The sequence below is a fragment of the Methylobacterium oryzae genome, assembly GCF_021398735.1.
In the GTDB taxonomy this organism is placed as follows: domain Bacteria; phylum Pseudomonadota; class Alphaproteobacteria; order Rhizobiales; family Beijerinckiaceae; genus Methylobacterium.
The window spans coordinates 57,672-495,000 of record NZ_CP090349.1; the positions used below are offsets into that span (position 1 = coordinate 57,672).

Here is a 437,329-nt window from a genome sequence, read left to right on the forward strand (position 1 = left end):
GTCGCCGCGGGGCTCACGCGCGCCACGTAGCCGGTGACGCCGGAGGGGCCGCCGCCGCCGCCGCTGGTGGCCGCGCCGCCGCCGTCGCCGCGGCTGACATTGCCGCCGCCGCCGACGCCCGTCGGGGCCGCGGCGGCCGGGCGGGCGGCCTCCACGGAGATCTCGTCGAGCTGGACGGCGGCGCCCTGCGCGGCGGCCGCCGGGACCAGGGCGACGGTGGTCAGTGCGGTGGTGGCGAGGAGCAGACCGGACGGAGCGGAACGAAACGACATCGGGGACCCACGAACGCGCCTCTACACGGCGCCCGGGGCTCCCGTACCATCGATCACGGCCGCTCGATCAAGCCGAAAACGTGTTGTAAATCACACACTTGGAAGCATTCAAATCTACAATCGTTCGCGTCTAGAACTCGAGCGGGGGCTCCCGCAGGGCGGTCGCCTCCCGGGTGCAGGCGGCCTGATCGGGAACCGTCCCGGGACTGGCGAGGGCGCCGCGAAGCTCGGCGCGGGCCTTGTCGAGATCGGCGCGGAAGGCCGCGTCGCCCATCAGGGCGGCGAAGACCGCGGTGCCGGTCAGGCGTCCCGCGGCCACGTCGCTGAGCCAGTGCACGCCGCAGACGATCCGGCTCTCGCCGTAGGCCCGGCCGCGGGCTAGGATTGGGGTCGCCTTCTCGGGCACCAGGGACGCGAGGATCAGCGCGTAGGCCCAGCCCTGCGTGGCGTGGCCCGACGGGTAGCTGAAGCTGTCGGCCAGGGCCTGGCTGCGCTGCACGCAGATCGGCGCCTCGTTGCCGACGAACGGGCGGAGGCGCCGGTAATGGACCTTGGGTCCGCGCGTCGCCCGGGCAAGATCGAGACGGGCGCGCTCCAGGAGGTTGATCACCGCCGGCACCCGCGCCTGATCGATCCGGGTGCCGAGCACGCAGGCGAAGTTCTCCAGAACGGCGGCGGCGCCCTCGGACACGTCGTTGGCGGCCAGCTCCCAGCGCGGCGACCCCTTGAGGGCGCGGGTGCTGTTGAAGGCCGCCCGGTCGGCCTTGTCGAGGGGCGCGTCGTGGGCCGGCGGGGAGGGCAGGAACTGGACGGCGTCCGGCACCGCCGCGTCGGCCAGATAGGGCTTCACGGCCGGCTTGCCGGGCTTCAGCGTGTCGGCACCGAGGGACGGGGCCGCCGGTGTTGCCGGGGGGGCCGAGGGGGCTGGGCGGGGGGAATCCTCGGCCCGGGCCGCGAAGGCCAGGAGGAGGGTGAGGGCGGCCGGGGCGAAGAGGGGCAGGGACGGCGTGCGCAGCATCGGATCCGGGACTCTCTCGGATGGAATCTGCGGGGCGCGCCCGCTGCCGGAGGAACGGCTCAGCCGGCCCGTTCAGTCCCTGCACAGGCGGCCCGATCTGTCCAGCGTGCGGCGGCCGAGGCGCCTTATGAACCGCTGCATGTTGTAGGTGCGCATTCCGATCGGTGCGCGGTGCGAAGCGTCGTCAGAGCATGGCGATGCCCGGGGAAACGCACGTCGACGACCTCCGATGCAAGCCCGAGGCAAGTTTGCTCGGCAACACTGACCGGTAGATGTTCTATCGCGGGCGGCGCAAAGCGGCACTCTGATGATTGACACCCAGAAGGAGGATCACCGCCGCGAAGAACTTGGGTCCCTCTACGTCATCACGGCGCATGAATTCAATCATGTCGCGAGATCGACGCCGATAGACAGGAGGTTTTTCGACAGAGACCTCCCCGCGAAATTCTATTTCGTCGATAAAACCGGCGCGCCACGCGATTTTCGGAGCGCGTACATCGAGGAACGCATCCTCAATCCCAGCATCATTGACGCCGGGAGCAGATTTATCGCGGAATGGTCGTTCCTTCTCACCGAATTCGAGAAGCCTTTCGCGCAGTATCCGTTCTTCGTCGTGTCGTCACGGTTCTTCGAGAAGAATCTGTCCCTACCCCTGGAGCTTCAGACGTTGCTGGCGTTCGCCTTCCCGTGCCTGAAGTGTTACGGATGGGGATATCTACCTTCGTACGATCGAAAGGCCAATTTTCAAGATCTCCAATTCTACAAGGAAGTTGGCTATCTCGGCATCAAGGATGAGGGAATCGCTTTTCTCGACGGGCTGTACGGCGTGCGCTTCGTCGATCAGTACCGCATGATTTCCGACTTTTCTGCAACTATATCGGCTTCCAATCGCGTGAACATCTTATCGAGTACGTCAAATTCTATCTTCCATTGATACGAAGATTTTTTGACGCAGACTGGAACATCGTTCGACATCCCGAACTCTACGTGCGCAGAACAGGGACGTATCGGAACGAGAAGCCATTCACCTTCCTTCTGGAAATGGCGTCCCATCTGTTCTTCTACAAGAATAATCTGAGGTTCTGTGGCGTCAGCTACGACGGCATTCACGAAGTCGACGAGCGCGAAACGATCATGAGGCCGATCATAACGTGGGATCAGGCGGGATGACCGGCTAGAACCTTTCCGGGAGCCCTCGAACGGATTCAGCCTTCCCGGATCGCGGCGGCCACGGCGTCCGGATGCTCCTCGTGCGGGCTGAGAGCGCCGGGGATCGCGGCGCCGGTCACGCGGCCGCCGGCGACGAGGGCGTCCATCTCGGCGCCCGAGCGCCGCGGGGCGCCCGCGGGGCGCAGCACCAGGGTCGGCGGCAGGCCGTCGCCGAACAGGGCCAGGAAGGCGTCGCGGCTGCCCACCGGGTCGAGGCCGCCGGTGACGAAGGCGGCGGTGCCGAAGCGGCCGTTGCGCTGGCGGGTGATGGCGTGCTTGTCGCGGATCACCGCCGGGGTGACCCGGGCCGCGTCGGCGTAGACGTGGGCGCGCATCATCCGGCCGATGATCGGCGGGCTGATGTTGATCCGGTAGAGCGCCTCGCCGAGGATCGGGGCCTCCACGACCCGGCGGATGCGCGGGAACCAGTGCGCCCGCCCCGGCATCGCGGTGGGCAGCGGCCCCCGCCAGGTCGGGGCCACCAGGACGAGCCGCCCGAAGGCCCCCGGGTGGCGCCGCGCCGCCGCCACGAGGTAGCCGGCGGCGTGGCCGGCCGCGACGCCGAGGGCGTAGGGGCCGGGCGCGGCCGCCAGCAGGGCGTCCAGGAAGGCGTGGAAGGTCGCCGGGGCGAGGGGGACGCGCGCCCGCGGCCGGGCACCGAAGCCCGGCCAGTCGGGGACGAGGCAGCGGTACTCCGTCCCGAGCCGGCCGGCGAGGCCGCGCATCTCGGCCCGCGCCGAGATGGTCGACAGGGCCGGGAGCAGGAGCGCGTCCGGCCCCGCCCCGATCCGGTCGCAGGGGGTCGGCACCGTCCGGCCCGCCACCGTCAGGGTCAGCTCGGACGTCTCCATCGCGCTCCCGCCAGGTCCCGGATGAATCAGGTGCGCAGCAGCTCGTTGATGGCGGTCTTGGACCGCGTGCCGGCATCGACGCGCTTGACGATCACCGCGCAGTAGAGGCCGGGGCCCGGCGTGCCGTCCGGCAGCGCCTTGCCGGGCATCGTGCCCGAGACGACCACCGAGTAGGGCGGCACCCGGCCGTACATGACCTCGCCGGTGGTCCGGTCGACGATCTTGGTGGAGGCGCCGATATAGACGCCCATGGACAGGACGCTGCCCTGGCCGACGATGACGCCCTCCGCCACCTCGGCGCGGGCGCCGATGAAGCAGTCGTCCTCGATGATCACCGGGTTGGCCTGGAGCGGCTCCAGGACGCCGGCGATACCGGCGCCGCCCGAGATGTGGCAGTTCTTCCCGACCTGCGCGCAGGAGCCGATCGTCACCCAGGTGTCGACCATCGTGCCCTCGCCGACATGGGCGCCGAGATTGACGAAGCTCGGCATCAGCACGGCGCCGGGAGCGATGTAGGAGCCCCGGCGCACGAAGCAGCCCGGCACGGCGCGCAGGCCCGCGGCGCGGAACTCGGCCTCGCCCCAGCCGGCGAATTTCGACGCGACCTTGTCCCACCAGGGCGCGCCGCCGGGGCCGCCCTCGATCGTCGCCATGTCGTTGAGGCGGAAGGAGAGCAGCACCGCCTTCTTCAGCCACTGGTTCACCACCCAGTCGTGGTTGCCCGACTTCTCGGCGACGCGGGCCTTACCCGAATCGAGCAGCTCCAGGGCCGCCTCGACCGCCTCGCGCACCGCGCCCTTGGTGGCGGTCGACACGTTGGCGCGGTCGTCCCAGGCGGCTTCGATGGTCTGGGCGAGATCGGAATGGGCGAGATCGGAATGGGGCTTGCCGGCCTGGGACATGGGACGGGTCAGAACTCTTGCGGCGGGAGCCCGTGCTTACAAGCGGCCACCGGAGCTGTCACCTGAGGAGATGCCGTCGATGACCTCGAGCAGTTCGCGCACCTGATCGAGATCGGTCACCAGGCCGGCGAGGTCGTCCGCCAGGGTGTCGTGGACGGCCCGCGCGGCGGCGGGGAACTCCTCCAGCACGCGGCGCATCAGCATCGGGGTGATCCGCATCACCGCGGCGCTCCCCTCGGCCCGGGCCTCGGTCGGGCGCGTCCCGCGCACGAACAGGGCGAGCTGGCCGATCAGGGCCGAGCGCCCGGCCCGCACCGGCTCGGCCGTCGGAACCCGGGGCTCCAGGCGGATCGTGCCCGCCATCACCACGAAGCCGCCATCGGCCGGATCGCCGCGGGCGAAGAGCAGGTCGCCGTCCGCGAGGTCGCGCCGCTCGGCCGCGAAGGTCAGCAGGCGCAGGGCGTCCCGGTCGAGGAAGCCGAACAGCGGCGCGGCCGCGAGGATCGCGATATCGTCGTCGAGCCCCAAGAACGCCTCACCACCCTGCGCATACGCGAACCCGCCGGATCGCCTACACGTAAAGCTTCAATTCGTCAGGGCAGCAACTTGTATCCGCCGCCCTCGGTCACGAGGATCGCGGCGGTGGCGGGGTTCGGCTCGATCTTCTGGCGCAGCCGGTAGATATGCGTCTCCAGCGTGTGCGTGGTCACCTGGGCGTTGTAGCCCCAGACCTCGGCCAGCAGGGTGTCGCGGTTCACCACGGCCCGGCCCGCCCGGTAGAGGAAGCGCAGGATCGCGGTCTCCTTCTCGGTGAGCTTCAGCTTGGAGCCGCGCTCGCCGACGAGGAGCTTGGCGCCCGGGCGGAACGTGTACGGGCCGATCTGGAAGACCGCGTCCTCGGAGGCCTCGTGGCTGCGCAGGTGGGCGCGGATCCGGGCCAGCAGGATGCCGAACTTGAACGGCTTGGTGACGTAGTCGTTGGCGCCGGCCTCCAGCCCCTCGACGTGATCCGCCTCGGAATCCTGGGCGGTCAGCATGATCACCGGGCCGCGGAAGCCGGCGGCGCGCATCCGGCGCACGGCCTCGCGCCCGTCGAGGTCGGGCAGGCCGACATCCATGACGGCGAGGTCGATCCGCTCCGCGGCGACCCGCCGGATCGCGTCGGTGGCGTTGGCCTCGGTGAAGACCGTGAACTCGTCGCAGAGATCGAGCTGCTCGGTCAGGGTATCGCGCAGGACCGCGTCGTCGTCGCAGATCAGCAGGCGGTAGACATTCGGCATCGTCCGGGCCCCAATGCGTGCTGCGGGAGGGGCGAGGGCCGCCTGCCGGGTGCAGCATGCGATGATGTCAGATCTCGGCAGGATCGCGCGACGACCCTACCCAGGCTTGTGTTTCCGCATCCTTTCGCCGCCGTGACAAGCGCCCCGGCGAACGGGCTGCGGGATCGGGGGCGCGCCGCTCCGGGATCACGGCGGCGGTCCCCGCGGCGCGGCGGGGGGCTGGCGCGCTCCCGAATCCCGGCTCGGCGGCCCGGGTTCAACCGAGAGATAGAGCATCCTTTGTGGCCGGAAGTTGCCTTGTGCGCAATTTTTCACCGGTTCGAAGTACCGATCCCGGGCATAAGGCCCCGGGACCGGGCGGATTCGGGAGGACGGAGATGCGGCGGCCGAGCAGGGGACCCATCCGCCTGACCCTGGGGGAGATCCGCGTCCGCGCCCTCGTCGGGGACCGGCGGCGCGGGCAGCTCCTCGTCGGCCCGGCGGTGATTCCCTGCGCCCTCGGGGCGGGCGGGATCGTCGGCGACAAGCGCGAGGGCGACGGCGGCTCGCCGCGCGGGCGCTTCCGCCTGCGCGGCGGCGCGTACCGGCCCGACCACCTCGCGGTCCGGCCGCGCACGCTGCTGCCCCTGCGGGCGACCCGCCCCGACGACGGCTGGTGCGACGAGAGCCGGGACCGCCGCTACAACCGGCCGATCCGCCTGCCGGCCCCGGGGGTCAGCGCCGAATCGATGTGGCGGGGCGACGGGCTCTACGATGTGGTGATCGACCTCGACTACAACCGCGCCCCGATCCGGAAGGGGCGGGGCTCGGCGATCTTCCTGCACATCGCCCGGGACGGCTACCGCCCCACGGAGGGCTGCGTCGCCCTGGCCCGGGCCGATCTCCTGCGCCTGCTCGGGCGCCTCGGGCCGCGGACGCACCTGCGGATCGGCTGAGGCCCGGGCCCAGGTTGAGGCCCGGGCCCAGGTTGAGGCCCGGGCCCAGGTTGAGGCCCGGGCCCAGCGTCAGGCCTTCCGGGTCCGGGCCCCGAAGATCGCGGTCCCGACCCGGACATGGGTGGCGCCGATCTGGATCGCCGCTGGGAAGTCCGCGCTCATGCCCATGGAGAGGATCGGCAGGTTGTGCTCGTGGGCGAGCCGGGCCAGCAGGGCGAAATGGGCCGAGGGCGGGTCGTCCGCGGGCGGGATGCACATCAGGCCCTGGATCGCCAGCCCGTGGGTCTCCTGGCACTCCGAGAGGAGGGTGGCGAGCTGGTCCGGGAGCACGCCGCCCTTCTGCGGCTCCGCGCCGGTGTTGACCTGGATGAGCAGCTTCGGGGTCCGGCCGGACCGCTCGATCTCCTTGGCCAGGGCCGCCGCGAGCGACAGCCGGTCGAGGGAGTGGATCACGTCGAACAGCGCCACCGCCTCCCGGGCCTTGTTGGATTGCAGCGGCCCAACGAGGTGCAGCTCCACGTCCGGGAAGCGGTGGCGGAGGGCCGGCCACTTCGCGGTGGATTCCTGGACGTAGTTCTCGCCGAAGACGCGATGGCCGGCCTTCAGCGCCGGCAGGATGCCCTCGGCCGGTACGGTCTTGGAGACCGCCACGAGTTGCACTTCGGCCGGGTCGCGCTCCGAATCCTCGGCCGCGCGGGCGATGGCGGCGCGCACCTCGGCGAGCCCGGCCGCGACATCGGCCTGACCGACGGGGAGCTTGTCGGTCCTCTGTCCCATCCCGTCGGTCGGAGGGGCGTTCGTGCCGGTCGTCGCGTCGTCCATGGCGTGCCTGTCCTGTCGCTGCCGGGCGTCGGTCTGCGTGGTATGAGCCTCGGCGCGCGTCGTCGTCGCGCCTGATCCCCGCCGACCTATGCGTTCGCGCGCCCCGCGCAAGCCCGAATCGCGCGCCGCGTTGACCGGCTGCGGCGCAGATATGCTATCGCGGCGCGACCGTGCCGTGGTCATCCTTCGGAATGACCGACGAGCCCCTGACGCAGCCGGATCCATGACCGCCAGCACCGCCCCCCAGCCCGTCGAGCGCTACAACGCCAAGGATGCCGAGCCGCGCTGGCAGGAGGCCTGGGCCGAGAAGCGGCTGTTCGAGACCGACAATGCCGACGGCCGCCCGAAATACTACGTGCTCGAGATGTTCCCCTACCCGTCGGGGCGCATCCACATGGGCCACGTCCGCAACTACGCGATGGGCGACGTGGTCGCCCGCTACAAGCGCGCCCGCGGCTTCAACGTGCTGCACCCGATGGGCTGGGACGCCTTCGGCCTGCCGGCCGAGAACGCCGCCATGGAGCGCAAGGTCAACCCACGGGACTGGACCTACGCCAACATCGCGTCGATGCGCGACCAGCTGAAGGCCATGGGCCTGTCGCTCGACTGGAGCCGGGAGATCGCGACCTGCGATCCCGACTACTACAAGCACCAGCAGCGCATGTTCCTGGACTTCCTGGCCAAGGGCCTCGTCACCCGCCGCACCGCGAAGGTGAACTGGGACCCGGTGGACCACACGGTGCTGGCCAACGAGCAGGTGATCGACGGCCGCGGCTGGCGCTCCGGCGCGCTGGTGGAGCAGCGCGAGCTGACCCAGTGGTTCTTCAAGATCACCGACTTCGCCGAGGACCTGCTGACCGCCCTGGACGGGCTGGACCGCTGGCCCGAGAAGGTCCGGCTGATGCAGAAGAACTGGATCGGCCGCTCGGAGGGCCTGGAGGTTCAGTTCGCCCTGGCCCGGCCGGTGGCCGGCGCGGCCGATCCGGTGACCGTCTACACGACCCGGCCCGACACCCTGTTCGGCGCCAAGTTCCTGGCGATCGCCGCCGACCATCCCCTGGCCGCCGCGCTGGCCGAGGGACGGCCGGAGCTGCAGACCTTCATCGAGGAGTGCCGTCGCACCGGCACCGCCCAGGCCGCCATCGACACCGCCGAGAAGCACGGCTTCGACACCGGCCTGACCGTCCGCCATCCCCTGGACCCGTCCTGGGAGCTGCCGGTCTACGTGGCGAACTTCGTGCTCATGGAGTACGGCACCGGCGCGGTGTTCGGCTGCCCGGCGCACGACCAGCGCGACCTCGATTTCGCCAACAAGTACGGGCTCGGCAACACGCCCGTGGTCTGCCCGGAAGGGCAGGATCCGGCGAGCTTCGTGATCACCGACACCGCCTATGTCGAGGACGGGCGGATGATCAACTCGCGCTTCCTCGACGGGATGCGCACGGACGAGGCCTTCGAGGCCGTGGCCCGGCGCCTCGAAGGGGAGGGGGTCGCCCGGCGCAAGGTCCAGTTCCGCCTGCGCGACTGGGGCGTCTCCCGGCAGCGCTACTGGGGCTGCCCGATCCCGATCATCCACTGCGACAGCTGCGGCCCGGTCCCGGTGCCGGTGGCCGACCTGCCGGTGAAGCTCCCCGAGGAGGTGTCGTTCGATCAGCCCGGCAACCCGCTGGAGCGCGACGCGGCGTGGCGGAACGTGCCCTGCCCGCATTGCGGCGCGCCGGCCCGGCGCGAGACCGACACGATGGACACGTTCGTCGACTCGTCCTGGTACTACGCGCGCTTCACCGCGCCCTGGCTGGCGGACGCGCCCACCGACCGGGCCGTGGTCGACCGCTGGCTGGCGGTGGACCAGTATATCGGCGGCATCGAGCACGCGATCCTGCACCTGCTCTACGCCCGGTTCTTCATGCGGGCGATGCGCGAGACCGGCTGGGCCGGCGTGGCCGAGCCGTTCGCCGGCCTGTTCACGCAGGGCATGGTCGTCCACGAGACCTACAAGGACGCGGCCGGCGCCTGGGTGCCGCCGGCCGAGATCCGCTTCGCCACCGAGGAGGGCGAGCGCCGCGCGTTTCACGTGAAAACTCAGGCGCCGATCGCGATCGGCCCGATCGAGAAGATGTCGAAGTCGAAGAAGAACGTGGTCGACCCCGACGACATCATCGCGAGCTACGGGGCCGACACGGCGCGCTGGTTCATGCTGTCCGACTCGCCGCCCGAGCGCGACGTGATCTGGACCGAGGAGGGCGTGCAGGGCGCGGCCCGGTTCGTCCAGAAGGTCTGGCGGCTGGTGAACGCGGCCGGGCAGGCGGCGGGCGACGGCGCCGCGGACCTGACCCTGCGCAAGGCCGCCCACCGGGCGCTCGCCTCCGTGCAGGACGATATCGAGCGCCTGCGCTTCAACCGCTGCGTCGCCCACATCTACACCCTGGCCAACGCCCTGGAGGACGGCCTGCGCGGGCCGGTCTCGGCCGGTGCCGCCCAGGAGGCGGCCGGCATCCTGGTGCAGCTCATCGCCCCGATGATGCCGCACCTCGCCGAGGAGTGCTGGTCCGTCCTCGGCCGCGGTGGCCTCGTCGCCCAGGCGCCCTGGCCCGAGACCGAGGCGGGGCTCCTGGTCGAGGACGAGATCACCCTGCCGGTCCAGATCAACGGCAAGAAGCGCGCGGACGTGACCGTGCCGCGGGACGCCGACGCCAAGGCCGTGGAGGCCGCGACCCTGGCGCTGGAGGCCGTCCAGAAGGTGCTGGAGGGCAAGGCGCCGCGGAAGGTGATCGTGGTGCCGGGGCGGATCGTGAACCTGGTGGTGTGATCCGGCGTCCGGTTGATGGCATCGATCTGACCGTCTTTGCGAGCGGAGCGAAGCAACCCAGCGGCACGACGCCCACCGAGGTCGCGCTACCCTGGGTCACTTCGCTTCGCTCGTGATGACGGAGCGCGTGACGCCGGCCGAGAGCCTCCTCGGGACATGGAGAGAACCCCGGATCGTGACGTTCCGCTCGATCCTCTGTCCGTCCGTAGATCCGATCGTGAGGTGCCTGCCCCGGCAGGCCTCGAATGAGGGATCCAGTCGGCCGCACGAGCCCTGAAAGGGCTCCTTCGAGGCTCCTTCGAGGCTCCTTCGAGGCTCCTTCGAGGCTCCTTCGAGGCTCCTTCGAGGCTCCTTCGAGGCTCCTTCGAGGCTCCTTCGAGGCTCCTTCCGCTCGCACCTCAGGACGAGGTGTGCGGGTTCGATGGCCGCCGATAACTCATGGCGCCGCCAGATCCGGATCCTGTCCGCTGGCCTCCAGACCGCGCCGCACCAGCCCGTCCCGCTTCGCCCGCGCGACGAAATCCGCGAGATACGCGGCGCCGGCCGGATGCCCGACCGGCATTCCCATCGCCTGCGGGATCTCCATGAAGTGCCCCGGCAGCAGCCGCACCTCCGGGTGGGCCGCCGCGTAGCCGGCGAGGGGCTGGTGGACGCCGGCCGCGACGTCGAGCCCGTCCCGGGCGAAGGCCGTGACCGCCTCGGCGGAGGTCGGCGCCCGCACCAGGGTCGCGTGCTGGAGGGCGCGGGTCAGATACAGGTCGTAGGCGCTCCCGCGCCCGACCGACACGCGCACGCCGTCGCGGTCCACCGCCTCCGGGGAGCGGATCGGCGAGGCGGCCGGCACGAGGTAGCTGCCGGCGATCAGCACGTAGGGCTCCGTGAAGGCGATCCCCTCCGCCCGCTTCGGGTCGATCGCCAGGAAGCAGATGTCCCAGGTCCCGGAGCCCGCCGAGCCCGAGACCGCGCCGGCCCCCGGGAAGGTCACGAACGCCACCGGCACGCCGAGGCGGGCCGCCAGCGCCCGCGCGAGGTCGACCGACACCCCCGCGGGGCCGTCGGCGCCGGCCTGGGCCAGGACCGGATTGCCGAGGTTGATCGCCGCCCGCAGCGTGCCGGTGGGGGCGAGGTCGTGCAGGACCGTCGGATCGGGCGCCATCGGTTTCGTCTCTGCGTGGACGGCGGCGGGGAGGAGCAGGAGGAGGAGGGCCGCGCGCATCCGCATGACGGTCGCTCCCTCTCAGGCGCGCCGCGCCGGACCGGTCGACGCGGGGGCGCCGTCCCGGGCGGGACGGCGGCGCCGGCGGGCCAGCATGTTGAGGCCCTCGACGCCGGCCGAGAAGGCCATCGCGGTGTAGATGTAGCCCTTCGGCACGTGCGCGCCGAACCCCTCGGCGATCAGCGTCATGCCGATCATGATCAGGAAGCCGAGGGCCAGCATCACCACGGTGGGGTTTCGGGCGATGAAGGCCGAGAGCGGCTCGGCGGCGACCAGCATCACCACCACGGCGACCACCACCGCCACCATCATCACCGGCACGTGCTCGGTCATGCCGACCGCCGTGATAATCGAGTCGATGGAGAAGACGAGGTCGAGGAGCAGGATCTGGCCGATCGCCGCGCCGAAGCCGATCGTACCCCCGGTCACGCCCGGGGTCTCGGGCTCCGGATCCACCGTGTGGTGAATCTCCTTGGTCGCCTTCCAGAGCAGGAACAGGCCGCCGCCGATCAGGATCATGTCGCGCCAGGAGAAGTCCTGGCCCAGCACCGAGAAGACCGGCTCGGTCAGGTGCACGATGAACGCCACCGTGCCGAGCAGCCCCAGCCGCAGGATCAGAGCCAGCCCGATCCCGATGCGCCGCGCCCGCGTCTGATGCTCGGGCGGCAGCTTGTTGGTCAGGATCGAGATGAAGATCAGGTTGTCGATGCCGAGCACCACCTCCATCACCACGAGCGTGGCGAGGGCAGCCCAGACGGCGGGCTGACTGGCGAGCTGGAGCAGATCGGTCACGGGCGCGGTGCCTCGCTGGTCGGGAACAGGCGGCTCCCGAGGGCCGTCAGGTCGAAGGGGGCCGGTCCGCGCACCGGTTCGGGCGCCAGGACCTGCAGGATCTTCGGGAAGACCTTGAAATGGGCGGGCGTGCGCGTGGTCAGCTCGCCGTCGGTGTTCACCGGCCGGGGCCTGCGGGTCGAGAGCCGGATCTCCTGGGTGTGGAACGCCCGCACGTCGGCGGCCCGTCCATGCGTGCCCCGCCGCAGGGCGGGCAGCAGCGCGAGGAGCCGCCACCAGTGCTTGATCTCCAGGCTGTAGAAATCGAGCTTGCCGTCGTCGACCGCGGCACTCTCCTCCACGGTCATGCCGCCGCCGTAGTGGCGCCCGTTGCCGACCGAAACCTGGATCGTGGTGACCTTCTCCACCACGCCGTCGTGCTCGATCGTCACCGTGAAGGGCCGGACCCGGCGCAGGACCCGGACGGCCGCCACCGCGTAGCCGAGGACGCCCCAGGTCTTCTTCGATTCGGACGTCAACTCGCCCGCGAGCTCCGCCGAGAAGCCGATGCTCGCCACGTTGAAGTAGTAGTGGCCGTTGACCCAGCCGAGATCCACCGGCCGCGCCTGCGCGGTCGGGATGAAGCGGGCCGCCGCCAGGGGGTCGAGCGGCAGGTTGAGGGAGCGTGCGAGGTCGTTCGCCGTGCCGAGCGGCAGGATCGCGAAGGGCAGGCCGCTCGCCACCAGCGCGGGCGCGGCGTAGTTCATGGTGCCGTCGCCGCCGCCCAGGATCACGAGATCGACCGCGCCGGCCCGGTCGCGGATCACGTCGCGGCAATCGGCTTCCGGCGGCGGCTCCTCCGGCTCGATGCCGCCCGCACGCAGGATTTCCCGCACCTCGTCGAGATCCAGGGCGCCGTTGCGCGCCTTGGCGTTGCAGAGCAGCAGGGCCCGGCGCGGCTGCGTGCTCATCGCGCGCTCCCGGGAAGCGGGCCGGAGGGCGACTCGGTCTCAGGTCGGGCCAAGGGAGCCTCGGTGCACGGGGGAGCGGGCAGTCTGGAACGCGGTAGGGAACCCGGGACCGGCCAAAGGCCAAGTCTGTCCCCGACTTGGTACCCAAACGCACGAACGCAACCCCATCATCCCCGCAATTCCGGGCTGGTCGCCGTCGCGGAGTTCGGCAGGATGTGGGCGCGCCCGAGCCCTTCGTGGAACCCCCGACCCACGCGGGCGCGTTCTCCATGATGCCCGCCCCGGCCGCCAGGAAGGCACCGATGTCCGCCACACGTCCCGTCCGTCCCCAGGCCCTCGCCCTCGGCATGCTCCTGCCGTTCGCCCTCGCGGGCGGTGCCGCCGCCCAGAGCGCCTGGGTCGACCCGCCGCCCCGGGCCGCCGCGCAGGCGCAGGGTTCCGCGCAGGGTCCGGGAAAGGAATCGGCGCAGGAGGCGGCGAAGGAATCGACGAAGGACGCGGCGAAAGCGCCGGTACGCGCCGCCGAGCCGGTCCGGCAGGCCGCCAGACCCGAGCCGGGCGAGGACGCCCTGCCGAAGGCGGCGGCCACGCGGGCGCCGGGACCGAAGCGGGCGGCCGCCCTGGAGCGTCCGCCGGTCCGGGAACACCTGCACCACCCCGCGCGCCATCCGCACCGGCTCGCCGAGACGCCGGCCGCGACCGCCCCGGCGCCGGGCGCGTCGGCGGAGCGCGTGGCCGCCGCCCGGGCGCTGACGACGAGCTACCTCGCCACCGTCTCGGGTCCAAGCGACACCATGGTCGGGGCCGCGACCCAGTACTACGCGACCCGCGTACGCTTCTACGGGCGGCCGATCACCACGGCGGCCCTGGTCGCCGAGAAGCGCAGCTTCGTCCAGCGCTGGCCCGAGCGGCGCTACGAGCCGCGGGCGATGCGCGCCGCCTGCGACACCGAGACCTGCACGATCCGCACGATCGTCGATTTCCGCACCGCCAATCCGGGCCGGGGCGCCGTGTCCAGCGGCGAGGCCGAGCTGGTCCTGGAGGTGGGTTTCGCCGGGACGCGGCCCTACATCCTCGGCGAGACCGGTCGCGTCCTGCGGCGGAGCATCCAGGCCGGGACCCTGGCCGCCTCGCCCGGCAAGGCGTAAGAGCCGCGCGTCGCGGTCCGCCACCCCGCGGCGAGCACGGGCTCGCGCGGGGTGTGCGGCGGCCCCTACAAGAATGCCCGCAAGGGCGGCTAGGAAGGGCGCCAGCGAGGGAGCGTGCGGCGGGGCGCGTTGCGGGATCGGTCCTGCGGGTGGGGCGCCCGCGGGCGCCCTTCGTCGGGAGGCGCGATCGAGCTTCCTTCGCGCCGCGCGTCGGTGATGCCGGGATCGGGTGAATGACGTCTTCAACGGTGGTGGAGCAACAGGAGACGGAGCCGGCCCGGCCGGTTCTCGACAGTCCCGGCCGCCTCGCCCTGCGCGAGACGATCCGGGCCGAGATCGCGCGCGCGCGTCCGCGTCCCGTCGCGGTCCGGACCCTGGAGCTCCTGGCCGAGGCCGCCTGCGCCCCCGACGAGTCCGGGACCGGCCTCCGCGTCCTCGACCGCCACGGGGCCGCGCGGCGGCGGGAGGGCACCTCCGAGCCGATGACCTTGGCGGACCTCGTCGCGGAGCTGCGCGCGCGCCATCCCGCCCTGTTCCTGCCGCCGGAGCCCGAGCCCGAACCGGCCCCGGCGACCGCCGAGGAGGCCCGGGACTCGTCCCTGCTGAGCGGCGCCTACGAGATGAAGGCCGCGACCGCCCGCTTCGTCGGGACCCAGTCCGAGCGGGCGCGCTCCCTGGCGGAGCGCTCCTCCGAGCAGGGCCGCGTGCTGGCGCAGACCGCCGCCGGCCGGTTCGCCAGCCTGCGGACGAACCTGCGCGGACGCTTCGCCCGCCCGCCCGTCGACGCGGAGGCCGGGCCGGCCGCGGGCGCGGATCCGGCGGCGGCCTGGAACAGCGGTCCCGGACGGTTCGGCGAGACGCTGCGCGACGGCCTCGGCCACGTGCGCGACCGCCTCAGCCTCGGCGGGGGCGGGATCGATGAAGGCGGGCGCCGGCAGCGCCGGCTGCTCCTCGGCGCCGTCGCCGGCACCCTGGTGGCGGTGCTCGCCGCGGGGCTCGTGCTGGACCGCTCCGCGCCGGAATCCGGGCGCCCCGCCGCCCCGACCGCTTCCCGCACGGATTCCCGCGCGGAAGCCCCGAGCGGCGCCGCGCCGAACGCGCGGCCCGCAGCCCCCCCGGCCTCGGCCCCCGACACGGTGACGCCGCCCCCCGAGACAGGCGGCGATCCCGAGCCCGACGCGCCGCTGCCGCCGAACGCCGTGACCGGACAGGCCCAGGTGATAGATACCGCGACCCTCAAGGTCGGCGGCAAGGTCGTGCATCTGTTCGGCGTCGAGTGGGTGCGGGGCGGCCAGGCGGAGGAGCTGGCCCGGTACATCGGCAACCGGTCGGTGACCTGCCAGCCCGCCCCCGGCAGCGCGAACATGAACTGCCTCGTGGACGGGCGCGATCTCTCCGAGGTGGTGCTGTTCAACGGCGGCGGCCGCGCCGCCCCGGAGGCGAGCCCCGAACTGGTCGCGGCCGAGGACCACGCCCGGAGCGAGCGGCTCGGGGTCTGGAAGCGCTAGCCGGATGCCGGCCGAACCGTTCGGCACGACGGCGGACGGCCGACCGGTCGGCCGCCACACCCTGAGCCGGGGCAGCCTGCGCGTCGCCGTCATCGAGTACGGCGCGGCCGTCACGGCGATCGAGGTGCCCGACCGCACCGGCCGTCCGGCCAACGTCGTGCTCGGCCTCGACACCCTGGCGGGCTACGAGACCGTGAGCCCGAGCTTCGGCGCGATCGTCGGGCGCTACGCGAACCGCATCGCGGGCGGGCGCTTCAGCCTCGACGGGCACGACTACCGGCTGCCGGTGAACGAGCCCCCCAACACCCTCCACGGCGGCCCGGAGAATTTCGGCCGGCGCCTGTGGCGGGCGGAACTCAGCGACGCGACGCGCCTCGTCCTGAGCCGCCGCTCGCCGGACGGGGAGGAGGGGTTTCCGGGCACTCTCGACGTCCGCGTCACCTACAGCCTGCCCGCGGAGGGCGTGCTGCGCGTGGACTACGCCGCGGTGACCGACCGGCCCACGGTCCTGAACCTCACGAACCACAGCTACTTCAACCTCGCCGGCGAGGGGGCGGGCGGCGTCCTCGGCCACGTCGTGCAGGTCGAGGCGGACGCCTTCGCGCCGACCGACGCGACTCAGATCCCCACCGGCGCGCTGCTGCCGGTCGCCGGGACGCCGTTCGATTTCCGCGCGCCGCGGGCCCTGGAGGCGCGGATCCGCGCCGGGGACACGCAGCTCATCTACGCCAAGGGCTACGACCACACCTTCGCGCTGCGCGGGGCCGCCGGGACGCTGCGGCCGGCCGCCACCTGCGTCGATCCCGGCAGCGGGCGGCGGCTCGACGTCTGGACCACGCAGCCGGCGCTGCAGCTCTACAGCGGCAACACCCTCGACGGGCGCCTGATCGGCCCGTCCGGGCGGATCTACCGGTCGGGCGACGGCGTCTGCTTCGAGACGCAGGGCTTTCCGGACGCGCCGAACCAGCCCGGCTTCCCCTCTGCGGTCCTGCGGCCGGGCGAGACCTTCGCGGCCGCCACGGAGTTCCGGTTCTCGGTCGTGTGATGGTCGTGTGACGGCCGCGGCGCGCTCAGGCCGCCGCGCGATCGAGCGCCCGGGGCGCCGGGATCGCGGCGGCCGGCGCGGCGGGATCGGGACGCCGCGCCTCGCCGAGCGCCAGGAGGGCAGCCTTCACGGCGTCGAGCCGCGACGGCTCGCCCTCGGCCATGCCCTCGGCGGCGGCGACCTCCTTCAGGTACTCGTCCCAGGCCCAGCGCCGCAGGATCTCCCGCTTGCAGCTCGGGAGCAGCCGGGGATGATCGCGCAACGCGGCCGGGGTGTCGAACACCGCGGCCGGGTTGACCAGGGCGCGCTCCATGTCGGGCAGGCGCGCGGCCGCCGGGCCGGGCGAGATGGCGTTTCGGATTCCGATCGTCCCATCTTGCATGGTTGCCTCCCTGGAGGGGCGCGCTCAGCCGCCGAAGAGGCCGAGGCGCGCCGCCGATTGGACGGCGAAGCTCGCCGCGAAGGACAGCAGGGCCGCGTCCCAGGCGGTCAGGTGCCGGGCGTTGGCCGGCGGCCCGGCCCGCGTGATCGCCCGGCCGAGCCACGCGAAGCCCGACAGGCTCAGCAGGGCCGCCAGCACCCAGGGCAGGGCGGGCGCCGGGCAGGGCGCCGCCAGGGCGAGGCACAGGGCCACGGACAGGAACCAGCGGCCGAGCACCGTGCTGTCGGTGGTCCGCGCCGGCCCTCGGCGCCGGCCGCGCCGCGACCGGGGCAGGAGCCCGTGCCCACCCCGCAGGTCGAAGGTTGCCATCGCGCGCCTCCCCGGCTCAGTTCAGCAGGGGCTCCGGTCCGGCCGGACCGCGCTCCCAGCGCCGGAAGAGCGCCGCGGGGACGGGGGGCTCGGGCGGCGGGGCTGCGGGCGGTGCCGAACCCTCGTCGAGCGCCTGGAGCGCCTCCAAGATCGCGCTCAGCGGCACGGGCTCGGCCCGGCAGCCCGGCAGGCAGCGCAGCGTCGGGCAGGACTCGACCGCGCGGGCGTCGGAGGCCCAGGAGGCGAGGATCGCCCGCTTCTCGGCCCGCGACAGGCCGGGATAGCGCAGCACCTCCCGGGGATGCCGGAAGACGTCGCCCGGCGCCACGAAGGCCTCGAACGGCTCGACCGCCTGCGGCCTCAGGCTGGCGGCCGCCACCGGACCGAGGCGCCCGATCTCGGGATGGAACGCGGGATGGACGGGGTTGGTATCGATCGGCTGCATGCGACCCTCCTCATCGTGAGCAAAGGCTGGGGTGGCCGGCACGCCCGATCGGGCCGCGCCGGCCGTCGCGTCATGCGTTCGGGTCCGCGACCGCGCAGGCGGTCACCCCCAGGGTCGGCCCAGGGCCCGGCTCAGTGCTTGGCGGCCGGCGCGCCGGTGCCGTTGATGGCGATGCGCCGGCGGCGCTCCGGCGCCTCGGCCGCGCGCGGCAGCGTCACCGTGAGGACGCCGTTGCGGAACGTCGCCTCGGCCTTGTCCTCCTCCACCGGCACGGGCAGGGCGATCGACCGCTCGAAGCGGCCGTAGCTGCGCTCGGAATAGCCGCGGCCCGTGTCGGTGGTCTCCGCGCGCTTCTCGCCCTTCAGGGTCAGGACGCCGTCCGCGATGAGCAGCTCGACGTCCTTCTCGTCGAGGCCGGGAAGCTCGGCGGAGACGCGGAGCGCGCCGTCCGCCTCCGCCAGCTCGACATGGGGCCAGCCGAAGCCGCGGCCCGCGAGGCTCGGCATCCCGCCGAACCCGCCGAACACGTCGTCGAACAGGCGGTTCATCTCCCGGTGCAGCGTCAGGAAGGGGTTGGCCGGCTCCTGCGACAGGGCGGCCGGCGCCGGGGCGGGGTTGCGGTCCCAGGGAATCAGATCTCTCACGCTCATGGTCCTCGCTCCATCGAATGCGGTGCAGTCGTGGGAACGGGCCCGCGGGTCCGCGGACCCGTGAGGGATGTCATCCGTGTCGACAGGGGTGCCCGGGCGCGCCGCCCGGGGCACCGGATCAGGCCGCCATTCAGGCTGCCATTCAGGCTGCCTTGGCCTCGCGGGCGATCTGCGCCGGGGCGTTGTCCTGGCCGGACGCGGCCGTCGTGCCGCCGATGGCGATGCGGCGGGGCTTCAGCGCCTCCGGCACCTCGCGCTTCAGCGCGACGGTGAGCAGGCCGTTCTCCAGCGACGCGCCCACGACCTTCACGTGCTCGGCCAGATTGAACGTCTGGCGGAACGTGCGGGCCGCGATGCCGCGGTAGAGATAGTGCTTCTCACCCTCCTGGGCGGCCTTCTGACCCGAGACGAGGAGCGTGGTGTCCTGCTGGGTCAGCTCGATCTCGTCCGGCGTGAAGCCCGCGACCGCCATGGTGATGCGGTACTGGTCCTCGGCCACCTTCTCGATGTTGTAGGGCGGCCAGGCGGCCGACGGCTCGACGCGGTCGGCTTGGTTGATCAGTTCGAACAGGCGGTCGAACCCGATGGACGACCGGAACAGGGGCGAAACGTCGTACGTCCTCATAACCACATCCTCCGACGAGCAACGTGACTACAAGCAGCACCGGACACCGTGCCCGGCGCCCTCAGAGCGAGCCCGTTTCCAGGCCTCGCACGCGCGTAACGTGCGGGCGAAGGGCCGGTTCCGCGTCGCGCGAAATTTTTCGGGTTGGGCGGGGGCTGGCCGAATACGGTGATCCGATCCGCGCGGCCTCTCCCGCTGAGCTGCCGGCTGCACGCGCTCGCGGTCTCTCTGTCCCTGAGATCGAGAGCGCGGGTCCCCTCTCCCGTGCGGGAGAGGGTGGGGGTGAGGGACGCGAAGCTTCAGAAGACGGCGCGCCCCGTCCGCGCGTCAAACGCGTGCCCTGTCCGGAGACTTCCCATGCCTCCCCCCAACACTCTCCCGCTCGGGAGAGGGGGCGCGTCGTGCTCCGTCGCAGGGCGCACCGCGAACACGCGTCGGCCGCACGGGGGAGGGGGTGCCGCGAGCGCGGCAGGCCCGCGCTCTCAGCCGACCGCCTCCTCGACCAGGATCTCGCGCTTGCCGGCGTGGTTGGCCGGGCCGACGATGCCCTCGATCTCCATCCGCTCCATGAGCGAGGCGGCGCGGTTGTAGCCGATCTGCAGGCGGCGCTGGATGTAGCTCGTCGACGCCTTCTGGTCGCGCAGCACGACCTGCACGGCCTGGTCGTAGAGGTCGCCGCCGGCCTCGCCGAAGGAGCCCTGATCGAACACCGCGCCGTCGAGTTCGAGCTCCGCGGCGCCGGCCTTGCCCTTGCCGCCGCCCTTCTCGGGCGTCCCCTCCTCGTCGTCGGCGGTGACGGCGTCGAGGTAGCTGGGGCGGCCCTGGCGCTTGAGGTGGGCGACCACGCTCTCGACCTCGCTGTCCGAGCAGAACGGCCCGTGCACCCGCGTCGTGCGCCCGCCCCCGGCCATGAACAGCATGTCGCCCTGGCCCAGAAGCTGCTCGGCGCCCATCTCGCCCAGGATCGTGCGGCTGTCGATCTTGCTCGTCACCTGGAAGCTGATCCGGGTCGGGAAGTTCGCCTTGATCGTCCCGGTGATCACGTCCACCGACGGGCGCTGCGTCGCCATGATCAGGTGGATGCCCGCCGCGCGCGCCATCTGCGCCAGGCGCTGGATCGCCCCCTCGATGTCCTTGCCGGCCACCATCATCAGGTCGGCCATCTCGTCGACCACGATCACGATGTACGGCAGCGGCGCCAGATCCATCGCCTCGTCCTCGTACACCGCCTCGCCGGTGTGGCGGTCGAAGCCGGTCTGCACGGTCCGGGTCAGCACCTCGCCGCGCGCCGCCGCCTCGGCGACCCGGGCGTTGTAGCCGTCGATGTTCCGGACGGCGATCTTGGCCATCTTCTTGTAGCGCTCCTCCATCTCGCGCACGGCCCACTTGAGGGCGATGACCGCCTTCTTGGGGTCGGTGACGACCGGGGAGAGCAGGTGCGGGATGCCGTCGTAGACCGACAGCTCCAGCATCTTCGGGTCGACCATGATCAGGCGGCACTCCTCGGGCTTCAGCCGGTAGAGCAGCGACAGGATCATGGTGTTGATCGCCACCGACTTGCCCGAGCCGGTGGTGCCGGCGACCAAAAGGTGCGGCATGCGCGCGAGGTCGGCGATGATCGGCTCGCCGCCGATGTTCTTGCCTAAGCACAGCGCCAGCTTGTGCTTGCTCTCGGCGAAGTCCGTCGAGGCCAGGAGCTCGCGCAGGTAGACCGTCTCGCGCTTGGCGTTCGGCAGCTCGATGCCGATGGCGTTCCGGCCGGGCACGACCGCGACGCGGGCCGAGACCGCCGACATCGACCGGGCGATGTCGTCGGCGAGCGCGATCACGCGGCTGGACTTGGTGCCGGGGGCGGGCTCGAGCTCGTAGAGGGTGACGACCGGGCCCGGCCGCACCGCCAGGATGTCGCCGCGCACGCCGAAATCGCCGAGGGTCGCCTCCAGCAGCGTGGCGTTCTGCTCCAGGGCATCGGCCGAGATCAGGCTCGCCTGGGACGGGCCGCGGGGGGCCGCCAGCAGGTCGAGGGCGGGCAGGGCGTAATCCTCGGGACGGACGGGCGGCGCGGGCGCGCGCCGTGCCGGCACGGGCGCTGCGGGCGGCGGCGCCACCCGGGACGCGTTCGGCTCGGCCCGCGGCGGGACCGGGCGCTGCGGCGCCTCGAACGCCTCCGGATCGTCCTCCGCGTCGTCCCGCGGCGGCGCGGCGCGGCGGGCCGGTGCCGCGGGGGAGTCCTCGGACGCGTCGAAGACGGGCTCGCGCCGGCTCGCGCCGGCCTGCCGGCCTTCGGGCAGGTGCTCGGCCCAGGGAAGGTCGGCGTCCGTGAAGGCGCGGCGGGCTGCGAGGGCGGGCGACGCGCCGTCGATCGGCTCGGCCCGGCCGGCGCGCCACGCGGCGATCCGGTCGGCCGCGGCGCCGCGCAGGCCCATCAGCCCCTGCGCCAGGGCGCCGACACCCACGAGGCCGAGGCTCGGCTCGTCGGAATCCTCGCGCTCGTCGCGGCCCGAATCCCGGCCCCGCGCCGGCGCGCGCCGGACGGGGTAGGGATCGTCGTGCAGGCTGTCCTCCTCGACGGCGCCGAACCGGCAGGCGCCGGTCAGGCTGAGGATCGCCACGGCGGCGTAGCCGAAGCCGACGAGGTGGGCCGCCGCCGACGAGACCGCGCCGACGATCACCCGCGCCATCGACAGCAGGCCGTCGCCGGCCACGCCGCCGAGGCCGGTGGGCAGGGGCCAGCGGGTCGTCGGCGGGAGCGCGCTCGCCACCGCGCTCGCGGCGCAGAAGCCGATGATCCAGAGGGCGATGCGCAGCCCGCCCTCGGGCAGGTTGCGCTCCCGCATCAGCCGGATGCCCCAGAGCACCGGCGGCAGCACGAAGGCCAGGGAACCCAGGCCCAGGATCTGCATGGCGAGGTCGGCCACGACGGCGCCCGGCTGGCCGAGGACGTTGTGGGCGGCGTGGTCGGTGGCGTGGTTGAGGCTCGGGTCGTCGATCGACCACGTGGCCAGGGCCACGGTCAGCGCGACCGCGCCGGTGAACAGCACGAAGCCGCCGAGCTCCGTCAGGCGCTTGCCCAGGAAGGGGCGAACGCTGTCGACGAAAGTCTCGTAGGGCGATGCGGGACGGCGAAGCGAGCGCATGCGGGACCGGACGCAGGACGGGGACTTACCCCCGAGGCTAGGCACGACCCCCTTAACGACCTGCTAAGGTTGAGGAAGGCTCACCGGCGCCCGGCCGCGCATCCCCAGGCTGTCGCCGTCCGCGCCCACGGGTGCAAAATCCGCCCCGCTGTGGCACAGGAGCGGCCATGAACATCGACGGCCAGCCCTACCGCACGATCTTCCCGGACCCGGACGGCCTCAGCGTCCAGGTGATCGACCAGACCCGCCTGCCCTTCGCGTTCGAGCTGAAGCGCCTCGCCACGCTGGAGGACGCCGCGGTGGCGATCCGCACGATGATCGTGCGGGGCGCGCCGCTGATCGGCGTCACGGCCGCCTACGGGCTGGCGCTCGCCATGCGCGCCGACGCGTCCCACGACGGGATCGACCGGGCGGTGGCGACCCTCTCGGCGACGCGGCCGACAGCGATCAACCTGCGCTGGGCACTGGACCGGGTCTCCACCAACCTGCGCCAGGTCGCGCCGGACGAGCGCTTCGCCCGCGCCTTCGCGGAGGCCGGCCGCATCGCCGAGGAGGACGTGGCGAGCTGCCGCTCGATCGGCGCCCACGGCGGCCAGATCATCGCCGACCTCCACGCGGCAAGGGGCGGCGACCGGCCGGTCACGGTCCTGACCCACTGCAATGCCGGCTGGCTGGCGACGGTGGACTGGGGCACGGCGCTCGCGCCGATCTACGCCGCCCACGAGCGGGGCGTGCCGGTCCACGTCCTGGTCGACGAGACCCGGCCGCGCAGCCAGGGTGCCGCGCTCACGGCCTTCGAGCTGAACGGCCACGGCGTGCCGCACACGGTCATCGCCGACAATGCCGGGGGCCACCTCATGCAGCACGGCGGCGTCGATCTCTGCATCGTCGGCTCGGACCGGACCACGGCGAGCGGCGACGTCTGCAACAAGATCGGCACCTACCTGAAGGCGCTGGCGGCCCACGACAACGGCGTGCCGTTCTACGCCGCCCTGCCGTTCTCGACCATCGACTGGACCCTCGACGACGGGGTGAAGGAGATCCCGATCGAGGAGCGCGACGGGCGCGAGGTCACCCACATGACCGGCCGGCTGCCCGACGGCGGCTTCGCCACGATCGAGGTCGTCTCCCCCGGCAGCCCGGTGGCCAACCCCGCCTTCGACGTGACTCCGTCGCGCCTCGTGACCGGGATCATCACCGAGCGCGGCATCTGCGCGGCGAGCCGCGAGGGCCTGTACGAGCTCTACCCGGAGCGCCGCCGGGCGGCGTGAGGGCGGATTCTCCCGCAGCCGCGGCCGCCCGGCGCAGTATCCGGGTCTTCCCGAACGCGGTGTGACCGAAAAGGCAGCCTCGGGGGCAATTCGCGCCCCGTATCCGCGCGGCCGCTTTCGCGGCTCGACGGTGTTCGGCAGAACGGATGCCGGAGCGCCGTGGGGAAGAACAAATCTCGACGGCGGATGGACTGATCATCCCAGTCCGATCTCGACACCTTCGAGGTGGCCGCGATGGCGAAATTTCATTTCGTCGAGGATTACGAGGCGTACGTCCGCCAACTGATGCGCGACTTGCCCCTGGATGAGGCGATGAGCGTGGCGGTGGGCGGCGACTACGACCGCATCGGCGCGATCGAGTGCGAGATCCTCCAGCATTTCGGGCTCCGGGACGGCCAGTCGGTGGTCGATTTCGGGTGCGGCTCCGGGCGCCTGGCGGTGCATCTCGCCCGCACCGCGAGCGTCGCGTATCTGGGCCTCGACGTCGTTCAGGACCTGCTGGACTACGCGAAGCGCCGCTGTCCCAGGGACTACCGCTTCGCCCGGAACACGGCGCTGTCGCTGCCGGTCGCCGACGGCAGCGTCGACCTCGTCTCGGCCTTCAGCGTGTTCACGCATCTCCTGCACACGGAGTGCTACATCTACCTGGAGGAGATGCACCGCGCCCTCAGGCCCGGGGGCCGCGTCGTGGCCTCGTTCCTCGAGTTCGGCATGGCCTCGCACTGGGGTGTCTTCACCAAGACGGTCGGCGAGCAGCGCACCAGCACGGTGCCGCACCTCAACACGTTCATCGAGCGCAGCGTCTGGCAGACCTGGGCCGACCATATCGGCTTCGACAGCGTGACGTTCCTCGACGGCACGGCGGCGCCGTGGCCGTCGGGCGTGTATCTGGGTCAGTCCCTCGCGGTGCTCGGCAAGGCGCCGGCCTGAGGCCCGCTCACGGCTCCCACTGGTGGAAGACCGCGCTGTCGAAGGCGAAGACCGCCTCGCCGCGCTGGTTCACCCCGGTGTTGCGCGCGAAGGCCAAGCCCCAGCCCGGCCGCGACGCCGAGGCGCGCTTGTCGGTGAGCTTGGCGCTGAACCGGACCGTGTCGCCCGCGTAGACCGGCTTCAGCCAGCGCAGGTTCTTGAACCCGGGGGAGGGGCCCGCCTCCGGGACCGGCCCCCGGGCGGCCGTGTAGGCGGCGTCCCGGGCGCGGGTCGTCAGCATCCGGTTCATGTAGGCGGCCGCCGTGTGCCAGCCGGAGGCGCAGAGGCCGCCGAAATGGCTGCGCTTGGCCGCGTCGTGGTCGAGGTGGAAGGCCTGCGGGTCGTAGGCCCGCGCGAAGGCCACGATCGCCTCGGCGCTGAACGGGTAGGCGCCTAGCTCCCGCACGGCCCCGATCTCGGCGTCCCGCAGGAACGGCAGGATCTCGGCATCCTCCGGCTCGGTGACCGGCCCCGGCACGCCGATCTCCACGGGCCGCGGGGGCAGGGGATCGGTGCCGCGGCGGGCCAGCATGAAGGTGAAGCGCTGGGTCAGGACCGTCTCGCCGCGCTGGTTGGCGAGGGCGACCTCGGCGGTCAGGAAGCCGAGGCCCGGCTTCGAGGCCGAGTCGCGCAGGCCCGCGACCCGGAAGGTCAGCGTCAGCGCGTCCCCCGGCAGGACCGGCGCGAGCCACCGCAGCTCGTCGATGCCGGGCGCGCCCAGCGACGAGCCGCCCCGGAACGGCCCCTGCTGGAGCAGGCGCATGCCCAGGGCCGCCGTGTGCCAGCCCGAGCCGATCAGCCGGCCCGCGAAGGTCGTCTCCGCCGCCGCCTCGTCGAGGTGAAAGGGCTGAAAGTCGAAATCCTTCGCGAAGCCCACGATGTCGTCGCGGGTCACCGTCAGCGGCTCCCCGACGATCACGTCGCCGACGGAGAAGTCTTCCAGGGCGGGATCGGGCATGGCGGGCTCGTCACGTTGATCAGTGGGGCAGGCGATTGGGATCGCCGTCTTTGCGAGCGGAGCGAAGCGATCCAGGCGGCGCCGCGCTCACCGGGGTCGCGCTGCCCTGGGTCGCGTCGCTGCGCGCGCGATGACGGGGTGAGGCCGACCTCAGTTGGCGAAGCGGAAGTGCAGCACGTCGCCGTCCTGCACCACGTAATCCTTGCCCTCCAGCCGGAGCTTGCCGGCGTCCCGGGCCCCGGCCTCGCCGTTGAGCGCCGTGTAGTCCTTGAACGCGATGGTCTCGGCCCGGATGAAGCCCTTCTCGAAATCCGAGTGGATCACCCCGGCCGCGCCCGGCGCTCGGGTGCCCTTGGTGATCGTCCAGGCGCGGGCCTCCTTGGGGCCGACCGTGAAGTAGGTGACGAGGCCGAGCAGGTCGTAGCCGGCGCGGATCACCCGGTTCAGGCCCGGCTCGGCGAGGCCCACCGCCTCCAGGAACTCGGCCTGGTCGGCCTCCGGCATCACGGCGATCTCGCTCTCGATCTTGGCCGAGACCACCACCGCCACGGCGCCCTCCGCCTTGGCGCGGGCGAAGACCGCGTCCGAGTAGGCGTTGCCCTTGTCGGCGTCGCCCTCGTCGACGTTGCAGACGTAGAGGACGGGCTTGGCCGTCATCAGGCCGAGCGACTGGAACAGCTTCTCCTCGTCGGGCTTGCGCTCCACGAGGCGGGCGGGCTTGCCGTCGCGCAGCAGCGGCAGGGCGCGGTTGACGAGGTCGAGGGTCTCCTTGGCCTCCTTGTCGGCGCCCTTGGCCTTCTTCTCCAGCGCCTGGGCGCGGCGCTCCAGGCTGTCGAGGTCGGCGAGCATCAGCTCGGTCTCGATGGTCTCGATGTCGGCGGCCGGATCGACCTTGCCCTCCACGTGGGTGACGTCGCCGTCCGTGAAGCAGCGGACCACGTGGGCGATGGCGTCGACCTCGCGGATATTGGCCAGGAACTGGTTGCCCAGGCCCTCGCCCTTGGAGGCGCCGCGCACGAGGCCGGCGATGTCCACGAAGGTCAGCCGCGTCGGGATGATCTCCTTCGAGGAGGCGATCCGGGCGAGGTCATTCAGCCGCGGATCCGGCACCGCCACCTCGCCGACATTCGGCTCGATGGTGCAGAACGGGTAGTTCGCCGCCTGGGCGGCCGCCGTCTGCGTCAGCGCGTTGAAGAGGGTCGACTTGCCGACGTTCGGCAGGCCGACGATGCCGCATTTGAAGCCCATGGGTCAGTTCCGTCGCAGCGCGTCGTCGGGCGACGCGCGGAATGGGTTGATGAGAATCGGGCCCGCGAACACGACGCCGCGCGCCCCGTCCTCGGTCGAGCGCGCGCGACACCGACGCGCCGGGCCGCGGCGGCCGGGAGGCAATCGAACCGCCGACAGCCGGGCGCGACGCGCACCGCCTTCATCGGACCCTCTCGCCCGCCCCGATATCCCGTCCCCGTGTGGGCGTGTCAATTTCTGGCGCCCAGCGTCTTCACGTCGTCCCAGCCGCGGCCGGCCATGGCGAGGTGGACCTTGTTCTGGAAGCTCGCGTCCTCGCCGGCGGCGAGCAGGGCGGCGTGGTCGGCCACCGCCCGGCAGAGATCCTCGACCCAGGGCAGCTCGGCCTTGCCGAAATCGTTGAGCACGTAGGCATGGACCAGCGCCTTGTCGCCGGGATGGCCGATGCCGAGCCGCACCCGGCGGTAATCGTTGCCGCACTGCGCGGTGATCGAGCGCAGGCCGTTATGGCCGGCATTGCCGCCGCCGAGCTTCACCCGGAGCTTGGCGGGCGCGAGGTCGAGCTCGTCGTGCAGCACGATCACGTCGCTGAGCGGGATCTTGTAGAAGCGCTGCGCCTCCGAGACCGCGCGGCCGGACTCGTTCATGAAGGTCGAGGGCTTCAGCAGGATCGCCCGCTCGGTGCCCAGCACCACCTCGGCGGCCTCGCCCTGGAACCGGTGGCGGAACGGGCTCGCCCGGTGCTGTCGGGCGATCGCGTCGACGGCGAGGAAGCCGATATTGTGGCGGTTGCCCGCGTAGCGCGCGCCCGGGTTTCCGAGGCCGACGATCAGCCGCATGGTCTGCATCCCTCTCAGGCCGCGGTCTGTGCCACGCTTCGGCGCGGGACGCATCCCCGGCCGTGCCTGGACCCGTCGCGCGCCTTCCGGCCCGCGCCGCGTCTCCCCGTGCGCCAGCGCACGGCGGCGGTCGAACCCGGGGCAGAGTATCTCCGTTGAGAGGTCACATTCGGCCAAGCAAAGCCGGAGCGATCAAGACCGCCGCCCAGCGCATCGCGACGACGATCTTCCTCACTCGACACGGTTGACCGGATGACTTCCCGCTGAAGTCATACGAAGACACTCGGAGATCATCATGACCGTTCGCATGCTCGCTGCCGCCGCCCTGGTCGCCGCGGTCGCCACGCCCGCCCTCGCGCAGGGCCTGGACTCGAAGCACTCGCCCTACCCGGCCTCGGCCTATTCGGGCTGGGTCGGCAACGCCCCCGTCCTGTACCGGGACGCCGCCGGCCCGGCCCGGCCGGCCGCCTACCGCTACAGCGGCCCGCATGCCGGCGGCCCGGCCAACGCCCTGCCGCGGTTCTGACGGGGGGCCGTCCGTCAGGACGGCAGGACGGGCTGACCGGCCCGCGCCGCGGTCCCGTTGCTCGAAGCCGGGGCTCCGCCATCCGCAACCGTCGCGGCCCGGATCTCCCCGGGCCGCAGGGTTCCCACCAGAAGATCGACCTGGCTGACGAGGCGCACGAGCGACTGTCCGCGATCCAGCGCCGGCCGCTCGGGCACGGGCCTGTCCGCGCCCAGGGCCGCCAGGGTCGCGGTGATCCAGGCCCGCCAGGGCTCCGCCTCGGGGGCGGCCGCCTCCGGGGCGTGCCGCAGGACGATCAGCCGGGCGCTGATCCGGCGCAGAGTCGCGTCGGCCACCAGGGCGGATTCCACCTCCGGGTGGCTGCCGGCCCGGGGCTGCTGCAGGGCGCGGGACAGCGCCGCCTCCAGATCGTTGAGGGCGAGTCCGGCCTCGCGGCTCTGCGCCGCGATCGCGGCCTCGCGGCCCTCGCCGGGCGGCGCGCGGAGCACCGCCTCGGCGAGCCCGGCCTGGGCCTTCAGCGCTCGGCGCAGCTCCTGCCGGACCTGATCGGGCTCCCAGATCGGCCAGAGCACCAGGCAGCTCGCCACCGCGATCACGCCGCCCAGCACCGTGAAGCCGCCCCGCATGGCGACGATCTCCCAGGAGCTGTGGCCGGGCTCCAGCAACTCGACGAGCAGCACCACGAGGGGCGTCAGGCAGGTGACGAAGAACCCGTACGAGATCTGGCGCGCCGCGAAGCCGACGATGCTGAGCACGAGGATGAGCCCGGCCTCCGCCAGCGGGCTCGTGGCGCAGTAGGCGAGCACGGCCCCCACGAGGCCGCCCAGCACCGTGCCGCCGATCCGCTCCAGGGCCCGCTGCCACGTCGCCGCGTAGAAGGGCTGCATGGTGAGCACCACGGTCATCACCAGCCAGTGCGTGAAGGCGCCCGCGTAGGTCAGGGTGGCGGCGAGCGCCGGCGCCGCGACCGCGCTCGCCCGCAGGGCGTGCCGCAGGTTGGGCGAGGCCAGGGTGAAGTTCTGCGCCAGCGGCCCGACGTAGCGGGTCCAGCGGTCGAGGCTGCCGCCCTCCGTGATCGTGCCACCGGGCCGGTAGCCCTCCGGCGTCGACAGCTTGGCGCCGAGCCGCACGCGCCCGGCGATCCGGTCGGCGAGACGGGCCAGGGTCGGGTCCTCCGACAGGCCGTCGGCCACCCGGACGATGGAGTGCTCCAGGCGGCCGAGGTCGAGGTTGACGTCGTCGCGGATCGCCCGGGCGATGGTCACCAGCAGGGGGCGCAGGCGCCGCAGGAAGACCTTGGCGAGCGCCCGGCGGCGCGCGTCGGGCCGGCTGTCGATCAACTCGCCCACGGCGATCAGCGCGGCGAAGATCTGCTCGGCGCTCTCCAGGCGCAGCAGGGCCTGGGCGGTGCGGTCCGAGACCCGCTCGCGGGAGCGGGCGAGGTCGAGGATCATGGTCCGCGCGGTCTCGATGCTCGCCCGCACGCCGCGGCGGTGGCCCCGCGCGTGGCCGTCGAAGGCGGCCGTGTCGGGCTCCGGCAGGGCGACGAGCCGCTCGAGGTCGCCGCAGAGCCGGGCGAGATTGTGCCAGACCTCCGCCACCGCCCGGTGGGCCGGTCGGTACGGGTGCAGCCGCCAGATGACCAGGGCCAGGAAGGTCGCCCAGAGACCGCCGGCCGCGAACATCGCCGCGGTGACGGCCGCCTGCGCGACGTCGAGCGGCCGGTCGAGAGCGATGCACAGCACCACCACGAGCACGTTGCCGGCCGACTGGGCCTGCACGCTCCAGACGCGCGCGTACGAGCAGGCGAAGATCAGCGCGCAGGCGACCGGGACGACCACCGGCAGGCCGAGGGGCTGGATCAGGCCGAGGCCGGCCCAGAGCAGGCCGCCGAGGAACGAGAAGGCGGTGAGGACGCGCAGGCGCGCCCGCATCGGGCCGCCGTTGTCGCAGAAGCAGGCGAGGTTGGCGGCGAGCGCCATGGTCAGCAGCGGCGACCACTGGATCCAGATGTTGAGGAGGATGACGACGCCGAACGCGAAGGCGGCGCGCACGCCCTCCACGAGCCGCACGTTCCGGAGGTCGAGGCCCGTGGGCAGGCGCCGCAGATCGCCGCCCGGCCGGCTCAGGCTGCCCCGGCCGGCGGCGAGGCGGCGGCGCCGGACATGTCCGGAGGGCGAGGCTGTGGGACTCGGCGCGGTCAAGCTCGGTCTCCCGACGGGGGCGCGGCGCCCCGGCATGAACCGCGCTCCGCGCCTGACCGGATCCGCGGCGGCGCGCAACCCCGGCCCGCTCCCGGCGCCGGATCGCTAAGGCGCGTCCGGCGCATCGCCGCGGGGCAGTCTCTCCATCCTCGGCCCGATCCGGGACGCCGCGCCGGTCCTCGCCCCGCGCGCTTGACCCTCGGGCGAGCCCGTGGCTTCTGGGGCCGCCTGGCCCCGACTCCGTAGCTCAGCTGGATAGAGCAGCCGCCTTCTAAGCGGCAGGTCGTAGGTTCGAGCCCTACCGGGGTCGCCAGGAATTACAACGACTTAACTCGGCCCTCGGGGCGCCGTTCCGACAAGCGGGCGGCTGCTCATTCCGACAAATCACCCCGATTTGTTCGAGTAAGGCGGCGCTTGCGCGTGCCGGCGATGATCTGGCGTTGCGTCCTTTTAACGTAGCGAGGCAGGGTTCGAGCGTTCTTGTGCCGGCTGATGGCCCGGATTTGGGCGTCGGTAAGCTCAGCATCCCCAAGCTCGGTCATGCCTCCATGCCGCCACGAGCGGAAAGACAGATCGAGCGGCAGATCGGCTGCCCGGATCATGTCCTTGGTGATGTGACGCATGTACGTGAGGTCGCCGGACCGGGCGAGCCAAGGCACCGGCACTCCGGAGGTCTTGTCCACCCAATCACGAACGATGAGCAGGCCACCGATCCGCCCTCGCTTGATGGAATCGAGGCGCTCCATCAACTCGGGGAACAGGGGCTCGCCCGCGTCGAACAGCGGGATCCAGACCTCCTCTCCCGTCTTCGGGTGGATGATGAACACCTCGTCGGGGCGCCCACGCGGACGGTAGTGCTCGACGGTCAGCACGCCGAAAATGTGCTCCTCGCGTTGCAGCCATTCCCAAGCGACCATGGCAGCGGAGCCGAGGGATGCATGCCCGTTGGCGTCACAGGCTGCCACGAAGGCGAGAAGCTGCTCGTAGGAGCCGGTCGGCGTCTCCTTCGAGGTGTCCTTCAGGCCCATCCGGCTGAATGGGTTCTGCTCGGGCACGATCTTCGGGTTGCCGCGACGCACGACGTTCCAGGCCCGGCGGCAGGATTTCATGGCGTGGTTGACGGTGGTTCGCCGCTCGCGAGGACGCGTGACGGGCTGACCCTTGCCGTCGAGGACCGGCTTGCCGTCAGTGCCGAGTACCGGCTCATGGACCATTAGGAGCTTGTCGAAGAGGCGGTCGACTACATCGGTGGTGATGCTCTTCAGAGACAGTGACCCGAACCGCCTGCCGTCCCGCAGGGTGTAGCCGGCGACGAGCGAGAACCCGAGATCGTGGTTGGTACGCTGGCTGCGGCTGAGCTTGGTGTACTTCTCCGACGCCTTGTAGGTCGCTGCGAGCCAGTCGAATGATCCTTCAGCGGTCCGGTCCGGGATGAGGTCTGACCGGCCGGCGGTGCGCCAGGAGTCGAGCTGTTTCAGCAGCACCGTTTCGGCTCGCCGGCAGGCGAGATCGTAGTCGGTCCCGAGGGCCTCATTGCGGACCGGACAGCCCGCCTGTTTTGCCCAGGTCGGCACCTCGAAGAAGTGGCCCCACGCCCGCTCCCCGCGCAGCCATTTCCGGCGCACGTAGCGGGGTAGGGGAAGGCGGGGCTGGCGCACCATCAGATCAAATCCACGACGCTCTCAGCGACGGCCTCATGTTCGGAGATCTGATGGCGGCGCGCAATGAACCGTTGGCAGGACTCGAGCGCCCAAACCGGCTCGCGCTTCCGCCCCATACCCCGGAGCGCTGTCGGGGGTGGGACGTCCCCGTCGCGGACCCGACGAGCGAGTTCACCGGTATCCCGGCAGTCGAAGAAAGCTGCCACGAGATCGGCGCGCATGACGCCGGGCCAAGCGCCGTGAGGCGGAAAGCGGGCAGGGAGAGCGCGATCGCGCATCGGCTACCGAGCCCCCGACAGCTTGAGCATGGCTGGATTTTCGTCGTGGCGACCGATGCCGAACTCCTCGAGGATTGCCGCCGGAACAAGGGTTTTCGGGCTGTTCGGCGCTTCGCTGTCCCGCCACGGCCAGTGCCCTCGAGTGTCCTGCCAACGCTGTACCCGATCGCGCCACGAATCGTCCGCAACGGACGCTGGCGCTGCTGCAGCGAGCTTCACTGGGGCAGCCGTGTAGTCCCGCGAGCGCTGCTGGTTCAGCCACGCGTCGGCAGTTTTCACAAACTCGGTGCCGACCTTGCCGATGCGGCTCTGCTCGGCGGCGTAGGCTGTGGCTCCAGCAATGATCTCATCCGGGCTGGCGCCTCGTCGGCATGCCTCCAGCCAACGTTTCCGGGCAAGCGTTGTCGAAAACGCGACGTTCCGCTTCGGGTACATCGCCTTGAATTTGAAGAAGCCTTCGGGCTCATCCCCAGTGGGGACTATAGCGGTATATGTAGCTTTAGCCGCTTTCGTTTCGCTTTCCGTTTGCTTCTCAATTTCAGAACCTAATGCTTCCCCTGCATCCTGTAATTCCAATGACTTAGGCCGAACGCCAAGCTTCCCAGCAGCGCGTTTCCGCTCGACTTTTTCGCTGACGAATTGATGCTCGCGAGCGACCTGATCGTTACGCCAATTGCCCTCAATTAAGGTCCAATTGGCCAGGACGATTGGCTTCAAATTGGCCCAACGCTTGGGCGTGATGCCGAGCATCCGGGCCAGCCGAACGTCGTCGTCAGGCAGGCAGCAACGGGGCGACCGCCATGTGAAAAGCTGCAGGCGGAAGTGGCTGATCGACGACGGAGCGAGATGGTCGATGACGACCCTGAGCCCGTCGCGCTTGCCCCGAGCCGGCCGCTTCCGCTTTACGATCGAGGCAGGGGAGGTACGGGCGGGCTCAGCCATCGAGGGCGAGCCCTTTGCCGCGACGGCGGTCGTGCGTCGATCGTTGAGCGTCCGTCGCGCCTCTCTGCTCGACGGCGGGGACTCGCGTCTCAGATATGCCGCCAACGGATCGAGGTGGGTCCATCAGTTCCCGGCTCACGCCGATCGCGGCGGGATGATCGAGCGTCGAGGCCTTCTCCCCCGAGCGAGCGAGGAGCCGCGCGAGCGCGATCCGGCGCTCGTCGGGGCCGACCGAACGGCTCCGCTCGCTCAGAGACCGGCCTTGACGGACCGCGGCGTCGAGACTGACGCGGTCAACGAACAACCGGGTGATCTCGCGTGCCCGGCTCGCAGCTACGAAGGCGTGGTGCCGATCGAGCCCGGCATCGACCCAGACCAGCGCTTCGTCGGTGGTCAGCCCCTGAGCCCCGAAGCAGGTCGTGGCGTAAGCGTGCCCGAGGCGCACACGGCCTCGATGGTCGGCCAGCTCGGCAGGCGCGAAGCCGACCTCGCGGTCGCCGATCCTAGCTGTCAGGCGCAGCCCGGCTTCGTCGTGGCCACCGTGCCGCTCGATCCTGGTGAGGACAGCTTCCGTGCCGTTGATCGCGCCGATTGTGTCGAGGCGGGCGAGGAAGCGGATCCGGTCGCCCACGGCCAAGCCGAGCCGGTGCGGGTGACCCGAGGCGGTGACCGCCGTCAGGCTCGCGTCATCCTCTGCCGCGAGACGCCCCTCGCCCCGCAGAACTTCGCGCGCAGCCGCGTTCAGTGCCAGCACCTGACGGTTGGTCCGCGCGATCAGAAGCGGTTCCGCCGTGTTTCGGGCTGACTCGCGCGCCGAGACCCAGGCGGCGATCATCGCCGTGACGGTGGCGCGGGGGCCGGCACACGCGTTGACGACGCCGTGGCGATCGAACAGCGCGAGGGCTTCTCCGGCACGCCCTGCGCCGAGATGCGTCACCGCCTCGCGTGCCCAGCCGTGACGCTGACGTACGATGGTGTCGACCCGCTGCGTCCCGATCGCATCGGCGACGATACGAAGGCCAGGGCCACCGATCGGCTGCAGCTGCTTGCGGTCGCCGACGAGACGCAACGCCACCTGCTCACCCCGAGCCCAGGCGTGCTCGACCTCCTGCAGGATCCGATGAAGCTGCCGGCTGCCGGTGAGGCCGGCCTCGTCGATCAGCAGCAGGGTCTTGTCCTGCAGGAACGGCCGTCCCTGATCCGCGCCCGCCAGCCAGCTGTCGATGGCCCGCGCCTCGATCGCGAGGTCGTCGCGCAGAGCGTGGGCGACCTTCCAGGCGCTCGCCGCGCCGATGACGCGCCAACCGGTCTCCCGCCAAGCCTGCGCCACCGGCGCGAGCAGCGTCGTCTTGCCGACCCCTGGCGCGCCTTCGATGATGCCGAGAACTGGAGCGGCTGCAGCGAACCGTACGGCCTGCGCCTGTTCCGGGTTGAGGTCGGCGAGGCGCACGAGTTCCGCGACCCGCGCCGTGGCCGGAGAGTTGTCCACGCTGCATGCGGCGAGGTCGAGCGCGGCGGCCTGCAGACCGCGCTCGATGCCGATCATCTCCCGTGTCGAGTAGACCGGGTGCGGCCAGCGCGCGTCACGCCCGAGTGCCACGACTTCGCCGGCCGCGACCAGCCGGTCGACCTCAGCCGCGGCGCGCTCGGCCCCGGTACCGGTGCCGACGAGAGCCGATGCGACGGCGGCGACCAGATGCCGGTGTTCGAACAGGCTCTGCGTCTGGGTGAGCGCGCTCGGGATCGCCTCGACCTGAGCGCGGATCAAGGCCTCCCGCTCGTCATGCGACAGAACAGGAACCTCACGCCCCCGGTCGACGGCCGCGCGCAGCACTGCCTCCGGTTCGAACCCACGCGCCGCGGCGCGCTCGCGCCAGAAGGCGTGACGATCCTCGCCCGCGTGGGTCGCCGGCTCCTTAGCCCGTCGGGAGGCCCGCGCCTTGGCGGCGGCGAAAGCGGGCGCCTCGGCGCTGCTGCCGATGCCGGCCTGCGCGAGCTCGTCCTCAATCTCGTTGCGACGGGCCGAGAAGTACGCGCACAGGCCACGGTCGACGCCGGCGACCTCGAACAGGCCATTCGAGCCGGCGGGCTCGATCGCAAGCCCGATCCGCTGCAGGCCACGGGCTAACTCGGCGTGGTAGACCGCGCCGGCCGCCATCTTCCAGGCAAACAGGGCCTTGCCGTCAAGGGCACCAAAACTGCCGTCGGCCCGCTGCGCCAGAGACAATACACAGTTGTGCGCATGACACGCCATGTCGGCGAAGATCAGGCCATCTTCATGCTCAGCCGGACGCGCCTCGCCATGCTGGAACAGCGCCACCGTGAGTTTGACCCGCTCGCGGATCAGTCCACCTTTACCGCGGCGGCAGAAAGCCGCGTTCCGGTCGAGCAGGTCAACCGCGGCAGCGACCGCCGCCGCCTGCGCCACCTCCACCGCGACCCGCATCTCCGGGTCGCCGAGCGCCCAGAGCAGAGACACGGATTTGGGCGCGCTGAAGGTGACGTCGTAGCCGCCGACCCGCTCGGCCCGGCCATCGCGGTGGCTGAGCAGTGGACGACCATGCTCGTCCCGGGCGGCATGCAGGCGCTCGAACGGTACGCGCTCGACCTGTGTACCGGCCTCTACGCCGAGACCGGGACCGACGCTGAGCCACCGTCCGGCCGGCTCGCGACCGCCGAGATAGTACTCGACCTGAGCGAGATAGTAGCGAGGGGATGTTCCTGCCGCGATCGACGCGACCATGGCTGCCTCCAAATTTGGAAGCAGTTCAGTAGGCGTACCTCGGGCGGCCCAATTGCATTGCTAGACACATCATCGCGTGGCTACGGCTCGCCAGAAAATAAGCTGCAATGCAATTCCAGGCCGTGAGCCTGATGCTCAATCTGCTCCGTCCACGGACCCGTGTCCGCGGCACCGACCAGGAGCAGACCATGCCAGCCAGACCTTCGCAGCCCGCTCGGCCGACCGGCGACACCGGTTCTCATCCACCGCCCGCCTCCATCGCTCCGCGCCCCCAGTTCGTCACGGTGGCCAGCGGCAAAGGCGGCGTCGGCAAGTCCACGCTGGCGACCCTGATCGCCGATCTCTGGACGCTGGCCGGACGGCCCTACCGCCCTTTCCAGGTCGACGATCAGCGCCGGCTCGGGGCGATGCTCGGGGCCCGCGTAGCCACCATCGTGCCGGACTACGAGGCCGCGATGCGGGCGCCTCGGGCGCTGACCGGCCCGTTCGCACCGCTCTACGACGCCTGCGCCGAGGCGCCTCGGACCGAGGCCTGCGTCCTGCTCGATGTCGGCGCCAACCGGGTCGAGCTGACGGCGCTCTGGGCGCGCAAGGCCGAGTTGCAGGAGGATTTGGCCGCCTGGGGCATGTCCGCCGTCGTGCTCGTGCCCGCGCCGATCGAGAGCGAGGCGCTGCGACAGGCGGCCGCGACGATTCGGGCCTTCGCGCAGGCTCTGCCGCAGGCGAGCATCGTCTTCGTCGAGAACCAGCGCGACGGTCGCCTGTCGGAACTCAAGCCGCGCTCGGACGCTGCCCTCGTCTGGCGCTCGGAACTCGCGCCGCTCCTCGACGGCCCCGGCCGACACCATCGCGTCATGCCGCTCATCGAGGCGGATGCCTGGAGCGCCTACGAGAACCACGCGTTGCGCTTCATCAAGGCCATGAGCCTCGCGCCAATCGAGGCCGCCGCGCTGCTCGGCGAGGAGGTATCCGAGGCCAAGATCATGCGCTCGGCGGTGACCGCCTTCGTGCGCACGATGCGGGCGGAGCTCGCGCCCCTCCTGCCGGGCATCGTCGCCCCCGGAGAGGCGTGATGCCCGCCGACCTCGGCCGCGGCAGGCATGAGGAAGTCCCCGGACCATCGACGCACGCTCCTGGTTCGGGCCTGCCACGATCGGGATCCGCGCGGGAGGCCGTCGAGGAGGCGATCCTCGACGAAGGGCGGGCCGCCCGCCTCGCCCTGGCGCGGCGAACCGCACGGGAAGCGCTGACGGATCCCGGGGCAATCAGTGCGCGGCGGCTCAGCCGCCTCGGCCCAGACGGCCTCGCCCGGTTCATCAGGGAACTGCGGCGCGAGGCGCGGACAGCGGTCGGGCAGAACCCGATCGGGAGCGGAGAGCGCTCGGCCGGGGCGACACCGGTCGCGCCCCGGCCGCGGCGGCCCGCGAAGCCGGCTGCCGCGAGGATCAAGGGCTGGTGGTGCGCGTGCCGAGAGGATGCTCCCGGCTTCGAGGCCCGGGCACGGCGCTGGGGCTACGCCACCGGCGCGCTGCTGGCGGCCGTCTGCGTCGTGCTGCTCCGCCTGAGCAACTTCTGAACCCCGACGAGACCATCGAAAACCAAACGCGGACGCCCTCCGGGACGCCCGCGGCCCTCCTTCTCTGTCCAGGAACGAACGATGTCCGCATTCCTCCAACCGCATCTTGGCATCGCGCCGCGCCGCTCATCGGCACCGTCGATCAGGACGGCACTCCTCGCCATGGTTGTGATCGCGGTCGCCACGATGCCTGCGCTGACGGTGCTGGCGCTGCCCTTCACCGATCCCGGTGACGGCGCCTACCGGATCCCGCTTCGCCAGTTTGCAGCCTACCTCGACTATCCCTGGGTCGAACTCAGCATGCAGCGCCGGGCCGGCCTCGCTCTGCTCTGTGCCCTCGCCGGAGGGCTTGTCGCCGGCTTCCTCGCGCGCCGGAACACGCCGCTGAGCGATTGCGGGGTCATGCAACCCCATGCCGACGAGCCCCGACATTATCGAGACGAGGATGCTGCACGGATGCTGACCGGGCGCCTACGGCGCATTTACGGGGCCACGTCCAGGATGGGCCTCTGGCTCGCACCCGGCGTGCGGCTGCCGCGCGAGGCGGAGGGTCTGGGTCTGCTGGTCGTCGGCGACAGGGGTTCAGGTAAGTCGAACATCCTGCGGGCTCTGGCCAGTCAGGCCATGGCCCGCGGAGACCGGGTCCTCCTGCATTGCGTCAAGGGCGACGTCGCTCAGTCCTTTGATCGCGAGGAAACGGCGCTGATCGGCGCGCATCATGCCGAAGGCTGGGCCTGGGACGCGGCCGCCGACCTCGGCGGCGACGCGGCCTACATGGATCTGGCTGCCGCCGTCATTCCGATGTCGGAAGGCGGTGCATTCTGGGCGCAGAGCGCGCGAGCGGTGTTCGTTGACGTCCTGCACGACCTTGCCGCCGAGCAAGGAGGCCGCTGGACATTCCTGGACCTTTTCGAGCGTCTGCTCGACGAGCCCGACGCGATCCGCGCCAGGGTCGCCCGCCTCGACCTCTCCGCCAGCCCGCTGCTCGGTCAAGGCGAGGACGGGATCAGCAACACCACCTTCGGCGTGATGGCGACGCTGTGGTCCGGTGCCCTCGCCGGCATACGTCCGCTCGCTCTGGCCTGGGCCAACACGCCGCGGGAGCGGCGCTTCTCTGTCAGGCGCTGGTTGCGGGGGCAAGGACCGCGCACAGTCGTCCTGCAGACGACGTCCGAGTACGAGGTTTTGTCGAGCTTGGTCTCGACGACCGTGCTCGGCCGGGTCGTGGTCGGGATCAGCGATCCGAGCCTGCCAGTCGACTCGCAACGCCGTGTGACCCTAGTGCTCGACGAGTTCGCAGCTCTCGGCCGGATCCCGCGCATCGAGACCGCCCTGGCCCTGGGTCGGGAGAAGGGCCTCGTGGTCGTCGCCGCGCTTCAGAGCCTCGCACAGCTTCCGGCCGTCTATGGCGCCGAGCAGGGACAGGTCGTGCAGGACCTGTTCCGACTGCGGATCTTCTCGGCTCTCGCCACGGGTGCCTCGGCGGAGCGGGCGGAGGCGCTTATCGGACGGCGGACGCTCGTCTGGCACGAGCGTAACGATGACCCGGACCGCAAGGCTGCCTATCGGACCTTGCGCGGCGAGCGACCGCTTCTGTCGACGACGGCGCTGACCCGCGATCTCGGCGTCCGTCTGAGCGGCACCGATCCGGAGGACCCGACGCACAAGTGCCTACGCGCCGCGATCACCGGGCTCGGCGACGTCTACGAACTCGACTGGCCGCTGACGGTCTGGCCGAAGAAGCGGGAGGGCTACGTTGCCGCGCCCTGGCTGACCGCGCCACGCAAGGCCGGTCATGGCGTCAGGGCCGCGCAAGCCTAGCCGCTCGACACGACGCCGACCCCGAACAGCAAAAGGCCGCGGGTGGAAGGGTTTCCACCCGCAGCCCTGCTCACGTGGTCGTCAGATCACAGGCCACGTTGCTCGAGCACGGCCGCCAGGACCGCGACGGCCACACGGGCCGCCTCGACCTTCGGCAGCAATGCCTGGACCTGAGCGTCGCTCAGCTTATTGAGGCCGTCGCCGATCGGCAGGGCGCCGAGGGCGTCCTGGCAGGTTCTGACTGCGAAGCGGTGAGACTCGACCGCTTCGAGCCCACTGAGGGCTCGGAGCCTGCCGACGAGGTCGTCTCCGACCGCCTTGACCTTCATGTCCAGTTCCATGTCGTATCCCGGCATGAGCTTGCACTCCTTCCGTACGGGTCGAGCCGTCCCGGGCTTGGGAGCGGCTCGCGCGGGCTGCTCGGCCCAGCGCCCGCCCTGGATACGGGTGCTTGGTCCCGACGAATTGCAGTGCAGCAGAAGACCCCGGAAGAGCGCGCCCGTCAGTCGACGTACAATCCGCGAGGGGAGATCACTCGTGCCTGATCCCGAAGCGCGGATCCGTTCTCGATCGGCAACAGCAGTGCCGGACCGAACACCGTCACGTGCCGGTTCGGAAGATCCACGGTCGCGCCCGGCAATCGCTGCCCTTGGCCGCTCAAGGCGTACGAGACGCTGAACGGCACCGACCGTTCGACGACGCGAAGTGCCGCCTTCCGGAGGACGTTCCAGCCGGCCCCGCCGATCATCGAGTCGAGAACGGCGAAAGCAGACCATGCGGCCGGGTGGTCGAAGAGGTCCTGGAACTCGGGCGACGGGCGCTCGAAGATCCCGAGGATGTCCGCCGCGGTCGCGGGATCGAGATCAGCGTGGCAGCCTCGACGCAGTTCGCCCACCCAGCGGGCAAGCCGCTCGATCCGCAAAGCTTCGCTCGTTGAATCGTGGCTCCGGACCGGGGCGCTGCCACCATAGAAGCCGATCAGAGTTCGCGCCGCAAGCGTCGGCTCCCAGTGCTCGATCTGCAGACGGACCCGGCCAGGATCGATGTCGTGCGCGCCTTCGATCTTCAGGCTCAGATTGAGATCCTCATGATCGCAAACGCGCCGTTCGTCGTCGTATTGATCGCGGGAGGCCGCGAACCGGCGCCGCACCGCTTCAGCGGCGAGCCGCAACATCATGACGTTCTGGCACATGAACAGGGCGAGGGCCGGCAGGTCGAAGCCGTCGACACCGTTGTCGAGGCAGTCCGTCAGCTCGCGACGGATCTGCGCTCTCATCTTCTCTTGGCTCAGCCCGTACCAGCGGACACGAACCTCGCGTCCCTTCGTGACGGCTGTCGCGGGCGTGGCCGCGATCGCTGGGAAGACGACTTGGCTATGCTTGAAATCATCGCAGCCGAGCCAGAGGTCGCCCTGTCGCGTCAGGGGGATCCCGAGCTTATCCTCCCCGTTCCTGGGCAGGCAGCCGCAGACGGGCTGGAGGATCTCAGCCGGATCGCGCCGTAGCCACGCCGGAAGAGCGCCTGCCGGTCTGATGTCCTGGATCGCCCTCAGGGTCGCATTCAGTTTTGCGGCGAGGCCGTAGAAAGCATCGTAGTTGAGATTGAGCGTCCGGTTCTTCTCGGGCGATCCGACCGGACGCGGCGGACGCGGAATGCCGGATGAGAGCCCGACGGGCGCTCGGCCATAGCCATGGCGCAGGAAGGCGCGTTCGGCCTCTGCCGTCAGGAACGGCGACCAACTCGCCATGTTCGCCTCGGTCAGTGGCTCGAACCGGAACACCCGATGGCGCGGCGCGAGGTCTGCGGCGATTTTCTCTTCGATCCGATCGAAGTCGAGAGACTCTCGCCGCTGCGGATCGAAGTAGATAACGCATTCGAGGCTGGTGCGGGCTGGCGTAACGACCAGATGATCGTCGATCAGGTCGTATTTCTCCCAGGACCGCAGACCATATGGATCGTCATCGCGCATCATATTACTGCGGAATGCCACAGGGATACCCTTTCCTAGAGAAGACTCGTTACAGGCTTGTCTGCCGAAGGCGGGCTCGAACCGACGCAAGTTCGGAATCGGTCGGCTCCGGATCCGTCGTCCGGCCGGATCGCTCCGGGCGTCGCTGGCCCGAAGGTTCGACGTCTCCGGCATTGGTCGGCTCAGAAGGTGCCATCGCGGACCGGTCAAGGAAGCCTGCGCTCGGAAGGGGCCTCGTTGCCCGAACCTGGGCTTCAGCCCTCTCGACAGGTATCGTTTGAATGCGAAGGCGATGACGAGCAGCCCGCGAATAGCTCGCGCGGAGCTGATCGGCCGAGATGGCACCTCCGTCCGAGCGTCGTGCCCCTGCCTCGGCGAGAAGCCTCGCGAGGCTTGTCCAGCGTAGCCGCGCCGCGCGCGCCTCGCTGAGCAGCGGCAGATGACGCGCGACCACGACATCGAGCGCGATCGGCTCTCCAGCCAGGTTCAGGTCGGAGGCAAGTCGTTCCAAGCCTGATCGAAGGTGGTCCGTGTCCATGCCCTAGGATCTAAAACGTAGCTGTTGTCATCCTATCACAGAAAACGTAGCAATTCGAAGCATTCTGAAACCGTTCGAAACGCTGCAAAACGCTTCTGAAAGATCCATTTTTTGTGCACACCTGTGCACCTTTGATGCGTGAGCCTTTTGAGGGAAGTGCGCTTGAGGGTAAGTGCAGGGCGACTGCGCCGTCCTTTTGCGTAAGGGAATGGTAGGTGGCGGCGCTGTGCCCTGCGAGGCCTTCAGCACCTACGTGCCCCTGGAAGGGCCGGTTCCCGGGCTGCTGGAGAGGCCGGCGCCTATGTCCGAGATGGGCGGGATTTTTGCCGTTCCACTCTCGGGCGCGAAGCCGAACGTCCGCTTCGAAGCGCGATGATGGCCTAGCCTGACGTAGTCTGGCCGAAATCAGAATGACCGCTCTGGAGCACGCTCTTCGCGTAAGCGGACGAGTTGCCATAGGTAGTGATGGCTGTCCGGATTGTTTCAATGAGGACGATATTGAAAGCGCTATGTTGAAGTGTCGTCGTAGGAACCAAGGTAGTCCCGCTTGCCGACCGGAACGCCTTTATGCCGCAGAATGTCGTAGGCCGTGGTGACGTGGAAGAAAAAGTTCGGCAGCGCGAACTGAAGGACGTAGCGATCGGCGGATAGGGTCCGCTCGTTGGCGCCGCCGCCGAAGGTGACCGGTCGCGTATCGCTGCCCTCAAACGTGGCTGGTGCAAGGGTACTGAGGTAGGCGGCCGTCTTCGTGCAGCGCTCCCGCAGCTGATCGAACGTGGTCTCGTCGTCTGCAAATGACGGAGCCGCGGCGCCGGTCAGTCGCGCTCCACCGAACTTCGCGGTGTCGGAGGCGCGCTGCACTTGGCCAACCAGCGTCAGCATATCGGGCGCGAGCCGGGTCTCAAGGTAGGTCTCAAGTGGCTCACCGGTCTCGGACGCGTGCGCCTCCGCCTTATCGAGTAGGGTCGAGAGGATCGTCAGACCGCGCATGAACACAGGGACGGAGACATCGTACAGAGAGAGGGACATGCGAACTCCTGTTGAAAGGACTCTAATGAGGACCCTGGAACCGTCCCGCCGGTAGCCTGGGGTAGGTTGGCTCACGTTCGCGGTTGAGCAATTGAGATGACGGGTCTCATCGCGTGGTCGCACGCGGTAGCCTCAGCAGCGCAAGCGGCAGGAGGCAGGCGAGAGTCAAACCAGCCATCAGCCACCATGCCCGTTCGTATGCCACCAACCGGGCGATGGGCGTGTCCGGCGCGCCCGTCACGGCCACAAAGACCGCCACGCCCAGCGCCAGGGCAGTCTGCCGTGCCATGTTCAGGATTCCGGAGCCGGTGGCGAAGGCGGATGAGGGGAGCGCCGCCGTGCCCGCCCCCATCAGGGTCGGGAAGGTCAGGCCGACGCCGATGCCCAGCAACGACATACCGACGAGCGCAGCCGGCATGTTCGGCTCCAACCCGGGTACGACCGCCCACCACGCTAGGCCCGCTGCGAAAAGGAGGATCCCGAGGCCGACGACGGGCGCTGGCCCGAACCGAGCGATCAGCCTGCCCGCGATCAAGAGTGACGTGACGGGCACGAGAAACGGCCCTGGCGCTATGGTCAGGCCGGCCTTGAGCGCCGACCAGCCCCAGCCCTCCTGCAGCCAGAGCGCGATGGACAGCAGCATGGCGCCGAAGGCGACGGAATAAGGTGTCATGATCAGGGTCGCGCTGGTGAACGGCGCGATCCGAAACAGCACCGGGTCGACGAGCGGGTTATCCGACCGGAGGCAATCGACGACGAACAACGCGAGGAGCGCCGACGCGAGAACCAGCGTCGCGATGATGGCCGCCGACTCCCAGCCCCACTCGGCAGACTTCATGATGCCGAAGGTGAGAACCGCGACGCCGCACGTGACGAGGAGCGCCCCCCAGGCGTCCGGCCGACGCGCGGCGTGGCCGGGGATATTCGGCAGTTTCCTGATGCCGACGAGAAGGGCCAGCACGCCGATGGGGACGTTGACGAGGAAGATCCAGCGCCAATTCCAAGCCAGGAGCAGCCCACCGACCACGGGACCGAGCGCCGCGGCAAAGCCACCTACGGCAGTCCAAGTCCGAACAGCATGACCGCGCCGGTTTGCCGGGAAGGTCGCCAAGAGCAAGCCGAGCGACGTCGGCGTCATCAGCGCGGCGCCGGCGGCTTGGACGATGCGGAACGCCACGAGCATCAGGACGCTCGTCGCTGCGGCGCAGGCCGCCGACGACAGCGTGAAAAGCGCGACACCGAGCAGGAAGCTGACGTCGCGACGGTAGCGTTCGGCGAGCCGGCCGAAGAACACCAACAGCGCGGCATAGACGATGGCGTAGCCGTTCAGGATCCATGACAGCTGTTGCAATCCCGCGTCTGGAAATTCCTGGGCGATGTCGGGCAGCGCGACGTTGACGATGAACAGGTCGAGATTGGCCAACACCATGCCGACGCAGACGATGGCGAGGACTTGGTTCGGTCGGACCGGTCGCGTCGCGCGAGCGAATTGTGGTTCCAGCGGGCCGGAGTTCTGGACCACCTTCTCCACATTACCGGGATGCAGAACCTGAGGGCTTGGTCGCATCATCAGCTCCAAATCCAATACGTAACAATCTACGTTTGGTTTTGCGTCGTTAAAGGGCTCTTGCAGGCCTGATGCTCACGATCGAACCTCCTCGAGGAGCATAGCGAGTGTCGTTTGCTGCAGCACGCCATCGACCGCCTGGTTCGCCGCCTCGAACACCGGTGGCAATGCGGACACCATCGCCTTCTGCACGGCGCACCGCGGATTGCGGCGCTCACGCAGCGTAAACAGCGCCCCGTCCGGCTCGACAGCACGGTAGACGTCCTGGAGCGTGATCGCGTCCGGGGCACGCACGAGTTCGACGCCGCCATGCCGACCTGGACGCAGCCGCACGAGCCCCTTGTGCTCCAGCGCCTTGAGAAGGCGACGGACGACGACTGGATTGGTGTTCAGGCTTCTGGCCAGCAGCTCAGAGTTGGCGCCCTCCGCCCCTCGCCATGCGAGAACGCAGAGAGCCTGGACGGCGCTGGCGAGAAGGCTGTTGGCTGCCATAACCATAACCTGTTCTGTTATGTTTATGGTGTCAAGCGCTCCACCGCTATGGCGGCAATGTCCGCCTCGGCCATTCTGCACCGACGAGGGCTTCCTCAAGAGCAAGCGTGCAGGGCAGCATCGTTGCCTGTGTGGGTTTAACGCGGACGGGTTCAGTTAAGCATTCGCCGGATCTGCGTTTCCACGCGCGTTGCGCCGGATGACCTGCGGCGGCTGTCCGAACGCCCGGAGAAAGGCCCGACGCATCCGATTGCGATCCGCGAAGCCGGTCTGGTCGGCGACGGCGTCGATGGGATGTCGGCTGCGCTCCATCAACACGCGCGCGGCCTCGACGCGCAGGTTCTCAACCGCCTTCGCCGGCGACTGGCCAGTCTCGGCATGGAAGACGCGGCTGAACTGGCGCGGGCTCAGATGGGCGGCCTCCGCCAACTCCTCCACCGACAGCGGGCGGTGGAGGTTCCGCTTGGCGTAGGTCAGGGCCGCCTGGATGCGGTCCGACTTCGCGTCGAGGTCGAGCAGGGTCGAGAACTGCGACTGGCCCCCTGCACGACGGTGGTAGAGCACGAGCTTCCTGGCGATCTCCTTCGTCACGTCGTGGCCGAGATCCGCCTCAATCAGAGCGAGCGCGAGGTCGATGCCGGCGCTCATGCCCGCCGACGTCCAGATCGGGCCGTCGTTGATGAAAATGCGATCCGTGTCAGCCGAACACTTCGGGAATTGGGTCTGTAGCTCCCGCGCATGCATCCAGTGCGTCGTAACTCGCCGGCCGTCGAGCAGCCCGGCCTCGCCAAGAACGAAGGCCCCCGTGCAGATGGCGGCGACGCGCCGGGCTTGAGGGGCCGCACGCTGAACGAGTGCGACGAGGCCCGGCGTCGACGGTTGCACGAAGGTGCCGCCGCCGATGACGAGCGTGTCGAAAGGCGTTTCGCCGAACGCCTCCGTCTCCACGTTCATGCCGGCCGAGGTGCTGACCGAACCTCCATGTTCGGAGACGAAGCGGATGTCGTAGGTCGCCTCTTCCGCCGCGAGGTTGGCGACCTCGAAGGCCGGCACGGCCGCCAGCGCCATAATCGAGTAGCCTGGATAGACGACGAACCCGACGCGCTGCATGCCCGTCTCCTATGACCTAAAACGACGCAACTATGACATTTGCGCCGCATGCAGGCAACGGTAGCTTCCTCCCATCGAACGCCGCCAACCCGTGGCGCGAGGCAAGAGGAGAACGATGATGGCTACCCAAACTGGCAAGGGCCTTGCCGTCGTGACCGGCGCATCCGCCGGCATCGGCGCGATCTACGCCGACCGTCTCGCCAAGCGGGGCTATGACCTCCTGCTGGTCGCCCGGAACGGTGAACGTCTGCAGGCACTGGCCGACCGCCTGACCAACGAGACTGGGCGCAAGGTCGAGCTGTTGAAGGCCGACTTGGGCCGAAAGGACGATCTCGCACGCTTGGAGGCTCGCCTGCGCGAAGACGCGAGCATCACCATGCTCGTCAACAACGCCGGCATCGGCTCCGTCGCCTCGACCCTTCAGGCCGACGTGGAGACGATGGACGCGATGATCCAGCTCAACATCACCGCGCTGACCCGTTTGACCTATGCGGTCGCGCCGGCTTTCGTGGCGCGCGGATCGGGGACCATCATCAACATCTCGTCCATCGTCGGCATCGCGGTCGAGATGCTCAACGGCGTCTACAGCGCCTCGAAGTCCTATGTCCTCAGCTTCGGCCACGCGCTGCAGAAGGACCTCGCGGACAAGGGCGTGCGCGTCCAGACCGTGCTGCCCGGCGCGACCGCCACCGAGTTCTGGGATATCGCAGGATACGCGGCGCAGAAGACGTCAGCGATCACCATGTCGGCGGCCGATCTGGTCGATGCAGCCTTGGCCGGTCTCGATCAGGGCGAGCTTGTCACCATCCCGGGCCTGCAGGACGCGGCCGATTGGACGCGCTGGGAGGAGGATCGCCGGGCCATGGCCGCTAAGTTCGGCAACGCCAAGCCGTCGGCGCGCTACGGGCTTGCGACCGCGAACGCCGCCTGAACCTGGGGGCCTCCATGCCGTACCTTCAACTCGACGTCATCGGCCCGCATTCCATGGCCTCCAAGAAGCGCCTCGCGGCGCAGATGAGCCAGACCTATGCGGAGATGATGTCGGTCGACATCAGGCGGATCAGCGTCGCCATCCGCGAACTCGGCGAGGGTGGCGTGTGGCGGATACCCGAAGCCGGTGGCGAGCCGGTGCCGGTCTCCGTGATGATGCTGGACATCCGCAAGGGACGCCCGGCCGAGCTGCGGATGGAGGTCGCCAAGGCGCTGTGCGCCCACTGCGTCGAGATCCTCGGGCTGAGCGAGGATCGCCTCAACGTGGAGTTCACGCAGCATTCCGGCGACGAGATGTATCATCCGACCCTCGGGGGCTACAGCCCCGATTGGTCGCCGGATGAGCGGTAACCGGTATCGCGCACGATCCTGGGCACAGCAGACGTCCGTTCTCGACCTTCACCTCGGTCGGCCGTCACAGCCGACCGAGTTCCAGTCATTGAGATCTGCACCACCTTAGCCCAGGGAGCATCATATGCCACTCGCCCGGATCGATCTCGCCAAGGGCAAGTCCGCCGAGTACCGCCGAACGATTGGCGAGGTCGTCTACGACGCCATGCTCGAAGCCCTGAACGTGCCCAAGGACGACCGCTTCCAGGTCATCAATGAGCACGAGCCGGAGAACTTCGTCATCGACCCGAGCTACCTTGGCATCCACCGGACGGGCGACTGCATCGTCATCCAGCTCACCCTCAATGCGGGGCGCGGGGTCGAGCAGAAGCGGAGCTTCTACAAGGCGGTGGCGGATGGCCTACACGAGCGCCTGGGTCTGCGCCGCGAGGACGTGTTCATCAGCCTCGTCGAGGTCGCCAAGGAGAACTGGTCCTTCGGCAACGGCGAGGCTCAGTACGCGAGTTGACCGAAGATCGCGGACCCGCCCGATGGCGATGCGCTCTATGTCGCCACCAGCAGCACGCCCGCGATCGCAAGCAGCATCCCCAGGGCGCGCTTGGCCGTCATCGGTTCGCCGAGGACCAGCACCCCGAGGACTGCACCGCCGACGATGAACATGCCGTAGACCGGCACGACGATGCTCGCCGGCCCGAGCGAAAGGCCCTTGAAAAGGGACCCGACAGCGACAGTCAGCGCGGTACCCGCCGCGTAGGCGTACAAGGCGCCGGGCTTCAGGAAGTCTGCGCCCGTCTTCCCGGCGAAGGAGCCACCGAGCCAGGCGTTCAGCACGGCGGCGACGGCGACCATCGACGTGGCGATGGCCAGGACCGCGAAGGCGTTCAGGTCGCCCGTGCGGGTCGCGAGTTTCACCATCAGTGTGACGGTCGAGTAGCCGACCATCCCGAGAACGGCCCAGGCCAGGTAGTGCATTGGTTAGATCGCTACTCCGGCGCGCCGGAAGTCCTCGATCTTCTCCGGCGAGAAGCCCTCTCGCCATTCGGCCTCGCGCCCCGGCTCGGGAAGGATGCGGCCGAATTCGATCATCTGCTCGGCCGCAATCTCCTGCACATAGACCCAGATGTCTTCGGCCCCCACCCCCGCGATGTCGTGGACGCGGTCTCTGATACCCTCCAGCAGACTGCGCTTCTGGTCCGCGGTGCGACCGGCACGGATCAGGCCGTGCACGTAGACGTGGGGAATGGGGTTCGGCCGACCGCCGACGAAGTGTGCCGCTTCAGGCGCAGCGTCGAAGAAGATCTGCGCGAAGTACCCCGGCGCTCCGGTGCTGCCGCTGTGAGTCTCCGTAATCGCGCTGGCGATCCGCTGCCGCTGGTCGTCGTCGAGGCTGAGGTTAGCGGTCCTGACGGTGTAGGTCGGCATGGATTCGCCCTGCGTCGGACGTTGGCTCAATCGCCCTGGCACGATATCAGCATATGCTGATAATACTGTAAAGCTGTCGCGTCCGGAGCGTGAGATGACGAGTATGACGACGAGCGAGCCTTGCCACTGCAACCTGCTACGCAAGGCAGCCCGGCGGGTCTCGGCCATCTACGATCAGGAATTGGCGGGCAGCGGATTGCGCATCACGCAGTACGCCCTGTTGGCCGAGATTGAGCGGTCGGGCCCCATCTCGATCACCCATCTCGCCGCCATCATGGTTATGGAGCGCAACGGGCTCGGCCACACCTTGCGGCTGTTGGAGAGGGATGGCCTTCTCGTGACCGTCACGGGCAAGGACCGGCGAAGCCGCACAGTGACTTTGACGGAGCTGGGCCAACGGCGGCTGGCTGACCTACATCATCGCTGGCAACAGGCTCAACGGCGGGTCGAAGCCACGGGCTTGATGAATGCCATCCGACAGCCGCTCGCATCGTTCGTAGCGCGGGACATCACGGTCTGGTAGCTCTACGCTGCGTCTGCTGCCGGCGCCTGCGCTTCGAAAACGGAAATTCGCAAATCCACCCATATGAGTCGCTTGAGCAGGCGGACTGAGGCGGCTGTTGGCCGTAAGCGGAGCGGCCGCTTCGAAGAAGGGCGGCCAGAAAAGCAGATGGGGTGGATGGCTCCCGCTCCGACTGACGGCATCTCGGTGCCAAGATGTGGTCGCTGTCGAAGCAGCAGCCACGCTCATGCAGGAGCCATCCCCATGGAGATCACCACCGTCGGCATCGATCTGGCCAAAAGCATCTTTCAGGTTCACGCCGTCGATGCAGCTGGGCACGTCGTCGTTCGGAAGGCGCTGCGGCGGGCGCAGGTCACGCCGTTCTTCGCCAAGCTGCCACGGTGCCTGATCGGCATGGAGGCGTGCGGCACAGCGCACCACTGGGCCCGGGAACTCATAAAGCTCGGCCATGACGTGCGGCTGATGCCGCCGGCTTACGTGAAGCCGTACGTCAAGCGCGGCAAGACCGATGCGAACGATGCCGCTGCCATCTGTGAGGCGGTGACGCGCCCCAGCATGCGCTTCGTGCCCGTGAAGGCGACCGAGCAGCAGGCGGCGCTGGCGCTGCACCGGACGCGCGACCTGCTGGTCAAGCAACGCACGCAGCTGGTGAACATGATCCGAGGCCTGCTCGCCGAGTTTGGGATCGAGATGGCGCGGGGCCTGCGGCACGCGCTCGAACTGGCGGCCCGGCTCTCGGCCGGAGACGCGGCCGAGGTGCCGCCGTTAGCCCAGCGCGTGGTGACCGGGTTGGCCGATCAGATCGGTGCCTTGCAGATTCAGCTCACCCGACTGGAGAAGGAGTTGCTCACCTGGCATCGAGACAGCGACCTGTCGCAGCGGCTTGCGACGATCCCGGGTGTCGGCATCGTGTCGGCAACCGCGCTGGCCGCCTCGGTGAGCGAGCCCGAGCGCTTCCGTTCCGGTCGGCAGTTCGCTGCCTCGTTGGGCCTGACACCGCTGCAGAACTGCAGTGGCGGCAAGGAGCGCCTGGGCCGGATCTCACGCATGGGCGACCGCTACCTGCGCCGGCTGCTCGTGGTCGGCATGACGTCTCTGATCCGGCGCGCGAAGACGACACCGACCTCGGTCGACCCGCGGCTGCCGGCGCTGCTGCAGCGTAAGCCAGTGCGCGTGGTGACTGTGGCGGCGGCCAATCGCACGGCGCGGGTCGCCTGGGCGATCATGACCCGCGGCGGCACCTACCGCGCACCGGCGGCCACGGCCGCCTGACAGCACGTAGAGGAGACGTTTCCAGGTTGCGAGGACGATGAGAGTTGATGGCGAACCGGTCAGACCGGGAGCCGGGACACCCCGCCGGCTGTCCAGGGCGTCATAGCCCGCAAAGCAGAGTGGGACCCAGCTCACGGATACCATCAGGGCCAGCAGTCAACATGAACGACTGCATCAACAGGCCGGACACAAGACTGCACCCGACCAACGCGTCAGAAGCTCAATTCGCCACTTGCAATGCGGGAGCCATCCACACAGGACGGCCTCCTATCGACCCATACCAGCTGACTGAACCACCTGCGGGGCTTCCTGAAAGCAGCCATCCGGCGATTTCGGTACGGGCTGGAACGCAATGCGCCTACGCCGAAAACCGACGGATCGCGGCGACGATCTTCCGGCGGTCGAAAGGCTTGCCGAGCACGACCCCGCGATCCGGGATCTGGGCTGCGTCCCACGGCTGCGAGGAGATCATCAGCAGTTCGATCGGTGGCCAGCGGTCGCGGATCGATAGCGCCAGCTTCATACCGGCGGTCGAACCGCGCATGTCCAAGTCGGTGAACACCGTGCGGATGTCGGTGCGCGTCTCAAGCAGCCGGATCGCCTCAACGACGGTGGTCGCCTCCACCGCCTCGCATCCGGCGTTCTCGACGTAATCAACCAGCGCCATCATCAGGATGGGGTCGTCCTCGACGACCAGCACGTAGGTCGGCCGCGACGGATCAACTTGTGCCATGATCAGTGTACTTGAACCTGCATGTCCGCCAACGGCGCGCGGAACTCAGCGTGCAAGCCCACGGGATCGTAACGGAGGTCGGCGGCGCGCGTTCCCACCAAGCCCATTCGGATCAGCTTCAAGCCGAACCCGCCGCGCCCGCTCGGCGCGGCCACCACTGGGCCGCCGCTCTCGTTCCAGCCGAGCACGAGGCTAGGCACCTGTCCGTCCTCGGTACGCCACCCGATCCGCACGGTCCCGGTCTCGGCCGACAGCGCGCCGTACTTGAGTGCGTTGGTCGCCAACTCGTGCAGGAGCAGCGACAGGGACAGCGCCGCCTGCGGGGAAATGTCCATGTCCGGCCCGTCGAGCGCGAAGCGGTCGAGGTCGGCCTGCATGCTCAGCACGCTCTCCATCACCGCCCGCATCTTGGCCGCGGTCCAGCTCTTCTGCATCAGCACGTCGTGAGCGCGTGAGAGCGCCAGCACCCGGCGCTCAAACGCCTCCACCGGCTCGCGATCAGTGATCCCGCGCAGGGTTTGCGTCGCGATCGACTGGACGATGGAGAGGGTGTTCTTCAGCCGGTGAGCCAGCTCCTTGTTGAGCACGCCCTGCAACTCCTCGGCGCGCACCCGCGCCACCCCGACCTCGACACGGTCGGCGACGTTGCGCAGGAAAGCCAACTCCTCGACGGTCCACCGCCGTGCCTGCACGTCGTGGACGATAAACACTGCCACGGTGCGCCCTCGCTCGCGCACCGGCATGTGGACGAAGGCGTTGATGTCAAGGTTCTGCCAGATCGCGGCATCATCGCGGGTGCGAGGATCCTCGGCCACGTCGTCCACGATCAGCGGCTCGCCGCGCCGCAGGTGCTCGCGGATGTCACCGTAGTCGTCGTAGCGATGCCGCCCGGCGACGCTGGCGTGGCCGGGCGCCGTCCAATCCGGTTCGATGTTGATGAACTCGACGTCGCCCTCGACACGCCCGAAGCCAGCGCGCGTCGCCCCCAGCGTGCGGCCAACGATCTCGGCGGCCGCGTGCGTCATCTCGGTGGTCGTACTCAGATCGCGCAGGCGGTCGCCCAGGGCCAGCAGCGCGAGGCGGCGAGCGTCTGCCTCGACGCGGCCGGTCACCTCCAAGAAGATCAGCCCGAAGCGGTCGGCGTCGATCCGGAACGCCCGCCCCTCGTACCAGCGCCCCAAGGCACCGACTTGACGGGTGAAGCCATGCACCACGCCGGTCTCGACCACTTCGGCGAACTCGCTGATCCACGCCTCCTCAATGGTGGGGATCAACTCGCGGACCGTGCGGCCGACTGCTTGCGTGGGGTCGAAGCCAACCAGTTCGCCCCAAGCGGGATTGACCTCGATGTAACGCCAGTCGTGGACCTGTCCCGTGGCATCCCGCACCATCTCGCCGATCACGAACCCCTCGCTGAGGCGGTCGAACATTTCGCGCCAGTAGGCGTCCTTCGCGCGGACTTCGGCGCGAGCGGCTGCTTCGGTCAGCCCAGCCGTAGCCACACCGGCGAATAGGCCGAGCAAGGCGAGATCCGCCTCGCCGAAGGCAAATGGGTGGGCAGCCTGGAGCTTGAGCACGCCCAGCACCTGACCGAGGCGCGCGATCGGTGCGTGAACCGCCGACCCAAGGCCGATGCGTGCCGCCAGCACAGCATTGACACGCGGGTCGGTGCGGGCGTCCGTGAGCAGGATCGAAGCGTTGGTCTTTGCGCAGGCGCCTGAGGTGCTGCCGTCGAGCCGCACTCGGATCCCTTGATGGGCGGCGAGGCTGCCGCGTACGGCGCTATACTCCAAGGCATCGCCGTCGATCAGTTCGACCACGCCGCCTTCGGCCGCCGGCATCGCCCGCATGGCCCCGGCCACCACGGCGTGCATGATCGCGGTCAAATCGCCCTCCGCAGCAGCGATGCCCGCATGCGTGTCACGCAGCGCTTCGCGTGCACGATAGGCTTCGGCTTCGGCGCTCCTCAGTGCATCGCGCGAGGTTAGCGCACGGCGCAGTTCGAGCTGGCTCATCACCTGCTCGGCCAGCAGTCGCAGGCCGTTCTGCTGTGCGTCGGTCAGCCCGCCGGGGCGGGGCACCTTGTCGATGACGCACAGGCTGCCGAGCACCAAGTTGCTGGCTGTGCGTAGCGGTGCGCCAGCATAGAACCGGATGAACGGCTCTCCGATCACCAGGGGATTGTTCGCCGTGCGCGGATCCCGCGTCAGGTCCGGGATGATTAGCATCTCGTCCGGCTGGGCCAGCGCGTGGGCGCACACCGAGCGGTCGAGGTCCGTCTCGCACGGGGGAAAGCCAATCCGCGCCTTGAACCATTGGCGGTCCCCAGAGACCAAGCTGACGAGCGCTACCGGCACATCACAAAGCTGACAGGCGAGCTGCACGATGCCGTCGAAACCCGGCTCTGCCGGGGTATCGAGGATCGCGTAGCCTTCCAGCGCATCCAAGCGCGCTGGGTCGTGGACGGCGGGTGAGGGAGGATACGGCATCGCCTTTGAGATCAGCCTTCTACACGGCTTAGCGCGGCCGACCGTGTTTAGCCACTCGGAATGACCGGTCGCACAGTTGGCCTACTGGATGGGCTAGGTCTCGCTGATGCGGCACCGCTGATCGCTTTTTCCGGTCTGTGCGGGTCGGCGACTGGGTTCCGCGATGACGTATGGATTTGTGGAGCGGTGCGGGCGAGTAGGACCACAATGTCTGCCCCGGTATCTCTGCCGCTTGGAAGCGGACGGACCGAAATCTACCCACCCCGGTCATCCAGAGGCACATTCTAGCGGGCTGGGCTTGGCCGAAAGCAGAATGGCTGCTCTAGAGCTGAACTGGTGAGATAGCGGACGCTCCTGTGCTGACACAACAACCGGCCTCTTGCCAACTTGGCAAAAGTACAAGCCGAGATGCTGATTTGGCGGCGGGCGGTTGACACAAATCAACATCACATCGACAGAGATGAATTTGGCTATAGTTGTCGTACGAGATCGATTATTGTATTGCTCCGATCACTGCTTCACTAAATGAAAGCCGGCCGACAAGTACTACAATTACGAATTCTGGGCGACATAACATCAAATTAATTCGGCTGCTGACTTAAGCGATTGAGTGTCATCTTAGGAACAATCAGACCAGCGCCCATCGCTATCACGACCAGGCCGGCCGTCGCGATGTTGCCCAGAAGGTCGACGAGCATCGAGGGAGGTGCTGCTGATCCGAGGCCGGTGAGGGCGACGGCGTCGGACGCCGCCTGGAACATGAAGACGCCGGGGACGAGGGACACGACGCAGGCGAAGGCGCATGCGCCGAACGGCAGCTTGCGGCGGTCTGACAGCGGAGTGATGAGGCTCCCGACCAGCAGACACGCCGCGAGGGCGCCGAGCGGCACGCTCGCACCCGCGGCGAGCGACGCCCAGCGCACTGCATGCGCCACCATCCCGACGCCGATCAGGATTGGGAGTGCGCGCCAGGGCATATTGAAGAACGACCCGTAGGCCGCGACCGCGACGCCGGCCGACACAACGTCGAGAACCAGCGGGACTGCGCGCGTCGGCCCTGCGGTGGGAAAGGACGTACCGGTCAAGGCGAGGCCGATCAGGAGGCCGGCGCAGATCGCGAGGACGACGAGCGCGGCGAAGGCGAGCCGGGACAGGCCGATCGGGAGGCGCCCGCGCACGAGATCGATTGCGCCGTTCAGGAAGTGCGGCCCGGGCACCAGCACCATGCAGGGGCACGCGGCAACGAGGCGATGCACGACACCGAGATCGAGCAGCATGGCCGCCCCCGCGCACGCGCCGCTCAGAAGCGCGGCCGAGAACGGCTGCAGGAACGGGTTGCCGCTTAGATGCGACAGGGCCCGCCGCAGGCACGCCCCGGCACCCGCGATCAGGGTGATCAGACCGAGCGTGGCGACGTCCTTCGCGCCGAACACCACGCCCAGAGCGGCTGCACCCGCCGCGGCCATGATGGCGAACCGGAGCAGCGAGACCGGGGACCGTCCGGGGACGGCCAGAAGCGCGCTCTGCGCGTCGCTCACGGCCATCCGTCCCCCACATACGGCATCGACGATCGTCTCCGCGGCGATGACCCGGCCGATATCGACCCCGAAGGGTTCGGTGAACGCGCCTTGGGCGCTCCGACAGCCATCGAGCTGGATCGTCGTGACGCCCCACGCGACCGATACCTGCACGTCGTGACCGAACTTGCGGCCGAGACGGATGAGCGCGAGACGCGTGCCTTCACTGGTCTGGCCGTTCGCCAGGAGGATCGTCGCGACCTCCGCGAGGAGCGCGTGCACGGCATCGGCGCTGGGGCCGGGGCTGGTCAGGCAGGCTTTCGCGGCGTCGGGTGTCACGGCTCAGTCGTACCCTTCCGTCACCGCCACCTTGCCCTTGAAGACGCGATAGACGACCAGGGTGTAGACCAGGGTGATCGGCAGGACCACGACGCCCGCCCCCCAGAACATGAAGGACAGGCTCGCCTCCGGCGCCGCCGCCTCGGTCACCGTCACGCTGAACGGCACCATGTAGGGCAGGAACGAGGCGGCGAGCGTCGCGAAGGCGGCGGCGAAGATCAGCGCCACCAACGGGAAAGGCAGCGCGTCGATCCGGCGCCGCGCCGCGTAGAGGAGGCCGGCGCAGGCCGCGGCGCCCACGAGCGGCAGGACCAGCATCTCGGGCCGCTCGAGCCAGCGGTGCAGCACCCGCAGGTTCATCGCCAGCGCGTACGCGAAGGCCGCGCCGAGGAAGACCAGCACCCCGAGCAGGAGGCGCGGTAGCAGCCGGAAGCCGAGGTCGCGCACATCGGACTCGGTCTTACCGCACAGCCACGCGGCGCCGAGCAGCGCGTAGCCGAGGCACAGGCCGAGCCCGCAGAGCAGCGAGAAGGGCGTGAGCCACGTGAACGCCCCGCCGGCGTAGAGCCCGTCGCGGACCGGCAGCTCCTGCACCAGCGCCCCGACCGTCACGCCCTGCACGAAGGCCGCGCAGTAGGAGCCGCCGACTAAGCCCGCGTCCCAGACCCGCCGCAGCCGCCGGGACTTGTAGCGGAACTCGAAGGCGACGCCGCGCAGGATCAGGGCCGCGAGCATCAGGAGGAGCGGCAGGTAGAAGGCCGAGAGCAGCAGCGCGTAGACCGTCGGGAAGGCGCCGAACAGGATCGTGGCGGCGAGCACCAGCCAGGTCTCGTTGCCGTCCCAGACGGGGGCGATCGCCTGCATCATGTGCCGGCGCGCGGTCTCGTCCGGGGCGATCCCGAACAGCATGCCGACGCCGAGGTCGAACCCGTCGAGCAGCACGTAGAGCATCAGGGTGAGGGCGAGGGCGGCGGCCCAGAACGCGATCATGGCCGCTCACTCCGCCGGTGTGCCGCTGGGGGCGCCGGGACTGCTGCCCGGCACCGCCAGAGGTCGTTTCGGATTGGCGGCGCCGCCGGCATGGGCCGGGGTCGGCAGGATGCCGGCCTTGAGCATGCGGTAGATGTAGACGGTGCCGGCCGCGAAGATCAGCGCGTAGACCGCGCCGAACACGGCGAGGGAGGTCGCCACCTGCGGGGAGGTCAGGAACGGGGTCGCCGCGTCGGCGGTGCGCAGCTGGCCGTAGACCGTCCAGGGCTGGCGCCCGACCTCGGCGGTGAACCACCCGGTCAGCGTCGCGACGAAGCCCAGGGGGAACGACAGGAAGATCGCCCATTGCAGCCAGCGCGCCCGCTCCAGCCGCCCGGTGGCGTAGAAGGCCATCCCGCCCCAGGCCAGGGCCAGCATCAGCAGCCCGCAGCCGACCATGATCCGGAAGGCGAAGAACGGGATCAGCACCGGCGGCCGGTCGGCCTTGGGGATGTCCTTGATGCCGATCACCTTGCCGGTGAGGGTGCCGTCGTCGATCAGGCTGCCGATCGGGGCGGGCAGCGCGATGACGAAGTGGTTCTTCTCCTGCGCCTCGTCGGGCCAGGCGAACAGGATCTCGCCGGCCGGCGCCCGGCTCTCCCAGTGGCCCTCGATCGCGGCGATCTTCGAGGGCTGGTGCTTGACGACGTAGTCGCCGGTGAGGTGGCCGAAGAAGAGCTGCAGCGGCACCAGGATCGCGGCGAGGCCGAGCCCCATCCGGACCATGGCGCGGGCCTCGGCGCGGTCCCGGTTCCGCAGCATCGACCACGCCCCCGTCGCGGCCACGCAGAAGCTGGTGGTGACGTAGGCGGCCAGGACCATGTGAGGAAAGCGGACCCAGACGACGGCGTTGAAGATGATCGCCCACCAATCGGTCGGCACGAACACGCCGTCCGGCCGCAGGGCGAAGCCGGTGGGGTACTGCATCCACGAGTTGTTCACGAGGATCCAGAACGACGACAGGCTGGTGCCGAGGCAGACCATCAGGCAGGCGAACAGGTAGAACCAGCGCGGCACCCGCCTGCGGCCGAACATCAGCACCCCGAAGAACGAGGCCTCGAGCGCGAAGGCCGTGAAGCTCTCGTAGCCGAGGAGCGGCCCCTGGATCGGGCCGGTGCGGCGGGCGAGCTCGCTCCAGTTCGTGCCGAACTGGAAAGCCATGACGATGCCGGAGACGACGCCGAGGCCGAAGGCGACGGCGAAGATCTTGAGCCAGAAGTCGAACAGGCGGTCGTAGACCGGCTCGCCCGAGATCATCGCCCGCGCCTGGAGGAAGGCGAGCCAGGCCGCCAGCCCGACCGTGAAGGCCGGGAAGATGATGTGGAACGAGATCGTGAAGGCGAACTGGATGCGCGAGAGCATCAGGGCGGAGAGGTCCATCAATCCTCGCTTCGAGGCATCGGCGTACGTTCCGCAGCCCGGGGCTGCGTGCGGTGGTTATTGGGATGAGCGGAGAGGCGGCGGGGGAACCGCGCCTCGCGAACCTGTCAGATGTTCTCGATTCTCAAGATCGGCGCGGTCTCGGCCCGGCTGCGCCGGCAGGCCTCGGCGTCCCGCTTGAGGTCGATGCCGTAGGTCGGGATCACGGCCTTGAGGCGGGGCAGCCAGCCGTCCGGCGTCAGCCGGTCGGCGAAGCACTTCTCCAGCACCTCGACCGCGATGTAGGCCGCCGTCGAGGCGCCGGGCGAGGCGCCGAGCAGCGCGCAGATTGAGTTGTCCGCCGCGGCCACCAGCTCGGTGCCGAATTCCAGGTCGCCTTCCTCCAGCGGGTTCGACCGGCCGGTCGGCTTGATCGTCTGCACCCGCTGGCCGGCGACCGCCAACGTCCAGTCCTGCTTCAGCGCCTTGGGAAAGAACTGCTTCAGGGTCGCGAACTGGTGGTCGGAACTCTGGAGCACCTGGCCCACGAGGTACTCGGTGAGCGCGACATTGTCCTTGGCGACGTCGAGCAGCGGCACGACGTTGTGCGGCGTCAGCGCGGTGAACAGGTCGGTGAGCGACCCGTGCTTGAGGAAGCGCGACGAGAAGCCCGCGTAGGGCCCGAACAGCAGCGAGCGCTTGCCGCCGATGATGCGGGTGTCGAGGTGGGGGACCGACATCGGCGGCGAGCCGGAGGCGGCCTTGCCGTAGACCTTGGCGTGGTGGCGCGCGCTGACCGCGTCGACGTCGCAGCGCAGCCAGATCCCCGAGACCGGGAAGCCGCCGTAGCCGCGCCCCTCGGGGATCTTCGAGGCCTGCAGCAGCGGCAGCGAGCCGCCGCCCGCGCCGATGAACACGAACTTGGCCGTCACGGTGCGGCGCGTGCCGTCGTAGGTGTCCTCGACGGTCACGGCCCAGCGGCCGTCGTCGACCCGGTCCAGGGCGACGACCTTGCGGTTGTAGTGGACGGCGAAGCCGGGCTGCGCCGCGAGCTGCTTCACCAGCAGGTGCGTCAGGGCGCCGTAATCGACGTCCGTCCCGGTGACGATCCGGGTGGCGGCGATCGGCTCGCCGGGATCGCGGCCCTCGATGATCAGCGGCGCCCAGCCGGCGATGACCTGCGGGTCCTCGCTGTACTCCATGCCGTGGTAGCAGTGGTGGGCCGACATCGCGGCGTAGCGCGCCTTGAGGAAGGCGACGTTCTCGGCCCCCCAGACGAAGCTCATGTGCGGGCAGGGATGGATGAAGGCGCGCGGATCCGGGATCGCGCCCTTCCGCACGAGGTGCGCCCAGAGCTGGCGCGAGATGTCGAACTCGGTGTTGACCTCGAGCGCCTTGGCGATGTCGACGCTGCCGTCGGAGCGCTGGGGTGTGTAGTTCAGCTCGCAATTGGCGGCATGGCCGGTGCCGGCGTTGTTCCAGCCCTCCGAGCTCTCCTGCGCGCAGTCGTGCAGCGTCTCGAACATCGCGATCCTGAGCGACGGCTCCAGCTCCTTCAGCATCGTGCCGAAGGTCGCGCTCATGATCCCGGCGCCGATCAGCACCACGTCGGGAGCGTCGTCGAAGCTCATCTCGGCCATCGGGCCCCTCCTCAGGCGGTCTTGTTCGGGACGAAGGGGAGCTGGGCCTCGGCGCCGGGGGCGAGGATCACGTAGGCCCGGCACCAGGGCTCGTCGTCGACGAGGCGCCAGGAATGGCCGGAGCCGGCCGTGTCCTCGGCGATGAGGATGTCGCCGGGGCGGATCGTGAAGTGCGCGCCGGCCCTCGTCTGGAAGTCGAGGGTGCCGCGCAGGGTGATGACGAACTGCCGGGTCGGCGCCGCGTGCCACGCGTAGGTGCCGCCGGGCTGCGTTTCCCGGAAGGAGATCGAGACCACGTCGGTCGTGCCGCTGAGGATGTCGCCGCGCTCGCCGTGGGGCAGGTCGATAGCGCCTTCCTCGAAGTAGGAATTGTCGTCGTCACCGGTCCAGATGCGAACGCAGCGGATCATCGGGATGGCCTCCAGGTTCGAGAAGCGGGGATCAGGGGCGTGAACATCAGGCGAGTTGCGCCTCGCCGTTGCCGAAGGACCAGTCGTCGCGCTGCACCTCGACCAGGCTGACGAGGACGTCCTCCCGGCGCATCCCGACTCGCTCGTGCAGCGCATCGGCGAGGGTTCTGAAGAACAGGCGCTTCTTCGGCGCGTCGCGGCCCGCATTGAGGAAGACTTGGACGATGACCGCCTCTGAGCTGCGCACGATGCCGAGGTAGGACGGATCGATGATCAGCCCCGCAGGCGGGTGCTCGGTGACGATCTGGAAGCGCTCCGCCATCGGAACGCCGAGGGCCGCGTGAAGCGCTTGCTGGACGGTATCGGCGACGTCACGGCCATAGGCTGCGGGCTTGCCGGCCGGGATCTCAATGCGGGCGAGCGGCATAGCCAAATCACCGCCAGAGATTGGTCTTGGCGAGATCGATGATCTCGGTGCCGCGCCCGTCGATCACCGCCTTAGCAAGCCAAAGCCCGAAACCCATCGCCTGCTCGACGCCGATCTTCGGCGGCATCGCCAGCTCCTGGCGGGCCGAGACGACGTCGAGCAGCGCCGGCCCGTCATGGGCGAGCATCTCGGCCAGCGCACCGGGTAACTCGGCCGGGTCCTCGACGCGCTGGGCATGGATCCCGGCCCCGCGGGCCATGGCGGCGAAGTCCGGGTTCATCAACGCCACGCCAGTGTCGAGGAAGCCCGCGGCCTTCATCTCCATCTCGACGAAGCCCAGCGTGCCGTTGTTCAGCACCACGATCTTCACCGGCAGCTTGTGCTGGTTGAGGGTCAGCAGGTCGCCCATCAGCATGGCGAAGCCGCCATCGCCGGAGAACGAGATGATCTGCCGCCCGGGATAGGCCGCCTGCGCGCCGATCGCCTGCGGCAGGGCGTTGGCCATCGAGCCGTGGTTCAGCGAGCCGATCAGCCGGCGCTTGCCGTTCATGGCGAGGTAGCGCGCCGCCCAGATCGTCGGCGTGCCGACGTCGAAGGTGAAGACCGCGTCCTCGGCGGCCGCCTCGCTGAGCGTCCGGGCGACGTATTGCGGGTGGATCTTGCCGCCGGGCTTGCCCACCGCGAGCGCGTCGAGCCCGGCGCGGGCCTTGCGGTAATGGGCGAGGCTGTCGTCGAGATGCGCCCGGTCGGTCTTGCTCTGCAGCCGCGGCAGCAGCGCCGTAATGGTCGCGCCGACATCGCCGATCAGGCCGAGATCGATCCGGCAGTGGCGCCCGAGGCTCTCGGCCCGCAGGTCGACCTGCGCGACCTTCGCGTCCTCCGGGTAGAACTGGCGGTAGGGGAAGCCGGTGCCGAGCAGCAGCAGGGTGTCGCAGTCGAGCATCGCCCGGTAGCCCGACGAGAAGCCGATCAGGCCGGTCATGCCGACGTCGTAGGGATTGTCCCACTCGACGTGCTCCTTGCCGCCGAGCGCGTGGACGACAGGGGCCTTCAGCGCCTCGGCGAGTTGCAGCAGCTCCGCGTGGGCGCCGGCGCATCCGCGGCCGCAGAACAGGGTCAAGCGTCCGGCTCCGTTAAGCATCCCGGCGAGTGCGTCGAGGTCGGCGTCGTGCGGTCGCACCACGGCCGGGGCTGGCGCGAGGGCCGCCGATAGTTCGGGCGCGTCGCTCGGCATGGCCATGAGGCCGACATCGCCGGGGATCACCACGACGGCGACCCCGCGCTCGGCGATGGCGACGCGGATCGCGGTCTCGATCACGCCGGGCAGCTGGGCCGGCGAGGAGACCAACTCGCAGTAGTGGCTGCATTCCTGGAACAGGTTCTGCGGATGCGTCTCCTGAAAGTAGCCCCGGCCGATCTCCGCGGAGGGGATCTGGGCCGCGATGGCCAGCACGGGCACGCGGGAGCGGTGCGCGTCGAACAGGCCGTTGATCAGGTGCAGGTTGCCGGGCCCGCAGGAGCCGGCGCAGACGGCGAGCGCGCCGGTCAGGTGCGCCTCGGCGCCGGCCGCGAAGGCGGCGCTCTCCTCGTGGCGCGTGTGGATCCAGGCGATCGAGCCGTCCTGGCGCAGGGCCTCGGTGAGGCCGTTCAGACTGTCCCCGACGACCCCGTAGATCCGATTCACGCCGGCCTGGGCCAGCGCCTGGACCATCAGGTCCGCCACCTTCTTCGCCACGCTTTTCGCCTCCTCTTCAGACCGCCTCGGCTTCGTTCCGGATCACTTCGGGCTGCAGCCGATGCAGATGCTGTCGTCGATCCGGTCCATCGCGCGTTCGTCGCGCGTGGGCTTGTCGGGATGTTCGGTTGCTGTGGGGCTGTCGGCGCGGTCAGGCGGCATCGTCGTGCCAGTCGCCGTCGTATTCGGGGCCGTCTGGGTGGAGAGGGGCCCACCCCCGGTCCCGGTCTGGTCGACCTGCGCTTGAGCGTGGGCAGCGGTCAGGAGGAGTGCGGCTGTCAGTATGGTGCGCATAGTAGACCCTCATGGAATCTGAGGAGTTGATGACCGGCGTCGGGTGCTCCTAGGCCCCGGCCAGCCCGTGGCCGATCATGGTCCTGGGATCGCAGACCGCGTCGAAGCGCTCGGCCGGGACGCCCTCGGCCAGGGCGGCCTCGCGCAGGGTCGTGCCCTCGTCGTTGGCGCGGTGGGCGATCTTCGAGGCGAGGTCGTAGCCGATCACCGGCGACAGGGCCGTGACCAGCATCAGCGACTGGTTCACCGTCTCGTCGATCCGCGTCCGGTTGAGTTCCGTGCCCGCGACCGAGTAGGTCCGGAACTTCTCGCAGGCGTCGCCCAGCACGCGGATGGCGTGCAGCGTGTTGTTGATGATGATCGGGCGCATCGCGTTGAGCTCGAAGTTGCCCTGCGCGCCCGCGAAGGCGACCGCGTTGTCCTCGCCGATTACCTGGATGCAGACCATCACCAGGGCCTCGCACTGGGTCGGGTTGACCTTGCCGGGCATGATCGAGGAGCCCGGCTCGTTGGCGGGCAGCAGCAACTCGCCGAGGCCGCAGCGCGGACCCGAGGCGAGCCAGCGCATGTCGTTGGCGATCTTCATCAGCGCGACCGCGAGCCCGCGCACCGCCGCCATGGCGGCGACCATGGCGTCCAGCGACCCCTGCGCGGCGAACTTGTTGGGCGCCGTGACGAACGGCTTGCCGGTGAGATCGGCGATCTTGGCGGCGATCTCCGCGCTGAAGCCCTTCGGGGCGTTGAGGCCGGTGCCGACCGCGGTGCCGCCGGCCGCCAACTCGTACAGCCCGGCGCGCGACGCCTCGACGAGGGCCAGCGCGTCGCGCATCTGTGCCACGTAGCCCGACCATTCCTGGCCGACGGTAAGCGGGGTCGCGTCCTGCAGGTGGGTCCGGCCGGTCTTGACCACGTCCATCCAGGCCTGGGCCTTGGCGTCGATCGCGTCGGCCAGCGCCCGCGCCTTGGGGAGCAGGACCTCGTCGAGTTCGAGCACCGTGGCGATGTGCATCGCGGTCGGGAAGGTGTCGTTCGACGACTGGCCCATGTTGACGTGGTCGTTCGGGTGAACCGGGCTCTTGGAGCCGAGCGCACCGCCGAGGAGCTGGATCGCGCGGTTCGACAGCACCTCGTTGACGTTCATGTTGGACTGGGTGCCGGAGCCGGTCTGCCAGACGTAGAGCGGATAGTGCGCGTCGAGCTTGCCCGCGATCGTCTCGTCGGCGGCCTGGACGATGGCCTGCGCGCGCCAATCCTCCAGGCGGCCGGCGGCCGCGTTGACCAGGGCGGCGGCCTTCTTGACGTAGCCGTAGGCGTGGTAGACCCGTTTGGGCATGCGATCGTCGCCGATCGAGAAGTGCTGGAGCGAGCGCTGCGTCTGCGCGCCCCAGTAGCGGTCCGCCGGCACGTCGATCCCGCCCATCGAATCCGTCTCACGCCGCATCCCCGTGGCGGAGATGCCGATAGTTCGTTCCGGTTGCTTCGTGGGCCTCGGTCGATGCTCGTCCAACGGCACTGTTCCAGCTCCAATACAGTTTCGGCAGGGATCCGACGGAATATGACCGCCGCGGAGGCGCGTCCCGGGCTTCGCGATGAGCTTTCAGAGCGTCGCGATCTTGGCTAATGCGCTCGGCCTCGGAGGAGCCGCGCGCGACGCCAGCATCCCGAGCCAGCAGAGAAACGCTCGGCAGGCCGCCTAATGGGTCCTTAGGTCTGCCAACGAGACCTGATGGCCGAACATGCCCCAGTTCTTCTCCGCGACCTCATGGATGACGACATAGATCGGCGGGGGACCTTCCCCCATGTTCCCATACCTCGCGATGATCTCGGTCGCCTTAAAGATCATCTTGCCGCGTGCGCTGTCGTCTAGGCCCCCGGTCAGCGCGTAGATGACGAGGGCCACGATCGATGCCGACGTCGCCTTCCCCCCAACAAAGACGCTGTCATCCCCTTGGTCGACGAAGAACGTCCAAATTCCGTTTCGAACGCCATCAGCCGGCGAGAGGCGCTCGCACGAAATTGCCAGTTCGGTCAGCTCGGCCGCGACGCGCGACCGGGCGGCCAAGGGTATCGCGTGGGGCGAGGCGTGTATGAACATTTTCGGCATGGCGAAACTCATTTCCGTTCAAACTTACGAAGCAGTTGGCTCTGTCCACGACCGCTATCGATGTCGGTTCGGCCCCAAGCGCGTGGTCACCGAAAGGATGTCGGCATCCTCGACCTATCGTCCGGGGATACGGCCACGCGCTCCGCCGCTGCCAGATCTCCCGGGGCGCTCCTCGCCCGCGAATTCCATTTCGATCGACCGGTGGTGGCGCTAGCCGCGGGCGGAGGCTTCTTGCACCCTGATGACGGAGGCGTAGTCCTCGTCGGGATACTTGTGGGCAGCGTAAGCGTAGAGCTGCGCGGCGGCCGCCATGCTCGTCATCGGTGCGCCGCGTTCGCGCGCGTCGTCGAGGAGCAGGCCTAGGTCCTTCGACATGAGCTTGCCCGGGAACTGCGAGGGGTAGTCGTCCACTCTCGCCATCGTCAGCTTGCGCTTGTGGTGTTCGGAAATCAGAATGAGGTCCGAAAGCACGTCGATGAGCATGCCGCGATCGAGTTGCGCACGCGCTCCGTAGGCCAGTCCCTCTGCCAACGCGGCGGTCCCGAGCGCCATGACGCCGTTGACGATCAGCTTGGTCACAGCACCTTGACCAACCGGCCCGATGTGAGTGGTCTTGCGTCCGAGGACGTCGAGCATCGGTCTTGCCGCGTCAACAGCCCGGGCGGAGCCGCCCGCGAGGAACACGAGCTGCCCATCCTTCGCCTCCGGGGTGCTTCCCGACATCGGTGCCTCGACATAGGCCACCGCCTTGGCTGCGGCGGCCTCGGCGAGGGCAATCGATGCCGACGGCGAGACTGTGCTGAAGTTTACAACGAGCTGTCCCGCCCGGGTTCCATCCAAGGCTCCCCCTTCCGCTATCATTGATTGATGCAGCGCGGCATCATTCGGCACGGCCACCAGGATGGCGTCGACCCGCTTAGCCAGGGCTGCAGGGGAGGCTGTCAGCTCGAAACCGTCGAAGGCGTCTCCGTCGTGCGCGGGATCGAATGCGATCACAGAGTAGGATGCTGCCTTTAAGCGCGCGGCCATCAAGCGAGACATCGCGCCCAGGCCGACGAATCCCACCTGTCCGAAAGCGTGTTGCATGCTGTGTTCCTTCCCGAGGGCGCATGGCTGGAGTTCCTGCACTTCGACCGCCTCCAAGCGGCGAGGAGCCTGTCGGACCGCCGACTACGCGGGCGCCTTCACCCAGACCGTCTGCGCGTTCGTGAACTCGCGCAGGCCGAAGTGCGAGAGCTCGCGCCCGAAGCCGCTTTTCTTGACGCCGCCGACCGGAACGCGCGCATTGGAGGCAGTGAAGCCGTTGACGAACACGCCCCCGGTCTCCAGTCGCCGCGCCATGGCTTGAGCCTTCCCGACGTCTGCCGTCCAAACGTTGCCGGAGAGCCCGTACTCGCTTGCGTTGGCAAGCCGGATCGCATCCTCGACGTCCTCCGCGACCACGAGCGCGCCAACGGGTCCGAAGATCTCTTCGTCGAATGCCGCCATCCCGGGCCTGACATCCGCCAGGACGGTCGGCTCGTAGAAGTACCCGGGACCATTCATCTTGTGGCCGCCCAGCAGCAATCTTGCGCCGGCTTTAATCGAACGCTCGACCTGATCGTGGATCCCGTCGCGCAGGTCGCCCCGGGCGATAGGCCCGACGAACGTCGCCTCGTGCATTGGGTCGCCCACCTTCAGCGCAGCGGCTGCGTCGACGAACTTGCGCGTGAATTCCTCTGCAATCGGTCGTTCTAAGATGATGCGCTTGGCGGCGAGGCAAACCTGCCCGGCATTTTCGTAGCGGGACTGGACCGCGGCCTTCACGGCCCCATCGAGGTCCGCGTCGACAAGAACGATGAAGGGATCCGCGCCGCCGAGTTCGAGCACGCTCTTTTTGATTACCCGCGCGGCGGTCGCAGCCACCGCCGAGCCCGCTCGCACGCTCCCTGTGACCGAGACCGCCGCGATCCGGGGGTCCTCGATCACCCGGGCTACGGTGTCGTTGTCCGTGTTCAGGTTGGCGAATAGACCTTTGGGGAAAGCGCTTGCCTCGTAGACTTCTTGCAGGGCGAAAGCGCAACCCATGACGTTGGTCGCATGCTTCAGCAGGAACCCGTTGCCCGATAGGAGGATCGGTCCCGCCGCGCGGATAGCCTGCCACAATGGCAGGTTCCACGGCATTACGCCGAGCACCGTGCCGATCGGAAGGAACGACACGTAAACGTTGTCGCCGTCCACCGGGGCGGGCTCGTCCGCCAGGACCGCAGGCCCGTGCTCGGCGAACCACTCTATCGTCGCGGCGCACTTCTCGACCTCATAACGGGCGAGTGCCAAGGTTCGACCCATCTCGGCGGTGATCAGCCGCGCGAGCGGCTCCGCGCGGGCTCGCAGCGTGGCGGCCAAGCGCCCGTAGCAGGCCACGCGCTCCTCCATCGGGGTCGCACGCCAAGTCGCGTATGCGGCGGCGCAGCCAGCGAGCGTGGACTCGATCGCCTCTGCTGTCTGGAACGGGTAGGTCGCGATCAGCGAGCCATCGGCAGGGTTGCGCGAAGTCGCGCCTCTAGCAGGTTCTAAGGCTTGGTCGGGCATCCGCTATCCTCACCGAGTCGGCGTCGTTTCGCGGATCCGAGGTACGGCGGCGGCGATACTCCAAACAGGCGTGCGCTTAACCTATGAGCAGGACTCATAGGCTGCCGATCGCAGCACGTACGAAACCATCGTCAGCTCCGGTTGTCCCGCTGACGTCAACGTCACGTAGGTGTACTCGACAAGGCCGAGCGAATGGTGCCGGAGGCGCTTGGTCCCCTCGTCGAACACATCGACGTCGACACCCGACCACCACTCCCGGAACTCGCGGCTTCCCTCGGTGAGCTGTGTCACCAATTCATCAAAGTGCGCCTTGTCTCCCGCCCGCACCCGGGCCGCACGGAAGGCGGCCACGTAGCGGCGGGCCAGCGTCTCCCAATTGACGATCAGGTTGCGGTAGGGCGGATGCAGGAACAGGAGCCAAAGCGTGTTGCGTTGAAAGGGCGGCAACGTATCGTAATCGACGAATTGGTCAGCAGCAGCGGCGTTCCAAGCCAAGATGTCGAACCGGGCGTTGCGGACGTAGGCAGGAATCGGGTCGACGGCTTGGACAAGCATGACTAGCCCGTCGCTCGGCCGCTCACTCTTCTCGGCAAACAGCACGCCGGGCACGGAAAGTGCTAGGAGATGAGCTGCCTCGACGCGGTCGAGCCGAAGCACCTTGGCGATCCGCCGGAGCGTGTCTGCGGAGGCGCGGATGTCGCGTCCCTGCTCAAGCCACGTGTACCAACTGACGCTGACGCCGGCGAGGACAGCGACCTCCTCGCGGCGCAAGCCCGGTGTGCGGCGGTTACCTGTTGGCAGTCCGAACTCTTTCGGGTCACAACGCGCGCGCCGGCTCGCTAAAAAGGCGCCCAAATCGCGACGCTGCTCTATCGAGGTCATATGAAACTTTGCACTTCCGAATGTTGATCAAGACCGAACCGAACGATGGCGTCGTCCCCGTCGATGCGACAGGTCGTTGCTCCTCGGCTGGCTCACAGACTCTCGAACTAGCGCAGACTATCAAAGCATGCCATCGCCAAACGACCAATTCTCTTTGGCTGTCCACCATCGCATGATTTGAGACTGTTTGCGATTCTGAGAAGCAGAGGCTCTAGCCTATCGGGGTTGGGAAGTTAGGCAGCCTGCGCGTTGTGGCGCAAGTGGACCTGCTTCGAGAAAGTGGAGCAAGTCCGTAGGATGTTGTTCACGCCGTTCCGCTCGATGGCCCGTCCAACTGACAGAAGCCGAGCCCGAGGGAATGCGCGGAGACGGGGGCATCGTGAAGCATCAACATCTCGAACTCTTCAGGGCCGTGATGCGGACCGGCAGCATCACGGGCGCCGCCCGCCTACTTGGGATGACGCAGCCCGGCGCCAGCAAGCTCATGGCCAAGGGCGAGGAATTGTGCGGCTTCCCATTGTTTAGTCGAGTCCAGAATCGCTTGATCCCTACGGAACGTGCCACCCGACTCTTTCGAGAAGCCGAGCGGCTGTTCGTGGGCATGGAAGAGATCAATCGGCTGGTCGAACGACTGCGCTGCGATGGCCCGATGCGCACCGTCGTCGCCGCCATTCCCATGATCGCCCAGGAGATCCTGCCGCAGGCGGCGGCCGACTGGCTCGCTGCCGTCGATACCCAGCTGTTCGTGACTACGCGCGATGCAGGCGGCGTACTCGCCATGGTGACTTCGCGCAACGCGGATATCGGCTTCACTATGAGCTTCCGCAGGACGCCCGGCGTGCGGAGTCAGTTAATTACGCGGAGTCGCGCGATGTGCGCGATGGCTGAAGGTCATCCGCTGGCGGCGAAATCGGTGATTACCCCGGCCGATCTTCATGATGAAGACTTTATATCCATCTCACGACATGAAGGACAGCAACAAAGGATCGATGATGTCTTAACGAAGGCGTCGGCACGACCTAGGGAAGTCGCCGAGATGCCGCTGATCATCGGTGCCGCTGCAATGGCCAGAGCCGGCCTCGGCCTTACCTTCGCGGACGCCTTCTCCGCCCGGCCATGGCATGGGCAAGGTCTCGTTCTCCGACGGTTCGAGCCAAAGGTCTGGTTCGACTATCACGCGATCTGGCTCGCAGGTTCGCCGCAGGCGTCGAACATCCAATCACTCATCGCGGCGACGCGAACGTCGATGATCGCGCGACTGCAAAGCTTCGACGGCGATGCCTGACCCACATAGCCGCCTGCGCCGTCGCAAGGCAGCATCCCGGTGCGGGCGGTCGTTCGAACCATAACAAAAATACATGGTCCATAACGCCCATGCCGGTAGACAGTCGGTCGTAGTGCGAAGAATATTCGGCCTTGCAACACAAATCTTTCGCTTCCAGCCGGGACTTGAGCGCAAAAATAACGGGCGTGATTAGGGTTGTCTTGAAGCAATCGCTTGGTCGAGCAGATGCTTAGTGCCTTGGGCGTGACGTAGTGTCGACTTCCATTCAGTGCGCCGGTTTGAATGTTTCGTGAATTAATCAGATTAACAGTCAGCATCGGAGGACTGTCAGGATGGCTGGTAACACGACCAAGAATGTCTCCGTTGCAACCATGATCGTGGCGGTGTTGTCCGTTTCCGCCACTGCGCAAGACGGGGGTAAGGACCTGGGCCGGATCCTTGCTCAGAAGATTGTCCGTGTCGGCGCGGTCGATGCCTTTCCATCCTACCGGCAGGATCTCGCCAGCGGCAAATGGGAAGGAATATTTCCGGAGTCCGCCGAGGCATTGTTCGGCGCGATAGGTGTGAAGGTCGAGTATGTCCCGACCGATTGGGGAACCGCCGCAGCTGGCCTGCAATCGGGGCGCTTCGACCTGATTGGTGGGTATTCCGCAACGCCGGAACGTGCACTCGCGGTGGCATTCACTATCCCGGCTGCACGTGTCGGCGTGGGACTCGCCGCAATCCGTGACGAGAAGAAGGGCCTTGCTGAGAACTGGGCCGATATCAACAAGCCGGAAGTCCGGATCGCGCTCGTGGATGGCTCGGCGACCGTGCGCATGGTCCAGCGCATAGTCCCGAAAGTCACCTACGTCGTCGTCAAGTCGGAAGACGCCGCGATCCTCGAGCTGGAGAGCGGCCGTGTCGACTATTTCGCCGCTCCAGAATCTAGCCTCACGCGATACGGCCAAGTGCGCAGGAATGTGCGCGTTAGCTACCCCAAGCCGGAGATCGGCCAGAACTCAACTTTTGCTTTGCGCAAGGGCGAGCGTGACCTGCAGGAATGGCTCAACGTCTCCCTCGGCGCCTTGATCGCCGACGGCACCATCCCCGCCATCCGCGCCAAGTTCCTCAATCCGTAGAGGTCGCGGCGCAAGCCATGTGCTCGCCAGAGAGGAGTAAGTCTTGGCACTGCTGGAAATCCGCGACCTTCACAAATCCTTCGGCGCGCTCGAGGTCCTCAAGGGCGTCGACTTGACGGTCGAAGCGGGCGAGATCGTCGGCTTCATCGGTGCCAGCGGATCCGGGAAATCGACACTCCTTCGCTGCATAAACCACATGGAGGTGCCGACCCGCGGCGAGGTTCTGCTCGACGGCGAGATCGTCGGAGTCAGGCAGGCGGGCCCAAGGCTCGTTGCGCGTTCATCGGCGGAAATCAGCCAGCAACGCCGTCGAATGGCGATGGTGTTCCAGCACTTCAACCTCTGGCCGCATAAAACGGCGCTCGAGAACGTAATGGAGGGCCCGGTCGTCGTTCAGAAGATCGGGCGCGGCGAGGCCCGGGAAAGGGCTGTTTCAGCCCTCTCCCGCGTCGGACTTGCCGACAAGGTTGCGGCCTATCCGAGCCGTTTGTCTGGCGGTCAGCAGCAGCGCGTTGGCATCGCCCGGGCGCTCGCGCTCGAACCGCAGGTCATCCTGTTTGACGAGCCGACGTCGGCGCTCGACCCGGAACTCGTCAACGAGGTTCTGTCCGTGATCCTAGGACTCGCCAACGAGGGCATGACGATGGTCATCGTCACACATGAGATGCGCTTCGCCAGGAATGTCTGCAACCGCATCGTCTTCCTCGATCAGGGCACAATCGCCGATATCGGAGAGCCGTCACACATCTTCGGACCGACAGCCAAGACCCGGACACAGAATTTTGTCCGAAATTACAGCGGCTGATTTTCGACCTGACGGCACAGACATGGGCTGAACCGATGGATTACGAATGGAATTTTTCTGTCGTCTGGGATTATCAAGCGGTCCTACTGAACGGGCTACTCCACACGGTTGCTCTCGCCATCGTCACGATCATCGCCAGCATGATTCTTGGCCTCTTTCTTACGCTGCTGCGTATGAGCAGGATGCCGTTTGTCCATCCCGCCATATCAATGATAATCTCCATTGTCCGGGCAGTGCCAGTGCTAGTCCTCCTGGTTTGGATGTACTACTGCTTACCTATCGTCACAGGGTGGAGGCCGAACGGGTATACTACCGTCGTCATTGCCCTATCGATCTACAGTTCCGCCTTCTTCGCCGAGATTTTCCGTAGCGGCATCCGGTCGATCGACCGTGGTCACATAGAGGCCGCGCAGTCGGTGGGCATGACCCGCGGTCAGACCTTTCGAAGGATCGTCGCACCACTGGCCTTGCAACGCATATTCCCTCCCTTGGTAAGCCAGTGCATCCTGGTTCTGAAGAATACTACGCTCGCCGGATACGTCGCTGTTCCTGAACTATTATACGTCGGACAGCAAATCAGCGTGAGAACCTTCAGGCCGCTCGAACTTCTAACAGTGGTGGCTGTATTGTACGTCATTACCATCGTGCCACTCACCTTGATCGCGGAATATTTCGAGAAGAAATTTCACGAGAGTTACTTTAGGTAGAGCGATGGAAAATCATGACGAAATTGTAGTCATCGGTGCAGGCGTTGTGGGCTTGGCCATCGCTGTCCGATTGGCACGCGCCGGGCTCTCAGTCATTGTTCTCGATCCGCTGCCTCCCGGCGGTCGCGCCTCGTTCGGCAATGCAGGCATCATCAGTCCAGCGACGGTGATGCCGATGTCAGGGCCTGGAGTCTTGCGGAAGGTGCCGGGCTGGATGAGCGATCCACTAGGCCCACTGTTTGTCGCTCCACGCCATTTCCCGCGCACTGTGCCGTGGCTGGTGCGCTACATCATGGCCGGCCGCCCGCAACGGGTGCGCGCCATCGCTGCCGCCCTGCACTATCTCCACCGCGATTGCGTCGCGGACTGGGAACATCTGCTCGGCGCGGAATTCATGTCTCGCAACCTCCGCTTTCAGGGCAACCTGCAACTCTGGTCAGGTCCAGGCACTACTGCGGGCTCCGCGCTCGGCGCCGAGATCCGCGGGCGTTACGGTATCGATGCAGAGACCCTCTCGGGCGAGAGGCTGCGTGAATTGGTCCCCGGCGTTACATCGGCGATCAGGCATGGCCTGCTGCTGCGGGCGGGCGGCTTCACACTCGATCCGGCCGAACTCGCCGCGCACCTCGCGCAGGAACTTGGACGGCTTGGGGGACGGATCCTCCAGCGCTCTGTCGAGCGCATCAAACGCGGGGCAGCAGGGCGGATCTCACTCGCCACCAACCTTCACCCAGTCGAATGCCGAAGGGTCGTGGTGGCCGCTGGAATTTGGTCCGGTAGGTTGCTGGCACCGCTCGGAGTGCGAGTCCCGCTGGAGGCCGAGCGCGGTTACCATGCCACGCTTCCCAACCACAACGTCCAGCTCGCGCATGCGATCGGCTTCCGGGATCGCGGCTTCTCGATTACCCCGATGCGCCAGGGCTTGCGGGTAGCCGGCACAGTCGAATTTTCCGGGCTCGACACACCGCCAGACATGCGGCGTGCCCAGAGGCTGGTGCGCCACGCGGCCGACCTCTTCCCCGGCATCACGCATGACGAGCCGCTGCTTTGGTCCGGCATTCGGCCGTCGCTACCCGACAGCCTACCGATCATCGGCCCCGTCACACCCGAGGGCGACGTCGTGATGGCCTTCGGCCATAGCCACTACGGCATGAGCGGCGCCCCCGGCACGGCGCGCCTCGTCGACGACATCCTGCATGGCAGGCGCAGGGATGAGCACGCCCTCTTCAGCCACCAACGATTCAGATAGGAGCATCCCTTGAACATACAGCGTAAACTCGTCGAGAAGCGATATAGCAAGCTATCGATCTACAATGGTGTCGCCTATTTCGCCGCGACGCCAGATCGGCCCTTCGACGTCTCGGCAACCATAATTCCCCAAGCTCGCCAGATCCTGGCGCGCGTTGAGGAGCGCCTTGCTGAAGCCGGATCGACTAAGTCCGACTTGTTGTTCGTGATGGTCATTTTGTCCGACAGGAACTATCTCTCCACGTTCAATGAGATTTGGGACGAATGGGTCAGCGATATCATCCCGCCGTCGCGTGCGTGCGTCATAGCCGAGTTGACCAATCCGGATATGAAGGTTGAATTCATCATCCATGCACGGGTGGGTCTTGCGCACTGACATAGTAACTTCGGCGCATGTCCCTTGTGGTGGAATTATGTTAGAGGGGCATTCGTCGCTTTGGTTTGCGTCTTCTTTCCGATATCTCTAACCCGGCCTCAGGCAACGGCGAGCGTCCAAGATGGCACGCAGCCCCGCGGCACACGTTAACGCTCCGCACGGAGTGCCCTCTTTCGCCCGCCCCGTACCCCCCCCTCCCGAGATCTCAGGCCAACGTCAACCCAACCTGATTCACGTCCCGCTGCAGATCGCCTCTGCGCCCGCAGCGCTTCCGGTACGCGCTCAGCAAATTCGGGATGAGCTCACTGCAGCCGTCGCGAAGAAGCTGTAGCATATCGGCTGAGCACTCGAGGCCCTATCGCCCTATCCTGATGCAGCCCTCTGCCTGCCGCCAGATCCGCTCGACCGGTCGCGACGGCCGGAGAACTGGAATAGAGGTCAATTATAAGCCGGATCAATCACAGTGGCCCTAAAGCCATACCATGGGGCGGATTACTTCACCGGGGTGTATCATGCCCCAGAGATGACCTCGCGTCTGGCAAGGTCCACTCTTCCTTCGGGAGTGAACTCGATGCAACTCTAAAGCATGAACTCGCTGCTGGCGCCACTCAGACCCATAAACTGAGCTGTTGCAACGTCCGCTTCGGAGAAGCCCCTGGAGTCGGCTGAGCGGCTGAATCGGGCGCATTGCAGAACGTCCGCTTCCGGGCAACGGCCCATCACAGCAGTTGACCCGTTGCAGACCTTCCGCCCCGCCCATGTGAATGTCCGCTCGGGGGGTTAAAGCCGCCCCAAAAGCGGCGGCCATGACGTCAGCATGTCGTGGCCCATTGTCATGGTGGCCATTCTGGTGCGGGAGCCAGCGGGGTTTCTGTGGGGCAGAGGTAATTTTCTCGAAAATCGTTGCGAGCCACTAGACGACCGGTCTAATCAGGTACATATTCGGGCCATGGCACATGTCAGCGGCAACACCGACACTCGGCAAGGCATCCTCGACACCGCCCATCGCATCATGGGCGCCAAGGGGTTCTCGGGCGTCGGCCTCAACGAGATCCTGGCCGCGGCCGGGGTCCCGAAGGGTTCGTTCTACCACTACTTCGGCTCGAAGGAGGCCTTCGGCGAGGCGCTCCTGGCCGATTACTTCGAGGACTACCTCGCCGACATCGACGCCACTCTCGCCGAGCCCGGCTTCAGCCACTCCGAGCGCCTGATGAACTACTGGCGCAAATGGCAGGCGACGCAGGGGAGCATCGACTACCAGCGCAAGTGCCTCGCGGTGAAGCTGGCGGCCGAGGTCTCTGACCTGTCCGAGCCGATGCGGCTGGCCCTGAAGGCCGGCACGGCCGGGATCATCGACCGCGTGGCCGGCGCCATCAAGGCGGGCGTCGCCGAGGGTTCGCTGACCGTCGAGGGTGAGCCGCGTGCCACGGCCGAGACCCTCTACCACCTGTGGCTCGGTGCCAGCCTAATGGCGAAAATCGAGCGCACCGACGCACCGTTCGATGCCGCGATGACGACGACGCGGCACATCCTGAACCCGCAACGAGCCTGACCGGGCGAGCCCAAGGCGAAGCCTGACCTGCTCGTGCGGAACCTGTAGACGACCAGTCTACTCAACTGTGACGATGGAGCAGACCATGACCCCGCGAACCGCACACCCCGTCGCCCCGTACCTGCTACTCGCCGAGCTCGGGGCCGCCCTGTTCGGTGGTACCGCCGCCTCCGCCGAGGAGCGCATTACCCTGGAGATCATCGGTGCCGTCCGCATGACCGGCCCGGGGATGGTCCGCCCCGCGGACGCCACGCAAGTCAGGGCCGAGGACACCCAGGCGCGCGAAGCGAGCGTCGAGCGTCCCTCCGAGAGGATCGCGGCTCGGCACAACTGACGCCCCCGAACCCTTCGAACGACAACCCCGACCCCCACCGGAGAACGACGATGAAGATCCTGATGGTGCTGACCTCTCACGACCAACTCGGCGACACCGGCCGCAAGACCGGCTTCTGGCTGGAAGAGCTCGCTGCGCCCTACTACGTGTTCAAGGACGCCGGCGCCGAGGTGATCCTGGCCTCGCCCAAGGGTGGCAAGCCGCCGCTCGACCCGAAGAGCAACGAGCCGGGCTTCCAGACCGACCTGACCCGACGCTTCGAGGCGGATGCCGAGGCCAACGCGGTCCTGGCGGACACGGCGCGGCTCGACGGCGTCACCCACGAGGGCTTCGACGCGGTGTTCTACCCCGGCGGCCACGGCCCGCTCTGGGACCTCGCCGAGGACGCCACCTCGATCAAGCTGATCGAGACGACGCTCGGGGCCGGCAAGCCCGTCACCCTCGTCTGCCACGCCCCCGGCGTGCTGCGTCATGCCAAGTCGCCCGACGACAAGCCGCTGGTGGAGGGCAAGCTCGTCACCGGCTTTACCAACACCGAGGAAGAGGCGGTCGGTCTAACTGCGGTGGTCCCGTTCCTCGTCGAGGACGAGCTCAAGCGGAATGGCGGCCGGTTCTCGAAGGCGGGCGACTGGGAGCCCTACGTGGTGGCCGACGGCCTGCTGATCACGGGGCAGAACCCGGCCTCGTCCGGACCGGCGGCCGAGCGCCTGCTGGCGCATCTCCGCCAGGGCTGATTGCCTGCACCAACCGGGAGGCGGCCGCCCTGCGGCGTCCGCCTCCCGGCACTGGCCGCGAATGCATAGAGAATGACCACCCCCGGGTTTCCGGCCGGCACTGCCGGTGACCGGGCCGTGTGCTTTCGCGACGGTCCGGTTCCACGCGGCATCGAGCCCGAGCGGTCGTCACCATGCGTCTGCCCGGCCCGACACGAAGCTATGCACCGTTCCGGTTGACGCGCGGCACGCAATGTAACATCACTTGTTACATAAAACGCGATAGCCGCCTTTCCGGCATCCTCCACGTGCTGCTGCACATGGCGGAGGAGCCGCGACCGCTCACCTCCGAGGCGCTCGCCGCGGCCATGCAGACCAACCCGGCGGTCGTGCGCCGGACCATGGCCGGTCTTCGGGAGGCGGGCTTCGTCCGGTCCGGGCGCGGGCACGGGGGCGGCTGGACCATCGCCCGAGACCTGCACGAGATCACCCTCCGCGACATCCACGTCGCCCTAGGGTCGCCCGACCTGTTCGCCATCGGCAACCGCACTGAGGCGCCCGGCTGCCTCGTCGAGCAGGTCGTGAACGCGGCGCTCGACGACGGCTTCCGCGAGGCCGAGCGGGTGCTGCTGGACCGCTTCGGCGGTGTCACCCTCGCCGCGCTCAGCGCCGACTTCCACGCCCGCGGCGGCGCCCTGACCCTGGAGCAAGCCCATGCCGTTTGACGTGATCGTCGTGGGAGGCAGCTTCGCCGGCTTGGCGGCGGCCACCTACATCGCCCGCGGACGGCGCTCGGTCTGCGTGGTCGACGCGGGCAGCCCGCGGAATCGTTTCGCCGCGGCCTCGCACGGATTCCTTGGCCAGGACGGCAGCAACCCACGGGCGATGCTCGCGCAGGCCCGCGCCCAACTCGCGGCGTACCGCCAAGCGACCATCGTGGAGGGTGAGGCGGTCGACGTCCGCGCGGGACGGGACTTCACCGTCACCCTTGCGAGCGGGGCTACCCTGGACGCGGCTCGCCTCGTCCTCGCCTACGGCATAACGGACGTGCTTCCCGAGATCCCGGGCTTGGCGGAGCGATGGGGTAGGAGCGTCCTCCATTGCCCCTACTGCCACGGCTACGAGTTCGCCGACCGGAAGCTCGGCGTGCTGGCCGTGTCCCCGCTATCCGCGCATCAGGCCATGCTGATCGCCGAATGGGGGCCGACGACGCTCTACCTGAACGGCGGGGACATGCCCGACGAGGAGACATGCGCCCGCCTCGCGAGCCGTGGCGTTGGGATCGAGCCCGCCGCCGTTGCGGCCCTCGTCGGCGAGGGCGGGACGCTGTCGGGCTTGATGCTCGGCGACGGGCGCACGGCGGCCGTCGAGGCCCTCTATCTCGCCCCGCGTTCGCGCATGAACAGCCCGCTGGCGGAACGGCTCGGCTGCGCGCTCGACGAAGGGCCGTTCGGTCCGGTCATCCGCACGGATGCCTCCAAGCTGACGACCGTCGTTGGGGTGTATGCGGCGGGCGACATCGCGCGGGCGCCCCACAGCGTGAGTTGGGCCGTGGCGGACGGCGTCACAGCGGGTGTCTCGGCCCACCAGTCACTCGTGTTCGCGAGCTTGGCTGCCTGTTCGGCGACGGCCTCGCGGACGGCGAACCCCAGGCCCTCCAGCCGCTCTGCGAATTTTCGGCCCCCGGGGCAGGATGGTTCCGCCTACCGGCTTGAGGCGCTCACCGCGACGGTCACCATAGGATCGCGGGCACGCTTGCCGTAACGGCTTGCGATGGGTCAGGATCGGCCTGGAAGACCGTGCGCGGCTTCGATGCGCGAGCGCTCCTACCCAAGGTGCCTTGATGTCGTTCGAGACGATGGGGGACCAGCGGCGAGGAACATGCCAGGTGCTCGGTCGGGTCGACCATCGGTCCCGGTTGGTCGTCGAACGCCGGGTCAACGGCGCCGGATCGCACCCGAGGCAAGCCTATCCCTGCAACGAGCTCATCGTGATGCTCGGCGGCCGCGCTGTCGTACGACGCACCGGTGACGGTCAGGACGAGAAGTGCCTCGCCGGGGCCGGAACGGCCTGGACCGGACCGGTCGGCTTCATGGAGAAGGCGGAACTCTCGGAGGCCATCTCGTGCCTCCACGTGTGCCTGCCGCCGGCCCTCATCGAGCACAGTGCCCTGGCGGACTACGGCATCGACGCCTCGCTGGTCGAACTCGCCTTCGTCGGCGGCTTGGCCGACCCGCTCCTCGTCAGCTTCGCACGGGCGTTCGAGGGCATGCTCGGCAGGCCGCAGTTGCCGACGGACCGGTTGTTCGTCGATGGTCTGACGACCGCTTTGGCGGCCCACCTGATCGCCAATTACACGGTGGACCGCTGGAAGCCGTCCACCGCTCCGCGAAAGTTCGACGACCGCCGCCTTAAGCGGGTGACCGATTACATCGAAGCGCATTACGCCGACCCCATTCCCCTCGAACGCCTCGCGGCCGAGGCCTGCCTCAGCCCCTTCCACTTCGCGCGCCTGTTCCGCGAGGCGACCGGCCTGACCCCGCATCGCTACGTGACGGACCGGCGGGTCCGAGCGGCCCGGGAGGCGCTGGCGCTTGGTCGGGCCACGCTGATGGAGATCGCGGTCGAGCAGGGCTTCGGCACCCAGGACAACTTCACGCGGGTGTTCCGCAAGAGCACCGGCCTGACGCCCGGGCAGTACCGGGCCACGGTCCGTCGCTGAGACCGACCGGCCTTTCGTTGCTCGATACCCCATACGCAACAACGGCCGGCAGGTTCGCAAGAACGGCCGATACGGCTCCGTGCGGGGCCTGTACGCCGTTTCGCGGGGCTAGTCGGGGTTATCGCGAGGGACACGACCCCCTTCTGCCGGCCCGACGACGACGGCCCCGATGTCGCGCTGACTTCCCCACGCTCGGAGGAGCCATGACCATCAGGGACGCCCTGCTCGCCGGCCCGCTCGGCTTCGGCGCCGCACCACTCGGCAACATGTTCCGCGACATCCCCGACGACGAGGCGGAAGCCACGGTCGACGCGGCGTGGCAGGCCGGCACGCGCTACTTCGACACCGCGCCCTTCTACGGGAGCGGCCTGTCGGAGATCAGGCTCGGCAAGGCCCTGTCGAAGTACCCGCGCGACGCCTACCGCCTCAGCACCAAGGTGGGCCGCATCATCCTCGACGAGGTCGAGACCGGCGCTCGCGACCAGGGCGAGAAGGGCGAGATCTTCAAGTACGGTCGCCCGAACAAGGTCGTCTACGACTACACGGCCGACGGCGCCAAGCGGTCCATCGAGGACAGCCTGAAGCGCATGGGCGTCGACCGGCTCGACTTCGTGTGGGTCCACGACATCGCCAGGGATTTCCACGGCGACAAGTGGATCGGGCTGTTCGAGCAGGCGCGCACCGGGGCCTTTCCCGCCCTCGACCGACTGCGCGACGAGGGCGTGATCGAGGCCTGGGGCCTCGGGGTGAACAACGTCGAGCCGGTGGAGCTGCTGCTCTCGCTCGACGAGGTGCGCCCGAACGGCACCCTGCTCGCAGGCCGCTACACGCTCCTCGACCACGGGAGGGCGCTTGAGCGCCTGATGCCGGCCGCGGTCGAGAGGAAGGTCGAGATCGTCATCGGCGGTCCGTACAGCTCGGGCGTGCTCGCGGGCGGCGCGCACTTCGAGTACGGCTCGGTGCCACCCGAGATCGCCGCCAAGGTCGAGACCATCAAGGCGCTGTGCGGCAGGCACGGCGTGCCGATCAAGGCGGCGGCGCTCCACTTCTCGCTCGCCCATCCCGCCTCGGCCGCGGTCATCCCCGGGGCGAGCCGCCCGGAGCGGATCGCTGAGGACCACGCCGCCATCGGCTTCGAGGTGTCCGGGGATTTCTGGCGCGACCTGCGCCGGAGCGGGGTCGTGGCGCCCGACGCGCCCCTCCCGTCCGGTCAGTAGGGGGCGGCCATGGCGACGGCATCGGCAAGCGTCGAGATCCCGGCTCCGGCCTCCGAGGTGTGGCGGCTCATCGGCGGGTTCGGCTCCCTGCCGGACTGGCTGCCCTACATCCCCAAGTCCGAGTTGCACGAGGGCGGCCGCGTCCGGCACCTGGCGAACCCTGACGGCGGCGTCATCGTCGAGCGGCTGATGGCCTTCGACGAGGCCGGACGGAGCTACAGCTACCACATCCTTCAGTCCCCCTTCCCGCAAAGGGGTTACCTCTCGACCTTGCGGGTCCGGGAGAACGGCGACGGGCAGCGGTCGCGCGTCGAGTGGTCCGGCGAATTCCAGCCGGTCGGGGTCAGCGACGCGGAGGTCACGAAGCTCTTCCAAGGTATCTACGAGGATGGTCTCGCCGCCCTGAGGAAGCGCTACGCCGACGAGGGCTGAACGGCCGGGGCCACCGCATCGCTGCCGGAGCGGCGGTGGAACTTGCGTCCGTTTCCAAGGAAGGCGCGGCTGCACGTGAACGACTACGCCGGGTCGGATGCGGACCGTCCGGCCCCCAACCGAGTGTGCAGATCGCACTACGCCGGCAGCAGGCCCGAGGTGCGGTAGTTCTCGATCAGGTCGTCGAACTGCGAGACGTCCGAGCGGCTCCGCGCGTAGAGCTGCGCGCCTGACACCGCGGCGAAGATCGCCCGCGCCCGCGCCTCCGCATCCCCGGGCTTCACCGCCCCGGCCATGACCAGCACCTTGGCGAGCCAGGCGACGTTGACGTCGGCGAAGCCCTGCGTCTCCCGTTGCACGGCCTCCGGCAGGTTGGCGTACTCGGCCGACATGAAGCTGCACAGGCAGAGCCTGTTGCCGTCCTCCAGCGAGCGGCGGAAGGTGCCGGGGTAGAGCCGCAGGCATTCCATCGGGTCGCCGGTCTTCTCCAGCATGGCGTCGAGCTCGACCGCGATGTCCTCCCAGTAGCGCCGCGCCACGGCCGCCCCGAGATCCGCCTTGCTGGCGAAGTGGTGGTAGATGCTCGCCGCCTTGATCCCGACCTCGGCGGCGAGGTCGCGGTAGCTCAATCCGCCGTAGCCGTGCGCCTGCGCGGTCTTCCGCGCGGCGGCCAGGATCGTCTCCTTCGCGTTCGTGCTCACCCCTGTCTCCCTGCCGAAATCGAAAAACCTACCATCCGTTAGTTAGGGGTTGACGGCCCGGAAATCCAGCCCTAACTGTCTGCCTACCGAACGTTAGGCAGGGAAAGCAGCCATGAGCCAGGACATCATCTTCTCCGACGCCACCCGGCTCGCCGCGCTGGTCCGCACCAAGCAACTCTCGCCCGTCGAGGTCGTGAAGGCGCACCTCGACCGCATCGAGGCCGTCGACCCCAAGGTCAACGCCATCGTCACCGTCGCGGAGGAGGCGCTCGCCGCCGCGAAGGAGGCCGAGGCCGCGGTGATGGCGGGCCAGGACCTCGGACCGCTACACGGCGTGCCGTTCACCGTGAAGGACTCCATCGACACCGCCGGCGTGCTCACCCAGCGCGGCTCGCCGATCTTCAAGGGCCGCATTCCCGACGCCGACGCCACCAGCGTCGCCCGCATGAAGAAAGCCGGCGGCATCCTGCTCGCCAAGACCAACCTGCCGGAGTTCTCCTACTGGATCGAGAGCGACAACCTGCTCTCCGGACGCTCGAACAACCCGTGGGACCTCGACCGCACGCCCGGCGGCTCCAGCGGCGGCGAGTCGGCGGCCATCGCGGCGGGCATGTCGCCCCTGGGCCTCGGAACCGACCTCGCCATCTCGGTGCGCGGCCCGGCCGCCCAGACCGGCATCGTGTCGCTGAAGGCCACCCACGGGCGCGTGCCGATGACCGGCATCTGGCCGAGGGCGCCCCGCCGCTTCTGGCACGTCGGCCCGATGGCCCGCTCGATCCGCGACCTTGCGCTCGCCTTCTCGCAGCTCGCCGGCCCGGACGGCCAGGATGCCTTCGCCACCAGTACCGTCCCGTTCGACGCCGGCGTCACGTCCGACCGGAAGCTGCGCGTCGGCTGGATGGTCGGGCCGGGCTTCGGCCCCATCGACACGCAGGTCGCGGCGACGGTGAAGGCGGCCGCCGAAGCCCTGAAGGGCGAGGGTCATCAGGTCGAGGAGGTCCGCATCCCGGCGCTGGAGCGCGACTTCGCCCTGGACGTCTTCAACAAGCTCCACGTCATGGAGATGAAGCCCGCCTTCCGAGAGGCGGTCGCAGGGCACGAGGACCAGATGTACAAGATGGCCAAGACGATGCTGTCGCTCCCCGACACGTCGGTGGAGGACTACGTCGCGGCCGAGCAGGCGGCGGAGCGGCTGCGGGATGGGTACGCGGCCTACTTCCGGAACTTCGACGTGCTCCTGACCCCGGTGCTGCCGGTGCCCGCGCACAAGCACGGCATCCAGGAACTCGTCGTCAACGGTGAGACGGTCGACCTCACCTACCTGCAGGGCGCGACCGTCCCGCTGAACGTGACCGGCCTGCCGGGGTTGTCGATGCGGTTCGGAACGAGCCGCGAGGGCCTGCCGATCAACGTGCAACTGGTGGGAAGCTGGCAGGCGGAGACGACCCTCCTGCGCGCAGCATCGGTGCTGGAAGCGGTGAGCCCGGTCCGGGGGCAACATCCGAGCGTCTGAGAGGTGTGACCGGGGCCGGAGATCTGTCCAGCCCCGGACCGTTGTGACGGCAAAATCGCACGGCGGCCGTCGACGACGTGACGGGCGGCATCGACCGAAGAATGTCGTGGCCGCCGGCTTGAGCGATTTCTGCTTTGGAGACGCACACGAGGGCCGTCCAGTGACTGGAATGGGCGCAAAGCTGAACGGCCGGTTTTGCGATCGTCTGCCATCGGGCATGGCATAGTCTGGCAGCAAGCCGCCAGTCTACTTCTGAGAAAGATAGCCGGGCAAGTGGGCAGGCTTCAACTGGCTAGATCTGGGCGCTGGAGCCAATGTGCTCCAATTTTATCCGAAAGCGGCAAGGATCGCCTTCGGCACCTTGCAGATGTACGTGTATTTCGGATTGACCATTTGCGTGCAGCGCGCCTCGGCGATCTGCGCAAGTAGCAGGTAACCCTCCGGCTCAGGGATGTTCCACTCGTCGGCGAGCCAGTAGATCATGTCGGCGAAGGCGATGCGCATCGCATCCTCGAGCGGGCGGGCGCAGCCGAGCGTGCAGAGATGCGTGGGCGTCTCGATCCGCGGGTGGCCGAGTCGCGCCGGTGCGGGCACGAGGCTCACCCGCAGGGTGACGTTCGCGCCGATCTCGATCGCTCCCATGCCGACGGCTTCGCCGTCGCCCTGGAGCGCGTGACAATCGCCGATGAAGAAATGCGCGCCGGGCTTCTCCACCCGCAGCATCACCGTGTTGCCGGTGGTGACCTCCTGAACGTCGAGGTTGCCGCCATGCGTGCCGTTGTCGACCGTGAGGACCGCGCCGTGGACCGGCGCGACGCCGATGACGCCGGCCATCGGCTTCACCGGCAGCCGGAGCCGGTCGTTCCAGATGACATGGCCGTCGTGCACGTCGACGACCTTGGTCCGGATGCCCCATTCCTTGCGGCGCACCCAGTCCGGGAACATGCCGTGCCCGGGCCAGAGGGAGCTGTAGCCGCGCTGGCCGAGCTCCATGTCGAGGATCTCGACCTTCAGCATGTCGCCGGGCTTGGCGCCCGCGACTTCGATCGGGCCCGTCGCCCCGTTCACGAACGGGAAGGTGACGTCGGCTTCGGTCAGATTCTGCCCGAGCTCCTTGATGACGCCGTCACCGATGTTGATCACGCATTCGACCGTGACGATCTCACCCGGTGCGATCGTCGCCACGAAGGGCTCGTCGCCCGAGAGGGCGTACTTGATCGTTCCCTGCTTGCTGATGCGCTGCGTCACATGGAGCTCCTGGTGGCGATGGCGTTGGTCTTGAGGGGTGGCGCGGGTCAAAGATGATACCGCCAGGGCATGAGCAGCCGTTCGGCCCGGCCGACCAGGAAGGTCAGGACGAGGGCCAGCGCGATCGTGCCGACCAGCGCGGCGAAGACCTTCGGGATCGCGTAGAGGGATCCTGCCTGGAAGATGGCATGGCCCAGGCCCACGGACGAGGACATGAACTCGCCGACGATGGCGCCGATCAGCGCGAAGCCGACGGTGAGCTTCAGGCCGGCGAAGATGTCGGCGAGGCTCGACGGCACGACGAGCTTGGCGAAGATCTGCGGCTTCCGCGCGCCGAGAGTCCGCAGCAGGTTGATCTGGTCCGGGTCGACGCCGAGCGCGCCCTTGTAGGAGGTCACGAGGGCGACCACGACGACCGAGAGCGTCGACATCGCGACCTTCGAGGCGAGCCCGGTGCCGAACCAGATGATGATGATCGGCGCGAGCGCGATGATCGGGATCGAGCCGATCGCGACGATGAAGGGCTGGACGACCCGCGACACGAAGGTCGAGTACCAGAGCGACAGGCCGGCGAGCGTGCCGACGACGTTGCCGATGAGGAACCCGAGCCCCGTCTCGAGGGCCGTCACGCCGGCATCGCGCAGGAGCGTGCCGTCGGCGAGGCCCTGCCAGAGGAACCGGCCGATGGCCGAGGGTGAGCCGAACAGGAAGGCTGATTGCGGGCTCAGGCGCGTCTGCCATTCCCAGACCGTCAGCAGAGCCGCGAGGAGCACGATCTGCACGAGCAGAACGAGCACGCCTGAGCGCAGGCGCGCACCGTCGCGCGGCGGTGCGGGCGGGTCATCCCGGCTCGTCCTGACAACGGTCGCGGGTCCGGTCACGGCATCCGACATCTCAGGACCTCGCTGCAGCCCGGCTGATGCCTTGCCCAGCGCGGCCGAGCGTGGAGCGTGGGATGTCGAGATCGGCCCAGATCTGGCGGACGTAATCGCTGAAACCGGCGCTCTCCCGGGCTCCGATCATGTCGTCGGGCGCACAGTCGAGGTCGATCGCGTAACTGGCCTTGACGGTGGTCGGCCGCCCACTCAGCACGAGTACGCGGTCGGCGATCGAGACGGCTTCCTCGATGTCGTGCGTGATCAGGAGCGCGGACTTGGCCCCGTCGCGCACGAGCCGCACCGTGTCGGCTTCGATCAGGAGCTTTGTCTGGAAGTCGAGCGCCGCGAAGGGCTCGTCAAACAGCAGGACATCCGGATCGTTGATCAGGGTGCGGGCGAGCGCCACGCGCTGGCGCATGCCGCCCGACAGGGTCGCGGGATAGGCCCAGGCGAAACCGTGCAGACCGAGCTGGTCGAGGAGCGCGCGCGCCCGCTCATCGGCTTGCCCGCGCGGCATCCCGCGCAGTTCGGTGCCGAGCTTCACGTTGTCGAGGGCCGTCCGCCAGGGCAGCAGGAGGTCCTTCTGCAGCATGTAACCGATCCCGCTGGGCGTGCGACCGCGGCGCTCGAGGGGCACACCGTTCCAGAGGATGCGGCCGGAGTCCGCCGGCGTGAGACCGCAGACGGCGTTGAGGAGCGTGGTCTTCCCGCAGCCCGAGGGCCCCACGATCGCGACGATCTCTCCGCGGGCGAGGGCGAAGGTGAGATCGCCGACAACCGGCAGGAGGCGGCCGCCCGTCCTATACGCCTTGGCGAGATGCTCTACGGCAAGCGGGCGTGCGACGTGGGGCGCGGCGGGCAGGGGACCTTGGGACACGGGAGCGCCGGTCAACCGGCGCGTTTCGCGGCTTTGTCGGCAAACACATTGTCGACGACCTGATCGAAAGTGAGCGTCCCCTTGATGTTTCCAAGATACTTTTGCATGCCCATAAGGCTCTCCCAGGCGTCCTTCTCGGTCACGACGCTGGATGCCGGGATCTTGTACTTCAGCTCGGCGTCGATTGCCGAATCCACGACCTCGCCCGGCAGATCCGGGAATTCCAGCCGCGCGACCTTCTTGGCGTAGTCCGGATCGCCGTAGGTTTTGCGTCCGGCCTCCTCGAAGGACGTCACCAGAGCCTGCACAGTCTCGGGGGCCTGCTGAATCGTGCCGGGCAGCACCATGATCCCGGTGTTGCAGAAGGGCCCGACGTAGTTCGAGAAATCGAAGACGATTTTCGCGCCCTGCGCCACCGCCTGAGCGACGCCGGGTTGATAGGCGACCGCGATGTCGGCCGCGCCGGCGAGCATGGCAGCGATCTCGGTTCCAGGGCTCACCGGCACGATCGTCGCGTCGGCGCCGAGCTTCATGCCGTTGCTCTCGAGGAGCCGCTTGGTGACGCTGAAATTGGTGTTGGGCTCCGGCGAGGTGGCGATCCGCTTGCCCTTGAAGCCTTTCGGGTCGGTGAAGGGCTCGACCGTCTTCGAGACCGCGAAGTAGTGGGCCCGCTGAACGACGGTCCCGACGACCATCCCGGGGCCGCCGTTCTCGCGCGAGATCACCACCATCGTGGGATCTCCGATGGCGAAATCTGCCGAGCCCCCCAGCACAGCCGCGAAGGTCTGCGTGTCGCCTCCGGCGGCACTCACCTGCATGGCGAGGCCGTTCTTCTCGAAGATGCCGGCGTGCATCCCGACGTAGAGGTTGATGTAGCCCAGGTTGTGGACGGCCTCGCTGAAGCGGACGGTCTTGAGGCCCGCGGCGCGCGCGATCGAGGGCGCCAGCGGCGCGCCGACCGCCAGGCCGGCGATGCCTTTCAGGATCGAGCGCCGATGGAGCATGGGCGACCAAGATTGAGGCATACGATCTCCGGGAGACGTGAGCAAGCGATCGGTAGATTGCTGCAGACGTGCGATGGCTTCGGTATATGATTGTACGATTACCGCCGTCGGCCGGTTCACGACGCAAATTAGCTGCCAGATCAGGCGTGTGCTCCGTGCATTAGGGAGGCCAAGCTGCTCCTTGGGTTGCCCGCGACGGAAGGCGCATGCAATTGCTTCCAATTCGCTGCACCGCCATCACAGCTTGCGCTGTAGGATTGCATTTGGCTGCAGCAGGTCCGAAGCAGTCGACCAGATCTGGCCGGAAGCCGCCGGTCCGCTCCGGAGCAGCGCGCTCGGAAAGCGGATGTTGCCGTTTCAGCCGGTCCCGGCCGTGAATGACCGAGCTCCCGCTAGCGCCGGGAGCTGGCGGGACCACACCATGGCTCACGCTCTATCTCGGACGGCGCCCCGGACGAACTGAAGAAATCACGCAGAAGCCGACGACAGGGGACGCCCCGGGCACCCCATGACGTTGGCGAGAAACGTCACCGTCGGCCGCAGGGCCTTGGCCGTGACCTCTCCCTTGACGGCCATCACGGTCACGGCGTCCGATCTGGTGAAGCCGAGCCCCGCCGCCAGACCGCGCGTCGCGGCCGAACAATCATGCGGCTTCCCAAGCGGCGCGCCACAAACGAGCTCCTGTGCCCGTCATGGTCGAGTGTCACCCGGGGCATGCAGGCGCCGGTACTCGGCGGGCGTGGTGCCGACCCGCCGGACAAAGGCGCGCCGCAGCGTGTCGGCGTCCCGGAACCCGCAGGCGCCAGCGATCTGCTTGAGGGCGACCTCGCCCGCCTCCAGGAGGCGGCGGGCAGCCTCGATCCGGACGGTCTCGACGTAGGCGGCAGGGGTCAGGCCGGTCTCGGCCCGGAATATCCGCGCGAAGTGGCGAGGGCTCATGCCGGTCCGGGCGGCCAGCCTGTCGACGCCATGATCCTCGGCCGGGTGCGCGGCTACCCAGCGCTGGACCTCCTGTAGCGCCGAGCGCCCAGAAGGTGCGCTGACGCCGCGCCGGCTGAACTGCATTTGGCCGCCGCCGCGTTTGAAGAACATGACGAGCTGAGCCGCCACCCGCCGGGCGACCTCAGCCCCGAGGTCCTCCTCCACGAGTGCCAGCGCGAGGTCGAGCCCCGCCGTGACCCCAGCGGCGGTCCGAAGCGGCCCGTCAAACAGGCAGATCGCATCTGCCTCGATCTGCGCTTCAGGGAAGCGCTCGGCCAGCACCTCCGCCACAGCCCAGTGCGTCGTCACGCGGCGACCATCCAGAAGACCGGCCTGCCCGAGCAGGAAGGCCCCGCTGCAGACGGAGCCGTAGCGACGACAGCGGGTCGCCGCAGCGCCGAGCCACGCGAGAAGCTCGGCCCCAAGCGCCGCCTCGTGCATCCGCGGCGCGCCAGCGACCAGGAGCGTGTCAAAGCCCGGGCCCGCATCGGCGGGAGCGATGAGGTCCGGGAGCAACCGCCGTCCCGACGAGGTCGTGATCGGGCCCGATGCGGTCCCAACGAGGGCGAGGCTGTAGATTTCCCGACCGCACTGGGCATTCGCCTCGGCGAAGACGTCGAGGGGTCCTGCCACGTCGAGGAGTTGGACGTCGGGCAAGGCGAGAAGGGCGACTGACCGGGATGGCATGAGGATCCGGTGTCCGAGGGTGTAGGAACGTTGGCAGGAATCATCGCATCACGACGATTGATGCCAAGATAGGTTCCTCCTAGCTCAACAGGACATGCAACGCAAAAGAGCCTCGTCCATGAGCATTCCGTCCCAAGCCGCCATCCCCGAGAGCAAGCTCGCCCTGGCGATCACCGAGTTCGTCCGCGACACCGAGACCGAGCTGCTCTTCAACCATTCGAGCCGGGTCTATCAGTTCGGCGCCCTCGCCGGCGTCCATCGCGGCCTGACCTTCGACCGCGAGCTGCTCTACGCGGGCGCCATGTTTCACGATCTCGGCCTGACGCCGGACCACAGCAGCACGGCGGAGCGCTTCGAGGTGGACGGCGCCAACGCGGCCCGCGAGTTCCTGAAGGCGCACGGCGTGCCGGAGGCGGACGTTTACACCGTCTGGACAGCCATCGCGCTCCACACCACGCCGGGCATCCCGGTCCACATGCATCCGGTGGTCGCCCTGGTCACGGCCGGCGTCGAGATGGACGTGCTGGGCCTGACCTACGCGCAGTATTCCGACGCGGAGCGCGAGGCGGTGGTCTCGGCCTTCCCCCGCACGCCGGACTTCAAGGAAGACATCATCCAGGCCTTCTACGACGGCATCAAGCACAAGCCGGACACCACCTTCGGCAACGTGAAGGCCGACGTGATCGCCGATAAGGAGCCCGGCTTCCGCAAGGGCAACTTCTGTAGCGTGATCCGCGCGTCCCGCTGGCCGGGCGGGACGCATGCCCCGGGCTGCGGCTGCGGCGGGCACGATTGAGCGTCGCCGGCCGGTCGCTCGGACCGGCCGGCTGGCCGCATGGCACGCTGCCTGCAGGGATCGCGGCATTGGTTCCCCGGTGCCATCCCATTCGGGCGTGTCCGAAACTGCGTTTGATCTGGCAGGATCTGTCGTGACGCCGAACTGTACGCCGGCACGAGCGACCGCCTAATCTTCGCGGCACCGAAGCGGAACAAGGTCGAGGTGACGCATGGCGGCGACGGCGGTAAAGGTGCCTGTCACGGTGCTCACGGGCTTCCTGGGATCAGGAAAGACCACCCTCCTCAACCAATTGCTCGCACAGGGCGAGGCCGAGGGGACGGCCGTGATCGTCAACGAGTTCGGCGAGGTCGGCATCGACGGCCACCTCGTCGTAGGCGTCGACGAGGACGTGATTGAGATCAACAACGGCTGCATCTGCTGCACGGTCCGCGCCGACCTCGTCACCACAATCGGGCGCTTGCTCGCGCGGCCGCAGCAGGTGCGACGCATCCTGATCGAGACCACGGGCCTCGCCGACCCGGCCCCCGTCATTCAGAGCTTCATGCTCGACGAGAATCTCCGGGCCCGAACCGAACTCGACGCGCTCTTGACTGTGGTTGATGCCCGCCACAACCCGCTCTGGCTGTCGATGGGCAAGGAGGCCGAGGCCGCAGGCGGGGAGAACGTCGCACGTGAGCAGATCGCCTTCGCCGACCTCCTTCTCCTCAACAAGACCGACCTCGTCGATGAGGCTGCTCTGAAGGCTTGCGAGACCGAGCTTCGCTGCATCAATCCGCTCGCCCGCATCCGGCGCATGCGGGACGGGTCGGTCTCAGCCGCGGAGGTGCTCGGCATCGGCGCATTCGACCTGAAGAACGCGCTGGCCATCGAGCCTGACCTCCTGTCGGACATGGAGCACGCGCACGACGACGCCATCGCGAGCATCTCGCTCCGCCCCGAGGGCGATCTCGATGCAACGGCGTTCTTCGGGTGGCTGAACCGCTTCGTGCAAACGAAGGGCGCCGACATCCTGCGCATCAAGGGCATCGTCGCCCTCGTCGGCGAGGCGCGGCGCTACGTCTTCCACGGCGTGCACATGACCCTCGACGGCCGGCCCGGCAAACCCTGGCGGCCCGGCGAGCCACGGCGCGGGGAAATCGTATTCATCGGCCGCAACCTCGATGCCCAGGAGATCGCGGCCGGCCTTGCGCAGTGCCGTGCGGCGCAGGCGGCCTGAGCGAGCTCACGAAGCTGAACGGAGGCCCCATGAAGCTCCAGCACACCCTTGGCGGCCTCGAAGGCCTCGACCCCGTTCAGCCCGAGCTGCGCGTCTTCGTGGAGCCTTGGGAGGAGCGCATCTTCGGCATTCATACCGCCATGATGGCGCTCAGCCCGCATCTCAACCTGCCGCAGACATCGAGCACCTTCCGCACTGTCTGGACCTGGGCCGACCTGCGCAAGGGCGCCGAGGCCATGAACCCCTTCGACTACTTCAAGTATCGCTACTACGAGAAATGGCTGGGCGGCATCTCGGGCTATTGCGTCACCAACGGGTACATCACGCAGGCCGAGCTCGACGCGCGCGCGGACGAGTACCTCGCCGACCCGGCCAAGCCGCTGCCGTCGGGCGGTACGCCGGAGATCGATGACCGCATCCACAAGTACCTGATGGACGGCGATTCGCCCTGGCACCAGTGGGCGGACAAGCCTCGCTTCACCTTAGGCGACACGGTTCGGGTCGCCGACCCGCCGACAGTCGAGCACACCCGCCTGCCGGGCTACCTGCGCAACAAGGTCGGGGTCGTCGAGACCGTCTACGACGACGCATTCAGCTACCTGTGCTCGACCGGGCCCGACGGCATCGGCCCAGCCATGCCAGTCTACTGCGTGAAGTTCGACCCCCAGCACCTCTGGCCCGGCAACGCCGAGCCCGGCTTCTACATCTACGCCGATCTGTTCGACGCCTACGTACGCCCGGTCCAAGACCGGGCCGCCGCGTAAAGGTGGGAGACCCGATGACCGACCGCTTCGCCTATCCCCAACACCGTGAGGCGCGCAACGCGGCGCGCGTGCGGGCGCTCGAGGCCCTGCTTATTGAGAAGGGCGTGATCACCGATCAGACCGTCGACAAGGTCATGCAGACCTTCGCCACCGAGATGGGGCCGTTCAACGGCGCCAAGCTCATCGCGCGGGCCTGGACCGACGACGCTTTCAAGGCGCTGCTCGTGACCGACACGATGGCGGCCGTCGCGCAACTCGGCCTGCCCACGGGGGCAGCGGGCGCGGAAGGCGAGCACATGCGCGCCGTCGCAAACACGCCACAGGTCCATAACCTCATCATCTGCACGCTGTGCTCCTGCTATCCCTGGCCGGTGCTGGGGCTGCCGCCCTACTGGTACAAGGACCCGTCCTTCCGGGCCCGCGCGGCCAGGGAGCCGCGGGCGGTGCTCAAGGAGTTCGGCCTGGACGTCGACCCTGCGAAGGAGATCCGCACCTGGGACAGCTCGGCGCAGATCCGCTGGTTCGTCGTTCCGGAGCGGCCGGATGGCACCCAGGGCATGAACGAGGACGACCTCGCGAAGCTGGTCACGCCCGAGGCGATGATGGGCGTGGCAGTCGCCCTGCCTAAGGCGGCTTGAGGGCATCCGTCGTGCAAACAAGCTTCGAGCACTTCGCTGCCGCCAGCATGATGGGGCAGCCTGACACGCCGCCCCGTGCCAACGGCAGCCTCTGCTTCCATCAGCCCTGGGAGCGGCAGGCGTTCGGTTTGGCGGTGGCCCTTGCCCGGGACGGCCACTTCGAGTGGGAGGACTTCCGGCAGGCATTGATCGCGGAGATCACGGCGTGGGAATCATCCCATTCTCGCGACGACCCGGGTTGGGACTACTACGAGTGCTGGCTGAATGCCCTTGAACGCGTGACGCGGATCCATTTCGGTTCAGGCAAAGCCGCCCCTTTGGTCCAAACACTGCCAACGGCCTAAAGCGCTCTGATAACGCTCGCAGATGCGTCTGTTGCGCGTGTCGGCTCATTGTTGAGTAACGTCCACTCTTGGGACGCGATCACGGACTACTGTTCGGCAGCAATGGGCGCATTGCTGCTGGGCTGGTCTTGAAGCCCCTCGACACTGACGTCGAGGGGCCGAACGCTCAAATCTCTGTCCCTTCGGCTAGGGTCAGAGCATCCTCGACGTCCACACCGAGGTACCTAACCGTGCTCTCGATCTTGGTATGGCCGAGCAGGATCTGCACCGCTCGCAGATTGCCGGTCCGTTTGTAGATCAGCGACGCCTTCGTACGACGCAAGGAATGGGTCCCGTAGTCCTCGCTACGCAGCCCGATGCCGGTGACCCACTCATCGACTAAGCGCGCATACTGACGAGTGCTGATGTGCGTCACGCCGTCGAGCCTGCTGGGGAAGGCAAAGTCGTCGAGTGTTCCGCCCCTGGCCTCCAGCCATGCCAGGATGCTGGCACGGGCGGGTTCGAGCAGCTCGAACTGCACCGGCCGACCGGTCTTGCGCTGGATGACGATCGCCCGGCTACGGACGCGACCGCCGCTGACCAGGTCGCCGATCCTGAGTTTGACGATGTCGCAGCCGCGCAGCTTGCTGTCGATCGCTAGGTCGAACATTGCGCGGTCGCGCGTGCGCCGTTCGCGGTCGAGCCAGAACCGGATGGCCCAGACCTGCTGAGGTTTGAGGGCGCGCTTGGCGCCGAGCTTGCGGCCAGCGTTCCAGGCTGGCCGCCCTTTCGTGGCCGGATCGTGTGCTGAGTGTCCCATCGTCTATCTCCTCGCCGGCCCGTGCCGACGAGGCGAGAAGAGACCCGAACCGAAGCTTCGTAGAGCGGGCATATGCAGACGTTCCGTTGGCGACCCTACCCAGCCGCCGAGAGCACTGTCGGCGCTTCCCAAAAGCAGCCGTCAGTCGGTCGTCCGGCAACCTTCGGCTCGGGGCAGGTTGCAGACGCTTTTAGGTCTGTGGCTCTTCGCGCTCCGGTATCGGAACATCGCCGATATATAAGCCTGCGAATGTCAGCGTAGCCGAGTAGACGGTGATGTCGTCCTCGTCTCGGACGAGGACTGAGAAGGCTTGCCGATCGCCGTCCTTTGGGATTTCGTCACGGGCGATCGAGGGCAGTGCGCGCATTGCCTCGAAGCGAATGCCCTCGCGGCCATTGCATTCCGATCCTATCGCATCGCGGGAGAGCAATAGCCCATTGTGGATGTCGAAGAAGTAGCGCGGCATGCCGCTCTCCGCAGTTCGGGGCGGGAGCACACGCATCTTCCGGCCACTGGCGCCCTGTGCATCGTGCCAGCGATGCGCGTCTTGTGGCACCCTTGGTCAAAGCCGACAATCACATGGGTTCAGTTCGCTATGGGTCGCGAGCGGTCCCCGCGGCGACGTCCGCTTGGATGCATCCGTCATCCGGAAGCGGATGGGCAGAAAACCACCCACCCCGGTCATTCGGAGGCACATGCCAGCGGGGCTGGACTTGGCCGTAAGCAGAATGACCGCTTCGGAGAAGATTGCTCGGAGAAGCGGACGGTCTTCTACCGACCCACAAGAGACGTTCGAAGGGCCGTCTCGCGATCCCGATAGCGGGCACCAGAGAGACGCAAGAGCTAAGCGCTCCAGCGGTCACAAGATGACAGCAGCGGCGCCAACAATCTCATCCCAATCACCTGTCGAATTGATGAACGATGCCGATTTGCAACACCGCCGTTGATGTGGCGCTCCCCATGGAAACCTACTCGGCCTCACGGCGTTTGCTGGCCCATGTACGCCGCTGAGCCGACCCTTTCTCTGTCTTGGGTAGACGTCGTCCTTGCGCTCTGCATCGGCGCCTCCTGCGCCCTCGTCCTCCTCGCACAACTCTAGCGCGCGGCGCCCCCTTGCACGGGACGGGGGAGGTCGGGGACGGCCGCAAGAACAATCCGGTTGTCGGATTAGGGCGTCTCAGAGAAAGAGCCAATCACCTTTAGTTGACAGCAGACAAGGCCGTCTAATGTCGACTTGGATATAAATATTAAGACTCTTTAGGCGACATGTCGTCTGCTTGGAGGCGGCCTGTGAGGGCGGGAAGCCGGTCCAGGATCACCCCTTCGCGCCCGTGCGGCTGCCCGACCGTCTGCGCTCCGGCAGGCGCCGTCGCGGACGTGCGGGATGCCTCGTCCAGGACCGGATCATGCGCCTTCACCTGACAGTCAAAGCGTCGCTCCTCGCCGCCTTCGGCCTCCTCGCGCTCCTGTGCGCCGGTCAGGCCGTTCTCACGACCCTCACGCTCTCCGGGATCCGGGCCAACGTCACGGGCGTCGCCACGAACTGGCTCCCCTCCGTCGTGGCGATCACCAACATCCGCGCTGCCGCCTCTGAGGTGCGCATCAAGCAGTTGCGCACGCTGACCCTGTCCGGCACTCCCGACAAGCGGGCCGAGAACGCACGACAGATCGACGAGGCCGTCGCGGCGCTCGCCGCCGCCCGGAAGGCCTACGAGCCGCTGATCTCGTCGGCCGAGGAGCGGGCTCTCTACGACGCGTTCGGCGCCACCTGGGAGCGCTACCAGACCGTCGGCCGCGAGGCGGCGCGCCTGGCGGAGGCGGGCCAGGGTGCCGACGGTATCCGGCTCATGGCCGACCCGGCAAATATCGACCTCTACAACGCGGCCCGCGACACGCTGGCCAAGGACGTCGCCCTGAACGAGCGCGGCGCGCGTGCGGATGCCAACAGCGCCATGGCGGCGACGGATGCCGCGACCCTGGCGGCTTACCTCGCCATCGCGTTGAGCGTGCTGGCGGCCTGCGGCGCGACTGTGTTCGTGTTGCTGCGTGTGTCCCGCCCGATCCAAGCGATGACGGGCGCGATGACGGTCCTGGCCGCGGGCGACACGAGCGGCGAGGTGCCCCACCGCGCGCGCCGCGACGAGATCGGCGCGATGGCGGCGGCTGTCCAGGTGTTCAAGGACAACCTGATCCGCACCCGCCGTCTTGAGGAGGAGACCGCGCAGGCGCGCCTGGCCGCCGAGGAGCAGCGCCGGATCGGCATGCGACAGATGGCCGACGGCTTCGAAGCCGCGGTCGGCGGCATCATCGGCATGGTCTCGTCCTCGGCCACCGAGCTGCAGGCTACCGCTCAGGCGATGACTGCCACGGCCACCGAGACCGCGAGCCAGTCGACGACCGTTGCGGCGGCGGCCGAGGAAGCCGCCTCCAACGTCAGCACGGTCGCGGCCGCGGCCGAGGAGCTCGGCTCGTCGGTGCAGGAGATCGGCCGGCAGGTGCAGGGCTCGGCCAGCCTCGCGCACCTCGCGGTGAGCGAGGCCGATCAGACCGGCCTCCGCGTGCAGGAACTCAGCGCCGCCGTCACCCGCATCGGCGACGTCGTCGGGCTGATCTCGAGTATCGCTGGGCAGACCAATCTCCTCGCCCTTAACGCCACCATCGAGGCGGCCCGGGCCGGCGCGGCGGGGCGGGGCTTCGCGGTCGTTGCCTCCGAGGTGAAGGCACTGGCGGAGCAGACCGCCAAGGCCACGCAGGAGATCTCGGGGCAGATCGCGCAGATCCAGGCCTCGACCGGGCAGGCGGTCACGTCGATCGGCGGGATCACCGGGCGGATCCGCGAGATTAGCGGCGTCGCAACCTCGATCGCCGCGGCTGTCGAGGAGCAGGGCGCGGCGACCCAGGAGATCGTCCGCAACGTGGCGCAGGCTTCGGCGGGGACGAACGAGGTGACGGGCAACATCGCCGGCGTGGCGCAGGCCTCGGAGGAGACGGGCGCGGCGGCCGGGCAGGTCCTGTCGGCGGCCTCGGAGCTGTCGCGGCAATCCGAGCACCTCGGCGCCGAGGTCGCCCGCTTCCTCACAACCGTGCGAGCAGCCTGAGCTTCCCTATTGCGCCGTCAATTGACTGAAAATTCGAACGTCCGCTTCCGCCTCATCTACAAGCGGAAGCGGACCAGCCGAAACCCACCCAACCCAGCCATCCAGACGCGCTGAGTTGCGGGACTGGAACTGGCCGAAAACGGCGCGGCCGCTTCTGGATGCATCGCCGTCGAAGCAAACAGCGAGGTTTGACGCGCCGGGACGCCAGTCGGGGCGAGCGTTCTTCACGAAGCGGCGTTGAGGACCGACATGGCCGCGGTCGCGCCGCCCCGTTGATGGGGCACGCCGGCCGCGCCGAGCGCCATCTCTACGCCGGAGAGCGCCCCCATCAGCATCAGGTCGTTACACTCGCCGAGGTGGCCGATGCGGAACACCTTGCCGGACAGCTTGGACAGTCCGGCGCCGAGGGAGATGTTGAACCGGTCGAGGGCGAGCTGCCGGAACCCGTCGGCGTCATGGCCGTCCGGCATGACCACGGCGGTGAGGACGGGCGAGTACTCGCTCGGCTCCTCGCACAGGACCTCGAGCCCCCATCCCTGGACCGCGGCCCGCGTTGCCTTGGCCAGCCGTTCGTGCCGGGCGAAGACTGCCGGCAGGCCTTCTTCGCGCATTATGGCGATTGCCTCCCGCAGCCCGTACAGGAGGTTGGTCGCGGGCGTATAGGGGAAATAGCCGCCCTCGTTCGGCTTGAGCATCTCCTCCCAATCCCAGTACGAGCGCGGCAGGGTGTTGGTCTTCGAAGCCGCGCGGGCCTTCTGCGAGATCGCCGTAAACCCAAGGCCCGGGGGCAGCATCAGGCCCTTCTGGGAGCAGGCGACGGTCACGTCGATGCCCCACTCGTCGTGGCGCAGGTCGGCCGAGCCCAGACCCGAGATGGAGTCGACGAGCAGAAGCGCTGGGTGATGCGCGGCGTCGATCGCGTGCCGGACCTGGGCGATGCGGCTCGTCACGCCCGTCGAGGTCTCGTTGTGGACGACCATCACCGCCTTGATCGCGTGCGCCCTGTCCTCGGCGAGCCTGGCCTCCACGATGGCCGGATCCACGCCGTGGCGCCAGTCGCCCGGTACGAACTCAACTGTGATGCCCCATCGGGCGGCCATCTTGCTCCATAGCGTGGCGAAATGCCCGGTCTCGAACATCAACACCCGGTTGCCCGGCGAGAGCGTGTTGACGATCGTCGCCTCCCACGCCCCCGTGCCGGAGCCGGGAAAGATCACGACGGGCCCCTCGGTCTGGAAGATCGCCCGGCACCCTTCGAGCACCTCCCGACCGAGCCGGCCGAATTCCGGCCCCCGGTGATCGATCACCTGCCGGTCCATCGCCTGGAGAACACGCTCGGGCACCGGGCTCGGGCCGGGGATGTTGAGAAAATGCCGTCCCTGGGGAAGGGTCATGACGTGTCCTCTTCCAGTGCTGTCGCGAATGAGCCGTGCTGATTGTCGGATCAGGGCCGCGACGTCAGGCGCCCGACCAGGCCGCGGGTTTTTTGTCGAGGAATGCCCGAACACCCTGGGCGAAATCCTGGCTGCCGTAGCAAGCTCGAATGCCGTCGCTACCGTCGGCGTCGGGATCGAGGGCGAGCGCGGCCAGCATCTCCCGGGTCACGCGCATGGTCACCGGCGCGTGGCTGATCAGACGCTGGCAGAGCTGCGCGACCGTGGCGTCCAGCGTCTCGGGGCTGGCGATCGCGGCGAGGTAGCCAAGCGGCTCCAGGCTCTCGGCCGTCGGCATGTCGGCGAGCAGAAGCATTCGTTTGACGGTGCTCAGGCCCAGCGTCGCCGTCAAACGACGCAAGTTCGCGGGCGACAGACAATTGCCGAGGGTGCGGGCGATCGGAACGCCGAACCGCGCGCCCGGTGTGGCCACGCGCAGGTCGCAGGCATTGGCGATCGCGAGTCCGCCGCCGACTGCCAGCCCCTCGATGACAGCGACTGTCGGGACGCGCACGCGTTCCAGCCCAGCGACATAGGCATCGATCCGTGCCTCGTAGGCCACCCCGTCCTCCCCGGTGAACCCCACGAACTGCTCGATGTCGGTGCCGGCAACGAAGGCTTTGCCGCCAGCCCCGCGCAGGGCCGCGACGCGGATCGACGGGTCAGCCTCGATCTGGGCGAGGCCGTCGGCCAGCTCCTCGTACATCCGCCACGTCATCGCGTTGCGGGCGGCGGGCCGGTCGAATGTCAGATGGGCGATGCCATCCTCGGCGCGATAGCGGACCGCGCCCTCCCGCTCGGTCGCACTCACGGTGCGAACGCGCCGCCCGCGCGCAGCGCCTCGGTATCGTCGTCGTCAAGGCCGAGCTCCCGGAGCAGGCTCTCGGTATGCTCGCCAAGTAGCGGGGCATGCATCCGGGTGCGCGGCGGCGTCCCTGAGAACTTCACAGGGAAGCCGATGTTGGGCACGCTGCCCTCGTTGGGATGCGGAACCTCAATCCGCATCTCACGATGGCGGCCGTGCTCGCTCTCGAACGCTTCCGGATAGCTGTTCATGCGCCCCGCCGGGATGCCGACCGCGAGCAGGTGGGTCACCCACTCCTCGGCGGTCCGTTCGGCGAAGCTCTTCTCCAATTCCTCGATCAGCACGTCGCGGTTGGCGAGTCGCGCCGGGATGTCTGCAAAGCGTGGATCGTCGACGAGGTCAGCTCGCGCCAGGACTTCGCAGAGAAGCCGCCAGAGCTTTTGGTTGGTCGCGCCCATGACGAAATAGCCGTCTGAGGCGCGCACCGCCTGATAGGGCGCGCTCATCAAGTTCGCAGTCCCGAGTGGTTTCGGGATGCGACCGGTGCCCCAATACTCCGAGATGTCCCAGATCGAGAACGCCAGGGCGGAGTCGAACAGCGAAGCGTCGATGTACTGGCCCTCGCCGGTCGTCTGCCGGCCAATATACGCGCTCAGGATTCCGTAGACGCAGAACAGCGCGCAGCCGATGTCGGCAACCGGCACGCCAGCCTTGACGGGCGGCCCGCCGGGATGGCCGGTCACGCTCATCACCCCCGACATCGCCTGTGCCATTAGATCGTAGCCAGGCCGCATCGCCCAGGGACCAGACTGACCGAAACCCGAGATGCTAGCATAGATTAGACGCGGGTTGTGCTCGCGCAGCACCTCGTAACCGAGCCCGAGCTTCTTCATCACACCCGGCCGGTAATTCTCGACCAAAATATCGGCGGTGGTCACGAGCTTCATGAACAGTGCACGGCCAGCCTCGCTCTTCAGGTTGAGTGCGATGCTACGCTTGTTCCGGTTCATATTGAGGAAACCCATGCTGTCGGGCCCCTTCATCTTGAATCCCATGGCACCACGGGTTTGGTCTCCCGTGCCCGGCGGCTCGACCTTGATGACGTCGGCGCCGAGATCCGCGAGCAGCATGCTGCAGAATGGACCCGCCATGACCTGCGTGACGTCGAGAACCCGCAGCCCCGCAAGTGGCAGCGGACGGGCGGGCGCCGTAGCAACCTCATCCTCTGACGCCTGAGCCGAGCGATCGTCGGGACGGCCGATCTTATCCATCTGAAGCTCTCCTCCCGCGGCGCATCTCAGGCGTCGCTTTTTGCATTCTGCATGCATAAGACGATTTCCGGCGCGTGCAACGGAATTCCGAACATCGCGCATAAAATTGCATTTTGCGTGCAAAATGCATCTTGCGGAGCCCAGCTCCGGCGCGCAGTCTGAGCCGAGTCAAGCAGCGACATGCGATGGGTGCGGAGACAACCGCGTCCACGGGAGGAACAGCCGATGAGCCTAGGATCCGGCGGCGTCACGCACGCCCTACGCCGTACGTTTACGACGACGCGCGGGCGTGTATTCGCGCTGCTCTGCCTCGTCTACTTCATCACGTACGTCGATCGGGTGAACCTATCGACGTTGGCGCCGCTGATGGCGACCGACCTTCACCTGAACAACGTCGAGCTGGGCTTTGCCCTGTCCTCGTTCGGCTACACCTACGCGCTGTTCCAGATTCTAGGCGGAATGACCGCCGATCGCCTTGGCGCGCGTCGGACCCTGGTCCTGTGCGGGATTGTGTGGACGGTTGGAACGCTCCTGACCGGGTTTGTCGGCGGCCTGGTCACACTTGTCCTCGCCCGACTGCTTCTCGGCGTAGGCGAGGGCGCGACCTTCCCTGCCGCCACCACCGCGATGACACGCTGGGTTCCACAGGCCGAGCGCGGCTACGCACAAGGTGTCGTCCACTCGTGCTCGCGGCTGGCCAACACCGTAACGCCGCCCTTGGTCGTTCTGATGGCGGCCTATCTCGGCTGGCGGGGCACCTTCATAGCGCTCGCAGCGGTGAGTTTGTCCTGGATCGTCGTCTGGGGCCTTTACTTCCGAGATGAGCCGAGCGCCCATCCGGGTTGCACGCCGGAGGAGCTGGCGGAGTTGCCGGCACCGCGCAAGGCGATCGGTGGGCCGTCGGAGCCGACCCCTTGGTCGGCGCTCCTGCGCGGTATGCTGCCGACCACGCTGGTGTACTTCTGCTATAACTGGACCTTGTGGCTCTACGTGACTTGGCTGCCGAGCTACTTCGTCAAGGCGCAGGGCCTTAACATCAAGGAATCGGCGTTCTTCGCCTTCGGTGTGTTCGGTGCCGGCGTTGTCGGCGATGCCTTGGGTGGCATCTGGGCCGACCGCATCTATCGCCGTACCAACGACCTCGCGCGGGCGCGTCGCACGGTCATCGTCGTGAGCCTGCTCGGCTCGATGGTCTGCTTGCTTCCCGTGCTCTTCGTTCACGAACTCGCGGTCGTCGCCCTCTGTTTGAGCGGCGCGTTCTTCTTCCTCGAACTGACGGTTGGCCCGATCTGGGCGATCCCGATGGATGTGGCACCCAAGCACGCGGGCACGGCCAGCGGCATCATGAACACCGGCTCGGCGATCGCAGGCATCGTTTCGCCGCTGGCCTTCGGCGTGATCGCTCAGCTTTCCGGAAGCTATGCCCTGCCTTTCGTCGGCTCGATAGCCCTGCTGCTCGTCGGTGCGGTTTTGGCTTGGCGGCGCCTACCACGGGGCGAGGTGACAGGGAGCGAGACGGCGCATGCGCTGTCGCCGACAGCGGTAACCGGAAACGCGGTTTAGCGGGATGCGGTCGCCGAAAAATGTTGCCGGGCGCGCAGCTTCGATATGAAACGGCAGGACAGAGAGACCTCCTGACGAATGCGATGACGCAGCCGACGACCCTTATCCGGACCAACCTCCACGACATGCTCGTCGCGGGCATTCGCGAGATGGTGATCGCCGGGGCACTGCGCCCCGGCGACAAGATCTCTGAACAAGCGCTCTGCCAGCGATACGGCGTCTCGCGTACGCCGTTGCGAGAAGCGCTGAAGGTGCTCGCCTCGGAAGGCATGCTCGAGCTGCTGCCTAGGCGCGGCGCCATCGTGGCGAATGTCAGTCCGGAGGAGATTGACGAGCTGTTCCCCGTGATGGCAGCCCTTGAGGCGCTCGCGGGTGAATTGGTATGCAAGCATGCCAGCGATGCAGACTTGGCGCGCTTAGGTGCCATCCATGAGCATATGATGCGCGCGCATGCAGCCAAGGATGAGCCGACATACTTGGAGGCGAACCGCAGCTTCCACGAGACCCTGGTGTCCGTAGCCGGAAACGCCACGCTGACAGCCAGCTATATGCAGATCCTGATGCGGACTCGGGCGTTTCGTTTCGTGGCTCGCAAGAGCCCGGAGAATTGGCAGGCCGCAGTGCGTGATCACCACGCCATCATGGACGCTTTGAAGGTCCGCAACGCCACTCGATTGTCCCGGCTTCTGCGGCGGCACGTGATGGGTGTGACGGTCAAGATCGCTCGGGATGCCATCGCCGCAGCCGCAGACGGGAACGCCTCCATCGAAGCCGGCGAGCTGCCGAAATCCGCCTGACAGCAGACCGAACTTGGCCGAAAACGGAATGGCTGCTTCCGGGCAGATGTATGGAAAAAGCGGACGGCCTTCTATCGACCCGATCCGGCCGCCGGGACCGCCGCCAGCACTTCTCCAGAGCGGTCGTTCATCGGCCCTTCGGCGGCTACGGCTCAGGGCGGAAAGCGGTCGGTCCGGCAGCGCTATTTGCAGTATTACGGCATCGAGTTAGGGTCGCCGGGCCAATGCTTCGTAGGGTCGTCGCGTTCGCCTGACGCACTTGCCAGCCATCGCCTTCGACCAAGACGGCGCGGCTTCTGAGAAAGGTAGAAAACTGCGGCTAAAACAACCAGAGCCACCGCGACGCCAATAACCACTAGCAAAGCCTCATACATCGCGCCGCTCCAAGGCCGTGGTCTATCTTACGATCGGCCAATTCCAATGTCTCATCCACCCACTGAAGCTAGCTAAAGTTGGAAATTGAGCTTCATGCGTCCATGGTATTTGGCGCACCCGGCTGGAGGGTGATTGAGACGGAGCGCGCACGGATCAGACCATCCAAGCCGTAGCAGGGCTCAAGCTCGATCTCGATGTCTCTTGGTAGCGGATCGAGAGCAAGATGGCCCCGCCGCTCTGGGCGGTCAGGCGCGCGGCGCAGGATCAGCCCACCGATGACGTTCTGATGGCTGAAACCATCGAGTTGCAGGTCCATGATCCCGTCGAGGGCAAACGACACGATGGCCTGCCGTTCGAGCATAAGGAAGCCACCCTCGCCGACCTTATCCGTCGTGATCCAACCATGAAGGCGTAGCGTGCTCTGCCCTTTGCGTCGAAGATCGAGGCTCAAAATCTCAGCGTCGTGGAAGCTCGGCACGCGACCGAACCAACGCAGAAGCTCCGCGCCACCGGACACCTCATGGTAGATCGTTTCGTCCTGTTCGGCCGCCATGCAGAACATTCAGCCATGGCCACGAAGGGTCTGCAATGGGTCGGGAGCGGGCGGAGCAACCACGTCCGCTTCCTTACCTTATCGCCCGTTAGCAGACCGGCAGAAAAGCACCCAACCTAGCGTTCAGTGGCGCCAGCCAGCGAGGCCGGAAGTGGCCGTACGCGGAATGGCTGCTTCGGAGCAGGTGTGCCGGAAAAGCGGACGGCCTCCTATCGACCCAACTCAGCCGCCGGGAACGCCATTTGCGTTTCTCCAAAGCGGTCGTTCGTCGGCCGCTCCGCAAGTTCGGCTCGGGGTGGGCTGCAGACCTTAGCCCATCTCCCGAGAGCGGCCATTCCGCTTCCAATGGATGAGGCCTCTTCTTGACCTTACCACTAGCGACCAGTTCGCTTCGCGATATCGAGGAGACGCTGGGTCTCTGCCAGCGTCACATTCAACTTCGCGTGCGCTTCGCGAAGCTCTACAATCAGTCCTGCCGTGCGCCTCATCTCCGCTCGACCTTTGTGAAGCTGTAGCTTGGCCGGTTGTTTTGTGCGCTTTTGCCCGCGATCGAGTACCTCAGCGAAAGGCACCGCCATCAGAACGGTGCCATGCGCATCGGTGATCTCGAAGCCATACCGGATTGGGTTCTTCGCGGTGGAGGCCAGATCGGAGCCCATTCCCGGCACAGCCTTGAAGGCTTCAAGATATGCCGCCTCAACGCTGGCGAGATCCAAGCCTTCGTCGTCGTGGTCCAGACCGTCCGGACCACGGAGGTGGAAGTAGAATTTAGGCATCTACCGTTCGCGATGAAGGTGCCTTCTTAATGCCAGCGTGCTCTGGTCGATCTGGATCGCCAAGTTTCAGGGCGTACAGCGGAAATCTTGGCCGATCAGTCGCACCCTTGGAGAACAGAACTTCGAACCTTTGTACTGCCTGGAAGCTGACGTGTCACCTTCGGCCCAGGCCGGCGTTACGATCCGACCCCTCCGACCAAACGCGGCCGGGCTCTGCCAAACCGTGCCGCTTCCCCGCCGCGCTGACGCTGTTGAGCATCTCCGATCGCACCAGCGCGTGCTGGCCGCCAACATCCCACGCGAGGTGGGCAGATCCGTCGGTCATTCCTGCTCCAGCAGGTTCGTGAAGTTTGCGACGATCCCGGGCCTCCGGCCGCCCTTGCGGGACGAGGCCATCAACCGGACCCGGTAGCGGGCGCCGTCCGCCCCCTCGATCGTCCGCTCGGAGGGACGGTTCGCCGCCAGCACTGTCGGGATCTCGTCCACCAGCCATGCCAGGGGGATCGGCGCCGAAAAGTTGCGCAAGGACCGGCCGACGTCGCTCGGCTGCAAGCCGAAGATCTGCGCCGCTGCGTTGGTGAACATGCGGATGTGGAAATCCGGTGTCAGGAGTACGCTCGCGATGTTCATGCCCTCGAACAGCGTGGCCTGATCGTCGGTCAACTGATCGACGGCCTCGATCTTGGACGCGAGCTCGGAGTTCATTGTCTGAAGCTCCTCATTCAGAGACTGTGTCTCCTCCTTCGAAGCCTCAAGCTCCTCGTTGGCGGCCTGCATCTCTTCGTTGACGGAGTAAAGTTCCTCGTTCGAAGATTTTAGCTCCTCAAGGGACGTCTCATACTCCTCGATCACGGCCTGGAGCCGTTCGCGCGTCACGCTCAATTCGCGCTCCAGGCCCTGGAGCGCCGTGTCCCGCTCGTTCGCCTTCAGGGCCTGCTGCCGCTCCCTCTCGACCGGCGCGGCCGCCTCGTTGAACACGACCAGGAAGAGCGGCTCGACCGCGCCGGGCGTGTTCAGCGGCTTGACCACAAGGGAGATCGACTGGAAACGGCCGTCCGGCAGCTCGACGCCGATGCCTTCGCGCACGACCAGAATGTTGCCCTCGATCGCCTCGCGCAAGGCAGTCCGGAGATCCAGCCGCAGGCCTTTACGCGCCATCGCAGCCAGCTCCCGGGTCGGCTGGCCGGGCACGACCTCCAGGTGATCGCCGATCCGCGATGAGTAGTGCACGGCCTCGCCCGTCCGCGTCACGACCGCGTGGGGCGGCGTGAACTCGGACAGCATCTGCGTCTCGACCGCGTGTCGCAGGGCGGCGTGCGTCGTCACGTTGCGCCGCTGCGGGTGGCCCGCATTTGCAAGGATTGGCGTATCCGTCCCGGACATCGGCCGCAACCGGGCCGGCGGGATCGCGTCGCGAGCCTGGAAGATGCGGTGCTGCTTGTCGATCGTCTCGAACAGGTCCTCGAACCGCGTCACGTTCTCGGCCATGCCGATAAACAAATAGCCGCGCGGGCGCAGGGCGTAGTGCAGAACCGGCATCAGCTGTTGCTGGGCCTCGACGCCGAGGTAGATCATCAGGTTGCGGCAGGACACGAGATCGAGGCGCGAGAACGGCGGATCGCGCAGCACATTGTGAGGGGCGAAGGTGCACAGGTCGCGCACGGCCTTCTCGACCACCGCGCTGTCGCCCTCGACGACGAAATGCTGCCCGATCCGCTCAGGCGAGACGGCGGACAGGTAGGCTGTCGGGTAGCGGCCAGTCCGGGCGACCGTGAGCGCGCGCTCGTCGATGTCAGTGGCGAAGATCTGCACGCGCGGCGGATCCGCCAGGGTGACCATGTGCTCGCGCAGGAGGATGGCCAGAGAGTAGACCTCCTCACCGGTCGAGCAGGCCGGCACCCAAATCCGTATGACATCGGTCGCCGCGCGTGCGTCGAACAGCTTTGGGATGACCTGGGCGGTCAGGGCCTCGAAGGCAGCGGCATCGCGGAAGAAGTTCGTCACACCAATCAGCAAGTCCCGGAACAGCACCCCAACCTCGGCCGGGTCAGCCCGCAGCAGCTTGAGATAGCTGTCCAGTCCGGACGCGCCGACGACGCCGATGCGCCGCTGCAGGCGGCGTCCGAAGGTGCTTGGCTTGTAGCCCGAGAAGTCGTGGCCGACCTGCCGGCGGAGGATGGCGAAGATCTCGGTGAGAAGCTCGGCCTCGAACTCCCGCGCGACCCCGTCGGCCTGCGCATCCGGTGCGTTCGGCGCGGCGGCGACGTGCGCGGCGATCCGGTCGCCCATCCGTTCGGCCGTCTCGCCGAAATCAACGAAGCCGGTCCGCAGCGAGCTGAGCGGCATGTCGGCGGTCTCGGGGCCGTAGCCATCCGCGGTCTGGGCCAGGGTCAGGCCACCGTGCTCCTTGATCGCCTTGATGCCGATGGCGCCGTCGCCGTCGCCGCCGGACAGTATCACACCGACCGCACGCTCGCCCTGGTCGAGGGCCAGGGCTGTCAGGAAGATGTCGATCGGCTTGGTTTGGCGGCCCTCCCCAAGCGGGGTCAACGTCAGCCGCCCGCCCGCGATGCCCATGACGAAACCGGATGGCATGACGTAGACGGTGCCCGGCCCCACCGGGACGCCGTCGGCGGCGGCTTCGACCTTGAGCGGCGTGAGCCGGGCCAGCACGTCCGGGAGCAGGCTCTTGTGCTCCCGGCCGAGATGCGTGACGACGACGAAGGCCGCCTCCAGCCTCTCCGGCACCCCGCGGAAAAAGCCCCGCATCGCCTCGATGCCGCCCGCGGACGCGCCGATGCCGACGATCGGAAAGTGGTCCTGGTCTATCACCGCGTTCTTAGCCCTCGGATCAATGCCGCGCCGTGCAACAGGTCCCAGCATCACGTGTTCTGGCCCGATGTCGAGGACGGCTGCGCGGATCAGCTGTCGTGCGTGGCTTCCTGCACCACGTAGGCGAGGCAGCGGGCCCGAGCCTCGGGGCTCTTCAGCCGCACGAACAGGCGCAGCAGCGCCACCACTTCGGCGGGATGATCTTCGCCGGGATGATCCAGCCCTTCCACGATCATGCCGGCGTCCGGTGTCCCGGGCGGGTAAGCCGTTAGGAACGTCGCGATTGGGACGCCCAGCGTCTGGGCGATGCGGACCAGCGCACCGCCGTCGTCGTCGTGATTCATCCTGGCCTCCTCGCCGATCTCTGTGCCGCGTCGCTTAATGTACGGCGATCCCGGCCGCCCGCGGCCCCATCACGCGGGCGATGCGACGCCCTACATGGTGGAGCACGTGGCCGAGTAGCAGACGGGTCTGGGGGTCGGGCTCATCTTCCGCTGCCTCATAGGCCTCGATGAGAGACGTCACCAAGTGTTTCGAAGGGCCGGGGTCGCTGCCGGGTGCCAGTGGCCCGGCCGCCTGCTCGCGGGAGCGCCTGACGAGGTCGCGCGAGGCCTGGAGCGTCCGCCGCGTCTCCTCGGCCGCAGCGCGCAACTCACGGGCGACTTCAAGGCACCGATCTGCGTGGGGGCGGTCCACCATGGGCACTCCAAGCTGCACTGAATACCCGCACTTAGCTCACTTCTAAGCGGGCGCTGGGACCGTGCGCTCTATTTCTAGGTGTGGCAATCCAGATATCGAATTCGATCGCGATTGAGATGATCTAACGTCAGCAACCGCCGCAGGTCGTTTTTCGAGATTTTCGCATGAAGCGAACGGACGCGAGTACACTCGCTGATTTTCGAGGGATTCCTTCAATAAGATGCCGGGAAGCGGAGCTTTCGGCCGTCTGTAACAGGCCGTGAATGGTCCCCACAGCTATGTCCGCTTAGATACATCCGCCGTCCGGAAGCGGAACAGCTTAAAACCACCCACCTCGGTCATCCAGAGGCACATTCCAGCGGGCTGGAAATGGCCGATTTCGTTGAAAAACTCGCGGTCGGCCTGGATCGAGGTTTGATCAAGGCTTGGCTGAGGGCCTCCCCCAGCCGATCAGGCTAGGCTCGGCTGCCCCAGCGGGATCAGCTTGGCCAGCTTCCGTAGGTTTTGGGCGGCGGCCGCGAGGTGGAATTCGTCCCGGGCTCCATCCGGCCCCCGCAACCGAAGCCGATCCAGCTTCAGGATCCGCTTGAGGTGGGCAAACAGCATCTCGACCTTCTTGCGCTCCCGCCGCGAGGTACGGCCCGCCTCCGAGGCGCAGATGTCGCGCGCCATCTGCCGGGCGCCCTCGTGGATCGAGCGTGGGATCTTGCGGGCGGATGCGTTGGGGCAGCATCGTGGCTTCAGCGCGCAGGCATCGCAGTCGTGCTTGCTCGCGCGGTAGCGCAGCATCCCGTCTGCGTCGACGAGCGGAGGCGGTGACCTGTAGACCTTCTGACGTTGCCGCAGGTGCTTGCCGGCCGGGCAGGTGTAGGCGTCCGTGCCAGGGTCGTAGGTGAAGGCTGATTGGCTGAAGGTACCGTCGCGGCGCTCAGACTTGTCGAAGACGGGGATGTGCGGCTCGATGCCCTGCTCGTGGACGAGCCAGCCCAGCATCGCGGCCGATCCGTAACCGCTGTCGCCGGCGAGCCGTGCCGGGTAGAGGTCGAAGCGCTCGCGCGAGCGCACGATCATGCGCTTGGCGGCCGTAACCTCGGCCTGCCGGATCGCGGTGGTCGGCTCGACGTCCACGATCACCGCGTGGTCGAGGTCGATCAGGTAGTTGGCCGCGTAGGCGAAGTAGGCCAGCCCACCGTCCGCGCCCGTCCAACGCGCGGCCGGGTCGGCGGGGGAGACGAGCTTGGGCACGACCGGCGTCGCAGCGCCGAACGCGGCGTCGTCAAGCACGGCCAGGTACTCCCGGGCGGCGCGGCTGACGGTCTCGGGTGGCAGGCCGTTCGTACCCTCGACGCCCTTCTGCCGGTTGGCATCGGCCTTGATCAGGCTGGCGTCGACCGCGAAGCCCTCGCCGCCCACGAGCCCCTCGGCGATGCAGCGAGTGAGCACGGTCTCGAACAAGCGGCGCAGCAGGTCGCTGTCGCGGAAGCGGCCATGACGGTTCTTGGAGAAGGTGGAATGATCCGGCACCCGGCCGTCGAGTCCGAGCCGGCAGAACCAGCGGTAGGCGAGGTTGAGGTGGACCTCGTCGCAGAGGCGGCGCTCGGAGCGGATGCCGAAGCAGTAGCCGATGAGCAGCATGCGGATCATCAACTCAGGGTCGACCGAGGGCCGGCCCGTCGAGCTGTAGAACGGCTGCAGGTGCGCGCGCAGGCCCGACAGGTCAACGAAGCGGTCGATGGCGCGCAGCAGATGGTCGGCAGGGACGTGGGTATCGAGCGAGAACTCGTAGAACAGGGCGCCCTGCTCGACTTGTCGAGGTCCCATCATCTGCTTCGATCTCCGTCTCTCGACGAGAGTGAATCACCTCACGACTACCGCCGCAACACCTGAGTTTTTCAACAGAATCGGCCGAAAGCCGCCGTTCGGCTTCAGGAATGATAGGTCTCGAAAGCGGACGCATATGGCCGGTTCCAGGCCGCCGGCATTTTTGCTGCAAATCAGAGGCTGAGCAAGTAGCGCAGCCAATAGCTATAGGCTTAGTAATCTAGCGGAGGATAAATCCCATGTTGCATACTGTATGGATGCGCGGGTTTAACCCGTTGGGATTGAGTTTCTTGCGAATTTTTCCAATGTGCACGTCGATGACGCTCGATTGGTGATTGAAGCTGTAGCCCCATACAGATTCGAAGATAGTATGCCGGTTCACCAGTACGCCAGCGTTCTGCATGAGGAACTCAATGATGGCGAATTCCTTAGGCAGCAGCTCGATCGGTCGGCCGGCACAGTAGAGGACGCGCTCGATCAGATCGAGGCGCAGGTCGCCGACCTGAAGCTCATTGAGCGCGGCGGCCGCCATCTTGCGCCGGGCGAGCGCGTCGACGCGGGCGGTGAGCTCGGTGAACTCGAGCGGCTTGGCGAGATAATCGTCGGCGCCGGCGCGCAGCCCGTCGACGCGATCGTTGACAGTCGACAGAGCGCTGAGGATCAGAACCGGCGTAGAGACCTTCGCGGCGCGCAGCTTCGTGACCAGAGACAAGCCGTCGATCCCGGGCAGTATGCGATCCAAGATGATCACATCAAATTTGCCTTCAATTGCCATGCGTAGTCCAGGCGTCCCGCTTGGAGCCTCGTCAACTTGAAACCCATATTCTGCGAGCGCTGATGCGATCTCAGCGGAAGACGGTAAAGCATATTTCACGATCAACAACTCGATTTTGGTGTGTGATTCTTCAATACGAGGTTGGTTATCAAGAAGGTGATTTGGCACACCCGAAGGCAACTGGCCGTCCCCCGATCGCATTGATGGAGGAGAGCACATCCAATCTCGCATGCCTATCTCCTCTGATGCTCGCCCTTAAGACCCACACGTTCAGCGAAAATAATGACACGCTGGTCGGAGCGGCCAGACTACCAATGCCGTATTTTCGGCAACATATTCGTTGTACTTCTTGATTTGACAACGGGTTGCAAAGTTTGGCCGCTTTGACGTCATAACGAAATCGCTCGTTCGTCATTCAAATAAGGTAGATAATCCTAAAATATGTTATAAAACAGGAATATAACAGCTCAGTTTGAAAACATATTCAGAATCTTTTGACAGAATGTATTGCATTCTGATTTATAGTTGCTGCTCCGAGACGCTTACGCAGTAGCTCGTCGATGGAAAGCGGACCAGGTCCGCCGATAACAAGCGCCAGAAGACCAGCGAGATAGAGCAGATCTGTCTCGTACCCAGGAGGTCCGAAGGTCGCCCCGGCCGCGGTCACGGCCTGAAGCTTGATAGAGCTGAAGCCATAGGGGAGATGCACGGTTAATGCTGCGACCAGCAGGACGATCGCCATTGGTAGGCTGGCGAGCGGCACGAGTGCGCCCAGCAGAATCGCCAATCCGCCGAAGATCTCCACGAGTATCGTCAGCCATCCGAACAGATGCGGCAGCGGTAATCCCATCGCCTCCACGATGGCGGGAAAGGCATCGTAGCCTCGGGCGGCTTTCGCTAGGCCATGCGCCACGAAGCCGTAGCCGACGATCAGGCGCAGCGGGACCGGGGCCCAGCGTGCGACGAGGGGGCGGCACGCGAGTAGCGTGCTGAGCAGATCTGCCATGGTGTTGATCCTCTGAGCAGCGGAAAGGTTGGCGGGAACGGGCGGTATATCGTCTGCGGGCGCGCGTTGCCGACGGCCCGCTCGAGGTGGCATCGGGACTGAAGGCGGACTGCCAGGGACCGCGAGGTTGCTCTACCCCTGAGTGTTGGCAACCTCTCGGCGCCGGATTTCTCTGACCAGTGGTTGCAGCACTTCGGGATCGGCCGCCGCAACGAGACTGTAGCCGAGCCCCTTCCGGACCCAGGCACATCCGGCGATGGAGCCGTAAATGTGTTCGACCATTGGCACGTCGCCGCCATCACCGAAGGAACGGATCAGCATGACCACGCGCGTGCCCTGGGCGTCGTCGTACATCAGCATGCCCGCCGGTCCGTGGTCGGTGGCGACTAACCGGCCGCCGAGCAGGTGGTAACCCGCCTCGCTCAGATCGGGCACGTCGACGGGTCGCTTCAGGCGGGCGGAGAACCAGTGTGCGATCTCATCCCGATCAGTCGCGGCAAGTTCGATCGGCCGTGTGCGGTCTGGTGCGTAGACGACGTAGTTTGTTTTCGCCTCCTGCGCGAGCACGGAGATGCCGCTCGATCCATCCGGAAGCGTCCCTCTCGCGATCCAGCCACTGAGGCCACCAACAGTCAGGAGAAGAGCTGCGGCAATGCCCTGCCAAGCTGACACGCGCGGCCGCCTTCGCGCAGCGACGAGGCGGACGAGATCGAGTTGCGGCGGCACCGGTTCGGCGGCGATCGGCGCGAACGCACTGCGCAGATCATCGCGCAGCAACATTAGCCGAGCCACCCGTGCTCGGGCCTGAGCATTCTCGACGAGATAGGTCTCAACTTCGGCGCGGCTGTCGGGGCCGAGCCTGTCGTCAACGAAGGCCTGCAGATCGTTCTCGCTGATCGGCCGCTCGTTCATTTCAGCCTCCTCAGGACCGGCCGCCGGATATTGGCTTCGCCGTCCATCAACTGGATCATCCGGTCCCGCGCGCGGGACAGCCGTGACATCACGGTGCCGGTCGGCACGCCGAGCACTTCCGCTGTCTCGGCATACGAGAGGCCTTCCACTGTCACGAGGAGCAGCACGCTGCGCTGCTCCTCGGGCAAGGCGTCGAGTGCTCGTAGAAGGTCGTGACGCTGCAGGCTCGCTTCTTGGTGGGGTGGAACGGCTAGGGACGTCTCGTCGACGTCGTCGAGCGGCAGATGAGCACCGCCGCGTCGACGGGACTGACGCACGCGGCTCATCGCCAGATTATGCAGGATCGCGAAGAGCCATGATCTGACGCTTCCTTCGTCCCGCCGCTGATGCCAGCGGGCGATCGCCAACTCGAGCGTGTCCTGAACGAGGTCGTCGGCGTCCGACCGATCCCGTGTCAGCGCAGCGGCGTAGCGCCGAAGCGCCGGGATGAGTGGCTCGACGAGGAGCATCATCTGCTGCACCGCATGCCTCCGGCCGGTGTCGCGACCGCGCGGTTCCGACATGGTCGATCGCGCAGGTGTCTCACGGGAGGTCAGACGCCGCGGCCGCGGCGAATATTCCATCAGGTCTGGCATTTCGAGCCCGCAGTCCTGCCGAGGAGGCCATCGCACACGAGGCGCTGTCCGGGATCGAACAATCACTGCCAGTACTGGGTGTCCGGCGACCGCTTCGGCCGACTGACCGCTTCGTGAATCGCTGCCCAGATGCCTTCGCCGACATCGCAGTCACCCGCGTCGAACCCATGGGCGGCTATGCCATCCATATCACGTTCACCGACGGCCATGCCCATGGGATCTTCCCCTGGACTAGCGGCGCTGAGCTGCTGCCTGCCGCGCTCCTCGGCGTTCGGCTAACTGGGGGTGGCAAGGCATTCCCCGGCAGTGATCCATGCCGATACCGTTCGCTTCATCCGAACGACCAATGCCCCCGGACTCATTTAAAGCGGTCCAGGGGCATCAATGATTCTGGTTCTGAAAGTCAGCGGGTGAAAGCGACATGCCCATCAATGGCGTCGCGAGCCGCGACGACGCGAGCCACATCCTGTCTAAGCAAATAGACCGAGACGACCAGCAGGACGAGATCCTTCAGGAGGAAGGCGGCATTCATCGCCATGGCGGGGAAGCCACCGGCGCCTGCATCCCAGGCATCGGGCACGAACGGAAGGATCGTCAAGGTCGAGACGAAGGTGGCCGTGGAGCCGAGGGCACCCAGCACCCCCAGCTTCTTGTTCCAGAAGCCTAGGAGCAGGAGCGTGCCAAAGGTCCACTCCGAGGCGCCCAGGAAGATGGCCGTGCCGCGAATGCCCAGAACCGGAATGGTCCAGAAGGTGAAGGGGCCGTGCGTGATCAAGGGAAGCAATCCCCGGATCTCGGCCTCGAACCATTTGTCGTATCCGAACCAAGCGAAGATGACGACCATCGCGGTCCGGAGCAGGTGGTAGTCCAGGTCGCGCCGGAGCAGGAACGAGCCGGCTAGCTTGTCGATGAGGAAGTTCATGATGCCCTCCGTAGGCGTTGAAGTTGGTGCACCCTTTCTACCTACGGCTTCCGAGACTATAAATGCTTGAATGCAGCGCAGATATGCTCCTTAATCTCAATCTGGCCTAGTCGACGGCTCTGTGGAGTGGGTAAGCCGCCCGGGCTAGTGGCTCGGGGTGAGACGGTCGCAGCAGCACGGTCGATGGGTAGGGCCAAGCCGACGATGCCAGTCGCTTATTTCGGCCAGGGGGTTTGGACGCACGAAGGGCCGCCGTGGGAACGGCGGCCCTTCGGAAGAACCAGTGCTCGACTGTATGGAAGACTATCGATTACCCACCTGTGTGGTCGACGGGATGACGCTCAGCGGGTATTTCACGGGCTTCACCAAACCAGCGGCATCGGAACTCTGTGCGTTGCATCAGCTCAGAGAGCCAGTTCCCGCTCCTTGATGTCGGCGATGGGCCCGAGAATGGCAGGATCGAACGGGGCCAAGTCCCGCGCCGCGCCGATGCGATTGGGCAGATCCGGGTTCGCGAGCGCAGCCTTGCCGAACGCCACGATGTCCGCCCCGGCCTCGACGACCGCCTCCGCCTTAGAGGCCTCCTGGAACCCTCCGTTGGCGAGCAGCGAGAGGTTTGGGGCATAGCGGCGAGCAAGCGCCACGAGGCTATCCTGGCCGATTTCAAAGGCAGGCTTCGACGCGTCATGCTCGGTGACGTGGATGTAGTCCAAGCCAGCATCCGCCAGCGTTCCGAAGACTGCTTCCGCGTCCTGCTCGCGACCAGCCCATTTGTGGGTGAAGTCGTTGACTTTGCCCTGTGAGATCCGGATGCCGACCGGCACGTTCCCGCCGACCTTTGCGCGCACAGCCTTGAACACCGCCACAGCGAACGCGGTGCGCGCGTGGGCGTCGCCGCCCCACCGGTCGCCTCGCCGGTTGGTGTGTTCCGTCAGGAACTGGTCGATGAGGTAGCCGTTTGCGCCGTGGATCTCGATCCCGTCGAAGCCCGCGACGGCGACAGCACGCTCGGCAGAGGCGGCGAACCCGTCGACCGCCTCGGCAATCTGCCCGTCCGTCATGGCAGACGGTGCCGGGTAGGCGCCCTTACCGTAGTAGAACTCCATCTGGCTGCCCCTGGGCTGGACGGCCGAGGGTCCGATGGTGCCGTCGCGGAAGCGATTGCCTTGGCTGATCGCACCGGCGTGCATCACCTGCGCGAAGAAGCGGGCGCCGTGCCGGTGGGCAGCCTCGACGATCGGTCGCCAGGCGAGACCCTGCGCCTCGTCGGTGAGACCCGGCTGATGATGGTAGCCCTGCGCAAACGCCTGATCCGTGTAGATGCCTTCGGTGATCAGCAGACCGAAGCCGCCACGGGCGAAGCGCTCGTAGTAGCGCGCCATCCGCTCGCTCGCGGTCCCGTCCTCGTTCGCGCTGATCCGAGTCATCGGGGCGACCGCGAACCGGTTGCGAATTGTCAGCCCGTTTATATCGGTGGTCGTGAAGAGGGTGTCGGCGCTCGTGCTCATGATGACCCCGCCCTGCAATCTGACCCGCCGTTGACCGTCGATAGGCGCAGTCAAAGAGGCGGGTCGCGCTTCGATGGGCGCATAACTAGCTTTGTCGCGGGATAGGCGGTAGCGAGCTCAGACGAGAAGGATCTTATCGCATGGTGATATGCTGATGGACCTGTCGGACGTCGCGCTCTTCTGCTCCATCGTCTCGGCCGGAAGCCTGTCCGCCGCGGGGCGGCTGTCGGGTCATTCGCCGATGGCGGTTAGCCGCCGTCTAGTTGCCTTGGAGGCGGAGCTCGGGGTTCGCCTTCTCCATCGCACCACCCGGACCATAGCCCTCACAGCGGATGGCGAGACGTTCCTCCCGCTCGCCCAAGCCATGCTCGACGCGAAGGCCGCCGCCATGGCGGCTTTCTCGGAGCGTCACGAAGGCTTGAGTGGCGTTCTGCGCGTGACAGCGCCCAACCGGATCGGGCGTGCGCTCGTGGTGCCACAGGCCGTACGGCTGATGGCCGAGAACCCACTGCTCCACGTAGACCTGATGTTTAGCGACAGGATCATGGACATCGCGGCATCCGGCCTCGACGTCGCGTTGCGGGTCGCCACGCTGCAAGCATCCGAGCTGGTCGCCGTGAAGCTGGCCGACAACCCGCGTGTCCTCTGCGCCGCGCCGAGCTACCTCGCGAGACATGGACGCCCCGAACGGCTCGTCGACCTCGACGAGCACACCTGTCTGACGCTGCACGCGATGGACGCGTGGCCGTTCACCCAGGGCGGGAAGCCCGTCGCGAAACGGATCGGCGGCCGCTTGGCGGCCAACAGCGTCGATACGGTTCGCGGCGCCTGCGTGGCCGGCGCCGGCCTCGCGCTCCTGACTTACTGGGACGTGGCTCGGGACCTGACCGACCGCACGCTCGTCGAGGTCACCCTGACCGACACCGAGCCCGAGCGGCTCGCCATTTGGGCGGTACTCCCGACCAAGCAACACACCCCCGCCCGCGTGCGCAGGTTCCTCGACGTCATGAAAGAAGAACTCGCCGCGCATCCACGCTCCCGAACGCCTTGATCCCCAAGTGCTCGGTTTACAGCCGTTAAGCGAGCTGATTAGTGCGGAAAACAGCGGGTATTCCGCCCCATCGTTTCAAACCCGAGGGTCCGCCATGGCAACACCCGAGGACTGGCTGAGCCGCCTGCTCGCGCTCGTCCCTGTCCGCGGTCGCCTCGACATCTACTGCACCTATGGGGCCCCCTGGCGCATTGACCAAGCGGGCGCGGCGGTCGGCGAGATGGCCTATCACGCCGTCGTCGCCGGATCGGCCGTGCTTGAGGACCCGACAGGTGGCCCGCCGCTGCGCCTCTCGGCCGGGGACATCCTGCTGCTTCCGCAGCGGGTGGACCACATCCTTCACGACGGCAGCGGGGCGCCCGCGGCGCCAGCGCATACTCGGACGGCCGCCAACCTGTTGATCAGCGAGAACGAGGGCACGGGCGAGCGGCTCGACATGCTCTGCGGGCACTTCGTGCTCGCGCGCGCCCAGGAACGCCTGTTGCGGGACTACCTGCCGCCGCGCCTCGTGGTGCGAACGGCCGACCCGGGCGCGTCCGCGGCGTTATCGGGAACCCAGGACGTGCTGACTGGCCTCGTGTCGCTCATGCGCCACGAGGCGGTGTCCGACGGACTGGGCGGCCGGGCCATGCTGAACGCGCTGTCCACGGCACTGTTCACGCTAACGCTGCGTCTGGCCAGCGAGGCCCGTGACAGGCCGGTCGGCTTGCTGGCCCTGGCGGGCCACAGCCGCCTGGCTCCCGCCCTGTCGGCCCTGTTCAACGAGCCGGGCCGGCCGTGGACGCTGCCCAAGCTGGCGCGGCTCTGCAACATGTCCAGGGCGACCATGGCGCGGCAGTTTCAGGAGAGACTGGGACAGTCCGCCAGCGAACTGCTAACAGACATCCGCATGACCCTGGCGGCCAGCGAGTTGCGCAACCCGTCCGCGAGCACGGGCGCGGTGGCGGAGACGGTCGGGTACCAGTCCGAAGCCGCCTTCCAGCGCGCCTTCAAGCAACGCATGGGGGTCACGCCGGCGCAATGGCGCCGAGGCGCGCAGTCCGCGGAATCGCCCGTTCCGGCACTCCCGTCATAAGGACCCCGCCGCTACGAGGAACGGGGCGGCACGCCCGCGAAGAGCGGACCGAGGCCCTCCGCCATGGTCGGGTGCGCCAGGACGGCATCCCGTAGACGCTGGTGGGGCAATCCGGCCAGCATCGCCGTCTGCACCACAGCCACGACCTCGCCGGCCTCGGAGCCGATCATGGTGAAGCCCAGGATGCGGTCGTCGTCCCCGACCAAGGCCTTCATGAAGCCCTGCGTCTCGCCGGTCGTCTGCGTCCTCAACACGGCGCTCATCGGCAGCCGCGCCACCCGGACGGGGACGCCCTGGCGTTGCGCCTCGCGCTCGTTCAGCCCGACGCGGGCGAGCGGTGGCTCGGTGAACATGTTGGCCGGGACCAGGCGGTCCTGGGTGCTGCGCTGGCCGCCGGCGAGATTGTCCCGGATGATCCGGAAGTCGTCGACGGAGACGTGGGTGAACTGCGGGCTCCCCGCCGCCTCGCCGAGCGCCCATACTCCGGGCGCGCTTGTCTCCAGGCGCTCATTCACGCGGATGAAGCCTCGATCCGTCAACGCGACGCCGGCCTCCTCCAGCCCGATCCCCTGCGTATTGGGCGTACGCCCGGCAGCGACGAGGATGTGGCTCCCTTCGATCATCCGCTCGCCGGCGCTTGTGCGCACGACGAGGCTGACCGCCTGCCCGGAGCGGCCCCTCACACTCAGGGTTTCGGCGCCCGTGATGACCTCGATGTCCTCGGCAGCGAGGATCTGCCGCATCTCGGCGGCGACATCGGCGTCCTCGTTGCTCAGGAGTTGAGGACCGGTCTGAATGATGGTCACGCGGCTGCCGAAGCGGCCGAGCGCCTGCGCCATCTCCAGCCCGACATAGCCGCCGCCCAGCACGATCAGGTGCGCGGGCACGGCATCGAGCTCCAGGGTCTCGATGTGGGTGAGCGGAGCGGCCTCCGAGAGCCCGGGTATGGCGGGGATGATCGCGTGCGTTCCCAGGTTGAGGAACACCTGATCGCCCGTCAGCACTCGCGTGCCGCCGTCATTGAGCCGCACCTCCAGCGTCTTCGTCGCGACGAAGCGCCCGCTGCCCATGACCAAGTCGACGCCGGCGTCGCCATAGGCCTTGAGGTGGAACGCGACCTCACCCTCGACCATCGCGCGCTTGCGTTGGCGGACCACTTCCATGTCGGTCGTGACCGGGCCGGTGATGGTCCCGAACCGCGCGGCGTTGCGTACGAGGTGCGCGACCTTGGCGCTCCAGATCTCGTTCTTGCTGGGCAGGCAGGCGATGTTGGGACACGAGCCGCCGATCCAGCGGCGCTCGACCACGGCGACCCGCCGCCCGGCGTGCCCCAGATGCCAGGCCAGCAGCTTGCCGCCCTGGCCGCTGCCGAGGATCAGCACGTCGAAGTGTTCCGGCCGGGTTGCGGCTCGCGCCTCCGCGCTCCCTGACTGCTCCTCGCTCGGACGTGGCTCGAATGACGGCTCGGTCGCGCTCATGGTCGTGGCTCCGGAAATATGCGTACGCAAAGGTCTGCCTCCGTGGAGGCGGGCGAAAACGCGTTCCGGCAATCCGGCTGACACTCTCCGGCTGCGGTCGCGCTAGCATTCGTCGGATCAGCAGCGACTGCAAATCGTGGTGGTGATGAGCTGGTCCAGGCGATGGCTCTGAGCGTCGAGCCCGGGGGTCGTGCCGGCGCGCCAATCCAGGGCCGCCCCAGGCGGCTTGGTCTGGCCGACCGCGCTCACGCGCCGAAAGCCCGTCGTTATGTGGAGCGCCGGCAGCCGGACCGGCTTCGCGGCAGCGGGGGCTTCCGACATGAAGTGCCCGGCCGCTGCGGGGGCCACCGAGGTGCCGACGAGCACGAGGCCGGCCAAGGCAGCGGAGACCAGCCTCGACGCAGTGGTCCGGCCGTTGGTGCGATGTGATGAGAAAGCGGTGTGAGACATGTGACCCTCCTTCGCTTCGGTTGCGAACGTGAGGTCACACTACGGTCGCGATCTGATATCCTGAATGCCAATTTGCCGAGAATTTATGCTCGATAATCTCGATGTGAGCTGCTTCGCCAGCGCCTCTCGCATTCCGGAGATGCGTCGCCGGCGATGCGGGAGCAGCCCGTCGGCCTTCGAGCAAGCGCTTTGGACGGGCGTCGTGGCACGGTCATCGCTCGACGTCAGGGCCGGCCGGCACGCGGCGCGAGGACTGGACGGGGGCCGCGGATAGCCATCGTAACGACCTCGGCCAATATAGGCACCGTGATCCTCACCCTCGCGCCGTCGACGGCAGCGAATTCCATACCGAGCACCTGAGGCCCCAGGATCGGCCGTCACGTCGCCCGCCACGTCAATCGAGGTCGCCAAGCGTTGCCCTGCGTCGCGATTCAGCCGCGGAGGTCCTGGCCCGTCGATGGCCGTCCCTTGTCGGACAAGGCGCGGTCCAGGGCGTAGGCCGCGCTGATGAGCGCCAGGTGGGTGAAGGCCTGCGGGAAGTTGCCGAGATGCTCGCCCCGCGGCCCGAGCTCCTCCGCATAGAGGCCGAGGTGGTTGGCGTAGCCCAGCATCTTTTCGAAGGTGAGCTGTGCCTCCTCCAGGCGCCCGGCCCGGGCGAGGCACTCGACGTACCAGAACGAGCACGGCGTGAAGGCGCCCTCCCGTCCCTCCAGACCGTCGCTATTGGCGCCCTCCTTGGTCTGGTAGCGGAGGACCAGGGCGTCGCTCACCAACTCGCGGCCGATGGCGTCGAGGGTCGAGAGCCAGCGGGGGTCGACCGGGCTGATGAACTTGACCAGCGGCATGAGCAGCGCCGCCGCGTCCAGGGCGTCGGTGCCCGGATGCTGCACGAAGGCGCGTTTCTCGGGGTTCCAGAAATCCGTGTAGATGCTCTGGGCGATGGCATCCTGCGTCTCGTGCCAACGCTGGAGGGGCGCCGGACGGGCGAGTTGTCTCGCCATGCGCAAGCCTCGGCTCAGCGCGACCCAGCACATGAGGCGCCCGGACAGGAAGGCCTGGCGGCCGCCGCGCACCTCCCAGATGCCCTCATCTGGTTGGTTCCAGTTCTCGCAGACCCAGTCGAGTGCGCGGGCCACGCCGTGCCAAGTGTCGATGCTGGCCGGCACGCCGTACTTGTCCGCGAGGTAGATGGCGTCCGCCAACTCGCCGTAGATGTCGAGCTGCAGTTGCTCGGCGGCGGCGTTGCCGATCCGCACGGGTCGAGACCCCCGATACCCAGCGAGGTGGTCGAGCTCCTCCTCGGAGGCGTCGCTGCCGCCGTCGAGGGCGTACAGGATCTGGAGCCTGTCACCCTCGCCCTGCTCGCGCGCCCGCTTTTCGACCCAACCGATGAAGGCCGTCGCTTCGTCGGTGTAGCCCAGGCGCATGAGCGCGTAGACGGTGAAGGCGGCGTCGCGGATCCAGCAGTAGCGGTAATCCCAGTTGCGTCCGCCGCCGACCCACTCGGGTAGGCCGAAAGTCGCAGCGCCCAGGACCGCTCCGTGGTCGGCGGAGGTCAGCACCTTGAGCGCGAGCGCCGACCGCTGCACGGTCTCGCGCCAGCGGCCGCGGTAGCGTGAGCGCCCACTCCAGGACCTCCAGTACGCCATCGTCTCCGAGAAGGTGCTCTCCAGAAACGTGTCGAGGTCGCCCTCGCTCGGGCGCTCGCGGGTACATTCGAACACGAACCCGGCCTCCTCGCCTGGCGCGAGCGTGACGGTCGCCGTGGCGCCTGATTGGGTCGCCGTCATCGGCACGGTCGCGCGCAGACGCAGTGGAGCCCCTTCGCCTTCCGGCGCGAACTCGACCACGCCGCCGTCGCGCAGATGAGCCCGCGAGGCGGCGCGGGCATAGTCGAACCGGGGTTCGCAAGCCACGCGCAACGTCATGCTGCCGCGGATGCCCTTCACGCAGCGCACGAGGGCGCTCTTCGGTCCGTCCGTGCAGATCGGCATGTAGTCGACGACCTCGGCCATGCCCGCCTCGCTCATGAAGCGGGTCACGAGCACGTTGGTCTCAGGCAGGTACATCTGCCGGGTGCGCACGCCGTCCGGCTCCGGCGTGATGGAGAAGTGGCCGCCCTTGGCGTCGTCGAGCAGGGCCGCGAACACGCTTGGCGAGTCGAATTGGGGAAAGCAGAAGAAGTCGATGGTGCCGTTGCTGCAGACCAGGGCGGCGGTGCGCAGGTTGCCGATGACGCCGTGCGCCTCAATGTCCGCGTAGGGCATGCGCGATCCCTCTCCGCCGTCGGATGACGCACCGGGCGCTGCGAAGTCGAAGCGGCGGACTTCGCGGGCCGTCGGGGCGCATGGCCCCGAAACCTCGCTGGCCTCGTCCTGCGCCATCTAGTTGGCGAACGCGGCGGCTTCCAGATTTCGGACGCCCTGATCGTGCCGGCTCGTCCTACCGCCTGGAACGTCCAATGCAGTGCCGGGTGCGCCGCGCCCGACAGCGGTCCTTTTTCACCGCACTACCCCGCAAGTTAAGTCTTGAGGCGGCTCCTGTGTGCAGCCTGCTTAGCCCTGTTGCCGCAAACCGCCATGCTGCACCAGCGCCGTGCTCGACCTCGGGTGTGGTCGGCAAACATCAGCGTACAGGTATGCCCCTCGCATGCTTTGATATGCGTGAAGTCCTCGTCACAGACGAGCCGGGCCAGAACCTCCCCGACCGGCTGGAGCAGGGACTCCGGCGTGCGCCAGTGACGCGAGGTCCGCAATTCCAAGTGCTGGACGCCGTCATGGTGCTCAGAGACGATCTGGCTGAAGCGCTGATCCCGTTCGAGGAGCCTGTTGAGTGGCTTGAGCTCGGATAGATCGTCCGACGTGAGGGGGCGGCCCTTACGCTCGTCGACGAAGCCTCGGAACCACTCGCGGAGCTGCCGGGCTTCAGCCGCAACGTCGTCGAGTTCACCAGGGGTCGCGCGATCCCGGACTGCTGCGGCGGCAGCCGCCGGCACGAGACCGGCCTGTTCCAGCCAATTCAGCAGACCCTCGCCATCATTGATCCAGTCGACAGGCTTGTCGACGGGCGTGGCAACCGAATTGAGGAAATCGAGGCCCGGTGCGTCGGCCACGAAGATCGCGGGCGTGTGGTGGTGGTCCATTCCATTGCCTTGAGAGCCGATGGCCGTCTGGCGTCATATGGCCCATAACCTAACAAATTACATCATCGCGGTTAGGCGCAATGCGCCCGTAGGTCCATGCTGCGGCCAGCACAACGGCGGTATAGATGGATCCCGCAGCCCAAGCCACCTTCGTCGTAACCTTACTGATCCCTGTTGACAGGTTATTCGTCGGCGCGCATAACCTCTTTGGAACACCGGGAGAGGTTACGAGAAGGACCGCTTCATGCCAGCCATTCGCTATCGCTCCGCAGACGTCGATGGCTTTCGGATCGCCTTCCGGGAGGCGGGCCGCCCCGGCGCACCGAAGCTGCTCCTCCTCCATGGTTTCCCAAGCGCGGGGCACATGTTCCGCGAACTGATCCCGCTGCTGAGCGACCGTTTTTACCTCGTGGCGCCGGATCTGCCTGGGTTTGGTCTGTCAGGCATGCCGGCGCGGGACCGCTTCACCTACAGCTTCGACAACGTCGCTTCGGTGGTCGACCGCTTCACCGAGGTGATCGGCTTCGACCGGTTCGCGATCTACGTGTTCGATTACGGCGCGCCGACGGGCTTCCGCATCGCCGCGAAGCATCCGGAGAGGATCACCGGCATCGTCTCGCAGAACGGCAACGCCTACGAGGAGGGCCTGAGTAAGGGTTGGAACCCGATCCGCGCCTATTGGCAGGACCCGTCTCAAGCCAACCGGGAGGCCCTTCGCGCCTTCCTGAAGCCGGAGACGACGGTCTGGCAATACACCCACGGCGTTCCCGACCCGACCCTCGTCTCGCCGGATGGGTATTCGCTCGACAATCTTTATCTGAGCCGTCCCGGCGCAGACGAGGTTCAGCTAGATCTATTCGGCGATTACAAGAGTAACATTGCGCTCTACCCCACTTTCCAGGCCTATTTCCGCGTCCACAAGCCGCGCCTCCTCGCCGTATGGGGCCGCAACGACCCGTTCTTCCTGCCGGCGGGAGCCGAAGCCTTTCGGCGCGATATTCCGGATGCGCAGGTGACCTTCTTCGAGACCGGCCACTTCGCGCTGGAGACCCATGCGGCCGAGATCGCTGCGGCAATCCGGGCCTTCCTCGTCTGAGCCCTGAGCCGGGATGCGGCCAGCGCGCGTCCCGCCCCTCCACTCTGCGCCCGGGGGCGCCCTGCATCGAGGAACACTGCCATGCGCGCCATCGTCCTGGACGGCTTCGGAGGCCTCGACGTCATGACCTACAGGGACATCCCCGAACCCGAGCCCCTTGCTGGCCACGTCGTCATCGAGATCAAAGCCTTCGGCATCAACCATGCCGAAGTGCACATGCGTCGAGGCGAATGGGCCGAGGCGGCGCCGGTCTCGGGCATCGAATGCGTCGGGATCGTCAAATCGTGTCCCGGCGGCGAGTTTCCGGTCGGCGCCAAGGTGGCGGCGCTGATGGGGGGCCTCGGGCGCACCATCAACGGCAGCTACGCCCAGCTTACCCGTGCCCCAGTCGGCAACGTCGCGCTGATCGAGGCGGACCTGCCCTGGGCCGAGCTCGCGGCCATCCCGGAGACGTACGCCACCGCCTGGACCTGCCTGTTCCGCAATCTCGAAATTCAAAAGGGGCAGCTTCTGCTGATCCGCGGCGCGACCTCGTCGTTCGGGCAGGCCGCCCTCAAGATGGCCGTGAACGCCGGTGCCCGCGTCATCGCCACCACGCGTAACCCCGAGCGGTTCGGCAAGCTGCAGGCGCTGGGTGCCGAGCGTTGCGAGATCGAGCGGCCGGACCTGTCGAAGCACATCGCCGACGCGAAGCAGATCGATGCGGTGCTGGATCTCGTCGGCAACAGCGTTGTCCTCGACTCGCTCGCGATGCTCCGGCGTGGCGGCCGTTCGTGCCTGGCCGGCTGGCTGGGCGGCCTCGACCCGATCCCGGATTTCAACCCGCTGCTGCAGATGGCGAGCGGCGTCTACCTGACCTTCTTCGGCAGCTTCGTGTTCGGGACGCCAGGTTTTCCGCTAGCCGATGTCCCGCTGGGCCAGATCGCCCAGGACGCGGCTGCTGGGCGGCTCGATGTGAAGCCAGTGCGCATCTTCGGCTTCGACGAGGTCCGAGAGGCCCACCGCCTGATGGAAGCGAACGCGGCCGGCGGCAAGATGGTCGTCGTGCACTGAGACCGAGCCGCTTGGAGGAGATCGGGATGACAAAGACTGTAGCCATCGTGACGGGAGCTAGCCAGGGCATCGGTCGAGCCACGGCGGTGCGCCTGGCCCAGGACTTCTCGGCGCTCGTGCTGGTGGCGCGCAACCGCACCAAGCTCGAAGAGACGGCCTCGGCTGTTAGGGAAGCCGGGTCCGAAGCCCTCGTGATCGACCTCGATCTCGCCGAGCCGACGGCGGCCGCGACCGTCGTCCAGCAGACCCTGTCGGCGTTCGGGCGCATCGACGCGTTGGTCAACATCGCCGGTTCGGTTCCCGGGCTGGACGTCTTCCAGATGACGGACGAGCAGTGGCATGCGGGCCTGGAACTCAAGCTTCACGGAGCTCGGCGCCTCACCATTCAGGCGTGGGATGTCCTGAAGGCGACCCGGGGCGCGGTCGTGTTCATGTCGGGCAATGCCGCCGTGACCCCGAAGGCGGCCGCAGCGGCTGTGGGCGCGATCAACGCATGCATAGAGGCCTTGGCCAAGGCGTTCGCGGAACGCGGCATCGTGGATGACGTGCAGGTCAACAGCGTGTCGCCCGGCGCGATCATGACCGACCGCCGCACGGCGATGCTCCAGAAGGCCGCTGAGGCCAAGGAAATCGACATCGAGGAGGCGAAACAGGGCTTCCTGAAACAGGCCGGGATCACCCGCTTCGGGACAGCGGAAGAGATCGCGGACGTGGTGGCGTTCGCCATCTCTCCGGCGGCGCATTGGATGACTGGCACCGTGCTCCGGATGGACGGAGGAGAGGTCAGGTCGGTCTGAGTTCAACCCCACCCTTTCAGGAGGCCCTGATGTCCACGTCTGATGTCCTGACCGGCGCCCGCGCCGTCGTCTTCGATGCCTACGGCACCCTGCTCGATGTCCATTCTGCCGTGCAGCGCCACGCCGGCTCGGTTGGGCCCGACGCGAAGTCGATGTCGGACACCTGGCGCCAGAAACAACTTGAGTATTCCTGGGTGCTCTCGCTGTCTGGCCGGTACACGGCGTTCTGGACTTTGACGGAGCGGGCGCTCGATTACGCGTTGGCCCGTCATCCGAATGTGAACCCTTCCTTAAGGCCGGCCCTTCTGGAGGCCTACCGAAGACTGGACGCTTACCCGGAAGTGCCTGCGGCCCTTGACGCACTTCGAGCGGCCGGCCTGAAGACAGCGATCCTGTCCAACGGCGACACGGCGATGCTCGACATGGCCGTCAGGAGCGCGGCGCTTTACGATCACCTCGACGCGGTGTTGTCGGTCGACCCTGCCGGGATCTTCAAAACCAGCCCGCGCGCCTACGACCTCGCGCCCGAGCGGCTTGGAGTCGACATACGAGAGATCGTTTTCGTATCTTCGAACCGGTGGGACGTCGCTGGAGCAGCCGCCTATGGCTTCACGCCGGTGTGGGTGAACCGCACGGATCAGCCTGACGAGTATCCCGATCTTGCTCCAGCGCAGATGATCGACAGCCTCAACGCGCTCCTCCGGTAGATACTCAAACACAGCATGAACGTTCCAATGCGGAACGCGCTGGCTGTCCGTCGTCAGATGGTTTGAGACGCTTTGAGGCGCTCAGGAACAGAGGCTCTGGTCCACTTGCATTGAGAAGTTAGGCAGCCTGCGCGTGATGGCGCAAGCGGCGGTCCATGAGGGTCTGGCGCTTGATCCGGGCCCGTTCACGCAAGATCGTCTCGCCGCGGCCGAAGTAGACATCGGCAGGGGTGAGGTTGCCCAGGCTCTCGTGAGCCCGAGCGTGGTTGTAGTGCTCGACAAAGGGGGCAACCCGCGCCTCCAGTTCGCCGGGCAGGTAGACGTGTTCGAGCAGGATGTGGTTCTTGAGCGTTTGGTGCCAGCGCTCGATCTTGCCCTGCGTTTGGGAATGGCGGGGCGCACCGCGGGTATGGGTCATCCCCCGACGGCCGAGCCAGTCGGCCAGATTACCCGCGACGTAGGCTGCCACAGCGTCCGCTTCGGAGAATCTGCGAGTCGCGGCTGAGCGGCCGAGATGGGCGCCAAGCCGAAGGTCCGGTCCTGCGCGCGATGGCGATCCGGCGTGACGGAGTCTGGCCGTAAGCCGCCGGTCTGCTTGCGATTCGCAACCGCGGTGAAGCAGACATGCCGCGCCCTGGCAGCCGGCTTGCGTCAGCGAGTGCGCCGACCGGCATCGCCCCTTCACCGCTCTCACGCGAGAGTGGAAACTTACGGCTCAGCCTTCGGTTGGCCTCCCGCCAAGGAGGAATGCCATGACCGAACTCACCTCGCTCAACGCCGGCCACGGTGGCGAGACACATCAGACCGCCGATGCGGACCACCCCGTGCTGACGACCAACCACGGTACGCCGGTCTCCGACAATCAGAACCAGCTCAAGGCAGGGCCGCGTGGGCCGGTCCTGATCGAGGACGAGGTTTTCCGCGAGAAGATCAATCACTTCGATCACGAGCGCATTCCGGAGCGGATCGTCCATGCACGTGGCTCCGCCGCGCATGGCTACTTCGAGTGCACGGAGAGCCTCGCCGACGTCACCGTCGCCGACCTGTTCCAAAAGAAGGGCCAGCGTACCGAGGTGTTCACCCGCTTCTCCACCGTGGCGGGCGGCGCCGGCTCGATCGACACGCCGCGCGACGTGCGCGGCTTCGCCGTCAAGTTCTACACCCGCGAGGGCAATTGGGACCTCGTCGGCAACAACATTCCGGTCTTTTTCATCCAGGACGCGATCAAGTTCCCGGACCTGATCCACGCCGCCAAGATGGAGGCCGACCGGGGCTACCCGCAAGCGGCCACCGCCCATGACACGTTCTGGGATTTCATCAGCCTCATGCCCGAGTCGACCCACATGATCATGTGGGCCATGTCGGACCGGACGCTGCCGCGCACCTTCGCCAACATGGAGGGCTTTGGCGTCCACACCTTCCGGTTCATCAACAAGGAAGGGAAGAGCACTTTCGTCAAGTTCCACTGGAAGCCCAAGGCTGGCCTCGCCTCGACCATCTGGGACGAGACCGTGAAGATCGCCGGAGCCGATCCGGACTTCCAGCGCCGTGACTTGTTTGAGCGGATCGAGCGCGGCGACTACCCGACCTGGGACCTCGGTGTGCAGCTGTTCGACGAGGCTTTTGCCTGCAGCCAGCCCTATGACGTCCTCGACGCCACCAAGATCATCCCCGAGGAGGTGCTGCCGGTGCGGATCGTGGGGCGCATGGTGCTCGACCGCTATCCCGACAATTACTTCGCGGAGACCGAGCAAGCGGCGTTCGTGCCGAGCCATGTCGTGCCAGGCATCGGCTTCACCAACGATCCGCTGCTCCAGGGTCGGCTGTTCAGCTACACGGACACACAGCTGTCGCGGCTGGGCTCGGTCAACTTCCACCAACTCCCAATCAACGCCGCGAAGGGGCGGGCCTCGGCCGCCGGATGCCCATTCATGAACCAGCAGCGGGACGGCCACATGCAGATGGCCGTGCCGAAGGGCCGAGCCAACTATGAGCCCAACAGCCTCGCAAAGGTCGGAGAGCCAGGCGGCGCCCGTGAGGACGCGGCGAAGGGCTACAAGACCTACCCCTCGGACGAGGAAGGGCAGAAGCTGCGCGTCCGGCCGGAGAGCTTTGCCGACCACTACAGCCAGGCGCGGCTGTTCTTCCGCTCGATGGACCCGGCGGAACAGGCGCATATCGCCTCCGCGCTGGTGTTCGAGCTGTCTAAGGTAAGCCTGGAGCATATCCGGCTGCAGATGCTTGCCAACTTGCGCAACGTCGATGAGGATCTGGCGACACGGGTCGCCGACGGGCTGGCGATGGACCTACCCCCTGCGTCGCCGACCGCTGCACCGGTCCTGGACATGGAGCCGTCGCCGGCTCTTCGGATCATCCGCGGCCCATTGGAGCGGCACACGCTGGAAGGGCGCACCATCGGCATCCTGATTGCCGACGGAACGGATGCGGGCGAACTGCAATCGCTGAAGAAGGCGATCAAGGCGGCGGGCGGCCATGCGATGACGATCGCCCCAAAGGTCGGCAAGGTGCCGCTCTCGGACGGATCAGCCATCGCCGCGGACGCGCAACTGTTCGGTCAGCCTTCGGTGACGGTTGATGGCTGCGCGGTGATCCTGTCCGAGAAGGCTGCGGCGAAGCTCGTGAAGGAAGCGGCCGCGGTGCAGTGGGTGATGGATGCCTTCGGCCACCTAAAAGCCATCGGCCACAACGCGGCCGCCAAGCCGCTACTCGACAAGGCGGGCGTCGAGGTGGACGAGGGCGTGACAGACCTTGGTGGCTTCGTCGAGGCGACGAAGAAGCGCTACTGGGATCGTGAGCCGAAGGTCCGTACGCTGGCGTGAACAACTGTTAGAAACGATCGCCACATGGTCAAAAGCATGTGGCGATCGTCCACATCTGATACAAGTCGGATGCACGATCGATTATTAGCGCCAGTATAAGCCAGCCGAGATCAGCCCGTCCGCTTCGGAGCAGATCCACCCAAGAAAGCAGATGGGGTGGATGGCTCCCGCTCCGACTGACGGCATCTCGGTGCCAAGATGTGGTCGCTGTCGAAGCAGCAGCCACGCTCATGCAGGAGCCATCCCCATGGAGATCACCACCGTCGGCATCGATCTGGCCAAAAGCATCTTTCAGGTTCACGCCGTCGATGCAGCTGGGCACGTTGGACTTGCTACGGTCTAATGGAGAGCGGTTTGGTGGGTGAAGCCCCTCTCGAACTGGATAGGGCTGGTGTAGCCCAGCGCCGAGTGACGGCGGCGGGGATTGTAGAAGCCATCGATGTAACGGGCCAGCGCGATGGTGGCCTCGGCTCGTGTCTGGAACGCGGTGCGCCAGACCAACTCGCTCTTCAGCGTCTTGAAGAACGTCTCGACCATCGCGTTATCATAACAATTTCCCTTGCCAGACATCGAGATCACGATGCCATGTCCTCGTAGTTCCGCCTGATACTCATTCGAACAGTACTGACTGCCGCGGTCTGAATGATGCAATAAACCTGGTCCGGTCCGTCGGACGACAAGGGCACGTCGCAGCGCGGTCAGCGCGAGTTCCTTGTGAAGACGGTCGCTCGCCGCCCAGCCCACGACCCGTCGAGAGTACAGGTCGAGGACCACCGCCAGGTACAGCCAACCCTCCCGCGTCCAGATGTAGGAGATGTCGCTTCCCCACTTGCGATCGGGCCCGGCCGCCGTGAAGTCCTGGTCGAGGTGGTTGGGCGCGATCGGGAAGGCGTGGCCGCTGTCCGTCGTGCGCCGGAAGCGCCGCGGCTGGCGAGCCTTGAGCCCGTTCTCCCGCATCAGCCGGGCCACGCGTCTTCGGCCTGCCGCCAAACCCTGCTCGCGCAGCTCGTGGGTCATGCGCGGGCTGCCATACGTCTCGTGCGAGAGCGTGAAGGCGGAGCGGACGTGGGCAAGCAGCACGAGATCCTCGCGCTGCCGCGTCGAGGCCGGGCGGTTTTTCCAGGCGAAATAGCCGCTCGGACTGACGTCGAGGACCTTGCACAGGCGCGCGACCGGGAAGTCCTTCTTCGCCGCGTCGATGAGGCGGAACCTCATCGACTTCCCTCCTTGGCGAAAAAAGCCGTGGCCCGCTTCAGGATCTCCCGCTCCTGGCGTAGCACCTCGTTCTCGCGGCGCAGGCGCTTGAGCTCGGCGGCCATGTCCTCCTGCCGATCGGCTGGCGGATGGTCCATCTCCCGCTCGCGCCGGCCGTCGATCCAGTTGCGCAGCGTCGAGAGCCCGACGCCGAGATCGGCGGCGACCTCGCGGCGGGACCGCCCGCTCGTCTGCGCCAATCGCACCGCCTCTGCGCGAAACTCAGGGGTAAAGGTTTGCTTCCGGTCTGCCATCGGAACCCTCCTCCTCCAGGAAAAGAGCTCTCCACTTTTGCGGAGCAAGTCCACGTCGTCGTTCGGAAGGCGCTGCGGCGGGCGCAGGTCACGCCGTTCTTCGCCAAGCTGCCACGGTGCCTGATCGGCATGGAGGCGTGCGGCACAGCGCACCACTGGGCCCGGGAACTCATAAAGCTCGGCCATGACGTGCGGCTGATGCCGCCGGCTTACGTGAAGCCGTACGTCAAGCGCGGCAAGACCGATGCGAACGATGCCGCTGCCATCTGTGAGGCGGTGACGCGCCCGAGCATGCGCTTCGTGCCCGTGAAGGCGACCGAGCAGCAGGCGGCGCTGGCGCTGCACCGGACGCGCGACCTGCTGGTCAAGCAACGCACGCAGCTGGTGAACATGATCCGAGGCCTGCTCGCCGAGTTTGGGATCGAGATGGCGCGGGGCCTGCGGCACGCGCTCGAACTGGCGGCCCGGCTCTCGGCCGGAGACGCGGCCGAGGTGCCGCCGTTAGCCCAGCGCGTGGTGACCGGGTTGGCCGATCAGATCGGTGCCTTGCAGATTCAGCTCACCCGACTGGAGAAGGAGTTGCTCACCTGGCATCGAGACAGCGACCTGTCGCAGCGGCTTGCGACGATCCCGGGTGTCGGCATCGTGTCGGCAACCGCGCTGGCCGCCTCGGTGAGCGAGCCCGAGCGCTTCCGTTCCGGTCGGCAGTTCGCTGCCTCGTTGGGCCTGACACCGCTGCAGAACTGCAGTGGCGGCAAGGAGCGCCTGGGCCGGATCTCACGCATGGGCGACCGCTACCTGCGCCGGCTGCTCGTGGTCGGCATGACGTCTCTGATCCGGCGCGCGAAGACGACACCGACCTCGGTCGACCCGCGGCTGCCGGCGCTGCTGCAGCGTAAGCCAGTGCGCGTGGTGACTGTGGCGGCGGCCAATCGCACGGCGCGGGTCGCCTGGGCGATCATGACCCGCGGCGGCACCTACCGCGCACCGGCGGCCACGGCCGCCTGACAGCACGTAGAGGAGACGTTTCCAGGTTGCGAGGACGATGAGAGTTGATGGCGAACCGGTCAGACCGGGAGCCGGGACACCCCGCCGGCTGTCCAGGGCGTCATAGCCCGCAAAGCAGAGTGGGACCCAGCTCACGGATACCATCAGGGCCAGCAGTCAACATGAACGACTGCATCAACAGGCCGGACACAAGACTGCACCCGACCAACGCGTCAGAAGCTCAATTCGCCACTTGCAATGCGGGAGCCATCCACACAAGATGGCCTTCTATCGACCCAACACTGCCATCCAGATGGTAGCCAGCACGCCCCGAAACCGGACGGTCATGGCCCTCGGTCGCAAACTTAAGCCGACAAAGCCATCGGCACAGTGCTCTCCACCAATCGTTGCGGCCGTCCGACTAAGTAGCCCTGGATCGCGTCGCAACCGACCTCGCGCATGAGCGCGAGCTGCGATGGCGTCTCAACGCCTTCCGCCTGGAGCGCGACATTCATCGCGCGCGCGATCTGCGTGATGCCTTTCAGCACAGCCAACGAATGGCGATCCGTCTCCGCCGTGGCCACGAACGAACGATCCACCTTGATGCGGTCGAGCGGCAAGTCGCGCAGATGGGCAAGCGACGAGTAACCCGTGCCAAAATCATCCATCGCCACCGTCACACCGAGGCGGCGGATGGCGCTCAGGACCTTGGCGATCTGAGGTCCATCCTCGACGATTGCTGTTTCCGTGAGCTCGATCTCCAGCCGTTTGGCTGGCAGTCCACTCTTGGCTAGAGCCTGCGTGAGATCGGACAGAAGCTGCGGCGAGCGCAGCTGGACAGGTGAAACGTTCACCGCGACGTAGACATCGCTTGGTAATTGCGCGGCCTGTCGGCAGGCCTCCAGCAACACCCAAGCGCCGATCGGGATGATCTGTCCGGTCTCCTCGGCCAACGGAATGAAACGGGCTGGGGAAACAGCTCCGAGTGTCGGGTGATCCCAACGGATCAATGCCTCATAGCCGATGATCCGATCGTCAACGAGTGAGATCACCGGCTGATAGGCCAGATGCATTTCCCCGCGTTCAATCGCGGTTCGCATGTCCGTTTCGAGCTGAACCCGATCGGCGACGGTCTTCAGCATGTCGCGCGTGTAGCAACTCGTTCTACCTCGACCCTGCCGTTTCGACTCGTATAGCGCGATGTCTGAGAACTGCATGAGTTCGATCGCATCGCGCGCATCATCCGTGCAGCACATACCGATGCTGCAGCCGATCGACACTGTGAGGTCATTGATCACGTACGGGAGGGCGAGCGCCTCAATCACCTCGGTGGCGACAGCCATTGCCTGTGCCTGATCGCCATAGACCAGCACCGCCATCTCGTCGCCGCCAAGCCGGGCTACGAACCCGTCCGATCCCGCGATCGTCCTCAGCCTGTTGGCAACCTGTATCAAGAGCTGATCGCCAACGACGTGACCGTAGGTATCGTTAATCTGCTTGAAGCGATCGAGATCGATCAGCAGGAGCTTGACGACTTGCTTGGGTACAAAATCGCGATCCAACCGCGCATTCAAGGCGCGGCGATTGGCGAGCTTGGTCAGGGGATCGGAGAAGGCCAATTCCGCGATCCGGCGCTGTGCCGCGCGCTCTTTGGTGACGTCGTCGAAGGTAACGACGTTACCGCCTTCCTCGATCGGACGGATTTCGACCTGCAGAATGCGTCCGTCGTCAAGCGGATAGTCAATTTGCTTCGAGTTTTCGACGTTCCGCCATTCGTCGACCCGCTGGCGCGCCGCCACGCGCCGCTCTGCGGTCCAATGATGACGATCGCCGACAATGTCGATGATCTGGTCGATAGTTTTGCCCGTTAGGTCGACATCGAGAGGGATGCCATAGATTTCAGTGTAGCGCCGATTGTACAGGCGCACGCACTCGGACGCGTCCAGATACAGCAAACCGTTCGACATATTGTCGAGTGCGGTTCTCAGGACCGAAGAATGGGCGCGCTCCTGGGCGTCGAAACGTTGTGTTGCAATTATAGTCAGGAACGCCCCGAGGAACAGGACAGCAGCTCCCGCAGTGGTGAAAATGCTGAGCACGATATTCTCGTGCGGGAAGCTGCTATAATCCTGGGTGCGCGCTAGCGTCGTGCCGGCAATCGCGACGAAGTGAGTACCAGTAACGGCGAGGGTGAAAAGAGCGCAGACCACCCGGGGGGGCGCCAAGCGTCGCGGCAGGCCACAAGCCAGCGCAAGGCTGCAGGCACCAATACCGGCAGCTAAAATGTTCATAAGCGGCGAATGTGTCTGTTGGCATCCCTCAATCGCCGCCATGCCGGCGTAGTGCATCCCACCGATACCAAGCCCGGCAATCGCACCGGCCACAGCACGGATCCGCCACGATGGAAAAAGCCGGGCCACGGCCAACGGCAGGCCCGCGACCAAAATAGCGATCAGCGCCGAGACAATAGTTTTCGTGTCGTCAAAGCTCAGCACCATGTCGGGCCGATAGCCCAGCATGGCGACGAAATGAGTCGTCCAGACGCCCAAGCCGGCCACAACCGCCGTGCCCGCGATCCAGCGGTATCGGTGAGCAGGATCGGCATTGCTGACCGTACGCATCAAAGTAGCGACTAGCCATCCAGCCGCGAGGCAGATGACACCGGCAGTAAAAACAAAGCCGAGTGCGTGGTCGGCAGCTAGGCGGGCGGCACCGTAGATCATAGCCCGCCTATAAGGGCCAGCACCTAAAATTCGAATGAAGGGACACGATGAAGACGCGGTTCAGATTGAGGCGTTGGTGTAGCCTTAAAAGAAGACAAGTCCCTGCGTCGCAGTGCACTTTCCTTTTAAAAAGAAGCCCCTTTCTATAGGTGCGATTTCTCGAAAAAAATAGTTCCATGACCGCAACTTTCGGTAGAGGGAATGACACGGTACCAAACCTCAGCCCGAAATATCACCTCAAATTGAGAGGAGAATAACCCGACAGGCTTCACGCCGCCCGCAAATCTTAAGGTTTCCAGGGCGGAGGATTGGCTGCTTGGCGGGCTACCTGTGAGGGCGGGCAGTCGGCCCAGGCTTACCTCTTCGTGCCCGTGCGGCTGCCCGATCCCCTGCGCTCTGGCAGGCGGTGACGCGCCGTGCGGGACGCCTCATCCAGGACCGGATCGCCGACGCATGGCGGCTTCAGTGTGGCGGCGACGGGTCGAGATTGTCGAAACGGTGACCGAGCGCGCTAGCGAGGTGCGAGAGGAGATCGCTGACAACCGACCTGGTGCCCGCTTTCTCCATGTCTTTGCCCAAAACCGGAACGGCAGAAATCCACTCAACCGAGCCGTGCGGAGGCGGCCACTTACGAGGCTTGAGCTGGCCGAAAGCAGCCCGGCAGCTTTCGGCAGGGACGGCAGGGACGGCAGGAAGAGCGGATAGACGCCTACCATGCACAGATCACACGGGATGAAGAGGCCAGACAAACGCAATTAGAGGAATACCGACCACGATCACGATGAGTGAGAGCGGTAGCCCGAGCCGCGCGTAGTCACCGAAACGGTAACCACCCGGGCCCATCACGAGCGTATTACACTGGTGGCCAATCGGCGTGAGGAAGTCACAAGCGGCGCCCAGCGCTACCGCCATCAGGAAGGGATCCAAGCTGAGGCCCAGTCTGGTCGCAAGCTTCGCGGCGATTGGACCCATCACGAGAACCGTGGCGGCGTTGTTGAGAAACGGCGTGACCGCCATCGCTAGGATCAGGACGGCGCCGAGGGCTGTGATCGGTGAGAGACCCTGCACCAAGGCCGTGAGTTGGCCGGCAATCAGGTCGGCGCCGCCCGTGCTGCTGACGGTCTCGGAGATTGGGATCAAGGCACCCAGGAGGACGAGCACCGGCCATTCGACGGCTTGGTAAGCCTCCTGCGGCGTCAAGCTACGCAGAAGCAGCACGGCGACCACCGCACCGAAGAAGGAGACAGCGACGGGCACGACGTGAAGGGCGACGAGGCCCATGGCCAGGAACAGGATTGCGGCCGGCAGCCAACTCCGGTCGTTCCGGCCGAGGGCGATCTCCCGAGCGGCGAGGGGTAGCACCTTGAGCGTCCCGAGGGCCGATGCCAACGCCGCACTGTGCCCGCGCACCACGACGACGTCCCCGGCCCGGAAACGGACGGAGGACAGGCTCTGTTCGATGCGGCGGCCGCGCCGGCTGACGGCGAGGATCCCCAGACCGGAACTGTGCTCCAGATCGAGTTGAGCGGCCGTGCGCCCGACGAGTTCGGACTCCGCCGTCACCACGCCCTCCATCACCACGGCCTCCGCCGCGGGCGCGGCGCCGGCTAGGGCCAGTCCGGTGCGTGCCACGAAGCGCTCGAGGGCGTCCGGCTCGCCGTTGAGCAGGAGCACATCGTCGCCCCTAAGCCGGAAGTCCGGGCTGGCCGGGTAGCGCCGAAAATGCTCGCGCAGGATGGTGGCGACGCTGACATCCCCGTCACCCTGGGCCTCCAGGAAGGCCACCGTCCGGTCGACAGCCGGATGCTCCGGCGGGAGGCGCGCCTCCGTCGTATAGCGCTCCAGCGTGAACGCCGCCTCCATCGAGCGAGTGCCTCCATCCCGCCGGGGCAGCAGGCGCCATCCGAGGCAGAGAAAGACGAAGCCTGCCGCGGCCACGCACAGGCCCACGGGAGCGTAGTCGAACATGCCGAAGGGTTTACCGGTCAGGTCGGCGCGGACCTTTGAGACGATCACGTTCGGCGATGTGCCCACCAGCGTGACGATGCCGCCGATGAGCGAGGCCGAGGCCATCGGCATGAGCAGCGCCGAGGGTGTTGTCCCGCTGCGGCGGGCAACTTGCAGCGCGATCGGCATGAAGATGGCGAGCGCACCGACGTTCTTCGTCACCATCGATAGGAGGAGGACCCCGGCCACGAGGATGGGCACTTGGCGGACCGGGCTGGTCATGTACGGCATGAGCGGACGCATTAGGGTCTCGACCGCGCCGGAGCGAGCAATGGCCACCGAGAGGACGAGGGCAGACCCGACGATGATCACGATGTCGTCGGAGAATCCCGAGAACGCCTTGTCGGCGGGCACGAGCCCCACCGCGATGCCGACGGCGAGGGCGGTCAGGGCCACGAGATCGTAGGGCAGGCGATCCCACACGAAAGCGGCTACCGTCACGCCGATCAGGCCGAAGGCGAGCACTTGATCGACGGTCATCCAGAGACACCTGTTCGGGACACCGTCGCAACGGCGGGGGCTGAGAGGGGTAGGCGTTGGAGCAGGCCGGGGAACGACGGGATCATCCGGCAGGGGACGGGGGAGCGGACGCGGTCGATCGCCGGCACCGCGCTATCCCCCCCGGCCGGCGGCAGATCCTCGAAGTGGTCGGGCAAAAAGTCATCCATGGCTTTTTGCAGAACCGCCACCAGACCCTGATGCCGTTGAGTGTCAATCTGGCGCGGCTTTCCGGCGCGGAGCGCACCGCCCTCGCTCGCTTCGCCGCCGTGGTGGCCCGGTCGAGCGGTTCAGCGCCGGTGCTCGATCCGATCCGGGCTTGGCTCGTCGCCTCGGGGGCCGACGCCGAGATCCTCGCGATGTTCGATGCCGCCCTTCGGACGCCGCCGCCGCTCGACGAGGCGTTGGCGGGCCTGAGCGAGCCCGACACCGGCCTGATCGGCTTCATACTCTGCTTGATCGCCGCCCGGCACGCCGGGCCGCCGGGATGGGCCTTCGCGGACTACGTCGCCTTGCATCGCGGCCTGCCAACCACGGCCGTGCGCGCCGCAGAGCGCCGCTATCGCGTGTGATCATACGTCCGTTGCCCCTTCCGTGAGCGCCTGCAGGGATACCTGCAAGGCATCGTCGCTCACGAGCAGGTGGCGCGAGATGTCGGCGAGGGTCAGCCAGCCCACCACCTTTCGAGTCCCATCGACCACCGGAAGGCGCCGAACGTAGTTCGACCCCATGATGTCGAGGGCCGCGCGGAGGGAATCGCCGGGATCGCAGGAGAGGACGGGACGCGAGGCGACCTCCTGGACCGCCACGGAGGTGGGATCGCGCCCACGGGCGACGACCCGATAGAGCAGATCCCGATCCGTGATGATGCCGACCAGCTGATCGGCCGAGCCGACCGGCAGCGCCCCCACCTCGATTTCGCCCATCAGGACCGCCGCAGCCTGCACGGTCGATTGCGGCTCTATGAACTCGACGTCGCGGGCCATCACGTCGGCGACGCGAAGGTGCTCGGCGGACAGTTTCGGCATTGCGCCCTCTGCAAGGTGGGGGACCGGTGGGACAGCCGCCGTGATCGCCTCGGCGATGACGGCCGATCATCACTTTCTCAAAGCCAGGACGACGCCTCCCAGCGTCAGCGCCATGGCCAGCATTTCCCGCGGCCCCAAAGGCTCGCCGAGGAACAACGTCGCGGAGAGGATGCCGATGAGAGGGACGAGCAGCATACTCGTGGAAGCCGCTACGGGCGGCAACCGTCGAAGCGCTTCGAACCACGTGAGAAAGCAGGCAGCCATTGGGATCAGGGTGACGTAGACGAACGCCCATGCGCTCGCGCCGCTGAGCGCCATGACGGCCGGCCGTTCGAGCGTGATGCCGAGCATTACCATCGGCAGACAGCCCAGTCCGACTTGCCACGCGGTGATCGCGAAGGGGGGCACCGGCAGAGCGCGGCTATTGAGGACCGCGCCGAGCGCGAACAGGACCGCAGCCGCGAGCGCGAATCCGATGCCGGGCAATTTCTCCTCGCCCAGGGCGCCTGCGCCAGCACCGAGCAGCACGCCGATCCCGGAGAGGCCGAGCACCAGCGCGAGTAAGCCCCGCAGCGTCGGGCGATGGCCGGACACCGCCCAGGCGAACAAGGTCGCCCAGACCGGCATCGAATAGACCAACAGGGCGGCCTCGCTGACGGTGATCCAGCGCAGGCTGAGCGACGAGAAACCCATCCACGCAAAGACGTTGGTGTACGCTGACATCGCCAGCCGGGCGCGAGCCCCCCGGGGCACGGCGAGACGTTCGCCGCGCATCAGCGCCACAAGGGCGAGCAGCATTGCTGCGATCAGGCCCGCCGCGCCCCGCCCGAACAGCGGGGGCCAGCTTTGCAGGACGACCTTCATCGCCAGCCAGCCGAACCCCCACCCGAGCGCGGTCACGAGGAGCGCCGCAAAGCCGGTCGCGCGGTTCGTGTTTGCTGGTGACATGGTGGCTGGCGTAGCCGATCATGCTCCATTGTCGAGCTTCGCGATCGACGTATCTCAACGACTTTTGCGAGCCTGACTTGTCTCGGATTCGCGATCTCCGCATTCAGAAGTGTCGGCTCGGAAGCAGCCTTACTGCTTTCCACCCATCTGAGACGTTCGTCCGGGCGTTGGACGGCGGCAGATGTTGGCCGTAAGCAGAATGGCTGCTTCGAAGCTCAGGCGGCAATTAACCGGACCTTGACCCTGCGGCCTTGGCGTTTCGCTTAGACCCGAAATGGCGCACGACCAGACGGCCCAGCTACGCTGCTGATGCCAACGCGCGCCTCGCCGTGAACTCGGTAATTAATATTATAACCATCACCGCCCTGCTGATACTCGCCATAGTCGCGGTCGCTGTTGATGATGACCGTGCCAATTATCAGTTTCGGGGCATCAAAATTCCGTATCGGATAAATTGAGCGTAGAGAAAAGGCTTTTGCTCCGTCAGCGGCCTCTTGCCTTCGTCTCCTAGCGATATCGGCTATTGCGGCGAAGTCCGGCCCAGGTCGATGCGAGGCGATCGCAGCCGCCGAGCAGCAGGTACGTGCGGGGCATAAGGGTGACATATCCTGGGAACCGCGGGGCGCGGCAGCCAACTCGAAGGTCAGGCCGCCGCGTTCGTGATGGCCGCTTACATGCGGTTCATCATCATCTTCCGCTTCATCATCCGGCGCTTCATCATCTTCTTATGCATCATGCGCTTCTTCATCATCATGCGCTCGCTGCTGCTCATCCGAACCTGGCTGACGCCCGCCGGGGCGGCCTGAAGGCCGTTCGGGCCCATCGGGGCAGCCGAGGCGGCACTGGTTCCGAGCGCGAGGCCACCGAGGACCGAGGCCGCGAGCGCTAGGGTGGTGATCTTCATTCGATGTCTCCTGTACGGGGAAGGAATCCCCTTCGCACAGTGATGCAAGATGAAGATCGCGTCGCAAGTTCCTGATTTCGTGAAAGAAATATCCTTGAGTGCTGGCGACCGCGCGCACTTTTTCGGGCGCCGGAGCAGGGCCCCGCGCCGCGCCCTGGCCGGGCGTATGCCGACCTGTACGGAGGCCCGTCCGGAAAGGTTTCAGCTCGGGCCGGGAAAGGCGCTCCCGCCGTCATGCCGACGGTGGCATGACAGCGGGATCCAGCCCCGACCCTCCATGCGCGGCGTCATGCCAGTTCGAGGGGGCCAGGACGCGCCAATCGGCGCGGATGCGCCGTCCCACCTCGATCCGCACCGTGAACCCCCGTCCATCGAAGAACTCCAGGAGCGGCATGGTCAGGTTGCGGCCGATGCCGGCCGTCTCGCGAAATCGCCCGACCGTCAGCAGGCCCTCGGGATGCTCCCGCGCCACCGCGTCCGCGATGCGCGCCAGTTCGGAGACTGCCTCCGGCAGCGCGTAGTAGTTCTTTGAGACACGCACGAGCCAGCCGAGCCGGCCGACCTTGTCGAGGAGGCGGCGGAGTTCGTCGGGCTGGAGGCCCAGGCGCTCGGCGAGCACGGTGAGGCGGGGCTGGTCCAAGCCCGCCTCCTCCAGCACGGCGCGAACGGTATCGTAGACGACGGCGTCGGCCGGACGCAGGCGCGCCACGTGGCCGGGCAAGTGCAGGAGCGCGCCGCATCGCAGGAGCCGTTCCGTCCGGACGAGGACGTCGAGGGCGGCCGGGAGGGCCGGACGTTCCCCGGCCTCCACCGTCGATGCGATCTCGTCATGAGCGAGCCCGGGGTTGTCGAGCTGCGCCATGTGGGTCCGGGCGAGTTCGGACACCACGCGCGCGGCCAGCGCGGCGATTCGCGAACCCTGGAACGCGAGCCGCGGGCCATCCTCCGCGACGACCGCACCCTCCTCCGCGACGAGGGCGTCAAGCGTCGCCGCGGGCAAATTGCGCAGGCGGGCGAGGCGGGCGAGGTCGACCCCGGGTCCGGAGGTGGCGAGGAGGCCTCGGAGGGCGCGACCGTCATCCACGGTATCGAGCGCCGCGACGACCGCCCGGCGTTCTGGCGTCCAGGCGCCCCGGCGCGGCCCGTCCACGTCGAGCACCCGACCGCCCCCGAGCGTGCGCATCGCCGAGACGTCGCGCAGGACGAAGTGGTCCCCGGCCAGGGCGCCGATCTCGCGGTCGAGCGTGATCACCGCCCGGGCGGTCGCGCCCGGTTCGACCGACCTAGCCTCGGGGAGCAACAACCGTCCCGTCACCGCGGCCGCCCCGAGATGGAGATGCACCGAGGTACGGTGGCGCAGGGGCCGACCCTCGTGCGGCAGCACGCGCACGGAGACGTCGAGGCGGGTCGCCGGGCCGTGCAGGTCCGGCGCCAGGACCCACGTGCCCCGACCCACGTCGTCGAGGGACAACCGGGGACCGGCCAGGTTCAGGGCGCAGCGCTCCCCGGCGCGCGCGGTCTCGGCCACCGCGTCGTGGACGCGCACGCCGCGCACCCGGACCTCGCGCCCGCCAGGCGAGACGAGGAGCCGGTCGCCCACCCTCACCGTGCCCGCGTGCACTGCGCCGGTCACGACCAACCCGGCACCGGGCACGGTGAAGCGCCGGTCGACTGCGAGCCGGAAACCGCGATCCGCCCCTGCTGGGGCGTGGGAGGCCGCCGCGGCCTCCAGCAGGCGGGCGAGGTCGTCGATGCCCGATCCCGTCAGCGCCGAGCAGGCTACGACCGGTGCCTCCGCGAGCCCGGTGCCGGCGAGGAGGGCGTGGATCTCCGCGGTCACCGCCGCGATGCGGTCCGAATCGGCGCGGTCGGCCTTCGTCACCGCGACGACGCCCCGGTCGACGCCGAGAAGGTCGAGGATGGCGACGTGCTCACGCGTCTGCGGCATCACCCCGTCGTCGGCGGCGACCACCAGGAGCGCGCAGGCCACGCCGGTGGCGCCCGCCACCATGGTGCGCACCAGGCGTTCGTGCCCCGGCACGTCGACGAAACCGAGCGGGACCCGCAGGCGACCGTTCCTTGGCGCGTAGGCGAAGCCGAGGTCGAGGGTGATGCCCCGGGCCTTCTCCTCGGGCAGACGGTCGGCATCGATGCCGGTGAGCGCCTTCACCAGCGCGGTCTTGCCGTGGTCGATATGGCCGGCAGTGGCGACGATCATGCGGCCTTCTCGTCCGCGAGAGGTGGCGGCGCGGGAGCCCCCGCGCCGCCTTCCGCCTCAACCCTTAATCCGGGTCTCGGCGAGCTCGGACATGCAGGTGTCGTAGGGCGTGAACTCCACCCGGTCCGACACCGCGAACAGCGTGAAGGGCGAGTACAGGAACAGGGCCTTGGCCTCGTCCTGCAGGTACCGCTCCACCTCGCGCACCACGCCCTCCGTCCCGGTCTCTGGCGTATGCAGGAGCTTGTCGTAGAGGGCGTCGAACCTCGGATCCTCCGGACCCCGGCGCAGGGTCGCGTCCTTCCCGAAGAACTCCCGGTGCACGCAGGCCACCGGATATTGCGGCGTCCAGTCGAAGTACCATTCGAGCTTGACGTCGAAATCCTCCGGCAGGTCGCCCCGGTCGCTGACGAAGCGGCAGCCAAGGCCGACCTTGGCAAGGCACTGGCCGATGGCTTCCACCACGCTCTTCCAGGCGGGCGAGGCGACGAAGACCAGTTCCCGTCCCCTAAGCCCCAGGCCGTCGAACGTGCGCTTGGCACCCTCGGGGTCGTGCGGCATCGGCCTCATGTCCGGGTCCGCGCCGTAGCGGCCGGGCTGGATGAAGGCCGGGATTACCTCGCCGTAGCCGTGCGCCCCGTGCTCCAGCACGAAGGCCTGGTCGATGGCGAGGTTGAGGGCCCGGCGGGCCTCCGGGTTGCGCCAAGGCGAGTCCGGACGGTTCTCGTTGAAGACGCCCGTCAGGATCGTCTTCGCCTTCTTCGTCTGGATCTTGCCCTTGTCGCTTGCCGGGAAGGCATGCGCCTCGTCCGGCGTCAGGTCGAACACCACGTCGACCCGGCCGTCACCGGCCGCCACCGACTTGATGCCCTCGGCCTTGCCGATGACGTTGTCGTAGACGATCCGGACCGTCGGCCTACGGGCCGGGTTCCAGTACGTCGGGTTGGGCTCCATGACCACACGGTCGGAGCGGCTATCGATGAGCGAGACGCCCTCGGTAAGCACGAACGGGCCAGTCCCCCACGGACCAGGCGCGTCGATGACTCACCAATGACCTTCTGCCGAACCCGTCTTCGGGTCGACGAAGCCCCACTCGTTCCAGAACCGCGTCGACGGCAGGTGCATGCCGCGCAGCTTCATCAGCGCCGCGGAGTCCCCGCCGGGGAAGCGCATGCGGATGGTGCGGTCGTCCACCGCCTCGCAAGTCACGTCCCGGGCGAAGTTCAGGAAGGCGCCCGGCGGGTGCGGGTTGGTCCATTCCTGGACCTTGTCGAAGCCGAGCTTGAACATCGCCGCGTTGAAGGGCTCGCCGTCTTGGTAGACCGCGTCCCGCGTCTTCAGTTCGAGGGTCTCCTTGTCGAGCCAGCGCCAGCTCTCGGCGAGGCTCGGCTGGCCGATGCCGTCGTGGTCGACGCGGTTGGCCTCCTCCATGGTATTCCACGTGATGGAAAGCCAGTTCACCGGCGACGGGTCGACCACCGTCACCGTGTTGTGGGATCCCCAGGCCTGGCCGCCCCCCGGATCCCCGGTCGCTTGCGCGTCCATGTCTCCTCCTATGTTCGACCCGCATGGCGCGCGGGCATCGTCCGGCCCATCGCGAGCCGACAAGTTGGAGGGCGCCGGCAATGACGCATGGCCCTCGATAGATCCGCCCGGGTCGCCGGCCATCCCGCCGTCGAACCCACGCAGGAAAAATTCGCCTCCGCAGGGAGCATCGCCGCCTGCACGCGGTGCATCCTCAGTCCGGGTTGTCGTCCCGGGCCATGCCCGTCGCAGCGACGCGGTCGGCGAGTTCCTTCAACTCCTGGCGCAGGTCGGCGAGGTCGCGGTCGCCTAGCCCGGTGCGGCAGACTACGGCCTGCTGAGCCTCCGAGACCCTGACCTCCAACGACCGGCCCGTCTCCGTCAGGGCGACGAGGACGACGCGCCGGTCATCGGCACGGGCGCGAGTGACGAAACCCGCAGCCTCCAGCCGGTCGACCAGGGGCGTGATCGCGCTGGACGTGAGTTGCAGCCGGGTGGCTAGGTCATGCACCGCCGTCACGCCGTCCTGCCAGAGCGCCAGCATGACGAGGTACTGCGGGTAGGTCAGCCCGAGCTCGCCCAGTAGCGGCCGGTAGGCGCGCACGACCGAGTTCGTCGCGGCGTAAAGGGCGAAGCAAAGTTGGTCGTCAAGCCTGAGCCCAGGCTGCTTGGTCGATGTCGCCATTGAGCGGCGCTCCGTTCAGACCTGAATCATTCACGCGTGAACGATGCTGTCAACCCGTCGATTTCCCTGGCCGCATCGGAGAACGACACCGGCGCGCAGGTCGCCCAAATGCGCGGCGATAGGGTCGGCAGGACCGGAAATGGTGAAATTTTGGCACGAGAGAGAAGGGGGGAGGATTAAAGGCCGGCCTGATACGTTTACCTTGCCCCTGAACAGATGCGGCAATGTCGTTGCCGTCTTCTAGTCGGATCCCTTAGTCTAGCCGGCATCAGAAAATGACTTGAAGCAGCTTTAGCTCGCGATGTGACTTGGATGGTACATCGGCGCGGTACGTTATCGTCTAACTTGCGGCGCGATTGGTGTCACGAACAAGAGATTGCTGTGATTAAAAACCTGCTTGGTATTCTGGTTGCGAGCACTGCTCTGACCGGCGCCGCCTCGGCCGCCGACCTGCCGCGCCGCGCCGCCCCGCCGCCGGTGTTCACCCCCGTCCCGGTCTTCACCTGGACCGGTGCCTACTTCGGTATCAACGCCGGCTACGCCTACACCGAGTCGGACACGATCCGGACCGTCGGCATCGGAGCCCTGCAGAGCAACGTGAACAACCTGCTGCGCAGCCCGGCCGTCCGCCTGCCACAGGACGGTTTCTCTGCCGGTGGTCAGGTCGGGTACAATTACCAGTTCACCCCCGGCTCCGGCATCGTCGTCGGTATCGAGGCTGACGCTCAGTACATGGATCTGCAGCGCACCGGCGTGCAGTCGATCTTCCGCCCGGCCTTCAACCCGAACGTCCTGACCAACACGTACCGGACGGACCTGAGCTTCCTCGGCACCGTCCGCGGCCGCGTCGGCTACGCCTTCGACCGGGTGTTCGTGTACGGCACCGGCGGCTTTGCCTACGGCGACGTGACCCAGCGCGTCGGCTTCCAGACCGCCGCGCCGCTGACCTATTTCGGCAGCCGCTCGCGGATGGACACCGGTTACGCCTACGGCGGCGGCATTGAGTACGCCCTGCCCACCGACTCGTTCCTGAACTTCTTCCGGTCGAACGCTGTGACGATCAAGGCCGAGTACCTCCGCTACGACCTCGGCAGCCACAACCTGCTGGTCGGCTCCGTCGGCGGCCCGGGGATCGGCTACATCTCCCGCTTCCGGACCGAGGGCGCCATCGCCCGCGCCGGCCTGAACTTCAAGTTCGGCTCATACTGAGATCCGTCGAGCTGCTCCCGGCCCTGTGCCGGGAGATGCGACGGTGGGCGAGGGGTAGTTGGTCCTCCTCGTCGCCTTCCGCCGCACGAGAGCAGCCCTCCGGCGGACCTTCGTATCACCAGCCCGATCAAACTGGCCGCGAGGTCGGCTACACCCTGGGGGCCCCCACTCCTGGGGTGTTTTTATACCACCACTACCAAGTCGGTGCCGCATATGCCGAACGAGTGCTCGGGAGCCGCTGCGAAGAGCTATGGCCGACCAGTCGCTGTTCGCCTGCTCCAGTTGATCCCGGAGCGTCCGCTTCGTCCGGGTCTGCGCCGGAGAGCGTCTCGGCCGTAAACCACCCTGAACGGCCATCTTGCTTCCGACCCTATTCAGTCGAAAAGCTCGATCCGCCCGTGCCGCGAAAGCAGACACCCCACGCCCAAGTCAGTGCCGACCTGCGGCCGCTAAGCTGGCACGGTCAACGATCTCGATTGCGCCTCGACGAAGTTCGATCAGGCCCGTCTCTGCCCATTGCCCCAGAATGCGGCTGACTACCTCACGAACGCTGCCGACGTCGTCCGCGAGCTTCTGATGGGTCACCGCGGCGACACCCCGCGGATCGGCCTCGGCCAAGAGCCGTTGCGCGAGGCGCTGCTTCAGCGGCGCGAATGCGACCTCGTCGATCAGCGTGAACAGGCCGGACATCAGCCGCGTGTAGTCGTCCATGACGAAGTTGCGGAACGCGGCGCTCTCGCCCATCAGGTGCTGGAACGTGCCCACCGGCAGCGCCGCCAACTCGGTCTTCTCCTCGGCCACGCTCTGCGCCGGGAACGTGCCGCCGGACAGCAGGCACTGCGTGGTCAGGGCACAGGTGCCGCCGGGGCCGACCTTGTAGATCAGCACCTCGCGCCCGCCCTCGGACATCCGGAAGATGCGCGTGCGGCCTTCCAGGCACATCAGGTAGTTGGCGCACTCGCCATCGAGTTCGTAGGCGATGGCGCCGGCGTCCAGGATCGGGAAATGGACGGTTCCCCGGGCGATCTGCAGTTGCGCCGGGCTGAGCGCTTGAAGCAGCGGAAACCGGTCGATCCAACGTTCGACCTTGTGGGCATCCGTCATGGCGGCACAGTCCCCCGGCCATGACGACGGGCTGATCGTCCGGCTCGCGTTGCGTTTTTCTCCCGCCGCGCCGGACTTGTGTGACCTGGGTCACCGACCGGGTGCAGCGGGCCGGCATAGCATCGCGCCACAACGAACACGATAAGGCGCCCGCCATGTGTGGCGCCGCCGGGAGTGAACCGATGCGCCGCCTCGCCCTCAGCTTCATGCTCGCCGCCCTCGCCGCCGGCCCCGCTGCGGCCGAGCAGGACCTGCTGCTCGGGGCGGACATGTCCTCGCCCGCCATGACCAAGGCCGAGATGAGCCGCGCCGACGTCGAGGCGATAATCAAGGCCGCGGACGGCAAGCCGATCGACCTGCACGACAAGTCCCTCTCCGGGCTCGATCTCTCAGGGCTGAACCTCCGGGGGGTCAACTTACGGACGGCGCGCCTTAACAAGGTCAACCTCCGTGGCGCCGACCTCAGCGGCGCGAATCTCGAACAGGCGTGGTTCCTGAAGGCTGACCTGTCCGGTGCCAAGCTCGCGGACGCGAAGATGTTCGGGATCACCGCCCGGGACGCCAATCTAAGCGGTGCGGACCTCAGCCGGTCCATGCCGATCGGCGACTTCAAAGGCGCCAACATGAGCGGCGCGACACTGGTCGACCTCAAGGGCGGGGCCGACATCAAGAACCAGTCCATGGGTCTGATGCGTGCCGTGTTCACCTCGGTGAACCTCTCCGGCGCGAACCTGAAGGGAGCCAACCTCGGCCGGTCGCGCCTTCAGTATGCCAACCTCAAGGATGCCGACCTCACCGACGTGGTGCTGATGGGCTCGGACCTGTCAGGCGCCAACCTGACCGGGGCTACGGTCACGGGCGCGGACTTCAAGAACGTCGATGTCAGCGGAACCCGGCTCATTGGTCTCAAGGGTCAGTCCGAGGCCAAGGACTGGGCCGAGCGCCTGAACGTAGACCGTGCCGTCACCCAGGCAACTAATTGAGCCGCCCGTTCCGCCTCGACCCATCAAAGGAGATAGCCGATGACCACCCGTCGCTTCCTGCTCGGCGCCCTGGCCGCCGCTCCCCTGATGTTCGGTACCGCTGCGAATGCAGCTGAGGCCGTCTTCACCCCTGACGCCTTCGAAGCGGCCCAGAAGGCGGGCAAGCCGATCCTCGTCCACGTCACAGCGCCGTGGTGCACCGTCTGCGCGGCGCAAAAGCCGATCCTCGCCAAGCTGGAAGCCCAACCCCGGTTCAGGGATCTCCAAGTGTTCGACGTCGACTTCGACAGCCGCAAGGACGTGTTGAAGCGGTTCGGCGTGACGACGCAGAGCACCCTGATCACCTTCAAGGGCGATAAGGAGACGGGGCGCTCGGTCGGTGACACCCAGCCGGAGTGGATCGAGGGCGCCGTCGAGAAGGCGTTGTAGATCGGCCATGGCCACGACGTTCGGCCTCGCGTTCCTGGCCGGCATCCTCTCGGTGCTGTCCCCCTGCGTGTTGCCCTTGCTGCCGCTGGTGCTTGGTGCCGCGGCATCGGAGCACCGGCTCGGCCCCGCCGCCCTCGCCGCCGGCCTCGCGCTGTCCTTCGTGGCCATCGGGCTGGTCGTGGCGACCGTGGGCTTCGCCATCGGCCTCGACGTCGATGTCTTCCGCACCGTCGCGGCCATCATGCTGGTCCTGATCGGGCTTGTCCTGCTGGTTCCGGCCGCCCAGACCCGGCTCGCCGTCGCCGCAGGTCCGGTCAGCAATTGGACTGAGAGCCGTTTCGGCGGTTTCTCGACCGCCGGGCTTCTGGGACAGTTCGGCGTCGGGCTGCTGCTCGGCGCGGTCTGGAGCCCCTGCGTCGGGCCGACCCTGGGCGCCGCGTCCCTCCTCGCCTCGCAGGGGCGGGACCTGGGCACGGTGGCACTTACGATGCTCCTGTTCGGTCTCGGCGCCGCCCTGCCGCTCCTGCTCCTCGGAACGCTCTCGCGCGAGGTGCTGATGCGCTGGCGCGACCGGATGATGGGGCTCGGCAAGGGGCTCAAGGTCGCCCTGGGCGCCATCCTCGTGGCCACCGGCCTGATGATCGCCACGGGCTACGACAAGGCCGCGGAGACCGTCCTGGTCAACGCCTCGCCGGCCTGGCTTACGAACCTGACCACCCGGCTTTGATGGCGGGCACGCCGTAGACACTCTTCGTCAAACCGTGCTTGGGCCGGCAAACGGCGAGCGGCGGTGAGAAGGGTATCGCGGCCGATGGCGGGCGCCGCGCGAACCCTTCTGACGGCTCGCACGTGTCCCTCCGGACGAAGCCATGCCATAGGTATATCCTGAACCGGCCGATGCGCCGGAGCCCGCCGGAATTCGCTTTCCCGCGGCAAGGGAGGAACCGTGCCGAACGTGGGGACTCCTGCAAACGCGGACCTCGCGCGGCTGATCGCGGCCGTGGCCACGGGCGACCGCCTAGCCCTGCGCGCGCTCTATGACGCCGCCGCCCCGAAACTTCTTGGGATCATACTCCGTATCCTGAGGGACAGGGGCGCGGCCGAGGATGCGTTGCAGGAGGTGTTCGTGCGCATATGGCAGCGTGCAGGCACCTATGATCCGAGGACCGGGCCCGCGACCGCATGGCTCGGCGCCATCGCCCGGCACAAGGCCATCGACCGCCTTCGGCAGGATCAGGCCACCCGCCTGACCCAGGCCGACGAGGACTGGTTCGAACGCCTCGCCGATACAAGCGACGGCGAGGCGGACCTCGCCCGCCGTGACGCCCTCGCGCATTGCCTCGAAGCCGTCGAGCCCGCCCAGCGCGACTGCCTCGTCCTCGCCTATTGCGAGGGCTGGTCACGCGAGGAATTGGCGGCACGGCACGACCGCCCCGTCAACACGGTCAAGACGTGGCTGCGCCGCGGCCTCATGAGCCTGCGCGGCTGCCTGGAGGCGACATGAGCGGCGATGTTGGCACGGGCGCCGCGCCCTTCTGGGCGGAGGACCCCAGCGGCGCAGCTGGGGAGTACGTCCTCGGGACCTTAACCGCCGACGAGCGCGCCGCCTTCGCCTCGGCGATGGAGCGGGACGCTTCCCTTCGCGCGGCGGTGGCCGATTGGGAGGCGCGGCTCGCGCCGCTCACGGCGACGGCCCCATCGGTCAAGCCCGCGCCCGACGTATGGGATGCAATCGAGGCCAGGATCGGGACGGCTCGCTCACCTGTGGTCGATGCCGGTGGCGCGACCGTCCGCAGGCTGGAGCGCGGGCTGCGGATCTGGCGGTTTGCCGCGGGGGCTGCGACCGCGCTCGCGGCCGGCCTCGCCCTCTGGCTCGCGGTCGGGCCGCGGCCTTCCGCCACCGACCATCAGTACCTCGCCGTGGTCGACCGCGGCGGCACCCTGCCGGCGCTGATCGTGCGCGTCGATCTCGACGGCGGCACCGTGCAGGTCCGCAGTCTCACGGCGGAGACGCCGCCGGACCGCAGCCTGGAGCTCTGGTTCGTGGGGGCGAATGCTGCGCCGCGCTCACTAGGTCTCGTCACTGACCCGGCGGCACGCCTGCCCGTGCCGGCCGCCCTCCGTGCCGGTGCGGAGGGTGCGACCCTTGCGGTGTCGGTTGAGCCGAAGGGCGGCTCGCCGACCGGTGCGCCGACAGGCCCGGTCGTCTATTCCGGAAAGCTCCTGCGCGAATGAGGCGGGCTCCGGCCTCTGCCGGCGCCCGCCCCCGCGATCAGGGCATCAGCACGCCGCTGACGACGTGGATGACGCCGTTCGACTGCATCACGTTCGGGATGGTCACCGGAACAGTGTTGCCCTTCACGTCGGTGACGTAGACTTTCTTGCCCCTTGCCGAGACGGCGAGCGGCTCGCCCTCGACGGTGGTGAGCTGGTTCTGCCCCTCAGGCTTCTTGGCGAGCGCCATCAGGTCCTTGGCGGTGTAGACGCCCGGAACCACGTGGTAAGTCAGGATCTTCGTCAGCGTCGCCTTGTTCTGCGGCTGCACGAGGTTTTCCACCGTGCCCGGCGGCAGCTTGGCGAAGGCGGCGTTGGTCGGCGCGAACACCGTGAACGGGCCCGGACCGTTCAGCGTGTCGACCAAGCCGGCTGCCTTCACGGCGGCGACCAGCGTGGTGTGATCCTTCGAGTTGACCGCGTTCTCCACGATGGTCTTCTGGGCGTACATCGGCGCGCCGCCGACCATCGGGTTCTTGGCGAGCGCCGGCGCAGCGACGAGGCTGAGGCCGAGAGCGAGACTTAGAAGGGTCTTGGACATGGTGTCTCCCTGATACTGCGCCCCTCCAGGGGCGTCGCAGGGGCCTACGGGGCTCGGCGGGGGAAAAGTTTCAGGCCTGTCCGAAGCCACCGCAAATGCGTCCGAAACCGCAAGTGACCTCGTTTGCGGTGACCCGGTGGTATCGGTCAGCCGATGACCGCTCAGGCGGCGTCATCCGATGATGATTTCCGGCGCTTCGAGCCCGGTGGGCGGGGCGTCGTGTTCGTCCAGGGCATCGTGCCGTCCGGCCGGCGCGGCATCGATCGAACCTTGCCCTTCAGGCCGCCCTTTCGTTCGGGGCGAGGCCCCTGGTACCTGCCATCGCGCCACACCCGGAACTTGCGACCGCAGATCCACTCCCTTCGATCGTGGTCGGCTCGCACGATCATGTCGGCGATCACCCGCTCGGCTTCTTCCTTGTCGAAGAGCGCCAACTCGAGCAATCGGATCGCATGGCGTCGCAGGGCCTGTGGCTCCTTAAGGTCCGGTCGCCGGTGCAGGACCCGCAGCACCGCATGCAGCATCGCCCTACCCACGTCGTCCCGCTTCGGCGTGCCGGTCCTCAGACGGTTCTCGCGACGCTCGCCCTCGGTCTCGGCATGGGCGTCGAGGCTGTGCTTCTGCCGCTTCGACATGCCCTTGCGGGACTTCCGGGCCGCGGGTGTCCAGCCTGGACGCCTTGGGGTGGGTTCGGGGGTCTCGGTCTCGTCCGACATGGGTGCGCCTCCGTATGAGAGGCCCCCTATCCATACCGGATCGACGCAAGACACAAACGGCCGAGCTACGGCAGGGCGTTGGCGTCCCCATCGGCTGATGCGGCCAGGTCATCTGATGATGACGTGGGCGCCGTTGCGTGCGTCCAGCCAAATCGCGGCCGCTTAGCCAGGGAGGGGCAGCCGTCGGAGCGCCTCGTACACGGCGTGACACACGGCTAGATCGTCCTCGGGCTCGCCACCCGACGAGCCGACGCCGCCCACGACCTCGTCGCCTACCAGCAGCGGCAATCCACCCGTCAGAGGTAGGCGATCTGGAAAGGCGAGAAGCGCCGCGTTCGCCTGTACCGCCCCTTGTAGATCCTGGGTCGACGTGCGCGTGATCGCGGCCGTCCGAGCCTTCAACCAAGCCGCCTCCGGCGTGTGGAGCCGCGCGCCGTCGAGGCGTTCCAGAGCGAGCAGCACGCCTGCCTCGTCGACCACCGCGAACGCCACCGGAAGGCTGCGCCGTTCAGCCTCTGCGCGTCCCGCAGCCATGAGGATGCGCACGTCGGACGCGTCGAGGCAGGTGCGCTGATGCATGGGACACCGTCGGATTGCGGTCGTGTGAAGCTCGGAAACAGCCGCCACGGGGCGCTGGCTCCTCCTGCGGATCGTAGGTCCGGCCGTGCTGCGTGGCCATGGGCTCAAGATGGAGGTCGTCGGGGCCGGTGTCGAGGCAAGGTGGACCTCACCCTTTAACTTGGCAGCTTCGGAACCTTAGTCTGCCCGGAAATCGGTTGCTCAAAGTTGCCGATATCATCCGGTGTGGGGATGATCACTTCCGGCTCGTCGATCAAGGCATCGATTGCCGCACTCACCGCGATCTTCCATTCTTCCGGTGTCTGCACCTGGGATACGGCTGGAACGGCGTCCAGCAGGGCCCACAATTCACGGAAAGTATCGGCGTCGCTCATCCTTACTTGATAGCACGGGTACGCTGGCTGCGCGGCGCGGGTATCGAGGCGGACCTTCTGCATGATCAGCACGTTGAGAGAGATGAACGCTCATCAAGCACCTGCGCCGGACGTTGCCCGCCTCGCTCTGACCGAGTCAGCCCTCGCAGCCGCCGACAGCCTCTGGCGAGCCGAGATGCAACGGAACTATGGGCCGGACGGGGTGCTGATTTACGCCTTTTCGCCGGAAGGCCAGGGCGGACTCGGAACGACCCTTCGGCAGACCTATGAGGCTCGGCGTGTCGCGGTCGCGATTTGGCGCCACGAGCGGCATCGCAGTTGAAGAACGCGTCGCATTGCGAGGCATGTACTGGGCCTTTACAGGCCGCCCATGTCCGACAAGCTCGACGCCCTCCTCAATCGCCTCAAGGCGCACCAGCGCGATCTCATCTTCGCGATGGCCGATCACGATGGGATGCCGGCACAGAGTGCAATACGTCAGGTCGCTGAGCTGGAGAGCGTGATCGCGGCAGTTGAAGCCGTGGCTGCCGAGGAAGCAGATCGCGCTCGGCGAGGCTGACAGCACCGTCTCCCCATGGCACTCGTGCACCATGGCAATACCCGACAAGACCGGATGCGAGGTGCGGATCGACGGTACGTGGCAGCTCGTGCCGCTAGCTGAGGCACACGCCCACCACCGCGCCGCCGAGAAGCGCTGTCCGACCTGTCACGGCCAAGTGCGCACCCAAGGGCTCTACTCAGGGCAGGGAGGCGTGGCGATGATGCATTACAGCGCCCACGATGGCTGCCCGAGGATGACGAAGCGGTACGCCGGCACGCCGAGGTCGCATCCCCAGCCCTTAGATTGAAACGCGCCGTCGGCGCGTCGTCGAGCCGTGGCCAGCCCTGTATGACACAGCAGGAGCGGTAGCGGACGGCAACAGTACGGCTGTGATTACAGCAAGAGTGAAGGCATTCCACCACACGCATTGAGGATGCAGGCTGCTCCTCTTGCGGGGCGGAGGTCCAGCTGTTCTGCTTGGCTCCCATTTCATCGGTGTCGAGGCCCCAGATATACTCCAGCTCAGGGTCGGCAAGAAAACGCTACCTGTAAGCTGGTGGCGCACAATTGTGCTTGTGCTGCCAGAGGCATCCGGCTACGAACTGCACCCCGGACAAGAAAAAGCCGCCCACAAGGAGCGGCCTGAAGTCTAGGGAGGAAACGCCCAAGAAGGGCTGCGGGACGGCGACGCCATCGCTGTCCCGCAGCGCCAAACTAGGCACTCGCGGCGCAGCACGCAACCGGTCAGGGCCGCAGCAGCCGCATAAGTCAGGCCGACGGATCCGCTTAGGTGCGCTCCCACACCATGGCCCGGCTAACCTATTCGTCGGCTTTCAGCTTCAATTCGGCCGGCCGACGCTGCAGTCGAAGCGCTAGGACCAGCGCGCCAGGCCAGAACACGAGGCTGAGCAGGGCGATCGGGACGATGGGTCGGCCCTTCCACCAAATGATGATGACCGGCAGGAGCAGGCCCGGGATCGCCACCGCGAGGAAAGCCCAGAACTCAAGGTCGGACAGGTCCATATGCCATTCGTAGCAGCCTTCTGCCGCTACGCTTTCGCTCTGACCGGTGGCAGAGTGTCGCCACCATGCCGATCCGGCCCGAGCACCGCTTCTTCTACCCCATCGACTGGGCGCAGCTCTCGGCCGTAATCCGGTTCGGCCGGGCGAAAGGCTGCTGCGAGGGCTGCGGTCGTCCGCACGGACGGATGGTCTACCACCTGGGCGACGGGCGCTTGTGGGACGCGGACGCCGGCCGATGGCGTGATGGTTGGGGGCGTCGGATCCGGATCTCGATAGAGGCCGATATCCTAAGGCAGGCACGCCGGACTCGGGTCGTTCTGGCCGCCGCCCACCGGGACCACGACACCTCGAACAACGCGGACGCCAACCTCGCGGCCTTCTGCCAGCGATGTCACATGATCCACGACCGGCCGGAGCATCAGCGACGGCGCTGGCGCACTCTGTTCCGCAGGAAGGCGCTCGGGGACCTATTCGGCGGTCCCTACGTGTGATGGGAGGAACGAGCCGGGTCTTCAACCGCCAGCCAGCATCAAGGCCTGAACCACGGACGCTACAGCCTTCCATCCGCCTCGTGCTGCATAGGCTGCAGTACGGGCGACGCGGTTGCGCAGACGCCGAGCCCGCCAGACCGCACCGCTCTCGACGGCAAGGCTGCGGGCGTAGTGGCTGAGGCGCAGGCTCTCCGCATCGCAGGCCTTCTTGACCGGATCGCCGTAGAAAGCCGCGATCTTGTCCCGGCTCATGCCTGGCGTAGCGAGCCAAGCCGGCACATGGACGTTGGCGAGCCGGTCGACATCGGTGAGGAGCTTGCCGACCCCGGTCCCAGGGATCGGGCAAGCGGTCTGGAAGGCGTCGCCGATCACCACCAACCCGTCGCGCTCTACTTCCTCGGTCCGAACGAGGTCGATAGGCCGGATCTCTAGGGGCCCGGCGACCGCGAGGTCGGGGCAGGCGGCGGGCAGGCGCGGCATCGTCGCCCGCAGGGTGGCCGCCGGATCCCGCCGCAGGTCAGCGACCCAGGCATCGCCGGGATCGCGGTAGCAGAACAGGTTAGCCCGCATGACGTGGCCGAGCGGGAATAGAGTCAGGTAGGCATCGCGGCCACCGAACCGCTCGGAGAAGTAGGTGAGCGCCGGGATGATCCTCCCTCGGCATCGCGGACACCTCTGATACGCTCATGCTGAGCGGGGAAGGTGTCGGATGGCGAAGACGAGACGCGAGTTCACGCCCGAGTTCAAACGCGAAGCGGTCGCCCTGCTGGAGAGCAGCGGCCGGCCACAGATGCAGGTCGCGGCCGAGCTCGGGATCCAGCCCTCGATGCTGAGGCAGTGGCGCGCCACGCTGAACGGGGCCCTACCCCGGCCGCGGCCGGCCGGATCGACGGGGAGTGCGCCACCAAGCCCGGTCGCCTCGCCGTCCGATCAGGCCGCCGAGATCGCCCGCCTGCGGCGTGAGCTCGACCGTACGCGCATGGAGCGCGACGTGCTAAAAAAAGCCATCGGCATCTTCGCGGAGATGCCCAAGTGACTTTCGCCTTCATCGAGCAGCATGCGCGGACCTGGCCGGTGCGTCTCATGTGCCGCGTGCTCGGAGTCTCACCCAGCGGCTTCTACGGATGGCGGTCACGGCCTGAGAGCGCCAGCTCGGCCTCCAACCGCCAACTCCTGGACGACGTCCGGCGCATCCATGCCGCCCATCACCGGCGCTACGGCTCCCCGCGCGTGCATGCCGCCCTGCGGGCCGAGGGCCGGTCTGTCAGCCGCGGACGGGTGGAGCGCCTCATGCGCCGGCACGGCATCCGTGCTTTGGCGGGGCGTCGGTTCCGGCCCTGTACGACCGACAGCCGGCACGATCTTCCGATCGCCCCAAACCTCCTGAAGCAGGACTTCTCGGCCGCGCGGCCAAACACGGTCTGGCTGGCCGATATTACCTACCTGCCGACCGGCGAGGGCTGGCTGTATCTGGCCGCCGTCCTCGATCTGGCCACGCGCAAGATCGTCGGCTGGTCGATGCGCGATCACATGCGCGCTGAGCTGAGCGTAGCGGCATTGATGATGGCCGCCCAGCGGCAGCGGCCGGCCGCCGGGCTCATCTGCCACTCGGATCGCGGCAGCCAGTACGCGGCCGAGGCCTATCGGAAGCAGCTCGCCGCAATGGGGGCCAGGCCGTCCATGAGTCGGACCGCCTGTTGCTACGATAACGCCCCGATGGAGAGCTTCTTCCACACACTCAAGGTCGAGCTCGTCCATCAACGACGATGGGCGACCCGGGATGAAGCGCGGCGCGATCTGTTCGCCTACATCGAGGGCTACTACAATCGGCAACGCATCCACTCGGCACTCGGCTATCTTACGCCCGAGCAAGCCGAGAGGACCACGAAATGATCTCTCTGTGTCCGCGACACCGAGGGAGGATCACTGTTCATCACGATAGATCTGCTTGGCACCATGACCGTCGTGACGCGTCATGTGACCGAGTCAGGCTATGCTACAGCCGGATTGTCCTTTTGTCTCGGCGACCTGCTCGGCTGATCCTGCGCGTGGAGAGGTGCCACCCGTCCCTGGCCGCCGCGGCACTAGAGTAAACGAACGGTTCACCAACTCGGCGCAATTGCTCGGATCGCCTCGCTCCTACCGCGATGTGACGACGTTCTACCGGCACACCCACCGGAGACACGCAGCCATGCTGATCCTCAATCCGCTCACCGGACAGATGGTTGAGGTGCGTGTTCCCCGGCCAGGGCCGAGGACCGCCTGATCTTCCTGGCAATGCGCGCCCACGCATAGCCATCCCTCCGGCCGCAAGCGTGCGACCGGGTACCAGCAGCCACAGCCCCGCGGCATAAGCCCCGCCCGCCGTGAACCCCAGCGAACCGATGACCCTGGCCGACCTCGACAAGCCCGCCGAACTCACCGTGTGGCCAGGCCATACGCCGGCTCACGTCGCCGACGCTCGCAGCTTCTCGACCCTCCGCGCGGCGCTGGCTGCTGCGGCCGAGGCGATCGACGCGGAGGACGCCAGGCCCTGGATCATCACGGAGGCCGGCGACATCCTGGCGCCCAACTGGATTAGGGCCAACACCGGCACATCCCGCCTGCAGTAATAGGCCTTGAGCCGGCGCTCCGCGGTGTCCAGTTCCCCCGCATGCGCCGACCCTCACGCGACCGCCCGGCCGAGTCATCACGAACGGGATGCGAGGAACTGGCCCGCACACCGCCTGTCGCCGCGTGTCCGCCCGCAACAGTGCCGTGTGGCGTCGCGAACGCCTCGGGCACATCAGCAGTGAGAAGCGTTGCTCTAGCAGCCCCGTTCTTCCCTGTCGCTGTGTCAGCCTGACTGGATGTCCCACGTCCTGGATAGCGGTCTCAATCGAAATCTCCTGAGCGGCGGCGACCCTTTGGGCGTTCAGATCCGAGTGCCGTCGTCCTTCGGTGGCTTGCCGCACCTGTACTGAGCTACCCGCCAGCGATCGTGCCCCGCCTGCCAAGCGGCCATGCTCGGCTGGGCGATCATTAGGCACTGCTGGGCAGTCGAGATTTCAGCGAAGTGTTGAACCCGCATTTCACAGTGGGCGGGGTTCATTGCGAGACAGGTTAGGAAGTACAGCGGGTAGAGCATGATTGGCTCCAGCGGCGTGAGGCTTCCTCGACAGTTTCTTCCTTGGCCAAACCGGGAGTGGCAATTTGCGTGCCGACCAGCGTGTGAAGCTGCCGGAGAGTGAGGTCCCGATTTCTAAGAGTGTAGACCGGAGAACGATTTATTAGCCACTTGAGCAGGTCAGCGCCGACGCCGCCGTTCGCATCCCCGCTGGGCTTGCTCAGAGGCTTCCGATACGGCTGTGCCCGCACCTCAGCGAAGAGCTCGCGGGCGAGCCGGTCGAGGGTCTTAAACGACAGCACCTGCTCGACGCCGGTCGGTTCGGCCCCGCCGCCTGATCCGATCACAGACGGCGGGGGAACCCCGGATCTCACCAGCGGCGAGCCTGACCGTTACGCGACGCGGCTCGACAGCATTATGCTGAAGGTGGGTTAGCGCGCCGTCAGTTGGGTCCGCGGGGCTTTGTGTCGGAATAGGCCGCGCAGAAGTCTGAAGGGTAGGCGCACGAGCCTGTAGAGGGCATGGGCGGCCATCACGGTGAGGACAGCGAGAAGCGCCAGGATGGTGTTCAGCATGCGGTGCGCCCTCTGACGGAGAGATCAGCGGCCTGCCACCTCTCGGGCGCTCAGGAGGCGCGCCGAACACGGCGAGATCGTGAAGCACACCTGCAGTCCACAGGCCGGGCAGCCATTGAGGCTGTCCCGGCCGTCCGACACCGTTAGCGGGCGAGGGCGTCGGCGGGGCCACCGGCATGCTGACCCGAGTAGCGATAGGCCGGGGCAGGCCGGAAGTGGGTCACCGAGAGCTCTGGGAGGACCACAGAGGCGTTGCCGACGTAGCCCGAGTAGGCCGAAGCCGGATAGGGGCTGTGCTTGCTGTCGATGCCCTGGGCCAGGGCAGGCGTAGCAACGGCAACCAGGGCGGCAGCGGCGAGCAGATGCAGCTTCATGACAATCTCCATGCGGGTTCGTTTGACTTCACGGGGAAGCCATCCGGTCAGTCGGGTCGCGTGAGGAAGATCGTCGGTTCGGCGGTCTTGATCGCGGCGGCTGTGCTTGGCCGGCTGTGACCTCTCAACGGCATACGCTACCGATCGTTCGCCAGGTTTTGTGCGGCGCCACACATCTTGGCCATCGGCAAGCGACTGCCGCTGTTGGACATTCTGGGATGCGAAGGTGAGGTTGTGGCCTCACTCCGCCGTCAAGCGCGGCCTTAACCGGCTATTTCATCGGTGGCTTGAATTTCCTGCGCCCATTCCTCGTAGAGCTCAAGGCAGATAATGAAAATGCCGCACGAGATAGCAACGATTACTGCCATCTAGAAAATGGTGTCCAGCATGATTGCCTGCCGAGGTTTTAGCTCCTAACAATTTCTTAATGAAAATGATTAACAATCGCTTAAGATGCTCGAGCCACGTAGCTGAACTTACGCTTGGATAGGTTCTCTCGGATTACGGATACGGGTGTTGGCTTCTGCTCTCGAGCCCAAGCCATTCTGTCGCACAGCACAGAATTCATTCTCGGCTTGTTGAACCCAAAACGAACCGGGAGCCTCCTGCCTTGCCCCTATCTCTGATCATCATGCTCGTGGCAGCGGCTGGCGCCATCGCCCTCACGATCGCGGCCCTACCTGCCCTCGATCGGTTCATCAAATGGTGAGCGGTTCTGAGAAACTTCGCCGCCTTCAGATAGTTGATTGCCCACGATCGTTTTGGAGGTGACACGTGGGGTTCGTGGTGATGATCGCGGGGGCGGTCGGGGCATGCGCGACGCTCGCCTTCATGATGCCGAAGCTGGACTCATTCTTCTCCTGGTGACGATCTGACAGAGCCCACTACGGCGCACAGGTTTGGATGTGATCCCTAAGGATTAGCGACGCAGCGCCGACATAGCGGCCTCGTGATCCAGACGCACATTGGCTCGAACATGGCTAGTATCTGTAATCTCACGTGATCAGGATGGTCAGGCGCCGCGATTGCAGTTCAATCAGCACCATACCGGGCAGCGCAATCGATATTGTCTGCGCCATTGTGATTTTTAAATTGATAACGCGGCATTCAACCTCTGGGATAACACTCAATGTTGGTGTCGAATGAACTAAGCTGCGACTTAATTATTGTCTTATAACACGATTGGCGTCGCGTTTATCGGGATTTATTGAACCCAATATCAATTAGATTAAATATCAAAGATCTAATACGGCTCAGATGCGCGGAAACGGACCATCTATGGGTCCTATCTCTACGAGACCGCCGATTGCCTGCTGAAACCACGATGTGGGACCACATCGACCCGGACGGGCGCCAAAGCGTCAGGATCTTCGGGGCGGCGCTTCGGCATTTCTAAGACGCCCGCAGCAAGCGCTTCACCTCCGCTTCAAGCTCAGGGTCGGCCCGCTTTAGGTTCAGCCGCGCCCGCATCGTTTTGCCCGGCCGGAACTGAACGTGCGCTCTAGCCGGAGTGGCCACCTGCTCGCCGGTTCGTGGGTTCCGGCTGGTACGGGCTTCGCGATCCCGGACGCTGAACGTGCCGAAGTCGCGCAGCTCGACCCGGTCGCCCGCCGCCAGCGCATCGCCGATCCGGTCGAGAGCGGCGCGCACAATGGCTTCGCCCTCCTCTCCCGTGAGGTGCGGGTTCTGCTGGACGATACGGGCGATGAGTTCGGACCGGATCATGGCCGGACCACACGCCAGGACCGTGCCTGCCGGCAACCCGCCCGCATGAATGCTCCACGGACTGATGGTCGCGTTCGTCATATCGGCCGCGCGCAGACCGTCACCGCATGGCTTGGCCCGTCGTACCGCCCGCGAGAATTCTCACAGGATCGCTTCGGCCGAAGTCGACCGCTGCCCCTCGGCAGCCCTTCTTCGGTTCCGCATCCACAACCTGCCTCTGTGGATCTCCCCTATCCGTGGGGTGCACCGTTTTGCACCCTATGCTGCCCAAGAGCGCCGGGGCCGAAGACCGACCTCTCCGCCGGGGCTAAGCCAGCAATCCCCGACGGATGATACGGGGCACCTTCCGGGCGGACTTTCAGCCCTGATGGCACCACTCCTGAATGGCCGGCTCACGACTCGCTGAGGCGAGCACGACCGTGACCGCCCATGTCGGCCGGGCGACACCGTTAAGTCAACGTTAAGTGGTATGGCAGGCAGCAGACGCTACCGCTGCGCCTACTCCGCGGCTGCTGCTCCGGATTGCCTACGGAGCTTCACCTGAACCCGCCGGGCCATCGCCTTGACCTGCTCGACCGACGCGTTTCGGTTGTAGCCACGTCCCTCGAGGCCACTGAAGAGCGCTCGGCTCAGCTCCATCACCTTGCCGTGGTCGACGGCCACGATGTCGAGGTAGACCCGCATCAGCTCGGCCGCGATGTCGTCGCGCTCGGGCGTCTTGGCCTCCTTTAGCCGCTCCCGGTAGCCCTGCTGGTACTCCCGCTGCTTCCGCTTCCGCCGCCGGTACTTCGTACGCATCCGGCGAAGGCCGCCTTGTGAGCTGGCCCGTTGAGGCTGAGGTCATAGGAGTAATCCTAGGACCTTGAGCATGACCCAGGCGGGTATCGAACTGGTGAGAGCCGAGCGGCGTCGACGCTGGACGCGGGCGGAGAAGGAGCGGTTGGTCGCCGCTTCCTTTGAACCGGGTGTGTCGACCTCGGATGTCGCCCGCCGGGCCGGTCTCCACGTCAGTCAGCTGTTCCGCTGGCGCAAGTTGCTGTGCGAGCGTGTCGGTGCTCCCACGCCAGCGCTGGTCCCCGTCGTGATCACTCCCACGTCCGCCGCGATGACGGTCGAGCCTGGTCGAGCGCACAACCGCGGCCGTCGCCCCGGCGGAGTGATCGAGATCGATCTCGGCAGAGGCCGGCGCGTTCGGGTCGGCTCCGACGTCGATGCCGCGGCGCTTCGGCGGGTGCTCGACGCCCTGGAGGGCCGATGATCCCGCTGCCGGCCAACGTGCGGGTGTGGCTGGCCACCGGCCACACCGACATGCGCAAGGGCTTTTCCAGTCTCGGCCTGATCGTCCAGGAGACGCTCAAGCGCGATCCCCATGGCGGGCATCTATTCGTGTTCCGCGGACGGCGCGGCGACCTGATCAAGGTGATCTGGCACGATGGCCAGGGCGCGTGCCTCTACACGAAACGGCTCGACCGCGGCCGTTTCCTGTGGCCCTCGGTGGCGGATGGAGCCGTGACGATCTCCACGTCGCAACTCGGCTACCTGCTCTCGGGGATCGACTGGCGGATGCCGCAGGAGAGCTGGCGTCCGAGCGCTCTCGGCTGAGGATAACGCGTTACAGCGCTTGAAGAATATGCTCTTCTCTCAAGCGTGCCGAACGCGCCCCAGCCCCTACCGCTTCCCACCGATCTTGCCGCCGCCCATGCCATGATCCTGGCCGAGCGGGCGGCCAGGCTCGCCTCGGAGATCGCGGTCGAACGGCTGAAGCTGGAGGTCGCCCGGCTGCGGCGAGAACGGTTCGGGACCTCCTCGGAGCGCAGCGCCCGGATCGACCAGATCGAACTCGTCCTGGAGGATCTGGAGGAGACGCTGGCTGAGACCCAAGCGCGGGCGGCGGCCGAGCCCGAAGCGCTCTCCGGTGCGGCTTCCTCGCGGCGCAAGCCCGCCCGCCGGCCTCTGCCCGAGCACCTGCCACGCGAGCGCGTCGTCCATCCCGGCCCGACGACCTGCGCCTGTTGCGGCGGAGCGCGCCTTCGTCACCTCGGCGAGGACGTCACCGAGACCCTGGAGCGGATTCCCCATGCGATAACCACGCCCCCCCGATGATGGTTCTCGGCTGCCGAAGGGGCGATGCGCGCACGAAAAAGCCCGCGCCGGCGAACCGAGCGGGCTTTTCGCCAGAGGTCGTAGTGTCAACGCGGAGCCTCCAGCTTGGCGCCGGCTGTTGAGACGGGTGCCCAGGCAGAGGGATAGCACGCGGGCTATGAACGAATGCCAGCCACTCTCACTCCGCCGCTGCAGCCTTCGACTTGCGGGCGCGGGTGGGCTTCTTCGCTGACGCCCCGGCAGTCTCGGTCGCCTTTTTCCGGCCAGTGGCCTTGGGCACCTCCGCAACCGTCTCGTCGGCGGCGGCCTTCGGGGCTGCGTTCCGGCGCAGGTTGCCGAGGCCAGTGTTCTTCGCCAAGGCCGAGCGCATCTCGGAGTAGCTCGGGGCGGTCATCGGGTAGTCGACCGGCAGGCCCCACTTCGCCCGGTACTCGTCTGGGGTTAGGCCCACTCCTTTGAGGTGCCGCTTCAGGGTCTTGTACGGCCGGCCGTCTTCGAAGCTTATCAGCGCGTCGTGCGTGATCGACCTCCGGATCTGGGCCGGGGTGGCACGGTCGACCTTCGCCTCAACCGGAGCAGCAGGGCTGCTCAACCCGTTCAGCGCGCCGTGGATCGCGGACAGAAGCGCCGGCATCTCGGAGACAGGCACGGAATTATTCGAGACGTAAGCGGCCACGATGTCGGCCGTTAGCTCGATAAGGTTGCTTTGATCCGGAGCCGAGGTCGATGTAGCGTCGTCCAATGATGCCTCCTGCGTATGTGGCTGAGACCCACGCAGCAACATCAATGCCTAGTCAAGACGTATCTATGTGAAATTCACCGACAACACTGGATATCTGGTAGCTTGGTAGCTAGTTGCTGCGCTGGTTTTCCCGCGCAGTCGAAGTGGGCGCGAGCAGCCAGCCAGGAGCTCGGAGATGACTAGGCTAAGAATGCGGGATCGCCGGACGCACAGCTGTCGCCGCTCTCGTTCGTGCCATCGCTGGCGGGAGCCGAAGACTGAGCAGACGCTATCGCTGGTCTGAACCGTCCGCGCGACCCCGCCCCTATCCGCTGTCAGGGCGGAGAAGCCACCGACCCCACCAGCGCGAGCCGATACGCAACTTGGCTCGGCCGGGACACTGCCGCGACGTGGTTGCGGTCCGGTGAACGAAGCGGCAACCTGCTGCCATGATCCGATCGGCGCTCATCGCCCGCGTCGCCGAGCGGAACCCGCATCTTTACGCCAAAGACGTCGAGGCGGTTGTCAACGTGATCCTCAACACAATGGCCGAGGCCCTCGCCAGAGGTGACCGAGTAGAGTTGCGGGACTTCGGTGCCTTTTCAACCAATGAGATGCATAGCCGAACAGCTCGCAACCCCAAAACCCAGGCGATCGTGGATGTCGCGGCCAAGCGAACCATCGCGTTCAAGCCGGGCAAGGCGATGCGGGCACGGCTCAATCGCGAGCAGGTCGGCCCCGAAGAGTAGGCGGTGCGATTTCTGTGGGCTTCTTAGCAAGCCTAGCGGGTAGGCTCCGAAAGCGTGGGGCTACGCCACAACCATCTGTGTCTGCTTCACATTGTATGCATTGCTGAAACCCTTCAGTTTCATGGCCAAGGTTTAATGCAGCGCCTGCTCTCCTGCCAAGTTATAGGACAGCCGCAGCGAGTGTCTCGGCCACGGAATACAGAGGATATGACCAATGAATATAATGAACACATTGGTAGCTGTAGCCGCGTTTGCGGCTCTGCCGATCGCTAACGCGAATGCGATGCCGGTTGCATCCGATCTGGGCATCACTGCGCCGATCATGCTGGTGGCAGGCGGATGCGGGCCGGGCGCTTGGCGCGGGCCTTGGGGGCACTGCCGGAACACCCCCTACTCCGGCCCTCTCCCCGGTGGCTGGTATCAAGTTCGCGCTGGGAACGGGTGCCCTCCGGGCTACTGGCGAGGCCCTTGGGGTCACTGCCGCAATACTGTGTACCACGGCCGGCTGCCAGGAGGTGGCTTCCAGTAAGCAGCAGCCCATCTACAAGCCACGGAGCCTCAAGAGGCTAACGTCAAGGTGGTGATGCCGAAGTAGGCAGTGATAGGAGCGAGCACCGTCCTGTTCGACGTCGTCTTCACGGACGGTAGCTGCGCCTCATCGCTCGACTTGACGATGCAGCTGGTAACTACAACGCTGATACGACCGCTCCTAGACGGCACGCAGAGCCCTGGCCGTCGTGGCAGGTCTCTGTGAGCGAGCGCTACCTGTTTCGGTCCGATTGGCGCCCGTCGAGCCGCCGCATCCTGCTGGCCGGCCTGCTCGGGCACTATGCCGCCGCCTACTGCTTCTGCGCGACGACGATGCTCGCCGGTTTCATCGACGATCTGCGGACGGGAGGCCTAGCGGTATTCGCAGGCACGACCTGGAGCCGGGCGTTTGAGGTCTTCTGGACGGCCCCAGTGGTGACCGGTCTCCTCGGGATGTGGGGTGCCATCCTTATCAGCCCAACGCTGCTGATCACATTGCCCGTGACGAGCTTGGCCGCACGCAAGCTCAATGCAGGTGCGCGGTCGACCACGGCCATCGGTGTCCTGCCGGGTGTCCTGGCAGGCCTCACCGTGTTCGGATCCGCGCCCCAGACCGAAGTGAGCCTTATCCTCTGTTCCGCCGCGGGCGGTGCAGCCTTCGCGCTGGTCGTCTGGCTGCTCTGCATTCGACCGCGACGGCCTTACGGGTGAGATCCGCGTGCGGTCGGTCATGAACTGGCCGTCCTCACGGCGGCTCACTAGCCGGCACTGGATGCGCGAGCAGTATTCGGCAGGGTCAGCCCATTGGCCGACTCGCAGAAGAGCCACCACTGCCGGAAGATCACGGTGCTGGCTTCGGCTGGCCTTCCACGCTCGTCTTGAGCTCGCCCCCAGGAGCCGGGGCGGGCGTGGATGCCGGATGGCTCAGCCGCGCGAAGGCCGGCCAGGTGGTGGAACAGCTGCTGCACGCTTCCTGACCTCATCCAGTGGTCGCAACGTCGCTCGCACCTTCTCGACCTCCGGCGGCTCCGGTATCCCGAGCAGAGCAGCTATCGCCTCGTGCGCCTTCAGCCAGCGTCGGGCGATCACAACCAGATTGGGACCGGCAGCGTCGAGGCCGTATCCAGCGACGCGGCGGCGTGCTCCCTCAAGTTCGCGGTTCAGCCAGCGCACCCGCACCAGCATGATCAGAAGGCGGGCCGTATCAGGCCAGGACAGGCGCTGAGCAGCCGCGGCAGCCTTTGAACGGTCGGGCAGGATAGTCGGCATCAGCGTACTTTGGCGAGGTCAAGGAGCGCTACGCCCATGGCAGCCACGATGTTCCCACGACCGGCCCAGCGCATGGGCGAGACACGGATGACGGTCGGATCGTCTGATACCTCCGGCACCAAGAACTCAGGCGTATTGACCTCGTGGTCCTGGTCGCCACCGCGCATGTAGACGACTTGGCTTCCCTCGCGGATCTCGGGAGCGGCCAGCGAGGGCTCAGCGTCGGCGCCGTCCTCGTGGTCCGTGTCTCCGTCCATGCGGTCGAGCACGGCGATGATGCGGTCCCCCGCGTCGAGGGCGGTCTGTGCCGCCTCCTCCAGGCTGGCCCGTAGATCGGCCCCGGCCAGCGGCGGAAGGGCCTCGGGAGCGGTCCGTTTCGGACGCGGGGTGAATTGTAGCACGTCGCCCATGGGGTCAGGTCTCGGGTTGTGATGGTGAAACCCGGCGGGATCCGGCCGGGGCGGTACGCACGAAGGGGAAAGTAAGAGGGGCTTAGGCCCCGTCCCCCGTCTCGGCCTCGACAGCCGCCAGCAGCGCCAGGAAGGCGTCGCCGGAGAACTCCTGCCGCGCCTTGGCCTGCCAGTCGGGGCCGAAGGTGAGTTCCGCCTGGGAGGCCACGTAGCGGGCGAGAGCGGCCCGGCCCTCGGCGGTGCTCGGCACGATGGCCCACACCGCCGCACGGGTGTCTCGTTGATCCCGCTCGATGGCGTCCTCTTGGGTCCGCTCGGCATCCGCCATCCGACGACCGGCGACAGACGCGGCAAAGGCCGTCATCGCAGCCTCGGCGCTCTCACTGGTGGCGATGGCCGCGAGGATAGGATCCGGCTTCGTCGCCGCGTCTGAGGCCCCGATCGTGCCGGCGTCGGCCAAGTCGAGACAGGCGTTGAGGAGCGCCACGAAGGCGTGGCCGTTGGACGTTGGCTCGACGGTGTTCTGACCGCCGGCATCTTCGTTGAGATAGTCGTCCATGTGCCGAGCGAGAGCGAACAGCCCGGCGATCGTCGTCGGCCGCGTGGCCTCGACCGCCTCTAGAGCCTCGATCCGGGCGTCATGCGCAGCCTCGAAGCCTTCCTTGTCCCTGCCGTCGTCAAGACCGATGGCGGCGGTACAAGCCGCCCGGTGAGCCTCAATCGCGGCGAAGATCGGATCCGGGGCACGAGGAGCCGGCGCGTCCTCGCGCGAGGCCACGGGGTATCCGCGGCTGCATTGCCGAGGCTCAGGAGCGTGACGGGCGGCAGCGGTTATGGTGGTCGGCGCAGGATCTGGGCGACCTTCTGCGGCTCACGACAGACGAGCGGGAGCGGTTGCGGATCACACGCATTCGCCCGGCCGGCATGACGGCTCGGAAGTTCGCGACCTATCAGCGGGCTCGGAAGGCCGTGTCAGGCGACACGGCAAACTGACCCCCTGACGCCATGAGGACCTGACCCCCTCGATGAGCGAGGAGGTCGAGATGATCAGGAACGAAGATCAGGCTCTTGAGCGGACAGACGATCCGCGGAGGGCCGAGATGAAGACGCCGGACGACGTATCGGCGATGGTGCGGCTGAAGGCGCTGGGCTGGGGTGCCAAGCGGATCGCGACCGAGCTCGGCTGTTCGAAGAACACGGTCAAGCACTGGCTCCGTCAGGGTGATTGGCGCCCCTCTAAAACGCCTTCACGATCGAAGCGGCTCGACGGCTTGACGGACTGGTTGGCCGAACGGTTCCGGCAGCATGCCGGCAACGCCGACGTCGTGCGCCAGGACCTCGCCAACGAGAAGGACATCCACGTCAGCCTGCGCACCGTGGAACGGGCTGTGGCGCCGTTGCGGCGGGACCTGGTGATCGCCGCGCGGGCGAGCGTGCGGTTCGAGACGCGGCCAGGCGAGCAGATGCAGATCGACTTCGGCGAGCGGCGGATCGAGATCGGCGGTGTGCCAACCCGGGTCTCGCTGTTCGTTGCGACGCTCGGTTACTCGCGTCGACTGCACGTGCGCGCCTTCGGCCACGAGCGGCAGGAGGACTGGTTCGCCGGATTGGAGAGCGCCTTCCAGGCCTTCGGCGGTGTGCCGCGTGAGGTGCTGCTCGACAATGCCCGCGCCCTGGTCCTGCACCATGACCCGATCAGCCGCGAGGTCATCCTGCATCCGCGGTTGCACGCCTTCTCCCGGCATTGGGGCTTCCGGGTGCGGGCCTGCGCCCCGTACCGGGCGCGCACGAAGGGCAAGGACGAGCGCGGCGTTGGCTACGTCAAAAGGAACGCTGTAGCCGGCCACCGCTTCGCGAGCTTTGCCGCCCTGGAGGCGCATCTCGATGCCTGGACGCGGGATGTGGCCGACCGGCGCGCGCACGGCACGACCGGTGAGGCGCCGGGCGCGCGGTTCGCCCGGGACGAGGCCCGGGCGCTGCAGCCCCTGGCGGGCGTGCCGCCGTTCTCCGCCGCACGCGATCTCGTGCGCCGGGTCGGGGCAGACTGCGCGGTCAGCGTCGACGGCAACGCCTACTCGGTGCCGTGGCGGCTGATCGGCGAGCGGGTTCGCGTCACCGTGAGCGGAGCGGTGGTGCGCGTCCACCACGGCGGACGTGAGGTCGCCGTGCACGCCGCGTTGAAGGGGCGCCACGGCCGTGTCGTCGACGATGCCCATCTGGCCGGGCTTGTGGGTAGCCGAGAGCGACCGGCTCACCGGCTCGACCCGTCGCCCATCATGCCGCCGGCGCTGTTGCGGCCGCTGGCCGAGTACGAGGCGGTCGCCGGGGGAGGCTTCTGATGGACCATGACCACCTCACCCTGCTGCTCGACCGCCTGAAGCTGACGGCCATGCGCGATCAGCTCGATAGCCTGATCGACGAGGCCGGCCGGGGCGAGCTGACGATCCGTGAGGCGCTGACCCTGTTCTGCGAGCGTGAGGTCGCTCGGCGTGACCAGCGCCGCATCGACATGGCCTTTGGTCTGGCTCGCTTCCCCTTCGTGCGGGACCTGACCGGCTTCGACTTCGGCGCCCAACCCTCGCTGGACAAGGCGCAGATCCGTGAACTCGCCACCGGCCGCTTCATCGCCAATGGCGAGGCGGTGCTGTTCCTCGGGCCGCCCGGCGTGGGCAAGACGCACTTGGCGGTGGCGATCGGGCGCGCGGCGATTGTGGCCGGCTATGGCGTGCTGTTCACCCCGGCCACGACGCTCGTGGCGCAGCTGGCCAAGGCGCATGCTGAGGGTCGGTTGGAGGAGCGGCTGACGCACTACGCCAAGCCGAAACTGCTGATCATCGACGAGCTCGGCTATCTGCCGTTCGAGCCGGATGCCGCGCATCTGTTCTTCCAGCTCGTCAGCCGCCGCTACGAGCGGGGCGCGATGCTGGTGACGTCGAACCGAGCGGTAGGCGAGTGGGGGAGCGTGTTCGGCGATGCGGTGGTGGCCACCGCGATCCTCGATCGGCTGCTGCACCACAGCCACGTCGTCACCATCCGCGGCGACAGCTACCGGCTTCGTGAGAAGCGTCGCAGCGGCCTCCTGCAAAAGGCGGCTGCGGTCCCCCAACCCACACCCGTCTAGGCGTGGGAAATTAGCATGGGGGTCAGATCCTCATGACGCGAAGAGGTCAGTTCCGGATGTCGCTTGATAGGCCGAACAGGCGAAGGCCCGCCGGATCGCTAAAGGGGCGATACCCCGGGAGCAATCGAAGGCTCAACTAGAGCCGTGGGTCGCGCTCAACATGAGCCGGGCGACCTATTTCCGGAAGCAGCAGGCCGGCACCCTCCCCGCCCAGATCCGGGACCGTGAGACTGTTTCGTCGTCACCAGATACGAAGTATCTGCAGCGCGCGACGGGCCAGTCTCACGTCGCAGAACAGACCGCCCAGGGTCCAGCGAGGAAGCCCCGCCCGAGCCTGAGCGTCGGCGCTGTCGGGCATACGCCCGGAGCCAACGTAAAGGCGATCCCGCCCGGTCGTGCCGTCGCGCTGCCTCTGCCGGAAGAAGGGGTTTCTGAGCACCCGGACATGCTGGGAGGCGGCGAGTGGCGACAGGTCGGCGCTCCCCTCAGCGACTATGCCGGCGGTGTTCTGCCCGACGCCCTCGTGCGGGCCGTGCGTGATGCGCAGCGGGTGCGCCAGATGACACAGCAGGCCGTGGCCGATCAGATCGGCATCAGCCGTCCACAGCTCGCCAATGCGCTCCAGGGTCGGTTCGGCCTGAGCCGGAGTGCGGCCACCAACCTCTTAGAATGGCTAGCTGCCTAATTCTTCGATGATGCCGAGACGGCGTCAGCCGTCCGCCGTTAGGCGGGACCGATCCCTGCCGTAGGAGCCGCAGGTTGAGCGACGAGATCACCCCAAGCCGGAACAGCACCGTACCGATGGGTGCGGGCGCACAGGTTCTCCAGAAGGTTGGTGTGATCGGCGCCAAGGCGGCCTTGAGCACCATCCCGTGGGCCGCCCTGGTCTTCGACTTTGGGCAGGCGGCCATCGATTACGGAAATGCGCGGCTGACGGACCGTCTGCTCGGCGCACTCGGCGAACGCATCGATCGGATGGAAGCTCAGACCCGTGAGCGGCTCAAGGCGGACGAGGTCTACCAACTCTCTGCGCAGGCCGCGATCCGGCGGATGCTGACGGAGACGAACCCGCGCATGGCCGACGCCCTGGCGAGGGCGGTCTTGGAGTTAGGCACTTCTACCCTGCTACCGGCTGAGCGGCTGGAGATCGCCCGCGCGCTCGACGCTCTGACCGAACCGTCGCTGCACCTATTGCAGACCTGATCCTCCCTCGGTGTCGCGGACACAGAGAGATCATTTCGTGGTCCTCTCGGCTTGCTCGGGCGTAAGATAGCCGAGTGCCGAGTGGATGCGTTGCCGATTGTAGTAGCCCTCGATGTAGGCGAACAGATCGCGCCGCGCTTCATCCCGGGTCGCCCATCGTCGTTGATGGACGAGCTCGACCTTGAGTGTGTGGAAGAAGCTCTCCATCGGGGCGTTATCGTAGCAACAGGCGGTCCGACTCATGGACGGCCTGGCCCCCATTGCGGCGAGCTGCTTCCGATAGGCCTCGGCCGCGTACTGGCTGCCGCGATCCGAGTGGCAGATGAGCCCGGCGGCCGGCCGCTGCCGCTGGGCGGCCATCATCAATGCCGCTACGCTCAGCTCAGCGCGCATGTGATCGCGCATCGACCAGCCGACGATCTTGCGCGTGGCCAGATCGAGGACGGCGGCCAGATACAGCCAGCCCTCGCCGGTCGGCAGGTAGGTAATATCGGCCAGCCAGACCGTGTTTGGCCGCGCGGCCGAGAAGTCCTGCTTCAGGAGGTTTGGGGCGATCGGAAGATCGTGCCGGCTGTCGGTCGTACAGGGCCGGAACCGACGCCCCGCCAAAGCACGGATGCCGTGCCGGCGCATGAGGCGCTCCACCCGTCCGCGGCTGACAGACCGGCCCTCGGCCCGCAGGGCGGCATGCACGCGCGGGGAGCCGTAGCGCCGGTGATGGGCGGCATGGATGCGCCGGACGTCGTCCAGGAGTTGGCGGTTGGAGGCCGAGCTGGCGCTCTCAGGCCGTGACCGCCATCCGTAGAAGCCGCTGGGTGAGACTCCGAGCACGCGGCACATGAGACGCACCGGCCAGGTCCGCGCATGCTGCTCGATGAAGGCGAAAGTCACTTGGGCATCTCCGCGAAGATGCCGATGGCTTTTTTTAGCACGTCGCGCTCCATGCGCGTACGGTCGAGCTCACGCCGCAGGCGGGCGATCTCGGCGGCCTGATCGGACGGCGAGGCGACCGGGCTTGGTGGCGCACTCCCCGTCGATCCGGCCGGCCGCGGCCGGGGTAGGGCCCCGTTCAGCGTGGCGCGCCACTGCCTCAGCATCGAGGGCTGGATCCCGAGCTCGGCCGCGACCTGCATCTGTGGCCGGCCGCTGCTCTCCAGCAGGGCGACCGCTTCGCGTTTGAACTCGGGCGTGAACTCGCGTCTCGTCTTCGCCATCCGACACCTTCCCCGCTCAGCATGAGCGTATCAGAGGTGTCCGCGATGCCGAGGGAGGATCAGACCATCTACCGGGCTCAGAACGACCGTCTCACCCCGCAGGAGCTGGGCTTGGTCGAGGACGACGTGCGCAAGACCTCCCACTTCACGAAGCTGATGTACGCCACGATGCCGCTCAGTTCCTGGATCGCCCCCGCCAACGAACTTGAGCGGGCTGGGATGGTCGTGGCCACGCTCGACGACGGCTGGTACGACCCGGCGGAACGGGCAGGCGAGGAGCCATTGGGCCTCGCCGTCCATCTGCGCGAGGTCTACCCGCTGGGCGAGCGCGTCGTCAGGATGTGCTTCGACGATCCCGCGATCCCGGCGTTCGGTGTCTACGCGCCGGAGTAGATAGACCCCGACAGGCATGGCGTTCGCTGCTAAGCTTGTCGGCGTGAGCCGCGCCCGCATTGATCCCAGCACCCTGTCGGACCTCGTCGTGTACGCCGACGAGAGCGGTGACCACGGCCTCGTCACGATCGACGCGGGCTACCCCATCTTCGCGCTCGCCTTCATCGTCATGACCCGTGACGAGTACGTGGGTGAGGTGACGCCTGCCCTCCAGCGGCTCAAGTTCGCCTACTGGGGTCACGATCAGGTCGTGTTTCACGAGCGCGACATCCGGAAGAAGATCGGTCCCTTCGCGATGCTGGCGGACCCAGCCACCAACGCCGACTTCATGGTCGACCTCACGGGGATGATCGGCGCGGCCCCATTCCGCCTCTGCGTCGGGACCATCGACAAGCTCAGGCTCAAGGCCAAGTATGCGAACCCGTGGAGCCCCTACGAGATCGCGCTGCGCTTCTGCATGGAGCGTCTGCTCAACTGCCTCCAGCGTCACGAGCAGGAGGGGCGGCTCGTCCACGTCATCTTCGAGAGCCGGGGCAAGAACGAGGACGCCGACCTGGAGTTGGAATTTCGTCGGATCACCGCGAACCAAGCCAACTGGGGCTACCGTTCGCCCGACTTCTCCTACGCCCGGTTCGAGCCGGTGTTCGCACGCAAGGATGCGAACGCTGCCGGGCTACAGTTGGCGGATCTCGTCGCCCGCCCATGCGGATTGCGGGCTCTCCGACCTACTCAGCCGAACCGGGCGTTCGAGGTGCTCATCCCCAAGCTGACCGGCCATTCCGGGCTGAAGATGTTCCCCTGAAAAAACAAAGGGGTCCGGGCGAACCCGGAACCCCCTTGCCGACCGGGATATCCCCAATCCTAAGGACAATATGGGCCTCCTCGCCGCCGATGTCGATGCTCACGGTGACCGCAGCGTGCTGCTCTTGGCGATCGAGCCGAGCGTGGAGGACCTACTCCACCGTGCGCCACTTCACGGGCGGTAGGGCCTCGCCGTCGCAGTCGCGCATTCCTAGCGTGGGCCGCTACTCTCGGACCTGACGCCGTGCACGAGGCTCGCCAGATAGATGGCGGATGCGATCACGGCGCAGGCCATGACGCCGAGGGCTTGAGCGGTTGGCAAGGTCATACCGGCGACCATGCCGTCCGGTTGTGGCGAGCATGTTGCCGGATATGGGCAGGGCATTCACGAGCTAGCGATATGGCGTGGTCAGCCCGTGAACAGATCGGGCGACGGGGCTGAGACGCAGGGCGGGCATGCGACCGAGCGCCGGATCTCTCCCACAATGTGACGTGTTCAAGCTCTGCCGCGCCCCGGCGGCCAGGAGTGTGCCGTGTACAATCCCTTCTTCTCGTCGCTGATGCTGGCCTTTGAGGCACAGCGGGTCATCGAGCTGCGGTTAGTTCGTCTGGCCTGGGGCGGCAGCGAGGGACTGGCTGAGGTACAGTCCATGGTGATTGAGAAGGTTCACGCCGCCGGCGAGGCGATGACGACACTGATGTTCGGCGGCTCGCCCGAAACGGTCATCGCCCGCTATCGTGAGCACGTGGCTGCGAACACGAAGCGCCTCTCCGCTCCGTGAAGGCCGTGCGACTTCGCCATAGAAAACCTAGCTAGAACGCTTCGCGCTCTAGCTGCCGCTACACTCGACCAAGCCACCAGACGTGCGCCAAGTGCCGCTGCCGCTGCCCTTCGCGGTCAGACTGCCGTCGATCGGCACCTTGTTCGAGCCCTGGGTGATCGTGGCCTGCACAGTCCCACCAGCCGAGACACCGCCATCGATGTCGACCTCCTCTCCGGGGATCGAGGCGTCGCTGTCCTTGATCTGTACCTTGTAGCTCGTGCTGGCCGAGCAGGGTCCCTCGGCAGTGGTGGCCACGATGGTCCAGGAGCCGTCGAACTGGTTCGGTACCTGCACCTTCTTCGTCGCGGCACCCGCTGGAAGGAACGCGCCTGCCGTCAGGCCAGCCGCGAGGATCAAGGTAAGGGTACGTGCCACAGACTGCTCCGGAGATCGCGCCGCCGGAGACGGCTGCGCCACCGCAGAACGGATGTGTCGGCTCGATAGTTTCAGCGGCTGCGCAGACCCCTCTGCGGCTGAAAGCCAAGGTGCTTCGGCGGCTCTTCGGAGAGCGCCCCTTCCACGAGCAATTCGACCTTCGGCAATCTTCTGTTAACCATAACGGCCGAGGTAGCTATCAGCGACCGGCTGGGGGGCTGAGCGTCGGCAGAGCAGCACCGAGACCCGGATGTACGGTCTTGCGGTGCGGCCTCGTCGTCGCAGTCGCATCAAGCCCGCACCTGGAACACCAGGGCGGGCTTCTATCGTCATGTCAGGGGACGGGCCCTACTCACCTCAGGTGAGCGCCTGCGGATGCGGCGACGGCGTGCCGGTGTAGGTGCCCAGGATCATCACCCGGCCGTAACAGGCGAGGCAGCGCTTCAGCGCGGCAGAGTGGGCGACCGCGGCTTTGTTCAAGCTGACGGCTTGCCAGAACCCGTCGATCTTCACCTCGCAGGTAGGCGGCTCAGCCACCGGCATGCTCTACGCCGTTAGACCCGGACTTCTTCTGCGGACAGGCCGCCGGCCCGCAGGTGATCGGGGATGTCGCTGTGGTCGTAGTACCCGGCCTCGTGGGCCATAGCGTCGAGAGCGGAGATCGGATCGGACGCCGAGCCGGTCCAGAGGATTGCGCCCGTCGCGGCCTGACGGATCTGGAACACCTTCATCATCGGACCCTCAAGCTTCGGCGTATGGTTAAGCGCCGTTGCTGCCGCCCGTTCCGAGGCGGCTTGCCGCACGAGAGTAAGCGGCGGTGCACACGATCCTCACGATCGCGTGGGCTGCCGCCAAAATCGCGCGCCATTGATCTAGGTTGCACGCAATCGATATGGATCATGATGCGGTCCGGCGAGGCATCGAAGGGTCGCACGTGGATCGGCGCGTTTTTTCCAGAGCGGATGGTGATCGTGAGGGAGAGGGGCTTCCGGTCCCGACACCTGATGCCGTGACCGAGCTGATTGTCGCCTTGTCCATCTGCGCAACGTCACTCGACCAACTGGCGGATGAGGTGGTCCAGTGTGCTTCGCATTCGGACGATCCTATTGCGCGACACGACCTGCTGACGGCCGCACGAGGCCAACGCATCCGGGTCCTTGAAGTGCAAGGCATGCTCGCTGTTCTGAGCGGCGCCTTCGTTAATCGATATGTCGCGGATAAGCAGCCGTGACGGACTGCGCTCGAAGGGTGGCTATAGCGGCGTCAGACGGGTGCTGTGTGCCTGTCTATGATGCCTGGTCTCAATGTAATCGCAGAGCCTGCAGCGCCCTACGCACCAGTCTTTCTCCACACGGCTTCGCAATGAAATGGGCGGCGTCAGGCAAAAGCGCCGCTTCCTCCCGAGTGCACCCTGAGCAGACGATTATCTTCGTCTCCGGCCATCGCTTGCCAGCAGCATGGGCAAGATCACAGCCGTCCATCGCACCGGGCATGTTCACGTCGGTGTAGAGAAGGGCCACATCCGCATGCGCCTCCATGTGGTGGAGTGCGCCTTGAGCATGCTCTGCTTCGAGCACCTCAAAACCCATCACAGACAAAATGTCAGCCGTGACGAGACGGGTGAATTCGTCATCGTCGGCAAGCACGGCGAGGGGGCGCGATCCTGACATAGATCGGGAATGCGCCCATTCGACGCGCGTTGCAGCTTAACCGCAGATTTATTTGAGGCTGTCGCTGGGAACAGCGTCAGCGTCGTGAGCCCGGACATAGGCCGACACTGACGCCCCTTCTGAATTTTGTATGCGGCTTGGAATGCTGCGAAGGGCCATGCGTTATCAAGCATGGCCATTCCCGATCGCTCCGCTCGCACCATTGCGACGCTGAAACAGCTCGCCCGAGAGCTCAACGTCCCGGTAGAGGCGTTCCTCCAAGCGCCAGCAGAGGGCGAGGCAGGAGACCTGCTGACCCTCGTGCGCCTTTGGTCCTCGATACCGGACACACAGGGGCGCCGCCGGGTCCTCAGCGTAGCGCGTCAGGAAGCGGAGCGGTTCGAGGGCAAGGAACGCGCCTGATCCGTCCCATCCATGCTGGGCAACCCCGCTTCTGGCCACATGGTCTGACGGCCACGCTTGCCGTAGCCCGTGGGATGGCTTCCAGTTTCGCACCCACCATGCTCCCCGACGCCGCCGCTGAATCGCCCCGGGATTTTCGGAGGCTCCAACTCTTGAGAGACTGGAGCCATGACGAAGCATACCCCACCCTTTTCCCCTGAGGTTCGCGAGCGGGCAGTCCGGCTGGCCCGGGAGCATGAGAGCGAGCACGGTTCGCAATGGGCCGCGATCCAGTCGATCGCGGCCAAAATCGGTTGCTCTGGCGAAACGCTGCGCAAGTGGGTCCGTCAGGCCGAGCGCGACCGGGGCGTGCGGGCCGGACCGACGACGGATGAGCGCGAGCGGATCAAGGCGCTGGAGCGGGAGAACCGCGAGCTCCGGCAGGCCAACGAGATCCTCAGGAAGGCGAGCGCGTATTTTGCCCAGGCGGAGCTCGACCGCCGGTTCCGGTCATGATCGCCTTCATCGACGATCATCGTGCGCTCTACGGGGTCGAGCCGATCTGCAAGGTTCTGCCGATCGCCCCGTCGACGTACCACGCCCATGCCGCGCGACGAGCCGATCCCGGGAGGCTGTCGGCTCGAGCCAAGCGGGACGCGGCACTCATGGTCGAGATCCGGCGCGTGTACGAGGCAAACTTCCGGGTCTACGGCGTGCGCAAGGTCTGGCGGCAGCTCGCCCGCGAAGGGATCATTGTGGCGCGCTGCACGGTGGTCCGGCTGATGCGAACGATGGGCTTGGCTGGCGTCGTCCGGGGGCGGAGGGTTCGCACCACCGTTCCCGATCCGGCGGCGGCCTGCCCGCTCGACCGGGTCAATCGACAGTTCAGGGCCGAATGCCCGAACCGGCTATGGGTGGCGGATTTTACCTACATCGCCACCTGGGGCGGCTTCGTCTATGCGGCCTTCGTGATCGACGTCTTCGCCCGCCGGATCGTGGGCTGGCGTGTGTCGCGCTCGGCCCGGGCCGACTTCGTGCTCGATGCCTTGGAGCAGGCCCTGCACGAGCGCCGCCCCTTCGCCGGCAGCGGCCTCGTCTGTCACTCGGATCGCGGATCGCAATATGTGAGCATCCGCTACACCGAGCGCTTGGCCGAGGCGGGCGTCGAACCCTCCGTCGGCAGTGTTGGCGACTCGTACGATAACGCTCTCGCCGAGACGGTGATCGGCCTGTTCAAGGCGGAGGTCATCCATCGACGCGGGCCGTGGCGGTCCTTTGAGGCGGTCGAGTACGCCACGCTGGAATGGGTGGACTGGTTCAACCACCGTCGGCTGCTCGAACCAATCGGCCACATCCCTCCCGCCGAGGCGGAGGCACGCTATTATGCCCAGGCCGAGGTCCAAGCCTTGGCCGCCTGAGCCAAACCAAACGGCCTCCGGAAAACCCGGGGCGATTCAGTCCCAAGGCGCACCGGCTAGGCTGGACGGCGCCTGAGCTGTTCGCGGTGCATCCGGAGCACGGCACCCTCCGCGTGGACTACTGCGGGGTCCTGATGGTGGTGAGCGAGCCTGCCCGCAGTGTCGAGGCGCAGCGGATCCTGTTCGAGCGGCTGACCGGCTACCGGAACAAGGTCGGCCAGGTCTGGGGCATTCCGATCTGGGAGTACGCCAAGAATGGCGCAGGCCGGTGAGCTACCGACTTCTCGCGCAGATCGGCAGCACGGGCTCGCTGGTGGGCTTCACGATGCTGGTGACGATCCTTGCGGCCTGTGGGCTCGCGGGGCTGATGCCGTAGCGGAGCTGTTGGGGGACGGAAGAGCGACAGCCGTTAGTTCATCGCCTTAGGCCGATCGCCGACGAAGGGGCCGATGCCAGTGGCCTCGACGGTCACGAGGAAGGCTGCGTGTGCATCCGCATCCGTAGCGAATGTGTCCTGCCACCGCGTACAGCCGGAGAAGTGGATTACCTCCATCCGCCAGCGATCCTCCGTGCCGGCAAGGCGGTAGATCTCGACCTCTACCTCATGCCCATCGCGCGTGAAGACACCTGATAGGGGCGAACTCTCGAAGTCGCAGTCCTCGTCGTCCATCCTGGTCGCTCCGTGCAGGCGAGCAGGCCGCTCGCTCGGTCTCATCCTGGGATGGATGCGTAGAGGATGCTCACACGATCCGGCAACTGAGGCTGGCCATCTAGGCATCCGGGCTGAGAAGAGTCGTAGGTCTACCTCGCTTCGAAAGCTTCGTCATCGTCTTCAACACATGCCAGCTCAGGCAGCGCGGATCTCATGACGGCTACAAAACTGGCCTTGCTCAGGCTTTGGATTATTTTTCACCCAGTACGCAAATTTAATATCTCTTCGGCATTCCTTATCATTATAAACACCATTCGATGCCTCGGACAGCTTCGCATTCGCGGCATTGATTGACATTACCGCAATCGCAAATGCCAAAAAAATTGATCTCATAATAAATACTCATCCACGCGCTGAATAGATGACAGTATCGCTAACCGCTATATATATCGTCATGGCTAGGATCAACAACGAAAGATACGCATGGAGCGAGTTACTATAGGCGATCCATGCAGTCTGGCTCACAAAAACGAACTGACCAAAGAGGGTGCTTCTGGTAGTCGTCGGCCTTTGCAGGCCTAAACTCATTCTGCCTCCGGATCAGATCCCTCTCGACACTAAACGTCGGGTAATTGACTTCGAACGATATCGGCAGAACTCGAGCGGAAGAGGGAACCGCGCTGAGAGCTACAACGCTGACCGCGACAGCGAAGGCCGTGAGTTTCATGTCGATTTCATCCTTGCTCAGTTAATTGGTCAAATTCGAACCAATTATGCTTTTGTCTAGGCCGGTGCATTTGGCGGCGGCCTGATGATTGGATATCGCGCCTGGTCCGAGGATTAAGTGTGTAAAGACACCCTCGGCAAAATTCACACTCGTCGATCAGGCGTGTGGCGCAACGACTGCCTGATCTTGATCCCGCTCAAAACCAAATGCGGCACGAGATATCGAATGGTCGCGTCGGTGAACCAGCCCATGCGAAGTTCCCAGACCTAAAACCTGATGGATCAAGTAGAATAGCTATGCCGGGAAGCTGATAGGGCTTCAGCCCTCCTGCCTGTTTTCAGGAGCAGTAGCGCCGCCGCCTCGGATCAGAGCGCCACCAGCACATGGGGGCGGAAATCCGATCGCCTCAAGGCGACGGAGCTTCGGCCTGCACTTCGATCAATGGCGGTCGTTCAAACGAGATTGCGCCCCCTGCTGGTGCATCTCCCGTCATCTGTGTCTTTCAGCACTTCCATAAAACAGTTGATGCCGTACACGGATTTTGCCGGACATGGACGGCTTTGTCTTCGAGACTTCACGGTATTTGCGAGAATGAAGCGAATGATCATCTTCTCCGTTGTGACCTTACTCGGTACATCATCCTTTGTGGCCCCTGCGCTCGCTTTTTGGGTGTAGCTTTCTGGCGCCGATAGACGCGGGCACGATAAGCGACGAGCGTACGCGACCCACGGCGGCTAATTCTGCCAACAATGCCCCGGCGCCCTCGCCGGGGTCAGCCACTTCAGCGGCCCTTGGCTGACAATACCTTGGTCGTCGTAGCCCGCGGCTCTCGCCGGGATGAGCGAGACGACGACATGGATTAGCGACCGACGTTGCGATCCGAATGGCGCGCTGACCGCCTCGCCGCACGCAGCTTCACCAGCAACGCCTTGAAATCGATGATCTCCTGAGCGGGAACTTCCGGGACACGCCTACGTCCCCGAGTAAACTCAGGCGGGCATTCTATCCGTTTCTGCTGCTCTCGAAACCGGGCGATGTCCTCGGGATCAAACCGCTTGCGGATGCGCACAGCTCTCGCCATCCTCGCTCTCATTGTCGCTGCCGGTAGTGCGGAGGCTGATGAATGCGAAGGAGTTATTAAGCTCCAGGGATACCTCACCCGAGCGCAATTCCAGTGTGGCTTGACTAAGAACGATCGCCTGACCGTGCCGCAAGCTGAAGAATGCGCAATTCGAATGAACGAGCGCAAGATGCAGCATATCCTCACTTCTGGGATGAGGATGTACGACAAGCAAGAGTCGGAATTCGGACGCGAAGCTACTTGCGCCGAGCCGTCGAAGCACTATCCAAGCATAATGGTCCGGTAGTCAGACTTCCACATCTCTGAACACCACTGCGCTGGTTGATGTTAGGGACCGTCCGCCTTCGCCATCTGTCGCCCATGGCTCTGAACCACGTCGCGAAAGAGGTTCCCGGCGGTCGAGGTCGTGACACGTCGAGCGGTTAAAACAGTATATTGCCGCGAAAGATGATTGCGATTACCGTTGTCATGCCAACCTACTTGTGCTCGATCTGAGCAATATGCGTCCATAAGAGAGATAATTAGGCCGGATATGCGGTAAAACTTGGTATTTGCTTGTATTTATTATGCTCTAAAACTCTGCGCTCGTTCTATAGGAGGACACGCATGTTAAGCAGGCGCATATTCACTGGATGCGCGATTTGCGCCGCCATCGGCTTGATGGCTGACGACGTGTCAGCACAGGCACCGAGCGGCATAAAGCGAGCGATTACTTCTCGGGTCGATGGTCCGATGGATGGCTACGAAACCCTACAGGTAGTGGTCGATCTTGAGCCGAACTTCGTCCTTGGTTGGCATACTCATCCCGGCACTGAGGCGGGCTACACGGTGGGCGGCGGCGGCGAGCTACGCGCGAAGGGTAAGGAGGCGCAGATGCTCAAGCCCGGCTCTTCCTGGGTAACCGCGGCTGAGACTCCGCACATGCTGCAGAACGGATCCGAGGCAACCAAGCTGTTCGTCACGTTCACAGTGCAGAAGGGGAAACCCCTGTCGTCACCGGCCCCAGCGCCAACATAGGCGCGCCCCTAGTAGATCGACGCCCATCAGGTTCACTCCGCCTTCGCCATCTGGCGCCCGTGGCTTTGCACGATGTCGCGGAAGAGGGCTGCCGTCTCGACAGCGCCGGGCCAAGGCCTATCCTGCTTTAAGATCCTGACGGCTCTGGGAGGTCTCGATGGCTGATGAACAGAACGGTGCCAAACCCCCTTCTATGGAAGAGGTCACTGTCCGCGAGAACGCCAGCAAGACACGACTTATCGAAGACGGAGGCCCGTCTGAGCAGTCGCACGTCGCAGACGCCGCGAGTGACGATCAGGCGGCCGACACCGTTCCCGAGGCGGAGGAGCCTGGCCTCGTCAACTCGGTAAGGGGGATGTAGGCGTTCAGCCCCCGCTCAGCCGGAGCCATCGTCCGCCCCCGACTGAGCACCACGACCTTGAACAGGTTGCCAGCGGCTGAGGCCCATTCCGCTTTTGCCATCTGCCGACCGTGGTTCTGAACCACGTCGCCGAAGAGATGACAAATGGAGTCGGATACCTGGGCTCTCACTGACAAGCCACGAGACCGCTGACAGCCTTCGCGGCGTCCGCGAGATCTGCCGGGTCGAGCTTCTGTCCGTTTATCGAGCCAGGAGTGATCGTCACCCCGTTGCTCTCAAGGAACGAGGCTAGGATCGCTCCCTTGATGGCGAAGTTGATATTTTGCGGGAAATCGCCGGACGCAATCGCGACCTTGAGGACGTTCAACTTCGACTGAACGACGCCTGCGACGTTGCCGAAGTTGTCGAGCACAGGGCCACCGGAGTTGCCGGACTGAACGGGCGCGGAGATCTGGTAAAAGCGCGAGTCGTCGTTCACTCCCGCCAGCGCAGTGACATTGCCGAGCGTGAAGTTGCCCGTGTTGGCGAGCATGTCGAGGTGCGGATAACCGAAGGTAGCGATGCCTTCACCGAGCCGAGCGCCGAGCCGCACGGGAGCGAATTTGTGCCCATCTGCGCCGATGACCTGAACCAAGGCCATGTCGTTGGCGGCATCGGTGGCCTTCACACTCGCCTTCCGGATCTGACCGTCCGGCGTCTTCACAACGACCTCCTTGCAGGTGTCGATGACGTGGTTGTTCGTGATGAACCGCCCCTGCCCGTCGACGAAGAAGCCGCTGCCTGTCGAGATCTTATCCTCCGGCTTGGCCTGCGCGACCGGCGGCGGTGCGATGAGGCTCGGTGCGGGCGCGAGCGGCTTTGGAGTTGGTGGGATCGCCGCAGGATCCGGCCGGCTCACCGGTACGACGGCTGGAGCCGCAGCGGCGCTCGCCGGCGCCTCCTCCAGGAAGCCAGGCGGCTCTACGAAGGGCCTCCCGTTCATCACCGAGCCAAGCGACGCCGACATCAGCACGGCAATGCGCTCGCCGTTCACGACGCCGTTGGCGTTGTTCCAGAACGCCACGAAGCCGAGGATACCTGACCCATCCTGATGATAGCGCAGATATTTATCCTCACCTGAAGCCGTCGTCGCCGAGATGACAAACCAGCCGTCCTTTAGTACGGAATAATGGACGAACGTACCGTCCATTTTCATCTTGTTCAGCGTGTCTGCATAAACAAAATCGGCGGTGATGTCGGCGAAATAGTTATAGAGAACGCGGAAACGACCTTGTGAGTCTCGGTAGGAGAGACCATTTTTATTTTGATAGGGTCGCAGACCCATACCCTGCGGGATCCAGATCGGGCGCCCGCGTGTCGGATGGCCGATCTGGCGGAACTCCCACATGTTGAACATGGGCCGCGCTGCAGCCAGCAACCTATCCGAGGTCACCCGATCCAAGCTGCCCGATGGCGTGAGACCGTTCGCGATCTGAAAGTCGCGGGTCGCGTTGAAGGTATGCAGGGTGAAGCGCTCAGTCGGCACGGCGTTCTGATAGCCTGCCCCTATCAGCATGGTCTGAGCGATAACTCGCTCTCGCAGGTCGTAGCGCGAATTGAAGAAGTCCTCGGCGGGGTAGTAGGCAGGCGGCTTCGGCGCAGCGACGGCCGGAGAGACTGACAGAGCCAAGGCCAGCAAGGCCGATCCGCACCGCATCTCTTCACCTTTGCCGCTCAGCCAAGAGCCACATTCTTGCCACAAAATCTTAAGTTGCAATAGCTCAGGTTGCGGAGGCTGATTGCTTGGTTACCCCCGACAGCGAAACAGCCCGCTATCTGATAGGGCGCAGCATGGCTGAGTAGGCTGTCGGCGCAGATGGATCGCATTAATTTGTCGAGAGGATCAGAAGCACTCGTTGGGCTCAGTGATCCGGCCCAGCAGCGGGCGCGTTCGCTGCAAAAACATCAATCTCTGCGCCCTGGAATGCTGGACTTGCCCAATCGCGCCGCGGCCCAAGCGTCGACGCGCATACGTGGCCCCAGAATGACGAGACGTCCAATTGCGCGTGACTCTATGCCCCTGTAACTTGCGATAAGCGTCATTCTCGAAAGTTATGGTCGAGCGGCATGAAAGGGGCGGAATGAAATGAAGCCTCAGCTATCTTCGCCCGCTGACGCGTTCGCGCCACTTCGCGATGCCGCGTCGAGCGCCGCCCGCAATCTCGGCCTGACCTGCGCGCCGTGGCAGCTCTCGCCCGAGCACTGGCAACGCGTGCTCAATGCCGTCGAGGCGCGAGCAAGGATGCGAGGGCTTGGACTGCCTTTCGGCTGGCGGGACGAATTGGCCGTCCAGATCGGCCGCACGGAAGCCGACGCCCACGCTGGGCCGGAAAGCTAGCCATGAGTAGTGGCTCGCTCGACCGCTCGCCTACCATCGCCCTCATTGACGGTACGACCGGCGCTCGGCTGCCAACCAAGCCCGCTCACGGTAGCCCGTGCAACGGCTGCGGGCTGTGCTGCACTATGGAGCCTTGCGGCATAGCCCGTGAGTTCATCCCCGATCATCCAGAGGAGGGGCCGTGCCTCGCCCTCGAATGGGAGGCGGGCCGGTTCTCCTGCGGCATGATCCGTCGGCCCAGCCACTACATGCGGCTCCCGAACGATTGGGCGGATAGCGTACTCGGCGACATGATTGCGAACGCCCTTGGCGCCGGCCGAGGCTGCGATGCCGAGATCTGACCAACAGCCTGCAAAGTTTTACGGAGAGGCCGCGAAACCCTTGGCCGAGGTTCTCCCCAGATCGGGGGAAAATCCTTCGGTTGAGGCTCTTGCGGTCCCCGGAAACAACCTACCGACCGAAGCCGCTGCGATAGTCCGCGCCTATCAACGTGCCAGTAAGGCCGATGCGACCGTACGCGCCTACACGTCGGATGCCCGAGTGTTTCAGGACTGGTGCGCCCAGTTCGGCTTCCAGTCCCTGCCGGCGAGCCCTGAGGCCGTAGCTGCCTTCATCGTCTCGGAAGCCGAGAATGGTCGTGCCGCCTCGACGCTCGGCCGGCGGCTCGCTGCAATCCGGTACGCGCACAAGCTGGCGAGAGCAGCCGACCCGACAGATGATGAAGGCGTGCGGGCCGCCATGAAGGGCGCCAGACGCAAGGTGGGCGTCGCGCCGACACAGAAGGCTGCCGCGACGGCTGAGATCCTGGCCGCACTCCTGATGCGGACGCCGGACACGCTAACGGGCAAGCGCGATCGGGCCTTGCTCGCTCTCGGCTTCGCAGGAGCCTTCCGCCGATCCGAGCTGGTGGCGCTCGACGTCGAGGACCTGCGCGACGATCCAGAAGGCCTGCGCGTCCTGGTCCGCCGAGGCAAGACGGACCAGGAGGGTAGCGGGTTCGAGAAGGCCATCCCGCACGGGCGCTTCATCCGCCCCGTCGCCCTGGTGCGCGAATGGCTGGACGCGGCTGGGATCACGTCGGGCCCGGTGTTCCGGCCAGTGTCTCGGTCGGGGAGGGTGCGCAAATCTGCGCAGGGGGGCAACGAGGGGGTGTTGAGCACCCACCCCTTTGGGGATGGGGTGCAGGTCCAGCACCCCGCAGAGGGTGAGGAATTCCCCCACCCTTTGCATCAATCCGATGCGAAGCCGTTGCGCTCCCCCGATCCGGGGACCGCAAATCCACCCCGGCTAACGACCCAGGCCGTGGCCGACATCATCAAGAAGTACACGGCCACCGCCGGCCTCGATGCGTCGACTTTCGGCGCGCATAGCCTGAGGGCTGGCTACATCACGACCGCGGCCGAGCACGGCGCCGATCTCGCGCGGATCATGGATCAGTCCGGCCATCGGGATCCCCGAACGGTCGTTGGCTACATCCGCCGCGCCAACGCGTTCAAGAGTCATAGCGGTTCGGGGTTTCTCTGAGAGGCAACATGGACGGTAAGCTCGACCCATCATTCCGGGGAAAGACGGACAGCCAGCACCTCGAAGACGGCATTGTGGTCACCTTCGATCACGCTCTTCCAGATAAGTGGGCGGACAAGACCACGGTCTATATCGATCACCCATCTGGGGCTGAGACCACACTCTGGAACGAAGAGCACGAGACGACGGACACTTTCAGCTTCAAGCCGTTCGATTGGGTGACCCTTCACGTCAACCTAATCAAGTTCGAAGCGACCAAGCTGAAGGTACAGATCGTGGGGGAAGACAAGAGACCTCACATCGATCTCGCTCCTCCCAAGGCTTGAACGCCGATTGAAATCGAGCCGATGTCGAAGAGCAGCCCCAGGCAGTCCATTCCCTACGGCGCGTGGCCGATGGAGATGCGGGCCGACATGGCCGCTGCTTTCTGTGACGAGCCGAGCGTCGAGGCGTTCAAAGCCAAGGTCGAGCGTGGGATCTACTCGCAGCCGGTCAGGCAGAAGGGTTGTCTCCCGAAATGGCACCGGGAGCGCCTGACCCACGACATCGCCCGACGGCACGGATTGCAGCACGAGCTACCGCTGCTCCGAAAGAACCTTGAGCATCTGATCTGACCGGAGCGCCCTATGAGCGACGACGAAGAGCAACCGCAACGCCCGAAGCCCGACGGCCGCCAGAAGGACGCCATGGACAGGGCCATGAAGCGCTACGATGCGCGATCCGAGCCCTTGGCCTTCGCCGATCAGCCCGAGGGGACCAACAAGCTCAGCATCTCGGGCAAGCACAGTGACCGGGCCGGGCATGTGCTGCATCTGCTCGACACGTTCGGCACGGCCTCGGCCGAGTTCGCGCAGAACAGCGTCGGGCAGGTGGCGGCCGTAATGCGAAGCCGCGGCGAGGCTCGACCCGATGATACGTCACTGAACGCGGGCATCGGAGCCGTCAGCGGGATCGCGCCTGAGAACGAGATCGAGGCTATGCTCGCGGTGCAGATGGTCGGCACCCACGCGGTGGCGATGGAGATGCTGACGAAGGCCAAGCTGGCGAGCACGACCGACCAGCTAGAGCGGTACGGCGCCCTCGCGACCAAGCTGCTGCGCACCTACACGACGCAGATTGACGCCCTGTCCAAGCTCCGGCGCAAGGGCGAACAGACCGTGCGAGTCGAGCACGTCCACGTCTACGAAGGCGGTCAGGCGATCGTCGGCAACGTCACCCAAGGGGGGAGGGGTCACCTCGAAAATGGACATCAAGCCCATGCACCTACCGACCCGCGAGCCCTCGCAGTTGCGCCTGTCAGCCCGGTGCTGTGCCACGACCCGGCGCGGGACGTTCTGCCTGTCGCCAGCGGTGAGCGGGAAGGCCCGGTGCCGAATGCACGGCGGCGCCAAGGGAAGCGGCGCTCCGAAGGGTAGTCAGAACGGCCGGTACCGGCACGGGATGCGAACTCAGGAAGCGCAGGCCGAGCGGCGTCAGGTTCGAGCGATCATTGCCGAATGGCGCGAGGTATCGAAGCTGCTCACAGTATGACGATCGGCCGTTTCGGGAGCAATACGCACGCACGCGCGCGCGAGGCTCGACGATGAGCTAAAATGAGCTAAGCGGATTGGCCGCGCGAGAGGGCCACAGAGTCCGCAAAGCGATTATCAATGAGCGGCTTAGCCCCGTTCATCCGTTAGCATGCTGAGCGTCCAAAATGGACAAGCGGGCTGTGCACCAACCAATGGAAATCAAAGGCAGCACGATAGGTTTGGTAGGCCGGGGCAGTTGGCCCGGGCAGCCTTAGTGGTGCAATTCCGACGCTTGGTCCCGCCGTGAGCGTCTCGTCTCGACCCGACGCAGACGTTCACGATCAACCCGGCTGACACTATAAGCGGACGTAGCAGAGCCCTGGAGGCCCGCATGCTCGTCGTCCTCGGCGGACTACCCGGCACAGGCAAGACGACCCTGGGGAAGGCCCTCGCCGTCAGACGTTCGGCTGCCTACGTCCGCGTGGACGAGATCGAGCATGCGCTGACTCACCATGCGAAGCTCGGCCCCGAGATCGGTGCGGCAGGTTACATGGTAGCCTTCGCCGTTGCCGCATCGAACCTCAGGCTCGGCAGTCTCGTGATCACTGACAGCGTCAATCCAGTCCCAGCGAGCCGGCAGGGGTGGCAGGACGTGGCGCGCGGAGAGGCCGCGCACCTCCTCGAGATCGAGGTCATCTGTAGCAATGTGGTGGAGCATCGACGCCGCGTCGAGACCAGAACCGCGGACATAGCCGGGTTCGAGCTTCCCTCTTGGTCGTCAGTCATGGGACGCGACTACGTGCCGTGGACATCGCCCAGGCTAGTAGTGGATACGGCTCTTCTCACGCGGGACGAGGCGGTCGCCGCGATCGAGGCCGCGATCAACGGATTATCCGGAGGGGTGCCCCCAACCTCCTGAGCGGCGGTCCACCTTCTCCCGATGCGGACGGGCCACTGCCGACCCGGCATGGTCATTCAACGCCTGCAGCCGGGATCCCCAAAGCAGACGAAGCCCACAACCGCTGGAAGGCGACTTTCGACCTTTGTTTCTTCTGGGATGCGCTCGTTGGGAGGGTGCCTCTGAGCTCCTTCGCTGCCGGCGAGACACATAGGCACGGGTTGAACCCAATCGCTTTCAATGCAATAGGCCCGGCAGGGTGCGCGGTCCGTCTAGTCGGGCCGGCAGGTCGAGCGCTGGTCGGGCCGCCAGCGCCGGAGACCCGTGCTCGTGCCGTCCCATTCCTACGCCGTTCCGCGGCGTCGCCGCCCCGTGTCGGCGCTTCGCGACATCCTAGTCAGCGAGGCTGGCGGCGGCCTCGTCCTGATGGCCAGTGCCGCGCTGGCGCTGGCGGTGGCCAACTCGCCTCTGTCGGACACCTACTTCGCCGCGCTCAAGGCCTATCTCGGCCCGCTCTCGGTCCTGCACTGGGTGAACGACGCCCTGATGGCGGTGTTCTTCCTGCTCGTCGGGCTGGAGATCAAGCGCGAGGTGCTCGACGGGCGCCTGCGCACGTGGCCCGACCGGATCCTGCCGGGGCTGGCTGCGCTCGGCGGCATGGCCGCGCCGGCAATCGTCTACGCCGCGGTGAACTGGCACTCGCCTGACACGCTGCGGGGCTGGGCCATACCGGCCGCCACAGACATCGCCTTCGCGCTCGGCGTCCTGGCGCTGCTCGGATCCCGGGTGCCAGTCTCCCTCAAGATCTTCCTGACGGCGCTCGCCATCATCGACGACCTCGGCGCCGTGCTGATCATCGCCCTGTTCTACACCGCCGACCTGTCGCTCCCGATGCTGGGCGGGGCTGCCGCGACGCTCGCCGTGCTCTACGGGCTCAACAAGGCCGGCGTGGCGCGCCTGTGGCCCTACCTGCTGCTCGGCGTCGTGCTGTGGGTGTTCGTCCTCGCATCGGGCATTCACGCGACCATCGCCGGCGTGTTGCTGGCCCTGACGGTGCCCCTGCGCCTCAGCGTGGGTAAGCCGGACGATCCGACTTCGCCCCTGCACATCCTGGAACACGCGGTCCATCCCTGGTCTGCCTACCTCATCCTGCCGATCTTCGGCTTCGCCAACGCCGGCGTGTCGCTGGCGGGGATCACGCCGCACATGCTCCTCGACCCCGTGACGCTGGGGGTGGCGCTCGGCCTGTTCGTGGGCAAGCAGATCGGCGTGTTCGGCCTCGTCCTCGCCGCTGTGAAGCTCGGGCTGGCGCAGCGCCCGGCCCATGCCGGCTGGTGGCAGGTCTACGGCGTTTCGCTCCTGTGCGGCGTCGGCTTCACCATGAGCCTGTTCATCGGTCTGCTCGCCTTCGCAAACGCGCCTGAGCTTGAGGCCGAGACCAAAGTCGGCGTGCTGATCGGCTCGCTGGCCTGCATGGCCGCCGGAGCGCTGGTGCTGCGGTTCGCCCCGGCCCGCCCGTCCCACCGCTGAGCCGGGACCGGCCGCGCCCCGACCATGCGCGGCCGCCTCGATCGACCTCCCAGAACCAAGTGAAGCATCATGCCTCGTCAGTTCCCGCGGCGTCGTCCCGGCGCCATCGAGGGCCGTCTCTCCGACCTCATCCTCGCCCTCACTGGGGTCCTGCTCCTCGGGATGGGGATGCTGATGCTGCTGTCGTGGCTATCGGGGGATGCCGAGGGCGCCATGGCCGGTTACGGCATGACATCGAACTCCTGAGGTTCACTCCCTGCCGATCCGACGACCGATGACGACGTTCACCGCGACGCTGCGCGAACTCTATGAGGAGGACACCGGACGCGCGCACCGCTTCCGCTACGCCCTGCTCGTGTTCGACGTGGCGACCATCGCCTTCGTGGTCGTCACTTCGTTCCTGCCGCTGAGCCCATGGATCGTCGCCTGCGACGTAGCGGTGGGCCTGTGCGTGCTCCTCGACTTCGCCGGCCGCCTGCTCGTCAGCCGCGCGCCGCTGCGCGAGTTCCGTCACCTCAGCACCTGGGCGGACCTCGTGGCGGTGGCGTCGTTCCTCGCCCCATTGCTGGTCGAGGGCGTCGGCTTCCTGCGCATCCTGCGGACGCTGCGCATGCTGCGCACCTACCACCTGCTGGAGCGGCTGCGGCAGGACAGCGGCCTGTTCCGCCGCAACGAGGACGCGATCCTGGCCGCGACCAACCTCGTGGTCTTCGTTTTCACGATGACCGGCATCGTCTACGCCACCCAGCACGACCACAACCCGGCTATCCAGACGCCGGTCGACGCGCTGTACTTTACGGTCACCTCGCTGACGACGACGGGCTACGGCGACATCACCCTGCCGGGCCCGACAGGTCGGCTGCTGTCGGTGTTCGTGATGATCTGCGGTGTGACGCTGTTCTTCCGCCTCGCGCAGGTGGTGCTCCGACCCTACAAGGTGCGCTTTCCCTGCACCGCCTGCGGTCTGCAGCGGCACGAGCCGGATGCCGTGCACTGCAAGGCCTGTGGCAACATCCTGAACATCCCCGACGAGGGAGCCTACTAGCCGTCGGAGGCAATGTCGCGGAAGCGCCGGTAGCGGTCCTCCAGGTCGGCGAGGTCGGACGGGTCCGCCACGTCGCGGCGGGCCGCGGCGATAACGAGGCCGGCATGGCGAGAGAGTTCCGCCGCCCGGTCGGGCCGCCTCTCGACCTCGGCGACGCGGGCGAGCACGTCGAGCATCCGGCCGAGCACGTGCACCGAGCCGGCCGCGTTCTGCCGGATCATGTGGAACATGGCATCGCACAGCCCGTCGTAGTCCGTGACCGGATGGACGAGAACGGCTTGGCCGTCGCGCAACACCACGCCGGTCGGCAGGTGCCTCGGCGCGATCCGGCACAGGGCGTCGCCGAGGTGGTCGACGACGCTCCCGGCGGTGAACGGGTCGTTGATGCCGGGTGAGAGCGCCCGGACCGCGATCTCGACCAACTGCCGGACCGAGTATTCCGCATCCTGGAGCGCGGCGGGGCGGCGGCCCAGCGTCACCGCGTCGAGGACGGCGGCCTCGGCCCCATCGACTGGCGCGGACAGGAACGCGACGGGAAAGCCGCTCGGCACATAGTCGCCGGGCCGCACCCGCAGGATGACCGTGACCCCGCGCTCCTGGGCCCAGTCTGCTAAGGCGTCCTCGTCGAGGGCCTGGATGTAGCCGCCGCCGGTCGCGGCCACGGCCCTTCCCGTTGGCGCGTCGCCGGGACGGGCGGCACCCGGCTCGTCACGGGTATGGGTCGCGATGGCCCTGCAGAGATCCTGCTGGACGGCGTCGACCACGGTCTCGATGTTGATGCTCGTGGCGATGTGGTGGACGAACCAGACCAGCGTGCCGACCGCGACCAGCGCCAGGACGAGGGCGCCGGTGATCGCGATGTGCGGGACGAACGGGTCCTCCTCCACCGTCCGCACCGTGCGCAGGACCATGAGCGCGTAGGCGAAGGTGCCGAGGAAGATGCCGAGCACCGTCTGGTTGCGGCCGTCTCGGATGAAGTTGCGCAGGAGACGGGGACCCATCTGCCCGGAGGCCAGGGTCAGGGCGGCGATGGTGATGGAGAAGGTCGTGCCGGCGACCCCGATGTTCGAGGAGGCGATGGCGCTGAGCAGCGCCCGCGCGCCCTCGGCCCCGCCGGAATAACCCCAGTTCGTGTCCGGCGAGGAGGGGTCGAAGCCGGCGACGTGGGCCGTCTCCAGCCAGACCCCGAACTGAGCCAACAGGATGCAGCCGAGGACGACGAGGGCCGGCCGGAGCCAGAACATGTCGCCGAGGATTTCCAGCCAGGCTTTGACGCGCGCGCTCATCGTTGCGGACCGATCCCTTCCGAGCCCGGCAACGACCGGCACGATGGGGCGTTCCGGATGACCGCTGGCGGGAAGGACGGCCCTTGATCTCGATCTTCGACCTCGCGGCGATGCTGCTGACGCTGTCGGCGCTGTTCGGCTGGCTGAACCGCCGCTTCCTGCGCATGCCGCACAGCATCGGCTTGCTCGTGATGGGGCTCCTCGCCTCGCTCGCGCTTGTGCTCGTCGACGTCGCCTTCCCGGCTCAGCACCTCTACCAGGACCTCACCCGCGTCCTCGACCAGGTCGACTTCACCGGCGTTGTCATGAACGGCATGCTGGCCTTCCTGCTGTTCGCCGGGGCGATGAACCTCGACCTCCGGGCGCTCCGTGAGCGGGCCATGGCGGTGGCGACGCTCGCGTTGCTCGGGACCGTGATCTCGACCGCCTTGGTCGGCGGGGCGTTCTGGGCGGCGGGACAGGCGCTCGGAACCCCGGTACCGCTGGCCTGGGCGTTGGTGTTCGGCGCGCTGATCAGCCCGACCGACCCCGTCGCGGTGCTGGCCACCCTGAAGAACGTGGAGGTGCCGGAAGCCCTCGAAATCGAGATGCAGGGCGAGGCGCTGTTCAACGACGGCATCGGCATCGTGCTGTTCACGGTGCTCGTCGCCTTCGCGTCCGGCAAGGGCGGCGAGGCGACCAGCGCGGGCGGGGTGGCGACGCTGCTCGTGCACGAGGCCGGGGGCGGCGTGCTGCTCGGCGTCGTCACCGGCTACGTCGCCTACCGCGCGATGAAGGCCATCGACGACTTCCCCGTGGAGGTCTTGATCACCCTGGCCCTCGTGACCGGCACCTACGCCATCGCGCAGAAGCTCGGGGCGAGCGGGCCGCTCGCGGTGGTGGCCGCCGGGCTGCTGATCGGCGAGCGCGCGCCGCGCTACGCGATGAGCGACACAACCCAGAGGTACGTCTCCGCCCTGTGGACCCTGATCGACGAAGTGCTGAACTCGGTCCTGTTCCTCCTGATCGGCCTGGAGGTACTCGTCCTGCGCTTCCAGGTGGCCGGCCTGGCCCTGGCCGCCTGCGCCGCCCCCATCGTGCTGTTCGCCCGCCTCGTCGCGGTCTCGACACCGGTCCTGCTGTTCCGCTGGGGCGGCAACCTCTCGCTCGGCAACGTGCCGTTCCTGACCTGGGCGGGGGTGCGCGGCGGCATCTCGGTGGCGCTGGCACTCTCGATCCCGGAAAGCGATGCCAAGCCGGCCATCCTGGCGGCGACCTATGCGGTGGTGCTGTTCACCATCGTCGTACAGGGCTCAACCCTCGGCCTCGTGGCGCGACGTACCCTTCGAGCGAACTAGACGGTCGTCGGACGCCTCCCGGTGGATACGAGCCAGGAGACGGACCATCAATGGGCCCGTGGAGGGACGTAGGCGAGCGCATCGATACGTCCGCTCGGATGGGTCGCCCGCCGGAAAGCGGACCGGCAGTAATCCACCCTATCCGGTCATTCTGCATCCGCCTCATGCCTTCGCTCTGACGGTCACCTAGACGCTAGTTGGGAGATCGGTGCAATCAGGAGACAAATTTCCGGCGTCTCCTCGTGATATAGCGCAAAGATCACGGTTGACGATGTCGGCCAATCAGGATCTATCTCGCTCGTGTCACCGATTTGCAAATCGATAGTCTATATTTCCCAAGGGTTGAGTCAAAATTCTTTCTACGAGAGGTGCCGGCGCCTTCCGTCGGCGTCCGGTACCTGCTGTTTTTGTTTTGCTAATGGCAGGTCACGCTAGCACGGCTGCCGCAAATGACTCGTCACTATGTTGGTCTGGACGTGGCCCTGAAAGAAACTCAGATCTGTGTAATAGACGAAGAAATGAATATAGTCGCAGAGTCGAAAATTGATACCAGCCCCGAGGCGATTTCCATTTATCTACGCGATCTTGGGCTAGCCTATCATCGCATTGGATTAGAAACCGGCAGCCTCGCGCACTGGATCTATATCGGACTGGCAAGAAGTGGATTGCCGGCGTTCGTTCTTGATGCGCGGAAGGCAAAAAGCTTTCTCAGGCTGGAGACCACGAATAAGAACGACCGAAACGATGCTCGCGGCCTCGCGCGGATGATGTGCTTCGGGACGCCGCATGTGGTTCACGTCAAGTCGGAGCATTCTCAGCGAATGCGAGCCCTGTTGGCTGCCCGCAAGACGGTGCAGATTAAGATGATTGATCTAGAAATGTTCGTCCGAGGCATAATCCGGCAGTTCGGTCTCAAGATTGGTTCGGTAAGCCGGCCGAAGTGGGAAGTGCGTGTCCGCGAACTGGTTGCAGGCGACTCTTTTCTTCGGGACGTAACCGAACCGGTTCTGACATGCTGGCGCGCGTTGCGGGCGCAGCTCGCAGAGCTGACCAAGCAAGTTTCGCGCATTACGCGCCAAGATCCGGTCTGCCGCCTGCTGATGACCTGCCCTGGGGTTGGGCCGGTGATCTCACTGAGCTTCAAGAGCGCAGTCGACATTCCCGAGCGGTTTCAGAAGTCACGATCAATCGGCGCCGCTCTCGGGTTAACACCACGGCAGACTCAGTCGGGCGAAGTCGACCACAGGGGCAAGATCAGCAAGGCCGGAGATCAAATTCTACGAACACTGCTTGTCGAGGCAGCGTTTATACTGCTTAGGATGCCCCGGAGTTCGGCGCTCAAAGCCTGGGGGGTCCAAGTAGCCAAGCGCCGCGGAATTCAGCGTGCGGTCATCGCAGTGGCTCGTAAGCTCGCGGTGATCATGCACCGCATGTGGATGGACAACACCGAATTCCGTTGGGAGGACAGCGAGCCGATGAGGGTCACCTGACCGATGCGGGCCATCGTCCTTCTCATCGGGGATCCTCCTAAAATGTTGGGTGGTAAAGCATTACGACGAGGTGCAGGGCCCGCTGCCACTAAGCTCTCCCATGGATAAACTCTTCCTTGAAGGGCGCTGACGAGACGCAGAACATGGCGCAGGGTTGCAAGCCCGGCATGTACGCTTGCGCTCGGCAGTTTCTAGCTCGCTCGGGGGAGGTGAAGGCGAGACGCAGTATCGAGCGCAGAACCTCAAGTTCGCCTCGGGGAGTATTGCGCTCGCCTTCTCAGACTTATCAGACATGATCTGACGAATAATATTTGAATACACTCCATTATTGCCCTTATTGAACGCAAGTAATAATCAATACGCACCTGGAATAGCATTTGTCGAGATATGACGTTCTCTTCCTGCGCAGGTCGTGAACGAGTTTGGGCGAAGCGTCTGCTTCGATGCATCCGCAGCCCCGAAGCAGACCAGCGGAAATCCACCCTTTGCGGCCATCGCGGGTCAGTGCCAAACGTCGCATTCCAACTAATAGACACCTAGAACACCCGAACGGGCCTAACTCAGTTTCAGCATTCAACGCGCGAACTGGTTTCCAGCGTGATTTCCACCCCCAACGCGCGAGGCACCTCTAGAGCTGAGCGATCCGGGCTTGCGACGGTGGCGCGACTTTCCGGAGTTTTCGGACCCAATCACGCGCGGGGTTTTTAGAAGCCGCTACGCGAGCGTCGGCCGGGCGGCACGAAGAGTTTCTGGAGGCAGTCATCGCGAGCCGGGTTGGATGTGGGGCAAGCCCATATCGGCATCAGGTCGCCAGATTTGGCCCAGGACGGCCGCCAGCTAGAATGCGGTGCTTTGGCACAGAAATGCCCGACGGGCCCCACGCGCCGATTTTGGCGGCTTCCTAGCCCTTCCTAACCGCCGACACCGTTGACGGCGACACTCCGGTTCGGCGGGCGATTTCTCGATCCGACAGCCCCTCCGCCAGCAGGGCCTCAACGGCGGCACGACGTTCGGCGACGGGACGATGCGCGGACCGAGGGGTACGCCGGTCGGTATGGGCCTTCCCCGTGGATCGCCGGCGCTCGGCAGCCCGTGATGGGGGAGGGGTCGTCACAGCCCCACCTTCGTCAGCCGGCGAGGGGGTAACGGATCGTGACCCCCTCCGGCATCGGGCGCCAAGGGGGTAGCGGAATGCGACCCCCTTTCCTCGATCGCACCCGACCCGGCCTCGGTTTCCCGCTGGCGTTCCCATTGCTGACGGACCTCGCGGCCATCCTCTCGGACCTCGACCATGGCCGCTGCGGTGAGCGCCATCTGGCGGGCCATCTCAATGCCGGCGGCGAAGGCGGCCTGTTCACGTGCTGTCATGATTGAACCTGCACAGGGCCATTCCGCGGTGCAGCGTGACTCTTCGCACCGCACGCACGGTGCCGATCCGGCATCTTGATTGCAGACGAACTCACCGGGTCTGGTTGCAGGCCTGCCGCTTGATGAAAGGAGTGCACGATATGGTCCTGAAGGGCTTCTCCTACGCGATGATCGGCGCCTTCCTGGGCGGCCTCGCGATGACTGTCGCTGGCTCGGCCAGTGTGCTGATGGGCCTGTAAGGGCCTCGGACTACACGCGGCCTCAGCGGCCGCCGAGATCAGCGAGTGGATGAGCGGCGGGGTGCGAGCCCCGCCGTTCTCGTATGCGAGGCAGGAGCAAATCATAGCAACGCCTCTCCAACCTCGAAGCCGGCCAACTCGCATCGACGCGGCGTCCGGACCTGCTCTGACACTCGCTGTGTTACTCCTGCACACGGAGAGCGTCCGATGCCCGATAAACCAATGACCTCGAACACGCAGGATCTCGCAGACGCCGAGTACGACGCCGAGCGCTGGGCTCGAGTTGGCGCCGAACAGAAATCCATTCGTCCGATCAGCCCCAAGGCACCCTCAGACCCGCTGGAAGGCCCGGACGTCGGCTTGACGCAGAAGGGCACTGACGAGGATGCAGTCGTGAAGCGTGAGACGGACGTGTGAGCGCTCGGAAGACGCACGTCCAGCCTCTCAGCCTCACGCAACAATCGGAGCAATCCTCGAGACATCCAGCTTGGCCATAAGGCGGCTTCAGAACAGCCGAGCTGACGAGGTCACCATGACCAAGCCGATCACCCTGACGAACCGTCTCGTCGACGCTGTCGTGACGGCTGCCATGGCGTTCAGCCTGATCGTGCACGCGCAGTTCATGATCCTGCCGCCGCACCTCGTGTGAACAAATGCCAGTCAGCACAGCTCCAAGAATTGCCTATCGCGAACACGCGTGATGCAGTCATATCCACGCACCCGCCTCGCTCGCGAACTCAGCCGTATCGATTATTGACTGTCCGTCTGTCGTCCTTGAACTACATCCGGAGGCAATAGCGCGAGGTCAATCAGATCCTTCACGGTCGTCCCAGCCACACCACGAGGATCTTCGCTACCTACTAACTTGAGGTTTTCAGCCAACATTTTGATGATCGCCACTCGCTGTTCGTCGGCCATCAACGATATGGTCATACCGAGTGCCGACTGCAGAACTTCGAAACGCACCGTCAGGTCGCGGAGTTCTTCGAGCAAAATGTTTTCGAGTGGCGAGGACACGGGCAGCTCCACCGGTACCAATGATCCCAAAGTAGCGCGCTTGCTGAGGTTCGCCTGCGTGAGGGCCTACTCACTTCGGAGGTATGAGGTGGGCGAGCCGTGCGCTGCCCGCCGCAGCCGATGCGGTCGAAGACGCAGCGTTCGGCCGACGTGCGGCCGGGATGGAGCATGGGGGGCTCGGTCATCAGCAAGCCTCCGGCTGGGCGGCAAGCTCGGTCTCGACCAGTTCCGCGGTGCGCAGGACGGCAGGCCCGACGAAGTCGGCGACGGCGCGGCCCTTCTCGTCGTCCGGCAGGCTGGCGACGATCTCCAGGCCGACGGAGGCGCCGAGCAGCACGACGTGGATCAGTCCGGTCGGCTCGTCCGTGCGGCGGGCGAGGGAGACGATCAACGGGCCGGCGTGCCCGTACAGGGCGATCTCCTCGTAGTGCGCTGTCGAGGCCGGCTTCGAACGGGTCGGCAGGGTGATGATGTTCGACATGGTGGATCCTCTCAGGCTGCGGAACGGGTGAGGGCGGGGCAGGCTGCCAGGATCTGGTAGCGGTCGGTGGTAGCGAGCGCGGTGAAGGCGACTCAGCTACTCTTCAGCAAGCTCGGGAAATGGCTCTTGGCCGTTCCGACAAAGCCTAATTCGCCAATCATTTCTGTGTGGGGGCAAACCGTGAACCTGTCGGAATGAAGCCTGTTTTGGTTCAGCACTCCGTCGTCTTCTAAGCGGCAGGTCGTAGGTTCGAGCCCTACCGGGGTCGCCAGGTCATTCCGCGTGGCCCTGTCATCCGGCCCTACGGCGCGGCCGGCGCGGCGGGGTTCGCCGCCTCCTGCCGGTCCGGCAGGCTCCGCTTCCAGCGCGCCCGCAGGACGGCGGGCCGGAGGCCGTGCCGCTCCTCCAGGAACTCGGCGTCCGTGATCCGGTCCGTGCGGAAGTGCCGGAACGCCCCGCGCAGCTCGCACCAGCCGGCCACCATCCGGGCCTGATCGAAGAACCCGACGATCACCGGCCAGATCACGCGCCGGCTCGGATCGCCGCGGACGTCGCGGTACTGGATGCGGATCTTGCGGCCCTCGCGGATCCAGGTCCGCGCGCGGGCGACGTCGATCCCGTCCGCGGCCTGCGCGAAGGCCGTCGGCGTGCCGATCGACGGATCGGCGATGAGCGGGCGCAGGCGCTCGGGGACCACGGCGGTGATCTTGGCGATGAGATCGCGCGCCGCCTTGGCGAGGACCGGCTCGCCCCGTCCCGCGACCCACTGCGCGCCGAGGACGGCCGCCTCGATCTCGTCGGGCGTCAGCATCAGCGGCGGCATGTCGAACGCCTCGCCGAGCACGTAGCCGAGCCCGGCCTCACCCTGGATCGGCACGCGCTGGCCGACGAGGTCGGCGACGTCGCGGTAGACCGTGCGGACCGAGACCTCCAGCTCTCGGGCGATCTCGGCGGCCGTCACCGGGCGCGGCGAGCGGCGCAGGATCTGGATGATCTGAAACAGCCTGTCCGCACGCCGCATCCACCGACTCCTGCTGACAGAATGCTGTCAGCAGGGCGTCCCTACAAGTCCTCCCGCCACGGCCATCCCGCGCGCCGTGCCGACAGGAACCGCGCCATGATCACCCTGTACCACGCCCCGCAATCGCGCTCCTCGCGCATCGTCTGGCTCTTGGAGGAGATGGGAGTTCCCTACACCATCGCGCCGGTCTCGATCTTCCGGCCGATGACGGGCGAGGGCGTGCCGGACGCCACCAATCCGCATCCCGACAAGCGCGTCCCGGCCGTCCTGCACGCGGGCGGTCTGGTCACCGAGTCCCAGGCCATCGTGCTCTACCTGGCGGAGACGTTCCCCGAAGCCGGGCTGGCGCCGGCGGTGGGCGCCCCCGAGCGCGGCGCGTACCTGACGTGGCTGGCCTGGTACGTCGCCGAGTTCGAGCCCGCGCTGTTCGCCGGCCTGACGGGCGAGCTCGCGGGATCACCGCAGAAGCGCCGGAACCACGCGGCGGTGGTCGACCGCCTGGAAGCCGCCCTGGCGCGCGGCCCCTACGTGATGGGCGCGCGGTTCTCCGGCGCCGACATCCTGATCGGCAGCGCCCTGGGCTTCGGCCGCGCGGCCTTCCCGCCGAGCGCGGCCCTCGATGCCTATCTGGACCGCTGCCGGGCGCGCCCGGCCGCCCTGCGCGCCGCGGCGAAGGACGGCGCGTCGGGGCCGCAAGCCGCCTAACGCAGACGGGGCGCCGCTCCCGATTCCCGAGTGGTCGGAGCGGCCCGGACGCAATTGCGGGAATGCCGCCGCAACGGTTCCGAGCGGCTCCGGCGACCGCGGGTGTTCCGGGACACGCCGGGCCCGAAAGCTTGAGCGTACATCGGGATCACACCGCGAACACAGTCGCGAACCCGATGGAGACGACGATGACCTGGACCAACCGCATCGCCCTGGCGGCGACCCTGATCGCCGGCGAGGTCGCCCTCGTGACCTACGCGCAGGCCCTCAGCCTGCCGGCCCATTTCGCGTGAGCGAGACGGGCCCGGCGGCCGTCTCGCTCACCGACGCCGCCTGAACGCGCGCCGAACGGTTCCGCGGCGCAGCGTGACTCTTCGCACCGCACGCAGCCGGCCGATCCGGCATCATCATTGCAGTTGGTGATCCCGGGTCTCGCCCGAGACCCGCCGCTTGATGAAAGGAGTGCACGACATGGTCCTGAAGGGCTTCTCCTACGCGATGATCGGCGCCTTCCTGGGCGGCCTCGCGATGACGGTGACCGGCTCGGCCGGGGTGCTGATGGGCTTCTGAGCTGCGGCGGCCCTCGGGGCCGCCCGGGCGACGGACTGCCCGAACGGACGGCGTGAGCGGCGGGGCGAGAGCCCCGCCGTTCCCGTATGCGGGGATCGGACCGCGCGGCGGAGCCGCCGATCCCGGCCGCTCCGCCCCGGTCAGGCCGCTTCCTTGCGGGTGACGACGAGCGCCCAGATCGTCGCCGGGATCCATCCGATGATCGTCAGGTGGAGGATGATGCAGAGGATGCCCTGAAACACCTTTCCGCGCAGGAACATGGCGAGCCACGGCGCGAGAAAGCAGATGAGGATCATGATCATGGGGGCAACGGGTCTCCGCGTTCGTGAGCGAACACGGATCGCGGCGGCTGGTTCCGGACGGCCGAGCTTCCGCCGCGGCCCGGCCTAGGCGTCGGACCGCGCGCTCAGATACGCCCTGAGACGCGAGGCCCGACCGGAGCCGTCGATGCACTCGATCCCGCCGCCCGTGTTCAGCGTGTGGAGGCAGCTGCCGGGCCAGGCCGGGCCGGGCTCGATCCGGTCGAGGATGGTCTGGGCGAACCCCTCCGGGTCGAGCCGGTCGATGCGCGCCAGCGACAGGGCGCGTCCGTAACCGTGGGCGCAATCCTGGACCGGCCGGATCAGGACCCCGTCGCGCGCGACGATCCGGCCCGCGGGCCGGGCGAAGGACGGGTCGACCAGCACGGGATTAGCCGGATGCGGCGCGTACGGCCCCCGGAAGTCGGGCGCGGACCAGAGATACAGCGCGTCGTGGTGGCAGCCCGATCCGGGCGGGGCGCCGACGGGCGCGTCCCGGACGGTGGCGAACATCCACCAGCGGCCGCCGTGCTCGAGGAGCGTCGCGTCGCTCGCGACCACGCCGGAGAGGAGCGTCGCCTCTTTCACCCAGCCGCCCGGATAGCGGGTCGCCCGGTAGAGATCGACCGTGCCGGCCGCGGAACTCTCCGGCACCATCCAGACGGAGCCCGCGCGCGCGAACACGAACGGGTAGGAGAGGTGGTGCGGCTCCTCCAGCACCGGGACGGGCGGCCCCTCGGGCCCGTCCGGCCCGAAGCGGACCGCCGAGATGATCGCCTTGCCGGTCGCGTGCGGGAACTCCTCCACGAAGACGTGGGTCGTCCCGTCGACCGCGAGGGGGAACGGGTCGGCGTAGAAGCGCCGCCCGTCGTCGGGCAGCACCTGCCAGCCCTCCGCGGGATGGCGGCCCAGCGCGACGAGGTCCGGCCCGCGGAGGGTCCGCCACCCGGTGCGCCAGTGTGGGGCGTGGTAGCACAGCCTGTACAGGCGGCCGACGAGGCTCCGGGCGACGAGCCGCGCCGGCCGGGACGCCAGGATCCGCGCCGGACGGGCGGGCGCGGCCGCGGCGGGCGTCGCCGCGAAGGCGCGGCCGTCCGACCGGGCCCGCAGGGCGGCGACGACGAGCGTCGCCGTGCGCGACAGGGCATCCTCGAACGAGACGGCGATGGAACCCCGGTAGTCCGAGCCGAGGCGACCCGCGGCGACGACGGTGCCGCCTTCGAGGAGGTCGAGATGCGGGACCCGGCCGGCGAGCAGGCTCGCGAGCAGGCCGGTCTCGCCGAGGCCGCCGTCGTAGGCCACGCGCCAGACCGGGCAGGAGGCGGCCGCGTCGCCGCACAGGTCGAGCACGAGGTCCGGGGTCCCGGGACGGGTCCAGGCCGCGAGATCGGCGGGCGGCACGGGCCGCGACCCGTTCGGCGCCAGCCGGAAGATCAGGGCTTCCAGGCGGAACAGCAGATCGGCCTGTGCCGGCCACCCGTCCGGACCGGGCGCGGCGTCGACGCTCACCGCCGCGATGCCCGGCAGGCCGGACAGCCGGTCCAGCAGCGCGACGTGCCAGCGCCGCGGGTTCGCGCCGTCGAGGCGAACTCTCACATGCATGGCGCCCCGGTTCCCATCGCGCGGTCGTCGCGACGACGACTGTCGAGTCCATCTATTTTCCCGTTGGTAACAGGAGTCATAACTTCGGATCGAGGCCCGGGACGCGCGGGTGATCGGACCCTCGATCGGGATCCGCGGGATGAAAACCTGTCTCGCGGCGGCGGGGGCGTTCCGGCACCTTGCCGGGTTGCCCAGGCCGGTGTCGGGATCCCGCGAGAGCGATCGGGATCGCCGACGCGCCGTCCGGCGACCGACCGGCACCGGGTGTGGCGTGCCCGTCACACCCGGTGCCAACCCGACATCTCGATGCAACCAAAACGCTGCCGCGTTGTTGTCGCGCTCACCCGCGTGATGCGCGCTGTATTTCCGCGCTTCGTCGCGTCTTGAAGGATGCTTTACTCTGGCATTTCGGGCCTTCGACAGGCGGTGTGACCTCAAAACTACAGCCATTTCCCCCGGTGATCGGTAGCCACACCGCCAGATCACACATTCGGGGAACCGACATGACCAAGCTCCTGGCCTCGCTGGCCGCCTTCACGGCCCTCACCGCCGCCGCCTCGGCCGCCGACCTGCCGCGCCGCGCCGCCCCGCCGCCGGTGTTCACCCCCGTCCCGGTCTTCACCTGGACCGGCGCCTACTTCGGTATCAACGCCGGCTACGCCTTCGACGCCAGCGACCGCAACACCGGCAACACCTTCGCCGTCCCCTTCCCCTACGCCGCCCCCGGCACCGTCGCCTCCTTCCGCAACCGCAGCCAGGACGGCTTCTCCGGCGGTGGCCAGATCGGCTACAACTGGCAGATCACCCCCGGCTCCGGCCTCGTGATCGGTGTCGAGGCCGACGCCCAGTACCTCGACTTCGGCCGTAACCGGAACAGCGCCTTCATCTCCGGCGCGCTGGCCCCCGGCTACTACGTCACCGACCCGCGCGGCCTCTCCAGCCTCGACTTCTTCGGCACCGTCCGCGGCCGCCTCGGCTACGCCTTCGACCGCACCCTCGTGTACGGCACCGGCGGCTTCGCCTACGGCTCCGGCAGCGCCGACCGCTCCTTCGGCGGCTATGCCGGCAACGACAGCTTCCGCACCGGCTGGGCCGTCGGCGGCGGCATCGAGTACGCCCTGCCCACCGACTCGTTCCTGAACTTCTTCCGCTCCTCGGCCGTGACGCTCAAGGTCGAAGGCCTGTACGTCAACCTCGACCGCAACACCCGCAACCAGGGCGCGTTCGTCATCAACGCCGCCAACAACTTCCCGGTCGTCTACAGCGGCATCGGTCGCCGCTCCGACGAGTTCGCCGTCGTCCGCGCCGGCCTGAACTACAAGTTCGGCTCCTACTGAGATCGACCAGCGACGGTCGGGTGCGACGCTCGCATCCCGACCGTCGCACCCGACCCGAAACGCGAAGGGGCCGCTTCCCACAGGAGGCGGCCCCTTCGCCGTTCGGGCGGGCCGAACGCGGCCCGCCGTCCTCGCGAGCGCGGCGGCGCGGAAGCTCGACGGCCGGCCGACGATGCGGCCGGCCCGGGATCGAGCCTCAGCCGATCGCCCAGAAGAGCGGCAGGGCGCCCGCCAGGAACAGCGCTGAGGAGATGAGCACGGCGACGCGCTCGCGATGGCGGAGGATGAGGGCGTGGGGCTGGGCGAACATGGGATGGCGGAGCTGAGGGAGCCGGATCGGAGGTGCGCGGTCACGCTGGCATCCGAACCTTGACGGATCGGGGGCAGGTCGCGTCATCCACAGGCGGTCGTCGGCGGGTGTCGCGGCCGTGCCACAGAGGCCGGCGGCAGGGCCGCCGCTCGGCGCTCCGCACCGGTACCGCGACGGGCGTCCGGGCGTCCGGGCCGTCGCCGGGGCGTCGCGGCGCGCCTCAGGCGACGGCCGAGTCGGGGCGGCCGGGTGGCACGAAGGTTTCGGGCGCGTCGATCTGCGCGGCGAACCGCTCGATCGGCTGCGGCCTGCTGATCAGGTAGCCCTGGACCTCGTCGCAGGCCTCCGCGGCCAGGAAGCGCATCTGCGCCTCCGTCTCGACGCCCTCCGCTACGACGCTCATCCCGAGGCTGCGGCCGAGCCCCAGAACCGCCCGCACGATCACCGCCGCCTGCGGACTGACCTCGACATGGCCCACGAAGGACCGGTCGATCTTGATCTTGTCGAAGGGGAAGGCCTGCAGCGTCGCGAGGGACGAGTAGCCGGTGCCGAAATCGTCCATCGCGATGGACACGCCGAAGGCCTTCAGCCGGCGCAGGATGCCGAGCGCCCGCGCCATGTCGTTGATGATCAGGGTCTCGGTGATCTCGAGTTCGAGCCGCGTCGGCGCGAGGCCCGTCTCGGTCAGGATGGCCAGCACGCGCTCGGGCAGATCCGCCTGCTGGAACTGGCGCGGCGACAGGTTCACCGCCACCTTCAGCGGGTGCGCCCAGCGGGCCGCCTCGCGGCAGGCGGCCCGGAGCACCCACTCGCCGAGCGGCAGGATCAGCCCGCTCTCCTCCGCCAGGGGGATGAAGGCGTTCGGCGGCACGAGGCCGCGGGTCGGATGCTCCCAGCGCACGAGCGCCTCGAACCCGAGAAGCCGGCCGGTGGCGGTGCTCACCTGCGGTTGATAGTGCAGGATGAGCTCGTCGCCCTCGATCGCCTGGCGCAGGTCGCGCTCCAGATCGCGCCGGGCCGCCTCGGCCGCGTCCATCGCGGGCTCGAACACCCGGTGGGTGTTCCGCCCCTCGGTCTTCGCCCGGTACAGGGCGAGGTCGGCGCGGCGGACCAGCGTCTCGCTGTCGAAGCCGTGGCCGGGTGCCCGGGCGATGCCGACGCTCAGGCCCACCTTCAGCCGCCGCTTGCCGAAGGGGATCGGCGCCTGGACGGCCGCGATCAGGCGCGCCGCCAGGGCCTCCGCGCGGGTGGGGTCGTCCGCATCGGCAACCAGCACGGCGAACTCGTCGCCGCTGAAGCGCGCCACCATGTCGTCGGCCCGCAGCACCGCGCGGATGCGATGGGCCACCGCCCGGAGCAGGAAGTCCCCGGCCGCGTGGCCGAGGCTGTCGTTGACGGCCTTGAAGCGGTCGAGGTCGAGGCACAGCACCGCGCAGGTGCCGCCGTTCAGATGCAGGTCGGCGAGCCGGATCTCGAGCCGCTCGTAGAACAGGGCGCGGTTGGGCAGGTCGGTGAGGCCGTCGTGGCGCGCCATGTGGGCGACCTGCCCCTCGGCGGCCTTGCGGGCGCTGATGTCGATCTGGGTGCCGATGAAGCGCACCGCGCGGCCGTCGGCGGCGCGCGCCACCACCTTGCCGCGCGTCATCATCCAGGCCCAGGAGCCGTCCTTGCGGCGCATGCGATGCTCGGACATGTAGGTCGGCGCCCGCCCGCTCAGGTGCTCGATCAGGGCCCGCTCGGCCGCGCCCGCATCCTCCGGGTGGAGCAGGGCCCGCCACGTCCGCGCGTGGCTCGCCAGTTCGCCGGGCTCGTAGCCCAGGACCCCCCACCAGCGGTCGGAGGACCACGCCTCCCCGGTCGTGAGATCGCAGTCCCAGAGCCCGTCGCTGCCCGCATCCTGCGCCAGGGCGAGGCGGGTCTCGCTGACCTGCAGCGTCTCCTCCGCCCGCTTGCGCGCGGTGATGTCCGTGAAGGTCCGCACCGCACCGCCGTCGGGCAGCGGCACGGTGCGGATCTCCAGCACGGTGCCGTCGGGGCGCTCGCGCTCGTAGGTGTGGGCGCGGCACTCCAGGCCGCCCGCGGCCACCCAGCGCTGCAGGGTCTCGCTCGCCTTCCCGAACTCGCCCCGCGCGATCTGGTATTGCCGCACCGCCTCGAAGGTCGGGCGGGACCGCATCAGGTCCGGCGGCAGGTCGAGCAGCGCGAGGGCGCGGGCATTACAGACCTGAACGACGCCGGCGGCGTCGATCATCATCAGCCCCTGATCCATCGTGTCGAGAACGGTGTCGAGGAGCTTCGCCTTCTCCCGCAGCGCGACCGTCCCACTGTTCATACCCGGGGATCCCAATCGTCCGCCTGGGCGAACATTCTGCTGGACGGTGCGAGGTCCCACCGGCGCGGACGGTACCATCGGGGAGCTTTCCGGATTCTTTCCGGAGGCCCGCTTTCAATCGCTGCGTGCACTTCCGGGCGGCGGACCGCGACGAGGCCGGGGCGCGGATTCCCGAGGCGCCGTCCCGGGCCTTGCCGGGCCGCCCGCGGAGCCCTCTGATAGGCGGCGCGCAGCGGGGACCGGGCCATGGCCGTGAAGCGGATCGTCACCAACATCCGGACCACGCAGGTCGAGGCGGCGCGGTCCTTCTACGCGGAGGTGCTCGGCCTGGAAGTGGTCATGGATCACGGCTGGATCCTGACCTTCGCGGCCCCCGGGATGTCGGCGACGCCGCAGATCAGCGTGGCCAGCGCGGGCGGCTCGGGCACGCCGGTTCCCGACATCTCGGTCGAGGTCGACGACCTGGCGGAGGTCCTCGCCCGCGTGAGGCGGGCGGGCCTGCCCGTGCTGTACGGCCCGGCCCGTGAGCCCTGGGGCGTGGAGCGGTTCTACGTCCGCGACCCGTTCGACCGGCTGGTCAACATCGTCGCCCATCTGGCGTGAGGCCGCGCGCGAGGCCCTCCGTGAGGCCGGGCCGGCCGCTCACTCGGCCTCGTCCCGGACCAGGGAGATGCAGGTCCGCACCATCTCCTCGAGCCGCAGGTCCTTGGTGTCCCCGATATTGGCGGTCTCCTCCAGACAGCGCATGAAGTACGCCGCGTCCAGCTTGGGCGACAGCGTGTGGAAGGCCCGGCCCATCCGGGTCGAGAAATCGATCTTGTCGGTCGCGCTCGCCCGCGGCCACAGCGAGGCCTTGTCGTCCACGGTCAGGCGGGCGGCCTTCGCCGGCAAAGTCGCGCAGGCCAGAGTCACTAAGACGATTATAAGCTTGGTCTGCATTGTAAATCTCCGATCCAGCGGCATAGAACTGCGCGACTCTTCGCAGCGGTGACGGTCGACGGACGCGCTGCTCCTGCGACTGGATGGGAGAAGCGATGCGCGCGATCCGTCTTTCCGGCCCGATCTCGGCCGGCCTCCTGGGTCTTCTGACGGCCCAGGCCCATGCTCAGGCGCAGCCCCCCGCACAGCCCATCCCGCAACACCCGATCCAGCCCCAGGGACAGCCCCCGATGCAGGCGCAGGACCCGGCGTCCGCCGATCCGCGGCGCAATCAGGCGGCGAAGCTCGCGGGGCTCGCCGGTTTCGTGAACCTCGAATGCCCCGGCCTGCGCAGCGATCCGGCGCGCCTCAAGCAGACCGTCGAGGCCCTGGGCGTCGACGCGGCGAGCCTGGAGACCGGCGACCTGCACCTGACCGCGACCCGCTACATCGCGGCCTACCAGAAGGACGTCGCGGCCAATTGCCGGAAGGCCGAGGCGACGTTCGGGCCGCAGGGATCGATCGTTCCCGGCCTGATCGTGCCGCGGTAGCCCCGGCCCGCTGACGGCGGTCGTCGTCACACCGGGCGCCCGTCCCGCGACAGGGCGATGCGCAGGAGGTCGGCTAGGCTGCCGGCGCCGAGCTTCTGCTTCATGCCCGAGACGACGGCCGACACGCTCCGGTGGCTCATCGACAGGCTGTCGGCGATCGCCTCGTTGGACTTGCCCGCCCCCAGCAGCGACAGCACCTGAACCTCCCGCGCGGTCAGGCGCGCGAGGGGCGATTCCAGGAGCCCGGCATTCAGCATCGCGATCTTGGTCGCGACCTCGTGCGGCAGGTAGCTGTGCCCGGCCGACACGGTCGCCAGCGCCTCGTGGAAGCGCGTCACCGCCGTGTCCTTCAGGACGAAGCCGTGGGCCCCGCCCTCGATGGCCCGGGCGACGATCACCGGATCGTCGTGCATGCTGAAGGCGAGGATCCGGGTCGCCGGCTCGAGGGCCCGCACCCGGCGGATCAGCGACAGGCCCGACAGCCCCTGGTCGCGGAAGCCCAGGTCGGTCACCACCAGCCCGGGCCGGTGGCGGTGGAAGGTGCGGTAGCCCGACACCACGTCCGCGGCCTCGTGGACCGCCCGGACGCCGGCATCCTCGGCGAGATGGCGGAAGCCGCGCCGCACGACCGGGTGGTCGTCGACGATCAGCACCGCGTCGAGAACCCGCGGGCCGTCCCGCCCCGCCGGACGGTCGGCCGAGGCCCGGGCGGCGCTCACGGCGTCCCCTCGCCGACCGGGTGCGGGCCGGCGAGGCGCGCCAGCGCGGCCGCGTGGTCGGCCCCCTGCATCCGGGCGTTGTAGTAGTGCTGGCACATCTCGCCGTAGAGGCTCTTGCGGCGGCCGCGCTCCGCCGCGATGCCGCCGAGACCGTCGAGGATCGCGCCGTAGCCCTCGCCGATGCCGGCCTCGGCCAGCATCTGGCCGAGCTGGACGGTGCGGTTGGCGATCATGCGCGGGTCCTCGATGAAGCCGTCGCGGGCTCCGGCCAGCGCCGTCGCCATCGCGCGCACGCGGGGATCGTCGGCCGGCAGGGCCTTGCCGGCCTCGCGGCCCGCGAGCCAGCGGGCCGGGTCGGTCCCGTCGGTCGGCGCGAGCCAGGCCGGCAGGGTGCCCTCAGCGGTGGTGGCCACCACCGCGCCGGCCTCGTCGGCGCGCGCGTCGGCGCGCTCGTCCGCCCCGCGGTCGCAGGCGCCGAGGGCCAGCAGGACCAGCCCGGACGCGATCCCGATGCGGCCGGCACGGCTCATCGCGCGGGCTCCCCCGCCAGGACCGTGCGCGGGCCCTCCGCCACCTTGATGCGCGCCGTCTCGCGCCACGTGGCGAGATCGATCACCGAGACGTCGTCCGAGAACCAGTTCGCCACGTAGGCAAGCGGACCGACCACCGCGATACCCTCGGGATAGGGGCCCACCGCCACGGTGGCGACGATCTCGAGCCGGGCCGCGTCGATCACCGTCACGGCGGCGGCGTGCTGGTTGGTGACCAGGATGCGGCTGCCGTCCCCGGTGACCGCCACGCCGTAGGGCATCCGGCCGGCCGGAACCGTGGCGCGGGCCCGCAGCGTCGCCGTGTCGATCACCGTGAGGTCGCCGCTGCGCACGTTGGCGACGTAGAGGCTCGCCTCGTCCGGCGCGAGCGCCAGGGCGAAGGGCGCCTCGCCGGTCGGGACCACGGCCACGCGGGCCATCGTCCCGGTGTCGATCACGCTGACCTGACGGCTCTCGCGGTCGGCGACGTAGAGCCGCCCGCGCCGGTCGAGGACGAGGTGGGCCGGGTCGCGGCCCACCGCCGCGGCGCCCTCGAGGGCGCCGGTCGCCGCGGAGATCTTCAGGACGCGGTCGCCCGACCAGTCGCCGACGTACAGGTGCGCCCCGTCCGGGCTCGCCGCGAGGCCGAAGGCCTGGCCGGGGACGGGCAGGCGGCGGGGCGGCGCGCCGGGCGCGACGACGGTGACGGCGCGCCCGTCCGGGTGGGTCAGATAGAGGCGGCCGGCCCGGTCGGTCGCCGCCGCCACCGGCGCCGGTCCGAGCGGGATCCGCCCGGCCACTTTCCCGGCCTCGATCCGCGCCAGCTCGGCCCCCTGCTGGCTGACGACCCAGACCGGGTCGCCGGCCGCGGACGCGACACTGGTCCCAGCGCCGGTCCCGGCCGCGACCGCGACCGCGAGCGTCGCGATCAGCCACAGGTGGCGCATGCGGGGCCTCAATGGGTCGTCCGGCTCTCGACGGCCGCCTTCAGGCCCTTGAGCCCGTCCGCGAAGTAGCGGTTCATCGCCGTGCGCCCGGCCTCGTCGCTGAGAGTCTCCGGCGGCTCGTTGCCGGTGTCGCCCCGGTAGAAGCGGCCGATCCACGACACCTTGGAGCCGGACCCGTCCGGGGTCACGGTGAGCGTCGCCGAGTAGGAGGAGACGGGGAGCGCCTTCAGGTCCGGGTCGGACATCCGGTACGAGTAGGTCCGGCCGTCGGCCAGCCACTCGTCCAGCCCCTCGACCAGGGTGCCGCCGGCCTTGAGGGTCACCCGGCGGGTCGTGCCCTCGACGTTGCCGCCACTGGCCTCGGCCTTGGCCACGTCCGGGTGCCAGCGCCCGATGCCGCCGAAATCGCCCACCACCTTCCAGACTGCCTCCGGGGGCGCCTGGATGGTGATCGACTGGTCGATCTTCTGCGGCGTCGGCCCGTGGGCCAGCGCCGCGCCGGCGAGGCCGACGACGGCGAGGGCCGGGGCGAGGGCCGGAAAGAGGGCGAGGGGCATCCGCATGGTCAGGTCCTGATCGCTCCGGTTGGAGCAGGGGTTGGAGCAGGGATTGGAGCAGAGTGGCCCGCGCGCCCGCGGAGCGCGCGAAGGGCGCGGGCGAGGGGCCCCCCCAGGAGGGCCAGGAGCGTCAGAGCCAGGGCCGCCGCCAGGAGGGCGGGCCGCGGGTCGAGGCGGCCGGGCAGCGGGCGCGGCGTCGCCGCGGCGCGCAGAGAGGCGGCGAGACCGCCCGGGCCGTCGAGATGGACGTAGCCGAGGCCGGTCTCGGCGGCGAGGCGCTTCAGGTAGGGCTCGCGGACCGACGAGAGGTGCTCGGTGCCGTGGGCGGCCTGGGCCCCGAAGGGGGCGTTGCGCGGGTTGTAGCCCTCGCGGGATTCCGCGTCGGCCGGGGGCGGCCCGGAGCGGTTCTCCTGCTGGACGTCGCTCTCGCCGAGGAAACCCGTCTCGCGCCCGCGATCGTCGAAGCGCGGGATCGGCGACAGGCCGTAGCCGCCCGCGCCGACGATCAGCCCGCGCACCGCGCCGGGCCTGCCGTCGAAGGTCGGGCCGCCGGAGGCGGGCAGGGGCGGCGTCTCCTGGCCGTCGGTGAGGAACAGGAGGTCGGCGTCGATCTCCCCCGCCATGGCGATCGACCGGAACAGGCCGGCCGCGATGCGGCTGTCCCCCTCCCAGGCCATGCGCGGGTCGAGGGCCGCGATGGCGCCGTCCAGCGGCGCGAAGTCGGCGCAGACCTCGACCGGCGTGAACAGCAGGAACGGCCGCCGGTCGGTGAACAGGCCGAGCGCCACCCGCGAGCCGCAGGGGAGGTCGGGCAGCGTCGCCCGCAGCGCCGCCTTGACGGTCTCGAGCCGGCTCATCGACCCGCCGGCGGCGGGATAGTCGCGCACCGCCATGCTGCCGGTGATGTCGACCACCGCCAGCACCGACACGCCGGTGCGGGTGACCGGGATCGGCGGCGCGACCAGGGCCGCCAGCGCCAGCGCGAGGGCGGCCGCCAGGGCGCGGAACCGCCCGTCGCGCAGGTTGCGGGCGACGAGGGTGGGCAGGACCGAGGGCAGGACGGGGGGAAGGACGCGCCGCGGGCTCACGGGCCGCCCCGCGGCTGGCCGGGGATGTCGGTCCAGATCTTCTTCGGCTCGGCGCGCAGCTCGTCCCCGGTCTTGCGGTCGAATTCCGGGTAGTCGCGCACGAGGCGCGAGGCGACGTCGAGGTTGTACTTGGCGTCCCAGAACTCGGGCCGGGCCTGGAGGGCGCGGCGGTAATCCTGCCGCGCCAGCGTCACCTGGGGCGCGGCCTTGTCGAGGTCGCCCCGGCCGATCAGCGCGAAGGCCTGCCGCATCCGCGCGTTGCCGATGACGTACCGCGCCCGGGCCGCCTCCCGCACCGCACCGGCGCGGTCGAGGGCGTCGATGAGGGGCTCGGTCTCGCCGAGACGGTCCCGGGCGGCGAGGAAGCCGATCCGCGCCGCCAGGAGGGCCGGCCGCGCATCCGGCTCGACCGGCCGGTCGCGGCCCGCCTCCAGGGCGGCGATCCGGTCGTCGTCGCGCGCGGCGCTCCAGCCCGAGACGGCGAACCACAGGGCGGCGGCCGCGAGGACCAGCGGCAGCGCGACCAGCAGGGCCGGCCGGACCCGGCGCCACGCCGCCGCCAAGCTGAGGCGGGGGCGGGCGGTGTGGCGCGGGGCCGGGCCGTCGAGGAGGGCGCCGGCGCTCATGCCGCCCTCCGTGCCGCAACGCCCGCGGTCTCGGTCGCGGCCTCCGTCGCAGTCTCCGCATCCGCCGGTGCCGCCGCGAGGTCCACCTCCGCGAGCTTGGCCAGGACCAGCAGCGCGAGGCCGAGGGCGGCGAGCGCGGCGGCGAGCCCGGTCAGGTCCCGGCGCGGGCGCTCCTCGACGTAGGGGATCGGGTCCCGCTCCAGGGCCTCGATCTGCCGGATGGCGGCGGCCACCGCCTCGGCGCCCTCGGCCTCGAAGGCGCGGTAGGGCACGCCGAGGCTCTTGAAGAACAGGTCGAGATGGCGCTCCGGCGCGGCCTGGGGCGTGTCCTCGCCGGCCGGCCGGTCGGCGATGCCGGGCGATCCCTGGGTGCGCAGGAACAGCCAGTACAGGTTCGGCCGGATCCGCGCGACCGCGGCGCGCAGCTGGTCCTGGATGCGCGGGTCGATCACCGCCGCGCCGTCGGAGACCAGCAGGAGAACCCGCGAGGCGCCGACATCGATTCCGAACTGCGACAGGGCCATGCCGAGGCCCCGGCCGATATTGGTGTAGTCGAGGCCGGGCCGGTCGATGGCGGCGATCGCCGCCCGCACGGCGTCGTGGCGGTCGGTCATCGGCATGACTAGCATCGGCGCGGTGGAGAAGGCCGTCACGGCGAACAGATCGTGCGCCCGGGCGCCGACGAAATCGGCCAGCAGGCGCCGGGAGGCCGCAGCCTTCGATTCCTCGGCGCCGGAGGGCTGCCGGCCCGCGAAGGTCTCGTTCATGCTGCCGGAGCGGTCGATCAGCAGCGAGACCTGCGCGCCGATGCCGAGGCGCTCGATCCTTGCGCCCGTCCGGTAGGGGCCCGCCAGGGCCACGATCAGGCCGGCGATGGCCAGGACGCCGGCGAGCGTCAGCGCCCGGCCGAGCCAGGCCGAGAGGGGGTCGGCCGGGGCGGCGGCGACCGCCGGCACGGCCGTCCGGCGCAGGGCCGAGCGGGCCAGCGGCAGCAGCGCCAGCGGCAGCAGCCACAGGACCCAGGGATCGGTCGCGCCGAGGCGGGCGAGGAGATCGGTCACGGCCTCACGCGCTCCGCTCCGCCGCCGCGAGCCGCGCCAGGAGCGCCTCGGCCTCGGCGCGGGGCCAGGCCGCGCGCGCGGCCGGCAGCCGGCCGCCGAAGAAGGCGAGGCGCGAGGCCTCGAAGAAGCGCGCGAGCTCCGCCGCCTGGCCCCGGAAGGCCCCGTGCCGGGCGAGGAAGGCGCCGAGATCGTCGGCGAGCACCCGCCTCCCGTCGGTCAGGTCGAGGCCCCGGTGCAGGGCCAGCAGCGCCGCCCGGTAGGCCTGATCGGGCCCGGCCCCCGCCCGCTGCCGCCGGAGCGCGCGCAGAGCCGCCGCGAAGGGCCGGCCCCGCCGCTGCCGGAACGGTCCCCAGGCCCGGTCGTGCGCCAGCGCCAGCGCGGCGAGGCCCGCGAGGGCGCCGAGACCCGCCGCCGCCGCGACGTCCGGCCCGGGATCGACCCGCCCACTCCGGCCGTCCGGGCGCAGGTACTCGGCCGGATCCTCGCGCCGCTGCGGCTGCACCTCGCGCAGGGGCGAGACGCCGAGGCTCCAGCCCGGCACCTGGACGGCCGCGGTGGTTCGCCCGGTCGCCGCCTCGCTCGCCAGCGTCAGGGGGAAGCCCGGCACCTCCAGGGTGCGGGCGTCGAGGGCGGCGTAGAAGCTCTGGTAGGTGAGGCGCAGGCGCACCCGCCGGCCGCCGGCCGCCGGGGCCTCGTCGACCGCGACGGCGCGCAGGTCGAGCCAGTAGGTCACCGGACCGGGCCGGGGCAGGGTCGCGCGCTGCAGCCGGAAATCGGGATCGGCCAGGATCTCCACCTGCGCCTCGACCAGGTCGCCCAGGAAGATCCCGAAGGGCCGGGGGCTGCGCACCTCGACGGAGCGCACCTGCGCGGCGGCCGGGCCGGCCGTCAGAGCGAGCGGCGCGGCCAGGATGCCGGCCAGGACACCGGCGAGGACGCCGGCGCGGAGGCTGGCGAAGAGGCTGGCGGAGAGGCCGGCGGAGAGGCCGGCCGGCAGGAGGGCGGGACCGCGCGCGCCCATGCTCAGGTCGTCATCAGGTGGCGGGTGAGCGCCTGGGCGTCGAAGCGCCCGGCGAGCTGGAAGACCCGGCGGGCGAAGGGCGCGGCGGCGCGCTCCAGGGCGGCGATCCGGTCCCGCTCCCGGGCGATCCAGGCCCGGCGCAGGCTCGGGCGCAGCAGGACCACGCGGCGACCGCCGCCCTCGAGGTCGTCGAGTTCGACGAGGCCGAAGGCCGGCAGCGCCTCCGCCTCGGCGGGGTCGGCGAGCAGGATCGGCACCGTGTCGTGCGGCGCCAGGGCGGCGAAGACCCGGGCGATCAGGCTCTCCGGCCAGCGGAAGTCGGAGGCGAGGAAGACGAGCTTCGGCCGCCCGGCGAGCCGCCGCGCGGCCTCGAGCATGCCGGCGCAGCCGCGTCCCGCGCGCGGCGCGCCCGCGACCCGCTCGGCCGCGGCGACGGCCGCGCCCCGGTGGCGGGTGGCGGGGAGGGTGAGGTCGTCGCGCAGGGTCTCGTCGCAGCCGATCAGGCCGAACCCGTCGCTGATCCGGGTCGCCGAGACGGCCAGCGCCCGGCAGAGATCACCCGTGAGTCGCGCCCGGTCGGCCGTGCCACGGAAGCCCATCGAGGCCGAGAGATCGACCAGGACCCAGGTCTCGACCGCGGTCCGCGCCTCGAAGCGGCGGACATGCACGCCCTCGAACGGGTCGCGCAGCGTCGCCCGCAGGTCGATGCGGCGGGCATCCGGCAGCTGCAGGAACGGCACCTGATCGCGGAACGGGCCGGCGCCGCCGGCGTCGCGCCCCCGGTGGAGGCCGGCCCGGCTGCCGCGCGGCCGCCAGCGCGGCAGGTAGACGATGTCGGCCGTGCGCGGGTCGCTCACGGCGCCGGCACCGTCTCGAACGCGGCCCGGCACAGGGCGGGCACGATCGCGCCGCGCTGCAACTCGTGGACGGGCTCGAGGAAGACCCGGTGGGCCATCACCTCGGTGAAGACCGCCCGCACGTCCTCCGGCACCAGCCACTCGCGGCCCTCCAGCCACGCCCGCACCCGGGCGGCGCGCACCAGGAAGGCGACGCCGCGCGGCGAGGCGCCGCCCTGCACCAGGGTGGCGGTGTCGAGGCCCGGGAGCCGGATCCCGGCCTCCGCGGGGCGGACCAGCGCGTCCCAGAGGGCCACCACGTAGGCCTCGATCGACGGCTCCGCGCGGACGGCGTGCTGGATCGCGGCCGCGATGCCGCCGATCCGGGCGTGGTCGAGCACGCCCTCGGCGACCGCGCCGACGAGGGCGTCGGTGTCGTGGAAGCGCGGGTCGAAGACCAGGCTCCGGCGCACCGCCGCGTCTCGGGGCGCCTCCAGCCCGATCTCCATCAGGAAGCGGTCGCGGGCCGCGGCCGGGAGCTCGAAGGTCTCCTCCCGCTCGACGCGGTTGCGGTCGGCGAAGACCTGCAGGTTCGGGAACGTGTAGGTGCGGCCGAAGGCCTGGACGCTGCGCTCGGCCATCAGCCGGAGCAGCAGGGCGTGGACCTGCGGCCGCGCCCGGTTGATCTCGTTGAAGAAGAACACCGAGAGATCCTCGGCCCGGGCCAGGACCGGGCCGGGATCGACCCGCGGCCGGCCGTCGGGGCCGAGGTAGGTGTGGTAGATCAGGTCGGTCGGCATCATGTCGACCGTGCCCTCGACGCGCTCGTAGGCCCCGCCCAGCGCCCGGGCCACCGCCCGCAGCAGGGTGGTCTTGCCGACGCCGACGTCGCCCTCGAGCATCACGTGGCCGCGGGCGAAGATCGCGATCGTCACGAGGCGGATCGCCCGCTCCTGGCCGACCACCGCCTTGGCGACCTCCGCCTCGAAGCGGGCCGCCGCCGCCCGCCAGTCGGTGAGCATCGTGTCTCCGGAACGGAGGGTGTTCATGAGGCGGTGCCTGCGGTGTCGGGCGGGGCGCCGGAACGGCGGCGCCGGGTAACGGTGCGGCGTGTCGGTGCGGCGCGGTGCCGAGCGTCGCTGCGGGCCGGCGCCGCGGCGCGGGCCGGCCCCAGGACGGCCGGATCAATCGGCCGCGTTCAGTTGGCCGCGATCAATTCGAAGAAATCTTGGCGACGTCGTACTCGAACTTGCCGGTCTTCTTGGCGTTCTCGATCCGCTTCCTGTTGCGCTCCTCCATCTGCTTGATGGATTCGGCCTGCTTGCTGACCTCCTTCGGGTCGTGCTTGGGATCGTACTTGGTCCCGGCGACCTTCTCGGGGAAGCCGGGCTTCGGCTGCCAGCAATTGCCCGGCGCCTTGCAGGTCTGACCGTCGTAGGCCAGCGCCGGCACCGCGAAGGCCACCCCCGCGATCAGCATCGCCGCCGTGATCACTGTGCGCATCGTAGATTCCTCCGTCTCTTCCTGGGGCGGCCGGTCGGGCCGCCGGTTCGCCCCGTCTCCCGCGGGGCGCGACTTGCCGAGAACGGCTAGTCCAGCGGCTTGCACTGGCCGGGCACGTCCTTGGCAAAGGTCTCGCCCTCCTTGAAGGGCTTGTAAGTCTTCTTCTGCTCGTCGGTGAGCCACTCGGCATCCTTCACCGGGCCCGTGTAGAGATGACGGATCCAGGCGATGACCTGCAGCATCTCGTCGGGATTGAGATCCTCGTTGTGCGGTCCCATCATGCCGTTGGCACCGCCCCAGAGGGTCGCGAACAGGCCGACATCGGTCGTGTTCGCCGGGTAGGTCCAGTAATCGTCGTTGAGGCCGGGCCCGACCTTGCCCTCGCCGAGATGGCCGTGGCAGCCGGAGCACGAGGTCAGGAACAGGCTCTCGCCGTTCCGCAGGCAGGACTTGTCGTCGATGTAGAGGTTCTTCCCGGTCTGGAAGAAGGTCTTGACCGCCTGCGTGTCCCGCCCGCCCGGCTTGCCCTCGGCCGTGTCCATCGCCTCGCCGGTGATGGTGTTGCGGAAGACGATGCCGGTCTGCGGGCCGGACTGGGGCTGCGCGCGGGCCGCGGCGGGCATCGCCACGGCGAGGGTGAGAAGGGCGACGCGGGCCGAACGTACGATGTGCATCTGTTGAGCGGGTCCTGATGTCCTGATCGATGGCCCGGACGCGCCGGGCCGGTCTCGGTGGGGCGGTCTCGGTGGGGCGGTCTCGGTGGGGCAGCCTCAGTTCGAGGCGACGACCGGCACACCGTCCTGCTTGAGGATCGTCGCGATGGCGGGCCGGGCCTTCTCGATCCCGGCGTCGAGGGCCTTGCGCAGGGCCTCGTCGTCCTTGCGCACGCCCATCGACTGGTCGAAGACCTGCGGGACCTTGCGGCCGTCGCTGCCGACCGTGTCGGCCGGGACCAGCGTCATGCGCAGCGGCGTCGGGGAATCCTTGACGTAGCGGGCCACGTCCGGGCCGAAGGCGACGCCGACATCGGCCTTGTCGTTGGCGACCTCGCTGACGATGCGGGCCGGGTCGATCTGGGTGTACTGGTTGCGCGGCGAGCGGAAGTTCACCAGCGAGTAGAGGTAGGCCATGTCCTCCTCGTAGCGGCCGATATCCTTGAGCATCGCCTCGCCGGGGGAGCCGAACGGCACCACCATGTGGTCGAGGGTCTTGAGCCGCGGGTCGGACCAGGACTTCACGTCGAGATCCTTGTCGGCGCGGGTGATGAAGACGTAGCCGCTCCGGTAGTACGGCCGGGTGGTCAGCACCCGCGGGTCGTCGCTGTCGAGGCCGACGACCACGTCGCAGGTCCGCTTCTCCAGGCCGTCGCGGACGAGGTAGATCGCGGGCTTCTCGAGCCAGACGAAGACGGGCTTCTTCCCCATCGCCTCGGCGACGGCGACCGCGACGCGGTTCTCGAGCCCGGAGCCGTCCTTCATCGAGAGGGGCGGCTGCTTCTCGGAGGCGCAGATCCGCAGGGTCGCGGGGTCGGCCGGCGGGGCGGCCGGGGCCTTGCCGGGATCCGACTGGATGGCCTGGGCCTCGGATTCCTGGGCCACCACCGGCCCGGCGGCCAGGGTGGCGAGCGTCAGGACGGCGGCGAAGCGGGCCGCCAGGATGCGTGCGCGCGGGCGCGGCATGGACGTCTATCCCTGTTGTCGAAGCGTTTCTTGTGGCGTGTCCGGTGGGGCCGGAGTGGCGGGGCGGAGGTGGCGGGGCCTGAGGGGGGGCATGGCGTCGCCCCGCCCGCTCGGATCCGTCCCGAGATCCCGCCGGCCGTCGGGCCGGCGGGAGGTCGTCAGGTGGGAGGTCGTCGGGCGGGCCTCGCTCGGAGGCCTGCCGCGCGGCCCTTACTTGGCGGCGTGCTGCGCGTACTCGCCGACGTTCGGGTCGTCGTACGGGCCCTTGCCGTCCAGCGAGAACACCATCACGCCGCCGCCCATCTGGGTGTAGTTGGCGAGCTTCTTGAAGGCGCCCACCGCGCCGAGGCCGGCGGTCGGGTCGGCGAGGTCGAACACCAGGCCCACGCCCGGCCAGCCGCCGACGCCGTAGTAGATGGCGACGTACTGGGTGCCCTTGTGGGTGTAGGTGATCGGGTAGCCGATGGCGCCCGACGGCAGCTTGAACTTCCAGAGGAGGTCGCCGTTGTCGGAGTCGCGCGCCTTGATGAAGCCATCCAGCGTCCCGTAGAGGACGAGGTCGCCGGCGGTGGCGGTGGTGCCGCCCCAGACCGCGAAGCGCTCCATCTTCTCCCAGTTGAACTTGCCGGTGATGGCGTTGTAGCTCTTGATCTGGCCGAGGCCCTCGTAGTTCTGCCGGTCACCCTTCGGGCCCGGATACATGTTCAGCGTCGCACCGACGAAGAACTGACCCGCCCGGTAGGGCAGCATGAAGGGCTCCCAATCCATGCAGATGTGGTTGATGCCCATGTAGAAGGCTTGCCGCTTCGGGTCGTAGGAATCGTGACCCTGGTTGTGGTAGCCCATCGCCGAGGGACAGATGTCCTTGGCGAGATGGTCCATCCGGGTGCCGTATTCCGGATCGCGCACCGGCGTGCCGGTCTTCAGGTCCACCGACTTGAACACGTTGACGGTGTCGTCGATCTTGTTGGCCGAGACCAACGTGCCGTCCGTCCGGTCGAGGGTGTAGACGATGCCGTTGCGGTCCGGGTGGGTGAGGAGCTTCCTCATCTTCCCGTCCTTGTCCTTCTGGTCGGACAGCATCATCACGTTGACGCCGGCATAGTCCCACTCATCGTGGGGCGTCTTCTGGTAGCCGAACTTCGCCTCGCCGGTGTCGGCGTCGCGGCCGAAGATCGTCATCGTCCACTTGTTGTCGCCGGGACGCATGGTCTCGTTCCACGGCGCCGGGTTGCCGGTGCCGAAATAGATCAGGTTGGTGCCCGGATCGTAGGCGTACCAGCCCCAGTTGGTGCCGCCGCCGATCTTCCAGGCGTCGCCCTCCCAGGTCGAGGTGCCGAGGCCCTTCTGGCCGTAATGGGCGTTGTGGATGTTGAAGTCCTTGGCGAGCAGCAGGTCCTCGTCCGGGCCGGTGGCGTAGGCGCGCCAGACCTGCGCGCCGGTCTTGACGTCGTAGGCGGTGAGGTAGCCGCGCACGCCGAGCTCGGCGCCCGAGGAGCCGATGATCACCTTGTCCTTCACCACGTAGGGGGCGATCGTGAGGGTCGAGCCGACCTTGATGTCGGAGTTCTCGACCTTCCACACCGTCTCGCCGGTCTGGGCGTTGAGGGCGGCGACGTTGCCGTCGAGCTGGGTCTTGAGGATCAGCGCCGGGGTCTTGCCGTCGCCGGGCCAGTAGGCGAGGCCGCGGTTCACGAGATCGCAGCAGGCCACCGAGCGCGCGGCCGGGTTCTGCTTGGGCTTGTCCTGCCACAGGATCTTGCCCGGATCGTCGAGGCCGAGGGCGAAGGTGTTGTTGGGGAACGAGGTGTGGATGTACATGACGCCGTCGACGACGAGCGGCGCGCCCTCGTGGCCGTTGAGCAGGCCGGTGGAGAACGTCCAGGACGGCTTGAGCTGCTTGACGTTGCTCTTGTTGATCTGCGTCAGGTCGCTGTAATTGTTCGAGTCGTAGTTCTTACCGGGCATCACCCAGTTCTCGTCGCTCTTCGATTTCTCGACGAGCTTGTCGTTGGCCTGCGCCACGCCCGCCATGGCGACCGGCGCGAGCGCCATGATCGCCAATGCCGAGACGGAATTCCGGAGCCTGATCATCCTGCGTCTCCTCGCCGGACTGCCACGCCGTTTGGCCTCGCAGTCATCGTGGTGTTGATTCGATGGCGACACGACTTTCACCGACAAACCCGCCTCCAGCGTCGCGATAACCGGGCTATTTCCAGTATTCGCTGAGCTTATGAAAGACTTATTATCGTTGTGCGCCACTTGATTATTCGCACGGCTTGTAATGCGTGTCTTTGCAAAACGAAACATTTCTTTTCGGGATGATTTGGCAAAAGAACACCGGAGATCTGGTAAGATCACGGAGACCTTGACCGAGAGCCGGCCGCCATCCCAGACAGGTGGGCCAGACAGGTGGGAACGATACGCGGGCGTGCGGGCCCGGAGCCGGCCGCCGACCCGTCCCGGGAGGACGCCATGGGTCATGTCACGGGCTGCGCGGCCCGCTCTCCGGCGCTGGCCGCCTGCTGGGCGGCTCTCGCCCTGGCGCCTGCGATCCTGGCACCCGCGACCTTGGCGCCTGCGGCCCTGGCGGCCGGGACCGGCGGGGAACGCCGTCTCGCGGCGCTCTACCAGCAGGACGGGCGGCGCGAGCTGACGGGGGCCGACCTGGAGCGCTTTCCCGGCGCGGGCGTCCTGTGGTGCCGGCGCCCGGACGGGATTCCCCAGAAGGCCGCCGCCGCGTGGCTGATCGGGAGCCGGTCCCTCGTGCTGATGAACGCGCACAATTTCCGCAATCGACAACTGGAGGTTACTCGAAACGTCGCCGACTGCTACTTTCAGATAGCAGGTCGGAACTACGCCTTCGTGCCCGAGATCCTGGAACTCGGCGTCGAGCCCGAGGCGCGGCGCCTGCACATCACCGACGACTGGGCGCTGCTGCGCCTCGCCGAGCCGGCCGAGGCGCGGCCGCAGCCGATCCCGGACCCGCCCACCCTTCCGACCGGCGACCTGACGCTCCCGGTGACGATGGTCTCACCGGCCGGGCACGAGAACTACCGGGGGCAGAGCAGCCGGGAATCCTGCGCCGTCCGGCGGATCGATCCGCCGAGCGAGGGCGCGATCCGCCGCGCCCGCCACGATTGCAACGACGGCTACGGCGGATCGGGCTCGGGCCTGTTCGACGCGGAGGGCCATCTCATCGCGATGCAGAGCGCGTCGCTCTCGATGAACCAGCGCCACGCCTTCGACATCGAGTTCCACTACGGCTCGGCCCTGCTGATCGAGGGCCGGCTCCACGAGGCCCTCGAGGCTCAGGCCCGCGCGACCCGGGACCGCTAGGGCGGGCCGCCCCCGGGTGTCCGCGGCGCCTCCCCGGGAATCCGGTAAGCTCCCGGTAAGCAAGGCGGCGTTTTCCGCCCCGGCGCCGGGGGAAGCGCTCGACGGCGCCGCGGCGGCAAGCCAAAACTTAACGTTGAACCTCGAATCTGGTCCCGCGAGGGAGCCGGTATGCCCGCTGTCGGAACGTTCAGGGTCTGCGCGCCGGGACGGCCGCCGTTCGCGGCGGCCGTGGCAGAGGGCGTGGCCGAGGCGGTCGCGCTGCCATCCGTGCTCGTCACGATGCTGGGCAGCCTGATCGAGGCCTGGCCCCGGCAGATCTACACACAACCCCTGGTGACCACCCGCTTCCTCGGCCAGCGGACCACCTACGTCTGCGATCCCGGCCACATCCGCAGCCTGATGGTCGACCAGGCCGAGGCGCTGGAGCGGGAACCCTTCATGCTGCGGGCGCTGGCCCCGGCCCTCGGCGCGGGGGTCCTCACCGCGGACGGGGACCACTGGCGGCGTCAGCGCAGGACCGCGACCCCGATGTTCCGCCCGGACCGGGTCCGGAGCTTCGTGCCGGCCATGGCCCGGGCCGCCGCGGCGACGCGGGCGCGCTGGCGCGACGCCGATCCCGCCGGGAGCGAGCGGGACATCCTGCGCGAGATGATGCGCACGACGTTCGACGTCATCGTCGCCACGATGGTGTCGGGCGATCCCTACCTGGAGGTCGGGCCCTTCGGGGCCGCGATGGACGCCTATCTCGGCCAGACCAGCTGGAAGATCGCCCTGGAGATGCTGCGGGCGCCGGCCTGGATCCCGCATCCGGGGTCCCGGGCCGGGGCGGAGGCGGTGCGCTACCTGCGCGGCGAGGTCGCCCGCACGATCGCGCGCCGCCGGGCCCGCGGCGAGCCCGGCTCCGACCTCCTCGGCCTCCTGCTGCAGGCGCGGGACCCGGAGACCGGCGCGCCGCTCACCGAGGCGAGCCTCGTCGACAACCTGCTGACCTTCGTGTCCGCCGGCCACGAGACCACCGCCCTGGCGCTGGCCTGGACCTTCCGGGTCCTGGCCGAGCACCCGGAGGTGGAGGAGCGCGTCGTCGCCGAGATGGCGCGCCTCGGCGCCGATCCGGAGTCCGATCCCGGTTCCGTGGACCGGCTCCCCTACACGCGTCAGGTGCTCCTCGAGGTGATGCGCCTCTATCCGCCGGCCCCGCTGATCGTGCGGCGGACGCGGGCCCCGGTCCGGCTCGGGGACACGGTCGTGCCGGCCGGGCAGTCGGTCCACGTGCCGGTTTACGCCCTGCACCGGCACGCGCTGCTCTGGGAAAGTCCGGAGGCGTTCGACCCGGGCCGCTTCGCGCCGGAGCGGGCCGCCGCGCGCGACCGCTACGCCTACCTGCCGTTCGGCGCCGGCCCGCGGGTCTGCATCGGCATGGGCCTCGCCCTGACCGAGTGCCTCGTCGTCCTGGCGACGCTGCTGCCCGCCTTCCGCCTCCGGCCGGTGACGGCGGAGATGCCGGCGGCGCAGTTCCGCGTGACCCTGCGGCCCAGGGGCGGCCTGACCATGAGGGTCGCGCCCCGCCACGGGGCCGGGCAGGGGGACGGGCACGGGGCCGAGCACGGGGCCGAGCAGGGGGCGGCCCATGCCGCCTGAGATGTCGCCCGAGGTGTCGCCCGAGATCTCCGCGGGCGCGACCGGGCCGGGCGCGCGGCGGGGGACCTGGCCGGACCGCCGGCCGGGATCGCTGCTCGCCCGCCTCTTCGGTCCCGACGCCGACGACGCGCTGCCGAGCCGCTACCGCCTGCAGGTGCGGGCGGGGCTCCTCGACGAGACGCTGAAGCTCGCCACCTACTCGGCGGTGACGCACCTGATCATCGCGCTGGCCGTCGCGTACTTCTTCTGGGGTTCGGCCTCGCACACCTACCTCCTCGGCCTGCTCGCCGTGGTCGCGGTGCTGATCACGGCGGCGACCTACGCGACCTGGCTCTACTGGCGCACTCACGGCGACACCGCCTCGGCGCACACCGTCCGGTGGGGCTGCCGGATCTCCGCCGGCCTCGCCTTCGCCCTGGGCCTCGCCTGGGCGACCCTGCCGGTCGTGCTGTTCGCCCCCTCCGGCGGCGACGCGCGGCTGCTCGTCGTCGCCATCGTGGCCGGCCTGATCTCGGACGCCTACGTGGTCGGCCCGCTCCTGTCGGTCTCGTACCTGTTCGCGGTCCCGGTCATCGTCGGCAGCTTCGTCGGGCTGGCCCGGTCCGGGGAGCCAGTCGCGCTCAGCATCGGCTTCCTGCTCGCCGTCTACGCGATCTTCGTGGTGACGAGCGTGAGCCGCATGAGCCGCCTGTCGCGCCAGCGCATCCTCGACCGCGTGCGGGTCGAGGACCAGAGCGAGACGATCGGGCTGCTGCTCAACGCCTTCGAGGCGAATGCCAGCGACTAACTGTGGGAGACGGACGGGACCGGACGGTTCCAGCACGTCTCCACCCGGATGGCGGACGTGCTGGCCTGCCCGGTGCAGAGGCTCCAGCACGCCTCGTTCCCGGCGCTGCTCGCCGGCCGGGCGGAGGCGCCCCCCGAGGCCGACCAGAGCGCCGACCTCGTGGACCGTCTCCGGCGGGGCGTCGCCTTCCACCAGCACCTGATCGCCGTCGACACGCCGGCCGGCCGGCGCTGGCTCCGGCTGAGCGGCAAGCCGTTCCTCGACCAGAAGGGGCGCTTCGCGGGGTTCCGGGGCGTCGGCTCCGACGTGACCGAGGCCCGCCGGGCGGAGGCGCACATCGCCTATCTGGCCACCCGGGACCCGATGACCGACCTGTCGAACCGGGTCATGTTCCACGACGTCGCGTCCGAGGCCTGCGCGGCCGCCGCGCAGAACGCGCCGCAGAACGCGCAACCGGCCCCGGACACGACGGTCAGCCTGCTCTACCTCGACCTCGACGGCTTCAAGACCGTCAACGACAGCATCGGCCACGCCGCGGGCGACGCCCTGCTGGGGCAGGTCGCCGATCGCCTGCGCGCCCTGCTCCCGGCCGACGCGCAGGCGTTCCGTCTCGGGGGCGACGAGTTCGCGATCCTGCAGCGCGGCCGGGACGGCGCGGCCGCGCAGGCCCTGGCCGAGGCCACGATCGCGACCCTGCGCGAGCCCTACCTCATCGACGGCGTCCGGGCGGAGATCGGCGTCAGCGTCGGGATCGCCTGCGCCCCCGCGGACGCGACCGAGCCCGAGGACCTGCTCCGGAAGGCGGATCTGGCGCTCTACAGCGCCAAGCAGGGCGGCAAGGGGCGCTGGCGGGGCTTCGACCGCGACCTGGACGTGCGCGTCCAGCGCCGGCACGAACTCGACGAGGCGATGCGCCAGGCCCTCGCCGACGGCGAGATGGCGCTGCACTACCAGCCTTTGGTCAGCCTGCAGGACGGCCAAGTGGTCGGCTGCGAGGCGCTGCTCCGCTGGACCCGGCCCGGTCTCGGCCCCGTCTCGCCCGCCGAGCTGATCCCGATCGCCGAGGGAACGGGCTTCATCCTCGCGATCGGGCGCTGGGCCCTGCGGCGGGCCTGCGCGGAGGCGCTGACCTGGCCGGTGCGCCTGCGCGTCGCCGTCAACATCTCGTCGGTCCATTTCCGCCGGCCCGACTTCTTCGCCGACGTCGCGGCGGTGCTGGGCGAGACCGGCCTCGCGGCGGACCGCCTGGAGATCGAGATCACCGAGTCGATCTTCCTGGCCAACACGCCGCACGTGCTGGACAATCTCCGCTCCCTGCGGGCGCTCGGCGTGCGGATCGCCCTCGACGATTTCGGGACGGGCTACTCCTCGCTGAGCTACCTGACGCAGTTCCCGGTCGACAAGATCAAGATCGACCGCGCCTTCGTGCGCGACCTGAGCAGCCGCCCCGAATGCCTGACGGTGATCGAGGCGATCATGGTCATCGCCCGCGACCTGCGCATCGACGTCACCGTGGAGGGCGTCGAGACCGAGCAGCAGGCCGAGCTGCTCCGGCTGCGGCGCTGCAACAGCGCGCAGGGCTTCCTGTACAGCCCGGCCCGGCCGCCCGAGGAGATCCCCGGCCTGATCGAGAGCCTGCCCCGGCGGGCGCTCCCGACCGAGCGGGCGGTCCGCGCGGTCGCCTGAGGGCGGGCGAGCCCGGATCCGGGTTGCCACGCGGGCCGGAACGGCTCTAGCGGGAGACGATCACGCGGAACCGGGACACAGGCGCGCCATGCCCAAGGTCGTCATCAGCGAGTTCATGGACGAGGCCGCGATCGCGGCCGAGCTCGCCGGCCTCGACGTGCAGTACGATCCTGGCCTCGTCGACCGGCCCGGGGACCTCGCCGCCGCCGTGGCCCGGGCCGACGCCCTGATCGTGCGCAACCGGACCCAGGTCCGCGGCCCCCTGCTCGACGCCGCCCGCGACCTCAAGGTGGTGGGCCGCCTCGGCGTCGGCCTCGACAACATCGACGTCCCAGCCTGCCGGGACCGGGGCATCGCGGTCTACCCGGCCACCGGCGCCAACGACGGCGCGGTCGCCGAGTACGTGGTCGCCACCGCGCTGCTGCTCCTGCGCGGCGCCTACGGGGCCACGGCCCGCGTGGCGGCCGGGACGTGGCCGCGCAACGCCCTGATGGGCCGCGAGATCGCCGGCAAGCGCCTCGGCCTCGTCGGCTTCGGGTCGATCGCCCGCGAGACTGCCCGGAGGGCGGCGGCCCTCGGCATGACGGTCGCCGCCCACGACCCCTTCGTGGCCGCGGACGACCCTGCCTGGAACCCGGCCTACGGCCCCGTGCAGAGCCAGGCGCTCGACGCGCTGATCGCGCAGAGCGACGTGCTCTCGCTGCACGTGCCGCTCACCGATCAGACCCGCGGACTGATCGACGCGGCGGTGCTGGCGCGGATGCCGAAGGGCGCGATCCTGATCAACGCGGCCCGGGGCGGGGTGGTGGACGAGGCCGCCGTGGCGCAAGCCCTACGGTCCAGCCATCTCGGCGGCGCGGCGCTGGACGTGTTCGACCGCGAACCCCTCGACGCGGCGGCGGGCGCCGTCTTCGCCGACGTGCCGAACCTGGTCCTCACGCCGCACATCGCCGGGGTGACGCAGGAGTCGAACGTGCGCGTCTCCGCCGTCACGGCCCAGGCCGTCCGCCGCCACCTCACGAGGGACTGAACCGGGAGGGCCCGCGCGCGGCTGCACATCGACGGCAACCTGCGCGCCGCGCGGGTCGCCTTCGACGGTCTCGACCGGGAGGCTCAGCGCAGGGCGAGCACCTGGGCAGCGTGCGAGGCGACGGCCTGCACGGCCGGGAGATCGTAGGCGTAGACGCGGCCGGCCAGGATCGCGAGCGCCAGCGTCCAGAACACCGCACCGCCGACGCGCCGCGCCGTGCGGTCGCCGGTCGAGGTGGCCGGGCAGGCGCCGGCGACGCCGTCGGCGACGGGCTCGCCGAACGGATCGAAGGCCGGCGACTGGTTTTCAGAGGCGCTGCGCATGGTGCCGAATGTCGCGCTCGGCAGGTCCGTTCGCAATGGACACGTCTTTCGAATTTCGCTGCGCACGGAGATGCTTGTTCTCCATTCGATCCCCACGACAGGCAGGTTCTTCTCAGAGGGCCGGTTCGACCGCCGGAAACGCGATATCTTCTTCCCGGCGGGGGCCGGGGCCGCCCGCTCCCGGGGCGGCGGGCGTGTGGTAGGCCATGCGCTCGCGGCGCCCCCGCAGGGGCTCGCGACTGACTTCGCGCCACGCCTCGGCCGGCGCCCCCGCGGCCCGCCGCGCGGCCTCCGAGACCAGGATCGGGACGCCGTGGAGCTTGGTCGCCTGCTCGAGGCGGGCGGCGACGTTGACGGCGTCGCCCAGCACGGTGAACTCGTAGCGCGCCTCCTCGCCGATGATCCCGCAGAACACCTCGCCGTAATGGACGCCGACACCGATGCGCACGGCCTGCGCGGGTGCGGCCCTGTCGGTCCAGCGGGCGATCACCGCGACGAGGTCCTGCGCGAAGGCGAGGGCGCGGGCCGCGTCGTCGGGCCGGGGCTCGGGCAGACCGAACACCACCAGGGCGCCGTCGCCGATGAACTTGTCGACCACGCCGCCCCGCAGGCGGGCGAGGCGCGTCACCCGCCGCCGGAAGGCGGACAGGAACTCGGAGAGCCGGTGCGGATCCAGGCTCTCGGCCAGGGTGGTCGAGCCGCGCATGTCGACGAACACGATGGCGGCCTGCTGGCGGCGGCCGGCCTTCAGGCTCCCGTCGCCGTCGGCGAGCCGCAGGACCAGCTCCTGCGGCAGGAACCGCGACAGCCGGTTGCGCCGGGTCGCCTCCCGCAGGGCCGACACGGCGAACAGCACGAACAGCACCGCCAGGGCCCCGACCATGACCCAGATGGCCAGGGCGATCCGCGACACCGTCGCCTGCCGCCGCTCCATCCGCCGCGCCTCGTGCGCCTCCATGCGGCGCACCCGGTCGCGGATCGCGTCCATCACCTGCTTGCCGCGCCCGTCCGCCACGGAGGCGCGGGCCGCCGCGCCGTCGCCGGCGCGCATGAGGGCGACGCTGGCGCCGAGCTCGTCGAGCTTCCGGCGGATCAGCCCGGCCAGGGTGTCGAGGTCGCCCCGCTGGTCGGGATCGTCCTGGACGAGGTCGCGCAGGAGATCGAGCTGCTGGTCGACGTTCAGCCGCCCCTCGGTGAAGGGCAGCAGGAAGGCCTCGTCGCCGGTGAGCAGGTAGCCGCGCTGGCCGGTCTCGGCGTCCTGCACCGCCGACAGGACCCGGGCGAGGCGCCCGTCCACCGCCACGGTGTGGCGCACGGCGTCGACGCCGCGCTGCTGGTACACGAAGGCGCCGAGCGCGATGGCGGTCATCACCAGGATCGTGGCGAACCCCACCGTCATCCAGGTCACGGTGCGCGAGCGCAGGGATCGCTGCACCCGCGCGCCCACGCGCGCGCCGACACGCGCCCTGACCGAGGCGGCGTCCGGCGCGGCGTCGCTCCGGTCCGATTCTGTTGCGGTGGCGGGCACGGTGGCGGGCGCGGGCGCTGGGACGGACATGTCAGGCCCCGCCCGCGCCGTGCAGCCGGACGGGCCGCCCGGTCCGCCCCCCGTCCTCGGCCGCCCGCGCCCGGCAATCCGCGATGGTCGCCCGCGCCGTGTCGATCGCGACGGACGCCGCCGACATGGTGCGGGTGTCCGGCTCCCGCTCGCGGGCGTAGCGGACGACGTCCATGGCCAGCGCGTCGACCTCGACGGTGAGCGCCTCGATCGCCGCCGGGTCGCGCAGCGCCCGGGCCTGCCCGGCGATCTCCAGGAGCCGGTCCAGGAGCTCGTCGATGCGCTCGCGGCGCAGGCTGGCGAGGCGCTGCCGGATCCAGGCCAGCACCGAGACGAGGCCGCCCACCAGCGCGCCGAGGAGGTAGAGCGTGTCGCCGTAGCGCTCGATGAAGCCGTGCTGGTCGCGCTCGTAATAGTCGATCGCCCCCGGATGGATCGGGATGCGGGCGCTGGTGGCCGCCACGGTCGTGTCGTAGGCCGGGGCCTGGACGTACTCGGCGGCGTCCGTCGCCAGGGCGGCGGCGCCGCGCTTCTCGAAGAGCTGCTGGGTCACGTCGGCCGCCACGACGCGGCTTAAGGAAGCCCGGGCCATCAGCCGGTACGAGGCGCCCACCGTCTTCACGTCGTCGGCCGGCAGCTTCGGGCGGCCGCCGAACAGGCCGCCCGGGACGGTGACCGCCTGGAGCCGCGGGAAGCGCTCGATCACCGCGCCGTCATCCTCCACGGCGACGAACGCCACCTTGCCGCCGCGGGCGACGCCCTGCACGGCCGAGACCAGGGCCAGCGCCTTCGGCGCCGAGGGCGCGATGATGCTGACGAAGGCGTCGATCCGCCTCTCGCGGAAGGCGCCGGCCACCGCCTCCTGGTCGACCGGGACCAGCAGGACCGTCGAGTCCCGGGCCGGGCCGGCGGCCTCCTCCAGGGTGAGCCCGTAATAGCCGAGGAGGTTCCGGAGCAGCCAGAGATCGGCGTCCCGGTGCGCCGCGATGCCGAGCCGCTTGCCGGCGAGCTTCGGGAAGCTGGTGATCCCGGCCTGCTCGGGCGAGGCGATGACCATCGCCTGGTCGCGCAGGATCGCCAGGGTCAGGCCGTTCGTCGGCAGGAGCACGTCGGGGCGGACCACCGCGAGGTCGGCGCGCCCGTCCTGCAGGGCGGCGGCGCTCTCGCGCACGTCGTCGAAGGACAGGATCTTCAGCCGGACATTCTCGTGCGCGGCCTCGAGCGCGTCTGCGTAGGCCTTGATCAGGCCGGGCTCGGTCCCGTCCCGGGGAGCGACCGCGATGGTGAGCACCGTCGCCTGGAGCAGGTACCACGCCGCGACCCCGCCCGCGCCCAGGAGGGCGGCCCCGGCCAGGAGCAGGGTCTCCCGGCGCAGGATCCAGGCGGGGAGGGTCCACATCGCCCCGGCCACTCAGAACAGCGAGATCAGCACGATGCCGCCGACCATCAGGGCGGCGCCGATCAGGCGCGGCGGGCCGGCCTTGACCCGCTTCATGCCGAACCAGCCGAAATGATCGAGCGCCACCGAGGTCAGGAGGTTGGCGGTGATGAGCAGGCCGTTGAAGGCGCCGGCCCCGACCTTGTCGACGAAGAGCAGTCCGGCGAAGACCGCGACCGCCCCGGTGAGGCCGGCGAGGGGCATCCACCAGCGGACGCCCGCGACGTCGTCGCGGGTCGGCAGCGGCGACGGCCGCAGCAGGAACATCAGCGCGAACACGAACACGACCGGCACGAACGACACCGTCGCGGCGAGCCAGGGATTCTCCAGGGCGCCGCGGAGCTGCGCGTTCCACACCACGCCGATCGCCATCAGGGCGCCGGCCACGAGGATGAACGGGTAGAGCAGCTTGCCGCCGACCCCCGAGCCGCCGCCGTCGCTCTTGCCGCCCGAGCGCGCGATGAAGGTGACGCCCACCGCCATCAGCAGGCCGCCGAGCCAGGGCATCGGCTTGAAGCCCGCCGCCTGCAGGCCGAACAGGCCGAGCGCGTCCATCGCCAGGGAGGTGAGGATGTTGGCGGTGAGCGTCAGGCCGTTGAACGGCCCGGCGCCGACCTTGTCGATGAAGGCGAGGCCGCCGAACACCGCGACCGCGCCGGCCAAGCCTCCGAGGGGCGCGTACCAGGGCATCTTGCCCAGGGAGTCGAGGCTCGGCAGCGGCGTCGGCATCGTGAGGAACAGGGTCGTGAACACGAAGACGATCGGCAGGAACGACACCGTCGCGGCGAGCCACGGATTGACCATGCGGCCGCGCAGCTGCGCGTTCATGGCATTGCCGATCGCCTGCAGCGCGCCCGCCACCAGGATGAAGGGATAGAGGAGGGCAGCCGTCACGCGCGCGGACCTTCGGGTTTGCGGGGAGGGAGGGTCAGACGAGGAGCAGGCCAGCGAGCGCCAGCGCGAGGGCCGGCGGCATCACCAGCAGGCCGAGCTTGAGGAAGGTCCAGGCGCCGACATCCTGGCCCTCGCGGCGGATGGCGGTCAGCCAGAGGATCGTGGCGAGCGAGCCCGTCACCGACAGGTTCGGCCCGAGATCGACGCCGATCAGGATCGCGCCCGCCACCTTCTCGGGCACGTGGGCGGTCTGGACCGCGGCGCCCGCGATCAGCCCGGCCGGCAGGTTGTTGACGAGGTTGCACAGCACCGCGACGAGGCCGCCCGCCCCCCAGGCGGTGGCCTCCGGGGCGGCGTGGGCGTAGCCCTTGAGGAGGTCCGCCAGCATCGCCAGGACGCCGGTCTTCTCCAGGGCCTCCACGAGGACGAACAGCCCGGCCACCAGCGGCAGCACGCTCCACGACACGTCCTTGGCCACCTCGACGAGGCCGCCGCGCTTGAGGAGCAGCACGACGATCGTGGTGGCGAGCCCGGCCACGAAGGTGGGCAGGCCGAGGTCGAGGCCGAGCGCGGAAGCCGCGATCAGCACGCCGCCGGTCGCCACGATGCCGATCCCCGCCACGAGGCCGGTGCGGGACAGTGGCACAGCCTCGACGTCGGTGGCGACCTCCTGCCCGCGCAGGGTCTTCGCCTGTGTCAGCCGCAGCACCGCGTAGGTCGTCGCGATGGCCAGCAGCGAGGGCAGGGCGAACAGGCCGAGCCAGCGCACCAGCGGCGGCATGTGCTCGGCGAAGACCACGAGGTTGGCCGGGTTCGAGATCGGCAGCACGAAGCTCGCCGCGTTGGCGATGAAGGCGCAGATGAACAGGTAGGGGAGGGGGTTCTCCACCTTGGCTGCCTTGGTGGCCGCGTAGACGGCGGGCGTGAGCACCACCGCGCAGGCGTCGTTCGACAGGAACACCGTGACGACGGTGCCGACGAGGTACACGAGGGTGAACAGCCGGGTCGCCGAGCCCTTGGCGGCGCGCACGGCGATCGAGGCGAGCCAGTCGAACAGGCCCTCCTTCCGGGCCACCTCCGACATCAGCATCATGCCGACGAGGAACAGGTAGACGTCGGTCCCCTTCAGCACGCCGTCCCAGGCGGTGGCGGGGGCGAGCAGGCCGAGGGCCACGAGGGCGCCGGCCCCGAGCACGGCCCAGATCGCCTCCGGCCACGCGAACGGCCGCAGGATGACGCCGAGGGTCGCGAGGGCAGCGATCGTCCAGGTCGCGATGTTGGGGGTCAGCGTCAGCGCGCCCATCGGTTGCGGTGGTCCTCTGGTGGGGTGGATCGTGCGGTGCGGTGTGCCGCGATTCGGGCGGGACCGGCTACCAGTGCCGGCCGTTGCGGTTCGGCCCGAGCTGGTCGCCCCGGAGCCCCTTCTCGGGCCAGGCCGGCAGGCGGAACGCGTCGCTGCCGGGCCGCTCGTGCGCGGGCGGCGGCACGAAGCTCCGGTCCACGGGCTCGATCACCTCGGTGTCGGTGTGGCCGGTGCCGTCCGCGACCGTGACGGCGAGGCGGCGCGCGCCGTCCCGCCAGGGGATGCGGGCGTGGACCGTCCGGGGGCCGTCCGGCACCATCGGGTGGGCCGGGCCGCCATCGACGCGCAGGTGACAGCGCCACGCGGCCCGCGGCCGGTCCGACAGCACGAGGGCGCGCACCGAGACCGTGCCGTCGGCGGCGTCGAGGGGCGCCGTGGCGAGGCGCCGGTCGGCGGGGCTCGTGACCATCACGAAGGGCAGTGCCCGGTCGAGGGGCTTGAACCGCCAGCTCGCGACCGGCCCGTCGATCGCCGCGACCGCGTAGCCGACCGAGCCGTCCTCGTTCTGGCCGACCGAGCGGGCCGCGGCGTAGAGGGTGCGCCCGTCCGGGGCGAGCTCGTTGTAGTGGGTGTGGCCCATCTCGACGAGGCGGACGCCGTAGTGGCGGATCAGGCCGGCGAGCGCCGCCCGCTCGTCGGGCACGCAGAGGTCGTCCGGGTAGGTGTGGGCGAAGACCGCGCAGGGCTGGCCCTCCCGCTCGGCCCGGGCCAGCTCCTCGCCGAGCCACGCGAGCTGGTGGGGGCCGAGGCGGAAATCGAGGCCGAAGCCCTTCTGGCCGTAGCCGGGGCTGACCATGTCGAGGAACAGGCAGCGCACGCCGGCCCAGGTCTCGGCGAAGTAGTAGTGCGTCACCGAGACGGGGTCGCGCGGGCGCGGCAGGTCGTGGCGCCGCGCCGCGTGGCCGCCGCCGCGCGGGCTGCCCGCGACCGCGGCGAACAGGGCGTCGAAATCCGCCATCGTGCCGTGCTGGCGGTCGTGGTCGCCGGCGATCAGGCGCACCGGCAGGTCCGGGTGCCGGTCCAGGGCCTCGCGCAGGACCGCGTACTGCTCCGCCCGCCCGTCCTCGGCGAGGTCGCCGGGGATGTAGACGAAGTCGAGGAGATCGTGTCGGTGCAGCCCCGCCACCTCGGCGAGCATCGCCCGCAGGTCGGCGGCGTGGGGGTCGGAGCCCCGCTCGAGATGCAGGTCGCCGATATGCGCGAAGGCGAACACGCCGTGGCTCGCCGTCATGGCGCGCCCGCGCGCCGTCTGTGGTTTTCCTGAGCCATCGTGCCCCCCGGACAGGCCCGTCCGCCCCGGCCGGGAGATCGGCCGCGGTGGTCGCGACCGGCCCGACGTTTCGGAGCCGGCGGGGTTCCGGCCCCGGGGGGAGACGCGCGCCGGTGGGGCCCTACATTTTCGTGAGCGCGGGCCCGATCCGTGCCCTGCGCCGCGAAGTGTCGTGAAAACAGACACTCGCTGTCCTCTCAGCCGACAGATCCGGGCGATGTCGGCGCAAGGTCAGCCCGGGGTCAGCCCGGGGTCAGCCCGGGGTCAGCCCGGGGTCAGCCCGGGGTCAGCCCGGGGTCAGCCCGGGGTCAGCCCGGGGTCAGCCCGGGGTCAGCCAATGACTCCGCCGGCCGGCGGGTTTGCGGCGCGCCTCAGTGCACGCGCCGGAACAGATCCGGCAGGTAGCGTTCCAGGGTCTCGTGTCCCTCGAACTGCACGTCCACGGTGGCGGCCGCGCCCCACGGGCGGTGGAGCCCCACGACCCGGCCGCGGGCATGGCGCCAGATCCCGAGGATCTCGGCGAGGTCGAGCCGGTCGAACACCACCTCGTCGCCCGGGGCGAGGGCCGGCGCGGCAACGCCGGACCAGGCCTCGGGGACCGGGCGGCGGGGCATCTCCGCGACCCGGGAAGGCTCATCCCCCGGATCGAGGATGGGGGAGAAGGTTTCGTTCGCGGAGTGCTCGCGGAAGAGCATGATCTTCACTAAGCCGTTGCGATGACTGGATAATCGCAGGTTCAATCCGATCCGACAAGGCTTGTTCCGGCGCTCCGCCCGCCGGACCGACCTGTATTCGGCGACCGGTCCGGGCGACCGGGATCCGCCCGGGCGCCGCGCCCCGTCCCCGGGGCCGGACCGCGCGCGCGGGGACGGAGCGGGGCCGGAGAGGAGTTCCGCGGGGGCGCAGCATGCGCCTCTCCGGTTCAGGGGTATCGGGAGATCGTTCGTGTCGTCGAACGACGATCTTTAGAATTTCGGGGCGGGCCGCGCTGATCTAAACCTGACGCGAGACAATCATCCACGTGAGACGGCGCCTGTCGACTTGATGGATCGTGTCCGCATGCCTTCGGATGCGGCGCGAACCATCGCGGCCCGACCGCCGGACTTGCCCCCGTCCATCCCGATCAGAGTTCCCGCCCGATGAAGTTCCTGCGTCTCCTCGCCGTCGCGGCGCTCAGCCTCGGGGCCCTGCCGGCCGGGGCGGAGACCCTCCGGGTCGGCGTCGTGCCCGGCGCCTACGGCGACGCCGTCACGGTCGCGGCCCGGGAGGCCAAGGCCGAGGGCCTCGACGTCAAGGTGGTCGAGTTCAGCGACTGGACGACGCCCAACGTCGCCCTCGACGCCGGCGACATCGACGTGAACTTCTTCCAGCACCGCCCCTTCATGGAGAACGCCGCCAAGCAGAAGGGCTACGCGTTCGACATCGTCGGGCTCGGGATCCTGTCCAATATCGGCCTGTACTCCCTGAAGCATAAGAGCTTCGACCAGATCCCGGCGGGCGGCACGGTGGCGATCGCCAACGACCCGGTGAACCAGGGCCGCGGCCTGCTGCTCCTCCAGAAGGCCGGGCTGATCACGCTGAGGGACGGTGTCGGCTTCCTCGGCACCCTCGACGACATCGTCGAGAACCCGAAGACGCTGCGGTTCACCGAGGTCGAGGGGCCGCAGCTCGCGCGGATCACCGGCGACGTCGACCTCGCCCTGGGCTACCCGCACTTCATCGTGGCGGCCGGCAGTTTCGACCCGACCAGCGGATTGATCTATTCCGGTATCGAGGACCGGCGCTTCGCCGTGAGCTTCGTCACCAAGGCCGCCCGCAAGGAGGACCCCGTGATCCGGAAATTCGTGACGCTCTTCCAGAACTCGGAGGCCGTGAAACAGCAGATCCGCAAGTCCTTCGCCAACAGCGACAAGCTGTACCTGCTGGCGTGGCAGAACTGATGGTCGGCCTGATCTTCGACAGCCTGCGCGATCCGGGCACGCCGGCCGCGGCCGGGCGGACGAGCCCGGGCGCCGCGACCGCCGCCCGGACCCCGGCCGCCGCGCCCGGCAGCGAGGCCGACCGGGAGACCGGCACGGTGCGGTTCGAGTCCGTCTCGAAGACCTACCGCTCGGCCGCCGGGCCGGTGCAGGCGCTCGACCGGGTGGACCTCGCGATCCCCGCCGGCGCGATCTTCGGCATCATCGGCCGCTCGGGGGCGGGCAAGTCGAGCCTCCTGCGCACGGTCAACCGGCTGGAGGCGCCGAGTTCGGGCCGGGTCCTGGTCGACGGCGCCCCGATCGACGCCCTCGACACCGACGGGCTCGTCGCCCTGCGCCGGCGCATCGGCATGATCTTCCAGCACTTCAACCTGCTGGCGGCCAAGACCGTCCGGCAGAACGTGGCGCTGCCGCTCACGGTCGCGGGCGTCCCGCGGCACGCGATCGGCCCGCGGGTCGCGGAGGCCCTGCGCCTCGTCGGCCTGGAGGACAAGGCCGACACCTACCCGTCGCGGCTCTCCGGGGGCCAGAAGCAGCGGGTCGGCATCGCCCGGGCGCTCGTGAGCGATCCGGAGATCCTGCTCTGCGACGAGGCGACTTCCGCCCTCGACCCGGAGACGACGCTGGCGATCCTCGACCTGCTGCGCGACATCAACCGGCGGCTCGGGATCACCATCATCCTGATCACCCACGAGATGAGCGTGATCCGCGAGATCTGCAGCGACGTGGTGGTGCTGGAGGGCGGCCGGGTCGTCGAGACCGGGCCGGTCTGGCGCGTGTTCGGGGCGCCCGAGCACCCGACCACCCGGGCGCTGCTCGAACCCCTGACCCGCGGGCTGCCGCCGGATCTGGCGGCCCGGCTGCAGCCGCGGCCCGCGCCGGGCGGCTGGGCGATCCTGCGGATCACCTGCTCGGGCCGGGCCGCGCCCGACCTCTCGGGCCTCGCGGGGGCCGGGGCGCCGGTGCGCCTGCTCCAGGCGGGCATCGAGCGGATCCAGGGCCACGCGGTCGGCCGGATGCTGGTGGCCGTCCCGGCCGAGGATCCGGGCGCGGAGGCGCGGCTGCGGACGCTCGGCGGCGACGTGGAGCGGGTCGGCTACGTCCCCGCCGACCCGGCGGAGGGGTGAGACGATGCGGGACCGCTCCTCCCCCGATACCCCGACCGCTCCACCGCCGCCCCAGCACCCCGAACCCGGAGGCCCGCCATGTCGCCGCAGATGATCGAACGCCTCTGGCAGGCCTTCCTCGACACCGCGCTCATGGTCGGGGTCTCGGCCGGGATCGCCGTGGTCGCCGGCATTCCCCTGGCGCTGTTCCTCGTCACCTCCGGGCCCGGCGGCATCTTCGCTGCGCCGACGGCCCACCGGGTGGTCGGGACCGTGGTCAACGGCTTCCGGGCCGTGCCCTTCATCGTGCTGCTGGTGGCGCTGATCCCGTTCACCCGGCTGGTGGCCGGCACCACGATCGGCGTCTGGGCGGCGATCGTGCCACTCTCGGTGAGCGCGACCCCGTTCTTCGCCCGGATCGCCGAGGTCTCGCTGCGGGAGGTGGATGTGGGCCTGATCGAGGCCGCCCAGTCCATCGGCTGCCGGCGCCGGCACATCCTCGCCCACGTGCTCCTGCCCGAGGCGCTGCCGGGCATCGTGGCCGGCTTCACCATCACGGTGGTGGCGATGATCGGCGCCTCCGCGATGGCCGGCGCGGTGGGCGCGGGCGGGCTCGGGGACGTCGCCATCCGGTACGGCTACCAGCGCTTCGACACCACCGTGATGGTGGTGGTGATCGCGATCCTGATCGCCCTCGTGTGCGCGGTCCAGTTCGCGGGCGACACCGCGGTGCGGCGGCTCCGGGCCCGCTGAGCGAAACCGCCCGATCTGGGCGATCCGACCGGGAGCCTGCAGCCATGGGTCGTCCCCGGTCGACGACCTCGACATCGCCGTCCGCGCGCGCGGAGCGAAGCCGTCCAGGCCGCGCCGCGTCTTCCGACCGCGCGTGGGCCCCGGGTCGCTTCGCCGCGCTCGCGATGACGGCGGGACTTCCCAACCCGAGCGGTCAACCGGAAACCGTATGAGCCTGCACCTGGACGATCCCGTCACCGACCCGGTCGAAGATCGGCTGCCGCCGCCGCCGGCGCCGCCGCACCGGATCCGCTCGGACGCCGAGGCGATCGCGGCCGCGCGGGCCGTGGCCCGGATCTTCGCGGCGGGCGCGGCCGAGCGCGACCGCGACCGGCGCCTGCCCTGGGCGGAGATCGCGGCCTTCACGGAGAGCGGGCTCGGCGGCATCACGGTGCCGCGCGAACACGGCGGCGCCGAGGTCTCGCACGCGACGCTCGCGGAGGTCTTCGCGATCCTCGCCGCCGCCGACGGCTCGGCGGCGCAGATCCCCCAGAACCAGTTCGGCGTCCTGGCGCTGGTCGCGGCCGCCGCCAGCCCCGCCCAGCAGGCGCGGATCTACCGGGACGTGCTCGCCGGCCACCGGATCGGCAATGCCGGGCCCGCCCGCAACGGCAAGGCGATCACCGGCGTGGACACGCGGCTGACCGCCGGGCCGGAGGGCCCGCGGCTCAGCGGCACGCGCTTCTACTCGACGGGCGCGCTCTTCGCCCACTGGATCCCGACGCGCGCGGTCGGCCCCGACGGCGGGCCGCTCCTGGTCTTCGTGCGCCGGGACGCCCCCGGCGTGCGGGTGGTGGACGACTGGCAGGGCTTCGGCCAGCGCACCACGGCGAGCGGCAGCGTGATCTTCGCGCAGGCCCCGGTCGAGGCGGAGCTGACGATCGACCTCGCGCCCCTGGCCGGGCGCCCGGGCCTGTTCGGGCCGGTCTCGCAGCTGATCCACGCGGCGATCGACGCCGGGCTCGCCCGGGGCGCGGCCGCCGCCGCCCTCGACTTCCTGCGCACCCGGACCCGGCCCTATCCCTTCACCGCCGAGACCGTCGCGGAGGATCCCCACATCCTCGGCGAGGTCGGGCGGCTCACCGTCGACCTGCACGCCGCCGAGGAGGTCCTGGCCCGGGCCGGACGGGCGCTCGACCGGATCGCCGCGGCCCCAGTCACCGCCCAGAGCGCGGCCGAGGCCTCGGTGGCGGTGGCGCAGGCCAAGATCCTCACCACCGAGGCGGCCCTGGAGGCCTCCGAGCGGCTGCTCGAGCTCGCCGGCGCCTCGGCGACCCGCGACGGGTACAATCTCGGCCGGTACTGGCGCGACGCCCGGGTCCACACCCTGCACGACCCCGTGCGGTGGAAGTACCACCTCCTCGGGAACCACGCCCTGAACGGCGTGCTGCCCGCCCGGCACCAGTGGAACTGAGGACCGGGCGATGCCGCTCCAGCCCCACGAGACCGCCTTCACGCAGGCACCCGCGCCGCCGCGCCCGGTGCCGGTCCTTCCGGACGCCGCCGCGGCGCTCGCCGTCGCCGACCGGCTGGCGGAGGCCTTCGCCGAGGCCGCCGCCGAGCGCGACCTGGAGCGCCGCCTGCCGGTCGCCGAGATCGCGCGCTTCACCGAATCCGGCCTCTGGGCGATCACGGTGCCGAGGGAATACGGCGGCCCCGGCCTCGACAGCGCCACGGTCGCCCAGGTGATCGCCCGGATCGCCGCGGCGGACGGCTCCCTCGGCCAGATCCCGCAGAACCATTTCTACGCCCTGGAGGTGCTCCGCAACGGCGGCACCGAGGCCCAGAAGCGCGCCCTCTACGGCCGCGTCCTGGCGGGCGAGCGCTTCGGCAACGCGCTCGCCGAGACCGGCGCGCGCGACCACACCCGCCGCACCCGCCTCGTGCGCGACCCGGCCGGCTGGACTGTCGAGGGCCGCAAAGACTACTGCACCGGCTCGCTCTACGCCCACCGCATCCCCACCCTGGCCAATGCCGAGGAGGACGGCCGGGCGGTCGCCTACCTCGTCTTCGTCCCCCGGGACGCGCCGGGCGTGACCCTGGTCGACGACTGGGACGGGTTCGGGCAGCGGCTCACCGGCTCGGGCTCGGTCCTGTTCGACCGCGTCGCCGTGGAGCCCGACTGGGTGGTGCCGTTCCAGGCCTCGCTGGAGCGGCCCACCGCCCTCGGCCCCTTCGCGCAGATCCTGCACGCCGGGATCGATCTCGGCATCGGCGCGGGCGCCTTCGCGGCGACCTTGCCCTTCGTGCGCGACCGCGCCCGGCCGTGGATCGATTCCGGGGTCGCGCGGGCGAGCGAGGATCCCCTGACCCTCCACGCGCTGGGCGACGTCCAGGTGCGCCTCGCGGCGGCCGACGCCCTGCTGGCGCGGGCCGGCCGCTACGTGGACGCCGCGCAGGAAGCCCCCGACGCCGACAGCGTCGCGGCGGCCTCCGTGGCGGTGGCCGAGGCCCGGGCGGCGAGCCACCGGGCCGGCCTGCTCGCGGCCAACAAGCTCGTCGAGCTCGGCGGCACCTCGGCCACCGACCGGGCCGAGGCGCTCGACCGCTACTGGCGCGACGTCCGCACCCACACCCTGCACGATCCGGTGCGCTGGAAGTACCACTGGATCGGCGCCTACCACCTCGACGGCCGGCAGCCGCCCCGGCACGGAGCGCTCTGATGGCCGCCGCGACGAAGCAGATCCTGCTGAACGCCTTCAACATGACCTGCGCGGGCCACATCAACCACGGGCTCTGGACCCACCCGCGCGACCGCTCGGCCGATTACAACACGCTGTCCTACTGGACCGAGCAGGCGAAGCTCCTGGAGCGCGGCCTGTTCGACGGCCTGTTCATCGCCGACATCATCGGCGTCTACGACGTCTACGGCGGCGGCATCGACGTGACCGCCCGGGAGGCCGTGCAGCTCCCGGTCAACGACCCGACCGTGATGATCTCCGCCATGGCGGCGGTGACCGAGCATCTCGGCTTCGGGGTGACGATCAACGTCCACCAGGAGGCGCCCTACACCTTCGCCCGGCGCCTCTCGACCCTCGACCACCTGACGGGCGGCCGGATCGGCTGGAACGTCGTCACCGGCTACCTCGACAGCGCCCACCGCGGCCAGAGCGGCGGCGCGTTGCCGGCGCACGACCGGCGCTACGACTACGCCGACGAGTATCTGGAGGTGCTCTACCGGCTCTGGGAGGGCAGCTGGGACGACGCGGCCGTGCGCCGCGACCGGGCGGCCCGGGTGTTCAGCGATCCCGCCCATATCCGCAAGGTCGTCCACCGGGGCGAGTTCTTCGCGGTCGAGGGCTACCACCTGTCGGAGCCGTCGCGCCAGCGCACGCCGGTGCTCTACCAGGCCGGCGCCTCGGGCCGCGGCCGCGCCTTCGCGGGCCGCCACGCCGAGTGCGTGTTCATCTCGGCCCGCGACCCGGCCACCGCCCGCGACTCCGTCCGCGCCATCCGGGCCGAGGCGGTCGCGGCCGGCCGGGAGCCCGACGACGTGAAGGTGTTCGTCGGCCTCGCGGTGATCCCCGGGCGGACCCGGGCGGAGGCCGAGGCCAAGCGCGACGAGTACCTGTCCTACGCGAGCCCGGAGGCGGGCCTCGCGCATTTCTCCGCCTCCACGGGGATCGACTTCGCCCGCTACGGCCTCGACGAGCCGATCCCCTACGCGCCGGGCAACGCCATCCAGTCGGCCACCGCGGCGGCGGCCAGGCGCGGACTGACGAAGCGCGACCTCCTCGCCGAGTTGCAGCTCGGCGGCCGCTACGCGGTGCTCACCGGCGACGCCGTGACGATCGCCGACGAACTCCAGGCCTGGATCGCGGAGGGCGAGGTCGACGGGTTCAACCTCAGCCGGATCGTCGTGCCGGAGAGTTTCTCGGACTTCATCGACCTCGTGATCCCGGAACTGCAGGACCGCGGCCTCTACAAGACCGCCTACGCCGAGGGCTCGCTGCGGGCGAAGCTGTTCGGCCAAGGGGACCGGCTGCCCGCCCGCCACCCGGCCGAGGCCTATCGCGGCGCGCCTCGGCGGCCCTGATCAGCGCCCCTGGGACTCGCCGCTCTCGGAGCCGAACCAGCGGCCGTAGATCTCGTCGTAGCGGCCGTCCTCCCGCAGGCCCAGCAGGGCCTGGTTGACGCGCTTGCGCCGGGGATCGTTGGCCGGGAACAGGATGCCGTAGGATTGCCGGTTGAACGCGGTGCCGACCAGGCGCAGGGCGTCGTGGCCGGGCCGGGTCGCGTAGTAGCTGAGCGCGGGGGCATCGTAGACCACCGCCGCGACCGTGCCGGCCTGCAGCGCCGCGCAGGCCTCCTCCAGGGTCGCGAAGCCCACCGGCGTGGCGAAATGGTCCGCCAGGTAGGCGACCGAGGTCGTGTCGGCGACCGTGCCCACCCGCTTGCCCGGCAGGTCCTGCGGGCCGTTGATCGCGCCGCGCAGGCGCTCCACGGTCGCCGTGCTGGTCAGGCCCGCGGTGAACCACGCCACCAGGGCGATGCAGGTGAACAGCCAGAGCACCGTGACGGCCCGCGCCAGCGGGCTGCGCGGCATCTCCTCCGCCTGGGCGGCGAGGCTGCTCAGGGCCCACCAGACGACGTGGGCGAAGCCGCGCGCCGGTCCCGAGCGCGCCGCCATGCCGCCGGGGTGGCGCCGCTCGAGCCACCAGACCAGGGCCGCCACCGCCAGGATCAGGGCGGCGAGCCCCAGCAGGACCTGCAGGAAGGCGGCGTCGCTCAGGAGCGCCTGGAGAGCCCGCGCGGTGGCCGAGCCGGTCGCGTCCGACTCCGACCGGACGGCGATGCGCAGGCCGGTCTCCAGCATCGTGACGGAGAAGTCGAAACGCCGCTCGCGCTCCGCGGTGATCGACACCGCCGCGATGGCGAGGTCCGCGCGCCCGTCCGAGACCGCCGCGAACAGCGCCGGCAGGTCGTCGACGCGCAGGTAGGCCGTCCGGACGCCGAGATCCCGCGCGATGGCGTTCCAGAGATCGATGCTGAACCCGCGCAGCCGGCCGTCCTCGTCCATGACCAGGGGCGGCACCGGATGGGTCGCGACCCGCCACGTCTCGGGCTCGCCGGTGCGGAGCGCGGGCGCCGCCTCCCGGGTCTCGGCCTGGACGGGGCCCGGGGCGAGCGGCGCGGCGGCCGCGCAGCACAGGCAGAGGGACAGGACGCCCGCGGCGCCGGCGCGCCGCCGGCCGGCGGACCGGCGCGGCACGTCAGAGGCTCTCGATCCAGTTGCGCAGGACGGCGCCGGGCGCGGGTTCGGGGCCGGTCTCCAGGCGCTGGGACGCGTCGCTCGGGATGAAGCCGAACCGGCGCTTGAACGCCCGCCGGAAGGTCCGCTCGTCCGAGAAACCGACCGCGAAGGCGACCTGCGAGATGCGCAGGGGTTTGGGGGCATCGTCGCGCACGAGCATCCGCATCGCCGCCATGAGGCGGCGGTCGCGGATATACGCCACGATGCCGTTGGGGGCGAACAGCCGGTACAGGGTCGAGCGCGACAGGCCGAGCCGGGTCGCGATCAGGGCGGGCGTCAGCTTCGGGTTGCCGAGTTCCGCCTCGACGAGGCGGCGGACGCGGATCCGGATGTCCTGGTGCTGGGAGGGGCGCCCCTCCTCCTGCCCGCGCAGCCAGCTGGCGCAGAGCTGGGTGATCGCCGCCGAGGCCGCCAGGGCCTCGCGGCGGTCGAGGAGGTCGCCGCAGGCGACGACGTTGGCGACGAAATTATGGACCAGCCGCCCGAACGGGTCGCCGTCGTGGTCGAGGGGGCGCCCGTGCAGGGCGTCGGGGTGGCAGCCCTGCTTCTCCAGCAGGGCGCGGGGGATCACGACGTTCGTGGCGTCGACGGCAGCCGCCACGATGCGCACGGGCTGGGCGAGGTCGAAGACGATGCACTGCACCTCGTTCACGGGGCCGGTGCCCTGCTCGGTCTCCACGCGGCTCTGCCCCCGCCGGTAGAACTGGAGCAGGATGTGGTCGAGGCCCTGCTGGCCGATCATCTCCCGCGTCCGCACGAGGGTGTGGGCCGGCGCCACCACGTCGCCGACCAGCAGGTCGCCGAGATGGTAGCTGCGCATCGCGATCGGGACGGTGAGATCGGTCTCCGGGCGGAAGCTCACGTCGAAGATGGGCGCGAGATGGTCCTGCCACGCCCGCCCCAGCGCCGCGGGATCCCCGGGCGGCTCGAACCGCAGGCAGGCGATCTCGCCGCCCGGCGCCTCCCCCCCGGCCGGTGCCGCGTCCAGGTCGTGGTTTCTCTCCTCGGAAGACATACGTAGAGCCTGACACCTGCTGTTCGCGCGACCGATGAAGAACGGGGGCCTGTCCCAAGGTGACGCGTGGCAACGCGGTCCGGTCGTCCCGCACGTTAGCCGCGTCCACCCGGACAGTCCTCCTGTCTCCCGCCGACCCGAGCGGCTGTACACTGTCGTTTGCCCGGGCGGCGTGCGATTCGACGCGGGGGCCGCCCGACCGGACCGCCCCCGGCGCAACGTCCGATCAACGTGACCCGCGAGCCGGCGGTGTGGTTCCATCCGTCCCAGAAAGGGGGATCCCCGTTTCAGGACGTCGCGCGCGGCGCCGGGTGTGGCCGCGATGTGATAGTCCGTTAAAGCCGCATTTCCTAACCCCCGTGCAAAGCTTGCGGCAGGCATGACGGGGGTCAGTCTGGTGGTCCAACAGTATAGCGATGTAGAGCGTGTGACCGGATCCTGTGATCCGAGCCGGGGCGCGCGCGCCGGAACCCGGCGGCGCGGCCCCGTACGGCTCGGATTGCTGGTCGGCAGCTCGCTCGCCACCCTCACGCTGGCTCTCGGACCTGTTGCGGCGCAGACCGTGCCGGCGCGCTCGCCTTCGACGTTCGATGCTTTTGGCGTTCCCCTGACCGCGGCGCAGTTCGACACGCCCGAATACAGAGCCGACTGGGGCTTGTCTGCGATTAATGCCGCCACCGCTTACGCCCGAGGCTTCACCGGTCTAGGCGTATTGGTTGCCGTGATTGACTCCGGGATCGACCCCACGAATCCAGAATTCCGAGGACGGATCTCTCAGCAATCAAGAAATTTTATTCCCGGACTAAATCAAACCCTTATATTCGATACGGACACTGCATCCAGTCATGGAACCCATGTGGCTGGTACAGTTGCGGCTGCCCGTGATGGCGTCGGGATGATGGGGGTCGGTTTCGACAGCAAGATATTGGCGTTATTCAATTTACGCAATACAATCTCTGCAGTGGAGGCAGCAACTCAAAGCGGCGCCCGGGTCTTGAATGGCAGTTATGGACCGACGACCTCTTCTCCGATCGTCGATGGATTTTTAAATCCTAACTATAGAAGAATGTCAATTCAAGAATTCGAGATATCAGATGAAAGAGAGGCCAGTGCGCTTCTTGGGGCCGCACAGTCAGACATGCTCATGGTCTTTGCCGCAGGCAACGATCGAAGAAGTCAACCCGATGTAACTCAAAACCCGAGCGGCGCCGCATTCTATCCATTCATCAAGCCAGCGAATGCGAATAGCGGTCTCTACCAATTTTATACCACCTACGGGACTGACCCTAATGGCGATCCCAGCCCCGACTATGCGCCGACCGGCCCCGTCGACCAAAGCAAAATTGATTTTTCGAAGCTGGACGGCTTTATCGTTTCAGTAGTCGCAGTCAACGAAAACAAGAAGATCGCCAATTTCAGCAACTGGTGCGGTGTTACGGCAGCGTGGTGCATCGCGGCACCGGGCGTCAATATCTATTCAACCGTGCAGGTCGGACAGGGCTACAGCGGCTTCGACGCCAACAACAATAAAATTCTCAATGGTTCAAACTATGGGCCTCTGCAAGGCACCTCAATGGCCGCGCCGCACGTGGCCGGTGCTGCGGCCGTATTGCGTCAGGCGTTCCCGTTCCTGACGGCGCCGCAGATCGCCCAGACCATGTTCACAACCGCCACCCATCTCGGTGACGGGCCCGCCAACGCCCCGAACGCCATCTACGGCTGGGGCCTGCTCAACCTCGGCAAGGCCATCGACGGCCCGGGTCAGTTCACCTCCACTTGGACGGTCAACACCACCTACAATGGCCAAGCCTATTACGGCCGCTTCGCCAACGACATCTCGGGCGTCGGCGGTCTGATCAAGGTTGGTCTCGGCACACTCGAACTCGCCGGTACCAACACCTATGCCGGCGGCACCGCCGTCCTCGGCGGTACCCTGGCCGTCTCCCGCGACGCCAATCTCGGCGCCGCCGGCACCGGCCTGACCCTCGGCGGCGGCACCCTCGAGGTCCTGGCCGACGGCTTCGCCACCGCCCGCCCGATCACGCTGGCCGGCCCCGGCACCCTGCAGATCGACCTCGGCACCGCCACCTTCGCGGGGCCGATCGACGACGGCAGCCAGCCGGGCGTGCTCGTCAAGACCGGCCCCGGCACCGCCGTGCTCTCGGCCGCCAACACGTTCACGGGCGGCGCCCTGGTCGGCACCGGCACCCTGGCCCTGACCGCCACCGGCAGCCTCACCGCGCCCGTTCTCGTCGGCTCGGCGGCGAGCTTCCTCAATGCCGGCCTCGTCTCCGGCAACGTCGGCAACTTCGGCGTCCTCGCCAACAGCGGCACCATCACGGGCGGCCTCGCCAATGCCGGTCTGGCCCTCAACACCGGCACCGTCGCGGGCGGGCTGGCCAATGCCGGTCTGGCCCTCAACACCGGCACCGTCGGCGGCGGCGCGACCAACAGCGGCAGCCTGATCAACGCCGGCACCCTCGCGGGCGGGCTGACCAACACCGGCACCGCCCTCAACACCGGCGCGATCGCCGGCGGCGTCATCAGCAGCGGCATCCTGAGCAACAGCGGCGCCATCGGCGGCGGCGTCGCCAACACCGGCCTCCTCGCCACCAGCGGCACGATCAGCGGCGGCCTGACCAATGCCGGCACCGTGCTCGCCAGCGCCGGCCGCATCGACGGCGCCATCGCCAACAATGCCGGCCTGCTCGCCGTCGCCGGATCCGTGGCCAGCAGCGGCCCCTTCGCCAACGCCGCCGGCGCGACGCTCGCCGTCACCACGGGCGGCAGCTACAGCCTCGCCGGCCCCCTCGCCAATGCCGGCCTCGTCGCCGTCGCCCAGAGCGCCAGCCTCACCGCCTCCGGCGGCCTCAGCAACGCCGGCCTCGTCGCCAGCGACGGCACCCTCACCGCCGACCTGACCAACACCGGCGTCGCCCGCCTGTCCGGGCAGTTCAACGGCACGCTCACCAACACCGGCCTCGTGCAGATCACCGGCCCGCTCGCCGGGCTCACCGGCCTGACCAACACCGGCGCCCTCGACCTCGGCGGCACCGCCCTCACGCTCACCGACCTCGCCGGCCCGGCCTCCGCCGTCCTGGGCAACGGCGCCCTCACGGTCTCCAGTGCGGCCGCCTCCACCTATGCCGGCGCCATCCTGGAGACCGCGAGCCCGACCAGCCTGACCAAGGCCGGCCCCGGCACGCTCCTGCTCACCGGCCCCGGCCTCTTCTCCGGCCCGACCACAATCCAGGCCGGCACGCTCTCCCTCAACGGCCTCTGGACCTCGCCGGTCACGGTCGCGGCCAATGGCACCCTGCGCGGCATCGGCACCGTCGCGGCCCCGGTCACGGTCGCGGGCGCCCTGCGGCCGGGCAACTCCCCCGGCACGCTCACCGTGCTCGGCCCGGTGGCGTTCGCCCCCGGCAGCAGCCTCGGCCTCGACATCGACGGACCGGGCACCGGCACCGGCGCGGGCAGCTACGCCCGCCTCCTGGCGCTCGGCCCGACCGGCACGGTCTCGGCCAACGGCACCCTGGTGCCGGAGCTTCGCGGCATCACCGGCAACGCCACGAACAGCTTCACCCCCGCGCTCGGCCAGCGCTTCGGCGTGCTCACCGCGCAGGCCGGGCTGTCGGGCTCGTTCAGCGGGCTCGCCCAGCCGGCGGCGGGCCTGCCGGCGGGCACGCGCCTCGACGCGCTCTACGCCGCCACCGGCCTCGACCTCGTGGTCACGCCGGCCGCCTACGGCAACCTCGCAGGCCTCGGCCTCGCCCAGACCGGCAACGCCCGGGCCGTGGGCGCGGCCCTCGACCTCGCCCGCCCGGCCGCCGGCACGCGGCCGGACGCGGCGCGGGCGCGGGTGTTCGACCCGCTCTACGCGGCCGGCCCGGCGACGCTGCCGGGCGGCCTGGCGAGCCTGTCGGGCCAGAGCTACGGCGACGCGGTGATGACCGACCTCGCCGCGCGCCGTCTGCTCTCCGACACGATCGACCGGCACCAGCGCGGGCTGGGCGGGGGCGCGGGCGCGTTCAGCGCGGGCGATCCGGGCCCGGGCCCGAACCGCACGGCGCTGCAGGTGCGCGGCGGTGCCGGGGCGGCGGCGGCGCCGCTTGCGGTGGGCGAGGGCCGGGTCTGGGCCGACGCGCTGTACGGGTTCGGCGCGCGCGCGGGCGACCGGGCGGCGGCGGGCGCCGGGTTCGACGCGGGCGGGCTGCTGATGGGCGTCGACCGCCAGGTCGGGGCGGACACGCAGGTGGGCGGTGCGTTCAGCTACCTGCGCGCGGGCGGCACGTCGCGGGGCGCGGGGCTGGGTCGGTTCACCACCGACAGCTACGGCGGGACGCTGTACGCGAGCACGCGGCTGGGCGCGGTGATCCTGCGGGGCACGGCGGGCGTGTCGTACGCGGACGGTCGGGTGGACCAGACGGTGGCGCTGGGCGCGGCGGTGTCGCAGGCGTCCGGGCTGTCGTCGGGCTGGAACGGCGGGGTGTCGGGCTTTGCCGGCTACGCGCTGGCGACCGGCCTGCCGGTCGAGGTCGTGCCGGAGGTGGGCTTCAGCTACGACCGGCTGACGCGGGGCCGTGTGTCCGAGCGGGGCGGTCTGGTCGGGCAGGGCTTCGGCGGGCAGGGCTTCGCGGTGGCCGACCTCGACGCGGCGCGCAGCCTGGTCGGCGGGCGGGTGACGAGCTGGGCGGTGGCGGGCATTCCGGACCTGCGCCTTGAGGGTCGGGCGTACTGGGCGCACGAGCTGGCCGACACGGCGGCGGTGGTTCGCTCGAGCCTGTTCGGGGCGGGGTTCGCGGGCCGGACGAGCGCGCTGGGCCGGGACGGCGCGGTTCTGGGGGTGAGCCTGACGGGGGGGGTCGCCGAGGGCGTGCGGCTGTCGGTGGGCTATACCGGCGACGTCCGCCCGGGCGCCACCGCCCAGGTGTTCACCGCCGGCCTCCAGGCCGCGTGGTGAGGGGCGCCGCCTTTACTTGGCCGGCGCCGTGGTCCGGAGGCGCGCATGCGCGGGAGAGACGGCCCGGATAAGCCACCGCCCGAGCCCGCACCGGCAGCCCGCCGGCGCGGCTTCTTCCGGCGCGTGCTCGACGGTCTCGAAGCCGTCGAGCTGCTGGTCCAGGCGGGCCGGCTGGTCTGGTGGCTCCTGAGAGGCCTGTGGCTGGCCGCCGGCGCGATCGCGCGCCTCTTCGGGGACCGCTGACGCGCGGCGCCCGCAGCAGCGCGGGAATCGATGCCCGCGCGGATGTTTCACAGGAAACATCCGCCGCGCCGCCGCGGCTCGCGCCACCGACAGCCGGGAAACGTCAGCCGAACAGCGCCCGCGCCACGACCTGCGGGTCGATCGGCTTCTGGCAGAGAGCGACGGCGCCGTGGAGCGAGGGCACGGCGACCGGATCGTAGCCGGTCGCGAACAGGAAGGGCACACCGCGCGCGTGCAGCGCGTCGGCCACCGGATAGACCAGCTCGTCCTGCAGGTTGATGTCGAGGACCGCGGCGTCGATCTCGGTCGTGCCGGCGATCAGCGCCAGCGCCTCGCCGACGCTCGCGACCGGACCCAGCACCTGGGCGCCGCCTTCCTCGAAGCCGGACTTGAGATCGACGGCGATGAAGTAGTCGTCCTCGACGAGCAGGACCCGCCTGCCGGCCAGCGCGCGTGGTTTCGAGGTCATGCGGGGTTGCCTGCGGCTTCTCCCTCGGGGAGCGGGATGTTGATCGAGCAATGTAGCGCCGTGGCGCCGAGTTCGTAGCTGGTCGTCGCCTTCAGGGCGTAGGGTAGGGCGTGCTCGATCAATTCCCGACCGTAGCCGCCCCGCGGCGCCGCGTCCGCCAGCTCCGGTCCGCGAACGAGACCCTCCTCCACCCATTCCACCAGCAGCCGGCCGCCGCCGTCGTCCGCCCGGTAGGTCCGCCACGTCACGCTCAGGCGTCCCTGCGCGGTGGTGAGCGCGCCGTATTTCAGCGCGTTGGTGGCGAGCTCGTGCAGGGCCAGCGCGAAGGTCTGCACCGTCGCCTTGCGCAGCCGCACCACGGGCCCGTGCAGCCGGATGCGCGCCGGCATGGCCGGGGCGTCGAGGGCGGCGAGTTCCGTCTCGATCAGGGAGCGGAGCGTGATCGGTTCCTGATCGGAGCGCGAGAGGAGGCCCTGGACCCGCGAGAGGGCGGACAGGCGATCGTTGAACCGCTGCCGGAACGTCTCGCCGGGCCCGGTCTGGGCCATGGTCTGCTTGGCGATGGAGCGCACGACGCCGAGGAGGTTCCGGGTCCGGTGCTGCAGCTCGGCGACCATGACCTGCTGCCGCTCCTGGAGCTGGCGCAGATCGTCGATGTCGGTCGAGGTGCCGAGCCACTCGACGATCCGGCCCTGCGCGTCGCGGACCGGCGCGGCGCGGGTCTGGAACCAGCAGAACCGGTCCTCGGCGGCGTTGCGGAGCCGGTGCTCGAAGGAGAGGTGGCCGCTTACCGGCGCGTCGCGCCACGCGGCCGCGGCGACCGCCTCATCGTCCGGATGGACCGCCGCCAGCCAGCCCCAGCCCAGGCTCGTCGCGTCGGTCTGCCCGGTATAGGCGTGCCATTGCGGGCTCGACCAGATGCAGGCCCCGTCGATCGCGGCGCGCCAGACGAGCTGGGGGATGCCCTGGGCGAGGGTGCGGAACAGCTCCTCGCTCGCGCGCAGGCGGCGCTCGGCCAGAACCCGCTCGGTGCTCTCGACCACGATGGCGATGACCCCGGCCGGGCGCCCGTCCTCCCCGAAGACCGGCGAGTAGTCGAGATTCATCCAGACCGGCTCGGGCCGGCCGTAGCGGTGCAGGGTCAGTTGCTGGTCCTTGTACGACAGCGTCCCGCCGGCGAGGCCGACGCGCATGACGTTGTCGTTGAAGTCGGCGACCTCCGGCCAGCCCTCGCGCACCTTCGAGCCGAGGAGCTCGGGATGGCGGCCGCCCGCGAAGCCCGAATAGGCGTCGTTGTAGATCATGATGCCGTCCTCGCCCCAGAGCAGCACGATCGGCACCGGCGATTGCAGCAGCGTGCTGACCGCGAAGACCAGGCTCTGCGGCCAGTCGGCGATGGGACCCAGCGGCGTCCTCGCCCAGTCGAAGCTCCGGACGAGGTCGGCGAGCTCGCTGCAGCCGGCCGAGAAGATGCGGGCCTCGCTCATGCGGTGACCGACTCGTGAGACTCCGGCTCGGGCGAGCGCAGAGGGTGGAAGCCCGGTCCGCGACCGGTCGGGTCGGCCGGCCCGGCGTGCGGGTCACGCCGACGCTACTACACCGCTCCTCTGCCCGGTAGGGGCGCCGCCGGCTCCGGCCCGGTCGCGTCGTCGGGCCGGCAGACGGGTTCTAGCCGCGGCCCGCGGGCTCCGGGAAGCGCCGGGCGAACCAGTCGCGCAGGATCTGCCGCTCGTAGTAGAGGCCGCCGGTGGAGAAGCGGGGATTGGACGTCAGCAGGAAGTTGATGTCCGTCACCGTGTCCGCGCCCTGTGACACGGTGCGGCCGCCGCGACGCAGGCTGTAGGCGAGGCGGATCCGCGGCGGCGTGGCGTCCGTCACGACCCGCAGGCCGGTCGGGGTCGCGAAGCCGGGCCGGTCGAAGCCCGCCAGATCGACGTCGAGCACCGTGATGTCGAGACGCTCGTCGGGGCGGAGCCGCGCCGTGCCGAGATCCGTGAAGATCCGGGTCAGCTCGGCCAGGGTGACCCGGAGCGGCTGCCCGGAGCCGAAGCGGTTCTCGGCATCGGTGAACCGCTCCGGCGCGGCGTAGCGCACGGCCACCTGCGCCTGTGCCGCCGGCTGTGCCCGGGCGGGGGCCGCGGACGACCCGATCACCGAGAGCGCGGCCGCGGCCGCGAGCGCGGCCGATCTTCCGGCGAGACGCGTGCGCATACCGAACTCCTCTCCGCGTGTGGCGGCCTGACCGGGGCAGGCCTGCCGGGAAGAACCGCCCGAACGGGGCCCGGTATCCAGTGCCCCGCTCGGATGTCCGGCTGCGACCGAATGGCGCCCGACCGTCCATAGTCTCGCCGTGATCCGGGCGCCTCGTAGCGCTCCCGGCCCGAGGGGCGAGCCGGTCATGGGAGTCCGACGCGCATGATGAACTCTGTTCTCGCGCTTCTCACCGTCGTGGCGGTGCTGGTGGTCACGGCGCTGATCAAGCTGCCGCTCCTGCCGTTCCGCCTGGTCGGCCGCCTGCTGCGGAGCCGCCCGGCGGCGGCCTGACCCGCGCCGCTCAGGCCGCCGCGTCGATGACGAATTCCATCCCGCGACCCGGCCCCTGATCGGAATAGTCGACGAGCGCCAGACCGCGCTCGGCCAGGGTCGCCTCGACGGTGTCCCGCTCCCGGCGCACCATCTGACCCACTGCCAGCGGGGTCAGCCGGGGACTCGCGCGCCGCAAGCGGTCGACGCCGATATGGGCCGGCGTGCCCGCGTCCTCGGCGATCCGGGCCAGGGCCAGACCCAGGTCGCGCGCCTTGGTCTCGGCGGCGGATCTCGGCTTGAACGCCATCTGCTTCTCCTTCTGCTCGGCCACCCGTCTCAGGCGGCCCGCCTGTCGACGCACACATCCGGGAAGGCCCGGATCCAGACCCGGCGGCCCTTGGCGTCGTAGACCTCGACCTGCCAGCCCGACCAGTCGAACCGCTCCACGACCCGCTCCATCAGCGCGAGCGCGACACGATCGGCGTGGGCCCGCACCTGCGCCGCGTTCGGAAACCGGCTGCCGCGCAAGTCGGTCACCAGCTCGTGGCCGTCCGTGCAGTGGAAGCGGTAAAGCCGCGTCGGCATTGAGCTTCCCTCGATCAATCCACAGCACTCCACCGCGATCCGGGAACGGGGCGCATCCGCGGTTGAACCCACCGCGCCGATGCGCTTTGTTCGTGATATGTTCTATACGGATTCGGACGGCGATGCACCCAGATCCCGAGGCGGCCCCTGCGGAGATTCGTCTCAGGGAGGCCGAGACGATCGCCGTGGCCTATCACAGGGCGGCGAAGGGTGACGCGTGGGCCGCGCTCGTCGCGGCCATCGCGGACGCTCTGGTCGATCTCGACGCGCTGGAGCGGCGCCTCGCCCGGCAGGGCGGGCTGATATCGCTGGGCTACGCCCGCGGCCGCACCGGGGCGGGCGGGGTCCGGGAGAAGCGCCGCGCCGGCCCGGAGGGTTGACCGCCCGGCGATGACCGCGCGGTCGGCCGGGCAGCCGGCGGTCTCGCCGCCCGGGCGGCGACGCGCCTGTCGGGGATCAGTGGTCCGTGCCGCCGCGCCGCGCCATGGCGCCGGGCTGGCCCAGGCCGATCGCCTTGGCGAGGGCGGAGCGCTGCTCGGCGTAACCGGGGGCGACCATCGGATAGTCGGTCGGCAGGCCGTAGCTGTCGCGGTAGCTGCGCGGATCCAGGCCGTGGCTGGCCAAGTGGCGCTTCAGCGTCTTGTAGAGCTTGCCGTCGATGAAGCTGACGATCCCGTCGTGCCGGACCGACTTGCGGATCTGGGCCGCGCTCGGCTTCTCGACCTCGGCCTGCGGGGCCGCGCCGGCCTGCGCCGCCGGCGTCCCGGCGACGAGTCCGCTGATCGCGCCGTGCACCCGTGCGATCAGGGCCGGCAGCTCCGCGGCCGGCACCGGATTGTTCGACACGTAGGCGGCCACAAGCTCGGCGGTCATCACGGCCAAGGTGTTGGATGTCTCATCGAAGGTCTCATTCATGATCGGACTTCCAGCGAGCGATTTACGTTCCCACGGTTTGGGCGCGGCAAGGGTTTAAACAGCGTAAATATAGAACGAAGACTCGATGAATATCTCTAGATTTTCTCGCGCCGTGCGGAGGCCGACGGGTGCGCCGTTCGTTGCACGTCCGCATCGACCGCAGAGGATCTCGGCGCGTCCGGACGGGGGTGACCCAGCTGACCGCGCGACAGCCTCGAACGACGCCGATCAGCGACCCCGCGCGCCCGCAGGCGACTTCGACGGGTGACCCGCGCGCCCCGGCACAGGCAAAGCGCCGCGCCTTGAGGGCGATGGACGGATGAAGGGGGTTCGCGCGCCTCAGCCGGCGCCGTACCCGCCCTTCCGGTTGTCGGGCTGCGGCGCGGGCGGTCGGGTGTCGTAGCCGCCGCTCTCCGGCGCCGCGTCGGAGCCGGGATCAACGGGGCCCGGGGCGTGGGGACCGCTGCCGCCGGCCGCCGGGTCGGCCCGCTTCTCCGGGGCTGCCGGCCGGCCCGGCGGGACCGTCCCCAGGGCCTCGCGTGCGGCGTCGACATCCTGTCCCATCCGTCCCTCCCTGCGGTCCTTCGTGTAGGGCCAAGGCGGGAGGTCGCCGCATGTTCCCCGCGCGGCCGGCGCGGTCGCCGGGACCGGGCGGTCCGGCCCCGTCCCCGATCAGGACCGGCGTACCGGGCGATGCGTCAGCGCGGCCTCATTTCCGCTCGCCGGTGGGGTTGGGCGTCGCGGACGTGTCCGGCGCGACCGCCGGATTGACGGGCGTGACCTTCGACCACGTGGCCGCGATCGCCACGATGGCGAGCAGCAGGACGATGAAGATGCCGATGAGGGTGAGGCGCTTCATGTGGCGGGTCTGGGTCTTCCGTGCGGGGGCCTGAGGGCGGGGAACGGCCGGGACGGCCGATCGATCCCGGCCGGAACGGGATCCTGCGGCCGCGGACCCGCACGGCCGCGACCGTCACGATCCCGCCGGGCGCGGCCGCGCCAGGGCGGCGGCCGCGTGCCGGGCCAGATCCTCGAGCCGGCGGACCGTCGCGTCGTCCGGGATGACCGAGGCGCACCAGTAGGCGCCCAGTGCGGCGACGGGCTCGGGCGAGCCGATCGGAACCATCACGAGGCTGCGCATCGAGGTCAGGCGGTAGAGGGCGAGCGGCACCCGGGGATCGCACTCGATGTCCGGGATCACGATGGTCGCGTCGTCGAGCATCGCGCGGCCCGAGATGCACGCCGTCAGCGGGAACCTGCGACCGCGCCACAGCGGCTCGATGGCGTCCTCGGCGGCGTAGAAGGAGGCGTCGCCCTCGCGCAGAACCACCGCGATCCCGTCGGAGCCCGCGATCTCCCGCGCGGTCTCGCGCAGGATCGCGACCGTGTCCTCCAGGGACCGGGCGGTCGCCAGGCGGTGGGCGGCCCGAACCAGACCCGAGGCGGGATCCAGGGAGAGTTCATCCATGTGGGACGCGGCCGCGAGCACTCCGATCGATCGGGCAACGCCCCATGCGGTGCCGCTGTACAAGTTTGTCGGGCACCGGCGCGGTGGGCAACAACCTGGATCAAGCGTTTCGCCGACGGAATCGGGCGCGCGGAGATGTGCGGTCGCAGCGTGCGCATATTGGTCGTCGCGGCGGACCTCCGCGACAGAAGTCGCGAAATAGTTCCGCGACACCGGATCACGACGCCGCGATGATGTGCTCCAGCGCACCTTTCGGTCCACCGGCTCCGGACCCCCGCCGGCGCTGTTGCAACAATGCACTATCGCGCCCGCACATCCTGACGTCCTGTCCGCCCCGCACACATCCCGTCCAACGGGAGACAGAGGACCAGATGATCAAGAAGCTTCTGCTCGCGAGCGCCGCCACGGCTCTCCTGACCGGCGCCGCCTCGGCCGCCGACCTGCCGCGCCGCGCCGCCCCGCCGCCGGTGTTCACCCCCGTCCCGGTCTTCACCTGGACCGGCGCCTACTTCGGTATCAACGCCGGCTACGCCTTCGACGCCAGCGACCGCAATACCGGCAACACCTTCGCCGTCCCCTTCCCCTACGCCGCCCCCGGCACCGTCGCCTCCTTCCGCAACCGCAGCCAGGACGGCTTCTCCGGCGGTGGCCAGATCGGCTACAACTGGCAGATCACCCCCGGCTCCGGCCTCGTGATCGGTGTCGAGGCCGACGCCCAGTACCTCGACTTCGGCCGTAACCGGAACAACGCCTTCGTCTCCGGCGCGCTGGCCCCCGGCTACTACGTCACCGACCCGCGCGGCCTCTCCAGCCTCGACTTCTTCGGCACCGTCCGCGGTCGCCTCGGCTACGCCTTCGACCGCACCCTCGTGTACGGCACCGGCGGCTTCGCCTACGGCTCGGGCAGCGCCGACCGCTCCTTCGGCGGCTATGCCGGCAACGACAGCTTCCGCACCGGCTGGGCCGTCGGCGGCGGCATCGAGTACGCCCTGCCCACCGACTCGTTCCTGAACTTCTTCCGCTCCTCGGCCGTGACGCTCAAGGTCGAAGGCCTGTACGTCAACCTCGACCGCAACACCCGCAACCAGGGCGCGTTCGTCATCAACGCCGCCAACAACTTCCCGGTCGTCTACAGCGGCATCGGTCGCCGCTCCGACGAGTTCGCCGTCGTCCGCGCCGGCCTGAACTACAAGTTCGGCTCCTACTGAGACCGACCAGCGACGGTCGGATGCGACGCTCGCATCCCGACCGTCGCACCCGACCCGACACGACACGCGAAGGGGCCGCTTCCCAAAGGAGGCGGCCCCTTCGCCGTTCAGGAGGCCAGAACACCGACCAGACTCGGACCGGCGCCGCCTCAGTAGCCCTTCCAGAGGCCGGGTGTGGCCAGCTCGAGCAGGTGTCCGTCCGGGTCGCGGAAGTAGACGCTGACGCCGCCCCGCGGCCAGCGGGTGCGCCCCTCGACGGCCACGCCGGCGGCCGCGAGATGGTCCTCCCAGGGCGCGAGGGCGTCGGCGTCGATCGAGAACGCGATATGGGCCGGGCCGCGGCCGTCATGGGGCGGTATGAGACCGCCCGGCGTCTCGATCGGCTGCAGAGACCCGCCCTCCGGAAAGAGCAGGAGGACGCCGCGGCCGCCGACGTCGAAGGCGCGCATGCGGAAGTCGGTGAAGAGGCAGCGCAACCCCATCGTGTCGCGATAGAAGGCCTCGGCGCGGTCGAGGTCCGCGACGTACAGCGCCGTCTCCAGGATGGCGTTGAGCTCGGGCACGGCGATCTCCTGGCGGCGGCGCGGTCACGGCCCGCGGGACTCCGTCCGGTCCGGTCCGGGCCGGTCCAGTCCGGGCCGGCGCAGCGCCGGGCGGCGGCCGCACCGGGCCAACCGGCCGGTCCCGGACTCGGTTCGCCGCGGGCTCAGACGGCCGACGGCCGCGGCGCGCCCGAGTCGGGGCGCGGGGCGCGGCCCGGCACCAGCGACAGGGCGGCCGAGAGCAGGGCGAAGACCACGAGCGGCAGGAGGCTCAGAGTGAAGCTGCCGGTCCCGTCCTTGATCGCGCCGATCAGGTAGGGGCCGAGGAAGCCGCCGAGATTGCCGACCGCGTTGATGGCCGCGATGCTCGCCGCCGCGGTGGCGGGCGGCATCTGCTCGGTCGCGAGCGCCCAGAACGGGCCCTTGAGCATGTAGACGCCCATGGCGGCGATCGTCAGCGCCGCCACGACCGGGCCGAGCCCCGACAGGACCGTGCCGCCCGCGAGCCCCAGCGCCAGGATCAGGAACGAGAGCGCGAGGTGCCAGCGCCGCTCGGCGGTCCGGTCGCTGTGCCGGCCCCAGAGGACCATCGCCAGGGACGCGAAGCCGTACGGGATGCTGTTCAGGAGCCCGGTCTCGACGTTGCCGAGACCGAAGCTCTTGACGATCTGCGGCGTCCAGAACGACAGCCCGTAGCTGCTCGCCGTCGAGCCGAAATAGATCGCGGCGAAGAGGGCGAGCCGCCGGTCGCGCAGGATGTCCCAGAGCGGCGGCTTCGCGGGCTGGCCGCTGCGGGTGTTGCGCGCCGCCTCGGCCCGGAGCTGCCGCTCCAGCCAGTCCCGCTCGGCCGCCGGCAGCCACGCCGCGTCCCGCGGGCCGTCCGGCAGGAGCCACAGGACCGCGACGGCCAGGAACACCGCCGGCAGGCCCTCGAGGATGAACAGCCACTGCCAGCCGGCGAGGCCGAACCCCGTCACGTTGAGTAGCGCGCCGGAGATCGGCGAGCCCAGGAACGACGAGATCGGGATCGAGATCATGAAGACCCCGATGATCCGCGCCCGGTAGGCGGAGGGGAACCAGTAGGTGAGGTAGAGGATCACGCCGGGGAAGAAGCCGGCCTCGGCGAGCCCCAGCAGGAAGCGCAGGCCGATGAACGACCACGGCCCCTGCACCAGGGCCATGGCGGCGGAGATGAGCCCCCAGGTCGCCATGATCCGGGCGATCCACAGCCGCGCCCCGAAGCGCTCCAGCATCAGGTTGCTGGGGATCTCCATCAGGAAGTAGCCGAGGAAGAAGATGCCGGCGCCCCAGCCGAACACGGTCGCCGAGAGGCCGACATCGTGGTTCATCTGGATCGCCGCGAAGCCGACATTCACGCGGTCCAGGAAGGAGACGAAGTAGGCGAGGATCAGGAACGGCACGAGCCGCCAGCCGATCCTGCGCATCGCCGAGCGTTCCAGGGCGGCCTCGTCCGGGGAGCCTGTCATCGGGCCTATCCTCGCGGCGTGTCGTGGGGTCAGGCCGGCCCCCGCGGGGGTCCGGGTCGATCCAGGTCACGTCTCCGAGTCACGGCCGGGTCCGCGCGGGGCGGGACGGCGCCGGGCGCCGCCGCGCGGGCGGCGGGCAGGCGCGGCGTCTCGGGCTTCCTCGCGGGCCGGTCATCTCTGGGTTGTGACCTGTGCCGACCCTGCTTAACCCGCGGCCGCCGCGGCTGGGAAGCGCCGCCGGGCTTCAACGGGGCGGATCTGTCGAGGGGAAACGGCGTCCGCGACCGTCCGGATACGGTCGGAGAGGCCGTCGACGAGCGCCGGACCGGATACCGGGCGGGCTCCCGCGACGCTCGGGGTGGCCCTCGTCTTCGCGCGCGACGAGGCCACCCAGGGCAGCCCGCCATCTGCCGGCGTGGCGCCGCTGGATCGCCTGGCCGCGCGCGGAGACGGGCGGCGCGGGCGGATCCCGACCGCCCGCGCCGCCTCCGGCGGTCGCCCTCAGCCCTTCTTGACGTTCCAGAACACCGGCACGCCGTCGAGGACGCCGGTCAGGGACGGCTTGTACGAGGTCTGGTTGAAGTACTGCCCGAGGGGCAGGTAGGGCAGGTCGGCGAAGGCCTGCTGCTGGAGCTCGCCCGCGAGCCGCTTGCGGGCGGCGGTGTCCGGGGCGTCCAGCCACTGGTCCCGCAGCGCCTCGATCCTCGCGCTGGTGGGCCAGCCGATCGCGGCGCTCTGTCCGGTCCCGCGCAGGAAGGCGCTGACCGCGGGATTCGCCTGGTCGAGCCCCGCCCAGAAGGTGCAGAAGGCGCTCCAGCCGCCCTGGGCGACCGGCTCCTTCTTGGCGCGCCGCTGCACCACCGAGCCCCAGTCCATGACCTGATAGTCGACGTTGAAGCCGGCGCGCGTGAGCATGTCGGCCGCCACGTCGGCGAGCGCCTTCAGGCTCGGGAAGTCCGAGGCGCCCATCAGCACCACCTTCTCGCCCTTGTAGCCGGCCGCCGCCAGCGCCGCCTTGGCGCCCGCGTAGTCGCGCTTGCTGGTCAGGGCGTCGAGGCCGACGTCGCTCGCCATGGGCAGGCCCGGGCAGAAGAAGCCGGTCGGCACGTGGATCAGCTTGGGATCGGTGCCGGTCACCGCCTGCATGAAGTCGGTCTGGTCGACGACCTTCAGCAGCACCTGCCGAATCGCCGGATTGTCGAAGGGCGGCTGGAGCTGGTTCATTCGCAGGCAGCCGATCAGGCCGGTCGGGTCGGTGATCCGCGTCGTCAGCCCGCGGAGGGTGGGCACGAGGTCGGCCGGCGGCTGCTCCCACCAGTCCATCTCGCCCGTCTGCATGGCCGAGGCGGCGGTCGCCTGATCGGGGATGACGTTCCACTCGACCCGGTCGACGTGGACGCGCTTCGGGCCCGAGGTCCATTGCGGCTCGCCGCCCTCGCGGGGGACGTAGCCGGCAAAGCGCTCGTAGACCACCCGGGCGCCGACCACGCGCTCGTCCGCCTTGAAGCGGAACGGGCCGCTGCCGACCATCTCGGTCACCTGCGTGAACGGGTCGGTCTTGGCGAGACGCTCCGGCATGATCGCGCAGATCGAGGAGCCGACCTTGCCCAGCGCGTCCGGCAGGAGCGCGAAGGGCTTCTTCAGGCGGAACTGGATCGTCCGGTCATCCGGGGCCGAGAGCTCGTCCGTGTAGGCCATGAGCGTCTGGCCCATGGCGTCGCGCTTGCCCCAGCGCGCGACGCTCGCCACGCAGTCGCGGGCCAGGACCGGGCTGCCGTCGTGGAAGGTCAGCCCGGGCCGCAGGGTGAGGCGCCACAGCGTGCCGTCGTTCTCCACCGTGTGGCCCGCCACCATCTGCGGCTGGGCGGCGTAGGCGGCATCGGTGCCGTAGAGCGTGTCGAAGACGGCGAGCCCGTGATTCCGGGTGACGTAGGCGGTCGTCCAGATCGGATCGAGCACCGTCAGATCGGCCTGCGGGATGAACTTGAGCGTCCGGGCGGCACTGCCCTGCGCCAGCGCCGGGGTCGCGAGGGCGGCCCCCGACAGGGCCATGAAGGATCGTCTGTTCAGCATGCCGACTCGCCCGAGCGTTGCAATCCCGCTCAGGTTAGCACGCGGCGGGCCAAGCGCATCACAAGTGCATCACGGGCGCACCGGTCAGCGCACCGGTCAGCGTGCCGGTCAGCGTGCGGCCGCCAGATCCTGCACGAGGGTCAGGACGCGGCGGCGGATCTCGGGATCGTCGATGCGCCGGTAGGCATGCAGCAGGGCGTCGGCCTCGTCGGCACGCCCGCCCGCGACGCCGGCGCCCCGCTCCGCGCTCAGTGGGCCGTACAGGGAGGTGGCCGGAACCTGCAGCGCGTCGGCGATCCGCTGCAGCAGCCGCCCGGCACCCGGCGCGTGCGGCGGTGCGGTGCGCTCGAACAGGTCGTCCTCGGGCGCCGCAGCCCCGGAGGATCCGCTCCGGACAGGTGACTTCGATCCCATCGGCGGTCAGGCTCTGGCGCGCGGGCTGGCTCGAGCATTCATAATACAGAAGACCGGCAGGACGCGAGTGGCCAGCACGCAACAGTTGCATGAATGCGTCAAAGAAGTCTTGAGGTTGCAGCTACCGAACCCGTAGATCGACCGGACCGGAGCCGCACACGTACACCGCCATGCCCAAGACCAACGCGTCCGTCGGTCAGACCTGTCCCGAAGCCTTCCAGATCGCGCTCGATTCCGCCGACATGATCGGGCACTGGGCGTGGGACCCTGCGACGGACCGGGTGCGGGTCGACGCCCTGGTGGCCCTCCTGTTCAAGGTCGATCCGACCGCGGCGGAATCCGGCATCCCGCTGGCCGTCTACGAGGAGGCCATCCACGTCGACGACCGCGACCGGGTCGACACCCTGATCCGCCGCAGCGTCGCGGCGGGGAGTTCCTACGTCGCCGAGTACCGGGTGATCTCCGTCGACGGCCGGATGCGCTGGGTCCTGGCGCGCGGCCGCTTCACCAGCGACCGTCGCGGCCGGCCGACGGGCGGGCGCGGGATCCTCGTGGACATCACGGCGCTGCGCGCGCGCGAGGCGATCGGCGGCGCGACCGCGCCCGACCTCGGCGACATGCCCCTGGACCGGGCGGTCGAGCACGCCCTCGCCGCGCAGGACGCCGTCGCGGCGCTGGGCGATCCGGCCCTGAAGGCCGAGGCGGACGCGCTGCTGATGGCGCTGGGGCGACGGCTGGCCCGGCGGCAGGTCGCGGAACGGCGCCGCCGCCTGAACTGAAGCGTGACGGCAGCGGCGCGGCGGCAACCACTAAATCCCGCCGCTAATTGTGCGCCTTGTTCGTGCAAAGCGGGGATGAACAAGCTTTCGTCAAGATAACGACTTTATTGGCCGCGAGCAGGTGCGGGACCGGCAGCGGCGTTGCCGGAGCCCCGTTCTCACCCGAGCGCGTCGCGCGCGCGCCGTTGCCGTCCGGACCCGGCGGGTCCGGCTTCCCGGGATCGTCGTCATGCACTTCACCGTCACCGCACGCCTGTCCGCGCGCCGGTTCGCCTACCAGCACGCCTCGGTCCTGACCGCCCTGGATCAGGGCATGAGCCTGATCGCGGCCGGCATGGCCGAGGTGACGATCACGGACGGCAGCGGCGAGGCGCGGACGCCGGCCGCGCTGTACCAGTCCCTGTTCGGGGCGCCCGGTCCCCTGCGGCGCCGCCCGGCGCAGGCGCAGGCCGCCTGATCCCGGACGACCCGATCGCGCGCGACGTCCGCCCCGCAACAGATCGTCCCGCAGCGGATCGCCCCCTCGCCGGGCGGCGACGGGGCAGTGTCCGCAGGTGCTCGGGCGATCACGCCTTCGGTTTCACGACCCGAGGCCTGGAAACGACCGCGGCCCATCTCGACTAAAGAGAAATTTGACCAGTACGACGTCGTCTTTCTGGACAACGGCCGAGATCAGGCTTAACCTCGGTGTGTTCGTGCCGCCGACATGCGTGCTCGAATGCTTCCAAGGATCATCTTACATGAAGCGCCGCAGCGCGCGACCGTTCATGGTCGAAGTCAAGCAGACCCGTTCGGCCCGCACAACGCTGACTGCCACCGAGGCGCGGCCGCGCCCGGACAAGATCCTGTGGCCGGAACTGGCGCAGGCCGCCCTCGCGCCGCCCGCACCCGCGCCCGCCCCTCAAGCGGCACCGGCGCCGCGCCCGGAACGGAAGGTGCCGGACGCACCGGTGCGCCGCGTCCTGCCGAGCCTCATGCCGATGTTCGAGGCCCCGGCCGAGCCGGTCCTCGAAGCCGCCGCCGACGAGGCCGCGACGGACCCCGCCGCCGAGACCGTCCCGGCGCCGCGGGCGCGGCGCGGGCGGCCGCGGGCGGCCGCGCTCCCGCAGGTGCAGACGGTGCCGTCGCGCCCGGCCGTGCCGACCGCCCCGCCGCCGGCCCCGCCCGTCGACGAGGCGCCCGCCCGCGTCCCGCCGCCGGCCGCGTCGGGTCCCACGTCGGGTCAGGGCCCGTCGCCCCGGTCGACGGCAGGGCGGCGGACGAACGAGCTGCGGCTCGGCGAGCGCTGGAAGCGGCGCCTGCCGCACTTCATGCGCTGATCCCGCGTTGACGGCCCGGCCGCGCCCTCGCGGCCGGCCGCGTCAGGTGAAGAACGGCCTGAAGTTCTCGAGCCATCCGCGCAGCCAGGCCTCGCAGCCCTGCCGGGCGCCTTCGGCGTCCTGGCCGTGCCCCCAGATGTCCTCGGCCAGCGGGCTCCACCAGGTCCAGAACCGGCTCGATCCGTCGTAGGCGCAGATCCCCACGACGACCGTCCCGACCCGGCCGACGAAGCGCGGGAGCGGCACGCCGGCGGTCTCGTCCTGCGTCCAGGTGATCAGGGTCCGGGGCATGCCGTGAGAACGGTGGCCGCCCCGGGATGTTCACGGGCCCGGATGTTCGAGATGTTCGACCGGACGGATCCGCCCGGCGCGTCGGGGACCTAGGCCGCCCACCGCTCCGGCACCGGTCCCGCGGCCAGCCGCGAGTTGCGGTAGCGCGCGTCGTCGGTGACCTCGCGCTCGACCCAGGGAGGGAGCACCACCGGCTGGTCCTCGCGCTCCAGTTCGATCTCGGCCAGGATCAGGCCCGCGAGGTTCCCGCCGAACACGTCGACGTCCCAGACCGCCCCGGCATGCGCGACCCGGTAGCGGGTCTTCTCGAGCCGCCGGCCGGGCGGCACGGTGGCGAGGAGCGCCGCGCCGTCCTCCGGCGCGATGGCGAACTCGATCTCGTCCCGGCTGGCGCCGCGGCGCGGGCTCTTCCACGTGATCAGCGAGCGCTCACCGGCCCGGCGGATCCGGATCGTGTTGGCCGCGTCGGTGAAGAGGTATCCCTGAACCAGGGGCGTCCCCGCCCGGCACAGCGCCAGAACCGACGGGTTCGCGATGAACTTGCGCTCGATCTCGACAGCCATGCCGCGCCTCGTGGACGTTTGACGCGTCAGCCTTCGCCGACAAGCCGGCCCGCGACAAGCCGCCTGGCGGGGATGAGCACAGCGTTACAGGCATGGCTCGGTGCCAATGCGCGCGGGCTGCAATGGGATCGTGTTAAACTTATGTAAAAGCGTGAGGAGGCCGTCGATTGCAGAAGCATCATCAGAAATCCCGCCCTTCTCCGTCCGCGAGGTCAGCGCTGAAGACGGCATCCAAGCGGCCGAACTTGAAGAAGCTGCTCCGCAAGGCGCAGGTCAAACCGCTCAAGCAGGTGGCGGCCCTGCCGTTCCGCGTCGGCGCCGACGGCCGGATCGAGGTCCTGCTGATCACCTCGCGCGATACCGGGCGCTGGATCATCCCGAAGGGCTGGCCGATGACCGGCCGCAAGGCCCATCAGGCCGCCGCGCGGGAGGCCTACGAGGAGGCGGGGCTCGAGGGGCAGATCGCCGCGAACCCGGTCGGACGGTACCATTACCAGAAGCGCTTCGACCACGGCCGCGCCTTCCCCTGCATGGTCCGCGTCTACCCGCTGCGGGTCGAGGCCCAGCACGAGCGCTGGCCGGAACAGGCCCAGCGCACCCTGCAATGGTTCGCGCCCGAGGAGGCGGCGCGCCTCGTCCACGAGGACGAGCTCCAGGAACTCCTGACGGATTTCGCGGCGCGGCCGATCGAGATCCGCGGCGACGGGCGCGGCTGACGGGCGCGGCTGACGGGCGCCGCGACGGGCACGGGCGGGCGGACCGCCGCCGCGTCCGAACATACAACTCCTGATCTGCGGCCTGACCGGCGCCCGGCTGCGCCCGGAAGAGCCTCGTCCGCATGGAGGATCGGACCCGTGTCCGGGCGGAATGCAACTTCTGATTAGTATCCGCGGGTTAAGGTTCCCGCCGTCGCAGAAGGGCGGGGCACCTCGATGTATCGCGCGTTCGCTTGCCTGACCGAGGAACATACCGGCTGGGTGGTCGCCCTGGCCGCCTGCGTGTGCTGGATCTCCTGCGCGGTGGCCCTCAAGCTGGAGCAGCGCGTCCAGGTCCGCGCCGACGGGCACGGGCCGGTCTGGCTCCTGGCCTCGGGCTTCTCGATCGGGGCCGGGATCTGGAGCACCCACTTCATCGGCATGCTGGGCTACGATCCCGGCGTGGTGCTGGGCTACGAGCCGCGCACGACCCTGCTCTCGCTGATCGTCGCGATCGCGGCCGCCACCGTGGCCTTCCTGTTCGCCCGGGCCACGCCGTCGCGCTGGGCCGGGGCGGGGGCGGGCCTCGTGCTCGGGATCGGCATCGCCTGCATGCACTTCCTCGGCATCGCCGGCGTGCGGCTGCCGGGACACTTCACCTGGGACCCCGCCACGGCCGCCACGGCGATCGCGGCGGGCTGCGGGCTCGCGGCCGCCGGCATGGCCATCCATGTCGGCAGCGCGGGCGCGCGGGCCCGGCTCGCGGCCGCGACCGTCCTGACCCTCGCCATCGCGGTCCTGCACTTCCTGGCCATGGCGGCCGCCCGCGTGGTGCCGGACCCGGCCCTGGCGGTCCCGCAGCTCGGCCTCGCCCGGGGCGTCCTGGCCGGCGGCATCGCCGGCGTGATGGCGGTGATCCTGGCCTTCGCGGCGCTGACGCTGATGCTGGACCACCTGCGCCGGATCAACGTCGCCCTGGCCCGGCAGGGCCGCATGCTGCGGGAGAAGACCCTGCTGCTCGACGCCACCCTCGACAGCATGGACCAGGGCCTCATCATGGTCGACGCCGGCGGCGTGGTCCGGGTCTGCAACGAGCGGGCTCTGGCGCTCCTCGACCTGCCCCGGGCGATGATGCAGGCGCGGCCGAGCTACCGGGCGGTGCTGCGCCACGAGGCGAGCCGCCGCGAGCGCCGGCGCCCGGACCGCTCGATCCGGACCTGGATCGAGCGCGGCGAGGCCGGGCAGACGCAGGTTCACGAGCGGGCGCGGCCCAACGGCCTCGTGCTCGAGATCCGCACCGTGCCCCTGGCGGATGGCGGCTTCGTGCGGACCTTCACCGACATCACCAAGCGGAAGGCCGCGGAGGCCGAGGTGGCGCGCCTCGCCCGCCACGACGTCCTCACCGGCCTGCCGAACCGGGCGCTGTTCCACGAAACCCTCGCGCGCAGCCTCGTCGACATCGTCCAGCGCGGCGGCGCCTGCGCGGTCCTGTACCTCGACCTCGACGGCTTCAAGAGCGTGAACGACAGCCTCGGCCACCAGGCCGGGGACGAGCTCCTCCGGCGCGTGTCGGCCGGCCTGCGGGGCATCGCGGGGGACGGGGCGGTGGCCCGGCTCGGGGGCGACGAGTTCGCCGTGCTCTCGGCCGGCGGCGCGGCCGAGGCCGAGGTCCTGGCCGAGCGCCTCATCGCGCTGTTCCACAGCCCGTTCAGCGTGGGCGGCCACCGGGTCGGCGTCGGCCTGAGCGTCGGCATCGCGCTGGCCCCCGAGCACGGGACGGATGCCGAGCCGCTGTACCGCCGCGCCGATCTCGCCCTCTACCGGGCCAAGGCCGAGGGCCGCGGCACGTACCGGATCTTCACCCCCGCCATGGACGAGGAGGCCGAGGAGCGGCGGGTGCTCGAGCGCGACCTGCGCCAGGCCCTCGACGACAACACCCTGAGCCTGCACTACCAGCCGCAGGTCGAGGGCCACACGGGGGCGCTCGTCGGATTCGAGGCGCTCCTGCGCTGGACCCACCCGGTCCGCGGCAGCGTGTCGCCCAACGTGTTCGTGCCCCTGGCCGAGGAGACCGGCCTGATCGTGGCGCTCGGCGACTGGGTGCTGCGCGAGGCCTGCCGCGAGGCGGCCCAGTGGGCGCAGCCCCTGAAGGTCGCCGTCAACCTCTCGCCCCGCCAGTTCCAGAAGCCCGGCCTGCCCGAGACCGTCCTGGCGATCCTGGCCGAGACCGGTCTCTCGCCGGACCGCCTGGAGCTGGAGGTCACCGAGAGCATCATCATCAACGACATGGCGCGGGCCGTGGGCATCCTCCGCCGCCTGAAGAGCTACGGCATCCGGATCAGCATGGACGATTTCGGGACCGGCTACGCGTCGCTCGCGACCCTCCAGGCCTTCCCGTTCGACAAGCTGAAGATCGACCGCTCCTTCGTGGCGCAGCTCGGGACCGGCCCGCAGGCCGCCGTGATCGTCCGGGCCGTGCTCAGCCTCGGCCGCAGCCTCGGCATGGGCGTCGTCGCGGAGGGCGTCGAGACCCACGCCCAGATGAAGTTCCTGACCGAGGAGGCCTGCGGCGAGATGCAGGGCTTCCTGTTCGGCAGGCCGCGCCCGATCACCGACTACGCCGCCGCGGTCGGCGGTCCCGCCGGCCCCGCCGAGGAGTCCGCCCGGGCCGAGCCGGGCCTCGCCGCGGTCGGCTGAGCGGGATCGCCGATCCGCCGCCGGGAACCCGCCCGATCGCTCCGACGTTGGCCCCGCAGATTGGATCACTTCTAAGGTCCAAGCTCTCGTCCCCCGCCGGGACGGCCCCCGGGCCGCCGGCCTCACAGGAGCCCGACCATGAACGCCAAGTGCGAGACCTGCCGGTTCTTCGACGAGCACAAGGGCAACGGCGCCGTCGCGCAGAACGATGCCGGCCTGTGCCGCTTCAACCCGCCGGTCAGCCAGCCCGCACCCGAGTCCAAGGGTCTCTGGCCGGTGGTCGCCGCCCAGGACTGGTGCGGCCACTACACCGCCGAGATGACCGCGGCCGAGTAGGCGCGTCCGCCGCGCGACGATCGGGGCCGGCCTTCGGGTCGGCCCTTTCGTTTGGGCGGGTCCCGGCGCCGCCCGCCGCAACTTTCGCGTCCCCGGCCGCGCCGCCCCCCCTGACCATCGCGGGAGCGGGCTCTACCTTGGAGTCGATCCAGGGTGCCGCCGCTTTGCGGGATGTCTTGCCGGGATGTCTTGCCGGGATGTTCCGCCGGGATGTTCCGCCCGCGGGCCCCGGCGACCGGAAGCCCGTCCGCGCCTTCGTGATCTGAACCGGAGAGAGACTTGATGGTGAGCGCCGAAACCGTGCCCCAGGACCCGGGCGCCAGACCTGCGCGGACCGACGCACCGGTCCTCGCCGCCGTCACGTTCACGGTGAACGGCGAGCGGCGCACGCTCGAACTCGACACCCGCACCAGCCTGCTCGACGCCGCGCGCGAGCACCTGCACCTGACCGGGTCCAAGAAGGGCTGCGATCACGGCCAGTGCGGCGCCTGCACGATGATCGTCGACGGGCGGCGCATCAACGCCTGCCTGACGCTGGCGATCATGCACCAGGGCGCCGAGATCGTGACCGTCGAGGGCCTGGGGCAGCCCGACAGCCTGCACCCGATGCAGGCGGCCTTCGTCAAGCACGACGGCTACCAGTGCGGCTACTGCACGCCGGGCCAGATCTGCTCGGGCGTGGCCGTCCTGGAGGAGATCCGGGCCGGCATCCCGAGCCACGTCACGGCGGATCTCGGCGCCGCGCCGCAGGTGACCGAGACCGAGATCCGCGAGCGGATGAGCGGCAACCTCTGCCGCTGCGGCGCCTATTCCAACATCGTCGAGGCGATCACCGAAGTCGCCGGGAGCCGCGCATGAAGTCCTTCACGTACGAGCGCCCGGGCACGCCCGCCGCGGCCGCCGCCGCCGTCGCCGCCACGCCCGACGCCAAGTTCATCGCCGGCGGCACCAACCTGCTCGACCTGATGAAGCTGCAGATCGAGACCCCGCGCCATCTCGTCGACGTGAACGGGCTCGGCCTCGACGCGGTCGAGCCGACCGAGGAGGGCGGCCTGCGCATCGGCGCCCTGGTGCGCAACACCGATCTCGCGGCCCATCCGCGGGTGCGCGCGGATTACGGGGTCCTCGCCCGCGCGCTGCTCGCCGGCGCCTCCGGTCAGCTGCGCAACAAGGCGACCACCGCCGGCAACCTGCTGCAGCGGACCCGCTGCCCGTACTTCTACGACACCGCCCAGCCCTGCAATAAGCGCCAGCCGGGCTCCGGCTGTTCGGCGCTCGACGGCGTGAGCCGCCAGCTGGCGGTGATCGGCGGCAGCGAGGCCTGCATCGCCACGCATCCGGGCGACATGGCGGTGGCCATGCGCGTCCTCGACGCCACCGTGGAGACGATCGACGCCGGGGGCGCCGCGCGGAAGATCCCGATCGCCGAGTTCCACCGCCTGCCGGGCGACGACCCGTCGCGCGACACGAACCTCGAGCCCGGCGAGCTCATCACCGCGGTGACGCTGCCGAAGCCCGTTCCCGGGACGCACATCTACCGCAAGGTCCGCGACCGCGCCTCCTACGCCTACGCGCTGGTCTCGGTGGCGGCGATCCTGGGCAAGGACGGCTCCGGCCACGTCGCCTTCGGGGGCGTCGCCCACAAGCCCTGGCGGGTCGAGGCGGCCGAGGCCGATCTCCCGAAGGGCGCCCGGGCCGTGACCGACCGGGTCTTCGCCGACGCCAAGCCCACCCACGAGAACGCCTACAAGCTGAAGCTCGCCGAGCGGACCCTCGGCGCCGCGCTCAACCAAGCGAGGGCCTGAGCCATGAAGTTCGACACCGCCGCGGGCCCGAACCCGATCGACCGCCTCAAGGTCGTCGGCCTGCCCACCGACCGCATCGACGGCAAGTACAAGACCACCGGCACCGCGCCCTACGCGTACGAGCGCCACGACGCGGCCCCCGACGCCGCCTACGGCTACGTGCTGGGCTCCGCCATCGCCAAGGGCCGGGTGCGCAGCATCGACACGGCCTCGGCCCGGCAGGCGCCCGGCGTCATCGGGATCGTCACCACCCTCGACACGCCGCGGATCGAGCGCGGCGTGATGAACGTCGCCTACCTGTTCGGCGGCGACGTGATCCAGCACTACCATCAGGCGATCGCCGTCGTGGTGGCCGAGACCTTCGAGCAGGCCCGGGCAGCCGCCTTCCTGGTGACGGTCGATTACGCCCCCGAGGCCGGTGCGTTCGACCTCGCCGCCGCGGCGAAGACCGCCGAGCCGGTCCCGGCCGACAGCGGCGAGGGCAGCGGCGGCAACGGCGAGGAGCGGACCGGCGACTTCGAGGGCGCCTTCGCGCAGGCCCCCGTGACGCTCGACGCGACCTACACGACGTCCGACGAGAGCCACGCCATGATGGAGCCGCACGCCACGACGGCGGCCTGGGACGGCGACCGGGTCACGCTCTGGACCGCCAACCAGATGATCGGCTGGGGCCACGGCAGCCTCGCCAAGATGCTCGGCCTGCCGAAGGACAAGGTCCGGCTCGACGCGCCCTATGTCGGCGGCGGCTTCGGCGGCAAGCTGTTCGTGCGCGCCGACGCGGTGCTGGCGGCGCTCGCCGCGAAGGCCACCGGGCGACCGGTCAAGGTGGCGCTGACCCGCCCGCTGATCGCCAACAACACCACGCACCGCCCGGCCACGATCCAGCGGGTCCGGATCGGCGCCCAGCGGGACGGCACCATCACGGCGATCGCGCACGAGAGCGTCTCGGGCAACCTGCCGGAGGGCGATCCCGAGACGGCCGTGAACCAGACCAAGTACCTCTACGCGGGGGCGAACCGCCTGACCGCCATGAAGCTCGCCCGGCTCGACCTGCCCGAGGGCAACGCCATGCGCGCCCCCGGCGAGGCCCCGGGCCTCGCGGTGCTGGAGGTCGCCATGGACGAGATGGCCGAGAAGCTCGGCCTCGACCCGGTGGAGTTCCGCATCCGCAACGACACGCAGGTCGTCCCGACCCAGCCGGACCTGCGCTACTCCCACCGCGACCTCGTCGGCTGCCTCAAGCTCGGCGCCGAGCGGTTCGGCTGGGCCAGGCGCAACCCGAAGCCCGGACAGGTCCGGGAGGGGCATTGGCTCGTCGGGCACGGCATGGCGGCGGCGTTCCGCGACAACATGGTGCTGAAGTCGGGCGCCCGGGTGCGGCTCTCCGCCGACGGCACGGTCACGGTCGAGACCGACATGACCGATATCGGCACCGGCAGCTACACGATCATCGCGCAGACCGCCGCCGAGATGATGGGCGTGCCCCTCGACCGGGTCGTGGCGCGGCTCGGCGACTCGGACTTCCCGGTCTCGTCGGGTTCGGGCGGCCAGTTCGGCGCCAACTCGTCGACCGCGGGCGTCTACGCGGCCTGCGTGAAGCTGCGGGAGGCGGTCGCGCAGAAGCTCGGCTTCAACGCCACCGACGCGGTGTTCGAGGAGGGCGAGGTTCGCGCCGGCAACCGCGCCATCCCGCTCGCCCGGGCCGCCGCCGACGGCGAGCTCGTGGCCGAGGACGCGATCGAGTTCGGTGAGTTCTCGAAGACCCAGCAGGTCTCGACCTTCGGCGCCCACTTCGTCGAGGTCGCGGTGGATGCCTATACGGCGGAGGTCCGGGTGCGGCGGATGCTGGCGGTCTGCGCGGCGGGGCGCATCCTCAACCCGAAATCCGCCCGCAGCCAGGTGATCGGCGGGATGGTGATGGGCACCGGAGCGGCCCTGATGGAGGAGCTGGTCGTCGACACCAAGCGCGGCTTCTTCGCCAACCACGACCTCGCCGGCTACGAGGTGCCGGTCCACGCCGACATCCCGCACCAGGAGGTGATCTTCCTCGACGAGGTCGACCCGATGTCCTCGCCCATGAAGGCCAAGGGCGTGGGCGAGCTCGGCATCTCGGGGGTCGGCGCCGCGGTCGCGAACGCGATCTACAACGCCACCGGCATCCGCGTGCGCGACTACCCGATCACCCTCGACAAGCTCCTCGACCGCATGCCGGACGCGGCCTGACCGGGGTGCGGGGACGTCCTGCCGGGCGTCCCCTACGGGTCCACGACGTGGAAGCTGGCCCGGGCCCGCATCACGAGGCGACCGTCCTCGTCGTAGGCGCTGGCGGTGAAGTCGTTCACCCCGGTCTCCTCGCCCTCGTCGTGCAGGAGCGCCGTCAGGGTCCGGCGCAGCAGGTCCCGCAGGGCGACCCGGTCCGAGAGGACCGTGCCCTCGTCGTCCCGGACGGCGACGTGGTCGGCGGTGTCGATGAAGTAGCGCGGCATGGGTGTCTCCAGGATCGGGATGACCGGGACGGGAGCGCCCGCAAGCCTCGCCGGCGGCCGATCAGGGATACAGATCGGGTCGGCGGCCGCACTCATCTGGGTTTGAAAGACCGGGCTCATCGTCCGGGCGCGAAGGCGCGCGGGCTCGAACGGAAGAGGGGCCGCGGATCCCCCGGCCCCTCGCATCATCGTCCCGCGGACGGGATCAGTACTTCCGGATGATCGGCTCCGGCGCCATCGGGACCGGATCCGCCCCGAACCGGTAGGTCAGGCCGGCGTAGATCGAGAGCGGCTGCGCCAGGGTCGTGGTCCGCGGGTCGTTGATCGACAGGTTGCCGGCGACCGCGCCCGTCTCGGCGAAGGTGCCGAACGTGGCGTAGCGGTTGTTGGTCAGGTTGGTGATCAGCCCGAAGATCTCCAAGTTCTTGCTGACCTGATACTTCGTCGTCAGGTTCATCACGTAGTAGGCCGGCAGCTTGCGGTTGAGGTTCGATTCGTCACCCCGGTAGTAGGACGACGAGAACGCCGAGACGTTGAGGCCGAAGCGCCAGTTCGGGGTGATGCTGTACTCGAAGCCCGCCTTGATCTGGTGATCGGGGATCAGCGGGATCTTGTCGCCCGGCCGGACGCGGATGCCGCCGTTCGGGATCACGTCGCCGCCCACGGCGCCGCCGGCCGCGCCGGTGCTCGCCAGCGGGTTGTTGGGCGACGAGAGGGTCGCGTTGAACTGGAAGGTCGCGTCGACCAGGGCGTAGTTGGCGTAGACTAGCAGGTCGGGCGTGACCGCGTACTCGGCGCCGACCTCGATGCCCTGGCGCCGGGTCGCCGGGACGTTGATGTAGTAGGCGCGGGCGGCGTTGCCCGCGACGGCGACCTGGTAGAGGTCGTTGCTCAGGTCGGTGCGGTAGACGCCGGCCTTGTAGGTGAGGGCGCCGCCCGACAGGAAGGCCGGGATCACGCCGCGGAAGCCGGCCTCGTAGGTCCGGCCGGTGACCTGCTTGAGCGGCGGATCGGCCACGAGCGAGTTCGGCAGCAGGCACGGCTGGGTCGGGCTGGAGCAGGACAGCTCCAGCGGGGTCGGGGCGCGGTTCGATTCCGAGTAGCCGCCGTAGAGGTTCAGCGCCGGGTCGAACTGGTAGGTCAGGCCCGCGAGCGGGTTGACCTTGGTGTACTCGTGCACGCCGGTCACGTCCGGCGAGAACCCGGTCTGGTCCCGGGTCTGGATGCGGGCGTAGTTGAGCCGGAAGCCGCCGGTCAGCGACAGCCGGTCGGTCACGTCCAGCGTGTCGGTGGCGTAGAGGCCGAGATACAGGGTCGAGCCGCTGACGTTGCCCGGCGCGAGGCCGATCGCCCCCAGCGTGCGGATGTCCGGCGTGCCGAGGCCCGGGATCGTGCCGTAGTACGGGTTGTTCGGATCGACGGTGATCGACAGGTTCGGGTTGATCACGCCCAGCTGGCTCGCCGACTTGAACGAGAAGTTCGAGGCGTCGACGCTGCCGCCGACCACGAAGGCGTTGTTCAGGCCGAAGATCCGGTCGCGGTTGGCGGCCTGGAGCGAGCCGCCGTAGGATTCGGCCTCCGTCCGGGTCGTGTCGATCGTGCCGTACGGGATGTTCCGGACGAACGGGATCGTCTGGTTGTTCAGGCCGAGGATCGCGAACTGGTTGGCGTAGGCCCGGCGCGCCGCCACCTGGCTGGTGGGCGGCGCGTTCACGTTGAACGCGTCGTCCTGGTAGCAGAGCGAGCCCCGGAAGCTGCTGCGGCTGCTGCAGTTCTCGAAGTTGCCCTGGTTGCCGTCGACGTAGAACTCGCTGAAGCGCCGGTAATAGGCGTTGCCGGCGAGGTCCCAGGTCGGCGAGAGGTCGACCCGGCCGGTCAGCTGGAGCGTGCCCACCTGCGTCGTCTGGGTCTGCGGGTAGGTGAAGATCGCCCGCGGGTCGAGATGGGTGAAGTCCACCGGCGTGGCGGCGGCGGCGCCGTAGAAGCTGCGGGCGGCGAGCCCGATCAGGTGGAACTCCGAATCCTGCGAGCGGTAGCCGAGATCCGCGTAGAGGCGGCCGATCGTGCTCGGGTTCTGGTAGCGCCAGCCGCGGTCGTTCAGGCCGTCGCCGGTGAAGTAGAAGCTCCAGGGACCGGAGATCTTGCCGTACTCGAGGTAGCCGGCGGTGCGCGCGTCCGAGCCGCCCCAGGCCGAGATCTCGGTGCCCTGCCAGGTGAAGCCGTTCTTCATCTGGATGTTGACCGCGCCGCCGATGGCGTTGAGGCCGAAGACCGGGTTGCCGGTGACCACGTCGATGCGCTGGATCGCCTGCGGCGGGATCAGGTCGAAATTGACGACGTCGCCGAAGGCCTCGTTGATGCGCACGCCGTTCTGGTAGACGGCGAGCCCCTGCGGCACGCCCTGCACCGACGAGGCCGTGAAGCCGCGGTAGCTGAGATCGACCCGGTTCGAATTGCCCTGCGAGTCGTTGAGGTTCACCCCGGGCGTGCGCCGCGCCAGCGTGGCGATCACGTTGTCGGAGCCCTGATCGACCTCGATCTGCCGGGCCGTGACGGTCTCGACGGTGCTGGGGATCTTGTTGAGCGGCTGCTCGGAGCCGCGCAGCCGCACCCCGCCGGCCGGGGCCGGCAAGGTCGGCGCGGCCTGGGCGAGCGTATCGAGATTCTGGGCGCCGCTGGAATTGCCGCCGCCCGCACCCACCGGCGACGTCGAGACGACGCTGATCTCGCCGAGGGTGACGGATTGTTGAGCCTGCGCGACACCCGGCAACAGAGCCACGGACGCGATCAAGCTGCCTCGCAGGGCCCGCATATCTTCCCCCAACCTGGATTCGAAGGCACGCGCCGCTTCGCGTCGGCTGCGTGCGCCTCACTGATCTCGGGTCGGGCCGCGACCTCAATTCACATTCTGTTTAATCCCTGCGGGGGACGACTTGCGGGCTCGAATGATCGGGCCTGTGGCGCAAAGACAACAGAAGAGGAAGATAGCGGCAAGTCTTCGGGATTATTATGAAGGACATCGCGGGATAATTGCGCAATCGGGCCGGTCCTCCGGGGCGGCGTCCGAGGCCGCCCACCGGGTCGTCAGGACCGGTCCCGGCTCTCACGGCGGCGGCAGGCGGACGGCGACCTCGTTCCGGCGCAGGAACGGGATCGCGAAGGGCGGGTCGTAGCCCATGACGAAGGGCGCGCCCGCCGGTGCGCGGCCGGCCGCCGCCAGGACGGCGGCGAGGATGCCCGCCTGCGCGGCCCGCGCCTCCGGGGTGAGGCGGCCGGAGAAGCGCAGGGCCGCGACCCGCTCGGCCGGGACCTCGACCAGCCGGACCCCCGGCTCGGTCGGGGCCGGCGCCCCGGCCGCCGCCACCGCGCGGGGCAGGAAGAACCGCATCGTGCCGGTGCCGTCCCGCTCCACCGGGACGGTCATGGCGATGGGCTGGGCGATGCGCTGGCCGCCGCTCTCGACCGGCGCCGTCATGGCGATGCGGTCCCCGGCCCGGTTCGCGCCGGTGATGTAGCGGAACAGCCGCCCGAAGGCGTCGCCGTCGCCCTGGCCGCGCGCGTCGGTCTCGACCGCGAGGCGCGGCGCGTAGGACCGGATCTCGACCCCGCGGTCGAGGCGCTCGACGACCGCGTAGGCGGGCTGCTCGTAGAGCGCCCGCACGCCGAAGATCCCGAGCACCGCCTCCGCCAGGGTGACGAGCGCGTACATGACCCTGTCCATGGGACCTCCGGGGGCGGGCGCGGCGTCTCCCGCGCGCGGAACCTCCCGCGGGAACATGGCGCCGGGACCGCCCGTCGCCGCCCGGCTGCGGCGTCAGGCCTCTGTCAGGTCTCTGTCAGGTCTCTGTCAGGTCTCCGCTGGTCCCGGCAGCGCCCCGCCGCGTCAGGGCTGCCCGCCCGGCTGCCCGCCCCTCGGCCGCCTCCGCCGCGCGCCGACGACCTTGCGCAGCACGCGCGAGACCTGGTCGGCGGAGTAGGGCTTGGGCAGCAGCTCGAAGTCGCGGATCCCCTCCTGGGCGAGGGCGTGGCTGTAGCCGGAGGCCAGAACCACCGGCAGGTGCGGCATCCGCTGCCGGAGGAGCCGGGCCAGCGCGATCCCGCCCATGCCGGGCATGACCACGTCGGAGAACACGGCGTCGAAGGCCGCGCCGTCGGCCCCGAGCTGGTCCAGCGCCTCCTCGGCGTTGGTCGCCCAGGTCGTCGCGTAGCCGAGATCCTCCAGGATCTGCGTGGCGAAGCGGCCGACCTCGATGCTGTCCTCCACCACCAGAACCCGCTGCCCCGCGCCGCCGGGGTCGAGGGCGGCGGCCTCCGCGGCGGCGGCGCAGGACGCCTCGGGCTCGACCTGCGGCAGGTAGAGCGTGAAGGTGGCGCCGCGGCCGGGCGCGCTCTCGACCGCGACGTCGCCGCCGGACTGCTTGGCGAAGCCGAAGACCTGGGACAGGCCGAGTCCGGTGCCCTTGCCCACCTCCTTGGTGGTGAAGAACGGCTCGAACACCCGCGCCAGCACGTCCGGCGCGATGCCGGTGCCGGTGTCGACGAGGTCGATCGCCGCGAACGGGCCGGGCGCGCCGGCATGGCCGCGGATCGGCGGCAGCGCCGCGCCGCAGCGCAGGCGCAGGGTCAGCGTTCCGGCGCCGTCCATGGCGTCCCGGGCGTTCACCGCCATGTTGACCAGCGCGGTCTCGAACTGGCTGAGATCGACCCGGATGAAGCAGGGCCGCTCCGGCAGCTCGGTCACGACCGCGATGCGGGCGCCCGTGACCGTGTCGAGGAGGTCGGCCACGCCGCGCAGCCGCGCGCCGACGTCGAGGATCTCGGGCTTCAGCGCCTGTCGCCGCGCGAAGGCGAGGAGCTGGCCGGTGAGCTTCGCCGCGCGGTCCACCGTCTCCGAGACGGCGTTGAGGTAGCGGGACCGGCGCTCCTCCGCCAGGTCCGGCCGGCGGAGGAAGTCGACCGACGAGCGGATGATCGTCAGGAGGTTGTTGAAGTCGTGGGCGACACCGCCGGTGAGCTGGCCCACCGCCTCCAGCTTCTGCGACTGCCGCAGCGCCTCCTCGGCGTGCCGGAGCGCCTCGGCCTGGGCCTTCTCGGCGGTGACGTCGCGGCCGTAGGCGTAGACCTGCGCGCCCTCGACGGAGGTGCGCCACGAGATCAGCCGCAGGGTGCCGTCCCTGTGCCGGTAGCGGTTCTCGAAATCGGTCAGGTCGCGCGCCGCGGCGGCCGCTTCGAGCGCCTCCTGGGTCGCGCCCGCATCCTCGGGCCAGATGAAGTCCAGGAAGCTGCGCCCCACCACCGCGGCGGGCTCGTGCCCCAGGATCGTCTGCCAGGCCGGATTGACCGCGCGGAAGATGCCGTCGGCCCCGACCACGGCCAGCAGGTCGCGCGAGTTGCGCCAGACCCGGTCGTGCTCGGCCGTGCGCTCGGCCACGCGCTGCTCCAGGGTCAGGTTGAAGCGCACGAGCTCGGCCATGAGCCGCTTCTGGTCGTCGATGTCGGTGCTGGTGCCGACCCAGCGGGTGACAGCGCCGTCGGCGCCCAGGACCGGCTGCGCCCGGGCCAGGAACCAGCGATACGCGCCGTCGGCGCGGCGCAGGCGGTACTCGGACTGGTAGTCGGCCCGCGACCGGACGGCCGCCCGCCATTCCTCGTCGACCCGGTCCTGATCGTCGGGATGGATGATCCCCCGCCAGCCCGCGCCGTCGAGGGTGCCGGGCTCCCGGCCCGCGTAGGCGTAGACGCGCGCGTTGAACCAGTTCGCCGCCCCGGCCGCGTCGGTCGCCCAGACGAAGTTCGGCAGCACCTGCGACAGGACCCGGAACTGCGCCTCGCTGGCGCGCAGGGCTTCCTCGGCCTGCTTGCGGGCGGTGATGTCGATCGCCGTGCCGATCACCCGCACGCAGCGCGCGCCCTCGAAGATCCCGCGCCCCTTGGCGGCGACCCAGCGCACGACGCCGTCCTCCTTGCCGACGGTGCGGTACTCCACGTCGTAGACGGCGCGCCGCGCGGGATCGAGGGCGGAGGCGTAGGCCGCGCTCGTGGCCGCCCGGTCCTCGGGATGCAGGCCGGCGTAGTAATCGGCCATCGTGACCGGCACGTCGGCCGAGATGCCGAACATCGCCTTGACCCGCGCGGGCCAGAACAGGGTGTCGGCGACGACGTCGACGTCCCAGAGGCCGATCTCGGCCGCCTCGGTCGCGAGCCGCAGGCGCCGCTCGCTCTCCCGCAGCTGCTCCTCGGTCCGGCGGCGCACCGTGTCGTCGAGATGCAGCCCGTCCCAGACCAGCGTGTCGCCGACGCGGCGGGGGGCCGAGACGATGCGCGTCCAGACGTGGGTGCCGTCCGGCCGGCGCATGGGCGCCGCGACGTCGAAATGCGCGAGGTCGCGGATCGCGGCGGCCTCCGCCTCGGCGACCGCGGCGCGGTATTCCGGCAGGATCAGGTCGTAGGCGACCGCCGGGTCGGCGAGCACGTCCCCGGCCGCCAGGCCGGTCATGCGCTCGAAACCCTGCGACACGTAGAGGAAGCGCCGGTCGGCGCCGTCGGGGGCCATGGCGAGCTGGTAGACGTAGCCGCCCGGGAGGTGGTCGGCGAGGGCCCGGATCCGGGCCTCCGCCTCGCGCAGGCGCGCCTCGGCCTGGACGCGGCCGGTCGTCTCCGTGCAGGCGCAGTGCAGGCCGGCGACCCGGCCCGCCTCGTCGCGCACCGGCGCGTACGAGGCGGTGAACCAGGTCGGCTCGTCGTAGCCGTGCCGGTTCATGGTCAGCGGCATGTTCTCGGACCACGTCGCCGCACCGGCGAGCGCCCGGTCGATCAGGGGGCCGATCTCCGGCCAGATCTCCTTCCAGACGTCGCGGAAGCGCGCGCCGAGCGCCGCGGGATGCCTGTCGCCCAGGATCTCCGCGTAGGCGTCGTTGTAGAGGAAGACGAGGTCGGGCCCGAACGCCACGAACATCGGGAACCGCGATCCCAGGATCAGGCTCAGGGTCGCCCGCAGGCAGGGCGCCCAGCTGTCCGGCGGGCCGAGCGGCGAGCCGGACCAGTCGTGGGCGCGGATCCGGGCGCCCATCGCGCCGCCCTCCGCGAGGAAGGCCGGGGGCGCGGTCCCGACGGTCTCAGGCATCGGACCAGGCGCGTGACTCGGACATGGGGCGAGGAACCGGCGGGACAGGACAGCGCCATCGGTGCCCCAGCGGGCGGGTTCGCGCAACCGCGTCGGCGCGCACGCGCCGCCCGGGACACCGTGCGGGGCCCGCACGCCGTGTGGAGAACGCCCGGGAGAGCCCCAGAGACGCAAGCGGGACGCCCGCGCGACGTCCCCCTCAGGCGCTCCTGTCGCGGCCCGAGATCAGCCGGAGCTGCGCCGGCGGGCGCGCCGCCAGGGCGGCGGCGACCTTGCCCTCGAGTTCCCCGACGCGGAACGGCTTCAGCACGATCGCGTCGGCGCCGACGGCGCCGGCCTCGGTCAGGGCGGTGGTGTCGGCGAAGCCGGTGACGAACAGGACCGGCAGCGCCGGCCAGCGCTTCCGCACCTCCAGGGCCGTCTCGGCCCCGTTCATGCCCGGCATGGCGAAGTCCATCACGACGAGGTCGACGCCCGGATCCGCCTCCAGGGCGGCCAGGGCCTGGAGGCCCGAGGCCGCCTCGCGCACCGCGTAGCCGGCCTCGATCAGGCGGGTCGTCGTCACCTCGCGCACCTCGGCGTCGTCGTCGACCACGAGGAGCCGGGGGCCGCTCCCGGGCGGGTGCGTCCGCGCGGCCTCGGCCGCGGCCGGCAGGCGGGGCACGGCACCCTCGGGCTCCGCGGCCCGGGGCAGGTAGACCTTGATCGAGGTGCCCTCGCCCGCGACCGTGTCGATCCGGATGCCGCCGCCGGACTGCTTGACGAAGCCGTAGACCTGGGCGAGCCCGAGACCCGACCCCTTGCCGACTTCCTTGGTGGTGAAGAACGGCTCGAACACCCGGGCCAGCACGTCCGGCGTCATCCCGGTGCCGGTGTCGCTCACCGCCACCATGACGTAGGCGCCGGGCGCCGGCTGCTCGGGCCGAGTCGGCGCCCCGGTGACGCTGACATTGGCGGTCTCGATGGCGAGCCGGCCGCCCACCGCCATCGCGTCGCGGGCGTTGATGGCGAGGTTCAGGATCACCAGCTCGATCTGGGTGGCGTCGACCAGGGCCGGCCACAGGTCGGGCTGGAGGGTCGTCTCGATCCGGACCGCGCCGCCGATCGAGCTCTGCAGCAGGTCGCGCATCGACGCGACCGTCTGGTTGAGGCTGACCGGCGTCGGCTCCAGGCGCTGGCGCCGGGAGAAGGCGAGCAGCTGCGCGGTGAGCCGGGCGCCGCGCTCGGCGGCCCCGCGCATCATGGCGAGGCGGCGCTTCGAGCGGGTGTCGGACACGACCCTCTCGAGGAACTCGATGTTGCCGGCGATCACCGTCAGCAGGTTGTTGAAGTCGTGCGCGACGCCGCTCGTGAGCTGGCCGACCGCGTCCAGGCGCTGGGCGAGCCGCAGGGCGTCCTCCGCCCGCTCCCGCTCGACGATCTGGGCCTGGAGGGCCTCGTTCGCCGCGGCGAGTTCGCGGGTCCGCTCGGCGATGCGCACCTCCAGCGTCTCGTTGAGCGCTTGCAGGGCGGCCTCGGCCTCGCGCTTGTCGGCGCGGGCCCGCGCCTCGGCCAGCGCCCGGACGATCGTGCGCGGCATGCGGTCGAGGCGCTGCTTGACGACGTAGTCGGTGGCGCCGTTCTTCAGGGCCTCGACCGCGACGTCCTCGCCGAGCGTGCCCGAGCAGAAGATGAACGGCGTGTCGGGGCACTGCGCCCGGGCGATGCCGAGGGCGCTCACGCCGTCGAAGGTCGGCAGGACGTAGTCCGCCAGGATCAGGTCGTGCCGGCCGGCGACCGCCGCGCGGGCGAAGGCGTCGCGGGTCATCACCCGCTCGATCGCGACCGGGTGCCCGAGGGTCTCCAGCTCGGCCTCGATCAGCTCGGCGTCGAGGTCGCTGTCCTCCAGGTGGAGGACCCGCAGCGGCCCCGCGGAAGGTCCGATCACGCGTTCGATGGCCAGCCTCCCCGGTACGGCGGCGGCTCGTTGAGGAGGGCCCAGAACACGCCGATCTCCTTGATCGCCGCGAAGAACTCCTCGAAGGCGACCGGCTTCACCACGAAGGCGTTCACCCCGAGATCGTAGGAGCGCACGAGGTCGGTCTCCTCGCGGGACGAGGTCAGCATCACCACCGGCACCTGGCGGGTGACCGGGTCGCCCTTGATCTTGGCGAGCACCTCCAGGCCGTCGACCTTCGGCAGCTTCAGGTCGAGCAGGACCACCGCGGGGTCCTGGGCCTGCCGCTTCTCGTGCGCGCCCCGCCGGTAGATGAAGTCGAGGGCCTCGGCGCCGTCGCGGCAGATGACGATCTCGTTGGCGAGCTGGCTCGATTCGAGCGCCGCCAGCGTCAGCTCGATGTCGTTCGGGTTGTCCTCGACCAGGAGGATGGGCTTCAGTCCCGCCATCAGTGGGCCTCCTCCCGGATGGGCAGGGTGAAGTAGAAGGTGGCGCCCGCGCCGAGCCTGCCCTCGGCCCAGGTCCGGCCGCCGTGGCGCTCGACGATGCGGCGGACATTGGCGAGGCCGATGCCCGTGCCCTCGAACTCCTCGACCCGGTGCAGCCGCTGGAAGACGCCGAACAGCTTGTCGACGTAGGCCATGTCGAAGCCGGCGCCGTTGTCGCGCACGTAGTAAACCGCCTCGCCCTCCCGGGGCGGGAGGCTGCCCATCGCGATCACCGCCTCCGGGGTGCCGCGGGTGTACTTCACGGCGTTCGACAGCAGGTTCTCGATGACGAGCCGCAGCATCACCGGGTCGGCGTAGGCGCGGCCCAGGGGCGCGATCTCCCAGCGGAGGGTCCGGTCGGGGGTGACGTCGCGCAGGACCTTCCGGCGGACCTCCTCGACCAGGGCGTTCATGTCGCCCCAGACCTTGTTGAGGGCGTGCCGGCCCATCTGCGAGAAGCTCAGGAGGCTGTCGACCAGGGTGCCGGCCGAGAAGGCCGCCTCGATGATCGTCTCCACGTAGTGCCGGCCCTTGTCGGAGAGCTGGGCGCCCTCGCGGGTCTTGAGCAGGTTCGCGTAGCCGACGATGTGGCGGAACGGCGCGCGCAGGTCGTGGCTGACCGAGTACGAGAACGCCTCCAGCTCCTTATTCGAGCGCTGCAGCTCCTCGCTCATGGCGGCGAGCTCCTCGGCCCGGCGGAGCACGATGCCGAGCACCGAGGCGCGCAGGTCCTTGGCGGCCTCCACCTCCGGGTCGGACCAGGGCAGGGAGCGGCCCTGCACGGTCTCCTTCCAGATCTCGAACGACTTGCGCGGGTGCAGCCGGTCCGGGCCGCCCTCCGGGTCGGGCCGGACGGCCTTCACGGGGTTGCCGCCCCACTTCACCGTCCGCACGACCTCGGGCCTGAACCAGAGGATGTAGCTCGCGTACTTCTTCGAGACCGAGATCGCCAGGAGGCCGCTCGCCCGGTCGGCGAAGGCGGCGGCGGCCGGGAACGCCTCCGACAGGGCCTCGGAGACGAAGACCTCCTCGGCATCCTCGCGCTCGGACAGCCACCGATAGAGGGCGCGGACCTCGCGCTCGGTTGGCGTCGCCCCGAGCAGCCGGCAGCGGTCCGCCGTGACCACCGCGGCGCCGGTCGCGTCCACCAGGGCCAGGACGTCGTCGGGGTGGTTGAGCAGGCCGTCGACGAAGCTGTCCTCCTCGGCCATGAACGCGAGGAGGCGCGCCTGCACGGCGCCCAGCGCCAGCCGCTTCTCGGACTGGGCGCCGCGCTCGCGGGCCGAGAGCTGCAGGGCGAAGATCTGGGTGAGCACGTCGCAGGCATTGCGCGCCTGGAGGGGCACGCGCCTGGGCGCGCGGTTGTGGCAGGAGATCAGGCCCCAGAGGGCGCCGTCGACGAGGATCGACACCGACATGGACGCCATCGTGCCCATGTTGCGCATGTACTCGACATGGACCGGCGAGACCGAGCGCAGCACCGACTGGCTGAGGTCCAGCGGCTTGCCGGAAGGCGTGGTGGCCGGCCGGATCGGCACGGGGACGTAGCCGGCATCCGGAATGATGCGCAGCCGGTTCCGGCGGTAGAGCTCGCGCGCCTGGGCCGGGATGTCGGAGGCGGGGAAGCGCAGGTCGAGGTAGGAGGGCAGGACGCCGTTGCCGGCCTCCGCCAGCACCGTGCCGTGCCAGTCGCGGTCGAACCGGTAGACCAGGGCCCGGTCGAGGCCGGTGATCTGGCGGATGTCCTCGGCGACGAACTGGCAGAGGTCCTCGACGGTGCGGGCGGTCTGCAGGCGCTCGACGAAGGCCCGCAGGCGCGGGGTGAGCACGTCGACGCCGATCTCGGCCGCGGCCGCGTCGATCTCCTCCAGCTCCAGCACGACGAGTTCGTCGACCCGGTGGGCCGCAACCTCGTAGGCTTGGCGCCCGCCGGCGGTCTCCAGCGTCACCGTCCGGAGATAGAGGGCGCCGTCCTGGGGCTCCGCCGCCTCCAGGTGGTGGCGGACGACGGCCGCGAGGTCGGGCAGGGCCGCGTCGAGGACGGTGCCGACGGAGGCCGCCGCGGGGGCGTTGGCGCTCGCCTGGACGATGGTGAGGGACCGGGCCTCGAGGCCGAGCAGGAACCCGTGCGGCTGGACGCTGCCGACGATGTGGATGGGCTCGCGATCGCACGCGGTCAGGTCGAGACGCTGGGCCGCGCCGCTTCGAAGGTTCAAGCCGGGATTCGCCCCCTCACCGGGTCGGCCACAAAATTTAACGCCTGTTAACAGCCGGACCGGGCGGCTCCTATAGGCTTAAAGCACTGGTAAGGACGGCGCGCCCCGTCCCCGCGCGCGGTCGCCGTCGGGCTCAGAGGGCCGGAGCCGTTTCATCCGCTCCCCGCGCGCGACGCCAGGTCGCACGGCGGGGCTCCGGCGGTCCCGCGGGGCGCCGAGCCCTCTGAAGGGGTGGCGGACACCCGGAAACCGCCCCGGCGGTCCGCTCGCCGGCGGCGAGGGACGGACGCCGCGCCGTCAGCCGCGACCCAGCGCGTAGAATTCCGGGTTGGGCCGCATGTTGCTGACGTTCGCCAGCCGGTTCGACAGGCCGAAGAAGGCCGCGATGGCGGCGATGTCCCAGGCATCCGCGTCGTCGAAGCCGTGGGCCCTGAGCGCCGCGAACGCGGCCTCCCCGACCTGGTGGGCGGACTGGCTGACCAGCATAGCGAAGTCGAGCATCGCCTTCTGCCGGTCGGTGATGTCGGCCTTGCGGTAGTTGATCGCCACCTGGTCGGCGATCAGCGGATCCTTGGCGCGGATCCGGAGGATCGCCCCGTGGGCGATCACGCAGTACTGGCACTGGTTGATGGCCGAGGTCGCCACCACGATCATCTCGCGCTCGGCCTTGGTCAGGTTGCCCGGCCTGTCCATGAGCGCGTCGTGGTAGGCGAAGAACGCCCGGAACTCGTCCGGACGGTGGGCGAGCACCAGGAACACGTTCGGGATGAAGCCGGACTTCTCCTGCACCGCCTCGATGCGCGCGCGGATGTCGTCCGGCAGCGTCTCCAGGCGGGGGATCGGGAAGCGGCCGATCGGGGCGTCTTCGGCTGGCACGGGGCGCTCCTCGCAGATCGTCGCGGATCGAGCCGGCGCCCGGGGCCGCCGGCCATCCCGGGCAGCCGATAGACCGAACGGTCGCGGCGGCGCAATCGCGCGCGGCCGCCGACGGCGGTGTCTTCTCACAGCCTCGACCTGACGCCTCGACCTGACATGGCCCTCTCGGTCGGCCTCAACTCTGCCCGAAAGCTTCCATTCGGTCCGTCCGAGATTCGGCGGTGCGCGTGCGGGCGCGCCGCGGGGAGGATGGTGTGCCGCGACCGATGACGCCTTCGCCGAAGCGCTCACCGCTCTGGGGCGGCGGATCGAGGCCCGTCTCCCACCGGGACCGACGGTTGCCGAGCCCGCTCCGCGACTGAGCCGGAGGCGTGACCGGATCGTCCGAGACCCGCCCGCCGATCGCTGACCGGCGACGCGCCGGTTCTCACCCCGCCCCGCACCGACGGATCCAACCCGCGAGCCCGACAGCCGTGCGAATCCCATCCACGACCCGCATCCCGCGCCTGACCCTGCTCCTGCCGGTGATCCTGTCGGTGGCTCTGTCGACGGCTCTGTCGTCGGCCCTGCCGCGTCCGGCCCGGGCCGACGACAGCGTCGCGACCCTCGCGACCGGCGGTCTCGTCCTGGAGAAGACGGACCGGATCGCCCTCGTCTCCGAGGACCTCTTCCTGTCCGAGAAGGCGGTGCGGATCGTCTACCGCTTTCGCAACCTGACCGACCGGGACGTCGAGACGACGATCGCGTTCCCGATGCCCGACATCTCCGGGGGTCCCGACGCGATGCTGAGCATCGCCGACCCGAAGCACGACAACTTCCTCCGCTTCACCACCGAGGTCGACGGCCGGCCGGTCGACTCGCAGGTCGAGCAGCGCGCCTTCGTCACGCCGGCCGGCAAGCCGGAGGTCGAGGTGACCGGGCGGCTGCGGAGCCTCGGCATCCCCCTCGTCCCGACGGTCGAGGCGACCGAGGCCGCGCTGGCCGCCCTGGGCGCCGATCAGCGCCGCGGCCTCGTGGCGGACGGCCTCCTGGAGCCCCAGGACATGGGCAAGGGCACGACGAGCCTGTTCCCGGTCTGGACCTTGCGGTCGAAGTTCTGGCGCCGGCAGGTCTTCCCGGCGGGCCGCGACGTCGTCGTCCGGCAGAGCTACGTTCCGGGCGTCGGCGGCCTCTCCAGCCTGTCGTTCGGGACCCCGACCGAGGGCGCCGACGAGAAGGCCGAGTACGCGCGGAAATACTGCACGGACGCGGCCTTCCTGAAGGCGGCCCAGGGGCTCGCCCGCAGGATCGCGGCGGCGGGCGGGCAGGGGGTGCAGGCCTTCGAGCAGTACCTGTCCTACGTGATCACCTCCGGCGGCAACTGGGCCGGGCCGATCGGCACGTTCAAGCTGACCGTGGACAAGGGCGATCCGACGACGCTCGTGTCGTTCTGCGCCACCGGACTCCGCAAGACCGGCCCGACGACCTTCGAGAGCGTCGTGACGGATTACGTGCCTCGGCGCGACATCGACATCCTGATGCTCAAGACCACGACGGGCCGATGAGCGGCGGCGCGCCATCCTGCCCGGATCCGGAAGGCCCGACGGCCGATCGCGTCCAGACCGCCACAGGAGGGATATCCGTGCGTAGCCAAGCCCGTCCGGCGCGCCTGAGCCCGCGATCGTTCCCCCGATCGATCCTCCGATCCGGCCTCGTCGGCGCAGTCTGTGCGCTCGGCACCGTCGGCGCCCGGGCGGCGCCGGATTGCGCCGGGATTCGGGACAGGGTCGAGACGCTGATCTGTGCCGACCCCGCCCTGACGCGGCTGGACGAGGAACTCAGGCGCCTGTTCGACCGGATCGTGGGCGAGACGCGCGGGGTCGACGGCGAGACCGGCCAGGCGATCGACACCTTCGGCGAGGACCACGCGCGCTGGCGCGCGCGGGTCCGCGATGCCTGCCCGGACACGGCCTGCCTGACGCGGGCCTACACCGCGCGGATCGCGCAGGTCCGGCGCGACTGGAGCCGGGCGCTGCCGGACACGCCGGCGCTGCGCCACGTGGTCAACGCCCGTTTCGGCTTCTCCGTCGACGTGCCCGCCGACCTCGTCGCGGAGCCGCCGCCGGACAACGGCGACGGGCAGGCCTTCCGCTCGGCCGACGGCCACCTGCACCTGACGGTGTCGGGCCTGAACGACGTGCTCGACCAGGATCTCGACGCCGTCGTGGCCGCGGACCGGAAGACCTGCCTGCGGCAGCCGCCGGAATACGCGGCGCGCAAGCCCGGCTGGATCGTGCTCTCCTGCACGACGGCGGCCGGGATCCTGTATCGGAAGACCCTGCTGGCGGGCGGCCGCGGCGGCGCCTTCGTCACCCTGCGCGTCCGCTACCCCGCGGCCGAGCAGGCGCGCTGGCAGGCGGCCGTCACCGCGGCCGCGACCTCGCTGCGGCTGACGGAACCGGGCCGGAGCGCCCGCTGACGGGGGCCCGGGTCCCGGACGCCCCCGGTCACCGCGAGAAGGTCGTGGCCGTCTGCGCGGTCGACACCATCATGTTGTAGTCGTTCACGATCCAGGTCACGTCGCGCCCGGCGCCGCGCCGGGCGTCGCCCCTGGCCTTGGCGAGCTTGTCGTCGAACTCGCGCAGCTTGCCCAGGAGCGCGCGCGGCCGGCTCTCGAACACGTGGAAGGAGTTCGGGTTGGCGGCGCTGTACCCGTCCATGTCCTTCACGGCGACGGCGTAGCGCCCGAGCGCGGCGTCGAAGGCCGCCATGTCGACGACCGGCTTGGCGTCGGTGGGCAGCAGGTCCATGACCTTGCGGCAGGCGGTCATCACGTTCGCGACGTGCCAGCGCGCCTTGCGGCCCTCCCGCGCCTCGATGGCGGCGAGTTCCAGCGCGTCGCTCTTCTCCTTCTCGACCCGCAGCGCGGCGTCGACCTTGGCGCGCGCCGCCAGGAAGGCCGGCCCCGCGACGGCGAGCTTGGCGTGGAGCGCCTTGCCCTGCTCCATCTTGTCCGCGCGGTAATCCTGCCGCTCGTAGTAGCCCTCCGCCTCGGTGACCGTCGGGGCGAGCGCCTGATAGGCGGCGATGTAGGTCTTCACGGCGCCGTCGAGGTCCGGCATCGCGGGCGGCTGCGCCGTCGCGGCCTCCGCCTTCGCGATCTCGCCGCGCACGTCGTAGAGCCCGTAGAGGCCGTAGATGATCCGCTCGCGGCCGGTCGGACCGGTCTTCATGTTGACCCAGCTCTGATAGCGGCCGAGCGATTCCTGCGCCCGCAGGGTCCGGTTGAGGAGCCCGACATAGGCGTTGAGCTTGCGGATCGTCTCCTGAGCCGGATCGCTCTCGGGCTTGGTCGCCGGCCCCGCCGGTGCCGGGGCGGGGGCCTGCGCGGGGGCCTGCGCACGGGCCGGGGCGGCGGCGAGCAGCGCCGTCAGCATCAACCAAGTCGTCGTTCTCAGGCTCGTCGCTCTCATGGGCGCTGGGGATCCTCCGGATGGTTCTGCCCCTGTAGCCGGCGTTCCGCGCGAAGACCAGACGCGGGATCGGGTCGATCGCGCCCAATAGATCTCTCGGGATCGACAGCGGCGCGTCTATCGGGGCGTTCGACGATCACATCCCCGATCATCGTCACGGGGACGATGATCTCGCGGGGCGTCGGAGTGCGAGGCCGGGAAGTCCATCGCGGGTGCCCGGAGCGTCTTCCCGGGCCTGCGGCGCGATCCGCCTCGTCCCGCGGCGGCGGATCGGGTAGAGGATCGGCCGATGCTCGACGGCCATCCCCGCATCCTGGCTGACCTGCGCGCCCGGCTGGCCGAGCCGCACCGGGTCTATCACGGCCAGGCGCATATCGACGCGCTGCTGGAGGCGTTCCGCGCCCGCCGCGGGACGGTCCGGGATCCCGACGCGGTGGAACTGGCGATCTGGTTCCACGACGCCGTCTACCGGCCGGGCGCCGCGGACAACGAGCGCCGCAGCGCCGCGCTCCTGCGGGCGCTGCCGGAGGGCGCGGTCCCGGCGCCCACGCTGGCGGCGGCCGAGACGATGATCCTGGCGACCGAGCGGCACGCCGTCCCGGACGGTCTCCCGGCCGCGCTCGCCGCGGACGTCGCGCTCTTCCTCGACCTGGACATGGCGATCCTGGGGGCGGCGCCCGCCGCCTACGACGGCTACGCCGCCGGCGTGGCGCGGGAATTCGTCCCGGTCGTGGGCGCGGCCGCCTACCGGCAGGGGCGCGCGGCCTTCCTGCGGGGGGCCCTCGCATCCGGCCGGCCGCTGTTCGTCACCGTCCGGGCCCGGGCGGAGCTGGAGGGGCCGGCGCGGTCGAACATGCGGCGGGAGCTCGCGGCGCTGGGCCGGTGAGCCGCGGCGGCGCGGGACTAGGTCACGGGTCAATGAGGTGCGGCACGAACCGGGCCCGGTCGGTCGTGATGAGGCCGTCCGACTCGCGCAGGCACAGGCCGGCGGGCCGGTCGCCGACCATCCAGCTGCCGACCAGCGCGCGGCGGCCCGCGAAATCGGGCAGCTCCGCCAGGGCCTGCCGCACGTAGCCCTCGCCGCCGTAGGGCCCCTCGTCGCGCGCCGCGACGGCGCCGTCGCGCACGATCAGCACGTTGGCGCCCTCGCGCCCGTAGAGGGGCTTCTTCACGAAGCTCCGGCCCAGCGCGGCCTTGGCGGGGTCCTCCTCGAAATAGGTCGGCAGCAGGTTGGGATGGCCCGGCGCCATCGCCCAGAGATGGGCCAGCAGCCCCTTGTTGGAGAGCACCGCCTTCCAGGGCGGCTCCAGGAACCGGGTCGTGGCCGCGCCGACCGCGCGGCCGAACGGGTCGGCGAACATCCACTCCCACGGGTAGAGCTTGAACAGGCAGCCGATCGGGGCGCCGGCCGCGTCCACGAAGCGCCCGTCCGCGTCGAGCCCGATCGCCTCGACCGGCAGGAAGGGGGCGGGGCGGCCGGCCTGGAGCGCGCAGTCCTGGAGATAGGCCAGCGTGCCGCGATCCTCCGGCGCGTCGGGGAAGCCCGCGAAGGCGACGCCCTCCGGGGGCGCCACGGCGGCGAGGCGCGCCACCAGCGCCTCGTGCAGGGTGTTGAACTGATCGGCGCCGGCGGGGAGGCGCCCCCGCGCCAGCCCGTCCTCCAGCCACAGCCACTGGAAGACCGCGCTCTCGTAGAGCGCTGTCGGCGTGTCGGCGTTGTACTCGAGGAGCTTGGCCGGCCCGTCGCCCCCGTAGCTGAAGTCGAAGCGCCCGTAGAGGCTGGGATCGCGCCGGTCCCAGCTCACCCGGATCGCGTCCCAGGCGTGCTCGGGGATCCGCAGCGAGGCGAGGATCGCCGCGTCCCGGACCGCCCGGTCCACGAAGGCGAGGCAGAGCTCGTGCAGCGCGGCGCTCGGCGCCTCGATGGCGTCCTCAATCTCCGCGAGGCTGAAGGCGTAGTAGGCGCTCTCGTCCCAGTAGGGGGCGCCGTCGAACGTGTGGAAGGTGAAGCCGGCCCGCGCGGCGTGCTGGCGCCAGTCGGGCCGCTCCGGGACCGGCACGCGGCGCATCAGCCGCCCCCGGATCCGCCCCCGAACCCGCCGGCGCGGCCGCTCGAGCCTCCGGAGAACGCCGTCGCACGCCCGGTGCCGCCGAAGCCGCCGCGGCTGATCGTGCGCGGGGTCGCGCTCGTGGTGCGGGCGACCGAGGCGGGGACGTGGACCCGCGAGGCGCCGCCCGCGTAGGCGACCCGCCCGCCCGCACCGGTGCAGTAGCCGCCGCCGTGCCCGGCCGTCGCGGCCCCGGCCTCGTCGCGCTCCTCCTCGGGCGCGTGCGGGTAGAGCGGCTGGACCGGCAGGTCCTGCGCGTCCGTGCGCCCCATCATGAAGGCGGCCATCACCGGCAGGTAGCGGCCGCGCGCGGCCTCCGTGACCTGCGCGCCCGGGGTGCAGCCGCCGGTCCCGTGGTGGCGCTGGCAATCGGCCTCGGTCTCGTAGCGCGGCGCCGTCGCCGCGTAGGTCTCCTGCGCGCTCTTGTAGGCGGCGATGCAGGCCTCGGCGCCGCGCAACTGCTGGGCGATGCAGGCGCCGAGCGTCCCGTAGACGAGCGCCTCCTCCTCGCGCTGGGACGGGTCGAGGCCGCCGAGCGTCAGGGCGGCCGCGCCGGCGCCCGCGACCAGGACCAGCGACACGGCGGCCGAGCGCTTGGAGCGGCGGGTGGCGGCGAAGCCGGTCCCGGGCCCGCCGGCGGCGGCGTCACCGGAAGCGGCGGGAGGTGGCGCGGTCTCCGTCACCGGCCCCTCAATAGGTCATCGAGGCGGCGTTCACGACGCCGCCCGCCAGCGAGGCCGCGCCGAGGAGGATCGCGGCGGCGGCGCGGTCCTCCTCGATGCGCCGCGACAGGTCCGGCACCGCGAGGCGCACGAGCCAGTAGATCGCGATCTGGATCACCAGGGCGATCAGCCCCCAGATCAGGCAGTCGAGCAGCGACCGCGCGTTGTAGATCGCCACCGCCAGCGGCAGGGTGAAGCCGACCAGGCTCCCGCCCAGCGCGACGGCGGCCGCCGTCACGTCCCGGCGGATCAGCGCGAGCTCGTTGTGCGCGGTGGCGAGGGTGTAGATCAGCAGATAGAGGCCGATCAGCCCGGTCGCGGTGCCGAGATAGAGCAGGAAATCGGGCAGTCCGGAGACGAGGGTCACGCAAGACCCGCCGTCTCGCCGGTTCCGATCGTCGCGAGCATCGCGGCCGGACAGGTCTCCCGGTCGAATCGCCCGACACGCGAAGCGGATATCGGGGCTGATTGCTGCGCGCGGGACCGATTCACACGCGCGAATCCACGCAATTTCCCGCGCGGTGTCAAGCTTGTCGGGGATTTCAGGGGGTTAGACTGGCGGCAATACGCGCAGGACCCGCCTCGAAGGGCCCGCCTCGGAGGACCGGCCGCTACCAGACCAGCCGCTCGATCACCGCGTCCGGATGCACCGCCTGCCGGCCGAGCCATTCCGCCACGTCGCCCAGGCGGTGATGCGCGGCCGTGACGCCGAGTTCCTCCGCGTGGATGCCGCGGGCCACCAGCAGGCTGGCGATGCCGACGCCGCGGGCGCCGGCGATGTCGGTGCGGATCGCGTCGCCGATCGCCAGGACCCGCGCCGGGTCCACCGAGGCCCCGGTGAGCGCTGCCCCCTTGGCGAGCGCCGCCTCGTAGACCGGGCGGTGCGGCTTGCCGGCGTAGACCACGGGGCCGCCGATCTCCGCGTAAGCCGCCGCGAGCAGGCCCGCGCAGGGGATCAGGCGGTTGCCGCTCTCCACGACGAGGTCGGGATTGGCGCAGATCATGGTCAGCCCGCGGGCGGCGAGGCGCTCCAGCTCCGGCCGGTAATCGTCCGGGGTCTCGCTGCGGTCGTCGAACAGGCCGGTGCAGACGACGAGGTCGGCCTCCGCCTCTGGGACGAGGCTGAGGTCGAGCCCCTGGAAGATGCCGAGGTCGCGCTCCGGCCCGAGATGCCGGATCCGGGCACCCGGGCGCGCGGCGATCAGGTCGTGGGTGAGGTCGCCCGAGGTCAGGATCGCGTCGTAGGCCTCCCGCGGCACGCCGAACCGGTCGAGGATGCGGCCGACGCCGTCGCCGGGCCGGGGCGCGTTCGAGACGAGGACGACCCGGCGCGGCCGCGCGCCCGGGAGGCCGCGGAAGCGGATCAGCGCCTCGCCGGCGGCCGTGTGGGCCGTCTGGCCGTCGTGCAGCACGCCCCAGACGTCGCAGAGGATCAGGTCGTACCGGTCGGCGACCTCGGCGAGGCCCTGGAGGGTCGGGATCGGCGCGGGGGTGGTGCTCATGGGAGGTCCTGGGGAGGTCCTGGATGCAAAAGGTCCGGGACCTTTTGTGGGAGCAGGGCAGCGCCCTGCGATACAGCAGGGCCGCGTCCTGACAACCCGCCAGAGCGCGCGGCCCTCCGGAAACCCCTTACGGGCGCCCCGCCGGTCCCAGCCGGTGCTCGGCGAAGAAATCGAGCATCGCCCGGGACGCGTCGGGCCCCTCGGGATCCGTATAGCTGCCGTCGGGGCGGCCCCCGGACCAGGCGTGGCCGGCGCCGCGCACCCGCCAATCCTCGACCACGACCCGGCCCGCCTCGTCCCGGTAGCGGGTGCGGGTGAAGGGGTGGCCGCGGCCCTCGAAGGTCTCCGACCGCGGCGTCAGCCCGGCGACCTTGGCCTGGGCCAGCACCTGGTCGGCGTTGCGCACGCTCACCGTGCCGTCGTCCTCGCCGTGGAAGATGATCGTCGGGACGCGGGTGGCGGGCGCCGGGGTGCCGAAGGCGGTCGGGGCGCCGAGGCCCGGGGCGCCGACCTGCATGGCCATCAGCGCCGAGCCGAGGTCCCGGGCGCAGCCGGCCGCGAGGCCCGAATGCACGCCGACGGCGGCGTAGAGATCCGGGTAGGCGCGGGCGATGTTGAGGGCGGCGGCGCCGCCGGCCGACAGGCCGGCGATGTAGACCCGGGCCGGGTCGATCGGGTGCTCCGCCATGATCGCGCGGGTGAGGCCCGCGATGATCGCCGGCTCGCCCGCGCCGCGGCCCTGGTCCCGGGGCTCGTACCAGTTCCAGCAGCGCTGGGCGTGGGCCTGGCGGCTCTGGGCCGGGTAGGCCACGAACACGCCGGCGCGCTCGGCGAGGGTGTTCATGCCGGTGCCGGCGGCGAAATCGTCCGGGTTCTGCGTGCAGCCGTGCAGCATCACGATCAGCGGCGCCGCCCGGTCCGGGTGGCTCGGGATGAACAGCTTGTACTCGCGGGTGCCGGCGGGCTCGGCATGGGTCAGGGACACGAAGCGGCCCCCGGTCCCGCCCGCCCGGTCGGCGGGCGGCGGGGCCGGCGACCGGAGCGGGTTGCCGAGCCCCTTCAGCACCGGCGCGAGCCCGCGCACGACCTGCCCCACCACCTCGCGCATCCGCGTCCCGGACTCCGCCGCGGGACTGCGCGTCTCGGCGGCCGGCGCGTCGCGGCGCGCGGGAGGCTGCGGCGCGGCCGACGGATCGGCGGGCGGAGCCTTCTGCCCCCCGAGGCTGCGCTGGATGAGGGCGGTCGCCTCCTCAAGCCGGCCGAGGCCGGTCAGGCGAGTGGCCTCGATCATGTCGGCGAAGGGTGACGGGCCGGTCTTGTCGTCGCGCTGTCCGTCGCGACTGCCGAAATCCTCGGTCATGCGTGCGCGCCTCACTGCCTCAGCATCTCCGTCACGGCCGGATCCGGCGCGCCCGTGCCTCCCCCGAGGGAACGCACCGGCACCGCGCGGGCCAGCCTCCGTCACCCCGCGAGAGGCTCCGTCGACGGCGTTTTGTGCATTGCAATAAACGCCCCTGTGCGATGCGGCAACAGCCGGCGGCGCGCGGCAGGCGTGCGGATCGGAGAGCGGGACGGACCGGCGATCAGGCCGGATCGTCCGCCCCGATATACTCGGCCCAGATCGCGGCAGGACCGAGGCTCGCGCGGAAGCTGTCGTGCCGGGCGCGCTCTGCATCCGTGAGGCGAGACCGGTAGGGGCGGGGCGCCGCCGGAGCCGCCGACGCCAGGGCCGCCGAGCCGGCCACCGGGGCGGCTGTCGTGGCCTCCAGGAGGCCGAGGCTGGTCTGCTTGCCGCCGAGCAGCTCGACGTAGACCTCGGCCAGGATCTGCGCGTCGAGGAGCGCCCCGTGCTTGGTGCGCCGGGTGTTGTCGATGCCGTAGCGGCTGCAGAGGGCGTCGAGGTTGTTGGCCGCGCCCGGGTGCTTGCGCCGGGCCATCGGCAGGGTGTCGACGACGTCCTCCAGCTGGATAGGCGGCGGGGCGTTCGCGCCGAGCCGGGCGTATTCCATGTTGAGGAAGCCGACGTCGAAGGGCGCGTTGTGGATCACGAGCCGCCCGTCGGCCAGGAAGGCCAGCAACTCGCCGACGATCTCGGCGAAGAGCGGCTTGTCGGCGAGGAACGCGTCGGACAGGCCGTGGACGTTGAAGGCGCCCTCGGAGACCGGCCGCTGCGGGTTGCAGTAGCGGTGGAAGGTCCGGCCGGTGGGGATGTGATTGAGGAGCTCCACCGCGCCGATCTCGATCAGCCGGTCGCCTCCCTTCGCCTCCGTGCCGGTGGTCTCGGTGTCGAGGACGATCTCGCGCAGCATGGGTCTCGCGACTCGCGGGGGTGGGGGCGGACCCTAGCGGGATAAGCCCGAGCGGTTAACCCGCCCTGCACGGCCGTCCCCGTCCATCACCGTCGACCAACCGTCGAGCGCCTCGCCCTACCGAGAGGTGTTGCGGTAGACGCAGACGGGTCCCCGGTCCTCGTAGCCGCCCGGGCAGGCGGTGACGCAGGCGCCGGCCGCGACCTTCTTCGGCGGCGGGCAGTTGGCGGCGTACTGGGCCTGCGCGGGCCCGGCCGCCAGCAGCGCGAGAAGGGTTGCGGCCCGGATGCCGCCCGACCGAATGCGATCAATCCCGCCCCAGCGCCGCGCCATCACGTCCATCCTGCCGTCCGTATTCCCCCCGGAACACAACCGCAGATATTCAATCCTCCGGGCGTTTCATCCGTCGCCGCGGTGCGGCGGCGCACGGTGCGCCGTCAGTCGCTCGACGATCCGCGCGACCGCGGCCTCGGCGGCGGCGAAACCCCGGCCCGTGTCGATGACGAAATCTGCCCGGGCGCGCTTCTCGGCGTCGGGCATCTGCTTGGCCAGGATCGCCGCGAAGGCCGCCTCGGTCATGCCGGGACGCGCGAGCACCCGGTCGCGCTGGATCTCGGGCGGGGCGCTCACCACCGCGACCGCGTCGCAGCGGCCCTCGCCGCCGGTCTCGTAGAGGAGCGGGACGTCGAGGACGACCACCGGCGCCGCCGCGTGCCGCGCCAGGAAGTCCGTGCTGGCCGCGCGCACCAGGGGATGGACGATGGCCTCCAGCGCCGCCATCCGGTCGGGCGCGTCGAGCACCGCGGCGCGCAGCCGCGCCCGGTCGACGCCGCCGTCGTCGCCGAGCACGCCGGCAAAGGCCGCGCCGATCGCCGCGGCGGCCGCGCCGCCCGGCCCGTAGAGGGCGTGGACGGCGGCGTCGGCGTCGTGGACCGGGACGCCGCGCTCCGCGAACATCCGGGCCGTGGCCGACTTGCCCATGCCGATCGAGCCGGTGAGCCCGAGGATGACGGGTCCGGATCCGGCCTTCGGGGTCATCCGGCGAGGTCCGCCACGATCCGGTCGCGCAGCTCGGGGGTGACGGCGGGGCGCGGGCCGAACCACGCCGCGAAGCCCGGCACCGCCTGGTGCAGCAGCATGCCGAGCCCGTCCACGGCGGCGAGCCCCCGCCGCCGCGCCGCCGCCAGGAGCTCGGTCTCCAGGGGCGCGTAGACGATGTCGGCCACGGCCGCGTCCGCCGGCAGGGGCGACAGGTCGACGGCGAGGGGCGGCTGGCCCTTCATGCCCAGGGACGTGGTGTTGACGAGGAGGCCTGTACCGGGAAGCGCCGCCGGCAGGTCGTCCCAGGCGAGCGCCGCGCCGACGCCCGGCGCGAGGGCCGCCACCGCCTCGGCCCGGGCCGCGGTGCGGTTGGCGACCCAGACGCGCCGCAGGCCGCGCTCGGCGAGCCCGACCACGATCGCCCGCGCCGCGCCGCCGGCGCCGAGCACCAGGGCGGTGCCGCCCGCCCGGTCCGGCCAGGCCGCGCCCAGGCTGTGGTCGAGATGGGCGCAGAAGCCCGGCGCGTCGGTGTTGTCGCCGCGGATCCGCCCGTCCGGCCCGACCACCAGGGTGTTGACCGCGCCGATGGTTTTCGCCCGCGGCGTGAGCGTGTCCACCAGCGCGAAGGCCGCCTCCTTGTGGGGGATGGTGACGTTGCCGCCCCGGTAGCCGGACGCGGGCAGGGCGCGGATGAAGTCCGGAAAGGCCTCCGGGGCCACGTCGAGCCGCTCGTAGGAGCCCGGGATCCCGTGCACGGCGAGCCAGTGGCCGTGGATCAGCGGCGAGCGCGAGTGGGCGATCGGGTGGCCGACCACGAAGGCGCGGGGCTGGGCGCCGCTCACGCCGCGCAATCCTGAGCGAGGCGGCAGGCCGGGCCGCCGGCCTCCTCGACCTGGAGGGTGGCGTGGCCGATTCCGAACCGGTCGCGCAGGCCCTCGGCGGTCTCGGCGAGGAAGCCGTTGCCGGGCTGGCGGTGGGCCTGATGCCCCTCCTGCATCACGAGATGGACTGTCAGGGCGACGCTGGTGGTGCTCATGGGCCAGATATGCAGGTCGTGGAGGCCGGCGACGCCCGGCCGCTCGAGGAGGAAGCCGGTCACCGCGTCCGGGGAGATCTCCGGCGGCACGGCGTCGAGGGACATGGCCACGCTGTCGCGCAGCAGGCCCCAGGTCGCCCAGACCACCAGGGCGGCGATGACGAGGCTGACCGCCGGGTCGAGCCAGGCGAGGCCGGTGAGCTGGATCACGAGGCCCGCCACCACGACCCCGGCCGAGACGGCGGCGTCGGCCACCATGTGGAGGAACGCCCCGCGGACGTTGATGTCGCCCTTGGCGCCGCTGGCGAAGAGCCACGCGGTCAGGCCGTTGACCAGGATTCCCACCGCCGCCACCACCATCACGGTCGTGCCCGCGACGGGCTCCGGGTGGACCAGCCGGACCAGCGCCTCCCAGATCACCGCCCCCATGGCGATGAGCAGGAACACGGCGTTGAACAGGGCGGCCAGGATCGAGGAGCCGCGGTAGCCGTAGGTGAAGCGCGCGCTGGCGCGGCGGCGCACCAGGATCGCGGCGATCCAGGCCGCCGCGAGGCCCAGCACGTCCGAGAGGTTGTGGCCGGCATCGGCCACCAGCGACATGGAGTTGCTGAGGTAGCCGTAGGCCGCCTCGATCACCACGAAGGCGGTGTTGAGCACGATGCCGATGGCGAAGGCCGTGCCGAAATCCTTCGGCGCGTGCGCGTGGCCGCCGAGGCCGCCATGGGCATGACCGCCCTGGGCGTGGCCGCCGTGGGAATGCCCCCCGTGGCCGCCGTGCGAATGGTCGTGTCCCGCCAAGGCGGTACTCCCTCAGAAAGCCAGAAGCCCGGCGGCGCGCAGCCGCGCGAGGAGCGGCAGAAGCGGCAGGCCCAGCACGGTGCTGTGATCGCCCGCGACCGATTCGAACAGGTGGATCCCCGGCCCCTCGAGCTGGTAGCCGCCGACGCTCGCCCGCACGCGCTCCGCGCCGGCGCAGTCCACATAGGCCGCGATCGCCCTTTCATCGAGGGGGCGCAGGGTCAGCCGCGCGGTCTCCACGAAGGCGTCCTCGACCGCCCCGGCCAGGACCACGGCGGAATGAAGGGCGTGGGTGCGCCCGGACAGACGGGCGAGCTGGGCCCGGGCCGACGCGCCGTCGGCCGGCTTGTGGAACACGGTGCCGTCGAGGTCGAGCACCTGGTCGGCGCCGAGGACGATCCGCCCGGGATAGCGCGCCGCCACCGACTCGGCCTTGGCGCGGGCGAGGTGCAGGGCGAGGTCGGGCGGGGACAGGCCGGCGCTCGCCGCCTCGAGGGCGCGCTCGTCGACGTCCGGGGCGGCGGTCTCGACCGGCAGGGCGGCGCTCTCCAGGAGGAGGCGCCTCGTCGGGCTGGTCGAGGCGAGGAGGAGCGGATCCGGACCGGTCCAGGGCGAGCGGGGCATCGGGCCAGTGTCACGGATCCGGGGATCGGTGCAAGCCGGGCTGCGACGAGCCCCGCCGCCGGGATGGACCGGCCGGCGGGGCTGTCGCGGGGCCGATACGCTACCTGGCGCCCGGATGGAACCTTGGCAGAGGCCGGTTAGGAGACGGTCAACGGCCCGATCGGGCCGGAATCGCGTTTCGTGCCGCCGCGGGACAGGCGTTCCGCACGGCGGGCGCGACCCACGTCCCATCCGCTCCCCGATCCTGAGGGACCGGAGCGCAGGGACGTGACCCAGGCCAGCGCGCGGCTTGCCGCCGTGGCGCTGCCTGGATCGCTCCGCTCGCGGGGACGGCGGCGATGCCCGCGGCCGGGGACGGCCTCAGGTGTTCATCGAGTCGAAGAAGTCGCCGTTGCTCTTGGTCTGGCGCAGCTTGTCGAGCAGGAACTCGATCGCGTCGGTGACGCCCATCGGGTTGAGGATGCGGCGCAGCACGTAGGTCTTCTTGAGCGAATCCGGCGGGACCAGCAGCTCCTCCTTGCGGGTGCCCGAGCGGGTGATGTCGATCGCCGGGAAGATGCGCTTGTCGGAGACCTTGCGGTCCAGGATGATCTCGGAGTTGCCGGTGCCCTTGAACTCCTCGAAGATCACCTCGTCCATGCGCGAGCCGGTGTCGATCAGCGCCGTGGCGATGATCGAGAGCGAGCCGCCCTCCTCGATGTTGCGGGCGGCGCCGAAGAAGCGCTTGGGCCGCTGCAGGGCGTTGGCGTCGACGCCGCCGGTCAGCACCTTGCCGGAGGACGGCACCACGGTGTTGTAGGCGCGGCCGAGGCGCGTGATGGAATCCAGCAGGATCACCACATCGCGCCCGTGCTCCACGAGGCGCTTGGCCTTCTCGATCACCATCTCGGCGACCTGCACGTGGCGGGTGGCCGGCTCGTCGAAGGTCGAGGCGATGACCTCGCCCTTCACCGAGCGCTGCATGTCGGTGACCTCCTCGGGCCGCTCGTCGATGAGCAGCACGATCAGGTAGCACTCGGGGTGGTTGAGGGTGATCGACTGCGCGATGTTCTGCATCAGCACGGTCTTACCCGTGCGCGGCGGCGCCACGATCAGGGCGCGCTGGCCCTTGCCGATCGGCGCCACGATGTCGATGATCCGCGGCGAGAAATCCTTCTTGGTCGGGTTGTCCAGCTCGAGCTTGAACCGCTTCGTCGGGAAGAGCGGCGTCAGGTTGTCGAAGTGGACCTTGTGCTTGATCTTCTCGGGGTTCTCGAAGTTGATCGTGTTGACCTTGAGGAGCGCGAAGTAGCGCTCGCCGTCCTTCGGGCCGCGGATCGGGCCCTCGACGGTGTCGCCGGTCCGCAGGCCGAAGCGGCGGATCTGAGTCGGCGAGATGTAGATGTCGTCCGGGCCGGGCAGGTAGTTCGAGTCGGAGGAGCGCAGGAAGCCGAAGCCGTCCTGCAGCACCTCGACGGTGCCCGAGCCGATGATCTCGACCTCCTTGGCAGCGAGCTGCTTCAGGATCGCGAACATCAGCTCCTGCTTGCGCATGGTCGAGGCGTTCTCGACCTCGACCTCCTCGGCGAAGGCCGTCAGGTCGGTCGGCGTCTTCGACTTGAGGTCCTGGAGCTTGACCTCGCGGACGCCCTCGAGGGCGGCCGGCATGGTGGGGCGATCGGCGGGCACATCGGCGGGCTCCGCGGTCTCGATGTCGTCGGCGAGGGCGTCGGGATTTGGCGTCATGGGGGTATCTTGCAACCGACGGAGTAGGTGGGAGGGCCGGTTCAGTGCCAGGTGCCCGGGGGATGGGCGCCGGAGAGCGGGCCGCGCTGCGGCGAGGGGCCCGGGGTCAGGTTGGCGAAACCGATGAGGCAGGACCCTCGCGGCTCACGGGCGCGCTGCGGCGCAGACCTTGTGATGAGGGCCCCACACAGATAACGCCTTTTTCGCCGGCACTCAAGGGCCTGGGGCGGTCGACCGAGACGCCGGCGGCGCGGTGACGGGCGGGACGACCGGCAGGGTCACCGGCGAGGCCTCGCTTGGGCGCCGTGCCGCGGTTACACAGGCCTCGTCGAGCCGAGCCGGGGCCGGGTTTCGGAACCGGGCCCGCGCGCGGCCGTTCCCCGTCCCGGTGCTGCAGCGCAGCAGACCGTCGAATCGAGAGTTCCCCTGACTGCCATGCGCGACGACGCCACCGGACGCACCCTGACCACGCACGAGCCGCGCCGGATCCCCTGGCTCGACATCGTTTTCGGCTTCGGCCCGATGGTGCCGATCGCCGTCGGCACCGCCGTGGCGTGGTGGCTGAACGGCAAGCCCCTCGACTACCTCGTGGCGCTGTTCACCCTGCTCTACGCCGCCTCGATCCTGCTGTTCCTGGCCGGCGTGCGCCGCGGCGTCAGCTTCCGGACCGAGGGCGGCCCGCAAGTGTCGCAGATCGTGACCATGCTGGTCCTCTACGGCCTCGGCCTGGGTAGCCTGTTCGCGGCGGTGATGGGCAAGGCGGTGCCGGCGCTGGCGATGCTGATCCTCGGCTACGCGGCCATCGGGATCCTCGACCCGATCGCGGCGCGCGCCGGCGAGGTGCCGCTGGCGCATGCCCGCCTGCGGCCGCTGCAGATGCCGATCGCCGTGGTGAGCCTCGCGGCCCTGCTCTGGCTCAAGCTGACGGCACCGTACTGAGTTTTTTGCCGGGCGAACCGCGCCCTGTTCCGGCGCACGGAGGCGCGCAGCACCCGTCCGACGCGGTTCCCGCTTCGACGCTTCGGCTGATGCGCCTCACCCGTCATCACGGGCGGAGCGAAGTGACCCAGGGGTGCGCGACTTCGACAGGCGTGGCGCGGCCCCGGATTGCTTCGCTCCGCTCGCAAGGACGACGGCGCCGTCTCGCGCGGGATGGCCGGGTGCCGGGAGAGCCCGCAAACCGAATTCCCCTTTCGCCCGGCATGCTCTAGAGCCCGGCCGCAGGATCTCCGCCCGCCGGAGACGATCGAAGATTCGATGCGGGACCCGGATTCCGGGACCGCGAGAAGCGAATGCACCCATGTCCAAGCCCGACACCCCGAAGGCCGAGAAGGCCGAGACCCTGAAGCCCCGCCTGCCGCGCGGCTTCGTCGACCGGCGCGCCGGCGAGATCGCCGCGCAGGGCCGGATGCTGGAGACGATCCGCAGGAGCTTCGAGCTCTACGGGTTCGAGGCCCTGGAGACGCCCTTCGTCGAGTACACCGAGGCTCTGGGCAAGTTCCTGCCCGACCTCGACCGCCCGAACGCAGGCGTGTTCTCGTTCCAGGACGACGACGAGGCGTGGCTGTCGCTCCGCTACGACCTGACGGCGCCGCTGGCCCGGTTCGTGGCCGAGAACTACGACGCCCTGCCCAAGCCCTATCGCAGCTACCGGGCCGGCTACGTCTTCCGCAACGAGAAGCCGGGGCTCGGCCGCTTCCGCCAGTTCATGCAGTTCGACGCCGACATCGTCGGCGCCGGCAGCGTGGCGGCCGATGCCGAGACCTGCATGCTGATGGCCGACACGCTGAACCGCCTCGGGCTGGGCGGGCAGTACGTCGTGAAGGTCAACAACCGGAAGGTGCTCGACGGCGTCATGGAGGCGATCGGGCTCGCCGGTCCCGACAAGGCCGGCCAGCGCCTCACCGTGCTGCGGGCGATCGACAAGCTCGACCGGCTCGGCGTTGACGGCGTGCGCGACCTGCTCGGCGCCGGCCGCAAGGACGAGAGCGGCGACTTCACCAAGGGCGCGGGCCTCGACGCGGCGGCGGTCGGCCGGATCCTCGCCTACGTGTCGTTCCAGGCCGATGCCGCGGACGGCGCCGACAAGGTGGCGTTCTGGGAAAAGTTCTTCGGCGGCTGGCACGAGGCGGTCGGCGATTCCGAGACCGGGCGCGAGGGCATCGCCGAGCTGCATGCGATCATGCGCCTCTGCGCCGCCGCCGGCTACGGCCACGACGTGATCCGGGCCGATCCCAGCGTGGTGCGCGGCCTCGAGTACTACACCGGCCCGGTCTACGAGGCCGAGCTGACCTTCCCGGTCACCAACGAGGACGGCCAGACCGTGCGCTTCGGCTCCGTGGCGGGCGGCGGGCGCTACGACGGCCTCGTCGGGCGGTTCCGGGCCGAGCCGGTCCCGGCCACCGGCTTCTCGATCGGCGTCTCGCGGCTGTTCTCGGCCCTGCAGCTCGTGGGCAGCCCCCTGATCGCCGGCGCCGAGGCGCCCGGGCCGGTGGTGGTGCTGGTCCTCGACCGGGAGAACATGGCCGATTACCAGCGGCTCGTCGCACTCCTGCGCGCCGACGGCATCCGGGCCGAGCTCTACCTCGGCGCCGCCGGCATGAAGGCGCAGATGAAGTACGCCGACCGCCGCCGCGCCCCCGTGGCGGTGATCCAGGGCTCGAACGAGCGCCTGGCCGGCGAGGTCCAGATCAAGGACCTGATCGAGGGCGCCCGCGCGGCCGAGTCCATCGCCAGCAACGCCGAGTGGAAGGCCGCGCGGCCGGCGCAGTTCTCGTGTCCCGAGGCCGACCTGGTGGCGCAGGTCCGCGCCGTGCTGGCCCGGCATTTTCCGTCAACGGAGATCTGAGACACGCGCGCATCGAACCGCGCATCGAACGCAGGGGCTCCGGCGGCGTTGTCGTCGGTCGGTGCCGCGGAGATGTCGGGATGCGCGCGAAGATCCTCGTCCTGTCCCTCGGCCTGATCTGCGCCGGCGCGGGACCCGTCTGGGCCGCGCGGCCGATCCTCGACCGGCTGCCCAGCGCCGTCGCGCAGGCCACGCCCGGGACCGGCAGCGCGCCGATCCTGAGCGCCGGGATCGCGGGGGCGCCGGCCCTGACGGTGCTGGCCCGCCGCAAGCCGGCCCGGCGCCCGCGCGGCGCGCGCCTCGGCAGCTTCCGGCCGCTCTGAGCCGGTCACGCCCCTGATCCCGTAACGGAGACGGGTCCCGGCGCGGGATCCACCCGGGACTGCGCAGTCCTGCGCGGCGCGCCGGCCCCACGCTTCCCGGGTGCGTGTCGCCAAGTCCGGTCGCGGTTGCTACAGAGCGCCCGCGAGGTGGATTGCCCCGCGAGGTGGATCGCGATGACACGACCGGAGGCGGGCGAGACGGGGGCGGGGGACGCGGCGCGCGCGCGGCTCTCCGCGCATCTGGCGGCGGCGGGCTACCGGCCCGTGACGCCGCCGGTGCTGCAGCCGCTGGAGCCGTTCCTCGAACTGTCGGGCGAGGATATCCGCCGGCGGATCTTCGTCACCCAGGATGCGGGCGGGGCCGAGCTGTGCCTGCGGCCCGAATTCACCATTCCCGTCTGCCGCCTGCACCGGGCGGAGGCTGACGGGCAGGCGGCCGATTACAGCTATTGCGGCCCGGTCTTCCGGCTCGCCGCCGACGAGCCGGACGAGTTCTTCCAGGCCGGGATCGAGTCGATCGGGCGCACCGACACGCCGGCGGCCGACGCCGAGGTGCTGGGCCTCGCGCTGGAGGGCCTCGCCCTGTTCGGCCGGACCGACCCGGCAGTGCGGCTCGGCGATATGGGCCTGACCGTGGCGCTCCTCGACGGGCTCGCGGTCCCGCCCGCCGCCAAGCGCCGGACGCTCCGGGCGCTGGCCGCCGGGCGCTCGCTGGACGCCGTCACCAACGGCGCCGAGGGCACCCGTCCCGAGGATCCCCACGCGGGCCTGCTCGCGGCGATCCAGGGCCAGGACCCGCGGGGCGTGCGCGCCTTCGTGGAGGACGTGCTGGCGATCGCCGGGATCTCGGCGGTGGGCGGGCGCAGCGCCGGCGAGATCGCCGAGCGCTTCCTCGCCAAGGCCGCCGCGCAGGCCCATGGCGGCGCCGGGCTCAACACCGAGAACCGCGCGCTCCTCGACCGCTACCGGGCGATCGCCGGCCATCCGGACGCCGCCGCCCGCGACCTGCGGGCGCTCGTCGCCGACGCGGGCCTGCGGCACGACGCCCTCGCGGCCGCCCTCGACCTGTTCGAGGAGCGCACCGGCTTCATCGCGGCCCGCGGCCTGCCGATCGAGCGCTTCCGCTTCCAGGGCGGCTTCGCCCGCAACCTCGACTACTACACCGGCTTCATCTTCGAGGTGACCGAGCGGGACGGCCCGACCCTGGTCGGCGGCGGCCGCTACGACGGCCTGCTCGGCCATCTCGGCAGCCCGGCGCCGTTGCCGGCGGTGGGATGCACCTTCTGGATCGAGCGCGTGGCGGGAGCCGGCCGATGAGTGCCTCGGACGCGGCCGCCATGCCGCTGATCCTCGCCGTCCCGTCCAAGGGCCGCCTGCAGGAGAATGCCAGCGCGTTCTTCGGCCGGGCCGGGCTGAAGCTCGCGCAGGGCGCGGGCGCCCGCGACTACCGGGGCAAGCTCATCGGCGTGCCCGACGTCGAGGTGCGCTACCTCTCGGCCTCCGAAATCGCCGCGCAGCTCGCCTCGGGCGCCGCCCATCTCGGCGTCACCGGCGAGGATCTGATCCGCGAGACCCTGCCGGACGTGCGCGACCAGGTCGAGCTGCTGACGCCGCTCGGCTTCGGCAACGCCACCGTGGTGGTGGCCGTGCCCCAGGCCTGGATCGACGTGCGCGACATGTCCGACCTCGACGAGGTCGCGGCCGGCATGCGGACCCGCCACGGCCGGCGCCTGCGGGTCGCCACCAAGTACGTGAACCTGACCCGCCGGTTCTTCGCCGAGAAGGGCGTCGCCGATTACCGGATCGTCGAGAGCCTGGGCGCCACCGAGGGGGCGCCGGCGGCGGGCTCGGCCGAGATCGTGGTCGACATCACCACCACGGGGGCGACGCTCTCGGCCAACGCCCTGAAGGTGCTGGACGACGGCATCATCCTGCGCTCGGAGGCGAACCTCGTCGCCTCGCTGAAGGCCCCCTGGGGCGAGGGCCAGCGGGCCGCGCTCCGCACGGTGCTCGGCCGCATCGCCGCCGAGGAGCGCGCCCGGACCACCCGCGAGGTGCGCGCCGCCCTGCCGGAGAGCGGTACGATCGACCTCGCCACGATCGCGGGCCTGCACGAGGCCGAATTGCCCTACGGCGCGCCGCGGGGGCCGGAGAGCGAGATCGTCCTGCGCTGCCGGGAGGCCGCGGTGTTCGAGCTCGCCGGCGCCCTGGTCGAGGCCGGCGCGCGGGCCGTCACGGTGCGGCGGGTCGACTACGCCTTCGCGGCCGAGAACCCGCTGGCGGAGCGGCTCCTGGCGCGGCTCTGAGACCGCCGCGCGATGGAGCCGAGATGGAGCTGAAATGGCTCGAGGACTTCCTGAGCCTCGCGCGCACCGGCAGCTTCTCGCGCTCGGCGATCGAGCGCCACGTCACCCAGCCGGCCTTCGGCCGCCGCATCCGGGCGCTCGAGGGCTGGCTCGGCGTCGCGCTGGTCGACCGCAGCACCTACCCGACGGCCCTGACGCCGGAGGGCCGGCTGTTCCTGGAGACCGCCGAGGAGACCGTGCGGCGGCTCCACGGCAGCCGCGACGCGCTCCGCGCCCGGATCCGGCCGCCGCCGCGGACCGTTTCGGTGGCGGCGCTCCACACCCTGGCGCTGACCGTCTTCCCGGGCTGGTTCCGCGACGTCGAGGCCCGCACCGGGCCGCTCGGCAGCCGGCTCCTGCCGGACGATTTCCACGCCTGCGTGCAGGCGCTGGCCGAGGGCGGCTACGACCTGCTGCTGACCTACCACCATCCCCTGGTGCCGATCCCCCTCGACCCGGCCGCCTTCCCGCACTTGTCCATCGGCCGGGACAGCCTCGTGCCGGTGCACCGGCCGGGGCCGGCCGCGGGCCGGCCCGGGCTCGGCTATCCCCGGGACTCGTTCCTGGGCCGGGTCGCGGCGCTCGCCGGTGACGGGGCGGCGGCCGCCCACGTCAACGAGAACGCCATGGCGGAGGCCCTGAAGTTCATGGTCCTCGCGGGCCACGGCCGCGCGTGGCTGCCCGAGAGCCTCGTCGCCCGCGAGCTCGCCGACGGCAGCCTCGTGGCGGCCGGGCCGGGCACGCCGCTGGAGATCCGGCTCTACCGCAGGGCCGGGCGCGGCGGCGCGGTCGCGGCGGTCTGGGCCGCGGCCGCCGCCCTGGCGGCCGAACTCTAGGAACCGATGCCAGATCGGCATGGCCGGTGCCGACACGGCATTGGATTCCCGCCCCGCCGCGGCCCATCACGGCGGCCGCGACGGTCGGAGGCGGCGATGCTCGGTGTACTCGGCGGGATGGGCCCGATGGCCACGGTTGATTTCCTGGCCAAGCTCGTGCGGGCGACGCCCGCGGGGCGCGATCAGGACCACATCCCGACCCTGGTCTGCTCGGCCGTCGACATCCCCGACCGCGCCGACGCGATCCTGGGCACCGGCCCGGACCCGCTGCCGGCGCTCCGCGCCGCCCTGGCGCGCCTCGAGGCCGGCGGCGCCACCCGGATCGCGATCCCCTGCAACACCGCCCATCACTGGCACGCGGCGCTGCAGGCCGCGACCGCCCTGCCGATCCTCCACATCGTCGACGCGGTGGCCAAGACCCTGGCCGAGACCCTGGCCGAGACCCTGGCGCGGACCGGGAGCGGCGGCCGGATCGGCCTGCTCGCCACCGACGGCACCCTGCGGTCCGGGCTCTACCCGGAGCGGCTGGCGCGGCACGGGCTCGCGTGCCGCGCGCCCGATGAGGCGGGTCAGGCCGCGGTGTCGGCGGCGATCCGGCTGGTGAAGGCGGACCGGGTGGCCGAGGCGACGCCGCTCCTGGAGGCGCAGGTCCGGGCGCTGGCCGAGGCCGGCTGCGACCGGGTGGTGATGGCCTGCACGGAGATCCCGCTCGCGCTCGCCGGGAGCGACCCGTCGGGCCTGCTGGTCGACGCCACCGAGGCGCTGGCGCGCGCCTGCGTGGCGGCGTGCCGGCCGGATTGCCGCGTCGACGCCGCGGCCCTGCCGCGCGCGGCCTGAGCGCGGGACCTCACGGGCCCTGCTTGGCGAATTCCGCCAGGACCCCGCGCAGGACCTTCAGCCGGGCGTCGTAGGCGGCCGTCAGGCAGCCGACGTCGCCGCCGCAGGCGCGACGCTCCGTCAGCCACGCCTCCTGGTCGTCGCGCAGCTTGGCCTGGCCGCCCATCGGAAGCACGCTCTTCAGGATCTCGAACCGGGTCGCCATCTCGACGTCCCGGTCGTTGAGGGGGAGATGGGCGCAGATCGCCTTCTCGTCGGGGGCCTCGGCCCTGTCGCACGGGAAGCTCGCGGCCCGGGCGGGGGACGCGGTGATCGCGCCGGCGACTGGGCCCGCGAGGGCGGCCAGCGCGAGGGCGAGGACGAGAGGCTTCGACATGGCCTCCCAACGGGCCGGCCGCGGAAAGGCTCCGGCCGGGATCACAGGATCGCGGGATCGCGGGATCAGAGGCCCGGCTTGACGATCGCCAGGATGACGATGCCGATCATCAGCAGCGTCGGCACCTCGTTGAGCACCCGGTAGAACTTGTGCCCACGGGTGTTCCGGTCGGCGGCGAAGTCCTTGACCATCCGGGCGAGCCAGCCGTGGATGCCCGACATCGCGAGCACCAGCGCGAACTTCGCCTGCAGCCAGACGCTCGCGTAGAAGCCGCTCATCCAGGCGAGCGCCAGCCCGAACACCCAGGTGGCGATCATGGCGGGGTTCATGATCGCCTTGAGCAGGCGGCGCTCCATCACCTTGAAGGTCGCGGACTGCGCCTCCGCGCCGGGCGGCAGGCTCGCGTGGTAGACGAACAGCCGGGGCAGGTAGAGCATCCCGGCCATCCAGGCGATCAGGCTGATGACGTGGAGGGCCTTGATCCAGTCGTACAGCACGCGCGGCCTCAGCCCTGGCCGCGCAGCCGCGCGAGCATCCGCTCGACATGGGCCACCGGCGTCTGCGGCGTGATGCCGTGGCCGAGGTTGAAGATGTGCGGCAGGCCGGCGGTCGCCGCGAGCACCGCGTCCACCGCCGCGTCGAGGGCCGCGCCGCCCGCGATCAGCGTGTCGGGATGCAGGTTGCCCTGCGTCACCGTCGCGGCCGGCACCGTGTCCCGCAGGGCCTTCAGGTCCACGCCCCAGTCGACGCCGACGGCGTCGGCGCCGGTCTCCGGCACCACCCGGGCGTGGCCGTCGAGGCCCGAGCCGCGGGCGAACACGATGATCTTCGCCCCCGGCACCTGGGCGCGGACGCCCGCCACCATGCGGGCGATCGGCCGCAGCGACCAGCGGGTGAGGGCATCGGAGGCAGGTGCGCCCGGCAAGGCGCTCTCGGCGACGTCGCCGACCGGCTCGACGGTGCCGCCGGAGCCCGAGGCCGTCCCCGGCACGGCGCGCGGCAGGGTGCCGGCGTGGGACTCGAAGATCTGCACCGCGTCGGCGCCGGCCTCGAGCTGGCGCACGAGGTACTCGGTCTGCACGGCGACGAGGCGGTCGATCAGGGTGTCGACCAGGGCGGTGTCGCCCTCGGCCAGGGCCCGCGCGGGGGCGAGGTCCGGCGTGCCGCGGCCGCCGATCATGTAGCTCGCCACCGTCCAGGGCGCGCCGCAGAAGCCGAGCAGCGTGGTCTCGCCCGGCAATTCGGCCCGCAGCCGCGTCACCGTCTCGAAGACCGGCGCGAGGTGGGTCATGATCGCCGGGTCGCCGGCCTCCCGCAGGCGCGCGAACGCGTCCCGACCGTCGAGCGGGTCGAGGCGCGGTCCCTCGCCCTCCACGAAGCGCACGTCCTGGCCGAGCGCGTGGGGGACGACCAGGATGTCGGAGAACAGGATCGCCGCGTCGAAGCCGAAGCGCCGGATCGGCTGGAGCGTCACCTCGACGGCGAAGTCCGGGCTGTAGCAGAGGTCGAGGAACGAGCCGGCCTCGGCCCGGGTCGCCCGGTATTCCGGCAGGTAGCGCCCGGCCTGGCGCATCATCCAGGCGGGGGGCGGCCCGATCGCCTCGCCCTCGAGGACTCGCAGCACCTTGCGCTCGGACGTCGTCCCCGACGTCGTCTGCCCGGGCTCGCGCTCCGTCCCCGTCATGGTCGCTCCCATCCCGTATCCCTCACCCCGCATGCCCGTCGGCGGGCGTCCTGTCGAGTCGAGGCGCGCCGATCCCCACACAGGCCCCTTCGAAAAGATAAGAGAGAATCTTGGAGTCTGTTTTTTCTTCTGGGGGGCCGAATCTCGGGGGCACAAAAGCGTCCACAGGCGGTCCCCGCCGCCGCGCCGTTAACGGGGCTTTAAAGGATTTCCGCCAACTTGCGAGAACCGGATGGTCCGACAGCGCCTTGGCAACGCCGAGTCGTGTACGGGCGCCGGATTCGCGGCCGATTCGTCCAGAGAGCCGGATTCGGCGCGTCCCGATCATCTGCCTGTGAACGGCGGAGTCGACAGCGCGCACCGGGATCGCCCTGGACCGGCCCGGCGGGGCATCCTATCCACACTCATCGACTCCCTTGGCGGCCGGCGGTGGACAACGTGGGCGCCGCGCGAGGCGACCGCACAGTCGGCCGAGAGGTCGACCGCAGAGGCGATCGGAATGGGCCGCAGCTACTTCCACCTCCACCTCGTCTCCGACTCCACCGGCGAGACGCTGATCAATGTCGGGCGCGCGGCCGCCGCCCAGTACGAGGGCGTGTCGGCGATCGAGCACGTCTACCCGCTGGTGCGCTCGGCCGCGCAGCTCGACCGGGTGATCTCGGAGATCCGGGCCGCGCCGGGCCTCGTCCTCTACACGCTGGTGGGGGGCGACCTCGGCGAGCGGCTGGAGGAGGTCGCCCGGGAGACCGGCTCGCCGTGCCTGTCGGTGCTGCGGCCGGTCCACGACCTGCTGCGCGCGTATCTCGGCGCCGAGACCACGGCGCGGCCCGGCGCCCAGCACATGCTGAACGCCGAGTACTTCAAGCGCATCGACGCGATGAACTTCACGCTGGCCCACGACGACGGCAACCTGCCGGACAATCTGGAGGAGGCCGACGTGATCCTGCTCGGCGTCAGCCGGACATCGAAGACGCCGACCTCGATCTACCTTGCCAATCGCGGCCTCAAGACCACCAACCTGCCGCTGGTGCCGGGCATGCCGCTGCCGCCGGCGATCGAGCGGGCCCGCAAGCCTCTCGTGGTCGGCCTGTTCGCGTCGCCGGAGCGCATCGTGCAGATCCGGCAGAACCGGCTGTCGAGCCTCAACGCCGACGAATCGTCCCTCTACGTCGACCGCTCGGCAGTGGCGGACGAGATAACCATGTCCCGCCGGCTATTCACCAAGAACCGCTGGCCGACGATCGACGTCACCCGCCGGTCCATCGAGGAGACCGCCGCGGCGATCGTCGACCTCTACCGCGACCACCGGCTGAAGTTCATCGCCGACTGAGGCGGGGCCTCCGAAGGGCCGAGCCCTTCGGCGGGGTCCGGCCGTCCCCCCGAGGACGGGGGCGGGCCGGCGGATGCAGGCGGCGCGCGGATCGGTTCGCGCCGCCGCTGGCGTCAGCGCGCGGAGGCGAAGTGGCTGCGCTGCTCGATCTGGGCCGCGTAGAAGTCCTCGACGACCTCGCGGACCACCTCGGCCAGCTCGTCGCCCCGGTGCTCGTCGAGCTGGATGTCGCTGCCGACCGTCCGGCCGATGGAGCAGCTCGCCGCCCCCGGCACGAGGCGCTCGTTGTAGCGCTGGTTCAGGCCCGAGACCGAGATGTAGTTGCTGCCGCCGAGTTCCGGACCGTACTTGATCTTGATCTTCTGCTCGGACTCGGTGCCGCGCAGCTGCGCGCACAGGCTGATGAAGTTGTCCTGATCGATCTTCGCCTCGAGGCCGGTGATGCTGCCGTGGACGTTGTCCTCCTCGTTGAGGACCTCGGCCATCAGGTTCAGCACGCCCATGACGGGCTGGAGCGCCCGGGACCCGTCCTCAAGCAGCTTCCGCCGGAAGTCGTTGCTGCGCTCGTCGGCCGCCTGCAGCCGCGCGCGAAACCTGTCCTTGACCTCGTTGGCGCGTGCCATCGCGCTCCTCCCTGGTGGTTCACCCGATGCTTTACCGCTCGGATAACCGAAACCTACGAGGCCAATTCAGATGACGCAAGATAGTGCAAAATATTGATGCCTGCTCAGAACGTGAGCCGTTGCACAGGAATAATACTTGCTCATGAACTGTGCAACGGCGGCAGGTCCGGGAGGCGAGCTTACTTCAGGAGCTGCAGCAGGCTGCGCCCCGCCGGGAACTTGAGTTCCCTGGCGTCGAGGGTGCCGTCGTTGTCGGGATCGGCCGCCTTGAAGCGCTGCTCGACCAGGGCGAGGTATTCCTTGCGGTCGAGGGTGCCGTCGGAATCGGTGTCGGCGGCCTTCAGGTCCTTCTTGCTGAGCCGGCCCTTCAGCTCCTTGGCGTCGACGGTGCCGTCCTTGTCGGTCTCGGCGGCGTCGAAGACCTTGCCGGCGGCGGCCTGGGCCTCGGCCAGGTCGATCGTGCCGTCGTGGTCGGTGTCGACCATCTTCAGCGCGCGCTCGGTGCCGGAGGACCGGGCGAGGGCCGCCGACGGCAGCGCGGCCGGCAGGACCAGGAGGATCACGAGGGCGGTGGCGAGGGCGACGGTCGGGGCGCCCATGGTCGGGCGGCGCGTGGCGGCGCGGGCGGATCGGTGCGGGGTCGCGGGCATGGGGCTCTCCGGTGCCGGGCGGTTGCGGCAGCCCAAATCCCGGTCCCGGCTTGCGTTCCCGCGCCCGCCTTCACGAGATGCGGAGCCGCGCCGCGCCGCGCTCAGCGGACCGGGCCGTCGAGCGGTGCGAGCCGGTCCGCCGCGGGGGCCGCGGCTTCCCCAGGCGCGGCGCGCGACAGGGCTTGGGCCAGGGCCCGGAGATCCGGGACGGGCGCGCCCGCCGCGCCGAAGACCGCCCGGTCGAGGGCCGCGAAGGCGGCCGCGAGGTCGGGCCGCGCCCGCCAGGTCCGGGCGAGGTCGGGGGCGTCCCGCTGGGCCGCGTCGAGGGCCGCGCGGAACCCGGCCGGGTCGCCGGCCCGGGCCGCCGCGCGTAAGGAGCGCCGCGCCGCGCCGGAGAGGCGCAGGCGCGGCCGCCCGAGGCCGAAGCCGATCAGCGCGAGGCCCAGCCCGAAGGCGGCGAGCGCCGAGGCGGCGACGACGAGGGGCGAGGGGATCGCGGGGGGCGCCCGCTCGGTCTCGCGGTCGGGCAGGCCGCCGCCGATCTGCCGGGCCGGGATCTCGGTCTCGCGCATCGTGCGGGTGTTGGTGTCGAACCACGGGATCGCGATGGCGTCGAGGGGGATGATCTCCGGCACGCCGGGCTTCACGTCCCACTGGTAGGTGGCCCGCGCCACGGGCCCCGAGGGCGTCAGCAGCGTCTCGCGGGTGACGGGGCCCGCAAAGGTGATGATGCCGCGGGTGCGCATGACCGGCCGGGGCGGCAGGCCTTCGGCGACCATGCCCTGGGCCTCCAGGGTGACGATCCGGCGGGTGGTCTCGCCGACCTTGATGGTCTCCGGGTCCGGGCTCCAGGAATCGGTGATCGCCACGTCCTTGGCGGGCAGCCACCAGGGCTCCTTGGCGTCGGGGCCGCCGGTGGGCTCGGTCCAGGGTGCGACCGGGAAGGGGATCGGCTTCGAGCGGACCTCGACGACCCGCCGCTCGCCGACATCGTTGACGGTGAGCTTGTGGACGAACGGCTCGATGGTGAACTGGCCGGCATGGTGCGGGAAGACCGCCACGGTGCGGTCGAACGCGATGGCGCTCTGGCCGTCGGGGAGCTTGGTCCGGCTCCAGTGGTCGCGGCCGAGCTGCGTCCACGAGAAGTTGGCGAGGGAGGGCTGCACCACCTCCTCGAGCAGGATCGGCTGCTTGTAGACCCCGTGGATCTTCAGCAGCACCATCTCGCGGGGGAAGGGGGCGCTGTTGCCGTTGAGCTCCGCGGTCACCGTCAGCGTGAGGTCGCCCGGCTCGATCTCGGCCCGGGCGGGCAGGGGGGCGAGGAAGGGCGCGAGGAGGATGAGGGCGCGGGTCAGGGCGCGGGTCAGGGCGCGCCGCTCGGAAACGCCGAAAACACTTACCACGGGTTGCTCCCGGCGGGGATCGCGGTGCCGGCCTCGAGCCGGCGGGTCTGCTCGGCGCGCAGGCGCAGCTTGAGATAGCGGCCGGGATCGTCCGGCAGGGTCTGGAGCCAGAGCCGGTCCGGGCGGATCTCGTGGGCCTCGAAGCTCTTGGTCACCCGGCGGACCTCGCGCTCGGGCGCCTCGGCCACCATGGCTGAGCCGCCGCCGGTCCGGCCGCGGCCGGCGGCGTCGCCGGCCGAGCCCCGGGCCTGGCCCTTGCCGGCGTCGATCGACTGCTGCTCGGCCTTGCCGCGGCGGGCGACCTTGCTGTTGCCGGGCAGCGACGCGCTGGCGTTCGATTCCTTGTTGCCGGCGAGACCCTCGCCGCTGGAGGCGGCGTTGATGTCGTTGTTCTGGTCCTGGTTGGCGGTGTTGTTGTAGCGGGCGCCGTACTGGGCGGTGCCGTTGGCGATGCCGCCGCCGGGCCCGCGGTCGATCACCTCGGCTCGCATCCGGGCGATCAGCGAGCGGTTGGCCTGGGCGTCGGCGTCGCGGGGGTTGAAGCGCAGGGCCTCGTCGTAGGCCGCGAGCGCCCCGTCGAGGTCGCCGGCCCTGGCCAGAGCGTTGCCGAGATTGTAGCTCGCCCGCCGCCCGCCGGCACGGAACAGCGCGACCGCCTCCTCGTAGCGGCCGGCCTCGTAGAGCGCGGCGGCGCGCCAGGCCGGATCGACGAACACGTCCGCGGCGAGGCCCGGCAGGCTGAGACCCATCAGCAGCCGCCCGAAGCCGGTGCGGGGCTGCGAGACCGCGAGCAGCGCCAGGAGGCCGATCCCGGCGAGGGCGAGGCCGGCGATCCGGGCGAGCCGCCGCCAGCGTGGCGGCAGGCCGGCCCGGAGCGGGGCGGCGAGGCCGGTCTCGGGAAGGGTCAGCCGCATCACGCGCTCCTGCGGAACAGCAGCAGCGCCGGCAGCGCCGCCAGCAGCAGCAGCCAGCGCCCGAGATCCGCGTAGGCCAGGACGCCGTAGCCGCCCGCCGCGAGGTGCTGGGCGAGGCCGGCCCCGACCGCGTCGAGCACCGGGCCCGGGGTCGCGATGTCGGCGGCCGTGCCGCCGCCGGCCCGGGCGAGGGCGTCGAGGGCGGTCCGGTCGGGCTTCGGCGCGCCGGGCGGCAGCGGCTTGTCGGCCGGGACGTAGAGGGCCTGGAGCCGCCAGCCGTGCTCGGCGATGGCGCGGGCCTCGCGGGTGGCGGCCTCGCCGATGCCGTCGCCGTCGCTGATCAGCACCACGTCGGCCGCCACCACGTTGGCCTCCGCGAGGGTGCGGCGGGCCAGCGCCAGCCCGCGCTCGGGGTGCGAGCCGCGGTCCGGCACCGTGTCGGCGTCGAGGGCGAACAGGGTGGTGCCGAGGCTGTCGCGGTCCGTGGTCGGGGAGGCGGCGAGGTAGGCGTCGCCCGCGTAGACCACGAGGGCGACCGCCCGGGTGCCGGCGGCCTCCGCCACGGCGGCGGCGGCCTGCCGGACGCCCTGGAGGTTGCCGCCCTCGGTGACCGACCGCGATAGGTCGACGACGAGCACGGTCTCGTCGAGGTTGCGGAAGGTCCGCCCGTCCGCCCGCTCCACCGCGGGGCCGGTCAGCGCCAGGGCGATCAGCCCGGCCGCCAGCGCGGCGGCGAGGTTCGCCTGCCGCCGGCCGCCGAGGACCGCGCCGGCCCGGGCGAGATGGGCCATCAGCGCCGGGTCGACGGCCCGGGCCCAGTCGCCCAGCGGCGCCGAGCGCCACGCGGCGCGAAGGGCCAGCAGGACCACGACCGGGATCGCCAGGAACCACCAGGGGCGCAGGAGGGCGACGGCGTCGAGGGCGCTCATCGGGCGGACCCTCCGACCCGCATTCCCGCCCCCGAGGCCGGCGCCGCGCCCCGGCACCGCGGGACGCGGGGGAGGGTCGGGGGCGCGGGGTATCGAACCATCACGCGCCCCTCCGGCTGGCCAGCAGGAGCGCGGCGCTGAGGAAAGCCAGGGCGGCCGGCCAGGGCCAGAGGTCCCGGCGGAGCGGCAGGGGCGGGGCGAGGGCGCGGCCGCCCTCCAGCCGGTCGATGGCGTCGGCGACCCGGACCAGATCCTCGGTGGTGCGCACCCGGAAGGCCTCGCCGCCGCTCGCCCGCGCCATGTCGCGCAGGGTCTCGGTGTCGACCACGTCCTGCTCGCCGTCGGCGTCGGCCATGTCGCGGGGCCCCAGGGCGATCGTGTAGACCTTGATGCCGAGTTCCTTGGCGAGCTCCGCCACGTCCTTGGGGGCGGTCTGGCCGGCATTGTTGGCGCCGTCCGACAGCAGGATCACGGCCTTCGCGGCCTTCGCGGCCTTCGCGGCCTTCTCGCCCGGCCTGGCCCCGGCGGCGTCGCCCCCGGCGTCCCGCGGGTCCAGCCGGCGCAGGGCGAGCCCGAGGCCGTCGCCGATCCCGGTGGAGCGGCCGCTGATGCCGATCGTGGCCTCGTCCAGCGCCCGGGCGACCGCCGCGGTGTCGAAGCTCGGCGCCGCCGCCACGTAGGCCTGGTCGGCGAAGATCACGAGGCCGATCCGGTCTCCGGCCCGGCGCCGGATGAAGTCGGTGCCGACACGCTTGACCGCGGTGAGCCGGTTCACGGTCTCGCCGTCGAGGGCGAAGTCGCGCCGCTCCATCGAGCCCGACAGGTCCATGGCGATCATGATCTCGCGGCCCGAGGCCGGGAGCGCGGCCGCCGGCATGACGAGGCGCGGGCCCGACAGCGCCGCCACCAGGGCGATCCACAGCGTCCAGGTGAGCAGCGCCCGCCGCCGGCCCCGGGCCGCGCGGTCGGCGCCGGCGCGCGCGCCGGCCACCAGGGTGGCGGGCACGCGCAGGGCGCCGCTGCCGCCTTCCGGCTCCGCCGGGATCAGGCGCGCGGCCAGCAGCGGCAGGGGCAGCGCCAGCAGCGCCCAGGGCGCGGCGAGGTCGAAGGCCGACAGGAGCGCGCTGAGCCACGCGGGCAGGAATCCGCTCATGCCCGCAGCCGCCCGATCAGGCGGGCGAGCTCGGCGTCCAGGGCCTCGAGGTCGGGATCCTGTCGCCGGTACAGCCCGTCGGCGAGCACCCGGCCGGCGCCCCGGGTGAAGAAGTCGGTCCGGAACAGCCCGTCCAGCCGGGCCGCCCAGTCCGGGCCCGTCGCCCGGGTCCCGGTCCCTGCCTCGGCCTCGCCGGACCGGTCGAGAGACCGGTCGAGTCTGCGCAGCAGCCGGGCCTGGGCGACGAGGCGCGCCTCCGGGTCGAGGCCACGGCTCCGGGCGAGCTCGGCGAGCGCCGCCCGGCGCAGGGTGGCCCGCGCCCGGCCGCGCGCGTAGCGCACGAGCCCGACCAGCAGGGCGGCGAGGAAGCCCAGGGCGGCAGCGGCCACGACCTCGCCCTGCACGGCGCCGACGGCGCCTCCGGGCAGGTGCAGGCCCCGGAGCTGGTCGAGGGACAGGGGGATCTCGGCGGGCGCGACGGGGTTCATCGGGGCGCGCCGCGGGTCGGGTCGCCGGGTTCGGCCTCACAGCACCGCATCGAGGCGCTCCATGAGCGGCGCGTAGGCCTCCGGGCCGGTCTCGACGTCGAGGCGCACGCCCGCGATGCCCCGGCGGGCGTAGTCGGCGAGCCGGGCCTCGGCGGTCTCCCCCGCAGCTCCAGCCGCGGTCGTCGGCACGGTCGGTGAAACGGTCGGCAGCGCGGTCCCGCGGCGGCCGTCCGCGAGGGCGAAGGGGTAGTAGCCCGGCGGCCGGGCGCGCTCGAAGGCGTCGCTCACCAGGATCAGCCGGATGGCGATCCGCTCGGCGAGCAGGGTCAGGAGCTCGTCGAAGCCCGGGCCGGGATCGTCCAGGGCGCTGGCGATGACGAGGTGGCCGCCGGCCGGCAGCAGGCTGCGGGCGAGGGCGAGTGTCGCCTCCAGCGGCGGCTCCGCGCGGGTCGGCGCGCCGGACCCGGCCGCCAGCGCGTCGGCATGGGCCTGGGCGAGGGCGCCGGTGACCGCGATCATGGCGCGCTCGCCGCCCGCCGGCCGCAGCACGGTCGGCGCGCCGGCCGCGGCGACCGCGAGGCCGACCCGGCCGCCGTCGGCGGCGACCCGCCAGCCGAGCAGCGCCAGGGCCTCGGCGGCCGCCACCGAGCGCAGGGCCCGGCGGGTGCCGAACAGCATCGCGGGCCGGAAATCGGCGAGCAGCACCACGGCGCGGTCGCGCTCGTCGTGGTGGGTGCGGACGTGCAGCTGCCCGGTGCGGGCCGTGGCGTTGCGGTCGATGAAGCGGCGGTCGTCGCCCTCGGACCAGAGGCGGACGTCCTCCGGCTCCGACCCGCGCCCGCGGCGCCGGGTGACGATGCCGCCCGGCAGGCCCGCCAGCGTCCGGGTGGCGGGCGCGGAGCCCCGCCGGGCGAGATGGCGCAGGCCCATCAGGGCCTCGCCCGAGAGGTGGATGCCGTGCTCGGCGCGGTCTCGCCCCGCCTCCCGGGCGGGGAAGGGGCCCCCGGCGGTCGGGCCGACCGCCCCCGCGGCGGGGGGAGGGGATCTGCGCCGCGCCTGCCCGAACCCGAACACCGTCAGAGCGCCCGCACCCGCTGCACCAGCTCGCCGACGAGGCCGCGCGCCGTCCGGCCCTCGGCGGCCGCCCGCCAGGTCAGGCCGATCCGGTGGGAGAGGGCGTCGCGGGCCAGCTCCGCGACGTCCTCGGGCGTGACGTGGTCGCGCCCCCGCAGCCAGGCCCGGGCCTTGCCGGCCATCATCAGCGCCAGGGTGCCGCGGGGGGAGGCCGGGTGCTCGATCATGGCGCGCAGGTCCGGGGCGGCCGCGTCAGTGCGGGTCGCCGCCACCAGCCGGACGAGGTAGTCCTTGAGGGCCGGCGACACGTAGGTGGCGAGCGCCGCCTCCCGGGCGGCGCGCACGTCCGCCAGCGACAGCCGCACGGTCATCGCATCGACGTGGTGGGTGATCTCGCCCTCCACGAGGTCGAGGATCGCCCGCTCGGTGGTCTCGTCGGGCATGTCGACCACGACGTGGAGGAGGAAGCGGTCGAGCTGCGCCTCCGGCAGCGGGAAGGTGCCGGCATGCTCGATCGGGTTCTGGGTCGCCACGACCATGAACGGGTCGGACAGGCGGTGCGTCGTCCCCGAGACCGTCACCTGCCCTTCGGCCATGGATTCGAGGAGCGCCGACTGCACCTTCGGAGGGGCGCGGTTGACCTCGTCCACCAGCACGAGGGCGTGGAACAGCGGCCCGGGCAGGAACTCGAAGGTGCCGCTATCCTGGCGCCAGACGTTGGTGCCGGTGAGGTCGGCCGGCATCAGGTCCGGCGTGCACTGGATGCGCGCGAAGGAGCCGTCGAGGCCGTCGGCGAGGCGCTTGACCGCGCGGGTCTTGGCGAGCCCCGGCGCGCCCTCGATCAGCAGGTGCCCGCCGGTCAGGAGCCCGATCAGCAGGCGCTCCACGAGGCCGGCGCTGCCGATCAGGCCGCGCTCCAGCCCCTCGCGCAGCGCCATGACGCGGCCGTGCAGGGCGGCGTCGGGCGTGCTGCTGGACCCTTTGTCGGGTGCAGTGTCGGGCCTGCGTTCGGCGAGGGCGCCGCTCGTGGCGCCGCTCATGCGGAGAACGATCCGGCGCGGAGCGGATCCGCCCGTCGGGCCATGTCCCGGGCCATGTTCCGGTCCTTGTCCTGGGCCGTGTGCTGCATCCTGCACGTCTCCTCGGCCGGGTCCCGGATTCTTAAGGGATCCTCAGGCTCTTGCCGGTGTGCCCGCTGCCCGGTGCGGCCGTCAATCCCGCTTCGGACACGCTTTCCGATCCCGCCCGGGCCATGGTGTCACGGTTCCGTCACCTCTCCGCTCCCATGAGACGCCGGATGACCAGCTACGCCGCCCTCCCCGAAGAACTGAAATCCGCGATCGGCCTGCTCGTGGCCTTCGTGCTCGGCACGATCATCGGGGCCGAGCGGCAGTACCGGCAGCGCACCGCGGGCCTGCGCACGGCGGTGCTGGTCGCGGTCGGGGCGAGCGCCTTCGTGGATCTCGGCATGCGCCTGACCGGTCCGGACGGGGGCGTCCGGACCGTGGCCTACGTGATCTCCGGCATCGGCTTCCTCGGCGCCGGCGTGATCATGAAGGAGGGGATGAACGTCCGCGGCCTCAACACGGCCGCGACCCTGTGGTGCTCGGCCGCGGTCGGGGCCTTCTGCGGCGCCGACCTGCCCCTGGAGGCGGTGTTCGTGATGGTGACGGTGCTCGCCTGCAACACCGCGCTCCGGCCGCTGGTGAACGCCATCAACCGCGCGCCGATCCGCGAATCCGCCACCGAGGCGACCTACGAGGTCCAGGTCACCACGGCGCCCGGCGAGGCCGGGCCGGCCCAGGACATGCTGGTGGAGCGCCTGGAGGCGGCGAACTACCCGGTCGGCAGCGTCGAGATCGAGGAGCGCGGCGAGAGCGCGGTCGACGTGGTGGCGACGCTCACGGCCAGCGCCGTCAAGGCGGAGGAACTCGACGCCGTGACCAACGAGCTGGCCCGCATGCCCGGCATCCGCCACGCCACGTGGTCGGTGCAGACCGCCGACTGAGCGCGGCGCGCGGGCGGGGCGGCGATCCCGAGGGCGCGCCCTCCGGCGGGTGACCCGGGCCGTCAGCGACGCGGGTCGAGGGGCCGGCTGCGGCGCTCGATCACCACGGTCGGGCGCGTGCGGCGCTCCACCACCACGGTGCGCGGGGCCCGGCTCGGACTCGCCTGGGTCAGGATCCGCTCGGGGGTGCGCTCCGGCTTGGCCTTCTTGGCCGCCAGGACGTGGGGGCGGACCTCGTCGGCCGGCAGGCCCATCAGGCCGGCGGCGATCTCGACCTGCTGCTCCACGTCGTCCGCGAGGTCCTGCGCGGCGGCGACCGCCTCGCTCACGGTGGGCGGCTCGCGGCGGACGCGGATCGGTGGCAGGTCGGCGAAGCTCTTCTGCGTCTTCTTCACGGGGCGACTCGCAGTCTTCATGCACCAGACATAGCGCCTTCCGGACAGGTTGTGCAGTGCATCAAAAACGTGTGATGGGCGCCTCCCGCACATGTCTCGCCGGCGGATAGCGCGGGGGAGACGCGGAGCTGACGCGCAGTGGCGCGGCTGTGAGGCCGGCTGCCGCGCGCTTGGGCAGGCTCGGGCCGCTTCGGGCATCCGGTGCCCGATCTGCCGGAGTTTCGGGCGACCCCGCGGGCCAGTGCCGGCTGCTCCGGTCCGGAGACGCGCCTCCGTGCGTCATAGTGGCGCGGTCCGGCGAGCCCGCGCTTACCTGCGCTTCAGCCCGGCATGGTAGGGTTCGCGGATGACCGAGAGCCTCGATCCCCGGCTGACCCCGGCCCGGCCGCACGTCGCCGATCTCCGCTTGCGGGACCGCGTCGCGGCGGCGCGCTACGTTGCCGGCACGCCGCGGCGGGTGACATCGCCGTCGGCGCCGCTGCGCCGCGCGCCCGCCGCCGACGCGGGGCTCGACACCGAGGCGCTGCTGGGCGACGCGGTCGACCTCTACGACACGGCGGACGGCTTCGCCTTCGTGCAGCTCGCCCGCGACGGCTACGTCGGCTACCTGCCGGCCGAAAGCCTCGGTCCGGCCGATCCGGAGCCGACGCACCGCGTCACCGCCCTGCGCACCTTCCTGTATCCCGAGCCGGACCTGAAGCGGCCGGTCCTCGGCCATCTCAGCCTCGGCGCACGCCTCGCCGCGACGGGGGAGGCTGGCGCCTACCTGGAGACGCCGGGCGGCTACGTGTTCGCCCGCCACTGCGCGCCCGTCGACGCGCGCGAGCCGGACTACGCCGCGACGGCCGCGCGGCTCGCCGGGACCCCCTATCTCTGGGGCGGCCGCACCAGCCTCGGGCTCGACTGCTCCGGCCTCGTGCAGCTCTGCCTCGACGCGGCGGGGCTGCCCTGCCCGCGCGACGCCGACATGCAGGAGCGGACCCTCGGGCAGGCGCTGACGTTCGACCCCGCGCGCCCGGAGGTCGCGGGCCTGCGCCGGGGCGACTTCGTCTTCTGGCGCGGCCATGTCGGGCTGATGGTCGATCCCGAGACGCTGATCCACGCCAACGGCCACCACATGGCGGTCGCCGCGGAGCCGCTCGCCGGGACGGTCGCCCGCATCGCGGCGCACAGCTTCGGCGCCGTGACGGGGATCCGGCGGCTCTGAGGGAAGCCGGCGCGGGTCCCATTCCCGCGGCAATCGTGCTACAGAGGGGCCACGGAGCGGCTCCGCTTCCCTCTTCCCGCCCGGTTCCTGGGCCAGTCCTGTTGACAGGACAGCCCCGCCCTCGCCACATCCCCCGCATGACCGCCGATATCGCGACCCCCGAGCCCGTCCCGGGCACCGCCGGCAAGCCGCCGCTGGAGATCCTGCTCTGCGCCCCGCGCGGCTTCTGCGCCGGCGTGGTGCGGGCCATCGACGTCGTGGAGCGGGCGCTCGCCATCTACGGGCCGCCCGTCTACGTCCGCCACGAGATCGTGCACAACAAGTACGTCGTGGAGAGCCTGAAGCGGAAGGGCGCCGTGTTCGTCCGCGAACTCGACGAGGTGCCGGACGGCGGCGCCCCGGTGATCTTCTCCGCCCACGGGGTGGCCAAGACCGTCCCGGCCAACGCTGATTCGCGCGGGCTGACGACGATCGACGCCACCTGCCCGCTGGTGACCAAGGTCCACCGCGAGGCCGAGATCCACCACAAGCGCGGCCGCCACGTGCTGCTCGTCGGCCATTCCGGCCATCCCGAGGTGGTGGGCACGATGGGCCAGCTGCCCAAGGGCTCGATCACCCTCGTGGAGGATCTCGAGCAGATCGCGGCCCTGACCCCGGACAATCCCGACAACCTCGCCTGGGTCACCCAGACGACCCTGTCGGTCGACGACACCCGGCACATCGTCGAGGCCCTGAAGAAGAAGTTCCCGAACATCACCGGGCCGCACAAGGACGACATCTGCTACGCCACCACCAACCGCCAGGAGGCGGTGAAGCAGGTGGCGCCGCTGGTCGACGCCCTGATCGTGGTCGGCTCGTCGAACTCGTCGAACTCGCAGCGCCTGCGCGAGGTCGCCGAGCGCGTCGGCTGCCCGATCACCCGCCTCGTGCTCCGCGCCGAGGAGATCGACTGGCCGGCCTTCGAAGGCATCCGCAAGCTCGGCCTCACGGCCGGCGCCTCGGCCCCCGAGGTCCTGGTCGAGGAGATCATCGACGCCTTCGCGGCCCGCTACGACGTGATGGTCGACACGGTCTCGACCGTGATCGAGGACATGGTCTTCCCGCTGCCGCGGGAGCTGCGCAGCGAGGCCGCCGAGTAGGCGGTCCGGTCCGACAGCGCCGACGCCCCGGGCTCGGGGCGCGCGGCAGGCTTTATGCGGGGGCGCTTCGGCGCCCCTTGCCGTATCGAACTTTCGACATCAGAGCGCAGACACGTGGCCGTCTACACCGAGGTATCCGACGCGGCGCTCGCCGAGTTCCTGTCCGCCTACGCGATCGGCAGCCTGCTCTCCTTCAAAGGCATCGCGGAGGGCGTCGAGAACTCGAACTTCTTCCTGCACACGACCGAGGGCGCCTACATCCTGACGCTCTACGAGAAGCGCGTCCGGGAACAGGACCTGCCGTTCTTCATCGGGCTGATGGAGCATCTCTCGGCCCGCGGCCTCGCCTGCCCGCAGCCCGTGCGCGACCGGGCTGGCCAAGCCCTCGGCCAGCTCTGTGGCCGGCCCGCCGCCATCGTGAGCTTCCTGGAGGGGGTCTCGGTCAAGGCGCCGGGCGTCGAGCATTGCCGGGAACTCGGCCGGGCCCTCGCGGAGTTGCACGCCGCCGGCCGGGACTTCCCGATGGTGCGGGACAACAATCTCTCGGTGTCCGCGTGGCGCCCGCTCTTCGCGCAGGCCGAGGCCCAGGCCGATTCGGTCGAGCCCGGCCTCGCGGCGCGCACCCGGTCGGACCTCGCCGTCCTGGAGGCGCATTGGCCCCGGGACCTGCCGGGCGGTGTGATCCACGCGGACCTGTTCACCGACAACGTCTTCTTCATCGGCGACGCGCTGTCGGGCTTGATCGACTTCTACTTCGCCTGCACGGACGCCTTCGCGTACGACCTCGCGGTCTGCCTGAACGCGTGGTGCTTCGACCCCGACGGCACCTTCCACCGCGACATGGCCGCCGCGCTGATCGCCGGCTACGAGGCCGTGCGGCCCCTGGAGGCCGCCGAGGTCGCGGCCCTGCCGATCCTGTGCCGGGGCGCCGCGCTCCGCTTCATGCTCACCCGGCTGGTCGATTGGCTGAACGTGCCCCCGGGCGCCCTGGTGAAGCCGAAGGACCCGCGGGAATTCGATCGCCGGCTCACCTTTCACCGCCAGGCGCGGGACGCCCGCGATTACGGCCGGGCGGGCTGAGACGCGGATGAGCCGGCGACCCGCTGGACAACCGGGTCGATCCATCCGCCACGACCGGTTTGACAGGGCCGAACCCCGTCACCGCGAGCGCAGCGACGTGACCCAAGGTGGCGCGACGCTCGTCGCCGTGGCGCTGCCCTGGATCGCTTCGCTGCACGCGCACTGACGGCTGGGGCGCAGGGGGCGTCAGGCGGCCGCACCGCTTCGGGACGGGGAGGCGCGAAACCGCCGACCCTCGCGTTCGAACGAATCGTCGGGCCGCTCAGTCGGTCTCGCCGTCCAGACCCAGCCAGTGGCGGCCGTCGCGGGCGAGCAGCGCGTCGGCCTCCGTCGGGCCGGCGCTGCCCGCGGGGTAGAAGTTCACCTCCGCCTGCGGCCAGCCCTTGAGCAGGGGATCGACCGCGGCCCAGCCGGCCTCGATGTTGTCGGCGCGCTGGAACAGCGTCGCGTCGCCGGTCATGCAATCGTAGAGCAGCGTCTCGTAGCCGACATTCGGCCGGTCGGCGAAGAAGTCCTTGTAGCGGAAGCCGGAGCGCACCCGGCCGATCTTCATCTGCGGCCCCGGCACCTTGACGTTGAACTCGGTGCTGACCCCGTGATCGGGATCGATCTGGATCCGCATCACGGTGGGCGCGAGGTCGGCCGTGGGGGTGTCCTCGAACATCTTGAACGGCGCCGGCTTGAACAGCACGGCGATCTCGGTGCGCCGCCCGGTCATGCGCTTGCCGGTGCGGACGTAGAACGGCACCCCGGCCCAGCGCCAGTTCTCGATGCTGAGCTTCAACGCGATGTAGGTCTCGGTGACCGAGTCCTTCGCCACGTGCGGCTCGTCCCGGTAGGCGGGCACGTCGCGCCCCTCCGAGGTGCCGGCCGTGTACTGGCCGCGCACCGCGTCCTCGGGCGGGATCGGCTTCACGGCCTCGGCGAGCTTGGCCTTCTCGGTGCGCACGGCCTCCGCGTCGAAGGAGTTCGGCGGCTCCATGGCGACCATGCAGAGCAGCTGGAACATGTGGTTCGGCACCATGTCGCGCAGCGCCCCGGTCGGCTCGTAGAAGCCGCCCCGCTCCTCGACGCCCACGGTCTCGGCCGCCGTGATCTGGATGCTGTCGATGTATTCCCGCCGCCAGACCGGCTCCAGCAGGCCGTTGGCGAAGCGGAACGCCATGATCGACTGAACGGTCTCCTTACCCAGGAAGTGGTCGATCCGGTAGAACTGGCTCTCGTCGCCCTGGCGCAGGATGCGGGCGTTCAGCTCCCGGGCCGAGGCGAGATCGGAGCCGAACGGCTTCTCGATGACCACGCGGCGGAAGGTGTCGCCCTCCTGCTTGAGCAGGCCGGCCTGGCCGAGCCCGTCCACGATCGTCCCGAAGAAGCGCGCCGCCACCGCGCAGTAGAACACCGCGCTGCCGGTGACCCGCTGCTTCACGGCCGCGTAGGTCTCGGGCTTCTCGAAATCGCCCTTGAGGTAGTGGAGCCGATCCCGGATGAAGCCCCAGCTCTTCGGGTCGATGTGGTCGGCGTGGAACTCCGAGGTCGGGTCCTTGCTGAACGCCTCCAGGGTCTGGGTGAGATTCTCGCGGAGCGATTCGTCCGTCCCGTCATTGTGATCGATGCCGAGGATCGAGAAGCCCTCGGACAGCAGGCCGGCGCCGGCGAGGTTGTAGAGCGAGGGCATCAGCAGGCGCTTGGTGAGGTCGCCGCCAGCCCCGAAGATCACCAGCGTGCAGGGCGGCGCCGGCTGCGTGCCGCAGGCTGCCGTGTCCTTGAGGGCTGTCGTCGGCTCGGCCATCCCTGACTCCCGTGTGGCTGCACTGCACCAAACCGGCCTGACAACCCGCCGCGGCGAGGCCCGTTCCGGTACCCGCTGGGCTATGCTGCGCCGAGGTTAGGATCAAGGAACCCCGCATGCATACCCATTCCCTCGAGCCCTGGGCCCACAGCCACGTCTTCCTGGGCGACCGGCACGATCGGCACGCCCGCCGGACCTGGGCGGTGGTCGCGCTCACGGCCGTCACGATGGTGGCGGAGGTCGCCGGCGGCACGTGGCTCGGCTCGATGGCGCTGGTCGCCGACGGCTGGCACATGTCGACCCACGCGGCGGCCCTGGGCGTCGCGGCGCTCGCCTACCACTTCGCCCGGCGCCACGCGGACGACCCCCGCTTCAGCTTCGGCACCGGCAAGTTCGGCGACCTCGCGGCCTTCGCCAGCGCGCTGCTGCTCGGCCTGATCGCCCTGCTGATCGGCGCCGAGAGCCTCGACCGGCTGCTGCACCCGGTGGCGATCGGCTTCGGTCAGGCGATCCCGATCGCCGTGCTGGGGCTCGCCGTGAACCTCGCGAGCGTCTGGCTGCTGCACGACGACCACGACGACCACGGCCACGACGACCACGCTCACCATCACGGAGGCCACGCGCACGGAGGTCACGCGCACGCGGGCCACGCGCATGGCGGCCACGGCGGCCACGACACGAACTTCCGGGCCGCCTACGTCCACGTCCTGGCCGACACGCTGACGTCGGTCCTGGCCATCGTGGCGCTGCTCGGCGGGCGCTATCTCGGCCTCGCCTGGCTCGACCCGGCCATGGGCCTCGTCGGCACCGCCGTGATCCTGGCGTGGTCGTGGAGCCTGCTGCGGACGGCCGCCCTCGTGCTCCTCGACGCACGGTCCTCGCCGGCGGCCACCCGGGAGATCCGGGAGCGCCTGGAGATCGGCGGCGACCGGGTCAGCGACCTGCATCTCTGGCAGATCGGGCCGGGCCACCGGGCCGCCGTGATCGCCCTCGTCAGCGACGATCCGCAACCGCCCGCCCACTACAAGGCGCGCCTCGCCGGGGTGAAGGGCCTGAGCCACGTCACCGTCGAGGTCCAGCTCTGCGGGGGGCACGCGGCGGCGGCCTGACGGTCCCGCGCGGGCGCTCGGCCCGGCGGCCGCTACTCGTCGGGGCGGACCGCCTGGCCGCCCCGGTCGATCGGCAGGCTCGGGCCCTTCAGCTCGGAATCGCTCGGCAGGGCGCGCACGTCCCAGCCGCCGCCGAGCGCCCGGATCAGCGTGACCGCCGCAGTGAAGCGGTTCAGTCGCACCTGAAGGGCGTTGACCTCGTTGTTCACGAGCAGGTTCTGCGCGGTCACCACCGTGGTGAAGTTCTGGGTGCCGGCCCGGTACTCGTTGAGGGTGATCTCCACGGCCCTGCGCGACAGGTCCACGGCGGTGTCCTGCGCCCCCTGCTGCTGGCCGAGGATGCGCAAAGCCGCCATCTGGTTCTCGACCTCCGCGAAGGCGGCCAGCACCACCTGCCGGTAATTGGCCACCGCCGCGTCGTAGCCGGCCTCGGCCGAGCGCAGCGCCGCGGTGCGGGCGCCGCCGTCGAACAGCACCTCGCTGCCGGAGGCCGCCACCGACCAGACCTGGTTGGCCGCTGAGAGCAGGCCGTTGCGGGTCGCCCCCGAGATGCCGCCCTGGGCCGAGATCGTCACGGTCGGGAAGAAGGCCGCCACCGCCACGCCGATGCGCTCGCTCTGCGATTGGACGAGGCGCTCGGCCTGGGCCACGTCGGGCCGCCGCTCCAGCAGGTCGCCGGGGATGCCCACCGGCACGCCCGGCGGGCTGCGCCCGATGCCGGATACCGGGATCGACACCTCGGAGGGCGGCCGCCCGATCAGGGTGGCGATGGCGTTGACGAACTGCACCCGGGTCAGGCGCACCGCGATGGCCTGGGCCTGGATGGTCTGGACCTGGGTCTGCGCGGTGATCACGTCGGAGCGCGCCGCGACCCCGGCGGCGTACTGGTTCTCGGTGATCGCCAGGGTCCTCTTGAAGTTCTCGACGTTCTCGTCGAGCACCTTCTGGAGGGAATCGGCGTAGCGCACCGTCAGGTAGTCGGCCGCGATCTCCGCCTGGATGCTCAGGCGGGTCAGCGCGATCGTGGCGGCGTCGGACTGCGCCAGGGCCGCCTCGCTCTCGATGGTGCGGCGCGTGCCGCCGAACAGGTCGAGCTCCCAGCTCGCCTGGCCCAGCAGCGCCACGTTGGTTCGCGTGGCTGTGCCGCTGCCGGTCCGGGTGATGCTCGGCGCGCCGATCACCGTCGGGTACAGGGCCGCCTGCGCGGAGGCGACGAGCGCCCGCGCCTGCCGGTAATTCGCCACCGCCTGCCGGAGGGACTGGTTGTCGACGTCGACGAGGCGGATCAGCCGGTCGAGGGTCGGGTCCTTGAACACCCGCCACCAGTCGCCGCGCTCGACCGCGTCGCTCGGCCGGGCCTCGCGCCAGCCCTTCTTCCGCGCCGCGACGTAGGCCGGGCTGTCCTCCCGGACACCGCCCTGCTTGTAGGCCAGCGGCGTCTCCACGGAGGGTCGGGTGTAGTCCGGGCCGACCACGCAGCCGGCGAGGAGCGGGGCGGCGAGGAGCAGGGATGCGAGGGTGCGGAGCCGTTGATGGGTAAAAAGCGCACCTCCCACCCTGAACCTCATCCTGAGGTGCCGGAGCGTAGCGGAGGCCTCGAAGGAGCCCTCCAGGAATCGCGCGCCTGGCTGGAGCCCTCCTTCGAGGCTGCTGCGCAGCACCTCAGGATGAGGAGGTGGGTTGGAGGAACCCCCGCGCGCGATCGCGGCCGCCGCTGTTTCACGTGAAACCTTAACCATCACTCTCCGGCCGGCAGCGCCGCTTCTCCGCTCCGCCCGCCGCGCCTGCGCCGGTTGAGCACCCTGTGCCGGAGGCGATCGAGGGTGAGGTAGACGACAGGGGTGGTGTAGAGGGTCAGGATCTGGCTCACAATCAGCCCGCCGACGATGGCGATGCCCAGCGGGCGGCGCAGCTCCGCGCCCTCGCCGTTGGCCAGGATCAGCGGCACGGCGCCGAGCATGGCGGCCAGCGTCGTCATCATGATCGGCCGGAAGCGCAGGAGACAGGCCTCGCGGATCGCGTCCACGGGATTCGCGGCCCGGGTCCGCTCCGCGTCGATCGCCACGTCGATCATCATGATCGCGTTCTTCTTCACGATGCCGATGAGCAGGAACACCGCGATCAGCGCGATGATGGTGAAGTCGGTGCCCGTCACCAGCAGGGCCAGCACCGCGCCGACGCCGGCCGAGGGCAGGGTCGAGAGGATCGTCAGCGGGTGCACGAAGCTCTCGTAGAGGATCCCCAGCACCGCGTAGACCGCCAGGATCGCCGCCAGGATCAGCAGCGGCTGGCGCGACGCGGAGGCGACGTAGTTCTTGGCCGCGCCGGCATACTCGCCGTGGATCGTGGCGGGCAGCTGCAGGGAGGCCATGGCCCGGTCGATGGCGTCGGTGGCGTCCGACAGGCTCTTGCCCGGGGCGAGGTTGAACGAGATCGTGGTCGCCACGAACAGGCCCTGGTGGCTCACCTGCACGGGGGCGCTGCCGGGCTCGATCCGCGCGAAGGCCGAGAGCGGCACCATCGTCTCCTTGGCGGCCGAGACCGGCGCGCTCGACGAGGCGCCGCCCTTGCTCGCCGCGATGGCGTTGGCGGAGGCGTTGCGGGCCGAGTCGGACGCGATGGCGGCGGCGTTCGAGGCGGTGTCGGCCGTGCTGGCGGAGGCGGCGGCGGCCGCCGCCGCGACGGCGCCCGCGGTGCCCGAGCCGCCGACGGCGCCGGAGCCCGTGGCGACGCCGGTCGCGGCGCTCGCCGACGACCCGCTGCCCGGGCTGCTGGTGCCGGTCGCCGCGTTGGTGTTGACGGTCCCGCCCGCCGCCACCGTGCCGGCGACCGCGTTGGTGGTGGCCGAGCCCGGCGCGTTGCCGCCCGAGGTCGAGACGTAGATCTGCTTGAGCGTCTCCGGCGTTTCCAGGTAGCGCGGCGCGATCTCCATCACGACGTGGTACTGGTTCAGCGGGTTGTAGATCGTCGAGACCTGGCGCTGGCCGAAGGCGTCGTAGAGGGTGTTGTCGATCTTGTTCGGCGTGATGCCGTAGCGGAACGCGGTCGCCCGGTCGATCACGACCCGGCTCTCCAACCCGCCCTCCTGCTGGTCCGAGGTCACGTCCGCGAAGGTCGGGTCCTTCTGCAGGGCCGCCACCAGCTTCGGGGCGGCGGCGAACAGCTCCTCGGCCGTGTCGCCCTGGAGGGTGTACTGGTACTGGGCGAAGCTCTGGCGGCCGCCCATCTGCAGGTCCTGGCGGGGGAAGACGTAGAGGCGCGCGCCCGCGACCTGCGCGAGCTTCGGCCGCAGCCGCGCCATCACGGCCGAGATCGGCGCCCGCTCGTTGAGCGGCTTCAGGCCGACGAAGACGTTGGCCGAGTTGGTGCCGCGGCCGCCCGTGAAGCCGACGACGCTCTCGACCGCCGGATCCGCCCCGACGATCGCGGTCGCCTGCGTGAGCTTCTTCTCCATCGACTGGAACGAGATGCGCTGGTCGGCCTGGATGCCGCCCATCATCTGCCCGGTATCCTGCTCGGGGAAGAAGCCCTTCGGGACGATGATGTAGAGGTAGACGTTGAGCCCGACCGTGGCGAGCAGGCTCAACAGGACGAGGCGCGGATGGGCGAGCGCCACCTCCAGCGTCCGCGCGTAGGCCCCGAGCAGCCGGGCGAAGCCGCCCTCCAAAATCCGGATCAGCAGGTTCGGCCGGCGGCCGGCCGGCGGTTCGCCATTGGGGCCATGCCCCTCGGCCCGGAGCAGCCGGGCACACATCATCGGCGTGGTCGTGAGCGAGAGCACCAAGGAAATCAGGATCGACAGCGACAGGGTGACGGAGAATTCCTGGAAGATGCGGCCGACGAGGCCGCCCATCAGCAGGATCGGCAGGAACACCGCGATGAGTGACAGGCTCATCGAGATCACCGTGAACCCGACCTCCCGCGCGCCGATCAGCGCCGCCTGGAGCCGGGGCTTGCCCTCCTCGATGTGCCGCTGGACGTTCTCCAGCACCACGATGGCGTCGTCGACCACGAAGCCGGTGCCGATGATCAGCGCGGTCAGCGACAGGATGTTGAGCGAGTAGCCGAGCAGATACATCGCCGAGAAGGTGCCGACGATCGAGATCGGCACGGCGACCGCCGGGATCAGCGTGGCCCGCCAGGAGCGCAGGAAGCCGTACACCACCAGGATGACGAGGCCGACCGCCACCAGCAGCGTCTCCTCGGTGGCCGCGAGGGAGGCGCGGATCGTGGCGCTGCGATCGCCGGTGAGCTTGATGTCGATGCCGCCGGGCAGGGAGGCGGTGATCTGCGGCAGCGCCTCCTTCACGGCGTTGATGGTCTCGACCACGTTGGCGCCGGGCTGCTTGTAGACGAACAGCAGCACGCCCGGCTTGCCGTTGACGATGCCGAGGTTGCGCTTGTCCTCGACCCCGTCGAGCACCTGCCCGACATCGGTGAGCTTCACCGCGGCGCCGTTGCGGTAGGCCACGATGATGTCGCGGTAATCGGCGGCCTTGCGGCCCTGATCGTTGGCGTAGAGCTGGTAGCGGCGGTCGCCCGCGTCGATCTCGCCCTTGGGCGAGTTCGCGTTCGCGGAGGCGAGCGCGGCCCGGATGCCCTCGAGGCCGATGCCGTAGTTGAACAGGGCCGTGGGATCGAGCTCGACCCGCACGGCCGGCAGGGACGAGCCGCCGATATCGACGTTGCCGACGCCCGGCAGCTGCGACAGCTTCTGCTGCACCACGGTGGCGGCGGAATCGTAGACCTGGCCGCGGGTCAGCGTCTCCGAGGTCATGCCGAGGATGATGATCGGCGTGTCGGCGGGGTTGAACTTCCGGTAGGTCGGGTTCTGCCGGAGCGACGCGGGCAGGTCGGCGCGCGCCGCGTTGATGGCGGCCTGGACGTCGCGGGCCGCGCCGTCGATGTCGCGGTTGAGGCCGAACAGCAGCACGATCCGGGTCGAGCCGAGGGAGTTCGTGGACGTCATCTCGTTGACGTCCGCGATGGCGCCGAGCCGCCGCTCCAGGGGCGCCGCCACGGTGGTGGCCATGGTGTCGGGCGAGGCGCCGGCCATCTGGGCCTGGACGAGGATCACCGGGAAGTCGATCTGCGGCAGCGGCGCCACCGGCAGCTTCAGGAAGGCGAACAGCCCGGCGAGCAGCACGCCGATCGTGAGCAGCGTGGTCGCCACCGGCCGCCGGATGAACGGCTCGGAGATGTTCACGGCAGCGCCTCGCCGGGCGCGAGATCCGGCCCCCGCCGCCCCGAGATCCGCCGCTCCAGCCGGTCGAAGGCCAGGTAGATCACCGGCGTGGTGAACAGCGTCAGCACCTGGCTGACGATCAGGCCGCCCGCGATGCAGATGCCGAGCGGCTGGCGCAGCTCGGAGCCGACGCCGGTGCCGAGGATCAGCGGCACCGCCGCGAAGAGCGCCGCCAGCGTCGTCATCAGGATCGGCCGGAAGCGCAGCAGGCAGGCCTGGAAGATCGCCTCGCGGGGCTCGAGCCCGTCCTCGCGCTCCGCCTGGAGCGCGAAGTCGATCATCATGATGGCGTTCTTCTTCACGATGCCGATCAGCAGCACGATGCCGATCACCGCGATGATGTCGAGCGACAGGCCGAACAGCATCAGGCCGAGCAGCGCCCCGATCCCCGCCGACGGCAGGGTCGAGAGGATCGTGATCGGGTGGATGAAGCTCTCGTAGAGCACGCCCAGCACGATGTAGACGGTCACGATCGCCGCCAGGACCAGGAACAGCTCGTTGCCGAGCGCCGACTGGAAGGCGAAGACCGAGCCCTGCGGCACCACCCGGAACGAGGGCGGCAGGCCGATCTCGGCCTTGACCTTGTCGATCGCCTCGACCGCCTGCCCCAGCGCCGCGCCGGGGGCGAGGTTGAACGACACGGTGGTGGCCGGGAACTGGCCGAGATGGGAGATCAGCAGCGGCGCCCGCCGCTCGCTGATCCGCGCGACCGCCGAGAGCGGCACCTGCCCGTTGGTCGCCGTGGAGGAGGGCAGGTAGATCGCGTCGAGGCTGCGGAGCGTCGTGTGCAGCTTCGGGTCGGCCTCCAGGATCACCCGGTACTGGTTGGACTGGGTGAAGATCGTCGAGATGATCCGCTGGCCGAAGGCGTCGTAGAGGGCGTTGTCGATCGTCGCCGGGGTGATGCCGTAGCGGCCGGCGGTCGGCCGGTCGATGGTCACGTAGGCGGCGAGCCCCTGGCCCTGGTGGTCGCTCGCCACGTCGGTGACCACGGGCGACTTCGCCAGCGCCTCGGTGAAGCGCGGCACCCAGGTCTCGAAATCGTCGATGTTCGGGCTCTCCAGGATCACCTGGTACTGGGTCGCCGAGACCGCGGTGTCGATCGTCAGGTCCTGGACCGGCTGCATGTAGAGCCGCATGCCGGGCTGGTTGGCCGCCGCCGCCGAGATCCGCCGGATGATCGCGCTGGCCGTCGCGGTGCGCGCGTCCCGGGGCTTCAGGTTGATCAGCATCCGGCCGGAATTGAGCGTGACGTTCTGGCCGTCGACCCCGATGAACGACGACAGGCTGGCCACGTCCGGGTCCTTGAGGACGATCTCGGCCATCCGCTGCTGGCGCTCGGCCATGGCGGCGTAGGAGACCGACTGGTCGGCCTGGGTGATGCCCTGGATCACGCCCGTGTCCTGCACGGGGAAGAAGCCCTTCGGGATCACCGCGAACAGGTAGATCGTGAGCCCGAGCGTGCCGAGCGCCACCAGCAGGGTCAGGCCCTGGTGGTTGAGGACGACCCGCAGGGAGCGGCCGTAGGACTCGATCGTGCCGTCGATGGCGCGCCGGCCCAGGCGGGAGAGGACGCCCTCCCGGCGGCGGTGGCCGGCTTCCGGGACGTGCTTCAGGAGCCGCGCGCACAGCATCGGCACCAGCGTCAGCGAGACCACCGCCGAGATGATGATCGTGGCCGCCAGCGTGATGGCGAATTCGTGGAACAGCCGCCCGACCACGTCGCCCATGAACAGGAGCGGGATCAGCACGGCGATCAGCGAGACGGTCAGCGAGATGATGGTGAATCCGATCTCGCGGGAGCCCTTGAGCGCCGCCTCCAGGGGCGAGTCCCGGGCCTCCACGTGCCGGGCGATGTTCTCGATCACCACGATGGCGTCGTCGACCACGAAGCCGGTGGCGATGGTGAGCGCCATCAGCGACAGGTTGTCGAGGGAGAAGCCGTACAGGTCCATGACCGACAGGGCGCCGACCAGCGACAGCGGCACCGACAGGCTCGGGATCAGGGTCGCCGACAGGCTGCGCAGGAACAGGAAGATCACCAGCACCACGAGCGCGATGGCGAGGCCGAGCTCGAACTGCACGTCCTCCACGGAGGCGCGGATCGTGGTGGTCCGGTCGGTGAGCGGCGCCACCACGACGGCGGCCGGCAGGCTCGCCTGGAGCTGCGGCAGCAGCGACTTGATCTTGTCGACGGTCGCGATGACGTTGGCGCCGGGCTGGCGCTGGATGTTCAGGATCACCGCCGGCGTCGCGTCCGCCCAGGCGCCGAGCTTGGTGTTCTCCGGCCCCTCGACCACGTCGGCCACCTCCGAGAGCATCACCGGGGCGCCGTTGCGGTAGGCGATGATCGCCGCGTCGTAGGCCTTCGGGTCGCGGATCTGGTCGTTGGCGTTGATCGCGTAGGACTGCTTCGGCCCGTCGATCGTGCCCTTCGGCGTGTTGACGTTGAGGTTGGTGATGGTGGTGCGCAGGTCGTCGATGTTGAGCCCGTAGGCGGCGAGCGCCCGCGCGTTGAACCGGACCCGCACGGCCGGGCGCTGGCCGCCCGAGATGCTCACGAGGCCGACGCCCGCCACCTGGCTGATCTTCTGCGCGAGGCGCGACTCGGCGAGGTCGCGCACCTGGGTGAGCGGCAGGGTCTTGGAGGTGAGCGCCAGCGTCAGGACCGGCGCGTCGGCCGGGTTGACCTTCGCGTAGATCGGCGGCGCCGGCAGGTCGGAGGGCAGGAGGTTGCCGGCGGCGTTGATCGCCGCCTGGACCTGCTGCTCGGCGATGTCCAGCGGCAGGTCCAGGCTGAACTGCAGGGTGATGACCGAGGCGCCCGCGGAGGATTGCGAGGTCATCTGGTTGAGGTTGGCGAGCTGGCCGAACTGCCGCTCCAGCGGCGCCGTCACCGAGGAGGTCATCACCTCGGGGCTGGCGCCGGGATAGAAGGTCTGGACCTGGATCGTCGGGTAATCGACCGCCGGCAGCGCCGAGACGGGCAGGTTCAGGTACGACACGCCGCCGACGATCAGGATCGCCAGCATCAGCAGCGTCGTGGCCACCGGTCGCAGGATGAACAGGCGGGACGGGTTCATGACGCGCTCCCGTTATCCCTTCCCCCGCGGAGGGGGGAGAGGGAGCGTCGCGCCAGAGCCGTCCTCACTGCGCCTGACGGCGCCGGTGCCGACGACCGCCCTCCGCTGTCCCTTGGGAATCCGCCGCCGCGTCGGCCGGCGCGGCGGGCTTCACCTCCCCCTTGCCGTCAGCCTTGCCGTCCGGCTTCGCCGCCGCGGCCTTGCCGTCGCCGGCGACCGCCGGCGCGCCCTCGGTGATGCGCACCGGCGCGCCGTCCTTCAGCCGGTCGGTGCCGTCCGTGACGACGCGGTCACCCGGGTTCAGCCCGGAGACCACCACCGTGTGGGTCCCGTCAGTCTCGCCGGTCTTGATCGGCCGGACCGTGACCTTGCTGTCCCCGTCCATCAGGTAGACGTAGGTGCCGGGCGTGCCCTGGAGCAGGCTGGAATTCGGCACCAGCGTCGCGCCCCGCACCGTGTCGACGGTCAGCTTGGCGTTGACGAACTGGTTCGGGAACAGCTCCTCGTCGGAATTGTCGAACAGCGCGCGCAGCTTCACCGTGCCGGTGGTCGTGTCGATCTGGTTGTCGACCGTGTCGAGGCGGCCGGTGGCGATCTCGTGGGCGTCGCCGCGGTCGTAGGCCCGCACGGTGAGCTTCGCGCCCGCCCGCACCTGCCGCATCACCCGCGACACGTCGTCTTCCGGCAGGGTGAACACCACCGAGATCGGGTGGAGCTGGGTCACCACCACGATCGCCGTGGAGGCGGCCGAGATGTAGTTGCCCTGGTCGACTTGGCGCAGGCCGACGCGGCCGTCCACCGGCGAGACGATGTGCGTGTAGGCGATGTTGAGCTTCTGCTGGTCGACGAGCGCCTGGTCGGCCGCGACCGTGCCCTCGTTCTGCTTCACCAGGGCGGCCTGCGTGTCGACGTTCTGCTTCGAGATCGAGTCCTGCCGGTTCAGCGTCTGGTAGCGCTGCAGGTCGAGCTTCGAGTTCTGGAGCAGCGCCTGGTCGCGGGCGAGCTGGCCCTGGTACTGCGCGAGCAGCGCCTCGTAGGGGCGGGAATCGATCCGGGCGAGCTCGTCGCCCGCCTTCACGTTCTGGCCCTCCCGGAACTGCACCTGCGTGAGGTAGCCGCTGATCTGCGACTTCACCGTCACGGTGGCGAGCGGCGTCACGGTACCGAGGCCCTGCAGCACCACCGGCATGTCGCCGGTCGTGGCGCTGGCGATGCCCACCGCCTGCGGCATGTCGGCCCCGCCGCGCCGGCCGCCGTGGCCGCCGGTGTGATGCGCCGTCGCCGGCTCGGCACCCTTGCCGGTGCGGGCCTCGTACCAGCGGTGGCCGATCGCCCCGGCGCCGGCGAGCAGCACCAGGAACACGAGCCAGCGGATCGGGCGGAAGCGCCGCGTCCGGACCTCGCGCGCGGGCGCCTCGCCGGGCTGGTAGGCGCGGGCCGTGTCGGTCCGGATCGGTGAACTCTCGTTCATGCCTGACTAGAGCACAGGACGGTCGTCTGCGCGACCGGCGGCACCCTATCCCTCGCTGTCCAAGCCCCCATGCCGCCCCCGGAACGCCGCGTCCCGGAAGCCCGTCCTGAAGCCGCCCGGTCCCGCGGGACCCGACGGCTCCGATCCCGTGTACGGGAGCGTAAGCCCATAAAGCTGTCCGGGCCCCGAACGGCTCCTTACCGCGGCGTCATGGACACCCGCGGCCGCGCCGCTCGCGCACCTCGCGGCGCCCTCCACCGGTGCCCGGCCAATGCGCCGTCACTAGGGCGGCGACGTTTCACTCGTGTTGCTGGGGCCCGCCGGACGCGTCCGGTACCGCATAAGCGCGCAGCACCGCCCGGAACGCGGGATCGACCGGGGTGACGGCCACGGCGCGGCGCAGGCCGAGTCCGAGGCCGCCGATCAGCAGCGCCAGCACCAGGCAGCCGAGGAACGCGCGTGAGGAGGGCCGCATCGTCGTATCCGGTGGCCGACCCAGCGAGCGGGGCGTGAGCGGGTGCGGCCGCGTCCGGACATGCCGAAAGGGCCACCGACCCGCAAGTCGATGACCCTTCTGGGGACCGGAGCGGCGCCCCGCTGACGGAGCGAGGGGGCGAAGCTCCGTCGGCGTGTGCGCCGCTCCGGCCGTGATCCGAACCTAAGAGACGGGTGATGAATGTCAACATTCGTCAGCCGGCCCCGGCGCGCCGGAGACCGGGTCTGTGCGACCGCGCACATTCCGCAACGCGCGACGGCCATGTTACAGGCCGGCGATGCCGAGACCCGCCATGCCGACTCTCTCGATGCCCGGCGCCGCGTGCCGTACCCCGTGCCGCGCCGCATGAGGTCCGCCGTCATCAACCCCGTCTTCGACGCGCTGCCCACGACCGTGTTCGAGACCATGTCGCGTCTCGCGCGGGTCCACGGTGCGATCAATCTCGGCCAGGGATTCCCGGACGACGCCGGGCCGGCGGATGTCCGCGAGCGGGGCGCGCGGGCGCTCCTGGACGGCTGGAACCAGTACCCGCCGATGATGGGCCTGCCGGCCCTGCGCGAGGCGGTCGCCGCCCATTACGCGCAGCACCAGGGCCTCGTCCTCGACCCGGAGACCGAGGTGATGGTCACCTCCGGGGCGACCGAGGCCCTGGCCGGCGCGCTCCTGGCGCTGATCGAGCCCGGCGACGAGGTCGTGCTGTTCGCGCCCATGTACGACGCCTACCTGCCCCTGGTCCGGCGGGCGGGCGGCGTGCCGCGGGTCGTGGCGCTCCGGCCCCCGGACTTCCGCCTCGACGAGGCCGCGCTCGCGGAGGCTTTCGGGGCGCGGACCCGGGTCGTGGTGCTGAACAACCCCCTCAACCCGAGCGCCACCCTGTTCGCGCCCGAGGACCTCGACCTGCTCGCCCGCTACTGCCAGCGCTTCGACGTGACCGCCCTCTGCGACGAGGTCTGGGAGCACGTGGTGTTCGACGGCGCGCGCCACCGGCCGCTGATGGCGCTGCCCGGGATGCGGGAGCGGACCGTCAAGATCGGCTCGGCCGGAAAGATCTTCTCCCTCACCGGCTGGAAGGTCGGCTTCGTGATGGCCGATGCCCGGCTGATGCGCGGGCTCGCCAAGGCGCACCAGTTCCTGACCTTCACGACGCCCCCGAACCTCCAGGAGGCGGTGGCCTACGGGCTGGGCAAGCCGGCCCCGTGGTTCGAGGCGATGCGGGCCGGCTACGCCCGGTCCCGCGACAGGCTCGCGGACGGCCTGCGCGGCCTCGGCTTCACCGTACTGCCGGCCCGGGCCACGTGGTTCCTCAACATCGACATCACCGCCCGCGGCCACGCCGACGACGTGGCCTTCTGCGAGGCCCTGGTCACCCGTCACGGCGTCGCGGCGATCCCCGTGAGCGCCTTCTACCCGGACGCCTCCGTGCGCGGCCTCGTCCGGCTCTGCTTCGCCAAGGACGACGCGACCCTGGATGCGGCGCTCGACCGCATGCGCGGGCTCCCGGGGGCCGGGGCATGAGGGTCGGCTCGAGGGACGGTATGACGGGCAGCAGGACGGGCATCACGGCGGACCGCACGCGCCGAGCGGGCGCCGTCCTTGCGGGGATCCCGGTGGGGGGCCACATCGTTGGGGACGATGGCTTCCCGACGGATCCCGACCATGGACTTCACCCAGGCTGCCCAGGCCGGGCGTTTCGCCCGTGCCGAGACCTTCCCCGGGGGCGAGACCCGCGCCGGCCCCCGGCCCCCCTACCTGTCGGCGGATCTCGGACGGGAGGCGAGCCTCGCCCGGCTGGAGACGCTGGCCCACCTGATGGACACCGCCTTCGTCATCCCGGGCATCAACCGGCGGGTCGGGTTCGACGCGCTGATCGGCCTCGTGCCGGTGATCGGCGACTTGGCCGGCATGGTGATCTCGTCCTTCATCGTCTACGAGGCGAAGCGCCTCGGGGCGCCGCGCTGGCTGGTGGCCCGGATGGGCCTGAACGTGGCCTTCGACGGGCTGATCGGCGCCGTGCCGGTGGCGGGCGACTTGTTCGACGCCGCCTTCAAGGCCAATCGCCGCAACGTCCGGCTACTGCGCCGCTGGCTGGAGCGCAGCGGCAATCTGCGTCCCACCGAGATCGACGGCACCGCGACCCGGCTCGACGGCTGAGCGTTCCCGGCCTCCGTCCCGCGGCCGACCGGTCGCGGGGCCGCCCGGATATCGGGGCGGCCGACGCGCGCGCGATGCGGCTCGAGAGGCAGCACGGATGAACGAGGTCACGCGTCCCGGCGACAGCGAGGTCGTGCCCCCGCCGATGCCCGGTGCCCAGCCGCTGGTCCTGCGGCCGGACGAGGGCGCGCCGCCGCCGGTCCTGCCCGGGGCCGCCGGCCGGCGCGCCCGGCTGTCGCCGCTCAACCGGCGCCGCCTCGACAATTTCCGCCGCAACCGGCTCGGCTACGGATCGTTCGTGATCTTCACGGTCCTGTTCGTGCTCAGCCTGTTCGCGGAGTTCATCGCCAACGACCGCCCGATCGTGATGTCCTACAAGGGCGAGTGGCTGGTCCCGGTCCTGGTCGACTATCCGGAGGAGAAGTTCGGCGGCTTCCTCGCCACGACCGACTACCGCTCCCCCGAGATCCGCCGGGAGATCGCGGCGAACGGCTGGGCGCTTTGGTCGCCGATCCCGTACGCGTACGACACGATCAACGAGGACCTGCCGACGCCGTCGCCGTCGCCGCCGACCTGGATGCTCACGGACGCGCAGTGCAAGCCCGTCGCCGAGAAGCTCGGCGGCTCGACCTGCGCGGACATTCCCTGGCACTGGCTCGGCACCGACAACACCACGCGGGACGTGCTGGCGCGGGTGATCTACGGCTTCCGCATCTCGGTCCTGTTCGGTCTGATCCTGGCCGCGGTCTCGTCGGTGATCGGGGTCATCGCGGGGGCCGTGCAGGGCTATTTCGGCGGCTGGGTCGATCTCGCCTTCCAGCGCTTCATCGAGGTCTGGGGCGGCATCCCGACCCTCTACCTGATCATCATCATCTCGGCCTTCATCGCCCCGGGCTTCTTCGTCCTGCTCGGGATCATGCTGCTGTTCTCCTGGGTCGCGCTGGTGAGCGTGGTGCGTGCCGAGTTCCTGCGGGCGCGGAACTTCGAGTATGTCCGGGCGGCCCGGGCGCTGGGGCTGTCGAATATCCGGATCATGACGGTCCACCTGCTGCCGAACGCCATGGTGGCGACGCTGACCTTCCTGCCGTTCATCCTGAACGGCTCGATCACCACCCTGACCTCGCTCGACTTCCTCGGCTTCGGCCTGCCGCCGGGCTCGCCGTCCCTCGGAGAGCTTCTCGCGCAGGGCAAGGACAATCTGACCGCGCCGTGGCTTGGATTGACCGGTTTCCTGGTCATCGCCGTGATGTTGAGCCTGCTCGTCTTCGCCGGCGAGGCCGTGCGGGACGCCTTCGATCCGCGCAAGACTTTCGCCTGAGGCTGCGCGGGTTGCGAAAATGACGCAGGGCCTCGCCCCGCGCTCGCACAACTGTACGAAGATTGCGCATTGTGCCCGCACGACCGGGCGGCAATCGTATACGACCGTCTAGAGCCGGCCCCTGACCCGGGGGTAAAGGTCTCTGCCGGCTGCGAAAACCCGCTTCGAGGAAGCGACTAGCATTCGCCGGGCGGACACCGATAAAGCCTCTCAGAAGTGTCCATTAAGTGGCGCCAATGCAACCATACCCTGTAAGCCTCGCCGCGTGATGCAGAGTTAGACTTCGGTCTCATCACAGATAATTGTATGGCGCGGCTTGCATTTTTCGGACGCTGACTTAACTCGCGAAAAGTGGGGATCCCATCAGGCATTTGTGCCGAGGAACGAGAGAATGTCAGAAGCTGCGCCGACATCGCAATTGGATTTCATCGAGCGGACCGTGGACGTCGTCGCGGCCTACGTTTCCAACAACTCGCTGCCCTCGGCCGAATTGCCGGCCCTGATCGCGAGCATCCACGAGGCGCTGAACACGATCGGGGCCGGCCCCGTCGCTCCGGCGACCGAGAGCGTCGAGCGGCCGACGCCCGCCCAGATCCGCAAGTCGATCCGCCCCGACGGGCTGGTCAGCTTCATCGACGGGAAGTCGTACAAGACGCTGAAGCGTCACCTGACCAAGCACGGTCTCGATCCGCAGACCTACCGCGAGCGCTACGGCCTGCCAGCCGATTACCCGACCACTTCGGCGAACTACTCGGCGCAGCGCTCGGCGCTCGCCAAGAGCCTCGGCCTCGGCCAGCCGGGCCGGTCCCCGGCGTCCGACAAGGCCGCCGCCGAGGAGGAGGCTGCCGCCCCCGCCTCCGCCCCTGCCTCCGGTCGCCGCAAGACCGCCGCGACCAAGACCCGGGCGAGCCGCAAGGTCGAGGCCGCCTGAGCGCGGCCGCGAGGCCCGGACGGGGGCGGGCGATCGGAGACGATCGCACCCGCACCGGTCCGGACTTGTTCGCCAGACCTCTTGGCCGGGCTCTCGGCCAAGCTCTCGGCCGGACCCCGCGCGCGGCGCGGCTCAGGCCGCGAGGCGCCCGTCCAGCGGGAACACCTTGGCGGGGTTCAGCATCCAGTCCGGATCGAACACCGCCTTGACCCGCATCTGCTGCTCGAGATCGACCTGGTCGTACTGGAAGCGCATCAACTCGCGCTTCTCGATGCCGACCCCGTGCTCGCCGGTGAGGCAGCCGCCGACCTCGACGCAGAGCTTCAGGATCTCGTCGCCCGCGGCCTCGGCCTTCTGCAATTCGCCGGGCGTGTTGATGTCGAACAAGATCAGCGGGTGCAGGTTGCCGTCGCCCGCGTGGAACACGTTGGCGACGCGCAGGCCCTTCTCGGCGCAGATGGCGCCGATCCGCTCCAGCACCGGCCCGAGCTGGCCGGTGGGGATCGTCCCGTCCATGCAGATGTAGTCGGAGATCCGGCCGGTCGCCCCGAAGGCCGACTTGCGGCCCTTCCAGATCGCGGCCGATTCCGCCTCCGAGCGCGAGACGCGCAGGCTGGTCGGGCGGAAATCCCGGGCGATCGTCTCGATCCGCGCCAGCATCGCGTCGCACTCGGCGTCCGAGCCCTCGACCTCGATGATCAGCATCGCCTCGGCGTCGCGCGGGTAGCCGGCCTGGGCGAAGTCCTCGGTGATGAGGATCGCCTCGCGGTCCATGTACTCGATCGCCACCGGGATGATCCCGGCCGCGATGATCGCCGCGACGCAGTCGCCCGCATCCTCGACCTTCGAGAAGCCGACCAGCACCGGGCGCGCGCCCTCGGCGGCGCGCAGGATCCGCACGGTCGCCTCGGTGACGATGCCGAGCTGCCCCTCCGAGCCGCAGACGAGGCCGAGCAGGTCGTAGCCGCCGCTGTCGAGGTGCTGGCCGCCGATCTCCACCACGGTGCCGTCGTTGAGCACCAGGGTGACGCCCAGCAGGTTGTTGGTGGTCACGCCGTATTTCAGGCAGTGCGCGCCGCCCGAATTCATCGCGATGTTTCCGGCGATCGTGCAGGCGAGCTGGCTCGACGGGTCGGGAGCGTAGAAGAAGCCCTCGTGGCTGACCGCCCCGGAGATCGCCAGGTTGGTGATGCCGCTCTGCACCCGGGCGGTGCGGTTGGCGAAGTCCATGTCGAGGACCTGGGTCATCTTGCCGACGCCCAGGATGATCGCGTCGGCCTGCGCGATGGCGCCGCCCGCGAGCGAGGTGCCGGCGCCCCGGGGCACGACCCGCACGCCGTTGGCGTGGCAGTAGGCCATCACGGCGGCGACCTCCGCGGTGGTGGAGGGCAGCACCACGGCGAGCGGCATCTGCCGGTAGGCGGTGAGCCCGTCGGTCTCGAAGGCCCGGCGCTCGTCCTCGCTGACCACCAGCGCCTCCGGCGCGACCAGGGGCGCGAGGCCGGCCAGGATCGCCTCGCGGCGGGCGAGGATCGCGGGATCGGGGTCGGGGAAACGGATGGTCATGGGGCTCTTGCCCTCCTGGGGCCCGCGGCGCGAGACGGCGCGCGGGATGGCGTGCCGGGAGCATGGACCCCGGCGGCCGCGCCTTCAACCGGCGTGCGGCGCTGCGTCGTCCCCGCGTCACATTTCAACCACGACGGCTGCCTAGCGTCGCCGGAGACGCCTCGCTGCGCCGCTCCCCGATTCCGGCCCCCGGTGCCGGATCCGGTCGACGGGTCAAGAACGGACACGATGAACGCTCCCGCCTCCAGCGCCCTGCGCGACGACCGCTACGACGCGCCGTCGGCGCATCTCGCCACCACCCGCGACCTCGGGATCCGCAGCCTCCAACTCGGCATCGCGGCCCTGCAGGAGGCGAGCGCCGCCTTCCAGGGCCGGCTCGGCGCGGCCTTCGAGGAGGCGGTGCAGACCATCCTGCAGAGCAAGGGCCGCGTCATCGTCAGCGGCATCGGCAAGAGCGGGCATGTCGGGCGCAAGATCGCCGCGACGCTGGCCTCCACCGGCACGCACGCCTTCTTCGTCCACCCGACCGAGGCGAGCCACGGCGACCTCGGGATGATCGCCCGGGACGACGTCATCATCGCGCTGTCGTGGTCGGGGGAGACCGCGGAACTGTCCGACCTCGTCGGCTTCAGCCGCCGGTTCTCGATCCCTCTGGTGGCGATCACCCGCAACGGCGAGAGCACCCTGGGCAAGGCCGCCGACGTGCTGCTGGAACTGCCCCGCGTGCGGGAATCCTGCCCGCACGACCTCGCGCCGACCTCCTCCAGCCTGATCCAGCTGGCGCTGGGCGACGCCCTGGCGGTGGCGCTCCTGGAGCGGCGCGGCTTCACCTCGGCGCGCTTCCACACCCTGCATCCGGGCGGCACCCTCGCGGCCCGCCTCAGGACCGTGCAGCAGGTGATGCACGGGCCCCAGGACATGCCGCTGGTGCACGAGACCGCCCTCATGTCCGAGGTAATGATCGAGATCGCGGCGCGACGCTACGGCTGCGTCGGCGTCACGGACGCGGCCGGCCGCCTCGTCGGCATCGTCACGGACGGCGATCTGCGCCGCCACATGGGTCCGGCGCTCCTCGACACGCCGGTCTCGACCGTCATGACCCGCGACCCGGTGACCGTGGAGCCGCACAAGCTGGCCCAGGCCGCGCTGGAGCTGATGAACCGCCGGCTGATCACGGCGGTCTTCGCCGTCACCGACGGCCGGCCGGTCGGCATCGTGCACGTCCACGACCTGCTGCGCGTCGGCATCGCCTGAGGCCGTCCGGACCCGGCAGGGTCCGATCCGCGCCCGCATCCCGCGAGGCCTCCGCGCCTCGGGACGGGGCCGGCGGGTACGGCGACCGGGCGCCCCTCACAGCCGGGCCAGCAGCTCCGTCTTCTTGGTCGCGAACTCCGCGTCGGTGAGCACGCCGCGCGCGTGAAGGTCGGCCAGCCGCTCGATGGTCGCGAGGATCGCGTCCGGAGACGACCGGTCCGGGGCCGCCGAAGGGGCAGCCGCAGCGGCCGGCGAAGCGGCGGGGGCGGCCTTCGCCGGGATCTCGGCCGGGTCCGCTCGGCCCGGATCCACCTGGCCCGGATCCGCTTGGCGCGGCGCCGCGACCTCCGCCTCGATCCGGCGGAGGCGGTCGAGGGCGACGGCCCCGGACGGTCCCGTGAAGCCGAGGCTGCCGTTCGCCTGGGAAACGCCGGTGATGCGGTGCTCGCCGGTATCGTACAGCGCGACCCCGGACCCCGCGTCGACGGCGAGCCGCCGGCTGTCCGGGAAATAGGCGTAGCGCAGCCCGTCCTGCGCGCCGGTGCTGGCCGGATCCCCGAGGCCGGCCGGCCACCACTCGCCGCCGCCGCGCCGCGCCGCGGGCGCGGCCTCCGAGAAGCCCCCCGCGGGGAGCGCCCCGGCCAGCTCGGTGCAGAGCGCGTCGACCCGCGCCTTCAGCGCGTCGTCGAACATCCGGCCGACCATCACCATCCCGCCGGAAAACCACTGCCCCATCCCGCCGAGATCGGGATGGTCGAACTGCGCCATCGTGCCGTGGCCACGCTCGAGGGCCCGGACCAGGTGGCGCACCGCGTCCGGGCTGACCCCGTGGCGGTCGGCGACGGTCTGCAGCCCGGGGACGGGGTCGAACGGCCCGTCATCCCGGAACGGGTCGGACGCGGCGGTGTCGGACGGATCCATGAGCCAGCTCCCGAAGCGTCGGAGGGCGGACAGGAGGCGCGCGGCGGCGGCCCCCTGCCGGCCCGGGTCGAGCCCGTGGGCCTGCGCCCACGGACCTGCGACGGCGTCGCGATGCGGAGCCAATCCCCGGCCGTCCGAGCGGGTTCCGGCCCGTCTCAGCCGGCGGCCTGCGGGAACGGTCCCGCGATGGTGAAGTCGGTGATCGGCCGGCGGCCGTTCGGGGTCTCGCGGGGCCGCTGCTCCTCGGTGAGGTCCGCCTCGGGCGTCTTGCGGCCGACCGCGAAGGCGGCCTCGATCCGGTGGTTCTCGGGCAGACGCAGCACCGCGGGCGCGCGGACGTGGTCGAACCCGACCATGCCGTGGGCGTGCCAGCCCTGGTGGATCGCCTGGAGCTGGAAGGCCAGCGAAGCGGTGCCGGCGTCGAAGGAGTGGCTGTAGGATGGCTTCAGCTCGTCGCCGACCTTCATGAACCCGTTCGAGACGAGGAACAGGATCGCGCCGGTGCCGGACACCCATTTCTGATTGCCGGGCACCAGCAGGTCGAAGAACGTGTCCCAGTGGGCGTCGCCCCGGAGCGCGTAGAGGAAGCGCCAGGGCTGCGAGTTGTAGGCGGAGGGCGACCAGCGCGCCGCCTCGATCATCCGCATCAGCTCGGATTCGGGCACGGCCTCGCCCGTGAAGGCGCGGGGCGAGTGCCGCTTCACGAAGACCGGATCGATGTCGTGGTCGGCGCGGCGGGGCGGGGGCAGGCTCAAGGGATTCGTCTCCGATAGGCGCGAGCGCCCGGGCGGCCGAGCTTGCCCGAAAGGCCGGGCTGGAGGCAAACGCGGGATCGCCCCGGCCGCCGTGACGGTCGCGAAGGGCTCGAGCGGTTGCCCGGCGGGATCTTCGGAGCGCTGCCGCCTTTGCGAGCGGAGCGAAGCAATCCAGGCAGCGCCACGACTGTCGATGTCGCGTTACCCTGGGTCACTTCACTACGCTCGTGAAGACGATGCAGGCCGCCCGATGGCCGCGGCCGCTCCGGTAACGATCTCGGCCCCCCGTCACGCCACGCTGCGCTCGATCTCCTCCTCGTCGCAGATCACGCCGGCATTGCCCTCGAACTCGGCCGCGAGGTCGACGGGGGCGTGGGTCGGCGCCGGCGAGACCCGGTCGCGGGCGAAGGTCGCCAGGAACAGGCGCATGACGTGGCGCACGCCCGCGTCGTTGATGGTGCGCTGGTCCTCGTTGTAGTAGCGCCCGGCATTCACGTTGCTCGTGACGATGTCGTAGGCGGGGAAGTAGACCGCCCGCGGGTCGCCGCGGCCGACCACCTCGCCGGCCGCCACCCGCAGCACCGACTTGGAGTAGCTGTTCGACTCCATCACGTGCCGGTCCATGTAGGTGGCGATCATCGGCACCGGCGAGACCGTGAAGATCACCCGCGCCTTCGGATTCACGCTCCAGAGCCGGTCGAGGAAGCCGTTGAGGTCACCGAGCACCTCGCCCGCGCCGGCATTCACGCACTCGTAGAGCGCGGGGTCGAACGTGCCGCCCGCGACACCGGGGGCGAGCGGCAGCGCCGCGCCGTCGGCCCGCCAGCGCCAGCCCTCGGTGAGGCCGAGCGTCAGCACGAACACGTCGAGCGTCTCGAACAGACGGCGCACCTCGGCGAGGTGCGCGTCGCGCGCCGCGACCACCTCGGCCTCGCTGGCGAAGCCCGCCGGCTCGACGGTCGGGCGGAACGGGTCGACGTAGCGACCGTCGTCGCGCAGCCACGCCTTCAGTTCCGGCTCGAACGTGCCGTAGGCCCGGTCGAACAGCTGCACGAACTGGCGCGTGTAGTAGAGGTTGCCGTAGCGCGCCGAGAACGTGCCGAACTGGCGGGCATTGGCCTCCTCGGCGCTCATGCCGGGGGTCGGCGGCTCGGTCAGGTAGTAGTTGAACCCGGCGCCGCGCACCGCCTCGGCCACCCGCTGGGCGAAGCACGAGCCGCCGGTGGCGACCTTGTCGGTCGGTCCGATCACGAACGTGTCCTTCGGGTGCGGATTGACCGCGAAGGGCGGCACGTTGGTGACGACCTTGCGCCAGAATCGCTCGGCCGGTAGACCCGTATACGGATTCAACGCCATCTTCGAACCCTCTTCTTCACGACGGCGGCAGGCCCTCGGGGGCGCTGTTCCGTCCGCTGACACCGGCACGCGACGTGGCCCTGAACGACCTGCCCCGGCGCGCCCGCAGCGCGTTCACCCGCTCGGCGCCCGATTGGACGCCTACCCGTTGGGCCCCCACCTGGGCGACACCATGGCGGAACCGCGCCCGCACCGCCACGACCCGTGACGGGCCGAGCATCGCGGTGCTGGGCAATTGCCAGGCCCGGGGCATCGCCCGGGCCATGCGCCTGCTCGCGCCGAAGAGCCCGGTCCGTTACCTGCCCATGGGCTCGCTGAAGCGAGACCACGGCCATGTCGACGGCTTGATCCGGACCCTGCGCGCCCACGACCACGTCTTCTCGCAGGCCTTCCCGGCCGGGCTGATCCCCGGCGGCGACGCCGCCACTGTGCGCGCGGCCGACCCGCGGCTCAAGCTGTTCCCGTCGATCGTGTTCTCGGCCTTCCACCCGGACATGGTCTATGTCGGGCAGGCCTCGGACCTCGCCGCGCTGAAGCTGACGCCGTCGCCGCTGGGCCAGTACCACTCGGCGATCGTCGTCACCGCCCACCGGCTCGGCCTCGATGCTGGCCGCACGGCCGCCCTGTTCCGCGAGGACGTGTTCGCCCGCCTGGGCTACCTCGACCACTGGGACCCGGCGGTGCGCGAGCTCGTCGGCGCGGCCGACGCCCTGGGTTTCGGGCTGGAGCGCGAGGTGACCCGCTGGGCGCGCCGCGGCGCCTTCATGCACCTGATGAACCATCCCAAGGTCCACGTCCTCGGCGACATCGCGAGGCGGCTGCTGCAGGAGAACGGGCTCACGCCCGAGCCCGTGGAGATCGAGGATTACCTCGGCGACGAGCTGGCCCAGGACGTGGTCTGGCCGATCTACCCGCCCATCGCTGAGCATTTCGGCCTGACCGGCTCGTACCTGTTCAAGACCAAGCCGCGGGGCGACGACTTCCCGGTGCTCTACGACCTGCCGGGCTTCGTCGCGGCGAGCTTCGCCCTCTACGACGCGATGCCCCCCGGGGATCTCGCCTGCCCGCGGGTCGAGGCGTGGCTCGCCGCGCCGGAGATCGTCGCGCTGTTCCGGGGCGGCTGAGGCCGCCTCCGCGACCCGGGGCGTCCGGCCGGCAGACCCGTCGCTGCGCCCGCGATGACGGACCGGCTGGGATGGGTCCGTGACTCAGCCCGCCGCGCAGAGCCGGCTCTCGGAGCCGGCCTCGCCCAGGCCCTCGACCATCATCCGGACCAGGCGGTTAACCTCCTGCATCTGGAAGGGCTTGCGCAGGAACAGGCTGCCCGGCACGCCGCTGCGGCCGTGCGTGTCCGTCGAGGTGTAGACCACCGGCCGGTCCGGATGGATCGCCCGGAAGGCGTGGGCCACCGTCCAGCCGTCGATCAGCCCGGGCAGGTGGATGTCGGTGAACAGCCAGTCGATCGCCGCACCCCGGTCGCGCAGGACGGTCAGCGCAGCCTCGCCCGTCGAGGCTTCGATCACCCGGATGCCGTGCGTCTCGCACAGGCTCGCGACGATCTCGAGGAGCAGGTAGCTGTCCTCGACGATGAGGACGCTCTGGGCGGGGCGCATGCGGGAGGTCCGGTCTTCGGCCCGCCGATAAGGGACCGATAGGGTTGAGGATCTCTTAAAGCCCGGCCCGCGACCGTTACCGGCGGAGGCCCGGCGCCTGTTGCAGCGCCGCAACCGAGGCGGCCGAAATGGCGCGTCGCGGCCCGCCGCCCCGCCGCCGCCGCATTCCGGGCGCGTCCGGGTGCGTCAGCGCACGCCGTCGATCGGTGCGGACCGTCACCACGCTCCCGCGCCGCCCGGCGGAACCGTCGCTTAACCAACCCCGCCTACCAACGGCGCCAGGATTACGCGGACCCGCCTCGAAGACCAGCAGCCGGCCTTCGGCACCGCTCGAGGAGTTTTTCAGACCATGCCCCAGCGTTTCCGCGCCGCCGCCCTCGGCCTCGCACTCGTGGCCGCCCTCGGCCTGGGCGCCTGCAGCAACGACAAGGACCTCGCCGACGCCTCCGCCTTCGGGGCGGGCGCCGCCACCCCGGGCAGCGCGCAGGACTTCGTCGTCAATATCGGCGACCGGGTCTTCTTCGAGTCGGACTCCACCGACCTGACGCCGACCGCGACCGCGACCCTCGACAAGCAGGCCGCGTGGCTGCAGCGCTACCCGCGCTACACCTTCATCATCGAGGGCCACGCCGACGAGCGCGGCACCCGCGAGTACAACTTCTCCCTCGGCGCCCGCCGGGCCCAGGCGGTGAACGACTACCTCGCCACCCGCGGCATCGCGGCGAGCCGGATGCGGACCGTGTCGTACGGCAAGGAGCGGCCGGTGGCGGTGTGCAACGACATCTCCTGCTGGTCGCAGAACCGCCGCGCGGTGATCGTCCTCGACCGCGGCGCCGGCGCGTAGGCCGCCGCGCGAACGACCCCGGAGGCGGCTCTCGGCCGCCGCCTCCGATCGATGCTCTCGATCACGGCCTTCGATCACTCCTTCGACCCGCGCCGCAGTTTTGCCGCGGTGCGGCGCATCTGATAGGGCCTCGCGCCGACACCGGACCGCAGCCGTACCATGCCCGCCCGCCTTCGCACCCGCCTCGCCCTCGCCACCGCCGTCGGTGCCGTGCTCCTCGCCCACCCGGCCGCCGCGCAGGACGCTTCGGAACTGGTGGTGCGCCTCGGCCGCATCGAGAACCAGTCCCGGATGATGGCCGGGCAGATCGAGACCCTCCAGTACGAGAACCGCCAGCTCAAGGAGCAGCTGCGCAAGTTCCAGGAGGACGTCGAGTACCGCCTGAACGAGGGCAAGGGCGGCAAACCCTCGGCCGCGCCCGCGCCGTCGGGGCCCGTCAACGGCGGCAATCCGGGCGCCGGCCGCCCCGGGAAGCGCGGCGACGCCTTTGACCCGTCGCAGGCCCCCGGCGCCCCGGGCGCCCCGATGCAGCTCGGCAGCACGCAGCCCTCCGCGCCGCTGCCGCCCCGCGAGGCTGAGGAGGCCGCCGAGGCGGCGCCCCGGCCGCAGCGCCTGCCCCAGGGCGCGCTCAACGAGTCCGGCGAGGACGACTCGGAGGCCGGGACCTCCGGTTACGACGAGCCCGTGGACCTGCGGCCGCCGGCCCGGACCGGGGCGATCCCGGCGCGGCCCTCCGAGAGCGTGGCGGCGACCCGGACCGGAGATCCGGCCGCCGATTTCGACGCCGCGGTCGAGCTGTACCGTGCCAAGCAGTACGAGCAGGCCGAGATGGGCCTGCGCCAGTTCATCCAGTCGCACCCGCGCGACAACCGCGTCGCCGGCGCGACCTACTGGCTCGGCGAGAGCTACCTCGCCCGCGGCCGCAACCGCGAGGCCGCCGAGCAGTTCCTGAAGGTCTCGACCGACTACGCCCGCTCCGCCCAGGCCCCCGACGCCATGCTGAAGCTCGGCGTCACGCTCAACGCGCTCGGCGCCCGCGAGCAGGCCTGCGCGACCCTGGCCGAGCTGGACCGGAAGTTCCCGAATGCCGGCACCGGCGTCCGCCAGGGCGTCGCCCGCGAGCAGAAGCGCGCCCGCTGCGGCGCCTGAGCGTCTCGGGCGCTCTGAGCGACTCGGGCGACTCGGGCGACTCGGGCAACCCGGTCCTCGGCGCCCTCCGCCCCTGGCTCGACCGGGCCGCGCGCGGCGGGCGGGGCGTGCTCCTCGCCGTCTCGGGCGGTCCCGATTCGAGCGCCCTGATGCACGCCGCCGCGTGCCTGCGCGACGCGACCGGCGCGTCCCTGCGCGTGGCGACCGTCGATCACGGCCTGCGGCCGGAATCCGGCGCGGAGGCCGAGGGCGTCGGCCGCGCCGCCCGGGCGCTGGACCTGCCCCACGCGACCCTGACCTGGACGGGCGCGAAGCCCGGCACCGGCCTGCAGGACGCGGCCCGCACCGCCCGCTACGCACTCCTCGCCGCCCATGCCGGGGCGGTCGGCGCCGGGCTCGTGCTGACGGGCCACACGCGGGATGACCAGGCCGAGACGGTGCTGATCCGGCTCGCGGCCGGCAGCGGCCCCGCGGGGCTCGCCGGCATGCGCGCCGAGCGGGACCTCGGTCCCGGCCTCACCCTCGGGCGCCCGTTCCTGCACCTGCCGAAGGCGAGCCTGGAGGCGTGGTGCGCGGCGCGCGGCATCGGGTATCTGCGCGATCCCGCCAACGGCGACCCGCGCTTCGCCCGCGGCCGCCTGCGCACGGCCTGGCCGGCCCTGGAGCGCGAGGGCCTGACCCGGGCGCGCCTCGCCCGGCTCGCCGAGCGCGCCGCCCGCGACGAGGCCGCGCTCCGGGGCGCGGCCGAGCAGGCCCTCGACGGGGCGCTCCGGCCCGGGTCGGAGACGGGCGCGGGCCTGCGCCTCGACGGGCGCGCCCTGGCGGCCCTGCCGGACGCCGTGGCCCTGCGCTGCCTGGATCTCGCCCTGGCCCGGGCCGGCGCGGCGCCGCGCCGCCTCGAGCGCCTCGAGGCCCTCGTCCTCGAATCGCTCCTGCCGGCCCTGCGCCGCCGGGAGCCGGTCCGCCGCACCCTCGCGGGGATCCTCGTCGCCGCCGACGCGGGCGGGGGCGTGAGCCTCGCCCCGGCGCCGCCACGCCGGCACGGACCCGCAGGTGCTGCCCTCGCCGCAGGGTCTCCCGACTTACTTGGCAAGGGAGAGCCCCCCGCCTACATTGGCGGAGTGTGCACGGATGGACCGGAATAGCCGCGTGGCGGGTCCGTCCTGGGGGTCGCACGCGCCAGGGATTGATCGATGAACCCGAATTTTCGCAACTTTGCCTTGTGGGTCGTCATCTTCCTGCTGGTGCTGGCCCTCGTCACCCTGTTCCAGAACCCGGGTCACCGGGGCGGCGGCAGCGAGATCGCCTACAGCCAGCTCCTGAACGACGCCGATGCCGGCAAGATCCAGTCGGTGGTGATCTCCGGGCAGGACGTGTCCGGCACCTACGTGGGCGGCGGCAACTTCACGAGCTACGCGCCCAACGACCCGAGCCTGGTCTCCAAGCTCCAGGGCAAGGGCGTGCAGATCACCGCCCGCCCGCCGTCCGACAACACCCCCTGGTTCATCCAGCTCCTCGTGAGCTGGCTGCCGATCCTCGTCTTCATCGGCGCCTGGATCTTCCTCTCGCGCCAGATGCAGTCCGGCGCCGGCCGCGCCATGGGCTTCGGCAAGTCGAAGGCCAAGCTCCTGAACGAGGCCCACGGCCGGGTGTCGTTCGACGACGTCGCCGGCGTCGAGGAGGCCAAGGAGGATCTCCAGGAGATCGTCGAGTTCCTGCGCGACCCGCAGAAGTTCCAGCGGCTCGGCGGCCGGATCCCGCGCGGCGTGCTGCTCGTCGGCCCGCCCGGCACCGGTAAGACCCTGATCGCCCGGGCGGTCGCGGGCGAGGCCAACGTGCCGTTCTTCACCATCTCGGGTTCCGACTTCGTCGAGATGTTCGTGGGCGTCGGCGCCAGCCGCGTGCGCGACATGTTCGAGCAGGCCAAGAAGAACGCGCCCTGCATCATCTTCATCGACGAGATCGACGCGGTCGGCCGCCACCGCGGCGCCGGCCTCGGCGGCGGCAACGACGAGCGCGAGCAGACCCTCAACCAGCTCCTCGTGGAGATGGACGGGTTCGAGGCCAATGAGGGCGTCATCATCATCGCGGCGACCAACCGCCCCGACGTGCTCGACCCGGCGCTGCTGCGTCCCGGCCGCTTCGACCGCCAGATCATGGTGCCGAACCCGGACGTCACCGGCCGCGAGCGCATCCTGCGTGTCCACGTCCGCAAGGTGCCGCTGGCCCCCGACGTCGACCTCAAGACCATCGCGCGCGGCACCCCGGGCTTCTCGGGCGCCGACTTGATGAACCTCGTCAACGAATCGGCGCTCCTCGCCGCTCGACGCGGAAAACGCATCGTGACGATGCACGAGTTCGAGGACGCCAAGGACAAGGTCATGATGGGCGCCGAGCGGCGCACCCTCGTGATGACCGAGGACGAGAAGCGGCTCACCGCCTACCACGAGGGCGGCCACGCCATCGTGGCGCTGAACGTCCCGGCCACCGACCCGGTGCACAAGGCGACCATCATCCCGCGCGGTCGGGCGCTGGGCATGGTCATGCAGCTGCCCGAGCGCGACAAGCTCTCCATGAGCTTCGAGCAGATGACCTCGCGGCTGGCGATCATGATGGGCGGCCGCATCGCTGAGGAGATGATCTTCGGGCGCGAGAAGGTGACCTCGGGCGCGCAGTCGGACATCGAGCAGGCGACGCGGCTCGCCAAGATGATGGTGACCCGCTGGGGCTTCAGCCCCGAGCTCGGCACCGTCGCGTACGGCGACAACAACGACGAGGTCTTCCTCGGCATGTCGATGGGCCGGCAGCAATCGGTCTCCGAGTCGACCGCCCAGAAGATCGACGCCGAGGTCCGCCGCCTCGTGGAGACCGGCCTGGAGGAGGCGCGCCGCATCCTGGCCGAGCACAAGGACGACCTGGAGGCCCTGGCCCAGGGGCTCCTCGAGTACGAGACCCTCTCGGGCGAGGAGATCCGCAACCTGCTCAAGGGCCAGCCCCCGATCCGCGACGGCGGCGACGTGCCGCCGACCCCGGCCCGGGGCTCCTCGGTCCCCTCGGCGGGCCGCGGCCGGCCGAAGGAGAGCGACGGCGGCCTGGAGCCGCAGCCGCAGGCCTGAGGTCGCGGAATCGGACGAGCGAAGGGGGCGCCGCGAGGCGCCCTTTTTCGTTCCGTGCGGCCTCCTTCGACGCGCGTGCGGATTCGGTGCGCTTTCAGGACGCTGTCAGGACCGCGCGTGGGGCCGCGTCGCGCTCCCTCATCAGCGGCGGCGTTCGCCGGCGACGCGTGATCGTCGCCGCGTCTCCCGTGACAAACCGGCCCTCCTGTCGGCGGATCGCGCGCGTCAGCTTGGCCGGAGGCTCCGCGGACTCCGCCGAATCGGAAACACAGGTCCCTTCCACAGGCCGCCGCGAAACCCCCGATGCCGGTCTCGACCTATCTCGTCGTCGCCCTCGGCGCCGTCGTCGCCGGCTTCGTCCAGGGCCTGTCGGGCTTCGGCTTCGGCCTCACGGCCCTGTCGTTCTGGGCCTGGGTGATCGACCCGCAGCTCGCCGCCGTGCTGGCCGTCTCCGGCGCCTTCACGGGCCAGGTCATCGCGGCGGTCTCGGTCCGGCGCGGGTTCGAGACTAGGCGCCTCGCGCCCTTCGTCCTCGGCGGCCTCGCCGGCATCCCCCTCGGCGTCCTCCTGCTGCCGCGGCTCGACGCCGACTGGTTCAAGACGCTCCTCGGCCTCCTGCTGATGGTCTGGTGCCCGGCCATGCTGTTCGCCCGGAACCTACCGCGGATCGCGGCCGGCGGCCGGCTCGCCGACGCCGCGGTGGGCCTCGGCGGCGGGATGATGGGCGGGCTCGGCGGCTTCACGGGCATGCTGCCGACCCTCTGGTGCACCCTGCGCCGCTACGAGCGCGACGTGCAGCGCTCGGTGATCCAGAACTTCAACCTCGCGATGCTCAGCGTCACCCTGGCGACCTACCTCGCCGCGGGGCTCGTCACCCGGGCGACGCTGCCGATCCTGGCGGTGGTCCTGCCGGCGATGCTGGTCCCGACGCTGCTCGGCACCCGGATCTATCTCGGCCTCAGCGAGGTCGCCTTCCGCCGGCTCGTGCTCGGCTTGCTGACCGTCTCGGGCCTCGCGCTGGTTTCGGCCTCGGCGCCGCGGCTCCTGCAGCGCGCCGGGCGCCCCATTTCGACCGCCTTTGTCGGGGAGCACCCCGTTGACTCTGCCGGCCGGTGAGCCGCCGGCGGGCGCGATAATCTGCTAAGCTGTGCCGGGTCCGCGAGACCGGGCGCCGGAGACGTGATGGTGCGCAAGTATTTCGGAACCGACGGCATCCGGGGTCGGGCCAACGGCGTGATCACGCCGGAGCTCGCCCTCAAGGTCGGTCAGGCCGCCGGCCTCGTGTTCCAGCGCGGCGACCACCGCCACCGGGTGGTGATCGGCAAGGACACCCGCCTCTCGGGCTACATGATCGAGACCGCGCTCGTCGCCGGCTTCACCTCGGTGGGCATGGACGTGCTCCTGCTCGGGCCGGTGCCGACGCCGGCCGTGGCGATGCTGACCCGCTCGATGCGGGCCGATCTCGGCGTGATGATCTCGGCCTCGCACAACCCGTTCGAGGACAACGGCATCAAGCTGTTCGGGCCCGACGGCTTCAAGCTCAACGACGCGATCGAGCACGAGATCGAGGGGCTGATCGACGCCGACATGCACAAGCGCCTCTCCGGCTCGAACGACCTCGGCCGGGCCAAGCGCATCGAGAGCGTGCACGCCCGCTACATCGAGTTCGCCAAGCGCACCCTCCCGCGGCAGGTGACGCTGGACGGGCTGCGGGTCGTGGTCGACTGCGCCAACGGCGCGGCCTACCGGGTCGCCCCCGAGACCCTGTGGGAGCTCGGCGCCGAGGTGATCGCCATCGGCACCGAGCCGGACGGGTTCAACATCAACCGGGATGTCGGCTCGACCGCGCCCGCGGCCCTGATCGACATGGTGCGCGAGCGCCGGGCCGATATCGGCATCGCGCTGGACGGCGACGCCGACCGGGTGCTGATCGTGGACGAGAAGGGCCAGGTGGTCGACGGTGACCAGCTCATGGCCGTCGTGGCGCGCTCCTGGAAGGAGGACGAGCGCCTGACGCAGCCGGGCGTGGTCGCGACGATCATGTCGAATCTCGGCCTGGAGCGGTTCCTCGGCGGCCTCGGCCTGACCCTGGCCCGCACGGCGGTGGGGGACCGCTACGTCCTCGAGCACATGCGGGCGCACGGCTACAACCTCGGCGGCGAGCAGTCCGGCCACATCATCATGTCGGACTACACGACCACCGGCGACGGCCTCGTGGCCGCCCTGCAGCTGCTGAGCGTGGTGCAGCGGCAGAACCGGCCCGTGAGCGAGGTCTGCCACTGCTTCGACCCGCTGCCGCAGATCCTGAAGAACGTCCGCTACCGGAGCGGCGAGCCCCTGCGCGAGGACAGCGTGGTCAGCGCCATCGAGCACGCCCGCGAGCGGCTCGGCAATGCCGGCCGCCTCGTGATCCGCCCCTCGGGCACCGAGCCGGTGATCCGCGTCATGGCCGAGGGCGACGACCGCGGCCTCGTCAACGCGGTGGTCGACGAGGTGGTCGACGCCGTCACCCGCGCGGCGGCCTGAGGCCGGAGCCCCGGAGGGGCGCGGCTCGACTCCGAAGGGGGCAGCCCGAGTCAGCCCAGATCGGCGTAGGCGGCGCGCAGCTCCGCGGGTGCGGTCATCCGCCACGCCGCCAGCAGCGCCGCCCGCAGAACCTCCTCCGCGCACGGGTCGAGGTCGAGATTGGTCCAGCCCCGCCGCCCCCAGGCGCCGTCGAGCGGCGCGAACAGGTCCGGCTCGGCCTCGCAGAGGGCGGCCTGATCCGCGGGCGCGAGGCGCAGCACGACCCGCGCCTCCTCGACCCAGAGGGTCGCGAAGACCCGGCCGCCGACCCGGAAATCCGGGTTGCCGCTGTGGGCGCCCGCTACCGCCTCGGGCAGCATCAGCGCCAGGATGCGCACGTCGTCGGGTCCCATGCGGCCTCAGCCCCCGCGCCGTCCGGCCCCCACAGAAGAACTGCGCTGACCCCGGCGGCGCAGCGCAGCCGAAACAAGCAAGTCTCGCCCGGATATCCGTTTCGACAGTTCGGCAACGGATGCGCAAGCCTAACATTTAACGTTAAGCCGGATTTAAGACGTTCCTTCCATCCTGCCCTCGTACCCCGGGACCGCGCGCCGCGCGTCCGGCTCACGAGTCCAGTGAAGGAATCCTCATGGCCCGCTCCAAGCTGAACGCTTTGGTGCGTAGCCTGACGCTCGCGGCGAGCGTCGGTGCGCCCTGCCTCGCCGCGGCCGCGGATCTGATGCTCCCGCCGCCCCCGCCCCCGCCGCCCCCGCCGATCGAGGTCGGCGGCGGCTGGTACCTGCGCGGCGACGTGGGCGCGAGCATCTACACCCGTCCGCGCTACAGCGACGCCTACGACTACACCGGCTACGCCGAGTCCAACCGCGCCTTCGGCAACGCGGTCGGCGGCGGCGGTTTCGCGGGCGTCGGCGTCGGCTACCAGTTCACCCCGTTCCTGCGCGGCGACATCACCGGTGAGTACCGCTACTCCACCGGCCTGCGCGGCAGCGAGTACTACAAGGGTCCGGATTTCGACAACGGGCTCGGCTCGTACGGCGTGAACAAGTCGAGCGGCAACTTCGACTCCGCGGTGGTGCTGGCCAACGCCTATTTCGACCTCGGCACGTGGTACGGCATCACGCCGTTCATCGGCGGCGGCGTCGGCTACGCGTTCAACCACGTCTCGAGCTACTCGACCAACCAGCAGTTCACCAGCCCGACCTACGCGTACGATTACACCAATGCCGGCTGCGGCTGCATCCCGTACGCCCCGGTCTACGACCCGAACGGCAATCCGGTCTACAACACCAACAGCGGCAGCAAGTTCTACAAGGACAAGACCACCGGCAGCCTCGCCTGGGCGCTCCACGCCGGTCTCGCCTACAACGTGACCGACGCGCTGAAGATCGAAGTGGCCTACCGCTACCTGAACCTCGGCAAGGCCGAGACCGGCCCGGGCTTCGTCCCGTGCTGCACCGGCAGCCTACAGGCGATCAAGATCAAGGACATCGAGGCGCACGACGTGAAGATCGGCCTGCGCTACTACCTCGGTGGCTTCGTGGCGGCCCCGCTGCCGCCGCTGATGCCTGAGCCGATCCCCGGCCCGCTGGTGCGCAAGTACTGATCGCGCCTCGACCGCGATTCCCCTGACGGACGACGACGGCGCGGAGGGTCTCCGCGCCGTCTCGCGTTTCGGCGCCCCGTCGCGACAGGCTCGGTTCTCGGCCTGTCCTCAGCCCGTCCTTGGCCGACCCAATAACCGCCACGACGTCCCAGGACTGGCATCCCCGGATCGGGACTGACCTATCGCAGTCGAGCAACGGAGAATTAAGGTTACCGGCGTATCACCGTGTCGAGGCTCGATCCGCCGTCCGTCTTTTCCGTCCCAGGACGATCCCGATGCGTACCGTCACTTTCCCGCTGCTGGCGGTTCTCGGTCTCTGCGGCGTGAACACCGCGCGCGCCGCGGATCTGGATTACGATTACCTGCGCGGCGCGGATTACGACCCGGTCCCGGCCCCGGTGGTCGACTGGAGCGGCGTGTATGTCGGCGGCCACGGCGGCTACACCTCCGCGCTCATGGGGAGCAAGGGCGCGTTCCAACCGCTGATCTACCGGGACTCGCACAACACGACGGGTGAGTCCGACTTCCACGCCTCGACGCTCCTTAGCCCGCCATCGCGGCGAGTCGGCGACACGAGTTTCGGCGCCTTCGCGGGCTACAACGTTCAGTTCGACGAGTTCGTCTTCGGCATCGAGGGGGACTACACGAATTTCGGCCGGATGGGCGTGTCGAGCGATGGTCTTGCGCGGACCCAAATGTCGGCCGCCGGCAGCTACGATACCGTGAGCCTGAGTGGATCCACGGCGACGCGGGTCAACGATTACGGCACGCTGCGCGCGCGGGTCGGCTACGCCCTGGGCAATTTCCTGCCCTATGTCACTGGCGGCATCGCCATCGGTCGGGCGCGCGTCGCCGATACGACGAGCTATCAGAACTATGGCTTCAATCTGACGGCCTACAACGCGACTCTGGCCGGGACGCCGACCTACGTGAACAATTACGGCTACACGAGCTTCAACCAGAGCGCGCCCTACAACGGGACCCCGTTCACCTCGATCCAGACGCAGTCGAGGACCAAGGTCACCGCCGGCGTGGCGGCGGGAGCGGGCGTCGAGTACGCGATCACGCCGAACATCCTCCTGCGCGCCGAGTATCAGTACGTGCTGTTCAGCAGTTTCGACGGGCACAAGGTCAACCTGAACACCGTCCGGGCCGGCGCGGCCGTCAAGTTCTGATGCCGCGCTTCGGCGGGAGCCTGTTCATGCAGCACGCACGCACCATCCGGCTCACCGTCCTGCTGCTCGGTGCCGGCCCGCTCCTCGACCCCGCCGTCGCGGCGGATTGGCCGCGCGACCCGCATCCGCCGCGCAGCGTTCGATACCGGAGTCCGGTGCCGTCCGTTCCCGCCGTCCCCCCGCCCGTGCTGGTGCGGGGCTACCTGCCGCGCAACCACAACGTCCCGATGTACAACGAGCCGCCCCGCCGCGAGCCGGCCTGGTGAGGCCTCCGCGCCGCCCTCAGCTCTCCAGCTCGCTGTCCCAGTACAGGTAGTCGAGCCAGGTGTGATGGTATTGGCGGTGATCGAACTCGGGCTGCCGGTGGTGCAGCTCGTAGCGCGTCGGCCGCCGGGGCTCGGTCATCAGCGGCATGTCCGCCTCGTCCGGCGTGCGGTTGGCCTTGCGCAGGTTGCAGGGCGAGCAGGCCGCCACGACGTTCTCCCAGCTCGACAGGCCGCCCCGGGAGCGCGGCACCACGTGGTCGAAGGTCAGGCCGCCCGAGGGCAGCCGCAGGCCGCAATACTGGCAGCTGAAACCGTCGCGCAGGTAGATGTTGTAGCGGGTGAAGGCCGGGCTGCGGGCCAACGCCACGTAGTTCTTCAGCGCCACGACGCTCGGCACCCGCAGGGCGCGCGAGGGCGAGCGCGCCTCGACGTCGTAGCTCGCCACCAGGGTGACGCGGTCGAGGAACAGGGCCGTGAAGGCGTCCTTCCACGACCAGAGGGAGAGCGGATTGTACGAGAGCGGCCGATAATCCGCGTTGAGGACGAGGGTTTGGAGATCCATCATCGGCGCGACTCTTCGGACTAGCTCTGGCGCGTGGGACGCGCGGGACCATGCCGCCGCCCCGCCGGCCCGTCCGAACCGGCCCGGGGCCGATGCAGGACGGGCCGGCGCGCGGAGCGACGGCTTGACGGGAGAGACGGAGGGAACAACAGGGCGGCGGGCCGGCGCGCGGGGGCGCCGGTCGATGCGGTAGCATCCGGAACGCGGCCGGGCCGGGCCGGTATCGCCACCGGCCGCGCCCTTTCGCGTAGCAACGAAAAGGCCCTGTCCATCAGGTGTTCATCTAATCCCAGCGTGACACCCTTGTGAAGCTTTTCCGGATGAGCCCCGGGGACGCACCCACAGCGGGCTCGCGGGGGTGGGACCCGGCGCGGGATCCGGCCCGGGGTGGGCAGCGGCACGGTTTCGCCCTATTGCTCGCCCAGAGCGCCCGGCCGCCAGGAGGCCCGCCCGGTCCCCGATCGCCGCCGATTCGCCGATGCCGGACTCCGGCCGGCTGCCGCGCGCCCGACGAGAGGTTGCTCATGCATCGTATCCCAGCGCGGACCCGGAAGCCGGAGGGCGCGCCGCGCCCGTCCCGCGCACTCGCCCTGCTCGCCGCGCTGGTGTTCGCAACCCCGGCGGCCCTGACCCTGCCGGCCTTCGCCCAGGATCCGGCGCCCGCCGCCAAGTCTTCCGATCAGAAGCCCGCTGATCACAAGTCCGCCGACACCAAGGCCGCGCCCGACGCCAAGCCCGCGGACGGCAAGGCGCCCGACGCGAAGGCGCCCGACGCGAAACCCGCCGACGCGAAGCCCGCGCCCGCCGCCAAGGCCGAGGTTCCCGAGCAGTTCAAGAAGGTCCGAGCCAAGCTCGACGCCGCCAAGACCGAGCTCGACGCCCGCGAGAAGCAGCTCGGCCACACGGAGCTGACGGTGGCCGACCTCACCGCCATCCGCGACAGCGCCGTGACGGTTACCGACGAGATCCGCACCCTGGTCACCCGGCTCGACGCGCCGCTGGAGGCCGCGCGCGAGCGCCTGGCTCAGCTCGGGCCGAAACCCAAGGATACCCAGGAGAGCGCCGACGTCGCCGCCGAGCGCGCCGAGCGCGAGGCCGCCGTCACCCGCATCGACGAGACCCAGCGCCTCGCCCGCTCCCTGGTGGTGCAGGGTGACCAGATCGTCGACCGCGTCTCGAATCGCCGCCGTGAATCGTTCACCCGCGACCTGCTCCAGCGCTCCCAGCCGCTGGTCGGCCCCGGTCTCTGGACCAAGGTGATGGGCGACGTCCCCCGGGACACGCGCGCCCTGCAGAGCGCCGTGTCGGATATCGGGCTGCTGTTTTCCCGCAACGGCAACCTCGCCAACCTGCTGTTCTTGGGGCTCGCCTTCGGGATCTCGGTGGCGCTGTATTTCGGCCGGCGCAACATCGCCCCCAAGGGCGCCCGCCGGGACGCCACCAAGACCGACCCGTCGCGGCGCGCCGTGATGCTCGCCGCCTGGCGGGTGATCCTGCTCGGCACCGTGCCGGCCGTGGCCGGGTCCTACGCGGTCTACTACGCCCTCGATTCCACCAACCTGCTGCCGTCCCGGCTCCTGCCGGTCGCCGCCGCGATCCTCGGAGGGCTGGCCTTCATCGCCTTCGTGGAGGCCCTCTGCGACGGGCTGCTCAGCCCCGAGAAGCCGGCGTGGCGGCCCGCCCCGGTGAGCGACGCGGCGGCCACGCGCCTGACCCGGCTCGCCGTCGGCATCGCCACGGTGATCACCGTGGTGAAGTCCGTCGAGGCCCTGAATTCCGGGATCTCGGCGGCCCTGCCGATCTCCATCGCCACGCGGGGCATCGGGGCGGTCGCCACCGCGCTGATCCTCGCGGTCGGCCTCCACCGGTTCGCCGACACCGAGCAGGAGGAGGAGGCCTGCTTCGGCCCCTACGTGCCGACCAAGACCACGACGGGCATCGGCGGGCCGGCGCGGCTCCTGGGCTGGGCCGCGGTGGCGCTGATCGGGCTCGGCGCGCTGGTGGGCTACGTGGCCTTCGCGGCCTTCCTGATCGACCAGCTGATCTGGGACGCCGCGGTCCTCGTGCTGCTCTACCTGCTGGTCCAGAGCGTCGACATCTTCGTCGGCCGCGCGCTCAGCGACGAGACGCGGCTCGCCACCACGCTCCAGGCCAATACCGGCCTGCGCAAGCGCTCGCTCAACCAGATCTCGGTCCTGACGACCGGCGCGACCCGGCTCATCCTGTTCCTGGCGGCGGCGGTCCTCGTGCTGGCGCCCTGGGGGCTCGATTCCACCGACATCGTCTCGTCGGTCCGGCAGGCCTTCTTCGGCTTCAAGGTCGGCGATGTCACGATCTCGCTCTCCAGCATCGCCTTCGGGATCGGCATCCTGGTGGTCGGCGTGTTCATCACCCGCGGGGTGCAGCGCTGGCTGGAGAACACCTACCTGCCGGCCACCGACCTCGACGCGGGCCTGCGCAACTCGATCACCACGGTGGCGGGCTATTGCGGCTTCCTGATCGCGCTGGCGCTGGCCTTCTCGTATCTCGGCCTGAGCCTGGAGAAGCTCACCATCGTGGCCGGCGCCCTGTCGGTCGGTATCGGTTTCGGCCTCCAGTCGATCGTCAACAACTTCGTCTCCGGCCTGCTGCTCCTGTGGGAGCGCCCGATCCGGGTCGGCGACCAGGTGGTGATCGGCGATTCCGAGGGCATCGTGAAGCGGATCTCGGTGCGCTCCACCGAGATCCAGACCTTCGACCGCTCGGCCGTGATCGTGCCGAACTCGAACCTGATCTCCGGGGTGGTGAAGAACCGGGTGCGGGGCGATCGGACCGGGCGCGTCAGCATCACGGTCAGCGTCCTGCGCAACCAGGACCCGGTGCGCGCCGCCGAGATGATCACGGCCTGCGCGCAGGGTCATTCCGACGTCCTGAAGGAGCCCCCGCCCCGGGTGGTGTTCAAGAAGATCGGCGACCCGTTCCTGGAATTCGAGCTGCTCGTCTGGATCGTGGACGTGAGCCTCGGCCAGAAGGTGGTGACCGACCTGAACTTCTCGGTGTTCGCGACCCTCTCGGAGGCGGGTTTCATCCCGCCGCTCGGGCCCGGCTCCAGCATCGTCACCGTGCAGGGCCTCGACACGATGCAGAGCGCGATGGGCGAGATCGCCAGCCGCTTCATCCAGCCGGCGCCGGTCCCCGAGGGCGGCGAATCAGTCCGGCCCCAGCGCGACCGCGGCCTGCGCAGCGCCGGCGCCTGACCGGCCGCCGCCGAGGGCGATCCGGACGGCGTTCCCGCCCGCGTCCTTGGCGGCGTAGAGCGCCGCGTCCGCCCGGCCGAACAGCCGGGCGCGGCCGCCGCGCCCGGCGGACATCGCCGCGGCGTCTGCCACCGCGATCCCCACGGAGGCGCCGATCCGCAACTCCCGGCCGCGATACGGGATCGGCCGGCTCAGGGCGGCGACGACGCGCCGGCCGCGCTCCACCAGCGCGAGCGGGTCGACGGGCGCCCGCAGGAGCACGGCGAACTCGTCGCCGCCGATGCGGGCCACGAGGGCCGCGTCCCGGCAGACGGCGGCGAGCCGCGCGGCCGAGCGCCGGAGGCACAGGTCGCCGGCCGCGTGGCCGTGGACGTCGTTGACCGGCTTGAACCCGTCGAGGTCGATCAGCAGCAGGGCGGCGAGGGGATCCGGACCGGCGCCGTCCGTGCCGGCCTCGAACCGCGCCTCGAATCGCGCCTCGAAGCCGCGGCGGTTCGCCAGCCCGGTGAGCGGGTCGCACTCGGCGCGCCGGCTCAGCTCGGCCAGCCGGGCGATCTCCTCGGTGACGTCCTGCTTGGTTCCGAACAGGCGGGCGGGGCGCCCGTCCTCGGTCTCGACCGCGGCGCGGATCCGGATCCAGCGCCGCCGGCTCCCGGCCTGGATCTCGGCGTCGAGCACGAAGGCGCCGCTCCCGGCGATCGCCCGGTGCCGGAGCGCTTCCAGCAGGCGCCGCGAGGTCGGCTCGTAGAGGTCCAGGATCCGGGGCCGGTGCAGCGCCGCGCCCCGGGGGACGCCGAACAGGTCGTGGACGCCCCCGGACCAGTCGAGGGCGCCGTCGCGCAGGCGGCAGGACCAGAGGCCCATCCCGGCGGCCGCCAGGGCACGCTCCTGCCGCGCCAGCAGGCCGGCCTGCTGGCGAAGGATCGTCCGCTGGAGGGCGCGCGCGGCCGCGGCCTCCGACGCCGCCTCAGACGCTGCCGACGGGTCCGCGCACCCGCCGACGGGTCGGTCGCGGGGTGGATCCACCGGGGTCAGGGAACGCGCGGTCGTCATCGGTGTGCAATTTTAGACGGAGGGCCTTTGAGGAAGCCCTAACCGTCCGATGCGCGGCCGAGCGGCAGCCCCTATATGGCGGCTGGGCGGTGGGGCCGTCGCAGGGATGGGTGAAACGTGACGAGACGCGATCGGGACGGTCGACATGCGGGGCGCGGGCGCGCCCGGATCAGGACCGGAGCCCGGATGGTCGGTCCGGCCGCGCTGGCGGTGGCGCTTCTCGGCGGCTGCGCCGCCCAGCCGCCGAGCAGCGCCGGGCTGCCGAGCATCTACCTGCCGCTCGCCAGCAACAGCGCGCATATCGACGTCGAGGCGGCCCGCGACATGATCTCGTCCTACCGCCGCAACCGCGGCGCGCCGCCGCTGACGGTCGATCCCGAACTGCAGCGCCTCGCCGAGGCCGAGGCGGCCGCCATGGCGCTCGCCGACCGGCCGAGCCGGGCCCAGACCGTCAAGGCCGCCGTCGAGCGGCTCGGCTACGCGAGCGTCAACGCCAACCTCTCGGCGGGCTACCACACCCTGGCCGAGGCCTTCTCGGGCTGGCGCGAGAGCCCGCCCCACGACGCCACCATGCTGGCGCCCGGGGCGACCCGGATGGGGATCGCCACCGCCTACGCCCCGGGCTCGAAGTACAAGGTCTACTGGGCCCTCCTCACCGCGAAGTAGCGGCACCCCGCCGGTCGGCCGGCATGGAGGGGGCCTCGCCGGCGGGAGGCGAATCGGTCGTCCGGGACGCGGCGGGTCCGGGCTAAGCTTCGGGAAACTTTGCTGAAGCAACCGTAAAGGCGACTGTTTCGAACCTGTATCGGCCCGTCATCGCCCGTTCAGGCAGGCGCTGGCATACCCGTTTCGTACGAGGGGTTTGACTCGGATCCGGCACGCATGCCGGCCGCGCGGACCTCCTCGGTGAAGGCGTGAGACCCGGGTCACACGGGCCGCGCCAGGGGTGGCGGAGCGGTACGATGGTTCGTCTGTACGGGCGGGTCCTGGGATTTCTGAAGGCGGAGCGGCGGCTGGCGATAGGCCTGGCCGTCACCAACGTGGTCCTGGCGATCGCGGCCTTCGCCGAGCCCCTGCTGATGGGCCGGATCATCGACCAGCTGACCCATCTCAAGCGCGGCGGCGACGCCATGGGCACGATGCTGCCCCTGCTCGCCGCCTGGGTGGCGTTCGGCTTCTTCACCATCGCGGCGGGCGTGTTCATCGCGCTCCACGCCGACCGGCTCGCCCACCGCAACCGCCTGTCGTCGATGGCGAGCTACTTCGAGCACGTCCTCGACCTGCCGCTCGCCTTCCACTCGGCCAACCATTCCGGCCGCGTCCTGAAGGCGATGCTGGAGGGCACGAACGGCATGGCGTGGCTGTGGCTCGGCTTCTTCCGCGATCACCTCGTCGCCCTGGTCTCGCTCGGCGTGCTCCTGCCGATGACCCTGTTCATCAACTGGCAGCTCGGCTCGATCCTGGTGGTGCTGGTGCTGGCCTTCACGGCGCTCACCACCTTCGTGATGCGCCGGACCGAGGCGCTCCAGGGCCAGGTCGAGGAATTCAACTCGGGGCTGGCCGCCCACGCCTCGGACGCCCTCGGCAACGTCGCGGTGATCCAGTCCTTCACCCGCGCCAAGGCCGAGAAGGAGGCGATGCGCGGCATCATCACCAACCTGCTCGCCGCGCAGATCCCGGTCCTGTCCTGGTGGGCGCTCGCCAACGTGGCGACCCGCGCCTCCGCGACCATCACCATGACGGCGATCTTCGTCACCGGCATCTGGCTCTACCAGGCCGGCACCACCACGGTGGGCGAGGTCGTGGCCTTCATGAGCCTCGCCACCGCCTTCGTGGCCCGGCTCGACCACGTGGTCGGCTTCGTCAACGGCCTGTTCCAGCAGGCGCCGAAGATCGCCGAGTTCTTCGAGATCTACGACACCGTCCCGGCGGTGGCCGACCGGCCGCACGCCCGGCAGGTCGCCCGCTTCGAGGGCGCGGTCAGCTTCGAGGACGTCGCCTTCTCGTACGACGGAAGGCGCCCGGCGCTCGACAGCGTGTCGTTCACCGCCAAGCCCGGCGAGACGATCGCGCTGGTCGGCACCACCGGCTCGGGCAAGTCGACGACGCTCGGCCTCCTGCACCGCAGCTTCGACCCGGCCTCCGGCGCGATCCGCATCGACGGGATGGACATCCGCGACGTCGGCCTCGCCTCGCTGCGCCACAACATCGGCGTGGTGTTCCAGGAGCCGATGCTGTTCGCCCGCTCGATCCGCGAGAACCTGCAGGTCGGCTGCCCCGACGCCACCGACGCCGAGATGCTCGACGCGCTGGAGCGCGCCCAGGCCAGCGCCTTCATGGCGCGCCAGGCCGACGGGCTCGACACGGTGATCGGCGAGCGCGGCCGGTCGCTCTCGGGCGGCGAGCGCCAGCGGCTGTCGATCGCCCGGGCCCTCCTGAAGAACCCGCCGATCCTGATCCTCGACGAGGCGACCTCGGCGCTGGACGCCGCCACCGAGCGCAAGCTCCAGGGCGCCCTGGAGACCGTGATGGAGGGGCGGACCACCTTCGTCATCGCCCACCGCCTCGCGACGATCCGCGACGCCGACCGCATCCTGGTGTTCCACGAGGGCCGGATCGTCGAGGCCGGCACCTTCGACGACCTGGTCGCGCAGGACGGCAGGTTCGCCGAGCTCGCCCGGGCGCAGTTCATGGCGGCCCAGGCGGAGGAAGACGAGGGGCTGGCGCTGGCGGCGTGAGGCGCCGCCGGGCGCACCGCGTCGTCGGGTCCGGGCGCGAACCCCTCTCCCGCGCGGGAGACGGTGGGGTGCGACCGGGACGCTCCGGGATCAGGCGCCCGGTCCCGGGGCGCCCGTCCCGGACCTGCGGCCCTCCATCTCGGCCCGGCGCGCCAGCATCTTCGCCTGCAGGCGGGCGCGGCGGGCGGCGATCACCGTGCCGTTGATCTCGCCGCCGAACAGGAACATGGCGGCGAGCCAGTAGAGGAAGACCAGGAACACCATCGCGGTGGCCAGCCCCCCGTAGGTCGACGCGTAGGCGTTGGAGAATCGGTCGAGGTAGTAGCCGAAGCCGAGGCCGGCGAAGAACCACAGGAGCAGCGTCACCCCGATCCCCGGCAGCACCGACAGGATCGAGCGCCGCCCGGCCGCGACGAACTTGTGGGCGATGACCAGCACGACGGCGAGCAGCAGGGCCGTGACGCCGATCCGCCCGATCGCCACCGTGAGGCTCAGGGGCTCCAGGCCCGGCGCCACCAGGACGACGTTGCGCCAGATCAGCGGCCCCAGCACCACGAGCAGCGCGAAGGCCAGCATCGCGAAGGCGCCGCAGATCACGTAGCCGATCGATTCGAGGCGGGTCAGCCACCAGGGCCGGCTCTCGCGCAGGCCGTAGGCCCGGTTCAGCCCGACCCGCAGGCTCTCGACGCCCGAGGAGGAGAAGTACAGGGCGAACAGCGCGCCGAGCGTCAGCACGCCGCTGCGTTGCTCGGTGAGCACCCGGTGCACCTCGCCGACGATCGGCTTGGCGATCTCCCGCGGCCACGCGTCGAAGATCAGCACCCCGGCCTCGTCGGCCAGCGACTGGGTGCCGAACAGGCCGGCGAGCGCCGCCAGCAGGATCAGGAACGGGAACAGCGAGGTCAGGCTGGAGAGGGCGATGTGGCTCGCGATCGCCCAGCCGTCATGGGAGACGAAGCGCTGCGCGGCGACGCCCATGACCTGTAATCCGCTGCGGAGGGGTTTCACGGGTGTCCAACGATCCTCGATCGCGCGATCCTCGGGGCGGCCCTCTCCGGGAGAGGTCCGCCGATGAACGGCGCCGGCACCCGCGCGTCAACGCCGCCGGCGCGCTCCGGTCCCGATCGGCGGCCGGTGACGCGTCCGCGCCACGCCGGTGCCGGTCGCGCCCCGCGGACGAGATCACCGTTGCGCCGGGCGCGCCGGCATGCTCCGTCCGGCGGCCATGCCTACGCTCTCCCGCCCGTCGACGCTCGCGTCCGGCGCTCTCCCGGCGCTGTTCATCCCGATCTGGGCCACGGGCTTCATCTCGGCCCGGGCGGTCGTGCCGCACGTCGATCCGCTGGCCTTCACCGCAATCCGCTTCACGGCCGTCGCCCTGGTGCTGGCCCTGATCGCCGCGGCCGCCCGGGTGCGCTGGCCGGCGGACCAGGCGGGGTGGCGCGACCCGGTCGTCGCGGGCTTCCTGATGCAGGGCGTCTACCTATCGGGCGTCTTCTGGGCGGTGAGCCACGGGCTGCCGGCCGGCATCGCGGCGCTCGTCGGCAGCCTCCAGCCGCTGCTCACCGCGCTCCTGGCGCAGCCGCTGCTGGGCGAGCGCGTCAGTGGCCGGCGGGCGCTCGGGATCCTCATGGGCTTCGTCGGCACCGGCCTCGTGCTCGCCCCGAAGCTCGGCGCCACGGACCCGTCCGGGATCCCGCCGGCGGCGCTGGCCGTCAGCCTCCTGGGGGTGCTGGCGCTGACCCTCGGCACGCTCTGGCAGAAGCGCACCGGCGGCCAGGTCGATCTCCTGGCCGGCGCGACCCTCCAGTTCGTCGGCGGCATGGCCTGCGCCATCCCGCTGGCGCTCGCCTTCGGCGGCGGCGCGTTCGATCCGGCGCCCGCCCTGTGGCTCGGCCTCGGCTGGGCGGTCCTGGTCAACTCGGTCGCCGGGATCCTGCTGTTGCTGGTGCTGATCCGGCGGGGCGCGGTGGCGGGCGTCGCCGCCCTGTTCTTCCTCGTGCCGCCGGTCGCGGCCGTCCTCGGCTACCTGCTGTTCGGCGAGGTGCTGACCCCCGTGCAGGGCGCCGGCATGGCGCTCGCCGCCCTCGGCGTGGCGGTGGCGAGCCGCGGCTGAGATGGCCGCGGGCGGTCGCCGCCGAGGCCGCGACCCCTGCGACGGAAGGCGCGGAAACCCTTCGCGCCCTCGCGGTTTGGTGCGCGCGGGCCGGATCGGCCCGGGCCGGCAGCGCGCGAGGCGAGGATGAACCAGGACAAGCCCCGCGAGATCCGCCTCGCCCTCGACGCGATCCCCCTCGGCGGCAAGGCCGAGGGCAAGGCCGGCGACGACGCGGTGCTGTTCGTGCGCGACGCCGACGGGGTGCGCGCCTTCCAGGCGAAGTGCCCGCATCTCGGCGCGCCGCTGGCCAAGGGCGAGATCTGCGGCGGCCGGCTCTACTGCCCCTGGCACAAGGCGGCCTTCGCGGTCGCCGACGGCGGCGTGGAGGAGCCGCCGGCGCTGGAGGCGCTGACTCGCTATCCCGTCCGGATCGAGGGCGGCGAGGCGGTGGCGACGCTGACGCCCGAGCCGGCCGCGAGGCGAGAGGCCGAGACCCCGGTCGGGACGGTCCTGATCGTCGGCACCGGTGCGGCCGCCGCCGCCTGCGTCACCACGCTCCGGCGCGAGGGCTTCGCGGGGGCGATCACCCTGGTCGGCCGCGAGGGCCACCCGCCCTACGACCGGACCAAGCTGTCCAAGCAGTTCCTGGCCAAGCCCACCCCGGCCGAGAAGACCCTGCTGGAGCCGGATTTCGCCGCCGCCGACCGGGTCGAGCGGGTCGAGGCCGAGGCGACCCGGATCGATCCGGCCGGCCGCAGCGTCGCGCTGGCGGACGGGCGCACACTCACCGGCGACGCGCTGCTGATCGCCACCGGCAGCCGCGCGGTGGTGCCGGACTTCGAGGGAAGGGATCTCGACGGCGTGATGACCCTGCGCAGCCTCGACGACGCGGTGCGCCTCAGCGCCGCGGCGGAGCGGGCGACGCGCGTGGTGGTGATCGGCGCGGGCTTCATCGGCCTGGAGGCCGCGGCCTTCCTGACCAAGCGCGGCCTGTCGGTGACGGTCCTGTCCCGGGAGGAGGTCCCCTTCGCCAAGCGCTTCGGCGAGGCCGTGGGCGCGGCGCTGAAGCGCTACCACGCCGGCAACGGCGTGACCTTCGTGACCGGCACGGTCGCGCGGATCGCCGGCACCGGCTCCGTCGAGGCCGTCGAGACCGAGGACGGCGCGCGGCTTCCGGCCGACCTCGTGCTGATCGGCGCCGGCGCCGCGCCGGAGACCGGGATCGTCGCCGGGGTGGAGCCGGACGAGTCCGGCGGCCTCCCGGTCGGCGCCGACCTGAAGCTCGCCGACAACGTCTGGGTCGCGGGCGACATCGCGGCCTTCCCGGAGCGCGGCAGCGGCGTCACGGCGCGGATCGAGCACTGGCGGCTGGCGCAGCAGCACGGCACGCACGTCGCCCGGGCGATGCTCGGCGCCACCGGCGCCTTCGCGGGGGCGCCGTTCTTCTGGAGCAACCAGGGCGACAAGCGCCTGGATTACGGCGGCTACGCGCCGGATTTCGAGCGGATCATCCTGCAGGGCGACCCGGCGGCGCTCGACTTCATCGCCTACTACGTCCGCGACAACCGCGCGGTCGCCGCCTGCAGCATCGGCCGCAACCCCGCCTTCACGGCGTTCCTCCACCTGCTGGGCGAGGGCCGCGTGCCCGCCCCCGACCGGATCGAGGCCGGTGCGGATCTCGCCGCGCTGGTGTGACGGCGCGACATCGGCGCCACGTCGGGGAGGCCGGACCGAGGGAACAAGGTCGGGCGGTCCATCTTTCGGTAGACGCCGCCCGCCGTCTCGTGCCGGGCCCGCACGGGAGGCCCCATGAACCAGATTATCGTCGTCGCCCTCATCTGCGCCGCCTCCGTCCAGGCCCCGGACTGCTCGCGCGAGACCGCTATCGACGTGGTGACGGGCCCGGCCCACACGCTCCAGGAATGCCTCGTCCAGGGTCCGGTCCTGGCGGCCAATGCCGGCTTCAAGGGCGAGGACGGGTCCTACCTGAAGACCCGGTGCGAGCAGAGGCGCTGAGCCGGGGCCGTCCGGCGAGCAGGTTTCGGTAGGCTGAAGGCACGATCATCAGTGTCCGGAGCGTCGCGCGTCGCCGCGCCGGTCAGGCCTTGACTTCGCAGGGCTGCGCGCCGGCCCGCCAGCCCCGGTATTCAACTTCAGTTCAAGGCGAGACAAACGAAATCTGCTTCGGCTCCGGACCGCGGCAGGTTAAAAGACCCGATCCAAGAAGACGCCACGCGAGCAGAGAACCATGTCCGCATCCCCCGCCATCCAGACCGAGCCGCAGGATCTCGTGGCCCTCACCAAGGCCGCCGGTGAGAGCGCGAAGGCGCTGGCCGCCGAGGCCACGCGCCGGGTCCGCACGCGGATCCTCGGGACGGACGGGCGGATCGACGCGGCCAAGCTCGAGGGCCAGCAGCACGCCGCCCACGGGCTCGCGTGGCTCGCGACCTACGCGGAGGCGGTGAACGAGCTCGGCGGCTACGCCGAGCGCCTGCAAGGGGAGGGCCGGTTCGGCGAGACCGAGGCACTCCTCGTCCGGATCGGCGCCGGCGAGTATCTCGACCAGCTGTTCTCCGGCATCCCGATGAGCCAGGGCGAGATGGTCCGCGTCACCGGGTCGCTCGGCCTCTCCGCCAAGGAGGTGGCCCCGTACCGCACGGACGCGGTCGAGACTCTGATCGCCGAGGGCAACACCCCCGAGAACCGCGCCGCCCTGGTGGCGCTGATGCGCGACGGCGGCGGCTCGGCGACCGTCGGCGCCTCGGGCCTCGACGAGGACATGGAGGCGATCCGCTCCGAGATGCGCCGCTTCGGCAAGGCCGAGGTGGTCGATCAGGCGCACGAGTGGCACCTGAAGAACGCCTACATCCCGATGGAGATCGTGCAGAAGATGGCCGAACTCGGCGTCTTCGGCCTGACGATCCCCGAGGAGTACGGCGGCATGGGCCTGCCGAAGACCGCCATGTGCGTGGTCTCGGAGGAGCTGTCCCGCGCCTATATCGGCGTCGGCTCGCTGGGCACCCGCTCGGAGATCGCCGCGGAGCTGATCCTGTGCGGCGGCACCGAGGAGCAGAAGCAGCGCTTCCTGCCGAAGATCGCCTCCGGCGACATCCTGCCCACCGCTGTCTTCACCGAGCCGAACACCGGTTCCGACCTCGCGAGCCTGCGCACCCGCGCGGTGAAGGAGGGCGACGTCTGGAAGATCACCGGCAACAAGACCTGGATCACCCACCCGGTCCGCGCCGACATCATGACGGTGCTGGTGCGCACCAAGCCCGAGGAGAAGGGCCACAAGGGCCTCTCCATGCTGATCGCCGAGAAGCCCCGCGGCACGGATGAGGATCCCTTCCCGGTCCAGGGCCTGTCGGGCGGCGAGATCGAGGTGCTCGGCTACCGCGGCATGAAGGAGTACGAGCTCGCCTTCGAGGGCTTCGAGGTGCCGGGCGGCAACCTGCTCGGCGAGGTCGAGGGCAAGGGCTTCGCCCAGCTGATGCAGACCTTCGAGTCGGCCCGCATCCAGACCGCGGCCCGCGCCATCGGCGTCGCCCAGTCGGCCCTCGACGTCGGCCTGCGCTACGCCGAGGAGCGGGTCCAGTTCGGTAAGGCGCTGGTGAACTTCCCGCGGGTGGCCGACAAGCTCGCCATGATGGCGGTGGAGATCAACATCGCCCGCCAGCTCACCTACTTCTCGGCCCGCGAGAAAGACGAGGGCAAGCGCTGCGACCTGGAGGCCGGGATGGCGAAGCTGCTCGGCGCCCGCGTCGCCTGGGCGGCGGCCGACAACGCCCTCCAGATCCACGGCGGCAACGGCTTCGCGCTCGAGTACCCGGTGAGCCGGATCCTGTGCGACGCGCGCATCCTCTCGATCTTCGAGGGCGCTGCGGAGATCCAGGCGCAGGTGATCGCCCGCCGGCTGCTCGAGTCTGCCTGAAATCCCGTCTAGAGCTGGGGAATAGTACGTATCATGGGATTATAAGTCGGCATATGAACCCGGCTTAAACGAAGTCCCTGCTTCCTGGCGCCCGGTGAACAACTGGGGCGGCTCGGTGAGCGCGCAGCACGACGACGGACAGACGGGCAAGAACCTCCTCCGGCACTGGCAGGATTGCCGGACGCCGGGGGCGCCGATCCCGTCCTACGAGGCCGTCGTGCTCGGGAGTCTTGGCCGCCTCGCCGACCGGGCCGCCCTGGTGACGACCCGCGACGGGCGGGCCGCCCGGATCCTCTGGGCGGGCCAGGTCTTCGGCGCCTGGCTCGCGCAGGGTGCCGAAGGCGCGGAGGGCGCGTTGTCCGGGATCGTCCCGGCCGAGATCATCCCGACGGAGACCCTCCCAGTCGACGCGCTCCCGATCGAGCTGCGCGAGCCCGTCGACGAGATGGTCGCGGCCGCCCTCACGTCCGGCCAGCCCGCCTTCGCCCGGTGCGATCGCCTCGCCGTCGGGGTGGTGACATCGACCCGCCTCGTCGGCGTGCCCCTGGGCAACCGCTGGGGCGAGCCGTTCGTGCTGGTCGGGTTCGACGGGGCGAGCGTCCGGACCGAGCTGGTCCAGGCGATGTTCACCGCCACCGACCAGGGCATCCTGGCCCTCAGCACGGTCCGGGACGCGGCCGGCCGGCCGGTCGATTTCAAGATCGTCGCCCTCAACCGCGGGGCCGAGCGCCTGCTGGAACGCCCCGCCGCCGCCCTGCAGTGGCAGCGCGTGGGCCAGCTCTTCCCGGGGGCCGTCACCGCGCGGACGATCGCGACGCTCGCCGCCATGGTCGAGCGGGGCGGGCGCGCGGCCTTCGAGCTGAGCCGTCCCCGCTCCGACGGCGGCACGCTCTACCTCAAGGTCGAGGCGGGCTGCGTCGGCGATCTCGTCTCGGTCACGATGACGGATGTCGGCGACATCAAGGCCCGAGAGGCCTCGTTCCGGCTCCTGTTCGAGAACAACCCGGTGCCGATGTGGGTCGTGGCCGACGCGCGCGACCGGTTCCTGGCGGTCAACGACGCGGCCATCGCCCATTACGGCTACAGCCGCGAGCAGTTCCTGGAGCGGGCGCCGGCCGATCTCGCCATGGCCGCCGACGCGGCGCCGGCACCCGGCCTGCCGCCCACCGGCACCCTCCACCGCCGCGCCGACGGCTCCGCGATCGAGGTGTCCCTGTTCCAGCGGGCGATGCCGTTCGAGGGGCGGCAGGCCGTGCTCGAGGCCGCCATCGACATGACCGAGCGGCGCCGGGCCGAGGCCCGCATCGCCCACATGGCCCATCACGACGCGCTCACCGGGCTGCCGAACCGCGTGCTGTTCCGGGACCGCCTCGCCGAGGCGATCGCCCGCCACGCCCGGGACGGCGAGGCGGCGGTGCTGCTCTGCCTCGACCTCGACAAGTTCAAGATCGTGAACGACACGCTGGGCCACCCGGTCGGCGACAAGCTGCTGCGCGAGGCGGCCGAGCGGATCGCCGGATGCCTGCGCGAGGACGACCTCGTGGCCCGGCTCGGCGGCGACGAGTTCGCCATCCTGGTGCGCGGGCCGGACCTCCCGGCGCTGGCGGACGGGCTGATCGCGCGGGTGATCGCCGAACTCGGCCGCCCCTTCCGGCTGGACGGCCAGGATTGCCACATCGGCACCAGCATCGGCGTCGCCTGCCTGCCCCGGGACGGCACTGATCCCGAGACGCTGATGAAGAACGCCGACCTCGCCCTCTACCGGGCGAAGGCCGAGGGCGGCGGCACCTTCCGGTGCTTCGAGCCGGAGATGGATGCCTGGGTGCAGGCGCGGCGGCGGCGCGAGAACGAGCTGCGCGAGGCTTTCGCCCGCGGCCAGTTCTCGCTGGTCTACCAGCCGCTGATGGATGCCCGCGCCGGTCGGATCCTCGCCTTCGAGGCGCTGCTGCGCTGGCACCACCCGGAGCACGGCCCGGTCTCTCCGGCCGAGTTCGTGCCGCTCGCCGAGGAGACCGGCCTGATCGTGCCGATCGGCGCCTGGGTGATGCAGACTGCCTTCGCCGAGGCGGCGACCTGGCCGGAGGCGATCCGGCTCGCCGTGAACCTCTCCCCGATCCAGTTCCGCAACCGCGACTTGGTCGAGACCGTGCGCGGGGCGCTCGCCGCCGCGGGGCTCGACCCGCGGCGCCTCGAGCTGGAGATCACCGAATCGGTCCTGCTCGCCGACAGCGCCGCCAACCTCGCGACGCTGCACGCGCTGCGGGCCATGGGCATCCGGATCGCGATGGACGATTTCGGCACCGGCTATTCCAGCCTCGGCTACCTGCGCAGCTTCCCGTTCGACAAGATCAAGCTCGACCGCTCCTTCGTGAGCCAGGTCGGCGAGAACACCCACTGCACGGCGATCGTGCGCGCGGTGGCGAGCCTGGGCACCAGCCTCGGCATCGCCACCACCGCCGAGGGCGTCGAGACCGCCGAGCAGCTCGCGATGCTCCGCGCCGAGGGCTACGACGAGGTTCAGGGCTTCCTGTTCAGCCGCGCGGTCCCGGGTCCCGAGGCCCGCCGCCTGATCGAGCGCGCGCGGGAGGCGGTCCCGGACGACCGGGCGGCCTGATCCGCCCGGCCCGCGCGGGACCTACTTGGTGACCTTCACCGAGACCGGGTCGCTCGACGGGAAGGTCTCCTCCAGGGCGTCGTCCAGGCGCTCGTTCAGCTTCTCCTGCTTGTTGTCGGGGTTCTTGGCGTCGCCCGGCTTGGCGCTGCCCTGCTGGAAGCCCGGCTTGGTCTCGTTCGGCTTGTGGGTCTCGGCCATGTCGCTCGCTCGTCCGTGACGGAGGCACGCAAGGGTGCCGGTGGGCATCAACGCGAGGGAGGGCGGGTGTTTCCGATCTTTCGGGCCTGATCGGTGCGCCCCGTCATCGCGCGCGCAGCGGAGCGACGCAGAACCGCGCCGCGTGCCGAGGCGACCCGCTGCCCTGGATTGCTCCGCCGCGCTCGCGAGGACGTGCGCACCGGAATCGTCCTCAGGCGGTCGCCAGCGGCCGCCCGAGCGGGCCGCGGGCCGCGGCCTCGCGCAGGACCGTCCCGTAGACGGCCTCGAGACGGTCGAGATGGGTGTCCAGGGTCAGGGGCGCGGCCCAGTAGCGCTCGTGCGCGGCCCGGCCCATCCGGGCGGCGAGGCCGTCGTCGGTCAGGCGGCGCAGGTGCGCGGCGAGGTCGTCCGGGTCGCCCGAGCGGAACCAGAATCCGGTCTCGCCGTCGGCCACGGCCTCGCGGCCCGCGCAGGCGTCGCTCACGATCACCGGCGCGCCGCAGGCCAGCGCCTCGTAGACGGTGAGCGGCTGGCCCTCGTACCAGACGCTCGGGAAGACCAGCGCCCGGGCCCGCCGCATCAGCGCCTGCACGGCCGCGGCGTCGCGCCAGCCGAGCATCACCGCCTCGGGATAGCGCGCGGCGAGGTCGGCCCGTTCGGGGCCGTCGCCCACGAAGGCCGCCCGCACGCCCGCCCGGCGGGCCGCCTCGGCGAAGATCGGCGCGCCCTTCTCGGTGGAGATCCGCCCGACGAACAGGAAGTCGCCCGGCGGCCCGTCGTGGACCGGCGCCGGCGCCACCGCGATGGGGTTGTCGACCCGGTGGAAGGCGGTGCCGCGGGGCAGGAGCGGCCGCACGACGCTCTCCTGCAGGTCGCTGATCGTGATGACGTGGGCGAACAGCTCCGGCAGCCGGGCCACGTGGGCGAGGCCGGCGTGGCGGACCATCCGGGCCACCTTGCGCGGGTAGCTGCGCGCGTCGCAGTTCGCCACGATGCAGGCGGGCGACATCGGGGTGCGGTGGCAGATCCGCTGCGCCGGGTAGGCGTAGAAGCCGCCGGTCGGGCAGACGAGGAAGAACTCGTGCATCGTGTAGAGGCAGGGCAGCCCCGAGGCCCGGAGCGCGGTGCCGATCGACGGCGACAGCGCCTTGGCGAAGGCGTGGACGTGGACCAGCGTGTCGCGGGGATCGCAGGCGGCGAGTTCCGCCGCCAGGGCGCGGCAGGCCGGCCCGTTCCAGATCGCCTGGACCGCGAAGGCGAGCTTGCTGCGCGCCGTGGTGACGTCGTCCTGGTCCAGGCAGACCACCCGGACGCCGGCCGGCTCGAGCCGCGGGTCCACCGGGCCGACCGCGGCGAACAGGCTGACGCGGATCCCCCGGGCGGCGAGCCCCAGGGCGGATTCGATGGCCACCTTGGCCTGGCCGCCGTTGATCGCGGCGTGGTCTGCGACGAGGACGACGTGCACGTCAGGACTTCCGCCGCTGCGATCCGGGACCGACAGCTGTATCCGGCCGCGGTTGATCGCCCGTAAACCGGTCTGCCCCATCCTCCCGGCGCGCGAGAGCGATCGATCCCCGGGAGGGTTCACCGTGCACGTCGTGATCCTGGCCGAGTTCGCGGCCGCCAGCGGCGGCGCCGAGAAGGTCGCGCTCGAATCGGCCCGCGGGCTCGCCGAGGCCGGCCTCGGCGTCACCTACATCCAGGCGATCCCGGGCCCCGTCGACCCGCTCCTCGACCATGCCGGCATCCGCCGGATCGACCTCGGCCTGCCCGACATCTGGTCGCTCGGTGCCGCGCGGGCCGCCGCCGCCGGGATCTGGCACGCGGCCGCCGCACGCCGGCTCGCCGACGCCCTCGCCGGCCTCGCCGCGCCGCCGGACTGCATCCACCTGCACCAGTGGACCCGGACCCTGTCGCCGGCGATCGTCCCGGTCCTGTCGGAGACCGGGGTGCCGCTGGTCGTCACGCTGCACGACTACGCCCTGGCCTGCCCGAACGGCGTCTACTACCGCTTCGACCGGGCCGAGCCCTGCGGGCTCGCGCCCCTGTCGGCCGCCTGCCTGGCGGCGCCCTGCGACCCGCGCAGCCGGGTGCACAAGGCCGTGCGAGTCGCCCGCGCCGCGGCGCTGCGTCAGGTCGTCGGCCGGGCCAGCCGACGCCGCCCGCTCCACGTCGTCCATGTCTGCGATGCCAGCCGCCAGCGGCTCGGCGCCCTCCTGGGCGGCTACGCCCTAGCGCATCACAGGATCGACAATCCCGTCCGGCTCCCGGACGGGCCGGCGGCCGAGCCCGCCCGCGGCGACGCGATCGCCTATGTGGGGCGCCTCACCCGCGAGAAGGGCGCCGACCTCGTGGCCGACGCCGCCCGCGCCGCGGGGCTCCCGGCCCTGTTCATCGGCGCCGGGCCCCTGGAGGCGGAGCTGCGCGCCCGGGACGGCGTCGAGGTGATCGGCTGGCAGCGGCCCGAGGCGGTCTGGGCGACGCTCCGGGCCCGCGCCCGGGCGCTCGCCGCGCCCTCCCGCTGGTACGAGACCGGGCCGCTCACGGTCTACGAGGCGCTGGCGGCCGGCATTCCGGTCGTGGCTTCCGACCGCTCCGGCGCCGCTGAGAAGGTCCGGCACGGCCGGACCGGCTTCGTGGTCGCGCCGGAGATCGCGCCCCTCGCCGAGGCGTTCGCGGCGCTCCGGGACGACGCCCTGGCGGCCGCCCTCGGGGCCGAGGCGCGCCGCCTCTTCCGGGTGGCCCCGATGGGTCTGGCGGCTCACACAGCGGCGCTCCGCGCGCTCTACGCCGGCCTGGCCGAATCGGCGGCCGGTGCGATGCAGCATCCACCCGCGCTCGCCCTGGAGCAACGATCCTGAATCCTCCGGTGTGCTTGGTATACCAGAAGAATTCACGATCCGTTCGCGCCCCTCTGGACAGGGAGATAGTTTTTTGCCAATCGGGTTTCCGCGGGGATCAGCAATCTTAGCCGACTGAGTCAATGGTGTAGCTTGCTCGCAACCTGCTATCTGGCCCTGGCACCGGGTCGATGACTTCGTGACATCATCGGATCGGAACTTTATCGGGCCTCCGGATCCGTGAGTGCGCCCCGAACCTGCACTTGACTTCTTGTTGCAGTGCAACATATAGAGGGGCGTCAACGCGGACGCATGCGGCGTCCCGCTCCAAGGATGATGCTGGAGACATCGATGCAGACCCCGAACTTCGAGATCCCGACCGAGATGCGCGACTTCGCCGACAAGAGCGTCGATCAGGCCCGGACCGCCGTCGGCACCATGATGGCGAACGCCGTGAAGGCCGCCGAGCAGGTCCAGGCCTCGGGCCAGACCTTCCAGTCGACCCTCAGCGCCGCGGTCGCGAAGGGGTTCGATCACGCGCAGGCCAACGCCAACGCGACCTTCGACTTCGCCCAGAAGCTGGTGCGCACGAAGGATCTCCGCGAGGCGTTCGAGCTCCAGTCCGAGTTCGTCCGCAGCCAGTTCGCCGCGCTCCAGGCCCAGGCCAAGGATTACGGCACCCTGGCGCAGAACGCCGCCGCCCGCTGAGGCCGGCCGCCCCGGTCCGCGATCGGGGCACGAAGACCGGGATCCGGCAGGGCCGTCCAGGCCCGCCGGATCCCCCGCTCTGACGCCCGGGCGTCACGGGCCCGGCGCCGACACCGCCGGCGAGCCGGCCGCGCACGACCTCCGGCCGCCGCTCCGTCGAGACGGGCCGACGCCGACAGGAGGAGATCGCGCGATGGGAAAGCCGCGTCGACCGAGGAGCCGTCCCGCCGGGACGCCCCAGCCGTTGCAGGACGCGTCGGCCCCCCCCGAGATCCAGGCCGCAGCCGCCCCGATCGCGGCGGATGAACCCGATCAAGCGCCCGCTCCGGCGCCTGACCAATCGCCTGACCACTTCGCCGAGGCCGTCCGGACCGGCGCCGAGACCGCGCCCGACGGCGCGGTGGACGTCCCGTCCGACCCGGTGGCCACAGCCGCCGCGACGACGTCCGAAGCCGAGTTCGAAGCCCGGTCCGAAGCCGAGTCCGGAACCGGGGCGGTGATCGACATCGCCCCCCGGCCGGTGCCGGGCGCGGGTCCGGGACTCGTCGCGGCCGCGAACCGAATCAGCTTCACCCCCGACCGCCTCGACGTCGTCGAGATCGGCTCGATCATCGCCCGCTACGTGCGCGGCGAGGGCGAGGCGGCCGTCGCGCATCTGCGGGCGCTCTCGGGTGCCCGCTCGCCGGCCGACGTCATCCGCCTGCAGGTCGGCGAGGTCCAGCGGGCCGCCGACGCGTCCCTGACCTGCTGGGTCACGGTGGTCGGGCAGGCGAGCCGGGTCGTCGCGTACCGCTGAGGCGCGGCGCCCGGGCGGCCGGGACTTGTCGCATCCCGGCCACAAGGCCGGCCCGATCGAACCCGCGGCGGCAACGACCCGTTAACCAAGCCGGTCCCATGCCTTAACGGAGGGCACGGGAGACGACACCGGACCGATGCCGAACTGCGCGCGCCTGATCCGTTCCGCATGGCTCCGCCTCGCCGTCGCGCTCCTGCCGGCGCTGACGGGGATGCCGGCTGCCGCGCAGAACGGCGAGAAGCCGGCCGTCGCCATCGGGGCCGACGTCGCGAGCCAGGCCGGCACCACGCGCCTCACCCTGACTCTGTCCCGGGCCGTCGAGGCCCGCGGCTTCGTGATGGAGCGGCCCGACCGGGCGGTGATCGACCTGCCCGAGGTCAACTTCCAGCTCGATTCCGGGACCGGCAGCCGCCGCGACGGCCTCGTGCAGAGCTTCCGCTACGGCCTGTTCGCGCCCGGGCGGTCCCGCATCGTGATCGACCTCACCGCGCCCGCCATCGTCGGGAAGATCGAGACCGCGACGCGGCCGCGTGACGGCGCGGTGCTGCTCACGATCCCGCTGCAGCGCGCCGACCGCGACGCGTTCCGCAAGGCCGCCGCCACCGCCGATCCCGCCCCCGCCCAGGCCCGCGCCGCGGCGCCGGAGCCCGCCGACCAGCGGCCGCTGATCATGGTCGATGCCGGCCACGGCGGCACCGATCCCGGCGCCATCGCGGTGGGCGGCGTGTTCGAGAAGGACATCGTGTTCGGCTTCGCCCAGGCCCTCGTGGCGAGGCTGGAGGCGGGCGGCCGCTACCGGGTCCGGATGACCCGCGACCGCGACGTGTTCGTGCCGCTGGCCGAGCGGGTGCGCCTCGCCCGCGACGCCAGGGCCGACCTGTTCGTGTCGATCCATGCGGACTCGATCTCGGCGGCGCCCCAGGTGAGCGGCGCCACGATCTACACCAATTCCGAGAAGGCCACGGACGCCGAATCCGCCAAGCTCGCCGAGCGCGAGAACCGGGCGGATTCCGCCGCGGGCGTCGACGCCGCCGAGGCGCCGCCGGACATCGCCGACATCCTGCAGGAGCTGACCCTGCGCGAGACGCGGGGCTTCTCGTCGGGCTTCGCCCGCACGCTGATGGGCCAGCTCGCCCCCGTGATGAAGATGAGCGCCAAGCCCCACCGCGAGGCGCGCTTCGTGGTGCTGCGCTCCCCCGACGTGCCGAGCGTGCTCGTGGAACTCGGCTATCTCTCCAGCAAGCGCGACCTGGAGATGCTGCAATCGCCGGAGTGGCGGGCCGACGTCACCGGCTCCATGGCCAAGGCGATCGACCAGTTCTTCACCAACCGCGCCACGCTCGGCCGGCCGGCCCCGACGCGCCGCGCGGCCGCCGCCGCCCCAGTTTCACCATAGATAGAGTGTCGATACGGGACGTCCGACGCCCCGTCGCATGGCCGCCGAAACCGGCATTCCGAGGGGGTCTCACGGGACCGTCCGGGGGCCGGCCGCGCAGCGCGCGGGGTGCACGCGCCGGATGAGCCGATTCCGGCATTCGGCCGGGCCAGCGACGAGCGGAACACCGGATGCGTCTGATCCTCCGTTTCTTTGGGATCCTGTTCAGCGCCGCCGCGGTGCTGTTCGTGGTCGGCGCGGCGGTGGGCGGTTACTTCTACTGGAAGTACAGCCAGGACCTGCCCGACCACGCCGCGCTCTCCAATTACGAGCCGCCGGTGATGACCCGCGTCCACGCGGCGGACGGCTCGCTGCTGGCCGAGTACGCCCGCGAGCGCCGGCTGTACCTGCCGATCCAGGCGATGCCGAAGATCGTCGTCGCGGCCTTCCTGTCGGCCGAGGACAAGAACTTCTACAAGCACGGCGGCATCGACCCCGAGGGGATCGTGCGCGCCTTCCTGACCAACGCCAAGTCGGGCAAGCGGCAGGGCGCCTCGACCATCACCCAGCAGGTTGCCAAGAACTTCCTGCTCTCCTCCGAGCAGACCTACGACCGGAAGATCAAGGAGGCGCTGCTCGCGCTCCGGATCGAGGCGGCCTACTCGAAGGACAAGATCCTCGAGCTCTACCTCAACGAGATCTTCCTCGGCACGATCGTGCCCGGCCGCAACCTGCACGGCGTCGCGGCCGCGGCGCTCGACTATTTCGGCAAGTCGGTCCACGAGCTGACCATCAACGAGGCGGCCTACCTCGCCGCCCTGCCGAAGGGGCCGAACAACTACCACCCCTACCGCAAGACCCAGGCGGCCCTCGACCGCCGCAACGAGATCATCCGCCTGATGGCGGAGAACGGCTACATCACCCGGGAGGAGGCGGAGTCCGCCAAGAAGATGCCGCTCGGCGTCAACCCGCGCGTCGCCTTCCCGAACGCCGCCAACGCCAACTACTTCACCGAGGAGGTCCGCCGCGAGATCTCCGAGCGCTACGGCGAGAAGAAGCTCTACGAGGGCGGCCTCTCGGTGCGCACGACCCTCGACCCGAAGATGCAGGCCTGGGCCCGCAAGGCGCTGGTCGACGGCCTCGTGCGCTACGACCAGGCTCATGGCTGGCGCGGTCCGGTCACCAAGGTCGACCTGACCGGACGCGACTGGGGCATGGCGGCGGCCGAGGTTCCGGCGCTCGGCGACGTGGCGCCCTGGCGGCTCGCCGTGGTGCTGGGCAACGGCGGCGGCGGCGTGCAGATCGGCCTGCAGCCCCGGCGCGAGGCCTCCGGCCAGGTCGGCAAAGACCGCGAGACCGGCGTGATCGTCCCCGAGGGCATGCGCTGGGCCGGCCGCGCCAATCTCCAGCCCGGCGACATGGTCTATGTCGAGGCGATGGACGGCGGCCGCGGCCAGTTCCGCCTGCGCCAGAAGCCCGAGGTCTCGGGCGCCATCGTGGCCATGGACCCGAACACGGGCCGCGTGCACGCGATGGTCGGCGGCTTCTCGTACGACGAGTCCGAGTTCAACCGCGCCACCCAGGCGATGCGCCAGCCCGGCTCCTCGTTCAAGCCGATCGTCTACTCGGCGGCGCTGGACAACGGCTACACCCCCGCCTCGATCATCCAGGACACCCCGATCACCATCGAGGCCGGCCCCGGCCAGGAGGCCTGGACGCCCTCGAACTACGACGGCAAGTCGGGCGGCCCGCACACCCTGCGCTACGGCATCGAGCACTCGAAGAACCTGATGACGGTCCGGCTCGCCAAGGATGTCGGCATGCCGCTCATCGCCGAGTACGCCCGCCGCTTCGGCGTCTACGACGACATGCTGCCGGTGCTGCCCATGTCGCTCGGCGCGGGCGAGACCACGGTCATGCGCATGGTCACCGCCTACTCGATGCTGGCCAACGGCGGCCGGCGCATCCGGCCGACCTTGATCGACCGGATCCAGGACCGCATCGGCGAGACGATCTACCGGCACGACAACCGCAAGTGCATCGGCTGCGACGCCGAGAAGTGGTCGGGCCAGGACGAGCCGAAGCTGGTGGACGATTCCGAGCAGGTGCTCGACCCGCTGACCGCCTACCAGATGGTCTCGATCATGGAGGGCGTGGTCCAGCGCGGCACCGCCACGATCCTGAAGCAGATCGGCAAGCCGCTCGCCGGTAAGACCGGCACGACGAACGACGCCAAGGACGCGTGGTTCGTGGGCTTCTCGCCGGACTTGGCGGTCGGCATCTATATCGGCTTCGACAAGCCCCGCTCGCTCGGCGACCGCGCCACCGGCGGCGGCCTGGCGGCGCCGATCGCCCTGGAGTTCCTGAAGACGGCCCTCAAGGACAAGCCGCCGACGCCGTTCCGCGTGCCCCCGGGCATCAAGCTGATCCGCATCAACCTCGCGAGCGGCACCCGCGCCGGCTCGGGGGAGGGCGCCGGGACGATCCTGGAGGCGTTCAAGCCGGGCACCGCGCCGCCGGATTCCTACTCGGCGCCGTCCTCCGGCGGCGGCGGCCAGGCGGCCGCCCCGGCGGCGGTCGCGCCCGATCCCGACCGGGCCGCTCAGGCCGGCGGATTGTACTGAGGCGGCTCGCCCCGCCCAGCCGCTGTCAGCCGAGATCGCTCTCAGCCCAGGTCGGGTCCGCCCGGCCTGGGCTTTCGCGTTACGGATCCGGGGCGACGGTGCGACGGACGGGTCATCGCCGGGGCGAGAGGCCCGCGATCGCGACCGGCGCCGTCCGGGATCGCGCAGCTTTGCCCGAAGGGCCGGAAGGTGCGGCGGCCAAGTTCGCGCGGGCCGTTCTCGGGCGAGACCCGCCCCTCGGCACCGACCAGCGTCGCGCTCCGCAGGCGCACAGAAAAAAGCCGCCCCGGAGGGAGCGGCTCGAGGAGTCATCAGGGAGGCATCAAAACAGAGCGGACAAACATGTCCAACTCGACATCCAGATCACTGGATGCCTGTTTATGCCTCGAAAACCTTAATGCGGAGTTAAGGTGTGTTCTCTCCCGTCGATCTCAGGCCGCCAGACTGTCGAAAAGCCCGCGCCCGTCGGTCCCGCCGACCAGATCCTCGACGAAGTTCTCCGGGTGCGGCATCATCCCGAGGACGTTCCCGGTCTCCGACAGGACGCCCGCGATGGCGTTGAGGGAGCCGTTGCGGTTCGCCTCGACGGTGATCGCCCCGGTCGCGTCGCAGTAGCGGAAGGCGACCCGGCCCTCGCCCTCGATCCGCGCCAGCGCCTCGGGATCGGCGAAGTAGTTGCCTTCGCCGTGGGCGACGCAGACGTCGATCACCTGACCCTGAGTGTAGGCGCTGGTGAAGCGGGTGTCGGTGCGCTCCACCCGGAGCGTCTGCCGGTGGCAGATGAAGCGCCGGTCGATGTTGCGCATCAGCACGCCGGGCAGCAGGCCCGATTCGCACAGGATCTGGAAGCCGTTGCAGATACCGAGCACGAGGCCGCCGCGGGCCGCGTGGGCCCGGACCGCGTCCATGGCGGCGGCCCGGCCGGCGATGGCGCCGCAGCGCAGGTAGTCGCCGTACGAGAAGCCGCCGGGCAGGACGGCGAGGTCGGTGCCGGCGGGGAGCGCGTGGTCCGCGTGCCAGACGAGGCTCACCTGCGCGCCGGAGCGCCGCAGGGCCCGGACGACGTCCGACTCGCGGTTGGAACCCGGGAAGACGACGACCGCGGCGTGCATCAGAGGATCTCGATCGCGTAGTTCTCGACGACGGTGTTGGCTAGGAGCTTCTCGCAGGCCGTGCGCAGCGTCGCCTCGGCGGCGGCGCCGTCGGCTGCCGACACCTCGATGTCGAAGACCTTGCCCTGACGGACGCCGTCGACGCCCTCGATGCCGAGGGACCTGAGGGCGGCCTCGATCGCCTTGCCCTGCGGGTCCAGCACACCGGTCTTCAGGGTGACGATGATACGGGCTTTCATGGATCTACGGGTCTCACGCGTGTCGGGACGGGGGTGTGACCTGCGACAACGTCACACAGACCGTCGCCGGTCGCTTCTAACAGGAAGGCCGGCGCACTGTCGAACACGCCGCACGCATAGGGATCATTCCGCTGCTGGATGCAACTTGAACGGAAAAGTCGCCCGTGCGCGCTCGTTCAGCGATGCGCCGCCGGAGCCGGGCCCCGCAGGGGCTCGATGCTGGTCGCCCGGCGCCAGAGCTGGAGCATGATCCAGGCCGCGAACAGGCTGAACAGCCCCATCAGGACGTGCCCGACCCGGTCGCCGAGATCGAAGATGCCCGCGATGGCCCAGCCCGCCGCGATGGCCACGGCGAAGACCTCGGTGCCGACGAGGACCATCATGCTGATGATGGTGATGGCGTTGCGCCCGTTCACGAGATCCGCCCTCGAAAAGATTTCGGGCCCCGGACGAACCGTCCGGGACCCGCGCAGCTAGCCCACAGAGGCGGGGCGATGCAACCGACCGGACGGCGCCGGAGCGGTCCGGCCTCAGCGCGGCGCGCGCTTGGCCAAGATCCGCTGCAGGGTCCGCCGATGCATGTTGAGGCGCCGGGCGGTCTCGCTGACGTTGCGGCTGCACAGCTCGTAGACGCGCTGGATGTGCTCCCAGCGGACCCGGTCGGCCGACATCGGGTTCTCGGGCGGGTCGGCCCGCTCGCCCGGCTGCGCCATCAGCGTGCCGTGGATCTCGTCGGCGTCGGCGGGCTTGGCGAGGTAGTCGAAGGCGCCGAGCTTCACCGCGGTGACCGCGGTGGCGATGTTGCCGTAGCCGGTGAGGATCACGCCGCGGGCCTCGGGCCGGCGCTCCTTGAGGCGGGCGATCACGTCGAGGCCATTGCCGTCGCCGAGGCGCATGTCGATCACCGCGAAGGCGGGCGCGCGCGCCTCGACGGCGGAGACGCCGTCCGCGACGCTGTCGGCCACCTGCACATGGTAGCCGCGGCTCTCCATGGCGCGCGCGAGGCGGGTCTGGAAGGGCTTGTCGTCGTCGACGATCAGCAGGCTGCGGTCGGAGAAGGCGGCCAGCGGATCGGCATCGTTGATCACGGCGGGGTCGGTCGCCGCCGAGGTCCCGGGCTGCGTGAGCATCCGGCACTCCTTTCGGGTTTTCGTCGTCGGGTTCTTGGTCTGTCCCTCATATAGGTACGGCATCGCCCGGTGGCAGGGGGGCGCGGATACTGAGTTCCGGAGAATGTCGCGGCGCGGCGCCGCGCTCGAAGATGTGGCGGGCCCAGGAGACGCGCACGATCGCCCCGTGGGCGTCCGGCGCCGCGACGTTCATCAGGGCGAGCTGCGCTCCCGAGCGCTCGATCAGGGTCTTGGCGATGAACAGCCCGAGGCCGAGGCCGGCCCCCACGGTGCCGCCGGATTGCGGCCGGTCGTGGCTGCGGGTGGTCACGTAGGGCTCGCCCGCCCGCAGCAGCACCTCGCTGGAGAAGCCCGGGCCGTCGTCGCGGATCTCGATCCAGACCCGGTCGGGCGTCCAGCGCCCCTCGACGGTGACGCCGGCCTCGGCGAAGTCGACGGCGTTGTCGAGGATGTTGGCGAGCCCGAACATGACGCCCGGGTTGCGCCGGCAGGCCGGCTCCGGCCCCTCGCCGGCGCTGGTGACGGCGAGGGCAGCGCCGAGTGCCCGCTGCGGCGCCACCAGCTCCTCCACGAGGTGGCTGAACGTCACCGTCTCCAGGAAGCCGGCCCCGGCCCCGTCCCCGTCGAGGGAGGTCAGCTTGCCGAGGATGCCGCGGCAGCGGTCGACCTGCTCGCGCAGCAGGTTGAGATCCTCCGCCACCGCCGGCGAGGCGGTGGGGCCGAGCTGGCGGATCAGCTCCTTGGTCACCACCATGATCGTGCCCAGCGGTGTGCCCAATTCGTGGGCAGCCGCGGCCGCGAGCCCGTCGAGCTGCGACAGGTGCTGCTCGCGGGCGAGCACCAGCTCGGTGGCGGCGAGCGCCTGGGCGAGGAGCCGGGTCTCCTCGGCGACCCGCCATGCGTAGACGCCCGTGAAGGCGGTGCCGAGCAGGATCGCGGTCCAGACGCCGGAGACGTACAGGAACGGCAGCTCGATCCGCCCGTCCGCGAACCAGGGCAGGGGCCGGTGCACCAGGGCGAGCAGCGTCGCGAGGCCCACCGCCAGGAGGCCCAGCGCCAGGGTCCGCTCGGGGGGTAGGGCGGTGGCGGAGATCAGCACCGGGGCGAGGAACAGCAGCGAGAACGGGTTCTGGAGCCCGCCCGTGAGGAACAGCAGGGCCGCGAGCTGCACGATGTCGAAGGCGAGGAGCAGGGCCGCGGAATCGTCGCTGAGCCGGTAGCTCGCCGGGAAGCGGATCCGCAGGGCGAGGTTCAGCCAGGACGAGGTGGCGATCACCAGGAAGCACCAGCCGAACGGCAGCGGCAGGCCGAGGCCGAACTGCGCCCCGACGACCGCCGCGCTCTGGCCCGTGATGGCGAGCCAGCGCAGGCGGACGAAGGTGTCGAGCCGCAGGTGTCGCGCGTCGCGACCGAGGCCGCTGAGATCGGTATCGGGCATGGGCTGTAACGGGCTGTATCGGTGCGTCGCCGGACGGACCCGCCGGCGCGGCGTCCCGTGGACTCCCTTCGCATGACGCGGCGATGGGAATCCCGGCTCACCGCCCCGGACACGTCGTCGCTGGCGGACGATCGCCCGCGGACGTGGTCACAGGCAAGTCGCCGCAGCTCCGGGATGTTCCGCCCGCGTTCAGGGTGGAGCATTATCCTACCGACTCGGGTTGCAGGGGGTATGGGCCGCGCGGCTCGATGCCCGCGGCCGGAGCGAGACCGCGAGGTGACGATGCTGCTGGCCTATTCCCTGTACGAGGGCGCGCGCGCCCTGATGGCACCCGCCCGCGTCGCCGCCGACCTCACCCGCTACGGGCTGCAGATGCCGGGCAATCCCCTGGCCTACGGACCCTACGCCCGCGCGGTCAGCGCCGGCTGCGAGATGTTCGAGCGCGTCACCCGCCAGTACGGCAAGCCCGCCTTCGGCTTCACCGAGACGGTGGTGGACGGCGCGGCGGTCCCGGTCACCGAGCGGGTGGTCTGGGAGCGGCCGTTCTGCCGCCTGATCGCCTTCGACCGCGCGTTCCCGGCGGCCCCCGCGGAGCCGCAGCCCAAGCTGCTGATCGTCGCGCCGATGTCGGGGCACTACGCCACGCTGCTGCGCGGCACCGTCGAGGCGATGCTGCCGAACCACCGGGTGTTCATCACCGACTGGACCGACGCCCGGATGGTGCCGCTCTTCGCGGGCCAGTTCGATCTCGACGACTACATCGACTACCTGCAGGAGATGTTCGCGGTCCTCGGGCCGGACCTGCACGTCATGGCGGTGTGCCAGCCGGCGGTGCCGGTCTTCGCCGCGGTGGCGCTGATGGAGGCGGCCGACGAGCCGGCGGTGCCGACCTCCATGACCTTGATGGGCGGCCCGATCGACACCCGCCGCTCGCCCACCGCGGTGAACTGCCTCGCGCAGGAGCGTGGCCAGAAGTGGTTCGAGCAGAACACGATCAGCCTCGTGCCGCCGATCTACCCGGGCGCCTGGCGCCGGGTCTATCCGGGCTTCCTGCAGCTGTCGGGCTTCATGGCGATGAACCTCGACCGCCACGTCACCGCCCATTCGGACATGTTCGACCATCTGGTGACGGGCGACGGCGACTCGGCCGAGAAGCACCGCGAGTTCTACGACGAGTACCTCGCCGTGATGGACCTGACGGCCGAGTACTACCTCCAGACCGTGCAGACCGTGTTCGTCGACCACGCCCTGCCGACGGGACAGATGACGCACCGCGGCACGCCGGTCGATCTCGGCGCCATCCGCCGCTGCGCGATCCTGGCGGTCGAGGGCGAGAACGACGACATCTCCGGCGTCGGCCAGACCAAGGCGGCCCTCGACCTGACGCCGAACCTTCCGGAAGCGCGCAAGGCCTACCACCTCCAGGCCGGCGTCGGCCATTACGGGGTGTTCAACGGCTCGCGCTACCGGTCGGTGATCGCCCCCCGCATCGCGGCCTTCATCCGCGCCATGCAGGCGGTTCCGGGCGCGCGGGGCGGCCACCTGCGGCAGGTGGGCTGAGGCGTCCATTCCGGTGCCCGCCGCCCCGGCTGGCCCTCCTCCGCGGGGGGGGGTCGCGGACTCACACAGCGCAGACCGAAGGGCGAGGGGATCTCCGGCCTCGCGCTCGATCCCGAGCTGCGAAACGCTGTGCGATCCCGTTTCCGATCGATGATGTCGGCACAGCCGTCATCGCTGCGCTCGCGATGACGGTGCGGGACATGTCGACCGAGACGCCGCGCGCTCCGCGTTCCTGAATACATAACGCAGTCACGGCCGGGCTGGCGCGGGCCTTGCGAGACGCGGCCCGTGAGTTCGAGCCGCACCGACACAGCCCCTCTCCATGCCGCCGTCGCCCCGAGGCCGGCGGCGGTGCGGACGCGCGCCCGGACGTCGTTGTCACCACGGGCCATTGCGCCCGCGCATCAGAACCGTTCAAACTCGCCCGCAAGGTGCGGGCCGGCGACCGATGCTTGAGATCCGCACCGCCAGGGAGAAGACGATGGACCGCAGGACCTTTCTCAAGGGTTCGGCTGCGCTCGGTTTGGCTGCGCCGCAGCTCGCGCGGCCGGCCCTGGCGCAGGGGGGCAAGGTCCTGCGCTTCGTGCCGCAGGCGAACCTCGCGAATTTCGACCCGATCTGGGGGACCCAGTACGTGGTGCGCAACGCCGGCACCCTCGTCTGGGACATGCTCTACGGCGTCGACGCGCAGCTGAAGCCGCAGCGCCAGATGGTCGAGTCCGAGGAGGTCTCGGGCGACAAGCTCACCTGGACCTTCCGGCTGCGCCCCGGCCTGAAGTGGCACGACGGCGAGCCGGTTCTCGCCAAGGACGTGGTGGCGAGCCTCACCCGCTGGATGGCCCGCGACCCGATCGGCCTGATGATCCGCGGCATCCAAGACGACCTCGCGGCGACCGACGACAGGACCTTCCAGTGGCGCCTGAAGAAGCCGTTCCCGAAGCTGCTCTACGCGCTCGGCAAGACCAACGCGCCGATGGCGCTGATGATGCCGGAGCGGATCGCCAAGACCGACCCGTTCACGCAGATCTCCGAGTATGTCGGCTCGGGCCCGATGAAGTTCGTCCGCAACGAGTGGGTGCCGGGCGCCCGGGCGGTGTTCGAGACCTTCACCGACTACAAGCCCCGCGACGAGCCGAATTCCTGGCTCGCGGGCGGCAAGCGCATGCTGGTCGACCGGGTCGAGTGGGTGATCATGCCGGACGCCGCCACCGCGTCGGCGGCCCTGCAGAACGGCGAAGTCGACTGGTGGGAGAACCCGATCTCCGACCTCGTGCCGCTGCTGCGCAAGAACAGCAACCTCAACGTCGACATCGCCGACCCGCTCGGCAATGTCGGGTCGTTCCGGATGAACCACCTGCACCCGCCCTTCGACAACCCGAAGATCCGCCAGGCGGTCATGACCGCGATGAGCCAGGAGGATTACATGCGGGCGATCGTCGGCGACGACGACAGCCTGTGGAAGACGTTGCCGGGCTTCTTCACGCCGGGCACACCCCTCTACAGCGAGGCGGGCGGCGGCAATGTCGGCAAGGGCGACATCAAGCTCGGCCAGAAGCTGCTCAAGGAGGCCGGCTACAAGGGCGAGCCGGTGGTCTGCATCGTGGCGCAGGACCAGGGGATCACCAAGGCGCAGGGCGACATCACCGCCGATCTCCTGAAGAAGATGGGCTTCAACGTCGACTTCGTCGCCACCGATTGGGGCACCACCGGCACCCGCCGGGCCTCCAAGGCGCCGCCGCCTCAGGGCGGCTGGAACATGTTCCACACCTGGCACGCGGGCGCCGACTGCATCAATCCGGCGGGCTACCCGGCGGTGCGGGCGAGCGGCGACAAGGCGTGGTTCGGCTGGCCGAACATCCCGCCGGTGGAGACCGCCATCGCCGAGTGGTTCGACGCCGCCGACCCGGCCGCCGAGAAGGCCGCCATCGACAAGGTCAACGCCGCCGCCTGCGAGGGCGTGGTCTACGTGCCCACCGGGTTCTTCCTCGGCTACCAGGCGTGGCGCAAGAACGTCTCGGGCATCGTGAAGGGGCCGATCCCCTTCACCTGGGGCGTGTCGAAGGCGTGATGGCGCCCGCTCTCGCCACGTCGGGTCGCCCGACCCGCCCGGTCTCTCGGGCGGGCTCCCGGCTTCGGATACCGCGCTCGGCAACGCGGTCGCGGGACGGGGCGCGGGTCCCTTCTCCTGTCCCTCTCCCGCACGGGAGCGGGGGCGCGTCGCGCTCCGCCGCCGGCGTTCGCGCCCGACCCGGACGCGTGAAGGTCGGCACCCGCGAGGGGGGCAGGGGCGGCCGCACCCGCCGCGCCCTCCCGCCCACAGCCTAGCGAGGCCCCATGCTCGGCTATATCGGCAGGCGCATCCTCGCCACCATCCCGGTCATGGCGGTGGTCGGGCTGTTCGTCTTCAGCCTCCTCTACTTCGCCCCGGGCGACCCGGCGGCGATCATCGCGGGCGACCAGGCGACCCCCGACGACGTCGCCCGCATCCGCGCCACGCTCGGCCTCGATCGGCCGTTCCTGGTGCGGTTCTGGGAATGGTCCTGGCAGATCCTCCACGGGGATCTCGGCACCTCGATCTTCACCAACCTGCCGGTCACCACCATGATCGGCCAGCGGGTGCAGCCCACCGTCTCGCTGATGCTCGTCACCCTGGTCTTCGCCATCGTGGTGGCGGTGCCGCTGGGCGTCGTCGCCGCCTGGAAGGCCGGCAGCCTGATCGACCGCCTCGTGATGGGGCTCGCCGTGACGGGCTTCTCGGTGCCGGTCTTCGTGGTCGGCTACATCCTGGCCTACGTCTTCGCCCTCGAGCTCGGCTGGCTGCCCGTGCAGGGCTACACGCCGATCGAGCAGGGTGTGTGGCCCTGGCTGTCCAACCTGATCCTGCCGGCGGTGACGCTCGGCCTCGTCTACATCGCGCTGATCGCCCGGGTGACCCGCGCGACCATGCTCGACGTGCTCCAGCAGGATTACGTGCGCACGGCCCGGGCCAAGGGGCTGTCGCAGGGGCCGGTCCTGTTCGTCCACGCCCTCAAGAACGCCGCGGTGCCGATCGTCACCGTGATCGGCATCGGCATCGCGTTGCTGATCGGCGGTGCGGTGGTGACCGAGACGGTCTTCGCGATCCCCGGCCTCGGGCGCCTCACCGTCGACGCGATCCTGCGGCGCGACTACCCGGTCATCCAGGGCGTCGTGCTGCTGTTCAGCTTCGTCTACGTGCTCGTGAACCTCGCCATCGACCTCTTCTACACCGTGCTCGACCCGAGGATCCGCTATTGACCGCGACCGTCGCGCCCTTCCCCAGCAGCGCCCCGCAGGCGGGCGCCTCGCCCGAGGGAATCACCCCCAAGGCGCCCCCGCCGCCGGGCCTCGCCGTCGCGGCGCCGCTGCCCGACGTCATCCCGGCCCGCAAGCGCCGGGGCCGGGTCTGGACCTATGTGCGCCGCAACCCGACCATCGTGGTCGGCGGCGTGCTGCTCCTCATCGTCTTCCTGATGGCGGTGCTGGCCCCCTATCTCGGCACCGTCGACCCGACCGCCCTGGCGCCCGCCAAGCGCACCCGGGCCCCGTCGGCGCAGTACTGGTTCGGCACCGACATGCTCGGCCGCGACGTCTACTCGCGGGTGGTCTACGGCGCCCGGGTCTCGCTGCTGGTCGGCTTCTCGGTGGCGTTCCTCGCCTCGGTCGCGGGGCTCGCGGTCGGCCTCGTCTCCGGCATGGTGCGCTGGCTCGACGGGATCGTCATGCGGGTCGTCGACGGCATGATGTCGATCCCGCCGATCCTGCTCGCGGTCGCGCTGATGGCGCTCACCCGCGGCTCGGTCCAGAACGTGATCATCGCGATCACCATCGCGGAGATCCCGCGCGTCGCCCGCCTCGTGCGCGGCGTGGTGCTGTCGCTGCGCGAGCAGCCCTACGTCGAGGCGGCGGTCACCACCGGCACCCGGATGCCGGCGATCATCTGGCGCCACATCCTGCCCAACACGCTGGCGCCCATGACCGTGCAGGCGACCTACATCTGCGCCTCCGCGATGATCACCGAGGCGATCCTGTCGTTCATCGGCGCGGGCGTGCCGCCCTCGACGCCCTCCTGGGGCAACATCATGGCCGAGGGCCGGGCCCTCTGGCAGGTGAAGTTCTACATCATCCTGTTCCCGGCCATCTTCCTCTCGATGACGGTGCTCGCCGTGAACCTCGTCGGCGACGGCCTGCGCGACGCCCTCGACCCCCGCATGGCGAAAGACGTCTGATGAGGACCGGCAGCATGAGCGGCACCCCTCTCCTGTCGATCGAGAACCTGCAGGTCCATTTCCGCACCCCCGACGGGGTGAATCGGGCGGTGGACGGGGTCTCGTTCGCGATCCAGTCGGGCGAGACCCTGGCGATCGTGGGCGAGTCCGGCTGCGGCAAGTCGGTGACCTCGATGTCGATCCTGCGGCTCCTGCCCGAGCCGCCGGCCCGCATCGCCGGCGCGATCAAGTTCGAGGGCAAGAACCTCCTCGACCTGCCGAACAGCGCCATGCGCAAGATCCGCGGCAACGACATCAGCGTGATCTTCCAGGAGCCGATGACCTCGCTGAACCCAGTGCTGACGGTCGGCCGCCAGATCGGCGAGACCCTGCGGCTGCACCAGGGGCTCGGCCGCCGGGAGGCCGAGGAGCGGGCCGTGGAGATGCTGACGCTGGTCGGCATCCCCGAGCCGCGGCGCCGGGTGCGGGAATACCCGCACCAGCTCTCCGGCGGCATGCGCCAGCGGGTGATGATCGCCATCGCGCTCGCCTGCTCGCCGAAGCTCCTGATCGCCGACGAGCCGACCACGGCGCTGGACGTGACCATCCAGGCCCAGATCCTCGACCTGATGCGCGACCTGAAGGCCCGGGTCGGGGCCGCGATCATGCTGATCACCCACGATCTCGGCGTGGTGGCCGAGGTCGCCGACCGGGTGGTGGTGATGTATGCCGGCCGCAAGGTCGAGGAGGCGCCGGTCCGCGAGCTGTTCCGGTCGCCGCGCCACCCCTACACCCGCGGCCTGATGGGGGCGGTGCCGAAGCTCGGCGCCGTCGAGCACGGCGCCGACGCGCGGCTCGCCGAGATCCCCGGCATGGTCCCGAGCCTGAAGGGCCGGATCGAGGGCTGCGTCTTCGCCGGGCGCTGCCCGGACGTCACCGACCTGTGCCGCGCCTACGCGCCGGCCCTGGAGCCGAAGGCGCCGGGCCACCTCGCCGCCTGCCACTACGCGCCGAAGGACGCCCTCGCGGCATGAGCGCCACGCCCGCACCCGCCGCCCGCACCCTGCTGGAGGTCAACGACCTCAAGAAGCACTTCGCCCTCGGCGGCGGCCTGTTCGGCCAGTCCAAGCGCGTGCTCAAGGCGGTGGACGGCCTGTCCTTCACGGTGGCCCGGGGCGAGACCCTCTCGCTCGTCGGCGAGTCCGGCTGCGGCAAGTCTACCGTCGCCAAGGCGCTGATGCGCCTCTACGCGCCCACCGCCGGCCAGGTGGTGCTCGACGGGCGCCGCATCGACGACCTCTCGGCCGGAGCGCTCCGGCCCCTGCGGCGCCACATCCAGATGGTGTTCCAGGACCCGTTCTCGTCGCTCAACCCGCGGATGCGGGTGCGGGCGATCCTGGCCGAGCCGATCCGCAATTTCGGGCTGGCCCGCAACGCCGCCGACCTCGAATCCCGCCTCGCCAGCCTGATGGAGCGGGTCGGCCTGCCGCGCGAGGCGCTCGGGCGCTTCCCGCACGAGTTCTCCGGCGGGCAGCGCCAGCGCATCGGCATCGCCCGGGCGCTCGCCGCCGAGCCGGACCTGATCATCTGCGACGAGGCGGTCTCGGCGCTGGACGTCTCGGTGAAGGCGCAGATCGTCAACCTGCTGCGCGACCTGCAGCGCGAGCTCGACCTCGCGATGCTGTTCATCTCGCACGACCTCGCCATCGTCGAGCACATGACCCACCGCGTCGCGGTGATGTATCTCGGCAAGATCGTCGAGATCGGCCCCCGCCGGGATCTCTTCCTGGCGCCCAAGCACCCCTACACCCAGGCCCTGCTCTCGGCGGTGCCGATCCCCGAGCCCGGGGCCGGGCGCACCCGCATCGTGCTCAAGGGCGACGTGCCGAGCCCGATCAACCCGCCCTCCGGCTGCCGCTTCCACACCCGCTGCCCGCACGCCTTCGACCGCTGCCGGACCGAGGTGCCGGGCCTCGACGCGGTCGGCGCCGGCCACTTCGCCGCCTGCCACCTCAACGACACGGCCGTGCCCGCCCGGGCGGCCTGACGGCGCCGTCCTCGCGAGCGCAGCGAAGCGACCCAGGGCAGCGCGCGATCCCCGAGCGTGGCGGATCCCTGGGTCGCTTCGCTTCGCTGCGCTCGCGAGGACGGGTCGGATTCCCGCGAACCACATCCGGAGTCTCTCGTGCAGCACGACCTCATCCTGAAGGGCGCCCGGGTCATCGACCCGTCGCAGAACCACGACGGGATCTGCGACGTCGCCTTCGCGGACGGCCGCGTCTCGGGCTTCGGCCGCGACCTGCCGGCGGGCCCCGGCACGCAGGTCCGCGACATGGCCGGCGCGATCGTCACGCCGGGCCTGATCGACCTGCACACCCATGTCTACTGGGGCGGCACCTCGCTCGGCATCGACGCCGACGAGTTCTGCCGGACCTCAGGAGTGACCACCTCGGTCGATACCGGCAGCGCCGGGCCGGGCAACTTCGCCGGCTTCCGCAGCCACGTGATCGAGCGGTCCGAGGCGCGGATCCTCGCATACCTGCACGTCTCCTTCGCGGGGATCTTCGGCTTCTCGAAGACCATCATGGTCGGCGAGAGCGAGGACCCGCGGCTCCTGGCGCCCCGGGAGGCGGTCGAGGTCGCCGACGCCAACCGGGACGTGATCGTCGGCATCAAGGTCCGGGTCGGGCGCCACGCCTCGGGCGACCAGGGCACCGCGCCCCTCGACATCGCCCTGCAGGTCGCGGAGGAGACAGGCCTGCCGCTGATGGCCCATATCGACGAGCCGCCGCCGAGCTACGAGCAGGTGCTGGCCATGCTGAGGCCCGGCGACGTGCTGACCCACGCGTTCCGGCCGTTCCCGAACTCGCCCATCACGGCCCAGGGCGCCGTGAAGCCGGCGCTCCGCGAGGCGCGGGCGCGGGGCGTGCTGTTCGACATCGGCCACGGCAAAGGCTCCTTCGCCTTCAGGACCGCGCGGGCCATGCTGGCGGGGGGCTTCCTGCCCGACACGATCTCGTCGGACGTGCACCAGCTCTGCATCGAGGGGCCGGCCTTCGACCAGGTCACCACCATGTCGAAGATGCTCTGCCTCGGCATGAGCCTCACCGAGGTCGTCGCCGCCTCCACGGTGAACGCCGCCGTGGCGCTGAAGCGGATGGAGTACGGGACCCTGAAGGTCGGAGCGCTCGGCGACGCCACGGTGCTGGCGGTGCGGGACGGCGCGTTCGACTACGTCGACACGCGCGGCGAGCACATGACGGGCGACCGGCGGATCACCGCCGAGGGCGTGGTGCTGAAGGGCCGGTGGTGGCACCCGGCCTGACCCGTCGGGCCTGACGATCGGGACGAAGATCCCATCGCATACAAAATATCGACCTTTACAGCCTCTTCCGCGGGCCGATACACTTTCCCGTGAGGGACGGACCATCTCCGGCCCTCAGCGAAACGCGGTTCAAACCGCGGCGCCAGGGAGGATGGATGGACACGGGTCAGCCTCTGCTGGAGGTCGACGGCGTCACGCTCCGCTACAAGACGCCCGAGCACCTCGTCACGGCCACCTACCGGGTGAGCTTCCGGGTCTGGCCCGGGGACCGCTTCGTCCTGCTCGGGCCGTCCGGATGCGGGAAGTCGACCCTGCTCAAGGCGGTGGGCGGCTACATGGCACCGACCGAGGGCGAGATTCGCCTGAAGGGGCGCCCGGTCACCGAGCCCGGCCCCGACCGGATGATGGTGTTCCAGGAATTCGACCAGCTCCTGCCGTGGAAGACGGTCCGGCAGAACGTGGTCTTCGCCCTCGAGGCCTCGGGCCGGCTGAGAGGCCGCGAGGCCCTGGACCGGGCCAACCTCTACATCGACAAGGTCAACCTCACGAAATTCGCCGACAGCTACCCCCACACCCTGTCGGGCGGCATGAAGCAGCGCGTCGCCATCGCCCGCGGCATGGCGATGGAGCCCGACATCCTGCTGATGGACGAGCCCTTCGCGGCGCTCGACGCGCTCACCCGGCGACGCATGCAGGACGAACTGCTCGCCCTGTGGGAGGGCACGCGCTTCACCGTGCTGTTCGTCACCCACTCGATCCCCGAGGCGATCAAGGTCGGCTCGCGCATCCTGCTGCTCTCGCCCCATCCCGGCGAGGTGAAGGCCGAGCTCAACAGCGCCGCGTCGCCGGAGGCGGCGCTGCAGCTCGAGGGCCGGATCCAGCACATGCTGTTCTCGGAAGAGATCCAGGAGGCGGAGAATGTCTAGCGCGCAAGCCCTGAGCGGCGCCCCGCTGGCCGGGCCGAGCGCCGCGCCGCGTCTGTCGTCCCTGCCGCCGTCCGGCCGGCCCGAGATCGTGCGCGAGACCGGCCACGCCCACGGCGCCGCGGTGGTGGAGAAGCCGCTGTCGATCACCGAGCGCCTCTACAACCAGGCGTGGCTGCGCAAGATCGTGATCCTCGTGCTCCTCGCCGGGATCTGGGAGGCCTACGGGCGCTATCTCGACAACGACCTCCTGTTCCCGACCTTCACGGCGACCGTGGAGGCCTTCTTCCGGGGCATCGCGGACGGCACGCTGCCGGCCCGGGCCTGGAGCTCGCTGAAGGTACTGCTCATGGGCTACGCCGCCGGCGTCGCCCTGGCGACCGTGCTCACCGGCGTCGCCATCGCGTCGCGGATCGGGACCGACCTGCTCGAGACGCTGACGTCGATGTTCAACCCGCTGCCGGCGATCGCGCTCCTGCCCCTGGCGCTGATCTGGTTCGGCCTGGGCAACGGCAGCCTGATCTTCGTGCTGGTCCACTCGGTGACCTGGGCGATCGCCCTCAACACCCATTCGGGCTTCCTGTCGGTCAGCCGCACGCTCAAGATGGTCGGGCGCAATTACGGACTGTCGGGCCCGCGGCTGATCGGCAAGATCCTGATCCCGGCGGCCTTTCCGTCGATCCTCACCGGCCTGAAGGTCGGCTGGGCCTTCGCGTGGCGCACCCTGATCGCCGCCGAGCTGGTCTTCGGGGTGTCGTCCGGGGCGGGCGGCCTCGGCTGGTTCATCTTCGAGAACAAGAACATGCTCGACATCCCGAACGTGTTCGCCGGGCTGCTCACCGTGATCCTGATCGGTCTCGTGGTCGAGAACCTGATCTTCCAGACGATCGAGCGGCGCACCGTCCAGCGCTGGGGCATGCAGGCCTGAGCGGGGCCGGCCTCGGGCGGAGCGCTCCGGCCGCGCTCCGCCCGAGGCCGGCCCCGATCTCTGCGGAGACGTGTCTTCTCGCATGTTGCTCGAATAGAGATCGAACTTCTCTGTTGCGACGGTGCGGCGAACGTTTTCTTCCTATAGGCTCCGCTGACGACCCCCGGAGCCCGTTCCCGTGAGCCCTGACGCCCCATCCAAGACGGCCCCGACGCCGGCCCGCCCCGAACGGGGTGGCCGGTCGGACACGGCCGCCTCGGTCCTGCCCGGCATCGGCCTGTGCGCGGTGATCACCGCGGTGGCGATGGCCGCGCAGGCGGTAGAGGAGCGGGTCGCCGGTCACCCCTACATCGAGGCCCTGGTCCTGGCGATCCTGATCGGCATCGCGGTGCGGACCGCCTGGACGCCCCCGGCGCAGTTCCGCACCGGCATCGCCTTCTCGGCCAAGCAGCTCCTCGAGGTCGCCGTGGTGCTGCTCGGCGCCTCCCTGAGCCTCGGGGCGATCCTCGCCTCCGGCCCGGCGCTGCTGGCCGGCATCGTCGGGACCGTGGTGCTCGGCATCGCCGCCAGCGTGGCGATCTGCCGGGCGCTCGGGCTGCCGGCCCGGATGGCGATCCTGGTGGCCTGCGGCAACGCCATCTGCGGCAACTCGGCCATCGCCGCGGTGGCACCCGTGATCGGCGCGGAGGCGAAGGACATCGCCGCCGCCATCGCGTTCACCGCCGTCCTCGGCGTGCTGATGGTGCTCGGGCTGCCGCTGTTCGTGCCCCTCGCGGGCATGACCGACAACCAGTACGGGGTGCTGGCGGGGCTCACCGTCTACGCGGTGCCGCAGGTCCTGGCCGCGACCGTCCCGGTGAGCCTGCTGTCGACCCAGGTCGGCACCCTGGTCAAGCTGGTGCGGGTGCTGATGCTCGGCCCGGTCGTGGTGGTGTTCTCGCTGATCGCCCCGCGTCTGCCGCAGGCAGCGGGGGCGCCGCCGGCGCCGTCCCGTCCGGGCTTCACCAAGCTGGTGCCCTGGTTCATCCTCGGCTTCCTGGCGCTGGCCACCCTGCGCTCCCTGGGCCTCGTCCCGGACCCGGCGGTGAAGCCGCTGACCCAGCTCGCCGGCGTGCTCACGGTCCTGTCCATGGCCGCCCTCGGCCTCGGGGTCGACGTCCGGGTCCTGGCCCGGGTCGGCGGCCGGGTCACCCTCGCGGTCACCGCCTCCCTGGCGGTCCTGATCGCCCTCAGCCTGACGCTGATCCGCGCCCTCGGGATCGGGTGACGCCGCGCGCGGTCTTTCCCGCCGCGCGGGCTCCCGACCCGTGTAACAGGCATTCCATCGGCACCTTTGTGCAGGTGACCGGAGCCTTTCGCGCCGGCGATCCGGCCCATCCGCACCGAAAAGCGCTTCGGGTGATCATCCTTCAGTCAAGACCGTCTTGACACATACGCGGTTTTTGCTTTGGAACCGCAGGCATCGTCGTCGAAAGCTTCGTGTGGACTCGCGCAGTGCCTGAAAAGAATCCCGAGAACAGCCTCAGGTTGGTCACGCTGGTGGGCGAGATCGTCGCCGCCTACGTCTCGAACAATTCCGTTCCGCCGACGGCCCTGCCCGAGCTGATGGCGAGCGTGCACGCGGCCCTGGCATCCCTCGACGGGCAGGCGCCGGCGGCCGCGGTCGAGCCGGCCGTGGAGCGGCCGACGCCGGCCCAGATCCGCAAGTCGGTCCAGGAGGACGGGATCGTCAGCTTCATCGACGGCCGGACTTACAAGACCCTGAAGCGCCACCTCACCGCCCACGGCCTGACGCCGGAGCGGTACCGCGAGCGCTACGGTCTGCCGGACGATTACCCGATGACGGCGCCGGGCTACGCCGCGCAGCGCTCCGCGCTGGCGAAGGCGATCGGCCTCGGCGTGCCCGGCGGGCGCGTCGATCAGCGCAGGACGGGCACCGGCGGCTGATCGGCGGCGCGGCGCGGGGCCGCGCGCGGCGCGGTCTCGCTCCGCCGCCCCAGGAACGGCAGCACCTGCGCGGGGGCCGGCTCGGATCGGCTGGGCTCGGCGCGGCCCGGGCGGCCGAACGTGTCGGCCCAGCTCAGTTTGATCACCCGGTTGTCCGCGGCCGCGGGCTCCTCCGCGGGGCGCGGCGCCTTGCGGTTCGCGGCGCCGATCCAACGCACGATCCGGTGCTCGCGCCCGCGGCGGAGCACCGGCGGCAGATTCGTCTCGCTGCGCTTGCGGTTCTGCCGGATGTCGTCGGTCTTGTCTGAGATCGACACGCTCGATAACCCTGTCCCCGTGCGAGGTGCGGGCGGGGACGGATAGCGGGTGCAGCCGTGGATCCGCCGGGGTGCTCCACCCTCGACAACGGCGCTATCCTACTGAACTTGCAGGATCCGGACAGGGCGGTCCCGTCCAAAAAACTTGTCTCTGCGTCCCAGATTGGCCCGTCCGGGGCCGGAACGGCTCAGGAGGCGCGCGCGCCCGGCACCGCGGCGAGCAGGTTGCGGGTGTAGGCGTGCTCCGGCGCGGCGAACAGGTCCGCGGTGCCCCGCATCTCCACGATGGCGCCGCGGTGCATCACGGCGATCCGGTCGCAGATCGTGGCGGCCACCCGCAGATCGTGGGTGATGAACAGCATCGCCAGCGACAATCTCTGCTTCAGGTCCTCCAGCAGGTCCAGCACCTGCCGCTGAACCGAGACGTCCAGCGCCGAGACCGCCTCGTCGGCCACCAGCACGTCCGGCTCCATCGCGAGCGCTCGGGCGATGCCGATGCGCTGGCGCTGCCCGCCCGAGAAGGCGTTGGGGTAGCGGGCGGCGGCCTTCGGATCGAGACCGACGAGGTCGAGGAGGCTGCGCGCCCGCTCCCGGGCCTCGGCGGCCGAGACCCCGTGGGCGATCGGGCCCGCCGTGATGATCTGCTCGACGGTGCGCCGCGGGTTCAGCGACGCGAACGGGTCCTGGAAGATCATCTGGATCCGGCTGCGCTTGTCGCGCAACGCGCCGCTCCTCAGCGCCGTGTAGTCGAGTTCGCCCAGCCGGACGGTGCCGCCGTCGGGCTCGATCAGGCGGATCGCGAGCCGCGCGGTGGTCGACTTGCCGGAGCCGGATTCGCCCACGATCCCCAGGGTCTCGCCGCGGCGCACGTCGAACGAGACGTCCTTGACCGCCGCCACGACCCGCGGCTTGCCGAACAGGCCGGAGCGCCCGGAATAGGTCTTCGACAGCCGGTTCACCGACAGCGCGACCGGGGCGGCCGCCAGGGGCGGGCGCGGCGGCGGCGTCAGGCTCGGGACGGCGGCGAGCAGCGCCCGGGTGTAGGGCGCCTGCGGGTTCCGCAGCACCGCCTCGGCCGTGCCGGATTCCACGAGCCGCCCGCGCTGGAGCACCGCCACGTGGTCGGCGATCTCCGCCACCACGCCGAAATCGTGGGTGATGAACAGGACGCTCATCCCGCGCTTCCGCTGCAGGTCGCGGATCAGCCGGAGGATCTGGGCCTGGGTGGTGACGTCGAGCGCCGTGGTCGGCTCGTCGGCGACCAGCACCGAGGGCTCCAGCGCCAGCGCCATGGCGATCATCGCCCGCTGCCGCTGGCCGCCGGAGAGCTGGTGCGGGTAGGCCCGCACCGCCTCCTCGGGGTTCGGCAGCCCGACCTCGGCGGCGAGCGCCACCGCCCGGGCCCGGCGCTCGCTCCGGCTGAGCAGGTTGTGCGCCTCGAACATCTCGGCGATCTGGTCGCCGACTCGCATCACCGGGTTCAGGGCCGTCATCGGCTCCTGGAACACCATGGCGATGCGCCGGCCCCGCAGCGCGCGCCACGCCGGCTCGTCGAGGGTCAGGAGGTCCCGGCCCTCGAACAGGATCGCGCCGGCCGTCGGCTTCAGCGCCCGGGGCAGGAGGCCTGTCAGCGCGTAGGCGCTCATCGACTTGCCCGAGCCCGATTCCCCGACCACGCACAGGATCTTCCCGGCCTCGAGGTCGAGGTTCAGGCCCTCGACCGCGTGCGGGCGGTCGGCGCCCTTGGGGAGCGCGATCGTCAGATCGCGGATGCGGACGACCGGCTCGCTCATCGTGTCAGGCCCTCGCGGTGCGGCGGCGGAGGATGTCGGGCCCGTCTCGGCCCAGATCCCAGAACAGGCCGGCCATGATCGCCAGGCCCTCGCGGGTGCCGGAGGCGAGCATGTGCTCGTCCGGACCGTGCTGGCGGCAGGCCGGGTAGGAATGCGGCACCCAGAGGGTCGGCAGGCCGAGGATCTCCGAGAAGGCGTCGTTCGGCAGCGAGCCGCCGAGATTGGGCAGCAGCGCCGGCTTCTTGCCCGAGCTCGCCTCGATCGACTGGAGCGCCCACTCGACCCAGGGATCCTCCACGGGCAGACGGGTCGCCTGGAAGACTTCCGCCGCGCGGGCCGGCCGGACCTCGATCATCGGGAAGCCGCGCGCGTCGAGATGGGCGCGCACGTTCCGGATGAGGTTCTGCCAGTCGGTGCCGACCACGAAGCGCAGCTGCAGGGTCGCCTTGGCGTGGGGCGGCACGGCGTTGAGCGGCCCGTCCGGGTCGCCGGTCTTGAAGGCCAGCACCTCCAGCGTGTTCCAGGCGAAGACCCGCTCGGCCGGGCTCAGGCCCGGCTCGCCCCAGTCGGAATCGATCGTGGGCGCGGTCGGGTCCTCGCCGACGCGGATGTCGGCGAGCGCCGCGCGCACGCCCTCGGGGATCGGCGGCGGCCGCAGGGCGTCCACCAGGATGCTGCCGCGGGCATCGACCATCGAGGCGATCGCCGAGGCCAGCACCGTGCCGGGGTTGCGCAGCAGCCCGCCCCAGTTGCCGGAATGGTGCGGGCCCTCCCGAAGGTTCAGGCTGAGCTCGAAATTGTAGGCGCCGCGGGAGCCCAGGAAGAGGGTCGGCCGCTCGCCGTTGAGGCGGGGGCCGTCCGAGGCGATCAGCACGTCGGAGCGCAGGGCCTCCGCCTGCTCCCGGCAGAACGGCCGCAGGCCCGGGGAGCCCGATTCCTCGCCCATCTCGATCAGGAGCTTGACGTTGAAGCCGAGACGGCCCCCGCGCGCGGCGATCACCTGCTCCAGGGCCGCGAGGTTGAGGACGTGCTGGCCCTTGTTGTCGGCGGTGCCGCGCCCGTACCAGCGGTCGCCCTCGACCACGATCTCCCAGGGGCCGAGCCCTTCGCGCCACTGCTCGGGGTAGCCCCGCACCGTGTCGCCGTGGCCGTAGATCAGCACGGTCGGCAGGTCCGCGCCCTCGCGCCGCTCGGCGATCAGGAACGGTCCGTGGACCCCGTCCGGGTTGGGGAAGATCTTCGGCGCGTCGAAGCCGAGGCGGGCGACGAGCGGCGCGATGAAAGCGTCGAGATAGGCGCGGAGCGCCGCCTCCTGGCCGGGAGCCTGGCTCTCGGTGGGCATCGCCACGGCCTCCCGCAGGAGCGCGAGGAACGCGCCCGAGTCGAAGGCCTCCGTGGCGCGCGCGATGGCGGCGTCTCGCGTCATGGTGTGTTTCCCGTGAAACATTTCGTTAACCTGCCGGCCGGTTCCGGCCTGGCGACGGCGTCAGTGGCGCGCCTCGGGAGCGGTGATGTCGCGCAGGCCATCACCTAAGAGATTGATCGCCAGCACGAGGAGGAGGAGCGCCACGCCCGGGATGGTGATCACCCAGGGCTGGAAGAACATGTACTGCTTGCCCTCGGCGATCATCAGGCCCCAGGAGGGCAGGGGCGGCTGCACGCCGAGCCCGAGGAACGACAGGGCGGCCTCCAGCAGGATCGCGTGGGCCATCTCCAGGGTCGCCACGACGATCAGCGCGTTCATGATGTTGGGCAGGATCTCCTGGCGGATGATCCGCAGGTCCGTGAGCCCCGCGGCGCGGGCGGCCGAGACGAAGTCCTGGTTGCGGATCTGCTGGGTGGCGGCCCGCGTCACCACGGCGAAGCGGTCCCAGAGCAGGAAGCCCAGCACCAGCACCACCACCTTGAGCGAGCCGCCGACCAGCGCCGCCATGGCCAGCGCCACCAGCACCACCGGCATGGCGAGCCGCGTGGTCACGACGTAGCTGACCACCGAATCGACCCAGCCGCCGAAATAGCCGGCGCACAGGCCGAGCGTCGTGCCGATCAGCCCGGAGATCAGCGCCGCCGAGATCCCGATCAGGAGGGAGATCTGGCCGCCGTAGAGCAGGCGGCTCAGGTAGTCGCGGCCGAGCTTGTCGGTGCCGAGCACGTGCTCCCAGGTGCCCTTGGCCTGCCAGACCGGCGGGATCAGGCGGCGGGACACGTCCTGCGCGTAGGGGTCGTGCGGGGCGATGAGCGGGGCGGCGAGCGCCGCCAGCACGATCAGCCCGAGGATCCCGGCCCCGATCAGGAAGCCGGTGTGGCGCAGGCCCCGGCGCAGGATCAGGCGAGTGGGGGAGGGGACCGGCGCCAGCGCGATCGGCGCGTCCGGGGGCAGGGCCGGGGCGGCGAGCGCCGCCGTGTCGGGGGGGAGGCTCATCGGCGGATCCTCACGACTGGCGCAGGCGCGGGTCGAGGAAGGCGTTCAAGAGGTCGGCGGCGAGCGTCAGGCCGATATAGATCATGGCGAGCACCAGCACGATCGCCTGGACGACCGGGAAGTCGTTGCGGGCGATGGATTCCCAGGCGAGCTGCCCGAGCCCCTGGAGCGAGAACACCGCCTCGATCACGATCGAGCCGCCCAGCATGAAGCCGAACTGCACCGCCGAGAGGGCGATCACCGGGATCACGGCGTTGCGCAGCGCGTGCCGCACCAGGATCTTGCGCGGCGGCAGCCCCTTGGCGCGGGCGGTGCGGACGTAGTCGGAGGCCAGCACCTCCAGCATGCCGTTGCGGGTGAGGCGCATCACCGCCGGCATCGCGTAGTAGCCGAGGGCGACCGCCGGCAGGACGAAGTTCTTCCACGTGGCGTTGCCCGAGACCGGCAGCCAGCGGAGGTTGACGGAGAAGATCAGGATCAGCGTCAGGCCGAACCAGAAGCTCGGCATCGCCTGGCCGAGCACCGAGACGGCGAGCGCCGTCCGGTCGATCCACGTGTCCCGCTTCACGGCGGCGACGACGCCCAGCGGGATCGCCACGAACAGGGCCACGGCGAGCGCGATGATGCCGAGATAGAGGGTGATCGGCAGGCGGGCGGCGAGCAGGTCGATCACGCTCTCGCGGAAATAGAAGGAGTTGCCGAAATCGAGGTGCAGGGCCCGCCAGCCCCAGGTGAGGAACTGGGTCAGCAGCGGCTGGTCCAGCCCGTAATCCTGGCGGATCTGGGCGATCTGCGGGCCGGTGGCCTCGGGGCCGGCGATCGCGGTCGCGAGGTCGCCCGAGAGGTGGAGGAGCAGGAAGCTCGCCACCGAGACCGTGAGGGCCACCGCCAGGGCGACCAGCACGCGCCGGAACGTGAAGGCCAGCATGGGTTCAGGCTCCTTCCTGGCGATGCAGATCGCGCCGGATCAGGACGAAGCGTCCTCTCCTCCCCCGGCGATCCCGGGCTTGCCCGGGATCGCTCAAGCTTGTGGGGAGGAGCCGGAGGTGGGGGTGGCGCAGAATCGAGCGGTGCGGTGCCGTCTGCGCCACCCCCACCCCTGACCCCTCCCCGCAAGGGGGAGGGGAAAGGCGTCGCGCCTTCGCGGCCATCCTCACTTCCACGACGCCGCGTAGAAGCGCGGCACCTCGTCGGGCTGGGCCGTGAAGGTCAGGTCCGACGTGAAGGCGTAGTTGGTCGAGTAGGAGAACATCGGCAGGGCGTAGGCCTGCGCGGCGATCCGCTGGAGCGCCTTGGCGTAGGCGGCCTTGCGCTTCTCGGGATCCATGGAGCTGTCGCCCTCCTGCAGGTCGGCGATCACCTGCGGATCCTTGGTCAGGTCCTCCTCGCCGCCGCGGAAATACACCCCGTCGAAGGCCGAGACGTCGAGCACCGAGAACGACCCCCAGGTCTGGTAGCCGATCGAGGTCTTGCCGGCCCGCAGCGCGTCGCGGAACGCCGCGTAGCGCAGGTAGTTGAGCCGCGCCTTGATGCCGACGGCGCCGAGATAGCCGATCACCGCCTCGGCGTAGTCGCGCTCGCGATAGGCGCCGAGGTCGATCTCGAACCCGTTCGGGTAGCCGGCTTCCTTGAGCAGCGCCTTGGCCTTGGCGGGGTCGTAGGCGTAGCGCGGCACGCCCTGGTCGGTGCAGCCGAACTGGTCGACGAAGCACAGCGCGTTCATCACCCGCGAGGCGCCGCGCACGAGGTTGTCGACCATCGCCTTGCGGTCGATGGCGTAGGAGATCGCCTGCCGGACGCGCACGTCCTTGAGCGGCGAGTTCTCCTTCGCCCGGCCCAGCGTGTCGAACTGCAGGAACCCGACCCGCATCGTCTCGGAATTGAGGACCGTGATGTTGGGCGCGGCGCGCAACTGCTCGGCTTGGTCGCTCGGCACCCGCCAGATCCAGTCGACGCCGCCGGTCATCAGCTCGGCCATCCGGCTCTCGCCGTCCGGGATGACGCGGAACTGCAGCTTGCCGATCTTCGGCTTACCCAGAGGGCTCTCGGCCCAGTACTTGTCGAACCGCTCCATGGAGACGCCGCGGCCGCTGTCGACCTTGGTGATCCGGTACGGGCCGCTGCCGACCGGCGCCTTGGCGAAACCGTCGAGGCCGACCTTCTTGAAGTAGTTGGCCGGGAAGATCGGGGTCGGGCCGGCGAGGTATTCCAGCGCCGCCGGGAACGGGGCCTTCAGGTGGATGCGCACGCTGTGCGGGCCGGTCACCTCCACCGACTTCATCCAGTCGACGTTCTGGCGGGTGACCGTGCGCGCTTCGGGGGTCAGCACGTAGTTGAACGTGAAGGCCACGTCCTCCGGCCCGAGCGGGTCGCCGTTGTGGAAGACCACGCCCTCGCGGATCGTGAGGTCGAGGGTCGTGTCGTCCGCCCATTTCCAAGCGGTCGCCAGGAACGGCTTGTAGGTGCCGTCCTTGGGATCCCGGTACAGCAGCGTGTCCCAGCAGTTCCGGGCCAGGATCACGCCCTCGCGGGCGCTGTTGTGATACGGGCTGACGTTCTCGGGCTCGCTGTCCGACGCGTAGACCAATGTGTCGTTGGCCTTGCCGGCCAGCGCCGGGTGGGCGGCGATCAGGGTCGCGAACGAGGCGGCCAGGGTGGCGGCTCGGGTGAGGGTCCGTAGCGGCATGCAGGCTCCGACGGCGCGGCGGACAGGCCCGGCGGACGGTTCCGCGGCTGCCGCGTTTTTCACCCTGCCATGGTGTTGTGCATCTGGGATCGCAACAAGTAGAATTTAGCGAGTGCTGCGTTGCCATATCGGCAATGTGCACGGCACCATACAGCGCATCGAGCACGATAATGCAGAGTACGGGCCTGCGCTACTTCCTGGCCGTGGCCCGCACCGGGTCGATCGCGGCCGCCTCGTCCCAGCTCAACGTCGCGGCCTCGGCGATCAGCCGGCAGATCGCCAACCTGGAGGCCGAGCTCGACTGCGTGCTGTTCGAGCGCCGCCCGCGCGGCATGGTGCCGAGCCCGGCCGGTGAGCTGCTGGCGCAGCACGCCCATCAGGTGCTGATCCGCTCCGAGCAGGTGGTCACCGAGATCCGGGAGCTGGAAGGGCTCGCCCGCGGGCTGATCCGGGTCGCCTGCTCGGAGGGCTTCTCCCTCGACATCGTGCCGAACGCGATCGCGGCCTTCCACGCGGCCCATCCCGGCATCCGCTTCGAGGTCACGGTCCAGCCCCCGGCCCAGGTCACCCAGACGGTGTCGGTGGGGGATGCCGATCTCGGGATCACCTTCGCGCTGACACCCACCGCGCAGGTCGAGGTGCTCTACGACGGGCAGGTCGACATGCTGGCGCTGGCCGCGCCCGACCATCCCCTCGCGCGGGCGCCGGCCCTGCGCCTCGTCGACCTGCTGGAGTATCCCGTCGCCCTGCCGACCCGGGACACGACCCTGCGGCAGGTCTTCGACGCCGCCTGCGCGCACGAGGGCATCGCGGTGGAGCCGGTGCTGACCTCCAACACGCTCTCGGCGCTGCTGCCCTTCGTGCGGCGCTCCCGCGGCATCGCCCTGATGTCGGCGCTGTCGGTGCAGACGCCCCTGCGGCTCAACGAGCTTGTCAGCCTGCCGATCCAGTCCCGGACGAGCCTCGCCCGGGGCGTGAAGATCCAGGCGATGCGCGACCGGCGGCTGCCGAAGGCGGTGCGGGCATTCCTGCGCCAGCTGCTCGACGCGCTGCCACCGCCGCGCTCGCCGTGACCCTCGACGCGCTCGGCCCGCGGCTCTGTATCCTGGGGCCGTCGAACAGCGGTAAGTCCACCCTGGCGGTCGCCATCGCGCGGGCGCGCGGCCTGCCGCCGGTCCACCTCGACCGGCTGTATCACCAGCCGGGCACCGACTGGGACCCGCGGCCCTTCGCGGAGTTCCAGGCCCTGCACGACGCGGCGATCCGCGAGCCGCGCTGGGTCATGGACGGCACCTATGCCCGATGCCTGCCGCAGCGTCTGGAGCGGGCGACGGGCGTGATCCTCCTCGACGTCCCGACCGCCACCGGCCTGATCCGCTACCTGCGCCGGTCATGGTTCGTGCGCGAGCGGCTCGGCGCCCTCGACGGCGGCCGGGACAGCGTGAAATGGGCGATGATCCGCCACATCGCCGTTACCGAGCGCGAGAACCGGGCGCGCGAGGCGGCCCTGTTCGACCGCGTCGCCCTGCCCAAGATCCGGCTCGCCGCGGGGGCCGGCCTGGCCGGCTTCTACCGCGCGGAGGGACTGAGCCGGTGACCGGGCCCGCTCAAGCGCCGCCGCGGGACGCAGCGACGGTGCAACTGTGGTCCATCACGTCCTCGGCGCTGGCGCTCGGCGCCCGGTATGCCAGCAGGATGTAGCCCGGCTCGGGATCGCCCGGGGGCGTGGCGAGCGCCGCGAAGCTCGTCCGGTGCAGGTCCGGCCGGGCGCCCGGCAGGGTGTGCAGGGCCGCGAACGGGTTGAACTGCGCGGCCTCCGCCTCCGGCACGCGCAGGGCGTAGTACCGGTCGCCGGCCAGCGGCACCGGGAAGCGGCTCCAGGTGTGGCGCACCTGCCGGCCGTGCGCCCGGACGGCCTTGAGCACGCTCGGCTTCAGGCAGTCGAGGTGGATGTGGAGCTGGTCCTGGCTGCGGCCCCGGGCCGAGTTGACCGCGAGCCCGACCTCCGCGGGGGTGAGCTTCCCCTTCAGCACGTCCGACACGAGCGGCCGCGCCGCCAGGGCCGCCCGCCAGTAGGCGGCACCGCGCGGTCCCCGCAGGACCGGCGCCTCCAGGCCCGGCACGGTGTCGGTGGGCATGACGACGCTGTGGGTCGGCTCGCCGGGCGCGCGCAGGACCGCCGAGCCGGGACGGTCACCGTCCCCGAGATCGACCGACAGGCACGGGAAGGTCCGGTTGGCGAGCCGCTTGGCGAGCACGCAGGTCTTCAGGGCGGCCCACAGCACGTCGCGGCTCGGGTCCGGCGCGGCTTCGGCCGGTGCCGCTGCGGCCGACAGGGCCGCCACGAGGGCCACGACGAGGAGGGCGGCGGGCGGCGGGCGGCGCATGGGGTCTCTCACTGGGGCCGGCGCGTCCGGCCCGGCCTCACCGCGATAGCCGATCCGGGGCCGTGCCGGCAAAGGATCCGCGAGCCCTGACGCCGTGCCGGGAAACCCGCTATGCCGGCGGTCGCCGAGTCCCCGCAGAACGCCCGCCGGAATGCCGCGATGACGCCCACTCCCACGCCCACTCCCACGCCCACTCCCACGCTCACCCCCGACATCGCCGCGCGCTTCGCCGCCGTCGCCCTCGGCCATGTCGGCCGCGAATATCCGAACAAGCCGGGCCACGTCCTGGCCGGGCCGGCGGATGCCCGCACCCCCGCGGCCCTGCACCCGGCCTTTCACGGCAGCTACGACTGGCATTCCTGCGTCCACGGTACGTGGCTGCTGGCGCGGGTGCTGCGGCTGTTCCCGGACGGCCCGCAGGCCCCGGCGATCCGCGCCCGGCTCGACGCGCAGCTGACTCCCGCGACGGTGGCGGGGGAATGCGCCTACTTCGCCGCCCCGACCGCCCGGGGCTTCGAGCGGCCCTACGGCTGGGGCTGGCTGCTGAAGCTCGCCGACGCGCTCGCCGCGCTCCCCGAGCGCCGCTGGTCCGAGGCCCTGGCGCCGCTGGCCGCGGTGATCGTCCGGCGCTTCGCGGAGTTCCTGCCGGTGGCGTCCTACCCGGTGCGGGTCGGGACCCATTTCAACACCGCCTTCGCGCTGCGCCTGGCGGCCGATTACGCGGAGGGCGCGGGGGATGCCGGGCTGACCACTCTGCTGCACGACACCGCCGTCGGCTGGTACGGGGAGGACGCGGATTGCCCGGCCTGGGGCGAGCCCGGCGGCGACGACTTCCTCTCCTCGGCGCTGATCGAGGCGGAGTGCATGCGCCGGCTGCTGCCGCCCGCCCGCTTCGCGCCCTGGTTCGACCGGTTCCTGCCCGGTCTCGCGGCGTCCCGACCCGCGACCCTGTTCCGCCCCGCGGGCGTGACCGACTGCTCCGACGGGAAGATCGCCCATCTCGACGGGCTGAACCTCAGCCGCGCGTGGTGCTTCCGCGCGCTCGCCGCGTCCCTCGGCCCGGACGATCCCCGCCGGCCGCCGCTCCGCGCGGCCGCGGAGGCGCACCTCGCGGCCGGGCTCCCGCACGTCACCGGCGACTACATGGGCGAGCACTGGCTCGCGACCTTCGCGCTGCTGGCCCTCGAGGCCGGTGCCGAGACCGGTGCCGGGACCGTTGCTCTGGGCGAGGCCCAGGACGGCGGGAAGTAAATCTGAGAGATTCTTGAGAGCTGTCCGTCGCGGGCCATGTCGACGACTGCCCGGCGACTGACCGACGACAACAAAAAAAGGACCGCCCTCAGGAGAACGGTCCGGAAGTCTAGGGAGGAAACGCCCACGAGGGGCTGCAAGACAGCGACGCCGTCGCTGTCTTGCCTGCCGTCAACCCGACAGGGACGGCCTTGTTCCTGGCTCCGGCCCGCCGCGCGGCAGGGCCCGCCCGCCCGGGACCGCCGTGAGGCCGGCGGGGCGGCGCGGCTCGCCGGGGCCGAACTCGGCGCGGTAGGTCCGCTCCAGCGTCATGAGCCCCCGCAGGGGACCTTCGGCCAGATCGAGGAGCCGCGCGTCGCGCCAGCGCAGGGTGCGGCCGAGGCGGCGCCGGAACCAGCGCCCGCGCTCCTCCTCGACGAGCAGGACCAGCTTGCCGGTCCAGGTCCGGCGGAACCAGAAACGTCCGGTCAGCGTCATGGCGGTCGAGGCCCCGGTGGTGGATGGGGATAGACTACATCCGGATCTCGTCTGCGGGAAGATTTCCGGATGATGCGCCGATGAATTCTGGCGAAGACTGTTAATCGGAAGCGGGTTCCGGCCGTGCGCGGGCGTCCGGCTGCCCGCCCCGCCGCGCCGCCTCGGAGAGGACCTGGGCGAGCTGCTCGGCCGAGTAGGGCTTGCGCAGGAGGGCGAAACCGTGGGCGTCGTCCTCGGCCAGGACGTGGCTGTAGCCCGAGGTCAGCACCACCGGCAGGTCGGGGCGGCGGGTCCGGAGCTGCCGGGCGAGGGCGAAGCCGCCCATCCCCGGCATGACCACGTCGGAGAAGACCGCGTCGAACCGGTCCGGCGCCCGGTCGAGTTCGGCCAGCGCCTCCTCGGCGGATTTCGCCCAGACCGGCGCGTGGCCCAGATCCTCCAGGATCTGGGTGCAGAAGCGCCCGACCCCGAGATTGTCCTCCACGACGAGGATGCACAGGCCCCGCCGCGGCTCCGCCTCCGGGCGGGCCTCGCGGTCGGCCTCGGACGCCGCGGCGGGCGCGGCGACCTGCGGCAGGTAGAGCGAGAAGGTCGTGCCGTGGCCGAGCGCGCTCGCCACGTCGATGTCGCCGCCCGACTGCTTGGCGAAGCCGATGACCTGGCTGAGGCCGAGGCCGGTGCCCTTGCCGACCTCCTTTGTTGTGAAGAACGGCTCGAAGATCCGTCCCAGATCCGCGTCCGGGATGCCGGCGCCGGTATCGGAGACCCGCACGGCCACGAACGGTCCCTTCGCGCCGGCATGCCCGCGGATCGGCGGCATCGGGCTATCGCCCTCCAGCCGCAGGGTCAGGTTGCCTTCCCCGTCCATGGCGTCGCGGGCGTTGACCGCCATGTTGATCAGCGCGGTCTCGAACTGGCTCTGGTCGGCGCGCACGTAGCGGGGCGTCGCCGGCAGGTCGATGGCCACGCGGATGCGCGCGCCGGTGACCGAATCGAGCATGTCGGCGATGCTGCGCAGGCGCGCGCCGATGTCGAACACCTGGGGTTTCAGCGCCTGGCGCCGGGCGAAGGCGAGGAGCTGGCCGGTGAGCCTGGCCGCGCGGTCGACGGTGTCGGAGACGGCGTCGAGGTAGCGGCGCCGGCGCGTCTCGGCCAGGTCCGGCCGGCGCAGGAACTCCACGGACGACCGGATGATGGTCAGGAGGTTGTTGAAGTCGTGCGCCACCCCGCCGGTGAGCTGGCCGATGGCCTCGAGCTTCTGCGACTGGCGCAGCGCCTCCTCGGCCTGGCGCTGCTCGGTGATGTCGCGCCCGAAGCCGTAGAACAGCCCGTCCTCCGGAACGACGGTCCAGAGCACCCGCCGCCGGTCGCCGGCGCGGGTCAGGCAGGCCAGTTCGATATCCTCGACCCGGCTGTCCGCGCAGAGCGGGCGCAGCGCCGCCTCGGCCGCCGCGCGCTCGGTGGGGGCGAGGAAGTCCAGGGCCGGCCGGCCGACCGTCTCGGCCTCCGACCAGCCCAGCGCCCGGCTCCACGAGGGGTTCACCGACTGGACCCGCCCGGTCCGGTCCGAGACGAGCTTCAGCACCGGCGACAGCGTCCAGACCCGGTCGCGGTCGCGGGTCTGGGCGGCGACCTGCGCCTCCAGGTGCTCTGCCCGGGACTGGAGCAGGACCTCGTTCCGCTTCCGCTCGGAGACGTCGTGGGCGAAGACGTAGAACCCGTCGACGCGTCCGTCCGGGCCGCGGCGCGGGAGGTAGCGGGTGTCGGCGATCCGGGCCTGGCCGTTCGGGAAGGTCCAGGCCCATTCCTCGCGGACCTCCTGACCGGCGAGCGCCCGCTCGATGCCGGCGCGCCGGGCCTCGAACGCGCCGGGGCCGAGGAGGTCGCCGACGGTCCGCCCGACGACGGCGTCGGGCGCCTGGCCGGTCCAGGTCTCGTAGGCGGCGTTCGCGAACCGGTAGGTCAGGTCGCGGTCGATGAAGGCGATCAGGACCGGCATCGCGTCCGCGACCAGCCGGAGTTCCGCCTCCCGGGCCCGGAGCGCGTTCTCGCTCCGGCGGCGCTCGGTGATGTCGTTGAACAGGATCGCGACGCGGTTCCGCGCCGGCCCGTCCACCCGGTAGGCGTGCACGTCGTACCAGCGGCCCAGCGCCGCGGCGGCCTGCTCGAATCGGACCGGCTCGCCGGTCAGGGCGACCCGGCCGTAGAGGTCGAACCAGTGCTGCTCGAGGTCGGGGGCGAGGTCCCGCATCCGGCGGCCCACCGGGGCCCGCAGGCCGGTCTGCCGCTCGAAGGCGGGGTTGACCTCCAGGAAGCGGTAGTCGACGGGCCGGTCGCCGTCGGCGAACTCCACCTCGATCAGGCAGAAGCCGGCATCGATGAAGGTGAACAGCGAGCGGTAGCGCTCCTCGTTCCGGCGCAGGGCCGCCTCGGCGTTCCGGGATTCCAGCTGCGTCATCACCGTCCGGGCGAGCGCCTTCAGGATGAAGAGCTGCTGGTCGGTCAGCGTGCGCGGGACGCGGTCGAGGACGCAGAGCGTCCCGATGGCCCAGCCGTCCGGCGTCACCAGGGGCACGCCGGCGTAGAAGCGCAGGTGCGGGTCGCCGGTCACGAGGGGGTTGGCGGCGCTCTCCGGCTCCGCGGTCAGGTCGGGCAGCACGAGGGCGCCGTCCGCGCGCATGGCCTCGGTGCAGAAGCCGAACGCGAGCGGCATCGCCCGCGCGGCGTGGCCGAACGCGGCCTTGATCCACTGCCGGTCGGCGTCGACGAAGTTGATGTGGGCCATCGGCGTGCCGCAGGCCTGGGCGGCCATCTCGGCGATCTCGTCGAACGCGCGCTCGGGCGGCGTGTCGAGGATCGCGTAGGCGCGCAGGGCGGCGAGCCGCTGGGGATGCTGGGGCTCGAAACCCGACGGTCGGGATACTGTCTCGTTCGGCGACACGGAGCCGTCATAGCTCAAGCTTTCGCTTCCCCCTAGTGAAACTCTGCATCGCGCGTCCGGCGGCGGGACCAGGGCAAGCATTCCGCGATCGTTCAATACTAGACAGTCCCGCCGGATCATCGGTGGGGGTGCGATTTCACGCGCGCCGTTCAAGTCTTGCTGGTCCGGCCGACCGGGCTTCGGGCGCCCGCCGGGATCTCTTCCTGCCTCGCCCGTCGCGGGCCCCGCGAAGAGCTCGGGCGGGCCCCGCGCGGCGGCTGTGGATCGGATCGCCGCGGCCGGGAGCCCGCGGGGCCGGTGCGGCGTTGCCGGCTCACGAGGGATGGGTTCGGATCAGGCATGGCCAAGCGCAGGACGAAGGCGGGCGCCCGACAGGGGCTGGAGGACGCGCCGCTGATGCCCACCGGCGCCCTGGCGGTGGCGCTCCTGGCCTTCGCCGAGGGGCCCGGGCCGGTGGTGCACGTCGCCCGGGACGCCCGCCGCCTCGAGGACCTCGCCGCGACCCTGCAGGCACTCGATCCCGACGCGCGGGTCGCGGTCTATCCCGAGTGGGACTGCCTGCCCTTCGACCACGCCTCGCCGTCGCGGGCCACGATGGGTGCCCGGGCCGCCGTGATGCGCTGGCTGACCGACCGGGACGCGCTGCCGGACTTCGTGCTGACGACCGCCCCCGCCCTCGTGCAGCGCGTGCCGCCGCCGGAGACCTGGGCGTCGGCCCGCGTGACCCTGCGGGTCGGCAATCCCCTCGACGTCGAGGCCGCGACCGCAGACCTCAAGCGCCTCGGCTACATCCTCGACGAGCGGGTCGACGAGCCCGGCGAGATCGCCGTCCGCGGGCGCACCGTGGAGGTGTTCCCCGCCGCCGCGCCGCTTCCCTGCCGGATCGAGCACGCGGCGGGCCGCGTCACCGCGATCCGCTCCTACGACCCGATCTCGCAGCGCTCGGTGGCGGAGGCCGACGAACTCGTCATCGACCCGGCCACCGAGATCGTCCTGGAGCCCGGCTCCGGCCAGAGCTTCGAGCCGTTCACCGGCCAGGAGCACCGCCTGGACCGCTACTACCCGCGCCTCGTCACGCTCCTCGACTACGTGCCCGAAGCGCGCCTCGCGGTCGAGGACGGCACGCAGGCCCGGATCGACGCCTTCTTCGAGCAGATGGACGAGGCCCGGGGCCGGCTGAAGACCCGCGACGCGCCGGCGGGGCCCGGCACCGGCCTCTACCTGACGCCGGAGGCGTGGCGCGCCGTTGTGGCGGATCGCGGCCGGCTCGCCGCCACCGATGCGGCCGGCGAACCCCGCGCCATGCCGCGCTTCGCCGGGGAGCGCCGGCCCGGCACGGCCTTCGCCAAGGTCCTGCGCGCCCGTCTGAAGGCCGGCGACGTCGTCGTGCTCGCCGGCTCGGTCCGGCCGCTCCGACGCCTCGTGCGCCAGGCGGGCAAGATCGCCGAGCGCCCGATCCGCCTGATCGACGCCTGGGCCGACGTCGCCGAGGCGGCGCCCGGCGACGTCCTCGCCCTGGAGGCCCCGCTGGCGGCCGGCTTCCGGGTGCCCGAGCAGGGCGCCACCGTGATCGCGGCGGCCGACCTGTTCGGCCCGGAGGCCGCCGTGACCGGGGCCGCCCGTGCGATCCTGCCGATGGGCGAGGTCGACCTGCGCCCCGGCGACGTGGCGGTCGACCGGGACCACGGCCTGTGCGTGTTCGAGGGGCTGGAGCCGGTCTCCGCGCCGGGTGCCGCGCAGGACGGGGAGCCCTCCGAGGCCCTGCGCCTGCGCTTCGCCGGCGACGCGATCCTGATGGTGCCGGTCACGCAGGCCGACCGGATCTGGCGCTACGGGTCGGAGCCCGACGCCGTCACCCTGGACAAGCTCGACGGCGGCACGTGGCCGCGGCGCCGCCTGGAGGCCGAGGCCACCATGGCGCGGACCGCCCGCCTGATGCTGGAGGCCGCCCGGGCCCGCCGGGAGACCGAGGCGCCGGTCCTGGCGCCGCCGGCCCGCGAGATGGAGCGGTTCGCCGCCGGCTTCGGCTTCGCGCCGACCCCCGATCAGGCGGCGGCGGTCGACGCGCTGATGGCCGACCTCGCCTCCGGCCGGCCGATGGACCGCTTGGTCTGCGGCGATGTCGGCTTCGGCAAGACCGAGGTGGCGCTCCGGGCCCTCGCGGCCGCGATCTTCTCCGGCCGGCAGGCGGCGCTGATCGCCCCCACCACCGTGCTGGCGCGCCAGCACGCCGAGACGCTGCGCCGCCGCTTCGGCCGGTTCGGCGTCGAGGTGGCGCAGCTCTCGCGCCTCGTGGCGCCGGCCGAGGCCAAGCGCGTCAAGGCGGGGCTCGCCGACGGCTCGATCCGGCTGGTGGTCGGCACCCACGCGCTCGCCGGCAGCGGGGTGGCGTTCGCGGATCTCGGCCTAACCGTGATCGACGAGGAGCAGCGCTTCGGCGCGAAGATGAAGGCCGACCTGCGCCGCCTCGCGGATGGCGGCCACGTGCTGACGCTCACCGCGACGCCGATCCCCCGCACCCTCCAGGCGGCCCTCGTCGGCCTCCAGAGTCTCAGCGTGCTCGCCACGCCGCCGGCTCTGCGCCAGCCGGTCCGGACCGTGGTGGCGCCCTTCGACGCCGAGGCGGTCCGCGAGGCCCTCGTCCGCGAGCACCGCCGGGGCGGCCAGAGCTTCGTGGTCTGCCCGCGGATCGAGGACATCGGCCCAATGGCCGAGCGCCTGCGCGCCCTCGTGCCGGGCCTCGACATCCTGGTGGCGCACGGGGACCTCAAGCCCTCCGCCATGGACGAGGTCATGGTCCGGTTCGCGGAGGGCGACGGCGACGTCCTGCTCGCCACCGCGATCGTGGAGAGCGGCCTCGACGTGCCGCGGGCCAACACCATGCTGGTCTGGGAGGCCGCCCGGTTCGGGCTGGCGCAGCTCCACCAGCTCCGGGGCCGCGTCGGCCGCGGCCAGCGCCGCGGCACCGTCCACCTGCTCAGCGACCCGGCCGCGCCCCCGCCGGCGGCGGCGCTGCAGCGCCTGCGCGCCCTGGAGGCCCTCGACCGCCTCGGCGCCGGCTTCGCGGTCAGCGCCCGGGACCTCGACCTGCGCGGCGCCGGCGACCTCGTCGGCGAGGATCAGGCGGGGCACGCCAAGCTCGTCGGGCTCGGCCTCTACCAGCACCTGCTGCAGCTGGCGCTCACCGCCGCCAAGGGCGAGCGCGCCGAGGACTGGAGCCCCGAGATCGAGCTCGGCCTGCCGAGCCGGATCCCCGAGGACTACGTTCCGGAGCCCGAGATCCGCCTCAGCCTCTACACGCGCCTGCTGCGCCTCCGCGAGCCCGAAGCGATCGAGGCACTCGCCGGCGAGGTCGAGGACCGGTTCGGCGCAGCCCCCGCGCCGGTGCTCGCGCTGTTCGACCTCGCGCGGCTGCGCGCGTCCTGCTGCGCGCTGGGCGTCGCCCGGCTCCGGGGCGGGCCGCAGGGCGTCGCGGCCGACCTGCGGCCCGACCGGCCGCTGACCGCGATGGCCGCCGAGGCGGGGATCGCGCTGCGCGACGGGCGGGTGGTGTGGAAGCGGCCCTGCCCGGATTCCGCCGCCTGCGCGGCGCTCGCGACCGACCTCTTGGAGCGGATCCGCGCCGCCCGGGAACGTGAGGCCTGAGCAAAGGCCTGAGCGCGCCAGTCGAGCGTGATGCCGATCTGCGGTTGATCTTGCATCGACCGCTTCAAACCGTCACAGGCTGTCGCGCCAACAACGCGAAGGGGAGTGACCCATGCACGTGACGATCGAGCAGGCCGAGAAGGCGATCGCGGCCGCCCGCGCCAAGGCCGTGGAGCTCGGCACCCAGATGTGCATCGCGGTGGTCGATTCCGGCGGGAACCTCAAGGCGTTCCACCGCATGGACGATGCCTGGGTCGGGTCGATCGACATCGCCCAGAAGAAGGCCAAGACCTCGGTGTTCTTCGGCATGATGACCGGCCAGATCGGCCAGCTGTCGCAGCCGGGCGGGCCGCTCTACGGGATCGAGCACTCCAACGACGGGCTGATCACCTTCCCGGGCGGGATCCCGATCGTCGACGCCGACGGCGTCATGTCGGGCGCCATCGGGGTCAGCGGCTCGACGGTCGAGAACGACCACACCGTCGCGGAGGCCGGCGCCAAGGCCATCGGCCGGACCGAGCTGCCGGCCCATCCCTGGCGGACCTGAGCCGCCGGGGCTATTCCCGAGAGCTCTTCCCAGGGCCTCTTCCCGGGGCGCGCGTCAGGGGTCGCGCCGCGCCAGCGCGCGGCCGATCCCGTGGAGCAGCATCCCCGAGACCGAGCGGAGATAGGGGTCGCCGTGGCGCTCCAGCGCCGCGTGGATCTGGATGCCGTGGTCGGCCGCGGTGTTCAGGTCCGCCCCGTCGGTGGTGCCGTGCGTGACGCCGTTCATAGGGCTGTTCACGGCTCCGTTCATGGCCCCGGACTGGATCCCGTGCCGGTAGAGGTCCGTGACGTCGATGTAGGCGCCGCGCCCGCGCAGCAGGCCGTCCGAATCGGGCGTTAGGCAGCCGCGGTTGAGGATCCAGCGGATCTCGCCCGCCCCGGTCACGACGCGGAACTCGAGGGAGACCGGGCCGCCGGTCTGGCGGACGTGGCGGATCCGGCCGAACACCCAGTCCCGGTCGGCCGGGTGGATCCGGCCGAGGGCCGCGTCCAGCGGCAGCGGCGTCCCGGCGAGCCCCGGATCCCCCGCCATCAGCGAGGCCGCGCCCGAATCCAGCATCGACCGGCCGGCCCGGACATCCGTGTCCCAGATCCCGATGAATCCGGCGGCCTGCAGGGCCGAGGCTGTCGTGGAAGCCAGCACCATGGAATCCCCTCCGAACTGGCTACAATCGACGATTGTACGATGGCGGACAGACTAATCCGCAACACATGCTGTCCGCGAGCCCGAAGTCCAGTATCGGCTGCGCGAACGGCTTTTGACACGGCGTCGCGGCCCCCCGCCACCGGGTTGCATTGCGGATGATCAAGACTTCGGTTCCGGACAATCCCGTTCTCGACAATGCGGGGCCGCTCCGGTGCGGCGCAAAGACCGGATTCACAGCGCCGCCGCGCGGACAGTTCGATCACAAATGATCGGTAGACGCCGCGATCCGGCGGAAATCCGCACTTCGGCCCGTGGATCGCTCCACCGCCGGGCGCCGTCGGGCGCCGCCGGCCCGCGAAGCCCGTGGCTCGCGCCGGGCCCGCCCTGGTGCGGGTTGCCGCTGCGCCGTAACCTGCACCTTCCGGTAGGCATCCCGCCGGGAGGCCAGCAGCAGAGACGCCATGGACCGCACGGTGAACCGCACCAACCTCCCGCTCTCGCGGGAGCGGCTCTGGGACAGCCTGATGGAGCTCGCCCGGATCGGCGCGCTGCCCAACGGCGGCAACGACCGGCAGGCCCTGACCGACCGCGACGCCGAGGGGCGCGCCCTGTTCCAGCGCTGGGGCGAGGCGGCGGGGCTGACGCTCACCGTGGACCGGGTCGGCACCATGGTCTTCCACCGGCCCGGGCGCGATCCGGGCCGGAAGCCGGTCGCCGTCGGCAGCCACCTCGACACCCAGCCCACCGGGGGCAAGTTCGACGGGCCGCTGGGCGTCCTCGCCGGGCTGGAGATCATGCGCGCCCTGCAGGAGGCCGGGATCGAGACCGAGGCGCCGCTCCTGCTGATCAACTGGTGCAACGAGGAGGGCGCGCGCTTCGCGCCGCCGATGAGCGGCAGCGGCGTCGCCATGGGCATCGTCCCGGAGGCCGACATCCTGGCGACCCGGGACCTCGCGGGCCACGCCTTCGGCGACGAGCTGCGGCGCATCGGCTGGCAGGGCGCGGCGGACCCGGCCGCCCTGCGGGAGATCGGCGCCTATTTCGAGCTCCACATCGAGCAGGGCAAGCGCCTGGAGGAGGCCGGGCTCACCGTCGGGGTGGTCGACCGGGCGCTCGCCCAGATCTGGTACGAGATCACCGTGCTGGGCGAGGAGGCCCATGCCGGCAGCCCCATGGCGGGCCGGCGCGACGCGATGATGGCCGCGGCGGCGCTGATCGCGTCGCTCGAGGGCATCGCGGAGGCGGCGGTCGGCGCCGGCGGCGAGCGCGGCCGCGCCACCGTCGGCGTGCTGCGGGCGGAGCCGGCGAGCCGCAACATCACGCCCGGCCGGGTCTGGTTCAGCCTCGACACCCGCCACGGCGACACCGCGCAGCTGGAGGCGATGGGGGCGCGGATCCGGGCCCGGGCCGACGCCCTGGCGGCGGAGCGCGGCGTCACCGTCCAGGTCGCGGAGTTCTGGCGCGCCCCCCCGACCCCGTTCGACCCGGTCCTGGTGGACCGCGTCCAGGCGGCGGCCGAGGCGCGGGGCCATGCCTGGACGCGGATGCCGACCGCGATCTACCACGACGCCGTCTACTGCGCCCGCGCGGTGCCGGCGGCCCTGGTGTTCTGCCCCTGCCACGGCGGGATCAGCCACAACGAGGCCGAGAGCATCACGCCGGCCTGGGCCGGGGCCGGCCTGGAGGTTCTGGCCGACGCCGTGCTGGCGACGGCGGGCCTCGCCGGCCCCCGGACCGGGCCGGAATGAGCCGCGCCGCCGGCCGCGCACGAACGGAGACCGGGTTCCCGCATGTCCGACGACAACGTCATCCGCCCCGCCTTCGGCGTCCCCCGCAACCCGGCGCCGGAGCCCGATCCGGCCCAGGCGCCCCTGCGCGTCTTCGGCACGGGGGCCGGCCACCGGGTCGGCCTGATCCACGACCCGTCGGCGGTCGAGGGCGACGTCATCCGCATCGTGGTCGGGCCCGAGGACGAGCCGGGGGTCGAGACCGTGGCGCTGCTCCCCGCCGACGCGGAGGCCGAGGCCGAGCGGATCGGCTTCGCCATCCTGCGGGCGCTGGAGGTGGTCGAGGGCGCGGTCTGAGCCGCGCGCTGGATTCGCCGGCTGAACCGCGGCCTGCGCCGCGGTCTGGACCGCGGAGCGGGCGGTGCGCGTTCTCGGAAAGCGGGAGCGGCCGGCGCGAACGGTCGCCGGATCGCCGGGAGGGACGGATGACGGGCGCTCGGATCAGCAGCACGGAGATCGCGATCCCCGCGCGGGCCGGACTGGTCTGGTCCGTGTTAACGGACCTCGATTCCTACCCGGCCTGGAACCCGTACATCCGCAAGGCCGAGGGCCGCCTGCGCGAGGGCGCGCGCTGGCGCCTGGAGCGGACCCTGAACGGCCGCGCCTACCGGGCGCGCCAAGTGACGGTGACCTGCTGGGAGCCCGGCCGGCGGCTCACGTGGCGCGGCGGCATCCCGACGCCGCCCCTGCTCATCGGCGAGCACGAGATCCGGATCACCGAGACCGCCGACGGCGTCCGCCTCGTCCAGGCCGAGACCGTCGCGGGCCTGCTCGCCCCCGGCCTGTTCCCGTGGCTGCGGACGCGCATGCAGGCCCGGTTCGCCGCGATGAACGAGGCCCTGCGCGAGGAGGTCGCGCGCCGGCTGGCCGAGAACGCCTGAGGGCCGGTCTCGGCCGTTCCGGACCGCTCCGGGCCGACGCGGTCAGGCGACCGGCTTCGGCTTGACGATCGGCGAGCGGGTCAGGCTCTCGATCGCGCGCCCCGGCCGCCCGGCCTTGCGGGCGATCTCCTCCTCCTGCTCGGCGATGAGCTGCCGGGCAGGCTCGTCGCCGTCGAGGCCGCCGAGGATCTCGGCCGGCACGCGCCGGTTCGAGGCCCGGGACCCGTCCGCGAAGACGATATCGAACAGAACGGAGCCCCGCTCCTGCGGTCTCGACTTGATGCGCTTGGCCATAGGTGCTGATACGCCGCCGGAATCGGTCGCGGCAAGGCGCGGTGCCGGGCGGGGGTGCGCGGCGCGCACGGACGGGCCCGCGCGCCGCCCCGCTCCCGCCGCGATCCCTCCGCCGCCCGCATGACAGGGCGCCGGCAAACGAGGACGCGCGCGTGATACCCTGGGTTCATCTCGATACCGGATCCGTGCCCGGCGGCGGCACCGACCTGCGCCTGATGCGGCGCGGCGACGAGTTCGCCATCATGGCCGACACGATCGAGCTGATGAACAACCGGCGCAGCGGCTCGGAAGTGGCGCTCGCGGCGATGACCTGCGCGCGGCTCCAGGACCGGCCCCGCGCCCGGGTCCTGATCGGCGGCCTCGGCATGGGCTTCACCCTGCGGGCGGCGCTCGAGGGCCTCGGGCCGCAGGCGCAGGTGGTGGTCGCCGAGCTGGTGCCCGCCGTGGTCGCCTGGGCCCGGGGGCCGCTCGCCCACGTCTTCGCCGGCTGCCTGGACGATCCGCGGGTCGACCTGCAGGAGGCCGACGTCAACCGCCTGATCCAGGCCGGACCGGAGCGCTACGACGCGATCCTGCTCGACGTCGACAACGGCCCGGAGGGGCTGATGCGCAAGGCGAACGACCGGCTCTACGACAATTGGGGGCTGAAGCGCGCCCGCTGGGCCCTGCGGCCGGGCGGTATCCTGGGCGTCTGGTCGGGCGCCCCGGACCGGAAGTTCAAGAGCCGCCTGCAGCGCTCCGGCTTCGCGGTCGACGAGCAGCGCGTCCACGCGAGCGGCCGGGGCAGCGGCCCGAAGCACGTGGTCTGGCTCGGGACCCGGACCGAGGGGCGGGTCGAGGGCCCGGGTCAGAGCGACGGGAGGCCGGGCGACGACCGGGCGGCGGGCGGCCCGAGACCGCGCGGACCGGCCCAGGGCCGGCGCCGGCCGGGACGCTAGGGCGGCTTCAGCGCGGGCTGCGGCGGTCCGGAGGACGGGGCTGCCGCGCACGGTCGCACCCCCTGTCCCGGCGCCGGACGCCTCCGCACATTCCCGGCATGGGTGCGACGGGCGGGCATCTCTACACGGTCGAGGTCAGGCCGAGCCGGCATGATCCCGGTCACTTCACCTGGGCGATCCGCGACCGCGGCAAGCTGGTCCGGGGGTCGTACCGCCCGCACACCTCCGAGCACGCGGCGCGCGCCGTCGCGGAAGCCGAGGTCGAGCGCCTGATCGGCCAGGACGGCCGGTCCGGCGGCGCCTAGACCCGCCGCGCGGGGCGATTTCAGGTCCGCCCGAAGAGCATCGCGTCCCAAGATCCCGGCCCGCTCGTGGGCCGGCGCGGCGCCATGCGAAACTCGCATGGGTGTGCAGTCTGACCCGGGTACATATGCATGCCTCCGCGGCGCTCGATCCATTGCATGCCGCAATGCGGTATCCTATCTTTGCACTGCGGGATGGCGATGGCGTCGCGATCCCGCTGCCCTTCTTGGGCGTTTCCTCCCTAGACTTCGGGCCGCTCCTTCGGGAGTGGCCTTTTTTCTTTCCGCCGGCCGACCCGCCGCGCGGACCGCGCCCCGACGTCTCGACCGCGCGGAACCCGGAGCTTGGCGGTACGTTTTTCCGCCATGGAACACTATCGCTCCACACTTGGGACGACTGCCGTTGCCGTATTCGGGCTGGTGGCGGCCGCGCATATTCTGCATCCGGGCAATTACGAGGTGCAGACGCGTCCCGCGCGTCCTGCCGTGACGGACGCCGCGCCGGTCTCGAAGCCGGCCGCCGCACCGGTCTCGCGGAGCGCCTGGGTCGACCCGCCGGCCAAGCTCGCCGCGCCGGAGACCACGGGTGCCCTGGCAGCCGCCCCGGCGCCGCGGGTCGCGGCGACGGTCCCGGACACTGCGATGCCGGCTGCCCCGCTCCCCGCCGAGATGGCGCGCCCGGCCGGGCCGCCGCGCAGGACCGCGGCGCACCGCGCGAAGGGGACGGAGCGCGGCGTCCACCGGGCGGCCCGCCTCCGCCACGCCGCCCTCGTCCGCACCGCCGAATCCGACCGGCCGACCGTCACCGCCGCGGCGCCGCAGCCCGCGCCGGCGGCCGCACCGTCGCAGAAGATCGATCCCATCGGCGACATCATCCGCGGTCTAGGATTCGGCCGCGACGGCTGAGGGCTCCCGGATCCCTACTCGACGTGGAGGGTGAGCTTCATCTTCGGATGAATGCCGCACTGGATGACGAAATCGCCCGGCTCGGCCAGGGTCAATCGCGTCTCGGTGCCGGGCTCCTGAGTGCCGGCGTCGAACGAGAACCGGTCCGCCTCGATGAAGGCGTGGTGGGTCAGGCGCGCGTCGCCGTTGCGCAGGGCGATGGTGTCGCCGCGGCGCAGGTACAGGTCGGTCGGCATGTACCGGCCCGCCTTCTGCAGCACGATCCGCGTCGTGGCCGGCAGCGAGGCCCGGGCCGTCCCGAGACCGATGGTTGTCCCGATCAGCGCCAGGATCCCGGCGAACACGAGGGCGCGCAGGCACCGGCTGCGGAGGGACATGACCGAGATCCAGACGTGACGCGCTGCGGGCCGGACCCTCGGGGCCCTGGCCGTGCGGCCGAGCTTGCCGCCGCGTCGCAGCATGCGCGCAGCCTCTCAACCGGGGGCTACGATATCCGGTAAAAATTTATCAAGTTGGGCCGCTGTATAGCGCATATACAGATAAAGAAATCTATTTATCTGTATTCGCCGTCTGATCCCGCGCTGTCGCGGGGGCATCCACGCGAGGCCAGGACGGTCCGGACATGCTCGCGGAAGACCTGGACGCGGGCCGGCAGCTCGCGCCCGGCCAGGGTGACGGCGCGCAAGGTGCTGCTGCGGGTCGCCCAGGGCCCGAGCACGCGCACGATCTGCCCGGCCTCCACGGCCCGGGCGGCCACGAGGCTTGGGAGATGGCCGATCCCGGCGCCCGCGAGGGTGAGGCGGAGCGCGGTCGCGAAGTCGCTGACCCGGATCGCCGGGCTCAGCGAGAGCGGCTCCGTGCGGCCCTGCCCGTCGGAGAGGGTGAGCCCGGCCGTGCCGATCCGTTCCCGGGCGAGGATAAGGTCGTGGTCGCGCAGGCCCGCGAGGTCCGTCGGGGCCGGGCGGCGCTCCAGGTAGGCGGGGGCGGCGTAGAGGGCGAGCGCCAGGGTCGCGAGGACCATCGCGCGGTAGCCGGTCTCCTCCGCGCCGCCCAGCCGCAGGGCGAGGTCGATCCGGTTGGCCGCGAGGTCGAGGCGCGCGTCGGTGTTGAGCATCTCCACGGTGATCTGCGGGTAGGCGGCCCGGAAGCTCGCGACGATCTCGGGCATCACCTCGATCCCGAAATCGATCGAGGTCGTGATCCGCAGGTGCCCGGCCGGCACCGTGCGGGCGTCGCGGGCGGTCTCGGTCGCCTCGTCGAGGAGCGTCAGGCTCTCCTGGGCCTTGGCGTAGAAGGCGAGGCCCTCGGCGGTCGGCGAGACCGCCCGGGAGGTCCGGGCCATCAGCCGGACGCCCAGAGCCCGCTCCAGGCGGGAGATCCGACGGCTGACGCTGCCCTTGGTCTCCTGCAGCGTCGCGGCCGCGGCCGTCACCGTGCCGAGATCCACGACGGCGCAGAAGGCCCGCACGTCGTCGAGCCCGCCCCGGAAGGTTTCCGTTCTCGCAACCATGCGGTGCCGGATAGCAGGCTCAACCGGTGCCGTGAACGGGTCTACACGGCGGCTGCGGCGCAGCGAATCGCGCTCGGCCGTCTGCTCTGCAGGAGACACCCTTGAAGTCGATTCTCGCCTCCGGCCTGCTGGCCCTGCTGGTCGCCGCCCCGGTCGCCACCCCCGCGCTGGCCCAGACCCCACCGACCCGCGACCCGGCGCAGATCCAGGCCGGCACCTACGCGGTCGATCCCGGCCACACCCAGGTCGGCTGGCGCGTCTCCCACATGGGCTTCTCGAACTACGCCGGCGGCTTCTCGGACGTGTCCGGCACGCTGGAGCTGCAGCCGAAGAACCCGGCCGCCGCCAAGCTCTCGGTGAAGATCCCGGTCGCCTCGGTGACGACGACCAGCGCCAAGCTCACCGACGAACTCAAGGGCGACCAGTGGCTCGACGCCGCCAAGTTCCCCGACATGACCTTCGTGTCCACCAAGGTCGTGCCGGCCGGCAAGGACCACGCGAAGGTGACGGGCGACCTGACGCTCCACGGCGTGACCAAGCCGGTGACCCTCGACGTCACCCTGGTCGGCGCCGGCGTGAACCCGCTGAGCAAGAAGTACACGGTCGGCTTCGAGGCCACCGGCACGCTCAAGCGCTCCGAGTTCGGGGTGAAGACCTACGTGCCGCTGATCGGCGACGAACTGCACCTCACCATCGCGGGCGCCTTCGAGAAGCAGGACTGACCTGGGAGAATCCGCCATGGCGCGAGGGGTTTCCGCGCGGCGGTACTCCGCCGTGGCGATCCTGCTGCACTGGGCGAGCGCGCTGGGCGTGCTCGTCCTGATCGGCCTCGGCCTGACCATGACGCACGCGGCCCTGGCGCCGCTGCGCCAGTTCCAGCTCTACCAGTGGCACAAGTCGGTCGGGATCACCGTGTTGGCGCTGACGGCCCTGCGGGTCCTCTGGCGCCTGACCCACCGGCCGCCGCCGCACCCGGCCGGGATGCCGGCGCGGGAGCGCCGGGCGGCCGCGGCGGCCCATCACCTGCTGTACCTGCTGCTCGTCGGGCTGCCCCTGACCGGCTGGGCCGTGGTCTCGCTGTCGCCGTTCAACATCCCGACGGTGCTGTACGGGATCGTGCCCTGGCCGCACCTGCCGCTGGCGGCCATCGTCCCTGACCCGGGCTCCGCCGAGGCCGTCCTGAAGCGGGTCCACGCCCTGGGGGCGTGGTTCCTGGCGGCCCTTCTCGCCGTCCACGTGGCGGCGGCCCTGCGCCACCACCTCCTCCTCCGCGACGACGTGCTGCGCCGCATGCTGCCGGGGCGCCGGGCGTCGACTGCCCCCAATGTGGAGCCGACCCGATGAACGCGCGTCACCTCTGCCTGCTGGCGGTTCTCCAGGCCGTCACCTTGCCGGCCGCCGCCGCCGATTGGGCGGTGGATCCGGCCAGGAGCGCGATCCGGTTCTCCGGCGTGCAGGTCGGCGTCCCGTTCACCGGGCGGTTCGAGCGGTTCAAGGCCGACATCGATTTCGACCCCGCCAAGCCCGAGGCGGGGCGCGCGCTCGTGCTGGTCGACCTCGCCAGCGCGCGGACCGGGGACGTCCAGCGCGACGAGGCCCTGCCGCAGAAGGACTGGTTCGACGTCAGGGCGGCGAGCGAGGCGCGCTTCGAGGCGACCCGCTTCGTCGACAAGGGGCAGGGCGACTACGCGGCCGTCGGGACTCTGACGATCCGCGGCACGAGCCGGCCGGTGACGCTGCCGTTCCACCTGACCCTCGAGGGCGGCGCGGCGCACGCCGCGGGGCGCGTCGGCCTGGTCCGCACCGAGTTCGGCGTCGGGCAGGGTGCCTGGGCCTCGGGCCAGTGGGTGGCGCTCGACGTCGGGGTCGAGGTCGACATCGTCGCGACGGCGCGGCCGGCCTCCGGCCACTGAGGTTGGCTCGGGTCGGATCCTTCGGACGTCACGCACTCCGTCATCGCGAGCGCAGCGAAGCGACCCAGGGCAGCGCGCCCTCCATGAGTGTGGCGCGACTGGATCGCTTCGCTGCGCTCGCGATGACGGCGGCCGGGCGTCGGAGGCCGCCCGGTCCCGGCCCGCTACCCCGGCCGGTCCTCCGACCCGGTGCCCAGCGCCCGCTGGACCATGACGCTGTCCGACCAGTGGCCGTACTTGAAGCCCACCGCCCGCAGGTAGCCGACCCGCTCGAACCCGCAGGCCTCGTGAAGCCGCAGGGAGGCCGCGTTCTCGGCGTCGATGTAGCCGATCATCTGGCGGTAGCCGCCCGCCGCGCAGGCCTCGATCAGGGCCGGCAGCAGCCGCCGGCCGATCCCCGCGTGCAGGTGGTCGGGATGCACGTAGATCGAGTGCTTGAGGGTGTAGCGGTAGGCCGGCCGCTTCCGGAACGGCACCGCGTAGGCGTAGCCCGCCACCGCGCCGTCCCGGTCGGCCACGAGGTGCGGCAGGCGCTTCTTGCGCATGGTCTTGCGCCGCCGCTTCAGGTCGTCGGGGAGCAGCCGGTCCTCCTCGGCGACGCTGACATCGGTCACGCCCTTGCCGATATGGTGCTCGTAGATCGCCACCATCGCCTCGACATCGGCGTCCGAGGAGGCGCGGATGACGATGTCGGGGCAGGACCGGGCCGGGAGCAGGCCGGGCGTCTCGGCCTCGATCTCCATCAGGCGCCCTCCCGCGCCACGTAGGTGTGGAAGCGGATCCGCCCGTCCGGGTCGACCTCGCGGTAGACGCCCTGGATCTCGGCCTCGAAGCCCGGGAACAGGTTGGCGGACGCCTCGAACATCTTGAAATAGTCGAGCATGGGCTTGGCCCGGTCGTCCAGGCGCTCACCGGGCAGCACCGTGCCGATGCCCGGGGGGTAGACCAGCATCAGCGTGGTGGCGATCCGCCCCTCGGCCTCGGCGATCGGCACGTAGTCGACCTTGTTGCGCGTCAGCAGCTGGGCGGCCCGCTTGGGCGGCAGCACCATCTCGGGCAGGTGCTCGGGAGCGAACTGCCGCCGCTGCAGCGTCGAGGTGCCGGCCTCCCGGTGGAAGGCGTGGAACTCGCCGCAGAGGTCGCGCAGGCGCACGCCCCGGTAGCGGTTCGGCCGGCGGTTGACGAATTCCGGCATGGCCTCCTCCAGCGGGACGTTGTCGTCGTGGAGCCGCTTGAAGGCGACGAGGCCCGAGATCAGCGTGCCGGCCTTGGAGGATTCCACCCCCGGGGTCAGCAGGAAGAGCAGCGAGTTCAGGTCGTTCTTCTCGGCGACGATCCGGTTCTCACGCAGGTATTGCGCCACGATCGGCGCCGGCACGCCGTGCTGGGCGTAGGCCCCCGTGTGCCGGTCGAAGCCGGGGGTCAGCACGGTGAGCTTGTTCGGGTCGGTGATGGCGTAGCCCGGCGCCACATGGGTGAAGCCGTGCCAGCGCGCGCCCGGCTTCAGCTCCCAGTGGCGCGGCGTCGCGGCGAGCTCGTCCGTCGGCACGCTCTCCCACGGCACCTCCGCGCCGTCGACGTTCACCGTCACGTCCGGCACGAACGGGTCGAAGAACCAGCGCCGCGCGGGATCGCGCTCGTTCTCCTCGAACTCGCGCCGGATCGCCCGGACCTTCTTGCGCCACTCGATCCCGAGCCGGATCGTGTCGTCCCACAGGATCATGCCCGAGCGCCCCTTCATCATCTGGGCGCCGACGTCGAGGGAGGCGAAGAGCGGGTAGAAGGGCGAGGTCGAGGCGTGGACCAGGAAGCTCTCGTTGAGCCGCTTGTGCTCGACCCGCCGGGTCTGGCCGCGGATATGGCCGTCGCGGGTGTGGATCTGCGAGGCCTGGCTGAAGCTCGCGAGCTGCTTGTGGGTCGATTGCGTGGCGACGATGCCGGGCGAGGTCTCGTCGAGCCCGGTCAGCCCCATGGCGAAGCGCCTTGCGTAGAGCGGGTGGAACTTCATGAAGCCCGCCCAGGCCTCGTCGAACAGGATGTAGTCGCAGAGGTGGCCGATCTTCTCCAGGATCTCCTGGGCGTCGTAGATCGTGCCGTCGTAGGTGCACTGCTCGATCACCGCGACGCGGAACGGCCGCTCCTGGCGCCACGCCTCCGGGTCGGTCACCAGCGGGTTGCGGCGGATCTTCTCCCGGATCCGGGTCTCGTCCAGGGCCTCGTGGAAGATCGGCCCGATCAGCCCGTAGGCGTTGCGGTCGGTCTCCAGGAAGATCGGGATGCCGCCGCCGAGGAACAGGGCGCCGTGGTGGGCCGCCTTGTGGTTGTTGCGGTCGAACAGGACGAGGTCGTCCTCGGCCACCAGGGAGGACAGGACGATCTTGTTGGAGGCGGAGGTGCCGTTGAGGACGAAGTAGGTCTTCTCCGCCCCGAAGATCTTGGCGGCCTCCTTCTGGGCCTTCAGCGCCGGACCCTCGTGGGTCAGGAGGTCGCCGAGGTCGAGGACCGAGTTGTCGAGGTCGTCGCGGAAGATCGCCTCGCCGAGGTGCTCCACGAAGATCCGGCCGATCGGCGACCGGTTGTAGAAGATGCCGCCGTTGTGGCCCGGGCAGGTCCAGAGCTGGTTGCCCTTCTCGGCGTAGTCGACGAGCGCGCCGAAGAACGGGGTCTTGAGGGTCTCGGCGTACTGCGTGACCCGGCTGACGAGGCCGCGGGCGATGAATTCCGGCGTCTCCTCGGCGAGGAAGATGTAGCCGTCGATGAAGTCGAGGAGCTCGACCGGGATATCCTCCAGCCGCTTGCGGCGGACCATGATGACGATCGGCATCTCCAGGCCGCGCCGGCGCATCATGTCGATGAGGGCGGCGGCCTTGCCGTCGAGGCCGCGCTTGCCCCAGTCGACCACGAGGCAGCCGACCGCCGCGTCGGTCTGGACCGCGATGGCCGCGTCCTCCACCCGTCGGGCGCGCACCACCTCGAAGCCGCGCTGCTCCACGGCCGCCACGATCTGGTTGACGCGCGCGCCCTCGAGATCGTCCGGGTCGAAGGCCGGGGCGCACATCAGGACCGTGAAGCGACGGTGGAAGTCCATGGAGCCCTCTCTGGCCTCGGATGCAGCGGGTGGCTTTCCGGCCCGTCTGCGACGATTGCATGACACGGCGCGCGGCGGGCGGTCGCGGTCCGGACGAAACACCGTGAACCGGGCCGGCCACGACCGCCGCGCCGTCAGGATCGGCCGCGGGTCCCCTCTCCCGTGCGGGAGAGGGACAGGCTGAGGGGTGAGACCTCACCGGATGAGGCTCCCCCTCGAATCGCGTCGATCGGGTGCTTGATCCCGAAGCCTCTCGTCCCTCACCCCAACCCTCTCCCGCACGGGAGAGGGGGGACCATCACACCCCGCGGCGCCGCTCCCAGACGGCCGGGTTGACCAGCCCGCCCGGCCGCCGGCCGGCGAGGGCGTCGACCACGCGGGCCGCGGCGGTCTCGGCGGTGCGGATCAGGGCCGCCCCGGTGGAGCCGCCGACATGGGGCGTCAGGATCGCCCGGGGCTGGCGGGCCAGCGGGTGGTCGACCGGCAGCGGTTCCTGGGCGAAGACGTCGAGCCCGGCGCCCGCGATCGTGCCCGCCGCCAGCGCCTCCACCAGGGCCGCCTCGTCGATCAGGCCGCCGCGGCTGGTGTTGATCAGGAAGGCCTCCCGCTTCATCCGGGCGAGCTGGTCCCGGCCGATCAGGCCGCGGGTGCCCGGGGTCAGCGGCACGTGCAGGGAGACGATGTCGGACTCCGCCAGGAGCGCGTCGACCGAGGCGGCCCGCAGGGCGCCGGCATTGGCGAAGTCCGCGTCCGGGCGGCTCGGGCCGTAGGCCAGCACCCGCAGGCCCAGGGTGGCGCCGAGCCGGGCGGTCGCCTGCCCGATCGCCCCGAAGCCGACGAGGCCCAGTGTCAGGCCGGCGAGCTCGATCAGCCGGGCGGTGAACTTGAAGCTGTCGTCGCCGGCCCGGACCGAGCGGTCGGCCTCCGGCAGGGCCTTGGCCAGGGCGAAGATCAGCGCCAGCGTCTGCTCGGCCACCGAGACGGCGTTGGCGCCGGGCGTGTTCACCACCACGATCCCGGCCCCGGTCGCCTCGGCCGTGGCGACGTGGTCGGTGCCGGTGCCGTGCACCCCGATCACCCGCAGGGCCGGCGCCGCCGCGATGGCGCGGGCCGGGAAGCCGGTGTTGCGGGTGATGACGGCGACGCAGTCGGCGACCTCGCGCGCCAGCGTCTCGGGATCGGTCCCGCTCGCCGGGCGCGGCTCCAGGCCGGCCGCGCGCAACCGGTCGAGGCCCGCCGCGTGGATCGGCTGGACGATGAGGCACGGACCGGTGATCACGGGAGAAGACCTCTGCACAAGAGGAGGGGTGACAAGCACGTTTCGCGCCGGGCCCGTCTAGGCGGGGTGGGCAACCCTGGCAACCGGGCGCCCCGATCGCGGCGCCGCGGCCGCCGGTCGGCGCTCCCGCGGGCCCGTCGGGATCCGGTGGTCGCGCGGTCGAACGCCCCGGCGGCCCGACCGGCCGCGCACGATCCACGGGAAATCGCGGCCGGGTCCGACCTCGGCGGCCTCGTCCGGACCGATGATCCCGGCCGTGCGCCTCGGCCGAGCTGTGGCCCGGCCCTCCGTGAAATCGTCGCCCCGATCGCGCGAAGATGGTCGCGTCATTGATAAACACGACGTCCTGAAATACATCTATGTATATACGAAAATAAATATCGACAATGTTCGATCAGCGATGCGATCGCACTGTAGAATTGTAATTACTCCAAATGTATTTTTGACACATGTAGAGATATTTGCTGCCTTGCTCCGTGATTCGGAGCCATCGTCACGACAATGCAGTCCCACGACTTTTCAGTACCTGTTTCCGCAAGGAACCGGCGCCGGCGGCGCGCGGCCCGGCCGGTTCTCCCGATGGCTGTCCTGCTGGGCTTCGTCGGTTCCGGGCCGCACGCCGCCCGCGCCGAGGAGGCCGGGGCCGGCCGGGACGTCCAGCTCGACGAGCTGTCGGTCGCGAGCGCGGCCGCGCCGCGCGGCCCGGTCCCGGCCTATGCCGGCGGTCAGGTGGCGCAGGGCGGGCGCCTCGGCCTCCTCGGCGATACCGAGACCCAGAAGGCGCCCTTCAGCATCGCCAGCTACACCGACACGCTCATCCGAGACCGGCAGGCGCGGACGGTGTCCGAGACCCTGGTCCTCGACCCGTCGGTGCGCGCCACCCAGACCACGGGGGCGCCGTTCGACTCCTTCTCCATCCGGGGCTTCCCGTCCAACGAGAACACCAGCGGCGAGGTCGCCTTCGACGGGCTCTACGGCGTCGCCCCGAGCTTCCGCATCTTCACCGACTACGTGGAGCGCATCGAGGTTCTGAAGGGGCCGTCCGCCGCCCTCACGGGGGTGTCGCCGAACGGCGCGGTCGGCGGCGTGGTCAACATCGTCCCCAAGCGCGCCGGCGCGGACCTGACCCGCGTCACCCTGGATTACGGCTCGTCCGCCTGGGGCGGCAGCCAGGTCGACGTCGCCCGCCGCTGGGGGCCTGGGCGGGAATGGGGCGCCCGCGTCGTCGGCAGCCTGCACGGCGGTGCCACGCCCTTCGACCGCCAGACCGAGACGACCGGCGTCGGGGCCCTGGCCCTCGACTACCAGGGTGACCGGTTCCGCGCGTGGCTCTACCTGCTGGCGCAGACCGACCGCTTCAACGCGCCGCTGCGCCCGTTCCTCCTGCGGGCCGGCGTGCCCGTACCGCGGGCGCCCGACGGCCGCCTGAACCTGACCCAGCCCTGGGAATACTCGGACGTCGACGATCGCGGCGGTCTGCTGCGCACCGAGTACGACCTGACCGATCAAGTCACGCTGTTCGCGGATGTCGGCGGCGGGCAGACAGGCGTGGAGCGCTACTTCCAGTCGGCGCCGACGATCCTCAATGGCCGCGGCGACACGACCAGCACGCCGCAATTCTACGCGCTGGGCGTCGACCGGCTCACCTACGACGGTGGCGTCCGGGCCCGGTTCGAGACCGGCTTCATCTGGCACGCCCTGACCGTGCAGGGCTCCGTGTACGACGAGGCGACGGCACGGCGGTTCTCGCCCGGCCGGGGCGCCTACCTGTCGAACCTCTACGCGCCGACCCTCGTCCCGTACATCGCGCCGATCTACGGCGTCGGCCGGCCCCGCCTGTCCGACAGCACCCTGTCGGGGATCGCGGTGGCCGACACGCTGTCGGCCCTCGACGAGCGCGTCCTGCTGACGCTGGGCGTGCGCCGCCAGCGCGTGGAGGCGCACAACTACGTGTCGAATGTCGGCACGCTCACCTCGTCCTACGACAAGAGCGCCACGACCCCGATGGTCGGCCTCGTGGTGCGGCCCTGGGACTCGGTCTCGCTCTACGGCAACTATATCGAGGGCCTGAGCCGCGGCGACGTGGCCCCGGCGGTGGCGACCAATTCCGGCACGATCCTGGAGCCCTACGTGGCCAGACAGGTCGAGGCGGGCGTGAAGCTCGATCTCGGCCGGTTCGGCGCCACGCTCGGCGCCTTCCGGATCACGAAGCCCGCGGGCGAGCTCGGCCCGCAGGGGCGCTTCGCGGCGACCGCCGAGCAGCGCGTCGGCGGGCTCGAGCTGAGCCTGTTCGGCGAGATCACCCCGCAGGTACGGGTGGTCGGCGGCGTGACCCTGCTCGACGGACGCCTCGTCAGGACGGCGCTCGCCGCCAATCGCGGGAACCGGCCGATCGGCGTGCCGGAGGTCCAGGCGAGCCTGGGGGCCGAGTGGGACCTGCCCGGGTTGCCCGGCCTGACCCTCAACGGCGCGGTCATCTATACCGGGCGGCAGTTCGTCGACCTCGCGAACACCCAGGCCCTGCCGGACTGGGCCCGCCTCGACCTCGGCCTGCGCTACACGACCCGCGTCGCCGAGCGGCCGACGACCTTCCGGGCCAGCGTCCTCAACGTGACCGACGCGCGGTACTGGACCGGGGTCGCCTCGTTCGGCACCTTCTTCCAGGGCGCGCCGCGCACCTACCTCCTGTCGATGGCGGTGGATCTCTGAGCCGGACCAGTGCGGCCGCGCCGGGCCTGTCGAGCGGCGCGATGTTTCACGGGAAACATTTTCTTAACTCTGAGCGGCGACCGCGCGGGACCGGCAAGCTGTTGCACCGGCGCCGTCGCGGAGCCGAGCCGGCCGGGTTACCACCGGTTTGGCATGACGACATCGAGCTGGCGCACCCTCCGCAACGTGCAGGCCCGGAAACGGCTGGAGAAGGCCCTGCCGGCGATCTTCCCGGCACCGGTCCTGCAGCACGCCCTCGCGCGGCCCCTGATCCCGCCGACGCCGCGGCTCGCCGTCGAGAGCTACTGGCGCAACCACATCCTCCGGGCCGACCGGCTGGCCCGGGCGCTGGCGGCGCGCTCCGGCACGCCGGAGGGCTGGGCCTGGCAGATCGGGGCCGAGGGGCGGGCCGGGAGCTTCCGCACGCCGCCCGCGCCGTTCCGCGATCCGGCCTTCGCCCGCGGCCGCGGCGCCTGCTGCATCTGCGGCCAGCCGGTCTTCCGGTTCGGCTGGCACCGGGATCTCTGGGGGCGCGGCGCGCCCAACACCAATGCCGGCTGGCACGCGGCCTGTGTCGCGGCCTGGAAGTTCTGGATCGCGCCGCACGCCCAGGTCCGGGCGCTCAAGCTCCGCCAGCGCCACCGCTGCACCACCACCGGCAAGCGCCTGCTGAGGACCGCCGAGGTCGACCACCTGCTGCCGCTCTACCGGGTCTGGCGCGAGCACCGCGACGCCCCCTGGCCGGAGCTCCTCGGCTACTGGGGCGCGCCGAACCTGCGGGTGGTCAACCGCGCCGCCCATCTCGACAAGTGCCGCGACGAGGCGGCCGAGCGCTCCCGGACCGTGCAGCGCGCCCGTTTCCGGGTGGTCGAGGACGAGTCCGGGTTCAGCGTGGTCGAGGAGGAGTGACCGGCCGGCTCAGCCGTCCAGGGCCCGGAAGGCCCGCGACAGGTCGGCCAGCAGGTCGGCCTCCGCCTCCAGGCCGACCGACAGGCGCAGCAGCCCGTCGGTGATGCCCGCGATGGCGCGGGCCTCCGGGTCCATCGCCGCGTGCGTCATGGTCGGCGGATGGGCGATCAGGCTCTCGACGCCGCCGAGCGACTCGGCCAGCGTGAACACCCGCAGGGCCTCCACGAAGGTCTTCACCGCGTCGCGGCCGCCGGCCAGCTCGAAGCTCAACATCGCCCCGAAGCCCGCCTGCTGGGCCTTGGCCAGGGCGTGCCCCGGATGCGTCGGCAGGCCCGGATAGTGGACCCGCGCCACCGCCGGATGGGCGTCGAGGAAGGCCGCCAGGGCCGCGGCGTTGCGCTGCTGCTGCTCCACACGGACGAACAGGGTGCGCAGGCCCCGGAGCGTCAGGTAGGCGTCGAGGGGCGAGCCGGTGACGCCGATCGTGTTCGCCCAGGCGGCGAGGTCCTCGCCCATCGCCTTGTCGGCGGCGATCACAGCCCCGCCGATCACGTCGGAATGGCCGTTCAGGAACTTGGTGGTGGAGTGGACGACGAGATCCGCCCCGAGGGCGATCGGCTGCTGCAGGGCGGGCGACAGGAAGGTGTTGTCCACCACCGCCAGCGCGCCGGCCGCCTTCGCGTCCGCGGTGATCCGCCGGACATCGACCACGCGCATCAGCGGGTTGCTCGGGGTCTCGATCAGCACGACCTTCGGTCCCTGGGCCAGGGCCGCCGCCAGCGCGTCCGGATCGGTCTGGTCGACGAAGGCGACGCGGTAATGGCCCCGCTCCGCGCGGAAGCTGAGCAGGCGGTGCGTTCCGCCGTAGCAATCGTGCGGCGCGACCAGGAGATCGCCGGGCCGCAGGCTCGACAGGGCGAGGTCGAGGGCTGCCATGCCGCTCGCCACCAGGACGGCGCGGGCGCCGCCCTCGAGCTTGGCGATCGTGTCGGCCAGCGCGTCCCGGGTCGGGTTGCCCAGGCGCGAGTAATCGTAGGGGCCGGGCTGCTCGAAGGCCGGGAACCTGAAGGTCGTCGACAGGTGGATCGGCGCGATCACCGCACCGAAGGCCGCGTCCTGGGCCACGCCGTTGGCCGCCGCGACGGTACGCGCCGCTAATCCCTCTGACATCGCCTTGTCCTCCACGCAGAGATCGCCCGCCCCGTCCGACCGAGGCGGGCGAGCGTTCTTTATGGAGAACGGATCAGACTTTCAAGAGAACGAGAGGGTCGTCTCGGCGTCTCGGTGGTCCTCGCCGGTGTCGACCGCCAGGGCGCCATGCTGGCGAAGACCCCGTCCCGGCGGATCAGCGCGTGCAGCAGCGCCGCCGCCAGATGCGCGAGAATCAGGGCGAACAGCCCGTAGGCCAGCGCGGTGTGGAGCCGGCGCAGGGCCGCGTACAGCATCGGGTCCTGCGGCAGGATCGGCGGGAGGACGACCGAACCGGCGAGGATGACGGGGTAGCGCGCCGCCGACAGCATCGCCCAGCCGATCAGCGGCATGGCCAGCATCAGCCCGTAGAGCAGGATGTGCGAGGCGTGGGCCGCGCGCTTCTGCCAGCCCGGAAGATCGGCCGGCAGGGGCGGCGGGGCGTGGCGCCAGCGATAGGCGAGTCGGAGCCCGGCGAGGACCAGGATCAGGATCCCGAGCGGCCGGTGCAGGGCCACGAGGGCGCCGTACTCGGCGAGCGACGCCACCATGGCGACGCCGATCAGCAGCATGGCCAGGATCAGCGCCGCCATGGTCCAGTGGAGCAGGCGGGCGGGCCGGTCGAAGCGGTCGGGCTCGGTCACAGGGCGGCTCCGTGGATCGCGGCGCCGGTGACGGCACTCGGGGTCTTGGCCTCGCCGGACCGGCGGGTGACGGATCGCGCGTAGGCCGCCGACCGGGCGCTCAGCAGCGGGTCGTCGCTCGGCGCGATGCCGTCCGGCAGCACCAGCGGATCGAAGTTGACGTCGCGGCAGCTGGCGGCGGCCTCCGGCGTCGCCGCCGTGAGCGTCAGGGTGCCGACATCCACCGTCTCGCGGTCGGCCGGCCAGGGCCGCGTCGCGTCGGCGGTCGGGTCGCCGGCCTGGCCGAGCGTGACGATCAGGTGCCAGTGCCGGGGGCCCTGGGCCAGCTGCGCGGCGAGCGCGTCGAACAGGGCGTTCGCGCCGCCCGGTGCGGCCTCGGCCGCCGGCGTCGGGTCGGGGACGAGGGCCCAGCGCACCGGCCGGGCGGCGCCGTCCGCGGCGACGAACCGGAAGGCGTTGAGGCTCCAGTAGGTGCTGTCGGCGAAGCCCGCGGTCACGGTCCGCGCCCTGATCAGCGCGGCGGCCTTCGCGCTCTCCGGATGGTCCGCGAAGAAGGCCTTCAGGCGC

The 437,329-nt window shown here is 70.0% G+C and carries 416 protein-coding genes, 1 tRNA gene, 4 pseudogenes and 1 other annotated feature (2 of these 422 only partly in view); of the genes and pseudogenes, 194 read left to right on the plus strand and 227 right to left on the minus strand.

Translation table 11 applies throughout. The features are described 5' to 3' along the window. A protein-coding gene (locus tag LXM90_RS00240; protein ID WP_234081400.1) for a TonB-dependent siderophore receptor crosses the window boundary here: on the minus strand, positions 1-272 show its 5' end (the start). It extends 1,957 nt beyond the left edge of the window; only the first 272 of its 2,229 coding nucleotides appear in the window; its start codon is at positions 270-272; its stop codon lies beyond the left edge, outside the window. Between the two features lie 130 nt (positions 273-402). After that, complete coding sequence (locus LXM90_RS00245) at positions 403-1,290, minus strand: acid phosphatase (RefSeq protein ID WP_234081402.1); 888 nt, start codon at positions 1,288-1,290, stop codon at positions 403-405. Between the two features lie 307 nt (positions 1,291-1,597). On the opposite strand from LXM90_RS00245, the gene LXM90_RS00250 reads away from it, so the two are divergent. After that, positions 1,598-2,224 (plus strand): hypothetical protein, encoded by a 627-nt coding sequence (locus LXM90_RS00250; RefSeq protein WP_234081404.1) that lies wholly within the window; start codon positions 1,598-1,600, stop codon positions 2,222-2,224. A 271-nt stretch (positions 2,225-2,495) separates the two neighbouring features. On the opposite strand, the gene LXM90_RS00255 is transcribed toward LXM90_RS00250, so the two are convergent. The 4 genes from LXM90_RS00255 to LXM90_RS00270 all read right to left on the minus strand — a co-directional run bounded on the left by LXM90_RS00255 (position 2,496) and on the right by LXM90_RS00270 (position 5,532). Further along, entirely contained in the window at positions 2,496-3,350 is an 855-nt protein-coding gene (locus LXM90_RS00255; protein ID WP_234081406.1) for an alpha/beta fold hydrolase, read from the minus strand. Between the two features lie 26 nt (positions 3,351-3,376). Beyond that, positions 3,377-4,252: a 2,3,4,5-tetrahydropyridine-2,6-dicarboxylate N-succinyltransferase gene (gene dapD / locus LXM90_RS00260; protein WP_020094284.1), complete on the minus strand. Its 876-nt coding sequence runs from the start codon at positions 4,250-4,252 to the stop codon at positions 3,377-3,379. Between the two features lie 36 nt (positions 4,253-4,288). Further along, the gene (locus LXM90_RS00265; protein WP_020094283.1) at positions 4,289-4,780 is read right to left on the minus strand and encodes a cyclic nucleotide-binding domain-containing protein; all 492 of its coding nucleotides are present in this window, start codon (positions 4,778-4,780) and stop codon (positions 4,289-4,291) included. Positions 4,781-4,845: 65 nt separating this feature from the next. Then, positions 4,846-5,532 (minus strand): response regulator transcription factor, encoded by a 687-nt coding sequence (locus LXM90_RS00270; protein WP_020094282.1) that lies wholly within the window; start codon positions 5,530-5,532, stop codon positions 4,846-4,848. Between the two features lie 377 nt (positions 5,533-5,909). Here LXM90_RS00270 and LXM90_RS00275 point away from each other — a divergent pair, with 377 nt between their 5' ends. Further along, positions 5,910-6,467 carry a L,D-transpeptidase family protein gene (locus tag LXM90_RS00275; RefSeq protein ID WP_020094281.1) on the plus strand — a complete coding sequence of 186 codons (558 nt, stop codon included), beginning with the start codon at positions 5,910-5,912 and terminating at the stop codon, positions 6,465-6,467. A gap of 69 nt (positions 6,468-6,536) precedes the next feature. On the opposite strand, the gene LXM90_RS00280 is transcribed toward LXM90_RS00275, so the two are convergent. Next, positions 6,537-7,244: a YggS family pyridoxal phosphate-dependent enzyme gene (locus LXM90_RS00280; protein ID WP_199778775.1), complete on the minus strand. Its 708-nt coding sequence runs from the start codon at positions 7,242-7,244 to the stop codon at positions 6,537-6,539. A gap of 268 nt (positions 7,245-7,512) precedes the next feature. Here LXM90_RS00280 and leuS point away from each other — a divergent pair, with 268 nt between their 5' ends. Next, positions 7,513-10,098 carry a leucine--tRNA ligase gene (gene leuS / locus LXM90_RS00285; RefSeq protein WP_020094279.1) on the plus strand — a complete coding sequence of 862 codons (2,586 nt, stop codon included), beginning with the start codon at positions 7,513-7,515 and terminating at the stop codon, positions 10,096-10,098. Between the two features lie 436 nt (positions 10,099-10,534). Here the strand turns inward: leuS and LXM90_RS00290 are convergent, their stop codons facing one another. The 3 genes from LXM90_RS00290 to LXM90_RS00300 are packed head-to-tail and all read right to left on the minus strand — an operon-like array spanning position 10,535 to position 13,056. Continuing rightward, positions 10,535-11,320 carry an ABC transporter substrate-binding protein gene (locus LXM90_RS00290; RefSeq protein WP_020094278.1) on the minus strand — a complete coding sequence of 262 codons (786 nt, stop codon included), beginning with the start codon at positions 11,318-11,320 and terminating at the stop codon, positions 10,535-10,537. 15 nt (positions 11,321-11,335) lie between these two features. Next, positions 11,336-12,106: a TerC family protein gene (locus LXM90_RS00295; RefSeq protein ID WP_020094277.1), complete on the minus strand. Its 771-nt coding sequence runs from the start codon at positions 12,104-12,106 to the stop codon at positions 11,336-11,338. After that, positions 12,103-13,056 (minus strand): lipid kinase, encoded by a 954-nt coding sequence (locus LXM90_RS00300; RefSeq protein WP_020094276.1) that lies wholly within the window; start codon positions 13,054-13,056, stop codon positions 12,103-12,105. The genes LXM90_RS00295 and LXM90_RS00300 overlap by 4 nt, the downstream gene beginning before the upstream one ends. A gap of 215 nt (positions 13,057-13,271) precedes the next feature. Here LXM90_RS00300 and LXM90_RS00305 point away from each other — a divergent pair, with 215 nt between their 5' ends. The 3 genes from LXM90_RS00305 to LXM90_RS00315 all read left to right on the plus strand — a co-directional run bounded on the left by LXM90_RS00305 (position 13,272) and on the right by LXM90_RS00315 (position 16,757). Continuing rightward, positions 13,272-14,204, plus strand: coding sequence for a hypothetical protein (locus LXM90_RS00305; protein ID WP_020094275.1), 933 nt, complete (start codon positions 13,272-13,274; stop codon positions 14,202-14,204). Positions 14,205-14,437: 233 nt separating this feature from the next. Then, the gene (locus tag LXM90_RS00310; RefSeq protein WP_042671712.1) at positions 14,438-15,712 is read left to right on the plus strand and encodes a thermonuclease family protein; all 1,275 of its coding nucleotides are present in this window, start codon (positions 14,438-14,440) and stop codon (positions 15,710-15,712) included. A gap of 4 nt (positions 15,713-15,716) precedes the next feature. Further along, complete coding sequence (locus LXM90_RS00315; RefSeq protein WP_020094273.1) at positions 15,717-16,757, plus strand: aldose epimerase family protein; 1,041 nt, start codon at positions 15,717-15,719, stop codon at positions 16,755-16,757. Positions 16,758-16,782: 25 nt separating this feature from the next. Here the strand turns inward: LXM90_RS00315 and LXM90_RS00320 are convergent, their stop codons facing one another. The 6 genes from LXM90_RS00320 to LXM90_RS00345 all read right to left on the minus strand — a co-directional run bounded on the left by LXM90_RS00320 (position 16,783) and on the right by LXM90_RS00345 (position 22,365). After that, positions 16,783-17,139, minus strand: a complete 357-nt coding sequence (locus LXM90_RS00320; protein WP_020094272.1) for a hypothetical protein — start codon at positions 17,137-17,139, stop codon at positions 16,783-16,785. Positions 17,140-17,163: 24 nt separating this feature from the next. After that, positions 17,164-17,508 (minus strand): hypothetical protein, encoded by a 345-nt coding sequence (locus tag LXM90_RS00325; protein ID WP_020094271.1) that lies wholly within the window; start codon positions 17,506-17,508, stop codon positions 17,164-17,166. Between the two features lie 16 nt (positions 17,509-17,524). Next, entirely contained in the window at positions 17,525-17,953 is a 429-nt protein-coding gene (locus LXM90_RS00330; protein ID WP_020094270.1) for a hypothetical protein, read from the minus strand. Between the two features lie 131 nt (positions 17,954-18,084). After that, positions 18,085-18,603, minus strand: coding sequence for an Hsp20/alpha crystallin family protein (locus tag LXM90_RS00335; RefSeq protein WP_020094269.1), 519 nt, complete (start codon positions 18,601-18,603; stop codon positions 18,085-18,087). Positions 18,604-18,745: 142 nt separating this feature from the next. Further along, a complete protein-coding gene (locus LXM90_RS00340) occupies positions 18,746-19,228 on the minus strand; it encodes an Hsp20 family protein (protein ID WP_020094268.1) in 483 nt (160 codons plus the stop codon). A 482-nt stretch (positions 19,229-19,710) separates the two neighbouring features. Continuing rightward, positions 19,711-22,365 (minus strand): DNA translocase FtsK, encoded by a 2,655-nt coding sequence (locus LXM90_RS00345; RefSeq protein WP_234081407.1) that lies wholly within the window; start codon positions 22,363-22,365, stop codon positions 19,711-19,713. A gap of 167 nt (positions 22,366-22,532) precedes the next feature. On the opposite strand from LXM90_RS00345, the gene mtnA reads away from it, so the two are divergent. Continuing rightward, positions 22,533-23,636: an S-methyl-5-thioribose-1-phosphate isomerase gene (mtnA, locus tag LXM90_RS00350; protein WP_020094266.1), complete on the plus strand. Its 1,104-nt coding sequence runs from the start codon at positions 22,533-22,535 to the stop codon at positions 23,634-23,636. 234 nt (positions 23,637-23,870) lie between these two features. Next, positions 23,871-24,566, plus strand: a complete 696-nt coding sequence (locus LXM90_RS00355) for a class I SAM-dependent methyltransferase (protein ID WP_042672819.1) — start codon at positions 23,871-23,873, stop codon at positions 24,564-24,566. A gap of 7 nt (positions 24,567-24,573) precedes the next feature. Here the strand turns inward: LXM90_RS00355 and LXM90_RS00360 are convergent, their stop codons facing one another. The 3 genes from LXM90_RS00360 to pth all read right to left on the minus strand — a co-directional run bounded on the left by LXM90_RS00360 (position 24,574) and on the right by pth (position 27,650). Then, complete coding sequence (locus LXM90_RS00360; RefSeq protein ID WP_020094264.1) at positions 24,574-25,563, minus strand: MaoC family dehydratase; 990 nt, start codon at positions 25,561-25,563, stop codon at positions 24,574-24,576. A gap of 150 nt (positions 25,564-25,713) precedes the next feature. Next, positions 25,714-26,811, minus strand: coding sequence for a redox-regulated ATPase YchF (gene ychF, locus LXM90_RS00365; protein WP_020094263.1), 1,098 nt, complete (start codon positions 26,809-26,811; stop codon positions 25,714-25,716). Positions 26,812-27,041: 230 nt separating this feature from the next. Further along, positions 27,042-27,650 carry an aminoacyl-tRNA hydrolase gene (gene pth / locus LXM90_RS00370; protein WP_026605103.1) on the minus strand — a complete coding sequence of 203 codons (609 nt, stop codon included), beginning with the start codon at positions 27,648-27,650 and terminating at the stop codon, positions 27,042-27,044. A 295-nt stretch (positions 27,651-27,945) separates the two neighbouring features. Here pth and LXM90_RS00375 point away from each other — a divergent pair, with 295 nt between their 5' ends. Beyond that, positions 27,946-28,176, plus strand: coding sequence for a hypothetical protein (locus LXM90_RS00375; RefSeq protein WP_020094261.1), 231 nt, complete (start codon positions 27,946-27,948; stop codon positions 28,174-28,176). 14 nt (positions 28,177-28,190) lie between these two features. Here the strand turns inward: LXM90_RS00375 and LXM90_RS00380 are convergent, their stop codons facing one another. After that, positions 28,191-30,416 (minus strand): FUSC family protein, encoded by a 2,226-nt coding sequence (locus LXM90_RS00380; RefSeq protein ID WP_419149841.1) that lies wholly within the window; start codon positions 30,414-30,416, stop codon positions 28,191-28,193. Between the two features lie 200 nt (positions 30,417-30,616). Here LXM90_RS00380 and LXM90_RS00385 point away from each other — a divergent pair. After that, positions 30,617-30,693: transfer RNA gene (locus LXM90_RS00385), tRNA-Arg, on the plus strand. A gap of 58 nt (positions 30,694-30,751) precedes the next feature. Here the strand turns inward: LXM90_RS00385 and LXM90_RS00390 are convergent. From LXM90_RS00390 to mobF, 3 genes are all read right to left on the minus strand, one after another. After that, positions 30,752-32,041, minus strand: a complete 1,290-nt coding sequence (locus LXM90_RS00390) for a hypothetical protein (protein WP_205833999.1) — start codon at positions 32,039-32,041, stop codon at positions 30,752-30,754. Between the two features lie 281 nt (positions 32,042-32,322). Next, positions 32,323-33,261, minus strand: a complete 939-nt coding sequence (locus LXM90_RS00395) for a hypothetical protein (protein WP_234081411.1) — start codon at positions 33,259-33,261, stop codon at positions 32,323-32,325. Further along, on the minus strand, positions 33,254-36,004 hold the full coding sequence (gene mobF / locus LXM90_RS00400; RefSeq protein WP_205833997.1) for a MobF family relaxase: 2,751 nt from the start codon (positions 36,002-36,004) through the stop codon (positions 33,254-33,256). The genes LXM90_RS00395 and mobF overlap by 8 nt, the downstream gene beginning before the upstream one ends. A gap of 188 nt (positions 36,005-36,192) precedes the next feature. On the opposite strand from mobF, the gene LXM90_RS00405 reads away from it, so the two are divergent. The 3 genes from LXM90_RS00405 to LXM90_RS00415 all read left to right on the plus strand — a co-directional run bounded on the left by LXM90_RS00405 (position 36,193) and on the right by LXM90_RS00415 (position 39,401). Beyond that, entirely contained in the window at positions 36,193-37,077 is an 885-nt protein-coding gene (locus LXM90_RS00405; RefSeq protein WP_234081413.1) for a hypothetical protein, read from the plus strand. Continuing rightward, positions 37,077-37,580 (plus strand): hypothetical protein, encoded by a 504-nt coding sequence (locus LXM90_RS00410; RefSeq protein ID WP_205833995.1) that lies wholly within the window; start codon positions 37,077-37,079, stop codon positions 37,578-37,580. The genes LXM90_RS00405 and LXM90_RS00410 overlap by 1 nt, the downstream gene beginning before the upstream one ends. An 81-nt stretch (positions 37,581-37,661) precedes the next feature. Next, the gene (locus LXM90_RS00415; protein WP_205833994.1) at positions 37,662-39,401 is read left to right on the plus strand and encodes a type IV secretion system DNA-binding domain-containing protein; all 1,740 of its coding nucleotides are present in this window, start codon (positions 37,662-37,664) and stop codon (positions 39,399-39,401) included. A gap of 86 nt (positions 39,402-39,487) precedes the next feature. Here the strand turns inward: LXM90_RS00415 and LXM90_RS00420 are convergent, their stop codons facing one another. The 6 genes from LXM90_RS00420 to LXM90_RS00445 form a co-directional block, all read right to left on the minus strand. Further along, positions 39,488-39,757 (minus strand): hypothetical protein, encoded by a 270-nt coding sequence (locus LXM90_RS00420; RefSeq protein ID WP_234081414.1) that lies wholly within the window; start codon positions 39,755-39,757, stop codon positions 39,488-39,490. 146 nt (positions 39,758-39,903) lie between these two features. Then, the gene (locus LXM90_RS00425) at positions 39,904-41,391 is read right to left on the minus strand and encodes a hypothetical protein (RefSeq protein ID WP_205833992.1); all 1,488 of its coding nucleotides are present in this window, start codon (positions 41,389-41,391) and stop codon (positions 39,904-39,906) included. A gap of 1,024 nt (positions 41,392-42,415) precedes the next feature. Then, complete coding sequence (locus LXM90_RS00430; RefSeq protein ID WP_234081416.1) at positions 42,416-42,937, minus strand: DUF1993 domain-containing protein; 522 nt, start codon at positions 42,935-42,937, stop codon at positions 42,416-42,418. A 106-nt stretch (positions 42,938-43,043) separates the two neighbouring features. Next, a complete protein-coding gene (locus LXM90_RS00435) occupies positions 43,044-44,522 on the minus strand; it encodes a DHA2 family efflux MFS transporter permease subunit (protein WP_234081417.1) in 1,479 nt (492 codons plus the stop codon). A 57-nt stretch (positions 44,523-44,579) separates the two neighbouring features. Next, positions 44,580-44,996: an Rrf2 family transcriptional regulator gene (locus tag LXM90_RS00440; RefSeq protein WP_234081419.1), complete on the minus strand. Its 417-nt coding sequence runs from the start codon at positions 44,994-44,996 to the stop codon at positions 44,580-44,582. 156 nt (positions 44,997-45,152) lie between these two features. Beyond that, entirely contained in the window at positions 45,153-46,106 is a 954-nt protein-coding gene (locus LXM90_RS00445) for a GlxA family transcriptional regulator (protein ID WP_234081421.1), read from the minus strand. A 118-nt stretch (positions 46,107-46,224) separates the two neighbouring features. Here LXM90_RS00445 and LXM90_RS00450 point away from each other — a divergent pair, with 118 nt between their 5' ends. The 3 genes from LXM90_RS00450 to LXM90_RS00460 all read left to right on the plus strand — a co-directional run bounded on the left by LXM90_RS00450 (position 46,225) and on the right by LXM90_RS00460 (position 47,955). Continuing rightward, positions 46,225-47,037, plus strand: a complete 813-nt coding sequence (locus tag LXM90_RS00450; protein WP_234083075.1) for an SDR family NAD(P)-dependent oxidoreductase — start codon at positions 46,225-46,227, stop codon at positions 47,035-47,037. A 14-nt stretch (positions 47,038-47,051) separates the two neighbouring features. After that, positions 47,052-47,447 (plus strand): tautomerase family protein, encoded by a 396-nt coding sequence (locus LXM90_RS00455; RefSeq protein ID WP_234081422.1) that lies wholly within the window; start codon positions 47,052-47,054, stop codon positions 47,445-47,447. A 124-nt stretch (positions 47,448-47,571) separates the two neighbouring features. Then, positions 47,572-47,955, plus strand: coding sequence for a tautomerase family protein (locus LXM90_RS00460; protein ID WP_234081424.1), 384 nt, complete (start codon positions 47,572-47,574; stop codon positions 47,953-47,955). A 35-nt stretch (positions 47,956-47,990) separates the two neighbouring features. Here LXM90_RS00460 and LXM90_RS00465 read toward each other — a convergent pair whose 3' ends face one another. Both LXM90_RS00465 and LXM90_RS00470 read right to left on the minus strand, forming a co-directional pair. Beyond that, positions 47,991-48,419 (minus strand): EamA family transporter, encoded by a 429-nt coding sequence (locus LXM90_RS00465; protein WP_234081425.1) that lies wholly within the window; start codon positions 48,417-48,419, stop codon positions 47,991-47,993. Positions 48,420-48,422: 3 nt separating this feature from the next. Continuing rightward, complete coding sequence (locus LXM90_RS00470; RefSeq protein WP_234081427.1) at positions 48,423-48,869, minus strand: tautomerase family protein; 447 nt, start codon at positions 48,867-48,869, stop codon at positions 48,423-48,425. Positions 48,870-48,972: 103 nt separating this feature from the next. Here LXM90_RS00470 and LXM90_RS00475 point away from each other — a divergent pair, with 103 nt between their 5' ends. Continuing rightward, the gene (locus LXM90_RS00475) at positions 48,973-49,392 is read left to right on the plus strand and encodes a MarR family winged helix-turn-helix transcriptional regulator (RefSeq protein ID WP_234081428.1); all 420 of its coding nucleotides are present in this window, start codon (positions 48,973-48,975) and stop codon (positions 49,390-49,392) included. A gap of 243 nt (positions 49,393-49,635) precedes the next feature. Further along, a complete protein-coding gene (locus LXM90_RS00480; RefSeq protein ID WP_091980604.1) occupies positions 49,636-50,664 on the plus strand; it encodes an IS110 family transposase in 1,029 nt (342 codons plus the stop codon). A 358-nt stretch (positions 50,665-51,022) separates the two neighbouring features. On the opposite strand, the gene LXM90_RS00485 is transcribed toward LXM90_RS00480, so the two are convergent. The 15 genes from LXM90_RS00485 to LXM90_RS00555 all read right to left on the minus strand — a co-directional run bounded on the left by LXM90_RS00485 (position 51,023) and on the right by LXM90_RS00555 (position 68,193). Beyond that, entirely contained in the window at positions 51,023-51,397 is a 375-nt protein-coding gene (locus LXM90_RS00485; protein ID WP_234081430.1) for a response regulator, read from the minus strand. A 2-nt stretch (positions 51,398-51,399) separates the two neighbouring features. Beyond that, positions 51,400-53,844: a GAF domain-containing protein gene (locus LXM90_RS00490; protein WP_234081432.1), complete on the minus strand. Its 2,445-nt coding sequence runs from the start codon at positions 53,842-53,844 to the stop codon at positions 51,400-51,402. Between the two features lie 623 nt (positions 53,845-54,467). Then, positions 54,468-55,742 (minus strand): threonine/serine exporter family protein, encoded by a 1,275-nt coding sequence (locus LXM90_RS00495; protein WP_234081433.1) that lies wholly within the window; start codon positions 55,740-55,742, stop codon positions 54,468-54,470. A gap of 3 nt (positions 55,743-55,745) precedes the next feature. Next, positions 55,746-56,732, minus strand: a complete 987-nt coding sequence (gene cydB / locus LXM90_RS00500) for a cytochrome d ubiquinol oxidase subunit II (RefSeq protein ID WP_234081435.1) — start codon at positions 56,730-56,732, stop codon at positions 55,746-55,748. Positions 56,733-56,738: 6 nt separating this feature from the next. Further along, positions 56,739-58,151, minus strand: coding sequence for a cytochrome ubiquinol oxidase subunit I (locus tag LXM90_RS00505; RefSeq protein ID WP_234081437.1), 1,413 nt, complete (start codon positions 58,149-58,151; stop codon positions 56,739-56,741). A gap of 107 nt (positions 58,152-58,258) precedes the next feature. Continuing rightward, complete coding sequence (gene mqo / locus LXM90_RS00510) at positions 58,259-59,770, minus strand: malate dehydrogenase (quinone) (protein WP_234081439.1); 1,512 nt, start codon at positions 59,768-59,770, stop codon at positions 58,259-58,261. An 11-nt stretch (positions 59,771-59,781) separates the two neighbouring features. Further along, on the minus strand, positions 59,782-60,180 hold the full coding sequence (locus LXM90_RS00515) for a hypothetical protein (protein ID WP_234081441.1): 399 nt from the start codon (positions 60,178-60,180) through the stop codon (positions 59,782-59,784). A gap of 46 nt (positions 60,181-60,226) precedes the next feature. Then, entirely contained in the window at positions 60,227-60,607 is a 381-nt protein-coding gene (locus LXM90_RS00520) for a tautomerase family protein (RefSeq protein WP_127992199.1), read from the minus strand. A gap of 7 nt (positions 60,608-60,614) precedes the next feature. Continuing rightward, positions 60,615-62,318: a ubiquinone-dependent pyruvate dehydrogenase gene (gene poxB, locus LXM90_RS00525; RefSeq protein ID WP_234083077.1), complete on the minus strand. Its 1,704-nt coding sequence runs from the start codon at positions 62,316-62,318 to the stop codon at positions 60,615-60,617. A 66-nt stretch (positions 62,319-62,384) separates the two neighbouring features. Further along, complete coding sequence (locus tag LXM90_RS00530) at positions 62,385-62,636, minus strand: hypothetical protein (protein ID WP_127992201.1); 252 nt, start codon at positions 62,634-62,636, stop codon at positions 62,385-62,387. Positions 62,637-62,685: 49 nt separating this feature from the next. Then, positions 62,686-64,077, minus strand: coding sequence for a class II fumarate hydratase (fumC, locus tag LXM90_RS00535; RefSeq protein WP_234081443.1), 1,392 nt, complete (start codon positions 64,075-64,077; stop codon positions 62,686-62,688). A gap of 252 nt (positions 64,078-64,329) precedes the next feature. Further along, positions 64,330-64,740 (minus strand): tautomerase family protein, encoded by a 411-nt coding sequence (locus LXM90_RS00540; RefSeq protein WP_164891347.1) that lies wholly within the window; start codon positions 64,738-64,740, stop codon positions 64,330-64,332. A gap of 210 nt (positions 64,741-64,950) precedes the next feature. Continuing rightward, positions 64,951-65,826 carry an NAD(P)-dependent oxidoreductase gene (locus LXM90_RS00545; RefSeq protein WP_234081445.1) on the minus strand — a complete coding sequence of 292 codons (876 nt, stop codon included), beginning with the start codon at positions 65,824-65,826 and terminating at the stop codon, positions 64,951-64,953. A gap of 84 nt (positions 65,827-65,910) precedes the next feature. Then, positions 65,911-67,311, minus strand: coding sequence for an NAD-dependent succinate-semialdehyde dehydrogenase (locus tag LXM90_RS00550; protein ID WP_234081447.1), 1,401 nt, complete (start codon positions 67,309-67,311; stop codon positions 65,911-65,913). A gap of 81 nt (positions 67,312-67,392) precedes the next feature. Then, positions 67,393-68,193 carry a helix-turn-helix transcriptional regulator gene (locus LXM90_RS00555; RefSeq protein WP_127992206.1) on the minus strand — a complete coding sequence of 267 codons (801 nt, stop codon included), beginning with the start codon at positions 68,191-68,193 and terminating at the stop codon, positions 67,393-67,395. A 379-nt stretch (positions 68,194-68,572) separates the two neighbouring features. On the opposite strand from LXM90_RS00555, the gene LXM90_RS00560 reads away from it, so the two are divergent. From LXM90_RS00560 to LXM90_RS00625, 14 genes and pseudogenes are all read left to right on the plus strand, one after another. Continuing rightward, positions 68,573-69,478 carry a LysR substrate-binding domain-containing protein gene (locus LXM90_RS00560; protein ID WP_234081449.1) on the plus strand — a complete coding sequence of 302 codons (906 nt, stop codon included), beginning with the start codon at positions 68,573-68,575 and terminating at the stop codon, positions 69,476-69,478. A gap of 332 nt (positions 69,479-69,810) precedes the next feature. Further along, positions 69,811-70,599 (plus strand): substrate-binding periplasmic protein, encoded by a 789-nt coding sequence (locus LXM90_RS00565; protein ID WP_234081451.1) that lies wholly within the window; start codon positions 69,811-69,813, stop codon positions 70,597-70,599. A 43-nt stretch (positions 70,600-70,642) separates the two neighbouring features. Next, a complete protein-coding gene (locus LXM90_RS00570; RefSeq protein WP_326491892.1) occupies positions 70,643-71,404 on the plus strand; it encodes an amino acid ABC transporter ATP-binding protein in 762 nt (253 codons plus the stop codon). A 35-nt stretch (positions 71,405-71,439) separates the two neighbouring features. Continuing rightward, positions 71,440-72,111 (plus strand): amino acid ABC transporter permease, encoded by a 672-nt coding sequence (locus tag LXM90_RS00575; protein WP_234081454.1) that lies wholly within the window; start codon positions 71,440-71,442, stop codon positions 72,109-72,111. 4 nt (positions 72,112-72,115) lie between these two features. Next, positions 72,116-73,360 carry an NAD(P)/FAD-dependent oxidoreductase gene (locus LXM90_RS00580; protein WP_234081456.1) on the plus strand — a complete coding sequence of 415 codons (1,245 nt, stop codon included), beginning with the start codon at positions 72,116-72,118 and terminating at the stop codon, positions 73,358-73,360. 9 nt (positions 73,361-73,369) lie between these two features. Further along, a complete protein-coding gene (locus LXM90_RS00585; protein WP_127992211.1) occupies positions 73,370-73,735 on the plus strand; it encodes a RidA family protein in 366 nt (121 codons plus the stop codon). A 949-nt stretch (positions 73,736-74,684) separates the two neighbouring features. Then, positions 74,685-75,287 (plus strand): TetR/AcrR family transcriptional regulator, encoded by a 603-nt coding sequence (locus tag LXM90_RS00590; protein WP_234081458.1) that lies wholly within the window; start codon positions 74,685-74,687, stop codon positions 75,285-75,287. Positions 75,288-75,372: 85 nt separating this feature from the next. Further along, positions 75,373-75,621 (plus strand): hypothetical protein, encoded by a 249-nt coding sequence (locus tag LXM90_RS00595; protein WP_234081460.1) that lies wholly within the window; start codon positions 75,373-75,375, stop codon positions 75,619-75,621. A 50-nt stretch (positions 75,622-75,671) separates the two neighbouring features. Then, the gene (locus tag LXM90_RS00600) at positions 75,672-76,355 is read left to right on the plus strand and encodes a type 1 glutamine amidotransferase domain-containing protein (RefSeq protein WP_234081461.1); all 684 of its coding nucleotides are present in this window, start codon (positions 75,672-75,674) and stop codon (positions 76,353-76,355) included. Positions 76,356-76,606: 251 nt separating this feature from the next. After that, positions 76,607-77,059 carry an RrF2 family transcriptional regulator gene (locus tag LXM90_RS00605; RefSeq protein WP_234083082.1) on the plus strand — a complete coding sequence of 151 codons (453 nt, stop codon included), beginning with the start codon at positions 76,607-76,609 and terminating at the stop codon, positions 77,057-77,059. Continuing rightward, a pseudogene (locus LXM90_RS00610) lies at positions 77,049-77,951 on the plus strand (NAD(P)/FAD-dependent oxidoreductase); the annotation flags it as partial. The gene LXM90_RS00605 and the pseudogene LXM90_RS00610, both read left to right, overlap by 11 nt. Before the next feature lie 301 nt (positions 77,952-78,252). Further along, positions 78,253-79,056 (plus strand): helix-turn-helix domain-containing protein, encoded by an 804-nt coding sequence (locus LXM90_RS00615; protein ID WP_234081463.1) that lies wholly within the window; start codon positions 78,253-78,255, stop codon positions 79,054-79,056. Between the two features lie 203 nt (positions 79,057-79,259). Then, a complete protein-coding gene (locus tag LXM90_RS00620) occupies positions 79,260-80,273 on the plus strand; it encodes an aldo/keto reductase (protein ID WP_091928693.1) in 1,014 nt (337 codons plus the stop codon). 9 nt (positions 80,274-80,282) lie between these two features. Beyond that, on the plus strand, positions 80,283-80,705 hold the full coding sequence (locus LXM90_RS00625; RefSeq protein ID WP_234081465.1) for an SRPBCC family protein: 423 nt from the start codon (positions 80,283-80,285) through the stop codon (positions 80,703-80,705). Between the two features lie 137 nt (positions 80,706-80,842). On the opposite strand, the gene LXM90_RS00630 is transcribed toward LXM90_RS00625, so the two are convergent. Next, on the minus strand, positions 80,843-81,406 hold the full coding sequence (locus tag LXM90_RS00630; RefSeq protein WP_234081467.1) for a TetR/AcrR family transcriptional regulator: 564 nt from the start codon (positions 81,404-81,406) through the stop codon (positions 80,843-80,845). Between the two features lie 112 nt (positions 81,407-81,518). Between LXM90_RS00630 and LXM90_RS00635 the strand changes: the two genes are divergently transcribed. Continuing rightward, positions 81,519-82,919 (plus strand): amidase, encoded by a 1,401-nt coding sequence (locus LXM90_RS00635; protein ID WP_234081469.1) that lies wholly within the window; start codon positions 81,519-81,521, stop codon positions 82,917-82,919. A 327-nt stretch (positions 82,920-83,246) separates the two neighbouring features. On the opposite strand, the gene LXM90_RS00640 is transcribed toward LXM90_RS00635, so the two are convergent. From LXM90_RS00640 to LXM90_RS00660, 5 genes are all read right to left on the minus strand, one after another. Continuing rightward, positions 83,247-84,167 carry an acetamidase/formamidase family protein gene (locus LXM90_RS00640; RefSeq protein ID WP_234081470.1) on the minus strand — a complete coding sequence of 307 codons (921 nt, stop codon included), beginning with the start codon at positions 84,165-84,167 and terminating at the stop codon, positions 83,247-83,249. 47 nt (positions 84,168-84,214) lie between these two features. Next, entirely contained in the window at positions 84,215-84,964 is a 750-nt protein-coding gene (locus LXM90_RS00645; RefSeq protein ID WP_419149842.1) for an ABC transporter permease, read from the minus strand. Positions 84,965-85,061: 97 nt separating this feature from the next. Then, positions 85,062-85,937 carry an ABC transporter ATP-binding protein gene (locus LXM90_RS00650; protein WP_234081472.1) on the minus strand — a complete coding sequence of 292 codons (876 nt, stop codon included), beginning with the start codon at positions 85,935-85,937 and terminating at the stop codon, positions 85,062-85,064. Then, complete coding sequence (locus tag LXM90_RS00655; protein ID WP_234081474.1) at positions 85,934-86,971, minus strand: ABC transporter substrate-binding protein; 1,038 nt, start codon at positions 86,969-86,971, stop codon at positions 85,934-85,936. Before LXM90_RS00655 ends, LXM90_RS00650 begins: the two co-directional genes overlap by 4 nt. 645 nt (positions 86,972-87,616) lie before the next feature. After that, a complete protein-coding gene (locus LXM90_RS00660) occupies positions 87,617-88,594 on the minus strand; it encodes a GlxA family transcriptional regulator (RefSeq protein ID WP_205833991.1) in 978 nt (325 codons plus the stop codon). A 118-nt stretch (positions 88,595-88,712) separates the two neighbouring features. Here LXM90_RS00660 and LXM90_RS00665 point away from each other — a divergent pair, with 118 nt between their 5' ends. From LXM90_RS00665 to LXM90_RS00685, 5 genes are all read left to right on the plus strand, one after another. Continuing rightward, positions 88,713-89,390, plus strand: a complete 678-nt coding sequence (locus LXM90_RS00665) for an HD domain-containing protein (protein WP_205833990.1) — start codon at positions 88,713-88,715, stop codon at positions 89,388-89,390. Between the two features lie 211 nt (positions 89,391-89,601). Continuing rightward, a complete protein-coding gene (locus LXM90_RS00670) occupies positions 89,602-90,609 on the plus strand; it encodes a CobW family GTP-binding protein (protein ID WP_205833989.1) in 1,008 nt (335 codons plus the stop codon). A 29-nt stretch (positions 90,610-90,638) separates the two neighbouring features. Next, a complete protein-coding gene (gene nthB / locus LXM90_RS00675) occupies positions 90,639-91,373 on the plus strand; it encodes a nitrile hydratase subunit beta (protein ID WP_234081476.1) in 735 nt (244 codons plus the stop codon). Between the two features lie 14 nt (positions 91,374-91,387). Beyond that, positions 91,388-92,011, plus strand: a complete 624-nt coding sequence (gene nthA, locus LXM90_RS00680) for a nitrile hydratase subunit alpha (RefSeq protein WP_234081477.1) — start codon at positions 91,388-91,390, stop codon at positions 92,009-92,011. 11 nt (positions 92,012-92,022) lie between these two features. After that, the gene (locus tag LXM90_RS00685) at positions 92,023-92,355 is read left to right on the plus strand and encodes a nitrile hydratase accessory protein (protein ID WP_205833986.1); all 333 of its coding nucleotides are present in this window, start codon (positions 92,023-92,025) and stop codon (positions 92,353-92,355) included. A 166-nt stretch (positions 92,356-92,521) separates the two neighbouring features. Here LXM90_RS00685 and LXM90_RS00690 read toward each other — a convergent pair whose 3' ends face one another. Further along, a complete protein-coding gene (locus LXM90_RS00690; protein ID WP_012329807.1) occupies positions 92,522-93,154 on the minus strand; it encodes a tyrosine-type recombinase/integrase in 633 nt (210 codons plus the stop codon). A 190-nt stretch (positions 93,155-93,344) separates the two neighbouring features. Beyond that, entirely contained in the window at positions 93,345-93,620 is a 276-nt protein-coding gene (locus LXM90_RS00695) for a DUF6894 family protein (RefSeq protein ID WP_042675083.1), read from the minus strand. Positions 93,621-94,560: 940 nt separating this feature from the next. On the opposite strand from LXM90_RS00695, the gene LXM90_RS00700 reads away from it, so the two are divergent. Next, on the plus strand, positions 94,561-96,252 hold the full coding sequence (locus tag LXM90_RS00700) for a methyl-accepting chemotaxis protein (RefSeq protein ID WP_205834026.1): 1,692 nt from the start codon (positions 94,561-94,563) through the stop codon (positions 96,250-96,252). A 224-nt stretch (positions 96,253-96,476) separates the two neighbouring features. Here the strand turns inward: LXM90_RS00700 and LXM90_RS00705 are convergent, their stop codons facing one another. From LXM90_RS00705 to LXM90_RS00715, 3 genes are all read right to left on the minus strand, one after another. Continuing rightward, positions 96,477-97,646, minus strand: coding sequence for a pyridoxal-phosphate-dependent aminotransferase family protein (locus LXM90_RS00705; RefSeq protein WP_234081479.1), 1,170 nt, complete (start codon positions 97,644-97,646; stop codon positions 96,477-96,479). Between the two features lie 64 nt (positions 97,647-97,710). Continuing rightward, positions 97,711-98,496, minus strand: a complete 786-nt coding sequence (locus LXM90_RS00710; protein ID WP_234081481.1) for an enoyl-CoA hydratase — start codon at positions 98,494-98,496, stop codon at positions 97,711-97,713. Beyond that, entirely contained in the window at positions 98,493-99,761 is a 1,269-nt protein-coding gene (locus LXM90_RS00715) for a CaiB/BaiF CoA transferase family protein (protein ID WP_132368807.1), read from the minus strand. The genes LXM90_RS00710 and LXM90_RS00715 overlap by 4 nt, the downstream gene beginning before the upstream one ends. A 225-nt stretch (positions 99,762-99,986) precedes the next feature. Here LXM90_RS00715 and LXM90_RS00720 point away from each other — a divergent pair, with 225 nt between their 5' ends. Together LXM90_RS00720 and LXM90_RS00725 are read left to right on the plus strand one after the other, a co-directional pair. Continuing rightward, a complete protein-coding gene (locus LXM90_RS00720) occupies positions 99,987-101,324 on the plus strand; it encodes an MFS transporter (protein WP_234081482.1) in 1,338 nt (445 codons plus the stop codon). A gap of 83 nt (positions 101,325-101,407) precedes the next feature. After that, positions 101,408-102,121, plus strand: a complete 714-nt coding sequence (locus tag LXM90_RS00725; protein WP_234081484.1) for a GntR family transcriptional regulator — start codon at positions 101,408-101,410, stop codon at positions 102,119-102,121. Between the two features lie 466 nt (positions 102,122-102,587). Here LXM90_RS00725 and LXM90_RS00730 read toward each other — a convergent pair whose 3' ends face one another. The 10 genes from LXM90_RS00730 to LXM90_RS00775 all read right to left on the minus strand — a co-directional run bounded on the left by LXM90_RS00730 (position 102,588) and on the right by LXM90_RS00775 (position 112,720). Then, positions 102,588-103,049, minus strand: coding sequence for an immunity 50 family protein (locus tag LXM90_RS00730; RefSeq protein ID WP_234081485.1), 462 nt, complete (start codon positions 103,047-103,049; stop codon positions 102,588-102,590). A gap of 374 nt (positions 103,050-103,423) precedes the next feature. Continuing rightward, positions 103,424-103,825: a DUF6894 family protein gene (locus tag LXM90_RS00735; RefSeq protein WP_012322593.1), complete on the minus strand. Its 402-nt coding sequence runs from the start codon at positions 103,823-103,825 to the stop codon at positions 103,424-103,426. A 321-nt stretch (positions 103,826-104,146) separates the two neighbouring features. Next, positions 104,147-106,708 carry a CheR family methyltransferase gene (locus LXM90_RS00740; RefSeq protein ID WP_234081486.1) on the minus strand — a complete coding sequence of 854 codons (2,562 nt, stop codon included), beginning with the start codon at positions 106,706-106,708 and terminating at the stop codon, positions 104,147-104,149. Between the two features lie 38 nt (positions 106,709-106,746). Next, a complete protein-coding gene (locus LXM90_RS00745; protein ID WP_234081487.1) occupies positions 106,747-107,001 on the minus strand; it encodes a hypothetical protein in 255 nt (84 codons plus the stop codon). Positions 107,002-107,806: 805 nt separating this feature from the next. Next, entirely contained in the window at positions 107,807-109,180 is a 1,374-nt protein-coding gene (locus LXM90_RS00750) for a transposase (protein WP_234081488.1), read from the minus strand. Positions 109,181-109,397: 217 nt separating this feature from the next. Continuing rightward, positions 109,398-110,183 (minus strand): response regulator transcription factor, encoded by a 786-nt coding sequence (locus LXM90_RS00755; RefSeq protein WP_234081490.1) that lies wholly within the window; start codon positions 110,181-110,183, stop codon positions 109,398-109,400. Between the two features lie 253 nt (positions 110,184-110,436). Then, on the minus strand, positions 110,437-110,958 hold the full coding sequence (locus tag LXM90_RS00760; protein WP_234081491.1) for a DoxX family protein: 522 nt from the start codon (positions 110,956-110,958) through the stop codon (positions 110,437-110,439). 132 nt (positions 110,959-111,090) lie between these two features. Beyond that, a complete protein-coding gene (locus LXM90_RS00765; protein ID WP_234081492.1) occupies positions 111,091-111,870 on the minus strand; it encodes an anti-sigma factor family protein in 780 nt (259 codons plus the stop codon). Next, entirely contained in the window at positions 111,867-112,391 is a 525-nt protein-coding gene (locus tag LXM90_RS00770; RefSeq protein ID WP_234081494.1) for an RNA polymerase sigma factor, read from the minus strand. The genes LXM90_RS00765 and LXM90_RS00770 overlap by 4 nt, the downstream gene beginning before the upstream one ends. 176 nt (positions 112,392-112,567) lie before the next feature. Further along, the gene (locus tag LXM90_RS00775) at positions 112,568-112,720 is read right to left on the minus strand and encodes a hypothetical protein (RefSeq protein ID WP_234083107.1); all 153 of its coding nucleotides are present in this window, start codon (positions 112,718-112,720) and stop codon (positions 112,568-112,570) included. On the opposite strand from LXM90_RS00775, the gene LXM90_RS00780 reads away from it, so the two are divergent. Next, complete coding sequence (locus LXM90_RS00780; protein WP_234083086.1) at positions 112,673-112,987, plus strand: gamma-butyrobetaine hydroxylase-like domain-containing protein; 315 nt, start codon at positions 112,673-112,675, stop codon at positions 112,985-112,987. The two genes, LXM90_RS00775 and LXM90_RS00780, sit on opposite strands and share 48 nt — an antisense overlap. Here the strand turns inward: LXM90_RS00780 and LXM90_RS00785 are convergent. Then, the gene (locus LXM90_RS00785) at positions 112,909-113,427 is read right to left on the minus strand and encodes a DUF417 family protein (RefSeq protein ID WP_234081495.1); all 519 of its coding nucleotides are present in this window, start codon (positions 113,425-113,427) and stop codon (positions 112,909-112,911) included. The genes LXM90_RS00780 and LXM90_RS00785 overlap by 79 nt on opposite strands. Before the next feature lie 404 nt (positions 113,428-113,831). Further along, entirely contained in the window at positions 113,832-114,935 is a 1,104-nt protein-coding gene (locus tag LXM90_RS00790) for an NADH:flavin oxidoreductase (RefSeq protein WP_234081496.1), read from the minus strand. Positions 114,936-115,089: 154 nt separating this feature from the next. Here LXM90_RS00790 and LXM90_RS00795 point away from each other — a divergent pair, with 154 nt between their 5' ends. Then, positions 115,090-115,986: a LysR family transcriptional regulator gene (locus LXM90_RS00795; protein WP_234081497.1), complete on the plus strand. Its 897-nt coding sequence runs from the start codon at positions 115,090-115,092 to the stop codon at positions 115,984-115,986. 94 nt (positions 115,987-116,080) lie between these two features. Further along, positions 116,081-117,061 (plus strand): AraC family transcriptional regulator, encoded by a 981-nt coding sequence (locus LXM90_RS00800; protein WP_234081498.1) that lies wholly within the window; start codon positions 116,081-116,083, stop codon positions 117,059-117,061. An 11-nt stretch (positions 117,062-117,072) separates the two neighbouring features. Here LXM90_RS00800 and LXM90_RS00805 read toward each other — a convergent pair whose 3' ends face one another. From LXM90_RS00805 to LXM90_RS00820, 4 genes are all read right to left on the minus strand, one after another. Next, positions 117,073-118,539, minus strand: a complete 1,467-nt coding sequence (locus LXM90_RS00805; protein ID WP_234081500.1) for an FAD-dependent oxidoreductase — start codon at positions 118,537-118,539, stop codon at positions 117,073-117,075. Between the two features lie 117 nt (positions 118,540-118,656). Further along, positions 118,657-118,989 carry a hypothetical protein gene (locus LXM90_RS00810; RefSeq protein ID WP_234081501.1) on the minus strand — a complete coding sequence of 111 codons (333 nt, stop codon included), beginning with the start codon at positions 118,987-118,989 and terminating at the stop codon, positions 118,657-118,659. Positions 118,990-119,420: 431 nt separating this feature from the next. Beyond that, on the minus strand, positions 119,421-121,256 hold the full coding sequence (locus tag LXM90_RS00815) for a glycoside hydrolase family 15 protein (protein WP_234081502.1): 1,836 nt from the start codon (positions 121,254-121,256) through the stop codon (positions 119,421-119,423). A 254-nt stretch (positions 121,257-121,510) separates the two neighbouring features. Then, a complete protein-coding gene (locus LXM90_RS00820) occupies positions 121,511-122,131 on the minus strand; it encodes a CGNR zinc finger domain-containing protein (protein WP_234081503.1) in 621 nt (206 codons plus the stop codon). Between the two features lie 244 nt (positions 122,132-122,375). Here LXM90_RS00820 and LXM90_RS00825 point away from each other — a divergent pair, with 244 nt between their 5' ends. The 4 genes from LXM90_RS00825 (at position 122,376) to LXM90_RS00840 (ending at position 125,784) form a co-directional block, all read left to right on the plus strand. Beyond that, positions 122,376-123,227, plus strand: a complete 852-nt coding sequence (locus LXM90_RS00825) for an alpha/beta fold hydrolase (RefSeq protein WP_234081505.1) — start codon at positions 122,376-122,378, stop codon at positions 123,225-123,227. Between the two features lie 81 nt (positions 123,228-123,308). Further along, entirely contained in the window at positions 123,309-124,280 is a 972-nt protein-coding gene (locus LXM90_RS00830) for a zinc-binding alcohol dehydrogenase family protein (protein ID WP_234081506.1), read from the plus strand. A gap of 26 nt (positions 124,281-124,306) precedes the next feature. Then, positions 124,307-125,077, plus strand: a complete 771-nt coding sequence (locus LXM90_RS00835) for an SDR family oxidoreductase (RefSeq protein WP_234081507.1) — start codon at positions 124,307-124,309, stop codon at positions 125,075-125,077. Positions 125,078-125,106: 29 nt separating this feature from the next. Then, entirely contained in the window at positions 125,107-125,784 is a 678-nt protein-coding gene (locus LXM90_RS00840; RefSeq protein ID WP_234081508.1) for a haloacid dehalogenase type II, read from the plus strand. A gap of 118 nt (positions 125,785-125,902) precedes the next feature. Here the strand turns inward: LXM90_RS00840 and LXM90_RS00845 are convergent. Continuing rightward, positions 125,903-126,259 (minus strand): annotated as a pseudogene (locus LXM90_RS00845) (integrase core domain-containing protein); the annotation flags it as partial. A 277-nt stretch (positions 126,260-126,536) separates the two neighbouring features. Between LXM90_RS00845 and LXM90_RS00850 the strand changes: the two are divergent. Continuing rightward, positions 126,537-128,624, plus strand: coding sequence for a catalase (locus tag LXM90_RS00850; protein ID WP_205833933.1), 2,088 nt, complete (start codon positions 126,537-126,539; stop codon positions 128,622-128,624). Positions 128,625-128,963: 339 nt separating this feature from the next. Here the strand turns inward: LXM90_RS00850 and LXM90_RS00855 are convergent. Continuing rightward, a protein-coding gene (locus LXM90_RS00855) for an IS3 family transposase (protein WP_085986736.1) occupies positions 128,964-130,132 on the minus strand; the annotation gives its coding sequence in 2 pieces (ribosomal slippage) (positions 128,964-129,865 and positions 129,865-130,132; 1,170 coding nt in all). On the opposite strand from LXM90_RS00855, the gene LXM90_RS00860 reads away from it, so the two are divergent. Beyond that, positions 130,115-131,140, plus strand: a complete 1,026-nt coding sequence (locus LXM90_RS00860) for an IS110 family transposase (protein ID WP_419149843.1) — start codon at positions 130,115-130,117, stop codon at positions 131,138-131,140. The two genes, LXM90_RS00855 and LXM90_RS00860, sit on opposite strands and share 18 nt — an antisense overlap. Before the next feature lie 344 nt (positions 131,141-131,484). On the opposite strand, the gene LXM90_RS00865 is transcribed toward LXM90_RS00860, so the two are convergent. After that, a complete protein-coding gene (locus tag LXM90_RS00865) occupies positions 131,485-133,842 on the minus strand; it encodes an EAL domain-containing protein (RefSeq protein WP_205833932.1) in 2,358 nt (785 codons plus the stop codon). A gap of 723 nt (positions 133,843-134,565) precedes the next feature. Next, positions 134,566-136,329 (minus strand): SLC13 family permease, encoded by a 1,764-nt coding sequence (locus LXM90_RS00870; RefSeq protein WP_234081509.1) that lies wholly within the window; start codon positions 136,327-136,329, stop codon positions 134,566-134,568. 56 nt (positions 136,330-136,385) lie between these two features. Here LXM90_RS00870 and LXM90_RS00875 point away from each other — a divergent pair, with 56 nt between their 5' ends. Beyond that, the gene (locus tag LXM90_RS00875) at positions 136,386-136,919 is read left to right on the plus strand and encodes a hypothetical protein (protein ID WP_205833930.1); all 534 of its coding nucleotides are present in this window, start codon (positions 136,386-136,388) and stop codon (positions 136,917-136,919) included. Here the strand turns inward: LXM90_RS00875 and LXM90_RS00880 are convergent, their stop codons facing one another. The 6 genes and pseudogenes from LXM90_RS00880 to LXM90_RS00910 form a co-directional block, all read right to left on the minus strand. Continuing rightward, complete coding sequence (locus tag LXM90_RS00880) at positions 136,920-137,375, minus strand: CBS domain-containing protein (protein WP_205833929.1); 456 nt, start codon at positions 137,373-137,375, stop codon at positions 136,920-136,922. Between the two features lie 69 nt (positions 137,376-137,444). After that, complete coding sequence (locus LXM90_RS00885) at positions 137,445-138,323, minus strand: DMT family transporter (RefSeq protein WP_234081511.1); 879 nt, start codon at positions 138,321-138,323, stop codon at positions 137,445-137,447. Positions 138,324-138,993: 670 nt separating this feature from the next. After that, positions 138,994-139,227, minus strand: coding sequence for a hypothetical protein (locus LXM90_RS00890; RefSeq protein ID WP_205833927.1), 234 nt, complete (start codon positions 139,225-139,227; stop codon positions 138,994-138,996). A gap of 232 nt (positions 139,228-139,459) precedes the next feature. Continuing rightward, a complete protein-coding gene (gene selB, locus LXM90_RS00895; RefSeq protein WP_234081512.1) occupies positions 139,460-141,445 on the minus strand; it encodes a selenocysteine-specific translation elongation factor in 1,986 nt (661 codons plus the stop codon). Positions 141,446-141,502: 57 nt separating this feature from the next. Further along, a pseudogene (locus LXM90_RS31975) lies at positions 141,503-143,113 on the minus strand (ABC transporter substrate-binding protein). A 70-nt stretch (positions 143,114-143,183) separates the two neighbouring features. Next, positions 143,184-143,654: a MarR family winged helix-turn-helix transcriptional regulator gene (locus tag LXM90_RS00910; RefSeq protein WP_234081515.1), complete on the minus strand. Its 471-nt coding sequence runs from the start codon at positions 143,652-143,654 to the stop codon at positions 143,184-143,186. A gap of 381 nt (positions 143,655-144,035) precedes the next feature. On the opposite strand from LXM90_RS00910, the gene LXM90_RS00915 reads away from it, so the two are divergent. After that, positions 144,036-144,863: an outer membrane protein gene (locus tag LXM90_RS00915; protein ID WP_234081517.1), complete on the plus strand. Its 828-nt coding sequence runs from the start codon at positions 144,036-144,038 to the stop codon at positions 144,861-144,863. A 429-nt stretch (positions 144,864-145,292) separates the two neighbouring features. On the opposite strand, the gene LXM90_RS00920 is transcribed toward LXM90_RS00915, so the two are convergent. Further along, the gene (locus tag LXM90_RS00920; RefSeq protein ID WP_234081518.1) at positions 145,293-145,967 is read right to left on the minus strand and encodes a Crp/Fnr family transcriptional regulator; all 675 of its coding nucleotides are present in this window, start codon (positions 145,965-145,967) and stop codon (positions 145,293-145,295) included. 182 nt (positions 145,968-146,149) lie between these two features. Here LXM90_RS00920 and LXM90_RS00925 point away from each other — a divergent pair, with 182 nt between their 5' ends. From LXM90_RS00925 to LXM90_RS00945, 5 genes are all read left to right on the plus strand, one after another. Next, positions 146,150-146,950, plus strand: a complete 801-nt coding sequence (locus LXM90_RS00925; RefSeq protein WP_234083092.1) for a pentapeptide repeat-containing protein — start codon at positions 146,150-146,152, stop codon at positions 146,948-146,950. Positions 146,951-146,989: 39 nt separating this feature from the next. Continuing rightward, complete coding sequence (locus LXM90_RS00930) at positions 146,990-147,379, plus strand: thioredoxin family protein (protein WP_234081519.1); 390 nt, start codon at positions 146,990-146,992, stop codon at positions 147,377-147,379. Positions 147,380-147,386: 7 nt separating this feature from the next. Continuing rightward, a complete protein-coding gene (locus tag LXM90_RS00935) occupies positions 147,387-148,106 on the plus strand; it encodes a cytochrome c biogenesis CcdA family protein (protein WP_234081520.1) in 720 nt (239 codons plus the stop codon). Between the two features lie 219 nt (positions 148,107-148,325). Further along, a complete protein-coding gene (locus LXM90_RS00940) occupies positions 148,326-148,883 on the plus strand; it encodes a sigma-70 family RNA polymerase sigma factor (protein WP_234081521.1) in 558 nt (185 codons plus the stop codon). Next, on the plus strand, positions 148,880-149,614 hold the full coding sequence (locus tag LXM90_RS00945; RefSeq protein WP_234081522.1) for an anti-sigma factor: 735 nt from the start codon (positions 148,880-148,882) through the stop codon (positions 149,612-149,614). The genes LXM90_RS00940 and LXM90_RS00945 overlap by 4 nt, the downstream gene beginning before the upstream one ends. Before the next feature lie 37 nt (positions 149,615-149,651). On the opposite strand, the gene LXM90_RS00950 is transcribed toward LXM90_RS00945, so the two are convergent. From LXM90_RS00950 to LXM90_RS00965, 4 genes are all read right to left on the minus strand, one after another. Continuing rightward, positions 149,652-150,194 (minus strand): fasciclin domain-containing protein, encoded by a 543-nt coding sequence (locus tag LXM90_RS00950; RefSeq protein ID WP_100253358.1) that lies wholly within the window; start codon positions 150,192-150,194, stop codon positions 149,652-149,654. 161 nt (positions 150,195-150,355) lie between these two features. After that, complete coding sequence (locus LXM90_RS00955) at positions 150,356-150,910, minus strand: hypothetical protein (RefSeq protein ID WP_234081524.1); 555 nt, start codon at positions 150,908-150,910, stop codon at positions 150,356-150,358. Positions 150,911-151,072: 162 nt separating this feature from the next. Further along, complete coding sequence (locus LXM90_RS00960; protein ID WP_234081525.1) at positions 151,073-151,489, minus strand: GlcG/HbpS family heme-binding protein; 417 nt, start codon at positions 151,487-151,489, stop codon at positions 151,073-151,075. 155 nt (positions 151,490-151,644) lie between these two features. Further along, positions 151,645-151,926 carry a hypothetical protein gene (locus LXM90_RS00965; RefSeq protein ID WP_234081526.1) on the minus strand — a complete coding sequence of 94 codons (282 nt, stop codon included), beginning with the start codon at positions 151,924-151,926 and terminating at the stop codon, positions 151,645-151,647. Here LXM90_RS00965 and LXM90_RS00970 point away from each other — a divergent pair. Further along, entirely contained in the window at positions 151,925-152,185 is a 261-nt protein-coding gene (locus LXM90_RS00970; protein ID WP_234081527.1) for a hypothetical protein, read from the plus strand. The genes LXM90_RS00965 and LXM90_RS00970 overlap by 2 nt on opposite strands. A gap of 48 nt (positions 152,186-152,233) precedes the next feature. Beyond that, positions 152,234-152,422, plus strand: a complete 189-nt coding sequence (locus tag LXM90_RS00975) for a hypothetical protein (protein ID WP_234081529.1) — start codon at positions 152,234-152,236, stop codon at positions 152,420-152,422. Positions 152,423-153,223: 801 nt separating this feature from the next. On the opposite strand, the gene LXM90_RS00980 is transcribed toward LXM90_RS00975, so the two are convergent. Then, positions 153,224-153,427 (minus strand): hypothetical protein, encoded by a 204-nt coding sequence (locus LXM90_RS00980; protein ID WP_234081530.1) that lies wholly within the window; start codon positions 153,425-153,427, stop codon positions 153,224-153,226. 65 nt (positions 153,428-153,492) lie between these two features. On the opposite strand from LXM90_RS00980, the gene LXM90_RS00985 reads away from it, so the two are divergent. Continuing rightward, the gene (locus LXM90_RS00985) at positions 153,493-153,918 is read left to right on the plus strand and encodes a hypothetical protein (protein WP_234081531.1); all 426 of its coding nucleotides are present in this window, start codon (positions 153,493-153,495) and stop codon (positions 153,916-153,918) included. Positions 153,919-153,939: 21 nt separating this feature from the next. Here LXM90_RS00985 and LXM90_RS00990 read toward each other — a convergent pair whose 3' ends face one another. After that, positions 153,940-154,488, minus strand: coding sequence for a hypothetical protein (locus LXM90_RS00990; RefSeq protein WP_234081532.1), 549 nt, complete (start codon positions 154,486-154,488; stop codon positions 153,940-153,942). Positions 154,489-154,627: 139 nt separating this feature from the next. Between LXM90_RS00990 and LXM90_RS00995 the strand changes: the two genes are divergently transcribed. Beyond that, positions 154,628-155,811, plus strand: a protein-coding gene (locus LXM90_RS00995) for an IS3 family transposase (RefSeq protein ID WP_085986785.1) whose coding sequence is annotated in 2 segments (ribosomal slippage) — positions 154,628-154,913 and positions 154,913-155,811 — 1,185 coding nt in all. Because the reading frame shifts where the segments join, the coding sequence is not laid out codon by codon here. 491 nt (positions 155,812-156,302) lie between these two features. Continuing rightward, a complete protein-coding gene (locus LXM90_RS01000; RefSeq protein ID WP_234081533.1) occupies positions 156,303-156,530 on the plus strand; it encodes a hypothetical protein in 228 nt (75 codons plus the stop codon). A 1,212-nt stretch (positions 156,531-157,742) separates the two neighbouring features. Here the strand turns inward: LXM90_RS01000 and LXM90_RS01005 are convergent. From LXM90_RS01005 to LXM90_RS01015, 3 genes are all read right to left on the minus strand, one after another. Then, positions 157,743-157,973 carry a hypothetical protein gene (locus tag LXM90_RS01005; protein WP_234081535.1) on the minus strand — a complete coding sequence of 77 codons (231 nt, stop codon included), beginning with the start codon at positions 157,971-157,973 and terminating at the stop codon, positions 157,743-157,745. Between the two features lie 1,392 nt (positions 157,974-159,365). After that, positions 159,366-159,698, minus strand: coding sequence for an HU family DNA-binding protein (locus LXM90_RS01010; RefSeq protein WP_234083095.1), 333 nt, complete (start codon positions 159,696-159,698; stop codon positions 159,366-159,368). A 498-nt stretch (positions 159,699-160,196) separates the two neighbouring features. Beyond that, complete coding sequence (locus tag LXM90_RS01015; protein ID WP_234081536.1) at positions 160,197-160,496, minus strand: hypothetical protein; 300 nt, start codon at positions 160,494-160,496, stop codon at positions 160,197-160,199. Positions 160,497-160,566: 70 nt separating this feature from the next. Between LXM90_RS01015 and tnpA the strand changes: the two genes are divergently transcribed. From tnpA to LXM90_RS01030, 3 genes and pseudogenes are all read left to right on the plus strand, one after another. Then, positions 160,567-160,956: an IS66-like element accessory protein TnpA gene (gene tnpA / locus LXM90_RS32065; protein ID WP_419149844.1), complete on the plus strand. Its 390-nt coding sequence runs from the start codon at positions 160,567-160,569 to the stop codon at positions 160,954-160,956. Next, the gene (gene tnpB / locus LXM90_RS01025; RefSeq protein WP_234081537.1) at positions 160,953-161,300 is read left to right on the plus strand and encodes an IS66 family insertion sequence element accessory protein TnpB; all 348 of its coding nucleotides are present in this window, start codon (positions 160,953-160,955) and stop codon (positions 161,298-161,300) included. The genes tnpA and tnpB overlap by 4 nt, the downstream gene beginning before the upstream one ends. A gap of 153 nt (positions 161,301-161,453) precedes the next feature. Next, positions 161,454-161,774 (plus strand): annotated as a pseudogene (locus tag LXM90_RS01030) (IS66 family transposase zinc-finger binding domain-containing protein); the annotation flags it as partial. A gap of 205 nt (positions 161,775-161,979) precedes the next feature. Here LXM90_RS01030 and LXM90_RS01035 read toward each other — a convergent pair. Further along, positions 161,980-162,543 (minus strand): MucR family transcriptional regulator, encoded by a 564-nt coding sequence (locus tag LXM90_RS01035; protein ID WP_234081539.1) that lies wholly within the window; start codon positions 162,541-162,543, stop codon positions 161,980-161,982. Positions 162,544-162,971: 428 nt separating this feature from the next. Here LXM90_RS01035 and LXM90_RS01040 point away from each other — a divergent pair, with 428 nt between their 5' ends. The 3 genes from LXM90_RS01040 (at position 162,972) to LXM90_RS01050 (ending at position 164,510) form a co-directional block, all read left to right on the plus strand. Then, positions 162,972-163,271, plus strand: coding sequence for an HU family DNA-binding protein (locus LXM90_RS01040; protein WP_234081540.1), 300 nt, complete (start codon positions 162,972-162,974; stop codon positions 163,269-163,271). A 214-nt stretch (positions 163,272-163,485) separates the two neighbouring features. Then, positions 163,486-163,800: a GCG_CRPN prefix-to-repeats domain-containing protein gene (locus LXM90_RS32070; protein WP_234081542.1), complete on the plus strand. Its 315-nt coding sequence runs from the start codon at positions 163,486-163,488 to the stop codon at positions 163,798-163,800. Between the two features lie 221 nt (positions 163,801-164,021). Further along, a complete protein-coding gene (locus tag LXM90_RS01050) occupies positions 164,022-164,510 on the plus strand; it encodes a hypothetical protein (protein WP_234081543.1) in 489 nt (162 codons plus the stop codon). Between the two features lie 213 nt (positions 164,511-164,723). Here the strand turns inward: LXM90_RS01050 and LXM90_RS01055 are convergent, their stop codons facing one another. The 3 genes from LXM90_RS01055 to LXM90_RS01065 form a co-directional block, all read right to left on the minus strand. Continuing rightward, positions 164,724-165,068, minus strand: a complete 345-nt coding sequence (locus tag LXM90_RS01055) for a hypothetical protein (RefSeq protein ID WP_234081544.1) — start codon at positions 165,066-165,068, stop codon at positions 164,724-164,726. Beyond that, positions 165,068-165,478, minus strand: a complete 411-nt coding sequence (locus tag LXM90_RS01060; RefSeq protein ID WP_234081545.1) for a hypothetical protein — start codon at positions 165,476-165,478, stop codon at positions 165,068-165,070. Before LXM90_RS01060 ends, LXM90_RS01055 begins: the two co-directional genes overlap by 1 nt. An 82-nt stretch (positions 165,479-165,560) precedes the next feature. Continuing rightward, positions 165,561-166,256, minus strand: a complete 696-nt coding sequence (locus LXM90_RS01065) for a hypothetical protein (protein WP_234081546.1) — start codon at positions 166,254-166,256, stop codon at positions 165,561-165,563. A 322-nt stretch (positions 166,257-166,578) separates the two neighbouring features. Here LXM90_RS01065 and istA point away from each other — a divergent pair, with 322 nt between their 5' ends. The 4 genes from istA (at position 166,579) to LXM90_RS01085 (ending at position 169,802) form a co-directional block, all read left to right on the plus strand. Next, positions 166,579-167,817: an IS21 family transposase gene (gene istA / locus LXM90_RS01070; protein ID WP_075381867.1), complete on the plus strand. Its 1,239-nt coding sequence runs from the start codon at positions 166,579-166,581 to the stop codon at positions 167,815-167,817. Next, positions 167,817-168,599 carry an IS21-like element helper ATPase IstB gene (istB, locus tag LXM90_RS01075; RefSeq protein ID WP_170861908.1) on the plus strand — a complete coding sequence of 261 codons (783 nt, stop codon included), beginning with the start codon at positions 167,817-167,819 and terminating at the stop codon, positions 168,597-168,599. Before istA ends, istB begins: the two co-directional genes overlap by 1 nt. 160 nt (positions 168,600-168,759) lie before the next feature. Continuing rightward, positions 168,760-169,284, plus strand: coding sequence for a helix-turn-helix domain-containing protein (locus tag LXM90_RS01080; RefSeq protein ID WP_234081548.1), 525 nt, complete (start codon positions 168,760-168,762; stop codon positions 169,282-169,284). 74 nt (positions 169,285-169,358) lie between these two features. Next, positions 169,359-169,802: a hypothetical protein gene (locus LXM90_RS01085; RefSeq protein WP_234081549.1), complete on the plus strand. Its 444-nt coding sequence runs from the start codon at positions 169,359-169,361 to the stop codon at positions 169,800-169,802. A 30-nt stretch (positions 169,803-169,832) separates the two neighbouring features. Here LXM90_RS01085 and LXM90_RS01090 read toward each other — a convergent pair. Continuing rightward, a protein-coding gene (locus LXM90_RS01090) for an IS3 family transposase (protein ID WP_085986785.1) occupies positions 169,833-171,016 on the minus strand; the annotation gives its coding sequence in 2 pieces (ribosomal slippage) (positions 169,833-170,731 and positions 170,731-171,016; 1,185 coding nt in all). Positions 171,017-171,061: 45 nt separating this feature from the next. Between LXM90_RS01090 and LXM90_RS01095 the strand changes: the two genes are divergently transcribed. The 3 genes from LXM90_RS01095 to LXM90_RS01105 all read left to right on the plus strand — a co-directional run bounded on the left by LXM90_RS01095 (position 171,062) and on the right by LXM90_RS01105 (position 172,992). Beyond that, the gene (locus tag LXM90_RS01095; protein WP_234081550.1) at positions 171,062-171,409 is read left to right on the plus strand and encodes a hypothetical protein; all 348 of its coding nucleotides are present in this window, start codon (positions 171,062-171,064) and stop codon (positions 171,407-171,409) included. Positions 171,410-171,425: 16 nt separating this feature from the next. After that, on the plus strand, positions 171,426-172,211 hold the full coding sequence (locus LXM90_RS01100; protein ID WP_234081551.1) for a DUF3800 domain-containing protein: 786 nt from the start codon (positions 171,426-171,428) through the stop codon (positions 172,209-172,211). Between the two features lie 532 nt (positions 172,212-172,743). Further along, entirely contained in the window at positions 172,744-172,992 is a 249-nt protein-coding gene (locus tag LXM90_RS01105) for a hypothetical protein (protein ID WP_205833924.1), read from the plus strand. A gap of 48 nt (positions 172,993-173,040) precedes the next feature. Here the strand turns inward: LXM90_RS01105 and LXM90_RS01110 are convergent, their stop codons facing one another. The 3 genes from LXM90_RS01110 to LXM90_RS01120 all read right to left on the minus strand — a co-directional run bounded on the left by LXM90_RS01110 (position 173,041) and on the right by LXM90_RS01120 (position 174,143). Beyond that, the gene (locus LXM90_RS01110) at positions 173,041-173,409 is read right to left on the minus strand and encodes a heme utilization protein (protein ID WP_205833923.1); all 369 of its coding nucleotides are present in this window, start codon (positions 173,407-173,409) and stop codon (positions 173,041-173,043) included. A gap of 357 nt (positions 173,410-173,766) precedes the next feature. Further along, positions 173,767-173,952 (minus strand): hypothetical protein, encoded by a 186-nt coding sequence (locus LXM90_RS01115; protein ID WP_419149845.1) that lies wholly within the window; start codon positions 173,950-173,952, stop codon positions 173,767-173,769. Between the two features lie 11 nt (positions 173,953-173,963). Then, positions 173,964-174,143 carry a hypothetical protein gene (locus LXM90_RS01120; RefSeq protein WP_205834007.1) on the minus strand — a complete coding sequence of 60 codons (180 nt, stop codon included), beginning with the start codon at positions 174,141-174,143 and terminating at the stop codon, positions 173,964-173,966. Between the two features lie 275 nt (positions 174,144-174,418). On the opposite strand from LXM90_RS01120, the gene LXM90_RS01125 reads away from it, so the two are divergent. Then, positions 174,419-174,640 carry a hypothetical protein gene (locus LXM90_RS01125; RefSeq protein ID WP_205833921.1) on the plus strand — a complete coding sequence of 74 codons (222 nt, stop codon included), beginning with the start codon at positions 174,419-174,421 and terminating at the stop codon, positions 174,638-174,640. A 70-nt stretch (positions 174,641-174,710) separates the two neighbouring features. Here LXM90_RS01125 and LXM90_RS01130 read toward each other — a convergent pair whose 3' ends face one another. Further along, positions 174,711-175,055 (minus strand): response regulator, encoded by a 345-nt coding sequence (locus LXM90_RS01130; RefSeq protein ID WP_234081552.1) that lies wholly within the window; start codon positions 175,053-175,055, stop codon positions 174,711-174,713. A 195-nt stretch (positions 175,056-175,250) separates the two neighbouring features. On the opposite strand from LXM90_RS01130, the gene LXM90_RS01135 reads away from it, so the two are divergent. The 3 genes from LXM90_RS01135 (at position 175,251) to LXM90_RS01145 (ending at position 177,150) form a co-directional block, all read left to right on the plus strand. Next, positions 175,251-175,481 carry a hypothetical protein gene (locus LXM90_RS01135; RefSeq protein WP_205833919.1) on the plus strand — a complete coding sequence of 77 codons (231 nt, stop codon included), beginning with the start codon at positions 175,251-175,253 and terminating at the stop codon, positions 175,479-175,481. Between the two features lie 168 nt (positions 175,482-175,649). Next, positions 175,650-176,878 (plus strand): IS3 family transposase gene (locus LXM90_RS01140; RefSeq protein ID WP_091713013.1). Its coding sequence is split into 2 segments (ribosomal slippage): positions 175,650-175,938 and positions 175,938-176,878, totalling 1,230 coding nucleotides; the frame shifts between segments, so codons are not numbered across the junction. Next, positions 175,931-176,047: a sequence feature (AL1L pseudoknot), on the plus strand. (Overlaps the previous gene by 117 nt.) Before the next feature lie 113 nt (positions 176,879-176,991). After that, on the plus strand, positions 176,992-177,150 hold the full coding sequence (locus tag LXM90_RS01145; RefSeq protein WP_234081553.1) for a hypothetical protein: 159 nt from the start codon (positions 176,992-176,994) through the stop codon (positions 177,148-177,150). Between the two features lie 137 nt (positions 177,151-177,287). On the opposite strand, the gene LXM90_RS01150 is transcribed toward LXM90_RS01145, so the two are convergent. Continuing rightward, on the minus strand, positions 177,288-177,548 hold the full coding sequence (locus LXM90_RS01150) for a hypothetical protein (protein ID WP_205833917.1): 261 nt from the start codon (positions 177,546-177,548) through the stop codon (positions 177,288-177,290). Positions 177,549-180,070: 2,522 nt separating this feature from the next. On the opposite strand from LXM90_RS01150, the gene LXM90_RS01155 reads away from it, so the two are divergent. Together LXM90_RS01155 and LXM90_RS01160 are read left to right on the plus strand one after the other, a co-directional pair. Then, entirely contained in the window at positions 180,071-180,355 is a 285-nt protein-coding gene (locus LXM90_RS01155; RefSeq protein WP_205833916.1) for a cupin domain-containing protein, read from the plus strand. Positions 180,356-180,512: 157 nt separating this feature from the next. Next, a complete protein-coding gene (locus LXM90_RS01160; RefSeq protein ID WP_205833915.1) occupies positions 180,513-180,716 on the plus strand; it encodes a hypothetical protein in 204 nt (67 codons plus the stop codon). A gap of 166 nt (positions 180,717-180,882) precedes the next feature. On the opposite strand, the gene LXM90_RS01165 is transcribed toward LXM90_RS01160, so the two are convergent. Further along, a complete protein-coding gene (locus LXM90_RS01165) occupies positions 180,883-182,394 on the minus strand; it encodes a serine protease (protein ID WP_234081555.1) in 1,512 nt (503 codons plus the stop codon). A gap of 447 nt (positions 182,395-182,841) precedes the next feature. On the opposite strand from LXM90_RS01165, the gene LXM90_RS01170 reads away from it, so the two are divergent. From LXM90_RS01170 to LXM90_RS01210, 10 genes are all read left to right on the plus strand, one after another. Next, positions 182,842-183,093, plus strand: coding sequence for a hypothetical protein (locus tag LXM90_RS01170; RefSeq protein ID WP_234081556.1), 252 nt, complete (start codon positions 182,842-182,844; stop codon positions 183,091-183,093). A 471-nt stretch (positions 183,094-183,564) separates the two neighbouring features. After that, positions 183,565-184,617, plus strand: a complete 1,053-nt coding sequence (locus LXM90_RS01175; protein ID WP_234083097.1) for a site-specific integrase — start codon at positions 183,565-183,567, stop codon at positions 184,615-184,617. A gap of 8 nt (positions 184,618-184,625) precedes the next feature. Continuing rightward, positions 184,626-184,943 (plus strand): hypothetical protein, encoded by a 318-nt coding sequence (locus LXM90_RS01180; RefSeq protein WP_234081557.1) that lies wholly within the window; start codon positions 184,626-184,628, stop codon positions 184,941-184,943. Positions 184,944-184,964: 21 nt separating this feature from the next. Continuing rightward, the gene (locus tag LXM90_RS01185) at positions 184,965-185,231 is read left to right on the plus strand and encodes a hypothetical protein (protein WP_234081558.1); all 267 of its coding nucleotides are present in this window, start codon (positions 184,965-184,967) and stop codon (positions 185,229-185,231) included. Between the two features lie 12 nt (positions 185,232-185,243). Further along, on the plus strand, positions 185,244-186,032 hold the full coding sequence (locus LXM90_RS01190; RefSeq protein WP_234081559.1) for a hypothetical protein: 789 nt from the start codon (positions 185,244-185,246) through the stop codon (positions 186,030-186,032). After that, positions 185,968-186,147 carry a hypothetical protein gene (locus tag LXM90_RS31980; protein WP_326491893.1) on the plus strand — a complete coding sequence of 60 codons (180 nt, stop codon included), beginning with the start codon at positions 185,968-185,970 and terminating at the stop codon, positions 186,145-186,147. Before LXM90_RS01190 ends, LXM90_RS31980 begins: the two co-directional genes overlap by 65 nt. A 372-nt stretch (positions 186,148-186,519) precedes the next feature. Further along, a complete protein-coding gene (locus tag LXM90_RS01195; protein ID WP_234081561.1) occupies positions 186,520-187,047 on the plus strand; it encodes an AAA family ATPase in 528 nt (175 codons plus the stop codon). A gap of 303 nt (positions 187,048-187,350) precedes the next feature. Beyond that, on the plus strand, positions 187,351-188,556 hold the full coding sequence (nhaA, locus tag LXM90_RS01200; protein WP_419149846.1) for a Na+/H+ antiporter NhaA: 1,206 nt from the start codon (positions 187,351-187,353) through the stop codon (positions 188,554-188,556). Between the two features lie 69 nt (positions 188,557-188,625). Next, positions 188,626-188,802: a hypothetical protein gene (locus tag LXM90_RS01205; protein WP_234081562.1), complete on the plus strand. Its 177-nt coding sequence runs from the start codon at positions 188,626-188,628 to the stop codon at positions 188,800-188,802. 28 nt (positions 188,803-188,830) lie between these two features. Next, complete coding sequence (locus LXM90_RS01210) at positions 188,831-189,601, plus strand: potassium channel family protein (protein WP_234081563.1); 771 nt, start codon at positions 188,831-188,833, stop codon at positions 189,599-189,601. Here the strand turns inward: LXM90_RS01210 and LXM90_RS01215 are convergent. Beyond that, positions 189,598-190,887 carry a DUF2254 domain-containing protein gene (locus tag LXM90_RS01215; RefSeq protein ID WP_234081564.1) on the minus strand — a complete coding sequence of 430 codons (1,290 nt, stop codon included), beginning with the start codon at positions 190,885-190,887 and terminating at the stop codon, positions 189,598-189,600. The two genes, LXM90_RS01210 and LXM90_RS01215, sit on opposite strands and share 4 nt — an antisense overlap. Positions 190,888-190,970: 83 nt before the next feature. Here LXM90_RS01215 and LXM90_RS01220 point away from each other — a divergent pair, with 83 nt between their 5' ends. Beyond that, positions 190,971-192,224 carry a cation:proton antiporter gene (locus tag LXM90_RS01220; RefSeq protein WP_234081566.1) on the plus strand — a complete coding sequence of 418 codons (1,254 nt, stop codon included), beginning with the start codon at positions 190,971-190,973 and terminating at the stop codon, positions 192,222-192,224. Between the two features lie 449 nt (positions 192,225-192,673). Continuing rightward, positions 192,674-193,714 carry an IS110 family transposase gene (locus LXM90_RS01225; RefSeq protein WP_234081567.1) on the plus strand — a complete coding sequence of 347 codons (1,041 nt, stop codon included), beginning with the start codon at positions 192,674-192,676 and terminating at the stop codon, positions 193,712-193,714. Positions 193,715-194,615: 901 nt separating this feature from the next. Here LXM90_RS01225 and LXM90_RS32075 read toward each other — a convergent pair. Further along, positions 194,616-194,828, minus strand: a complete 213-nt coding sequence (locus tag LXM90_RS32075) for a helix-turn-helix domain-containing protein (protein ID WP_419149847.1) — start codon at positions 194,826-194,828, stop codon at positions 194,616-194,618. Beyond that, on the minus strand, positions 194,825-195,082 hold the full coding sequence (locus LXM90_RS01230) for a hypothetical protein (protein ID WP_234081568.1): 258 nt from the start codon (positions 195,080-195,082) through the stop codon (positions 194,825-194,827). Before LXM90_RS01230 ends, LXM90_RS32075 begins: the two co-directional genes overlap by 4 nt. Positions 195,083-195,528: 446 nt before the next feature. Between LXM90_RS01230 and LXM90_RS01235 the strand changes: the two genes are divergently transcribed. Continuing rightward, the gene (locus LXM90_RS01235; RefSeq protein ID WP_234081569.1) at positions 195,529-195,738 is read left to right on the plus strand and encodes a hypothetical protein; all 210 of its coding nucleotides are present in this window, start codon (positions 195,529-195,531) and stop codon (positions 195,736-195,738) included. A 333-nt stretch (positions 195,739-196,071) separates the two neighbouring features. Here LXM90_RS01235 and LXM90_RS01240 read toward each other — a convergent pair whose 3' ends face one another. The 3 genes from LXM90_RS01240 to LXM90_RS01250 form a co-directional block, all read right to left on the minus strand. Beyond that, the gene (locus tag LXM90_RS01240; RefSeq protein ID WP_234081571.1) at positions 196,072-196,350 is read right to left on the minus strand and encodes a hypothetical protein; all 279 of its coding nucleotides are present in this window, start codon (positions 196,348-196,350) and stop codon (positions 196,072-196,074) included. 172 nt (positions 196,351-196,522) lie between these two features. Then, on the minus strand, positions 196,523-196,819 hold the full coding sequence (locus LXM90_RS01245) for a hypothetical protein (protein WP_234081572.1): 297 nt from the start codon (positions 196,817-196,819) through the stop codon (positions 196,523-196,525). Between the two features lie 301 nt (positions 196,820-197,120). After that, positions 197,121-197,840: a helix-turn-helix transcriptional regulator gene (locus tag LXM90_RS01250; RefSeq protein WP_091682662.1), complete on the minus strand. Its 720-nt coding sequence runs from the start codon at positions 197,838-197,840 to the stop codon at positions 197,121-197,123. Positions 197,841-197,936: 96 nt separating this feature from the next. Here LXM90_RS01250 and LXM90_RS01255 point away from each other — a divergent pair, with 96 nt between their 5' ends. Then, positions 197,937-198,545 (plus strand): glutathione S-transferase family protein, encoded by a 609-nt coding sequence (locus tag LXM90_RS01255; protein WP_234081573.1) that lies wholly within the window; start codon positions 197,937-197,939, stop codon positions 198,543-198,545. A 710-nt stretch (positions 198,546-199,255) separates the two neighbouring features. On the opposite strand, the gene LXM90_RS01260 is transcribed toward LXM90_RS01255, so the two are convergent. After that, complete coding sequence (locus tag LXM90_RS01260) at positions 199,256-199,417, minus strand: YqaE/Pmp3 family membrane protein (protein ID WP_007567273.1); 162 nt, start codon at positions 199,415-199,417, stop codon at positions 199,256-199,258. An 84-nt stretch (positions 199,418-199,501) separates the two neighbouring features. Further along, positions 199,502-201,016, minus strand: a complete 1,515-nt coding sequence (locus LXM90_RS01265; RefSeq protein WP_234081574.1) for a formyl transferase — start codon at positions 201,014-201,016, stop codon at positions 199,502-199,504. A 503-nt stretch (positions 201,017-201,519) separates the two neighbouring features. Between LXM90_RS01265 and LXM90_RS01270 the strand changes: the two genes are divergently transcribed. Continuing rightward, a complete protein-coding gene (locus LXM90_RS01270; protein WP_234081576.1) occupies positions 201,520-202,353 on the plus strand; it encodes an outer membrane protein in 834 nt (277 codons plus the stop codon). A gap of 530 nt (positions 202,354-202,883) precedes the next feature. On the opposite strand, the gene LXM90_RS01275 is transcribed toward LXM90_RS01270, so the two are convergent. Further along, entirely contained in the window at positions 202,884-204,995 is a 2,112-nt protein-coding gene (locus tag LXM90_RS01275) for a putative bifunctional diguanylate cyclase/phosphodiesterase (RefSeq protein WP_234081577.1), read from the minus strand. A 246-nt stretch (positions 204,996-205,241) separates the two neighbouring features. On the opposite strand from LXM90_RS01275, the gene LXM90_RS01280 reads away from it, so the two are divergent. Next, positions 205,242-205,598: a VOC family protein gene (locus LXM90_RS01280; protein ID WP_020096043.1), complete on the plus strand. Its 357-nt coding sequence runs from the start codon at positions 205,242-205,244 to the stop codon at positions 205,596-205,598. A 39-nt stretch (positions 205,599-205,637) separates the two neighbouring features. Here the strand turns inward: LXM90_RS01280 and LXM90_RS01285 are convergent, their stop codons facing one another. Beyond that, entirely contained in the window at positions 205,638-205,934 is a 297-nt protein-coding gene (locus LXM90_RS01285; RefSeq protein ID WP_234081578.1) for a hypothetical protein, read from the minus strand. Between the two features lie 95 nt (positions 205,935-206,029). On the opposite strand from LXM90_RS01285, the gene LXM90_RS01290 reads away from it, so the two are divergent. Further along, entirely contained in the window at positions 206,030-206,464 is a 435-nt protein-coding gene (locus tag LXM90_RS01290) for a hypothetical protein (RefSeq protein ID WP_043713321.1), read from the plus strand. 26 nt (positions 206,465-206,490) lie between these two features. Here the strand turns inward: LXM90_RS01290 and LXM90_RS01295 are convergent, their stop codons facing one another. The 14 genes from LXM90_RS01295 to LXM90_RS01360 form a co-directional block, all read right to left on the minus strand. Further along, a complete protein-coding gene (locus LXM90_RS01295; RefSeq protein ID WP_020096040.1) occupies positions 206,491-207,183 on the minus strand; it encodes a response regulator transcription factor in 693 nt (230 codons plus the stop codon). Then, complete coding sequence (locus LXM90_RS01300) at positions 207,180-207,713, minus strand: MxaH protein (RefSeq protein WP_234081580.1); 534 nt, start codon at positions 207,711-207,713, stop codon at positions 207,180-207,182. Before LXM90_RS01300 ends, LXM90_RS01295 begins: the two co-directional genes overlap by 4 nt. Continuing rightward, positions 207,710-208,660 carry a YncE family protein gene (locus tag LXM90_RS01305; protein WP_234081581.1) on the minus strand — a complete coding sequence of 317 codons (951 nt, stop codon included), beginning with the start codon at positions 208,658-208,660 and terminating at the stop codon, positions 207,710-207,712. The genes LXM90_RS01300 and LXM90_RS01305 overlap by 4 nt, the downstream gene beginning before the upstream one ends. A gap of 8 nt (positions 208,661-208,668) precedes the next feature. Beyond that, positions 208,669-209,223: an SRPBCC family protein gene (locus tag LXM90_RS01310; RefSeq protein ID WP_234081582.1), complete on the minus strand. Its 555-nt coding sequence runs from the start codon at positions 209,221-209,223 to the stop codon at positions 208,669-208,671. Positions 209,224-209,225: 2 nt separating this feature from the next. After that, positions 209,226-210,305, minus strand: coding sequence for a vWA domain-containing protein (locus tag LXM90_RS01315; RefSeq protein ID WP_234081583.1), 1,080 nt, complete (start codon positions 210,303-210,305; stop codon positions 209,226-209,228). After that, the gene (locus LXM90_RS01320; RefSeq protein ID WP_234081584.1) at positions 210,302-210,931 is read right to left on the minus strand and encodes an MxaK protein; all 630 of its coding nucleotides are present in this window, start codon (positions 210,929-210,931) and stop codon (positions 210,302-210,304) included. The genes LXM90_RS01315 and LXM90_RS01320 overlap by 4 nt, the downstream gene beginning before the upstream one ends. Further along, a complete protein-coding gene (locus LXM90_RS01325; protein ID WP_234081586.1) occupies positions 210,928-211,992 on the minus strand; it encodes a vWA domain-containing protein in 1,065 nt (354 codons plus the stop codon). The genes LXM90_RS01320 and LXM90_RS01325 overlap by 4 nt, the downstream gene beginning before the upstream one ends. 4 nt (positions 211,993-211,996) lie before the next feature. Further along, complete coding sequence (locus LXM90_RS01330) at positions 211,997-213,013, minus strand: nonribosomal peptide synthetase MxaA (protein ID WP_234081587.1); 1,017 nt, start codon at positions 213,011-213,013, stop codon at positions 211,997-211,999. Between the two features lie 2 nt (positions 213,014-213,015). Beyond that, the gene (locus LXM90_RS01335; protein WP_234081588.1) at positions 213,016-213,870 is read right to left on the minus strand and encodes a DUF58 domain-containing protein; all 855 of its coding nucleotides are present in this window, start codon (positions 213,868-213,870) and stop codon (positions 213,016-213,018) included. Beyond that, entirely contained in the window at positions 213,867-214,898 is a 1,032-nt protein-coding gene (locus LXM90_RS01340) for an AAA family ATPase (protein ID WP_026605375.1), read from the minus strand. Before LXM90_RS01340 ends, LXM90_RS01335 begins: the two co-directional genes overlap by 4 nt. Positions 214,899-215,061: 163 nt before the next feature. Then, entirely contained in the window at positions 215,062-215,352 is a 291-nt protein-coding gene (locus tag LXM90_RS01345; RefSeq protein ID WP_020096030.1) for a methanol dehydrogenase [cytochrome c] subunit, read from the minus strand. Between the two features lie 86 nt (positions 215,353-215,438). Next, the gene (gene moxG / locus LXM90_RS01350; RefSeq protein WP_020096029.1) at positions 215,439-216,026 is read right to left on the minus strand and encodes a cytochrome c(L), periplasmic; all 588 of its coding nucleotides are present in this window, start codon (positions 216,024-216,026) and stop codon (positions 215,439-215,441) included. Positions 216,027-216,122: 96 nt separating this feature from the next. After that, entirely contained in the window at positions 216,123-217,031 is a 909-nt protein-coding gene (moxJ, locus tag LXM90_RS01355) for a methanol oxidation system protein MoxJ (RefSeq protein ID WP_020096028.1), read from the minus strand. A gap of 210 nt (positions 217,032-217,241) precedes the next feature. Next, entirely contained in the window at positions 217,242-219,125 is a 1,884-nt protein-coding gene (locus LXM90_RS01360; RefSeq protein WP_026605374.1) for a methanol/ethanol family PQQ-dependent dehydrogenase, read from the minus strand. Between the two features lie 381 nt (positions 219,126-219,506). Between LXM90_RS01360 and LXM90_RS01365 the strand changes: the two genes are divergently transcribed. The 5 genes from LXM90_RS01365 to LXM90_RS01385 all read left to right on the plus strand — a co-directional run bounded on the left by LXM90_RS01365 (position 219,507) and on the right by LXM90_RS01385 (position 225,511). Further along, positions 219,507-220,370 carry a S1 family peptidase gene (locus LXM90_RS01365; RefSeq protein ID WP_020096026.1) on the plus strand — a complete coding sequence of 288 codons (864 nt, stop codon included), beginning with the start codon at positions 219,507-219,509 and terminating at the stop codon, positions 220,368-220,370. Between the two features lie 168 nt (positions 220,371-220,538). Further along, positions 220,539-222,008, plus strand: a complete 1,470-nt coding sequence (locus LXM90_RS01370; RefSeq protein ID WP_020096025.1) for a cytochrome P450 — start codon at positions 220,539-220,541, stop codon at positions 222,006-222,008. Further along, positions 221,998-222,795, plus strand: coding sequence for a hypothetical protein (locus LXM90_RS01375; RefSeq protein ID WP_020096024.1), 798 nt, complete (start codon positions 221,998-222,000; stop codon positions 222,793-222,795). The genes LXM90_RS01370 and LXM90_RS01375 overlap by 11 nt, the downstream gene beginning before the upstream one ends. Next, on the plus strand, positions 222,796-224,481 hold the full coding sequence (locus LXM90_RS01380) for a putative bifunctional diguanylate cyclase/phosphodiesterase (protein WP_267965805.1): 1,686 nt from the start codon (positions 222,796-222,798) through the stop codon (positions 224,479-224,481). Positions 224,482-224,569: 88 nt separating this feature from the next. Beyond that, entirely contained in the window at positions 224,570-225,511 is a 942-nt protein-coding gene (locus tag LXM90_RS01385) for a hydroxyacid dehydrogenase (protein WP_020096022.1), read from the plus strand. Between the two features lie 83 nt (positions 225,512-225,594). Here LXM90_RS01385 and LXM90_RS01390 read toward each other — a convergent pair whose 3' ends face one another. The 7 genes from LXM90_RS01390 to LXM90_RS01420 form a co-directional block, all read right to left on the minus strand. After that, on the minus strand, positions 225,595-225,834 hold the full coding sequence (locus LXM90_RS01390; protein ID WP_020096021.1) for a hypothetical protein: 240 nt from the start codon (positions 225,832-225,834) through the stop codon (positions 225,595-225,597). Positions 225,835-225,946: 112 nt separating this feature from the next. Then, positions 225,947-227,392: an adenylate/guanylate cyclase domain-containing protein gene (locus LXM90_RS01395; protein ID WP_026605372.1), complete on the minus strand. Its 1,446-nt coding sequence runs from the start codon at positions 227,390-227,392 to the stop codon at positions 225,947-225,949. Between the two features lies 1 nt (position 227,393). Next, entirely contained in the window at positions 227,394-228,791 is a 1,398-nt protein-coding gene (locus LXM90_RS01400; RefSeq protein ID WP_043713328.1) for a TAXI family TRAP transporter solute-binding subunit, read from the minus strand. A 12-nt stretch (positions 228,792-228,803) separates the two neighbouring features. Continuing rightward, on the minus strand, positions 228,804-229,724 hold the full coding sequence (locus LXM90_RS01405) for a DMT family transporter (RefSeq protein ID WP_020096018.1): 921 nt from the start codon (positions 229,722-229,724) through the stop codon (positions 228,804-228,806). 34 nt (positions 229,725-229,758) lie between these two features. Continuing rightward, the gene (locus tag LXM90_RS01410) at positions 229,759-231,027 is read right to left on the minus strand and encodes an arsenic transporter (RefSeq protein WP_091928587.1); all 1,269 of its coding nucleotides are present in this window, start codon (positions 231,025-231,027) and stop codon (positions 229,759-229,761) included. 67 nt (positions 231,028-231,094) lie between these two features. After that, positions 231,095-232,318, minus strand: coding sequence for a metallophosphoesterase family protein (locus tag LXM90_RS01415; RefSeq protein WP_234081590.1), 1,224 nt, complete (start codon positions 232,316-232,318; stop codon positions 231,095-231,097). A 410-nt stretch (positions 232,319-232,728) separates the two neighbouring features. Next, positions 232,729-232,971, minus strand: a complete 243-nt coding sequence (locus LXM90_RS01420; protein WP_100253618.1) for a hypothetical protein — start codon at positions 232,969-232,971, stop codon at positions 232,729-232,731. Between the two features lie 525 nt (positions 232,972-233,496). On the opposite strand from LXM90_RS01420, the gene LXM90_RS01425 reads away from it, so the two are divergent. The 6 genes from LXM90_RS01425 to LXM90_RS01450 all read left to right on the plus strand — a co-directional run bounded on the left by LXM90_RS01425 (position 233,497) and on the right by LXM90_RS01450 (position 240,270). After that, a complete protein-coding gene (locus LXM90_RS01425) occupies positions 233,497-234,297 on the plus strand; it encodes a MetQ/NlpA family ABC transporter substrate-binding protein (protein WP_234081592.1) in 801 nt (266 codons plus the stop codon). Then, positions 234,297-235,463 (plus strand): methionine ABC transporter ATP-binding protein, encoded by a 1,167-nt coding sequence (locus LXM90_RS01430; protein ID WP_234081593.1) that lies wholly within the window; start codon positions 234,297-234,299, stop codon positions 235,461-235,463. Before LXM90_RS01425 ends, LXM90_RS01430 begins: the two co-directional genes overlap by 1 nt. Positions 235,464-235,541: 78 nt before the next feature. Beyond that, complete coding sequence (locus tag LXM90_RS01435; RefSeq protein ID WP_234081594.1) at positions 235,542-236,195, plus strand: methionine ABC transporter permease; 654 nt, start codon at positions 235,542-235,544, stop codon at positions 236,193-236,195. 208 nt (positions 236,196-236,403) lie between these two features. After that, the gene (locus LXM90_RS01440; protein ID WP_234081595.1) at positions 236,404-237,648 is read left to right on the plus strand and encodes an SfnB family sulfur acquisition oxidoreductase; all 1,245 of its coding nucleotides are present in this window, start codon (positions 236,404-236,406) and stop codon (positions 237,646-237,648) included. Positions 237,649-237,658: 10 nt separating this feature from the next. After that, a complete protein-coding gene (locus LXM90_RS01445; RefSeq protein WP_234081597.1) occupies positions 237,659-238,897 on the plus strand; it encodes an SfnB family sulfur acquisition oxidoreductase in 1,239 nt (412 codons plus the stop codon). Next, complete coding sequence (locus LXM90_RS01450; protein ID WP_020096009.1) at positions 238,897-240,270, plus strand: LLM class flavin-dependent oxidoreductase; 1,374 nt, start codon at positions 238,897-238,899, stop codon at positions 240,268-240,270. Before LXM90_RS01445 ends, LXM90_RS01450 begins: the two co-directional genes overlap by 1 nt. Here LXM90_RS01450 and LXM90_RS01455 read toward each other — a convergent pair whose 3' ends face one another. Next, positions 240,271-241,446, minus strand: coding sequence for a transporter substrate-binding domain-containing protein (locus tag LXM90_RS01455; protein WP_234081598.1), 1,176 nt, complete (start codon positions 241,444-241,446; stop codon positions 240,271-240,273). 1 nt (position 241,447) lies between these two features. Beyond that, on the minus strand, positions 241,448-242,503 hold the full coding sequence (locus LXM90_RS01460) for a helix-turn-helix domain-containing protein (protein WP_020096007.1): 1,056 nt from the start codon (positions 242,501-242,503) through the stop codon (positions 241,448-241,450). A 379-nt stretch (positions 242,504-242,882) separates the two neighbouring features. Here LXM90_RS01460 and LXM90_RS31865 point away from each other — a divergent pair, with 379 nt between their 5' ends. Continuing rightward, positions 242,883-247,466, plus strand: a complete 4,584-nt coding sequence (locus tag LXM90_RS31865; RefSeq protein WP_267965780.1) for a S8 family serine peptidase — start codon at positions 242,883-242,885, stop codon at positions 247,464-247,466. 45 nt (positions 247,467-247,511) lie between these two features. Next, positions 247,512-247,709, plus strand: coding sequence for a hypothetical protein (locus tag LXM90_RS01485; protein WP_020096521.1), 198 nt, complete (start codon positions 247,512-247,514; stop codon positions 247,707-247,709). Between the two features lie 103 nt (positions 247,710-247,812). Here LXM90_RS01485 and LXM90_RS01490 read toward each other — a convergent pair whose 3' ends face one another. The 3 genes from LXM90_RS01490 to LXM90_RS01500 form a co-directional block, all read right to left on the minus strand. After that, on the minus strand, positions 247,813-248,178 hold the full coding sequence (locus tag LXM90_RS01490; RefSeq protein WP_042672258.1) for a response regulator: 366 nt from the start codon (positions 248,176-248,178) through the stop codon (positions 247,813-247,815). Next, positions 248,175-249,665, minus strand: a complete 1,491-nt coding sequence (locus tag LXM90_RS01495; protein WP_020096523.1) for a sensor histidine kinase — start codon at positions 249,663-249,665, stop codon at positions 248,175-248,177. The genes LXM90_RS01490 and LXM90_RS01495 overlap by 4 nt, the downstream gene beginning before the upstream one ends. Before the next feature lie 181 nt (positions 249,666-249,846). Next, positions 249,847-250,389, minus strand: a complete 543-nt coding sequence (locus LXM90_RS01500) for a DUF3016 domain-containing protein (RefSeq protein WP_020096524.1) — start codon at positions 250,387-250,389, stop codon at positions 249,847-249,849. Between the two features lie 204 nt (positions 250,390-250,593). Here LXM90_RS01500 and LXM90_RS31870 point away from each other — a divergent pair, with 204 nt between their 5' ends. After that, entirely contained in the window at positions 250,594-250,722 is a 129-nt protein-coding gene (locus LXM90_RS31870) for a hypothetical protein (RefSeq protein ID WP_020096525.1), read from the plus strand. A gap of 10 nt (positions 250,723-250,732) precedes the next feature. On the opposite strand, the gene LXM90_RS01505 is transcribed toward LXM90_RS31870, so the two are convergent. Continuing rightward, positions 250,733-251,011 (minus strand): hypothetical protein, encoded by a 279-nt coding sequence (locus LXM90_RS01505; protein WP_026605481.1) that lies wholly within the window; start codon positions 251,009-251,011, stop codon positions 250,733-250,735. Between the two features lie 29 nt (positions 251,012-251,040). Then, entirely contained in the window at positions 251,041-251,289 is a 249-nt protein-coding gene (locus LXM90_RS01510) for a DUF6894 family protein (protein ID WP_020096527.1), read from the minus strand. Between the two features lie 122 nt (positions 251,290-251,411). On the opposite strand from LXM90_RS01510, the gene LXM90_RS01515 reads away from it, so the two are divergent. After that, positions 251,412-251,669, plus strand: coding sequence for a hypothetical protein (locus LXM90_RS01515; protein ID WP_020096528.1), 258 nt, complete (start codon positions 251,412-251,414; stop codon positions 251,667-251,669). A 76-nt stretch (positions 251,670-251,745) separates the two neighbouring features. Here the strand turns inward: LXM90_RS01515 and LXM90_RS01520 are convergent, their stop codons facing one another. The 4 genes from LXM90_RS01520 to LXM90_RS01535 form a co-directional block, all read right to left on the minus strand. After that, positions 251,746-252,204, minus strand: a complete 459-nt coding sequence (locus LXM90_RS01520) for a MucR family transcriptional regulator (RefSeq protein ID WP_020096529.1) — start codon at positions 252,202-252,204, stop codon at positions 251,746-251,748. Positions 252,205-252,543: 339 nt separating this feature from the next. Then, complete coding sequence (locus LXM90_RS01525) at positions 252,544-252,768, minus strand: hypothetical protein (protein ID WP_020096530.1); 225 nt, start codon at positions 252,766-252,768, stop codon at positions 252,544-252,546. 145 nt (positions 252,769-252,913) lie between these two features. Next, positions 252,914-253,063: a hypothetical protein gene (locus LXM90_RS01530; RefSeq protein WP_020096531.1), complete on the minus strand. Its 150-nt coding sequence runs from the start codon at positions 253,061-253,063 to the stop codon at positions 252,914-252,916. Between the two features lie 114 nt (positions 253,064-253,177). After that, positions 253,178-253,672, minus strand: coding sequence for a GAF domain-containing protein (locus LXM90_RS01535; protein WP_026605482.1), 495 nt, complete (start codon positions 253,670-253,672; stop codon positions 253,178-253,180). 371 nt (positions 253,673-254,043) lie between these two features. Between LXM90_RS01535 and LXM90_RS01540 the strand changes: the two genes are divergently transcribed. Then, positions 254,044-254,880, plus strand: coding sequence for an outer membrane protein (locus tag LXM90_RS01540; RefSeq protein WP_205833912.1), 837 nt, complete (start codon positions 254,044-254,046; stop codon positions 254,878-254,880). A gap of 149 nt (positions 254,881-255,029) precedes the next feature. Here the strand turns inward: LXM90_RS01540 and LXM90_RS01545 are convergent, their stop codons facing one another. The 4 genes from LXM90_RS01545 to LXM90_RS01560 all read right to left on the minus strand — a co-directional run bounded on the left by LXM90_RS01545 (position 255,030) and on the right by LXM90_RS01560 (position 259,396). Beyond that, positions 255,030-255,443: a VOC family protein gene (locus LXM90_RS01545; RefSeq protein ID WP_020094093.1), complete on the minus strand. Its 414-nt coding sequence runs from the start codon at positions 255,441-255,443 to the stop codon at positions 255,030-255,032. 143 nt (positions 255,444-255,586) lie between these two features. Next, complete coding sequence (locus LXM90_RS01550; RefSeq protein ID WP_020094092.1) at positions 255,587-256,909, minus strand: MFS transporter; 1,323 nt, start codon at positions 256,907-256,909, stop codon at positions 255,587-255,589. Positions 256,910-257,410: 501 nt separating this feature from the next. Then, the gene (locus tag LXM90_RS01555; protein WP_026605074.1) at positions 257,411-258,982 is read right to left on the minus strand and encodes an ABC transporter substrate-binding protein; all 1,572 of its coding nucleotides are present in this window, start codon (positions 258,980-258,982) and stop codon (positions 257,411-257,413) included. Positions 258,983-259,090: 108 nt separating this feature from the next. Continuing rightward, complete coding sequence (locus LXM90_RS01560; protein WP_020094090.1) at positions 259,091-259,396, minus strand: hypothetical protein; 306 nt, start codon at positions 259,394-259,396, stop codon at positions 259,091-259,093. Positions 259,397-259,566: 170 nt separating this feature from the next. Here LXM90_RS01560 and LXM90_RS01565 point away from each other — a divergent pair, with 170 nt between their 5' ends. The 3 genes from LXM90_RS01565 (at position 259,567) to LXM90_RS01575 (ending at position 261,494) form a co-directional block, all read left to right on the plus strand. After that, positions 259,567-260,175 carry a PAS domain-containing protein gene (locus LXM90_RS01565; protein WP_020094089.1) on the plus strand — a complete coding sequence of 203 codons (609 nt, stop codon included), beginning with the start codon at positions 259,567-259,569 and terminating at the stop codon, positions 260,173-260,175. 229 nt (positions 260,176-260,404) lie between these two features. Further along, complete coding sequence (locus LXM90_RS01570; RefSeq protein ID WP_020094088.1) at positions 260,405-260,632, plus strand: hypothetical protein; 228 nt, start codon at positions 260,405-260,407, stop codon at positions 260,630-260,632. Positions 260,633-260,915: 283 nt separating this feature from the next. Continuing rightward, a complete protein-coding gene (locus LXM90_RS01575) occupies positions 260,916-261,494 on the plus strand; it encodes a hypothetical protein (RefSeq protein WP_234081599.1) in 579 nt (192 codons plus the stop codon). A 42-nt stretch (positions 261,495-261,536) separates the two neighbouring features. Here LXM90_RS01575 and LXM90_RS01580 read toward each other — a convergent pair whose 3' ends face one another. Both LXM90_RS01580 and LXM90_RS01585 read right to left on the minus strand, forming a co-directional pair. Continuing rightward, positions 261,537-261,785 (minus strand): hypothetical protein, encoded by a 249-nt coding sequence (locus LXM90_RS01580; RefSeq protein WP_020094086.1) that lies wholly within the window; start codon positions 261,783-261,785, stop codon positions 261,537-261,539. A gap of 89 nt (positions 261,786-261,874) precedes the next feature. After that, positions 261,875-262,348, minus strand: coding sequence for a CYTH domain-containing protein (locus LXM90_RS01585; RefSeq protein WP_020094085.1), 474 nt, complete (start codon positions 262,346-262,348; stop codon positions 261,875-261,877). Positions 262,349-262,593: 245 nt separating this feature from the next. Between LXM90_RS01585 and LXM90_RS01590 the strand changes: the two genes are divergently transcribed. From LXM90_RS01590 to paoC, 6 genes are all read left to right on the plus strand, one after another. After that, positions 262,594-263,064: an NUDIX hydrolase gene (locus LXM90_RS01590; RefSeq protein WP_020094084.1), complete on the plus strand. Its 471-nt coding sequence runs from the start codon at positions 262,594-262,596 to the stop codon at positions 263,062-263,064. A 216-nt stretch (positions 263,065-263,280) separates the two neighbouring features. Continuing rightward, positions 263,281-265,740 (plus strand): EAL domain-containing protein, encoded by a 2,460-nt coding sequence (locus tag LXM90_RS01595; RefSeq protein WP_234081600.1) that lies wholly within the window; start codon positions 263,281-263,283, stop codon positions 265,738-265,740. 138 nt (positions 265,741-265,878) lie between these two features. Continuing rightward, on the plus strand, positions 265,879-266,076 hold the full coding sequence (locus LXM90_RS01600) for a hypothetical protein (RefSeq protein WP_012321181.1): 198 nt from the start codon (positions 265,879-265,881) through the stop codon (positions 266,074-266,076). A gap of 282 nt (positions 266,077-266,358) precedes the next feature. Continuing rightward, positions 266,359-266,934: an aldehyde dehydrogenase iron-sulfur subunit PaoA gene (paoA, locus tag LXM90_RS01605; protein WP_020094082.1), complete on the plus strand. Its 576-nt coding sequence runs from the start codon at positions 266,359-266,361 to the stop codon at positions 266,932-266,934. After that, positions 266,931-267,881: an FAD binding domain-containing protein gene (locus LXM90_RS01610; RefSeq protein WP_020094081.1), complete on the plus strand. Its 951-nt coding sequence runs from the start codon at positions 266,931-266,933 to the stop codon at positions 267,879-267,881. Before paoA ends, LXM90_RS01610 begins: the two co-directional genes overlap by 4 nt. Positions 267,882-267,884: 3 nt before the next feature. Further along, on the plus strand, positions 267,885-270,104 hold the full coding sequence (paoC, locus tag LXM90_RS01615; protein WP_020094080.1) for an aldehyde oxidoreductase molybdenum-binding subunit PaoC: 2,220 nt from the start codon (positions 267,885-267,887) through the stop codon (positions 270,102-270,104). A gap of 32 nt (positions 270,105-270,136) precedes the next feature. Here the strand turns inward: paoC and LXM90_RS01620 are convergent, their stop codons facing one another. From LXM90_RS01620 to LXM90_RS01655, 8 genes are all read right to left on the minus strand, one after another. Continuing rightward, on the minus strand, positions 270,137-270,367 hold the full coding sequence (locus LXM90_RS01620) for a DUF6894 family protein (protein WP_091680910.1): 231 nt from the start codon (positions 270,365-270,367) through the stop codon (positions 270,137-270,139). Between the two features lie 205 nt (positions 270,368-270,572). Next, positions 270,573-273,179 (minus strand): TonB-dependent receptor, encoded by a 2,607-nt coding sequence (locus tag LXM90_RS01625; RefSeq protein WP_042672263.1) that lies wholly within the window; start codon positions 273,177-273,179, stop codon positions 270,573-270,575. A gap of 291 nt (positions 273,180-273,470) precedes the next feature. Beyond that, on the minus strand, positions 273,471-274,088 hold the full coding sequence (locus tag LXM90_RS01630; RefSeq protein WP_091680914.1) for an SOUL family heme-binding protein: 618 nt from the start codon (positions 274,086-274,088) through the stop codon (positions 273,471-273,473). Between the two features lie 162 nt (positions 274,089-274,250). Beyond that, positions 274,251-277,490, minus strand: a complete 3,240-nt coding sequence (locus tag LXM90_RS01635) for a PAS domain-containing protein (protein ID WP_234081601.1) — start codon at positions 277,488-277,490, stop codon at positions 274,251-274,253. Between the two features lie 199 nt (positions 277,491-277,689). Beyond that, a complete protein-coding gene (locus LXM90_RS01640; protein WP_020094075.1) occupies positions 277,690-279,417 on the minus strand; it encodes a hybrid sensor histidine kinase/response regulator in 1,728 nt (575 codons plus the stop codon). Then, entirely contained in the window at positions 279,414-279,875 is a 462-nt protein-coding gene (locus tag LXM90_RS01645; RefSeq protein ID WP_020094074.1) for a response regulator, read from the minus strand. The genes LXM90_RS01640 and LXM90_RS01645 overlap by 4 nt, the downstream gene beginning before the upstream one ends. Then, entirely contained in the window at positions 279,875-282,130 is a 2,256-nt protein-coding gene (locus tag LXM90_RS01650) for an ATP-binding protein (protein ID WP_020094073.1), read from the minus strand. Before LXM90_RS01650 ends, LXM90_RS01645 begins: the two co-directional genes overlap by 1 nt. 297 nt (positions 282,131-282,427) lie before the next feature. Next, positions 282,428-283,006 (minus strand): peroxidase-related enzyme, encoded by a 579-nt coding sequence (locus LXM90_RS01655; protein ID WP_020094072.1) that lies wholly within the window; start codon positions 283,004-283,006, stop codon positions 282,428-282,430. A gap of 473 nt (positions 283,007-283,479) precedes the next feature. Between LXM90_RS01655 and LXM90_RS01660 the strand changes: the two genes are divergently transcribed. After that, positions 283,480-284,550 carry a DUF4424 domain-containing protein gene (locus LXM90_RS01660; RefSeq protein WP_234081603.1) on the plus strand — a complete coding sequence of 357 codons (1,071 nt, stop codon included), beginning with the start codon at positions 283,480-283,482 and terminating at the stop codon, positions 284,548-284,550. 77 nt (positions 284,551-284,627) lie between these two features. Next, positions 284,628-285,464, plus strand: a complete 837-nt coding sequence (locus LXM90_RS01665; RefSeq protein WP_091926943.1) for a lysozyme inhibitor LprI family protein — start codon at positions 284,628-284,630, stop codon at positions 285,462-285,464. A gap of 28 nt (positions 285,465-285,492) precedes the next feature. Here the strand turns inward: LXM90_RS01665 and LXM90_RS01670 are convergent, their stop codons facing one another. Continuing rightward, the gene (locus LXM90_RS01670; RefSeq protein WP_056533607.1) at positions 285,493-286,458 is read right to left on the minus strand and encodes a YiiG family protein; all 966 of its coding nucleotides are present in this window, start codon (positions 286,456-286,458) and stop codon (positions 285,493-285,495) included. 289 nt (positions 286,459-286,747) lie between these two features. On the opposite strand from LXM90_RS01670, the gene LXM90_RS01675 reads away from it, so the two are divergent. Next, positions 286,748-287,344, plus strand: coding sequence for a hypothetical protein (locus tag LXM90_RS01675; protein WP_091978935.1), 597 nt, complete (start codon positions 286,748-286,750; stop codon positions 287,342-287,344). A gap of 22 nt (positions 287,345-287,366) precedes the next feature. Here LXM90_RS01675 and LXM90_RS01680 read toward each other — a convergent pair whose 3' ends face one another. From LXM90_RS01680 to rho, 12 genes are all read right to left on the minus strand, one after another. After that, positions 287,367-288,527, minus strand: coding sequence for a glutathionylspermidine synthase family protein (locus LXM90_RS01680; protein ID WP_234081604.1), 1,161 nt, complete (start codon positions 288,525-288,527; stop codon positions 287,367-287,369). Beyond that, positions 288,527-289,249, minus strand: coding sequence for a DUF1190 domain-containing protein (locus LXM90_RS01685; protein WP_091680928.1), 723 nt, complete (start codon positions 289,247-289,249; stop codon positions 288,527-288,529). The genes LXM90_RS01680 and LXM90_RS01685 overlap by 1 nt, the downstream gene beginning before the upstream one ends. 7 nt (positions 289,250-289,256) lie before the next feature. Continuing rightward, a complete protein-coding gene (locus tag LXM90_RS01690; protein ID WP_020094066.1) occupies positions 289,257-289,655 on the minus strand; it encodes a DUF350 domain-containing protein in 399 nt (132 codons plus the stop codon). Positions 289,656-289,899: 244 nt separating this feature from the next. Continuing rightward, complete coding sequence (locus LXM90_RS01695; RefSeq protein ID WP_234081605.1) at positions 289,900-290,790, minus strand: TIGR01459 family HAD-type hydrolase; 891 nt, start codon at positions 290,788-290,790, stop codon at positions 289,900-289,902. Positions 290,791-290,917: 127 nt separating this feature from the next. Continuing rightward, a complete protein-coding gene (locus tag LXM90_RS01700; RefSeq protein WP_020094064.1) occupies positions 290,918-292,150 on the minus strand; it encodes an alpha/beta hydrolase family esterase in 1,233 nt (410 codons plus the stop codon). 223 nt (positions 292,151-292,373) lie between these two features. Beyond that, positions 292,374-293,099, minus strand: a complete 726-nt coding sequence (dnaQ, locus tag LXM90_RS01705) for a DNA polymerase III subunit epsilon (protein WP_234081606.1) — start codon at positions 293,097-293,099, stop codon at positions 292,374-292,376. A 117-nt stretch (positions 293,100-293,216) separates the two neighbouring features. After that, positions 293,217-293,432 (minus strand): hypothetical protein, encoded by a 216-nt coding sequence (locus tag LXM90_RS01710; protein ID WP_091681050.1) that lies wholly within the window; start codon positions 293,430-293,432, stop codon positions 293,217-293,219. Positions 293,433-293,498: 66 nt separating this feature from the next. After that, complete coding sequence (gene coaE / locus LXM90_RS01715) at positions 293,499-294,137, minus strand: dephospho-CoA kinase (protein WP_100252484.1); 639 nt, start codon at positions 294,135-294,137, stop codon at positions 293,499-293,501. Beyond that, complete coding sequence (locus tag LXM90_RS01720; protein ID WP_020094060.1) at positions 294,134-294,982, minus strand: shikimate dehydrogenase; 849 nt, start codon at positions 294,980-294,982, stop codon at positions 294,134-294,136. The genes coaE and LXM90_RS01720 overlap by 4 nt, the downstream gene beginning before the upstream one ends. Next, positions 294,979-295,974 carry a cation diffusion facilitator family transporter gene (locus LXM90_RS01725; protein WP_132368593.1) on the minus strand — a complete coding sequence of 332 codons (996 nt, stop codon included), beginning with the start codon at positions 295,972-295,974 and terminating at the stop codon, positions 294,979-294,981. Before LXM90_RS01725 ends, LXM90_RS01720 begins: the two co-directional genes overlap by 4 nt. A gap of 12 nt (positions 295,975-295,986) precedes the next feature. After that, positions 295,987-296,598, minus strand: a complete 612-nt coding sequence (locus LXM90_RS01730) for a Maf family protein (RefSeq protein ID WP_020094058.1) — start codon at positions 296,596-296,598, stop codon at positions 295,987-295,989. Positions 296,599-296,958: 360 nt separating this feature from the next. Further along, positions 296,959-298,323 carry a transcription termination factor Rho gene (gene rho / locus LXM90_RS01735; protein WP_020094057.1) on the minus strand — a complete coding sequence of 455 codons (1,365 nt, stop codon included), beginning with the start codon at positions 298,321-298,323 and terminating at the stop codon, positions 296,959-296,961. Positions 298,324-298,758: 435 nt separating this feature from the next. Here rho and LXM90_RS01740 point away from each other — a divergent pair, with 435 nt between their 5' ends. From LXM90_RS01740 to LXM90_RS01770, 7 genes are all read left to right on the plus strand, one after another. Continuing rightward, positions 298,759-299,262: a DUF3429 domain-containing protein gene (locus tag LXM90_RS01740; RefSeq protein ID WP_020094056.1), complete on the plus strand. Its 504-nt coding sequence runs from the start codon at positions 298,759-298,761 to the stop codon at positions 299,260-299,262. 361 nt (positions 299,263-299,623) lie between these two features. Beyond that, positions 299,624-301,171: a histidine--tRNA ligase gene (gene hisS, locus LXM90_RS01745; protein ID WP_234081608.1), complete on the plus strand. Its 1,548-nt coding sequence runs from the start codon at positions 299,624-299,626 to the stop codon at positions 301,169-301,171. Between the two features lie 80 nt (positions 301,172-301,251). After that, entirely contained in the window at positions 301,252-301,494 is a 243-nt protein-coding gene (locus tag LXM90_RS01750) for a hypothetical protein (RefSeq protein WP_020094054.1), read from the plus strand. A gap of 174 nt (positions 301,495-301,668) precedes the next feature. After that, complete coding sequence (locus LXM90_RS01755) at positions 301,669-302,811, plus strand: ATP phosphoribosyltransferase regulatory subunit (RefSeq protein ID WP_020094053.1); 1,143 nt, start codon at positions 301,669-301,671, stop codon at positions 302,809-302,811. Next, a complete protein-coding gene (gene hisG, locus LXM90_RS01760) occupies positions 302,808-303,800 on the plus strand; it encodes an ATP phosphoribosyltransferase (protein WP_020094052.1) in 993 nt (330 codons plus the stop codon). Before LXM90_RS01755 ends, hisG begins: the two co-directional genes overlap by 4 nt. Before the next feature lie 23 nt (positions 303,801-303,823). Beyond that, positions 303,824-304,675: a LysR family transcriptional regulator gene (locus LXM90_RS01765; RefSeq protein ID WP_020094051.1), complete on the plus strand. Its 852-nt coding sequence runs from the start codon at positions 303,824-303,826 to the stop codon at positions 304,673-304,675. 96 nt (positions 304,676-304,771) lie between these two features. Next, positions 304,772-305,512: an aspartate/glutamate racemase family protein gene (locus tag LXM90_RS01770; RefSeq protein ID WP_020094050.1), complete on the plus strand. Its 741-nt coding sequence runs from the start codon at positions 304,772-304,774 to the stop codon at positions 305,510-305,512. Positions 305,513-305,522: 10 nt separating this feature from the next. Here LXM90_RS01770 and LXM90_RS01775 read toward each other — a convergent pair whose 3' ends face one another. The 3 genes from LXM90_RS01775 to LXM90_RS01785 all read right to left on the minus strand — a co-directional run bounded on the left by LXM90_RS01775 (position 305,523) and on the right by LXM90_RS01785 (position 307,572). Further along, a complete protein-coding gene (locus LXM90_RS01775) occupies positions 305,523-305,888 on the minus strand; it encodes a lysozyme inhibitor LprI family protein (RefSeq protein WP_020094049.1) in 366 nt (121 codons plus the stop codon). A 65-nt stretch (positions 305,889-305,953) separates the two neighbouring features. Further along, the gene (gene hemJ, locus LXM90_RS01780) at positions 305,954-306,385 is read right to left on the minus strand and encodes a protoporphyrinogen oxidase HemJ (protein WP_020094048.1); all 432 of its coding nucleotides are present in this window, start codon (positions 306,383-306,385) and stop codon (positions 305,954-305,956) included. 8 nt (positions 306,386-306,393) lie between these two features. Further along, a complete protein-coding gene (locus LXM90_RS01785; RefSeq protein WP_026605068.1) occupies positions 306,394-307,572 on the minus strand; it encodes a uroporphyrinogen decarboxylase in 1,179 nt (392 codons plus the stop codon). Positions 307,573-308,071: 499 nt separating this feature from the next. Here LXM90_RS01785 and LXM90_RS01790 point away from each other — a divergent pair, with 499 nt between their 5' ends. Next, complete coding sequence (locus LXM90_RS01790) at positions 308,072-308,902, plus strand: pyruvate, water dikinase regulatory protein (RefSeq protein ID WP_020094046.1); 831 nt, start codon at positions 308,072-308,074, stop codon at positions 308,900-308,902. A gap of 113 nt (positions 308,903-309,015) precedes the next feature. Here the strand turns inward: LXM90_RS01790 and LXM90_RS01795 are convergent, their stop codons facing one another. The 9 genes from LXM90_RS01795 to LXM90_RS01835 form a co-directional block, all read right to left on the minus strand. Next, positions 309,016-309,525: a hypothetical protein gene (locus LXM90_RS01795; RefSeq protein ID WP_020094045.1), complete on the minus strand. Its 510-nt coding sequence runs from the start codon at positions 309,523-309,525 to the stop codon at positions 309,016-309,018. Positions 309,526-309,704: 179 nt separating this feature from the next. Continuing rightward, the gene (locus tag LXM90_RS01800; RefSeq protein WP_020094044.1) at positions 309,705-310,175 is read right to left on the minus strand and encodes an EF-hand domain-containing protein; all 471 of its coding nucleotides are present in this window, start codon (positions 310,173-310,175) and stop codon (positions 309,705-309,707) included. Positions 310,176-310,276: 101 nt separating this feature from the next. Further along, a complete protein-coding gene (locus LXM90_RS01805; RefSeq protein WP_020094043.1) occupies positions 310,277-311,578 on the minus strand; it encodes a BatD family protein in 1,302 nt (433 codons plus the stop codon). Next, complete coding sequence (locus tag LXM90_RS01810; RefSeq protein WP_020094042.1) at positions 311,572-312,492, minus strand: tetratricopeptide repeat protein; 921 nt, start codon at positions 312,490-312,492, stop codon at positions 311,572-311,574. The genes LXM90_RS01805 and LXM90_RS01810 overlap by 7 nt, the downstream gene beginning before the upstream one ends. Beyond that, positions 312,492-313,421, minus strand: a complete 930-nt coding sequence (locus tag LXM90_RS01815) for a VWA domain-containing protein (RefSeq protein WP_020094041.1) — start codon at positions 313,419-313,421, stop codon at positions 312,492-312,494. The genes LXM90_RS01810 and LXM90_RS01815 overlap by 1 nt, the downstream gene beginning before the upstream one ends. 100 nt (positions 313,422-313,521) lie before the next feature. Further along, on the minus strand, positions 313,522-314,574 hold the full coding sequence (locus LXM90_RS01820) for a VWA domain-containing protein (RefSeq protein ID WP_207904179.1): 1,053 nt from the start codon (positions 314,572-314,574) through the stop codon (positions 313,522-313,524). After that, positions 314,571-315,062, minus strand: a complete 492-nt coding sequence (locus LXM90_RS01825; RefSeq protein WP_020094039.1) for a DUF4381 family protein — start codon at positions 315,060-315,062, stop codon at positions 314,571-314,573. Before LXM90_RS01825 ends, LXM90_RS01820 begins: the two co-directional genes overlap by 4 nt. 36 nt (positions 315,063-315,098) lie before the next feature. Then, positions 315,099-315,992 carry a DUF58 domain-containing protein gene (locus LXM90_RS01830; protein ID WP_020094038.1) on the minus strand — a complete coding sequence of 298 codons (894 nt, stop codon included), beginning with the start codon at positions 315,990-315,992 and terminating at the stop codon, positions 315,099-315,101. A gap of 146 nt (positions 315,993-316,138) precedes the next feature. Next, a complete protein-coding gene (locus tag LXM90_RS01835) occupies positions 316,139-317,176 on the minus strand; it encodes an AAA family ATPase (protein ID WP_234081610.1) in 1,038 nt (345 codons plus the stop codon). A 257-nt stretch (positions 317,177-317,433) separates the two neighbouring features. Here LXM90_RS01835 and LXM90_RS01840 point away from each other — a divergent pair, with 257 nt between their 5' ends. Further along, positions 317,434-318,144 carry an MgtC/SapB family protein gene (locus LXM90_RS01840; RefSeq protein WP_020094035.1) on the plus strand — a complete coding sequence of 237 codons (711 nt, stop codon included), beginning with the start codon at positions 317,434-317,436 and terminating at the stop codon, positions 318,142-318,144. 62 nt (positions 318,145-318,206) lie between these two features. Here LXM90_RS01840 and LXM90_RS01845 read toward each other — a convergent pair whose 3' ends face one another. After that, positions 318,207-318,539: a hypothetical protein gene (locus LXM90_RS01845; RefSeq protein WP_020094034.1), complete on the minus strand. Its 333-nt coding sequence runs from the start codon at positions 318,537-318,539 to the stop codon at positions 318,207-318,209. A gap of 346 nt (positions 318,540-318,885) precedes the next feature. On the opposite strand from LXM90_RS01845, the gene LXM90_RS01850 reads away from it, so the two are divergent. The 3 genes from LXM90_RS01850 (at position 318,886) to LXM90_RS01860 (ending at position 321,965) form a co-directional block, all read left to right on the plus strand. Next, on the plus strand, positions 318,886-319,746 hold the full coding sequence (locus LXM90_RS01850) for a C40 family peptidase (protein ID WP_020094033.1): 861 nt from the start codon (positions 318,886-318,888) through the stop codon (positions 319,744-319,746). 137 nt (positions 319,747-319,883) lie between these two features. Next, positions 319,884-320,885, plus strand: coding sequence for a 4-hydroxy-3-methylbut-2-enyl diphosphate reductase (gene ispH / locus LXM90_RS01855; RefSeq protein WP_020094032.1), 1,002 nt, complete (start codon positions 319,884-319,886; stop codon positions 320,883-320,885). A gap of 114 nt (positions 320,886-320,999) precedes the next feature. After that, the gene (locus LXM90_RS01860; protein WP_020094031.1) at positions 321,000-321,965 is read left to right on the plus strand and encodes a homoserine kinase; all 966 of its coding nucleotides are present in this window, start codon (positions 321,000-321,002) and stop codon (positions 321,963-321,965) included. Positions 321,966-322,227: 262 nt separating this feature from the next. Here the strand turns inward: LXM90_RS01860 and zwf are convergent, their stop codons facing one another. After that, a complete protein-coding gene (gene zwf / locus LXM90_RS01865; RefSeq protein WP_020094030.1) occupies positions 322,228-323,754 on the minus strand; it encodes a glucose-6-phosphate dehydrogenase in 1,527 nt (508 codons plus the stop codon). A 116-nt stretch (positions 323,755-323,870) separates the two neighbouring features. On the opposite strand from zwf, the gene dmeF reads away from it, so the two are divergent. Beyond that, positions 323,871-324,863, plus strand: a complete 993-nt coding sequence (gene dmeF, locus LXM90_RS01870; protein ID WP_234081611.1) for a CDF family Co(II)/Ni(II) efflux transporter DmeF — start codon at positions 323,871-323,873, stop codon at positions 324,861-324,863. 32 nt (positions 324,864-324,895) lie between these two features. Here the strand turns inward: dmeF and LXM90_RS01875 are convergent, their stop codons facing one another. From LXM90_RS01875 to LXM90_RS01895, 5 genes are all read right to left on the minus strand, one after another. Then, on the minus strand, positions 324,896-326,431 hold the full coding sequence (locus tag LXM90_RS01875) for an efflux transporter outer membrane subunit (protein WP_181049183.1): 1,536 nt from the start codon (positions 326,429-326,431) through the stop codon (positions 324,896-324,898). A 170-nt stretch (positions 326,432-326,601) separates the two neighbouring features. Further along, positions 326,602-330,069, minus strand: coding sequence for an efflux RND transporter permease subunit (locus LXM90_RS01880; protein WP_020094027.1), 3,468 nt, complete (start codon positions 330,067-330,069; stop codon positions 326,602-326,604). Next, entirely contained in the window at positions 330,066-333,191 is a 3,126-nt protein-coding gene (locus tag LXM90_RS01885; RefSeq protein WP_020094026.1) for an MdtB/MuxB family multidrug efflux RND transporter permease subunit, read from the minus strand. The genes LXM90_RS01880 and LXM90_RS01885 overlap by 4 nt, the downstream gene beginning before the upstream one ends. Before the next feature lie 64 nt (positions 333,192-333,255). Further along, positions 333,256-334,662 carry an MdtA/MuxA family multidrug efflux RND transporter periplasmic adaptor subunit gene (locus LXM90_RS01890; RefSeq protein ID WP_020094025.1) on the minus strand — a complete coding sequence of 469 codons (1,407 nt, stop codon included), beginning with the start codon at positions 334,660-334,662 and terminating at the stop codon, positions 333,256-333,258. Between the two features lie 298 nt (positions 334,663-334,960). Then, positions 334,961-335,137: a hypothetical protein gene (locus LXM90_RS01895; RefSeq protein ID WP_020094024.1), complete on the minus strand. Its 177-nt coding sequence runs from the start codon at positions 335,135-335,137 to the stop codon at positions 334,961-334,963. A 366-nt stretch (positions 335,138-335,503) separates the two neighbouring features. On the opposite strand from LXM90_RS01895, the gene LXM90_RS01900 reads away from it, so the two are divergent. From LXM90_RS01900 to LXM90_RS01915, 4 genes are all read left to right on the plus strand, one after another. Beyond that, complete coding sequence (locus tag LXM90_RS01900; protein ID WP_234081612.1) at positions 335,504-336,673, plus strand: aminotransferase; 1,170 nt, start codon at positions 335,504-335,506, stop codon at positions 336,671-336,673. Between the two features lie 141 nt (positions 336,674-336,814). Continuing rightward, the gene (locus LXM90_RS01905) at positions 336,815-337,309 is read left to right on the plus strand and encodes a DUF4112 domain-containing protein (protein ID WP_056533673.1); all 495 of its coding nucleotides are present in this window, start codon (positions 336,815-336,817) and stop codon (positions 337,307-337,309) included. A 97-nt stretch (positions 337,310-337,406) separates the two neighbouring features. Next, complete coding sequence (locus LXM90_RS01910) at positions 337,407-338,627, plus strand: ABC transporter permease (protein WP_234081614.1); 1,221 nt, start codon at positions 337,407-337,409, stop codon at positions 338,625-338,627. A 391-nt stretch (positions 338,628-339,018) separates the two neighbouring features. Next, positions 339,019-339,558, plus strand: a complete 540-nt coding sequence (locus tag LXM90_RS01915; protein WP_091926972.1) for a MucR family transcriptional regulator — start codon at positions 339,019-339,021, stop codon at positions 339,556-339,558. A 132-nt stretch (positions 339,559-339,690) separates the two neighbouring features. Here the strand turns inward: LXM90_RS01915 and LXM90_RS01920 are convergent, their stop codons facing one another. After that, a complete protein-coding gene (locus LXM90_RS01920) occupies positions 339,691-341,124 on the minus strand; it encodes an FAD-linked oxidase C-terminal domain-containing protein (RefSeq protein WP_020094019.1) in 1,434 nt (477 codons plus the stop codon). Positions 341,125-341,352: 228 nt separating this feature from the next. Between LXM90_RS01920 and LXM90_RS01925 the strand changes: the two genes are divergently transcribed. Further along, positions 341,353-342,378, plus strand: coding sequence for a KpsF/GutQ family sugar-phosphate isomerase (locus LXM90_RS01925; protein ID WP_056533680.1), 1,026 nt, complete (start codon positions 341,353-341,355; stop codon positions 342,376-342,378). A gap of 96 nt (positions 342,379-342,474) precedes the next feature. Here the strand turns inward: LXM90_RS01925 and LXM90_RS01930 are convergent, their stop codons facing one another. From LXM90_RS01930 to LXM90_RS01940, 3 genes are all read right to left on the minus strand, one after another. Further along, positions 342,475-343,299, minus strand: coding sequence for an SHOCT domain-containing protein (locus LXM90_RS01930; RefSeq protein WP_234081615.1), 825 nt, complete (start codon positions 343,297-343,299; stop codon positions 342,475-342,477). A gap of 155 nt (positions 343,300-343,454) precedes the next feature. Beyond that, positions 343,455-344,054 (minus strand): nitroreductase family protein, encoded by a 600-nt coding sequence (locus LXM90_RS01935; RefSeq protein WP_100252501.1) that lies wholly within the window; start codon positions 344,052-344,054, stop codon positions 343,455-343,457. Positions 344,055-344,342: 288 nt separating this feature from the next. Continuing rightward, a complete protein-coding gene (locus LXM90_RS01940; RefSeq protein ID WP_042675851.1) occupies positions 344,343-345,410 on the minus strand; it encodes a GSCFA domain-containing protein in 1,068 nt (355 codons plus the stop codon). 224 nt (positions 345,411-345,634) lie between these two features. On the opposite strand from LXM90_RS01940, the gene LXM90_RS01945 reads away from it, so the two are divergent. Continuing rightward, complete coding sequence (locus LXM90_RS01945) at positions 345,635-346,534, plus strand: WcbI family polysaccharide biosynthesis putative acetyltransferase (RefSeq protein ID WP_020094014.1); 900 nt, start codon at positions 345,635-345,637, stop codon at positions 346,532-346,534. Positions 346,535-346,618: 84 nt separating this feature from the next. Here the strand turns inward: LXM90_RS01945 and LXM90_RS01950 are convergent, their stop codons facing one another. After that, positions 346,619-347,023, minus strand: a complete 405-nt coding sequence (locus LXM90_RS01950; RefSeq protein WP_020094013.1) for a response regulator — start codon at positions 347,021-347,023, stop codon at positions 346,619-346,621. Between the two features lie 349 nt (positions 347,024-347,372). Here LXM90_RS01950 and pal point away from each other — a divergent pair, with 349 nt between their 5' ends. The 6 genes from pal to glmM all read left to right on the plus strand — a co-directional run bounded on the left by pal (position 347,373) and on the right by glmM (position 354,658). After that, positions 347,373-347,867 (plus strand): peptidoglycan-associated lipoprotein Pal, encoded by a 495-nt coding sequence (gene pal, locus LXM90_RS01955; RefSeq protein WP_012321252.1) that lies wholly within the window; start codon positions 347,373-347,375, stop codon positions 347,865-347,867. Positions 347,868-348,026: 159 nt separating this feature from the next. Beyond that, positions 348,027-349,016 carry a tol-pal system protein YbgF gene (gene ybgF, locus LXM90_RS01960; RefSeq protein WP_020094012.1) on the plus strand — a complete coding sequence of 330 codons (990 nt, stop codon included), beginning with the start codon at positions 348,027-348,029 and terminating at the stop codon, positions 349,014-349,016. Between the two features lie 107 nt (positions 349,017-349,123). Next, positions 349,124-350,161, plus strand: a complete 1,038-nt coding sequence (gene tilS, locus LXM90_RS01965) for a tRNA lysidine(34) synthetase TilS (protein ID WP_103985556.1) — start codon at positions 349,124-349,126, stop codon at positions 350,159-350,161. A gap of 48 nt (positions 350,162-350,209) precedes the next feature. After that, complete coding sequence (ftsH, locus tag LXM90_RS01970; RefSeq protein WP_012321255.1) at positions 350,210-352,132, plus strand: ATP-dependent zinc metalloprotease FtsH; 1,923 nt, start codon at positions 350,210-350,212, stop codon at positions 352,130-352,132. 303 nt (positions 352,133-352,435) lie between these two features. After that, on the plus strand, positions 352,436-353,248 hold the full coding sequence (locus tag LXM90_RS01975; RefSeq protein WP_020094010.1) for a sulfite exporter TauE/SafE family protein: 813 nt from the start codon (positions 352,436-352,438) through the stop codon (positions 353,246-353,248). Positions 353,249-353,317: 69 nt separating this feature from the next. Beyond that, positions 353,318-354,658 (plus strand): phosphoglucosamine mutase, encoded by a 1,341-nt coding sequence (gene glmM, locus LXM90_RS01980; RefSeq protein ID WP_026605059.1) that lies wholly within the window; start codon positions 353,318-353,320, stop codon positions 354,656-354,658. A gap of 50 nt (positions 354,659-354,708) precedes the next feature. Here glmM and LXM90_RS01985 read toward each other — a convergent pair whose 3' ends face one another. Beyond that, positions 354,709-355,050 (minus strand): MmcQ/YjbR family DNA-binding protein, encoded by a 342-nt coding sequence (locus LXM90_RS01985; protein WP_020094008.1) that lies wholly within the window; start codon positions 355,048-355,050, stop codon positions 354,709-354,711. Positions 355,051-355,286: 236 nt separating this feature from the next. Here LXM90_RS01985 and LXM90_RS01990 point away from each other — a divergent pair, with 236 nt between their 5' ends. The 3 genes from LXM90_RS01990 (at position 355,287) to LXM90_RS02000 (ending at position 357,702) form a co-directional block, all read left to right on the plus strand. After that, on the plus strand, positions 355,287-356,261 hold the full coding sequence (locus LXM90_RS01990; protein WP_020094007.1) for an outer membrane protein: 975 nt from the start codon (positions 355,287-355,289) through the stop codon (positions 356,259-356,261). 275 nt (positions 356,262-356,536) lie between these two features. Beyond that, positions 356,537-357,436, plus strand: coding sequence for an outer membrane protein (locus LXM90_RS01995; RefSeq protein WP_020094006.1), 900 nt, complete (start codon positions 356,537-356,539; stop codon positions 357,434-357,436). A gap of 26 nt (positions 357,437-357,462) precedes the next feature. Further along, positions 357,463-357,702, plus strand: coding sequence for a hypothetical protein (locus tag LXM90_RS02000; RefSeq protein WP_026605058.1), 240 nt, complete (start codon positions 357,463-357,465; stop codon positions 357,700-357,702). Positions 357,703-357,718: 16 nt separating this feature from the next. Here LXM90_RS02000 and LXM90_RS02005 read toward each other — a convergent pair whose 3' ends face one another. Continuing rightward, positions 357,719-358,267: an HNH endonuclease gene (locus tag LXM90_RS02005; RefSeq protein ID WP_020094004.1), complete on the minus strand. Its 549-nt coding sequence runs from the start codon at positions 358,265-358,267 to the stop codon at positions 357,719-357,721. A 521-nt stretch (positions 358,268-358,788) separates the two neighbouring features. Here LXM90_RS02005 and LXM90_RS02010 point away from each other — a divergent pair. After that, entirely contained in the window at positions 358,789-361,500 is a 2,712-nt protein-coding gene (locus LXM90_RS02010; protein WP_020094003.1) for a DUF3772 domain-containing protein, read from the plus strand. Here the strand turns inward: LXM90_RS02010 and LXM90_RS02015 are convergent. Continuing rightward, positions 361,453-362,553, minus strand: a complete 1,101-nt coding sequence (locus LXM90_RS02015; RefSeq protein ID WP_234081616.1) for a GGDEF domain-containing protein — start codon at positions 362,551-362,553, stop codon at positions 361,453-361,455. The genes LXM90_RS02010 and LXM90_RS02015 overlap by 48 nt on opposite strands. A gap of 186 nt (positions 362,554-362,739) precedes the next feature. Between LXM90_RS02015 and LXM90_RS02020 the strand changes: the two genes are divergently transcribed. Together LXM90_RS02020 and LXM90_RS02025 are read left to right on the plus strand one after the other, a co-directional pair. Further along, positions 362,740-363,219 carry a CAP domain-containing protein gene (locus LXM90_RS02020; protein WP_091926984.1) on the plus strand — a complete coding sequence of 160 codons (480 nt, stop codon included), beginning with the start codon at positions 362,740-362,742 and terminating at the stop codon, positions 363,217-363,219. 296 nt (positions 363,220-363,515) lie between these two features. Next, entirely contained in the window at positions 363,516-365,291 is a 1,776-nt protein-coding gene (locus tag LXM90_RS02025) for a glucan ABC transporter ATP-binding protein/ permease (protein WP_234081617.1), read from the plus strand. Between the two features lie 90 nt (positions 365,292-365,381). Here LXM90_RS02025 and LXM90_RS02030 read toward each other — a convergent pair whose 3' ends face one another. Continuing rightward, on the minus strand, positions 365,382-366,269 hold the full coding sequence (locus tag LXM90_RS02030; RefSeq protein ID WP_020093999.1) for a YihY/virulence factor BrkB family protein: 888 nt from the start codon (positions 366,267-366,269) through the stop codon (positions 365,382-365,384). A gap of 229 nt (positions 366,270-366,498) precedes the next feature. Here LXM90_RS02030 and LXM90_RS02035 point away from each other — a divergent pair, with 229 nt between their 5' ends. The 5 genes from LXM90_RS02035 (at position 366,499) to LXM90_RS02055 (ending at position 373,934) form a co-directional block, all read left to right on the plus strand. Further along, complete coding sequence (locus LXM90_RS02035; protein WP_234081619.1) at positions 366,499-367,407, plus strand: DMT family transporter; 909 nt, start codon at positions 366,499-366,501, stop codon at positions 367,405-367,407. A 126-nt stretch (positions 367,408-367,533) separates the two neighbouring features. Beyond that, on the plus strand, positions 367,534-369,084 hold the full coding sequence (locus LXM90_RS02040) for an FAD-dependent oxidoreductase (protein ID WP_234081620.1): 1,551 nt from the start codon (positions 367,534-367,536) through the stop codon (positions 369,082-369,084). A 114-nt stretch (positions 369,085-369,198) separates the two neighbouring features. Further along, on the plus strand, positions 369,199-369,405 hold the full coding sequence (locus LXM90_RS02045) for a hypothetical protein (RefSeq protein WP_012321270.1): 207 nt from the start codon (positions 369,199-369,201) through the stop codon (positions 369,403-369,405). Positions 369,406-369,637: 232 nt separating this feature from the next. Continuing rightward, a complete protein-coding gene (locus LXM90_RS02050) occupies positions 369,638-371,320 on the plus strand; it encodes an acyl-CoA dehydrogenase family protein (RefSeq protein ID WP_100252510.1) in 1,683 nt (560 codons plus the stop codon). A 94-nt stretch (positions 371,321-371,414) separates the two neighbouring features. Next, positions 371,415-373,934, plus strand: a complete 2,520-nt coding sequence (locus tag LXM90_RS02055; protein WP_234081622.1) for a putative bifunctional diguanylate cyclase/phosphodiesterase — start codon at positions 371,415-371,417, stop codon at positions 373,932-373,934. A gap of 21 nt (positions 373,935-373,955) precedes the next feature. Here LXM90_RS02055 and LXM90_RS02060 read toward each other — a convergent pair whose 3' ends face one another. Then, positions 373,956-374,132, minus strand: a complete 177-nt coding sequence (locus LXM90_RS02060; RefSeq protein WP_165923182.1) for a hypothetical protein — start codon at positions 374,130-374,132, stop codon at positions 373,956-373,958. Between the two features lie 211 nt (positions 374,133-374,343). Beyond that, the gene (locus LXM90_RS02065) at positions 374,344-375,597 is read right to left on the minus strand and encodes a glycosyltransferase family 4 protein (RefSeq protein WP_234081623.1); all 1,254 of its coding nucleotides are present in this window, start codon (positions 375,595-375,597) and stop codon (positions 374,344-374,346) included. Positions 375,598-375,721: 124 nt separating this feature from the next. Here LXM90_RS02065 and LXM90_RS02070 point away from each other — a divergent pair, with 124 nt between their 5' ends. The 5 genes from LXM90_RS02070 to LXM90_RS02090 all read left to right on the plus strand — a co-directional run bounded on the left by LXM90_RS02070 (position 375,722) and on the right by LXM90_RS02090 (position 382,475). Beyond that, positions 375,722-376,993: a glycosyltransferase gene (locus tag LXM90_RS02070; RefSeq protein WP_103985564.1), complete on the plus strand. Its 1,272-nt coding sequence runs from the start codon at positions 375,722-375,724 to the stop codon at positions 376,991-376,993. A gap of 330 nt (positions 376,994-377,323) precedes the next feature. After that, the gene (locus LXM90_RS02075) at positions 377,324-377,680 is read left to right on the plus strand and encodes a phasin (RefSeq protein ID WP_026605054.1); all 357 of its coding nucleotides are present in this window, start codon (positions 377,324-377,326) and stop codon (positions 377,678-377,680) included. Positions 377,681-377,924: 244 nt separating this feature from the next. Beyond that, positions 377,925-378,476, plus strand: a complete 552-nt coding sequence (locus tag LXM90_RS02080) for a hypothetical protein (protein ID WP_020093990.1) — start codon at positions 377,925-377,927, stop codon at positions 378,474-378,476. Between the two features lie 136 nt (positions 378,477-378,612). Beyond that, entirely contained in the window at positions 378,613-379,872 is a 1,260-nt protein-coding gene (locus tag LXM90_RS02085) for an N-acetylmuramoyl-L-alanine amidase (protein ID WP_020093989.1), read from the plus strand. 170 nt (positions 379,873-380,042) lie between these two features. Then, positions 380,043-382,475 (plus strand): penicillin-binding protein 1A, encoded by a 2,433-nt coding sequence (locus LXM90_RS02090; protein WP_020093988.1) that lies wholly within the window; start codon positions 380,043-380,045, stop codon positions 382,473-382,475. Positions 382,476-382,906: 431 nt separating this feature from the next. Here the strand turns inward: LXM90_RS02090 and purQ are convergent, their stop codons facing one another. From purQ to LXM90_RS02115, 5 genes are all read right to left on the minus strand, one after another. Then, positions 382,907-383,587, minus strand: a complete 681-nt coding sequence (purQ, locus tag LXM90_RS02095; protein ID WP_020093987.1) for a phosphoribosylformylglycinamidine synthase subunit PurQ — start codon at positions 383,585-383,587, stop codon at positions 382,907-382,909. Next, positions 383,587-383,826, minus strand: coding sequence for a phosphoribosylformylglycinamidine synthase subunit PurS (gene purS / locus LXM90_RS02100; RefSeq protein ID WP_020093986.1), 240 nt, complete (start codon positions 383,824-383,826; stop codon positions 383,587-383,589). Before purS ends, purQ begins: the two co-directional genes overlap by 1 nt. Before the next feature lie 176 nt (positions 383,827-384,002). Continuing rightward, the gene (locus tag LXM90_RS02105; RefSeq protein ID WP_012321282.1) at positions 384,003-384,242 is read right to left on the minus strand and encodes a hypothetical protein; all 240 of its coding nucleotides are present in this window, start codon (positions 384,240-384,242) and stop codon (positions 384,003-384,005) included. 114 nt (positions 384,243-384,356) lie between these two features. Further along, the gene (locus LXM90_RS02110) at positions 384,357-384,956 is read right to left on the minus strand and encodes an ActR/PrrA/RegA family redox response regulator transcription factor (protein WP_012321283.1); all 600 of its coding nucleotides are present in this window, start codon (positions 384,954-384,956) and stop codon (positions 384,357-384,359) included. Positions 384,957-385,002: 46 nt separating this feature from the next. Continuing rightward, positions 385,003-386,394 carry an ActS/PrrB/RegB family redox-sensitive histidine kinase gene (locus LXM90_RS02115; RefSeq protein WP_020093985.1) on the minus strand — a complete coding sequence of 464 codons (1,392 nt, stop codon included), beginning with the start codon at positions 386,392-386,394 and terminating at the stop codon, positions 385,003-385,005. A gap of 282 nt (positions 386,395-386,676) precedes the next feature. On the opposite strand from LXM90_RS02115, the gene LXM90_RS02120 reads away from it, so the two are divergent. From LXM90_RS02120 to LXM90_RS02170, 11 genes are all read left to right on the plus strand, one after another. Next, positions 386,677-387,954, plus strand: a complete 1,278-nt coding sequence (locus tag LXM90_RS02120; RefSeq protein ID WP_020093984.1) for a polyhydroxyalkanoate depolymerase — start codon at positions 386,677-386,679, stop codon at positions 387,952-387,954. Between the two features lie 481 nt (positions 387,955-388,435). Beyond that, the gene (locus tag LXM90_RS02125) at positions 388,436-390,022 is read left to right on the plus strand and encodes an ABC transporter substrate-binding protein (RefSeq protein WP_103985569.1); all 1,587 of its coding nucleotides are present in this window, start codon (positions 388,436-388,438) and stop codon (positions 390,020-390,022) included. Positions 390,023-390,288: 266 nt separating this feature from the next. After that, positions 390,289-391,230: an ABC transporter permease gene (locus LXM90_RS02130; RefSeq protein WP_020093982.1), complete on the plus strand. Its 942-nt coding sequence runs from the start codon at positions 390,289-390,291 to the stop codon at positions 391,228-391,230. Then, entirely contained in the window at positions 391,227-392,201 is a 975-nt protein-coding gene (locus LXM90_RS02135; protein WP_020093981.1) for an ABC transporter permease, read from the plus strand. The genes LXM90_RS02130 and LXM90_RS02135 overlap by 4 nt, the downstream gene beginning before the upstream one ends. Further along, complete coding sequence (locus LXM90_RS02140) at positions 392,201-393,214, plus strand: ABC transporter ATP-binding protein (RefSeq protein WP_020093980.1); 1,014 nt, start codon at positions 392,201-392,203, stop codon at positions 393,212-393,214. Before LXM90_RS02135 ends, LXM90_RS02140 begins: the two co-directional genes overlap by 1 nt. Beyond that, complete coding sequence (locus LXM90_RS02145; RefSeq protein ID WP_020093979.1) at positions 393,211-394,227, plus strand: ABC transporter ATP-binding protein; 1,017 nt, start codon at positions 393,211-393,213, stop codon at positions 394,225-394,227. The genes LXM90_RS02140 and LXM90_RS02145 overlap by 4 nt, the downstream gene beginning before the upstream one ends. Positions 394,228-394,365: 138 nt before the next feature. Next, positions 394,366-395,505: an amidohydrolase/deacetylase family metallohydrolase gene (locus LXM90_RS02150; RefSeq protein ID WP_020093978.1), complete on the plus strand. Its 1,140-nt coding sequence runs from the start codon at positions 394,366-394,368 to the stop codon at positions 395,503-395,505. Between the two features lie 155 nt (positions 395,506-395,660). Continuing rightward, a complete protein-coding gene (locus LXM90_RS02155; RefSeq protein ID WP_020093977.1) occupies positions 395,661-396,431 on the plus strand; it encodes an ABC transporter ATP-binding protein in 771 nt (256 codons plus the stop codon). After that, positions 396,424-397,356, plus strand: a complete 933-nt coding sequence (locus LXM90_RS02160; RefSeq protein ID WP_020093976.1) for an ABC transporter permease — start codon at positions 396,424-396,426, stop codon at positions 397,354-397,356. The genes LXM90_RS02155 and LXM90_RS02160 overlap by 8 nt, the downstream gene beginning before the upstream one ends. 178 nt (positions 397,357-397,534) lie before the next feature. Continuing rightward, the gene (locus tag LXM90_RS02165) at positions 397,535-398,623 is read left to right on the plus strand and encodes a YeiH family protein (protein ID WP_020093975.1); all 1,089 of its coding nucleotides are present in this window, start codon (positions 397,535-397,537) and stop codon (positions 398,621-398,623) included. A 227-nt stretch (positions 398,624-398,850) separates the two neighbouring features. Beyond that, positions 398,851-399,303, plus strand: coding sequence for a MucR family transcriptional regulator (locus LXM90_RS02170; protein ID WP_026605051.1), 453 nt, complete (start codon positions 398,851-398,853; stop codon positions 399,301-399,303). On the opposite strand, the gene LXM90_RS02175 is transcribed toward LXM90_RS02170, so the two are convergent. The 6 genes from LXM90_RS02175 to LXM90_RS02200 form a co-directional block, all read right to left on the minus strand. Further along, entirely contained in the window at positions 399,276-399,620 is a 345-nt protein-coding gene (locus tag LXM90_RS02175; protein WP_020093973.1) for a hypothetical protein, read from the minus strand. The genes LXM90_RS02170 and LXM90_RS02175 overlap by 28 nt on opposite strands. 188 nt (positions 399,621-399,808) lie before the next feature. Then, a complete protein-coding gene (locus LXM90_RS02180; RefSeq protein ID WP_234081626.1) occupies positions 399,809-401,413 on the minus strand; it encodes a dipeptide ABC transporter ATP-binding protein in 1,605 nt (534 codons plus the stop codon). A 4-nt stretch (positions 401,414-401,417) separates the two neighbouring features. Next, positions 401,418-402,839: a M20 family metallopeptidase gene (locus tag LXM90_RS02185; RefSeq protein WP_020093971.1), complete on the minus strand. Its 1,422-nt coding sequence runs from the start codon at positions 402,837-402,839 to the stop codon at positions 401,418-401,420. Positions 402,840-402,899: 60 nt separating this feature from the next. Then, positions 402,900-403,835: an ABC transporter permease gene (locus LXM90_RS02190; protein ID WP_020093970.1), complete on the minus strand. Its 936-nt coding sequence runs from the start codon at positions 403,833-403,835 to the stop codon at positions 402,900-402,902. Positions 403,836-403,845: 10 nt separating this feature from the next. Continuing rightward, positions 403,846-404,763, minus strand: a complete 918-nt coding sequence (locus LXM90_RS02195; protein WP_020093969.1) for an ABC transporter permease — start codon at positions 404,761-404,763, stop codon at positions 403,846-403,848. 225 nt (positions 404,764-404,988) lie between these two features. Continuing rightward, positions 404,989-406,521, minus strand: coding sequence for an ABC transporter substrate-binding protein (locus LXM90_RS02200; RefSeq protein WP_020093968.1), 1,533 nt, complete (start codon positions 406,519-406,521; stop codon positions 404,989-404,991). Positions 406,522-406,691: 170 nt separating this feature from the next. Here LXM90_RS02200 and LXM90_RS02205 point away from each other — a divergent pair, with 170 nt between their 5' ends. Both LXM90_RS02205 and LXM90_RS02210 read left to right on the plus strand, forming a co-directional pair. After that, complete coding sequence (locus LXM90_RS02205; protein WP_020093967.1) at positions 406,692-407,594, plus strand: LysR family transcriptional regulator; 903 nt, start codon at positions 406,692-406,694, stop codon at positions 407,592-407,594. Further along, a complete protein-coding gene (locus tag LXM90_RS02210; RefSeq protein WP_020093966.1) occupies positions 407,591-408,118 on the plus strand; it encodes an ATPase AAA in 528 nt (175 codons plus the stop codon). Before LXM90_RS02205 ends, LXM90_RS02210 begins: the two co-directional genes overlap by 4 nt. 10 nt (positions 408,119-408,128) lie before the next feature. On the opposite strand, the gene LXM90_RS02215 is transcribed toward LXM90_RS02210, so the two are convergent. Beyond that, positions 408,129-408,908: a CDP-diacylglycerol diphosphatase gene (locus LXM90_RS02215; RefSeq protein ID WP_020093965.1), complete on the minus strand. Its 780-nt coding sequence runs from the start codon at positions 408,906-408,908 to the stop codon at positions 408,129-408,131. Between the two features lie 159 nt (positions 408,909-409,067). On the opposite strand from LXM90_RS02215, the gene LXM90_RS02220 reads away from it, so the two are divergent. Next, positions 409,068-410,159, plus strand: a complete 1,092-nt coding sequence (locus LXM90_RS02220; RefSeq protein ID WP_051123759.1) for a DUF2891 domain-containing protein — start codon at positions 409,068-409,070, stop codon at positions 410,157-410,159. Positions 410,160-410,330: 171 nt separating this feature from the next. On the opposite strand, the gene LXM90_RS02225 is transcribed toward LXM90_RS02220, so the two are convergent. Together LXM90_RS02225 and LXM90_RS02230 are read right to left on the minus strand one after the other, a co-directional pair. Next, on the minus strand, positions 410,331-410,636 hold the full coding sequence (locus LXM90_RS02225) for a hypothetical protein (protein ID WP_020093963.1): 306 nt from the start codon (positions 410,634-410,636) through the stop codon (positions 410,331-410,333). A gap of 100 nt (positions 410,637-410,736) precedes the next feature. Next, on the minus strand, positions 410,737-413,595 hold the full coding sequence (locus LXM90_RS02230; protein WP_205833908.1) for a PAS domain-containing protein: 2,859 nt from the start codon (positions 413,593-413,595) through the stop codon (positions 410,737-410,739). A 321-nt stretch (positions 413,596-413,916) separates the two neighbouring features. On the opposite strand from LXM90_RS02230, the gene LXM90_RS02235 reads away from it, so the two are divergent. Further along, a complete protein-coding gene (locus LXM90_RS02235) occupies positions 413,917-417,222 on the plus strand; it encodes a DEAD/DEAH box helicase (RefSeq protein WP_020093961.1) in 3,306 nt (1,101 codons plus the stop codon). A gap of 112 nt (positions 417,223-417,334) precedes the next feature. Then, a complete protein-coding gene (locus LXM90_RS02240; protein WP_020093960.1) occupies positions 417,335-417,769 on the plus strand; it encodes a GlcG/HbpS family heme-binding protein in 435 nt (144 codons plus the stop codon). Between the two features lie 54 nt (positions 417,770-417,823). Here LXM90_RS02240 and LXM90_RS02245 read toward each other — a convergent pair whose 3' ends face one another. Next, positions 417,824-418,414, minus strand: a complete 591-nt coding sequence (locus LXM90_RS02245) for a PAS domain-containing protein (protein WP_020093959.1) — start codon at positions 418,412-418,414, stop codon at positions 417,824-417,826. A gap of 461 nt (positions 418,415-418,875) precedes the next feature. On the opposite strand from LXM90_RS02245, the gene LXM90_RS02250 reads away from it, so the two are divergent. The 3 genes from LXM90_RS02250 (at position 418,876) to LXM90_RS02260 (ending at position 421,082) form a co-directional block, all read left to right on the plus strand. Next, entirely contained in the window at positions 418,876-420,162 is a 1,287-nt protein-coding gene (locus tag LXM90_RS02250) for a Zn-dependent hydrolase (protein ID WP_020093958.1), read from the plus strand. A gap of 42 nt (positions 420,163-420,204) precedes the next feature. Further along, a complete protein-coding gene (locus tag LXM90_RS02255) occupies positions 420,205-420,498 on the plus strand; it encodes a hypothetical protein (protein WP_020093957.1) in 294 nt (97 codons plus the stop codon). 128 nt (positions 420,499-420,626) lie between these two features. Continuing rightward, positions 420,627-421,082, plus strand: a complete 456-nt coding sequence (locus LXM90_RS02260; protein ID WP_020093956.1) for an SRPBCC domain-containing protein — start codon at positions 420,627-420,629, stop codon at positions 421,080-421,082. A 42-nt stretch (positions 421,083-421,124) separates the two neighbouring features. On the opposite strand, the gene LXM90_RS02265 is transcribed toward LXM90_RS02260, so the two are convergent. Next, positions 421,125-421,376, minus strand: coding sequence for a hypothetical protein (locus tag LXM90_RS02265; protein ID WP_020093955.1), 252 nt, complete (start codon positions 421,374-421,376; stop codon positions 421,125-421,127). Positions 421,377-421,528: 152 nt separating this feature from the next. On the opposite strand from LXM90_RS02265, the gene LXM90_RS02270 reads away from it, so the two are divergent. The 3 genes from LXM90_RS02270 (at position 421,529) to LXM90_RS02280 (ending at position 423,522) form a co-directional block, all read left to right on the plus strand. Then, positions 421,529-422,314, plus strand: coding sequence for a spermidine synthase (locus LXM90_RS02270; RefSeq protein ID WP_026605050.1), 786 nt, complete (start codon positions 421,529-421,531; stop codon positions 422,312-422,314). A 98-nt stretch (positions 422,315-422,412) separates the two neighbouring features. Beyond that, positions 422,413-422,619 carry a hypothetical protein gene (locus LXM90_RS02275; RefSeq protein ID WP_042670101.1) on the plus strand — a complete coding sequence of 69 codons (207 nt, stop codon included), beginning with the start codon at positions 422,413-422,415 and terminating at the stop codon, positions 422,617-422,619. Between the two features lie 483 nt (positions 422,620-423,102). Then, the gene (locus LXM90_RS02280) at positions 423,103-423,522 is read left to right on the plus strand and encodes a hypothetical protein (protein WP_234081627.1); all 420 of its coding nucleotides are present in this window, start codon (positions 423,103-423,105) and stop codon (positions 423,520-423,522) included. A gap of 14 nt (positions 423,523-423,536) precedes the next feature. Here LXM90_RS02280 and LXM90_RS02285 read toward each other — a convergent pair whose 3' ends face one another. Beyond that, positions 423,537-423,899 carry a hypothetical protein gene (locus LXM90_RS02285; RefSeq protein WP_042670121.1) on the minus strand — a complete coding sequence of 121 codons (363 nt, stop codon included), beginning with the start codon at positions 423,897-423,899 and terminating at the stop codon, positions 423,537-423,539. A gap of 176 nt (positions 423,900-424,075) precedes the next feature. Beyond that, positions 424,076-425,032, minus strand: a complete 957-nt coding sequence (locus LXM90_RS02290) for a LysR family transcriptional regulator (RefSeq protein ID WP_026605047.1) — start codon at positions 425,030-425,032, stop codon at positions 424,076-424,078. A gap of 101 nt (positions 425,033-425,133) precedes the next feature. Between LXM90_RS02290 and LXM90_RS02295 the strand changes: the two genes are divergently transcribed. Genes LXM90_RS02295 through LXM90_RS02305 form a run of 3 tightly spaced genes read left to right on the plus strand, consistent with a single transcriptional unit; the run spans position 425,134 to position 426,945 of the window. Beyond that, the gene (locus tag LXM90_RS02295) at positions 425,134-425,754 is read left to right on the plus strand and encodes a YceI family protein (RefSeq protein WP_020093950.1); all 621 of its coding nucleotides are present in this window, start codon (positions 425,134-425,136) and stop codon (positions 425,752-425,754) included. A 16-nt stretch (positions 425,755-425,770) separates the two neighbouring features. Then, entirely contained in the window at positions 425,771-426,376 is a 606-nt protein-coding gene (locus LXM90_RS02300; protein WP_026605046.1) for a cytochrome b, read from the plus strand. Further along, on the plus strand, positions 426,373-426,945 hold the full coding sequence (locus LXM90_RS02305; RefSeq protein ID WP_020093948.1) for a YceI family protein: 573 nt from the start codon (positions 426,373-426,375) through the stop codon (positions 426,943-426,945). Before LXM90_RS02300 ends, LXM90_RS02305 begins: the two co-directional genes overlap by 4 nt. 164 nt (positions 426,946-427,109) lie before the next feature. Here LXM90_RS02305 and LXM90_RS02310 read toward each other — a convergent pair whose 3' ends face one another. The 3 genes from LXM90_RS02310 to LXM90_RS02320 form a co-directional block, all read right to left on the minus strand. Beyond that, positions 427,110-427,688 (minus strand): GNAT family N-acetyltransferase, encoded by a 579-nt coding sequence (locus LXM90_RS02310; protein ID WP_020093947.1) that lies wholly within the window; start codon positions 427,686-427,688, stop codon positions 427,110-427,112. Further along, complete coding sequence (locus LXM90_RS02315; protein ID WP_020093946.1) at positions 427,688-430,033, minus strand: Orn/Lys/Arg decarboxylase N-terminal domain-containing protein; 2,346 nt, start codon at positions 430,031-430,033, stop codon at positions 427,688-427,690. Before LXM90_RS02315 ends, LXM90_RS02310 begins: the two co-directional genes overlap by 1 nt. Positions 430,034-430,331: 298 nt before the next feature. After that, on the minus strand, positions 430,332-431,312 hold the full coding sequence (locus LXM90_RS02320; RefSeq protein WP_020093945.1) for a hydroxyacid dehydrogenase: 981 nt from the start codon (positions 431,310-431,312) through the stop codon (positions 430,332-430,334). A 579-nt stretch (positions 431,313-431,891) separates the two neighbouring features. Between LXM90_RS02320 and LXM90_RS02325 the strand changes: the two genes are divergently transcribed. Both LXM90_RS02325 and LXM90_RS02330 read left to right on the plus strand, forming a co-directional pair. Then, positions 431,892-434,021 carry a TonB-dependent receptor gene (locus LXM90_RS02325; RefSeq protein ID WP_020093944.1) on the plus strand — a complete coding sequence of 710 codons (2,130 nt, stop codon included), beginning with the start codon at positions 431,892-431,894 and terminating at the stop codon, positions 434,019-434,021. A 153-nt stretch (positions 434,022-434,174) separates the two neighbouring features. Then, positions 434,175-434,930 (plus strand): hypothetical protein, encoded by a 756-nt coding sequence (locus LXM90_RS02330; protein ID WP_020093943.1) that lies wholly within the window; start codon positions 434,175-434,177, stop codon positions 434,928-434,930. A 9-nt stretch (positions 434,931-434,939) separates the two neighbouring features. On the opposite strand, the gene metB is transcribed toward LXM90_RS02330, so the two are convergent. The 3 genes in view from metB to LXM90_RS02345 are tightly spaced (at most 59 nt apart) and all read right to left on the minus strand, a layout consistent with a single transcriptional unit that may run on beyond the window. Next, a complete protein-coding gene (gene metB / locus LXM90_RS02335; protein WP_234081628.1) occupies positions 434,940-436,100 on the minus strand; it encodes a cystathionine gamma-synthase in 1,161 nt (386 codons plus the stop codon). 59 nt (positions 436,101-436,159) lie between these two features. Continuing rightward, positions 436,160-436,762: a cytochrome b gene (locus LXM90_RS02340; RefSeq protein ID WP_020093941.1), complete on the minus strand. Its 603-nt coding sequence runs from the start codon at positions 436,760-436,762 to the stop codon at positions 436,160-436,162. Then, a protein-coding gene (locus LXM90_RS02345; RefSeq protein WP_020093940.1) for a catalase family peroxidase crosses the window boundary here: on the minus strand, positions 436,759-437,329 show its 3' portion. It continues 530 nt past the right edge of the window; 571 of the gene's 1,101 nt are visible here — the last part of the coding sequence; its start codon lies off the right edge, out of view; the stop codon is at positions 436,759-436,761. The genes LXM90_RS02340 and LXM90_RS02345 overlap by 4 nt, the downstream gene beginning before the upstream one ends.

Bases quoted from the DNA above. Each gene is read 5' to 3' on its own strand.
- LXM90_RS00245 (WP_234081402.1), bottom strand. From the start codon at position 1,290: ATGCTGCGCACGCCGTCCCTGCCCCTCTTCGCCCCGGCCGCCCTCACC.
- LXM90_RS00250 (WP_234081404.1), top strand. From the start codon at position 1,598: ATGATTGACACCCAGAAGGAGGATCACCGCCGCGAAGAACTTGGGTCC.
- LXM90_RS00255 (WP_234081406.1), bottom strand. From the start codon at position 3,350: ATGGAGACGTCCGAGCTGACCCTGACGGTGGCGGGCCGGACGGTGCCG.
- dapD (WP_020094284.1), bottom strand. From the start codon at position 4,252: ATGTCCCAGGCCGGCAAGCCCCATTCCGATCTCGCCCATTCCGATCTC.
- LXM90_RS00270 (WP_020094282.1), bottom strand. From the start codon at position 5,532: ATGCCGAATGTCTACCGCCTGCTGATCTGCGACGACGACGCGGTCCTG.
- LXM90_RS00275 (WP_020094281.1), top strand. From the start codon at position 5,910: ATGCGGCGGCCGAGCAGGGGACCCATCCGCCTGACCCTGGGGGAGATC.
- LXM90_RS00280 (WP_199778775.1), bottom strand. From the start codon at position 7,244: ATGGGACAGAGGACCGACAAGCTCCCCGTCGGTCAGGCCGATGTCGCG.
- leuS (WP_020094279.1), top strand. From the start codon at position 7,513: ATGACCGCCAGCACCGCCCCCCAGCCCGTCGAGCGCTACAACGCCAAG.
- LXM90_RS00290 (WP_020094278.1), bottom strand. From the start codon at position 11,320: ATGCGGATGCGCGCGGCCCTCCTCCTCCTGCTCCTCCCCGCCGCCGTC.
- LXM90_RS00300 (WP_020094276.1), bottom strand. From the start codon at position 13,056: ATGAGCACGCAGCCGCGCCGGGCCCTGCTGCTCTGCAACGCCAAGGCG.
- LXM90_RS00310 (WP_042671712.1), top strand. From the start codon at position 14,438: ATGACGTCTTCAACGGTGGTGGAGCAACAGGAGACGGAGCCGGCCCGG.
- LXM90_RS00315 (WP_020094273.1), top strand. From the start codon at position 15,717: ATGCCGGCCGAACCGTTCGGCACGACGGCGGACGGCCGACCGGTCGGC.
- LXM90_RS00320 (WP_020094272.1), bottom strand. From the start codon at position 17,139: ATGCAAGATGGGACGATCGGAATCCGAAACGCCATCTCGCCCGGCCCG.
- LXM90_RS00325 (WP_020094271.1), bottom strand. From the start codon at position 17,508: ATGGCAACCTTCGACCTGCGGGGTGGGCACGGGCTCCTGCCCCGGTCG.
- LXM90_RS00330 (WP_020094270.1), bottom strand. From the start codon at position 17,953: ATGCAGCCGATCGATACCAACCCCGTCCATCCCGCGTTCCATCCCGAG.
- LXM90_RS00335 (WP_020094269.1), bottom strand. From the start codon at position 18,603: ATGAGCGTGAGAGATCTGATTCCCTGGGACCGCAACCCCGCCCCGGCG.
- LXM90_RS00340 (WP_020094268.1), bottom strand. From the start codon at position 19,228: ATGAGGACGTACGACGTTTCGCCCCTGTTCCGGTCGTCCATCGGGTTC.
- LXM90_RS00345 (WP_234081407.1), bottom strand. From the start codon at position 22,365: ATGCGCTCGCTTCGCCGTCCCGCATCGCCCTACGAGACTTTCGTCGAC.
- mtnA (WP_020094266.1), top strand. From the start codon at position 22,533: ATGAACATCGACGGCCAGCCCTACCGCACGATCTTCCCGGACCCGGAC.
- LXM90_RS00355 (WP_042672819.1), top strand. From the start codon at position 23,871: ATGGCGAAATTTCATTTCGTCGAGGATTACGAGGCGTACGTCCGCCAA.
- LXM90_RS00360 (WP_020094264.1), bottom strand. From the start codon at position 25,563: ATGCCCGATCCCGCCCTGGAAGACTTCTCCGTCGGCGACGTGATCGTC.
- ychF (WP_020094263.1), bottom strand. From the start codon at position 26,811: ATGGGCTTCAAATGCGGCATCGTCGGCCTGCCGAACGTCGGCAAGTCG.
- pth (WP_026605103.1), bottom strand. From the start codon at position 27,650: ATGCGGCTGATCGTCGGCCTCGGAAACCCGGGCGCGCGCTACGCGGGC.
- LXM90_RS00375 (WP_020094261.1), top strand. From the start codon at position 27,946: ATGACCGTTCGCATGCTCGCTGCCGCCGCCCTGGTCGCCGCGGTCGCC.
- LXM90_RS00380 (WP_419149841.1), bottom strand. From the start codon at position 30,416: ATGCCGGGGCGCCGCGCCCCCGTCGGGAGACCGAGCTTGACCGCGCCG.
- LXM90_RS00390 (WP_205833999.1), bottom strand. From the start codon at position 32,041: ATGGTGCGCCAGCCCCGCCTTCCCCTACCCCGCTACGTGCGCCGGAAA.
- LXM90_RS00395 (WP_234081411.1), bottom strand. From the start codon at position 33,261: ATGGCTGAGCCCGCCCGTACCTCCCCTGCCTCGATCGTAAAGCGGAAG.
- mobF (WP_205833997.1), bottom strand. From the start codon at position 36,004: ATGGTCGCGTCGATCGCGGCAGGAACATCCCCTCGCTACTATCTCGCT.
- LXM90_RS00405 (WP_234081413.1), top strand. From the start codon at position 36,193: ATGCCAGCCAGACCTTCGCAGCCCGCTCGGCCGACCGGCGACACCGGT.
- LXM90_RS00410 (WP_205833995.1), top strand. From the start codon at position 37,077: ATGCCCGCCGACCTCGGCCGCGGCAGGCATGAGGAAGTCCCCGGACCA.
- LXM90_RS00415 (WP_205833994.1), top strand. From the start codon at position 37,662: ATGTCCGCATTCCTCCAACCGCATCTTGGCATCGCGCCGCGCCGCTCA.
- LXM90_RS00420 (WP_234081414.1), bottom strand. From the start codon at position 39,757: ATGCCGGGATACGACATGGAACTGGACATGAAGGTCAAGGCGGTCGGA.
- LXM90_RS00430 (WP_234081416.1), bottom strand. From the start codon at position 42,937: ATGTCCCTCTCTCTGTACGATGTCTCCGTCCCTGTGTTCATGCGCGGT.
- LXM90_RS00440 (WP_234081419.1), bottom strand. From the start codon at position 44,996: ATGGCAGCCAACAGCCTTCTCGCCAGCGCCGTCCAGGCTCTCTGCGTT.
- LXM90_RS00445 (WP_234081421.1), bottom strand. From the start codon at position 46,106: ATGCAGCGCGTCGGGTTCGTCGTCTATCCAGGCTACTCGATTATGGCG.
- LXM90_RS00450 (WP_234083075.1), top strand. From the start codon at position 46,225: ATGGCTACCCAAACTGGCAAGGGCCTTGCCGTCGTGACCGGCGCATCC.
- LXM90_RS00455 (WP_234081422.1), top strand. From the start codon at position 47,052: ATGCCGTACCTTCAACTCGACGTCATCGGCCCGCATTCCATGGCCTCC.
- LXM90_RS00460 (WP_234081424.1), top strand. From the start codon at position 47,572: ATGCCACTCGCCCGGATCGATCTCGCCAAGGGCAAGTCCGCCGAGTAC.
- LXM90_RS00465 (WP_234081425.1), bottom strand. From the start codon at position 48,419: ATGCACTACCTGGCCTGGGCCGTTCTCGGGATGGTCGGCTACTCGACC.
- LXM90_RS00470 (WP_234081427.1), bottom strand. From the start codon at position 48,869: ATGCCGACCTACACCGTCAGGACCGCTAACCTCAGCCTCGACGACGAC.
- LXM90_RS00475 (WP_234081428.1), top strand. From the start codon at position 48,973: ATGACGACGAGCGAGCCTTGCCACTGCAACCTGCTACGCAAGGCAGCC.
- LXM90_RS00480 (WP_091980604.1), top strand. From the start codon at position 49,636: ATGGAGATCACCACCGTCGGCATCGATCTGGCCAAAAGCATCTTTCAG.
- LXM90_RS00485 (WP_234081430.1), bottom strand. From the start codon at position 51,397: ATGGCACAAGTTGATCCGTCGCGGCCGACCTACGTGCTGGTCGTCGAG.
- cydB (WP_234081435.1), bottom strand. From the start codon at position 56,732: ATGATCGCGTTCTGGGCCGCCGCCCTCGCCCTCACCCTGATGCTCTAC.
- LXM90_RS00505 (WP_234081437.1), bottom strand. From the start codon at position 58,151: ATGGACCTCTCCGCCCTGATGCTCTCGCGCATCCAGTTCGCCTTCACG.
- mqo (WP_234081439.1), bottom strand. From the start codon at position 59,770: ATGGCCGAGATGAGCTTCGACGACGCTCCCGACGTGGTGCTGATCGGC.
- LXM90_RS00515 (WP_234081441.1), bottom strand. From the start codon at position 60,180: ATGATCCGCTGCGTTCGCATCTGGACCGGTGACGACGACAATTCCTAC.
- LXM90_RS00520 (WP_127992199.1), bottom strand. From the start codon at position 60,607: ATGCCGCTCGCCCGCATTGAGATCCCGGCCGGCAAGCCCGCAGCCTAT.
- poxB (WP_234083077.1), bottom strand. From the start codon at position 62,318: ATGGTCCAGGCGCTGGCCCAGGCCGGCGTGAATCGGATCTACGGGGTC.
- LXM90_RS00530 (WP_127992201.1), bottom strand. From the start codon at position 62,636: ATGCGCACCATACTGACAGCCGCACTCCTCCTGACCGCTGCCCACGCT.
- fumC (WP_234081443.1), bottom strand. From the start codon at position 64,077: ATGCGGCGTGAGACGGATTCGATGGGCGGGATCGACGTGCCGGCGGAC.
- LXM90_RS00540 (WP_164891347.1), bottom strand. From the start codon at position 64,740: ATGCCGAAAATGTTCATACACGCCTCGCCCCACGCGATACCCTTGGCC.
- LXM90_RS00545 (WP_234081445.1), bottom strand. From the start codon at position 65,826: ATGCAACACGCTTTCGGACAGGTGGGATTCGTCGGCCTGGGCGCGATG.
- LXM90_RS00550 (WP_234081447.1), bottom strand. From the start codon at position 67,311: ATGCCCGACCAAGCCTTAGAACCTGCTAGAGGCGCGACTTCGCGCAAC.
- LXM90_RS00555 (WP_127992206.1), bottom strand. From the start codon at position 68,193: ATGACCTCGATAGAGCAGCGTCGCGATTTGGGCGCCTTTTTAGCGAGC.
- LXM90_RS00565 (WP_234081451.1), top strand. From the start codon at position 69,811: ATGGCTGGTAACACGACCAAGAATGTCTCCGTTGCAACCATGATCGTG.
- LXM90_RS00575 (WP_234081454.1), top strand. From the start codon at position 71,440: ATGGATTACGAATGGAATTTTTCTGTCGTCTGGGATTATCAAGCGGTC.
- LXM90_RS00580 (WP_234081456.1), top strand. From the start codon at position 72,116: ATGGAAAATCATGACGAAATTGTAGTCATCGGTGCAGGCGTTGTGGGC.
- LXM90_RS00590 (WP_234081458.1), top strand. From the start codon at position 74,685: ATGGCACATGTCAGCGGCAACACCGACACTCGGCAAGGCATCCTCGAC.
- LXM90_RS00595 (WP_234081460.1), top strand. From the start codon at position 75,373: ATGACCCCGCGAACCGCACACCCCGTCGCCCCGTACCTGCTACTCGCC.
- LXM90_RS00600 (WP_234081461.1), top strand. From the start codon at position 75,672: ATGAAGATCCTGATGGTGCTGACCTCTCACGACCAACTCGGCGACACC.
- LXM90_RS00620 (WP_091928693.1), top strand. From the start codon at position 79,260: ATGACCATCAGGGACGCCCTGCTCGCCGGCCCGCTCGGCTTCGGCGCC.
- LXM90_RS00625 (WP_234081465.1), top strand. From the start codon at position 80,283: ATGGCGACGGCATCGGCAAGCGTCGAGATCCCGGCTCCGGCCTCCGAG.
- LXM90_RS00635 (WP_234081469.1), top strand. From the start codon at position 81,519: ATGAGCCAGGACATCATCTTCTCCGACGCCACCCGGCTCGCCGCGCTG.
- LXM90_RS00660 (WP_205833991.1), bottom strand. From the start codon at position 88,594: ATGCCATCCCGGTCAGTCGCCCTTCTCGCCTTGCCCGACGTCCAACTC.
- LXM90_RS00665 (WP_205833990.1), top strand. From the start codon at position 88,713: ATGAGCATTCCGTCCCAAGCCGCCATCCCCGAGAGCAAGCTCGCCCTG.
- LXM90_RS00670 (WP_205833989.1), top strand. From the start codon at position 89,602: ATGGCGGCGACGGCGGTAAAGGTGCCTGTCACGGTGCTCACGGGCTTC.
- nthB (WP_234081476.1), top strand. From the start codon at position 90,639: ATGAAGCTCCAGCACACCCTTGGCGGCCTCGAAGGCCTCGACCCCGTT.
- nthA (WP_234081477.1), top strand. From the start codon at position 91,388: ATGACCGACCGCTTCGCCTATCCCCAACACCGTGAGGCGCGCAACGCG.
- LXM90_RS00690 (WP_012329807.1), bottom strand. From the start codon at position 93,154: ATGGGACACTCAGCACACGATCCGGCCACGAAAGGGCGGCCAGCCTGG.
- LXM90_RS00695 (WP_042675083.1), bottom strand. From the start codon at position 93,620: ATGCCGCGCTACTTCTTCGACATCCACAATGGGCTATTGCTCTCCCGC.
- LXM90_RS00700 (WP_205834026.1), top strand. From the start codon at position 94,561: ATGCGCCTTCACCTGACAGTCAAAGCGTCGCTCCTCGCCGCCTTCGGC.
- LXM90_RS00705 (WP_234081479.1), bottom strand. From the start codon at position 97,646: ATGACCCTTCCCCAGGGACGGCATTTTCTCAACATCCCCGGCCCGAGC.
- LXM90_RS00715 (WP_132368807.1), bottom strand. From the start codon at position 99,761: ATGGATAAGATCGGCCGTCCCGACGATCGCTCGGCTCAGGCGTCAGAG.
- LXM90_RS00720 (WP_234081482.1), top strand. From the start codon at position 99,987: ATGAGCCTAGGATCCGGCGGCGTCACGCACGCCCTACGCCGTACGTTT.
- LXM90_RS00725 (WP_234081484.1), top strand. From the start codon at position 101,408: ATGACGCAGCCGACGACCCTTATCCGGACCAACCTCCACGACATGCTC.
- LXM90_RS00730 (WP_234081485.1), bottom strand. From the start codon at position 103,049: ATGGCGGCCGAACAGGACGAAACGATCTACCATGAGGTGTCCGGTGGC.
- LXM90_RS00735 (WP_012322593.1), bottom strand. From the start codon at position 103,825: ATGCCTAAATTCTACTTCCACCTCCGTGGTCCGGACGGTCTGGACCAC.
- LXM90_RS00740 (WP_234081486.1), bottom strand. From the start codon at position 106,708: ATGCTGGGACCTGTTGCACGGCGCGGCATTGATCCGAGGGCTAAGAAC.
- LXM90_RS00745 (WP_234081487.1), bottom strand. From the start codon at position 107,001: ATGAATCACGACGACGACGGCGGTGCGCTGGTCCGCATCGCCCAGACG.
- LXM90_RS00750 (WP_234081488.1), bottom strand. From the start codon at position 109,180: ATGATGGGACCTCGACAAGTCGAGCAGGGCGCCCTGTTCTACGAGTTC.
- LXM90_RS00755 (WP_234081490.1), bottom strand. From the start codon at position 110,183: ATGCGAGATTGGATGTGCTCTCCTCCATCAATGCGATCGGGGGACGGC.
- LXM90_RS00760 (WP_234081491.1), bottom strand. From the start codon at position 110,958: ATGGCAGATCTGCTCAGCACGCTACTCGCGTGCCGCCCCCTCGTCGCA.
- LXM90_RS00765 (WP_234081492.1), bottom strand. From the start codon at position 111,870: ATGAACGAGCGGCCGATCAGCGAGAACGATCTGCAGGCCTTCGTTGAC.
- LXM90_RS00780 (WP_234083086.1), top strand. From the start codon at position 112,673: ATGGGCGGCTATGCCATCCATATCACGTTCACCGACGGCCATGCCCAT.
- LXM90_RS00775 (WP_234083107.1), bottom strand. From the start codon at position 112,720: ATGGGCATGGCCGTCGGTGAACGTGATATGGATGGCATAGCCGCCCAT.
- LXM90_RS00785 (WP_234081495.1), bottom strand. From the start codon at position 113,427: ATGAACTTCCTCATCGACAAGCTAGCCGGCTCGTTCCTGCTCCGGCGC.
- LXM90_RS00790 (WP_234081496.1), bottom strand. From the start codon at position 114,935: ATGAGCACGAGCGCCGACACCCTCTTCACGACCACCGATATAAACGGG.
- LXM90_RS00795 (WP_234081497.1), top strand. From the start codon at position 115,090: ATGGACCTGTCGGACGTCGCGCTCTTCTGCTCCATCGTCTCGGCCGGA.
- LXM90_RS00800 (WP_234081498.1), top strand. From the start codon at position 116,081: ATGGCAACACCCGAGGACTGGCTGAGCCGCCTGCTCGCGCTCGTCCCT.
- LXM90_RS00805 (WP_234081500.1), bottom strand. From the start codon at position 118,539: ATGAGCGCGACCGAGCCGTCATTCGAGCCACGTCCGAGCGAGGAGCAG.
- LXM90_RS00810 (WP_234081501.1), bottom strand. From the start codon at position 118,989: ATGTCTCACACCGCTTTCTCATCACATCGCACCAACGGCCGGACCACT.
- LXM90_RS00815 (WP_234081502.1), bottom strand. From the start codon at position 121,256: ATGCCCTACGCGGACATTGAGGCGCACGGCGTCATCGGCAACCTGCGC.
- LXM90_RS00820 (WP_234081503.1), bottom strand. From the start codon at position 122,131: ATGGACCACCACCACACGCCCGCGATCTTCGTGGCCGACGCACCGGGC.
- LXM90_RS00825 (WP_234081505.1), top strand. From the start codon at position 122,376: ATGCCAGCCATTCGCTATCGCTCCGCAGACGTCGATGGCTTTCGGATC.
- LXM90_RS00830 (WP_234081506.1), top strand. From the start codon at position 123,309: ATGCGCGCCATCGTCCTGGACGGCTTCGGAGGCCTCGACGTCATGACC.
- LXM90_RS00835 (WP_234081507.1), top strand. From the start codon at position 124,307: ATGACAAAGACTGTAGCCATCGTGACGGGAGCTAGCCAGGGCATCGGT.
- LXM90_RS00840 (WP_234081508.1), top strand. From the start codon at position 125,107: ATGTCCACGTCTGATGTCCTGACCGGCGCCCGCGCCGTCGTCTTCGAT.
- LXM90_RS00850 (WP_205833933.1), top strand. From the start codon at position 126,537: ATGACCGAACTCACCTCGCTCAACGCCGGCCACGGTGGCGAGACACAT.
- LXM90_RS00865 (WP_205833932.1), bottom strand. From the start codon at position 133,842: ATGATCTACGGTGCCGCCCGCCTAGCTGCCGACCACGCACTCGGCTTT.
- LXM90_RS00870 (WP_234081509.1), bottom strand. From the start codon at position 136,329: ATGACCGTCGATCAAGTGCTCGCCTTCGGCCTGATCGGCGTGACGGTA.
- LXM90_RS00880 (WP_205833929.1), bottom strand. From the start codon at position 137,375: ATGCCGAAACTGTCCGCCGAGCACCTTCGCGTCGCCGACGTGATGGCC.
- LXM90_RS00885 (WP_234081511.1), bottom strand. From the start codon at position 138,323: ATGTCACCAGCAAACACGAACCGCGCGACCGGCTTTGCGGCGCTCCTC.
- LXM90_RS00890 (WP_205833927.1), bottom strand. From the start codon at position 139,227: ATGAAGATCACCACCCTAGCGCTCGCGGCCTCGGTCCTCGGTGGCCTC.
- selB (WP_234081512.1), bottom strand. From the start codon at position 141,445: ATGATCGTCGCCACTGCCGGCCATATCGACCACGGCAAGACCGCGCTG.
- LXM90_RS00910 (WP_234081515.1), bottom strand. From the start codon at position 143,654: ATGGCGACATCGACCAAGCAGCCTGGGCTCAGGCTTGACGACCAACTT.
- LXM90_RS00920 (WP_234081518.1), bottom strand. From the start codon at position 145,967: ATGACGGATGCCCACAAGGTCGAACGTTGGATCGACCGGTTTCCGCTG.
- LXM90_RS00925 (WP_234083092.1), top strand. From the start codon at position 146,150: ATGCGCCGCCTCGCCCTCAGCTTCATGCTCGCCGCCCTCGCCGCCGGC.
- LXM90_RS00930 (WP_234081519.1), top strand. From the start codon at position 146,990: ATGACCACCCGTCGCTTCCTGCTCGGCGCCCTGGCCGCCGCTCCCCTG.
- LXM90_RS00935 (WP_234081520.1), top strand. From the start codon at position 147,387: ATGGCCACGACGTTCGGCCTCGCGTTCCTGGCCGGCATCCTCTCGGTG.
- LXM90_RS00945 (WP_234081522.1), top strand. From the start codon at position 148,880: ATGAGCGGCGATGTTGGCACGGGCGCCGCGCCCTTCTGGGCGGAGGAC.
- LXM90_RS00950 (WP_100253358.1), bottom strand. From the start codon at position 150,194: ATGTCCAAGACCCTTCTAAGTCTCGCTCTCGGCCTCAGCCTCGTCGCT.
- LXM90_RS00955 (WP_234081524.1), bottom strand. From the start codon at position 150,910: ATGTCGGACGAGACCGAGACCCCCGAACCCACCCCAAGGCGTCCAGGC.
- LXM90_RS00960 (WP_234081525.1), bottom strand. From the start codon at position 151,489: ATGCATCAGCGCACCTGCCTCGACGCGTCCGACGTGCGCATCCTCATG.
- LXM90_RS00970 (WP_234081527.1), top strand. From the start codon at position 151,925: ATGATCAGCACGTTGAGAGAGATGAACGCTCATCAAGCACCTGCGCCG.
- LXM90_RS00965 (WP_234081526.1), bottom strand. From the start codon at position 151,926: ATGCAGAAGGTCCGCCTCGATACCCGCGCCGCGCAGCCAGCGTACCCG.
- LXM90_RS00975 (WP_234081529.1), top strand. From the start codon at position 152,234: ATGTCCGACAAGCTCGACGCCCTCCTCAATCGCCTCAAGGCGCACCAG.
- LXM90_RS00980 (WP_234081530.1), bottom strand. From the start codon at position 153,427: ATGGACCTGTCCGACCTTGAGTTCTGGGCTTTCCTCGCGGTGGCGATC.
- LXM90_RS00985 (WP_234081531.1), top strand. From the start codon at position 153,493: ATGCCGATCCGGCCCGAGCACCGCTTCTTCTACCCCATCGACTGGGCG.
- LXM90_RS00990 (WP_234081532.1), bottom strand. From the start codon at position 154,488: ATGCGGGCTAACCTGTTCTGCTACCGCGATCCCGGCGATGCCTGGGTC.
- LXM90_RS01000 (WP_234081533.1), top strand. From the start codon at position 156,303: ATGACCCTGGCCGACCTCGACAAGCCCGCCGAACTCACCGTGTGGCCA.
- LXM90_RS01005 (WP_234081535.1), bottom strand. From the start codon at position 157,973: ATGAAGCTGCATCTGCTCGCCGCTGCCGCCCTGGTTGCCGTTGCTACG.
- LXM90_RS01010 (WP_234083095.1), bottom strand. From the start codon at position 159,698: ATGATCCGGTCCGAACTCATCGCCCGTATCGTCCAGCAGAACCCGCAC.
- LXM90_RS01015 (WP_234081536.1), bottom strand. From the start codon at position 160,496: ATGCGTACGAAGTACCGGCGGCGGAAGCGGAAGCAGCGGGAGTACCAG.
- tnpA (WP_419149844.1), top strand. From the start codon at position 160,567: ATGACCCAGGCGGGTATCGAACTGGTGAGAGCCGAGCGGCGTCGACGC.
- tnpB (WP_234081537.1), top strand. From the start codon at position 160,953: ATGATCCCGCTGCCGGCCAACGTGCGGGTGTGGCTGGCCACCGGCCAC.
- LXM90_RS01040 (WP_234081540.1), top strand. From the start codon at position 162,972: ATGATCCGATCGGCGCTCATCGCCCGCGTCGCCGAGCGGAACCCGCAT.
- LXM90_RS32070 (WP_234081542.1), top strand. From the start codon at position 163,486: ATGAATATAATGAACACATTGGTAGCTGTAGCCGCGTTTGCGGCTCTG.
- LXM90_RS01055 (WP_234081544.1), bottom strand. From the start codon at position 165,068: ATGCCGACTATCCTGCCCGACCGTTCAAAGGCTGCCGCGGCTGCTCAG.
- LXM90_RS01060 (WP_234081545.1), bottom strand. From the start codon at position 165,478: ATGGGCGACGTGCTACAATTCACCCCGCGTCCGAAACGGACCGCTCCC.
- istA (WP_075381867.1), top strand. From the start codon at position 166,579: ATGAAGACGCCGGACGACGTATCGGCGATGGTGCGGCTGAAGGCGCTG.
- istB (WP_170861908.1), top strand. From the start codon at position 167,817: ATGGACCATGACCACCTCACCCTGCTGCTCGACCGCCTGAAGCTGACG.
- LXM90_RS01080 (WP_234081548.1), top strand. From the start codon at position 168,760: ATGAGCCGGGCGACCTATTTCCGGAAGCAGCAGGCCGGCACCCTCCCC.
- LXM90_RS01095 (WP_234081550.1), top strand. From the start codon at position 171,062: ATGCCGAGGGAGGATCAGACCATCTACCGGGCTCAGAACGACCGTCTC.
- LXM90_RS01100 (WP_234081551.1), top strand. From the start codon at position 171,426: ATGGCGTTCGCTGCTAAGCTTGTCGGCGTGAGCCGCGCCCGCATTGAT.
- LXM90_RS01115 (WP_419149845.1), bottom strand. From the start codon at position 173,952: ATGCCGGTGGCTGAGCCGCCTACCTGCGAGGTGAAGATCGACGGGTTC.
- LXM90_RS01120 (WP_205834007.1), bottom strand. From the start codon at position 174,143: ATGATGAAGGTGTTCCAGATCCGTCAGGCCGCGACGGGCGCAATCCTC.
- LXM90_RS01135 (WP_205833919.1), top strand. From the start codon at position 175,251: ATGGCCATTCCCGATCGCTCCGCTCGCACCATTGCGACGCTGAAACAG.
- LXM90_RS01150 (WP_205833917.1), bottom strand. From the start codon at position 177,548: ATGGACGACGAGGACTGCGACTTCGAGAGTTCGCCCCTATCAGGTGTC.
- LXM90_RS01155 (WP_205833916.1), top strand. From the start codon at position 180,071: ATGGATGGCTACGAAACCCTACAGGTAGTGGTCGATCTTGAGCCGAAC.
- LXM90_RS01160 (WP_205833915.1), top strand. From the start codon at position 180,513: ATGGCTGATGAACAGAACGGTGCCAAACCCCCTTCTATGGAAGAGGTC.
- LXM90_RS01170 (WP_234081556.1), top strand. From the start codon at position 182,842: ATGAAGCCTCAGCTATCTTCGCCCGCTGACGCGTTCGCGCCACTTCGC.
- LXM90_RS01180 (WP_234081557.1), top strand. From the start codon at position 184,626: ATGGACGGTAAGCTCGACCCATCATTCCGGGGAAAGACGGACAGCCAG.
- LXM90_RS01185 (WP_234081558.1), top strand. From the start codon at position 184,965: ATGTCGAAGAGCAGCCCCAGGCAGTCCATTCCCTACGGCGCGTGGCCG.
- LXM90_RS01190 (WP_234081559.1), top strand. From the start codon at position 185,244: ATGAGCGACGACGAAGAGCAACCGCAACGCCCGAAGCCCGACGGCCGC.
- LXM90_RS01195 (WP_234081561.1), top strand. From the start codon at position 186,520: ATGCTCGTCGTCCTCGGCGGACTACCCGGCACAGGCAAGACGACCCTG.
- LXM90_RS01205 (WP_234081562.1), top strand. From the start codon at position 188,626: ATGCCTCGTCAGTTCCCGCGGCGTCGTCCCGGCGCCATCGAGGGCCGT.
- LXM90_RS01210 (WP_234081563.1), top strand. From the start codon at position 188,831: ATGACGACGTTCACCGCGACGCTGCGCGAACTCTATGAGGAGGACACC.
- LXM90_RS01215 (WP_234081564.1), bottom strand. From the start codon at position 190,887: ATGAGCGCGCGCGTCAAAGCCTGGCTGGAAATCCTCGGCGACATGTTC.
- LXM90_RS01225 (WP_234081567.1), top strand. From the start codon at position 192,674: ATGACTCGTCACTATGTTGGTCTGGACGTGGCCCTGAAAGAAACTCAG.
- LXM90_RS01230 (WP_234081568.1), bottom strand. From the start codon at position 195,082: ATGACAGCACGTGAACAGGCCGCCTTCGCCGCCGGCATTGAGATGGCC.
- LXM90_RS01235 (WP_234081569.1), top strand. From the start codon at position 195,529: ATGCCCGATAAACCAATGACCTCGAACACGCAGGATCTCGCAGACGCC.
- LXM90_RS01245 (WP_234081572.1), bottom strand. From the start codon at position 196,819: ATGTCGAACATCATCACCCTGCCGACCCGTTCGAAGCCGGCCTCGACA.
- LXM90_RS01250 (WP_091682662.1), bottom strand. From the start codon at position 197,840: ATGCGGCGTGCGGACAGGCTGTTTCAGATCATCCAGATCCTGCGCCGC.
- LXM90_RS01255 (WP_234081573.1), top strand. From the start codon at position 197,937: ATGATCACCCTGTACCACGCCCCGCAATCGCGCTCCTCGCGCATCGTC.
- LXM90_RS01260 (WP_007567273.1), bottom strand. From the start codon at position 199,417: ATGATCATGATCCTCATCTGCTTTCTCGCGCCGTGGCTCGCCATGTTC.
- LXM90_RS01265 (WP_234081574.1), bottom strand. From the start codon at position 201,016: ATGCATGTGAGAGTTCGCCTCGACGGCGCGAACCCGCGGCGCTGGCAC.
- LXM90_RS01270 (WP_234081576.1), top strand. From the start codon at position 201,520: ATGACCAAGCTCCTGGCCTCGCTGGCCGCCTTCACGGCCCTCACCGCC.
- LXM90_RS01275 (WP_234081577.1), bottom strand. From the start codon at position 204,995: ATGAACAGTGGGACGGTCGCGCTGCGGGAGAAGGCGAAGCTCCTCGAC.
- LXM90_RS01280 (WP_020096043.1), top strand. From the start codon at position 205,242: ATGGCCGTGAAGCGGATCGTCACCAACATCCGGACCACGCAGGTCGAG.
- LXM90_RS01285 (WP_234081578.1), bottom strand. From the start codon at position 205,934: ATGCAGACCAAGCTTATAATCGTCTTAGTGACTCTGGCCTGCGCGACT.
- LXM90_RS01290 (WP_043713321.1), top strand. From the start codon at position 206,030: ATGCGCGCGATCCGTCTTTCCGGCCCGATCTCGGCCGGCCTCCTGGGT.
- LXM90_RS01300 (WP_234081580.1), bottom strand. From the start codon at position 207,713: ATGAGCCGTGCCGGCCGCATCGGGATCGCGTCCGGGCTGGTCCTGCTG.
- LXM90_RS01305 (WP_234081581.1), bottom strand. From the start codon at position 208,660: ATGCGCCACCTGTGGCTGATCGCGACGCTCGCGGTCGCGGTCGCGGCC.
- LXM90_RS01310 (WP_234081582.1), bottom strand. From the start codon at position 209,223: ATGCGGATGCCCCTCGCCCTCTTTCCGGCCCTCGCCCCGGCCCTCGCC.
- LXM90_RS01320 (WP_234081584.1), bottom strand. From the start codon at position 210,931: ATGAGCGCCGGCGCCCTCCTCGACGGCCCGGCCCCGCGCCACACCGCC.
- LXM90_RS01330 (WP_234081587.1), bottom strand. From the start codon at position 213,013: ATGGGCGCGCGCGGTCCCGCCCTCCTGCCGGCCGGCCTCTCCGCCGGC.
- LXM90_RS01340 (WP_026605375.1), bottom strand. From the start codon at position 214,898: ATGAACACCCTCCGTTCCGGAGACACGATGCTCACCGACTGGCGGGCG.
- LXM90_RS01345 (WP_020096030.1), bottom strand. From the start codon at position 215,352: ATGCGCACAGTGATCACGGCGGCGATGCTGATCGCGGGGGTGGCCTTC.
- moxG (WP_020096029.1), bottom strand. From the start codon at position 216,026: ATGCACATCGTACGTTCGGCCCGCGTCGCCCTTCTCACCCTCGCCGTG.
- moxJ (WP_020096028.1), bottom strand. From the start codon at position 217,031: ATGCCGCGCCCGCGCGCACGCATCCTGGCGGCCCGCTTCGCCGCCGTC.
- LXM90_RS01360 (WP_026605374.1), bottom strand. From the start codon at position 219,125: ATGATCAGGCTCCGGAATTCCGTCTCGGCATTGGCGATCATGGCGCTC.
- LXM90_RS01365 (WP_020096026.1), top strand. From the start codon at position 219,507: ATGGGTCATGTCACGGGCTGCGCGGCCCGCTCTCCGGCGCTGGCCGCC.
- LXM90_RS01370 (WP_020096025.1), top strand. From the start codon at position 220,539: ATGCCCGCTGTCGGAACGTTCAGGGTCTGCGCGCCGGGACGGCCGCCG.
- LXM90_RS01375 (WP_020096024.1), top strand. From the start codon at position 221,998: ATGCCGCCTGAGATGTCGCCCGAGGTGTCGCCCGAGATCTCCGCGGGC.
- LXM90_RS01385 (WP_020096022.1), top strand. From the start codon at position 224,570: ATGCCCAAGGTCGTCATCAGCGAGTTCATGGACGAGGCCGCGATCGCG.
- LXM90_RS01390 (WP_020096021.1), bottom strand. From the start codon at position 225,834: ATGCGCAGCGCCTCTGAAAACCAGTCGCCGGCCTTCGATCCGTTCGGC.
- LXM90_RS01395 (WP_026605372.1), bottom strand. From the start codon at position 227,392: ATGTCCGTCCCAGCGCCCGCGCCCGCCACCGTGCCCGCCACCGCAACA.
- LXM90_RS01400 (WP_043713328.1), bottom strand. From the start codon at position 228,791: ATGTGGACCCTCCCCGCCTGGATCCTGCGCCGGGAGACCCTGCTCCTG.
- LXM90_RS01410 (WP_091928587.1), bottom strand. From the start codon at position 231,027: ATGGGCGCGCTGACGCTGACCCCCAACATCGCGACCTGGACGATCGCT.
- LXM90_RS01415 (WP_234081590.1), bottom strand. From the start codon at position 232,318: ATGACGGCGAGCCACGGCGTGTTCGCCTTCGCGCATATCGGCGACCTG.
- LXM90_RS01420 (WP_100253618.1), bottom strand. From the start codon at position 232,971: ATGCCCCGCCGCCCGGTCCCCGAGGCCTGGTCCGGCGTTGCCGCGCCG.
- LXM90_RS01425 (WP_234081592.1), top strand. From the start codon at position 233,497: ATGAAGTTCCTGCGTCTCCTCGCCGTCGCGGCGCTCAGCCTCGGGGCC.
- LXM90_RS01430 (WP_234081593.1), top strand. From the start codon at position 234,297: ATGGTCGGCCTGATCTTCGACAGCCTGCGCGATCCGGGCACGCCGGCC.
- LXM90_RS01435 (WP_234081594.1), top strand. From the start codon at position 235,542: ATGTCGCCGCAGATGATCGAACGCCTCTGGCAGGCCTTCCTCGACACC.
- LXM90_RS01440 (WP_234081595.1), top strand. From the start codon at position 236,404: ATGAGCCTGCACCTGGACGATCCCGTCACCGACCCGGTCGAAGATCGG.
- LXM90_RS01445 (WP_234081597.1), top strand. From the start codon at position 237,659: ATGCCGCTCCAGCCCCACGAGACCGCCTTCACGCAGGCACCCGCGCCG.
- LXM90_RS01450 (WP_020096009.1), top strand. From the start codon at position 238,897: ATGGCCGCCGCGACGAAGCAGATCCTGCTGAACGCCTTCAACATGACC.
- LXM90_RS01460 (WP_020096007.1), bottom strand. From the start codon at position 242,503: ATGTCTTCCGAGGAGAGAAACCACGACCTGGACGCGGCACCGGCCGGG.
- LXM90_RS31865 (WP_267965780.1), top strand. From the start codon at position 242,883: ATGACGGGGGTCAGTCTGGTGGTCCAACAGTATAGCGATGTAGAGCGT.
- LXM90_RS01485 (WP_020096521.1), top strand. From the start codon at position 247,512: ATGCGCGGGAGAGACGGCCCGGATAAGCCACCGCCCGAGCCCGCACCG.
- LXM90_RS01490 (WP_042672258.1), bottom strand. From the start codon at position 248,178: ATGACCTCGAAACCACGCGCGCTGGCCGGCAGGCGGGTCCTGCTCGTC.
- LXM90_RS01495 (WP_020096523.1), bottom strand. From the start codon at position 249,665: ATGAGCGAGGCCCGCATCTTCTCGGCCGGCTGCAGCGAGCTCGCCGAC.
- LXM90_RS01500 (WP_020096524.1), bottom strand. From the start codon at position 250,389: ATGCGCACGCGTCTCGCCGGAAGATCGGCCGCGCTCGCGGCCGCGGCC.
- LXM90_RS31870 (WP_020096525.1), top strand. From the start codon at position 250,594: ATGATGAACTCTGTTCTCGCGCTTCTCACCGTCGTGGCGGTGCTGGTG.
- LXM90_RS01505 (WP_026605481.1), bottom strand. From the start codon at position 251,011: ATGGCGTTCAAGCCGAGATCCGCCGCCGAGACCAAGGCGCGCGACCTG.
- LXM90_RS01510 (WP_020096527.1), bottom strand. From the start codon at position 251,289: ATGCCGACGCGGCTTTACCGCTTCCACTGCACGGACGGCCACGAGCTG.
- LXM90_RS01515 (WP_020096528.1), top strand. From the start codon at position 251,412: ATGCACCCAGATCCCGAGGCGGCCCCTGCGGAGATTCGTCTCAGGGAG.
- LXM90_RS01520 (WP_020096529.1), bottom strand. From the start codon at position 252,204: ATGAATGAGACCTTCGATGAGACATCCAACACCTTGGCCGTGATGACC.
- LXM90_RS01525 (WP_020096530.1), bottom strand. From the start codon at position 252,768: ATGGGACAGGATGTCGACGCCGCACGCGAGGCCCTGGGGACGGTCCCG.
- LXM90_RS01530 (WP_020096531.1), bottom strand. From the start codon at position 253,063: ATGAAGCGCCTCACCCTCATCGGCATCTTCATCGTCCTGCTGCTCGCC.
- LXM90_RS01535 (WP_026605482.1), bottom strand. From the start codon at position 253,672: ATGGATGAACTCTCCCTGGATCCCGCCTCGGGTCTGGTTCGGGCCGCC.
- LXM90_RS01540 (WP_205833912.1), top strand. From the start codon at position 254,044: ATGATCAAGAAGCTTCTGCTCGCGAGCGCCGCCACGGCTCTCCTGACC.
- LXM90_RS01550 (WP_020094092.1), bottom strand. From the start codon at position 256,909: ATGACAGGCTCCCCGGACGAGGCCGCCCTGGAACGCTCGGCGATGCGC.
- LXM90_RS01555 (WP_026605074.1), bottom strand. From the start codon at position 258,982: ATGCTGAACAGACGATCCTTCATGGCCCTGTCGGGGGCCGCCCTCGCG.
- LXM90_RS01560 (WP_020094090.1), bottom strand. From the start codon at position 259,396: ATGGGATCGAAGTCACCTGTCCGGAGCGGATCCTCCGGGGCTGCGGCG.
- LXM90_RS01565 (WP_020094089.1), top strand. From the start codon at position 259,567: ATGCCCAAGACCAACGCGTCCGTCGGTCAGACCTGTCCCGAAGCCTTC.
- LXM90_RS01570 (WP_020094088.1), top strand. From the start codon at position 260,405: ATGCACTTCACCGTCACCGCACGCCTGTCCGCGCGCCGGTTCGCCTAC.
- LXM90_RS01575 (WP_234081599.1), top strand. From the start codon at position 260,916: ATGAAGCGCCGCAGCGCGCGACCGTTCATGGTCGAAGTCAAGCAGACC.
- LXM90_RS01580 (WP_020094086.1), bottom strand. From the start codon at position 261,785: ATGCCCCGGACCCTGATCACCTGGACGCAGGACGAGACCGCCGGCGTG.
- LXM90_RS01585 (WP_020094085.1), bottom strand. From the start codon at position 262,348: ATGGCTGTCGAGATCGAGCGCAAGTTCATCGCGAACCCGTCGGTTCTG.
- LXM90_RS01595 (WP_234081600.1), top strand. From the start codon at position 263,281: ATGTATCGCGCGTTCGCTTGCCTGACCGAGGAACATACCGGCTGGGTG.
- LXM90_RS01600 (WP_012321181.1), top strand. From the start codon at position 265,879: ATGAACGCCAAGTGCGAGACCTGCCGGTTCTTCGACGAGCACAAGGGC.
- paoA (WP_020094082.1), top strand. From the start codon at position 266,359: ATGGTGAGCGCCGAAACCGTGCCCCAGGACCCGGGCGCCAGACCTGCG.
- LXM90_RS01610 (WP_020094081.1), top strand. From the start codon at position 266,931: ATGAAGTCCTTCACGTACGAGCGCCCGGGCACGCCCGCCGCGGCCGCC.
- paoC (WP_020094080.1), top strand. From the start codon at position 267,885: ATGAAGTTCGACACCGCCGCGGGCCCGAACCCGATCGACCGCCTCAAG.
- LXM90_RS01620 (WP_091680910.1), bottom strand. From the start codon at position 270,367: ATGCCGCGCTACTTCATCGACACCGCCGACCACGTCGCCGTCCGGGAC.
- LXM90_RS01625 (WP_042672263.1), bottom strand. From the start codon at position 273,179: ATGCGGGCCCTGCGAGGCAGCTTGATCGCGTCCGTGGCTCTGTTGCCG.
- LXM90_RS01630 (WP_091680914.1), bottom strand. From the start codon at position 274,088: ATGGACAGGGTCATGTACGCGCTCGTCACCCTGGCGGAGGCGGTGCTC.
- LXM90_RS01635 (WP_234081601.1), bottom strand. From the start codon at position 277,490: ATGCCTGAGACCGTCGGGACCGCGCCCCCGGCCTTCCTCGCGGAGGGC.
- LXM90_RS01645 (WP_020094074.1), bottom strand. From the start codon at position 279,875: ATGGCGGGACTGAAGCCCATCCTCCTGGTCGAGGACAACCCGAACGAC.
- LXM90_RS01670 (WP_056533607.1), bottom strand. From the start codon at position 286,458: ATGAGAGCGACGAGCCTGAGAACGACGACTTGGTTGATGCTGACGGCG.
- LXM90_RS01675 (WP_091978935.1), top strand. From the start codon at position 286,748: ATGCTCGACGGCCATCCCCGCATCCTGGCTGACCTGCGCGCCCGGCTG.
- LXM90_RS01680 (WP_234081604.1), bottom strand. From the start codon at position 288,527: ATGCGCCGCGTGCCGGTCCCGGAGCGGCCCGACTGGCGCCAGCACGCC.
- LXM90_RS01695 (WP_234081605.1), bottom strand. From the start codon at position 290,790: ATGAGCACCACCCCCGCGCCGATCCCGACCCTCCAGGGCCTCGCCGAG.
- LXM90_RS01700 (WP_020094064.1), bottom strand. From the start codon at position 292,150: ATGACCGAGGATTTCGGCAGTCGCGACGGACAGCGCGACGACAAGACC.
- dnaQ (WP_234081606.1), bottom strand. From the start codon at position 293,099: ATGCTGCGCGAGATCGTCCTCGACACCGAGACCACCGGCACGGAGGCG.
- LXM90_RS01710 (WP_091681050.1), bottom strand. From the start codon at position 293,432: ATGGCGCGGCGCTGGGGCGGGATTGATCGCATTCGGTCGGGCGGCATC.
- coaE (WP_100252484.1), bottom strand. From the start codon at position 294,137: ATGACCCCGAAGGCCGGATCCGGACCCGTCATCCTCGGGCTCACCGGC.
- LXM90_RS01730 (WP_020094058.1), bottom strand. From the start codon at position 296,598: ATGCCCCGCTCGCCCTGGACCGGTCCGGATCCGCTCCTCCTCGCCTCG.
- rho (WP_020094057.1), bottom strand. From the start codon at position 298,323: ATGACGCCAAATCCCGACGCCCTCGCCGACGACATCGAGACCGCGGAG.
- LXM90_RS01740 (WP_020094056.1), top strand. From the start codon at position 298,759: ATGCGCGACGACGCCACCGGACGCACCCTGACCACGCACGAGCCGCGC.
- hisS (WP_234081608.1), top strand. From the start codon at position 299,624: ATGTCCAAGCCCGACACCCCGAAGGCCGAGAAGGCCGAGACCCTGAAG.
- LXM90_RS01750 (WP_020094054.1), top strand. From the start codon at position 301,252: ATGCGCGCGAAGATCCTCGTCCTGTCCCTCGGCCTGATCTGCGCCGGC.
- LXM90_RS01755 (WP_020094053.1), top strand. From the start codon at position 301,669: ATGACACGACCGGAGGCGGGCGAGACGGGGGCGGGGGACGCGGCGCGC.
- hisG (WP_020094052.1), top strand. From the start codon at position 302,808: ATGAGTGCCTCGGACGCGGCCGCCATGCCGCTGATCCTCGCCGTCCCG.
- LXM90_RS01765 (WP_020094051.1), top strand. From the start codon at position 303,824: ATGGAGCTGAAATGGCTCGAGGACTTCCTGAGCCTCGCGCGCACCGGC.
- LXM90_RS01770 (WP_020094050.1), top strand. From the start codon at position 304,772: ATGCTCGGTGTACTCGGCGGGATGGGCCCGATGGCCACGGTTGATTTC.
- LXM90_RS01775 (WP_020094049.1), bottom strand. From the start codon at position 305,888: ATGTCGAAGCCTCTCGTCCTCGCCCTCGCGCTGGCCGCCCTCGCGGGC.
- LXM90_RS01785 (WP_026605068.1), bottom strand. From the start codon at position 307,572: ATGACGGGGACGGAGCGCGAGCCCGGGCAGACGACGTCGGGGACGACG.
- LXM90_RS01790 (WP_020094046.1), top strand. From the start codon at position 308,072: ATGGGCCGCAGCTACTTCCACCTCCACCTCGTCTCCGACTCCACCGGC.
- LXM90_RS01795 (WP_020094045.1), bottom strand. From the start codon at position 309,525: ATGGCACGCGCCAACGAGGTCAAGGACAGGTTTCGCGCGCGGCTGCAG.
- LXM90_RS01800 (WP_020094044.1), bottom strand. From the start codon at position 310,175: ATGCCCGCGACCCCGCACCGATCCGCCCGCGCCGCCACGCGCCGCCCG.
- LXM90_RS01810 (WP_020094042.1), bottom strand. From the start codon at position 312,492: ATGCGGCTGACCCTTCCCGAGACCGGCCTCGCCGCCCCGCTCCGGGCC.
- LXM90_RS01815 (WP_020094041.1), bottom strand. From the start codon at position 313,421: ATGAGCGCCCTCGACGCCGTCGCCCTCCTGCGCCCCTGGTGGTTCCTG.
- LXM90_RS01820 (WP_207904179.1), bottom strand. From the start codon at position 314,574: ATGAGCGGATTCCTGCCCGCGTGGCTCAGCGCGCTCCTGTCGGCCTTC.
- LXM90_RS01825 (WP_020094039.1), bottom strand. From the start codon at position 315,062: ATGAACCCCGTCGCGCCCGCCGAGATCCCCCTGTCCCTCGACCAGCTC.
- LXM90_RS01830 (WP_020094038.1), bottom strand. From the start codon at position 315,992: ATGGGCCTGCGCCATCTCGCCCGGCGGGGCTCCGCGCCCGCCACCCGG.
- LXM90_RS01835 (WP_234081610.1), bottom strand. From the start codon at position 317,176: ATGAGCGGCGCCACGAGCGGCGCCCTCGCCGAACGCAGGCCCGACACT.
- LXM90_RS01840 (WP_020094035.1), top strand. From the start codon at position 317,434: ATGACCAGCTACGCCGCCCTCCCCGAAGAACTGAAATCCGCGATCGGC.
- LXM90_RS01850 (WP_020094033.1), top strand. From the start codon at position 318,886: ATGACCGAGAGCCTCGATCCCCGGCTGACCCCGGCCCGGCCGCACGTC.
- ispH (WP_020094032.1), top strand. From the start codon at position 319,884: ATGACCGCCGATATCGCGACCCCCGAGCCCGTCCCGGGCACCGCCGGC.
- zwf (WP_020094030.1), bottom strand. From the start codon at position 323,754: ATGGCCGAGCCGACGACAGCCCTCAAGGACACGGCAGCCTGCGGCACG.
- dmeF (WP_234081611.1), top strand. From the start codon at position 323,871: ATGCATACCCATTCCCTCGAGCCCTGGGCCCACAGCCACGTCTTCCTG.
- LXM90_RS01875 (WP_181049183.1), bottom strand. From the start codon at position 326,431: ATGAGGTTCAGGGTGGGAGGTGCGCTTTTTACCCATCAACGGCTCCGC.
- LXM90_RS01885 (WP_020094026.1), bottom strand. From the start codon at position 333,191: ATGAACCCGTCCCGCCTGTTCATCCTGCGACCGGTGGCCACGACGCTG.
- LXM90_RS01890 (WP_020094025.1), bottom strand. From the start codon at position 334,662: ATGAACGAGAGTTCACCGATCCGGACCGACACGGCCCGCGCCTACCAG.
- LXM90_RS01895 (WP_020094024.1), bottom strand. From the start codon at position 335,137: ATGCGGCCCTCCTCACGCGCGTTCCTCGGCTGCCTGGTGCTGGCGCTG.
- LXM90_RS01900 (WP_234081612.1), top strand. From the start codon at position 335,504: ATGAGGTCCGCCGTCATCAACCCCGTCTTCGACGCGCTGCCCACGACC.
- LXM90_RS01905 (WP_056533673.1), top strand. From the start codon at position 336,815: ATGGACTTCACCCAGGCTGCCCAGGCCGGGCGTTTCGCCCGTGCCGAG.
- LXM90_RS01910 (WP_234081614.1), top strand. From the start codon at position 337,407: ATGAACGAGGTCACGCGTCCCGGCGACAGCGAGGTCGTGCCCCCGCCG.
- LXM90_RS01915 (WP_091926972.1), top strand. From the start codon at position 339,019: ATGTCAGAAGCTGCGCCGACATCGCAATTGGATTTCATCGAGCGGACC.
- LXM90_RS01920 (WP_020094019.1), bottom strand. From the start codon at position 341,124: ATGACCATCCGTTTCCCCGACCCCGATCCCGCGATCCTCGCCCGCCGC.
- LXM90_RS01925 (WP_056533680.1), top strand. From the start codon at position 341,353: ATGAACGCTCCCGCCTCCAGCGCCCTGCGCGACGACCGCTACGACGCG.
- LXM90_RS01930 (WP_234081615.1), bottom strand. From the start codon at position 343,299: ATGGATCCGTCCGACACCGCCGCGTCCGACCCGTTCCGGGATGACGGG.
- LXM90_RS01940 (WP_042675851.1), bottom strand. From the start codon at position 345,410: ATGGCGTTGAATCCGTATACGGGTCTACCGGCCGAGCGATTCTGGCGC.
- LXM90_RS01950 (WP_020094013.1), bottom strand. From the start codon at position 347,023: ATGCGCCCCGCCCAGAGCGTCCTCATCGTCGAGGACAGCTACCTGCTC.
- pal (WP_012321252.1), top strand. From the start codon at position 347,373: ATGCCCCAGCGTTTCCGCGCCGCCGCCCTCGGCCTCGCACTCGTGGCC.
- ybgF (WP_020094012.1), top strand. From the start codon at position 348,027: ATGCCCGCCCGCCTTCGCACCCGCCTCGCCCTCGCCACCGCCGTCGGT.
- ftsH (WP_012321255.1), top strand. From the start codon at position 350,210: ATGAACCCGAATTTTCGCAACTTTGCCTTGTGGGTCGTCATCTTCCTG.
- LXM90_RS01975 (WP_020094010.1), top strand. From the start codon at position 352,436: ATGCCGGTCTCGACCTATCTCGTCGTCGCCCTCGGCGCCGTCGTCGCC.
- LXM90_RS01985 (WP_020094008.1), bottom strand. From the start codon at position 355,050: ATGGGACCCGACGACGTGCGCATCCTGGCGCTGATGCTGCCCGAGGCG.
- LXM90_RS01990 (WP_020094007.1), top strand. From the start codon at position 355,287: ATGGCCCGCTCCAAGCTGAACGCTTTGGTGCGTAGCCTGACGCTCGCG.
- LXM90_RS01995 (WP_020094006.1), top strand. From the start codon at position 356,537: ATGCGTACCGTCACTTTCCCGCTGCTGGCGGTTCTCGGTCTCTGCGGC.
- LXM90_RS02000 (WP_026605058.1), top strand. From the start codon at position 357,463: ATGCAGCACGCACGCACCATCCGGCTCACCGTCCTGCTGCTCGGTGCC.
- LXM90_RS02005 (WP_020094004.1), bottom strand. From the start codon at position 358,267: ATGATGGATCTCCAAACCCTCGTCCTCAACGCGGATTATCGGCCGCTC.
- LXM90_RS02010 (WP_020094003.1), top strand. From the start codon at position 358,789: ATGCATCGTATCCCAGCGCGGACCCGGAAGCCGGAGGGCGCGCCGCGC.
- LXM90_RS02015 (WP_234081616.1), bottom strand. From the start codon at position 362,553: ATGACGACCGCGCGTTCCCTGACCCCGGTGGATCCACCCCGCGACCGA.
- LXM90_RS02020 (WP_091926984.1), top strand. From the start codon at position 362,740: ATGGTCGGTCCGGCCGCGCTGGCGGTGGCGCTTCTCGGCGGCTGCGCC.
- LXM90_RS02025 (WP_234081617.1), top strand. From the start codon at position 363,516: ATGGTTCGTCTGTACGGGCGGGTCCTGGGATTTCTGAAGGCGGAGCGG.
- LXM90_RS02030 (WP_020093999.1), bottom strand. From the start codon at position 366,269: ATGGGCGTCGCCGCGCAGCGCTTCGTCTCCCATGACGGCTGGGCGATC.
- LXM90_RS02035 (WP_234081619.1), top strand. From the start codon at position 366,499: ATGCTCCGTCCGGCGGCCATGCCTACGCTCTCCCGCCCGTCGACGCTC.
- LXM90_RS02040 (WP_234081620.1), top strand. From the start codon at position 367,534: ATGAACCAGGACAAGCCCCGCGAGATCCGCCTCGCCCTCGACGCGATC.
- LXM90_RS02045 (WP_012321270.1), top strand. From the start codon at position 369,199: ATGAACCAGATTATCGTCGTCGCCCTCATCTGCGCCGCCTCCGTCCAG.
- LXM90_RS02050 (WP_100252510.1), top strand. From the start codon at position 369,638: ATGTCCGCATCCCCCGCCATCCAGACCGAGCCGCAGGATCTCGTGGCC.
- LXM90_RS02060 (WP_165923182.1), bottom strand. From the start codon at position 374,132: ATGGCCGAGACCCACAAGCCGAACGAGACCAAGCCGGGCTTCCAGCAG.
- LXM90_RS02075 (WP_026605054.1), top strand. From the start codon at position 377,324: ATGCAGACCCCGAACTTCGAGATCCCGACCGAGATGCGCGACTTCGCC.
- LXM90_RS02085 (WP_020093989.1), top strand. From the start codon at position 378,613: ATGCCGAACTGCGCGCGCCTGATCCGTTCCGCATGGCTCCGCCTCGCC.
- LXM90_RS02090 (WP_020093988.1), top strand. From the start codon at position 380,043: ATGCGTCTGATCCTCCGTTTCTTTGGGATCCTGTTCAGCGCCGCCGCG.
- purQ (WP_020093987.1), bottom strand. From the start codon at position 383,587: ATGCACGCCGCGGTCGTCGTCTTCCCGGGTTCCAACCGCGAGTCGGAC.
- purS (WP_020093986.1), bottom strand. From the start codon at position 383,826: ATGAAAGCCCGTATCATCGTCACCCTGAAGACCGGTGTGCTGGACCCG.
- LXM90_RS02110 (WP_012321283.1), bottom strand. From the start codon at position 384,956: ATGCTCACGCAGCCCGGGACCTCGGCGGCGACCGACCCCGCCGTGATC.
- LXM90_RS02115 (WP_020093985.1), bottom strand. From the start codon at position 386,394: ATGCCCGATACCGATCTCAGCGGCCTCGGTCGCGACGCGCGACACCTG.
- LXM90_RS02120 (WP_020093984.1), top strand. From the start codon at position 386,677: ATGCTGCTGGCCTATTCCCTGTACGAGGGCGCGCGCGCCCTGATGGCA.
- LXM90_RS02125 (WP_103985569.1), top strand. From the start codon at position 388,436: ATGGACCGCAGGACCTTTCTCAAGGGTTCGGCTGCGCTCGGTTTGGCT.
- LXM90_RS02130 (WP_020093982.1), top strand. From the start codon at position 390,289: ATGCTCGGCTATATCGGCAGGCGCATCCTCGCCACCATCCCGGTCATG.
- LXM90_RS02140 (WP_020093980.1), top strand. From the start codon at position 392,201: ATGAGGACCGGCAGCATGAGCGGCACCCCTCTCCTGTCGATCGAGAAC.
- LXM90_RS02145 (WP_020093979.1), top strand. From the start codon at position 393,211: ATGAGCGCCACGCCCGCACCCGCCGCCCGCACCCTGCTGGAGGTCAAC.
- LXM90_RS02155 (WP_020093977.1), top strand. From the start codon at position 395,661: ATGGACACGGGTCAGCCTCTGCTGGAGGTCGACGGCGTCACGCTCCGC.
- LXM90_RS02160 (WP_020093976.1), top strand. From the start codon at position 396,424: ATGTCTAGCGCGCAAGCCCTGAGCGGCGCCCCGCTGGCCGGGCCGAGC.
- LXM90_RS02180 (WP_234081626.1), bottom strand. From the start codon at position 401,413: ATGAGCGAGCCGGTCGTCCGCATCCGCGATCTGACGATCGCGCTCCCC.
- LXM90_RS02185 (WP_020093971.1), bottom strand. From the start codon at position 402,839: ATGACGCGAGACGCCGCCATCGCGCGCGCCACGGAGGCCTTCGACTCG.
- LXM90_RS02190 (WP_020093970.1), bottom strand. From the start codon at position 403,835: ATGAGCCTCCCCCCCGACACGGCGGCGCTCGCCGCCCCGGCCCTGCCC.
- LXM90_RS02195 (WP_020093969.1), bottom strand. From the start codon at position 404,763: ATGCTGGCCTTCACGTTCCGGCGCGTGCTGGTCGCCCTGGCGGTGGCC.
- LXM90_RS02200 (WP_020093968.1), bottom strand. From the start codon at position 406,521: ATGCCGCTACGGACCCTCACCCGAGCCGCCACCCTGGCCGCCTCGTTC.
- LXM90_RS02205 (WP_020093967.1), top strand. From the start codon at position 406,692: ATGCAGAGTACGGGCCTGCGCTACTTCCTGGCCGTGGCCCGCACCGGG.
- LXM90_RS02215 (WP_020093965.1), bottom strand. From the start codon at position 408,908: ATGCGCCGCCCGCCGCCCGCCGCCCTCCTCGTCGTGGCCCTCGTGGCG.
- LXM90_RS02220 (WP_051123759.1), top strand. From the start codon at position 409,068: ATGACGCCCACTCCCACGCCCACTCCCACGCCCACTCCCACGCTCACC.
- LXM90_RS02225 (WP_020093963.1), bottom strand. From the start codon at position 410,636: ATGACGCTGACCGGACGTTTCTGGTTCCGCCGGACCTGGACCGGCAAG.
- LXM90_RS02235 (WP_020093961.1), top strand. From the start codon at position 413,917: ATGGCCAAGCGCAGGACGAAGGCGGGCGCCCGACAGGGGCTGGAGGAC.
- LXM90_RS02240 (WP_020093960.1), top strand. From the start codon at position 417,335: ATGCACGTGACGATCGAGCAGGCCGAGAAGGCGATCGCGGCCGCCCGC.
- LXM90_RS02245 (WP_020093959.1), bottom strand. From the start codon at position 418,414: ATGGTGCTGGCTTCCACGACAGCCTCGGCCCTGCAGGCCGCCGGATTC.
- LXM90_RS02250 (WP_020093958.1), top strand. From the start codon at position 418,876: ATGGACCGCACGGTGAACCGCACCAACCTCCCGCTCTCGCGGGAGCGG.
- LXM90_RS02255 (WP_020093957.1), top strand. From the start codon at position 420,205: ATGTCCGACGACAACGTCATCCGCCCCGCCTTCGGCGTCCCCCGCAAC.
- LXM90_RS02260 (WP_020093956.1), top strand. From the start codon at position 420,627: ATGACGGGCGCTCGGATCAGCAGCACGGAGATCGCGATCCCCGCGCGG.
- LXM90_RS02265 (WP_020093955.1), bottom strand. From the start codon at position 421,376: ATGGCCAAGCGCATCAAGTCGAGACCGCAGGAGCGGGGCTCCGTTCTG.
- LXM90_RS02275 (WP_042670101.1), top strand. From the start codon at position 422,413: ATGGGTGCGACGGGCGGGCATCTCTACACGGTCGAGGTCAGGCCGAGC.
- LXM90_RS02285 (WP_042670121.1), bottom strand. From the start codon at position 423,899: ATGTCCCTCCGCAGCCGGTGCCTGCGCGCCCTCGTGTTCGCCGGGATC.
- LXM90_RS02290 (WP_026605047.1), bottom strand. From the start codon at position 425,032: ATGGTTGCGAGAACGGAAACCTTCCGGGGCGGGCTCGACGACGTGCGG.
- LXM90_RS02300 (WP_026605046.1), top strand. From the start codon at position 425,771: ATGGCGCGAGGGGTTTCCGCGCGGCGGTACTCCGCCGTGGCGATCCTG.
- LXM90_RS02305 (WP_020093948.1), top strand. From the start codon at position 426,373: ATGAACGCGCGTCACCTCTGCCTGCTGGCGGTTCTCCAGGCCGTCACC.
- LXM90_RS02310 (WP_020093947.1), bottom strand. From the start codon at position 427,688: ATGGAGATCGAGGCCGAGACGCCCGGCCTGCTCCCGGCCCGGTCCTGC.
- LXM90_RS02315 (WP_020093946.1), bottom strand. From the start codon at position 430,033: ATGGACTTCCACCGTCGCTTCACGGTCCTGATGTGCGCCCCGGCCTTC.
- LXM90_RS02325 (WP_020093944.1), top strand. From the start codon at position 431,892: ATGGCTGTCCTGCTGGGCTTCGTCGGTTCCGGGCCGCACGCCGCCCGC.
- LXM90_RS02330 (WP_020093943.1), top strand. From the start codon at position 434,175: ATGACGACATCGAGCTGGCGCACCCTCCGCAACGTGCAGGCCCGGAAA.
- metB (WP_234081628.1), bottom strand. From the start codon at position 436,100: ATGTCAGAGGGATTAGCGGCGCGTACCGTCGCGGCGGCCAACGGCGTG.